Annotated in this window: 357 protein-coding genes, 5 tRNA genes and 1 rRNA gene (1 of these 363 only partly in view); 201 read left to right on the forward strand and 162 right to left on the reverse strand. The window is 60.2% G+C overall.

All coding sequences use genetic code 11. The features are described from left to right. A 16S ribosomal RNA gene (locus ACILSR_RS00005) occupies window positions 1-119 on the reverse strand; the annotation flags it as partial. Window positions 120-554: 435 nt separating this feature from the next. Then, on the reverse strand, window positions 555-2,090 hold the full coding sequence (locus ACILSR_RS00010) for a YifB family Mg chelatase-like AAA ATPase (protein ID WP_395747663.1): 1,536 nt from the start codon (window positions 2,088-2,090) through the stop codon (window positions 555-557). A gap of 1,059 nt (window positions 2,091-3,149) precedes the next feature. On the opposite strand from ACILSR_RS00010, the gene ACILSR_RS00015 reads away from it, so the two are divergent. Genes ACILSR_RS00015 through ACILSR_RS00050 form a run of 8 tightly spaced genes read left to right on the forward strand, consistent with a single transcriptional unit; the run spans window position 3,150 to window position 13,151 of the window. Beyond that, window positions 3,150-6,137, forward strand: a complete 2,988-nt coding sequence (locus ACILSR_RS00015; protein ID WP_395747664.1) for an ATP-binding protein — start codon at window positions 3,150-3,152, stop codon at window positions 6,135-6,137. Then, on the forward strand, window positions 6,134-7,390 hold the full coding sequence (locus ACILSR_RS00020) for a glycosyltransferase family 4 protein (protein WP_395747665.1): 1,257 nt from the start codon (window positions 6,134-6,136) through the stop codon (window positions 7,388-7,390). The genes ACILSR_RS00015 and ACILSR_RS00020 overlap by 4 nt, the downstream gene beginning before the upstream one ends. Next, window positions 7,390-8,145 (forward strand): sugar transferase, encoded by a 756-nt coding sequence (locus ACILSR_RS00025; protein ID WP_395747666.1) that lies wholly within the window; start codon window positions 7,390-7,392, stop codon window positions 8,143-8,145. The genes ACILSR_RS00020 and ACILSR_RS00025 overlap by 1 nt, the downstream gene beginning before the upstream one ends. 6 nt (window positions 8,146-8,151) lie before the next feature. Beyond that, complete coding sequence (locus ACILSR_RS00030) at window positions 8,152-9,462, forward strand: sugar transferase (RefSeq protein WP_395747667.1); 1,311 nt, start codon at window positions 8,152-8,154, stop codon at window positions 9,460-9,462. Beyond that, the gene (locus tag ACILSR_RS00035; protein WP_395747668.1) at window positions 9,459-9,752 is read left to right on the forward strand and encodes an STAS domain-containing protein; all 294 of its coding nucleotides are present in this window, start codon (window positions 9,459-9,461) and stop codon (window positions 9,750-9,752) included. Before ACILSR_RS00030 ends, ACILSR_RS00035 begins: the two co-directional genes overlap by 4 nt. A gap of 6 nt (window positions 9,753-9,758) precedes the next feature. Beyond that, window positions 9,759-11,531, forward strand: a complete 1,773-nt coding sequence (locus ACILSR_RS00040; RefSeq protein ID WP_395747669.1) for a SpoIIE family protein phosphatase — start codon at window positions 9,759-9,761, stop codon at window positions 11,529-11,531. Continuing rightward, on the forward strand, window positions 11,518-11,961 hold the full coding sequence (locus ACILSR_RS00045) for a response regulator (protein WP_395747670.1): 444 nt from the start codon (window positions 11,518-11,520) through the stop codon (window positions 11,959-11,961). Before ACILSR_RS00040 ends, ACILSR_RS00045 begins: the two co-directional genes overlap by 14 nt. Continuing rightward, window positions 11,958-13,151 (forward strand): alkaline phosphatase family protein, encoded by a 1,194-nt coding sequence (locus tag ACILSR_RS00050; protein ID WP_395747671.1) that lies wholly within the window; start codon window positions 11,958-11,960, stop codon window positions 13,149-13,151. Before ACILSR_RS00045 ends, ACILSR_RS00050 begins: the two co-directional genes overlap by 4 nt. A 511-nt stretch (window positions 13,152-13,662) precedes the next feature. Here the strand turns inward: ACILSR_RS00050 and ACILSR_RS00055 are convergent. Then, complete coding sequence (locus ACILSR_RS00055) at window positions 13,663-14,685, reverse strand: WG repeat-containing protein (RefSeq protein WP_395747672.1); 1,023 nt, start codon at window positions 14,683-14,685, stop codon at window positions 13,663-13,665. A 1,075-nt stretch (window positions 14,686-15,760) separates the two neighbouring features. Between ACILSR_RS00055 and ACILSR_RS00060 the strand changes: the two genes are divergently transcribed. From ACILSR_RS00060 to ACILSR_RS00130, 15 genes are all read left to right on the forward strand, one after another. Next, complete coding sequence (locus ACILSR_RS00060) at window positions 15,761-17,332, forward strand: lipopolysaccharide biosynthesis protein (protein WP_395747673.1); 1,572 nt, start codon at window positions 15,761-15,763, stop codon at window positions 17,330-17,332. Between the two features lie 7 nt (window positions 17,333-17,339). Further along, window positions 17,340-18,638, forward strand: coding sequence for a glycosyltransferase family 4 protein (locus ACILSR_RS00065; RefSeq protein ID WP_395747674.1), 1,299 nt, complete (start codon window positions 17,340-17,342; stop codon window positions 18,636-18,638). Beyond that, window positions 18,635-19,510 (forward strand): glycosyltransferase family 2 protein, encoded by an 876-nt coding sequence (locus ACILSR_RS00070; RefSeq protein ID WP_395747675.1) that lies wholly within the window; start codon window positions 18,635-18,637, stop codon window positions 19,508-19,510. The genes ACILSR_RS00065 and ACILSR_RS00070 overlap by 4 nt, the downstream gene beginning before the upstream one ends. Continuing rightward, on the forward strand, window positions 19,507-20,736 hold the full coding sequence (locus ACILSR_RS00075; RefSeq protein ID WP_395747676.1) for a glycosyltransferase family 4 protein: 1,230 nt from the start codon (window positions 19,507-19,509) through the stop codon (window positions 20,734-20,736). Before ACILSR_RS00070 ends, ACILSR_RS00075 begins: the two co-directional genes overlap by 4 nt. Beyond that, a complete protein-coding gene (locus ACILSR_RS00080; protein ID WP_395747677.1) occupies window positions 20,733-21,797 on the forward strand; it encodes a hypothetical protein in 1,065 nt (354 codons plus the stop codon). Before ACILSR_RS00075 ends, ACILSR_RS00080 begins: the two co-directional genes overlap by 4 nt. A 75-nt stretch (window positions 21,798-21,872) precedes the next feature. Then, window positions 21,873-23,102: a glycosyltransferase gene (locus ACILSR_RS00085; RefSeq protein WP_395747678.1), complete on the forward strand. Its 1,230-nt coding sequence runs from the start codon at window positions 21,873-21,875 to the stop codon at window positions 23,100-23,102. Next, window positions 23,089-24,600: a WecB/TagA/CpsF family glycosyltransferase gene (locus tag ACILSR_RS00090; RefSeq protein ID WP_395747679.1), complete on the forward strand. Its 1,512-nt coding sequence runs from the start codon at window positions 23,089-23,091 to the stop codon at window positions 24,598-24,600. Before ACILSR_RS00085 ends, ACILSR_RS00090 begins: the two co-directional genes overlap by 14 nt. After that, the gene (locus ACILSR_RS00095; RefSeq protein ID WP_395747680.1) at window positions 24,597-25,754 is read left to right on the forward strand and encodes a glycosyltransferase family 4 protein; all 1,158 of its coding nucleotides are present in this window, start codon (window positions 24,597-24,599) and stop codon (window positions 25,752-25,754) included. Before ACILSR_RS00090 ends, ACILSR_RS00095 begins: the two co-directional genes overlap by 4 nt. Before the next feature lie 38 nt (window positions 25,755-25,792). Beyond that, on the forward strand, window positions 25,793-26,653 hold the full coding sequence (locus tag ACILSR_RS00100; RefSeq protein WP_395747681.1) for an ExeA family protein: 861 nt from the start codon (window positions 25,793-25,795) through the stop codon (window positions 26,651-26,653). After that, complete coding sequence (locus ACILSR_RS00105) at window positions 26,650-29,679, forward strand: SLBB domain-containing protein (protein WP_395747682.1); 3,030 nt, start codon at window positions 26,650-26,652, stop codon at window positions 29,677-29,679. Before ACILSR_RS00100 ends, ACILSR_RS00105 begins: the two co-directional genes overlap by 4 nt. 51 nt (window positions 29,680-29,730) lie before the next feature. Beyond that, on the forward strand, window positions 29,731-30,411 hold the full coding sequence (locus tag ACILSR_RS00110) for a response regulator (RefSeq protein WP_395747683.1): 681 nt from the start codon (window positions 29,731-29,733) through the stop codon (window positions 30,409-30,411). Between the two features lie 60 nt (window positions 30,412-30,471). Continuing rightward, a complete protein-coding gene (locus tag ACILSR_RS00115) occupies window positions 30,472-31,557 on the forward strand; it encodes a polysaccharide biosynthesis/export family protein (protein ID WP_395747684.1) in 1,086 nt (361 codons plus the stop codon). Continuing rightward, entirely contained in the window at window positions 31,554-32,945 is a 1,392-nt protein-coding gene (locus ACILSR_RS00120; protein WP_395747685.1) for a glycosyltransferase family 4 protein, read from the forward strand. The genes ACILSR_RS00115 and ACILSR_RS00120 overlap by 4 nt, the downstream gene beginning before the upstream one ends. Then, window positions 32,935-34,101 (forward strand): acyltransferase family protein, encoded by a 1,167-nt coding sequence (locus tag ACILSR_RS00125; RefSeq protein ID WP_395747686.1) that lies wholly within the window; start codon window positions 32,935-32,937, stop codon window positions 34,099-34,101. Before ACILSR_RS00120 ends, ACILSR_RS00125 begins: the two co-directional genes overlap by 11 nt. A 133-nt stretch (window positions 34,102-34,234) precedes the next feature. Beyond that, the gene (locus ACILSR_RS00130; RefSeq protein ID WP_395747687.1) at window positions 34,235-34,903 is read left to right on the forward strand and encodes a response regulator; all 669 of its coding nucleotides are present in this window, start codon (window positions 34,235-34,237) and stop codon (window positions 34,901-34,903) included. On the opposite strand, the gene ACILSR_RS00135 is transcribed toward ACILSR_RS00130, so the two are convergent. Further along, window positions 34,904-36,295 (reverse strand): O-antigen ligase family protein, encoded by a 1,392-nt coding sequence (locus ACILSR_RS00135; RefSeq protein ID WP_395747688.1) that lies wholly within the window; start codon window positions 36,293-36,295, stop codon window positions 34,904-34,906. A gap of 107 nt (window positions 36,296-36,402) precedes the next feature. On the opposite strand from ACILSR_RS00135, the gene ACILSR_RS00140 reads away from it, so the two are divergent. From ACILSR_RS00140 to ACILSR_RS00165, 6 genes are read left to right on the forward strand one after another with little or no spacing between them, the layout of a single operon-like run. Next, window positions 36,403-37,374, forward strand: a complete 972-nt coding sequence (locus ACILSR_RS00140) for a DUF4114 domain-containing protein (RefSeq protein WP_395747689.1) — start codon at window positions 36,403-36,405, stop codon at window positions 37,372-37,374. Then, a complete protein-coding gene (locus tag ACILSR_RS00145) occupies window positions 37,371-39,014 on the forward strand; it encodes a tetratricopeptide repeat protein (protein WP_395747690.1) in 1,644 nt (547 codons plus the stop codon). Before ACILSR_RS00140 ends, ACILSR_RS00145 begins: the two co-directional genes overlap by 4 nt. Window positions 39,015-39,016: 2 nt before the next feature. Further along, window positions 39,017-39,823, forward strand: coding sequence for an exosortase/archaeosortase family protein (locus tag ACILSR_RS00150; protein WP_395747691.1), 807 nt, complete (start codon window positions 39,017-39,019; stop codon window positions 39,821-39,823). Continuing rightward, complete coding sequence (locus ACILSR_RS00155) at window positions 39,820-40,266, forward strand: hypothetical protein (protein ID WP_395747692.1); 447 nt, start codon at window positions 39,820-39,822, stop codon at window positions 40,264-40,266. Before ACILSR_RS00150 ends, ACILSR_RS00155 begins: the two co-directional genes overlap by 4 nt. A 26-nt stretch (window positions 40,267-40,292) precedes the next feature. After that, window positions 40,293-40,856: a hypothetical protein gene (locus ACILSR_RS00160; RefSeq protein WP_395747693.1), complete on the forward strand. Its 564-nt coding sequence runs from the start codon at window positions 40,293-40,295 to the stop codon at window positions 40,854-40,856. Beyond that, the gene (locus tag ACILSR_RS00165) at window positions 40,853-41,659 is read left to right on the forward strand and encodes a glycosyltransferase family 2 protein (RefSeq protein ID WP_395747694.1); all 807 of its coding nucleotides are present in this window, start codon (window positions 40,853-40,855) and stop codon (window positions 41,657-41,659) included. The genes ACILSR_RS00160 and ACILSR_RS00165 overlap by 4 nt, the downstream gene beginning before the upstream one ends. Here the strand turns inward: ACILSR_RS00165 and ACILSR_RS00170 are convergent. Together ACILSR_RS00170 and ACILSR_RS00175 are read right to left on the reverse strand one after the other, a co-directional pair. Beyond that, the gene (locus ACILSR_RS00170; RefSeq protein WP_395747695.1) at window positions 41,628-43,256 is read right to left on the reverse strand and encodes a DEAD/DEAH box helicase; all 1,629 of its coding nucleotides are present in this window, start codon (window positions 43,254-43,256) and stop codon (window positions 41,628-41,630) included. The genes ACILSR_RS00165 and ACILSR_RS00170 overlap by 32 nt on opposite strands. 79 nt (window positions 43,257-43,335) lie before the next feature. After that, the gene (locus ACILSR_RS00175; protein ID WP_395747696.1) at window positions 43,336-43,818 is read right to left on the reverse strand and encodes a GNAT family N-acetyltransferase; all 483 of its coding nucleotides are present in this window, start codon (window positions 43,816-43,818) and stop codon (window positions 43,336-43,338) included. A gap of 216 nt (window positions 43,819-44,034) precedes the next feature. Between ACILSR_RS00175 and ACILSR_RS00180 the strand changes: the two genes are divergently transcribed. Continuing rightward, the gene (locus tag ACILSR_RS00180) at window positions 44,035-44,838 is read left to right on the forward strand and encodes a L,D-transpeptidase family protein (protein ID WP_395747697.1); all 804 of its coding nucleotides are present in this window, start codon (window positions 44,035-44,037) and stop codon (window positions 44,836-44,838) included. Here the strand turns inward: ACILSR_RS00180 and ACILSR_RS00185 are convergent. From ACILSR_RS00185 to ACILSR_RS00200, 4 genes are read right to left on the reverse strand one after another with little or no spacing between them, the layout of a single operon-like run. Then, complete coding sequence (locus ACILSR_RS00185; RefSeq protein ID WP_395747698.1) at window positions 44,812-45,702, reverse strand: nitrilase-related carbon-nitrogen hydrolase; 891 nt, start codon at window positions 45,700-45,702, stop codon at window positions 44,812-44,814. The two genes, ACILSR_RS00180 and ACILSR_RS00185, sit on opposite strands and share 27 nt — an antisense overlap. A gap of 21 nt (window positions 45,703-45,723) precedes the next feature. Next, the gene (locus tag ACILSR_RS00190) at window positions 45,724-45,852 is read right to left on the reverse strand and encodes a FeoB-associated Cys-rich membrane protein (RefSeq protein ID WP_395747699.1); all 129 of its coding nucleotides are present in this window, start codon (window positions 45,850-45,852) and stop codon (window positions 45,724-45,726) included. An 11-nt stretch (window positions 45,853-45,863) separates the two neighbouring features. Then, window positions 45,864-48,050 carry a ferrous iron transport protein B gene (gene feoB, locus ACILSR_RS00195; RefSeq protein ID WP_395747700.1) on the reverse strand — a complete coding sequence of 729 codons (2,187 nt, stop codon included), beginning with the start codon at window positions 48,048-48,050 and terminating at the stop codon, window positions 45,864-45,866. Continuing rightward, window positions 48,047-48,286 (reverse strand): ferrous iron transport protein A, encoded by a 240-nt coding sequence (locus ACILSR_RS00200; protein WP_395747701.1) that lies wholly within the window; start codon window positions 48,284-48,286, stop codon window positions 48,047-48,049. The genes feoB and ACILSR_RS00200 overlap by 4 nt, the downstream gene beginning before the upstream one ends. 192 nt (window positions 48,287-48,478) lie before the next feature. Between ACILSR_RS00200 and argH the strand changes: the two genes are divergently transcribed. The 3 genes from argH to tatC are packed head-to-tail and all read left to right on the forward strand — an operon-like array spanning window position 48,479 to window position 51,637. Then, window positions 48,479-49,849: an argininosuccinate lyase gene (gene argH / locus ACILSR_RS00205; RefSeq protein ID WP_395747702.1), complete on the forward strand. Its 1,371-nt coding sequence runs from the start codon at window positions 48,479-48,481 to the stop codon at window positions 49,847-49,849. A 5-nt stretch (window positions 49,850-49,854) separates the two neighbouring features. Continuing rightward, on the forward strand, window positions 49,855-50,457 hold the full coding sequence (locus tag ACILSR_RS00210) for an NUDIX hydrolase (protein ID WP_395747703.1): 603 nt from the start codon (window positions 49,855-49,857) through the stop codon (window positions 50,455-50,457). A gap of 37 nt (window positions 50,458-50,494) precedes the next feature. After that, window positions 50,495-51,637, forward strand: coding sequence for a twin-arginine translocase subunit TatC (gene tatC / locus ACILSR_RS00215; protein ID WP_395747704.1), 1,143 nt, complete (start codon window positions 50,495-50,497; stop codon window positions 51,635-51,637). Window positions 51,638-51,696: 59 nt separating this feature from the next. Here tatC and ACILSR_RS00220 read toward each other — a convergent pair whose 3' ends face one another. After that, window positions 51,697-52,947 carry a hypothetical protein gene (locus tag ACILSR_RS00220; RefSeq protein WP_395747705.1) on the reverse strand — a complete coding sequence of 417 codons (1,251 nt, stop codon included), beginning with the start codon at window positions 52,945-52,947 and terminating at the stop codon, window positions 51,697-51,699. 128 nt (window positions 52,948-53,075) lie between these two features. Here ACILSR_RS00220 and ACILSR_RS00225 point away from each other — a divergent pair, with 128 nt between their 5' ends. From ACILSR_RS00225 to ACILSR_RS00265, 9 genes are all read left to right on the forward strand, one after another. Next, entirely contained in the window at window positions 53,076-53,798 is a 723-nt protein-coding gene (locus ACILSR_RS00225; RefSeq protein ID WP_395747706.1) for an isoprenyl transferase, read from the forward strand. 64 nt (window positions 53,799-53,862) lie between these two features. Next, the gene (locus tag ACILSR_RS00230; protein ID WP_395747707.1) at window positions 53,863-55,338 is read left to right on the forward strand and encodes a sigma-54-dependent transcriptional regulator; all 1,476 of its coding nucleotides are present in this window, start codon (window positions 53,863-53,865) and stop codon (window positions 55,336-55,338) included. A 69-nt stretch (window positions 55,339-55,407) separates the two neighbouring features. Then, complete coding sequence (locus ACILSR_RS00235) at window positions 55,408-56,100, forward strand: DUF1080 domain-containing protein (RefSeq protein WP_395747708.1); 693 nt, start codon at window positions 55,408-55,410, stop codon at window positions 56,098-56,100. Window positions 56,101-56,229: 129 nt separating this feature from the next. After that, window positions 56,230-56,757, forward strand: a complete 528-nt coding sequence (locus tag ACILSR_RS00240; protein WP_395747709.1) for a sigma-70 family RNA polymerase sigma factor — start codon at window positions 56,230-56,232, stop codon at window positions 56,755-56,757. After that, window positions 56,754-57,173, forward strand: a complete 420-nt coding sequence (locus ACILSR_RS00245) for a hypothetical protein (RefSeq protein ID WP_395747710.1) — start codon at window positions 56,754-56,756, stop codon at window positions 57,171-57,173. Before ACILSR_RS00240 ends, ACILSR_RS00245 begins: the two co-directional genes overlap by 4 nt. Before the next feature lie 12 nt (window positions 57,174-57,185). Continuing rightward, window positions 57,186-57,821 carry a Spy/CpxP family protein refolding chaperone gene (locus tag ACILSR_RS00250; RefSeq protein WP_395747711.1) on the forward strand — a complete coding sequence of 212 codons (636 nt, stop codon included), beginning with the start codon at window positions 57,186-57,188 and terminating at the stop codon, window positions 57,819-57,821. A gap of 37 nt (window positions 57,822-57,858) precedes the next feature. Beyond that, on the forward strand, window positions 57,859-59,298 hold the full coding sequence (locus ACILSR_RS00255; RefSeq protein WP_395747712.1) for a hypothetical protein: 1,440 nt from the start codon (window positions 57,859-57,861) through the stop codon (window positions 59,296-59,298). A 71-nt stretch (window positions 59,299-59,369) separates the two neighbouring features. Continuing rightward, window positions 59,370-60,554: a metabolite traffic protein EboE gene (gene eboE / locus ACILSR_RS00260; RefSeq protein ID WP_395747713.1), complete on the forward strand. Its 1,185-nt coding sequence runs from the start codon at window positions 59,370-59,372 to the stop codon at window positions 60,552-60,554. A 173-nt stretch (window positions 60,555-60,727) separates the two neighbouring features. After that, window positions 60,728-62,695, forward strand: a complete 1,968-nt coding sequence (locus tag ACILSR_RS00265; RefSeq protein WP_395747714.1) for a bifunctional aldolase/short-chain dehydrogenase — start codon at window positions 60,728-60,730, stop codon at window positions 62,693-62,695. Between the two features lie 290 nt (window positions 62,696-62,985). Here ACILSR_RS00265 and ACILSR_RS00270 read toward each other — a convergent pair whose 3' ends face one another. Together ACILSR_RS00270 and ACILSR_RS00275 are read right to left on the reverse strand one after the other, a co-directional pair. After that, window positions 62,986-63,306, reverse strand: a complete 321-nt coding sequence (locus tag ACILSR_RS00270; protein ID WP_395747715.1) for a nucleotidyltransferase family protein — start codon at window positions 63,304-63,306, stop codon at window positions 62,986-62,988. Further along, window positions 63,303-63,689 (reverse strand): HI0074 family nucleotidyltransferase substrate-binding subunit, encoded by a 387-nt coding sequence (locus ACILSR_RS00275; RefSeq protein ID WP_395747716.1) that lies wholly within the window; start codon window positions 63,687-63,689, stop codon window positions 63,303-63,305. The genes ACILSR_RS00270 and ACILSR_RS00275 overlap by 4 nt, the downstream gene beginning before the upstream one ends. A gap of 87 nt (window positions 63,690-63,776) precedes the next feature. On the opposite strand from ACILSR_RS00275, the gene ACILSR_RS00280 reads away from it, so the two are divergent. Then, entirely contained in the window at window positions 63,777-64,184 is a 408-nt protein-coding gene (locus ACILSR_RS00280; protein ID WP_395747717.1) for a DUF2721 domain-containing protein, read from the forward strand. Window positions 64,185-64,192: 8 nt separating this feature from the next. Here the strand turns inward: ACILSR_RS00280 and ACILSR_RS00285 are convergent, their stop codons facing one another. From ACILSR_RS00285 to ACILSR_RS00325, 9 genes are all read right to left on the reverse strand, one after another. Then, complete coding sequence (locus ACILSR_RS00285) at window positions 64,193-66,346, reverse strand: hypothetical protein (protein ID WP_395747718.1); 2,154 nt, start codon at window positions 66,344-66,346, stop codon at window positions 64,193-64,195. 202 nt (window positions 66,347-66,548) lie between these two features. After that, entirely contained in the window at window positions 66,549-67,160 is a 612-nt protein-coding gene (locus tag ACILSR_RS00290) for a lysophospholipid acyltransferase family protein (RefSeq protein ID WP_395747719.1), read from the reverse strand. Window positions 67,161-67,172: 12 nt separating this feature from the next. After that, window positions 67,173-67,814: a (d)CMP kinase gene (cmk, locus tag ACILSR_RS00295; protein ID WP_395747720.1), complete on the reverse strand. Its 642-nt coding sequence runs from the start codon at window positions 67,812-67,814 to the stop codon at window positions 67,173-67,175. Then, window positions 67,811-69,193 (reverse strand): 3-phosphoshikimate 1-carboxyvinyltransferase, encoded by a 1,383-nt coding sequence (gene aroA / locus ACILSR_RS00300; RefSeq protein WP_395747721.1) that lies wholly within the window; start codon window positions 69,191-69,193, stop codon window positions 67,811-67,813. Before aroA ends, cmk begins: the two co-directional genes overlap by 4 nt. A gap of 5 nt (window positions 69,194-69,198) precedes the next feature. After that, a complete protein-coding gene (locus ACILSR_RS00305) occupies window positions 69,199-70,062 on the reverse strand; it encodes a prephenate dehydrogenase (RefSeq protein ID WP_395747722.1) in 864 nt (287 codons plus the stop codon). A gap of 117 nt (window positions 70,063-70,179) precedes the next feature. Further along, window positions 70,180-70,689 (reverse strand): hypothetical protein, encoded by a 510-nt coding sequence (locus tag ACILSR_RS00310; protein WP_395747723.1) that lies wholly within the window; start codon window positions 70,687-70,689, stop codon window positions 70,180-70,182. 33 nt (window positions 70,690-70,722) lie between these two features. Next, window positions 70,723-71,820 carry a DNA polymerase III subunit beta gene (gene dnaN / locus ACILSR_RS00315; protein WP_395747724.1) on the reverse strand — a complete coding sequence of 366 codons (1,098 nt, stop codon included), beginning with the start codon at window positions 71,818-71,820 and terminating at the stop codon, window positions 70,723-70,725. A 239-nt stretch (window positions 71,821-72,059) separates the two neighbouring features. Next, window positions 72,060-72,135, reverse strand: a tRNA-Ala gene (locus tag ACILSR_RS00320). Between the two features lie 73 nt (window positions 72,136-72,208). Next, window positions 72,209-73,927 (reverse strand): tetratricopeptide repeat protein, encoded by a 1,719-nt coding sequence (locus ACILSR_RS00325; RefSeq protein ID WP_395747725.1) that lies wholly within the window; start codon window positions 73,925-73,927, stop codon window positions 72,209-72,211. Between the two features lie 237 nt (window positions 73,928-74,164). On the opposite strand from ACILSR_RS00325, the gene dnaB reads away from it, so the two are divergent. Further along, a complete protein-coding gene (gene dnaB, locus ACILSR_RS00330; protein WP_395747726.1) occupies window positions 74,165-75,691 on the forward strand; it encodes a replicative DNA helicase in 1,527 nt (508 codons plus the stop codon). A 4-nt stretch (window positions 75,692-75,695) separates the two neighbouring features. Here the strand turns inward: dnaB and mscL are convergent, their stop codons facing one another. The 6 genes from mscL to ACILSR_RS00360 all read right to left on the reverse strand — a co-directional run bounded on the left by mscL (window position 75,696) and on the right by ACILSR_RS00360 (window position 83,925). Next, window positions 75,696-76,115: a large conductance mechanosensitive channel protein MscL gene (gene mscL / locus ACILSR_RS00335; RefSeq protein WP_395747727.1), complete on the reverse strand. Its 420-nt coding sequence runs from the start codon at window positions 76,113-76,115 to the stop codon at window positions 75,696-75,698. 92 nt (window positions 76,116-76,207) lie between these two features. Next, window positions 76,208-78,064 (reverse strand): acyl-CoA dehydrogenase family protein, encoded by a 1,857-nt coding sequence (locus ACILSR_RS00340; RefSeq protein ID WP_395747728.1) that lies wholly within the window; start codon window positions 78,062-78,064, stop codon window positions 76,208-76,210. Window positions 78,065-78,095: 31 nt separating this feature from the next. Continuing rightward, window positions 78,096-80,135, reverse strand: coding sequence for a 3-hydroxyacyl-CoA dehydrogenase NAD-binding domain-containing protein (locus ACILSR_RS00345; RefSeq protein ID WP_395747729.1), 2,040 nt, complete (start codon window positions 80,133-80,135; stop codon window positions 78,096-78,098). A 35-nt stretch (window positions 80,136-80,170) separates the two neighbouring features. Continuing rightward, window positions 80,171-81,442, reverse strand: coding sequence for a thiolase family protein (locus tag ACILSR_RS00350; protein WP_395747730.1), 1,272 nt, complete (start codon window positions 81,440-81,442; stop codon window positions 80,171-80,173). 4 nt (window positions 81,443-81,446) lie between these two features. Next, complete coding sequence (locus tag ACILSR_RS00355) at window positions 81,447-82,934, reverse strand: phenylacetate--CoA ligase family protein (protein WP_395747731.1); 1,488 nt, start codon at window positions 82,932-82,934, stop codon at window positions 81,447-81,449. Next, window positions 82,888-83,925, reverse strand: coding sequence for a patatin-like phospholipase family protein (locus tag ACILSR_RS00360; RefSeq protein WP_395747732.1), 1,038 nt, complete (start codon window positions 83,923-83,925; stop codon window positions 82,888-82,890). The genes ACILSR_RS00355 and ACILSR_RS00360 overlap by 47 nt, the downstream gene beginning before the upstream one ends. 85 nt (window positions 83,926-84,010) lie before the next feature. On the opposite strand from ACILSR_RS00360, the gene ACILSR_RS00365 reads away from it, so the two are divergent. The 3 genes from ACILSR_RS00365 to ACILSR_RS00375 are packed head-to-tail and all read left to right on the forward strand — an operon-like array spanning window position 84,011 to window position 85,333. Then, on the forward strand, window positions 84,011-84,286 hold the full coding sequence (locus ACILSR_RS00365) for a hypothetical protein (RefSeq protein ID WP_395747733.1): 276 nt from the start codon (window positions 84,011-84,013) through the stop codon (window positions 84,284-84,286). After that, on the forward strand, window positions 84,283-84,741 hold the full coding sequence (locus ACILSR_RS00370; RefSeq protein ID WP_395747734.1) for a Spy/CpxP family protein refolding chaperone: 459 nt from the start codon (window positions 84,283-84,285) through the stop codon (window positions 84,739-84,741). Before ACILSR_RS00365 ends, ACILSR_RS00370 begins: the two co-directional genes overlap by 4 nt. Further along, on the forward strand, window positions 84,719-85,333 hold the full coding sequence (locus ACILSR_RS00375; protein ID WP_395747735.1) for an RNA polymerase sigma factor: 615 nt from the start codon (window positions 84,719-84,721) through the stop codon (window positions 85,331-85,333). The genes ACILSR_RS00370 and ACILSR_RS00375 overlap by 23 nt, the downstream gene beginning before the upstream one ends. On the opposite strand, the gene ACILSR_RS00380 is transcribed toward ACILSR_RS00375, so the two are convergent. The 4 genes from ACILSR_RS00380 to ACILSR_RS00395 form a co-directional block, all read right to left on the reverse strand. Beyond that, complete coding sequence (locus tag ACILSR_RS00380; protein ID WP_395747736.1) at window positions 85,327-86,703, reverse strand: proton-conducting transporter membrane subunit; 1,377 nt, start codon at window positions 86,701-86,703, stop codon at window positions 85,327-85,329. The genes ACILSR_RS00375 and ACILSR_RS00380 overlap by 7 nt on opposite strands. A gap of 15 nt (window positions 86,704-86,718) precedes the next feature. Beyond that, on the reverse strand, window positions 86,719-88,017 hold the full coding sequence (locus ACILSR_RS00385) for a proton-conducting transporter membrane subunit (RefSeq protein ID WP_395747737.1): 1,299 nt from the start codon (window positions 88,015-88,017) through the stop codon (window positions 86,719-86,721). Window positions 88,018-88,047: 30 nt separating this feature from the next. Continuing rightward, window positions 88,048-90,975 carry a DUF2309 domain-containing protein gene (locus ACILSR_RS00390; RefSeq protein ID WP_395747738.1) on the reverse strand — a complete coding sequence of 976 codons (2,928 nt, stop codon included), beginning with the start codon at window positions 90,973-90,975 and terminating at the stop codon, window positions 88,048-88,050. 411 nt (window positions 90,976-91,386) lie between these two features. Continuing rightward, window positions 91,387-91,596 (reverse strand): hypothetical protein, encoded by a 210-nt coding sequence (locus ACILSR_RS00395; protein WP_395747739.1) that lies wholly within the window; start codon window positions 91,594-91,596, stop codon window positions 91,387-91,389. A 161-nt stretch (window positions 91,597-91,757) separates the two neighbouring features. Here ACILSR_RS00395 and ACILSR_RS00400 point away from each other — a divergent pair, with 161 nt between their 5' ends. Beyond that, window positions 91,758-93,377 carry a SulP family inorganic anion transporter gene (locus tag ACILSR_RS00400; RefSeq protein ID WP_395747740.1) on the forward strand — a complete coding sequence of 540 codons (1,620 nt, stop codon included), beginning with the start codon at window positions 91,758-91,760 and terminating at the stop codon, window positions 93,375-93,377. A 52-nt stretch (window positions 93,378-93,429) separates the two neighbouring features. On the opposite strand, the gene ACILSR_RS00405 is transcribed toward ACILSR_RS00400, so the two are convergent. The 3 genes from ACILSR_RS00405 to ACILSR_RS00415 form a co-directional block, all read right to left on the reverse strand. Continuing rightward, the gene (locus ACILSR_RS00405; RefSeq protein ID WP_395747741.1) at window positions 93,430-94,743 is read right to left on the reverse strand and encodes a sensor histidine kinase; all 1,314 of its coding nucleotides are present in this window, start codon (window positions 94,741-94,743) and stop codon (window positions 93,430-93,432) included. Window positions 94,744-94,757: 14 nt separating this feature from the next. After that, entirely contained in the window at window positions 94,758-95,294 is a 537-nt protein-coding gene (locus tag ACILSR_RS00410; protein WP_395747742.1) for a carbonic anhydrase, read from the reverse strand. Between the two features lie 112 nt (window positions 95,295-95,406). Then, a complete protein-coding gene (locus ACILSR_RS00415) occupies window positions 95,407-96,048 on the reverse strand; it encodes a response regulator (RefSeq protein ID WP_395747743.1) in 642 nt (213 codons plus the stop codon). 108 nt (window positions 96,049-96,156) lie between these two features. On the opposite strand from ACILSR_RS00415, the gene ACILSR_RS00420 reads away from it, so the two are divergent. Beyond that, entirely contained in the window at window positions 96,157-98,247 is a 2,091-nt protein-coding gene (locus ACILSR_RS00420) for a TonB-dependent receptor (RefSeq protein WP_395747744.1), read from the forward strand. Between the two features lie 146 nt (window positions 98,248-98,393). Here the strand turns inward: ACILSR_RS00420 and ACILSR_RS00425 are convergent, their stop codons facing one another. After that, entirely contained in the window at window positions 98,394-99,680 is a 1,287-nt protein-coding gene (locus ACILSR_RS00425; protein WP_395747745.1) for a Y-family DNA polymerase, read from the reverse strand. A 233-nt stretch (window positions 99,681-99,913) separates the two neighbouring features. Between ACILSR_RS00425 and ACILSR_RS00430 the strand changes: the two genes are divergently transcribed. Next, window positions 99,914-100,732, forward strand: coding sequence for a PEP-CTERM sorting domain-containing protein (locus ACILSR_RS00430; protein WP_395747746.1), 819 nt, complete (start codon window positions 99,914-99,916; stop codon window positions 100,730-100,732). Window positions 100,733-100,993: 261 nt separating this feature from the next. Beyond that, the gene (locus ACILSR_RS00435) at window positions 100,994-101,608 is read left to right on the forward strand and encodes a DUF2726 domain-containing protein (RefSeq protein ID WP_395747747.1); all 615 of its coding nucleotides are present in this window, start codon (window positions 100,994-100,996) and stop codon (window positions 101,606-101,608) included. 57 nt (window positions 101,609-101,665) lie between these two features. On the opposite strand, the gene ACILSR_RS00440 is transcribed toward ACILSR_RS00435, so the two are convergent. Together ACILSR_RS00440 and ACILSR_RS00445 are read right to left on the reverse strand one after the other, a co-directional pair. Beyond that, a complete protein-coding gene (locus tag ACILSR_RS00440; RefSeq protein ID WP_395747748.1) occupies window positions 101,666-102,655 on the reverse strand; it encodes an Ig-like domain-containing protein in 990 nt (329 codons plus the stop codon). Window positions 102,656-102,666: 11 nt separating this feature from the next. Further along, entirely contained in the window at window positions 102,667-103,776 is a 1,110-nt protein-coding gene (locus ACILSR_RS00445; RefSeq protein ID WP_395747749.1) for a hypothetical protein, read from the reverse strand. Window positions 103,777-104,027: 251 nt separating this feature from the next. On the opposite strand from ACILSR_RS00445, the gene ACILSR_RS00450 reads away from it, so the two are divergent. After that, window positions 104,028-106,205, forward strand: a complete 2,178-nt coding sequence (locus tag ACILSR_RS00450; protein ID WP_395747750.1) for a transglycosylase domain-containing protein — start codon at window positions 104,028-104,030, stop codon at window positions 106,203-106,205. Between the two features lie 339 nt (window positions 106,206-106,544). On the opposite strand, the gene ACILSR_RS32265 is transcribed toward ACILSR_RS00450, so the two are convergent. Further along, a complete protein-coding gene (locus ACILSR_RS32265) occupies window positions 106,545-110,690 on the reverse strand; it encodes a vitamin B12 dependent-methionine synthase activation domain-containing protein (RefSeq protein ID WP_407073029.1) in 4,146 nt (1,381 codons plus the stop codon). A gap of 114 nt (window positions 110,691-110,804) precedes the next feature. On the opposite strand from ACILSR_RS32265, the gene ACILSR_RS00465 reads away from it, so the two are divergent. Both ACILSR_RS00465 and ACILSR_RS00470 read left to right on the forward strand, forming a co-directional pair. Beyond that, on the forward strand, window positions 110,805-111,407 hold the full coding sequence (locus ACILSR_RS00465; RefSeq protein ID WP_395747751.1) for a helix-turn-helix domain-containing protein: 603 nt from the start codon (window positions 110,805-110,807) through the stop codon (window positions 111,405-111,407). Window positions 111,408-111,429: 22 nt separating this feature from the next. Continuing rightward, window positions 111,430-113,619 (forward strand): M60 family metallopeptidase, encoded by a 2,190-nt coding sequence (locus tag ACILSR_RS00470; protein WP_395747752.1) that lies wholly within the window; start codon window positions 111,430-111,432, stop codon window positions 113,617-113,619. Between the two features lie 24 nt (window positions 113,620-113,643). Here ACILSR_RS00470 and ACILSR_RS00475 read toward each other — a convergent pair whose 3' ends face one another. Further along, window positions 113,644-114,963 carry a PQQ-binding-like beta-propeller repeat protein gene (locus tag ACILSR_RS00475; RefSeq protein WP_395747753.1) on the reverse strand — a complete coding sequence of 440 codons (1,320 nt, stop codon included), beginning with the start codon at window positions 114,961-114,963 and terminating at the stop codon, window positions 113,644-113,646. 66 nt (window positions 114,964-115,029) lie between these two features. On the opposite strand from ACILSR_RS00475, the gene ACILSR_RS00480 reads away from it, so the two are divergent. Continuing rightward, the gene (locus tag ACILSR_RS00480; RefSeq protein WP_395747754.1) at window positions 115,030-115,956 is read left to right on the forward strand and encodes a dihydrodipicolinate synthase family protein; all 927 of its coding nucleotides are present in this window, start codon (window positions 115,030-115,032) and stop codon (window positions 115,954-115,956) included. Between the two features lie 7 nt (window positions 115,957-115,963). On the opposite strand, the gene ACILSR_RS00485 is transcribed toward ACILSR_RS00480, so the two are convergent. Continuing rightward, window positions 115,964-116,890: a hypothetical protein gene (locus ACILSR_RS00485; protein ID WP_395747755.1), complete on the reverse strand. Its 927-nt coding sequence runs from the start codon at window positions 116,888-116,890 to the stop codon at window positions 115,964-115,966. A gap of 3 nt (window positions 116,891-116,893) precedes the next feature. Beyond that, a complete protein-coding gene (locus ACILSR_RS00490; RefSeq protein WP_395747756.1) occupies window positions 116,894-117,625 on the reverse strand; it encodes an N-acetylmuramoyl-L-alanine amidase family protein in 732 nt (243 codons plus the stop codon). Window positions 117,626-117,678: 53 nt separating this feature from the next. On the opposite strand from ACILSR_RS00490, the gene ACILSR_RS00495 reads away from it, so the two are divergent. Genes ACILSR_RS00495 through argA form a run of 4 tightly spaced genes read left to right on the forward strand, consistent with a single transcriptional unit; the run spans window position 117,679 to window position 120,827 of the window. Next, on the forward strand, window positions 117,679-117,834 hold the full coding sequence (locus ACILSR_RS00495; RefSeq protein WP_395747757.1) for a hypothetical protein: 156 nt from the start codon (window positions 117,679-117,681) through the stop codon (window positions 117,832-117,834). Then, the gene (locus ACILSR_RS00500; RefSeq protein ID WP_395747758.1) at window positions 117,831-119,216 is read left to right on the forward strand and encodes an MFS transporter; all 1,386 of its coding nucleotides are present in this window, start codon (window positions 117,831-117,833) and stop codon (window positions 119,214-119,216) included. Before ACILSR_RS00495 ends, ACILSR_RS00500 begins: the two co-directional genes overlap by 4 nt. Window position 119,217: 1 nt before the next feature. After that, window positions 119,218-119,502 carry a hypothetical protein gene (locus ACILSR_RS00505; protein WP_395747759.1) on the forward strand — a complete coding sequence of 95 codons (285 nt, stop codon included), beginning with the start codon at window positions 119,218-119,220 and terminating at the stop codon, window positions 119,500-119,502. Further along, entirely contained in the window at window positions 119,502-120,827 is a 1,326-nt protein-coding gene (gene argA, locus ACILSR_RS00510; RefSeq protein WP_395748111.1) for an amino-acid N-acetyltransferase, read from the forward strand. The genes ACILSR_RS00505 and argA overlap by 1 nt, the downstream gene beginning before the upstream one ends. Here argA and ACILSR_RS00515 read toward each other — a convergent pair. From ACILSR_RS00515 to ACILSR_RS00525, 3 genes are all read right to left on the reverse strand, one after another. Beyond that, window positions 120,811-121,419 carry a hypothetical protein gene (locus ACILSR_RS00515; protein ID WP_395747760.1) on the reverse strand — a complete coding sequence of 203 codons (609 nt, stop codon included), beginning with the start codon at window positions 121,417-121,419 and terminating at the stop codon, window positions 120,811-120,813. The two genes, argA and ACILSR_RS00515, sit on opposite strands and share 17 nt — an antisense overlap. A gap of 42 nt (window positions 121,420-121,461) precedes the next feature. Continuing rightward, window positions 121,462-122,832 (reverse strand): threonine synthase, encoded by a 1,371-nt coding sequence (gene thrC, locus ACILSR_RS00520; protein ID WP_395747761.1) that lies wholly within the window; start codon window positions 122,830-122,832, stop codon window positions 121,462-121,464. A 61-nt stretch (window positions 122,833-122,893) separates the two neighbouring features. After that, window positions 122,894-123,844, reverse strand: a complete 951-nt coding sequence (locus ACILSR_RS00525) for an efflux RND transporter periplasmic adaptor subunit (RefSeq protein ID WP_395747762.1) — start codon at window positions 123,842-123,844, stop codon at window positions 122,894-122,896. 95 nt (window positions 123,845-123,939) lie between these two features. Between ACILSR_RS00525 and ACILSR_RS00530 the strand changes: the two genes are divergently transcribed. The 5 genes from ACILSR_RS00530 to ACILSR_RS00550 all read left to right on the forward strand — a co-directional run bounded on the left by ACILSR_RS00530 (window position 123,940) and on the right by ACILSR_RS00550 (window position 128,222). Beyond that, on the forward strand, window positions 123,940-124,494 hold the full coding sequence (locus ACILSR_RS00530) for an ion channel (protein ID WP_395747763.1): 555 nt from the start codon (window positions 123,940-123,942) through the stop codon (window positions 124,492-124,494). Window positions 124,495-124,536: 42 nt separating this feature from the next. Continuing rightward, on the forward strand, window positions 124,537-124,749 hold the full coding sequence (locus tag ACILSR_RS00535; protein ID WP_395747764.1) for a hypothetical protein: 213 nt from the start codon (window positions 124,537-124,539) through the stop codon (window positions 124,747-124,749). A 46-nt stretch (window positions 124,750-124,795) separates the two neighbouring features. Next, on the forward strand, window positions 124,796-126,424 hold the full coding sequence (locus ACILSR_RS00540; RefSeq protein ID WP_395747765.1) for a sialate O-acetylesterase: 1,629 nt from the start codon (window positions 124,796-124,798) through the stop codon (window positions 126,422-126,424). A 15-nt stretch (window positions 126,425-126,439) separates the two neighbouring features. Beyond that, complete coding sequence (locus tag ACILSR_RS00545) at window positions 126,440-127,459, forward strand: SAM-dependent methyltransferase (RefSeq protein WP_395747766.1); 1,020 nt, start codon at window positions 126,440-126,442, stop codon at window positions 127,457-127,459. 100 nt (window positions 127,460-127,559) lie between these two features. Beyond that, on the forward strand, window positions 127,560-128,222 hold the full coding sequence (locus tag ACILSR_RS00550) for a hypothetical protein (RefSeq protein ID WP_395747767.1): 663 nt from the start codon (window positions 127,560-127,562) through the stop codon (window positions 128,220-128,222). A gap of 32 nt (window positions 128,223-128,254) precedes the next feature. On the opposite strand, the gene ACILSR_RS00555 is transcribed toward ACILSR_RS00550, so the two are convergent. Next, window positions 128,255-130,228: an amidophosphoribosyltransferase gene (locus ACILSR_RS00555; protein WP_395747768.1), complete on the reverse strand. Its 1,974-nt coding sequence runs from the start codon at window positions 130,226-130,228 to the stop codon at window positions 128,255-128,257. A 359-nt stretch (window positions 130,229-130,587) separates the two neighbouring features. On the opposite strand from ACILSR_RS00555, the gene ACILSR_RS00560 reads away from it, so the two are divergent. Together ACILSR_RS00560 and ACILSR_RS00565 are read left to right on the forward strand one after the other, a co-directional pair. After that, on the forward strand, window positions 130,588-131,868 hold the full coding sequence (locus ACILSR_RS00560; protein ID WP_395747769.1) for a PQQ-dependent sugar dehydrogenase: 1,281 nt from the start codon (window positions 130,588-130,590) through the stop codon (window positions 131,866-131,868). 38 nt (window positions 131,869-131,906) lie between these two features. Continuing rightward, window positions 131,907-133,307, forward strand: a complete 1,401-nt coding sequence (locus ACILSR_RS00565; protein ID WP_395747770.1) for a sulfatase — start codon at window positions 131,907-131,909, stop codon at window positions 133,305-133,307. A gap of 9 nt (window positions 133,308-133,316) precedes the next feature. On the opposite strand, the gene ACILSR_RS00570 is transcribed toward ACILSR_RS00565, so the two are convergent. Continuing rightward, entirely contained in the window at window positions 133,317-134,720 is a 1,404-nt protein-coding gene (locus tag ACILSR_RS00570) for a DUF1501 domain-containing protein (protein ID WP_395747771.1), read from the reverse strand. A gap of 86 nt (window positions 134,721-134,806) precedes the next feature. Between ACILSR_RS00570 and ACILSR_RS00575 the strand changes: the two genes are divergently transcribed. Further along, window positions 134,807-137,422, forward strand: coding sequence for a M1 family aminopeptidase (locus tag ACILSR_RS00575; RefSeq protein WP_395747772.1), 2,616 nt, complete (start codon window positions 134,807-134,809; stop codon window positions 137,420-137,422). 10 nt (window positions 137,423-137,432) lie between these two features. Then, the gene (locus ACILSR_RS00580) at window positions 137,433-137,804 is read left to right on the forward strand and encodes a metallopeptidase family protein (protein ID WP_395747773.1); all 372 of its coding nucleotides are present in this window, start codon (window positions 137,433-137,435) and stop codon (window positions 137,802-137,804) included. Window positions 137,805-137,810: 6 nt separating this feature from the next. Here ACILSR_RS00580 and ACILSR_RS00585 read toward each other — a convergent pair whose 3' ends face one another. The 5 genes from ACILSR_RS00585 to ACILSR_RS00605 all read right to left on the reverse strand — a co-directional run bounded on the left by ACILSR_RS00585 (window position 137,811) and on the right by ACILSR_RS00605 (window position 142,906). Then, complete coding sequence (locus ACILSR_RS00585; protein WP_395747774.1) at window positions 137,811-138,530, reverse strand: RDD family protein; 720 nt, start codon at window positions 138,528-138,530, stop codon at window positions 137,811-137,813. Between the two features lie 17 nt (window positions 138,531-138,547). Continuing rightward, window positions 138,548-139,246 carry an RDD family protein gene (locus ACILSR_RS00590; protein ID WP_395747775.1) on the reverse strand — a complete coding sequence of 233 codons (699 nt, stop codon included), beginning with the start codon at window positions 139,244-139,246 and terminating at the stop codon, window positions 138,548-138,550. A 72-nt stretch (window positions 139,247-139,318) separates the two neighbouring features. Beyond that, entirely contained in the window at window positions 139,319-139,930 is a 612-nt protein-coding gene (gene recR, locus ACILSR_RS00595; RefSeq protein ID WP_395747776.1) for a recombination mediator RecR, read from the reverse strand. A 17-nt stretch (window positions 139,931-139,947) separates the two neighbouring features. Beyond that, the gene (locus ACILSR_RS00600) at window positions 139,948-141,234 is read right to left on the reverse strand and encodes an adenylate/guanylate cyclase domain-containing protein (protein ID WP_395747777.1); all 1,287 of its coding nucleotides are present in this window, start codon (window positions 141,232-141,234) and stop codon (window positions 139,948-139,950) included. Then, window positions 141,224-142,906, reverse strand: coding sequence for an AAA family ATPase (locus ACILSR_RS00605; protein ID WP_395747778.1), 1,683 nt, complete (start codon window positions 142,904-142,906; stop codon window positions 141,224-141,226). The genes ACILSR_RS00600 and ACILSR_RS00605 overlap by 11 nt, the downstream gene beginning before the upstream one ends. 132 nt (window positions 142,907-143,038) lie before the next feature. On the opposite strand from ACILSR_RS00605, the gene argC reads away from it, so the two are divergent. The 7 genes from argC to ACILSR_RS00640 all read left to right on the forward strand — a co-directional run bounded on the left by argC (window position 143,039) and on the right by ACILSR_RS00640 (window position 150,415). After that, window positions 143,039-144,088, forward strand: a complete 1,050-nt coding sequence (gene argC, locus ACILSR_RS00610) for an N-acetyl-gamma-glutamyl-phosphate reductase (RefSeq protein ID WP_395747779.1) — start codon at window positions 143,039-143,041, stop codon at window positions 144,086-144,088. Between the two features lie 4 nt (window positions 144,089-144,092). Beyond that, a complete protein-coding gene (argJ, locus tag ACILSR_RS00615; protein ID WP_395747780.1) occupies window positions 144,093-145,379 on the forward strand; it encodes a bifunctional glutamate N-acetyltransferase/amino-acid acetyltransferase ArgJ in 1,287 nt (428 codons plus the stop codon). Between the two features lie 27 nt (window positions 145,380-145,406). Further along, entirely contained in the window at window positions 145,407-146,264 is an 858-nt protein-coding gene (gene argB, locus ACILSR_RS00620; RefSeq protein ID WP_395747781.1) for an acetylglutamate kinase, read from the forward strand. A gap of 28 nt (window positions 146,265-146,292) precedes the next feature. Continuing rightward, window positions 146,293-147,504 carry an aspartate aminotransferase family protein gene (locus tag ACILSR_RS00625; RefSeq protein ID WP_395747782.1) on the forward strand — a complete coding sequence of 404 codons (1,212 nt, stop codon included), beginning with the start codon at window positions 146,293-146,295 and terminating at the stop codon, window positions 147,502-147,504. 12 nt (window positions 147,505-147,516) lie between these two features. Continuing rightward, on the forward strand, window positions 147,517-148,419 hold the full coding sequence (argF, locus tag ACILSR_RS00630; RefSeq protein ID WP_395747783.1) for an ornithine carbamoyltransferase: 903 nt from the start codon (window positions 147,517-147,519) through the stop codon (window positions 148,417-148,419). Window positions 148,420-148,425: 6 nt separating this feature from the next. After that, entirely contained in the window at window positions 148,426-149,238 is an 813-nt protein-coding gene (murI, locus tag ACILSR_RS00635; RefSeq protein WP_395747784.1) for a glutamate racemase, read from the forward strand. Between the two features lie 61 nt (window positions 149,239-149,299). Beyond that, window positions 149,300-150,415, forward strand: a complete 1,116-nt coding sequence (locus tag ACILSR_RS00640) for an LptF/LptG family permease (RefSeq protein WP_395747785.1) — start codon at window positions 149,300-149,302, stop codon at window positions 150,413-150,415. Window positions 150,416-150,422: 7 nt separating this feature from the next. On the opposite strand, the gene ACILSR_RS00645 is transcribed toward ACILSR_RS00640, so the two are convergent. Together ACILSR_RS00645 and ACILSR_RS00650 are read right to left on the reverse strand one after the other, a co-directional pair. Next, complete coding sequence (locus tag ACILSR_RS00645; protein WP_395747786.1) at window positions 150,423-151,721, reverse strand: amidohydrolase; 1,299 nt, start codon at window positions 151,719-151,721, stop codon at window positions 150,423-150,425. Window positions 151,722-151,761: 40 nt separating this feature from the next. Further along, a complete protein-coding gene (locus tag ACILSR_RS00650) occupies window positions 151,762-152,931 on the reverse strand; it encodes an alpha/beta hydrolase fold domain-containing protein (protein WP_395747787.1) in 1,170 nt (389 codons plus the stop codon). Window positions 152,932-152,990: 59 nt separating this feature from the next. Here ACILSR_RS00650 and ACILSR_RS00655 point away from each other — a divergent pair, with 59 nt between their 5' ends. Beyond that, complete coding sequence (locus ACILSR_RS00655; protein WP_395747788.1) at window positions 152,991-154,445, forward strand: DUF1501 domain-containing protein; 1,455 nt, start codon at window positions 152,991-152,993, stop codon at window positions 154,443-154,445. Window positions 154,446-154,534: 89 nt separating this feature from the next. Beyond that, entirely contained in the window at window positions 154,535-155,479 is a 945-nt protein-coding gene (locus ACILSR_RS00660; RefSeq protein WP_395747789.1) for a TraB/GumN family protein, read from the forward strand. A 7-nt stretch (window positions 155,480-155,486) separates the two neighbouring features. Here the strand turns inward: ACILSR_RS00660 and ACILSR_RS00665 are convergent, their stop codons facing one another. Beyond that, the gene (locus ACILSR_RS00665; RefSeq protein ID WP_395747790.1) at window positions 155,487-156,458 is read right to left on the reverse strand and encodes an SIS domain-containing protein; all 972 of its coding nucleotides are present in this window, start codon (window positions 156,456-156,458) and stop codon (window positions 155,487-155,489) included. A 70-nt stretch (window positions 156,459-156,528) separates the two neighbouring features. On the opposite strand from ACILSR_RS00665, the gene ACILSR_RS00670 reads away from it, so the two are divergent. After that, window positions 156,529-157,587 (forward strand): hypothetical protein, encoded by a 1,059-nt coding sequence (locus ACILSR_RS00670; RefSeq protein WP_395747791.1) that lies wholly within the window; start codon window positions 156,529-156,531, stop codon window positions 157,585-157,587. A 53-nt stretch (window positions 157,588-157,640) separates the two neighbouring features. On the opposite strand, the gene ACILSR_RS00675 is transcribed toward ACILSR_RS00670, so the two are convergent. Beyond that, window positions 157,641-157,874, reverse strand: a complete 234-nt coding sequence (locus ACILSR_RS00675) for a ferredoxin (protein ID WP_377162274.1) — start codon at window positions 157,872-157,874, stop codon at window positions 157,641-157,643. A gap of 172 nt (window positions 157,875-158,046) precedes the next feature. On the opposite strand from ACILSR_RS00675, the gene ACILSR_RS00680 reads away from it, so the two are divergent. Beyond that, window positions 158,047-164,607, forward strand: a complete 6,561-nt coding sequence (locus tag ACILSR_RS00680) for an autotransporter-associated beta strand repeat-containing protein (protein ID WP_395747792.1) — start codon at window positions 158,047-158,049, stop codon at window positions 164,605-164,607. 51 nt (window positions 164,608-164,658) lie between these two features. Continuing rightward, on the forward strand, window positions 164,659-165,708 hold the full coding sequence (locus ACILSR_RS00685; RefSeq protein WP_395747793.1) for a ComEC/Rec2 family competence protein: 1,050 nt from the start codon (window positions 164,659-164,661) through the stop codon (window positions 165,706-165,708). Window positions 165,709-165,715: 7 nt separating this feature from the next. Here ACILSR_RS00685 and ACILSR_RS00690 read toward each other — a convergent pair whose 3' ends face one another. Then, window positions 165,716-167,341 (reverse strand): SGNH/GDSL hydrolase family protein, encoded by a 1,626-nt coding sequence (locus ACILSR_RS00690; protein ID WP_395747794.1) that lies wholly within the window; start codon window positions 167,339-167,341, stop codon window positions 165,716-165,718. Window positions 167,342-167,474: 133 nt separating this feature from the next. On the opposite strand from ACILSR_RS00690, the gene ACILSR_RS00695 reads away from it, so the two are divergent. Both ACILSR_RS00695 and ACILSR_RS00700 read left to right on the forward strand, forming a co-directional pair. Next, complete coding sequence (locus tag ACILSR_RS00695) at window positions 167,475-167,783, forward strand: DUF2089 family protein (RefSeq protein ID WP_395747795.1); 309 nt, start codon at window positions 167,475-167,477, stop codon at window positions 167,781-167,783. 14 nt (window positions 167,784-167,797) lie between these two features. Next, window positions 167,798-168,439: a hypothetical protein gene (locus tag ACILSR_RS00700; protein WP_395747796.1), complete on the forward strand. Its 642-nt coding sequence runs from the start codon at window positions 167,798-167,800 to the stop codon at window positions 168,437-168,439. A gap of 16 nt (window positions 168,440-168,455) precedes the next feature. Here the strand turns inward: ACILSR_RS00700 and ACILSR_RS00705 are convergent, their stop codons facing one another. Beyond that, the gene (locus ACILSR_RS00705; RefSeq protein ID WP_395747797.1) at window positions 168,456-169,832 is read right to left on the reverse strand and encodes a neutral/alkaline non-lysosomal ceramidase N-terminal domain-containing protein; all 1,377 of its coding nucleotides are present in this window, start codon (window positions 169,830-169,832) and stop codon (window positions 168,456-168,458) included. Between ACILSR_RS00705 and ACILSR_RS00710 the strand changes: the two genes are divergently transcribed. The 3 genes from ACILSR_RS00710 to ACILSR_RS00720 are packed head-to-tail and all read left to right on the forward strand — an operon-like array spanning window position 169,831 to window position 173,469. Continuing rightward, on the forward strand, window positions 169,831-170,796 hold the full coding sequence (locus ACILSR_RS00710) for a mannonate dehydratase (RefSeq protein WP_395747798.1): 966 nt from the start codon (window positions 169,831-169,833) through the stop codon (window positions 170,794-170,796). The genes ACILSR_RS00705 and ACILSR_RS00710 overlap by 2 nt on opposite strands. 1 nt (window position 170,797) lies before the next feature. Beyond that, window positions 170,798-172,234 (forward strand): Nramp family divalent metal transporter, encoded by a 1,437-nt coding sequence (locus ACILSR_RS00715; RefSeq protein WP_395747799.1) that lies wholly within the window; start codon window positions 170,798-170,800, stop codon window positions 172,232-172,234. 8 nt (window positions 172,235-172,242) lie between these two features. Continuing rightward, on the forward strand, window positions 172,243-173,469 hold the full coding sequence (locus ACILSR_RS00720) for a mandelate racemase/muconate lactonizing enzyme family protein (protein ID WP_395747800.1): 1,227 nt from the start codon (window positions 172,243-172,245) through the stop codon (window positions 173,467-173,469). Between the two features lie 18 nt (window positions 173,470-173,487). Here ACILSR_RS00720 and ACILSR_RS00725 read toward each other — a convergent pair whose 3' ends face one another. The 3 genes from ACILSR_RS00725 to leuC all read right to left on the reverse strand — a co-directional run bounded on the left by ACILSR_RS00725 (window position 173,488) and on the right by leuC (window position 177,140). Continuing rightward, the gene (locus ACILSR_RS00725; RefSeq protein WP_395747801.1) at window positions 173,488-173,835 is read right to left on the reverse strand and encodes a hypothetical protein; all 348 of its coding nucleotides are present in this window, start codon (window positions 173,833-173,835) and stop codon (window positions 173,488-173,490) included. A 692-nt stretch (window positions 173,836-174,527) separates the two neighbouring features. Then, window positions 174,528-175,625, reverse strand: a complete 1,098-nt coding sequence (locus tag ACILSR_RS00730) for an alpha/beta hydrolase (RefSeq protein WP_395747802.1) — start codon at window positions 175,623-175,625, stop codon at window positions 174,528-174,530. A 99-nt stretch (window positions 175,626-175,724) separates the two neighbouring features. Next, window positions 175,725-177,140 (reverse strand): 3-isopropylmalate dehydratase large subunit, encoded by a 1,416-nt coding sequence (gene leuC, locus ACILSR_RS00735; RefSeq protein WP_395747803.1) that lies wholly within the window; start codon window positions 177,138-177,140, stop codon window positions 175,725-175,727. Between the two features lie 172 nt (window positions 177,141-177,312). Here leuC and dctA point away from each other — a divergent pair, with 172 nt between their 5' ends. Continuing rightward, the gene (dctA, locus tag ACILSR_RS00740; protein WP_395747804.1) at window positions 177,313-178,569 is read left to right on the forward strand and encodes a C4-dicarboxylate transporter DctA; all 1,257 of its coding nucleotides are present in this window, start codon (window positions 177,313-177,315) and stop codon (window positions 178,567-178,569) included. A gap of 65 nt (window positions 178,570-178,634) precedes the next feature. Continuing rightward, window positions 178,635-179,063: a DUF2059 domain-containing protein gene (locus ACILSR_RS00745; protein WP_395747805.1), complete on the forward strand. Its 429-nt coding sequence runs from the start codon at window positions 178,635-178,637 to the stop codon at window positions 179,061-179,063. Window positions 179,064-179,097: 34 nt separating this feature from the next. Here ACILSR_RS00745 and ACILSR_RS00750 read toward each other — a convergent pair whose 3' ends face one another. Continuing rightward, on the reverse strand, window positions 179,098-181,614 hold the full coding sequence (locus ACILSR_RS00750) for a transglycosylase domain-containing protein (RefSeq protein ID WP_395747806.1): 2,517 nt from the start codon (window positions 181,612-181,614) through the stop codon (window positions 179,098-179,100). A gap of 74 nt (window positions 181,615-181,688) precedes the next feature. On the opposite strand from ACILSR_RS00750, the gene ACILSR_RS00755 reads away from it, so the two are divergent. From ACILSR_RS00755 to ACILSR_RS00765, 3 genes are all read left to right on the forward strand, one after another. Next, window positions 181,689-182,756, forward strand: a complete 1,068-nt coding sequence (locus ACILSR_RS00755) for a class I SAM-dependent methyltransferase (RefSeq protein WP_395747807.1) — start codon at window positions 181,689-181,691, stop codon at window positions 182,754-182,756. Next, window positions 182,753-183,670 (forward strand): TIGR01777 family oxidoreductase, encoded by a 918-nt coding sequence (locus tag ACILSR_RS00760; RefSeq protein WP_395747808.1) that lies wholly within the window; start codon window positions 182,753-182,755, stop codon window positions 183,668-183,670. Before ACILSR_RS00755 ends, ACILSR_RS00760 begins: the two co-directional genes overlap by 4 nt. Window positions 183,671-183,752: 82 nt before the next feature. Beyond that, window positions 183,753-184,631 (forward strand): HAD family hydrolase, encoded by an 879-nt coding sequence (locus ACILSR_RS00765; RefSeq protein ID WP_395747809.1) that lies wholly within the window; start codon window positions 183,753-183,755, stop codon window positions 184,629-184,631. 65 nt (window positions 184,632-184,696) lie between these two features. Here the strand turns inward: ACILSR_RS00765 and ACILSR_RS00770 are convergent, their stop codons facing one another. Both ACILSR_RS00770 and ACILSR_RS00775 read right to left on the reverse strand, forming a co-directional pair. Then, window positions 184,697-185,668, reverse strand: a complete 972-nt coding sequence (locus tag ACILSR_RS00770) for an NAD-dependent epimerase/dehydratase family protein (RefSeq protein WP_395747810.1) — start codon at window positions 185,666-185,668, stop codon at window positions 184,697-184,699. Between the two features lie 401 nt (window positions 185,669-186,069). After that, window positions 186,070-186,501: a hypothetical protein gene (locus ACILSR_RS00775; protein ID WP_395747811.1), complete on the reverse strand. Its 432-nt coding sequence runs from the start codon at window positions 186,499-186,501 to the stop codon at window positions 186,070-186,072. A 61-nt stretch (window positions 186,502-186,562) separates the two neighbouring features. Here ACILSR_RS00775 and ACILSR_RS00780 point away from each other — a divergent pair, with 61 nt between their 5' ends. Then, on the forward strand, window positions 186,563-186,877 hold the full coding sequence (locus ACILSR_RS00780; protein ID WP_395747812.1) for a hypothetical protein: 315 nt from the start codon (window positions 186,563-186,565) through the stop codon (window positions 186,875-186,877). A 476-nt stretch (window positions 186,878-187,353) separates the two neighbouring features. Here ACILSR_RS00780 and lptD read toward each other — a convergent pair whose 3' ends face one another. Together lptD and lpxA are read right to left on the reverse strand one after the other, a co-directional pair. After that, the gene (gene lptD, locus ACILSR_RS00785; RefSeq protein ID WP_395747813.1) at window positions 187,354-189,744 is read right to left on the reverse strand and encodes an LPS assembly protein LptD; all 2,391 of its coding nucleotides are present in this window, start codon (window positions 189,742-189,744) and stop codon (window positions 187,354-187,356) included. 225 nt (window positions 189,745-189,969) lie between these two features. Beyond that, window positions 189,970-190,761, reverse strand: coding sequence for an acyl-ACP--UDP-N-acetylglucosamine O-acyltransferase (gene lpxA / locus ACILSR_RS00790; RefSeq protein ID WP_395747814.1), 792 nt, complete (start codon window positions 190,759-190,761; stop codon window positions 189,970-189,972). Between the two features lie 118 nt (window positions 190,762-190,879). On the opposite strand from lpxA, the gene ACILSR_RS00795 reads away from it, so the two are divergent. Together ACILSR_RS00795 and ACILSR_RS00800 are read left to right on the forward strand one after the other, a co-directional pair. Further along, a tRNA-Ser gene (locus ACILSR_RS00795) sits at window positions 190,880-190,966 on the forward strand. A gap of 34 nt (window positions 190,967-191,000) precedes the next feature. Next, window positions 191,001-191,939: a glycosyl hydrolase gene (locus ACILSR_RS00800; RefSeq protein ID WP_395747815.1), complete on the forward strand. Its 939-nt coding sequence runs from the start codon at window positions 191,001-191,003 to the stop codon at window positions 191,937-191,939. Here the strand turns inward: ACILSR_RS00800 and ACILSR_RS00805 are convergent, their stop codons facing one another. Next, entirely contained in the window at window positions 191,940-193,394 is a 1,455-nt protein-coding gene (locus ACILSR_RS00805) for an AlkA N-terminal domain-containing protein (RefSeq protein WP_395747816.1), read from the reverse strand. A 60-nt stretch (window positions 193,395-193,454) separates the two neighbouring features. On the opposite strand from ACILSR_RS00805, the gene ACILSR_RS00810 reads away from it, so the two are divergent. Further along, complete coding sequence (locus ACILSR_RS00810; RefSeq protein ID WP_395747817.1) at window positions 193,455-193,943, forward strand: methylated-DNA--[protein]-cysteine S-methyltransferase; 489 nt, start codon at window positions 193,455-193,457, stop codon at window positions 193,941-193,943. A gap of 7 nt (window positions 193,944-193,950) precedes the next feature. On the opposite strand, the gene pbpC is transcribed toward ACILSR_RS00810, so the two are convergent. Both pbpC and ACILSR_RS00820 read right to left on the reverse strand, forming a co-directional pair. After that, window positions 193,951-196,272: a penicillin-binding protein 1C gene (gene pbpC / locus ACILSR_RS00815; RefSeq protein WP_395747818.1), complete on the reverse strand. Its 2,322-nt coding sequence runs from the start codon at window positions 196,270-196,272 to the stop codon at window positions 193,951-193,953. 5 nt (window positions 196,273-196,277) lie between these two features. Next, window positions 196,278-202,064: an alpha-2-macroglobulin gene (locus ACILSR_RS00820; RefSeq protein ID WP_395747819.1), complete on the reverse strand. Its 5,787-nt coding sequence runs from the start codon at window positions 202,062-202,064 to the stop codon at window positions 196,278-196,280. Window positions 202,065-202,240: 176 nt separating this feature from the next. Between ACILSR_RS00820 and ACILSR_RS00825 the strand changes: the two genes are divergently transcribed. The 11 genes from ACILSR_RS00825 to ACILSR_RS00875 all read left to right on the forward strand — a co-directional run bounded on the left by ACILSR_RS00825 (window position 202,241) and on the right by ACILSR_RS00875 (window position 222,443). After that, complete coding sequence (locus ACILSR_RS00825) at window positions 202,241-204,682, forward strand: DUF1592 domain-containing protein (protein WP_395747820.1); 2,442 nt, start codon at window positions 202,241-202,243, stop codon at window positions 204,680-204,682. A 17-nt stretch (window positions 204,683-204,699) separates the two neighbouring features. Beyond that, window positions 204,700-206,058, forward strand: a complete 1,359-nt coding sequence (locus ACILSR_RS00830) for a DUF1552 domain-containing protein (protein WP_395747821.1) — start codon at window positions 204,700-204,702, stop codon at window positions 206,056-206,058. A gap of 86 nt (window positions 206,059-206,144) precedes the next feature. After that, window positions 206,145-209,972: a hypothetical protein gene (locus ACILSR_RS00835; RefSeq protein WP_395747822.1), complete on the forward strand. Its 3,828-nt coding sequence runs from the start codon at window positions 206,145-206,147 to the stop codon at window positions 209,970-209,972. A 19-nt stretch (window positions 209,973-209,991) separates the two neighbouring features. Continuing rightward, window positions 209,992-211,260: a hypothetical protein gene (locus ACILSR_RS00840; RefSeq protein ID WP_395747823.1), complete on the forward strand. Its 1,269-nt coding sequence runs from the start codon at window positions 209,992-209,994 to the stop codon at window positions 211,258-211,260. Between the two features lie 12 nt (window positions 211,261-211,272). Next, window positions 211,273-212,235 carry a hypothetical protein gene (locus tag ACILSR_RS00845; RefSeq protein ID WP_395747824.1) on the forward strand — a complete coding sequence of 321 codons (963 nt, stop codon included), beginning with the start codon at window positions 211,273-211,275 and terminating at the stop codon, window positions 212,233-212,235. A gap of 110 nt (window positions 212,236-212,345) precedes the next feature. After that, complete coding sequence (locus ACILSR_RS00850) at window positions 212,346-213,056, forward strand: RNA polymerase sigma factor (protein ID WP_395747825.1); 711 nt, start codon at window positions 212,346-212,348, stop codon at window positions 213,054-213,056. A gap of 40 nt (window positions 213,057-213,096) precedes the next feature. Then, on the forward strand, window positions 213,097-216,249 hold the full coding sequence (locus ACILSR_RS00855) for a serine/threonine-protein kinase (protein ID WP_395747826.1): 3,153 nt from the start codon (window positions 213,097-213,099) through the stop codon (window positions 216,247-216,249). A gap of 118 nt (window positions 216,250-216,367) precedes the next feature. Further along, window positions 216,368-219,058 (forward strand): DUF1592 domain-containing protein, encoded by a 2,691-nt coding sequence (locus tag ACILSR_RS00860; RefSeq protein WP_395747827.1) that lies wholly within the window; start codon window positions 216,368-216,370, stop codon window positions 219,056-219,058. Between the two features lie 25 nt (window positions 219,059-219,083). Then, window positions 219,084-220,370: a DUF1552 domain-containing protein gene (locus ACILSR_RS00865; RefSeq protein WP_395747828.1), complete on the forward strand. Its 1,287-nt coding sequence runs from the start codon at window positions 219,084-219,086 to the stop codon at window positions 220,368-220,370. Window positions 220,371-220,374: 4 nt separating this feature from the next. Then, window positions 220,375-221,478 (forward strand): hypothetical protein, encoded by a 1,104-nt coding sequence (locus ACILSR_RS00870; RefSeq protein ID WP_395747829.1) that lies wholly within the window; start codon window positions 220,375-220,377, stop codon window positions 221,476-221,478. Between the two features lie 59 nt (window positions 221,479-221,537). Further along, the gene (locus tag ACILSR_RS00875) at window positions 221,538-222,443 is read left to right on the forward strand and encodes a ThuA domain-containing protein (RefSeq protein ID WP_395747830.1); all 906 of its coding nucleotides are present in this window, start codon (window positions 221,538-221,540) and stop codon (window positions 222,441-222,443) included. Window positions 222,444-222,701: 258 nt separating this feature from the next. Here the strand turns inward: ACILSR_RS00875 and ACILSR_RS00880 are convergent, their stop codons facing one another. From ACILSR_RS00880 to ACILSR_RS00890, 3 genes are all read right to left on the reverse strand, one after another. Continuing rightward, entirely contained in the window at window positions 222,702-225,191 is a 2,490-nt protein-coding gene (locus ACILSR_RS00880) for a DUF1592 domain-containing protein (protein WP_395747831.1), read from the reverse strand. Beyond that, window positions 225,191-226,462: a DUF1552 domain-containing protein gene (locus ACILSR_RS00885; protein ID WP_395747832.1), complete on the reverse strand. Its 1,272-nt coding sequence runs from the start codon at window positions 226,460-226,462 to the stop codon at window positions 225,191-225,193. The genes ACILSR_RS00880 and ACILSR_RS00885 overlap by 1 nt, the downstream gene beginning before the upstream one ends. A 64-nt stretch (window positions 226,463-226,526) precedes the next feature. Then, complete coding sequence (locus ACILSR_RS00890) at window positions 226,527-227,846, reverse strand: alpha/beta hydrolase family protein (protein WP_395747833.1); 1,320 nt, start codon at window positions 227,844-227,846, stop codon at window positions 226,527-226,529. A 146-nt stretch (window positions 227,847-227,992) separates the two neighbouring features. Between ACILSR_RS00890 and ACILSR_RS00895 the strand changes: the two genes are divergently transcribed. Both ACILSR_RS00895 and ACILSR_RS00900 read left to right on the forward strand, forming a co-directional pair. Then, window positions 227,993-228,784 (forward strand): DUF1080 domain-containing protein, encoded by a 792-nt coding sequence (locus ACILSR_RS00895; RefSeq protein ID WP_395747834.1) that lies wholly within the window; start codon window positions 227,993-227,995, stop codon window positions 228,782-228,784. A gap of 30 nt (window positions 228,785-228,814) precedes the next feature. Further along, the gene (locus tag ACILSR_RS00900; RefSeq protein ID WP_395747835.1) at window positions 228,815-230,308 is read left to right on the forward strand and encodes a sulfatase; all 1,494 of its coding nucleotides are present in this window, start codon (window positions 228,815-228,817) and stop codon (window positions 230,306-230,308) included. Here ACILSR_RS00900 and ACILSR_RS00905 read toward each other — a convergent pair. Continuing rightward, complete coding sequence (locus ACILSR_RS00905; RefSeq protein WP_395747836.1) at window positions 230,283-230,663, reverse strand: nuclear transport factor 2 family protein; 381 nt, start codon at window positions 230,661-230,663, stop codon at window positions 230,283-230,285. The two genes, ACILSR_RS00900 and ACILSR_RS00905, sit on opposite strands and share 26 nt — an antisense overlap. A gap of 130 nt (window positions 230,664-230,793) precedes the next feature. Here ACILSR_RS00905 and ACILSR_RS00910 point away from each other — a divergent pair, with 130 nt between their 5' ends. Next, window positions 230,794-235,266 (forward strand): PVC-type heme-binding CxxCH protein, encoded by a 4,473-nt coding sequence (locus ACILSR_RS00910; protein WP_395747837.1) that lies wholly within the window; start codon window positions 230,794-230,796, stop codon window positions 235,264-235,266. 124 nt (window positions 235,267-235,390) lie between these two features. Further along, on the forward strand, window positions 235,391-238,588 hold the full coding sequence (locus ACILSR_RS00915; protein WP_395747838.1) for a PVC-type heme-binding CxxCH protein: 3,198 nt from the start codon (window positions 235,391-235,393) through the stop codon (window positions 238,586-238,588). 55 nt (window positions 238,589-238,643) lie between these two features. On the opposite strand, the gene ACILSR_RS00920 is transcribed toward ACILSR_RS00915, so the two are convergent. Together ACILSR_RS00920 and ACILSR_RS00925 are read right to left on the reverse strand one after the other, a co-directional pair. Continuing rightward, window positions 238,644-239,447, reverse strand: a complete 804-nt coding sequence (locus ACILSR_RS00920; RefSeq protein ID WP_395747839.1) for a hypothetical protein — start codon at window positions 239,445-239,447, stop codon at window positions 238,644-238,646. A gap of 9 nt (window positions 239,448-239,456) precedes the next feature. Next, a complete protein-coding gene (locus tag ACILSR_RS00925; protein WP_395747840.1) occupies window positions 239,457-242,105 on the reverse strand; it encodes a DEAD/DEAH box helicase in 2,649 nt (882 codons plus the stop codon). A 141-nt stretch (window positions 242,106-242,246) separates the two neighbouring features. Between ACILSR_RS00925 and ACILSR_RS00930 the strand changes: the two genes are divergently transcribed. From ACILSR_RS00930 to ACILSR_RS00955, 6 genes are all read left to right on the forward strand, one after another. Beyond that, window positions 242,247-245,771 carry a DEAD/DEAH box helicase gene (locus ACILSR_RS00930; RefSeq protein WP_395747841.1) on the forward strand — a complete coding sequence of 1,175 codons (3,525 nt, stop codon included), beginning with the start codon at window positions 242,247-242,249 and terminating at the stop codon, window positions 245,769-245,771. 65 nt (window positions 245,772-245,836) lie between these two features. After that, a tRNA-Ile gene (locus ACILSR_RS00935) sits at window positions 245,837-245,912 on the forward strand. A gap of 56 nt (window positions 245,913-245,968) precedes the next feature. Continuing rightward, window positions 245,969-251,029, forward strand: a complete 5,061-nt coding sequence (locus ACILSR_RS00940; RefSeq protein WP_395747842.1) for a DUF1800 family protein — start codon at window positions 245,969-245,971, stop codon at window positions 251,027-251,029. Between the two features lie 74 nt (window positions 251,030-251,103). Then, window positions 251,104-252,492 carry a DUF1501 domain-containing protein gene (locus tag ACILSR_RS00945; RefSeq protein WP_395747843.1) on the forward strand — a complete coding sequence of 463 codons (1,389 nt, stop codon included), beginning with the start codon at window positions 251,104-251,106 and terminating at the stop codon, window positions 252,490-252,492. A 5-nt stretch (window positions 252,493-252,497) separates the two neighbouring features. Further along, window positions 252,498-253,106 carry a hypothetical protein gene (locus ACILSR_RS00950; RefSeq protein ID WP_395747844.1) on the forward strand — a complete coding sequence of 203 codons (609 nt, stop codon included), beginning with the start codon at window positions 252,498-252,500 and terminating at the stop codon, window positions 253,104-253,106. A gap of 115 nt (window positions 253,107-253,221) precedes the next feature. Continuing rightward, window positions 253,222-255,753: a protein kinase domain-containing protein gene (locus ACILSR_RS00955; RefSeq protein WP_395747845.1), complete on the forward strand. Its 2,532-nt coding sequence runs from the start codon at window positions 253,222-253,224 to the stop codon at window positions 255,751-255,753. 23 nt (window positions 255,754-255,776) lie between these two features. Here ACILSR_RS00955 and ACILSR_RS00960 read toward each other — a convergent pair whose 3' ends face one another. Together ACILSR_RS00960 and ACILSR_RS00965 are read right to left on the reverse strand one after the other, a co-directional pair. Then, window positions 255,777-257,732 carry a serine/threonine-protein kinase gene (locus ACILSR_RS00960; RefSeq protein ID WP_395747846.1) on the reverse strand — a complete coding sequence of 652 codons (1,956 nt, stop codon included), beginning with the start codon at window positions 257,730-257,732 and terminating at the stop codon, window positions 255,777-255,779. A gap of 204 nt (window positions 257,733-257,936) precedes the next feature. After that, complete coding sequence (locus ACILSR_RS00965; RefSeq protein ID WP_395747847.1) at window positions 257,937-258,473, reverse strand: hypothetical protein; 537 nt, start codon at window positions 258,471-258,473, stop codon at window positions 257,937-257,939. Between the two features lie 163 nt (window positions 258,474-258,636). On the opposite strand from ACILSR_RS00965, the gene ACILSR_RS00970 reads away from it, so the two are divergent. The 4 genes from ACILSR_RS00970 to ACILSR_RS00985 all read left to right on the forward strand — a co-directional run bounded on the left by ACILSR_RS00970 (window position 258,637) and on the right by ACILSR_RS00985 (window position 264,387). Continuing rightward, window positions 258,637-260,130, forward strand: coding sequence for a type IV secretory system conjugative DNA transfer family protein (locus tag ACILSR_RS00970; RefSeq protein ID WP_395747848.1), 1,494 nt, complete (start codon window positions 258,637-258,639; stop codon window positions 260,128-260,130). 342 nt (window positions 260,131-260,472) lie between these two features. After that, the gene (locus ACILSR_RS00975; RefSeq protein WP_395747849.1) at window positions 260,473-263,682 is read left to right on the forward strand and encodes a hypothetical protein; all 3,210 of its coding nucleotides are present in this window, start codon (window positions 260,473-260,475) and stop codon (window positions 263,680-263,682) included. A gap of 49 nt (window positions 263,683-263,731) precedes the next feature. After that, complete coding sequence (locus tag ACILSR_RS00980) at window positions 263,732-263,872, forward strand: hypothetical protein (RefSeq protein WP_395747850.1); 141 nt, start codon at window positions 263,732-263,734, stop codon at window positions 263,870-263,872. An 80-nt stretch (window positions 263,873-263,952) separates the two neighbouring features. Continuing rightward, window positions 263,953-264,387, forward strand: a complete 435-nt coding sequence (locus ACILSR_RS00985; RefSeq protein ID WP_395747851.1) for a Crp/Fnr family transcriptional regulator — start codon at window positions 263,953-263,955, stop codon at window positions 264,385-264,387. 44 nt (window positions 264,388-264,431) lie between these two features. Here the strand turns inward: ACILSR_RS00985 and ACILSR_RS00990 are convergent, their stop codons facing one another. The 19 genes from ACILSR_RS00990 to ACILSR_RS01080 all read right to left on the reverse strand — a co-directional run bounded on the left by ACILSR_RS00990 (window position 264,432) and on the right by ACILSR_RS01080 (window position 279,754). After that, on the reverse strand, window positions 264,432-264,722 hold the full coding sequence (locus ACILSR_RS00990) for a hypothetical protein (RefSeq protein ID WP_395747852.1): 291 nt from the start codon (window positions 264,720-264,722) through the stop codon (window positions 264,432-264,434). A 1-nt stretch (window position 264,723) separates the two neighbouring features. Beyond that, entirely contained in the window at window positions 264,724-265,701 is a 978-nt protein-coding gene (locus ACILSR_RS00995) for a hypothetical protein (protein ID WP_395747853.1), read from the reverse strand. Window positions 265,702-265,724: 23 nt separating this feature from the next. Then, the gene (locus tag ACILSR_RS01000) at window positions 265,725-266,141 is read right to left on the reverse strand and encodes a hypothetical protein (RefSeq protein WP_395747854.1); all 417 of its coding nucleotides are present in this window, start codon (window positions 266,139-266,141) and stop codon (window positions 265,725-265,727) included. 71 nt (window positions 266,142-266,212) lie between these two features. Beyond that, window positions 266,213-267,232: a hypothetical protein gene (locus ACILSR_RS01005; RefSeq protein ID WP_395747855.1), complete on the reverse strand. Its 1,020-nt coding sequence runs from the start codon at window positions 267,230-267,232 to the stop codon at window positions 266,213-266,215. 21 nt (window positions 267,233-267,253) lie between these two features. After that, window positions 267,254-267,610: a hypothetical protein gene (locus ACILSR_RS01010; RefSeq protein WP_395747856.1), complete on the reverse strand. Its 357-nt coding sequence runs from the start codon at window positions 267,608-267,610 to the stop codon at window positions 267,254-267,256. After that, entirely contained in the window at window positions 267,607-267,831 is a 225-nt protein-coding gene (locus tag ACILSR_RS01015; RefSeq protein ID WP_395747857.1) for a hypothetical protein, read from the reverse strand. Before ACILSR_RS01015 ends, ACILSR_RS01010 begins: the two co-directional genes overlap by 4 nt. Further along, a complete protein-coding gene (locus ACILSR_RS01020) occupies window positions 267,806-268,711 on the reverse strand; it encodes an AAA family ATPase (RefSeq protein WP_395747858.1) in 906 nt (301 codons plus the stop codon). The genes ACILSR_RS01015 and ACILSR_RS01020 overlap by 26 nt, the downstream gene beginning before the upstream one ends. A 6-nt stretch (window positions 268,712-268,717) precedes the next feature. Continuing rightward, window positions 268,718-269,425, reverse strand: a complete 708-nt coding sequence (locus ACILSR_RS01025) for a hypothetical protein (RefSeq protein WP_395747859.1) — start codon at window positions 269,423-269,425, stop codon at window positions 268,718-268,720. After that, the gene (locus tag ACILSR_RS01030; protein WP_395747860.1) at window positions 269,422-270,678 is read right to left on the reverse strand and encodes a TrbI/VirB10 family protein; all 1,257 of its coding nucleotides are present in this window, start codon (window positions 270,676-270,678) and stop codon (window positions 269,422-269,424) included. The genes ACILSR_RS01025 and ACILSR_RS01030 overlap by 4 nt, the downstream gene beginning before the upstream one ends. 21 nt (window positions 270,679-270,699) lie before the next feature. After that, window positions 270,700-271,665, reverse strand: a complete 966-nt coding sequence (locus ACILSR_RS01035; protein WP_395747861.1) for a hypothetical protein — start codon at window positions 271,663-271,665, stop codon at window positions 270,700-270,702. Next, the gene (locus ACILSR_RS01040; RefSeq protein WP_395747862.1) at window positions 271,662-272,312 is read right to left on the reverse strand and encodes a hypothetical protein; all 651 of its coding nucleotides are present in this window, start codon (window positions 272,310-272,312) and stop codon (window positions 271,662-271,664) included. The genes ACILSR_RS01035 and ACILSR_RS01040 overlap by 4 nt, the downstream gene beginning before the upstream one ends. 14 nt (window positions 272,313-272,326) lie before the next feature. Further along, complete coding sequence (locus tag ACILSR_RS01045) at window positions 272,327-272,941, reverse strand: hypothetical protein (protein ID WP_395747863.1); 615 nt, start codon at window positions 272,939-272,941, stop codon at window positions 272,327-272,329. A 1-nt stretch (window position 272,942) separates the two neighbouring features. Continuing rightward, window positions 272,943-274,007 carry a hypothetical protein gene (locus ACILSR_RS01050; protein WP_395747864.1) on the reverse strand — a complete coding sequence of 355 codons (1,065 nt, stop codon included), beginning with the start codon at window positions 274,005-274,007 and terminating at the stop codon, window positions 272,943-272,945. 42 nt (window positions 274,008-274,049) lie between these two features. Beyond that, a complete protein-coding gene (locus tag ACILSR_RS01055) occupies window positions 274,050-274,901 on the reverse strand; it encodes a hypothetical protein (protein ID WP_395747865.1) in 852 nt (283 codons plus the stop codon). A 28-nt stretch (window positions 274,902-274,929) separates the two neighbouring features. Continuing rightward, window positions 274,930-275,442: a hypothetical protein gene (locus ACILSR_RS01060; protein ID WP_395747866.1), complete on the reverse strand. Its 513-nt coding sequence runs from the start codon at window positions 275,440-275,442 to the stop codon at window positions 274,930-274,932. Next, window positions 275,439-278,138 (reverse strand): hypothetical protein, encoded by a 2,700-nt coding sequence (locus tag ACILSR_RS01065; protein WP_395747867.1) that lies wholly within the window; start codon window positions 278,136-278,138, stop codon window positions 275,439-275,441. Before ACILSR_RS01065 ends, ACILSR_RS01060 begins: the two co-directional genes overlap by 4 nt. A gap of 8 nt (window positions 278,139-278,146) precedes the next feature. Further along, window positions 278,147-278,518, reverse strand: a complete 372-nt coding sequence (locus ACILSR_RS01070) for a hypothetical protein (protein WP_395747868.1) — start codon at window positions 278,516-278,518, stop codon at window positions 278,147-278,149. 90 nt (window positions 278,519-278,608) lie between these two features. Beyond that, window positions 278,609-278,923: a hypothetical protein gene (locus ACILSR_RS01075; protein ID WP_395735972.1), complete on the reverse strand. Its 315-nt coding sequence runs from the start codon at window positions 278,921-278,923 to the stop codon at window positions 278,609-278,611. A 132-nt stretch (window positions 278,924-279,055) separates the two neighbouring features. Beyond that, complete coding sequence (locus ACILSR_RS01080; protein WP_395747869.1) at window positions 279,056-279,754, reverse strand: RNA polymerase sigma factor; 699 nt, start codon at window positions 279,752-279,754, stop codon at window positions 279,056-279,058. 225 nt (window positions 279,755-279,979) lie between these two features. Between ACILSR_RS01080 and ACILSR_RS01085 the strand changes: the two genes are divergently transcribed. Beyond that, window positions 279,980-281,935 (forward strand): protein kinase domain-containing protein, encoded by a 1,956-nt coding sequence (locus ACILSR_RS01085; protein ID WP_395747870.1) that lies wholly within the window; start codon window positions 279,980-279,982, stop codon window positions 281,933-281,935. A 33-nt stretch (window positions 281,936-281,968) separates the two neighbouring features. Here the strand turns inward: ACILSR_RS01085 and ACILSR_RS01090 are convergent. Together ACILSR_RS01090 and ACILSR_RS01095 are read right to left on the reverse strand one after the other, a co-directional pair. Continuing rightward, window positions 281,969-282,041: transfer RNA gene (locus ACILSR_RS01090), tRNA-Arg, on the reverse strand. Window positions 282,042-282,096: 55 nt separating this feature from the next. Then, a complete protein-coding gene (locus ACILSR_RS01095; RefSeq protein ID WP_395747871.1) occupies window positions 282,097-282,840 on the reverse strand; it encodes an HAD family hydrolase in 744 nt (247 codons plus the stop codon). Window positions 282,841-282,958: 118 nt separating this feature from the next. Between ACILSR_RS01095 and ndk the strand changes: the two genes are divergently transcribed. The 3 genes from ndk (at window position 282,959) to ACILSR_RS01110 (ending at window position 284,856) form a co-directional block, all read left to right on the forward strand. Then, window positions 282,959-283,384, forward strand: a complete 426-nt coding sequence (ndk, locus tag ACILSR_RS01100; RefSeq protein WP_395747872.1) for a nucleoside-diphosphate kinase — start codon at window positions 282,959-282,961, stop codon at window positions 283,382-283,384. Between the two features lie 43 nt (window positions 283,385-283,427). Next, window positions 283,428-283,512, forward strand: a tRNA-Leu gene (locus tag ACILSR_RS01105). A gap of 246 nt (window positions 283,513-283,758) precedes the next feature. Next, window positions 283,759-284,856 carry a response regulator gene (locus ACILSR_RS01110; protein ID WP_395747873.1) on the forward strand — a complete coding sequence of 366 codons (1,098 nt, stop codon included), beginning with the start codon at window positions 283,759-283,761 and terminating at the stop codon, window positions 284,854-284,856. A gap of 9 nt (window positions 284,857-284,865) precedes the next feature. On the opposite strand, the gene ACILSR_RS01115 is transcribed toward ACILSR_RS01110, so the two are convergent. The 3 genes from ACILSR_RS01115 to ACILSR_RS01125 are packed head-to-tail and all read right to left on the reverse strand — an operon-like array spanning window position 284,866 to window position 285,772. Continuing rightward, on the reverse strand, window positions 284,866-285,123 hold the full coding sequence (locus ACILSR_RS01115; protein WP_395747874.1) for a DUF5985 family protein: 258 nt from the start codon (window positions 285,121-285,123) through the stop codon (window positions 284,866-284,868). Window positions 285,124-285,128: 5 nt separating this feature from the next. Then, window positions 285,129-285,368, reverse strand: coding sequence for a DUF5985 family protein (locus tag ACILSR_RS01120; RefSeq protein ID WP_395747875.1), 240 nt, complete (start codon window positions 285,366-285,368; stop codon window positions 285,129-285,131). Window positions 285,369-285,385: 17 nt separating this feature from the next. After that, window positions 285,386-285,772, reverse strand: coding sequence for a hypothetical protein (locus ACILSR_RS01125; RefSeq protein ID WP_395747876.1), 387 nt, complete (start codon window positions 285,770-285,772; stop codon window positions 285,386-285,388). Between the two features lie 311 nt (window positions 285,773-286,083). Between ACILSR_RS01125 and ACILSR_RS01130 the strand changes: the two genes are divergently transcribed. The 7 genes from ACILSR_RS01130 to ACILSR_RS01160 all read left to right on the forward strand — a co-directional run bounded on the left by ACILSR_RS01130 (window position 286,084) and on the right by ACILSR_RS01160 (window position 300,527). Beyond that, complete coding sequence (locus ACILSR_RS01130) at window positions 286,084-293,061, forward strand: HAMP domain-containing protein (RefSeq protein WP_407073031.1); 6,978 nt, start codon at window positions 286,084-286,086, stop codon at window positions 293,059-293,061. A gap of 11 nt (window positions 293,062-293,072) precedes the next feature. Further along, window positions 293,073-294,749 carry a response regulator gene (locus tag ACILSR_RS01135; protein WP_395747877.1) on the forward strand — a complete coding sequence of 559 codons (1,677 nt, stop codon included), beginning with the start codon at window positions 293,073-293,075 and terminating at the stop codon, window positions 294,747-294,749. Between the two features lie 41 nt (window positions 294,750-294,790). Continuing rightward, on the forward strand, window positions 294,791-296,527 hold the full coding sequence (gene kaiC / locus ACILSR_RS01140; protein WP_395747878.1) for a circadian clock protein KaiC: 1,737 nt from the start codon (window positions 294,791-294,793) through the stop codon (window positions 296,525-296,527). Further along, complete coding sequence (locus ACILSR_RS01145; protein ID WP_395747879.1) at window positions 296,524-296,856, forward strand: circadian clock KaiB family protein; 333 nt, start codon at window positions 296,524-296,526, stop codon at window positions 296,854-296,856. Before kaiC ends, ACILSR_RS01145 begins: the two co-directional genes overlap by 4 nt. Further along, on the forward strand, window positions 296,853-297,218 hold the full coding sequence (locus ACILSR_RS01150; protein WP_395747880.1) for a circadian clock KaiB family protein: 366 nt from the start codon (window positions 296,853-296,855) through the stop codon (window positions 297,216-297,218). Before ACILSR_RS01145 ends, ACILSR_RS01150 begins: the two co-directional genes overlap by 4 nt. After that, window positions 297,215-299,668 carry a PAS domain S-box protein gene (locus ACILSR_RS01155; RefSeq protein ID WP_395747881.1) on the forward strand — a complete coding sequence of 818 codons (2,454 nt, stop codon included), beginning with the start codon at window positions 297,215-297,217 and terminating at the stop codon, window positions 299,666-299,668. The genes ACILSR_RS01150 and ACILSR_RS01155 overlap by 4 nt, the downstream gene beginning before the upstream one ends. Window positions 299,669-299,885: 217 nt before the next feature. Then, on the forward strand, window positions 299,886-300,527 hold the full coding sequence (locus ACILSR_RS01160) for an RNA polymerase sigma factor (RefSeq protein WP_395747882.1): 642 nt from the start codon (window positions 299,886-299,888) through the stop codon (window positions 300,525-300,527). Window positions 300,528-300,736: 209 nt separating this feature from the next. Here the strand turns inward: ACILSR_RS01160 and ACILSR_RS01165 are convergent, their stop codons facing one another. Genes ACILSR_RS01165 through ACILSR_RS01175 form a run of 3 tightly spaced genes read right to left on the reverse strand, consistent with a single transcriptional unit; the run spans window position 300,737 to window position 302,713 of the window. Then, complete coding sequence (locus ACILSR_RS01165) at window positions 300,737-301,456, reverse strand: DUF892 family protein (protein ID WP_395747883.1); 720 nt, start codon at window positions 301,454-301,456, stop codon at window positions 300,737-300,739. A gap of 41 nt (window positions 301,457-301,497) precedes the next feature. Next, window positions 301,498-301,959 (reverse strand): SRPBCC domain-containing protein, encoded by a 462-nt coding sequence (locus ACILSR_RS01170; RefSeq protein ID WP_395747884.1) that lies wholly within the window; start codon window positions 301,957-301,959, stop codon window positions 301,498-301,500. A gap of 55 nt (window positions 301,960-302,014) precedes the next feature. Then, window positions 302,015-302,713: a response regulator gene (locus ACILSR_RS01175; protein WP_395747885.1), complete on the reverse strand. Its 699-nt coding sequence runs from the start codon at window positions 302,711-302,713 to the stop codon at window positions 302,015-302,017. 406 nt (window positions 302,714-303,119) lie between these two features. Between ACILSR_RS01175 and ACILSR_RS01180 the strand changes: the two genes are divergently transcribed. The 7 genes from ACILSR_RS01180 (at window position 303,120) to ACILSR_RS01210 (ending at window position 311,180) form a co-directional block, all read left to right on the forward strand. Then, complete coding sequence (locus tag ACILSR_RS01180; protein ID WP_395747886.1) at window positions 303,120-303,371, forward strand: hypothetical protein; 252 nt, start codon at window positions 303,120-303,122, stop codon at window positions 303,369-303,371. A gap of 127 nt (window positions 303,372-303,498) precedes the next feature. Beyond that, window positions 303,499-304,155 carry a hypothetical protein gene (locus ACILSR_RS01185; protein WP_395747887.1) on the forward strand — a complete coding sequence of 219 codons (657 nt, stop codon included), beginning with the start codon at window positions 303,499-303,501 and terminating at the stop codon, window positions 304,153-304,155. A 272-nt stretch (window positions 304,156-304,427) separates the two neighbouring features. Then, on the forward strand, window positions 304,428-307,328 hold the full coding sequence (locus ACILSR_RS01190) for an ATP-binding protein (RefSeq protein WP_395747888.1): 2,901 nt from the start codon (window positions 304,428-304,430) through the stop codon (window positions 307,326-307,328). A gap of 142 nt (window positions 307,329-307,470) precedes the next feature. Next, a complete protein-coding gene (locus tag ACILSR_RS01195) occupies window positions 307,471-307,749 on the forward strand; it encodes a DUF2934 domain-containing protein (protein WP_395747889.1) in 279 nt (92 codons plus the stop codon). Between the two features lie 327 nt (window positions 307,750-308,076). After that, window positions 308,077-309,558, forward strand: coding sequence for a PAS domain S-box protein (locus ACILSR_RS01200; RefSeq protein ID WP_395747890.1), 1,482 nt, complete (start codon window positions 308,077-308,079; stop codon window positions 309,556-309,558). A 55-nt stretch (window positions 309,559-309,613) separates the two neighbouring features. Beyond that, the gene (locus ACILSR_RS01205) at window positions 309,614-310,339 is read left to right on the forward strand and encodes a response regulator (protein ID WP_395747891.1); all 726 of its coding nucleotides are present in this window, start codon (window positions 309,614-309,616) and stop codon (window positions 310,337-310,339) included. Between the two features lie 502 nt (window positions 310,340-310,841). Then, window positions 310,842-311,180 (forward strand): aspartyl/asparaginyl beta-hydroxylase domain-containing protein, encoded by a 339-nt coding sequence (locus tag ACILSR_RS01210; protein ID WP_395747892.1) that lies wholly within the window; start codon window positions 310,842-310,844, stop codon window positions 311,178-311,180. A gap of 126 nt (window positions 311,181-311,306) precedes the next feature. Here ACILSR_RS01210 and ACILSR_RS01215 read toward each other — a convergent pair whose 3' ends face one another. From ACILSR_RS01215 to ACILSR_RS01240, 6 genes are all read right to left on the reverse strand, one after another. Then, window positions 311,307-311,744, reverse strand: coding sequence for a response regulator transcription factor (locus tag ACILSR_RS01215; RefSeq protein WP_395747893.1), 438 nt, complete (start codon window positions 311,742-311,744; stop codon window positions 311,307-311,309). A gap of 8 nt (window positions 311,745-311,752) precedes the next feature. Further along, window positions 311,753-312,094: a polymer-forming cytoskeletal protein gene (locus ACILSR_RS01220; RefSeq protein ID WP_395747894.1), complete on the reverse strand. Its 342-nt coding sequence runs from the start codon at window positions 312,092-312,094 to the stop codon at window positions 311,753-311,755. A gap of 196 nt (window positions 312,095-312,290) precedes the next feature. Continuing rightward, complete coding sequence (locus ACILSR_RS01225) at window positions 312,291-312,458, reverse strand: DUF1328 domain-containing protein (RefSeq protein ID WP_395747895.1); 168 nt, start codon at window positions 312,456-312,458, stop codon at window positions 312,291-312,293. A 422-nt stretch (window positions 312,459-312,880) separates the two neighbouring features. Then, window positions 312,881-313,531 (reverse strand): L,D-transpeptidase, encoded by a 651-nt coding sequence (locus ACILSR_RS01230; RefSeq protein WP_395747896.1) that lies wholly within the window; start codon window positions 313,529-313,531, stop codon window positions 312,881-312,883. Between the two features lie 292 nt (window positions 313,532-313,823). Next, complete coding sequence (locus ACILSR_RS01235) at window positions 313,824-314,303, reverse strand: hypothetical protein (protein WP_395747897.1); 480 nt, start codon at window positions 314,301-314,303, stop codon at window positions 313,824-313,826. 492 nt (window positions 314,304-314,795) lie between these two features. After that, window positions 314,796-315,521, reverse strand: coding sequence for a hypothetical protein (locus tag ACILSR_RS01240; protein ID WP_395747898.1), 726 nt, complete (start codon window positions 315,519-315,521; stop codon window positions 314,796-314,798). Window positions 315,522-315,900: 379 nt separating this feature from the next. On the opposite strand from ACILSR_RS01240, the gene ACILSR_RS01245 reads away from it, so the two are divergent. After that, entirely contained in the window at window positions 315,901-316,230 is a 330-nt protein-coding gene (locus ACILSR_RS01245; RefSeq protein WP_395747899.1) for a transposase, read from the forward strand. 327 nt (window positions 316,231-316,557) lie between these two features. Here the strand turns inward: ACILSR_RS01245 and ACILSR_RS01250 are convergent, their stop codons facing one another. Together ACILSR_RS01250 and ACILSR_RS01255 are read right to left on the reverse strand one after the other, a co-directional pair. Continuing rightward, entirely contained in the window at window positions 316,558-317,025 is a 468-nt protein-coding gene (locus ACILSR_RS01250; protein ID WP_395747900.1) for a hypothetical protein, read from the reverse strand. A 71-nt stretch (window positions 317,026-317,096) separates the two neighbouring features. Next, the gene (locus ACILSR_RS01255) at window positions 317,097-317,621 is read right to left on the reverse strand and encodes a cytochrome C (protein ID WP_395747901.1); all 525 of its coding nucleotides are present in this window, start codon (window positions 317,619-317,621) and stop codon (window positions 317,097-317,099) included. Window positions 317,622-317,844: 223 nt separating this feature from the next. Here ACILSR_RS01255 and trmB point away from each other — a divergent pair, with 223 nt between their 5' ends. The 6 genes from trmB (at window position 317,845) to ACILSR_RS01285 (ending at window position 330,048) form a co-directional block, all read left to right on the forward strand. Next, on the forward strand, window positions 317,845-318,480 hold the full coding sequence (trmB, locus tag ACILSR_RS01260; protein WP_395747902.1) for a tRNA (guanosine(46)-N7)-methyltransferase TrmB: 636 nt from the start codon (window positions 317,845-317,847) through the stop codon (window positions 318,478-318,480). 8 nt (window positions 318,481-318,488) lie between these two features. Next, window positions 318,489-319,181, forward strand: coding sequence for a rhamnogalacturonan acetylesterase (locus ACILSR_RS01265; RefSeq protein ID WP_395747903.1), 693 nt, complete (start codon window positions 318,489-318,491; stop codon window positions 319,179-319,181). Between the two features lie 53 nt (window positions 319,182-319,234). Next, window positions 319,235-325,408, forward strand: a complete 6,174-nt coding sequence (locus tag ACILSR_RS01270; RefSeq protein ID WP_395747904.1) for a hypothetical protein — start codon at window positions 319,235-319,237, stop codon at window positions 325,406-325,408. After that, window positions 325,405-325,995: a hypothetical protein gene (locus ACILSR_RS01275; protein WP_395747905.1), complete on the forward strand. Its 591-nt coding sequence runs from the start codon at window positions 325,405-325,407 to the stop codon at window positions 325,993-325,995. The genes ACILSR_RS01270 and ACILSR_RS01275 overlap by 4 nt, the downstream gene beginning before the upstream one ends. A gap of 77 nt (window positions 325,996-326,072) precedes the next feature. Beyond that, entirely contained in the window at window positions 326,073-327,221 is a 1,149-nt protein-coding gene (locus ACILSR_RS01280; RefSeq protein WP_395747906.1) for an exonuclease SbcCD subunit D C-terminal domain-containing protein, read from the forward strand. A gap of 4 nt (window positions 327,222-327,225) precedes the next feature. Further along, the gene (locus ACILSR_RS01285) at window positions 327,226-330,048 is read left to right on the forward strand and encodes an AAA family ATPase (RefSeq protein WP_395747907.1); all 2,823 of its coding nucleotides are present in this window, start codon (window positions 327,226-327,228) and stop codon (window positions 330,046-330,048) included. A 107-nt stretch (window positions 330,049-330,155) separates the two neighbouring features. Here the strand turns inward: ACILSR_RS01285 and ACILSR_RS01290 are convergent, their stop codons facing one another. Continuing rightward, entirely contained in the window at window positions 330,156-331,868 is a 1,713-nt protein-coding gene (locus ACILSR_RS01290; RefSeq protein ID WP_395747908.1) for an amidohydrolase, read from the reverse strand. 74 nt (window positions 331,869-331,942) lie between these two features. On the opposite strand from ACILSR_RS01290, the gene ACILSR_RS01295 reads away from it, so the two are divergent. Next, entirely contained in the window at window positions 331,943-332,242 is a 300-nt protein-coding gene (locus tag ACILSR_RS01295) for a hypothetical protein (RefSeq protein ID WP_395747909.1), read from the forward strand. A 135-nt stretch (window positions 332,243-332,377) separates the two neighbouring features. Here the strand turns inward: ACILSR_RS01295 and hrpA are convergent, their stop codons facing one another. From hrpA to ACILSR_RS01325, 6 genes are read right to left on the reverse strand one after another with little or no spacing between them, the layout of a single operon-like run. Beyond that, window positions 332,378-336,088, reverse strand: a complete 3,711-nt coding sequence (hrpA, locus tag ACILSR_RS01300; RefSeq protein ID WP_395747910.1) for an ATP-dependent RNA helicase HrpA — start codon at window positions 336,086-336,088, stop codon at window positions 332,378-332,380. Window positions 336,089-336,132: 44 nt separating this feature from the next. Beyond that, the gene (locus ACILSR_RS01305; RefSeq protein WP_395747911.1) at window positions 336,133-339,741 is read right to left on the reverse strand and encodes an AMP-binding protein; all 3,609 of its coding nucleotides are present in this window, start codon (window positions 339,739-339,741) and stop codon (window positions 336,133-336,135) included. Further along, entirely contained in the window at window positions 339,728-340,570 is an 843-nt protein-coding gene (locus ACILSR_RS01310; protein ID WP_395747912.1) for a hypothetical protein, read from the reverse strand. Before ACILSR_RS01310 ends, ACILSR_RS01305 begins: the two co-directional genes overlap by 14 nt. Next, complete coding sequence (locus ACILSR_RS01315) at window positions 340,567-341,328, reverse strand: class I SAM-dependent methyltransferase (protein WP_395747913.1); 762 nt, start codon at window positions 341,326-341,328, stop codon at window positions 340,567-340,569. The genes ACILSR_RS01310 and ACILSR_RS01315 overlap by 4 nt, the downstream gene beginning before the upstream one ends. Then, entirely contained in the window at window positions 341,325-343,142 is a 1,818-nt protein-coding gene (gene asnB / locus ACILSR_RS01320; RefSeq protein ID WP_395747914.1) for an asparagine synthase (glutamine-hydrolyzing), read from the reverse strand. The genes ACILSR_RS01315 and asnB overlap by 4 nt, the downstream gene beginning before the upstream one ends. A gap of 5 nt (window positions 343,143-343,147) precedes the next feature. Beyond that, entirely contained in the window at window positions 343,148-344,062 is a 915-nt protein-coding gene (locus ACILSR_RS01325) for a zinc-binding dehydrogenase (RefSeq protein ID WP_395747915.1), read from the reverse strand. A gap of 136 nt (window positions 344,063-344,198) precedes the next feature. Here ACILSR_RS01325 and ACILSR_RS01330 point away from each other — a divergent pair, with 136 nt between their 5' ends. Continuing rightward, the gene (locus ACILSR_RS01330) at window positions 344,199-344,933 is read left to right on the forward strand and encodes a DUF1003 domain-containing protein (protein WP_395747916.1); all 735 of its coding nucleotides are present in this window, start codon (window positions 344,199-344,201) and stop codon (window positions 344,931-344,933) included. A gap of 1 nt (window position 344,934) precedes the next feature. Here ACILSR_RS01330 and ACILSR_RS01335 read toward each other — a convergent pair whose 3' ends face one another. Both ACILSR_RS01335 and ACILSR_RS01340 read right to left on the reverse strand, forming a co-directional pair. Further along, window positions 344,935-345,363: a hypothetical protein gene (locus ACILSR_RS01335; protein ID WP_395747917.1), complete on the reverse strand. Its 429-nt coding sequence runs from the start codon at window positions 345,361-345,363 to the stop codon at window positions 344,935-344,937. Between the two features lie 59 nt (window positions 345,364-345,422). Further along, on the reverse strand, window positions 345,423-345,899 hold the full coding sequence (locus ACILSR_RS01340) for a cupin domain-containing protein (protein ID WP_395747918.1): 477 nt from the start codon (window positions 345,897-345,899) through the stop codon (window positions 345,423-345,425). Between the two features lie 132 nt (window positions 345,900-346,031). On the opposite strand from ACILSR_RS01340, the gene ACILSR_RS01345 reads away from it, so the two are divergent. The 4 genes from ACILSR_RS01345 to sufD are packed head-to-tail and all read left to right on the forward strand — an operon-like array spanning window position 346,032 to window position 350,077. Next, complete coding sequence (locus tag ACILSR_RS01345; RefSeq protein WP_395747919.1) at window positions 346,032-346,487, forward strand: Fur family transcriptional regulator; 456 nt, start codon at window positions 346,032-346,034, stop codon at window positions 346,485-346,487. A 20-nt stretch (window positions 346,488-346,507) separates the two neighbouring features. After that, entirely contained in the window at window positions 346,508-347,263 is a 756-nt protein-coding gene (sufC, locus tag ACILSR_RS01350) for a Fe-S cluster assembly ATPase SufC (RefSeq protein ID WP_395747920.1), read from the forward strand. 23 nt (window positions 347,264-347,286) lie between these two features. Beyond that, window positions 347,287-348,681, forward strand: coding sequence for a Fe-S cluster assembly protein SufB (gene sufB, locus ACILSR_RS01355; RefSeq protein ID WP_395748113.1), 1,395 nt, complete (start codon window positions 347,287-347,289; stop codon window positions 348,679-348,681). Window positions 348,682-348,718: 37 nt separating this feature from the next. After that, a complete protein-coding gene (gene sufD, locus ACILSR_RS01360; RefSeq protein ID WP_395747921.1) occupies window positions 348,719-350,077 on the forward strand; it encodes a Fe-S cluster assembly protein SufD in 1,359 nt (452 codons plus the stop codon). 73 nt (window positions 350,078-350,150) lie between these two features. Here sufD and ACILSR_RS01365 read toward each other — a convergent pair whose 3' ends face one another. The 3 genes from ACILSR_RS01365 to ACILSR_RS01375 all read right to left on the reverse strand — a co-directional run bounded on the left by ACILSR_RS01365 (window position 350,151) and on the right by ACILSR_RS01375 (window position 352,517). After that, complete coding sequence (locus tag ACILSR_RS01365; protein ID WP_395747922.1) at window positions 350,151-350,735, reverse strand: PolC-type DNA polymerase III; 585 nt, start codon at window positions 350,733-350,735, stop codon at window positions 350,151-350,153. Between the two features lie 69 nt (window positions 350,736-350,804). Next, window positions 350,805-351,926 (reverse strand): alanine racemase, encoded by a 1,122-nt coding sequence (gene alr, locus ACILSR_RS01370; RefSeq protein ID WP_395747923.1) that lies wholly within the window; start codon window positions 351,924-351,926, stop codon window positions 350,805-350,807. A 15-nt stretch (window positions 351,927-351,941) separates the two neighbouring features. Next, complete coding sequence (locus tag ACILSR_RS01375; protein ID WP_395747924.1) at window positions 351,942-352,517, reverse strand: DUF1802 family protein; 576 nt, start codon at window positions 352,515-352,517, stop codon at window positions 351,942-351,944. Between the two features lie 87 nt (window positions 352,518-352,604). On the opposite strand from ACILSR_RS01375, the gene ACILSR_RS01380 reads away from it, so the two are divergent. From ACILSR_RS01380 to ACILSR_RS01390, 3 genes are read left to right on the forward strand one after another with little or no spacing between them, the layout of a single operon-like run. Continuing rightward, window positions 352,605-354,002, forward strand: a complete 1,398-nt coding sequence (locus ACILSR_RS01380; protein ID WP_395747925.1) for a DUF1501 domain-containing protein — start codon at window positions 352,605-352,607, stop codon at window positions 354,000-354,002. Continuing rightward, window positions 353,999-354,514 (forward strand): DUF1579 family protein, encoded by a 516-nt coding sequence (locus tag ACILSR_RS01385; protein WP_395747926.1) that lies wholly within the window; start codon window positions 353,999-354,001, stop codon window positions 354,512-354,514. The genes ACILSR_RS01380 and ACILSR_RS01385 overlap by 4 nt, the downstream gene beginning before the upstream one ends. Then, window positions 354,514-355,101, forward strand: a complete 588-nt coding sequence (locus ACILSR_RS01390; RefSeq protein WP_395747927.1) for a methyltransferase domain-containing protein — start codon at window positions 354,514-354,516, stop codon at window positions 355,099-355,101. The genes ACILSR_RS01385 and ACILSR_RS01390 overlap by 1 nt, the downstream gene beginning before the upstream one ends. Here ACILSR_RS01390 and ACILSR_RS01395 read toward each other — a convergent pair. The 4 genes from ACILSR_RS01395 to ACILSR_RS01410 all read right to left on the reverse strand — a co-directional run bounded on the left by ACILSR_RS01395 (window position 355,082) and on the right by ACILSR_RS01410 (window position 359,763). After that, a complete protein-coding gene (locus ACILSR_RS01395; protein WP_395747928.1) occupies window positions 355,082-356,503 on the reverse strand; it encodes a neutral/alkaline non-lysosomal ceramidase N-terminal domain-containing protein in 1,422 nt (473 codons plus the stop codon). The genes ACILSR_RS01390 and ACILSR_RS01395 overlap by 20 nt on opposite strands. A 64-nt stretch (window positions 356,504-356,567) precedes the next feature. Then, window positions 356,568-357,368, reverse strand: a complete 801-nt coding sequence (tpiA, locus tag ACILSR_RS01400; RefSeq protein ID WP_395747929.1) for a triose-phosphate isomerase — start codon at window positions 357,366-357,368, stop codon at window positions 356,568-356,570. Between the two features lie 129 nt (window positions 357,369-357,497). Continuing rightward, window positions 357,498-358,712 carry a phosphoglycerate kinase gene (locus ACILSR_RS01405; RefSeq protein WP_395747930.1) on the reverse strand — a complete coding sequence of 405 codons (1,215 nt, stop codon included), beginning with the start codon at window positions 358,710-358,712 and terminating at the stop codon, window positions 357,498-357,500. Window positions 358,713-358,833: 121 nt separating this feature from the next. Next, the gene (locus ACILSR_RS01410; protein WP_395747931.1) at window positions 358,834-359,763 is read right to left on the reverse strand and encodes a LysR family transcriptional regulator; all 930 of its coding nucleotides are present in this window, start codon (window positions 359,761-359,763) and stop codon (window positions 358,834-358,836) included. 102 nt (window positions 359,764-359,865) lie between these two features. On the opposite strand from ACILSR_RS01410, the gene ACILSR_RS01415 reads away from it, so the two are divergent. Genes ACILSR_RS01415 through ACILSR_RS01425 form a run of 3 tightly spaced genes read left to right on the forward strand, consistent with a single transcriptional unit; the run spans window position 359,866 to window position 365,595 of the window. Further along, window positions 359,866-361,029 carry an efflux RND transporter periplasmic adaptor subunit gene (locus tag ACILSR_RS01415; protein WP_395747932.1) on the forward strand — a complete coding sequence of 388 codons (1,164 nt, stop codon included), beginning with the start codon at window positions 359,866-359,868 and terminating at the stop codon, window positions 361,027-361,029. A gap of 5 nt (window positions 361,030-361,034) precedes the next feature. After that, window positions 361,035-364,214, forward strand: a complete 3,180-nt coding sequence (locus ACILSR_RS01420; protein WP_395747933.1) for an efflux RND transporter permease subunit — start codon at window positions 361,035-361,037, stop codon at window positions 364,212-364,214. Then, window positions 364,201-365,595, forward strand: a complete 1,395-nt coding sequence (locus ACILSR_RS01425; RefSeq protein WP_395747934.1) for an efflux transporter outer membrane subunit — start codon at window positions 364,201-364,203, stop codon at window positions 365,593-365,595. The genes ACILSR_RS01420 and ACILSR_RS01425 overlap by 14 nt, the downstream gene beginning before the upstream one ends. 61 nt (window positions 365,596-365,656) lie before the next feature. Here ACILSR_RS01425 and ACILSR_RS01430 read toward each other — a convergent pair whose 3' ends face one another. From ACILSR_RS01430 to ACILSR_RS01445, 4 genes are all read right to left on the reverse strand, one after another. Further along, on the reverse strand, window positions 365,657-366,583 hold the full coding sequence (locus tag ACILSR_RS01430) for an anti-sigma factor domain-containing protein (RefSeq protein ID WP_395747935.1): 927 nt from the start codon (window positions 366,581-366,583) through the stop codon (window positions 365,657-365,659). Then, window positions 366,580-367,146, reverse strand: a complete 567-nt coding sequence (locus tag ACILSR_RS01435) for an RNA polymerase sigma factor (protein WP_395747936.1) — start codon at window positions 367,144-367,146, stop codon at window positions 366,580-366,582. The genes ACILSR_RS01430 and ACILSR_RS01435 overlap by 4 nt, the downstream gene beginning before the upstream one ends. 115 nt (window positions 367,147-367,261) lie before the next feature. Beyond that, entirely contained in the window at window positions 367,262-370,432 is a 3,171-nt protein-coding gene (locus tag ACILSR_RS01440; RefSeq protein ID WP_395747937.1) for a UvrD-helicase domain-containing protein, read from the reverse strand. Between the two features lie 47 nt (window positions 370,433-370,479). Then, entirely contained in the window at window positions 370,480-371,361 is an 882-nt protein-coding gene (locus ACILSR_RS01445; RefSeq protein WP_395747938.1) for a DMT family transporter, read from the reverse strand. 359 nt (window positions 371,362-371,720) lie between these two features. On the opposite strand from ACILSR_RS01445, the gene bamA reads away from it, so the two are divergent. From bamA to ACILSR_RS01485, 8 genes are all read left to right on the forward strand, one after another. Then, window positions 371,721-373,961 carry an outer membrane protein assembly factor BamA gene (bamA, locus tag ACILSR_RS01450; protein WP_395747939.1) on the forward strand — a complete coding sequence of 747 codons (2,241 nt, stop codon included), beginning with the start codon at window positions 371,721-371,723 and terminating at the stop codon, window positions 373,959-373,961. A gap of 59 nt (window positions 373,962-374,020) precedes the next feature. Continuing rightward, complete coding sequence (locus ACILSR_RS01455) at window positions 374,021-374,653, forward strand: OmpH family outer membrane protein (RefSeq protein ID WP_395747940.1); 633 nt, start codon at window positions 374,021-374,023, stop codon at window positions 374,651-374,653. Window positions 374,654-374,733: 80 nt separating this feature from the next. Further along, a complete protein-coding gene (gene lpxD / locus ACILSR_RS01460; RefSeq protein WP_395747941.1) occupies window positions 374,734-375,795 on the forward strand; it encodes a UDP-3-O-(3-hydroxymyristoyl)glucosamine N-acyltransferase in 1,062 nt (353 codons plus the stop codon). Between the two features lie 75 nt (window positions 375,796-375,870). Beyond that, window positions 375,871-377,097, forward strand: a complete 1,227-nt coding sequence (gene trpB / locus ACILSR_RS01465; protein WP_395747942.1) for a tryptophan synthase subunit beta — start codon at window positions 375,871-375,873, stop codon at window positions 377,095-377,097. A gap of 9 nt (window positions 377,098-377,106) precedes the next feature. Then, a complete protein-coding gene (locus ACILSR_RS01470) occupies window positions 377,107-377,424 on the forward strand; it encodes a hypothetical protein (RefSeq protein WP_395747943.1) in 318 nt (105 codons plus the stop codon). A 1-nt stretch (window position 377,425) separates the two neighbouring features. Then, entirely contained in the window at window positions 377,426-378,034 is a 609-nt protein-coding gene (locus ACILSR_RS01475) for a methyltransferase domain-containing protein (protein WP_395747944.1), read from the forward strand. 78 nt (window positions 378,035-378,112) lie between these two features. Beyond that, window positions 378,113-380,254: a tetratricopeptide repeat protein gene (locus tag ACILSR_RS01480; protein ID WP_395747945.1), complete on the forward strand. Its 2,142-nt coding sequence runs from the start codon at window positions 378,113-378,115 to the stop codon at window positions 380,252-380,254. A 40-nt stretch (window positions 380,255-380,294) separates the two neighbouring features. Beyond that, window positions 380,295-382,793 (forward strand): M15 family metallopeptidase, encoded by a 2,499-nt coding sequence (locus tag ACILSR_RS01485; protein WP_395747946.1) that lies wholly within the window; start codon window positions 380,295-380,297, stop codon window positions 382,791-382,793. A gap of 2 nt (window positions 382,794-382,795) precedes the next feature. On the opposite strand, the gene ACILSR_RS01490 is transcribed toward ACILSR_RS01485, so the two are convergent. The 6 genes from ACILSR_RS01490 to recF form a co-directional block, all read right to left on the reverse strand. Then, on the reverse strand, window positions 382,796-384,382 hold the full coding sequence (locus ACILSR_RS01490) for a ribonuclease E/G (RefSeq protein ID WP_395747947.1): 1,587 nt from the start codon (window positions 384,380-384,382) through the stop codon (window positions 382,796-382,798). A 34-nt stretch (window positions 384,383-384,416) separates the two neighbouring features. Continuing rightward, window positions 384,417-386,672 (reverse strand): penicillin-binding protein 2, encoded by a 2,256-nt coding sequence (gene mrdA, locus ACILSR_RS01495; protein ID WP_395747948.1) that lies wholly within the window; start codon window positions 386,670-386,672, stop codon window positions 384,417-384,419. 20 nt (window positions 386,673-386,692) lie between these two features. Then, complete coding sequence (locus tag ACILSR_RS01500; RefSeq protein WP_395747949.1) at window positions 386,693-387,262, reverse strand: hypothetical protein; 570 nt, start codon at window positions 387,260-387,262, stop codon at window positions 386,693-386,695. A gap of 6 nt (window positions 387,263-387,268) precedes the next feature. After that, complete coding sequence (gene mreC, locus ACILSR_RS01505) at window positions 387,269-388,144, reverse strand: rod shape-determining protein MreC (protein ID WP_395747950.1); 876 nt, start codon at window positions 388,142-388,144, stop codon at window positions 387,269-387,271. A gap of 80 nt (window positions 388,145-388,224) precedes the next feature. Beyond that, a complete protein-coding gene (locus tag ACILSR_RS01510) occupies window positions 388,225-389,256 on the reverse strand; it encodes a rod shape-determining protein (protein WP_377169129.1) in 1,032 nt (343 codons plus the stop codon). Window positions 389,257-389,470: 214 nt separating this feature from the next. Beyond that, window positions 389,471-390,541 carry a DNA replication/repair protein RecF gene (recF, locus tag ACILSR_RS01515; RefSeq protein ID WP_395747951.1) on the reverse strand — a complete coding sequence of 357 codons (1,071 nt, stop codon included), beginning with the start codon at window positions 390,539-390,541 and terminating at the stop codon, window positions 389,471-389,473. Window positions 390,542-390,620: 79 nt separating this feature from the next. On the opposite strand from recF, the gene hisS reads away from it, so the two are divergent. The 13 genes from hisS (at window position 390,621) to ACILSR_RS01580 (ending at window position 412,560) form a co-directional block, all read left to right on the forward strand. Further along, window positions 390,621-391,910 carry a histidine--tRNA ligase gene (hisS, locus tag ACILSR_RS01520; RefSeq protein WP_395747952.1) on the forward strand — a complete coding sequence of 430 codons (1,290 nt, stop codon included), beginning with the start codon at window positions 390,621-390,623 and terminating at the stop codon, window positions 391,908-391,910. Between the two features lie 49 nt (window positions 391,911-391,959). Continuing rightward, the gene (locus ACILSR_RS01525; RefSeq protein WP_395747953.1) at window positions 391,960-397,374 is read left to right on the forward strand and encodes a neutral/alkaline non-lysosomal ceramidase N-terminal domain-containing protein; all 5,415 of its coding nucleotides are present in this window, start codon (window positions 391,960-391,962) and stop codon (window positions 397,372-397,374) included. 103 nt (window positions 397,375-397,477) lie between these two features. Continuing rightward, window positions 397,478-398,608 (forward strand): Re/Si-specific NAD(P)(+) transhydrogenase subunit alpha, encoded by a 1,131-nt coding sequence (locus ACILSR_RS01530; RefSeq protein ID WP_395747954.1) that lies wholly within the window; start codon window positions 397,478-397,480, stop codon window positions 398,606-398,608. 6 nt (window positions 398,609-398,614) lie between these two features. After that, on the forward strand, window positions 398,615-398,896 hold the full coding sequence (locus tag ACILSR_RS01535; protein ID WP_395735852.1) for an NAD(P) transhydrogenase subunit alpha: 282 nt from the start codon (window positions 398,615-398,617) through the stop codon (window positions 398,894-398,896). Window positions 398,897-398,909: 13 nt separating this feature from the next. Further along, window positions 398,910-400,298, forward strand: a complete 1,389-nt coding sequence (locus ACILSR_RS01540) for an NAD(P)(+) transhydrogenase (Re/Si-specific) subunit beta (RefSeq protein WP_395747955.1) — start codon at window positions 398,910-398,912, stop codon at window positions 400,296-400,298. 88 nt (window positions 400,299-400,386) lie between these two features. Continuing rightward, a complete protein-coding gene (locus ACILSR_RS01545) occupies window positions 400,387-401,190 on the forward strand; it encodes a metallophosphoesterase (RefSeq protein ID WP_395747956.1) in 804 nt (267 codons plus the stop codon). A gap of 86 nt (window positions 401,191-401,276) precedes the next feature. Beyond that, the gene (locus ACILSR_RS01550) at window positions 401,277-402,620 is read left to right on the forward strand and encodes a DUF1501 domain-containing protein (RefSeq protein WP_395747957.1); all 1,344 of its coding nucleotides are present in this window, start codon (window positions 401,277-401,279) and stop codon (window positions 402,618-402,620) included. A gap of 64 nt (window positions 402,621-402,684) precedes the next feature. Continuing rightward, the gene (locus ACILSR_RS01555; RefSeq protein ID WP_395747958.1) at window positions 402,685-403,671 is read left to right on the forward strand and encodes a DUF1080 domain-containing protein; all 987 of its coding nucleotides are present in this window, start codon (window positions 402,685-402,687) and stop codon (window positions 403,669-403,671) included. A 194-nt stretch (window positions 403,672-403,865) separates the two neighbouring features. After that, window positions 403,866-404,822, forward strand: coding sequence for a cell division protein FtsQ/DivIB (locus ACILSR_RS01560; RefSeq protein ID WP_395747959.1), 957 nt, complete (start codon window positions 403,866-403,868; stop codon window positions 404,820-404,822). Window positions 404,823-404,830: 8 nt separating this feature from the next. After that, on the forward strand, window positions 404,831-406,048 hold the full coding sequence (gene ftsA, locus ACILSR_RS01565; RefSeq protein WP_395747960.1) for a cell division protein FtsA: 1,218 nt from the start codon (window positions 404,831-404,833) through the stop codon (window positions 406,046-406,048). Window positions 406,049-406,091: 43 nt separating this feature from the next. Then, window positions 406,092-407,825, forward strand: coding sequence for a cell division protein FtsZ (locus ACILSR_RS01570; RefSeq protein ID WP_395747961.1), 1,734 nt, complete (start codon window positions 406,092-406,094; stop codon window positions 407,823-407,825). Window positions 407,826-407,877: 52 nt separating this feature from the next. Continuing rightward, window positions 407,878-409,197: a dipeptidase gene (locus ACILSR_RS01575; protein ID WP_395747962.1), complete on the forward strand. Its 1,320-nt coding sequence runs from the start codon at window positions 407,878-407,880 to the stop codon at window positions 409,195-409,197. Window positions 409,198-409,299: 102 nt separating this feature from the next. After that, entirely contained in the window at window positions 409,300-412,560 is a 3,261-nt protein-coding gene (locus ACILSR_RS01580; RefSeq protein WP_395747963.1) for a PSD1 and planctomycete cytochrome C domain-containing protein, read from the forward strand. 3 nt (window positions 412,561-412,563) lie between these two features. On the opposite strand, the gene ACILSR_RS01585 is transcribed toward ACILSR_RS01580, so the two are convergent. The 4 genes from ACILSR_RS01585 to ACILSR_RS01600 form a co-directional block, all read right to left on the reverse strand. Continuing rightward, window positions 412,564-414,210, reverse strand: a complete 1,647-nt coding sequence (locus ACILSR_RS01585; protein WP_395747964.1) for a tetratricopeptide repeat protein — start codon at window positions 414,208-414,210, stop codon at window positions 412,564-412,566. 187 nt (window positions 414,211-414,397) lie between these two features. Next, a complete protein-coding gene (locus tag ACILSR_RS01590) occupies window positions 414,398-415,030 on the reverse strand; it encodes a PEP-CTERM sorting domain-containing protein (RefSeq protein WP_395747965.1) in 633 nt (210 codons plus the stop codon). Window positions 415,031-415,051: 21 nt separating this feature from the next. After that, window positions 415,052-416,983 carry an alkaline phosphatase gene (locus ACILSR_RS01595; RefSeq protein ID WP_395747966.1) on the reverse strand — a complete coding sequence of 644 codons (1,932 nt, stop codon included), beginning with the start codon at window positions 416,981-416,983 and terminating at the stop codon, window positions 415,052-415,054. Continuing rightward, a complete protein-coding gene (locus ACILSR_RS01600; protein ID WP_395747967.1) occupies window positions 416,980-417,693 on the reverse strand; it encodes a hypothetical protein in 714 nt (237 codons plus the stop codon). Before ACILSR_RS01600 ends, ACILSR_RS01595 begins: the two co-directional genes overlap by 4 nt. Window positions 417,694-417,850: 157 nt before the next feature. Between ACILSR_RS01600 and ACILSR_RS01605 the strand changes: the two genes are divergently transcribed. The 7 genes from ACILSR_RS01605 (at window position 417,851) to ACILSR_RS01635 (ending at window position 422,605) form a co-directional block, all read left to right on the forward strand. Further along, window positions 417,851-418,672, forward strand: coding sequence for a hypothetical protein (locus tag ACILSR_RS01605; protein ID WP_395747968.1), 822 nt, complete (start codon window positions 417,851-417,853; stop codon window positions 418,670-418,672). A gap of 70 nt (window positions 418,673-418,742) precedes the next feature. After that, on the forward strand, window positions 418,743-418,976 hold the full coding sequence (locus tag ACILSR_RS01610; protein WP_395747969.1) for a hypothetical protein: 234 nt from the start codon (window positions 418,743-418,745) through the stop codon (window positions 418,974-418,976). A 28-nt stretch (window positions 418,977-419,004) separates the two neighbouring features. Beyond that, a complete protein-coding gene (locus ACILSR_RS01615; protein WP_395747970.1) occupies window positions 419,005-419,250 on the forward strand; it encodes a hypothetical protein in 246 nt (81 codons plus the stop codon). 14 nt (window positions 419,251-419,264) lie between these two features. Continuing rightward, window positions 419,265-419,825 carry a hypothetical protein gene (locus ACILSR_RS01620; protein ID WP_395747971.1) on the forward strand — a complete coding sequence of 187 codons (561 nt, stop codon included), beginning with the start codon at window positions 419,265-419,267 and terminating at the stop codon, window positions 419,823-419,825. Next, window positions 419,822-420,214: a hypothetical protein gene (locus ACILSR_RS01625; RefSeq protein WP_395747972.1), complete on the forward strand. Its 393-nt coding sequence runs from the start codon at window positions 419,822-419,824 to the stop codon at window positions 420,212-420,214. The genes ACILSR_RS01620 and ACILSR_RS01625 overlap by 4 nt, the downstream gene beginning before the upstream one ends. Next, window positions 420,211-421,011, forward strand: a complete 801-nt coding sequence (locus ACILSR_RS01630; protein WP_395747973.1) for a sterol desaturase family protein — start codon at window positions 420,211-420,213, stop codon at window positions 421,009-421,011. Before ACILSR_RS01625 ends, ACILSR_RS01630 begins: the two co-directional genes overlap by 4 nt. Before the next feature lie 124 nt (window positions 421,012-421,135). Further along, window positions 421,136-422,605, forward strand: coding sequence for a DUF1501 domain-containing protein (locus tag ACILSR_RS01635; RefSeq protein ID WP_395747974.1), 1,470 nt, complete (start codon window positions 421,136-421,138; stop codon window positions 422,603-422,605). 53 nt (window positions 422,606-422,658) lie between these two features. Here ACILSR_RS01635 and ACILSR_RS01640 read toward each other — a convergent pair whose 3' ends face one another. Next, window positions 422,659-423,210: a lipocalin family protein gene (locus ACILSR_RS01640; RefSeq protein WP_395747975.1), complete on the reverse strand. Its 552-nt coding sequence runs from the start codon at window positions 423,208-423,210 to the stop codon at window positions 422,659-422,661. Between the two features lie 58 nt (window positions 423,211-423,268). Between ACILSR_RS01640 and ACILSR_RS01645 the strand changes: the two genes are divergently transcribed. Together ACILSR_RS01645 and ACILSR_RS01650 are read left to right on the forward strand one after the other, a co-directional pair. Beyond that, complete coding sequence (locus tag ACILSR_RS01645) at window positions 423,269-423,682, forward strand: DUF2071 domain-containing protein (protein WP_395747976.1); 414 nt, start codon at window positions 423,269-423,271, stop codon at window positions 423,680-423,682. Then, window positions 423,576-424,007, forward strand: a complete 432-nt coding sequence (locus ACILSR_RS01650) for a DUF2071 domain-containing protein (protein ID WP_395747977.1) — start codon at window positions 423,576-423,578, stop codon at window positions 424,005-424,007. Before ACILSR_RS01645 ends, ACILSR_RS01650 begins: the two co-directional genes overlap by 107 nt. On the opposite strand, the gene ACILSR_RS01655 is transcribed toward ACILSR_RS01650, so the two are convergent. The 6 genes from ACILSR_RS01655 to ACILSR_RS01680 all read right to left on the reverse strand — a co-directional run bounded on the left by ACILSR_RS01655 (window position 423,997) and on the right by ACILSR_RS01680 (window position 430,440). Continuing rightward, entirely contained in the window at window positions 423,997-424,584 is a 588-nt protein-coding gene (locus ACILSR_RS01655) for a hypothetical protein (RefSeq protein WP_395747978.1), read from the reverse strand. The two genes, ACILSR_RS01650 and ACILSR_RS01655, sit on opposite strands and share 11 nt — an antisense overlap. A gap of 31 nt (window positions 424,585-424,615) precedes the next feature. After that, window positions 424,616-425,992, reverse strand: coding sequence for an APC family permease (locus tag ACILSR_RS01660; protein WP_395747979.1), 1,377 nt, complete (start codon window positions 425,990-425,992; stop codon window positions 424,616-424,618). A 4-nt stretch (window positions 425,993-425,996) separates the two neighbouring features. Further along, window positions 425,997-427,235, reverse strand: coding sequence for a glycosyltransferase (locus ACILSR_RS01665; RefSeq protein ID WP_395747980.1), 1,239 nt, complete (start codon window positions 427,233-427,235; stop codon window positions 425,997-425,999). Further along, window positions 427,228-428,517: an MFS transporter gene (locus tag ACILSR_RS01670; protein ID WP_395747981.1), complete on the reverse strand. Its 1,290-nt coding sequence runs from the start codon at window positions 428,515-428,517 to the stop codon at window positions 427,228-427,230. The genes ACILSR_RS01665 and ACILSR_RS01670 overlap by 8 nt, the downstream gene beginning before the upstream one ends. Continuing rightward, window positions 428,514-429,182, reverse strand: a complete 669-nt coding sequence (locus tag ACILSR_RS01675) for a hypothetical protein (protein WP_395747982.1) — start codon at window positions 429,180-429,182, stop codon at window positions 428,514-428,516. The genes ACILSR_RS01670 and ACILSR_RS01675 overlap by 4 nt, the downstream gene beginning before the upstream one ends. Window positions 429,183-429,264: 82 nt before the next feature. Beyond that, window positions 429,265-430,440 carry a PQQ-binding-like beta-propeller repeat protein gene (locus ACILSR_RS01680; protein WP_395747983.1) on the reverse strand — a complete coding sequence of 392 codons (1,176 nt, stop codon included), beginning with the start codon at window positions 430,438-430,440 and terminating at the stop codon, window positions 429,265-429,267. A gap of 131 nt (window positions 430,441-430,571) precedes the next feature. Here ACILSR_RS01680 and ACILSR_RS01685 point away from each other — a divergent pair, with 131 nt between their 5' ends. From ACILSR_RS01685 to ACILSR_RS01700, 4 genes are read left to right on the forward strand one after another with little or no spacing between them, the layout of a single operon-like run. Next, window positions 430,572-432,368 carry a sulfurtransferase gene (locus ACILSR_RS01685; RefSeq protein WP_395747984.1) on the forward strand — a complete coding sequence of 599 codons (1,797 nt, stop codon included), beginning with the start codon at window positions 430,572-430,574 and terminating at the stop codon, window positions 432,366-432,368. Next, window positions 432,365-433,585: an AGE family epimerase/isomerase gene (locus ACILSR_RS01690; RefSeq protein WP_395747985.1), complete on the forward strand. Its 1,221-nt coding sequence runs from the start codon at window positions 432,365-432,367 to the stop codon at window positions 433,583-433,585. Before ACILSR_RS01685 ends, ACILSR_RS01690 begins: the two co-directional genes overlap by 4 nt. A gap of 58 nt (window positions 433,586-433,643) precedes the next feature. Next, window positions 433,644-434,696, forward strand: coding sequence for a type IV pilus twitching motility protein PilT (locus tag ACILSR_RS01695; RefSeq protein WP_395747986.1), 1,053 nt, complete (start codon window positions 433,644-433,646; stop codon window positions 434,694-434,696). Between the two features lie 17 nt (window positions 434,697-434,713). Further along, window positions 434,714-435,808: a type IV pilus twitching motility protein PilT gene (locus ACILSR_RS01700; protein WP_395747987.1), complete on the forward strand. Its 1,095-nt coding sequence runs from the start codon at window positions 434,714-434,716 to the stop codon at window positions 435,806-435,808. Between the two features lie 69 nt (window positions 435,809-435,877). Here the strand turns inward: ACILSR_RS01700 and ACILSR_RS01705 are convergent, their stop codons facing one another. Beyond that, window positions 435,878-436,057: a hypothetical protein gene (locus tag ACILSR_RS01705; RefSeq protein ID WP_395747988.1), complete on the reverse strand. Its 180-nt coding sequence runs from the start codon at window positions 436,055-436,057 to the stop codon at window positions 435,878-435,880. Window positions 436,058-436,211: 154 nt separating this feature from the next. Between ACILSR_RS01705 and ACILSR_RS01710 the strand changes: the two genes are divergently transcribed. The 3 genes from ACILSR_RS01710 (at window position 436,212) to ACILSR_RS01720 (ending at window position 440,416) form a co-directional block, all read left to right on the forward strand. Further along, window positions 436,212-437,555 carry an OFA family MFS transporter gene (locus tag ACILSR_RS01710; protein ID WP_395747989.1) on the forward strand — a complete coding sequence of 448 codons (1,344 nt, stop codon included), beginning with the start codon at window positions 436,212-436,214 and terminating at the stop codon, window positions 437,553-437,555. 154 nt (window positions 437,556-437,709) lie between these two features. Further along, window positions 437,710-439,005 (forward strand): FtsX-like permease family protein, encoded by a 1,296-nt coding sequence (locus ACILSR_RS01715; RefSeq protein ID WP_395747990.1) that lies wholly within the window; start codon window positions 437,710-437,712, stop codon window positions 439,003-439,005. A gap of 16 nt (window positions 439,006-439,021) precedes the next feature. Further along, on the forward strand, window positions 439,022-440,416 hold the full coding sequence (locus tag ACILSR_RS01720; RefSeq protein ID WP_395747991.1) for an ABC transporter permease: 1,395 nt from the start codon (window positions 439,022-439,024) through the stop codon (window positions 440,414-440,416). A 10-nt stretch (window positions 440,417-440,426) separates the two neighbouring features. Here the strand turns inward: ACILSR_RS01720 and ACILSR_RS01725 are convergent, their stop codons facing one another. Beyond that, entirely contained in the window at window positions 440,427-442,214 is a 1,788-nt protein-coding gene (locus ACILSR_RS01725; protein ID WP_395747992.1) for a DUF3592 domain-containing protein, read from the reverse strand. Window positions 442,215-442,270: 56 nt separating this feature from the next. Here ACILSR_RS01725 and ACILSR_RS01730 point away from each other — a divergent pair, with 56 nt between their 5' ends. Then, window positions 442,271-442,984, forward strand: coding sequence for a TIGR02206 family membrane protein (locus ACILSR_RS01730; protein WP_395747993.1), 714 nt, complete (start codon window positions 442,271-442,273; stop codon window positions 442,982-442,984). 74 nt (window positions 442,985-443,058) lie between these two features. After that, window positions 443,059-444,996: a biosynthetic arginine decarboxylase gene (speA, locus tag ACILSR_RS01735; protein WP_395747994.1), complete on the forward strand. Its 1,938-nt coding sequence runs from the start codon at window positions 443,059-443,061 to the stop codon at window positions 444,994-444,996. 7 nt (window positions 444,997-445,003) lie between these two features. Here the strand turns inward: speA and aat are convergent, their stop codons facing one another. After that, entirely contained in the window at window positions 445,004-445,579 is a 576-nt protein-coding gene (gene aat, locus ACILSR_RS01740) for a leucyl/phenylalanyl-tRNA--protein transferase (RefSeq protein ID WP_395747995.1), read from the reverse strand. Between the two features lie 87 nt (window positions 445,580-445,666). On the opposite strand from aat, the gene pgsA reads away from it, so the two are divergent. The 4 genes from pgsA (at window position 445,667) to ACILSR_RS01760 (ending at window position 449,149) form a co-directional block, all read left to right on the forward strand. Beyond that, entirely contained in the window at window positions 445,667-446,239 is a 573-nt protein-coding gene (gene pgsA, locus ACILSR_RS01745; RefSeq protein WP_395747996.1) for a CDP-diacylglycerol--glycerol-3-phosphate 3-phosphatidyltransferase, read from the forward strand. A gap of 29 nt (window positions 446,240-446,268) precedes the next feature. Further along, window positions 446,269-447,645 (forward strand): ribosome biogenesis GTPase Der, encoded by a 1,377-nt coding sequence (der, locus tag ACILSR_RS01750; protein ID WP_395747997.1) that lies wholly within the window; start codon window positions 446,269-446,271, stop codon window positions 447,643-447,645. An 84-nt stretch (window positions 447,646-447,729) separates the two neighbouring features. Further along, entirely contained in the window at window positions 447,730-448,728 is a 999-nt protein-coding gene (locus ACILSR_RS01755) for a cobalamin-independent methionine synthase II family protein (RefSeq protein ID WP_395747998.1), read from the forward strand. Window positions 448,729-448,744: 16 nt separating this feature from the next. Then, window positions 448,745-449,149, forward strand: coding sequence for a hypothetical protein (locus ACILSR_RS01760; protein WP_395747999.1), 405 nt, complete (start codon window positions 448,745-448,747; stop codon window positions 449,147-449,149). Window positions 449,150-449,154: 5 nt separating this feature from the next. Here ACILSR_RS01760 and ACILSR_RS01765 read toward each other — a convergent pair whose 3' ends face one another. The 6 genes from ACILSR_RS01765 to ACILSR_RS01790 all read right to left on the reverse strand — a co-directional run bounded on the left by ACILSR_RS01765 (window position 449,155) and on the right by ACILSR_RS01790 (window position 453,042). Beyond that, entirely contained in the window at window positions 449,155-449,883 is a 729-nt protein-coding gene (locus ACILSR_RS01765) for a hypothetical protein (RefSeq protein WP_395748000.1), read from the reverse strand. Next, the gene (locus ACILSR_RS01770; RefSeq protein ID WP_395748001.1) at window positions 449,880-450,479 is read right to left on the reverse strand and encodes an RNA polymerase sigma factor; all 600 of its coding nucleotides are present in this window, start codon (window positions 450,477-450,479) and stop codon (window positions 449,880-449,882) included. Before ACILSR_RS01770 ends, ACILSR_RS01765 begins: the two co-directional genes overlap by 4 nt. Window positions 450,480-450,537: 58 nt before the next feature. Continuing rightward, window positions 450,538-450,996, reverse strand: coding sequence for a DoxX family protein (locus ACILSR_RS01775; RefSeq protein ID WP_395748002.1), 459 nt, complete (start codon window positions 450,994-450,996; stop codon window positions 450,538-450,540). Continuing rightward, complete coding sequence (locus ACILSR_RS01780) at window positions 450,993-451,865, reverse strand: putative DNA-binding domain-containing protein (RefSeq protein ID WP_395748003.1); 873 nt, start codon at window positions 451,863-451,865, stop codon at window positions 450,993-450,995. The genes ACILSR_RS01775 and ACILSR_RS01780 overlap by 4 nt, the downstream gene beginning before the upstream one ends. Further along, window positions 451,846-452,688, reverse strand: a complete 843-nt coding sequence (locus ACILSR_RS01785; protein WP_395748004.1) for a DUF692 domain-containing protein — start codon at window positions 452,686-452,688, stop codon at window positions 451,846-451,848. Before ACILSR_RS01785 ends, ACILSR_RS01780 begins: the two co-directional genes overlap by 20 nt. A 96-nt stretch (window positions 452,689-452,784) precedes the next feature. After that, window positions 452,785-453,042 carry a hypothetical protein gene (locus ACILSR_RS01790; protein WP_395748005.1) on the reverse strand — a complete coding sequence of 86 codons (258 nt, stop codon included), beginning with the start codon at window positions 453,040-453,042 and terminating at the stop codon, window positions 452,785-452,787. A gap of 186 nt (window positions 453,043-453,228) precedes the next feature. Here ACILSR_RS01790 and mpl point away from each other — a divergent pair, with 186 nt between their 5' ends. Next, the gene (gene mpl, locus ACILSR_RS01795) at window positions 453,229-454,611 is read left to right on the forward strand and encodes a UDP-N-acetylmuramate:L-alanyl-gamma-D-glutamyl-meso-diaminopimelate ligase (RefSeq protein ID WP_395748006.1); all 1,383 of its coding nucleotides are present in this window, start codon (window positions 453,229-453,231) and stop codon (window positions 454,609-454,611) included. 121 nt (window positions 454,612-454,732) lie between these two features. On the opposite strand, the gene ACILSR_RS01800 is transcribed toward mpl, so the two are convergent. Beyond that, complete coding sequence (locus tag ACILSR_RS01800; RefSeq protein ID WP_395748007.1) at window positions 454,733-456,082, reverse strand: L,D-transpeptidase family protein; 1,350 nt, start codon at window positions 456,080-456,082, stop codon at window positions 454,733-454,735. 299 nt (window positions 456,083-456,381) lie between these two features. On the opposite strand from ACILSR_RS01800, the gene ACILSR_RS01805 reads away from it, so the two are divergent. Continuing rightward, window positions 456,382-457,263, forward strand: a complete 882-nt coding sequence (locus tag ACILSR_RS01805; RefSeq protein WP_395748008.1) for a PEP-CTERM sorting domain-containing protein — start codon at window positions 456,382-456,384, stop codon at window positions 457,261-457,263. Here the strand turns inward: ACILSR_RS01805 and ACILSR_RS01810 are convergent. From ACILSR_RS01810 to recG, 3 genes are all read right to left on the reverse strand, one after another. Then, window positions 457,247-458,269: a PIN/TRAM domain-containing protein gene (locus tag ACILSR_RS01810; RefSeq protein ID WP_395748009.1), complete on the reverse strand. Its 1,023-nt coding sequence runs from the start codon at window positions 458,267-458,269 to the stop codon at window positions 457,247-457,249. The genes ACILSR_RS01805 and ACILSR_RS01810 overlap by 17 nt on opposite strands. A gap of 63 nt (window positions 458,270-458,332) precedes the next feature. Beyond that, complete coding sequence (locus tag ACILSR_RS01815) at window positions 458,333-459,208, reverse strand: hypothetical protein (protein ID WP_395748010.1); 876 nt, start codon at window positions 459,206-459,208, stop codon at window positions 458,333-458,335. Between the two features lie 87 nt (window positions 459,209-459,295). Then, window positions 459,296-461,373 carry the 3' portion of an ATP-dependent DNA helicase RecG gene (recG, locus tag ACILSR_RS01820; RefSeq protein WP_395748011.1) on the reverse strand. Its footprint extends 10 nt past the window's final position, so the window shows 2,078 of its 2,088 coding nt (coding positions 11-2,088); its start codon lies beyond the right edge, outside the window — the gene reads right to left on this strand; the stop codon is at window positions 459,296-459,298.

A 461,373-nucleotide genomic window follows, 5' to 3' on the forward strand; every position in this document is an offset into this window, starting at 1 on the left:
TACGCACCCGTTCGCCACTAGACCATCGAAATATTGCTACCTCAATGATCCCGTTCGACTTGCATGTCTTATCCACGCCGCCAGCGTTCGTTCTGAGCCAGAATCAAACTCTCCAAAAATTATTGGTGCTGACTTTTTAAGTCAGCCAAATTGACTGCATCTGTTTAAACCACAGATGCCTGCGCTTCTGTTCGCGCAGCGCACAATTTAGCCTTTTGTTTTCAAACTTCGAAACTCGGTTTTACCCTCGTTCCGTCGCTTCTGTTTTTTGTTCTAAAAGATCGTTTCTGATTCCAGTCAATTCGAGCCGCTTTTTGCTTCTCAAACCTTCTTTTCTCAGCCCGCGTTTTTCGCTGCGGGTTGGGATCATAGAACAGCTCCAGAACCGTGCAACTACATTGTGCTGTTTTTTGCACTTTTTTCACGCCGCCATCCGATTCCATCATTTCACCACCCCGCCCGGCCCCTTTTCCACCTCTCGCCAAATCATTCCTTCATAGAGGTCCTCGCCACTCCACGAGAAGGCTCACACCATCCGTCCCGCAGCCTCCACATCACGCCCAAAGCTTGCGGTCCAGCGTGCGATAGCCAATCGCCTCCAGCACATGATCCGCCGCTATCTTCTCATGCCCAGCCAAGTCCGCCAGAGTACGCGCCACCTTCAGAATCCGGTCATGCGCACGTGCGCTGAAGTTCATCTCACTCATCGCATGCTCCAGGCAGCCTGCACCCTCCGCATCCAGTTCACAGTGCTTCTTCAGCAGCCGCGGCGTCATGCTGCTGTTCGCATGCACCCCAGCATGCTTCGCAAATCTCTCCTGCTGCATCTGCCTCGCTGACTCCACTCTCTTGCGGATCGGCTCTGAAGCCTCCCCTCCCGCACCCGCTGCCAGCGCACGGTAGTCCACCAGCGGCACCTCCACATGCAGGTCGATGCGGTCCAGCAGCGGCCCGCTGATCTTCTGCCGGTACCGCTGGATCACCACCACCCCGCAGCGGCACTCCCGCTTCAGGTCCCCATAATAGCCGCACGGGCAGGGATTCATCGCCGCCACCAGCATGATTTTCGAAGGAAAAGTCACCGTTCCCGCCGCACGCGAGATCGTCACCTTCCCATCCTCCAGCGGCTGCCGCAGCACCTCCAGCGTGCTCCTTCGGAACTCCGGCAGCTCATCCAGAAACAGCACCCCGTTGTGTGCCAGCGACACCTCCCCCGGCCCCGGATTCGTCCCACCGCCCAGCAGTCCCGCGTCACTAATCGTATGGTGCGGCGAGCGAAACGGCCGCGTCGCCACAAACGCCTTCCCCTCCCCCAGCAGCCCCGCCGCGCTGTGGATCTTCGTGCTCTCGATCGCCTCCTCCTCGCTCATCCCCGGCATGATCGTCGGGATCCGTTTCGCGATCATCGACTTCCCCGTCCCCGGCGGCCCGATCATGAGCAGCCCATGACCACCACTCACCGCGATCTCGATCGCCCGCGTCGCATCCGCCTGACCCTTCACATCGTTAAAATCAATGTCGTAGTGAGACACCGCGCCAAACAGTTCCGCCGCACGGCACGGCTCCGGCGCTATCTCCAGATCCCCCTTCAGAAACTCCACCGCCTCCCGCAGATTCTGCACTCCCACGATCTCGATCCCCGCCACCACGCTCGCCTCCAGCGCCGCGCGCTTCGGCACCAGCAGCCGCTTGCGCCCCTTCCGCCTCGCCTCCAGCGCCACCGCCAGCAGCCCCCGCACCGGCCGCAGTTCCCCATTCAGCGCCAGCTCCCCGATCATTGCCGTCTCCCCCAGCATCCCCATCGGAATCCGGCACCGGTGCGCGATCAGCGAGATCGCGATCGGCAGGTCAAACCCCGGTCCCTCCTTCTTCAAATCCGCCGGCGCCAGGTTCACCGTCGTCACCCCGTCGTTCATGAGAAATCCGCAGGAAGAGATCGCCGCCGTCACCCGCTCCCGGCTCTCTTTCACCGAAGCATCCGGCAGCCCCACGATGAACATCTTCGGCGTCCCGCCCCCGTCATACGATTCAATCTCCACCTCCATGGCATCAACGCCGACAAGAGTGGCTGAGTAGGTGCGCGCAATCATTCGCTCCCGACTATTGAGGGACTCTGCCCAAGCGCAAGCATCGGAAACCCTCTTTCTGCCCCCTTCAGTCAGCCGCCTCTCTCGGCCTGTGCTTCGTCCATGATGCAGCTATTGAATAAGCGCAGCCGCACGTAGATTTTCAATCGATGCCTGCCTTGAATGGCACTCGGTTGAGGCCGCATCACGCGTATTCCACGGTGCCAGAAGCCCCGCATGTTTTGACTGGAATACCGCTCACTTTGATCACTTCACTCCGCTACACATCAGCCCTGAATTGGCTGCGTAATATAGGCCAGGGGTGCCGAGCTTTAGCGAGTGCTCCCTGGGTTCCGGCAGGCCATCCGGAAAGCGAACCCATCACATTCTTCATGCGGCCCGTCTTCCAGAAGCGTTTCCCAGCCATTTCGCAGCATAGCGCCTGCGCTTCCGCCCCAATCACGCCAAACATGAACTCCATTCGCGTCCGACTCATGCACAAGCGTCAGTCAATCAGGCTCGGTAACTTTTAGGGACATTCAACGCATCGGAAATTTGAACGCTCAGCCTCAGCCTCAGCCTCAGCCATCCGTGTCATCCGTGGTCAACCACTCTGGAAAAAGCGGACTCTTGGGAAGCGCTGAATAAATCAACGTTACAAAAAATGAAAATCGTAGCGCGTTGATTCAGAAGTATTCTCTGCGGTCTTCTAATCTCATGCGGTGTTAAATCAGTGTCTCCCAGCAGCCACCGCTCCAAACCTTACCAAAGTAGAATGAAGCCTCCTCCCCACATCTGCGGGGAATGACGCCCCCGCACCACACACGGTACATTGCGCATCTCTTTTTTCTGAGCGCAGCCCATGTACCGCATTCTCCACCCCGCAAACGAAGCCCGTCCCACTCTCAGGCCGTGGGACGACTTGCGCACATGCGAGAGCCCCAGCTGCCCTGCCACCTTGGAGCTTTCTGCTGCCTCGACACGCCCCAGCACCGCTCCCTCCGCAATCATCCTGCCCGTCGCCTCAACAACCGCGCTTTCGTATTCAGGCGCCTTCCACATCCGCTGGACCTTTCTCCCCGCATGAAGGTAGCCACCTCCAGCACCCTAGACCACGGCCACGTCAGCATGCGCGACTTCGTCCGCGTGTTCCCCTTCTACTTCGCCTGGGATGCCAATGACATCATCACCGAGTCCGGAACCTCCCTGCTGAAAGTCTGCCCGCGTGCCGTTCCAGGCGCACGCTTGCAGGACGTCTTCCAGTCTCAAAGCCCCGAAGGCGAATTTTGCGATGCCCTCGCGCGTTCCAATCCCGACCGCCTCTTCCTTCTCGAAGACCTGCGGCACAAGGTCATCCTCCGCGGCCAGGTCATGCTGCTGGACCGCCCCCGCCGCGGCATCATGCTCGGCTCCCCATGGCTCACGGAGCCGGATCAGGCCCACCAGCTCGGCCTCACGCCCCAGGATTTCGCCGTGCACGATCAGACCCTGGATCTCCTCCAAGTCCTGCAGATGCAGCGCAAGGTCACCACCGATCTCCAGCGCCTCGCCGGCCAGCTCACCGAGCAGCGCATCCGCCTGCGTGAGCAGGAGGAGCAGTCCCGCAAGCTCGCCCTCGTCGCCGCCCGCACGGACAATGCCGTCATCGTCACCGATGCCGCCGGCCGCATCGAGTGGGTCAATGAAGGCTTCACCCGCATGACCGGCTGGCTCCTGGAGGAGGTCATCGGCAGGCAGCCCGGCGATTTCCTCCGCTGCCCCGAAGCCGACCCCGGCGCGGACAATTTCATGAACCAGTGCCTGCAGCACCAGCGCGGCTTCCGCGTGGAAATGCTCAACTACCACCGCTCCGGCCGCAAATACTGGTCCTCCATCGAAATCCAGCCCATCCGCAATGAAGCCGGCGAAGTCGTGAACTTCATGTCCATCGAGAGCGATGTCACCCAGCGCCGCCAGGACGATCAGCGCCGCGCCCTGCAGTTCTCCACCAGCCGCACCCTCGCCGAGGCGGACACCATGCGCCAGGCCGCCGCCCGAGTCATCCAGCTCATCTGCAACCAGCTCGGCTGGATCGCCGGCTCCCTCTGGATGCTCGACGCCGAGCAAAACTCCCTCCATCTCGTCGAGATCTGGCACACCCCGCTCAAGGACATCAGCGACTTCGTGGAGCTCTCCCGCAGCCTCACCTTCAGGCCCGGCCAGGGCCTCCCCGGCATCGTCCTCCACAGCGGCCAGCCGCAATGGATTCGCGATGTCGCGGAGCACACCGAATGCCCCCGCTCGGCCATGGCCAAAAAGTGCCACCTGCACGGTGCCATCGCATTCCCCATCGTCGCCCAGGGAGACATCCTCGGCGTCCTCGAGCTTTTCAGCTGCGATGCCTCCACCCCGGAGGACTCCCTGCTCGAAGCCTTCTCCGGCATCGGCAATCAGCTCGGCCAGTTCATCGTCCGCAAATGCGTCGAGCAAAACCTCGTCAGCGCCAAAGAGGCCGCCGAAAGCGCCAACCGCGCCAAGAGCGAATTCCTCGCCACCATGAGCCACGAAATCCGCACGCCCATGAACGGCATCATCGGCATGTCCTCCCTCCTGCTCGACACTCAGCTGGACACAAAACAGCACGAAATGGTAGATGCTGTCCGTCAGAGCGGCGAGGCCCTCATGACCATCATCGAGGACATCCTCGACTTCTCCAAAATCGAGGCTCGCAGGCTCGATCTCGTGGATGAAACCTGCCGCCTCGACTCCATTATCGACGGCGTTGTCGGCCTCCTCCAGCACAAGGCCGCCTCCCGCGGTGTCGAGTTGAAGGTCGAAATTCATCCAGACGTTCCCCTTTCTCTCAAAGGCGATCCCGGCCGCCTCCGCCAGATCCTCATGAACCTCGTCGGCAACGGCGTCAAATTCACCGATCACGGCAGCATCCGCATTCAGGTCCAGCGCGTCCCCACTCCTTTCAACGCCCCCGAGCTTTTCGAAATCAGCGTCATCGACAGCGGCATCGGCATGAATGAAGAGCAGCAGCTCAAGCTCTTCCAGGCCTTCTCCCAGGTGGACAGCTCCACCACCCGCCGCTTCGGCGGCACCGGCCTCGGCCTCGTCATCAGCAAGCGGCTTGTGGAGCTCATGGGCGGCACCATCGGCGTGGAGAGCACCCCCGGCCTCGGATCACGCTTCTGGTTCCAGCTGCCGCTCCGTGAAGTTTCTGCCGCTGAACAGCAGGAGGAAAAAGATCGTGACGCCGCCTCCCACGAAAAATCCCTCCAGCCTCCCTGCGCCTACAAACCAAAGCTCCTCGTCGTCGAAGACAATGAAGTCAATCTGCGCATGGCCATCATGATGCTCGAAAAGCACGGCTTCACCGCAGACGTCGCCCGCGATGGCGAACAGGCCGTCGATCTCTTCGCCGCAAACGCTTACGACGCCATCCTCATGGACTGCCACATGCCCGTCATGGATGGCCACGAGGCCACCCGCGCCATCCGCGAAATCGAGGCCAGCACCCACTGGCAGCGCCCCCGCTGCCGCATTATCGCCATGACCGCCAATGTCATGGACGGCGAGCGCGAGCGCTGCTTTGACGCCGGCATGGACGACTACGTCTCCAAGCCCCTGCGCGCCAAAGCCCTCACCGAAGCCCTGTCCCGCATCCAGGTTTTGGAGCCTCTCAAAGAGCCCGGCAACATCTCCGGCTGGACCGAAGCAGAAGCCTTCACAGCACGCGACGCAGTCAAAATGCTGGCCGATGAACTCAGCACCGAAGACACCGCTGAACTCATCGAAAACTGGCTCAAAGACACCCCCGAACGCATCACCGATCTCGAAAAACTCGCCGCCAGCCCGGACCAGCCCGCTCTCCGCCGCACCGCGCACTCCTTGAAAGGCAGCAGTTCCCTCTTCGGCCTCACGCACATTTACTCACTCTGCCGCGATCTCGAGCACCTCGCCGAATCCAACGACCGCACGGCACAGCCCTCGCTCGTCGCACAGATCCGCCACGGCTTCGCCACCGCCGAACCCTCTTTGCGTCAGGAGCTGACCCATCTTCGCACCACCACCGTCACATCATGAATATTCTCTATGTCCACGAACGCTTTGGCGCCCTCGCCGGTGCCGAGGCAAACGCCTTCATCACCGCGCAGGAGCTCTCCGCGCGCGGCCATCACACCGCCATCCTTCACGGTCCCGGCACTGGCAAAAATGAAGAAGGCTGGAGCAGTGTCTTCCAGCAGCGCTTTCCCCTTCAGGGAGACACCGCCGCACAAACCCGAGCCGCCCTCGCCGCCTTCCGTCCCGACGCCGTTTACGTTCACAAAATGGCCGATCTCGATGTCATCCAGACCCTCGTGGAAAGCGGCACGCCTCTCGTGCGCATGGTGCATGACCACGACATCTACTGCATGCGCAGTTACAAGTATCACTACCTCTCCCGCAAGATCTGCACCCGCGCCGCCTCCCTCTACTGCGCCATCGGCTGCGGCGCATGTGTCGTTAAAAACAACAGCGGCAGCGGCTTCCCGCTCAAATGGGTCAGCTACAGCGCCAAGAAACGCGAGATCGCCCTCAATCGCCGCTTCCACCGCATGGTCGTCGTCACCGAATACATGCGCGAAGAACTCCTCCGCAATGGCTTCGACGACCGCCGCATCGAGATCCACGCCCCCGTCCCGCGCATGGGAGATCCCTCCCTCCGCAGCTCCTTCAGCGATCGCAATCTCATCCTCTACGCCGGTCAGATCATCCGTGGCAAAGGCGTGGACGTCCTCCTGCAATCCCTCGCCCGCATGAAGACAAAGTTCGAGTGCATCATCCTCGGCGATGGCAATCACCGCGCCTACTGCGAAAAACTCAGCCGCAAGCTCGGCCTCGCCGACCGCGTCCATTTCAAAGGCTTCATCCCTCAGGAGGAATTGAAGGCCTACTACCGCGAATGCAGCGTCGTCGCTCTCAGCAGCGTCTGGCCTGAGCCCATCGCCACCATCGGTCTCGAAGTCATGCGCTACGCCCTCCCCGTCGTCGCCTTCGACGCCGGCGGCATCAAGGACTGGCTCAAGGACGGCTTCAATGGCCACCTCGTTCCCTGGATGAATCGCGATGCCTTCGCCGCCAGCCTGGACGACCTCCTTCAAAACAAAGCCAAGGCAAAGCAGCTTGGCGCCAACGGCCTCCGCCTCGTCAGCGCCCGCTACGACTTCCCCGCTTACATCGCCGGTCTCGAATCCATGTTTGAGCGCGCCATCGTCGAGTCCGCCCTCCCATCTCCCCACAGTCCCCCAGTTGAGGGGGATTACAGTTCACACCGGGTTGTTACAGTTCCTGCGTAATGAAAATAAAGCCCGCCCCCGACGCACCCCAGGTCCGCCGCATCCTCAAGGCCCAGAGCCGTTTGGGCCGCATGAGAATGCGCTTCGCCATGCGCTTCAAGCGCTGCCTCTGGCTCGCCGTCGTCAATGGCACTCACGCCGTCAAACGCGCCTTTGACATCATCATCAGCATCATCGCCCTCATCCTCGCCGCGCCGCTCATGATCGTCATCGCCCTCCTCATTCGGCGCGATGGCGGCCCCGTCTTTTTCAAACAACGCCGCATCGGCTTCAACGGCCGCGACTTCGAGATGCTCAAGTTCCGCTCCATGTGCGTCGATGCCGAGGCAAAGCTCGCCGCCCTTCTCGCTCAGAATGACAAGTCCCAGGGCGTCACCTTCAAGATGAAAAACGACCCCCGCGTCACCGCCATCGGCCGTTTCATCCGCAAGGCCTCCATCGACGAGCTCCCCCAGTTCTTCAATGTCCTGCGCGGAGACATGTCCATCGTCGGCCCCCGCCCCTGCCTCCCGCGCGAGGCCGCCCTCTACTCCAGCTCCGATCGCAAGCGCCTCCACGCCAAGCCCGGCATCACCTGCCTCTGGCAGGTCGGCGAGCGCGAGGGCCGCTTCTGGGAAATCGGCGACCGCAACAGCATCGACTTCAGCGAGCAGGTCTCCCTCGATGTCCGCTACATCGAGAGCCACTCCTTCACCCGCGATCTCTGGATCCTCCTCAAAACCATTCCAGCCATCGTGCTGGGAAAAGGCATGTAACCAACCATGGACGTTTTCATCATCTGCCCGGACTACCGCAAATCCGCCGGCTTTGCCCGCCGCATCCGGCCCCTTGCCCTCCTTCCCGTTCTCGGCCGCACCCTGCTGGATCTCTGGCTCGAGCACCTCGCCGCCGCTGGCGTCACCCACGCCACCATCCTCGCCGCGGACCGCCCCCATGAAGTCCGCGCCGCTGTCGATCAAGGCGGCCGCTGGGGCCTTTCCATCACCGTCCTCTCCGTCAAACGTGAGCCCACCATTGAGGAAACACGTCTCCGCTTCACCGGCCGAGACACCTCCGGCCGCGTGCCAAACATCATCACCCTGGACACCCTTCCGGACCTGCCTCACCGGCCCCTTTGGGAAAGCTCCGCCGCCCTGTTTGACATCATGCTCGGCACCCTCCGCGGCACGCCTCCGGAGTCCCACCTCACCATGCGCGAGATCGCCCCGGAGGTCCACGTCAGCACCCGCGCTCAAATTGCCTCCACCGCCATGATCGAAGGCCCCGTCTGGATCGGCCCTCAGGTCATCATCGGCGAGCACGCGCAAATCCGCGCCGGCACCATCATCGAAGACGCCGCCTACATCGACCGCCACGCCATCGTCAGCGAGAGCTGGGTCGGCCCCAGCACCTACGTCGGGGCCCTCACCAATGTGCAAACCTCCTTCGCCTGGGGCGGTGGCATTGAGAACTGGAAAAAAGCCGTCTTCCTCGAAGTCACGGACGACTTCCTTCTCACCAATCTCAATCACAAGCCCTTCGGCGGCGTGCGCAGCGGCTGGCTCACCCGCATCACCGCGCTGCTCCTCATGCTGCTCACCTCTCCGCTCGCCATGCTCTACGCTCTGTGGACCCGCCTCACCCGCTGGCAGTCCGCTCTGGAAAGCAGGCAGGTCGTCCTTCCTCCGCCAAACAAGCAGGATCGCTTCAGCCCCAGCACACGCCTCTACACACTCACCTCCGCACCCGGCCTCTTCTCACGCTGGCCGGAGCTCTGGTCCGTCTGGCGCGGAGACATGCACCTCGTGGGAAATCGCCCCCTCTCCCAGGCCCGCGCCGCGCTCCTCACCACCGAGTTTGAGCGCATGTGGTTTGACGCCCCCGCCGGCGTCTTCTCCTACGCTGACATCATGAATGACGGCATGCCCGGAGACAACGACACCGCCCACAGCGCCTGCTACGCCATTCACCGCTGCATGCGCCTGAACTTCCGCATCCTCATGTACTGCCTCCCACGCTTTCTCCTGCCTGTCTTCCGCAAGGAGCACGACTTTCCCCCAACAGCCAAACTCAAACCTGCATCCAATCCATGACACTCACTGAATCCGCCCGCCTCACCGCACCTGCCGAGCTCTGCGCCTCCTCCGCACGCCTCTGGCGCGATCGCCTCGAAAAGGAGATCAAGCCCGAGCATGAAGAAGTCTGCATCGATCTCTCAAACACCCGCTTCATCGACAGCTCCGGCCTCGGCGTGCTCCTCACGCTCAACAAAGGCCTCCGCGCCCGCGGCGCCAGCCTCAAGCTCATCAATCCCTCCTCCCCAGTCTGCCAGCTCATCGAGCTCACAAGACTTCATCGCGTTTTTGAAATCATCCACGACTGATCCCGCATGTCCCGCGCCCAGCACCAGTTCGATGGCTTCCGTCTCGATTTTCCAGCCACGCTGGATCATGCCCGCGAAGCCGTGCGTTCTGTCGTGCAATGGCTCGCAGATCAGAAAATTCAGCCGGATGAATGCCAGCAGTGGGAGCTCGTGCTCGCGGAGGCGTCAAACAACGCCGTCCTCTACGCCACTTCCCAGCAGACTCTGCTCCCCGTCCGCATCGAGGCCGCCCTCTCCGCATCTGACATCGAAGTCCGCATAACAGATCATACCAGCGGCTTCGACTGGCCCTCCGAAATCTCCCTCCCGGAAGACGACGAATCCGAGCACGGCCGCGGCCTCTTCATCATCAGTTCTCTCACAGACCACGTCTCCTACCTCCGCGGCCAGGATCACAATGTCCTCTGCCTGCGCTCCGCGCGCAAATCTCTGCCGCACGCCGTGGAGGACACCGAAGCCACGCTCGAGCTCATGACCGCCGAGGTCGCCTCCTGCTACGAGACCCTCGCCAATATCTTCCGCCTCATCGCCGATGCCGGCAATGATGTCGAGCCCGTCGCTCTCGCCTCCCGCTGGCTCGAAGAATTGCGCGAGCTCGCCGGTGCCGATTTCCTCGTCCTCCGCATGGCCTCCGCCGAGACTTCCCGTCTCCCCATCCTCGGCGGCGTCCCCACCACCATCCCTTGGGAATCGTCCCTCGATCTCCGCTCCTCAGACGCCGTCGAATCCCGCGCCGCGCTCACCCGTCAGGATTGTTGGTTCGATGCCGACACCGTCTTCTCAGACTCCGATCCCCTCTGCAAAGCCGGCCCTCACATCAGCGGCCTCGCTCACCCTCTCGAAAGCGCCGGCGATCTCGCGGGCGTGCTCACCGTCGGCGTCTTCCAGCCTCATTGGGAACCCTCCGCGCGTGACTTGAATGTCGTTCGCAGCCTCGGCGATTTCCTCGGCGCTCTCCTTCACGGCCTGCATCGCCGCGACGAGGCAAACCAGGCACGCATCATGAAGCGCGAGCTGCAGATCGCTGCAGACATTCAGCGCTCCTTGCTTCCCGCCGAGCTTCCACAGACACCCTTCGTCCGCTGCGCCGCCCATCTCGCCACCGTCGGCGAAGTCGGTGGCGACTATCTGGACGCCATCCTCCTTCCGGACAGCAGCCTCCTTTTTGTCGTCGCAGACGTCATGGGAAAGGGCGTCCCCGCCGCGCTCTTCGCCACCGCCTTTCACAGCCTCCTCCATTCCCATCTCGATCTGGCCGCACGTCCTTCCCGGCTCATGCAGCGCCTCAACAAGGCGCTGTTCCCTGAGCTGGATCGCGCTGACATGTTCATCACCGCACAGATGGTACATGTCAGCGCAGACGGCCAGCAGCTCCACGTCTCCGGCGCCGGTCACGCCCCGCTCCTCCTCAGCGATGGCGCACAGATCCGCGAAGTCTGCGCTGACGGCCCGCCCCTCGGCGTTGCCGAAGACGCCACTTACCACGACTGCACCATCAGCCTCAGCACCTACACCCACGCCCTCCTTCACACAGACGGCTTGAGCGATGTCGTTTCCGGCGGCGGCATTCTCAGTCGCGAGGCCCTCCACACCTGGCTTCGCGCCACCGCCGCCGCTGCTGAAGACGCCGGCACCTCGCGCGACAGCCTCCACCGCCTCCATCGCAGCGCCGTTGACTCCGCCTGCCAGCAGGACGACGCCACATTCATGATCATCACCCGCGGCGCTCACACCCTCTCCGCCAACACTCAAAACTCCCTCTCTCATGCCAAAGGATAGCCCCATACTTGTCGTCGATGACGAGCCTCACATGCGCCGTGTGGCGGAGCTCAGCATGCGGCCCCTTGGCCATCCCGTCCTGCTCGCCGCGGACGGAGCGGAGGCCGTGAAGCTCGCTCAGACTCACCGTCCCTGCGTCATCCTTCTCGATCACATCATGCCCGTCATGGATGGCAAGGCCGCCCTCCAACAGCTCAAAGCGGACCCCGTCACCGCCGATATCCCCGTCATCATCCTCAGCTCACGCGGCCAGCTCGCCGTCGGTCAGTATCAGGGCTTCGAGACCGCCACCATGTTCGTCTCCAAGCCCTTCAGCCCCGCCCTCCTCCGCCGCGAAGTCGAGCGCCTCATCTCCTCCCCCGCCTCGCAGGAAACCCACTTCGCCACGGCAACGACAACCGCCACTGCAACCGCCACCGCCACGGTATGAAACCACGCCTCGACCTCTTCATCATGATCGATGCCTGCGGCTGGGAGATCATCCAGTCCCGCCCGCAGTTCCTCAGCACCCTGGCCCCTCACCGCCGCAAATTGGAAAGCGTCTTCGGTTACAGCAGCACCTGCGTCCCCAGCATCCTCAGCGGCCGCTGGCCGGATGAGCATCACAACTGGTGCTACTTCATCCACGATCCCGAAAACTCCCCCTTCCGCAGTTTGAGCTGGCTCCGCTTCCTTCCCAAGGCCCTCACCTGCCGCCGCATCGTCCGCCGTTACCTCACCAAGATCGTCAAATCCGCCCTCGGCTTCAAAGGCTACTTCGATCTCTACAATATCCCCTTCCATCTCATCCACCTCTTCGACTTCACCGAAAAGAAGAGCCCCCTCCAGCCACGCGGCATGAATCGTGGCCCCAATATCTTCGATCTCCTCGTCGAGAAAGGCGTCCCCTACTTCGTCACCGACCCCAACCTCAGCGAACCCGTCAACCGCGACCGCCTCATCACCGACATCGAAGACGAGCGCATCCAGTTCGCCTTCCAGTACTGGGCCGGACTCGACGGCCTCCTCCACCGCGTCGGCAATCAGTCCCCCGAGATCGACACCAAGCTCGCCGAATACGAAGCCTGGATCACCCAGACCATGGCCTCCGCCAAAAAACACTACCGCGAGGTCAATCTCCACGTCTTCAGCGACCACGGCATGGCCAACTGCGACCGCCACCTAGACCTCCGCTCCAAGATCGACACCCTCGGCCTCCGTATTGGAAAAGACTACAACGTGGTATATGACAGCACCATGGCCCGCTTCTGGTTCTTCAATGAAGCAGCCCGCCAGAAAGTCACCGCCGTGCTCCAAACCGTCCCCGAAGGCCGCATCATGCCCGAAGACGAGCTCCACCACTTCCGTGCCCATTTCAAAGACGGCCGCTACGGCCAGCTCATCTTTCTCGTCCAGGAAGGTGTCCTCATCGTCCCCAGCCACATGGGCGAGCGCCCCATCCGCGCCATGCACGGCTACCACCCCCACGATCCCCAGAGCTACGCCACCCTCTTCAGCAGCAGATCCGACATCCCATCAGACCTCACCCACATCCCCCACATCCACCGCCTGATGGAATCCTCCCTCGCCCGCCCCTCCCTCAAACCAACCACCTCCTCCCTCCACGCCCTCGCAGCTTAGTTCTACTTTGGTAACTTTTCAGGGCGTTCATGAAAAGCATCGGGAAATTTTAACTCTCAGCCTCAGGCATCCGTGTCAATCCGTGTAATCCGTGGTCATACACTCTGGAAAAAGCTGGCTTTGGCACCCAGCAATTGGAACTTACCAAAGTGGAATTAGCCACGAGGACATTTTTGATTTGAGAGCGGCAGGCAAGAAGCGTCACACTGTTCGCCTCACTGCGTTCAGATGTTCACCTCATCGCTCCCGGAGGGAGCAGAGAAATTAGCCGGTGGTGAAGCGAAACCGCGAAGCGGTGAAGCGTGAACCACCGGACTCCGAATCACCCACGCCCCGCTTCACGTCGCATGCCGAAGGTATGCGAGAGGCCACCGGCAACCCAGTGTGCAAACGAAACTCGCGCTAAGCCCTCCTCTGCGGCAACTCTTCGCCCCCTGAGTAATACCCCTGTATCTTCTCTTCAGCGAGCCCCCCAAAGCTACTTCAGCGCACACCGACCAAATCGCCCACCCTACGCCCGCGAAGACCAGACCACATTTTCCTTGAGGTCAATATATCCGGACTCTCGACCGCGCACAAATTCATACAAAACACCATCGATATGCTGAAGCTCATCAAAATCGATGGATGAAAGAGCCGCCCCGTGAAAATCCACCAAGCCTTCCTTGGAATCCTTCTCCACAATTGCGCACCCTGCGCGAAACGGATTTACATTGTCATAATCGACACGTCCTTTCACTTCGAACTCTGAGTCAATGATATGCCAAGCTTGCTCAGTTTTAACAAAGGCATGTGAATCACAGAAGTCTGTTGCATCGTCAAAAAGATCACTGTGATCTAAACTGGGAACGCGCACATAGGCCGTGCCGCCAAAATGACTTACTTTCACAATCCCTTTGTAAACACTCCCAACGCCGCTGAAGTCAAGTGGCAAGACAGCATTGCCACTTTTGTTTATCAGCCCGCATTTTAAAACCGTTTTTGACAGCTCGCAGACGAACGCATGGCCTTCGGAGAAGTTGCCGGTTGCCAGCGAGTCATAACGAGGCTCAATGACCAGATCTCCGTTCAAGTCCACAAAACCCATCTTGCCATTCAGAACCACACCCGCACGACCGTCCGAATAAAATCGAACCTGCTCAAACTTGCGGTCGCCATTAATTCTTCCCGACTTGTCCAGAAACGAATACTGACGATCTCCGGTTTTAACTGAGGCTCTGTCTTCACTGAAGTGAGATGCCGACAAATACAGAAAGTCGATGACGGTCACGCCATTCACATCGATATATCCATGCTTGCTTGCTCTTGCTGCTGAGAGCAGCCCGCAAGAAAAGAAGTTTCCAAGGCTTTTATAGATGGCCGGTATGCGAAAAGTGCCGGTGTGGTCGATGACCCCAAATGAATCTCCGCTAACTGTTGCCACGGTGCCCTCCTTCGTTGGCGTCCCGAGTCCAAAAAAACGAGGAGACACGACCTCTTCTCCAAGGCGGTTGATGAGCCCAAATTTATTGTTCCGCTCAATAGGGTACAGCATAACAGGTGTTCAAGACAATGCCTGGAATCCGAAGGATTAACATTGTTTTCTATCTGGCCACACTAAAGCCTTCCCAGTTTAGTTTAAAGGGCGAAAACCAATACCCTGGCAATCTTGAAGCACCCAGGCGTTTCAATGCAGTCCAGCAGGCTCACCATGTTAAAAAAGCACGGGCAGTTTTCCTGAAACACTTAGGCAGCACATACTTGACTCCTTCGACAACAAGCCGCCCCACTCAAAAGATCGGAAAAATTTTTCTGCCCAAAATCTTTCTACCCTCTCTCCTTCCCCCCCCCCAAGCGCCCACCATAGCCCAAACCGACACCTCGAAGTGTCCTGCGCGCACCCCCTCCCGGAAAATTGGCTGCGCCCGCTCCCTCCGCCCTCCAAAGCTGCCGTGTCCCCAACTCAACGGTGCAACTCCCCGGCCATTCCCTTGCTCCTACATTCCCTCGCCAAAAAACAACGCGCCCTCTCCACACCCACATCCCACCTGCTCCTGCTTCTGTAGATTCCGTGCCTTGCGTAGGCCATCCCTCCGGCTCTGGCCTCTGCGTTTCATCGTGCCTCTGTGGTTAAAAATTCCGGCCTCTGCATCTTTCCAATCTGCGTTGCAAATCTCCGGCCACTCCCTCGCCAAAAAGCAGCGCCCTATTTCCACACCCGCATCCCATCTGATCCTGCTTCCGTGTATTCCGTGTGTTCCGTAGGCACTCCATCTGGAGACCCTGCGTTCTCCAAATCTTTGCGGTGCAACTCCCCGGCCACTCCTTTGCCCTTCATTCCTCCGCCAAAATACAACGCCCCCTCTGCTCCTCCGCCCCTCTGCAGCAAACCCAAACGTCCCCATCACCCTCTTCCTCCATCTCACCCACTCACCCTTCCCAACTCCGGAAATTTTTCTACCCCCAATCTTTCTACCTCCTCCGCCTCGCCCCATCCCTCACACCTCCGCCCTCCATTCGTCACTCGTTCGCTCCGCTCGGCCTTCATAATTCATAATTCATCCTTCCAAATCCCCCTCTCCTGCGGGGATTGCCCCTTCCCTCTCTCCCCGCGAGCTTTCCCCCTCGCGATGACCTACGACTCCGTCAAACAAAACATCTGGAGCAACGCCCTCTCCAACTACCTCCGTACCTTCGTCGGCATCATCGTCGGTCTGGTCACCTTCCGGCTCTTATACCAGTCCATGCCACAGGAGTCCTTCGGCTTCTGGTCCCTCCTCTGGAGCGTCTTCGGCTACGGCATCCTCCTCGACTTCGGCTTCGGCTTCGCCGCCCAGAAACGCGTCGCCGAACTCTCCGTCACCCGCGAGTGGGACAAGCTCAGCCAGGTGCTCAGCACCATCCTCTTCTTCTACCTCGGCGTCGCCGTCCTCATGGCCACCACCGTCGCTCTGGGCTCCGATGAAATCGTCCGCGCCTTCGGCGTCTCAGAAGCAAACCACGAAGAATTCCGCATCGTCCTCATCGCCTTCTTCGCCGCCATCGGCCTCGCCTTCCCACTCGGCATCTTCCCGGAAATCCTCCGCGGCCAGCAGCGCATCAGCACCGCCAACAACATCATCACCCTCGCCATGCTCATGCGCCTCGGCGTCATCGCCTGGGCCGTTTATGCAGGCTGGGGCCTGCTGAGCATCATGCTCACCGCCCTGTTCTTCGCGCTCGCACCGGATCTCGTCTCCGCCTTCTTCGCCCTGCGCCACATGCCCGAAGTGCGCCTGCGCCCATCCCTCTTTTCGAAGTCCATCATGCGCCAGACCATGGGCTTCTCCATCTTCGCCTACATCAGCACCGCCACCAACATCGTGCTCGGAAAAACAGACCAGCTCGTGCTCGGCGCCACCCTCTCCATCGGCGCCGTCGCCATCTACCAGGCCGGGGCCAAAGTCGCCGAAGTCTTCTCCCAGTTCACCCGCCAGTTGCAGGACACCCTCTCCCCCGCCGCCGCACATCTCCACGCCACCGGCGACCACGCCGCCCTGCGCGATCTCCTCCAGCGCAGCACACGCTGGAGCACCATCATCGCCACCCCGCTCTACCTCCTCTGTGCCTTCGAGCTTGAGCCGCTGCTCCAGGTGCTCACCGGAGATCCCCACATCGCCGTCGAGACCTGGCAGGTCGCCCAGGTCCTCCTCTTCTGGTTCTACAGCACCGCGCTCACCCACAGCGTCAGCAAGCGCATCTACATGATGACCGGCCACGAGCGTCGCCTCATGTGGCTCGGCCTTGGAGAGGCCGTGCTGAATCTCGCCCTCAGCATCGCCCTCGCCCTCATTTTCAAAAACGTCGTCAGCGTGGCCGTCGGCTCCCTCATCCCCTCGCTCTTCTTCGGCTGGTTCCTCCTCTGGCCCTGGGTCGCCAAAGACGTCAGCCTTCATCCCTGGCACCTCTTCCGCGAAACGGTTCTCCCTTCCTGGCTCTCCTGCGTGCCCGCAGCTCTTGTGCTCGCCGCACCCCTTCTCTTCCCAGGCCTACAAATCGAAAACACCTGGCTGCGCATCCTCGTCATGGGCAGCGCCGGCGGCCTCACCGCACTCCTCTGCCTGTGGTTCGGTTCTCTCACCTTGGAGGAACGCCGCTCCCTCCGCTCCCGCCTTCCATCTCGCTTCACCAAAAAAACTCCAACTGCCCTTCAGGCCGCCTAACACTCCCATGCAAGTCTCCCACATCCTTCGCAAATACGATCCCGCCCAGTGGGGCGGCACGGAAACCGCCGTGCAGCGCCTCGTCCAGGGCTTGCAATACCACGACATAGCATCCGCCGTCCACGCTCCCGGCACCGCAGGCCTCGGCAGCGTCGATCCCCTGCGCGATGCCGGTGCCAAAATCCAGCGCTACCGCGCCTTTGTGCCAGTCGCTGGTATCTCCGCCGCCCAGCGCCAGGAACTCGTCTCCTGGGGCGGCAATCTCTTTTCCTTCGAGCTCTTCTGGCAGCTCCTCCGCAGCGGCGCGGACGTCATGCACTCCCACGCTCTCAATCGCATCGCCGGCATCAGCCTCATGGCCGCACGTGCACGCGGCGTCCCCCACGTCATCACCCTCCACGGCGGCGCTCTCGATATCCCGGACGAAGTGAATGCCCGCCTCACCGCCCCGCTGCAAGGCGGCTACGAATGGGGCAAAGCCCTCGGCGCGCTCGTCCGCAGCCGCCGCGTTCTCGAGCTCACGGACGCCATCTTCACCTGCAATCCCAAGGAAGCCTCTCTCCTCCTCGAAAAATATCCCAAACAGCGCATCATCGTCCAGCCGCACTCCGTCCCCGCCGCGCAGTACGCCATCGACCACCGAGCTGCTGCTCTCAAAGCCTTCCCGAGGATCGCCGGTCGCGATGTCATCGTCAAAGTCGCCCGTCTCGATCCCGCCAAGAACCTCCCCTGGCTTGTCCGTCAGCTCCCTGAAATCAAGAGCCGTCACCCGGATGCCATGCTCGTCCTCATCGGCTCCGGCACCACGCAATCCGTCGTCGATGAACTGAACCGCGAAATCTCACGCCTGGGGCTGGGCAATGACGTCCTCCTCACCGGCGGCCTCGCCTCCGGCAGCGCCGAACTCATCGGCCTCATTCAGTCTGCCCGCCTCTTCGTCCTCAGCTCCACCGCAGAGCCCTTCGGCATCGTCATTCTCGAAGCCTGGGCCGCTGGCACTCCTGTCCTCTCCTCCCGCACCTCCGGCGCCCTCTCCCTCATCGACCACGGCCGCACCGGCATGCTCTACGACCTCGACAACAAGTCGGATTTCCACTTCGGCATCGATGCCCTCATGATGAGCGACCGCATCCGCACCCATCTCATCGCCGAGGCCCGCGAGCGCGTCCTCACCGACTTCGATGTCCCCACCATCGCAGGCCGCGTCGCCCGCGTTTACGAAGAGCTTTCCGAAGCAAAGAAGAGCAAAGAGTCCAAGACCTCCCTGCACCCCTCACAGGTCCAGCTCACGGCCAAACTCTCATGAGCGCTCCCCTCGTCAGCATCGTCATGCGCTCCTTCAATGAAGCCTGGGCGCTGCAGGACACCCTGCCCGCCCTCGCCTCACAAAACTGGCGCAGCTGGGAGCTCATCGTCATCGACAGCGGCTCCACCGATGGCTCCCAGGACCTCATTCGCGCCGCCAAACCTGCGCACTTCATTCAGATCACCCCGCAGGAGTACAATCCCAGCCGCGTCATGAATCACGGCATGCGCCTCGCCACCGCGGAGCGCGTCATCTTTCTCAATGCCGACGCCACACCGCAGAACGACCACTGGTTGCGCCCGCTCGCTGAAACCTTGGACGACTCCCGCGTCGCCGCATGCTTTGGCCGCCAGATCCCCCGCCCCGACTGCCAGGCCGTCTTCGCCTGTGATTACGACCGCTGCTTCGGCCCCCATCGCGAATCCGCCCGCTGGGATCACTTCTTCAGCATGGTCAGCAGCGGCCTCCGAAAGGATGTGTGGCAGCAGCGCGGCTTCCGCGAAGACCTCCAATACGCCGAGGACGACGAATACACCCGCTGGTGCCGCGCCCAGGGCTATCAGGTTTCCTATGTCGAGGAGTCCGTGGTCATGCACAGTCACAACTACACTCCGCAGCAGAGCTGGAAGCGCTCCTATGGAGACGCTCGCGCCATCGGCAAAGCCTGGAGCCAGCGCCCCGGCGCCTTCAACTGGCCCCAGACCGTCCTTCTCGGCTGGCTCAACGACGTGCGCCACGATCTCCGCTGGTGCCTCGCCCATCGCCGCATTCACGAACTCGCCCACGCCATGCGCATCCGCTGGCAGCAGCGCCGCGCCAAGCTCGCCGGCTTCCACCAAGGCTGGCGCGAGCAGCAGGAGGTGTCCTCATGAGAATCCTCGTCCTTACCAATCTCTACCCGCCCCACTACGTCGGCGGTTACGAGCTTCGCTGCGCCGCCATCACCGAGGCCCTGCGCAGCCGCGGCCACACCGTGCGCGTGCTCACTTCCAATCACGGCCTGCAGGATGAGACCTATCCCGCGCCCTCGGAGCCGCATGTGGAGCGCAGCCTGCGCATTCACGGTTACTACGGCCACCCCTGGCTTCGTTTGAGCGCCCTCAAGGAACTGGAGATTCATAACAATCTCGCCCTGCGCGAAGCCCTCAATATTTTCTACCCGGACGTCGTCCATGTCTGGTGCATGGGCGGCCTCTCCAAGTCCCTCTGCCTCACCCTCCAGCAGATCGGCGTCCCCACCGTCTATGACGTCAGCGACCACTGGATCCTCCGCAGCCTCGTCGGAGACGTCTGGCTCGACTGGTGGAACCGCTCCAACGGCTCCCTCGCCTCCCGCCTCCAGCGCGCCTGGTGGACCCTGCGCGGTGTGCGCAAATACTGCGACACCGTCGCCCCCACCAACCCCGTGCGGGACATCCGCTTCAAGCGCCTCTACTTCACCAGCGCGCGCCTCCGTGAACTCACCGCCGAGAAAGGTTACGACGTCATGCACGGCGGTGTCATCCACTGCCCCGTGGACACTGCTCACTTCAGCGGCCCTCCCGTCAAACGCCCCCCAAAAAACTGGCTCTGGGTCGGCCGCCTCGCCGAAGACAAAGGCATTCTTACCGCACTCCGTGCGCTTCAACTTCTCAGAACCGAGTTCACCGGCGAACTCCACGTCTATGGCAAAGGAGATGACACCTATGTGAACATGCTGAAAAAGTTTGCTGCGGACAGCGCGCTTCCCGTCACCTGGCACAGCGCCACACCCGATGAAATGCCCGACGTGTATCGCGCTCACGATGCCCTTCTCTTCACCTCCGAGTGGGAGGAACCCTTCGCCCTCACACCTCTTGAAGCCATGGCCTGCGGACTCCCCGTCATCGGCACCATGACCGGCGGCAGCCGCGAGCTCTTCCGCCACGGTCAAAACGCCCTCACCTACGATGCCGGCGCCGCCACCCAGCTCGCCGAGCGCATCCTACTCCTTCAGAGCAACACCCACCTCCGCGAATCCATCGCCGCCGAAGGTCACCACGAAGTCCACGAACGCTTCGCCATGAAACCCATCGTCGATCAGGTCGAGCAATACCTCCGCGACTCCGTTTCCGCATGAGCGCACGCTTCACCATCGACGGCAGCGCCAGCCTGGAGCAGCACCTTGCTGTCACCTGCACCCATGTCCGCGCCGGCGTTGAGCGCCTCATACCCCGTCATAAACTCGAAGGCCTCGTCCTAGCCGGCGGCTACGGCCGCGGCGAAGGCGGCGTCCTCCGCGAAGGCATGCGCGATCTCCCCTACAACGATCTCGAATTCTTCGTCTTCGTCAGCGGCAGCACCTTCCTCAACGACCGCCACTACAAAGCCGCCCTCCATCGCCTCGGCGAATCCCTCTCCCCCGCCGTCGGCATCGATGTCGAGTTCAAGATCCTCTCCCTCTCCCGCCTCCGCCGTAGCCCCGTCAGCATGTTCTACTATGACCTCGTCATGGGCCACCGCTGGATCATCGGAGACGACTCCCTCTTCTCCGGCTGCGACCATCATCGCGATGCCTCCCGCATCCCCTTGCACGAAGCCACCCGCCTCCTCTTCAACCGCTGCTCCGGCCTCCTCTTCGCCGCCGAACGCCTCTCTCAGGAAACCTTCACCTCCGCCGATGCCGATTTCGTCGGCCGCAATCTCGCCAAAGCCCAGCTCGCGCTTGGCGATGTCGTTCTCGCCATAGCCAAAAGCTATCACTGGAGCTGCCTCGAACGCCACCGCCGGCTCCAGGTTATTGCCGAATCCGACACACAACTCATCACTCATCACGCCGCCGGAGTCGCCTTCAAACTCCATCCCACCCGCTCCACCAAGACCCGCGTAGAGCTCGCCGCCGAGCACGCCTCCCTCTCCCATCTCGCCCAGACCATCTTCCTCCGCCTCGAAAACCAGCGCCTCGGCATCCACTGCTCCACCCCTGCCGACTATGTGGCAAACAGCAGCAACAAGTGCCCTGAAGTGCCGCTGTGGAGAAACCTGCTCATCCGCCTCCGCAATCGCGGCCTCCCTCTCAGCCCTGCACGCTATCCCCGCGAGCATCTCCTGCATGAGCTCGTGACCCTCCTTTGGACGAACCGGGACGCAGATCAGCGCACCATGAGGCAATACACGGAACTCTGGAACTGCTTCAACTAGCACCCATTACCCCCCACTTGCGGGCGATGCACTCCCACCATCCCGCAGGTTAGGTACCCGCAGTTCACCCAGCTCATGAACATCCTCGTCGTTTACCCCTACATTCCCTATCCGATCGATCGCGGAACCTACCAGCGGGTCTTCCACCTTCTGCGCGCTCTTGCCAAAGATCACACCATCGATCTGATCGCCCTGTCGGAAAAAGGCGAACGTTTGGAGCATCGTGGGGTGTTTGAGAGCTTTTGCCGGAAAGTCGTCTTCGTTCCCTTCGAGCATCCGCCCTGGCCGCGCCTTTTCCCCAACCGCCTGCTCAATCCCCTCCCCACCACCATCCGCCACTGGTGGCTCCCTCAGCTCGCCGACACCATCGGCAACATGCTGGACCAGAATGAATACGACCTCGTCCATGTCTGCGACATCGTGATGGCCCAGTACTTCCTCAAGGACCATCTCGAAATCCCCCTCAGTGTGGACAGGAGTCGCGTAGACTTGCAGTTTCAGGAAGAACAACACGCCCGCATGCCCAAAGGGCTCAAATCTTCCCTCCTCTACCGCGAGCAGACCTGGAAGCTCCGCCGCTTCGAATACCAGGTCGCCAGCCGCAGTTCCGTTCAGGTCGTGTGCGGCCCCGATGACAAGAGTTTCATCCGTTCCGAAGTAAGCACCAAGCTCCCCGTCCAGGTCGTCACCAATGGCGTCGATCTCGACTACTTCAGCCCCAAATCGACCGACGTGCCACGCGATGCCGCTCCCACTATTCTGTACTGCGGCGCCATGGACTACATGCCGAATGTGGATGCCCTGCGCTGGTACTTTGCCGAGATCCATCCGCGCCTGAAAAAGCAGGTGCCGGATCTGCAGGTGCTCATCGTCGGAAAAGCTCCCACGGACGAAGTCAAAGCCCACGGAAACCTGCCGGATGTCACCGTTACCGGCGGAGTGGATGACGTCCGGCCCTATTACCGCCGTGCCTGGGCGCACATCGTTCCACTCCGTGTGGGCGGCGGCACGCGGCTCAAAATTCCGGAGAGCATGGCCATGGGTACCCCGGTCATCAGCACCACCATCGGCGCCCAGGGACTGAATTTGGTGCATGGCATGGACATCCTTCTCGCGGACACGGCCGACATGTTCGCGCACTACACGGAACGCATGCTCCATGACGACGTCCTGCGTCAAAAGGTGGAAGAACGTGGCATGCAGACCTGTCGTGCGCGCTTCGGCTGGTCGGGACTCGGCAAGCAGCTCAGCAGCTACTACGCACAGCATTTTCAGCCCGCAAAGAACTCCCATGAACACAACTGAAGCCGCATTCTCGCCCCGGAGCGGGCCCTCGTTGTCCATCCTTGGCGTCCCATTTGACAATGTGACGACCAGCCAGGCCCTGGAGACCATCTCCGGCATGATCGGCTCGCGCAAACCGCACTACATTGCCACGGCGAACGTCGATTTTACCGCGCTTGCCTTGTATGACGAAGAACTGCGCCGCATTCTGCTGGACGCCCATCTCGTCGTCTGTGACGGCATGCCCCTCGTCTGGGCCTCACGCTGGCTGGGCAATGCGCTGCCAGAGCGTGTCGCCGGTTCCGACCTCGTGCCAAAGCTGCTGGCCATCGCGGAGCAGAAAGGCTGGAGCGTCTATTTCCTCGGCGGGCAGAAAGAAGTCGCTTTAAGGGCCATCGAGAAGGTTCAGGAGCAACACCCGAAGCTCAAGATCGCAGGGATGATGTCCCCGCCCTTCAAGCCGCTGCATGAGATGGATCATGCCGCCATTTGCGCGGATATTCGCAGTGCAGACCCGGATCTGCTTTTTGTTTCCTTTGGCTGCCCAAAACAGGAAAAATGGATCGCCATGAACTACCTGCGCGCAGGTGCGCCGGTCAGCATTGGCGTCGGCGCCACCATCGACTTCCTGGCCGGCCACATGAAGCGCGCGCCGCGGTGGATGCAGAAGACCGGCCTCGAATGGCTTTATCGTCTGCTGCAGGAACCACGCCGATTGTTTAAACGCTACGCTTCGGATTTCGTCGTGTTTGGTTGCACCATCGCCAAGCAGTGGTGGCTCACCAGCGGTGGCAGGCGCAGCACCCAATCCGTGCCTTCCGTGCCAACTCCCATTCAGATTGCTGTTGCCGCGACAGAGCAGGTTCCGGACGAGCCGCCCTCGAACGTTGCGGAGCTTTTCTGTCCGGAACGTCTGGATGCCGCGGAAGTGCGGGCGATTGAATTGGTGTGGATGAACACGCTCGAAGGACCGGAACAGGGCGTCATTATCGACTGTTCGGGCACACAGTTCATTGACAGCACCGGGCTGGGCCTGCTCATGCGCGCGCAAAAGCGCTGCCGTCAGTCAGGCAAACGTCTGGCACTTTCGTCTTGCTCTCCGGCCGTTCTCAAGCTGCTGCAGATGACACGCCTGAACTCCCTCTTCACCCAGACTGCCAGCCGTGAGGAGGCAATGGACAGCATTTTGAAACCGGAGGAGCCCATGCCTCCCGTCACCCCTTCCCGCCCCAGGACCACACCTCTTCATCTCAGCTGGAGCGGTGCAGTCACGAGCAAAGGTGTGGACGGTTTGTGGCGCGGCGCCCTTGGCATCATTCAGAATGCCGCGGACGCACGCCATCCGGTCGTCATCGATCTGAAAGACGTCCAGATGATGGACAGCGGCGGCCTGGGCCTGATGGCGCGCCTGAAAGATCATGCCTCCAGCCAGCACATCCACCTGCGCTTCACCAATGCCAGCCCGGTGGTTCACGAATCTCTCCGTCACGAACACATGGAACATCTTCTCGCATCATGAACATCGCACTCTCCACCAGCGTCATTCAGCGTGGTAAAACCGGCGTGGCGCAATACGTGCTGGCCCTGACCCGGGCGCTGATGCCGTATACGGACGTGGTCAAATTCCACATCCTCGCCCTGGCACAGGACATTCCTCTTTTTGAATTTGCGCGCGGCCGGATGAACATCGTGCCGGTGGATGAATGCTGGCGTCCCGCGGTGCGAAACATCTGGTGGCACCAGCAGGTGCTGCCACGCTGGCTGGACGAGAAGATGATCGACGTCCTGCATGTGCCAAGCTACCGCCGCATGGTCCGTGCCGCGCACTGCAACCGTGTCTCCACCATCCATGACCTGGCGCCGTTTCATGTGAAAAAGAAGTATGACCTGGCCCGCATGATTTACGGACGGGTGATCGTGAAGCACCTCGCACGCAGGCAGGACGGCCTCATTTCGGTAAGCACCAGCACCGCACGCGACGTGGAGCGCTATTTTGGCGTACCGGTGCAGAAGCAGAACGTCATCCTGAACGGAATCGACCATGCGCGCTTCAACCTTGGCGACCGGGCAGCGGCCTGCGCGATGGCCGCGCAGCGCTGGCAGCTGAACGAGCCTTTCTTTCTGTACGTGTCACGGCTCGAGCACCCGGCAAAGAACCACACGCGGCTGATCGAGGCCTTCGACAAATTCAAGGAAAGCACCGGCTCTCCCTGGCAGCTGGCCCTGGCCGGAAGCGACTGGCATGGAGCGGAGCACATTCACGCCGCGGCCCGTAACGCACGCCACGCCAACGATGTGCGATTCCTCGGGTTCGTTGAAGATGGCGTTCTGCCAGACCTGTATCGCGCGGCTTCCACCATGATCTATCCGTCCTTGTTTGAAGGCTTCGGCCTGCCACCGATCGAGGCCATGGCCTGCGGCTGCCCTGTCATCAGTTCCACGCGTGGATCGCTGAGTGAAGTCGTCGGCACCGCCGCCCGTGTCATTGATCCGGAAAGCGTCGAGGACATGGTCCAGGCGATGCAGGAATTTGCCACGCACCGGGAGAAACGGGACGCTCTGATCAAGGCCGGTCTGGAGAACGCACGCCGCTTCAACTGGGACGAAAACGCGAAGCGGGTGATGGATGTGTATGAAAAGCCCTTCACAGGGACCCGCAGTTGGGGGGGTTGAGGGAGGGGTGCAAAAGAAGGAAGTTTTCTGCACGAAACATGGCAGATCTTTTACAACATTGGCAGCTCGCCACAAAGCCGTTCGAGGCGACGTGGGACACGCGCTTCTACCATCGCAGCCCGCAGCATCAGGAAGCGCTGGACCGCCTGCTTTACCTGGCCAATGAACGCACCATGAGCGTGGGTCTGCTGACCGGCGACATTGGCTGTGGGAAGACGATCACCAGTGCGATGCTGGCCGAAAGCCTGGACCCCTGCTCATTCGTGGTTGTGAGCTGTGAAAACTCCGGATTCAGCTTTGATGAACTGCTGCAGTACATCCTCCGGCAGCTGGAGCCGGACGCGGATCATCTGCCCGAAAGCAAGTTTGGCCGCTGTGAACATCTGAAGGCTTTGTGCGAGAGTGCGGCCGAACGCGGCAGGCATGTGATCATTCTGCTCGACGAAGCCCAGGACATACCGGAGGACACTCTGCGGCAGCTCGGCTGGCTGACCAACTTCAATGGCAACGGCCGACCGCTTCTGACCCTGCTGCTGATCGGACAGCCGCCACTGCGCCGACTGGTGAACAGCAACCAGGCCATTCAGCAGCGCATTGGGCTGAGGTTTCATCTCATGCCCCTGAGTGAAGCGGACACCGCAGCGTATGTGGCACACCGCCTGAAGGCGGCCGGACATGCTGACGGCTCCCTTTTCGACGCGGATACGCTGGCGCACCTCCATCATCTTTCCCGCGGCATTCCGCGTGAGATCAACCGCACCGCGAAGCTCTGCCTGGAACATGCCTGGGCCTCTGGCGCTGAAAAAGTCAGCGCGCAAACCCTGCATGACGTTGCCTGCGATCTCTACCGTCAGGACCAGCTGCTCGGAATGTCCACGGTCATCTCCTGCGCCACATGAACGCGGCCCCGCCCACTTCATTCAGCCTGACAGCGATCAACCGCAAACGCGGCACCGCCAGCCCCTGGACCAGCAAGCCGCGGGAGCCGCTGCCATCGGCCGAGCTACATGATGTGTCACATCCGGCGGCGCTATCCGCAGCGGCTGCAGCTGAGCCGGCAGCACCTGCCATCAACCTTCCCTTTGATCCCCTGCGCGTGGTCGATGCCCTTGTCCGACGCTGGTGGATGATGCTGCTGGCGGGCCTGATCTGCGCCGCGATCATGCTGGCTGCGGGCTGGCTGAAATTTGAGACGCTCTACACCGCCAAGTCCCAGATCATCAAGCAGCAGCTCGCCTCTGCGTTCAGGCAGTCGGAGACCGGAGAATCCTTCAAGCCCAGCGATCTCACCATTCCTACACTCATGTCCCTGATGTACTCGGGGTCCACCATCGCCGGCACCACCAGCCTGATGGAGCATCACTACGAGGAAAGCGCGGTGCGCTCGGGCCTTGTGGTGGCGGCGGAACGCAACACGGACATCGTGAACATCAGCATGACCTCCAACGTCAGCGCAGATGCCGTGCTGGAAATGCTGAGAGCCTACACCGAGACGGTGCTGCAGCTCTCACGCGACCTGCAGCGCAGCGATGCCGCCGCCATGAAGTCCTTTTTGCAAAAGCAGATCGAACGGACAGACGCGGACCTCCTGAAGGTGAATGAGGAGCTGCTGGCCTACGGCCGCCAGTCAAACCTGCTGGACGCGGACAAGCAGATGGACGCATGGCTGGCCGAACTGGGCAACTTCACGCTGAAATATGAAACGCTGAAACTGGACCATGACACACTCGATGTGCGCATCCAAGGGGTGGAGCGCGAGCTGGGCAAAGTGGACACCAACGCAGCGCGGGTGGACAGTGCACGAAAGGCGCTGGCCGATCTGCGCGTGAAGTACACGGACGAACATCCCGCAGTCATCGAGTCGATGGAAAAGCTGAGCGCCCTGGAGCAGCAGATGAAGTCTTCGGGAACGCGCATCGACGCTCCGCCAAAACCCGGTGAGAGCAATGTGGCGGAAAGCCTGTACCTGGACCTGGTGCGGCTGCGTGCGGAAAAGCAGGTCATGGGAGAGCAGCTGGAAAAGCTGCTGCAGGTGCGCGAGGGGATCAACCAGCGGCTGGCGCAGCTGCCCCGGCAGGCCATGGAGTATGCCCACATCAAATCCCGCAAGCAGACGCTGGAGACCTCCCGCGGACTGCTGGCAGGGCGGCAACGCGAAGCAGCGCTCTACGAAGAGAATTCGCAGGGTTACTTCCGCCTGTTTTCCATGGCCCGTCCGCAAGACGTCAGCTTCGTCAAACCTACGCAGAAACTTGCGATGGTGGGCGCGGGCGGATTTGCCGCCGGTGCACTGGTGGTGGCGGCCATCGCCGTGCTGCTGACACTGCTGGACGGCCGCGTGCGAAGCAGCGGAGACCTGAAGCGCGCCACCGGCCTTCCCGTGCTGGGAGCTCTGCCGCTGGCCCAGACCTCAGCGGAAGCCTGGGCCTTCCGCACCTGGACGAGGCTGCAGCCCATGCTGCAAACTTCCGCCGGTGGCGGTGCCATGATCTGCGGTGTGATGGGCACCGCCGACGACACTGCAGCCCCACGTTTGATGAAGCTGCTGGCGGAAGCCGCCATCCAGCGAGGTCTGACCTGCATGCTGGTGACCCGGGAACGGAACGAGGACGCACTGAAACTCACGGAAGCGGTGGAGCAGGCGGAGCGCACCGGGCGTACAGTACGTGAAGTCTCCGACCGGCCCTGCCAGATAGGAATGGAAGAAGAATGGCAATGGAATGCCGAACAACGACAGCAATGGCAGGCGGCGATGGCGCACTGGCGGACGCTGAAAGGGACGGTCATCCTCGTCGAACTTCCTGCGGTGGAACAGCCGGAGGCCCTGCTCATCGCGGAACAGCTGCCCAATCTAATCTGGACGGGTTCCAGCGGAACGAGTCTGGTGCAAAAGGTGCAGGAGACACTGCGCATGTATCGTGACGCAGGCTGCAAGCTCGTGGCGGCCCTGCTGGACAAGGCGCCAGAACTGCGACCCGCAGCGCTGGCACGTTTTGGAGCGTTGGTGCTCGCCTGCTCTGTGTCGCTTCAAGCGCAAGACATCCTTCCGCTTGGCCCTGGCGATGCGGTGAACATCAACATGCCCGGCTTTGAAGGGCTTCAGCGCAAGGATGTGGTGGTGGGACCGGATGGCAGGCTTACCTACCTGCAGGCACGCGAGATGCAGGCGGCTGGACTGAGCCTGGACCAGCTGCGTGACAGCCTGACGACGGAACTGCGGCGATACTATCGAAACGCCCGCGTGGTGGTGACTCCCTCGACCTTTCAGAGCCGCAAGGTGTATGTGCTTGGCAAGGTGGTGAAAAAGGGAGCGATCAACCTGGACCGGCCGCTGACGGTTCTGGAAGTCGTGGCAGAAGCCGGCGGCCTGGAGACCGGACTTTTTCAGCAGAACACAGTGGAGCTGGCGGATCTGGGAAGAAGCTTCGTCATGCGCGGGCAGGCCCGCCTGCCAGTCAATCTTGAGGCTCTCTTTCTGCATGGAGACATGAGTCAAAACGCCAAAGTCGAGCCGGGTGACTACCTGTACTTTCCTTCCGCCAACTCCAACGAGATCTATGTTCTAGGCGATGTGAAAATGCAGGGAACACAGGGCCTGCTGGCCCACACGTCCGTGCACAGCGCCATCGCCCAGGCGGGCGGCTTCACCGCAAAAGCCTACACGCGGCGCGTGCTGGTGGTACGGGGATCGTTTGACAAACCGGAGCGCTTCGTGGTGGACATGGAGGACATTCTCTCGGCGCGCGCGAAAGGATTCCGTCTGGAGCCGAAGGACATTGTGTATGTGGCGGACAAGCCCTGGGCCCGTGCGGAGGAGCTGCTCCACATGGCCGTGAACGCCTTCCTGCAGGGAGCGGTGTCCGGATGGACGCGCGCCAACATCGGACCCTACATCCAGCAGCCCATACTTCCGCAACTGCGCTGATAAAGGTACACGCAATTGCCCTTCAGAACAGCCATGCCGTTTATTTGAACCATGATCGCAACCTTGGAAACACAAGCACCGGCTGCCGCGATCCGCACACTGCAGGTGGCGGTGATCGAGGATGATGCAACGCTGCGGATGTTCTTGAAGAAGCTCGTCAGCAAACCCGGCGGCCAGCTGGCCTTTGCAGGGGCCTGGGAAAGCGCGGAGGAGGCCGCCAAGCCGCTGCTGGAGACGCGACCGGATGTGGTGGTGGTGGATCTCGAGCTTCCCAACATGTGCGGGATGGACCTGATCCGTCATCTCTCTCCGCGGATGCCCGCCACAGCCTTTGTGGTGCTGACGATCCACGACGAGCCGCAGAAGGTTTTCGCGGCATTGCGTGCCGGCGCGAGCGGCTATCTGCTGAAAAGCTCCAAGCCCGCGGAAATCATCGCAGGCATACGCCAGGCGAGTGCTGGCGGAGCGCCGCTGAGCCAGGAGATCGCGCGGCTGCTCATTCAATCGTTTCAAGCCCCTGCCAAAACAGCGCCCAAACGCATGCCCGGCCTCACCCCGCGCGAAAGCCAGATTTTGGAAATGCTGGCACAGGGCAAGGTGCCTAAAGAAGTGGCCGAGGATCTGGGGCTCAGCTACGCCACGGTGCGTGACTATCTCAAGGCGGTGTATGCGAAGCTGCATGTGCGTTCCCGCACCGAGGCGGTGATCAAGTTTCTCGATCAGGCGAAGTAGCGACTGCTTACCCGCAGCTGCGGGGATTGTTTGGAAAGCGGGGCCGGAAGAAGCTTTCGCATGAAAGTTCCCACCTTGATCGTCTGCTGCCTCACGCTGCTCAATGCATGCGCGCTCCTGAAGGAGCAGAAGAAGTTTGACGCGCGTGCAACGGACACTGGCAGCACGAGCACCAGCGCTGAATTCAGCCAGACGAAAAAGCAGGAGGCGATCCATCCGGAATGGCTGAAGCCGCCCACGAAACCTTATGCGCTGGGACCTGGAGACAAGGTGGAGATCGAAATCATCGGCGAGACCGGGACGCGGGCGGACACCTTCGTGACACCGGACAGCAAGCTTTATTTCGACCTGCTGCCGGGCATTGATGTGAAGGGCAAGTCAGCCAAGGAGCTGCGGGAGGAAATGGAGAAGATGCTGACGCGCTACTACAAGCAGCCGCAGGTTTCGCTGACGCTGCGCGAGGTGAGCAGCCAGCGGGTGTGGGTGCTGGGCCGTCTCAACGCGCCGGGCATCTACCCGCTGAACCGGCCCATGCGTGTACTGGATGCGGTGACGCAGGCGGGAGGACTTTTCACCTCACGCTTTACCGGCACCACGGAAGAGCTGGCGGACCTCAGCCACAGCTTTCTCATGCGCGGAGGCAAGATGCTGCCGGTGGATTTTCAGAAACTGATCCGCCAAGGAGACCTGGCGCAAAACATCTATCTGGAACCGGATGACTTCATCTACCTGCCCTCCGCTTTGACGAACGAGGTCTATGTGCTGGGCGCAGTGACAGAGCCCCGGCCAGTGGGGTTCATGAACGAGATGAACCTGATCACCGCGCTGGGCCGCGGCCTGGGCATCCGGCCCGAGGCAGACCTGGCGCACGTGACGATTGTGCGCGGCTCGCTGACGGAGCCGAAGATCGCCACGGTGAATGCCAAGGACATCATTCAAGGCAAGGCGACCAATGTGAGGCTGGAGCCTGGAGACATCGTTTACATCCCCGGAAGCGGCTCCATGTCCCCGGGTGGCTTTCTGCATGACGCGGTCAACACCTTCACCCGCCTGGTGGCGGCCAATGAAGGGAACGCCGCCGGTGCGTCCCATGGTACACCCATTGGCGTCAACCTCAACATCGGATCCTCAAGCTCTTCACGATGATGCACACAGCACGCCGCATACGTCCCCTGATCATTGCCGAAGCCGCCAATCCCACGCTCACAAGCGCGGCGCTCGTCGGCTGGTCCTGTGCCAGGGCCATCGCCGCAAAAACGGACGCCCACATTGTCACCGAGTGGCGCAATCGAGATGACTTTCTCCGCGCCGGCCTGGTGGAGGGCCGCGACTTCACCGCGATCAACAACCGCCGGCTGCAGCATCTCTCCTGGAGCCTGGCCACGAAGCTCAGCCGCAAAGGGAGCTTCAGCTGGAGCCTCTATGCGGCGCTTTCGAACCTTGTTTATCCGTTCTTTGAGCGCAAGCTGTGGCAGACCTTTGAAGCGCAATTGCGGGGCGGAGAGTTTGATCTCGTGCACCGGCTGCTGCCGCTCTCTCCGACGACGACGAGCTGGATCGCTCCGCGGCTGAAGAAGATCGGCGTGCCCTTTGTGCTGGGGCCGCTGAACGGAGGAGTGCCGTGGCCGAATGGTTTTGAAGACCTGCGCAAGCAGGAGCGTGATGGCGCAGGGAGACTGCGTGCGCTCTGCCGCTTTTCCTCGGGATTGAAACGCACCCGGGAGGCGTCTGATGCGATCATCGCGGCATCTCGCACGACTTTGAAAGAGATCCCGTCCCACCTTCGCGAACGCTGTGTCTTCATTCCCGAGAATGCGGTGGATTTGGAGAAGTTCCCGCTGACTCCGAAGCCAGATGTCTCGACCAAAACACTGCGGCTTTCCTTTGTGGGACGCCTTGTGGCATTGAAGGGAGTGGACATGCTGATCGCCGCCGCAGCTCCTATGATCCGCAGCGGTGAGATGGAGCTGGACATCATCGGTGAAGGACCGGAACGCGGAACACTCGAGGCGCTCCTGCAAAGTGAGAACATCACCGCGGGTGTGCGCATGGAAGGCTGGGTGCCGCATGCCCAACTCGGGGCACGCCTGCGCGAGAGCGATCTGTTTGTGTTTCCGAGCATTCGCGAGTTTGGCGGAGGCGTGGTGCTGGAGGCGATGGCGCTGGGGATTCCCTCCGTAGTGCTGGATCATGGAGGGCCTCCAGAACTGGTGCCGCCGGGCACCGGCTATGTGCTGCCCATGACCACGCGTGAGGACATCGTGAACCGGCTGCGCCAGCTGCTCACCGAACTGAAGGACGACCCGGCACAGGTGCGCAGCGCAGGTGAAATGGCGCAGGCGCATGTGCGCAAGTATTACTCGTGGGAGGCCAAGGCGGTGCAGATTCATGAAGTCTATCGCTGGGTGCTGGGACAGCGCGCCAGCAAGCCCGACTGGGGTATTCCGATGGGCTTTGACAGCTCCTCTGAGGCACACGAACCGGCGATGAGCCCGCATCACGAATCCCTGCTTGTTCCAGGCCATGGATTCTAAAACAAAAGGCAACGGGGCGTTTCACATCGCCTCGCTCGATGGCTTTAGGACGGTGGCCATCCTGATCGTGTTTCTCAGCCATGCCGGTCTCTCGCATGTGATTCCAGGTTTGTTCGGGGTCACGGTCTTCTTTTTTCTCAGCGGATATCTGATCACCACGCTGCTGCGGATGGAGTGCGAGAAAAACGGCGGAGCCAATCTGCGGCAGTTTTTTCTGCGGCGCACACTGCGCATCCTGCCGCCGTTCTACCTGATCATGGGAGTGATCGCGCTGCTCACAGCGACCGGAGTATTAACAGGGGGGCTGCAGGGCAAGGCGCTGACGGCGCAGGCCTTCTTTGGAGCGAACTACTGGGAGATCGCCGGGGGGGTGCAGCCACCGGGGACGGAGGTGCTGTGGTCGCTGGCGGTGGAGGAGCATTTCTATCTCGTGTTCCCGTTTTTCTACCTCGCGATGCGGCGTGTGCTGCCGGATCGAAGGCACCAGTTTGCGCTGCTGATGACGCTGTGTGCCGGGGTGCTGGCGTGGCGCATGCTGCTGGTGCATCAGCTTTCAGGAATCGATTTACATTCCGGCTCGGCGCATCATCCGCGCACCTGCCACGCCACGGACACGAGGCTGGACGGGATGCTGTTTGGCTGTGCGCTGGCGGTGTGGGGAAATCCCGCGCTGGACGCCACGCGGATACGCCGCAGCCACTGGCTGTGGGTGCTGCTGCCATGCTGTGTGGCCGTGCTGCTGGCCACGTTTGTGATCCGCAGCGTGCCATTTCGTGAAACATGGCGCTACACGCTGCAGGGGCTTGCTTTGATGCCCGTTTTTGTAGCATGCATCCGCCATGCAGACGCATGGCCGCTGCGGTTTCTGAACTGGCGCTGGGTCAGCAGGCTGGGAGTTCTCTCGTATGCATTTTATCTGACGCATTCCGTGCTGCTGGACCTGGTGGAGCAATGGCTGCCGGAACAGGCGGGTGTGAGCCATGGACAGATGATGATGCTGCGCGGGATGGCTGCGTTTGTGCTGACACTGGGAGCCTCGTGGATGATGCATGAATGGGTCGAAAAGCCCTTCTTGCGCATGAGACGCCGTCTCGGCAGCGGCGGCCAGCAGGCTGCGACTAAGCAATCCGGCGCATTGGTGTTGAATCGCGTTTAGTGAGTCCTAAAACTCGATTCATTCTTGCGCGAAAAGGCCCGTTCGAAACGAGGCGGCTTGCGGTGCGCGGGTTTCGTCCGGAGCGTACCGAAGTCACACTTCTTTTTGCGTCAGCATCAGCCCCAGCCAAGCCATGAACTTATCACGCCCATCCATTCGAGTCGCCTGCGTCGAAGATGATCCGTTGTTCCAGATTCTCCTGAAAAAGATTCTGCTGGTGGACCGTGGATTTGAGCTGCTGGATGTCTTCCCCAATGTGGAGCAGGCCGTGCCTGCGCTGCTGGAATCCCGGCCTGATGTGGTGCTGCTGGACATGAAGCTGCCGGGAAGAACGGGGGTGGAATGCCTGGCCATCCTCGAATCTCACATGCCGGCGACGGCATTCGTGATGCTGACAGGCGACGACACTCCGCAGCAGGTTTTTGCCGCGCTGAAAGCAGGTGCGTGCGGTTATGTGCTGAAGACAGCGCCGCCCGAGCATCTGCTCGAAGCCGTGCGCGCCGCGGCGATGGGAGGCGGCCCGCTGAGCCCGGCGATTTCACGGGTGGTGATCTCTGCGTTTCAAACCAAGGCGTCGGCATCGAAGCCCAGGATGCCGGGCATCACCCAGCGTGAAAACGAGCTGCTGAGCTTGTTTGTGAAAGGGCTGAGCGCGAAGGAAGCCGCCTATGAGATGGGCATCAGCTATGAGACGGTGCGCGACTACCTGAAGACAATCTATCAGAAGCTCAAGGTGCGGTCCCGCACCGAAGCGGTGCTGAAATACGTGCGAAACCAGCAGGGGCCTGCGCTGGCCTTTTGATCAGCGGAGCTTTTTCTTTGCGGCTCTGCGGTTCATTTCCATGCCGGAGACCATGCCGGCGAGCATGAGCCAGTGAGAGAGGTTCTTGGTCTGCGTGAGAATGCGCTCCACGGTCCCGTGCAGGTAGCAGATGCACAACGCGGTAAGTATGCCGAAGGCCACGTAGCCCATCAGGCTTTTGCCATAAAAGAGCCAGGCGCGCAGGGCGCACCCAAGGGTGATGGCTTCAAAGAGGAGAAACAACAGCCAGCCAAGCCAGCCATTTTCCGCGAGGAGCAGCCAGTAGAGGCTTTCAGTGAGCGGATTGCCCCAGTAGAGTTCATCGATGATGGCAAAGCCGCGCTCAGCGTCCCACTCCTCCAGAATGGCGCTGTATTTCGCGCCGCGAGGACGGCTGTTAGCGACGCCATAATTGTTCCAGCCGATGCCCAGCAGCGGATAGTCATTCAGCATGGCCTTGCACTGGCGGTTGAGCACCGGGCGCAGATCCTCGGCGTTCTTTTCCTTGCTCTCCTTGACCTCCTTGAGGCGTGAGTTGAGGGAGTCCATGGCGAACATCATGACGAGCACGGCACCGATCATTCCCATGACAGAAAAGGCCGCAGTGCGCATGCCGGGCCCGCGCAGCCAGCCCATGACCAGAACTACGGCCGCACCGACGGCATAGGCGGCCAAGGCCGCGCGTGAGACGGAAAGCAGCACGCACAGGCCCGCGGCGCCAAATGCTGCCAGACAAAGCCAGAGCAGACGGCCTTTCACCTCTTTGTGCAGCGCGGCGGCGAACAGCACGCAGGCGGTCATGTAGGCCCACATGGACATGGGGTTCTGATGCTCAAACCAGCCTTTGATTTGAAAGTAACCTTCGAGATAGCGCATTTTCATGCAGATCCATCCCTGAACCACGAGGCTGAGGGCGAGACCGCTCAGAGCGGCACGCAGGTCCTTTTCGTCGCGCAGGTACATGGCCGCAGCGACGAAGATAAGGAGACCTTTGCCGAAGCGCGAGAATGCCATCCAGGCCAGCGAGCCATCCCATGCATTGGCCACGGAGAGCAGGCCCACCAAGGTCCACAAACCATAGATCCATGCACCGGGCGGAAGTCCTTTGCGTGGAGGCGCTGAAGGATCGCGCGGGCTTTGAGCCACAGCGATGATGAGAGCGATGGCAAAGACTTCGATGAGGGAAACCTCGTAGCCTTTGGTGTGGCCGCGATACTTTTCGATGCTGCCGATCATGAGCGTGAACCTTCCGGGCTGCAGCGTGGGCATGAAGATCATGAGGCCAAACAAGGCGCGCTGCCAGGTGCGGCGTGAGGCCATCATCACTCCCAGCAACGGCGCGAAGCCGCCGTAGAGAAGCAGGGCAAAGATGATTTTGATGAGGTCCTTCAAGCAGAAGAAACATGGTTTCTGCACCGCAGGTTTCACCCCCCTCAACTGTGGGCCTTTTGAGACTAAAGGACTGGCTTACTTTTTACCCGCCAGTCAATAACAGCCCAATGAAACACACATCCCACACACTCAAACTCATGCTCATCCTCTGCGGACTTACCTCCGCGGCATTCGCCGATTCCGACGAGAAAGAAAAATCTGACGACAAGGAAAATTCCGCCGCAGCGCTGGCCGCAGCCAAGGAAACCTCCGGCAACGATTTGAAAGCAGCATTTGCAGCGCTGGAAATGATCAAAGCCAGCGAGGACAAGGCGAGCAATCCGTTCAAGCTTTCCGCAGCCGCATTGATCCAGCCCCTGGGCATCGACAGCTCGGCCAAGGAGTTCCGCACCAGCGTCCTGCCAAACATCCAGAGCCTTCTCAACGAAAGGCTGGGTGAGTGGACAAAGATCGATGACGGATCCATGCGCCTTGATCCTTCGAAGCTGAAACTCGCCACGGATTCTGACGTGCGCGTTTACTTCCTGGGGGAAGGCGCCGGATATGCCAACTCGCTTGGCTTGAACACCGAAGGCGTGGGTGTGAAAGAAGGACGCCCCGAGCTGATCTTCGCAAACGCGTCAAGCAATGTGACCTATCTGGATCCGAAGAGCACGGAGAATGAGAACAGCGCGAAGCGGTCTTCGAACGCTCCGCTGCTGCCCGGCGATTTTGTGGAGCTGAACACGCTCAAAGCAGGAACCGCGCTCGACTTCTTCCTGATCGCGGACGGCGCGAACGGGGGAAAGAACGTTTACTCCACCACGGGCACGGCGAATCCGGACAAGATCAATCACGTGGTGGCTTTTGCGATGAGCAACAGCCCCTACCTGATCATCGGTTTTGAGGACCTGTTCGGCGGCGGCGACCGCGACTTCAATGATCTGCTGTTTGCCGTGGAAATCGGTGCAGCGAACGTGGCATCTCTGATCGCCACTCCCGAGCCTGCCGCATGGCTGAGCCTTGCGGGTCTGCTCGGAATGGTGTTCTGGAGCAACAGCCGCCGCCGCAGCGGAATGCATGCACCTCTTGCAGCATGAACCGGAAACTCTGGATCAGTCTCGCTGCTGCGACGGTGCTTTTGCTGGCCGTCGCAGCAGCATTCGTACTGCCGCACTGGCGTGCCCATGTGCGTGAGGCGGTGGCGCAGCGCCACCTGCATGAGGCGCAGGCGGCCGTGGCGGAAAAGCATTTCGCGGCAGCGCTGCCCCTGGCGCAGAACTACCTCGCGCACCCGAACGATGTGCAACGCCCTGCGTGGATGAGCATCGAGATCGAAGCGCTGGCGGGCCTGCGGCATGTGCCGCAGCTGATGAAGCGCTACGAAGCCGGTGCATGGCGGGTGAAGGAGCACTCCCAGGCCAGCCTGCTGGTGGCGCGCGGCTATCTTGCCATGGGAAAAAAGGAGGTGTTCCACCAGGTGCTGGAGGAAGGCATGCGCGACCTGCCGGAGGCCGCCGAATGGCAGCTGCTCAAGGCGGATGCACACCTCGCCGCACAAGAATGGAATGAAGCGCAGCAGTGGCTGGAAGCGCGGCATTTTTCCGGCAGCGACGAAGCGGCAAGGCTGTGCCGTCTGGCCATGATCAAGGCGCATGATGGTGATCTGCCGGGCAGCTGGGCGCTGCTGAACTCCGCGAAGGAGGCCGCCCCTGAAGACGCCGATGTCCACAGTTTCCGCGCGCAGATGCTGGAGGCCGCCGGACGTCCGGCGGAAGCGGCGGCGGAATATGTGGCCGCAATTGATGCGCAGCCTTTCAATCCGCTGCTGCAGGATCAGCTGGCAGATTTCCACCTGCGGCATGGCAGGCATGATGCCGCCCTTAAAATTTTACGCGCGGCAGCGGCGATGCCACACCCGGACTACATGCGGTTGAAGACGTTGTTCTGGGGCCGTGTCATCGACGGGCAAAAGATGCAGCCGGAGAGCCAGGCCATCCGCAGCCAGCTAAGTGCGGTGATCGAGCTGATCGAAACCAAACCCGTGCTCGATGGCACGGATGTATTCACCCTGCCGCAGACGGTGCGAGACCGGCCTGAAGTCTTCTGGCTTTCGCTGATCCAGCTGCTGCGTCAGCATCGTGAACAGGAGGCGCTGGACGCACTGCGCGTCTGCCAGCCGGCCGCACGCATGATGGATCCGGATCTGCACGAGGCGCTGACGATCTGCTGTGAATGGCGGCTGACGCGAAAGCTGCCGGCAGAGTTTTCGCAGCGGACACGGCTCAACCGTACGCGCCATCAGTTTCTGGATCAACTGCACGCCGCATTGACGAAGGAAGATTCCGAATGCCAGGCCGTGCTGGAAAGCCCGTATGCATGGTCCGCCTGCCTCATGGCCTGCGGCTGGCGGGAAGCCGCGCTGCAGGTGCTGCCTGAGGCGCATCTGGCACGCACGCCGCCTGCATGGGTCACCTATGGAATGACGCAATGCCTGCGCTTCAATCGCGGCCCCGGGGCGGCGCTGAAGTTTATCGAAGGGGTGGCGCCGGCCGCACCGGAAAACCAGCTGCTCTGTGCGGAGCTGCAGCTCCTTGCAGGTGATGCAGCGCGGGGGCTCGAAGCCGTGCAACGCCTTCAAAAAGCCGAAGGGGCGGTGGGACAGCGGGCGCGCACGATCCTTCTCGCCGGAAAAACCACCGGCAAAACTGACACGAATCCAAAACCAGCTGTGCAATAACCATGTTTCCCCTGCTGCTCAAACTGCTGCTCCTTGCCTCAGGCTGGTTTTTGATCTGGCTCGACAATGCCGGAGCACTGGCCGACGCAAGCGCTGCACTTGTTGCGATGGCGGCACCTCCGCTAGCCCTCTGGCTGGGGATGCCGTGGCGGCTGCAGAGGCAGAGCAGGCACCTTTCGCGCCGATGGATCGCGCTGGCGGCGGTGGTGCTGGTGCCAGGACTGTTTTATCGCCAGCCGCTGGCGCTTTCCTGCGGCTGGACAATCTGCACGGGCATCGTGCTGGCGCAGCATCTGACGCCCGCGGCGTGGCGGCAGCGTGCCGGACTGCTGCCACTGGGTTTGCTGTCTCTGCCGTGGCTGGGCGAAGACCTGTCCTGGCTGAGCATGCCATTCCGCAGCAGCGGCGCGTGGGTGGCGGAGCGCTGCTTTGACGTGCTTGGATTTGACGTGGTGAGGGCGGGCACACGCCTCATCGTCGAGGGCCAGGAAATCAGCGTCGAACCGGCCTGCGCCGGAATGAACGGCCTGCACGCCATGCTGGTGGCCGGAGCCGTGCTGGGCTGGCTGCGGCTGCGCGAGAACATGCGCCGCCTGGTGTTCTGGCTCGCGGTACTGCCAGCCATTGCCTGGCTGACCAACACGCTGCGCATCATCACCATCAGCATGCTTGGCCTGCATACGTCTCCGGAAATGGTGGCGGGCACGGCTCATGAAATGATTGGCTGGACGATCGTGCTGATTGTCTTCGGGCTGAGCAGCACCGCACTCGACTGGCTGCCGGAAAAACCCCGCAACTCCTGCCTATGAAACACGCGAGCCGAATTCTCACCTTCGCTGTCCTAGCCTTCACGTTCTGGAAAGCACGCGCGCTGGGGACAGCCTGGTTCAATTCTCCCTACGACCAGCTGAGCTGGGCAGCCTTTGCGTGCTGGGTGCTGACACCGCTGGCGGGAGGAGCGATCCGAGCCGGCGGAGAAATTTCATGGCTGGCGATTTCCCTGTGCATGAGCATCGCAGGCACGGTGGGCGACCTTTCCGTGCTGCATGCCGCCGCGTTTGCAACGGCGGTGGGCGCCTGCACCCGAGCAGGATGGGAAAGGCTCTGGTGGTTCGCCGGATTTGTGAGCTGGACCTCGGCGCTGGGCTGGATGCTCAACGGCTGCTCCAGCATGCAGGTGATCTGCATCCGGCTGCTGATCGCGATAATCGCGAGCTGGCCTTGGTTCATGGGCAGGAGGGCCGCCGCATGAAGGCGGGGAAGTCAGGTAAACTGGTGATGCTCCTGCTCATCGGCGCACTGCTGCTGAGTGTGTGTGGCGGATCAGATGCATTGAACGACGCGAAAGCGCGAATGGCGGCGCTGCAGCTCAATGCGGCAGGATTTCGCAGCACCGACCTGCCGCTGTCCGCTGCGGAGAAGCAGGTGTACCACAACATCCATGTGCTGAAGAAGCTATGCGTGCTTCAGGGCGAGCAGGCGCAGCTCGTCTGCCTGGACGGCACGCGTGACCGCCACGCGGTGCATGATCCACGCCTGTGCTTCCGCAGCGCCAGGTGGGAGGTGCTCGAGGAAAGCGTGGTGCCCCACCCTGCCGGTGGTGAGATGCGGCGCATGCGCCTGCGCCGCGACGACCGCGAACTGGAGACGGTATACTGGTGGTCCACTCCCACGGAACGGCATGCCTCCGCGATGAAGTACTTTTTGCAATCATCCCTGCGCAGGATGACACGCGGTCATTCGGGTGAGGAGCCCGTGCTGGTCGTGCTGCAGCCCGTGCAATCAAGCCAGCTGGACTGGAAAACCTGGCTGGGTCCTCAATCTCCCCTTCACTCTTTATGAACCGTCCCACCATCGGTGTCCTGATCCGCTTCAAGAACTCCGCCGCCACTCTGCCAACGGTACTGCAACGGCTGCGCGAGCAGACGATCCAGCCACTTTTTATCCTAGGGGTGGACACAGGCAGCACGGATGATTCGCCCGCCTTGATCAAACAGGCGGGAGGCAGGGTCATCGCCTGGACGCAACCCTACCATCATGCCCGGGTGCTGAATCATGGGCTCAGGCATCTGCACACGGACCTGGTGCTGGTGCTGAGCTCCCACACCACGCTGGAGGAACCCGATGCCGTTGAGCGCATGCTGGGGGCCTTTGCAGACCCGCGCGTGGCCTGTGTCAGCGCAAAGTGGGACGATGATCCGTTTTACAGCGACTCCATCACCTGGGACGAGCTGTGGGCCAAGGGACTCAAGTTTGGCTCCATCTACAGCAACAGCATGGGCATGCTGCGACGCAAGGCGTGGGTGAGCATCCCGTTCGATGAAAGCCTGGTGACGGCGGAAGACTATGCCTGGGCCATCGAACAGCTGCAGCGGGGGCAGATCTGCAAACGCATGAAACTGCGATTTGGCTACGAGCGCAGCGGACATGACCGCACGTTTGAGTTTGCGCGGCTCGTGTTTCAGTTTTCCCGCCGCTACCGGCTGCGCGTGACCTGGCTGGGGGTGCGGGGCAGTGTGCAGCAGATGCTGACCGCGCCTTTCATGCGCAGGGCCGATTCCGCGCCGCCATCACTCCATTACGAGCGGCTCAAAGCATGGGCCATGATGCGCTTTACCGCCGCTTCTTCTTTTTCCGGCCGGTGAGGATGGCGCGGGCGCGGTCTTCGTCGTCGAGGGCGGTGGTGTATTTGTAGTTAAAGCCCTCGAGCTTCCGACGCTCGATTTTCTGGCTGATGAGGCGCTCGATGGAAGCCACGTTCATGAGTTCGTCTGCGGCGAAGAGGGTGAAGGCATCCCCCTCCTTCTGCGCGCGACCGGTGCGGCCGATGCGGTGCACGTAGTCTTCCGAATGTTCAGGAACCATGTAGTTGATGACGTGCGTGACACCGCTGACATCCAGACCGCGGGCGGCGAGGTCCGTGGCGACGATGATCTCGAACTCCCCATTGCGGAAGCCCTGGAGGGCGCGTTCACGATCACGCTGGCCGATGTCTGAGTGCATGACGGCGACCTTGTATTCGTTGAGCTGATTGAGAGCGGAGTAGATCTGGTCCGCCTGCACCTTGGTGCGGGTGAAGATCATGACGCTCTCGAAATGGGTCTGCTTCAGGATGGCGAGCAGAAGCTCCATGCGCTGATCGCTGGCCACGGGATACATGTAGTGGCTGACCGTTTCGGCGGCGGAGAAGCGGATGCCGACTTCGACGCTTTCAGGATCCTTGAGGGCGAAATCGGCGAGGCTCTTGATCTGCGGCGGCATGGTGGCCGAGAAGAAGAGGGTCTGGCGGGCAGGCGGAGTTTTTTCGACGATGCGGCGCACGTCAGGGAGGAAGCCCATGTCGAGCATGCGATCGACTTCATCGAGGATGAGGACTTCAACGCCACGCAGATCAGCAATGCCTTCCTGCATGAAATCGAGGAGACGGCCGGGGGTGGCGACGACGATATCGACGCCTTCCTGCAAGCCTTTGCGCTGCTTGTCGTAGCCGACACCGCCGTGGACGAGAAGAACGCGGAGACCGGTGTGCTTGCCGTATTTTTCAAACTGCTCGACCACCTGCGCGGCGAGTTCGCGGACGGGTTCAAGCACGAGGACGCGGAACTTTCCGGGAGCGCCCATGCGGGTGAGGGTGGGGAGGGCGAAAGCGGCGGTTTTGCCAGTGCCGGTCTGGGAGGCACCGACGACGTCCCTTCCGGTCAGGATGATGGGGATGGACTTCTCCTGAATGGTGGTGGGCTTGGTGTAGCCGGTCTCACGAATGGCGGCCAGCACAGCCGGAGAGAGACCCAGGACTTCGAAGGCTTCCGGGTAGGGACCTTCGGGAACTGGCGGGGGGGCAGGCGGCGCTACCGGAGCGTGATTGACGCGCTCGGGCTTGTCCTCGCGGGGGCCACGTGGCGGACGGCCATCGCGATCGCGCTCACGACCCCGGGGCGGGCCGCGGCGGCCATCACGCTCGGAGCGTTCACCGCGTTCGCGGGGCGGGCGTCCGCCTTCACGTGGAGCGCGCGGGGCGTGCTCGCGGGGCTTTTCCTCATGCGGGCGCTTGTGGGCGTGAATGGTGGCCGGGTGGTGGTCTTTTGAATGCTCCTTCGCGTGTTCCTTGGCATGTTCTTTGGCAGGCGCATGGGCTGCCGGCTTCTTCTTGCCTCTGCCGATGACGCGTTTCAGCCCGTCTTTCAAGCGGCTGAAAAGGGAGGGTTTCTTGGGGGCGTGTTCGGGTCTGCGTGGGGTGGTCACAAGCGTTTTCTAGTAAGAGACGGGGTCTATCGGCCAGATTGGAGGACAATGCAAACCCGCAGACATCCGACTGACGGGGTCACAGCCTCATGGCATAGTGCACCTGACGGGCGACTTCCTCAAAACCACAGCTGGGGTAGAGGTGCTGGCCGATGGCGTTGGAGGCCATGGTTTCGATCTGCGCGAGCTTCATCCCCTCGTCCCTCATGTAGTCGAGAACGTGCTGGATCATGCGGCGGCCGAGGCCCAGACCGCGGGCACTTTCGACCACGGCCAGATTGGGAATGCGGCCGCGCTGGTTCACCCGATCCAGGCGGGTGGTGATGTAGCCCAGAATCTCGCCGCCACGTTCGGCGACAAAGCAGCCCTCCGGGCACTGGGCCACGTCGTCGTCGATGTGGCTGGCCTTGCGGACCTTCCAGTCTCGCTCGTTCCAGAGGCCGTATTTCTGCTCAAGCATCTGCTCCAGGGCGACGCTGCCGAAGGATTCCACCGTGATCTTGCGCAATTGCGGCAAATCTTCGTCTCGGTAGGGGCGGATATGAAGGGGCGGTTCGTCCATGATTGCGGGGGTTGAATGCTGAATAAAAGGGTGATAAGTAACGTCTCAAGAAAAGGATCAATCGCTCAAATGGCACGGGTCTTGCGAAACACCGGTGACGCTGGCAACGTTGATAACAGTAATAATTTAGGGTTGCGAACATCTTAGCTTATATCATTCTTCTGGCCCATGCCGCTTTTTAGCCGGACTTCTCAAAATTCCCGATTCACTGAAGTCTTGTTCAAGACTTTCGGGGGCGTACTGCTGGCAGGAGTGCTCAGCCAGTGCACCGGCACAGCGCCTAAAGGAGACGTGGTCGTGAGCGTGAAGGATCAGAAGCTTGGCATCTACAGCGACGGCAAGCTGACCAAGCAGTACGTCATTTCGACCTCCAAGTTTGGACTTGGCGACCAGCAGGGCAGCAATCGCACGCCGCTGGGTCAGCATGAAGTCATCGCCAAGATCGGCCAGGGCCTGCCCGCAGGTGCTGTCCTGAAAAGCCGCCGCTGGAATGGCGAGGTGCTGAAGCCCAACGCTCCAGGCCGCGATCCCATCGTTTCACGCATTCTCTGGCTGCGTGGCATGGAGACGACCAATAAAAACGCGTTCAACCGTTTCATTTACATCCACGGCACCCCGGAAGAAAACCGGCTGGGCAAACCTGCCAGCTATGGCTGCGTGCGCATGGGAATGACGGATGTGGTGGATTTGTTCAACAATGTGAACATCGGTGCGAAAGTGGTGATCACCAAAGGCGGACTGCCGGCTGGTGAAAAGGAGAAGGCCATGGCCGCCACGGATGATGCTGACGGCTCTCCTGCTCTGAATGCGCCGGCCACGCTGGCCGCCCAGCCGATCGAATTGGCACGCATCCCCGGTTCGGATGCTGAGAAGAAGCGTGCGGAAGAGAATGAGGCCAAGGCCAAAGGAAAGTCCGTCCCGGAGCGTGAAAAGCCCGCCTCCAGATCCAAGAGCTCCAAGTCCAAGGCTTTCACCAAGGTGGCAGGTCAGGCCTCACATAAGACGAAAGCCAAGGCCTGATTCCTGACCGGGATCATCCCGCACCAGCTCGAAGGAGGGCATGTTTTTCAGCAGGGACGGATTGGTCTCCAGCGGCATCCGGCGCATGACCTGCAGATGTTTGCGATCGATCATGAGCCGCTGCTTGTGAATGCCTTCCTCAATGATGCTGCTCTCCTGCCAGCGCGGAGCATCGCGGAAGGACATCTGAGAAGGCCAGTAAACACCGGTGCGGCCTACATTGACATCGATGAGTTCGACCTCGGTTCTGCCGGTGAGGTGGCAGACGCCGACGGCACAGCCCAGCTCTACAGCGCGCGCGGAGGCACAGCGTCCCACGCGCTCGACGCCAAGCACTGTTTCCGTAGCGCTGGGGACCAGCAGCATGTCCACCCCGGAACCGCGAAGACGTACGCTGATTTCTGGAATTTCGATGTCCAGGCAGATCACCACGGCAAAACGCAGGCCGGCAAATTCCCAAAGGTGCAGCTCGGTGCCAGGGGAGAAATCGGACTCCCAAGGGGTGAGGTGCAGCTTGTCCTGATGCAGGACGCGATCTTCCAGCAGAATGGGCGCGCGGTTGCGGAGTTCCTGACGTTCGGCGTCCCAAAACGGCACGGTGCCGAGCACGACGGCTTTGCCAGGACGCGTGAGGAGGGATTTCAACGCCGGGAGCACTTCGTTCCAGAAAACTTCAGCGGCGCGCTGGAGGGTGCGGGGCTCGACCAGCGGCACGAGGCCCACCCAGGCGAATTCAGGGAGCAACACGAGGTCCGCGCCGTTGTTCCAGGAGGCTTCCACGCAGTCCACCACGACCGCTGCATAGGCCGCGGGTGATTTGACATCCGCCTTGGTATCAAAGGTGCAAAGATCGATCGCTATCATGGGAGGGGCGCATACTGCGCCTCATTTCCCACAGCCGCAACCGCCACCGCAGCCGGGTTTCTTGCGGCGCCTGGCGGAGCGGACGATGAAAAGCACCAGAGTGACGATCACGACTGCGATCGCTGCAATGGACTGCCAGTCTTGGTTCATAAAAGGAGGGGTTAGTAGCCGAAGGCGCTGCCGATCTGGAAGACCAGCAGACTCAGTACATACGCCGTGCCCGTCATGTATCCGAGCTGAAAAAGCGCCCATTTCCAGCTTCCCGTCTCACGCTTGACGATGGCGATGGTGCTGACGCACTGCATGGCGAAGACGTAAAAGACCAGCAGGCTGATGCAGACGAGGGGGGTGTAAACCGGACGGCCATCGGGGCGGCGCTCGGCGGCGAGCTTGTCGCGCAGCAGATTGACGTCATCCTCCGCACCTTCGACGGCGTAAACGACGCCCATTGTGGAATTGAACACTTCACGGGCGGCGAAGCTGCCAATGAGGCCGATGCCGATTTTCCAGTCGTAGCCCAGAGGGGTGATGGCCGGCTCGATGAACCTGCCCGCGCGCCCGGCGAAGCTGTTTTCGAGGTTCTGGGATTTGATGGCGTTGAGCTTTTCCTTTTGTGCGTCGAGCTCGGTTTTGGAGGCGTCGTCTTCGGCTTCAGAAAGCTTCTCGATGCGCTGCTCCAAGGTGCGCTGCTCGGTGGCCTGCTCGGCGCTTCGGGGGAAGGTGGATGCGGCCCAAATGAGGATGGAGATGCCGAGGATGATGGTGCCGGCGCGGACGAGGAACATGCGTGCACGCTGCCAGACGTGCATGAGGATGGATTTGAGCGCCGGCATCTTGTAGGACGGCATTTCCAGGATCATGGGGCTGGCCGAGCCTTTCATGACGAATTTGTTGAACACCCAGGCGAAGAGGAAGGCACCGAAAGTCCCTAGTGCGTAGAGGCCAAGCATGATGCCCGCCTGGGTGAGCGCGCCCACCTCCCGTACGGGAAACAGCACACCAATGAGCAGCGAATACACCGGCAGGCGGGCCGAACAGGAAGCCAGCGGAGCGATAAGGATGGTGATGAGCCGGTCCTTGGGATTGTCGATGGTACGTGCGGCCATGACACCGGGAATGGCGCAAGCGTAGGAGCTGAGGAAGGGCAGGAAGGATTTGCCATTGAGCCCCACTTTGCTCATGGCCCAGTCCATGATGAAGGCGAGGCGTGACATGTAGCCGGTGTCCTCCATGATGCCGATGAAGAAGAACAGGATGAGGATCTGCGGCAGGAAGATGACCACGCCGCTCACGCCCGGGATGACGCCATTGACGACGAGATCGCGCAGGTCTCCGGCGGACATGAGCCCCTCCACCCAGGATCCCAGTTGACCGAATCCGGCCTCGATCCAGCCCATGGGACCTTCGGCCACTTTGAAAATGAGGAAGAACAACAGCCCGAGCACGAGCAGCAGATTCACGAAGCCCAGCACCGGATGGAGCAGGACGCGGTCGATTTTGGTGGTGATGGTCTCGATTTCCTGATCGGGCCGTTTCAGGACCTGCTCACACAGTTTCTCGATGCTCCGGTAGCGCTCGGCCACGAGTTCGTCTTCCCAGCCGGGGAAGCTCTTTTCCATCTGGCCGCGAAGTTCCTGAATGCGGCTGATCTGGGTGTCGGCGATGCCGTAATGAGTCGGATCGTGATCGGACAAAAGGTAGAGAGGCTCCAGCAGTGAAGCGCGGCTGTGGATGGCGCCGGTCTGGCAAAGGGGCCCACGGCTTTGCTCCAAGGCGGCGCGCACGCCTTCAGGCAGATGAGCGCTCTGCCACTTCGGGGCGGTGATATCTTCGCGGCTGAGGGCGAGCTTGAGCTCGATCAGACCCTGACCCGAGACAGCCTGGGTCTGAACGACGACGACGCCGAGGAGTTCGGACAATTTGGCCGCATCGATGCGCCACTCGCGCTGCACGGCCACATCGATCATGTTCAGCACCAAGATCGTGGGCAGGCCGAGCTCGAGCACCTGGCTGACCATGTAGAGATTGCGCTCCAGATTGGCGGAATCCACCACACAGACCACGCGGTCCGGGCGCGGGGTGTCCGCCCTGCGGCCGAGGAGCACATCGCGCAGGACAGCTTCATCCGGGGAGCGGGCGTTCAGACTGTAAGCGCCAGGCAGATCGATGAGGCGCAGCTTTTTGCCATGCTGGCTATAGCACTCGCCGATCTTTTTTTCGACTGTGACGCCTGGGTAGTTGGCCACCTTTTGCTTCAGGCCCGTGAGCAGATTGAAGAGCGTGGTCTTCCCGGAGTTCGGGTTTCCCACGATGGCGATGAGTGGCGGTTCAGACGCGGCCTGGCTCATGCGACTGCAGGGGAGATGGCGATGAAAGCCGCCTCATGATTGCGCATGGAAAGATGGGAGCCGCGCACGCAGATTTCGATGGGTTCTCCCAGGGGGGCACGGCGCGTGACACGCACGCGGGTGCCCGGGACAATGCCCATTTCCCGCAGCCGGGTAAGACCTGACCGCCCGGTAGGCATGGCCTGGACGATGGCATCGGTGCCAATAGGAAGATCAGCAAGAGTGGCGGCGGGCATGGTAGGGATACGGTCCTGCAACTGAGACTCTGTCGCAGAACATGAGACGAAAATAACAAGAACTGCGATTCTGGCAAATGGGGACTTTGAGCGGATTTTGCGCGGGACCCGGCTGCCAATTGCTTTTGGATCTGCCGCCGTGGTGGTTGCGCCGGTGGTGAAAGCCGCTAGTCTGCGCGCCCTCGAAAATTTATGTGGAAAGGCCGCTTTGCTCAGGAAACCAGCGCTCTCGTGCAGCGCTACGGAGAATCCGTGTCGTTTGACTGGCGTTTGTTCGCCCATGACATCGCCGGATCGATTGCGCATTCCAAGGGGCTGCTGAAGGCGGGCATTTTGACCGCTGAGGAGCAGCAGCAGATCGAAACGGGGTTGCTGGCCATTCGTGCGGAGATCGAAGCGGGGAACTTTGAGTTCAAAGAGTCGCTGGAAGATGTGCACATGAACATCGAGTCGGAGCTGACCAAGCGCATCGGCCCCGCGGGAGCGAAGCTGCACACGGCGCGGAGCCGGAATGACCAGGTGGCGACGGATGTGCGGCTGTACTGCGGTGCTGAAATCGGTCGGATCACTGACCTCGTCAAAGCCATGCAGGCGGCGCTGATCGAATGCGCGGAGCGCGGGGGCGAAACGGTGATGCCGGGCTACACGCACCTGCAGCGCGGGCAGCCGGTGCTGTTTGCCCACCATCTGCTGGCGTATGTGGAAATGCTGGACCGGGATGCCGCCCGTTTGGCGGACTGCCGCAAGCGCCTCAATGTGATGCCACTGGGATCGGGCGCGCTGGCTGGCAGCACGATCATCCTGGACCGTGAATTTGTGGCGCAGCAGCTGCAGTTTGACGGCGTAACCCAGAACTCGATGGATGCGGTGAGCGACCGTGATTTTGTGGCTGAGCTGCTGTTTGCGATTTCGCTGCTCGGTGTGCATCTCTCCCGCCTGAGCGAGGACGTGATCTTGTGGGCGAGCGCGGAGTTTGGCTTTGTGACTTTGAGCGATGCGCACACAACGGGCTCGTCACTGATGCCGCAGAAAAAGAATCCAGATGTGGCGGAACTGACGCGTGGCAAGTCGGCGCGACTGATTGGCAACCTGATGAGCATTTTGACCCTTTTGAAGGGGCTGCCGATGACGTACAACCGAGACCTGCAAGAGGACAAGGAGCCGCTGTTTGACTCGATCGACACGATCGACGTGGCGCTGCAGGTCTTCACTGAGATGATCACCGGCATGGATGTGAACCGTGCCAAGACGACCGCGGCCGCGAGCGACCCGATGCTGCTGGCGACGGATCTGGCGGACTATCTGGTGAACCATGGCGTGCCGTTCCGGCAGGCGCATGAAGTGATCGGCAAACTGGTGGCCTACTCGATCGAACAGCAGCGTGCGTTTGGAGACATGAAGCTGGAGGAATTTCAGCGCTTTTCGACGGCCTTTGAGGCAGATGTGACGGCCTGCCTGAATCTGGAGACCGCGATGGTGGCACGCAAGGGCATCGGGGCACCGTCGCCGCAGAATGTAAAAGCGCAGCTGGCCCGCTGGCGCAAAGCTTTGACCCCAGCGTGACAGGCATGCAGATCCCGGATTTTGAACTCTACAAACCTGGAGCCGAAGACGGCTGGGAGAAAACCCGCAGCGAGGTGCTGTTTGCCAACCCGCATGTGGGGGTGGAAAAGGCCTATTTCACGACTCCTAGCCGCAAAAGGGAAGTGCCGTGGATGGTGGTGAAGCGCAAGGCCGCGGTGGCGATCGCCCCGGTGCTGGAGGACGGACGGTTTGTGATGGTGCACCAGGAGCGCCTGCCGGTGATGCAGACCTTGTGGGAATTTCCTGCCGGGCAGATCGACACCGAAGTGACGCGGGAGTCGCTCATCTATACGATTCAAAATGAACTGCGTGAGGAGTGCGGCTGCGCGCTGCATCCGGATCTCGGGACACTGCAATCGCTGGGCTGGTTTTTTCCTTCGCAAGGTTTTACCGACGAGATCGTTTATTTGTTTACGGCGAAGCCCGTGTGTGTCGTCAGCCGTCCGGAACCGGATGGAAGCGAACACATCAGCGACGTGCGGTATGTGAGCGCGGGAGAACTGCGGGGGATGATTGCTGCCAATGCGATCACCAACGCCCTGACGCTGGCACTATTCGCACGGATCGCGGCCCAAGGACTGCCGTAGTCCTACGCACCCGCAATCCCCTACCCTTCTCATTCCCATGTGGTCCGGCCTTCTTCAAAAAGTCTTTAAAGTTCGAGAAAAAGTCGCCATGAATCTTGGCGGCAAAGGCGACGAGGAAAAACCCTTCCTCGATCACCTCGAAGACCTGCGCAAAATGATCGTGCGCATGGTCACGACACTGCTGGTGTCCTCGATCATCACCTTCACCTTTTACGACAAGCTGTTTGCGATCATCAAACTGCCGCTGTGGTGGACCGGGGTGGTCAAATCGGAGCAGGATCTCAAGAACATGCTGCAGATCCTGACGCCGCAGGAGGGCTTCATGATGGTAATGAACCTGGCGCTGATCGCGGGGGTGATGCTGTCGTTTCCGCTGCTGCTGTTTTTCCTGCTGCAGTTCGTCCTGCCAGGCCTGAAACCGGCGGAGAAGAAGGCCATCTTTCCGGCCATCGGACTCGGGGCGGGCTTGTTCCTGATCGGCTCGTGCTTTGCTTTTTATGTCGTGCTGCCAAAGGCGCTGGAGTTTTTCTACACCTTCAACAACGACCTGGGGCTGCTGAATGGATGGAGGCTGGCGGACTACGTGAAGTTCGCCACGCGTTTCATCCTGCTGTTTGGCGTGGCATTTGAACTGCCGGTGATTGTGATGGTGCTGGTGAAGCTGGATTTCCTGAACTTCAAGCTGATGAACTCGACGCGCTCGTATGCGATCGTGGCCATCGCGATTTTCTCCGCCATCGTGACGCCGACGCCGGATCCGTTCACCATGCTGGTGCTGGCCGCGCCGCTGTACCTGCTTTATGAGACCTGCATCTGGCTGGCCTACTTCATGGAGAAGAAGGACCGCGCGGCCTACCCTGAGTACTACGCGGAAATCGACAAGGATGCGAAGGAAATCGAGGAGCAGGGTCCGGACGATTGGGACAACGAGAACTACAATCCGTGGTCTTCCGGCGACGATGATGACGATGACAGTGACGACGACTACAAGGCGCCTGCCGCCAAGCCGTCCGCGCCGCCACCTGAAGTCGAGCACGCCGAGGAGGAGGACCTGGGAGAGGACCAAAGCTCCAAGATGCCCGAGGAAGATGCGGCGGACGCACCGCCACGGGAGATGACGCTGGAGGAACTCGCCCGCGAGGATGAGAAGCGCTCGAATGAGCCGCCGCGGGATAAGTAACAGTGAGGACGCCGTGCCAAAAGCGGGACAAGGGACACAGGTGAAACGCCTGTGTCTCTTCAGCGCTCCTGCGCACCTTCACAGTCGATCACCAGCAGGCAGGGCGCGTCAGCTTTGACTTCGAGTCTGCGCACCAGCAAGCGGGCGAGATACGCCTTTCCCCATTCGGTTTCACGGTCCATGAAACGGCCCAGCGGCGAGTCGCGCTCGACGCAGGCGACGTAATGCGGTACGCCGCCGGCGGAGACCTGCACGTCAAAGGTGAGGTATTTGGAGCGCAGCTCGGAGGCGATGTCCAGGCCATGAGTGGGGCGCAAACCCATGTGAAACCAGGCGGGATCCGCAGAGGAGCGATTGAGAAAACCCGCCAGAGCGGCAGAGTGGGTCTCGAACAGCAGCGGCCAGCTGATGCGGCGTCTGCCATCGGCGCCTGTTTCGAGACGGAGCAAAGCTCCCGTGGGACAGGCGGACGTGACCAGTTTGAACAGCGGGACGGGCTGGGCGCCGGGCAGCGTGAGCGGCATTCCGGGGATGGGAGAGAGCAGCCGGGACTCGACTTTGGGCGTGGCAGCCGGACCCAGCAGCGCTTCGATTTCGTCACGGTGTTTTCCCGCTTCGTGAATGCAGGCCGCCCGGCGTTCGGGTGTGTCCGCTGCAAACAACTCCGTGACAAGAGCTTTGGCGTCCGCGGAAAAGACGGACATGTCAGGCTCGGGAATCACCGCACGGGCGATCTGGGGCTGCGGAGGCAGCTGCGCCTGTGGTGCGGGCACCGCAAGGGAGGCCTGGGCGGTGCCGTGCGCCGGAGTGCCAGTGGCAGCGCTGGCGCTGTCCCACCAAAGCCAGAGTGCACCACCGCACACGACCGCAAAGGCCAGAATGATGAAGGCACTGCGCCAGGGAGAACCGCGCAGGTGGGGCGGTGTGACGAATGCCTCCGGCGACGGAGGAGGCGCGCCCGTGGGCACGAGCGCCTGGGAGAAATGCAGGGGAGGCCGCACGAAAGCAGGGGCGGGCGGCTGAGCCCCGGGAGACTGCATGCCGGGCCAGGCTGCCGCAGGTGGTGAAAAGGTGGAAGGTGCCTGCGGCTGAATCACCGGAGGCTGCATGCCCTGCAAAGGCTGGGTCTGCGAGACACGGCGCCGCACCTGCGCCACTCCGGCCACCTGGGCCTGCGTGCCGAAGGAGCCGCGCGGCGCGCTGTACGCACAGTGAGGACACTGCGCCACGCCCTCCATGCTGTGCTGCATGGAGAGAAAGGCCTGGCCGCAGGCCGGGCAGATCAGACTGGCGGTGGTCGCGGAATTCATCGTGCACAAAAAACTTAACGCACATGCAGCATCTTTGCGCGACATGATTGCAGCAATCCGCCACATCCGTCGTACGAGCGCAGAACTTTCTGGCGCAGAGTGCAGCATGCGGTAGATTTTCCCTTCGCATGAGTCGCCCCAACGATGATCTGAAACCCATCCCCCGCCATATCGCCATGATCATGGACGGCAACGGACGTTGGGCGAAGGAGCGCGGGCTGCCGCGCACGGAGGGACACCGGGCCGGCGCGGAAACTGTGCGCCGGGTGGTGGAGTGCGGCAGTGAGATCGGCGTGGAATTCCTGACGCTTTACGCATTTTCGTCTGAAAACTGGAAGCGCCCGAAGCGCGAAGTCGAGGCGCTGATGAAGCTGCTGGAGATTTTCCTGCGCGGCGAACTGCCGCTGATGATGAAGCAAAATGTGCGGCTGCAGGCCATCGGCCGACTGCATGACCTGCCGCAGTCCTGCCAGAACGAGCTGCACCGCTGCATCGAGGCGACCTCCCAAAACACCGGGCTGACGCTGATCCTGGCGCTGAGCTACGGGGGCCGGGAGGAGATCATCGACGGCGTGAAGAGCCTGCTGCAGAGTGTGGAGAGCGGCCACCTGGACAAGGCCATGATTGATGTGGAGATGTTCGGAAAACACCTCTACACGCGGTACTATCCCGATCCTGACTTGCTGATCCGCACCTCCGGTGAAATGCGGCTGTCGAATTTTCTGCTCTGGCAGGTTAGCTACACGGAGTTTTACATCACCGAAAAGCTCTGGCCGGACTTCTCCAAAGAGGATCTGAAAACCGCCATCCGCGCCTTCCACCAGCGCCACCGCCGCTTCGGCGGCGTATGACAGATGTTGACCTCCCCTCCCATTGCTGCGATAACGCAGTCCCAACCCACGACAAACGATCCTAATGCCAGATAACCCGGATACCCACCTGATCATCGTGGATCCAGATGCCGACTTCCTCGCATGGGCCGCCGCCCATCTGAAAGCGCCCGGCGTTTCCATCAGCACCTTTGAGCGGGGCGAAGACGCCCTGGCCTCTTACGTCAAAAGACGTGCGGACCTGCTGCTCTCCGAAGTGCGCCTGAACGGCACCACGGGGATCGAACTGCTGAAGCGGCTGCGCCAGACGGATCCGCAGTCCATGGTCATCCTTTTCAGCGGCACGGCCACCACCAGCCACGTGATCGAGGCCATGCGCCTGGGAGCCTACGATGTGCTGGGAAAAGAACGCCTGCCCTATGAGCTGCGCACCGTGGTGGAAAGCGCGCTGACCTCCATCGAAGCACGGAAGGTCACCCGTGCGCAAGCGGCGGAAGTGCCCACCGAGTCGATTCAAGAGACGATCATCGGCCGCTCGGCGCCGATGCAGGAGGTTTTCAAGCTGATCGGCCGCGTGTCACGCTCTGACGCGCCGGTGATGATCACGGGAGAAAGCGGCTGCGGCAAGGAGCTGGTGGCCGGGGCGATCCATAAATTCAGCCCGCGTACGCAGAAGGAGTTTGTGGCCATCAACGTGACGGCCATTCCGGACAACCTGCTGGAAAGTGAAATTTTCGGCCACGAAAAAGGCTCCTTCACCGGTGCGGTGAACCAGCGTGTGGGCCGCTTCGAACAGTGCGACGGCGGCACGCTTTTCCTGGACGAAATCGGCGACATGCCGCTGGCGGTGCAGAGCAAGCTGCTGCGCGTGCTGCAGGAAGGCCAGTACTCCCGGGTGGGCAGCAACCAGACGCTGAAGACGGACGTGCGCGTGCTCGCCGCCACCAACAAGAACCTCGAAGAGGAAGTGGCGAAGGGCAATTTCCGCGAGGATTTGTTCTACCGCCTGAACGTGGTGCGCATCCACATCCCGCCGCTGCGTGAGCGCCGCGAGGACGTGCGGCTGCTGGCCGAGTTTTTCCTGCACCGCCTGTCCGCCCGCCGCCGCGGGCCGCAGATGCGCTTCACGGATGACGCGCTGGACATGCTGGACGCCTATGACTGGCCCGGCAACGTGCGCGAGCTGGAAAACACGATCCAGCGCGCCTGCGCCCTCTGCAATTCAGACGTCCTTCTGCCTTCGGACATCCCACTGGGCAGCAAAGGCGCGCGCCACATGGACCCCTCCAGCACGGTCACCCGCATGCGCGATGCGCTGAGCATGCTCGTAAGCGTGGCCGAGAGAAGTCCGGACATCGAACTGCTGCCCTGGGTGGAGCGCGAGCTTTCCCGCCTGGCCTACCGCCACTTCGGAGAAGACGCCGAACGCACCGCCAAGTTCCTCGGAGTGAGTCCGGAGTCGCTGCAGAGCAGTCTCAGCGCTCCCGCAGTGAAAAAGGCTGCGGTAGACAGCCAGCTCAACACCGCTCCCGCCTCGAAAAAGGCCCGGAAGGCCAGCTGACCCTGCTGTCCTCACGATGCTGATTTTTTAGCGAAACTTGCTTCTGTAATTCCGTAACCTGCTCCCTCTATGCTCAAACAACTCACACTCACCGCCCTCGCGGCGCTCGCACTCACCTCCGCCCAGGCTGAAGAAGGCTGGACCACCCTGTTCAACGGCAAGGATCTCTCCGGCTGGAAATCCAACGAGGAAGTTCCCGGAGTGTTCACGGTGGAAAACGGGGAGCTCAAGGTCAGCGGCGGACGCGCCCACCTCTTTTACATGGGAGCTGATGGCAATGCCAGCTTCAAGAACTTCGAGCTGAAGCTCAAGGTCAAGACCACTCCCGGCTCCAACAGCGGTGTGTACATTCATACGAAGTACCAGGACAAGGGCTGGCCGGACGCTGGTTACGAGTGCCAGGTAAACAGCACGCACACCGACCCGAAAAAGACAGGCAGCCTCTACGGGGTGATCAACATTCTGGCCCTGCTGGAAGGACAGAAGGAACCCGAAGGCGGCAAGCACATCAAAGTGCCGCTGGCTCCGAGCACGGACGGCGAATGGTTTGACTACGACATCAAGGTCGAAGGCAAGAAGATCACCATCGCCGTCAACGGCAAGGTGACAGTGGAGTTCATGGAGCCAGAAGGATGGGATCCTGCCAAAGAACTCAAAAATATGCCCGGCCGCAAGCTGAGCGCCGGCACCTTTGCCATTCAGGGCCACGACCCGAAGAGCACTACGTTTTACAAGGACATCGCCGTGAAGGTTCTGCCTTGATTTGAATGTGGCGGTTTTGAATTCCGAAGCGGGCGTCCTGAACGGGCGCCCGCTTTTTTGTGGGGTTGATAAAAAAGAAGGGCAAATGCTGCAACGGCTGACGACGATCTGGCAGACACCCGCCTGTTTATGCCGACACCCGTTGATGACGTCCAGCACAGCCAGTTTCTCCGCCTTTTTGCGGCGAATGAGGCGGCGCTGCGCACGTTTGTCCGCTCGCTGCTGCCCTCACCGCAGGAAGCCGCGGATGTGATGCAGGAGGTTGCGGTGGTCCTGTGGCAGAAGTTTGCGGGGGCCGATGAGTTCCGCCCCTGGGCCTTCGGCGTGGCCCGGAACATGGTGCTGCGCCACCTGCGCAGCAAGGCACGTGACCGCCATGTCTTTGATGACGAACTGGTGAGCCAGCTGGCGGACGAGTCCGCGGCGATGGAGCAGCGGCACCTTGCCCAACGAGAAGCTTTGACAGCCTGCCTGCAAAAACTGCCCACGGTGCGGCGGGATCTCGCGCTGGCGGCCTACACCAAGGGCACGCGCATGGATGAGCTGGCGGCTCAGCGCGGCCAAACGCCCATGTCTCTTTATAAACTGCTGCAACGAATCCGGCAGGTGCTGCTGGAGTGCGTAAGGCGCACCCTGAACCAGGAGGAACTCACATGAGAACGGACATGCATGAACTCATCCAGCGACACCTCGCCGGACACACCACGGCGGAAGAATCCGAAGCGCTGCAAGCTGCACTGAAGGCAGATGCCACATTGCGCGCCCTGCTGCTAGATTACGCCAATCTCGATGTGGCGCTGGGCGGGCTGGCAGAGAGCGAACGGGCGGAACCTCCGCGGATTGTGCGCTGGCAAGTCTGGCGTCCGCTTGCCGCGGCGGCAGCGTGTGTGTTCGGTCTGCTAATTTTTTCACGCAGGCCCGCGCGTCCGCAGCCGGAGCTGACGGAAGTGTTTGCCACCACGGAAAGCGCCATCGCCCATATGCCGGAGCCATCGCTGGATCCGCTGCCGGAGTGGATGTCTCCCACGGCCTCCATGCTGCCCTCCTCTGATTTCCTTTCTTCCACATTCTAACCATCCCACACCATGAAACGCACCCTCCTCACCTCCCTTCTGCTCTGCGTCTGTCCGCTGCTCGCAGCCGATTCACCCGCACCAAAAAACGACCCGTTTGCAGGAGCCTTTGTCCCGCCGGAAGTGATCATGCAGCTGCAATCACAGATCGGGCTGACGCAGGAGCAGCAGGAAGCGATCAAAGCACGGCTGCTGAAAACGCAGTCAAGCTATGGCGAACTGAAGAAGAAACTCGAAACCGAGAACACCGCCCTGGCAGCGCTCGTCAAGCAGGAGCGTCCGGAGGAGTCAGCCGTCCTCGCCCAGCTCGACAAAGTGCTCGATGCCGAGCGCGAAGTGAAGCACCTCCACGTCGGTCTGATGGTGGCGGTCAAAAATCTGCTCAATGCGGAGCAGCAGACCAAGCTGCGCGAGATGACCAAGAATGGTGGCGCGCAGATCGCCGATGCCACGCGTGCCCGGCTCATGCAAAAAGTGGAAAGCGTGAAGACCGGTGTGCAGACCTATGCCGCCAGCGGCCGCGATCCGGCTGAAATCCTCCAGGCGATGGAACAAAAATTCCGCCCGCTCATTGAAGCCGGAAAAACTGCCGAGGCAGAGGCCGAGCTGGACCGCCTGCTCGAACTCCTCAAACCGGAGTCCAAGTAAACTGCTGACAGGCGCCATCCCAAACCATTCCATCACCATGAAATTCACCGCCCGCCTGGCGGCGGCCGCCACCGCCTGCACTCTTTTCACTGCCAGCAGTCCCGCCTCGGAGACTCAATACTTGAGCTTCCAGCTCCAGACCGGCCTGCCCGGCTATGCCAGTCAGTTTCACCCGGAGGCCGGCCGTTTCTCCCTGAGCAAAGCGCAGTTGGAAGAGTTCGTTCAGTCCGTGGTGAAAGCCATCGGGCTCACGGGGGATGCCCGTCATAAGCTCGCCTTTGCCGTGGGCCCGCTGTGCTTTGACATGCCTGACGAGGAGACGCGCCAGTTCATCCGCGATGCCTTTGCGGTGGCGCGTGAAAAGGATGTGGCCGTGGCATTCCACATCGATGACTCGATGGGCTGGGGACGGCGCACAGATCTCATCTCCAATCCTGACAACATCGAAGCCATGGACTGGAAGCAAACTCCGAACACGGGCAGGCGCATGGACTGGGGCCGCACGCCCACAAAGTTTGCGCCGCAGATGTGTTTCAACAGCCCTGCCATCGTGGCTGCGGTCAAAGAGCGCGCGACGCTCATCGGCACGGAGGTGAGGAAGGAGATGGCAGCGCTCAAGGCCGCGGGGAAGGAGCATCTCTTCGCCGGACTCATGGCCGGATGGGAGACGATGATCGGCCGAGATTTTGACACGGGCCGGCCGCTTGGTTTTCGTGCGCTAAGTCATCGTGGATTCAGCGCAGGCAACCCGCCCAAGGATGCGGATCGAGAGCGTGTCCAGGTGGTGCATGAGTTCATCGAACTCTGGGCGGCGTCTTTGCGGGCGCAGGACATCCCGCGCGAGAAAATCTTCTGCCATATCGCCTTCACGCCGCAGGGGCTGGACCCCAAGGAGAGTGCTCACACGACCTCCCATTTCTCGCCGCCCGAGGTGGCGTTTGGAAACTCCTATCGTCCTGGTTTTTCAACCTATCCGGAGGGAAGCACGTTCAAGGAAATCCAAAACGCGCTGGCCGCCCATGGCTCTCCCGGATGGATTTCCGCCGAGGGCACCAATGTCTCCCCCACTGGCATGCCGAGCGGGATCACCATGGAAACCTACCTCGGGCGCATGTTCAATCATGGCGCGGTGATGGTGAACGTGTTTGCGTGGGGAGTCGGAGGCGAGGCGATGCGCGGGCACTTTTTCCGTCGCGCAGCGGAAGATCCCGAGCCGCTGGCAGCCTATGCCAAATTTCTACAGGGCGAGGCCCTTGTGGAAACAGCAGCCGCCGGGTTTTCCCCGGAAGCCCTGCAGGCCAAGATGCAGCGCATCCAAAAGGAACTGCCCGCCTGGGTGCAGGCCACAAAGCAGCAGGGGCTGGTCATGTCCAAGATGGGCAGGATCAAGGAACTGGTGAAGGACAAGCAATGGCAGGAGGTGGACAGGATGGCAGATGAAATTCTGGCGCTGATCTCCCCTGCAAAGGCAGAATGAGCCGAAGGCGTGCCCGCCAACTTGCCTGACGATTCATTTGACGGCGGGCGTGGTTCTGAGCACTGAGCAGCATGCTCCTCAACCACGGCATCCATCTCGGCTACTGCACCAACATCCACCGCGGCGAAACGTGGGAGGAAACTTGGAACGGGCTCAAAAACTACACGCTGCGCGTGAAGGACCGCGTGAGCGGAGGCAAGCCCTATGGCATCGGCTTGCGTCTGAGCCATCAGGCGGCGGTTGAGCTGAGCGCACCCGGCAAGATCGGCGAATTCAAAGCCTGGCTGGAGGCAAATGGCTGCTACGTCTTCACCATCAACGGGTTCCCCTACGGCTCCTTCCACGGAACACGGGTAAAGGAACATGTCTTCAAACCGGACTGGAGCACGCAGGAGCGGCTCGACTATACCCATCTGCTGTTCGACATCCTGGCGCAACTGCTGCCGCCGGGAGTGAGCGGAAGCGTGAGCACGCTGCCGGGCTCTCATAAGACCTTCGGCGTCGGAGCGGATGAAATGAATGCAATTTTCAACAATCTGCGCCTATGCCGCGAGCACATTGAAAAAGTCGCCACGAAGAGCGGGCACGATTTGCACCTCGGCCTGGAACCGGAACCTCTCGGCTTGTTTGAGACAAGCGGCGAGACGCTGAAGTTTTTCGGACTGTATCTGGATCGCAATCCCAAGGACCGGGACTTTTTCAAACTGGTGGGCCTGAACTACGACACCTGCCACCTGGCCATCGAATTTGAAGATGCCAAGAAGGCGCTGGACCGCATCACCGGGGCGGGCATCCGGCTGAGCAAGCTGCACTTCAGCTCGGCGCTCAAGCTCAAGCCCACGCCTGAGAATGTGGAGAAGCTGCGTGCCTTTGACGAGCCGGTTTATTTTCACCAGGTCATCGCCAGCTACGGCAAGGATGAGCCGCTGCGCCGTTTCAAGGACCTGCCCGATGCGCTGCAGTTCGCCCAGACCAGCCCTGCCGGTCTCGGCGAAGAGTGGCGGGTGCATTTCCACATCCCCATCCACGCGCAGCCGGGAGACGGCTTTGACAGCACAAGGGATCACCTGATTGGCGCGATGGACTGGCTGGCGGCAAATCCTGCGAAATGCCAGCACATCGAGATGGAAACCTACACCTGGGAGGTCCTGCCACCGGAAATGCGCAGCGGGGACGTGGTGGACCAGCTCGTGCGTGAGTATGAGTGGACGCTCGGGGAGATGGGAGGCCGGAGCCTGGCGCCCAAGGGGACCTGAAGACTGTCAAAAGAGGGGAAGCCGTCAAAATTCGGAAAGTGCCGTCAGGCAGGCCCATTTGACGAGGTTTTAACCTCTTCAACCGTGACGTCTTTCTGACGGTTTCTTGACCCCTTGACCTCTTGACACAGCCCCCACATTCCCCCAAGTCTGGCGTTCCCTCTTTCCCACTCATGCAATCCCTCTGGAACGACCAAGAAGCCGCCACTTTCGGCACCGATCTGCTCGGACAACGCGTCTATACCTCACGCCTGCTCGGCCGGAATCCCGCCCTCGTGCTGCACGGCGGTGGCAACACCTCGGTGAAGGTGACGGAGAAGGATTTTTTCGGTGACTCCGTCGAGCTTTGCTACGTCAAGGGCAGCGGCTGGGATCTGGCGACGATCGAGCGCGCCGGCTTCTCGCCCGTGCGCATGGAGGCGCTGATCAAGATGTCCAAGCTGCCCACGATGAGCGATGAGGACATGGTGCTGCAACAGCGGGCGGCGATGACGAACCCAAATGCCCCCGCAGCGAGCATTGAGGCGATCCTGCATGCGATCCTGCCGTTTAAGTTTGTCGATCACAGCCATGCGAACGCCATTTCCGCGCTCACCTGCAATGCCGATGGCGAGGCGCGCGTGAAGGAGATCTATGGTGGTCGTGTGATCATCGTCCCTTACGTGATGCCGGGCTTTATTCTGGCCAAGACCATCGCGGATTTGATCAAGGACCGCGACCTGCGCAAAGAGGGAATCCAGGGCATGGTGCTGCTGAAGCACGGCCTGTTCACCTTTGATGACGATGCGCGCAAAAGCTACGAGCTGCACATCGAGATGGTGACGATGGCGGAGGAATACCTCGCGAAGAAAGGTGCCAAAGCAGCATCGGCTGAGGCCAGCCCTGACCTCATGGCACTGGCAAAGCTGCGCCAGGCTGTGTCCAAGCGCCGCGGCTTCCCGCAGATCGCGCGCCTCAATGCCTCGCCTGAAGCGGTGGGTTATGCGAACCTGGGCAACGTGGCTGAGTTCGGCACCCGTGGGCCGCTGACGCCTGACCACAGCATCCGCACCAAGCGCGCACCGGCTTTCATTGGAGAAGACCTAGACACCAGCGTGCAGAAGTATGCGGATGATTATGCCGCTTACTTCACACGTTATGCCAATGGCCAGACGATGCTGGATCCTGCACCGCGTTTTGCGATCTGGCCGAACCACGGTGTGGTGAGTTTTGGCGATACTTTGAAGGATGCGAAAATCGTGGCCGACATCGCTGAATCGACGGCTGCCACAGTTCAGCTTGGTGAAGCAGTCGGTGGCTGGGAGCCGCTGCCGGAGAAGGACATTTTTGAGATCGAGTATTGGGATCTGGAGCAGGCAAAGCTGCGCAAAGGTCCGGCGCGCAAGGTGCATCAGGGCAAAGTCGCGCTGGTGACCGGCTGTGCAGCAGGCATCGGCTTTGCCATTGCGGAGTCACTCGCTGAACAGGGCGCGCAGGTGGTCGGTCTGGATATCGACAAGGAAATCCCCGAGATCATGAAGAAGATCGGAGCGGTCGGCATCGTGGTGAACCTCACGGAAGACCAGCCGGTGCAGGACGCGATCGATTTCACCGTGCGCGAATACGGCGGCATCGACATCGTCGTCAGCAACGCGGGCATCTTCCCGAAGAACGATCATCTCGACGCCATGGCGCAGAGCGATTGGGACCGCACGATCATGATCAACCTCACCAGCCATCAGAAGCTGATGAACAAGGTGATTCCGTATGTGAAGCAGGGCATTGATGCGAGCATCATCTTCGTCGGCAGCCGCAACTTCAAGGCTCCCGGCCCCGGTGCCAGCGCCTACTCCTGCTCCAAGGCCGCACTCACGCAGCTCTGCCGTGTGGCCGCGCTGGAGCTCGCGCCGAACAAGATTCGCGTGAACATCGTCCACCCGGATGCCGTGTTTGATACCAAGCTCTGGACCCCCGAGGCGCTGCAGAAGAGCGCCACACGCTACGGCATGACGGTCGAGGAGTACAAGACCAAGAACCTGATGAAGGTGGAGATCAAATCCAAGGACATCGGCAACATGGTCAGCGCCATGGCGAGCCCGCTGTTTGCGAAGGTCACTGGCGCGCAGATTCCGGTGGATGGTGGGAATGACCGGGTGATCTGAGGAAAGGTGAAAATTTCCTGTTGCAATACGACAAAGTGGTTCCCATTACATCAGGCATGAATGCTTCGCATCGTGCCAAACCAACACATAATGCCTCCAAATTGGCCTGCAGAAAATCACGTGAGTGGGTCAAGCTCTGCCTTGGAACCGCATCTGGCATTGTGTTCCTTTTGTTATGTTTACTCCCCAATTCTAATGTGTGGGCGGCTGGACTGTGTTTGTCCTTTTGCTTAATCTTACTGGGGGAGAAGGCCATTTCGGAACGCCTGATCAATGTCCTGCGAAAGCGATCAGCACGCTAACGCTATTCTCTGCGCTCCGGCCAGCTCCCTGAACTGGTCGGAGCACCGATGCCAGTCCACCAGGTCAATGCCATGACCTACAGGCAGCAGCTCCAAGTTTTCACGCAGCGGATTGATGATGCGACCCGGAAGAGCTTCGCCGGCATCGATCACGAAATCAAAATCTGAAAGCGGCCACGCTTCGCCAGTGGCACGTGAGCCAACGAGGTAGAGGGAGAAACCCCGTTCCCCGGCCATGCTGCGGGTGGCCTCATCCAGCACAAGGCGACAGATGCGCTGATCTTCAGGCTGGAGGTCGGCAAGGGTCATATCTCTTCTTTTTGCAGGGCTTCGAGAATGCTTTGAATGAATGCGAGATAGTCAGTCAGACGGGCATGCACACGGCGGGCGGCTTCGAGATCATAAGTGTGAGTGAGGAGGTTGCGGTCGCTGATCATATCCTCCGCAGTGCTCCAGTCCTGAATGAACCCGCTTCGGTGGCCGTGTTTGAAAGACTCGCGAGGTGACTGCACGAGCTTACCCTGCCATGTGGCATGAGCCTGCAAAGTCTTCCAAAGCACCTCGTAAGCGAGTTCAAAGCGCAGCACTCCGCTGTCCATGACGACCTGTGACAACTCCATGCCCAGTACTTCACGCAGTTGAGCGGTGATTTGAGCGAGCTGACCGAGGAGGATCTGGAGCTTTTTCGCCATGTTGACACCATGACTACCACCCGGCCCGGTGTTATTCAAGCCACCTGTCGGGCTTGCCGAAGTGTGCTCACTCGACGATCGACCCCCATGACACTGCCAGACCTCCCCCTTTCCACACCTTCCCTGCTGTTTCCGGCGATCTCGCTGCTGATGCTGGCGTTTACGAACCGTTTTCTCGGGCTGGCGGCGGTGGTGCGGGGGCTGCATGCGAACTGGCAGGCAACCCAGGAGCCGATGCTGCTGGCGCAGATTCAGAGTCTGCGGAGGCGCATCCGGATCATCAAGCACATGCAGACGCTGGGAGTGCTGAGCCTGATGTTATGCGTGGTCAGCATGACGCTGCTGTTCTTTGGCCGGCAGGCGGGAGGCCAGGTCACGTTTGGAGTGAGCCTGATCCTGATGCTGGCGTCATTGACGCTGACCTTGGTGGAGATCCAGATGTCCGGGACGGCGCTGGACCTTCAGCTGCGCGATGTGAAGTGCCGGGAGGATTGAGCGCGTGTTCAGCCCGCGGAGCTGGGATCCTTGATGATGCGGCGCAGCAGAGGGAAGAGGGCCTCCTCACATTCCTTGCGCTTGAAGCGCAGCTGGCGCTTCACCAGAGGATTGCCAAACATGCGGTGACTGTCCGCCACACGGCCGTCGAGAATGTCCTGCCAGGTAGCGTTGGAGGCATCCAGCGCGGCTGCGAGGCTTTGATCCAGGACCGGCATGCGCAGCACCAGATCCTGCGGCCGCACGATTTCATCCAGCAGATCCGCGGAGACGGGGCCGTCCTTCAGACTGACGATGACAATGGAGGGAGCCTCGCCGAAGATGGCGGAGCGCCACTGTTTGATGGCAGGCCAGGTGGCGGCTTTGGCGGTGACGGGGTGAATCGGCAGCCAGTGCAGCCCGTCGTCTTCGCGCAGGCTTTGAATGATGTCGGGATTCAGATCACGGCCCAGAATGTCCTGGCAGCTGGCCGGAAGGTCTGCGAGGACCAGTTTTCCCTCCATTGCTGTCTCCACAATGCGGCGCATGGAGTCGATGTTGTCGATGGGCATGGCTTCAATGGTCTGGGGCGAGATCTTTTGGAAGTCGCGGTTTCCCAAAGCATCGCAGTCAAACATGGCCACATCATCGCGGGATTCAAAATTGGCGAGTTCATAGATGAGACGGGCAATCGTGCTCTTGCCAGTGCCTCCGCTGCCAGCGGTGATAAGGATCATCTTCATAGGGTGTTGCGGTAGCCCATCGGGAGAGTGGTTGAAAGGGAAAATCGATGACGAATTTGCAGGCGCCTTCTCCACTGCGGCACGGACTGCCTGGGGCGGAGCGGACGGAGATGGAGTCTGGGACGGAGAACGAGGCGCGGGTGCCACCTTGGGAGCCAGGTCAGCAACTGCGGGTGGCGGTGCCTTGGTCCTTCCGGATTTTTGAAATGTCGTGCCCAGGTAACAAAAGAACTGCCCCGGCAGCTCACGGTTTTCCACCGACTCGATGTTGTAGCCGGAGAGGCTGTAGGTGCCATCCTGCAGAGTCTGCCAGAGACGGCTGAGCTGTTCATCCACGTCTCCCCGCAGATCTGAAAACGGTTTTCCGGGTTCCACGGCCTCCCGGATGACCACCGGGGAACGGCCCAGCGAGAGGCTTTCGCTGGCAGAGATCAAGGCGACGGTGAATTCAGGAAGGCTGTCGAGACGGATGTCCAGCATCTTCGAGTCGTTGGCGCTTTCCCGCAGACCCGGAAGGCGCAGGAGCACGTGCTCCGGATCCAGGGCCAGGCCGAGCACGGGCACGATGGCGGCCTGCTCGCGCAGGCGGTTGTGCAGCATGAGCACTTCGACTTCGGTAAGACGATGGCGGTGTGCCAGAAGACGCGAAAGACGGACGGAAATGACAGGCATGCGCGAGCCTTCGGCGCGTCCATAAATGCGCGGGGCCGAACGCGGAGCCGGCAGCAAGGGATGCCAGCGCTCATTGGCGTAAAGCTGGGCCATCATGTTTGAACCGCGCAGTCCACGCGTCACAGCCGCAGTGGCGATGAGCATCATTCCTTTGATCTGCCCCAGGGTAAGCTTGGTGCTTCCGGCCGACTGCAATTCACGCAGGTGCGTCAGCAAAGTGGAGGGCACCTTGGCCGCCACTGCAGGGCTGATGGGCTCGGCCGGATGCCCTTTGATGAGCATGGCGCAGATCTGCAGGACGCGTGACGCGATCTCTGAGCGTGAAAGAGGCCTCGTCTCAAAACGATCAATGAAAAGCTGCAAAAAATCCTGCTGCCACAACCCCACCTTGCAGCTTAACGGGTCAACAAACCCGACCGCTTCCGGCAGAAAAGATTCCAGCGCCTCCAGCTCCACGGCAAGCCGCCAGACGAGCACACAGGCGATGCCGATAGGAAGGGGCCCCACCCGGCTGCAGTACTGCCTGACCGGCTCTCCAGGAGCGGTGCCAAACATGACGTTTGTCTGAGTTCCCTCATTGAGAATGTCCAGCACCCGAGGAAGGGAAGGGAAAAAAGCGCCCAGCATGGACGAGAGCCAGACGGTTTCAGCGCGGAGAAATGACTGCCTGACCAGCCATGGACCTCCCTGAGGGCTGAACTCTTCATGCCCCTGCCCATTATGCTGGGAAGATGATGTGGAGGGTTTGATCGGAAGAGCTGTTTTCACGATCAAAGACCGGAGCTTGGACATTGAGTGATTTGCAGAAGAAGTTTGGGAAAGAAATCAGAGCAGGGGTTGTTCCATGGCACGACGAAGATTAAACGAAAATGCTAGTTCTATAACGAATTCTCCGGAAAAATCCAAGCGACAGCAATCATCTTTTCAACATTCCGACACTTCGGATGTTCCTCAAACAGAGCAGTTCAGGTCAGGGCCTGAGTTCGGTGATGCGCCGCATGACTTCGTCCGCCAGCGCCTGGTACAGCTCCCTGCCAGATTCTTCATAGCTTTTGAGATCAGGCTGCCAAAGATCTCCCACCACGAGTGTGATCTTGGCAGGATGAAGAAACCTGGCCCCACGTGGATAGGCCTCATAAGCACCGTACAGACGTACCGGCAGCACGGGGGCATTTCCTTTGGCGATGAAGAGTCCGACGCCTGCCTCGGCAGACTGCAGCGCGCCATCATGACTGCGGGTGCCTTCGGGGAACATGAGCACCTTTTTTCCGCCGCGGAGCAGGCGAATGGTGGACTTCAATGCGGTGGTGTCGTTTTTCTCACGATCAACGGCCAGCACGTTCCACCGGCGCAGGATGAAACCGGCCACTGGATGATCGAAGAGCGTCTTGCGCGCGAATGAGAAGATTTCTTCATCAAAGGTGGAAGCGACGAAGGGCGGGTCCAGAAAGCTGACGTGGTTGCTGGCGATGATGGCAGGCCCTTCAAAGCGGAGCTTCTCCGCACCCACCACGCGGAAGTCAAACATCCCTCGGGCGAATTCGCGGAAGAATTGCTGACTGAGCCAGTAGAAGAATGACATTGCCGTTCGCTGTTAAGTCAGTTGCAGCGCCGCGATCACCTGGTCAACCGCCTGGTCGAGGGTGATGTGAGAGTTGTCGATGACGATGGCGCCTTTGGGAACAACCAGTGGACTGTTTTTGCGCTGCTTGTCAATGCGGTCACGTTCGGCGATCTGATCGCTCAGGCCCTGGGCTCCGCGCCGGCTGGCCCGCACCTCCTCGCTGGCATCGATGTAGATTTTATGCGGACTGTCTGGAAACACCACGGAACCGATGTCACGCCCTTCCATGACCAGCGGGCCAATGGCGGTGAGCGCACGCTGATCGGCCACGAGGCGGTCGCGAACTTCAGCGATGCTCGCGACCAATGACACCGCACGGTTGACGGGATCGCTGTTGAGCTCGGCGTCGGCAGGCGTCCGGCCAGCAATGCGAACCTGTGTTTTTCCGTCAATAACGGGTGACTCAATGACAATATCCGCAGCAGCGGCACGCACAGCCGCGGCATCCCGCGGATCAGCGCCCGACTGCAGCACGGCCCAGGTCATGGCGCGGTACATGTTGCCGGTGTTGACGTAGGTGCGTCCCAGGCGCTGCGCAACGAGGCGGGCGATGCTGCTCTTACCTGACGCAGCGGGACCGTCGATGGTGATGACGGAATGTGCCGCGCTCATGACTTGCCACGATTCATTTTATCCACCAACGGCTGCGGAACGGCGGAGAGGACGGGAATCGGACGCGCGCCGTCGTCTCCGTTCAAGAACAGATCGAGATGACGCTCAAAGCCAGGATAGGAGGTGGAGATGCACTCAGAACCTTCCAGAGTGGTGACACCTTCGGCGAAAAGGCCGGCGACCAGGAAGGCCATGGCGATGCGGTGGTCCCCGTAGCAAGGCAGCGTGGCTCCCTGCAGCTTCGCCCCGCCTTCGATCTCCATGCCGTCCGGATGCTCGGTGACAGTGACGCCCATGAGGCGCAGATTGGAGGCGACGGCGGCGATGCGGTCCGTCTCCTTCACCCGCAGCTCGGTGGCGTCCCGAATAAGCGTTTTGCCGCGTGCCAGCGCGGCTGCGACGGCGAGGATCGGCAGTTCATCGATGACATTGGGAATCTCCGCCCCGCCGATCACGGTGGCGTTCAGATCGCCACCGCGGACGGTGATGTTGCCACGGGGCTCGCCTTCGGAATGGGTTTCAGAATTGGTGACCAGTGCGCCCATGCGCAGCAGCACATTGATGATCCCGGTGCGGGTGGGATTGAGACCGACATTGTTAATGGTGATCTGCGAACCCGGGGAGGCGGCGGCGGCCACCATCCAGAATGCGGCGCTGGAGATGTCTCCGGGGACCATAATGTCCTTCGCCTGCGGCTCCTGGCCGCCATAGACGCTGACGCAGTCGTCTTCACGCAGCCATTTGATGCCAAAGTGGGTGAAGAGGCGCTCGGTGTGGTTGCGGGTGGCCACAGGCTCCACCACCGTGGTCTTGCCCGTGGCGTAAAGCCCGGCCAGCAGGATGGCGCTTTTCACCTGGGCGCTGGCGACCGGGAGCTTGTAGTAGATGGATTTCAGAGCAGCGCCGCGGATGGTCAGCGGAGCGCAGATTTTTTCCCCCTGCCCCGTGATCATGGCGCCCATCTGGCCCAGCGGATCGGCAACCCGCTTCATGGGGCGTTTTGAAAGAGAGGCATCTCCAAACAGCTCGGTTTTAAAATTTTGACCGGCGAGAATGCCGGAGAGCAGGCGGATGGTGGTGCCGGAGTTGCCGCAATCGACGGGTTTCTCCGGTGCTTTGAGCTGCATGCCGTTGCCGGTAATGGCGAGTTTGGTGAGGCCCACGCCCTCCACCTCTTCCAACGGCTCCATGGTGGCGCCGAGGGCCTGCATGGCATGCACGGTGCAGAGGCAGTCTTCGCTGGGCAGGAAGCCATCAATGATGGTGGTTCCCTTCGCGAGTCCGGCAAACATCGCGGAACGGTGGGAGATGCTTTTGTCACCGGGGACGGTGATTTCGGCGGGGATGCTTTTGAGTTTCTTCGACTTGAGGCTGGCCATGATCTTCAGACCGCCGGGAGGAGGTCGCGCAGGGCTTTGGCCTGGGCGAGAAAACGGCGGAGGGCTTCTTCGTCCATGGTCTGGAGCATTTCAAGAAGCTCTGTCAGGACAGTGGAGGCATCCTGCAGGGCCGCCATGACCTCCGTACGGTTTTGCATGAGGATGCCCGCCCACATGCCGGGGTCTCCGCTGGCGACTCGGGTGGTGTCCCTGAAACCGCCTGCAGAGCTGTCCAGCACCCGGGTATCCTGGCTTAGAGCGGCCAGAGTGGTCAGCACCGCCATGGAGTGCGGCAGATGGGAAATACGCGCCACGCAGTGGTCATGCTGCCGGGGCGTCATCTCCTGAATACGGCAGCCGAGCTTGGCCCAGAAGGAACGCAGCCGGGCAAGATGTTCCGGCTTTGTGTGGGAGGTGGGTGTCAAAATGCAGGCAGCCTGGTGAAACAGGTCTCCACGAGAATGGATAAGACCGGTGTGCTGGGAGCCCGCCATGGGATGGCTGCCGAGGAAGGCCGCCCTTGTGGGCAGGAAAAGCCCCTCCAATTCATCCACCACGGAACTCTTCACACTGCCCACATCCGTGATGATCAGGTCCTCTGCCAGTTCACAAGCGGCGATCTGCCGGGAAATCTCTCCCATGAACTGAATGGGCATGCACAGCACCGCGAGAGACGCCCCCTGAATGACGGTGGAGACATCCGTACTGGCGAGCACGCCGGGGAGCACCCGCAGGACCTCCTCCACGGCCTCACTGCGTCTGGCCCAGACACGCACCCCCACGCCAGGCATGCGCTGCTGGATCGTTTTCACCAGGGAACCGCCGAGCAGGCCGGGACTGAAGATGGCAATGGAGCGTTCGACGGACACGAAATGGGATGGGACAGTGCGGCTGCGCAGAGACGCAAGATGCTGCCACAAAGAATGCAGACCTACCGCCACTCCACCCTCTGCCAAGGCAGGAGGCGGAGCAGGCAGATCAGTGGCTCACGGCACACGGAAAATCTTGCCGGTATAGGGGCAGCGCGCCTTCTGTCCCGACTGGAAATCACGCACGTCAATGGCCTGGCCATTGGGATCAAAGGGGCTTTTCACAAAGCCTGGCTTGCCGGTGATGCGGGTGGCATAAGGGATGTCAGCCGCAGGTGCAGGCGCAGGCGGTGTGGAAGGATTCGCAGGCGCAGGCGTGCTGCCGGGAGGAGTGACGCTGACTGGCGGCGGGGCAGCCGGATTGTCTGCCGTCGTCGGCGGCGGTGTGACGGTCTCGCCAGTCACCTGAGCATTGGGATCAGGCGTCTGAACGACGGCCGGATTGGAGTTTTCCAAATTAACGCCGTTCAAATACTGCGTCTGCTCCTGAGACACGCCATAACGGGGAGGGACATCCAATGAGCGGCCACGGCCTCCACGGGGAGGCGGGGGCGGATTGGGGCCGTAGCAAGCGGTGAAACTGGTGGCGGTCGCGATCAGCAAGGATGCCTGCAGGAGTCGTTTCATGGCGTGTGTAAGGGGAAAGGTAGAGAAACAGGATCAGGCGTTCACACGCATGGGCATCAGCACGTAAAGGAAGTTGGTGCCGCTGCGCAGCACACCCGGGCTGATTTCATCGATGAGATGCAGATGGACCTCATCCGCGCTCAGATTGCGCAGAGGAGCCATCGCAAACTCAGGATTGAACGCGATGGTGATGGACGCGCCCTTGTAGTTGATGGCCACGGTTTCACGAGCTTCGCCGACATCTGGAGAGGTGGCCACAATCTCGACGCTGCCCGGAGTGAAGATAAACTTGATGGAGTTCGACTTCTCGGTGACGAGGAGGGAAACGCGGGAGATGGCACGCAGAAAGGCCTCGCGCTCCAGCGGGATGCGCTCCTTGGACTCGCCAGGAATGACCTGACGGTAGTTGGGGTAGTTGCCGTCGATGAGCTTGCTGACCAGCAGGCTCTCCCCAAGATCAAATCCGACCTGGGAGCCTGTGACGCGGAGGGACACCTCTCCCGAATCTCCGAGCAGGCGGGAAAGTTCGTTCACAGCCTTGGTAGGCACAATGATGTCGATCTCCTGGCTCTGGGGGAACTCAAGCTCCTGCTCCACCATGGCGAGGCGGCGACCATCGGTGGCCACCATGGTCATGGCGTTGTCCTTGAAGGAAAAGAGGATGCCATTGAGCACATAGCGGGTCTCGTCCGTGGAGATGGCGTAGCTGGTCTTGCGCAGGCAGTCACGCAGGACCTGCTGCTCGATGCGGAACTCGCGCGCATCGTCAAAACGTGGCAGCGCAGGAAACTCCTCGCTGGTGAGGCCGAGCACTTTGAAAAAGCTGGGGCCGCTGCGGATTGAGGCGACGTTTTTCTCATCGACCTTGACCTCGATCTCCTGCGCGGGGAGCTCACGCACGATGGTGGCGAGGCGGCGGGCGGGGAGCGTGGTGGCCCCAGGCTCATCGACCTCGGCAGGAACTGAACAAGTCACGCCGACGTCGAGGTCGGTGGTGGTGAGTTCAAGCCTGCCGTCCTTCGCCTTGAGCAGCACATTGGAGAGAATGGCGAGCGTGGTGCGCGAACTGACCACGTGCTGGACCTGATTGATGGCGTCCAGGAAGGATTCTTTGCTAATGGTGAACTTCATATAAAATGCCTGCTACGGGTCGGTTTGTTAACAAACCCAGATGAAACGGCAAGGATATTGAGCGGAAAAATACGGGTGTCTAACTGCATTCTGAGTTCCTTCACTTTCGCCGCAAGCAATGGATTCGTGGGAAAGTCACCCACCAGGGCGGGCCAAGGATCATCAAACTGGCACCCAAAAGGGCGGTAAGAAGCTCGGGGACTGCTTTGGCGCGACATTCAGCCAAGCGGCACGGTGTTTGGTGGAGCATAGCGGGTTCGAACCGCTGACCTCCTGCATGCCATGCAGGCGCTCTACCAACTGAGCTAATGCCCCGGAAATTAAAAAAAACCGGCTCCCCTGATTTGGGGAGCCGGAGACTAGCAAAGAGCGCTACTTTGACAAGTGCTTATTTAGCCTTCTTTTTCGTGTCGCCAGCCTTGGGGGCTTCGTTCACCGGAGCGGCGGCGGCAGGCGCAGCGCCAGCGTTGGGCTTCGGAAGCTTTTCGAAAACCTTCTTGGCTTCGGACTTCTCGGCGTCGCTCATCTTGGCTTCGAGCTGGCTGAGCACGCTGGTGGTGACATCGATGTCAGCCTTGTTGCCGCTCTTCTGGGCGACTTCATCAGCCTGCTTGGCGAAGGCCCATGCACGGGTGTACTCGGGCTTGCCGGGTTCGACACCCACTGCATAGAGGTTGGCGGCGCGAAGCATGGCGAGGGCCACACCCTGCTGGGCGGCATCGGAATAGAGGTTGGATGCGACGAGGCGGCTCTGACGCACGCCTGCACCCTGCTCATAAAGGATGCCAAGAGCGATCTGCGCAGGGGCAAAGCCCATGTCAGCAGCGCGCTGATACCAGCCGGCGGCGGCCACGACGTCCTGGGTGACTCCGGTGCCGTTGGCATAGAGACCGGCGAGGCGGTTCATGGCCTGGGCAATGTTGGCGGTGGCGGCTTTCATCAGGAAGGCAAATGCCTTGGTAGGATCTTTGTCCACGACGGTGCCGGTTTCATAGTACACACCCACGTTGTAGAAGGCTTCGGCCAGATTGTTCTGGGCGGCGAGGCGGTAGAGGTCAAGGGCGCTCTTCGGATTGGGCTGGATGAGGATGTTATCCTTGTCGTCACGTGCCTTCTTGGGGTCCTTGATGATGCCGGTTTCGAAGGCATTGCCGAGGCGGAAGAGGGCCTGGGGGTCGTTGCCATTGGCGGCCTTGGTGTAGTAGTCGAAGGCCTTGGTCACGTCCTGCTTCACATCTGCGCCATCGACGCCGACGCCGTTTTCATAGATCTGGCCGAGGATGCGATTGGCAGCAGCGAGGCCTTTGGTGGCGGCGCTTTCAAACATCTTGAGAGCAGCAGCGACGTCCTTCTTCACCAGCTTGGGGCCGTTGCCGGAATCAGGATCGCCGTTCAGAAGACGGGCACCATAGGTGCTGAGAGCGACTGCGCTGCCCTGCTCACCCGCCTGGATGAGATACTTGAGGGCCGTGGCGTGATCCTGGGGGGTTCCTTCCACTCCGGCGGAGTAGAGCTGATAGAGGCCGAGAGTGGCTTCGCCGTCTCCTGCCTTGCTGCCTTTTTCGAGGAGTTCCTTGGCCTTCGCGGCGCTCTTCTCGACCACCACAGTGCCTTTCTCACCTTCCGTGACACCCTGCAGGTGCAGCTGGGCCAGCATGCGGCGGGAGACCTTGTTGTCCTTGGCTTCAGCCTTCTTGATCAGATCGATCGCTTCCTTCACGGCTTCTGGATTCTGCGCGCCGGCCTGCATGAGAACCTGAGCGAGCTCGGACATGGCGAGCACCTGGCCTTCACCGGCTGCCTTGCGGAACAGCTGGGCGACTTCATTGATGTTGGCACCGCTGAGCACTCCCCAATGGGCGAGGGCGTAGATGGCGTCCTTGTCACCCTTCTGGGCCAGCTCGCGAACTTTGGCGACGGCGTCATTGAAGGACTTGTTCACGTCCACGTTGGAAGTGCCAGGGCTGGCCTGAACCTTGTCCGTGTCGGCCTTGAGACCTTCGAGAATCGTGGTGAACTCCTTGGAAGCTCCTGGCATTTCGGCGGTGTCGATGCCGGCGACTGCAACGAGAGCGGCGAGTTTAAGTTTGAGTGCTGTAAGTAACATATGTGGTTGTTATTTGGAGGGGCGTTTGACCCGGTTGTTCCGGACGTGTTCACTTTTTCAGGTGAATTCCCTCTCATCAAGCTTTTGATAAAAGTATAATTTCGGTCCGAACAAAATCTCACACACAAAAATCTGGAGGGGTGCCGTTGACGCGAAATTCGCCAGCTGGCCCAAAAAGCGCCAATTCGGGCCCAAATCATCACGGAGTGCGGGATTGACGTCATCCACCATCCGGCCATGCTGAAATTCCCCATGGCCGAAATTTCCACTCCAGAAGCACCCGCAGAAACACCCAAAAATGGTGGAGCCGCGCCTGCAAAAGGGCGGGACAATTTCAAGAAACGCAACGAGGTCCCCTCCGCCGAAGAACTGCTGGCCTCCTTCAACCGCGCCCTGCCCTTCAGCGATGAAGCGGAAAAGGGCGTGCTGTCCTGTCTGCTGCAGGATCCCAACGAACGGCTCAGCGACTGCCGCGTGAACCTGCCTGCGCTGGCTTTTTACCACGAGGCCAACCGCACCATTTACGAAAAGCTGCTGGAGTTTTACGACAAAAACTTCCCTGTGGATCCCGTCACGCTCACACATGCGCTGCGAGATCAGAACCTGCTCGACAAAGTCGGCGGCGCGGCTGCGATTTCGGAGCTGTTCGCCTTCGTCCCGATCCCCTCCCACTTTCCGTATTACAAGAAGATCGTCCTCGACAAGCACATCCTGCGCGAGCTCATCCACGCCAGTTCGCTGAACATCCATCACTCCTACGAGCATGGCAAAGAGCAGATGGACGAGAACATCGACACGCTGATGGACCGCGCGGAGCAGCGCATCCTCGCTGTGCGTGAGTCCGTGGGTGCGAAGGAGGGCATCAAGTCCCTCTCCACGCACGTCATGGACGCGATCGACAGCATCCAATACATGCTGGAGCATCCGGGGCAGCTGCGCGGACTTTCCACCGGCTACAGCAAGCTCGATCAGATGAGCTCCGGCCTGCAAGGCGGGGAAATGTTCGTCATCGCCGCGCGTCCTTCGATGGGAAAGACTTCCTTTGCGATGAACGTCGTCGAGCATATCGCGGTGGACTGCAACACACCCTGCGCGGTGTTCAGCCTGGAAATGAGCGCGACGATGCTGGTGCGACGCCTTCTTGTCTCACGAGCGCGTCTGAGCATGCAGGATCTCTCACGCGGCCTGCTCTCCCGCGCGCAGCAGGATGCGCTGGCCAAGGCCACGCGTGATCTGCAGAAAGCACAGATCTTCATCGATGAGACACCAGGTCTGGACATTATGGAGATGCGCGCCAAATCACGCCGCCTCAAAAAGCAGCATGGAATTCAGATGATCATGATCGACTACCTTCAGCTGGTCACCTCGCAAAGCCGGCGTGCGAAGGACAACCGTCAGATCGAAATCGCGGAAATCTCCGCCGGCATCAAGGGTCTGGCCAAGGAGCTGAACGTGCCGGTCATTGTGCTGGCCCAGCTCAACCGTGCGGTGGAGTCCCGCAAAGGCCAGCGCCCGGTGCTTTCAGATTTGCGTGAGTCGGGTTCCATCGAACAGGACGCGGACATGGTGGGACTGCTCACGCGCTCCGACTACGCGGGCGCAAAGATGGAAGTGGAAGACGAAGAGGCGGAAGAAAAGAAGAAAGGCGAGGCCATGCTGATCCTCGCCAAGAACCGTAACGGCCCCACGGATGACGTGCTGCTGCGATTCATCGACCATGCGATGCGCTTCGTCGAACGCTTCGAGGAGCCGGAGTCGCCGTAAACGCTTACTGCTTCTGCTTCAGCAGATCGCGGATTTCCGTGAGCAGAGCAACGTCCGCGGGGATGGGAGCCTCCGTCGGAACACCTGCGGCCTCATCTCGCTTGATCCTGGCGAGCAGGGCGTTTGTCGGCTTGACGATGATAAAGAAGATCACCGCCGCGGTGATGAGGAAGCCGATGACCGCATTGATGATCATGCCGATGTCCAGCATGTTCGGAACCTTCTCCCCCTTGTCATTGACAAACTCGCCAATCTTAATGCCGAGAGAGACATTGGGATTGCCGCCGATGGCCTTGAGGACGGGCTCGATAATGCCTTTCGTAAACGCGGTGACAATGGTGCCAAATGCGGCGCCGATGATCACACCGGTGGAGAGATCGACGACGTTGCCTTTAAGGATGAACGCTTTGAATTCTTTGAGCATGACGAAGGAATGATGGAGATGAATGTGACCGGCTTTAAAAGCCGGCCACCTTCTAACTCCATCAGCATCCTTCAGGCCAGCATAAAATGCGTTCACACCTCCTGAGCGACCCGCCAGCTCTCGGCGTCGTGATTCTCCCTGAGATGGCGGAAGCTGGTGGCGATGCGCTCCCGTGTCATGCTGCCAAAGAAGCGTACCAGCCGCACCAGGCGGTCGATTTCCGTCTGCGGCATGGACGAGTCATTCACCTTGCTCTGGGCATGAGCCAGCGCGCAGCCCCACACGAACAGCTCGGCGCCCACGTCCACAAAATGGCCCAGCAGCACCTGGCGTTTTTCGAGTTTGGGACCGTTCATGGCCATGGCCAGAAACAGGCGGCGCGCCAGCATGCGGCTCAGCCGGGCAACGGCATCGAGCTCAAACTGCAGGGACGGATGCATCAGCTCCGCAGCTTTTCCCGCACCGATGGGCAGCCATTTCTTCGGATACCAGGTGGCATAAAAGCGGGCGGCGCGCATGGCGGCCTTTGCGCGGACTTTCCACGGCAGAGTGGTGTTCACCGCATCCGCACCGAGATTGAGATGAGGCTCCAGGGCCTCGCGCGCGATGAAGAGACGCATGATCTCGCTGCTGCCTTCGAAGATGGTGTTGATGCGGGCGTCACGGAAGAGGCGCTCTACAGGCTCGGCCACGTCTCCGCGCGCTTTGAGGGAGGCGGCGGTTTCAAAGCCACGACCGCCGCGCATCTGCATGGTGTCGTCCATGATGCGCCAGGATTTTTCGCTGCCCCAGAGCTTGCCGATGGCGGCCTCAAGGCGCACATCGGCATGCTTGTCGCGGTCCACCAGAGCGGACACGTAGCGCACGATGCTCTCCATGGCAAAGGTGTCCGCGGCCATGCGGCTGAGCTTGTCCGCGATGGCAGCGTGGCGTCCGATCGGCTGGCCCCACTGCTCGCGGGAGCGCGCCCAGCGCCTGCTGATGTCCAGGCAGCGCTGCGACAGGCCCGTGCAGGCGGCAGGCAGCGTGATGCGGCCGGTGTTCAGCGTGGTCAGCGCGACCTTCAGGCCGCGGCCCACGCCGCCGAGCACGTTCTCCACGGGCACGCGCACATGGTCGAAATGGATGACGCCGTTGTAGAGCGCCTTGAGCCCCATGAAGCGGCAGCGGTGCATGATTTCAACACCGGGCCAGCTCGTCTCCACAATGAATGCGGTGGTGGCATGCGGCTTCTCCGGCGTGGGAGTCTTCGCCATCACCACGATCATCCCAGCCTTGGTGCCGTTCGTGCACCACAGCTTTTCACCCGTGAGGATGTAGTGCTCGCCATCAGCATCCAGCCTGGCTTCTGTCTTCATCCGAGCAGGGTCAGACCCCACCTCGTTTTCGGTCAGGGCAAAGGCACTGATCTCGCCTTTGGCGCATCGTGGCAGGTATTTGGCCTTCTGCTCTTCGGTGCCGAAGAGAATGAGCGGCTGTGGCGCGCCGATGGACTGATGTGCGGAAAGGAGTGCGGCGAGATTGCCGCAACGGCTGCCGAGAAGCATGGCCGCGCGTGAGTAGTTGGTCTGCGACAGACCAAGCCCGCCATAGCGGACGGGGATCTTGATGCCGAAGGCGCCGATGCGCGCCAGCTCGCCAAGGAGTTGGTCTGAAATCTCACCGGTGGCGTCGATCTCATCCGGGTCGGCGTATTGATCGAGCACGTGTTCGAGCCGGTGCAGGAAGGCGTCTCCCTGGTCGTGGTCTTCCACGCTCTGCTTTGGGAACGGCAGCATCTGGTTAAAGTTGGGTTCGCCAAAGAAGATGCCGGCGGCGATCCCGGTGTTGCGGCGTTCGTCACGTGCTGCTTCCGCCATTTCGAGGGCGGCACGCTGGCCCGCATTCATGCGGGAAGTGTCGATGAGGGTTTTTCCTTCGTGGTTGTTTTCTTCAAGAGTCGTTTTCATGGCCTGAATGCTCCTGCTGAGTGTGTGTGTTTTAATAATCAATGATGCCCGTATCCCGGGCGAAAGTGATGGGGCCGCCGCGGAAGGGCGGGTAGCCGGTGCCGAGGACCATCGCGAGATCGATGTCATAGGCGTTGCGGGCGATGCCTTCCTTGAGGCAGCGCATGGCTTCCTGACTGATCAGCAGCGCCAGGTTGGTCTGGATGCTTTCGTGCCTTGGCAGATCCGAGTGCGTGGTGTCCGCTATCTCATGGCCTTTCTCGTAGCGATAGAAACCCTGGCCCGATTTTTTCCCGAGATGTCCGGCGCTGACGAGCTTGTCCAGCGCATCGGTATGGGGGAATCGATCCGGGAAGGCATCGGCCAGCGTTTTGGCCACATGCGCGGCCACGTCGAGACCGATTTCATCGAGCAAACGCATGGGCCCCATGGGCATGCCGAACTCGAGCATGGCTTCGTCAATGTCTTTCACAGGAATGCCTCCTTCATGCAGGCGCACGGCTTCCATCAGGTAGGGCACCAGGATTCGGTTCACCAGGAATCCGGGGCTGTCTTTGACGACCACGGGAGTCTTCCCGAGCTTCTGCACAAAACTGACCGCCGTGGCCAGCACGTCCGCAGATGTCTCGGGCAGGGTGATGATCTCCACCAGCGGCATGCGGTGCACGGGATTGAAGAAATGCAGGCCGATGACGCGCTCCGGATGCGGCACTGTGCGCGCCAGCTCAGCCACGGAAAGCGCGCTGGTATTGGTGGCCAGGATGGTGTCTGCCGAAACACGGGCGGCGAGGTCGGCGAAGATTTTCTTTTTCAGCTCCATGCTCTCGGTGGCCGCCTCAATGATGAGATGATGGCGGTTCAAGGGCACCGGGACGTGCGTGGTGCTGATGCGGTCCAGCGTGTCGCGGGCCTGCACTTTCGTCACCAGCCTGCGGCGCGTGGCGTCTGAAACGAGGCCATGAATCCGTTCCAGTCCACGCGCGAGGCTGTCGTTGGAGACGTCCGTCATGAGAACACGGACGCCACGCGAAGCGAGTGTATGCGCGATGCCAGCGCCCATCACACCGGCACCAATGACGGTGGCGTCATGGATGGGCAGGGCGGTCCCGCCGGAGGCAGGACGTTTGTTAGCTTCTTCGCGCTTGAAAAAAAGATCGATCAACCGGGCCGAGTCGTGGCTCTTGATCAGTTCGGCCACGGCATTTCGTTCCAGCTGCAGGCCGTTTTCCACGTCTCCATGCACCGCCTCGGTGACGACTTCGACCGCCTTCGTCACCGAAGGGTAAAGACCGCGCGTCTTTTCCTGCACCTTGCGCTCGGCCAGCATGCCCACGATCGGGGAGAGCAGATTCTCGAAACGAAAGCGTGGCGTCGGCTTCTTCTTCCGCACCAGGCTGCGGGCCAGCAGTTCCAGACGTTCCGGCGCCACCACGTGGCTGACGAGCCCCGCATGCTTCGCAGCGCTGGCATTGAGCAGCTTGCCGCTGGTGATGAGATCGAGCGCCTTGCGCACACCGATGAGGCGCGGCAACCGCGTGGAGCCACCCCATGCCGGAAGTATGCCGAGCTGGGTTTCGGGCAGGCCGATCTTGGTGCTATCACTGTCGCTGGCGATGCGCCAGTCACAGGCGAGGGTCACTTCAAAGCCGCCGCCCATGCAGGCTCCGTGGATCGCGGCCACCTTCGGCACCCGCAGGCGTGCGAGGCGGTCAAACACCGCCTGTCCGAGCCAGATGAGTTCATTCACCCGAACATTTTGCATGTTGCGGATGGCCTTGATGTCGGCCCCTGCGATGAAGATACGGTCCTTGGCGCTGCGCAGCACCAGCGCCTTCACACGCGTGTCATGCTCGATGGTTTCCAGAAGGTGATTAAACTCGCGCAGTGTCTCCTCATTCCAAACGTTTGCGGAAGACTTGGGGGAGTCGAAAGTAATCCAGGCGATGCCATCGTGATCGATTTCATGCCGAAAATGTTTCGGCGATACAGGATGACCTTGATGAATGATGTCCGCCAGGACATGAGGGGGATCATGAATGATGGCGGGGCAGCTGGTGAAGAACGTTTTCATGGCTTTTAGTTGGATGAAAGTTTTGTGCTTTATATTCATAAGGCTTCCAGGCACGCCGCCATGCCCTGACCACCACCAACGCAGAGGCTCACCACGGCGCGTTTGCCGTCATTGGCCTGCAGTTGATTGAGGGCGGTCTGAACCAGGCGTGCTCCGGTGGCACCCACCGGGTGACCGAGCGCGATGGCACCGCCGCAGGCGTTGACCTTGGCGGGATCGAGTTCGCCGAGCGGGGCCTCCAAGCCGGCGCGGCGGGCGCTGGCGGGATCGGAGAGGCACTTCATGACGGCGAGCACCTGGGCGGCAAAGGCTTCGTTGATTTCGAAGACGTCCGCATCGTCCAGCTTCCATCCGCTGCGGTGCAGCGCGGCATCCAGCGCGCGCACCGGGCCGAGGCCCATGCGTGCGGGGTCGCAGCCGGTGGCTGCATAGCTGACCAGACGGCCCAGCGGCTTCCAGTTGTGTGCTGCCGCGGCTTCTTCCGTGGCAACGAGGAGCGCCACCGCGCCATCGGTGATCTGGCTGGAGTTGCCAGCGGTGACGCTGCCGGTGACGGTGTCAAAAAGAGGCTTGAGCTTGCCGAGTTTTTCGAGGCTGGAGTCGGGGCGAATGCCGTTGTCCGCGTCCACCACATGCTTGCCCAGCACCGGTGCGATTTCCTGGTTGAGCAGGTGGTTTGCCTGCGTGGCGCGCAGATGGCTGCGCATGGCAAAGACGTCCTGCATTTCCCGAGTGATGCCGAACTCACGTGCGAGCACCTCGGCGGTCTGCCCCATGTTCAAACTGGAGACGGGGTCGGTGAGACCGAGCTTAAGTCCAATGACAGGAGCAAAGTCCGAGGGGCGGAAGTGCAGAGCTGCCTTGGCGCGGCCGCCGAAGTCGCGGGCGCGGTTCATGGCGGTGAATTTTTCCACCGCGGGACGGGAAAAATAGAAGGGCATGTTGCTCATGCTTTCCGTGCCCCCGACCACAAAAACCTCCCCCTGCCCCGCGCACATCTTGGCATGCGCGAGAGTGAGGGCCTCCAGACCGGAGGCGCAGTTGCGGTGCACGGTCATGGCGGGCTTCGACTCCGGCAGGCCTGCGCGCAGGGCGATGACACGGGCGATGTTCATGGCTTCCGGCGGCTGGCCCACGCAGCCGAGAATGGTTTCATCCACCAGCATGGGATCGATGCCCGTGCGTGTGAGCAGAGCCGAGACGGCATGCCGGCCCAGATCCACGGCGTCCAGGGAAGCAAGATCCGAGCCTGCACGAGAGAACGGCGTGCGGGCTGCGGCAACGATGACGAGAGAAGGCGTTTTCATGGCTTTAAGAGCTGAGTGCCACATGGGATGCGGCGGGTTGATGTTTGGGGCGGTGATCGACGAGCTTTTCCTCTTTCAGCAGGCGGCCGATGCCGAGCTGCTCACGGAGTTCGGCCAGCGGATGGAAGTGCAGTCCGTTCGGAGTGATCTCCGTGGCCTCATGAAAGCGGCGGGAAACAGCCAGCTGGAGCTCGGACTCGCGCACTCCGGGTTCCGCAGTGAGGTGCAGATGCACTTCGTCCGTGTCGAGCGGGTCGTCATGGCGCTTGCGGAGTTCGATCTGCCAGGCGGCGATGCCCTTCTGATCGTCCAGCAGATGCTCGAGCAGGTTAAAGTTCACCAGCGTGCCCTTCAGCTTGTCCACATGCAGCTCGCGGACTTCGCTGACACGCGAGATGGGTCCAAGCAGACGCGGGCAGGTGCGGCCGCAGTTGGGGCATTTTTCCCAGGTCATGCCGCCTTCGGCAATGTCTCCGGTGCGGTACCGCAGCACGACGGTGCCGCGGGCGTTCAGGGGCGTGAAAACGATCTCACCGGCCTGGCCGTCAGGTACGACGACACCAGTTTTGGGGTCCACCAGCTCCACCATGCCAAGGTCCGGACTGAGGTGATAACCGCTGGCATCGTTCGAATGCCCGACGCATTCAGGGAACGCCATCTTGGCCTCGGTGAAACCGTAGGTGGCCATCACATGGGCATCAGGACTGCCCAGCAGGGAGGTGAGCTCGAGGAGGCGCGCACGCAGACCATCCGCGACTTTTTCACCGCCGAGAACAATGCGTTTCAGATTGGGCCACTGCCTGCCGGTTTCATAGGCTTCCCGCAGCACATGGTACATAAAGGTGGGCATGCCGATGAGGATGTCCGGCTGGATCTTGTCGATCAGCTTGATGTTGCCTTCGGTGCCGAGGGTCTTGCCACCACCCGTGCTGAGCATGAAGGTGCCAAAGCCGAGGCCCGCATGATGAGCGAGCCAGAAGGCAAGGTGCGGCGCATAAGGAAAGAGGTTGATGTGCTTGAAATCCTTCTGTGAGCGACCGGCCAGCATGAGACGGCTGCCGCTGATGTCGAGATTGTGCAGGTCGTGCTTGGTGTAGAGAAACGGCACCGGGTCAGACGAACGGCCCGTGGTGCTGGTCAGGAGAATGGGACGGAACTCTGCCTCCGCCTTTTCCTTGGCCGCAGCGCGACCGTGCAGCAGCGCAGTGCCGAGCATGCCAGGCTCGCGGCGCAGCACGGCCTCCTCGGGCACGAGCACAAAGTCACGCGGATTGACGAGATCCTTTTTTGAAGTGAAGGGCACGCGGCTCCAGTCTTCATACGACCGGATGTCCCGCGGATCGATGGCGTGCTCGCCAAAGAAGCGGCGGTAGTGGGGGCTGAAGGGAATGACGCGGTGCTGCAGATAATGGCGCAGCTCCTTGAGCTGCCACTCACGCCACGCCTCATGCGGCGTGTCGTTCCAGTCGGGCATGTGATGGAGAAATTTCATGGCTGATTGTCTCCTGGTTGAGGTTGCTGTCGGTCTGAAGCAGTGCGCGGATGGCAGGGAGCGCGGCGAGCGCCGCCTCACGACCTGCCTGCAGGTACTGCTCAAAATGTTCGTAGTCATGCCACGTCGAGCTGGCAAAACGTGGATGAATGACCACATCCGCCGCGGCTTCTTCCTTCGCGATGAGGTGCAGCTGAGCCGCCATCAGGGCCCGGCGGAAAGTGTCCAGCACATTGCCGTCGGCGAGCAGGTTCACCTTCTGCCAGAAGGACCGGAAGATGCGCGAATAGGCGCGGGCCGCGGGTTTGTCATCGTGGATGAAAGCTTGGTCGCCTCCGGACGCCACATCTGCCGGAGTCGGCATGACATTGACGGCGATGATGGCATCGAGATTGAAGCGTTTTTTGAGCAGCGTGACGGGCAGCGGCTCGGAAACTCCGCCATCGGTGTAGCGGCGGTTGTTGAGCCTGACCGGGGCGCACACCGCCGGGATGGCTGAACTGGCATGCACCGCATGCGAGACAATGCCGGAGTCAAAAACATACGGAGTGAGCCGGTCCAGGTCCGTGGCGACCACCAGCAGAGGCTTCTCGAGATCGGCGAAAGTCTTGTCCCCGAGATCCCGCTCCAGATGCTTGCGCAGTTTTTCACCGCGGATCAGCCCCTCCGAGGGAGGGATGTTAAAGTCCATGAGGGCTTTGAGGGTGGGCCGGTCCTTGATCTCCCGGGCGCGCTCCTCCAAATCCGCGCCACTGAGACCTGACGCCCACAGGCTGCCTACATAAGCCCCCATGCTGCAACCTGCGATAGCGGTGATGGGTACACCTGCCTCTTCCAGCACACGGATCACGCCCACATGGGCCAGACCGCGTGCGCCGCCACTGGAGAGAACCAAACCGATCCGGGGTGCTTTGCCACCCCCTGAGCCGTGCCTGGCTCCCTCTTCGGCACGACTCCATCCCCGGAAGGGAAGCTGGAGCTGCGTGTTCATGGCCTGCTGGGTTGTTGGTGTTTTAGACCGTCAATGTGAGAAAAAGATTCAAATATTGCGATTCTTTGTGCATAGATCGCACGCCATGAACCATTCGGATCTAAGCCGCATGCTCAAACATGCCGCCACCGCCCCTCCGGCGGGGGCACCCGTGACATTGCAGGAGGCGATCATGGCCCGGGTCCGGAAGGACGACGGCCGCGAGCGCCGCTGGCGCTCGTTTGTACAATGGCTGCTGATTCTGGCCGCTGCGTCCGGCATCATCACCGCTGGCATGATCGGCTGGGTTCTGGCATCCCGGGACACCACGCACACCACGCCGCCTGCCATGGAGCTTTTCCGCACGGGAGGGCCCCAATGAGCTCGCGTCTGAAATGGATGCTCATCTCGGTGTTTTTCTCCGCCACACTGGCAGGAGGCACCGCATGGCTGGTCACGGACTGGTTCCTGCACCGACATGGTGAAAGCCATGCGCACGATCACGCACCAACGGATCTGCATGCGTGGATGCATGAGCACCTCGACATTACTCCGGAACAACATGAAAAGCTCGCGCCGCTTGAAGATGAGTTTGAGAAGCTGCGACTGAAATTGAAGGAGGAGATCCGGCAGGCGGATGTGGCGCTGGCACAGACCATCCGTGAACCAAAGGTGGATGAAGCCGCGATGAATGCAGCTCTGGACCGGCTGAACAAAGCCCAGGGCGCGCTGCAGCGTGCCACGCTGGAGCATTTCTTTGTGATGAAACGCTACCTGCGGCCCGCGCAGGCCGGCAAACTTCTCGAGTGGACCCATGACAGCCTCACCCGCGATTGACGCCATGCTGGCGCCGCAGGCAGCAGCAGCCGCTGATGATTCAGCGGAGGCGCTGCACGTCCGCGCCGCTCAGGCGGGGGACATGGCGGCCTTTGAGTGGATCGTGCGGCAGCATGAGGAAAAGCTCTTCGGCTTCTGCTGCCGCTGGCTGCGCTGTGTGGAGGATGCGCGTGAAGTCTGCCAGGATGTGTTTGTGCGCGCGTGGCAGGCGCTGCCGGAGTTTGAGGGGCGGGCCCGGCTTTCCACATGGCTGTATCAGATCGCCCTGAATCTGTGCCGTGACCGCGCCAAATCACGCAGCGCAAGACAGCGCGAGAGCACCACGACGATCGACCACCTCGAAGAACAGCCTGCCTGTCCCCAGAATGCTCCAGATGCGAATGCGGAATGGCGCAGCGAGATGCAAAAGCTCGAACGCGGCCTGGCCCTGCTTCCGGAAAAGCTGCGCGCCGCACTGATGCTCTCCGCCATGGAAGGACTCAGCCATGAAGAGTGCGCACAGGTGCTGAACTGCTCCGTGCGCGGCACGGAAGGCAGAATCTATCGTGCGCGGCAGATGCTGCTGCAGTGGTGGAATGAGGAGTCTCAGTGAGCAGAAGCAGCAGGAAGCGCCTTTTCAATGCTGTTTGCGGCATCTGAGCGCCAGCCGATGACCACCCGTGGCATGAGGCCACCCAAGACCAGAAAGAGGATGCAGGCTGTCAGAGGCCAGCGCTCGCGAGGCAGGGCATCGGGGATGTTGATGACGTGTTTTGGCAGCACGCCGAGAAAGAGGGTGTTGTACAAGCGCAGCAGGTTGATGGCATTGAAGACAGTGGCAATGAGCAGCACGATGCCGGCGCTGAGGTGGTTTTGCAGCATGCCGTGGAAGATGAGCTCCTCGGCGCAGTAGCCCAGCGTGCCGGGAAGACCGACGAGAGCGAGGCCGCAAATGAGGAAGAAGGTGGCAAGACGTGGCGCTTTGGCGGCAAGTCCGAGATGCATCAAAGGGTCTTCTGTGCTGCTGACGCGTACCTCCAGCGCACGAACGATGCAAATGAGTCCTGTGGAGGCAGAGGCCACCACCAGCCAGTGCGTGAGCGCACCGGTGACACCTTCGATGTTGGTGCTGGTGATGCCCGCCAGCATGAAGCTAGCCTGGCTGATGCAAAGAAACGCAAGAAGACGACGGGGCTTGCTTTCAGCGAAGGCGCGCAGACTGGCGATGCCCACGGTGGCAACGGCTGCCATGCTGAGGAATTCGAAGGCATGGTGTGCGGACTCAGAGAGAGAAGCCACCTCAGCGCGCGCCACGAGCACGACGCCGAGGTGGCCGTTGAAAAGCAGGGCCTTGGGCAGGAGAGGGCCGTGCTCAAAGGCATGTACAACGCCAGCGTGGAGGGGGAAAAGGCCCTTGCGACAGACCACTGCGATGATGAAAAAGAGGCACCCAAGTGTACCATATTTGGCAAAACCGGCGGATGAGGGAGCGCTCCAAAAAATCACGGCGACAGTCAGGGCGAAGCAACTGGCAAGGCGAATGCCGACGGTGAGACGGGTCTCGCGCTGACTGCCGAACATGCCTAATGCAAACGGCAGGCAGGAAAGCCACCAGCCAGCGACCATGGGAACCCAGGAGGCGGCGGCGTAGGCAGTCTGCACGGAAAGGGAGATGAGCAGCATGCCGGCAGGAGCCCGGGCCGAGGTATCTCGCCGAGGAGCCAGGACGATCACGAGGAGGGTCAGCGCGGCGTAGAAGGCCATGGGCACGGCATTAAGCCCGTCGGCCTTTAAGAAGGGCAGCAGAGGATCGTGCAGGATGCCCGCACCAGCTTCATGCGCGGCAGCGAGAAAGGAAACAAAGGCCAGCACTGCTGCGGCAACTGCGGTGCGGCGAGGCCGGGTGGCTTTCCACGATGCCAGAACTCCGCCCAGCAATGAAGCCAGGGCGAGAGTGAGATATGGCAGTGAAAGGTGACTCATGAAGCGGGTCCGGGATCAGCGGTCGTCCGCCTTTTCCAGAGGCGTGCGGGGTTCGAATATGGCGAGCCAGCGAGCCAGCGCCTGAACAGGAGCGACGATCCAGCGGTCCACGATCGCATCATAAAATCCGCGTCCCAATGCCAGGCGGTAGAGCCAGACCTGCACGGACTGAGGCAGCAGGGATTCGTAGTGGCTGCCGGTGGGGGTGAACCTGCCGCCGGCTGCGGCATGAACGCGGTGGTAGTCTCGCAGCATGGATGGCGTGCGCAGGAACTGGAGGGTGCGCAGCGTGGCATGACTGAGGAGGTGAATGAGAGCGAAGGTGGTCCAGCCGAGGCCGATCTCGACAAAGATGAGGCCGATCTGAGTCTGGGCGGCATAGGCGAGCGAGGTCTTGGCATCGGCACAGGTGCGATGGACGAGGGTGCCGAGGAAGGCGGTGGCGAGACCGGTGATGATGATGAGCCCGATGGCGATCCATGAATGACGGATGAGAGGCTCGATGCGCAGCAGCAGGTAGGCGCCGGTGTGGATGGAGATGGCCCCATAGAACACGGCGCTGGAAGGGGTGGGCCCCTCCATGGCCCGAGGCAGCCAGCCCCAGAACGGACCTTGCGAAGATTTTCCGCCGGCGGCGATCACAAGCAGCACGGCGACGACCGTGCCATGGATGCTGTGGGCACCCTCAGCGCCGAGCAAGCCCGCCCATGAGGTGGTGCCGAACCAGTGGTGGGCCAGGAAGATGGCCATGAGCATGAACAAATCCGCGACACGGTAGGAGGCAAAGACCCAGAGGGCATTGCGCACGGGTTCAGGCCGATACTGGAAGAATCCCACGAGGAGCACCGAGGTGATGGCCACGGTTTCCCAGCCGACAATGAGGAGGTCCAGCGAGTCTGCGGTGAAGACGAGCAGCGCGCCAAAGGTGAAGAGATGCAGCAGCAGGAAGAAGCGGAGGAAGCCCGGATCCCGATGCAGGTAGCGCACGGAAAAGAAGGCAACGATGCTGACCAGCGCCACGGTCAGGCCCACAAGCGGCAGGGAGAGATCGTCCACCAGAAGCGAAAGCGGATAGCCATAATGACCCACCGTGAACCAATCTCCCACGTTCACCTGCATGGAATGAATCCCATGAGAATTCATGGAGAAACCGATTCCCACCGCCAGGATGGCGAGAAGCGAGTAAGCCGACTTGGTGATCCACGCCATGACGCGTTCCGTGACAGCACCACCCAGCAGCCAGACAAGGCTCAGCCCGAGGAAGAGCGCACCGGGCGTGGCGATGAGAAGCGGGATCAGGGTTTGGAGAGGCATGAACAAAGGCGAGATGTGGCAAAGGAAGGGTTACGCAGCGCGGGGGTCGATTCGAGCCAGAGGGAGGTGCTCCCTTTTACCGCGATACCAGGCCTGTGAGCTGGAAGCCACGGGAAGCGGCTCTTCATTTCCCTCCAGCTTTTTGAAGACACCCTCGCGGTAAACCTCCACGTGGCCATCATCCGGGTCCATGGTGGCGATGCGGATCCACTGGTTGCTCACGATTTCGCTGAGCTCATGAGAGGCGCGGATGACTTTCATGAGACGGGCAGGTGTGGTTTCGACAATGAAGAGCACGCGCACCGGCTCATGGATTTCAACTGCCTGCGAGGGCAGACCTGTGCGCAAGTCGCTCTGGTAACCGTTCATCACGCCGAGGAGGCCGTTGATGTTGTGAGGGAGCTTGGTTCCGCTGCCGTAAATCTCATTGTCCACAGTGGAGAAGTAGTAATCGAGATTGATGCTGCAGCAGACGGGAAGCGCCGCACCAACCGCATGCGCGAGCCCTTCATCGCCGGGGTCTTTGGTGGCGTCGTAGGAGACAAGGAAGGCGCGGCGGTCCATGAACAGTCCTTTGGTGATCTCCCGCCGTCCGACGAAGGTAACGGCATTGGTGCAGTGGCCGTACTCCGGCCGGGGCTCGCCGATGTGCTCGGCGCGCTCCTGAACATGCCGCAGGCTTGAGTCTGGAGTGATGTCATGCCCTGCCGCCGCGAAACGGCGTGAGCGTTCATGGGCATTGAGGGCGCGCGCCTTGTCCAGCGACTGATGGACGCGCAGGAGATCGCCGTGATGAGTCTCCGGCAGAAGATCCAGGTCGAAGAAGTGGATGTCTTCGCTGCAGGTGTCGTGATAACCGCCCAGAAACCAGGTGTCTTCAGGAATGATGACGCCTCTGGCGCGCAGAGCCTCGCGAACGGCGGGGCGGTTGGCCATGATGGCAAAGAGGCGTGCGTTGGGCGCGCCACTGTGGCCACCGCAGGCCTGGCAGCAGTAGGCGGACTCGTAGGGGTTGTTGAGGCTGGTGGAGCCATGGCCCAGGATGACGACCAACCTGGCATGCCCCTTGTGAAGACCTGCGGGCCCAAGCACCGCATAAACACAGTCAGCCTGCTGCTGGATGGTGATGCCGGTCATGAGCCCGGTGGTGGCACCGCGCGAGGCAGTGTCGTCGCTCATGAAGGCAAACTCGGTCCTGGGCGCCGGCAGGAAGGAGCGGTTGAGCCATTTGATCAAGCGGCCATAAGACAGCGGAGTGAGCACACGCAGCGCCAGCGGGAAGAGGCTGAGGAAGCCGAGGCAGGCCGTGCTGACCCAGCCGCGCACGAGGGTGCGCGAGGAGATGAAGCCATGGCGCACCACGCCAGCCCATGCCCGGCGCAGCCCCTGGCGCTGCTTGTGCACATGAGCCTGATCCTGCACCGGGACCTCGCGCACGGAATGCGTGGGATCAATCACCACGGGGCAGTAGGAGACGCCGCATGGGTCATCGATGCCGGCATAATGGATGGCCACGCCGAAGAAGCCCGCGACGCCGACCGTCTCGATGGCGGGATCCACCTCTTCCAGCGCACGGCGCATGGATTCCTCACGGTCGTCCATGCAGAAGATCACTTGAGCAACGAGGCGGCTGCTATGCGGAAAGACGCTGGGCATGTTGCGATGCCTGGCGAGCGGAATGAGCACGCGACGCTCATGGCGACGCTCATAGGCTAGATGCAGCAGAAGCCGGCGCTCGATCTCATGACACGCGAGGATTTCCTGCGCGAGACGGGCTATTTCCTCCTCTGAAAAAGCCATCAAGTCATGGCTGCTGATGCCGAGGAGCTGAGCCACATCAAACACACGGGCCGTATGGGTCAGAGGATCAAAGCGTGGGACTGGAACAAGGGTGGAACGCCATGCGGCGGTGTCTCCCGCGACGTGGGTGAGAGCCGCGATGGTGTAGGTGAGACGGAGCGCGAGAAACTCCATGACGGAGCAGCGCACACGATCATGCGGAGCCAGCGAGGGATCCTGCTCAAGCATGCGAATCATGGCCGCCCACCCCCGCAAAGCGAGTAGCTCCTCGGTGAGAAACTCCTGCCACTGTGCGAAGGGCACATCGAGCCGGGCGAGGGCCTCCAGAACGACGGCATCCGCGTCCATATTGGCCGCCTCCTGGCGCAAGAACTCAGCATGCACGCCACTGAGATGGGCCGGGAAGATGGCAAATGCCTGAGGCATGATCAAGCGCGCGGCGCGGAGGAGGCCTTTGTCGCGATGCGGCATGGGCCAGTAGGCGATGCCTTGATCAAGATAGGCGGCGGTGAGGCGGATGAGCGGCGGGTGGATGAGCGCATCCAAGTCGATGCCCCGCTGTGCGAGCACGACATCGCGCGGACGTTTTGGCGGCGCTGCAGGTGGAGCGGGCTGAGGCTTGACCCGGGCGAGGCATGCCGACCAGAGCGCCTGGGGGGAGTCCCCACGCAATGCGGAGGCGGAAGCCGGGGGAAGATCATCACGGAAGGCATCCAGCCAGCCGCCCTCCTCCAACTGCCAGGAGATATTGATGCCATTTACGCGGCGCACACCGGGTGTGAGCATGGCACGGCGGAGCTGATGCCGAGTGAGCCTGCCGGGGAGGATTTCGGTATCGGGCTCGCGGGCGAGGACAGCGTCGATGTCTTCATCGAGAATGCGGCCTCTGGCGCGGTCTGTCTGATAGGTTTCCTCGGAGAGGAAGGGCTCGGCTTTGAAGAGGTTTCCGCCCTCGATGACCGCCTCTTCAAATTTGCGGTGCTGGAGAGAGAGAAGGGTGTTGTAATGAATGAACACCCCCAAAGGGCCCTGAATGGGCAGGAAATGAGCCGCATGATCCACCACCCGGCGGAGATGCTCAAGCCGCCCCTCAGCCGGCTGAGTCTCCTGCCTGGAGTCTTGACAGCCACAGGTGCTGGCATGGGTGCGGGTGCTCATCGAAGATCAAAAGCCTATATAAAGCGGACAGGGTTGAAGCGCCATCCCTTGATCAAGGGGTATTCAGAGCCGGAGCGTGGGGGCGCGGGGGGGCACCTGTGCGCGTGACTTGCTTTTCGCTCTCGGAACAGCCTCTGGGTGAAGCGGAGGGCCCTGGCGTGAAGGGGAAGTTTTAGCGCAAGATTGCGGGACATTGCGCGGAGTTTTGGAGGAAAGAAGTTTTTGGGCAGCTCGAGCCGCACAGAAGATTGCCTTCGGCGCGCTTCGCGAGGTGCGGACCACTATGCTGACGCCTTTAAGATGTCCCAGTTGTTTTTCCAGCGGCCTGGGCTCTTGGCGGAGGACAGCCGGAGAAAACGACGCAGATGGTAAGCCCCCGGAGCACGTGCGGCGGAGCATCCGAAATGTCGGTCACATGCTTGGGCAGCAATTCGAAAAGAGAATGCTGAAAAGACGCATCCGATTGATGGCATTGAAAGCCGTGGCCACACCGACCCAAGGATGATTTTCCATGGCCTCCTGGAACAGCAGGGAGAGACATTCGTCGAGTTTTGAGGAGCCTTGAGTAGTAAGAAGTTGCAAAACGGTGTCGCGAAGGTCAGGCTCGTTGTGGTGGGTCATGTATGAGTTTGAGTTGGATGTGCTTGGCTACACCCCGACACACACCACACTGGCCTATCTCTCGCCACAGCAGGTGCGTTGCAAGGCAAGAGCCCTTTTTAGAACAGACTTCCCCCTCATGACGCACTGCATCCATTTCCTTCAGTAATTCAAACGACCGCATGTCCACACCCGCTACCGCTTCAAAACCCGAAGGCCCCGTGCCAGCAGGCAACTTCGCCGGCTTCAAAGCTTATTTCGGCAAAGACATCCTCTCTGGTTTTCTGGTCTTCTTGATTGCTCTTCCACTGTGCCTTGGCATTGCCAAAGCCAGCGGCTGCCCGGCCATCGCGGGAATTTTTACAGCAGTGATCGGCGGCATGCTCACCCCCTTCCTGAGCAACTCTGAGCTGACCATCAAAGGGCCGGCGGCTGGCATGATAGCCATTGTGCTGGGCTCGGTCAGCGAACTGGGCTATGAAAAGATGCTGGCGGTCGGCGTGGTCTCGGGGTGCCTTCAAATCATCTTTGGCTCTTTCAAGCTCGGAACTCTGGGTGAATTTTTCCCTGTGGCGGCGGTGCATGGCATGCTCGCGGCCATCGGAATCATCATCATTTCCAAGCAGATTCACATTGCCCTGGGAGTGGCCGTCCACGCGAAAGAGCCGCTGGAATTGCTCGCAGAAATCCCAGACAGCTTCATTCACATGAACCCTGTGATTGCCCTGATTGGCGGGATCGCCCTGGTGATTTTGTTCGGGCGAATGTTGATCAAAAACAAATTTGTTCAAACCGTCCCGGGCCCCCTGATTGTCCTCCTGGTCGCAGTTCCGCTTTCGTTCTATTTCGACATTGGCCACAAACACATCTACCAGTTCCAAAGCCACTCCTTTGAAGTAGGTCCGGACAAGCTGGTCAACCTGCCGCTCAACATTCTTGATGGCATCAAATTCCCGGATTTTTCCGCCATCACATCCGGTGCCAGCATCAAATGGATCGTCATGTTCTGCCTCATCGGAAGCCTTGAGTCACTGCTCAGCGCCAAGGCCGTCGATCTGCTTGATCCCTGGAAGCGCCGCACGAATTTGAACCGCGATCTGCTCGCCATTGGCCTCGCGAATACTTTGGCCTCCTTCATCGGCGGCCTGCCGATGATATCAGAAATCGTCCGCTCCTCCGCCAACCGCAACAATGGCGCCCGTACCCGCTGGGCCAACTTCTGGCATGGCACGTTCCTGCTCTTTCTCGTGGCCAGTGTGCCCTGGCTGCTGAACAACATTCCGCTCGCTGCGCTGGCAGGCATGCTTGTCTTCACCGGCTATAATCTGGCATCCCCAAAAGAATTTCATCACATGTGGGAGGTGGGCAGAGGTCAGCTGATCGTATTCGTCGTTACTTTGAGTGTAACCCTCGCCACCGATCTGCTGATTGGCATAGCAACGGGCATCGTCGTGAAACTTTTGCAGCATGTCATCAGCGGCACGTCCTTTGGCAACCTCTTCATCCCACATGCCGAGATCATGGAAGATGGGGACCACCCCGTCATGCACGTCAAAAAAACAGCCATTTTCAGCAACTGGCTTGGCCTCCGCAACCATCTTTACTCACTCAATGACCATGCCAGGGTGAAAGTCGATCTCTCAGACACCGATCTGGTCGATCATACGGTCATCAAGAAACTCGAGGAAATGGTGCAGGAGTGGAAGATTGAAAATCGCGAACTCATCATCGCTGGACTCGAAGACCACGTCCCTGTTTCCACCCATCCGCAGGCAGCACGGTACCGCCGTCAGTCCGTTTGAACAAGCTTCCTGGGTGGCGGAGCCAAAAAGCGATCCGGTCCCGCCCTCCTGATCAGACAGCGGGCGTTTGGAGCGGAATCACCACCTCAATGCGAAGTCCCTGAGGCAACACACTGGTGGCGGTCAGCTCGCCGCCAGACTGGCGGGCGCGGGCGCGCATGCCGACCATGCCGAGGCTGGGGCTGTAAATGATGTCTCCGCTGTGATTGGGGAGGCCTTTGCCATTGTCTTCGATGGTAAGGCAGATGCCCTGCTCCCGCCGAGTGAGGGAAATCTGAACTTCGGTGGCCTCCGAGTGGCGTGCAATGTTGGTGAAGGCCTCCTGCGCGATGCGGAAAAGATGCGTCTCCGCTTCATCCTCCAGGCGGCCGGTGAAGTCTGATGAGTAATGAACCTTCAGCCGAGTACGCTGACCAAATTTTTCCGCCAGCCAGCGCAAGCCGGCATCGAGGCCGAAGTCATCCAGGATCACCGGACGGAGCAGCTGTGAAAGCTCGCGCACATTGGCGATGGATTCATCCACCAGATGCAGGCAGTCGGCGCGCAGGGATGGCAGGTCTTGCGTGGAGCCTTTGGTGAGATTGGACCGCACCGCAGCGAGGGACTGCCCCAGCTCATCATGCAGTTCGTGGGAGAAGCGTCGCGCGGCCTGCTCCTGCGTCTGCAGCATGTGCCAGGAAACGCGGCTCAACTCCTCGGACTGCCACCGGATGCGCTGAATGCTTTTGCGGGCAAAGGAAATGGTCAGGATGGCGGAGATGGCGGCCAGGATGAAGCTGGAACCCAGCAGCAGTGTGGACTCGTCGCTGAACTCCTGGGACTGCAGTTCCAGCTCGTGCTCGGTGTTGGTGAGATGCTCCGAACTGCTGATGATCAGCTTGTTCACCAGCTCCACCACCCGGCCATGATGCTTGAAAAGCGTGTCCAGCTTGTCCGGCTGCACGGGCTCCTGGCTTTCCAGCAGGCGGTGAGACTCCCGGGTGAAGGCCTTGACACCGCGGTCCAGCTCCTTCCACAGGTCCGCACCTGCCAGCGAGCGCACTTCCACCCCCAGCCGGGAGATCTGGCGGTCGCTCTCATCGAGCTCCTGCAGCAGCCTTACCAGGTCCGCACGTTTCAGTTCAAAGTGCGCAAACTGATGCAGCACCGCCGTCATGGTATTTTCCTCCGACTGCACGTCCTGCCGCAGCCGGGCGATGAGGAACTGGTCCCGCGCCATCTGCTCCACGCCGCGCCGGATGCCCTGGCTTTGCCGCACCGCGATGAGCCCCGCCGTGCCGAGCAGCACCATCACCAGCAGGAAGCCCAGCGCGAGCACACGCAGCACGTAGCGCTCCGTGATCCGCAGAAAGGTGAAGGACATCATGGCAGGAAGAGGGCTCAAACGGCCTCAACCGTGGGAATGGAAAGCGGCGGGCAGCTTGAATTTGGAGTTTGAAAGAACGACACCATGCCGGTTTGAATATCATACAATGCTCCCACAATCATCAGTTTTCCTGACTGCACCAGATTCGCCTGGGTGCTGCTGCGCTCCGTGATCATGCGCATGGTGCGCAGCACGTTGCGGCGGGAGACTTCATTCGAATAGGCGGCCTTCTCCTCGGGCTTCCAGGTGCCGCCGCGTTTGCAGGTGCCGAGTTCAACCAACTGCTGGATCTCGGTGACGAGGGAGTCGAGGTTCACACACCCTGTCGCTTCCGCGGCGGTCCGGCTGCTGCAGATGAGATCCACGGCGGCATTCACCGCGCCGCAGGACGTGTGGCCCATGACCAGGATCAACTTTGCACCTGCCACGGCGCAGCTGTACTCCATGCTGCCCAGCACCTTGTGGCTCGCAACATTGCCCGCGATGCGGACGCTGAAGATGTCCCCGAGGCTGAGGTCAAACACCAGCTCCGGAGTGAGACTGCTCGGCACCGCGCGGCTGCTGGCAATCGCCTAACATGAATGCGCGGCAGCGTCGTTGGTGACGATGCAGTGCCATCCCATCTCCCCTGCCTCGGCTCTTTCCAGGAGCCATTCCCTCCAATCAATCAATCAATCCATTGCGAATGGAGAACCGCACCAGCTCACCGATGGAATGCAGGTTCAGCTTTTCCATGATGCGGCCGCGATGCGCCTCAACCGTATAAACGCTGAGGTTCAGAACGGAGGCGATCTCCTTGTTGGTCTTGCTTTCGGAAATCATCTGCAGCACCTCGCGCTCTCGCGGGGAGAGAAGGTCGATCGGGTTGGTGACGTGCTTGCGGTAGTCGTCCAGCACCGCATCGCTGACTTCCGGACTGAGGAAGCCTTTGCCATTGGCAACGGCGCGGACGGCGGCGAGGAGATCGCTCTCGTTGCTGTCTTTCAGCAGGTAGCCATTCGCACCTGCGCGCAGCATTTCGCGTACATAGACCGAATCTTTCTGCATGGAGAGCGCGAGAATGCGGGCCTTGGGCACCGCCTTGGTGATCTGCCGTGCGGCCTCGATGCCGTTGAGTTCCGGCATGGTGACATCGAGTACCACCACATCTGGCTGCAGGTCGATGGCTTTGTCCACGGCTTCGCGTCCGTTCGCAGCCTCGCCCACCACCTCCATGTCCCACTGGGCGGCGAGGATCATGCGGAAGCCATTGCGGACCACGGCGTGGTCATCGGCAAGGAGGATGCGGGTGGTTTTGGCGGCCATGGGAAAGAGACCATAGCCTGACTGCGGCAAAGCGCAAAAACTGCGGTCATTTTATGGGAAGCGCGCCTGCAGGTCGTCCCAAAGTTGCTCACCCTTATCCCAAACTGCATGCCCGCCTTCCGACCTTCCACAGCCATTTTTTGCCTGATGCTGACCCCGTGGCTGGGCCATGCCCAGACCGCCGTCGAGACACCGAAGGCCACCGGCTCGCTGGCGGAAGCGGAGGAGTTTGAAATGCCGGAAATCGTCATTGAAGGCAAGGCGGAGAGCCTCATCGGCATCGCTACCTCCGCCTCGAAAGGCCAGACCAGCGCCAAGGAACTGCTGGCACGCCCCTTTTCCCGCCGTGGCGAGCTGCTGGAGAGCATCCCGGGCTTCATCGCCACACAGCACAGCGGAGACGGCAAGGCCAACCAGTATTACCTGCGCGGCACCAATCTGGACCACGGCAACGACTTCGCCATCTACGTGGACGGCATGCAGGTGAACCTGCGCAACCACGCCCACGGCCAGGGCTATGCGGACATGAACTTCCTCATCCCCGAACTGGTGGGACAGCTGGACTACTGGAAGGGCACCTACTTCGCCCAGCATGGAGACCTCAGCTCCACCGGCGCGGCGCGCTTCAAGCTGGTCGATTCCCTGCCGCAGGGCATCCTGAGCACCACGCTCGGCCAGTTTATGTACGAGCGCACACTGATCGCCGACACCATCAAGACGGGTTCCGGCCTGCTGACCGTGGCGTTTGAGCACCAGTACTACGACGGTCCCTGGCAGCTCCCGGCCAGTGCGATGCGCCTCAATGGCTTTGCCCGCTATCATTGGCAGGATGCCACGGACAACGTCAACATCACGCTCATGGGCTACCGCGGCAAATGGGACTCCACCGACCAGGTGCCATCCCGCCTGATCGGCAGTGTCATCGACCGCTACGGCAACGTTGACCCCACTGACGGCGGCAACTCGCAGCGCTACAGCCTTTCGCTCGACTGGGTGCATGAAGGCGACCACACCACCACGCGCACCAACCTCTATGGGGGCTTCTACGACCTGGACCTGTTTTCCAATTTCACCTACTTTCTGGACAACCCCGTGCAGGGAGACCAGTTTGAGCAGAAGGATCACCGCTGGTTCGTGGGCGGGCAGGTGGCGAACGACTGGCGCTGGGATGCCCTGGGGCAGGAGCAGCGCCTCACGCTGGGGGTGCAGATGCGCACGGACTTCATCAGCGGCCTGGGCCTTTATAACACCACCCAGCGCCAGCGCTGGAACGCCATCAGCGTCAACGACATCATTCAGGACACCTGGGGCGTCTTTGCCGAGGCGGAGCTGAAGCCCACGAAATGGCTGCGCATCATCCCCGGCCTGCGTGGCGACGTGATGCAGTTTGAAGTCACCAAGAGCAACATCACCGGTAACACCGGCTCCGTCGTCAGCGGCATCCTCAGCCCGAAACTGAACGTCGTTTTTGGTCCGTGGAAGAAGACGGAGTTCTATCTCAATGCAGGCAGTGGCTTTCACAGCAATGACACGCGAGGCGTGGTGGGGGGCATCGATCCCGCGACGGGGCTGGCGTCTCCGCGCGCCACCCCTCTGGTGCGCACCTACGGGGCCGAAGTGGGCATTCGCAATGAATCCATCCCCAAGCTGGTGAACACGCTCTCTTTCTGGACCCTCCACAGCGGCTCCGAACTGATCTATGAGGGGGACACAGGCTCCTCCACCCCAGGGCCATCCTCGCAGCGTTTCGGCATCGAGCTCTCGAGCTACTGGCGGCCCAATGACTGGACCATGCTGGATGTGGAGGCCACCTGCACCCGCGCCTACCTGCTCACACAAGATCCGTCCCACCAGAACGTTCCCAATTCCATCCCTTACACCCTGAACGCCGGCATCACGCTCGGCAAGGCGCAGGGACTGTTTGGCTCCCTGCGCGTGCGCTACATGGCCCCGCGCCCACTGGATCAGGTGCTCGATGTGTACTCCCGCGAATCCATCCAGGTGAACGGCCGCATCGGCTACCGGCACAAGAACTTGGAGTTTGCGCTGGATTGCCTCAATTTGCTCAACCGCAGCGACTACGACGTGGCCTACTACTACCCCTCCCAGCTTAAAACGGACGCCGCCCCTGTGAACGACGTCCACGTCCACCCCATCGAGCCCCGCATGTTCCGTCTCTCGGTGACCTACCGGTTTTGAGCGGATCACAGGAGCAAAACGGGGGTAAATGAGCCCTGTGAGCCTGAGCCCAGCGGGAGGTCCAGTGGGTGTGAGCCTGGGAAACACCCCATCGCACGCTCCGCAGCCTCTGGCTCAGCGGCGCCAAAAATGTAACGTCAACAATGTTACTCCCTGAACTCCTCGCGGTCGGGGATGCGGGTGAAGGCGATCTTGGTGCCCGAAAAGGTGCGCACCGTGTCAGGTGTAAAGCCGATCACCACGGAGTCGCGGCCGAACTTTTGGTTAATGCTGTCCAGCACGTGGCTCAGTTTTTCACGCTGCTCCTTTGAGGCCGATTGCCCCGCTGACGGGAAGAGTTCCAACTGGTGCGGCGTGGCTTCGGCCACCAGTCCATACAGGGTTACGGAAACCTTCTTCACGCGCTGCCAGCGCCCCTGCCGCATCACCCGCTGCCACAGCTCGGCCAGCAGGCGCGCCATGACGATGCTGTCCGCCCCTTCCTCAAACTTCCCCTGCGCCTCGCAGCGCGGCCCGTCCTCCAAACGCACGCTCAGGTGCAGGTGGCTGGCGCGGTACTTCATGCGGCGCAGGCGGCTGGCAGCCTTGAGCAGCAGCCTGCGCGCCACGATGCCCGCAGCCGGTGGCGGGCGCAGCTCCGGCGCCAGCACGTGACTGTGGCCGATGGTGCGAGTCGCTGTGGGCACGTCGTCCTCTGTGGCGCCGCCGTGGAGTTCGTGCCAGAAGCGGTCCCCGCACACGCCGCCCCAGGCGCGGTGCAGGGTCTCCCTTTCGGCGTCCCACAGTTCCTCCATGGTGCGGATGCCGCAGGCCCGCAGGCGTGGCTCCATGCGGCGGCCGATGCCGCAAAGGTCGCTCAATTTCAGCTCCAACAGGCGCCCCGGCAGCTCTTCTGGAAGCAGCACCACGAGGCCGTCCGGCTTCTGCATATCGCTGGCCACCTTGGCCAGAAAGCGGTTCGGGGCCAGGCCGATGGAGCAGGTGATGCACTCGCCCACCCGCTCCCGCAGGCCGCGCTTGATGCGCCGGGCCAGGTCCTGCGCCACCTCCAGACGGCGGCGCGGAGGGTCGAGCTTGCAGGCCATCTCATCAATGGAACAGATCTTGTGCACAGGATAGTGTCGTTCCACCTCCTTGATGACCTCGTGATGGTATTCCACGTACTTGTCGTGGCTGCCCTTGACGGTGATGAGGTCTGGGCAGCGCCGGCGCGCTTCGCCGATGTTGGTGCCCGTTTTGATGCCGAATTTCTTGGCCTCATGGCTTGCAGCAATGGCGCAAGTGGCGTCGGAGTCCACCGGCACGACGGCGACTGGCCTGCCACGCAGCTCAGGGTGCAGCTGCTGCTCCACACTGGCGAAATAGCTGTTCAGATCGAGATACAGCCAGTCCACAGCGGACGCGGAATCTGAAGGGGTGTCGGGCGATGCCATGGGTGGAAGGCACAATCGTCGCAATCCAATAACTGTTCAATAGAACATTTTATTTCCATGGGCTTCAGCGAGTTCCGATTACTTCGCCTTTCCTTCTATTTCAGCATAATTAATTCAAAAATTCATAACTGATTCTCTTTGCAGAGAACATTTTTAATTATAATATGTCGTGTATTAATGGCTTAGGGTCGCTAAATCTAGATTTAATGTTAAATATGCTAAAATTATCAACCATGAAATCCTTATCTGCAACTCGTTCGCCGCAACGCCAGCCGTTAGCCGGTCTCGTGGCTGCTCTCATGCTCGCATCACCTGCTTTGAGTTCTGCATCCACCATCGAGCTGAGCCAGCCCTACACCCCGGCTGGTCAGAACTACTCCATCACGGCCTTGCAAAGCATGAACCCTCTGACTTTGCAGGGTGCTATGGCGATGGGGGCCAACCCGAATGTGAACCTGGATTTCCAAGGTGGCTTTGGCGTCCGCTACACCAACTCCTCCGGCAGTCTCGTCGATTTCGGCATTGGCCTCTATTATGATGCGGGCTGCAACTCTGGTCTGCAACTTTCCAGCACCGGCCTGAACGTCCAGTTTAACCAGACCATCTCCAGCCAGGGACTTTTCCTGACCATTGGGCATCTGGGCTTCTCCGATCTCTCCACCGATTTCAGCACCGGTACGGTGGCACCCACTATCAGCGTCAATGGACCTTCCGGGCCATCGTTTTTCAGTGCACACGACATTCTGGCCAATCATGCGCTTACCCTACTGACCAGCTATGACCCCATCGCCCAGACCGATCTTTGGAAGATCGACGTGCATGCCTTGGTAGGAGACGCCTTGGTCAACAACGTCACTCTGGGGGCGGACATCCACAACGGAGGAGGAGCTACCATGACCGTTCCGAGCGATCCTTACTTCCTTGTGTCCGCCAATGGTGGAAACTGTGCCATGATCCCCGAACCGGGCTCGGCATTCCTGATTTTGAGTGCCGGTCTTGGCTGCATGATCATCACCCGCCGTCGCAATCGCAGCCTGATTTCCGCCCGCTGACCCAGCGCCAGCCATTCCTCTCACGAAAAGCCGGACGAGATGCGAGTCTCCTCCGGCTTTTTCGTGCTCCTTTAAATCCGCTCCTCCCAGTCCGTGCCCATGGTTTCTGGTGAAAACGCCCAAGCTACCGTGGACGCCACCCCTTTTTGAAGGTCCAGGGGGGAATTTCACAACTCAAATGGGGGTGCGGTCCCCCCGCTCTTACATCGTTCTTACCAAACCCAAATTGCTGATCGCTATAATTTCCATAACATTCTTTTCATGCAGTCCCCATCTGCAACTACCCCACTTTCCCCGCCCGAAAAATCCCCCCATCCAAGCCCCCTGCTCACGTCCGCCGAAGCCCTTTTTTACGCCTGCCTCGACAACCTCACCGCCCAGCGCTGCCACATCCAGTGCAAGCCACGCCTCTCTGAAATCCTTCAGGATGAGAACGTGGCGGGGTTTCTGAAGATCTGCCAGCGTCACATCGACTTCGTCATCTCCCGCAAAGAAGACTGGCTGCCGATGGTGGCCATTGAATTTGAGGACGACAGTCCTGCCAAAGCCAGCCGCAAACCGCGTGACCGGCAGCTGGTGAACGACATTTTTTTGACCGTAGGCATCCCCCTGCTGCGGGTGCACATGAAGGAGATCAACCAGATCGAGACCCTCCTTCACAAGCTAAGCGCCGCCTGGACACAACGCGTGGCCACACTGGGCACGCAGCCGCCGCCAGCACCGGAGCTACCGGCCCCGTCCGCCACCACTTCTCTCAACGGTGGAAACCCGCCATCGACACGTCTGACTGGCAGCACCCCGGCTGCTGCACGCCAGGATACCTCGTCTTCCCCCACCAGCCGCCTGAACACTGCTGCCTGCACGTCCATTTCCTGAAGTAGCGCTGCAGGAAACGCGGCCAGCGAGCAACTGAAGTGGAATGCCGGAGCGGACCTATTTACCAATCTCAAAACTCAGAGGTCGTACTTCCACAGGATTTACCGGCACATCACGATCCACCTCAAAGGGGCCGAGAAGGTTGTTTCCGGCGAGGTCTTCAAGCAGCGGATCGACGATGATGGCCCCCTTCCCGGCCACCCAAGGCTCTGCGGGTATGAAATACCAGGTCCGCGCATCCAAAGCGAGCGCCACGGTGCCTGCGACGTCCGCTTCGGCGCATCGCACTTTCAAAGCCGAGGCGAGCATCGCGGGGTCAAGCGGTTCATCAAAGGTCACTTTCAGCGGATCGCGCGTGCCCGCCTGCGGCACGCGGATCTGCCAGCGTCCGGGATTGGGAGTGGCGTGATCCACGGCTCCGGCGGTGAGGGCAAACACGGCTTCCTTTCCCAGTTCCACGCCTTGGGCGGAGCGCCAGCTGGGCGCGATCCTGAGTGAGTACTTCTGCTTTTCCTGCAGCACCGGCCCTTCGTCTGAGTTCAGATTCACGCCGGTCTTCTGCCGTCCAGGGTGCAACCACAGCGTCAGGCGCCGGCCATCTGGCGACCACAGCTCCGTCTCACGAAAAGCGCCCTGAACGACGCTGCCGTCCTGCTGGTGGAGGGAGATGCGCTCCAGAAACACGCCCTGCTCCATCGGCTGGCTGAACTGCAGATAAAGCTTCAGCGCATTGGCCGGCAGTTGGGTGGGAACCGGCGAAATCCCCACGGTCGGCGCAGCGGCAGCCGGGAGCGAAAACTTCAGCCGCCGCTCGCTCCAGCTCCCGTCAGCCGACTTGATCTCCACCCGGTAGCTCTCCCCAGCCACCAGCGGCAGCGCGGCGGTGAATACCACTCCGTCCCCCGTCTTAGCCACACTGCCAAACAGCGGCTCCGAGGCATCGGCACGGAAGACGCGCACATCCACACCACGGGCTTCCACGTGGGAGACATCTTTCAGCCGCACCTCCGCCGCAAAGGCGGCGGAGCAGACGAGGCCCAAAGCCATGAGGCAGCGCTTCACGGCAACGCGGCCACTTCGAGGCTGAGAGTGCCGTCAGTATCGCGCAGCACCACGGCTTCGGCGTCGCTCAGCTTGTCCACCTGCACCGCGCCGAACAGGGCATCCACGATTTCGATGCCTTGGGGGCCGTCGTGTTCCTTCTCGTCACGGCGTGCGGCGTTTTCATTGGTCTTGTCGGGAGCCTTGGCATCCAGATAGTCCATGCTGATGCGTGCGCCCCACATCTTGCTGGGGCCGAAGGCGTTCTGCTTGAAGCGCTGGGTGTGCACGACGAGCCACTCCTTGCCGCTCTTGTCGGTGTAGCTGAAGAGATCGAGCGGGCGGTTGCCGCTTCCGAGTTCCACCATGCTCACGCCTTTGACCTGCGCGCCGCTCTGGATGTCGTCCACATTGAACTTCGCCACGGGGGTGCAGGCGAATGCGCCCACGACATAAGTGCCGTCCTTGGTGTCATACGGCACAAAGCTCTGGATCGGGGCCTTGGTCTCCCACTTGCGGTGCGCCACATGGTAGGTCTCAGCGCTGAACACGCTGGCCGTGGCGCCGTTTTTGATCGGCACAGGAATGGTGAAGATGCGGGAGGCGAACTCTTCATTGCAGGTGCCGGTGGCGAATACGCGGTCTTTGTCGAACGCCACATCCGTGATGTTGGTCACTTTGCTGGCGGTGCCGCCGGGCAGCGCGACGCGCACCCAGGACAGCGGCTCAAGATTCAGCGGCACCACCTTGCCGTCTGAACCCACGCTGACAATCAGCACAGCATTGTCCGGACGACGCTGCACCCCGAGGTAGATCCGCCCGCTGGCTGGATTCACCGCGAGGTCTTTGACGGTGATGTCTTCCTTCTTTGCCCCGAGCCCTGCGGCGATCTGCGCGCCAATGTCCGCCACCGGTTTTTCGAGGCGCTCTTTCTTACCGGTGTCTCCGGTCTGAATGGCCAGCACGCTGGCTGAGGCAGGCTCCGCCACCAGCAGCAGTCCTTCCGGCCCAAAGCTGAGCGAACTGAGAGACTGGAGCTGCAGGCCGCCTTTCTGCGGCGAGTCAAGCAGCGCGGCGGACGCGCCGAGCGTGGAGGCGAAGAGGAGGGAGAGGCAAAGTGCTTTCATGGTCGGGGTAGGCTGAAGTTGTGCGAGATGGTACGGGACCCGGCGGCGGAATGTCACGAACAAAGTGCGATTGCCTTCCACCCGGGCTGCGATAGGATTAGCTGGTTCGGTACCCCCACCTAAAGGGTGCCGCCCGATTTCATCTCGACTGGATCAGCGGTAAAATGAAATGTGAAATCGAAGTTCACACGGAGTTCATCGTCTGAGGCTTGATCTTTCCCTGAAAACGGCGACCCAGGTTCCCTGAACGCATGAAAAAAAAGCCCACTGAAGAGCGCAAGCCGACAAAACCCACCTTGTCGCGCTGGCAATCGTTCAAGCGCTTCAGTCTGATTTTGTTCATGGGCGGCTCGCTGATCTGCACGCTGGGAGCGGCGGTGGTCATCGGCGTTTACAGCCATCTTGCCAAGGCTTATGACCTGACCCAGCTCGGGAACATGCCGGAGCGCACCATCGTGATGGACTACAAGGGCGAGGTGCTCGGCAAGATGCACGGGGAGAACCGCATCATCGTGCCGCTGAATGAGGTGTCCCCCTGGTTTGTCAAAGCGCTGCTGGCACGCGAGGACTCGCGTTTCTACGACCACAGCGGTGTGGACTACAAAGGCATCCTCCGCGCCACGGTGCGCAACCTGAAGGAAATGCGGGTGGTGCAGGGCGCGAGCACGCTGACGATGCAGCTGGCACGCAACAGCTACCCGGACCTGGACGACCGCAGCCTGCACCGCAAGCTGGTGGAGATGATGCTGGCGCGCCGCATCGAGAAGGCCTGCAAGAAGGATCAAATCATCGAGCACTATGTGAACCGGATCTTCTACGGTCCCGGCATCTATGGCGTGCAGCGGGCCAGCCAGGTGTACTTTGGCAAGCACGCCAGCCAGCTAAGCCTGAGCGAGGCGGCGATGATCGTGGGCATCATCCGCAGTCCGGCGCGCTTCTCGCCCTTCCGAAACTACGAAGGAGCGCTGAAGGAGCGGGATACGGTGCTCAAGCGCATGCTGGAGCTGAAAATGATCACGCCGGAGGAGGAGATCGCGGCCAAATACGCGGACATAGCGCTGCACGCGCAGCCGGTGTTTCAGAGCCAGGGCGGCTACGCGCTGGACACGGTACGGCGGGATCTGGATTTGATCCTTGAGCAGCAGGAAATCGAAGACGGAGGCCTGCAGGTCTTCACCACGCTGAACAAGGATCTGCAGGATGCCGCGGACGCAGCTGTAGAGAAGCGCCTCGCCGCGATCGAAAAGCAGCGTGGCTATTCCCACCCGAAGAAGGCGGATTTTGACAAGACCTGGGACGGAGCGCAGGAGATCTCCTCCACGCCGTACCTGCAGGCGGCGCTTATGGTGCAGGACAATCAGACCGGCGGGATCCTCGCGCTGGTGGGCGGGCGCGATTACCGCCATAGCAAGTACAACCGCGCCACGCAGGGGGAGCGGCAGATCGGCTCCACGGTGAAGCCGTTTGTTTACGCCGCCGGCATCGCCTCCGGTTTCATGCCCGGCACGCTGATCAATGACGCTCCGATCCAGCCCGGTGAAATCGAGGGAGCGGATCCCAACTGGAGTCCGCAGAACTCGGACGGCAAATTCCTCGGCCCCACCACACTCACGGATGGCATTGTGAAAAGCCGCAACACCATGACCCTGCGCCTGGGAAATTATGCCGGGATGGATCGCGTGATCGAGCTGCTGACCAACGCGGGATTTAACAAACCTGCCGAACGCACGCCGCAAATCTTCATCGGTAATCTGGGTGGGAATCCGCGCCAGCTCACCAGCGCGATCAGCATCTTTCCGAACCAGGGACTGCGCCGCCGCCCTTACCTCATCGACCGCATCGTGGACAAGGCGGGGAACGTCATTTACCAAACGCCCGTGCTGGAGTCCGAGGTGCTCACACCGAGCGTGGCGCACCTGATGCGGCACATTCTTTCCCAGGTGCTGGACCGAGGGACGGCGGCCTCCCTGCGCAGTGAGTATGGCTTCAAAGAGCCCGGCGGTGGCAAGACCGGCACCACGAATGATTACAAGGATGCGTGGTTTGCAGGATACACGGACCGGTTAAGCTGCGGCGTGTGGGTGGGGCTGGACAAACCGGCGACGATTGTGGAAGGCGGCTATGGTGGCACACTCGCGCTGCCGATTTGGGCGGATGTAATGAAGAAGGCTGTGGCTCTCGGCTACAAGACGGAAGTGCCCAAGGTCACACTGCCGCTTTCACGTGTTTCGCTCTGCCGCGTGAGCAGCCAGCTGGCCACCGATGGCTGCGGCCAGGCAGGCATGGCTTATGAAGATGCCCTGCCCTACGACCTGGTGCCGAAAGAGTTCTGCAAGGAGCACATGGGCTACACCGCCCCCTCCCGGCAGGTGCAGCACCATCCGCAAAGACCCGGCTTGTTTGACCGCATCCGCAGCTGGTTCCGGTAAGGCCGAAAGGAGCAGGACGTAGGATGGGTGTGGCGACAGTCCGCCCGTCCATCAGCGTGCTGAAAACACCACGGCGTAGGAACGTCCTGGCAGTCGGACGGCTTGGCGAAGAAGGCAGTGGAGCTTGGGAGGGATTTGGACGCCAAACACATCCAACCTACGGCCGGAGTGCCGCGCCTTACGTGCACGGCCTGTCCAGTCTCGTTTTCGAGGGCACGTGGTACATGGCAGCGATCGGGGAATGTGATCGATGCGCTGGAGTCAGCCCGGTCGTCCGATTCCGCGACAGTGCCGACTCGGAACCGGAATACCGAGTTACATTCAGCCGCAGAAGCTCTCTCAATACCCCAGCCAGGGGCCGAGCCATTTCTCAGCTGCCTCAATCGTCATGCCCTTGCGCTCCGCGTAATCTTCCACCTGGTCTTTGCCCAGCACGCTGATGCCAAAGTAGTGGGACTCAGGATGCGCAAAGTAGAGACCACTGACCGCGCTGCCGGGATGCATGGCCATGCTTTCGGTGAGCTCCACGCCGGTCCAGGAAGTGGCATCGAGGAGATCAAAAAGGATAGGTTTCTCCGTGTGGTCCGGCTGCGCGGGATAACCCGGCGCGGGACGGATGCCGCGATACTTTTCCTTGATGAGTTCTTCGCGGGAAAGCTCGCCGGGCTTTTCATAGCCCCAGGCATAGCGGGCCTGCTGGTGCAGGTATTCAGCGAAGGCTTCGGCGAGGCGGTCGGCCACGGCCTTGGCAATGATGGCGCTGAAGGGATCGTGCGCTGCTTCGAATTCCTTGGCGAATTCATCCGCCCCGTGAATGCCGACAGCAAAGCCACCGAGGTAGTCGGCGCGGCCGCTGCCCTTCGGCGCAATGTAATCGCTCAGCGCATAGTTTGGCGTGTCCTTCTTGATGACCTGCTGGCGCAGGGTGTGGAAGACGGTCTTCACCGTGCTGCGTGACTCATCAGTATAGACTTCGATGTCATCGCCAATGGCGTTGGCCGGGAAGAAGCCCATGATTCCGCGCGGATTGAAGCGGCCTTCAGCGATGACGCGGTCGAGCAGATCGTTGGCGTCCTTGTAAAGCTTGAGCGCCTCCACCTCAGCCTTGCCCTTCAGTTCAGCATCTTCCTGCGCGGAAGAGAAGCGCTGATCTGCCGCGATCCAGCGACCGCGCAGCTCCCACGAATGGAAGAACGGCGACCAGTCGATGAACTCGCGCAACGTGGCGACAAGCTGCGGGCCTTCGTAAACCTTGGTGCCAAGGAATGTCGGGGTGGCGATCTCCTGCGTAGACCAGTCGAACTTCACGCCTTTTTCGCGGGATTCCGCGATGCTGAGCAGAGCCCGATCTTTCTTCTTGCCGTACTCCTCACGCAGGCGGGCATGGCGCGCTTCGTTGCTGGCCACAAAGGCTTCCCGCTGATCCTCGCTGAGCAGCGATGTCGTGACCGGCACACTTCGTGAAGCGTCCAAAACATGCACAATGCTGCCGCTGTATTTCGGCGCGATCTTGATGGCGGTATGCGCAGGGCTGGTGGTGGCACCACCGATGAGCAGCGGCTGCTTGAAGCCACGACGTTCCATCTCGCTGGCGACATGCGCCATTTCATCGAGCGAAGGCGTGATGAGGCCGCTGAGGCCGATCACATCGGCACCGATTTCGAGAGCCTTGTCCAAGATTTTGTCGCACGGCACCATGACGCCCATGTCGGTGACTTCGAAGCCGTTACACGCAAGCACGATGCCCACGATGTTTTTGCCGATGTCATGCACGTCCCCTTTAACCGTGGCGAGCACGATCTTGCCACCGCCTTGTTTGGCGGCTTCGGCGGGGATCAGATCTTCGGCAGTCAGGCCGTTGGCAGAGCCAGTGGCACCACCGGCGGTGGATTGCGCATGATTGAGGAAAGGAGCGACGACACGGTCCGAGTTGGAGGCGTCCTTGCGCAAGCTTTCGAGCTTCTGCTGCAGAGCGGCCTCGCCTTCCACTTCGAACACAGCGCCGAGTTCAGCAGCGAGCTTCACTTCAGCACGGCGCTCTTCGAGGCTGAGACCGCTGCTGGGCGTGTAGCTGAAGGAGTCGACCACAGCGACAGTGCCACCGCTGTCCAGGGCAGTGATGGTCTTGGCGGCGACTTCGAGCAGCAGGGCACGCTCACGCGCTCTGCGGGCCTTCTCGATCTCCATGAAGGGCTGCAAGTATGCCACGCTCTGCTTCATCACGCGGGCGCTTTTCACCACCTGCGGGAGGAACATTTTGCCAGCACCAAAAAGATCGCCCACCACGCTCATGCCATCCATGAGCGGGCCTTCGATGACGGAGAGGGGCTTGCCCAACTGGGCCAATGCCTCGGCGGTGTCTTCGTTGATGAAGTCGGTGATGCCTCGCAGCAGGGCGTGCTCCAGGCGCTTGTTCACCGGGCCTTCGCGCCAGCTCATGTCGATCTCGACTTTCTTCGCGCTGCCAGCCTGGCCTTTGAACTGCTCGGCGTAATCGACAAGAATCTCCGTGGCATCCGGGCGGCGGTTGAGGATGACGTCCTCGACCTTCTCGAGCATCTCCTTCGGGATCTCTTCATACACTTCGAGCATGCCGGCGTTCACGATGCCCATGTCCATGCCCGCCTTGATGGCGTGGTAAAGGAAGACACTGTGCATGGCCTCGCGCACCTTGTTGTTGCCGCGGAAGCTGAAGCTGACGTTGCTGACGCCGCCGCTGACCTTGGCAAACGGGAGGTTCTCCTTGATCCAGCGCGTGGCGTTGATGAAGTCGAGCGCGTAGTTGTTGTGCTCCTCGATGCCCGTGGCGACGGTGAGGATGTTCGGGTCAAAGATGATGTCCTCGGGCGGGAAGCCCACTTCATCGACGAGGATGCGGTAGGCGCGTTCGCAGATGCGAATCTTGTCGTCATACGTGGCGGCCTGGCCCTGCTCATCGAAGGCCATGACCACGGTGGCTGCGCCGTATTGCTTGATCTTGCGGGCGTATTCCTTGAACTTTTCTTCGCCCTCCTTGAGCGAGATGGAGTTCACGATGCCCTTGCCTTGCAGGCACTTGAGGCCGGCCTCGATGATCTCCCATTTGGAAGAGTCCACCATGATGGGCACCTTGTTCACTTCCGGCTCGGTTTGCAGCAGGATGAGGAATTTCGTCATCGTGGGCACGCCGTCGATGAGACCTTCGTCCATGCAGACGTCGATCACATTGGCTCCGCTTTCCACCTGCTGGCGGGCGATGGCCACGCCTTCCTCCAGCTTGCCCTCCTTGATGAGCTTGGCGAACTTCGGCGATCCGGCCACGTTCGTACGTTCGCCAATCATGAGATACGGCGGGCGCTCCTCCGGTGTGGTGCCCTTCAGCACAAAAGGCTGCGAGCCGCTGAGGCGCATGGTGTGAGTATCCTGCGGCACCTGGCGCGGCGGGATGTTTTCCACCGCTTTTGCAATGGCGGCGATGTGCTCCGGGGTGTTGCCGCAGCAGCCGCCCATGATGTTCACAAACCCGCTGCCGCCGAAGTCTTTGGCAAACTCAGCCATGTCCGGCGGGAGCAAATCAAAGCCCGTGGGAGCGAGCGGATTCGGCATGCCGGCGTTTGGATACGCGGAGACGAAGCAATCGGCCTTGGTGGCCAGTTCCTGCAGGAAGGGGCGCATCTTGTCCGGGCCGAGCGAGCAGTTCAGACCGATGGACAGCGGCTTCACATGCCGCATGGCATTGAGATAGGCTTCGGTGACCTGGCCGGAGATCATGGTTTCTCCGCCGGGGCCTACCGCCGCGCTGATCTGCACCGGCAGCTCCACCTGATCCTCGGCAAAAACTTCACGGATGGCCACCAGCGCGGTCTTGGCATTGAGGGAGTCGAAAATCGTCTCGACCAGCAGCGTGTCCACACCACCCGCGATGAGGGCGCGCACCTGGTGCTTGTACGCCTCCTTCACCTGATCAAAGGTGACGTAGCGGAAGCTCAGGTCTGAAAGATCAGGGAACTGCGAAAGCGAAACCGTAAGCGGCCCGATGGCCCCTGCCACGTAGCGTTTGCGACCTGTCTTTTCGCCCACGATGTCGGCCCATTTGCGGCACTGCTGGGCGGACTCAAAGTTGATCTCCCAGGCGAGGTCATTGAGGAATTTGTCCTCCAGCACGGTCTGGAAGAAGGCCGGATCTTTGCGGCGGCCTTCCGGCACCTCTTTGAAAAACTCCGCCTGCGCGATGCTGGTGCCGCTGAAGGTGTTCGTCTCGATGATGTCCGCACCGGCTTCCAGGAAGCGGCGATGAATGTCCTCGATGACGTCCGGGCGGGTCAGAGACAGGATATCGCCGTTGTTGAGCAGGTCCTTCTCATTGGCAAGGAAGCGATCTCCACGTGCGTCGGCTTCTTTCAGCCCGTAACCGCGAATGGTCGTGCCCATGGCTCCGTCGATGACCAGGATTCTCTGGCGCATGGCGGCTTCAAGTTCGGAGCGGACGTTAGGGCGGGCAGGCATGGGGTGAAATTAGCGTTTTAGCTAGGGAGGTCAACAATCATATCAACGCATCATGATTTGAATATGTGACAAATATTCTAATTTACAAGACGGTTATCCGTTATACCGACACCGATGCCCCCAAAAACAAAAGAATCCCCCATCCTTGAATCCAGCCCAGAGGCCATCAATGAGAATCTGGGCAAGCGGGTTAAAAAACTGCGTGGAGACCGGGGGTGGTCGCTCGAAGAGCTCGCCAACGCCAGCGGGGTGAGCCGCTCGATGTTAAGCGAAATCGAGCGGGAAAAGGCCAACCCCACCCTGACCGTGACCTTCCGCATCGCCCGCGCCTTTGGTCTGACCTTGCAGGAATTGATCGAGAGCGCCGAAGCCAGTGCGTCCAAAATCCAGGTCATCCGGGCCAGCGACCGCGCGCAGGTCTATCGTAGCGACAAGCAGTGCGAGATCCGCACCCTCTCCCCCATCAATCTGGAAAAGGACGTGGAGTTCTATGAACTGACCCTGCGCCCCGGCGGCACCCTGCGCAGCCAGCCGCACTTTGAAGGCACCCGCGAATTCCTGACCGTGGAGGAGGGCACCGTGCGCATCGAGTCCGACACCAACAGCGAAGAGCTGGGCAAAGGCGACTCCGGCACCTACCGCGCGGATGTGCCGCATGCCATCGTCAACACCGGCAAGGGGGACGCGCTCGTGTTCCTCGTGGTGATCTATCGCTAGTCCTTCCCTTTTCCAACCAACCATGAAATCTGCCACCACACTCGTCCTCCTCGCCTTTGCCGGGATCTTGCACGCACAGATGCCGCCTGCGCTCGTGACCGCCGAACGCGCCAAAATTCTCGAAGGCGTGAAAACCGTACCGAAAGCGGGTGCGCCGGGGCCGATTGGCATCTGGGGAAATATCGCGTTTCCGATTCTTTCCGCGCCCGACAAAGACGGCGTGGAGATCGCCGTGGCGGCGGCGGCGGGTTATGGCAAAGGGCGCATCATTCTCTTCGGCCACAACAGCTACCTCGCGGGCAATGAGGGCGGGGATCATGCGAAACTGATCGAGAACTGCGTGAAATGGGCGGGCAACAAAGAGAAGCCGCGTGTGGGCGTCAAAGGAGTGAACAAGCTGAACGGCATCAAGGCGGAGACGTTTGACACCGTCGATAAAAAAAGCCTCAAGGACTACGATGTCGTCATCGTGAACATGCAGGGCATCATCAGCGGTGAAGAAGGCGCAGCGGTGGCGGAATATGTCAAAGGCGGTGGCGGTTTCATCGGTGGCATGACGGGCTGGGCCTTCAGCCAGACGAGCGGCGGCAAGGACCTCGCGGTCTCGCACGGTCTGAATCAGGCGCTGATGCCTGCAGGAGTCGCGATCACCGACATGAGTGCGTTCGACCAGTTGCGCAGCTTTGAGGCGCGCAACGAACTGCCGCAGATGATGAATGCCTCCGAAGCTGTGGCCGCGATCAAAAAGCAGCGCGAAGGCGGCCCGGCTCTGACGGCCGAGCAAATGAAGCAGGGCACAAACGCCATCCAGATCGCCATGGCTGCGCAACCGCCTGACCGCAGCAATTTGAAAGCTGCTGTGCTCGCCGCGCTGGGCACCGCCGGAGCCGATGCCGCAGTCCCGACCCCGCAAGCTCCGCTGACTGCTGACAAAAACGCCGCTCAAAGACTGCGCCTCGGCATGGAGACGCGCGTGCTGCGGCTCGCCGCCGGCGAGGGCGTGGCCGCACATCCGGCGCATGAAGCCTTCCCCGGCAAAGTTCCGGCGGGCGCTCCGCGAGTCACCGGCGAGGTCAAAGTGATACCGAGCATCCCCGGCTGGACCAGCACCGGCCTTTACGCCGCTGCAGGCGACACCATTACCGTTACGCTGCCAGAGAAACTCGCCGACAAAGGCTACGCCGTGCGCATCGGCTGCCACAGCGACACCCTGTACCATCTCGACAAATGGGAGCGCGCGCCGGACATCACCCGCAGCGTGGGACTGGCCACCGCCACTACGAAAACAGCCAGCGCCTTCGGCGGACTTATCTACATCGAGGTTCCAGGCCGGGCGAAGGATGACGAGGCCTTCACTGCGACCATTCAAAATGCCGTGCCAGCACCGTTGTTTGTCCTCGGTCAGGATGATGACGCCAAATGGAGCGAGATCAAAAAGCGGCCCGCCCCATGGGCCGAGCTGGCCTGCGACAAGATGATTGTGAGCTGTCCCACCGAGGTCGCACGCGCGATCAACAATCCCACCCAGCTCATGGAGTTCTGGAAGAAGGTCGTCGAAGCGCAGGACGACATCACGAACCAGGCCACGGAACGCAAACGCCCAGAGCGCATCGTGGCGGACGTGCAAATCAGCGCCGGCTACATGCACAGCGGCTACCCCATCATGATCCCCACCAGTGCCGCGCCGGAGATGACCATCTTCGGCAAACTCAAATTTCCGGGCTGGGGCTTCTACCATGAGATCGGCCACAACCACCAACGTGGAGACTTCACTTTTGATGGCACCGGCGAAGTGACCAACAACGTCATCGGCATGTACTGCTATGAGGCCGTGTTGAAAAAGGACTGGCTCATCGGCCACGGCGGCATCAGCGAAGAAGCGCGCAAGGAGCACATTCAAAAGATCAAGAAGGCCTCGAACAAATGGCAGGTGTGGAAGAGCGAGCCCTTCACCGCGCTGACCACCTACATCCAACTCATGCAAGAGTTCGGCTGGGAGAGCTGGCGCACGTATCTCTACAGCTTTGACGATCCCAAATTCGGCCCCGCCCCGAAGGGCGATGATGAACGCCGAGACCAGTTCCTCGTCCGCTACTCCAAGATTACCAACAAAAACCTCGGGCCCTTCTTTGAGGCCTGGGGCATTCCCGTGAGTTCAGCCGCGAAGGCGGAAGTGAGCAAGCTGGAGACGTGGATGCCGAAGGGGATGTGAATTGGAGATGACAAATGATCTCCATCACTTCGCCAATGACGCGCACACGATTTCCTCATCATTGCGCATGAAGACACATTTGTCGGCGAAGGCCGGGTGGGACCACACCACCGCCCGGCGTGGGTCGGTGGTGGTGGGTTTCAGCAGCTTGGCGCGGCATATCTCTTCGTAACCTTTCGGCGTGAGGTTGGCGATGATGAGGTCGCCGAGTTCGTTGGCGAGGAAGAAGCGGTTTTCGTGTTTGATGATGAAGGCGTTCGCCCAGCGCACGAGCGGCCCGCCCGTGGTTGCGGCATTGGTTTCCCATACGCGTTCACCTGTATCGAGCTTCAGGCAGCGGAGCTGGCCGTAGCTGCATACGCCGTAGATGTGGCCATCTTCAATGAACGGCGTGCTGATGAGACTGTGCAGCGTGTCGGTGTTCTTTTCACTGAAGCTTTTGCCTTCCCATTGCAGGGTGGCGGCGGGCTTGGAGGCATCCAACTGGAAGCATTTGGAACTGGTGTAAAAGGAGCTGAACAAGAGCTTGTCCCCTGCCAGCCTCGGCGTCGCCACAGTAAGACCAGCACGCACTTCCCAGGGGTAGGACCAGAACACTTTGCCTGTGGCGGGATCGAGTGAGTTCACGGACTGGGGGTGCCAGAGGATAAGCTGTTTCGTGCCTCCGGCTTCGAACATCGTCGGCGGGCAGTAGCCGGGCTCGCGGGCATCCAAGGCGCGCCATATTTCTTTGCCGCTGTCCTTGTCGAAGGCGACCGCCACGCTGCCCGGACCGCCGCAGAGGCAGATGAGGCGTTGGCCATCCAGAAGTGGATGCCCGGCAAAGCCCCACATGGGCGTCTGCACCCCGTACTCCTTTTTGAAATCATGGGACCACAGAACCGAGCCCTTTGAGGCATCGAGGCAGAACAGATTTCCCTCCGCGCCAAGCGTCCACACCTTGCCGTCGCTGACCACTGGCGTGCAGCGCGGGCCAGTGGAGTAGCTCATGGTGTAGGTGCAGTAGTAGCGGTGCTCCCAGATGAGAGCGCCCGTTTTGGCATCGAGACACAGGACTCGCTCGCTGCCCGGAATGATGCCACGCGCAAAGGCATTGCCCGGCACGCTGCTCTTCTCCGCCACCTGCCGGTCCATGAGATAGACGCGACCCTTTGCCACCGCAGGCCCAGTGTATCCTCCTCCGATCTTCACGCGCCAGAGCACCTTCGGCCCGTCGGGTGGAAAGGTATCGACGATGCCGGTTTCACGCCAGACGGCATCGTGCTGCGGCCCCAGCCATTGCGGCCAGTCGTCAGCTTGCAGGAGGGATGGCAGCAGGCCCAAGAATAGAAACAGAGTGCGCATGGACAAACAAACTCACCATCATGAATCATGTTGCACAGGATTTCGCGTATCGCAGGTTCGGCCATTATGCTGAACCTGCCCGACTCTCAACGCCTGCACAGCCTGGTGACTGCCACGCACACGCCCTTTCATGCCGACGGCTCGCTCAATCTCAACGTTGTCGAAAAGCAGGCGGCGTTCCTGCTCGGCAAAGGCGTGAACACCGTCTTCGTCGGTGGAAGCACCGGTGAAAGCCACTCGCTGACGTACGACGAACGCCACCTGCTGGCCAAATGCTGGATGGCGGTAACCAAGGGCACCGCCATGCGCGTGGTGGTACATGTGGGCTCAAACTGCGTTGCTGATTCCAAAGCGCTGGCGGAGCAGGCGGAAGACCTTGGCGCCTCAGCCATCGCAGCCCTGGCTCCGATGTACTTCAAACCGAAGAATGTGGAGGTGCTGGTGGAGACCATGGCCCAGATCGCCGCCGCTGCACCGGACACGCCATTCTATTATTATGATATTCCGTCGATGACCGGTGTGAACCTCTCCGTGCCGGATTTCCTGCAGCAGGCGGGGAAGCGCATTCCGAATCTGGCAGGGGTGAAATTCACCAATCCCGACCTCATGGCGTACCAGTACTGCCTGCGCGCCGATGGAGGCGCCTGGGACCTGCCCTTCGGCTGTGACGAGCACATGCTCGGTGCTCTGGCCATGGGCGCCAAAGGTGCTGTGGGGAGCGGCTTCAATTTCGCCGCCCCGATTTACACGCGCCTGCTGGCGGCTTTTGCCCACAATGATTTTGCCGCGGCACGCGAGGAGCAGTTTCGCGGAGTGCAGATCATCAGCGCTTTTGTCCGCTACGGTTACATGGGAGCGGCGAAGGCGGCGATGGCCATGCTCGGCGTCGATGTAGGCCCCGCGCGCCTGCCCAACACAACACTCTCCCCGGAACAGAAGGACAGCCTGCGTGGAGAGCTCGAAGCCATGGGCTTCTTTGAGTGGGTGAAGTGAACCGCGGTTATCGGGTCACTTTCAGCAAGGGCGCCGGCAGGTGCTCGCTGGTCATCCAGAGGGTGCGGCTGTCGCTGTCATAACAGACGCCTTCCATCTGCCGCAGCAAATCGGGTTCGATGCGCACCGGCGGCTGTTTCAGCGCATCCGCCAGTGGTTTACCTTTTGGCAGCTCCCATTCATACAGGCTGCTGTAGGTGGCCACGACCATGCGGGATCCATCCGGAGCAAAGCAGGCGCCGGTGGTCATGCAGTTGTCATGGGGCCGCTTGCCAGCGCGGATCAGCTGGGGAAAGACCAGATCCGCCACTTTTTCCAGCACCATGCTCACCTTTGGCTGCAGGAGCTGAGGGAATGCGTAGAGCGCGCTTTTGCCATCATCGCTTTTGGTCAGGATGTACAGGCGATGGGTCTGCGGATGCAGCAGCAGGCTTTCGGCATTGTGTTTGCCATCCGGATAGTTTGCGCGCCAGATCTGCGGTGCGGCGGTCTCGACTTCTTCGGCGGGCTTTCCGGGAGAATTGATTTCAGGTTCGGGGATCTGGTAAACCTGAATGGTGTTGCGGATAAAAAGGTTGTCCCCGATGTCTCCAACAAACAGCGACTGCACCCCCTGCTCATCTTTGCCCGCAGCGATGTCCTCCCAGTCGAAATTTGCCGCGTCGCGTATGCGCACCTTGGCCCGTGTCTTGCCGCTGCGGTCGATGGCGAAAACGCAGGGCTCGCCGCCGGAGTCGTTGTGGGTCCAGAAGATGGAGGGATCGCGCGCGCCCAGCGCGAGTCCTGAGCTTTCAGCGATTCGTTTGTCCTCAAGAACCGCGACCTGCCTGCTGGTGCTGGGCACCGGCTTTTCCGGCCAGGCAACGCCTTGCTGACCGAAGCAGGCGGAGACTGCGGAGAAAGCCAAAGCAAGCTGGAGAAAAGAGGCCTTCATGGATCACCCCAGTGGTGTGGCGGGACCTTGCAGCATGCGGTTGTAATGAAACTGCACGCGGGCCTGAAACCAGCGCCAGGTCTGCCCCGGACGGCCATGCTCCAGCAGGAAATGCGGGCAGTCCTTGTGCAGCGGACTGACGCCGACCCGCGGCCAGTGGTAGTGAGGCACGACGTGGTCGATCGGAATATTGTAGGCGCGCATGAGATACGCGGCGAGGCGGGCGGTGCGGTCAATGGTCTGGCCAAGGTCGTTGCCATTGTGCTCGCACATCTCGATGCCGATGCTGTAGTTGTTGCCGGGGCCGTCGAAATCGGCGTGCTCCCCCTGCTCACGGCAGGGCAGGTGCTGGATGGCCACGTCATCCTGCACGGTGAAGTGCCAGGTGAGAAAGCCGATGCGGTTACCACCGCGGCGCTTCGTGGCCCTCAGGGCGCCACGCTTCAGCGCCAGAGCGTGCTGGTAGGCATTGCCAGTGTAGTTCTGAGTGCTGTGAATGGTGATGTAGCGCGGCGTCATGGGCCGGTAGTAGCGGCGCCCCACGGTACCCGCGGGAATGATGTCCAGTTTCACATGGGTCTCTGCCAGAAGCTGGTCCGGCGTCATGGCCCCTGGAGGCACCGGCGCAAACCGCGACTCCCAGCGCGCCACACGAGAGCCATCGTAAGTAGCGGTGCAGGCCACGATGATGCAGGCGATCGTCAGAGGCAGAAGAATAGCGACGTTTCTAAGCATACAATTGTTTAAGGGCCAATGGTCAGAATTCAACGGCTTGTTCAAGCATCTTCATGCACAACGTACCAGCCACGTGGTCCGGCCTCATCAAACTTCTCACGCCAAAGCCGACATGGGTGAAAGAACCGGCCTTCAGGCTGCGGCATGATTCCTTTGAATTCGGGATTGTCATCCCCCTCCAAGTCATTCAACATCCGCGCTTCTCATGAGTTCCCCGTCCCTCCCCGATTCCAACGCGCCTTGGTATAAACAACTGACCGGCTACCACTGGTTTGTGCTGATTGTCGCTTCTGCCGCATGGTTTTTTGACTGCCTGGACCAGCGCCTGTTTTCACTCGCTCGTGTGCCCGCCTTGGTGGAACTGATGAAGCTGCCTCCTACAAATCCTGATTTGCAGGCTTTTGGCAAGGTTGTTACTGCCTGCTTCCTCATAGGCTGGGGTGTCGGAGGTCTGACTTTTGGCGCTTTGGGAGACAAGTTTGGCCGCGCCCGGATGCTGACACTGACCATTCTCATCTACTCCGCCTTCACCGGACTCAGCTATTTCAGCCGCACCCAGCTCGACTTCACGATCTTCCGTTTCCTCACCGGTGTTGGCGTTGGCGGTGTCTTTGGACTTGCAGTGGCCTTGATCGCTGAAACCGTCCCCAACGGCGCACGCACCCAGTGTCTGGGTCTGCTGCAGATTCTGTCCACCATCGGCAACATCTCCGCAGGCTTTGCAAAGATCGGCATTGATGCCTTGGAAGCAAATCACACCATCACTGCCGGTTCTGGCTGGCGCTGGATGTTTCTCATTGGCGCGGCCCCGGCACTGATGATCATTTTCACCCGCGGATACCTCAAAGAACCCGCCGCATGGCAGCATCTCAAGGACACCAACCAGCTGCCCAAAGGAAGCATCTTCGCCCCGTATGCCAGCCTGCTGGCCAGCGCCCGCTGGCGCAAAAATCTGTTCGTAGGCGCGGTCATCGCCAGCACGGGCGTGATTGGCCTCTGGGCCATCGGCGAATATGCCGTTGATTTGCAGAAGGTGGTGTTCAAACAGTACTTTGAAAAGGCGGGCGTCGCTCCTGACAAGGTGGCCGCCGAGGTGAACAATGCCATTTCCGTGGCCTATCTCTGGAACATGATGGGTGCCGCCGTGGGCATGACTCTGTTCACCAATGTGGCAAAGCTGGGCCGCCGCCTAGCCTTCTTCCTGGGCTTCAGCGCCGCCCTCATTTCCACCTTTCTCGTTTACTGGAAGATGAGCGACCCGATCTCCGCGCGCTGGATGATGTTCCTAATGGGAACCGCGCAGTTGAGTGTGTTTGCAGGCTTCGCCATTTATCTGCCTGAACTTTTCCCGAACAAACTGCGCAGCACAGGCACTAGTTTCTGCTACAACCTGGGGCGATTTGCCGCAGCCGGCGGCAGCTTTTTCTCTGCCACCCTCACTTCCGGAATCTACGGCAAATTCGCCGCTCAGGATCCCGCGCTGCCACTGCGCTATGCAGCGATGACCATGTGCGCCATCTTCCTCATGGGCATCTTCATTCTGCCGTTCGCTCCTGAAACCAAAGGCAAGCCGCTGCCACAAGACGACTGAGATGACCGCAGCCGAACTCAAAACCGCCACGCAAGCCGCGGCGGAGGCCATTTCTCCTGAAGCGCTAGCCTTGTGGCATGCCAAACAAGGGCACTGGGATGCAGCGCATAACATCGCGCAGGACATTCACACCAAGATGGGTTCGTGGATTCACGCGCTGCTGCATGTGATCGAAGGCGACCAGTGGAATGCGGACTACTGGTTTTCCAAAGCCGGCAGGCCCTCGCACGGCCCGAAGGAGATCGACAAACTTTGGGACGAAATCGCCGGGGTTGTGCTATCTTGATGGCCCCAACAGTGAACAACGACTCCTCCAAACCCCAGCAGCGCTTTGAAGACTTGCGCGGCATCCTGCGCTACGTGCCGCAGTTTCGGCAGCGCGTCTTTGTCATCGCCTTTGACGGCGCCTTGATGACGCAGCCGGGCTTTGCCAGCCTGCTGCAGGACGTCGCGGTGCTGCAGTCCCTGAACATCGAGGTCGTGCTCGTCTTTGGCGCTCGTGCGCAGGTGCGGGCGCTGGCGGGAAAACGCGGAGTCACTCTCTTCAACGACGACGGAATGGGACACACAGATGCCGCGGGCATCGAGATCGCCGTGGATGCCATCATGCGGCAGTGCAGTGATCTGATGGCCGACCTCACCGCACTTGAGATGCCTGTCGCCATTTCCAATGCCCTCGCCGTACACCCTGCGGGTGTGATCGACGGTGTGGACCTTGAATTTACCGGCCGCATCGAGCGTGTGGATGAAGAATCCCTGCGGGCGCTGCTCAAGGCTGACATCATCCCCATCCTGCCCCCGCTGGGTTACGACGGCAAAGGGACGACGCTGCGGCTGAACTCGGACGCGGTGGCCGTGGAGGTGGCGATCGCCCTGCAGGCGGCCAAGGTCATCTTTGTGGCGGAATCCGGCATCACTGCCGCGGACGGCTCCCGCCTGGAGCAGATGTCCGTGGCGGAGGCCCGGGACATGCACAAGCGCAAAGACCCCAAGCACGATGTGAGCATGCTCTCGAAGCTGCGCTACGCGGCGCTGGCCTGCCAGGAGGGCGTGCCGCGTGTCCACATCGTGGACGGCACGCAGGATGAAGCGCTGCTCGCGGAGCTGTTTTCCAACGAAGGCGTGGGGACCATGATCCACGCCGATGACTACCAGCAGATACGCAAGGCACGCTCTTCGGACGTCCCAGCCCTGCTCTCCATGATGCAGCAGAGCGTGGACGATGCCGCTCTCGTGCCGCGTTCACGCGATCAGATTCAGTCCAGGATTAAAGACTTTTTCGTGCTCGAACTCGACGGCAACCCCATCGGCTCCGTGGCCGTGCACTCCTATGAGGAGGACGGCAGAAAGATCGCCGAGCTGGCCTGCCTCTTCGTGCGGCGCTCGCACAAAAACAAAAATCACGGCCGCAAGCTCGTGGCCTTTGCGGAGGAGCAGGCGCGCCAGCGCGGCTGCGAGGTCCTCTTTGCCCTGAGCACCCAGGCGTTTCGCTTCTTTGAAGAGAAGATGGGCTACACCGTCTCCGGACCTGATGCCCTGCCGCTGAGCCGCCGTGAAAAATACGACAAAAGCGGGCGGAACTCCAAGGTTCTAGTCAAGGCTTTAAAGTAGAGGTCCCGCCGTCGGGCTTGATGCGCTCCGCCTTGGAAAAAGCCAGCGCCTCGTCAGCGATGGCGATCGCCTTGTCCTGCAGTTTTTCGCCGATGTAGCGCTGCTGGAATTCCACCCGGCATTTGCGGCCGTCTTTGTCAAACACCACCCAGAACTCCGTGGACTTGATGCGTTCAGCAGCGCTCGTCGCGTCTGACCATGCGTAATGGAAAGAGCCGCCGCGTGCGACCTCATGCAAACCCTCGCGGGTAAGCGTCACTGAGTAGCCCATGCCCTGCCATCCCAGCCACGTGGCCGCCAGCCCGAGCAACAGAAGCAGCCCACCTGCGAAGATGGACGGTGCGATGGCACCGACACGGCCGAAGAAGCTGCCGTTGCCATATTCCAGGGCGAAAAACCTCACCCTCGCATACATGATCCTGATCAGCATGAAAGCCCCGATGATCATCAGCGGCCCGCTGCCAAGCAGGATGTAAATATACTGGCTGCCGGGCTGGAGCGTCACTCCATTGCCTGCATCCACACCTTTGACCAGGTACGGAGAAACATCCAATAGTGCCGTCAGGCTGAAGGAGGGAAGCGGTGAGTTCATGAAATGTCTGGTGGAGATTAAACCCGCCCGCCGGCGCAGCCGTCAAGCCTTCGTTCCGTGACTTGTTTGTTGCCGGATGAAGTCCTGCACCGCCAAAAGGTCTGCAGCCATAGGCCAGGTTTGCAGAGGCTTTGCCTTCAAAGCTTCCAGCGTGGGATGCGTGGGCTCGCTGCCGGTCGCGTGTTTTACCACGTCCGGAAACTTCGCCGGACTGGCCGTGGCCAGCACAACGCTGACCCGGTCCGGCGCCATGCCGGTGAAAGCACAGGCGGTGTGCGGATCGAGCACATACTGCCAGTCCTGCCACATCTGGGCGATCACCTTCACAATGGTTTCGTCGTCCATCCGTGTGGAGCGCATGGAAGTCTCTGGCAGTTCAATGTGAAAAGCAGCACCGGATTTGATCTGCGCCATCACCTCGCGCACACGCTCGGAGTTTTGACCCAGGATGTAGTAGAGGAAGCGTTCAAAGTTCGACGCCGCCTGGATGTCCATGCTGGGCGCGTGGCTTGGGTGCACCGCGCTCTGGCTGTATTCACCGCTGGTGAAGAAGCGGTGCAGGATGTCGTTCTGGTTGGTCGCCACGCGAAAACCACCGGCAGGCATGCCCATCTGCTGCGCCATCCAGCCGGCCATCACATTGCCGAAATTGCCAGTGGGCACGACGTACTCCGCCGTGGCACGTGCGCTTTCCGGCAGCCGCAGGCAGGCCCAGATGTAGTACACACACTGCGCCAGCACACGGGCGATGTTGATGGAGTTAACAGCGGAGAGATTCACCGAATTCGCAAACGCCGTGTCGCCAAACGCATCCTTCACGACACGCTGGGCGTCGTCAAAGGTCCCCGGCACGGGAATGGCGAAGACGTTGTCCGCTCCGGTGCAGGCCATCTGCCGCTCCTGCAGCGGCGCCACGCGGCCATTGGGGTAGAGGATGAAGATGGTGATGCCGTCGCGGCCCAGGCAGCCGTGGATGGCTGCGGAACCGGTGTCTCCAGAGGTCGCGCCGAGCACGGAGAGACGCTTGCCGGTTTTCTCCACCTGGCGCTTGTAGAGCAGGCCCAGGAGCTGCAGCGCAAAGTCCTTGAAGGCCAGTGTGGGGCCGTGAAACAGCTCCAGGATGTAGGTCTTCTCGGTGATCTTTTTCAGCGGGGCCACGTCCGGTGAATCGAAGCGCCGGTAGGCCTCGGCCGTGAGTTCATGCCACTCCGCATTGGAAATCTCTGGAGCGAACAGCGTGAAGAACTCCGCCGCGAGCTGAGGATAGGTGAGCTTTGACCATGCAGGCAGCTTGCCGGCAATATTCGGCAGCCTTTCAGGCAGAAACAGACCGCCATCGGGAGCCAGACCGGCTTCGACGGCTTCAGAAAAGGTAAACGGCTTCGTCTGGCCGCGGGTGGAGATGTATTGCATGCGAATCGAGGAGGGTTCGCATTGTTGCGTGGAATTTGGGGAGACTCAACGGGTCTCTTCCTCACTTTTTCCGCGCAATAAACACATCCACCTGCTGTCCCACGTACAGAGGCTGGTCTTTGGGTTTCTCCAGCTTGTAGATCACTTGCAGCACCCGCGTGTCCACTCGTTCGGTGCTGGCACCGGTGAGCGAGACTTTGGGGATGACGTAGGGCTCGATGCGGACGAACTGCGCCTTGAACTTTTTCGAGGAGTCGCTCTTGAGCGAGAAAGTCGCGTCGAGGTCTGAGGCCACTTCCATGGCGTTTTGCTCGTCCACGTCCGCGCGCACGTGAAGGGTGGAAATGTCTCCCAGCACAAGGGCGGGCTGCTTGTTCGAGGGGGAGGCGTATTCGCCGGCGCGGATGTTGACCTGGAGGATGGTGCCGGGCTTCGGGGCTTTGACGGTGAGGCGTTCAATGAGCAGCTCGGTCTGCTGCACATCCGCCTTGGCGGAAATGAGCTGGGCGTCGGCGGCCTGCATCTGCGCCTTCGCCACCAGAACGTCGTTAGTGCGATTGCGCAGGTCGTCCTGGCTGATGGCCCGCTGGTCGGTAATCGCGGTCATGCGGTCCAGCATGTCCTGCACTTTCGCAAGCTGGGCCCGGGTGACGGTCAGATTGGCCTCCGCGACGCCGATGGCCGCCTGCTGCTTGAGGCGCGAGGCGCGCAGTTCACGGTCATCCAGTATCAGCAGCGGGTCTCCCTCCTTGACCACCTGATTGACCACGACCTTCACGCTTTCGACGAGGCCCGGCACGGGCACGCCAATGGCGACGTTCTCATCCTTTGCTTCGAGAATGCCGGTGGCGGCAATGTCATCTGGCGCATTTTTCTGCGGCGGCGCGACTGGCGGCGGGGGCATGGCCTTCTCCTGGCTGCGGATGGTCTGCAGCACGAAGCCCATGGCGATCACGCCTGCGATGGCAAACAGGTAGGTGGAGTAGCGGATGGCGTTGGAGACGAGGTTCATGAACTGCGCGGACTAAATGTGGGATGCAGGATTTGGAAAGGTCGAAAGTCATTCTACGCTCGACAGAACGCGCCGGGCAGTTTCAAATCCACCGCATGAGCAAGGAGCCCGGCATCGCAGCGCAGATCATCCGTCAAGGAGGAGAGGTGGTGGTCATTGCCCTGGTGGGGCTCGGCCTGCAGTCGCTGTGGACAACGCACTGGCTGAGCGCGCAAGCATTCTGCCTTGTAGTGGTGGCGGTGGCGTTCGCCAAGACGGTGTTCTTTTTCGTGGAGAACCTGCAGCACATCCTCATGGCCACGCAGGACGACATGCCCTACCACCGTGTACTGGGCCTCATGGGAGTGAACATGGCGCAGATCACCCTGGCCTTCGCCCTCGACTTCTGGTGCTTGGAGGTGGCGGAGCCGGCAAGTTTCAGCGAGATCGACGCGGCGTGGACCAAAGGAGAGCAGCTGTTTGAATTCTTCTTTTTCAGCGTGCTGAATTTCTCCTTCTTTGGGTTTGGAGACGTGACACCGCAGACGATCCCGGCCAAGCTGATCACCATGATGGAGGTGCTGCTGGCCTTTTTCACCGTGATTTTCCTGCTCTCCGACTTCGTCAGCCTCAAGGATTCCCTTCGTGTGCGGAAACGGGAGGAGAAGTGATCCGCGTCTTGCACGCGCGTGCGGGCGCTCTAGGCTGACCGCATGGACCGTCCTGCCGCCATCGCCCAAATCCGCGAAGCCTGCAAAAACATCGCGCTGCAATTCATGAAGATCCACCCGGCCGTGCCTGGACTGGCGGACGAGGAAACGCAGAAGGAATGCTTTCGCAGCGTGCATGAGATGACCGTTCTGCTGGAGACGATCAAAAAGAAGATCGGCCGCCTGGAACGTGCGGACGACAGCACCCTGCTCTGACATTAGGCTTACTTGCCGTCCCCCTGCCCCTGTACGAAATTCCACCATGAAATACCCTGTTTCCCTCCTTCTTCTGCTCGCAGCCAGCCTGCATGCAGAGGTCAAACTGCCCGCCATCTTTTCCGATGGCATGGTGCTGCAGCAGACCCAGCTCGTGCGTGTATGGGGCACTGCTGAGGCAGGAGAGCCGGTGAAGGTCACCTTTGGCGAGCAAACGCACAGCACCGTCACCGACCCAGACGGCAAGTGGTCGCTCACCCTGAACCCGATGAATGCGAGCGCCGAGCCTGCGGACTTCGTGGTGGCGGGGAAAAACACTCTCACGCTGAAAAACGTTCTCGTTGGCGAAGTGTGGATCTGCTCCGGCCAGTCGAACATGCAGTGGACGGTCAAACAGGCCGGCAAGGCGCAGGAGGAAATCGCCGCTGCAAATCATCCGCAAATCCGCATGTTCAATGTGGAACGCATTCCGAGCATGACGCCGCAGACCGACTGCAAGGGCGCCTGGAAAGAGGCCACCAGCGCCAATGTGGGTGACTTTTCCGCCGTGGGTTACTTCTTTGGCCGCCACCTGCACCGCGTGCTGAAAGTGCCGGTAGGATTGATCAACACCTCCTGGGGAGGCACACGGGTCGAAGCCTGGACAAGCAATGAATCCCTGGAAGAACGCCCCTGTGCCAAGGACATGCTTGCAGACTGGATGGACTATGTCTCCAAATGGGACGGCCCCAAAGCCCAGGCTGAATATGAAAAGCTGAAAGCAGACTGGCAGGCTCAGTTGAAGCAGATTGACGAGGAAAACGCGAAGCTGCCGGCAGAACAAAAGAAGACCAAGCCCCCAGCTCCACGCCCGGCAGAAGACCCTGCGAAGACTCCTCACCACCCCAGCGTGCTCTACAACGGCATGGTGGCCCCGCTGATCCCCTATGCCATCAAGGGGGCCATCTGGTACCAGGGTGAATCCAACCAGCGGCGGGCTTTCCAATACCAGGAACTGCTGCCCACCATGATCAATGACTGGCGCAAACAGTGGGCGGACCCTTTTTCCTTTTACATCGTCCAGCTGGCAAATTTTGGCAACAACCACCCCGTGGCCACCGAGCCCGGTGTCCCCGACACATGGGCCGAACTGCAGGAGGCGCAGACGCTGACCGCGCAGACACTCGACAAATGCGGCATCGCCATCATCAACGACATCGGCGAGGAAAAAGACATCCATCCCAAGAACAAGCAGGAGGTCGGCCGCCGTCTCGCCCTTTGGGCGCTGGCGAATGATTACGGCAAATCGGGCACCGAATACTGCGGCCCCCTGTATCTCTCTTCCGTGGTGCAAAAGGACAAGATCCGCGTGCAGTTCACCCACACCGGCTCCGGATTGAAAACGCGCGACGGTGGCGAGCCGAAATGCTTCCAGATCACCGGTGCCGATCAGAAGTGGGTGTGGGCCAAAGCGAAGATCGAGGGCAGCGAAGTCGTCGTCTGGAACGAGTCCGTACCTGAGCCGGTGGGTGTGCGCTATGCCTGGGCCAGCTGGCCGGTCGATGCAAATCTCATCAATGCCGAAGGCCTTCCCGCCTCCTGTTTCCGTACCGATGACTTCGTGCCTTCCACGCTGGGCGTGGTGTCTCCCTTCAAGGAGAACGAACCTGCCAAGCCCGCACCAGCCAAACCGTGACCGCCCAAGCCCAGCGTGCATCTTTTTCTCGCCGATTCCGACACGACGCCTTTTCTCGCTGATGAGCTGAGGCGCGCCGCGCCGGAGGCAGAGCTGCGCGAGATAGAAGGCCTCGGGATCGCAGCAGATGTGCCCATCGAGGGGCTGCTGCTCGCCTTCGCGCGGCAGACCCTGCCCTCTGCCGTCGAAGTCCACGCCACGTCCATCAATGCCTGGGCGGACCGCATCATTGACGCCATCGCCGGAGTCTTTCCGGATGAGCAACCCTGGCGTCTGCATCTCTGGCCGCAGTATGGTGAAGGCAGGGCCGGGCTGCACCGCTGCGAACTCATCCGGGCGAGCCTGGCGGAGCGCCTGAAAAAGCGCCGTCGAAAACTGCTGCGGTCCCTCCTCGACACCGATGCTGTGTTTGATGCGCAGACCTCCCTGATGCAGTGCATTCTCACCTCGCCGGAGACCGGGTGGCTTTCGGCCACCCTAGCCCCACAGGCGTTCGCGCAGCGCGCTTTGATCTCCAGTTTCCCACGCGGCGAGGTGCCGCTGGCGGATGACAAAAGCGCACCCTCCCGCGCCTTCACAAAACTAGTCGAATCAGAACAACGGCTGGGACGCCAGATAGAGCGCGGACAGACCTGCGTGGACCTCGGCGCCTCCCCGGGAAGTTGGAGCTACGTGCCCATCCAGCGCGGTGCCAGCGTCATCGCCATTGACCGTTCCGAACTGCGTGAGGATCTCATGCGCAGTCCGCGTCTGCACTTTGAAGCTGCGGATGCCTTCAAGTACAGGCCACCGCATACGGTGGACTGGCTCGTATGCGATGTCATCGCCGCGCCGCAGCGGAGCATCGATCTGCTGCTCGAATGGCTGCGCGAGAAGCGCATGCGGCAGTTCGTCGTGACGATCAAGTTCAAAGGCCACGATGATTACCCGCTGCTCGACATTCTCAAACGCGAGGCTCCGCCGCTCTGCGCGGAGTTTCACCTGACGCGACTCTGCGCCAACAAAAACGAAGTGTGCGCATTTGGGGTGGTGTGAAAAATTCTGAATAGTTGGATTCAGGTCTTCGTCTGAGCCCCACGTAGTGATTTTGCCTTGCCGCAGAATCCGCCCGGATGCTATCTCATCACCCGCAACCATGAAGCTCTTCATCACCTTTGTCCTCGGCGTGCTCACCGGCGCATCTCTCTTGTGGTTTGGATTCAGGAAGGACGTCGTGACACTGAACAACAGACTGGTGGTGGTGGACCGCTTCTCCGGCAAGGCAGACCGGATATTTGTCTCCTGTCTGGAGGCAGAGCAGCTGGAGCGAGCCGAGACCAGGCGGATTGAAGATTTGGATAAAAACGGAACAACGAATGCCGAGGCAGAAACGAGCCCGACCGCCAAGGCTCCGGAATGGCGTGAACTCACTGAGTCGGAAATCAAGCAGTTGGAATTCGACTGGCACATCAACCCCCATGTCAATGCCACCGGCGTCATCGAATTCGCCTGTCACAATCCGTTCGAACGGCAGGTGAGAATCGAGAAGGTGCGCGTTTACATTCCTTCCAAAGAAGGACATGCGGCGGTCACCCGTGACTATGCGATGCAAAACATGTGCCCGGCTTTGACCGATGTGGACGGAAGAATCTCATCAATCAACATGCCGTCAGATCAGTTTTATCAACTGGTGGACGATCCTACGCCGCAACGCACTTCGTCAGAGGATCCGTTCGGCGCCGGAGGCAGCCCGGCGCAGAAAAAATCGCGGAAGTTGGTGGGCACGATCACACTGGTTCGCGCCTTGATTCAGAACTGATGTCCGTGCCCTCGCTGGCCAGGGGTCCGGCCTCACAGCAGGGCCTCGTGCGCACGGCCGTCCTTGGCCTCGCAGTAGAGGATGAAGGACTGGTTCACCACCGAGAAACCGCCAGGGGTGGGGTAGTCCCCGCTGAAATACCAATCTCCGTATTCCGCGCCGAGGGCGGTGTGCAAGTCGGGAATGGTCTGATAAATGACCTCCACGGTACCATGCCATGGCGTGTCTTCCGGGCTGATCATCTGGGCGATGCGCGCGGAGATCTCCTCGTCGGTGAAGGGCGCGTAGATGGCTTTCACCGCATTCCTCATCTCCTCCTTGGGCTTTCTCATCTCCGCTTTGCAGGCGAGGTAGGTCTCATGCACGATGTGGGACATGCCGCGGGTGCGCAGGAGAGAAATGGCCGCCTGGAAGGCAATGAACTTGCCCAGTTCCGCCATATCGATGCCGTAGCAGTCGGGGTAGCGGATCTGCGGCGCGGTTGAGCAGACGATGATGCGCTTCGGATTGGTGCGCGCGAGAATTTTTAACAGGCTTTTCTTCAGCGTGGTGCCACGGACGATGGAGTCGTCAATCACCACGAGATTGTCTCGCGGGGTGACTACACCGTAGGTGATGTCATAGCTTCCGGAGACCAGCGCATCGCGCCCGTTTTCCTGGGCGATGAAGGTGCGCATTTTGATGTCCTTGAGCGCGATCTTTTCCGCCCGCGGCCAGTTCCGCAGCACCAGGTCGTCCAGTTTGGCCTCATCCATCTCTCCCCGGCTGAACATCTCCATCAGCGCGTCTTTGACGACGACACGGCGGCTCTTGCGCAAACCGTCGAGGAAGCCGAAGTAGGCGGTCTCGGCCGTGTTTGGGATGAAGCTGAGCACCGTGTGCTCAAAGTCGTTGTTGATGGCTTTTACGACCTGCGGCACCAGCTGCTCGCCGAGGGCCTTGCGCTGGTGGTAGATGGCGGAGTCATTTCCGCGAGAGAAATAAATGCACTCGAAGGAGCAGGGCTTGAACTCGCGCGGCTCGGTAAAGGGCTTGATGGTCATGGCGCCGTCCGCCTTGATCACGGCCACATGGGCTGGAGGGAGCTCGTGAATGTCCTCTTCAGTCACGCCAAAGACAGACATCAGGGCCACACGTTCGGAGGCGATGGTGAAGATTTCATCGTTCTCGTAGTAGTGGCAGGGGCGGATGCCGCTGGGATCGCGCATGGCAAAGAGATCGCCGTTGCCGATGACGCCGACGATGCTGTAGCCGCCGTCCCAGCGCTTGGCGGATTCTTTGACCACGGCGGTCACATCCAGCTGCTCGCTGATGCGCTCAGGAATGGCCTCTCCGGACATGCCGGAGTCACGCAGCACGTGATAGAGCTTGGTGTGCGCCTCATCCAGCTGGAAGCCGATCTCCTCAAGGACGCTCTGCGTGTCCGTGCCAAAGACGGGATGCTGACCGCGCTTCATCATGACCTCGTTCAGCTCGCGGGTGTTGGTGAGGTTGAAGTTCCCCATCACCATCAGCGTGCGCGTGGGCCAGGTGGTGCGGCGCATGTAGGGGTGCAGGCAGCCTTTGCCAAAGTCACCACTCGTGCCATAGCGCAGATGGCCGATGTAGATCTCCCCGGCCATCTCAAACTCTCTTTTGATGGCGTCCGGATCGTCCTCAAAGGATACGAATTCCTTGCCTTCCTGGTCGCGTTCGTCCTTGCGCTGCTTGTCAATGCGACGGGCGATGCGCTTGTACTCCTTGCGCTCGTCCTCGAAAACCTGGGCGATGCGCTCGACGCTTTCCGTGCTCCGCATGCGGAACATGTAGGGCAGGCCGGGTGGCATGCCGAGCTTGCTGCAGCCGATGCCCATGCCGTCCTGACCGCGATTGCGCTGCTTGGTCATGATCGCCTGCAACGCGTCAAATCCGTAGAGGGCGTTGCCGTATTTTTGATAGAAATATCCCAGCGGCTTTTTCAGCCGCACCACTGCTATGCCGCACTCGTGACTGATTGGGTCGCTCATCGTAGAAGAGCACCCATCTTTGCCATGTCATGGGAGGAGTGCAAGACGTGGAAAAAGTTTCTCATAGGGGTGCCCGATGCCATCCGCCGAGCGTAACCCCTACCCCCGCCCCAAAACCCCGCTGTGGAAGAATCCCCAGCGCTTGCTGGCAGCCTGATCACAGCTTTGAACGCGCCCTCACTCAAGGCATTGAACGCCAAACCTGTATCTCTTTCAGAGCGGGCGAGATCTGCGTCATGGTTCAAGTCCCTTAGGAAGGCGTGGGGGCACACGCATTCAACGAATGTGTTTCGAATGATTCAAAAATCCTTGCTGCCGCTCTGGCATGCTCCGTGCAATCTCCTTTCCACATCCCCCCGATGAAGCCCTTTTCCTTCTTCCGCCCCTGCGTGCAATGCCTGTCCTTCGCCGTCTTGCTTGCAAGCAGCCCATCCCGCTCCGCCATTCCGGACATCGGCGTCCCGCTGCCGGTCCCTGCGCCGCCTGAAGTCCCGCCATCCGCAATCCCTGAGGAACCGATGCCCGGCATCGTGCTGCGCAAACTCGCCTTTGACCGCGAGTTTGATTCCCCGGTCATGCTGGCCTCCCTGCCGGATGCCAGCGGCGAGCAGGTGATCGCCATGCAGCGCGGAGAATTCTGCGCGTTGCGGCTGGATGGCAGCGGCCAGTGGCGGCCCTTTTTAGACTTCCGAGCCAAGATGAAGGGGCTAGTGCTGTTTGAAGAGGGGGTGCACGGCATTGCCTTTCATCCGCGCTTTGCGGAGAACCGGCTGTTCTACCTCAGCTACTCGCAGAATGATCCACGCCGCACGGTGATCAGTGAGATGCGCGCCACCGGAGCCAAAGACTCCACGCCTGATGCACTGCCGGAAACCGAGCGTGTGCTCATGGAGATCCCGCAGCCACTGGCGGACCACTGGGGCGGCCACATCGCCTTTGGTCCCGACGGATGCCTCTACATTGCTCTCGGAGACGGCGGCCTCCGTGACGACCCCTATCGCCTGGCGCAAAATCCCTGGGTGCTACACGGCAAGGTGCTGCGCATCGATGTCAATGGGCGCAGTGGGTCCCTGCCGTATGCGATCCCGGAGGACAATCCCTTCACCAAGCAGCAGACGGTGCGCCCTGAAATCTTTGCCCTCGGTTTTCGCAATCCCTGGGGACTTTCCTTTGACGCACGCTCCGGCCAGCTCTGGCTGGCAGATGTGGGGCAGGATCAATGGGAGGAAATCAACCGCGTCGAGAGCGGCGCCAACTACGGCTGGAGTGATCGTGATGGCCCCATGAAGAGCGCCTTTCACGCGCAGAGCTTTTTGCCGAACCTCACCACCACGGACCCCGTGCATGCCTACACCCGCATGCGTGGCGAGGGCATCTGCATTGTCGGCGGGCTGCTCTATCGCGGCCGGAAGCTGCCGCAGCTGGATGGCTCGTTTGTGTTCGCTGACTGGGGCTACGGCACTGTCTGGGCTCTGGGCATCGATCCCGCCAGCGGCCAGCCGGTACGCCGAAGCGTGCTGCACCGCAAGGAGCCGGAGCACAAGTTCAACCCCACGCTCGTCACTGCGGATCCTGATGGCGAACCTGTGCTGCTCTCGCAGGATGGCGCGCTGTATCGTCTGGAGAAGGACGATGATTAGACGCAAGACGCCGGGCACGGCCGCGTTCATGGCGCACCATGACTCGTCTCCTTGCCCTGTTCCTTCTGCTTGGCTCTGCTGCGCTCGCTCAATCGAAGCCCGATGTCCTCTTCATCGCTGTCGATGATTTGAACGACTGGACCAGTTATCTCGGCGGCCATCCGCAGACGAAGACACCGAACATCGACCGCCTCGTGGCGCGAGGCACCGCATTTACCAACTCGCATTGTGCTGCGCCGGCCTGCAATCCTTCACGTGCGGCGCTGATGAGCGGCCTCCGCCCGTGGCAGACGGGCATCTACACCAACGGCGATCCCGCCCAGGGCGTGATGAAGGACACCCTCACACTGAACCGCCACTTTCTTGCAAACGGCTACAACACCCTCGGCGGCGGCAAGATCTACCACGGCTACGGCAGCGAAGGGCGCACCGACTCATGGACGAAATGGGAGGGCCTGTTTCCCAGCATTCCCGAACACGAAGAAAACATGACCGGCCTCGACCGCGGCCACTTTGACTGGGGTCCGGTGAAGGCCAAGCCCTCCGAAATGGGCGACTACAAAGCCACCGACTGGGCCATCAACCAGCTCAAAACCGCTCCGGCTGACAAGCCGCTCTTTCTTGCGCTTGGTTACATCAAGCCCCATCTGCCCTGGTACGTGCCGCAGGAATACTACGACCGTTTTCCTCTGGCCGAAATCAAGCTGCCTGTGACGAAGGAGCATGACCTCGACGACATTCCCAAAGCAGGGGTGCGCATGGCCGGACCGGAAGGCGACCACGCCGCCGTGGTGAAAGGGGACCAGTGGAAAAAGGCTGTTCAAGCCTATCTCGCCACCATCTCCTTCCTCGACGATCAAGTTGGCCGCCTGCTCGATGGACTGGACCATAGCCCGCGTAAGGACAAGACCATCATCGTCTGGTGGACGGACCACGGCTGGAACCTGGGTGAGAAGGAGCACTGGCGAAAGTTTGCCCTGTGGGAGGAAACCACGCGCACCTCCATGGCGATCGTCGCCCCAGGCGTGACGAAGCCCGGGACGGCTTGCACGGCGCCAGTTGATTACCTGAACATGTATCCCACCATCTGTGAACTCACCGGCCTGCCGGTGCCGGAGCATGTCAAAGGCGCAAGCCTCATGCCCCTGCTCAAAAACCCCGAAGCGAAATGGGACGGCGTGGCCGTATGCACCCATGGCAAGGGCAATCACGCCGTGCGCGATGCCAGCTGGCGCTACATCCGCTACGCAGACGGCGGCGAGGAACTCTACGACCACAGCAAAGATCCGTATGAGTGGACCAACCTCGCCAAAGAGGTGGGGATGAGTGAGATCAAAGCCAGACTCAGCGCGGCCCTGCCCAAGGAAGAAGTCAAAGCCACCAGCGCCGAAAAAAAGAAAGGCGAAGGCAAAGGGAAGAAGAAAAAAGCGGAGGAGTAGCAGCTGCCGTCAGACCAGTCCGCGGATTGGCTCTCCCCGGGTCAGCACATTGAGCAGCCCCGGCGGCAGGCCATCGGTCACGCGCGCCTCTCCCAGATCCACCAGCGTGTGCATGATGGTGGCGACCAAATCGGGTATGGTGATGGGTTCGGAGGCCGGCTCTCCGCCATTGCGCGCCGACTGGCCGATCACCTGGCCCATTTTCAAACCGCCGCCGTAAATCATGAGCGGCGCGAGGCCACCCCAGTGATCGCGTCCGCCTTTGACATTGAGCTTGGGAGAGCGCCCCATCTCGCCGCAGCAGACGAGCATGATCTTCTCCTGCAGCCCGCGTGCTTCGATGTCTTCGATCAAGGCGGAAACCGCATGGTCAAACGGGCGCCCGACATATTCCATGCCGGTGCGGCAGGGCGCGTTGTTGTTGTCGGCATGCATGTCCCACACAAAGCCGGTGGTGACGGTCACGAAGCCGCAGCCGCGCTCGCATAAACGGCGGGCCATGAGGAGCAGCTTTCCGAGCGTGGCGGCATTGTCGGCATAGTGATCGATATTGTTCCACTGTTTGCTGATGCGGCTCCTGGGCAGCAGCGGAGCGGTGTCATAGCGCGCGATGAGACGCGGGTCTTCCTTGGAGAGATCAAACGCATCTGACACACCGCGCCGCAGCACATCGAAGGCCAGGGATTGCAACTCCCCCATGCCGCCGAGAGACTGGCTGGCATCCAACTCTCGCTGCCATTGGTCCAGTGAAGCGAGGAGCGCACGCCGGTCATCCAAGCGTGCCTGCGGCATGCTCAGCGTCATGTCTGCCTGCGCACCGCCGCCCGCTCCGGGAACGAAGGGCTGGTAGGTGGAGCCAAACTCACCGCTGGAGGTGAAGTCACCGAATTTTTTAAATGCCGGCATGGCGCCGGATGAAACCGCCTGCGGAAAGAGCGCCACGTTGGTCGGCATGGCGCTGCTCTTGCGCAGCGGCCCGGCGATGCGAGAGTAGAGCGAGCCGAGATTCGCCTTCATCGTGTCTTTGCCCACGATGGTCTTGATGTCGTGAATGGCATCTCCCGTGACGAAGGAGCGCACGATGCTGAACTTGTCCGCCAGTGCGGCGAGCCGCTCCATGGTGCTGCCAAACGTCACGCCGGGCAGCTTGGTTTTGATCTCTCCCGTCACGCTTCGGATCTCCGATGGCGCCTCCATCTTCGGATCAAAGGTCTCAAACTGTGACGGGCCGCCGTGCATGAAAAGGAAGATGACCGACTTGTCCTTGAGCAATGACTTCTTCGAAGCGCCGAGCGCCTTGAGCGCCATCAGATCGCTCAGGCCCAGCCCGCCCAATCCCAGCCCGCCGACGCGCAGAAAATCACGCCGCTGAAGGCGCGAGGAACCCTGGCTGTGGTCGGAGAAAGTGAGCATGACGCTGCTAAATACGTCGCCCGGTCGAATCTCCTTCCTGATTGTGCTTGCCACCACGCGCCCGGTTCGGGATGCTCGCTGTCATCATGCGCATCACCCCCTTCCTTCTTGCCGCCGCATTGCTGACCCTCGAGGCCGCAGCCGACTCCACGGAATGCCTGCACTGCAACAAGCATTTCCTGCCGCAGCCGCTGAAGCTCATCCCCGGTCGGAAATATGCACGTGACCGGCGGGCGGACATTCTGCACGTGAAGCTGGATGTGACGCCGGACTTTGCCAAACGCACGGTCTCCGGCACAACGACTCTGCGCTTCAAACCCATCGCGCTGCCGTTGGAGAAACTGGAGCTGGACGCGGTGGATTTAAAGATCGCGTCCATCACTGCGGAGGGTGCCACCGTGGCGGAACATCAGGTCGCTGAGGACAAGCTCATCATCACCTTCGCCAAAGCCATTGCACCCGATGTGGAGGCGGCCGTGACGATCACGCATTCCGCGCAGCCCGAGCACGGCCTGTATTTCCGCACGCCGGAGATGGGCTACAAAAAAGGCGACACGCAGGTGTGGAGTCAGGGGGAGGCGGAGGAGCACCGCTGCTGGTTCCCCAGCTACGACTATCCCAATGAGCGCTTCACCAGCGAAGTCATCTGCCATGTACCGAAGGGCATGCAGGTCATTTCCAATGGCACACTGCAAAGCGAAAAGCCCGAGGGTGAAAATCTCGTGGCGTTTCACTGGCTGCAAGACAAGCCGCATGTGAACTACCTCATCGCCATGGCGGCCGGCTATTTCCACAAGCTGGAGGACAAGGCGGGCAGCCTGCCTCTCGCGATGCTGGTCCCCCCCTCGCACGCCGAACAGGCCGCGAATGCCTTTGCCGACACCCGCAAGATCATCGAGTTCTACCAGAAGGAAATCGGCGTGCCCTTTGCGTGGGACAAGTACTACCAGGTCTATTGCCTCGACTTCATCGCCGGCGGCATGGAAAACACCAGCTGCACCTTTGAAGCAGCGGACATGCTGTTCAACTCCGACACCGAGCAGCTGCGCTCCCTGCACGAACTCGATGCGCATGAGACGGCTCACCAATGGTTTGGCGATCTCGTCACCTGCCGTGACTGGTCTCATCTCTGGCTGAACGAGGGCTTCGCCAGTTACTACACCGTCCTCTATGAGGGGGAGAAGCTCGGTGCCGATGCGATGAAGCATGCACTCTGGAAAGAAGCGCAGCAGGTCTTCCAGGCGAATGACACCCGGCCCATCGTCTGGAAAGATTACGGCGATCCGATGCAGCAGTTTGACTCCCGCGCCTACCCGAAAGGCGCCTGGGTGCTGCACATGCTGCGCAGCCAGCTGGGCGCTGACCTCTACCGCAAGTGCATCAAGACCTACCTGGAGCGGAACCGCAGCAGCATCGTACGCACGGAGGATCTGCAGGACGTCATTGAAGAAGTCAGCGGCCTTTCGTTTGACCAGTTCTTTGACCAGTGGCTCTTCCACGGAGGCGTGCCGGAATTGAAGATTGAATACGCATGGGACGCCGCATCGAAGCAGGCCCGAATCAGCGTGCGGCAGACGCAAAAGCTGAGCGAGCAGGTGCGCCTGTTCCGCCTGCCACTGCCGGTGGGTTTTGCCATAGCCGGGCAAAAGGAGCTGCTGAAGTTCACTGCGGATGTTAAAAAGGAGGCCGAGGATTTTTACTTTCACCTGCCCGCGCAGCCAGAGCTGGTGCGCATTGATCCTGACTACACTGTTTTGGCCAAGGTCTCCTTCACCCCGCCGGGGCCGATGCTGGACAAGCAGCTGCAATCCGACCTCATCGGCCGCCTGCTCGCCATCAGCACGCTTGATGGCAAGCACATCGACCAGCTTGGGAAGGCCCTTCGTGAAGACGGCTTTTATGCCGTTCGTGCCGAGGCGGCAAAGGCACTCGCGAAGATCGCCGAACCCGAGGCACGCGCGGCCCTGATCGCTGGGAGCAATAACCAGCCTGACGCACGTGTGCGCCGGACCATCGTGCAGTCTCTTGCCTCCATGAACACAACCGAATCGCAGGACACGCTGTGGAAAATGGCGCAGAAGGAGAAAAATCCTGACATTTTGGCCAGCATCATTGAATCCTGGGGCGCGCGTCCTGGAGATGCCGCGGTCTCCGCCGAACTTCGCAAACAGCTGGGCGGCACGAGCTACAACAGTTTACTTCAGGTCGCCGCCATTAAAGCGCTGCGCGCCCAGGATGACGAAGGCGCCGTGCTCGATGTGCTGGCACGACTGTCCTCCCTTAACGACCTGCGTGGTCGCGATGCAGGTGCCGCATTTGATGCGCTGGCCTTCCTGGCCCGCCGGCCCACCAATGCGCAACGCAATGCAGTTCGCGAATTCCTCACCGCCAAACTGACCGATCCACGCAACGACTGGCGCCTCGCCAGCACCAAGGCGCTGGGCACGCTGCGAGATCCCCGGGCTCTTGCCGTGCTGGAGCCGATGCTTCGCAGCAGCAATGACCGCATTGATCCCGTCCGGGAAGCCGCCGCGAAATCCGCGCAGGACATTCGCGCGGATCTCGAAAGCCCCGCCGATCTGAAAAAACTGTGGGATCGCGTGCAGCAGCTGCAAAAGCAGTCCGAAGACCAGCAGAGGGAGTTGGAGACGCTCAAGAAAAAGTCACAGGCAGCCGCCCCTGAAAAGAAAGCGGGCAAGTAACCCACCGGACATGCGCTTTCAACGCCTCCAAACCATCGCCACCAGCGTCGTCAAAGACGCCATGCTGGCGCTTCCGGCGGACATTCGCAATGAAGCTGCCGACTGCCGCATCGAGTTCGTCGAGATGGACGCCTTGATCGACATCGATGAAGACCTCGATCCCGACTTGCTGGGCCTGTTTGAGGGCAATGCGCGCTGCGATCCCCTGCCGGAAACTCCTGACGAGATGCCGCGCATCCGCCTGTTTCTGGACAACTTGTGGGACGACTGCAGCGGCGATCTTGCAACCTACCGCAATGAGGTCCGCATCACATTTCTCCACGAACTGGGCCACTACCTCGGCCTGGATGAGGACGAGGTCGCAGCCCTGGGTCTGGCGTGAGTCCGATCAGGCGTCGGGGGGATTGCCCTCGATGACGTGCGTGCCGGCGATCAAATCATGAATGCAGCGGCGGTCTGTCTGGAAGATGAAGCAGATGTCCACGAGGCTGTAGATAGGCCCAAGGCAAGGAACGGCGCCAATCAGGCCGTTGACCAGAGCGCGGAGCAGGAAAGCCTTCACGAACCCCGGCTTTTCAGCGCCTGGATAGGTGGCGATGCGGATGCCCAGGACTCTCTTACCGGGAGTCTGGCCGCGCGTGGCCAGCATCACAATGTTGATCACCAGCAGTGCAAGAAAGCCGAGGAGCATGCAGCCTCCGGCGATCATGGCCGTCGGGTTTAGTTCGGGCTGCCGTCCGTTGTCAGACATGGCAAAAATAAAGAAACCATAAGGAACGCCGACGAGGATGGCCCCGAGAAGGCCGTCCAGCAATGCAGCGCCAAGGCGTTTGCCCAGATCCGCCAGCTGCACATTTCCAGCCAGAACAGGAGTCTGCACATTAGCGCTGGGGGCCGCATAAGGATTGAACACCCCGGCGTTATAGGGCGAAGTTGAAACGGCCGTTGAAACGGCAAAACGCGAGCTCAACGGCTGCCATTCTCCCATGCCCTCCGTCCAAAAAAGATCGTCCGGCATGAACTGTCCGGAGCTGAGACCTGATTGAATGGCATCTTCGGCGAAAACACCGAGTTGCTGGCCGTTGCGTGCGATGTGGATGGTGGACATAAAATGGAATTAATGGTCTAGACTTTGATGACATGCGTTCCGCCAATCTTGTCATGGAGACAACGCCGATCTTCATTGAAGATAAACAAAGCATCAACAAGGCCATACAGGGGAACTAAACCGAGCAGACCGCGGCCGACCAGGGATCTCAGAAAAACAATCCGCATGAAGCCAGCCTTGGTGGAGGCATCCATTTCAGCAATTCGAATGCCCACGATTTTTTTCCCAATGGTCTGCCCCTCGGTGGCGATGAGGATCAAATTGGCGATGCAGAGGATGATGAACAAGCCTGCAGCAACCATGTCCTGGATGTCATTGGTTCCCTGCATCTTCATTTCGTCCATCACAACGGCAGGCATGAAGCAGAGAATAATTGAAACGTAATCCAAAATCAGTGCTACAAACCGCGACCCTGCGGAAGCTCGTTCCACAAAAGGCCGGGAAACAGCCTGGCGCGGACTGCCCGAGAGGCTGCTAGGCGGTGTCGCATAGGGATTGAACACAGGCGCCTGCACCGGCGCGGGCGCAGGCAACGACTGCACGGGCTGCTTCATCGATTGTTGAAACAGGGACTTCAGCCCCTGCCACTCGGCCATTCCTTCGCACCAGCACCAGTCAGCCGGTTGGAAGTAGCCCGTCTGCAGTCCTTCCCGAATCTGAGATTCGTTGAATTCCCCCATTGTCTGGCCATCGCGCGCAACTTGATAAAGATTCATAGAGATACCCACCTCCTTCTCCCGATTTTCCCTCAAATTGTCTAGCAAAGAATAGGGTCAGTCCATTATTTTTTACTGGCCCATCTTCCGCCGGCCGTGGAGGGCCTGATACAAGGTCAGCTCATCCACATGATCGAGTCCCCCGCCCGCAGGCATCCCTTGGGCCAGCCTGCTCACGGCCACACCCGCTGGGCGCAGCAGATCGGCGATGTAGCTGGCGGTGGCCTCCCCTTCGACATCGGAACCGAGGGCAAGGATGACTTCCTCGGTGTGGAGGTCGCGGACGCGATTGACCAGAGACTCCATCCTGAGGTCTTCAGGGGTGACGTTGTCGAGGGGAGAGAGCCTGCCGCCGAGCACATGATACAGTCCTTGAAATGCACCCGAGCGCTCCATGCGGAGCACATCCGCAGCCTGCTCCACCACACACAGGAGCTGCTGCTGGCGGCGTGGGTCATGGCAGAGCAGGCAGTCGCTGCCAGTCTCGATGAAGAATCCGCAGTCCGCGCAGGGAATGATGCGGTCCCTGGCCTCTAGCAGGGTGTTGGACAGTGCGGAGATGCGCTCGTCACGCATCTGCAGCAGCCAGATCATGAGGCGCTCCGCACTGCGTGGCCCCAGCCCCGGCAGCGATTTGAGCTGCGCGATGAGACGCTGGATGGCCGGTGGATAGTCGATGCGCACGGCGAAGAGGACTCAGGTCAGGAGGCAGCGAGTTTGCGCGAATGTTTTGGCGTGTCTTTGCCGGAGGAGGCCGGTCCTTTGAGCGCCTGCTCGACGCGCCCGATGAAGTATTTCAAAGGAGCGTCTTCACGCTCCACGATGACGGCGTTCCTGAAGCTTTCCAGGGACTGCTTCAGCTCGCCTTTGCGATACTGCACCACCCCCTGCCAGAAGGCGTCGCGCGCACGTATCTCGGCCTCGGGAAGGCTGCCCTTCTCTGCCAGCAGTTCGTAAACCTCGCTCATCTGGCTGGAGCCGGCTGTGCTGACCATCTCCATCGGCCGCACTTCGGCATGATCCTTCGCCAGCGCATAAGTCCTGGCGCTCATCAGCACCTTGCTGCCGTATTCGGCATTCAGAACACACAGCTGCGAGGCAAAATCGATCACGTCTCCCACTGCGCTGAAACTTTCAAAGTGGTGAATGCCGAACAATCCGCACACTGCGGGACCCGTGCTGAACGCCACCCCGATCTGAGCCTTTTTGCCAAATCGCTGCTCGATCTCACGCGTCAGCGTGCCCAGATGCATGCGTAGAAGCGCCGCCACCTGCACTGCCTGCCGGGCATGCTGCTCGTCCGCAAGCGGGAAGCCGAAAAAGACGCGCACCTGCCGGGCATTGCAGTCGTCCAGATAGGCGCCACGGCTGATGAGGAACTCCGTGATGCTGCGCTGGAAATGGGTGGCCAGCTCTTCAAACTGCCGCGCCTCGATGCCATTGGAAAGCTCTCCATGGTTCAGCATGCGGCAGGTCAGCACTGTGATCTCCCGGCGCTCGGTCATTTTTGCCGGATCGTTCTGATCCGCGAGTTTTTCAAACAACCGGGAAGAAAGCCGGCCGACGAAGTAGTCGCGCATGACATGGCAGCGGTAGGAATTGACCGAGCCGCCCACCGCGATCCCGGCGATGCCGGCAAACCACATCGCCAGAGCACCGGAGATGGGCTCAAACAAGACGCCGTTCATCGCCATGATGCAGGCAAAGGAGGTGGTGAGAAACGTGCCTCCGAGCAGGAAGGCAAAACGCCTCCACTGGGAGGTCATCTCGATGCATACCCAGGCGCTGACAAAAGCCATGACGGTGTAATAGGCATACTGCAGAAAGAGGATCTGCTTCAGGCCGCCCGCCGGCAAAACAAAGCCTCGCGCAAAGAGCACGGCAAACCAATCGGCGGTGCCTTTGAACCAGCCAAAGTGGTACATGGCCAGCATGGGGATGCAGACGAGCACGCCAATGAACATGGCGGTGGCGTGATTACGATTCATGGGCAGGAGCGTCGGGGGTGATGTCGATGATGTTTGCAGCCGGGCGCGCGGGGTGGCTGCGGCAGGCGTTCACCACGAGGTCGCTGACGTACTTGTCGGGATGGGCGACTGCGTCGGCGGTGATGGCGAAGCGCGTCTCCCCGGTGCTGCGGGTCACGAGCTTGAGACCGAAAGGATAGTCTTTGAAGAGCTTCACGCACAGGGCCTCCACATGCATCCCCTCACGCTGCGCCCGTGTGGCGACTGCGGCGATGGCGTCGCTGTCGAAGTCCAGCATGAAACCGTTCTCACGCTGAAAGCGCTCGGCAAAGGCGCGTACCTCGCCGGCATGGGCGGCACCGCGCTCTCTGAACTGGCTGGCCGCCTCGGCACGATAGCGGATGAGCGTCTGCTCCGGATCGGTGACGAGCGCGGCGTCGATCTGCAGTTCTGGCAGGTCGAGGCTGGGCATTTCGAATTTGAAGTCGCGCAGCACGCGCTCCCACGCAGTGACCAATCCGCGAGCGCCGGTCTTTTCCTCTTCCGCACGGTGGGCAATCTCGCGCAGGGCGTCATCTTTGAAAATGGCCTTCACCCCGTAGGCGGCGAACTCCCGCTCATACTGGCGGATGAGGCTGCCTTCGGAGTTTTTCATGATCTGAAACATGTCATCCGCGCTGAGCGGATCACAGACCACACGCACGGGCAGGCGGCCGATGAATTCCGCCTCGAAACCGTAGTCGATGAAGTCCTTGGTCCGCGCCTCACGGAAGAGGTACTCGGCGGAGGTGGCTTTCGTGTCTGAGGAAACAAAACCGATGGATTTCCGATTGGTGCGCTTTTCGATGAGCTTTTCCAGACCGCCAAAGGCGCCGCTGACAATGAAGAGGATGTTGCGTGTGTTCACGACCTCGCGGCCGGTGCGGCCCTTGCGGGTGTCAAACATCATCTGCATCTGGCTGCGGATGTCATTCGGCGCATAGAGGGCCACTTCGGTTTCCTCCATGAGCTTCAGCAGGGTGGTCTGCACGCCGCGCCCGCTCACATCCCGACCAATGCGCTCGGGCCCGCTGCTGAGCTTGTCGATTTCATCCAGATAGATGATGCCGTGCTCGGCCAGTTCGATGTCACCATTGGCCTTTGCCACGAGATCACGCACCAGATCGTCCACATCTGCGCCGACATAGCCGGTTTCGCTGAACTTGGTGGCATCTGCCTTCACAAACGGCACGCCAATCAGATCGGCGATGTGTTTGACGAGGTAGGTCTTGCCCACACCGGTCGGACCGATGATGATGACATTCTGCTTGGAGAATTCGAGCCTGGGACCGCCGGAGTCAGAGGCGCGGTCGTCACGCAGCATCCGGGCGTGGTGGTAGTGATCGCACACAGCAGTGGCGAGAACTTTTTTGGCCTCGTCCTGGCGGATGACGAAACGGTCGAGGTGCGCCTTGATGTCTGCCGGACGGTAGTTGAACTCGAAGACTCGGCCATTGTCCGGCTTGGTTTCCTGGACTGGCTTTTCCTCCCCGTCAGGAACGGGGCGTCCGCCAGGGCCTTCGACGCGGGTGAAGAGAACCTGGCCACCCAGGGTGTTTTTGATGAAGTCCTCCAGTTTGCGCGTGATTTCCTCCGGGCTTCCGGGCGCTTTGGTTTTTTCGTGCTCTGGGGATTCAGGCGTGGGTTCGCTCATGGGGAGCTCAGACAGTGCGCTAGGCGAAGCCCGCTGACAAGCGGCACGATGCGTGCTGTGCCCCCGGCAAGAAATGATCTTTTTCCGGGTTGCACGGCCCCCATGACATCCCATACTCCGCCCCCCGCAATTATGTCAGCACCCGTCAAAGTCGCCGTCGTTGGAGCCAGTGGTTATTCTGGAGCTGAACTGCTGCGCCTGCTGCTCAGGCACCCGAATGTGGAGCTGGTGGCGGTGACCTCGCGGTCGCTGGCCGGCAAGGCATTGTCTAAAGAATTCCCGCGCTTCCGCGGAGTGGGTGTCGCGGACAGGCTGACCTTCACCGTGCCTGACGCCACCGCTTTAAAAGCCGCCGGCGCCGAGATCGCCTTTCTGGCGGTGCCGCACGGCGTTGCTGCTGAATACGCCAAGCCGCTGCTGGAGCTCGGCCTCAAGGTGATCGATCTCAGCGCGGACTTCCGCCTGCGCAGCGCGGCCTTGTACGAAGAATTTTACGGGCACGCGCATCCTGCGCCTGAGCTGTTGGATGAAGCTGTCTATGCCCTGCCGGAAATTCGTGCAGAGCAGATCAAAGGTGCACGGCTCATCGCCTGCCCGGGCTGCTACCCCACGAGCATTCTGCTCCCGCTCATTCCTTTGCTGAAGGCAGGACTGCTTACGGAAGCTCCTCTGGCGGTGGCCAGCATGAGCGGAGCCAGCGGTGCCGGGCGCAAAGAAAGCATTCCCCTGCTCTTCTGCGAGGTGCAAAACAGCGTGCGCAGCTACAGCGTACCGCTGCACCGCCACCTCAGCGAAATCGGGCAGGAACTTGCCCTCGCCGCAGGACGCGAAGTGAAACTTTCGTTCGTCCCGCACCTCATGCCGACCCATTCAGGCATCTGCACCACGACCTTCGCGCAGCTTCAGGCGGGGGTGACGATTGAACAAATCACCGCAGCCTTGCATTCGGCCTACGATTCCGCCCCCTTCATTCGTTTGCTGGGGGTGAACCAGTCTCCAGACACCAAAAACGTCACCGGCACCAATTTCGTGGACATCGGCTGGTCCTATGACGCCCGTGCCGGCCAGCTCATTCTCATGAGCACGGAGGACAACATCGGCAAAGGCGCCTCAGGCCAGGCCGTGCAAAACATGAACCTGATCTGCGGCTTTGAGGCCACCGCAGGCCTGCTGTACGTCTGATTTTATGGCGACCAAAGCACACGACGAACGCGAATGCCGCGTCTCCTTCAAAGTTATCGACGGCGGCGTGACCGCTGCGAAGGGTTTCCGCGCCAGCGCCGTGACCTGCGGCATCAAAAACCCCGAGGCCACCCGTCTGGATCTGGCGCTCATTGTTTCCGACACACCGACGACGACGGACGCGGTCTTCACGACCAACAAGGTCCGTGCCGCATGTGTGCGAGTGTGCCAGCAGCACATCAAGGAAAGCGACACCCGCGCCATCATCGCCAACAGTGGCAACGCCAACGCCTGCACCGGTGTGCAGGGCATTCAGGATGCCAAGGCCATGACCAAGGCCGTCGCCGAACAGCTCGGTGTGAAGATGCGTCAGGTGCTCGTCTGCTCCACCGGCATCATCGGCATGCCAATGCCCATTGAGCGCGTGATCGTCAAAGTGCCCGAAGCCGTTTCAAAGCTGAAGACTGACGGCTCCGAAGACGCCATGCGCGCCATCATGACGAGCGACACACGGCCGAAGACCTTCGCGATTGATGTCCCATGTGGCAAAGGCAGCTTCCGCATCGGCGGCATCGCCAAGGGGGCCGGGATGATCTGCCCGAACATGGCCACCATGCTGTGCTTCATCACCACGGACGCGAAGATCGGCAAGGACGAGCTGCACCGCTCCATGCGCTACGCCGTGGAGAAGAGCTTCAACTGCATCACCATCGACGGTGACACGAGCACGAACGACACCGTCATCGTGATGAGCAACGGCCAGTCCGATGCTCCGACCATCAAGAAAGGCTCCCCTGAGGCAGAGCTCTTCCGCTGCGCGCTGCACAAGGTGATGCTGGAACTGGCCAAGATGATCGTCTGCGATGGCGAGCGCGTGACCAAGTTTGTCGAAATCCGCGTGCGCAATGCCCGCACGCTGGCCGATGCCCGCAAGGTGGCCGAAACCGTGGCGAAATCTCTGCTGGTAAAATGTTCCTTCCATGGCTGCGACCCGAACTGGGGCCGAATTATCCACGCCGTGGGCTATTCCGGCGCGCGAATTCGTGAGGAGCTGATCGACATCTATTTTGGCGGCCTGCAGGCCTGCAAAGGCGGGCTGGCCAACCACACGCCTGTGACGGAACTGGAGAAGGTGGTGAAAGAGCCGAAGTTCACCGTCACCATTGATCTCAATCTCGGCACCAGCGGCTACACGGTTTACACCAGCGACCTGTCCGAAGAATACGTTGACTTCAACAGCGCGGAATACTCTGCCGCCGTCCACGCGAAACGCCAGAAGGGCTTTGCCTGATCGGCCCACGCTTCTCCATTCATTTCGATGAATCCCCTCGACGCTCAAATCACCAAATCCGCCGTACTTCTTGAAGCCCTGCCCTACATGCAAAGCTTCCGTGGCTGCACGTTTCTGATCAAGGTCGGTGGCAGTGCCATGGAAGATCCCGTGCAGGTGGATTCGTTTTTGCGTGACGTGGTGTTTCTCGAGGCAGTGGGGATCAATCCCGTCATCGTACATGGTGGCGGCAAGGCCATCTCAAAGGCCATGACCGAGTCCGGCCTGCAGGCCAAGTTCATCAACGGCATGCGCGTGACGGATGATGAGACGATCAAAATCGTGGAGGAGACGCTGGCCCGCGTGATCAACCCTGAAATCGTGAACAAGATCAACGCCTTCGGCGGCAAGGCCGTGGGCATTCCGGGCACGGAAGTTTTTCTGGGCGAGAAAATGAAGGGCGACCTCGGCTGGGTGGGCGAAGTGAACGACTGCAAGCTGGGCCTGATCCAGGCGGCGGTGGCCGGGGAGTTTGTTCCCGTGGTTTCCCCCGTGGCGCGTGAGCTGGCCTCCGGCAAGACTCTCAATGTGAATGCAGATCTGGCCGCCTGCGGTCTGGCGAAAAGACTCAAGGCAACAAAGCTCATCTTCCTCAGCGATGTACGCGGCGTGATGCGTGATCCCAAGGATGATGACACCCTGATCCCAAGCCTGGACGAAGCCTCGATCACGAAGCTGAAGTCGGAAGGCATCATCAGCGGCGGAATGATTCCGAAGGTGGACTCATCGCTGGATTCGCTGCGTGGCGGCGTGGGCAAGGTCCATCTCATCGACGGCCGCCTGCCGCATGCGCTGATTCTCGAAATCTTCACCGACGGCGGGATCGGTACTGAAATCCATTTGTAATCCTGAGATGAGAACGAGTGATCAATTGATGCAGGAGTTTCTTCTGCCGAACTACGGCCGTTACAACGTCTGGCCCGTGCGTGGCGAAGGCCCCTATGTGTGGGATCGTGACGGGAAGAAGTACCTGGACTTCGCTGGTGGAGTGGCTGTGTGCCCGCTGGGTCATTGCCCTCCGCCCGTGGTGAAGGCGCTCACCGAGCAGGCGAACACACTTATTCACGTATCGAACTGGTACTGCATCGACAAGCAGGCCGAACTGGCGCGCATTCTCGTCGAAGAATGCGTCGGCATTGCCGGCAAGTGCTTCTTCTGCAACAGCGGTGCGGAGGCCAATGAAGGTCTCATCAAGCTGGCGCGGAAATACGGCCAGCAGACCGGCGGACGCTACGAGATCATTACTTTCACCGGTTCTTTCCACGGCCGCACCTTTGGCGCCATGACGGCTACGGCGCAGGAGAAAATCCATGGCGGCTTTGGTCCGCTGCCGCCCGGCTTTGTATACGCTCCTTTCAATGACATTGCCGCCTTGGAAGCTGCGATCACCGACAAGACGGTGGCGATTTTAATGGAGCCGATCCAAGGGGAGAGCGGTGTGAACGCCGTGACGCCTGAGTTCCTGCGCGCCGCGCAGCGCCTCTGCCGCGAGAACAATCTTCTTCTGCTGCTCGATGAAGTGCAGTGCGGCTTTGGCCGTGCCGGCGAGATGGCCGGATGGCGCAGCATCATTCCCGGCGATGAAATTCAGCCGGACGGCATCAGCTGGGCCAAGGCCATTGGCAGCGGCTTCCCGCTCGGCTCCTTCTGGGTTAATGACCGCCGCGATCTGAGCAAGACACTGGGTCCCGGCACCCACGGCACCACGTATGGCGGCTCTCCCCTGGCCTGTGCCGTGGGCATTGCCACCCTGCGCACCATTTTGGACGAGAAGCTCTGCGACAATGCCAAGACGCGCGGAGCGGCCATTGCCGCGGCTGCCTGCGGCTGGAACCATGTGCTGATCAAAGAGGTACGCCAGCTTGGTCTGTTCATCGGTTTTGAACTCAACGCTGAAGCCATCTCGGCGAAGTCCGGCGGCAAGCTGCCCTCCATCTTCCTCGCGCAGCAGCTGCTGGACGCGGGGATGATGGTCACTCCGGCCGGCCCCAACGTGGTGCGCTGGCTCTCGCCACTGAACATCACCGCAGCCCATGCCGAGGAAGGGCTGACCATCTTCAAGAGCGTGCTGGATCAGCTCGCGTAACCCTGCAATGCCATGAACCATCTGCTTTCCATCGAAGAACTGACCCAAGGACAGATCGAAAAGATCGTCGATCTGGCCTGTGTGCTGAAAAAAGACCGCAAGGCCTCGCCGCAGGTGCTCAACGGCCAGCAGTGGGCGCTGATTTTCAGCAAGTCCTCCACCCGCACCCGCGTGAGCTTTGAAGTGGGCATCCGCGAACTCGGCGGTTCAGTGATGTTTCTCTCCAGCGCGGACATTCAACTCGGTCGTGGCGAGCCGATCAAGGACACTGCCCGTGTGATGGGCCGAATGATTCATGGCGCGGTCATCCGCACCTTTGCGCAGCAGGATGTGGTGGATTTCGCCCAATACAGCGGCATCCCCACCATCAATGCGCTGACCGACGACGAACACCCCTGCCAGGTGCTGGCCGATCTGCAGACCATCCAGGAGCGCCTCGGCGGCTGGAAGGGCAGGCGGATCTGCTTCCTGGGAGACGGCGACTGCAACATGGCCCGCTCCTGGATCTGGGCCTCCGTGCATCTGGGCTTTGAGCTCGTCATCGGCGCCCCCAAAGCCTTTCAGCCGCAGGAGAGTTTCATGCAGCGTGTGCCGGCCAAAACGATCCGCGTGGTGGACGATCCCGTCGAAGCGGTAAAGGGATGTGACGTGGTTTACACGGATGTGTGGGTCAGCATGGGCAAGGAGGCCGAAAGCGCCGACCGCATCGAAACTCTCAAGCCCTGGCAGATCAACAGCGACCTTTTAAAGCACGCGAATCCAGGCGCCATCGTGATGCACTGCCTGCCCGCCTACCGCGGCAAAGAGATCACCGACGAAGTCATGGAAGCCCATGCGGAGCTAATCTTTGACCAGGCCGAAAACCGTCTGCATGCGCAGAAGGCGATCATTGTGGAAATCACGCGGAAGAGTTGATTCTACATGAGCACTCCCGTCACAGCCAGCAGCCCTCTCGGCGTTTTTGACTCCGGAGTTGGCGGACTGACGGTAGTGCGGGCTCTGCGTGATCTCCTGCCCAATGAGTCGATCGTTTATCTCGGTGATACGGCACGCGTGCCTTATGGGTCAAAATCTCCCGACACCATCCGGCGGTTCTCCGTGGAGGACACGCAGTTCCTCGTTTCCCATGGGGTGAAGGCGGTGGTGGTGGCGTGCAATACCGCTACCGCGCATGCACTGCCTGTGTTGCAAGCCACCTTTCGCGTCCCCGTCATCGGCGTTCTAGGCCCAGGCGTGGAAGCCACGCTGGCCGATCCCAGTTGCGAACGCGTGGGTATCATCGGCACCGCCGGAACGATCCGCAGCCATGCCTACCAGCATGAGATCGCCATGCGGCGGCCGGACATCATGATCGAGGCCAGGGCAACCCCGCTGCTGGTGCCGTTTGTGGAGGAGGGCTGGACCGACCACCCCGCGCTCAAATCCGTGCTGCGGGAGTATTTGAAGCCGATGCTGGACAAAGGCATCGACACCCTAGTGCTGGGCTGCACCCACTACCCGCTGCTGGTTCCCGTGCTGAAGCGCATGCTGGGCCAGAAGGTGCGGCTGGTGGACTCGGCGCTCACCTGTGCCGCGCACGTCAAGGCCAGCCTGGAGCAAGGCAGCCTTCTGCGGACGACCAAAACCAAGCCTACGCTCGACATTTACCTCACCGACCATTCAGAGCAGGCGGAAAATCTGGCGAGGCGCTTCCTGGGCACGGATTTCGGCAAGGTGAAGAAGGCCGTTGTTTGAGGCAGCCTATGGCAATCTCAAATTGCCCGCCGTGGAAGGCTTGCTAGCCTGAAGCTCCCGCATGTTTCCACGCATCTTTGACCGCTATCTTGGCCGCCAGGTCGCATCCGCCACGCTGATCGGCGTGGCTCTGCTCAGCGGGGTGATGGTGCTGGGCAATGTGTACAAGAAGCTGGACCAGCTGCTGGGCAACACCGAGCTGCCCATCTCGGTGATCGCTGAGTTTGTGATGCTGGTCATCCCCTTCTCCCTCATTTTCACGATTCCCTGGGCCTTCCTGACAGGCATCCTGCTGGTTTTTGGCCGTCTGTCTGCCGACAATGAACTGGTGTCCCTGCGCATGACGGGCATGTCCATGCCGCGCATCTGCGCCCCCGTCTTTGTTCTCGCGGTGATTCTCAGCGGCGTCTGCCTTTGGGTGAACGTGAGCCTGGCGCCTGCGGCGAAGGACCGTATGAAGCGGCTGTTTTACCAGGTGGCGGTGAAGAACCCTGAAACTCTGTTTCAAGAAGGCCAGGTGCTGGAGCGTGTGCCGGGCTACCGCATTTACACCAGCAAGCGCAATGAAAAGACTTTGTCTGACATGCACATCATCATGCTGAAGGACAGCCAGGCTAGCAGCTACATCCACGCCAAAAAAGCCACGCTGCACCCGACCCCAGGCTCGATCGATCTGCAGATGGAACTGGAAGACATGACGTTAGAAAGCACGCCGTCCCAGGGTCAGGACAAGCCCCTGTTTTTCCGGCATTCATGGCTGACGCTCCCGCTCTCCGAAATGCAGAAGGATGCTGTGCGGGTGAACGCGAGCATGAAGACCACCAGCGCCCTGGCAGAGGAGGTGCGGACCTGGAAGGACACCGTCACCGGAGAAGCCCTGACAGCGGTGACGCGCTCCCTCTCTCTGACTGAGCTGAACAAGCGCTACAGTTTTTCGCTGGCCTGCCTCACTTTCGCCCTCGTGGGCATTCCGCTGGGAGTCACGGCACAAAGGCGCGAGACGTCCTCCGGCTTTGCCCTCAGCCTGATCACCGCCACGGTGTACATTGTGTTCATCATTCTGGCGGACACGCTCAATGACAAGCCAGCGGCCATGCCCCACCTCATCATGTGGCTGCCTAACGTGATCTTTCTCGGCATGGGCGGCTGGCTGTTTTACAAGCTCAGCCGGAAATAGCGCCGCCTCATTTTTTGAGCAGCCCAATCACCGCCGAAGTCATTGCCGTCACACCGGTTTCGATGGTTGGCTCCGGCACGGGTTTGAACAACGGTGAATGCAGGGACGGCAGCGTGGAGCCCTTGGCCTTGGCTGCAGCCACCACCGCAGGGGGCTGCGTGCCGAGCCAGAACATGCACAGCGGCACCTTGTCCTTGGTCATGCCGTATTCGGAAAAATCCTCGGCGCCCATCACGGGTTCGCGGGTGAGGACGTTGTCCGCTCCAATGACGGCGCCTATGTATTTGCGCACCTCCTGGCAGAGCTCGGGCTGGTTGTAGAGCGCGGTGGCGCTGTCATCTGAAATAAGCACCTCGGGCATCTTGTCCGCGGGCATGCTGGCGGACTCCGCCTGCGCTTTGACGATGCGCTTGATGGATTCGATGAGGTGCTGCCGGGTTTCCTTCTTGTAGCTGCGCAGAGTGAGCTGCAGGCGCACTTCCTCGGAAATGATGTTGCTCTTCGTGCCGCCATGGATGCTGCCCACGGTGACCACCGCCGGATCCCCCGGCCGCACCTCGCGGCTGACGATGGTTTGCAACGCCAGCACGATCTGCGAGGCGAGCACGATGGGGTCTTTGCACAAGTGCGGCATGGAGCCATGTCCGCCCACGCCTTTCACCACGATTTCCACAGAATCCACATTGGCCAGTGCAAACCCTTCGACGAGGCCGATGGTGCCATGCGCCATATCGGACGAGCAATGCAATGCGACGGCCTTGTCCGGCTTGGGAAATTTCGAGAACAAGCCGTCGCGCAGCATGAAGCGCGCCCCGAGCACCCGCTCCTCCGCCGGCTGTCCGATCATGACCACTGTGCCTTTCCACTGGTCCTTGAGTTTCGCCAGGGCACGCGCCGTGCCGATGAAGCTGGTCATGTGCATGTCGTGGCCGCAGGCATGCATCACGCCCACTTCGCGCCCGAGTTCATCCTTCACCACCTTGGTGCTCGCATAGGGAAGCCCGGTGACTTCCTTCACCGGCAGTGCGTCAAGATCCGTCCGGACGAGAATGACAGGGCCGTCTCCATTTTTCAACACACCGACCACGCCGTTCCCACCCACCTTCTCAGTAACTTCCAGCCCGACCTCCCGCAGCTCCCTGGCAATGCGCGCCGCCGTTTCAGTCTCATGCAAGGACAGCTCCGGATTCGCGTGCAGTTCCTTGTAAAGCGTGACGAGCGACGGCAACTCCTGTTTGACCACCGAAGGAAGATCAGCGCCATTGAGCGAGGAGACGAGCAGCAGGGAGAGAAGAAGCGGCTTCATGGGAAGGAATTAAGCGGACGATTGCGAAGTCTTGCAAGGCTCAGGGCTGTTTGGCGGCGGATTGCGCGTCGAGAAACATCTGGCGCCGGGCTTCGAGCTCGAGCTTTTCTTTTTTCAAGCGCACGAGCTCTTCGGTCATGTGGGCGCGCATGGGACTGTCGTCTTTTTCCGGGCGTGCCTTGGAGGATTCGAGTTCGGCCTGTTGTTTCTGGAGGCGTGCGACGGCATCCATCTGGCCGAGGCGGTGTGCGTCTTGGATCTGCGAGGTGATCTTGCTAAGTTCTTTCTCCTTCATCTCGCTCATGGACAGGATCTGGCGGTGGAATGCGGCTTTGAGCTTTTTTTCCGCCTGCTCGATCTCGCGATCAAACTGCTGCTCGCTGAAGGAAAAGTTCATGGACTCCATCCATTCCGCGCAGCGTTGCGGCCAAGCATTGATCGGCTGCTTATTGTCGCGCATGCCAAAACCGTGGCCTCCCTTCGTGAAGAGGTGAACTTCACAGGGAATGCCAAGCTTTTTGTACTCCAGGTAAAGCACCGTCGCAGCCGTTGGGTTCTGGCCGTCGTCGTGAGCGCAGGCAAGAAACATGGGCGGAGCATCCTTCGGGACGGTGAAACCTTCTTTGAGCTTGGTGGGATCTTTGAGGTCCACGAAGCCACCGCCGTAGATCATGATGCCGAAGTTTGGAAGAGCTGTCTTGGTAGCACGATCACAGGCGATGTGGGCGAGCAGATTGCCGCCCGCGCTGAAGCCGAGGAGACCGACGCGGTTGGAATCGAGATGCCATTCTGTGGCATGCTCACGAACTAGCGCGACAGCCCGGGCGGCATCAGCCGCAGGCTTCTCATGTGGCGCCGTTTCATCGCGGGTCGGAGTGCGGTACTTGAGCAGCACACCGGTGATCCCGATGCTGTTGAGCCACTCGCAGACCTGCGTGCCCTCGTGAACCGCCGAGAGAAAAACGTAGCCGCCGCCGGGGGCGACGATCACACTGGTGCCGTTGGGTTTTTCAGGCCGGAAGACGGTGATCGTGGGCTCGTGGATGTCTGTGATTGTGCTTTTCCCCGCCTTGGTGCGGATGAATTCTTCCGTGCCCTTGGAATGCGGCAGCATCTGCCCCGGAGCGCCGTCGGGCCAGAGTTTGATCTCGATGGGATCAGCGGAATAAATGGGCAGGACACCGAGGAAAAGAAAAAGCAGAGCTTTCATGGTTGTGCCTGCATGATGAAGGAAAGGCACGGCTTTGTCACCCGTAGAAATGAAGGCCCATGCATCCGCTCAACGCAAACCGCTTGCACCTGACCCGCCGCTCCCTGTTTGGGAGGACGGCGCTCGGCATCGGCGGCGCTGCGCTGGGTGGTCTGCTGACGCGCGATGGCTTTGCCGCACAGGCACCAGACGTGGCGGCTCCGGCGCTGCCGCATTTCGCGCCAAAGGCAAAACGGGTGATCTACCTGCTGCAAAACGGCGCGCCCTCCCACGTCGATCTGTTCGATCACAAGCCGATGCTCAAGAAAATGCACGGTACGCAAATCCCTGACAGCGTGGTGGCGGGCAAGCGCTTCAGCACCATGACAGGCGGGCAGACGGCACGACCGGTGCTGAGCGAGATCACGAAGTTCTCACGCCATGGCCGCAGCGGCGCGACGGTGAGCGACTTCCTGCCGCATACGGGGGCGATGGCGGATGAACTGTGCTTCATCAAGTCCATGCACACCACTCAGGTGAATCACGCGCCGGCGATCACCTTTTTCATGACTGGCAGCGAGCAGGCGGGCAGACCAGCCATCGGCTCCTGGTTAAGCTATGGTCTGGGCAGTGAGGCGGACGACATGCCGGCCTTTGTGGTGATGACTTCTCGGGACAAGGAGGCAAGCTGCGGACAGATCTTCTATGACTTCTACTGGGGCAGCGGCTTTCTCCCGTCCAAATATCAGGGAGTCAAATTCCGCGGCAGCGGAGATCCAGTGCTCTACCTGAGCAATCCCGATGGCATGAGCCGCGCAGTGAAGCGCACCATCCTCGATGGCATCGCGGGCCTGAACGAAATGAAGCTGCGCGAGTTCGGCGATCCGGAAATCGCCACGCGCATGGCACAATACGAGATGGCCTACAAGATGCAGACCAGCGTGCCGGAGCTCACGGACTTTTCCGACGAGCCGCAGCACATCCTGGACATGTACGGTCCGGACGTGAAACGCCAGGGCAGCTATGCCTACAACTGCCTCATGGCGCGCCGACTTGCCGAGCGTGGCGTGCGCTTTGTGCAGCTCATGCACGCGGGATGGGATCAGCACCGGAATCTCAACACACAGCTCAAGATTCAATGCACAGACACCGACGCCCCCAGCGCCGCACTGGTGAAAGACCTGAAGCAACGCGGCCTGCTGGAGGACACCCTGGTTATCTGGGGCGGTGAATTTGGCCGCACGCCCTTCCTCCAGGGGAAGATCGAGGACACCAAGCAGTGGGGCCGCGACCACCACCCCTATGTATTCACCGTGTGGATGGCAGGCGGCGGCGTGAAGCCCGGCATGACCTATGGCGAGAGTGATGAGTTCGGCTTCGGCGTCGCCAAAGACGGCGTTCATGTGCATGACTTCCAGGCCACCCTGATGCACCTGCTGGGCATCGACCACGAGCGCTTCACCTTCCGCTTCCAGGGCCGCCAGTTCCGCCTTACGGACGTGCATGGCAGCGTGGTCAGGGCGGTAGTGTCATAAGGAAGCCCCTCTGGATGATCCGTAAGGCCGCAGGGATGAGTCCACATCCCGGTTGCATCCCGCTCCCACTGCGTGTTTGAGTTCTGCTAATGCCTATTTCCCGATTTTTTTTGGCCCTGGCGCTATGCGTCTGCGTGGTGGCGTGCAAACGCGAAGCGGCAAAGGCCGCCGAGAAGCCCGATGCAGCTGCCTTTGTGACCGATGGTGCCGGTGACGGCAGCGTCTGGGTGGTGGACGGCCCGAGCGGTGGCCGCCTCTTCCTGTGCGGGACGATCCACATCCTGCGAGAAAAGGACTACCCCCTGGCTCCAGCATACGAGGCGGCCTACATGTACTCCAACAAGCTGGTGCTGGAACTCCCGCCCGGCGCGACCTCAAGCGCGGAACTCACAACCCGGATGTCACAGCTCGGCCTCTATCCGCCAGAAACTTCGCTGGAGGCAAATGTCAGCAAGGAGACCTGGGACGCCGTGAAAACTTGGGCCGCGAAGCACAACCTGCCTGCCTCCTCCCTGAACAGGTTTCGGCCTTGGTTCGTTGCTCTCATGATCCCCACCGTCGAGTATGCCGCGCTGGGCGCCAAGCCGGACAAAGGCGTGGACACCTACTTTGAGGAGCGGGCGAAGAAGGACGGAAAACCCGCCGAAGGTCTGGAAACCGTGGAGTTCCAAATTCAGCTCTTCGCCGCCCTCACCGAAAAGCAGCAGCGCGACCTGCTGGAACAAACGCTGGGGGAAATCAGCTCCGTGAAAGAAGAGTATGAAAAAATGATCAAGGCCTGGAAATACGGCAAACTGGACGATTTGAAGGAAATGCTGTTTCGCGAAGCGGAGAAATACCCGGACCTGATGAACCTTTTCCTCACCTCCCGCAATCTGTCCTGGATCGACCGTCTGGAGCAGATGCTCAAACGCGGGGAGAAGGCCATGGTTCTGGTGGGCACTGGTCACATGACCTCGGATTCAGGCCTGATCGAGCTGTTCCGCAAGCGCGGCTACCGCGTACGTCATTACCGTGAAGTAACGGACTTCTAATCCTCCCTCACACAAGCCTCAGCCGAGTAAGGTCCTGCGTGTCCACCATGCCGACAGGCCTGCCCGCCTCGTCCACGACCACAAGGTCATCGACACGGTTTTTCTCGAATGTGGCCAGGACTTCAGCGGCGAGCTTGCCAGCCTGGATGCTTACCGGACGCGGAGTCATAAAGGCGCTCACGGGCTGGTCGGCGATGGCATTGTTCTTCTGAAAAGCACGTACGAAGTCGCCGTGAGTGAAGACACCGGCGAGGGTGCCATCCGGATTGGCCACAATGGCGGCCCCGCTGCGGGCGCGGGTCATGGCCTGGAGAGCTTCCCGCACCACGGTATCCGGCTGGATGACAGCGAGCTGATCGCCGCTGCGCATGACGTCGCTCACCCGGGTGAGCAGGGCTCGTCCCAGCGAGCCGCCGGGGTGCAGCCTGGCAAAGTCTTCCGACTGAAACCCCCGGGCCTCCAGCAGGGCCATGGCCAGCGCATCGCACAAAACAAGCATCGTCGTCGTGCTGGAGGTGGGGGCCAGATTGAGCGGGCAGGCTTCCTGAGTGACGTGGACGTCAAGCACGACATCCGCATTCTTGGCCAGAGTGGACGCCATGCCGCCGGTGATGGCGATGATCGGAATATCGAAACGTTTCAAATGAGGCAGGAGATCCAGCAGTTCAGAAGTCTCCCCGCTGTAGCTGAGCATGATCGCCATGTCGCCAGGATCCACAACCCCAAGGTCTCCGTGCAGAGCATCGCCCACATTGAGCAGGACAGTGGTGGCTCCCGTGCTGTTGAGAGTGGCGGCCAGCTTGCGCCCGATGTTTCCGCTTTTGCCCACGCCGCAGACGATCAGCTTGCCGCGGTTGCGCACGCCTTTGAGAAGTAGTTCGATGGCGCGGGCGAACGATTCGTCAATGCGGGCATGCAGCCGCTGCAGTTCATCAATTTCCAGCTGAATGACGCGGCGGGCTTTTTCGGGGTAATTCATGGGACCAGGAACTTTAGGCGGGGACTGAGATGCAGCAACCAAGTGCTTGTGAACGAAGAATTTCCCCGCCATGATTGGCGACGACCCGTCTGATCTGTTTTTTTCATCAATGACTTCTGGCTCCATTGGTTCTCACCGCGCCTTCATGGGTGTTAGCATCACTCTGTGCGTCATCCTGTCGTTGACGCTCTACGTGGGATGGCGGGTGTATTTCTTCAGTCTTTCCAATCGCAACACCCTGATCGAAATGGCTCAAAAGGCTGAGCAGCGGAATCACGAACTGGAAAGCATGGGCATTTCCTTTGATGCCGCTACCACCGAGGGAGCGGCCTCCTCCACACTGCCCAAGATCGCCTCTGGCAGCGATGAGACGCTCAAAATCTCCGCCCCCATCACGGCCTCCACCGCATTTACCTCCAGCCAGGCCAGCGCCACCTTTCCCGCGGAATCCACCATCAGGGAGATGCCCTTGCTGGAAACCACGGATGAAGTCGTTCAAGCAGTCGCTCTTCTGGATCAGTATTGGAAAACCACCGAATGGAAGGAACGTGTTTCGCTGGTGGCTAATTCGGAAAGGGTGGCGCCGCTGATGAAGGACTTTTACGAAACTCAGGGAGGGAAGGACCCCGTTCCGGGCAGCATGCTCAGCAAGGCGCGTTATAAGATCAATGACACTGAAATTCTTTATTTCAGCTACGCCAGCAGCCGGCCTACAGGATCGTTGGAAGTGGCCATGCTGCGCGGCCCTCAGGGCACCTTCCTCATCGACTGGGAAAGCCTCTCTGGGTACGGTGAATTGTCATTCAATGATTTCCGCACGCAGAAGCCCTCCAGACCTGTTTTCATGAGGGCCTACGTCCGCCTCTTTGAGTACTACAATTACGAATTCTCGGATTCCAAAAAATACCTCTGCATCAAGCTGATTTCCGAAAACGGAGAAAACTCGGTTTACGCCTACTGCGAACGCGGCAGCGCGCTGGCCCGGTCGATCGATGCCGATCTCATCTCCACCGGCCCGTCTGGATTCAAGGGCTACACCATGCTGGTGTCATTCCCGGCAAATGCGCAGTCCAACCAGTGTGTAAACCTGGAAAAAGTCGTCGCTCAACGCTGGCTCAGTCTACCCTGAAACAGCTGCTGGCGGTTCATTCCGAACTGCGGCCGCAGCCACGTCTCACGGCATTATTCGCCGTCGCGGCCGATCGCTTCCACGGGGCAACCCGTCAGCGCTTCTTCACAAAGGGCGCGCTCCTCATCAGACTCCGGCTGCTTGTACAGGAACGAATGGCCGCCGTCGTCGTCACGCTTGAAGTTTGCCGGTGCTGTTTCGCGGCAGAGGTCGCAGTCAATGCACTGGTCATCGACATAATAGGCTCCGGGAGCGTTTTGGGCGTATTTGTTAGCAGCGTCAGCCATGGGAATCTGGAAAGGTAAGGGGGTGGGGATAGTAGTTCCCGCCCCCCGGGTTTCAAACGGTTTTTTGTCCCCCCTTCCCTCCGCCCCTCCCGATTGACAGAGTCTTTACAATAAAAGCTCGCCTCAGCCGTGATGCTCACCGCATCATCCACCTCCAACCACGTTTCAGGCCATGAAATCGATCGCTTTTGCCCTTCTGCTTCCCCTCGCAGCTTATGCCGACAACGAAGTCGGTTTCATTGAAAGGTTTGCCCTCGCGTCTGACAGGGAGAAGGCGCTGGCTGAGCTGGTGCCCGGCTCAGAGGACTACTATTTCTTCCATGCCCTGCATTACCAAAACGTGCGGGACAACGCAAAGCTCAATGAGATCCTCAGGCAGTGGCGCGAGAGGATGCCTGACGAGAACGAAATGCGCCGGATCATTTTAAACCGGGAGGCGCTGCTGAACTATGAGAACGCTCCGGCAGAGACACTGAAATACCTCATCGAGCGTCTGGGCATACGCCATGACCATCAGCAGGAGGTCAGGGATCGAAAACCTGATCTGCCCACCACCCTGGACCCTGCCAAAATCAGCCGTGAGGTGTATTTGAACGATGCGCTGAACAACGATCGCGGCCTGGAATCCCTCTCCCAGGACGCCCTGGCAGCCCTCATCCGTGACCAAGTGCCGCTCTCTCCGGATCAGCGCCGCAGCGTGCTCAGCAAGCTGCAACGTCCCGATGTGCCCAATCTCGTGCAGGCCATCATTGCCGATCTGCAGGCAGACCGCTCACGCAACTTCGGTTCGCTGCCGATCCACCGGAACCTGCTGCCAGAGCAGCTGGATGCGCTGCTGCAAAGTTTTCCGCAATGGCTCGGACAGCAGGCCTATGTTTACACCCGCCTGCGCAAACTGGCCCCCAGCGCAGATGTAAACCTGGAATATGACGATGCTGAGCGTGAGGCATGGCTGGACCGCGTCTGGGCGTTTGCACAAAAACTGCCCCCTTCCCAGAACACGCTGAAGGCCCGGATTCTTTACCTGCGCCTGGATCACGACCGCAAAAAGGGCGTGTATGACCGCGGCCGTTTCATCGAGTACCTCAAGCTTCCGCGCCAGACGGCCTACATCAACCTCACCTACCTCAGGAATGTGAGACCCGGTGAGATATCCGATCTGAATGCGGACCTCAGCGAGGCGCTGCTGAGCTCGCCGCCCATCGGCACGGATGAGCCACTCGTGCGCGAGTACTTCCTCCATTTGTTTGCCGCGGAAGTGAAGGCGGACTCAGACCCCAACGACGTCCTCGCGAAGTGGACGGAATACATCGCAGAAGAATGGCTGACCCCCATCCTGGCGGAGGCAGTGATCACGAACGGCATCGGCAGCGCGGAGCGCTGGGCGTCACTGATCCCGCCCGCGGAATTTCAAAGGCTGAAGGAGCGCGTGGACATTGAATTTCCGGCCACGAACGCACCGGAGTTCAAGCCTGGGGACGACATCCAGTTTGACGTCACGGTGAAAAACACGCCGAAACTCATCGTGAAGATCTTTGAGCTGAACACGCTGAATTTCTTCCAGATACAGCAGCGCCAGCTCAACACGGACTTGAATTTGGACGGTTTGGTGGCGAACAGCGAGCAGACCCATGCGATTGACGGCGGCCCGTTCACGCGCAGACGCCAGACCTTCAAATTTCCCGAGCTTAAAGGCAGGCGCGGGGCGTGGATCATTGAATTCATCGGCGGCGGGCGCAGCAGCCGCGCACTGGTCCGCACCGGCCAGTATCATGTATTGCAGCAGACCGGGCCCAGCGGAGATCTCATCCTGGTGCTGGATGAAAAGAACCAGCCCGTGAAGGATGCCGTGGCATGGTTTGAAGGGCGCAAGCTCGTGGGAAATGAAAAGCTCGGCCGGATCGTGGTGCCCTTCACAAATCAGCCGGGAACGAAAAACCTCATCATCGGCGATGCAGCCGGAGGTTTCGCGTCTCTGACAACCTTCAACCACCACGCTGAGGACTACCGCCTGGATGCACAGTTTCACATCGAGCGCGAGCAACTGCTGGCCCGGCGTGAAGCGACTCTGGCAGTCAGAGTGGCCCTCATGCTCGGGGAGGTGCACCTAGCCCCGGAACTTTTGAGCGAGCCTGTACTCATCATCACGAGCACCTCCCACGACGGGATCTCCACCACCCGCGAGGTGAAAGGTCTGAAATTGAGCGCGGGCAGCGTGCTCACGCACACGCTCACAGTGCCCGAGCGGCTGGCATCCCTCACCGTTGGATTCAAAGCCAGGGTTGAGGTGCTGAGCAACGGCGGCACGAAGAAGGATCTCAATGCCAGCCACACCTGGACACTCAATGGCATCGACAAGACCGAGGCCGTGAATGACGGCCATCTCAGCAGCTTTGATGGGCAGCGGGTGTTTGAGCTTCTGGGGAAGAACGGGGAGCCGATCGCCGACCAGCAGATCGTCTTCACTTTCAAGCACCAGGAGTTCAACCGCACGAAGGTCGTGGCGCTGCGGACCGACGAGCGCGGCCGCGTTAGTCTTGGAAAGCTCGGTGGCATTGCCTGGATGCAGGCCAGAATTCCAAACGGACGCCAGACCCTCTGGCCTCTGGAAGATGTGGCCACCACCGGGGTCACGACGGTCCATGCGAAACAAGGAGAGCAGATCCGCATTCCGGTGCCGAAGCCTTCTTCAAACAACATCTCCTTGCTCGCGCAGTCAGCCGGCACTTACCATCATGCGGTTGAATCGAAGATCCTGCAGGTGCTTCCAGATTCCATTCTCGTCAGCACCCTCGCCGCTGGCGACTACTCTCTGCGGATTCCCGGCCATGATGAAATCATCACCATCAAAGTCACACAAGGTGACGTCATTGGCGGATGGGTTCTGGGCAAACACCGGCAGCTTGAGCTCAAAGGCGGCACACCGCTGCACATCGTGAGCGTCGAAAATGACCCCGAATTCATCACCGTAAAACTGGCCAACAGCAGTGCGTTTGCGCGGGTGCATTTCGCCGCATCACGCTTTGATCCAGGACGCGGGATCTTCGACGGTCTGGGCGGCTTTGCGCGCTTTGGTCCTGCCTTCGGCACACCGGCGAAAAATCCAAACCTCTATTCTGCGGGACGGGAGATCGGCGATGAGTACCGCTACATACTGGAGCGGCGCTACGCGAAGCTCTTTCCGGGCAACATGCTCACGCGCCCCGGCCTGCTGCTCAATCCATGGGAGATTCGCAAGACGGACCTGGACGCGCTTGATCAAGCGAGTGGACAAAATGCAGGGATGACCGCAGGCGGAGCGGTGGCCACGATTCAAAACCCAGTCCCTCTTCCCGCCAGCAAGCAGAAAAGCCAGGCCGGGCCGTCCGGCGGGACGAACCTTGACTTCCTCGCTGCATCCGCGCCGGTGATCTACAACCTGATCCCCGACAAAGACGGCGTCGTCCGCATTGAACGCAAAGCGCTGGGAGACCGCCAGCACGTGCAGATCTACGCCGAGGATCTGCAAAACGCCTCGTGGCGCACGCTAACCCTGCCGGAGGTGCCCACGAAGTTTGCGGACCAGCGCCTCGCAAGGAATCTGGACCCCGCGACTCCCTTCACGCAGAAGAAGGAGATCACCGTCCTGGACAGCGGCAAAGCGCTCACGCTGGCTGACATTCTGACCAGCGAAATGGAAACCTACGACACGCTCGGCAGCATCCACTCGCTCTTCACCACCCTCACCGGAAATGAGGTCCTCGCGGAGTTCGCCTGGGTGCTGAACTGGCCGAAATTGAGTACTGAAGAAAAGCGCTCGAAGTACGGCGAATTCGCCTGTCATGAACTGAACTTCTTCCTCTCCCGCAAGGACAAGGAGTTCTTCACCTCAGTGGTGAAACCCTACCTGGCAAGCAAGAAGGACAAGACCTTCATGGATGAGTACCTGCTGGGCATGGATCTGAGCAGGCATTTGGACACCTGGGCGTACGCGAAGCTGAACATCGTGGAGCGGATCCTCCTGGCCCAGCGCATCGAAAACGAGGCCCCCAATGCGGCACGGCTTGTTCGCGAGTTGTGGGAGATGATTCCGCCGGCCCCAGAACAGCAGGATCACTTTTTTGAAACGGCGCTGCGTGGCCGCGCAATGGACGAAGGAAATTCGAATGGCTTCGCAGACGCCTCGAAAAACGCGGAGAAAAAAGCCCCGGCACGACCGATGATTCTCGGTGCGGCGTTCACTGGCGATCGCATGGCTCCTGGAGCGCCACCACCGCCTCCCGCCCCCGCATCCATGGCCGGTGCCGGAGGGGCGGCGATGGTGCCACAGCTTCGGAAGCGTTCCTTCACCTCAAAGGAAATGGAAGAGCTTGCCAAGGACAAAGATGCCAAGCCCGAAGCGCTGGTCGAACTTTCCGTGGCGCGCGAACTGGCTCTCACCAAAACAGGCACTGGAACCCTTACCTTAAACGGTGCCAACACATACACCGGCGGCGTCACCATCAATGGCGGAACCCTGGTGTACTTCGGCGGTGCGGAGGCCGCGGAAGCGCGCAAGGAGGTCCGCAGCTTCTTCCGTGCCCTGGGCCCCACCAAGGAATGGGCGGAGAACAACTACTACAAGCTGCGCATTTCGACTCAAAACGCAGACCTCATAACCGTGAATGAGTTCTGGCGGGACTACGCCGCCTGGGTCGCGGCAGGCTCGAAGGGTGGGTTCGTGTCCGGCAGAGTGGCCGAGGCGAGCACCAGTTTCGCTGAGATGATGCTGGCGCTCAGCGTGCTCGACCTTCCGTTTGAGGCCGCAAAACATCAGACGAAAAGTGACAACGGACAGTTCACCTTTACGGCAGGCGGCCCATGCATCGTCTTCCACAAGGAGATCAAGCCAGCCGCTGGAGCCAACAATGCCCAAGGGCAGTTGCTGGTCTCGCAGAGCTTTTACCGGCAGAGCGACCGATACCGCATGGAGGGGAACGAGAAATTTGAGAAGTATGTGGCCACCGAGTTCCTCAATGGAGTCACCTATGGCGCCAGCGTTGTGGTGACCAATCCCACCAGCAGCCCCGTGAAGGCTGTGGTGCTGCTGCAGATCCCTCAGGGTGCTCTGCCAGTGCTCGGCAGCAAGGCCACGGGCTCCCGCCAGATCCGGCTGGAACCCTACACCACGCAGACTTTTGAATATCATTTCTATTTTCCGCTGGTGCCGGCAAAGCCAGGTCTCAAATTTGCCCACTTCCCCGTCAATGTAGCCACAAGCACGAGTGCCGTTGGTGCAAAGCCCTTTGAATTCAATGTGGTGTTAAAGCTTACGGAAGTGGACAAGGCTTCGTGGGATTACGTCTCCCAGAACGGCAGCGAGGCGGAGGTGTTTGCCTTTCTGGAACAGAACAACCTCGCCGCCCTGAACCTGGGCCGCGTGGCCTGGCGCTGCCGTCAGAGTGTGGATTTCTACCGCAAGCTGATCGCATTCATGCACACCCACCATGTGGATGATGCCACCATCGACACCTACGCGCTGCTGCACAATGACGCGGCAACGCTGCGCGAATGGCTGAAGTCCCGCTTTGGCGATGCATGCGGCCCGTACTTCACGAGCAAGCTGCTGACGCTGGACCCCGTCGAGCGCCGCAGCTATGAGCAGCTTGAATACTCTCCGCTGGTCAATCAGCGCGCCCATCGCGTCGGCAGCGAGTGGAAGATCGCCAACCCTGCGGTGTTAAATCAGTACACCCGCCTGCTGAACATCCTGGCGCACAAGCCCCAGCTGGATGCCATGGACAGCCTGAGCGTGGCCTACCACCTCTTTTTGCAGGATCGCGTGGAGGAGGCGCTGGCCCGCTTCAAAGGCATCGATGCAGGCAGGCTCCCCACCAAAATCCAACATGACTACTTCCAGTGCTATGCAGCCTTTTATGAAGGCGACCTGGCTGCGGCACGCGGGCTGGCCGCGAGGTATGCGGACTATCCGGTGCCGCGCTGGAAGCTGCTCTTTGCAGATGTGGCCGCGCAGTTGGAAGAGATCGATGGCAAGGCTGCAAAGAACGAGAAGGGTGACAAGCCCGACCGCGAGAAGCAGCAGGCAGAACTCGCCGCCACCGAGCCAGGATTTGATTTCAAAGTAGAGAACAGGAACATCGCTCTGAGCTGGAAAAACTTGGCGGAGGTGACGGTGAACTATTATCTGATGGATCCAGAGTTCAGCTTCAGCAGCAGTCCTTTTGTAAGCCAGGACGCCGGCCGCTTCAGCATCATCAAGCCAAACAAGAGTGCAGTGCAACCCCTGCCGAAGGATCGCAGCGCGCTGGACGTCGCGCTGCCGGCTGAGTTTGCAAAAGCAAACGTGCTGGTGGAAGTCCTCGGAGCCGGTCAGCGCAAGACGCAGGCCTATCTTGCCAATACGCTGAAGGTGGCGATCACGGAAAATTACGGCCGTGTTGAGGCCCGTGACGCCACGACGGACAAGCCGATCGCAAAGGCTTATGTGAAGGTTTACGCGCGCCTGCAAAACGGCACCATCCGATTTTTCAAAGACGGCTACACCGATCTCCGCGGACGCTTCGACTACGCGAGTCTGAACGGGCCGGAGAATGGCGCGTCCCAGCCCACGCCGTATGAAGGTGCTCCCGCCAATGGACTCGACTACCAGGCGTTGAAGCCTGCGGAGCTCAACCATGTGGAAAAACTCGCCTTGCTCATCCTGAGCGACACCCACGGGGCAACGGTGAAGGAAGTGCGCCCACCCGGACGGTGAATGCGGAGTTTGTGAGAGAACCTGACATCCAGCAGCGTGAACTCGCATTCCATGAAACTGATCCTCGCCGCCTTCCTCGCCCTCACCCTCAGTGCCACCGCACGTGACAAGACGCTCGACTTCTACTGGATCGACTCCGAAGGCGGCGGCTCCACGCTGATCGTGACTCCCGAGGGTGAGTCAGTGCTCATTGACACGGGCAATCCCGGCGGGCGCGATCCGCAGCGCATTCAGAAAGTCGCCACCGAGCAGGCAAAGCTCACCCGCATCGACCACGTCATCATCACCCATTTCCATGCCGACCACTTCGGTGGCCTGGCGGAACTGGCGGAACTCATGCCGGTGGGAACGCTCTATGACAAAGGCATTACCGAAGCCAGCCCGGACGGCAAGGCGCAGGACATGCGCTGGACGCTGACGAGCCGCCCCTACCGCAACGCCAAGGTGGAAAAGCGCGTCACTCTGACAGCCGGCTTTGAGCTTCCACTGAAGCAGACCGAGGGAGCACCCAAGCTGGTGCTCCGCTGCCTGGGCGCCAATCAGCAGTTCATCCCGCCGTATCCAGACCAGCCCGAAAATCCGCTCAAAGGTTCCGTTCCCTCTAAGCCGATCGACACCACCGACAACGCCAACAGCGTGGTGATGCTGCTGAAGTTTGGTGAGTTCCGCTTCTTCGATGGCGGAGACCTGTCCTGGAACGTGGAGGAAAAACTGGTCACCCCTTTTAATCTGGTGGGCACGGTGGACCTGTATCAGGTGAACCATCATGGACTGGACGTAAGCAACAATCCCATCCTCATCCACAGCTTGCAGCCCACCGTTTCCGTGATGAACAACGGCCCGCGCAAGGGCACCAGCAAGTCCGCCATGGATGCCCTCAAATCGACCCCGACCATCCAGGCAATGTATCAAGTGCATGAAAACGTGCGCGACGACCATGAGAACACGTCAGACAAGAGCATGATCGCCAATCACGGAGATCTCGCCGAAGGCTGCGCCGCAAATCACATCCACTGCACGGTGAGTACAGATGCGAAGAGCTACACCGTGGAGGTGCCCTCGCAGAAGCACAGCCGCACCTACCAGACTCGCTCAAAGTAGCGACGCGCTACTTCTTGCCAGCCAGTGTGGAGCGAATCACCGGAGCGAGCCACTTGGCAGTTTCGTCGGCGATGACATTGTAGCCAGCGAGATTGGGATGGCGGTCGCCCGCCCAGCCAGGAATGTGGCCGTAGATGCCATCGAGGCGATTGTCGAGAACGACGACGGAAGGATCTGTGCCGGGCTGGATGTAGGGAGTGGCGAAGGAACGGAGATTTTCGGGGATTTTCGACAATGGAAATCGGCGATAATTGAGACCGTCAGGATTCTTCTTCAATTCAGCAAGGTAGCGCGGCGCGATATCGAAGAGCGTAAGTTTTTCATCCTTGGCGATCTGCTTGATGAGAGCGTTGATGTCCTCGTGCAGATTGTTAAGAGCATAAGGGATGGCTGTCATCGGGATCAGCATCGCCTTGGGATGGTCTTTGCGCAGACGCTCAAGCAGCTCATGAAAATCCTTCGCGAACTGGGTGTTGAAGTCTTTGACCTTCGCCTGGTCGTTGAGTCCGTAGCGGATGAAGATGTAATCGGCCTGCGGCTTGGTTTTCACCGCCTTGTCATAGCGGGTGTCGAGCAGACGGCGGATGAACTCGCCGCTGACACCTTCATTGTACACATCGCAGGGCGGGAGATCCGGCTCGGCGGCAAGCTTGATGCGCAGCGTGTCCTCGATCTGCGGCTCGTCAGGTGCGAGCTTTTTTGGAATGCTGGCTTCGGTGGTGCTGTCACCCAGAAGGATGATCTGCAGGCGCTTTTTGCCCGCAGTGGCATCGCTGTAGGTGAAAGGATTGCCGCCGATGAACTGATCCGAAGTAATGGTGGGGCATATACGCTTTTCCACATGGGAGACGAATAGCTCGGTGCCACGTGCATGGCTGACGAAAGGCCAGCGCGCAGGGTTGTACATCGTATCCGTCAGGTCGCGCATGAGCACCACGTGCTTGCCGTTTTTGGCCATCTGGCGCAGGCCGAAGGGACGGCCGGAGACGCACATGTTCAGGTGCACCCCCATGAGGATGACGTTGTCGATGTTCTTGGATTCGAGGAGGTTCCAGATTTCGACGCCGCTGTCGCTGATGGCATCCTTGTCCTGATCGATGCGCAGCACATCGATCTGTTTCTTCCAAGGGGCCTTCGGGTTGAGTCCTTTGGCGGCAAGGCTCTGAGCCCAGGCGGCGTGCTCGGCGAGATCATCATCTTCGCCGCCATCCGTTTGATCGAGGGGATAAACGGCCATCTCTTCCGAGGGGATCTGCTTGCACCATTCCGCGATTTTGTCGGGAAGACGGGCTGCAGTGGGTGCGGACTTGGCGCGCTCGCGGGCGGGAGTGCCTTCATAGGGCTGCATGCAGCTGCTGGGGGCATGGATGATGAACACCCCGTCCTTGCGGGCCTTTTCGAGCACCTCGTTCATGCGCGGAGCCATCTCGACCTCTCGCGTGACGGCGTTTTTACAGTGGTGAGCATCCCACATGTCGCAGACGATGATCGCGGTGCGGGATGGGAGCCAGGGTTCTTTGACCTGCGTGGTTTTGCCAGCAGGAGAGCGGGACTGAAGCGTGAGGGTGAGAGGCTTCTCCTGGGCGAAAGCGGAAAGCGAGAGGAGCAGCAAAAGCGGGATGAACGAGCGCATTGAGGCGATACGCGGATTGGGCGCGCGCTTTGCGGAAAATCTTCTGAGCAGCTGGAGGCAGATGGCCAAACCTAAATAAAGTGAAAATATATTTGCATATAATTGAACATATTGTTCAATTTAATTCAACTTTATGGATGATACGTCGCCCAATCGCCGCTGGCTTGAATCGCTGGAAGATGAAGACGTCAGTTTTCTCAAACGCTTCCTGCAGTCCTCGGGCTCACTGAAGGAGCTGGCGGAGATTTACAAGGTCAGCTACCCCACCGTGCGTCTGCGGCTCGACCGGCTGATCCAGAAAGTCCACGTCTATGACGATGCGAATGCTGGGGATGCGCATGAGCGGCATCTGCGCGCACTGGCGGCCGATGGAAAGATCGACACCGCGACGCTGAAGACTTTGCTGACGAGTTATCGCAAAAGCAAAACTCCGAAATCCTGAACCAACCACAGACGATGAAACCGTATCTTTTGATTATCGCTTCTTTGATGATCGTGCATGCAATCGCTGCAGAGCCGGCGTTTCCCACTCGGGACTGGAAAGGTGGGACGCCAGGCCTCACGGTGCAGAAAGGCGCGAGCTATGACGAGACCGCCGGAACGTTTGAGGTGAGGGCCCCGGAGCAGGCGGTGGTGCCGGTGATGGTGGATGCGCAGCCGGGCGTTGGCATGCACTCCTATGCACTGCTGGGGGAGGTGAAATATGAGGGCGTCGGCGGCACCGGCTTCCTGGAGACGTGGACGAGCCTCGGTGGCAACAAGGCTTTCTCACGGACGCTGGGGGAGTACGGCCCGATGTCAAAACTGACGGGTAACAGCGCGTGGCGTGAATTCATGCTTCCGATGAATTTAACAGGAGCATCTGCGCCCGTGACGCAGATCGAGATGAATGTGGTGCTTCCGGACGGTGGCAAAGTGTGGCTCAGAAAGCTGCGTCTTGAGCCGATGACAAACGGAACACCTTCCTCCAACCTAACCGCGGTCATGGTCGGCACGGGAGGGCTGGTGCTCGCGCTCGTCGTGGCACTGCTGATCCTTCGCAAGCGGCGTCAGTCGAGCGAGCAGGAAATCAAACGCATGATGGCGGCCGACGTGTGAGCCGCTCACCAATCGGCTACTTGGAGAGTTTTTCGTGCAACTCATGCACTTTTCCCGCGATGCGTTCTTCCACGCTGTCAGCCCATCCGGCCGCGGCTTCGTAGCCGCCTTCCTTGAGGACGCGGAGGCTGGGGACATAGCCGGTGTAATCATTGGAATAACCAGCGACCCAGACACCGGCGGCACCAGCGAACTCGCGCTTGAAGCGCAGGGAGTAGTCCACCACGACTTCGCTGCCGAGGGTGATGAAAGTGAGGTCGTTGCCGATCTTGATGACCTGCACCGGATAGTCGTGGTCTGCGCGGCCCGGCTTGGCGTAGCTGAGTTTGATCTCCTCATACGCAGCGCGTATCGGCCCACTGACAGGACGCGGATTGACGACGAGTGCCATTTCAACGGCATTGGAAAGCGAACGGCCATGCTGCATGGAAAGCTCCAGATCGGTGACGCCTGGAACGACATCGCTGCGACGTGGATAGGGGTTTTGATCAGCGCCGCAGCCCATCAGGAACAGGGCAGTGAAGCCGGGGCGGTGCTCCTGCAGGTATTCCTGCGCAAAACCCGCGTAGTCTCCACACCAGTTGTAAAAGCCGAGGCTGGTGTTGTGGCAGGCGTAGCCGAACATGGTGGCACGCAGCGTGCCGTCGGGTGCTTCGATGCGCAGCGCCGGCGCTTCGTGATCGACGGGACCATCCGGATTGGGCGCTTTGTTGGCGTTCGGATGATCCGGGGGCAGCGTGTAATCACGACGACGATTCATGGCGAAACCGCAGCGCGCCTTGTTCCAGGTGAGGCGTGCGGGCTGCATTTCCTTGAGCGCTTTGCCGATCAGGTCAACGAGGTCATTTTGCAGCTTCTGCGTGTATTCCCACAAATCTTTCGCCTTGGGGTTGTCCTTGTCTGCTTCCGTCAGCGGAGTCGTTCGAAGAGAAGGACCACTGTGGGTATGCGAAGCGTTCATCACGAGATGGGCAGGCGGCAGCCCAAACTCCTTCTCCGCACGCTGCGCTACATCATGCCGGAGAAGCTGCGGCACGCCGATGAGATCGAGCGTCACAAACACCAGCTTGTTTCCCTGCTCGTCCTCCAGGGCCAGCGCCTTGGCGAACAGATCCTGAACCTTGCCTTCCGCCGGTTTTTTGCGCGCCGCGTACCCAGCCATCCAGAGCAGCTTCTGCGGCGTCACTTTGACCGTGGCGGTTCCAGCTTTCCAATTCGCCGGCACGTGGGGAGCCACGGATTTCGGCGGAGTTGGAGGCGAAAGCGGCGTGGCTCCTGGCGGCGCGGCAAGGACGGAACTGGTCAACAGAATGGCGAGCGAAAAAGCGCGGAGCGACATGCACAAACTACGGACGCGCTCACGTTGTTTGTTCACTCCGGAATCATCTTTCATGCGCCTCGCTTCCGTTCTCACACCTCTCAGCGACCATCATCTGGCCCTCGCAGCCCAATGTGGCGTCGAAGAGATAACGGTGCGCTATCCAGGACCGGAATTGGAGCCTTTGCTGCAGACCAAAGCACAGATCGAGCGCCACGGCATGAAGCTGGGCATCATGGAAGGCTACCTGCCCATTGAGAAGCTCAAGCTCGGAAAGGACGACGGAAGCGACATGAGAGCGATGAAACGGCTGCTTGAACACATGAGCGAGGCGGAGATTCCGCTGCTCTGCTACAACTTCATGGCAGGCACCGACTGGGTGCGCACCAAACTGGATGCCAGGGAGCGTGGCGGAGCGCTGGTGACGGCCTTTGATCTCAAAGATGCAAAACAAGCCATGTCTTTGAACGCGACGGCGATTCAGGCTTGCAGCGAAACAATCACGGCCGACGCCCTTTGGACGAACCTGGAGCGCATGCTCGCCGAACTACTTCCTGCGGCAGAAAAACACGGCGTGACGATGGTCATGCATCCCGATGACCCGCCGCTGGCCGAATTCGCCGGCAAGGCGCGCATCATGAACAGCGTCGAAAACTTCGAGCGGCTCATGCGCCTTGCACCGAGCCGGCACAATGCGATCTGTTTCTGCCAGGGCACCTTTGCGGAGATGGGTGCGGACATTCCCGCCGCCATCCGCCGACTCGGCACGCACATCCGCTACGTTCATTTTCGCGACACGCGCGGCAATGCAGAGTGTTTTGCCGAGACGTTTCATGACAACGGCCCCACGGACATGGTTGCCGCCATGCGCGCCTATCACGACATCGGCTTCACCGGTCCCATGCGTCCCGATCATGTGCCTCAGCTCGACGGCGAAGAAGATGGCGAGCCCGGCTACACCATGATGGGCCGTTTGTTCGCCTACGGCTACATGCGCGGGCTGATTCAAAGCGTTCAAGCCGGCCAGCCCACATCCTGACATGAATCCTTCCAACCCGAATCACGGCTGCCTTCCTCCTTGGAAGACCGACGATCTCCCCGCGCCGCTGCCATTCAGTTTGCGCAATGCGCTGCGCACCATCGGGCCGGGGGCCATCCTGCTCGTGGGAGCCATTGGGATGGGCGAGTGGATCGCTGGACCGTTGTTTGTGGTGCAGCACGGACGCAGTGTGCTGTGGATCGCGACGCTGGCCTTTGTGCTGCAATCACTGCTGAATCTCGAAGCGGTGCGCTACACGCTCTACACGGGCGAGCCGGCTCTCACGGGCTTCATGCGGATGCGGCCGGGATCGCGGGTGTGGGGCGTGTTTTATGCGCTGGCGGGCTTTGCGCAGCTCGGCATGCCTGCGGCGGCGGCTGGATGCGCAGGTGTGGCATTTGCGATCCTGCAAGGACGTGCTCCGACGAATGCTGATGCGTCGATGGTGACGTGGATCACGGTGGCAATCGTATTAATCTCGGCCGTGGTGCTCGCCTCAGGCAAGAAGGTCGAGCGGCTGCTGGAGCGGCTTTCGTGGATGATGATCATCTTCATCTTCGGATTTCTGCTGTGGGTGAACTTCACCTTTGTGCCGCTCAAGGACTGGAGCAGCACGCTCACAGGCTTCTTCTCGTTCGGAGTGGTTCCTGAGAAGGTTGATTTCGTGATGCTGGCAGTGTTTGCTGCGCTCGCAGGCAGCGGCGGCATTGGCAATCTCGCCATCGCCAACTGGTTTCGTGACAAGGGCTTCGGCATGGCTTCCAAAGCAGGCAACATGGGCGGCGTGTGGAGCACGGAGCAGACATTGGCCCCCGTAGGCAGCGTGTTTCCGATCAACGTGGAAAATTTGAAGCGCTGGCGCGACTGGTGGCGTTACGCGATCATTGATCAATCTGGCCTGTGGATGCTGGGATGCATCGTGGGCATGTTTTTGATGGTGAATCTGGCCTCGTCATTGTTTCAGCCCGGCATGCAGGTCACCGGCGTTGCGGCGGGTGTGTTTCAAGCGGCGGAGATGCGCAAGCTATGGGAAGGCTTCTGGATTCTCGGCCTCATGAACGGCTTCTGGATTCTGTTTTCGACGACGCTGACGAATGTGGATGTGCTGGCCCGCGTGGTGGCAGACATGGCATGGGCAGGCGGTGCGGTGCCGAAGAAAATGCCGGTGGGGCGGCTCTATGGCCTGCTGCTGCTCGGCTTTACGGTGATCGCGTGCTTCGGCGCATTCCTTGGCGACGCGAAACTGCTGCTCATGATTCTCGGCGCCACCGCCGCACCTATCACGGCCTTGTCCGCGCTGCAAATCCTGCGCCTCAACACCACACTGCTGCCACGTGAACTGCGCCCGCCGCTGTGGCGCAAGATCGCGCTCATCTTGTGCGCCTTGTTTTACGGCTTCATTTCATTCGCCATGTTCCACCAGATTTTCTCAAACTGATCCCCCTCATGTCACGCATCACCGCCATCGAAACCGCCATTCCGTCCGGCATCATGCCGAATCTGCTGCTCGTCCGCATTCACACGGAGGACGGGTTCATCGGCTGCGGCGAGACGTATTACACTCCGCATGCCATCGCGGCGTTGATTCACGATTGGATGGCAGAGCGCCTGCTCGGAGCCGATGCGCTGGCGATCGAGGCGCACTGGCGCTTTATCTATGAGCGCTGCACGCCGTTTGGGCATCCGGGCGCGGAGATGCGCGCGCTGTCGGCCATTGATCTCGCGCTGTGGGACATTCTTGGGCAAGCCTGCAACCAGCCGGTGTATCGCCTGCTCGGCGGGCCGGTACGTGATGCGATTCCCGTGTACAATACGAGCGGCGGTCCGAGTTACGGCGCGCTGGCAGGTGCCACAGAAGCTCCACGTCATCCGGGCTGGCCGGGCTATGGCGACATCGGCAGCAAGGGACCGCTGCAGGACAACTGGGCCTCTCATTTTGCCGCCGGTGACCTCGCTGAGGAATTGCTCGCGGAAGGCATCACCGCGATGAAGCTGTGGCCCTTTGATCGCGCGGCACATCGTAACGGCGGTCTGCACATCTCATGGGCCGATGTCGAGGAAGCCATAAAACCCCTGCGGGAGATTCGTAATCGTGTGGGCATGAAAATGGACATCGCCATCGAAGGGCACGCGTTTTTCCAGCTCCCGGCGGCCGAACGCATTGCCGAAGCCTTGCGCGAGATCAAGCCGCTCTGGCTGGAAGACGTGCTGCGCGTGGACAACGCAGCCACGCTGGCCGATTTCCGTCGCCGGAGCGGTCTGCCCATCGCGGCGAGCGAAATGCTGCTCGGCCGCAAAGAATATTTGAGCGTGCTGCAAGCTCAGGCCTGCGACTACTGCATGGTCGATCCCACCTGGAACGGCGGCATCAGCGAAACCCGCCGCGTCATCGACATGGCGCAGACCTTCAACGTCCCCGCGACGATTCACGACTGCACCGGCCCGCTCACGCTGTTCAGCGGCCTGCATCTCGCGGCGTCATCGGCCAATGTCGTGTTTCAGGAGACGGTTCGTGCGCACATCCGCTCGTTCTACGACAAGCTGGTCGATACGCTGCCCGTCATCGTAAACGGGAAGGCGCAGCTGCCCACGGGAACAGGCATGGGGACAAAGCTGAAGGACGAGTTGTTCCGTGAAGGAGTGAACGGATGGCGGAAGAGTGTGGCGAAGTAGCGGGGTTTAAAAACCGCTTCACAGCTTGGCTTTCATCCACGAGTAGAAGCTCGCACCGATTTGGGCGTAGCCCGCAGGATTCGGATGCACGCCGTTGTTGTTCGGGTAGCCATCCACAGGATCGAGATTGAGCTCGGTGGGAACAATGAAGATGCCTTCTTTTTCGCGCCCCGAGAGGCGCTTGAGCATGAGCTGCACGATGCGGTGCTGGATGCGTTTCCAGCCCCAGCGTGGATACTTGTCCTTGTAGTTCGCAGTGAATCCTTCCTGACGCGCATTCGGCGGCGTGGTGAGACCGACGGCGAGTTTGGCGTTGGGCGCAGCCTTGTGGAATGCCGCGAGGAGCTTGTCCGCATTGTCGAGCACCTCATTGATCTTGGCATCCGGGTTGTTCGGATCGGCTTGAAGTAAAAAGCAAGGTCGAATTGGGGGTCTTTAATGCCTTCCTTTGTGAAGATGAAGGGGCTGGTGGCTTTGCGGGCGAGCGGACCTGCGGCAACACCGGGAGCTTCTGGCGTGTATTTGGTGAGGAAGTCGATCCACTTCCAGCCACCGTAACCTTCATGCGCGACACCTGGCTTTACGCCTGCAGGTTTGTGAGTGCCGAGCAGCGTGGCCTTGGGATTGCCTGGCAGGGCCAGCAGGCGGGCAATTTCATTCGGGTAAACACTCGCATGCGTAAGGCTGTCGCCGACAATAAGAAGACGAAGCGGCTTGGTGGAAGCCGACTTGCGCGGGGAGATGTGCAGCATGGTCCTCCCCTGCTCCAGCACTTTGCCGCCAGCATCTTTGACGGTGATGGCAATCGGGTGATCACCCACATCGGCATCACTCGGTGTGACCGTCCAACGGCGCTCTTCGTTTTTGCCCAGCTTGCAGGTGAACTCGTAGCGATAGGCTTCGGGAGTCTCCGTCAGCACGATGTTGTCGTGGTAGATGCTCATCGGCACATCGGGCGTGGCGTACACGACAGGCGGCAGAGTGAGCTGAAGATCGCCGGCAAAGGCGGAGGCGGTGACGGCAAAAAGGAGACTGAAAATCCGGTGCATGATCTCCCACTACGGAGCACCATGCCCCAATCGTTCCAGGAAGCGCAGGATGGCGGCCATGGAAAGCTGGCCTCCTGGAGTGGACGGAAAGTAGTCCATGCCGTGCGTGGCCCACGGAAGTTCGAGGAAAAAGTGATCGGCTCCGATCTGGGCCAGGCTGGTGCTAAATCGGCGGCTGTGGCCGATGCCGACGAGGGAATCCTGGGTGCCGTGAAGGATGAGGGTGGGCAGGCGATGCGTTTCGAGAAATTCGGTGGCGGAGGCGGTGCGGTAACCATCGGCAGCCTCATGTGGATCTCCGCCCATGTACTGCCGGACGAGGGTGAGAGATTTCAACAAATCGTCCGGCACCGACCACTCGCGGGCCAGATGCATGTTCGGCGTGCCATAGACATCGATGCAGGCACGTGCCCCGAGATCTGGCATGCCATAGGCGCAGGCCGCGGCGATCTGCGCGCCCGCAGAGCGGCCCATCAGAACGATGTGATTTGCATCGATGCCGAGCTCAGCGGCGTGTTCGCGCACCCACGCGAACGCATGGCGCGTGTCTTCCCCCTGCGCTGGCCAGCGGTGCTTGGGCGCAAGCCGGTAGGCATAGGAGCAGAGCACATAGCCATGGGAGGCGAGCTCGGTATTGGCCGCGATGAACTCCCCCGGATCGCCGCTGTCCCAGCCGCCTGTGTGCGCAATGAGCACACAAGGCTGCGGCTTCGCTCTGCCAATGGGGCGATACGTCACGACGTCCAGCGATTCACCACCGCCATTCCAGTAGGTGCGCCGTTCCACCTGAACCTTAAGTTTGCCGGAGTGCAGCGGCATCCAGAGTCGCAGCCAGGAGAAGGCCAGGCCCTGGGCTTTGGCGATGCGGGATGCCTGCACCGCTGGGATCAGGAAAACGATGGCAAGCAGGAGGCAGAGCAGCGCAAGCCAGCGCGATGAACGCAAGGCGGGATAGACTGACGCGAGCAGCAAAAGTGTGAGCCAGTGGCCAAACTCAGTGGTCACGAGCTGGAGCTGCCACTGCAGGCGCGTGGGCGCCATGATCCAGGCGTTGACCGCCAGAAAGCAAAGAAGGAGAAGAACCAGGATGAGCGCCACGGATTTCACGGATCGGGTGATGTCCGTCTATACCATGATTCTGGATTCACCCATGCCACAAAAAAGGCGCAGATCGTGCGATCCGCGCCTTTTTGAAAGCAGTCTTTATTAACCTGCGATGCTGAAAACCTCGCGGGCATCAGCGATGCTGCCGGTGAGGGCGGCAGCGGCGACCATGACGGGGCTCATGAGAACGGTGCGGCCAGTGGTGCTGCCCTGACGTCCCTTGAAGTTACGGTTCGAAGAAGAAGCACAGAGCTGATCGCCCACGAGCTTGTCCGGGTTCATGGCCAGGCACATGGAGCAACCAGCGCCACGCCATTCAAAGCCGGCCTCGCTGAAGACCTCATGCAGACCCTCTTTGCGGGCGAGGACATCCACCACCTGCGATCCGGGAACGGCAATGGCTTTGACGCCCGCGGCCACCTTGCGGCCTTTGATGAACTTCGCCACTTCGCGGAAGTCGCTAAGACGGCCGTTGGTGCAGGAGCCGATGAAGGCGACGTCGATTTTCGTGCCCTTGATCGGCTGGCCCTCAGGCAGCTTCATGTAGTCCAGCGCATCCTGAATGGAGACACGGGCGGGTTCGGTGGTGGCGCTGGCGGCGGTCGGCACGTTTTCCGTGACGGCGATGGCCTGGTCCGGGCTGGTGCCCCAGGTGACTGTGGGCGGCACATCTTCAGCCTTGATGTTCACCACGTCGTCATAGACGCAGTCCTTGTCAGAAGCGACGGCACGCCATTGCGCAACGGTGGTGTCCCAGGCGTCTCCCGTCGGGGAATAGGGGCGGCCCTTGAGGTATTCGAAGGTCTTTTCATCCGGATTCACATAACCGCAGCGTGCACCACCTTCGATGCTCATGTTGCAGACGGTCATACGCTCTTCCATGGACATGGCGTCAAACAGGCTGCCGCCGTATTCATAAGCGTAGCCGATGCCGCCGTTGGCGCCCAGCAGGCGGATGATGTGGAGGATCACGTCCTTGGAATACACGCCCGGGCGGAGCTGGCCGTCCACATTGATGCGGCGCACCTTCATCTTGCCCAGCGCCATGGTCTGCGTGGCCAGAATGTCGCGCACCTGAGTGGTGCCGATGCCGAAGGCAATCGCTCCGAAGGCTCCATGGGTCGCAGTGTGGCTGTCACCACAGGCGATGGTGGTGCCGGGCTGGGTGATGCCCTGCTCAGGTCCGACCACGTGCACAATGCCCTGCTTGCCACTGGAAAGGCTGAAATAAGTGATGCCAAACTCCTGAGCGTTCTTGTTGAGCTCCTGGATCATCGCTTCTGCCAGAGGGTCGGCAAAGGGGGAGACCTGGCTGTCCGTCGGCACGATGTGGTCCACCGTGGCGAAGGTGCGGTGCGGGTAGGCGACTTTCAGATTGAGATCGCGCAGCATGCCAAAGGCCTGGGGGCTGGTCACTTCATGGACGAGATGAGTGTCGATGAGGAGCTGTGTCTGGCCATTGGCGAGGGTGCCGACGACGTGCGAGTTCCAGACTTTTTCGAAGAGTGTTGTGCCCATGATGCGTGCGATTTGGTGGTGTGAGGGGTGCGCAGGTTAGCACGGTCAGCGGAGGGTGCAAGGGTGGGGAGAGAAGAGGCAGCCACCCCTGACAGGGGGCGGGGGTCTTTCACTAATATGCGCGAAAGAATGCCTCTTGGCTTTTGCCACGGACCTGCCAGCATCGGCCCCCATGAAATGGCTCAAAAATCTCTACGTGCAGGTGCTGGTCGGAATCGTGCTGGGCATCCTGATGGGCTATTTGTGGCCGGCGGAGTCGATTCCGATGAAGACGCTGGGGGTCGCCTTTGTGAATGCGGTGAAGATGCTGATCGCGCCGATTATTTTCTGCACGATTGTGCATGGCATCGCGGGAATGGGCGACCTGAAGAAGCTGGGAAGCGTGGGGTGGAAGGCGCTGCTCTATTTTGAGGTGGTGACCACGGTGGCGCTGATCATCGGGCTGATGGTGGCGAAGGGGATCCAGCCGGGGTCCGGCATGCATGTGAATCCGGCGGACATCGTGCTGAGCGCGGAGGACCAGAAGGATTTTGACAAGTACACGAAGGCTGGAGAGGAGATGACGGTAACCGGGCATCTGCTGCAGATTATCCCGAAAACTTTTGTGAGCGCCTTTTCAGAAGGGGAAATTCTACAGGTGCTGTTCGTGGCCATCCTGGCCGGGGTGGCGCTGGCGCGGCTGGGTGAACGGGCACGGCCGATCACGCATCTGCTCGATTCGGTGGCTCAGATGTTTTTTGGCATTGTGGGCATCGTGACGAAGGCGGCGCCCATCGCTGCGTTTGGAGCCATGGCTTTTGTCATTGGCAAATTTGGCTTCGGCGCCCTCGGCAACCTCATCATGCTGATGGCCTGCGTGTATCTGACCTGCGTGCTGTTTGTCTTCGTCGTTTTGGGCGCCATCGCGTGGTGGCATGGTTTCAGCCTATGGAAGATTTTGAAGCATATCAAAGAGGAGCTGCTGCTCACGCTGGGAACTTCATCGTCTGAAGCGGCGCTCCCGGGGCTGATGCGCAAGATGGAAAAGAGCGGCTGCTCCGACGGCGTGGTGGGCATCGTGCTGCCGGCAGGTTACTCGTTCAATCTGGATGGAACCAGCATCTACCTCACGATGGCAGCCTTGTTTGTGGCGCAGGCGACCGACATTCCTCTGACGCTGATGCAGGAGCTGAGCATTCTTGGCATACTGCTGCTCACCTCAAAAGGTGCGGCGGCGGTGACGGGCGGCGGTTTCATCACGCTCGCGGCGACGCTGGGTGCCACGCACACAATCCCGGTGGCAGGTCTGGCTCTCATCATGGGCATTGACCGCTTTTTGTCTGAAGCACGCGCCATCACCAATCTGATCGGCAACACCGTGGCCATGCTGGTGGTGGCAAAGTGGGAAAATGAGTTTGATGCGGAGGCTGGAAAGATGCTGCTGAGATAAGACACTGCATTCTGACCACGCCCGTTGCTTCCTCCGCCCATTCCATTTCAATCGCTCCCTCCCCCATGCGCACCGCTCTCCTCACCCTCGTCCTTTCATGCATTCTCTCTGTACAGGCCGCAGAAAAAGATCCAGCTCTGATCCAGGACATCCGCAAATTTCTCGAACTGACCAATGTCGCAGAGCTGAGTTTTGCAGACATCAAAACCAACATCGAACTCCAGAGCCGTGCCAACCCGGACGTGCCGGCTGAATTCTGGAAGGAACTGACCGACAAGCTCAAGCCCCAGGAGTTCGTCGAGCGGATGGTGCCGATCTATGCCAGCCACTTTTCCCATGCCGAGATCAAGTCCTGGATCGCCTTCTTTGAGTCTCCCCACGGGCAGTCATTTCTCAAGAGCCAGGTCGCCGTCCTGAAGGAATGCAGTGCGGCGGGCCAGGCCTATGTGGAGGAAGTGGCTGCTCCGCTGCTCAAAAAGCTGCAGAAAAAGTAGCCCTCTTCCTTCACAAAAAAAAGACGCGCCCCCGTCAGAAATCAATCTTCATCGGCGGCGGCGGCGCGAGCTTGAGCTTCGGACCATCATCCTCCCCGCCTTCAACCGCATCCACGGGAATGGCTTTGCGGATCGGCGTGCCATCATCATTGACCGGGCTGGCACGCGGGACCGCCATCTCCGAATTGTAGGGGTCTTCGCCGATGACCGTCAGCGCCTTCATGCGCACGGGTTCGATGTTCACCCACTTCGTGGTCTCCGGGATGAGAGGGGCGGAGCCAAAGCTGAGCGCTGGAGACTGGTAGCCGAACTGCTTGATCTCGACCGGCAGACCCTCGCCCGTGTGCAGGTTGCAAAAGCCCTCCAGCGGCGTACCGGGACGCAGGTATTCAAAGTAGGTGGCGCGCACGGATTTTTCCCGACCGTCTGGGCCTTTGATTTTCTCGTAGCAGTAGTCGGTGGCGCGCATGCCGCTGCGTCTGCACATTTCCACACGTTCCGCCGTCTGCGGCGGTTCGATCTCCTGCGGCACGTACCGCGTGACGCTGGCATTGACCATGTCCGTCCATACCGGCAGCACAATGTGGTTGGAGAAGGCGCCGGGATAGATCGTCTTCTGCTTGTCAAACCCCGCCCATACCCCGCAGGTGACACCGGAGGTGTAGCCCAGGAACCACAGGTCCTTGAATTCGTAATGAGTCCCCGTCTTGCCCCCCGCCGGGAACTCCCCGAGCTTGTAATCACTCACGGCGGGACTGCCCGTGCCACGATGCAGGGCATCCACGAGACAAGTATGCGTCTGATACGCGGCTATGGGGTCCATGCTCTGCACACTGCGCAGGGCCGCCTCGGAAATCTGGAACACCGCCTTGTCATTGTTGTCAGTGATGCGCTGGATCAAATTCAACTTTTGCGGGCGGCTGCCGAGGGTGGGGAAATTCGAATACGCCAGGCACATCTCGCTCAGCCGCACCTCGCTGGCGCCCAGAAACATGGAGGGATAATCGCGCATTTCAGAGGTGATTCCCGCCTTCTGCGCCACTTGCTTGACCATCGGCACTCCCACGCGCTCTCCCAGCCGCACCGTGGCGGAGTTGCGCCCTTGGATCAGCGCCTCGCGCGAACTCATCGGCGCCTGCGTCCATTTCGGATTGTCCACCTCCGCACCCCATTCTCCGAGAATACCGGTCAGCCCCCCGATCATCACGCGGCGGTTATCCAGGGGAGCATCGTCCACCTTGGTGCCGGGATACAGCCCCGGATTGCTGAATGCCGCGGCGTACACCAGCGGTGTGAAGGCGGTCCCTGCCGGACGCACGCCGTCTGTGGCACGGTTGAACTGGCTGTCTCCGAAATCCCGCCCGCCCACCATGGCCAGAACACTGCCGTCCTTGTTGTCGATCATCAAAGCGGCCGCCTGCAGGTACTCCGGCAGCGGCTTCGGCGTGGCCGGATCAATCTCACCACGCCTCATGCGCGCGCGGTAGTCGGTCATGATCGCGCGGAATTGCGAATAGGTCTGGTGCTCGTAGCCCTGCCGCTTTTCCACTTCCGCCATGCGCTTGCTGACTGCTTCCTCCGTGGCCTTTTGCAGGTCCTGATCGATGCTGGTGTAGATTTTAAAGCCGCCGATGGAGGCGCGCTCCTCACCCACCAGATCCACCACCTCACGACGCACCGAGTCGAAGACGTAGCTCAGCCTCGGGTCCGCGCTCTGCGGAGCAGTGACAAGGGGCTTTTTCTTGAGCCTCGCCGCCTCTTCCTTTGTCAGCGTGCCCTCGATCGACATGCGTTCGAGCACATAGTTGCGCTCCTTCAGGGCACGCTGCGGATGCTTGATGGGCTGAATGTTGTTCGGGCTTTTGATCAGTCCCACGATCGTTGCAGACTCCTCGATGGTGAGATCCTTGGCGTCCTTGCCAAAATAGCCACGAGCAGCGGCCTGAATGCCGTAAAAGTTGATGCCAAAAAAGATGCGGTTCAGGTAGAACTCCAGGATCTCCGGCTTAGAAAACTGCTTCTCGATGCGCTGGGCGATGAACGCCTCCAGAATCTTGCGCTTGTAGCTGCGCTCCAGGAGTTTGAAGGTCTGGCGGGCGAGCTGCTGAGTGATCGTACTCGCGCCCTGGGTCACTTCCCGGGCCACAATGTTTTCCTTCACCGCTCGGGCCAGGCCGATGTAGTCCACACCGTCATGTTTGAAAAACCGTGAATCTTCCTGCGCAACGAGCGCGTCGATGAAATGCTGCGGCACTTCAGTCACAGGCACAGGAGTGCGGTTGAGCACATAAAGTCGCGCCATCTCATCTCCATCGCGGTCATAAATAATGCTCGCAGACTCAAGCTTCTTGAGCTCCTCCAGGTCAAACTTCTCAGCATCACGCCGCAGCGGTGCCACGATCACACTGTAAACGCCAAACGCCGCCACCAGGCAGAGCAGGCCAAAGGCCATCAGGGCGCTGAACCAGCCGCGGCGGTAAAACGGCAGTTTCAGGCCGGCTTCGCCACGCCAGTTGCGCACAGGCTTAGGATCGGGATCATCACGGAACATGGATTGGTAAGAAAGAGGAGCGTAGAACCTACCCCCCCTTCACATTCTCCGCCAGTCCTTTCCCTTGGCCCTGCATGTCTTCCCTGCCCCAGATCCTCCGCGCAAAACTCGCCGCCACACCTTCCGGACGGCTGCCCTTCGCACAGGTCATGGAACTGGCGCTCTATCATCCTGAACATGGCTATTATGGACCAGGGCCGCTCAAGATTGGCCGCCAAGGCGATTTTTTCACCAGCGTGAGCGTGGGGCCGCTGTATGGAAAACTCCTGGCCATGCGCGCCCTGCAGGATTGGCAGGCGCTGGGAAAACCTGCGGGATTCACGATCATCGAGCAAGGCGCCCACGACGGCCAGCTGGCGGAGGATATTCTGAGCGCTCTTGAAGGACACAACTTTCGCTACCTCATTGTGGAGCCCAACCCTGCCTACCGGGAAGCCCAGGCGCGGCGGCTGGACGGGCACCCGGTCCATTGGGTGGAAAATCTGGCCGCCCTCAAAAGCATCCCCTTGCATGCCTTCTTCGTCTGCAACGAACTGCCAGACGCCTTCCCGGTCCACCTCGTGCGGTGGAATGGGGAGCGCTGGGAGGAGATGTTCGTCGAGCCAGACGGTGCAGAAGCTTTTCGCTTCATCCCTGGCTCCTGCTCCTGCGAAGATCTGGAAGCTGAGGTGAAACACCTGCCGCATGATCTCACCACCGGTCATGTCCTCGAAATCAATCTCGCCATGCTCGCCTGGATTCGTGACCTCGCACAGTCAGCGTTTCGCGGTTCGATCTTCATTGCCGACTATGGTCTCGATGCTGAGGAGTTCTACGCCGACGCACGGGCGGAAGGCACCATCCGCCGCTACCGCCAGCACCAGATGGACGGCCACGTGCTCGAAGATCTGGGCGGTTGCGATCTCACCACCCATGTTAATTTCACGCGCCTGATCGAAGAGGCTCTGCGCCACGGGCTCCTCCAGCGCGAATACGACCTGCAGGGCCGTGTGCTTGGCCGCATGGCAACCGCCTGGATTCAAAGCCTCGAAGGCAGTCCGCTCGACCCAGCCACCATGCGTCAGTTTCAGTCCCTCACCCACCCGGCGCTGATGGGACGCTCATTTCGTTGTTTAATTCTGGAGAAACCACCATCCCCTTGAAGACGTTAGAAGGGGGTATGCGCATCGGCCTCACAGGAGCTACTGGCTTCATCGGCAGTCATTTTGCCTTGCTCGCGCATGGCCGGGGGCATCAAATCGTAGCCTACTCGCGTGGTCAAAAGGAGGCACCGGTGGCGGACGAAACACTGCGGCAGCCGCCTCAGGCTGCGCATGCTCTCCCAGAGACAAAGCTGGACGCGCTTGTGCATCTGGCCGGAGAATCTCTGATGGGGCTGTGGACGGCGGAAAAGCGGGACCGCATCTGGAAAAGCAGGGTGGATTTCACTGAAGCACTGGTCACCCACTTGGGCACATGGAAGGAAGAGAACCGCCCCAAGGTGCTGGTCTGCGCCTCCGGAGCCGGGTTTTATGGCGACAGCGGGCCGGAGATCGTAGATGAAGCCTCCCCACGCGGTGCTGGCTTCCTGGCGGATGTGTGCGCAGGCTGGGAAAAGGCGGCACACCGGGCGGAGGCGCTGGGCATGCGCGTTGTCAATCTGCGAACGGGCATGGTGCTTGGCCGCAATGGCGGAGCCTTCCCCCTGCTGCGCCGGGTATTTGGTCTCGGTCTCGGTGGCAGGCTGGGAAACGGCCGGCAATGGATGTCCTGGATTCACCTCAATGACGCGGTGCAGATCCTATTGAAGGCGCTCGAAACCGAAAGGGTGAGCGGCCCTGTAAACCTTTGCGCACCCGAGGCGGTGACCAACGCGGAGTTTACCCGGCAGCTTGCCGCAGCCCTCCATCGCCCGGCCTTTTTCCATGCCCCAGCCTTCGCACTCCGGCTCATTCTCCGAGGAATGGCAGACGAAATGCTGCTGAGCGGGCAGCGGGCGATGCCCCGCGTTGCCACAGAGATGGGCTATGCATTCGAGCATCCGGACCTCCCTGGCGCATTCGCGGCCCTCGTTTGAACGAGGAGTTTACGCCGGTTGACAGGGGTCTCAAACCACTGTCAACCATCGTCAACAACCGTAAACCACCGTCAACTCTCCCATGGCATCTCAGCAGACCACCATCGGCATCATCTACGACTACGACCAGACGCTCAGTCCCACGTACATGCAGGACGAGACGCTATTCCCCCACTTCGGCATCAATCCCGAGCAGTTCTGGAAGCGCAGCCGTGAGCTGGTCAATCAGGAGGGCTACGACGGCGAACTGGCCTACCTGAAATGCATGCTGGACTACCTTGACATGGACAGGCCCACCAATGACGACCTTCGGAAGCTCGGCGCGAAGCTCAATTTTTTTCGGGGCGTGCCCGAACTGTTCGACGAACTGAACAAGGTGCTCAACGACCAGCACCGCCTGCTGGGCGTGAAGATCGAGCATTACATCATCTCCAGCGGACTCAAGGCGCTGCTGGACGGCTCCGCTCTGGCGCCGTTTGTGAAGCGCATCTTCGGCTGCGAATTCGGCGAGGACAAAAACGGCCGCATTACCTTCCCGAAGCGCGTGATCAGCCACACCACGAAAACCCAGTACATATTCCGCATCAACAAAGGCATGCTGGAACCGAACGAGGACGTGAACGACCACATGGCCCATGAACTGCGCCCGATCCCCTTCCAGCACATGATCTATGTGGGGGACGGCCCGACCGATGTGCCGTGCTTCACGCTCATGAAGCGCTACGGCGGGCACGCCGTGGCGGTTTACAATCCCGATGAGGCCAGCCGCAGCAGCTTCCGCAAATGCTACCAGCTCACCGGCGTGGCGGACCGGGTCAAACACATCGCCCCGGCCGATTACCGTGCAGGCAGCCACCTGCGCCTCCTGCTGGAGGAGATGGTGACGGACATTGCCGACGGCATCGTCCGCAAAAAACGCCAGGAGATTGAAGAAGGCACGGTTTCAGCGCCGCATTTTTAGGGCAGCCCTGAGCGTGGCTGTCCTCTGGGACCCGGCAGCGAAGCGCCGCCGGCGGCAGAGACAGCCTAGCACACTGCAATCCCACGCTCACGCATGTCCCTGAACCAATCCACATAGGCGGGCACACCCTGCGCGATCGTGGTGGTGGGCTTGAAGCCGAGCAGAGATCTGGCCTTGCTAACGTCTGCCGAGGTAAGCGGCACATCCCCGGGCTGCTCCGGCATCTGATTGATGACCGCCTTTTTGCCAAGGGCCTGCTCGATTGTAGCAATCAGGTCATTCAGAGTGACGGTCTGGGAGCCGCCCAGATTGAAGATGTCGCAAACCGGACCGCTGCGGTAGTTCAGCGCGCCCACAATGCCATCCACAATGTCATGGATGAAGGTGTAGTCACGTGCGGTGCTGCCGTCTCCAAATTTGTCGATAGGCTTCCCGTCGTCAATAAGACGGCTGAATTTGGAAATGGCCAGGTCAGGGCGCTGACGTGGACCATAGACCGTAAAGAAACGCAGGGCCACAGTCTTGATTCCGTAGAGGTGGCTGTAATTGGAGCACATCTGTTCGCCCGCCATTTTGGTCATGGCATAAGGACTGATGGTCTGGAGAATCGGGTCGGCCTCGGCAAACGGAACCTTCTTGTTGACCCCATATACTGAAGAGCTGCTGGCAAAAACAAAATGCTTCACGCCGGTGCGCCGTGCCGCCTCCAGAAGGTGGAATGTGCCTTTGATGTTGGTGTCGATGTACAGCTCCGGCTGTTCAATGGAAGGCCGAACCCCCGCACGGGCGGCAAGGTGGATAACCGCGTCAAAATGACCCTTCTCAAAGGTTTCCGCCACAAATTGCGGACTGCTGATGTCGCCTTCACAGACCGTCACCTTCTGTCCAAGTGCTCGCACATTCTCCCGCTTGATCGATGGATTGTAATAATCGTTGAAGCTGTCGATAATGGTAATCTGCCCAACCTCATCTCGAATGAGGCGCTCAACGGTGTGGGAGCCGATGAATCCAGCTCCGCCAGTGACAAGAATTTTCATGCTAAAGAGGGTCTGGCGACCACGGTTGCGGGCCGCCGGATGAGCAACTAACGGGCAGCGAGCCGACATTTGCAAGGCATCAGGAGAAAGGGATTGACGCAAGGGGGCGAATTTCGCTAAATGTAGGGGAATTCTCTGAATTTTTTCTTTTCCAGTCTTTGAACCATGAGCGAACCCGAAAACACGCCACCCCAACCACCTTCTGGCTCAACGCCGAAGACCGCCGCCGTCCCGCTCAAAAAGGAGACCGTGCGCATCACCCTGCGTGGCCGTCCCAATGCAGGCGTGACCCAGCCACGTGAGTCCACGGCTCCCATTTCCCCGGCTACGGGTGGTATTCCGGCCTCCTTCAACACGACCTCCGTGGTTCCCATGGTGTCGAAAAAGTCCACAGCCCCGATTCAGCTTCCCTCGGCTCCCCTGCCTCCGCCTGCGCCAAAGTCCAGCACCGCACCGGTCAAGCTGCCTGCGCCGCCGATGTCTCCCCCTGCCCGGAAGACCACTGCTGCCGTTCCCGTGGTTTCCTCTCCTCCTCCGAGCGCACCCGCCCCTTCGGGCTCGATGCCGCCTCCGGCCCGCCCCCTGGCTCCTCCCACTGCACCGAGGCCCCCAGGAGCTCCGGTGGCCCCTGCGGCTCCAGGAGCGCCAAGTGCTCCCATGCCGCCGCGTCCTGCGGCTCCGCCGATGGCTGGTCTGCCGGCAGCCACCCGCCCGCTCAGCCAGAATCCAGCGGCTCCCCCTCCCCGTACCGAAACTGGCGCACCGACCGTTCCGCTGCAAAAGGCACCAGGACCTCGTCCTCCTTCAGCCCCTGGCGCAGGCACCGGCCCCATGGCTGGCGGTTCTGCCGCCCCGCTCCCGAAAGCAACTGTCAAGCTGCAGCCCACTCAGGCCATGCAGCGCCCATCCATCTCGGCTCCGCCTAGTGCGCCAGTGAAGCGTAGCGCTGCCGCTGATGCAGAGCAGTTCTATGAAGAAAAGGATCCGGAAGCTGGCTTGGTCCCCTTGTCGGTGATCTGCTTCGTGCTCTCCGCTGTCCTGATGACGGTGCAGCTCCTCGGCTCCGACAGTGCCGGTTTTGTTGACAAGGACGGCAGCTCTCCGGTCAAGGTTCCTGAGGTGCTCAGACAGGAATGGGAAACCTTCTCGAAAGTGTCCGCCACTTGGTCCAATGATAAGTTTGCCGGCACCTTGAAGCCGATTCCTTGAAATCCTTCTCTGACAGACTCACTTTCACTTCTCTCATTTCATGCCTCTTGCCTGGTTAGTATTCATCCTCGCCGTAGCCGCTTTGGCCCTCAATTTCCTCGCCAAGAGCGGCGGGGGCATGTGAGCCACGCGACGGCGAGTTTCTACAAGCAGCCTCCCATTGTTTCATTTGCCACCCGCTAGGAGGCATTGGGAGTTCGATTGAGTCTGATTGCGCCGCACACGGATGACACATCAGCGTATGCCGACGGGGAAAAAATGGCATTCCCGGGGCTGGCCACTTTCTCTTGAATGAAAACTCGGGGCATGCGCAGATTTGCGCCAGATCGTGCCAGCTCATTTCACTGAGCCATCTCTTCAGACCCAAGGAAAAACAAGGCACGGGTCCCATCTCCCAGCCAGAGCCTCAGAGCATGCCGCGCCCAACAAGTGAAGGGATCCCTTTAATTTGTTCAAAACCGACCCACGAGCGGTGGCTACTGCTTGCCGCCACGACCTCCGGGATTCGGATCCATGTCGAGGTCGAAATTGAATTTCGGGAAGTCCTTGAGAGTGAAGGACAGGAGAAGGCCGAAATCTGACATGCCATTGCCGTTGTTGCGTGACATAACTCCGAAGGAAGCGACCCAGCTGCTGAGGTCTTTCGAGACGCTGTAGCTCTGGAATTGCAGGATGCCCGCGGACGCTTCGTAAATGTGGTAGGTGCTGAAGCCAAAATCCTCGTTCAAACGGGCATACAGGCGCGTGTAAAGCAGGCTGCTGTTGCGGAAGAACGGGTGGTCGTGAATGTATTGATGCCCCATTTCAAACGAGGTGCTTTTGTTGATCAGCCAGGTCATGCTGTTGTTGGCTTCCGTGAAGCTGCCCACACCACCTTGAATGGGGAGCTGCAGGTCAGAACGCAGGCTGGCCCATGGCACGGGCACCCAAAACAACTCGTTATAGACGTTGGAGAGGCTTCTGCCGTACTCAGGGTCCTTGCCAAAGACGTTCACATAAGTGTTCATGCCCGCCCACGTGTAGGTCTGTTCATCCCCGCCGGCGGGCGTTTCCCAAAAGCCGCCGTAGCCGTTGCTTCCCATGTAGTCACGTTTCGTCTGGAGCAGGTTGCGGAAGCCAACACGCGCCACATTCCATGACCGCAGACTGTCCACAGCAGTGAACAAGGGCACGTCAATGGAACGCGGCCTTGTGGTCGCGGAAAGCCTGTCAATGGCGGGAAGGCCGGCGTTTTGATTCGCGTCCAGGTAGGAATAGTTCAGGTAGGGCTGGAACACATGGCGGATGCCATTGAGTCCGAGCATCGGCACCTGCACCTCGCTCCAGTTTTTGGAAAGCTTGAAGGAGACGTCCAGACCCATGCTGAAAATGCCCCGGGTGTAGTGACTGAGCCCGGTCGGACTGCCGACAATGCCCGTGTAACTCGTGAGGCCCGCACCGATCCTTGGCGTCACATTCAGCCAGCCCATGAAAGTCTTCGGGTACAGAAACTCATGATATGTGTGGAAACGGCCGTAACCTGGCTGCCTCAGCCTGCTGGAGATGGCTCCAAGTCCCTGCGTCACATCCACAGGGGTCAGCGTGGCCGCTCTGGGCTGTCCCGCGAGACTGAGGAAGGAAGAAGCCGCAGTGCCCAAAGGATCGGACAGCACCCCAGCCAGACCACCCGCCCCCAGCGCCTGCAGGCGGAGCAGTTCAGCCTTTTCCTGGTTGCCCACCAGTTCGCCGATGATTCCAGCACTGATCGTTCCCTGGTGGTAAATCCCCGTGTTCCAAAGCGGCCGCCGGGTAAAATCAATGGAGAGTTCGGGCAGACGTGTGGTCGTGCGGTAGAAGTTGTTCAGCTTGAACTTCGCCATCAGAGTGGCGACATACGAGTCATTCGTGTGAATGAGGGAGACCAGATTGTCCGGTTCGCGATTGGTGCGGTAGTCGTTGAAGAAGAAGTCTTCGTAAAAGTGAATGTCGCTGATCTTGTTGATGTCGAAATCCAGATACCAGGTGTTAACATCAGGACCCGGAAGGTAGATGCGATGTTGAAAGTTGACGCGATATCGGTCCGTCGGCACCGGGTAACGGGTCGCGCTGGTCGCGTTCGTATTTGGGGCGATATCATTGACCCCGTAAATCTTCAAAGTGCCAAAGTTCTGCCGGTTGGCGCTGTGGCGCAGCGAAATGAAGTCCACCCCTGCACCCACCCCACGCTTGCTGCGGAGGTCAAATTTGTATTTCGCATAGGTATGATCGCCGTGCACCACGGCCAGCTGCGTGAGCAGGAACGCCCCCCAGCGGCTTTGAAAGCCGGGCCCAAGCCGCAGATTTGTCTCTTCATCCAGCGATTTGGTCACTTTCGGCACCCAGAAAATGGGCGTTTTACCGGCGTACATTTTCACATCCTTGAGGATGGCCTTGTCATCTGGATAGACCGTCAGTTCTTTGACGCTCAGCCGGTAGTTCGGATCCTGCACATCATGGGACGTGAAAGACACCCCCGTGGCATCAATCCTGTTCTCGAGCTTGCTGCTTGAGTGGAAATCTTCCGCCCTGAAGAAAAACATGCCTGCAGTTCTTCTGAATCCGCCACCCGATGAGCCGCCGGTGCCGGTCATTCCAGTGCCTGGAATACCAGGGGACCCCGCAGCTATTCCTGTGATCACATTCCTGCCCGACATCTCACCCGTGATGGAATTGTAGGTGATCGAATCTCCACGGTAGATCGTGCCATCCCGCCAGATCGTCACTCCATCCTTGGCGATGACTTCGCCGGTTGACTGGTTATACTGCGCACTACCACAGCGCATCTCGACATTTCCGTATTGAATGTGCACGTCGCCCGTCACCGTCGCGAGGCCAGTTTCCGGATCCATTGTCGTGGTTAAACCACGGATATTGAGATCACTCGTGAGGCTGTCGAGAAGGGATTGCCCGTTCGCCGCCCCGACGAATGCCAGGACGCAAACAAGAACCGTCACGCAAAATCTTGAAAAAATCATAACACGAGAAAGCACCGTCCTAAATAGGCAGGAAGATGAGAATCCCCTAAATAGGCTACTGGAAACGTGGTGACAAGAAAAAGCCGGAGTTTTTTCGCCTCACTCGTCCCCTGTTCCGCGACGCACGGAAGCCACCCCTTTTTTGCTCGGTGCCCGCACAAATTCCAGCAGCCGCCGCGCTTTTTCGGGCCATTCCCGGGCCAAAGCCTGCTCCAAGGCCTGGGACATGTTCAGCCCGCTGCAAAAGAGCATGTGAAACAGCTCTTTGACCGCCGCCCGATCCTCTGAAGAGAAGCCCTGCCGGCGCAGGCCGATCACGTTCAGTCCGGTCATGCGGTTGATGCGGTTCCCCGCACAGTAATGCGGCAGGTCCTTGCTGAAACTGCTGTTCCCCTGCATCAGGCAATAGTCTCCGATGCGCAGAAACTGGTGCACCACCGATCCCCCCCCCAGGAAGGCACCGTTGCCCATGTGGACATGGCCGGCCAGCAGCACAGAATTCGCCAGGATGTTTTTGTCCCCCAGCACCACGTCATGCGCCAGGTGGCAGCCCACCATGAGAAAATTCCCATCCCCAATGCGCGTCGCCGCCCCCGGCTTGCTGCCGCGATGAATCGTCACATGCTCGCGAATGACATTGTTTTTGCCCAAAATGACGCTGCTCTGCGTGCTGGGATCAAATCCCAGGTCCTGAGGTTCCGCCCCGATCACCGCCCCGCGTCCGATCTTGGTCCCCTCCCCCACCACCACGTGCCCTACGAGCTGCGCGTGCGCCTCGATCTTGCATCCCGGACCCACCTCGGAGGGGCCGTCGATGACCACATAAGGGCCGATCTCGGCAGTCGGGTCAATTTGGGCGCTCGGATCAATCAGGGCAGTCTTGTGAATCATGCGCAGTGATCATGAACGCCCACTCGCCGAGATCAATCCTGACTTGCAGCTCCTGCAAACTTCCTCTTGGCAGGCTGCATCCCGTTGCTTATTGTCACTGTTCCGCAACGCAGCACCAGGAGAGGTGGTCGAGTGGTTTATGGCTCCAGTCTTGAAAACTGGCGTGGGTTTATCCCCACCGTGGGTTCGAATCCCACCCTCTCCGCGCTGACGAGTCCGCACCAGATCAGCGCACGCTCATGCTCCTCCGCACCGCTTTTTTCGCCCTCCTTTCTGTTTCAGTTTCCGCCGAGCCTCTCCTCGGCGTCCACGGAGAAAACTCCATGCAGCGCGTGCTGGATTTTGAAGCATGGCTGGGCCGCAAAGTGGACGTCATTCTCTGCACGGTGGATTTCCAAAAGTGGGAAAACTACCGCTATGCCAGCTGGCTGAGCCAGACCGTGTATGGGCAGCGTGGCGACCGCCGCCTGGTCTATGACGTGCCCATCATCATCACTGGGGCCAGCTATGCAGAAGCGAAGACTGGAGCCTACGATGATCACTGGAAGTGCCTGGCAGGCTCCATCTTGGAAAACAATCCTGGCGACTACGAAATCGTGATTCGCCCCAGCCATGAAATGAATGGCGAGTGGTTTGCCTGGGGCGTGGGCGGCTCCAAGGCCTCGCAAATCCCAGACTTCATCGAATCCTGGAAACGCTTCCATGGTGCCTTCCGCAGCGCGCCGGGCGGAGCACGGTTCAGATTCTGCTTTTCCACCACGGAAGGCGCCAGCGATCCCCGCCCCATGTGGCCCGGCGACGAGTATGTGGATCTCGTGGGCCAGGATGTGTATTGGAAGCCGAAGGTCATGGGTGGTGAAGGCTGGGAAACCAATGATCCCAAGGAAGCCTGGGAAAAGCGCGTCAGCCCCTACGGCTACAATGAATGGAACCTCGCCGGCATGCTCGCTTTTGCAAAAGCCCACAAAAAACCCTTTCAGATCGACGAATGGGGCGTGTGGGGTCCGGACGCAGCCTCCTTTGTCGAATCGATGGCAGCCTTCCTGAAGGCGAACGACGTGAGGTCCCACACCTACTGGGAATCGAACGCCGGCTATCCCGGCGAGCTGCACCAACGCGAGAAGGAATGGCCGGCAACGACGCAGGCATTCAAGACCGCTTTTGGGAAAGCAAAGTAATCACAGGCTGTTCCACACATGCAGCACAGCATAGCTGCGCCAAGGTCGCCATGCCTGCGACATCTCCTCGGCCTGCTTCGCGGTGACTCCGCCCAACTTGTTCCGAACCGCGATATCTTCCTTGGGAAAAGCATCCGGCCAGCGCAGAGCACGCATGGCAATGTAGTGAGCCGTCCAGGGGCCGATGCCCGGAAAGGTAACTAGCTGGGCAATGGTGGCCTCGGGATCGGCACCCGGCTCGAGCTGAAGTGTGCCCGAACGAATGGCCTCTGCCATCGCGAGAATACATGCGGCACGAGTACGAATGATGCCAAGACTGGCAATGCCCTCCACCGTCGCTCGCGTGACCCTAGTGGCCAAAGGCGAGAGTCGGCTCAACTCAGGAAAAGGCGTCTCAATTTTTTCGCCGAAGGCTTCAGCGTAACGACAGGCGATCTTAGTGGCCGCCTGCACCGTGATTTGCTGGCCGAGGATGGCCCGCACGGCCATCTCGAAGCCATCGAATGCTCCCGGCACGCGGAGGCCGGGCTTTTGCAAAACGGCAGGTCTCAATCGCGGATCCTGCATAAGGTGCGCGGCGATGACGTCAGGACGTGCGGAGAGATCGAACACGTTGCGCAGGCGACCAAGCAGCGCAGGCAGAACAGGAGCGAGCGAATGGGTGAACTCCACCTGCAGCGCGTTCTTGGCCGGCGCGTTGGACACTTTGATCCACCCCGTGTGGTCCCCAAGCCGAACGGTGCGTGAATACGTGCCATCTGAAACGAACTCGACCTCACGAATCGCACGTCCCGCAAGGAACTGCAGCATGGCCTCCCAATCGTAAGGCGGACGATAGCCCAGTTGCAGAATTGAGGTGTCGGTGGCTTGTAGCTTGGCGGGATGTGTCGCAGCTTCTTTGCGCAGGCGCGTGGGCGGCATGCGGTAGTGAGTGCTGAAGGCGTCATTGAATCGGCGCAAACTGGAAAAGCCGCTGGCAAAGGCCACATCGATGACGGGCAGCTTGGTGTCGGTGAGAAGTTGCTTCGCCAAAAGCAGACGTCTCGTCTGAATCAGCTCCATGGGCGAAACACCAAGCTCCTGCTGTACGATGCGCCTCAACTGACGCGAGCTGAGGTGAAACTGTGCCGCAATCTCCTCCAGTCCCGCGCCTTCATCCGCGAGTCCTTCATCCATGCGGTGCACAATGAGATCCGCGAGCCGGTGGGCCTGATCCACCGGCGCATGACCCGGTGCGAGTTCGGGGCGGCAGCGCAGGCAGGGGCGGAAAGATGCCTTCTCCGCTGCTCCGGCATTGGGATAAAACTGGCAATTCTCGCGCTTCGGAATTTTAACCGGGCAGATGGGACGGCAGTAAACGCCGGTTGATGTGACGCCGACGTAAAACACGCCGTCAAAGCGCGGATCGCGGGATTTCAGGGCGCTGTAGGCGGCATCGTCATCAATGAGGTTCATGGTGTTTGGAGATGCGGCAGTCTGGTTCCTTTCCACTGATACGGCTGGCCGTTTTCGGACATGAGGTTTATTTTAACTTCATGTCCGAAAACGACGCTCACGCTGGTGGCCAATGACCACGGACTGGCGGCAGTGCTGTGGGAAGACGATGATCCGAAGCGCGTGCGCCTTGGGCCGCTGCACGAAAACAAGCATCATCCCGTCCTGCTGGAGGCGGAGCGGCAGCTGCGAGACTACTTTGCGGGCCGGCTGGAAAAGTTTGCGCTGAAGCTGGACTTTGCCGGCACCGAATTTCAGAAGCAGGTGTGGGACGCCTTGCTCACAATTCCCTTTGGCGAGACTCGCAGCTACGCGCAGATCGCCGAGCAGATCGGCAACCCCACTGCTGTGCGCGCCGTCGGTGCCGCCAATGGCAAAAACCCCATCTCCATCATCGCCCCATGCCATCGCGTCATCGGTTCCAATGGCAAGCTCACCGGCTTTGCGGGGGGCATGGAGGCAAAGGCGTTTTTGCTAAAGCTGGAAGGCAGGGAACTGGCGCTGGAATAGTGGGCCATCAGGGCACCATCTCCACCCGCACTTCCACCGCCGCGCTGCGCCCCTGATCATCCAGCACATGCACCCGCCATTTTCCTGCGGCGGCCGTCCACATCACCGGCGTGGCAGGATCGCTGGCACCGAGGAAACGTGCTCCCGCAAACCAGAAAACGCGGTTCACTCCTGGCGCAGTATCCGCGCGCAGCGGAATCGTCTGCCGTGCCGCATCCGAAGCCTGCAGCGTGTAAACTAGAGCCGCACGCGGAGACACGATCTTCGGCACCGCTCCCGCATCCGCCGCCGTGAGCGATTCCGCACCCGCCTCCAGCGGCGGCGGTGTTTTGCGCGGCACTCCCGCCAGCTTAAACATCTCCAGCAAATCCGGCGGCCAGAATTCAAAAACCTCGCGCTTCACGGCACGCCTGCCATCATCACGTACCACCCGCAATCCCGTGGCGGCATCGATCAAAACTTCGCGATGAATCTCACACGGCGTGATCGGCGAGACACCGGGAATAAATCCGCCCTGCACGCGATGCTGGCAATGCGGCGTCGGCAGCTGGCCCGACACCGCGCAAAGCTCCACCTGCGCAACTCCCGCAGGCGGCGCCTCCCGCTTCATCGGCAGACGCAGATGGCGGAACGTTTCAAACAGCAACGGCGCCGCGCACTCACGCGCGATGAAGGCAGGATTGGCCTTGCCATTGAAATTTCCGATCCACACCACCAGCACATATTCGCCGCGCATACCGGCCGCCCAGGCATCGCGAAATCCATGCGAGGTCCCCGTCTTCCACGTCACCGCCGGATCATCCATCACAGCCTCGCCTTCTCGCGTGCGCAGCATCTCCCGCGTCAGGTATCGCGCCTCAGCAGTGAGCAGGGGCTTGGCTGCGCCGGCACTCGGCTCCGTTTTGAAATAGCTCAGCCGCCTCGCTCCGCCATCGCTTGCCAGCAGCGCGTAGAGTTCCGCCAGTTCCTCCATCGAGACTTCACCACCGCCCAGCGGCAATGACAGCCCGTAAAATTCCGCAGGCTGCGGCAGGGCCACGCCAGCCTCTTTGAGAAATCCGTACAAGCCCGGCGCGTTCAACTGCTGCGCCAGCGACACCGCTGGAATGTTGCGGCTGTGATACAGCGCATCCTGCGCGGAAATCGGCCCCGCAAAGTTGCGGTCAAAATTCTCCGGATTGTAGCTGCCGAAAGCCATGCGCCCGTCGCGCAGCATCGTGTGCGGATGGATCAGCCCCTGCTCCATCGCCAGCGCATAGATGAACGGCTTCAGCGCCGATCCCGGCGAGCGCCGCGCCAGCACGCCGTCCACCTGTCCCTGGATCGAGCTGTCGAGAAATCGGCTGGATCCCACATAAGCCAGCACCTCGCGAGACGGCGCATGCACCAGCAGCGCGCACGCATTGGTAATGCCCACCTCCCGCTTGCGCTCCACATAATCATTCAGCGCCTCCTCCACACCACGCTGCCGGTTGCCATCCAAAGTGCAGCGCAGCGGTGCCCCCGAGCCCGTGCAATCTTCCACCGGCTTCTCGGCAAACAGTCGCCGCGCCAGATGCGGCGCCTCACGCGGCACCGGTTGCAGTTGCCGCAGCGTGAACGCAGCATCCAGCGGATCAGCAGGCAGTCCCCTCTCCACGCGCAGACGTTCCCACAGCCGATGTTGCGCCGCAGCCAGACGCTTGTTGTCTCCCGTCGCGCTCGGCCGACGCGTCGTCGGGCTTTGCGGCAGCACAGAGAGCGTCACCGCCTCCCGCATCGTCAGTTCGCGAGCTGGCTTCCCACACCACAGCAGACTCGCCGCTCCCACTCCCTCCACATTTCCGCCATAAGGGGCCTGATTGAGATAGGCCTCAAAAATAGCATCCTTCGAATAATGCTTTTCAAACTGCACCGCACGGAGCATCTGCCACGCCTTGCCCCACGGCGTGCGGGTATGAAGGTCATAACGCAACCGCGCGAGCTGCATCGTGATCGTGGACCCGCCGCCTCGCGTCGAGCCTGAAACAACGCCCCACGCCGCGCGCAGCATCGAGAGCGGATTCACCCCAGGATGATCATAAAAGTGACGGTCCTCCAGCGTCAGCGTCGCCTCGATCAAAGCCGGGCTGATTTCCGCCAGTGGAACATAGCGCCGATACTTCCCGTCCGGCGTCAGCGCCAGATGCAGCAGCCTGCCGTTGCGATCCTCTAGCGTGCGTGAAAATCGAAACTCCGTCGGATACAGCTCCGGCTGCGGCAGCAGCAGCCAGATCAGCGCGAGCAGCAGCAATGCCCCTCCCGACCAGCGCAGAAGGCGCATTCGCAGCAGACGATGAAGCATGCGCATGACCGTCACTCCACGTTCACTTTGCCGCCGCCGTCGCGTCCCTTGGTGCCGCGGTCGTACATGCTTTCGGCAAACACCGGCGGGATCGCGTAACTGCCTGCCGCAATCGGTTTGATGCGGTAAGAGAAGGTCTTTACCTCTCCTTTGCCCAGCCCACAGAAGAACACATTCCGATCTTCGCGCACATCCACGTAATCCGCGCCCGGGATCGTGCCGCGCCCGGGCTTGAGCCCGTTCGGTTCCAGTTCAAAGCTGCCCGGCATCAAATCGAGCACGGCAATGTTGCTAAGCGCATCCGGAGACACATTGCGCACACTCAGCCGCACCAGCGCTCCCTCGCCGACCTTGAGTTTTTCCACAGCCTTGCCATCCGTCCCAATGATCTCGCGAAACACTTCCAAGCCATCTGCAATGCGTTGTGTCGGCAACCCCGTGTCAAAGCCTGCCTCAGTCACCTGGTAGAAGGCGCCGAGATCTCGCCCACCTTCCTGCGCAAGACCGAAGCGCAAGCTTCCCGCCTGGGCATTGAAGTCGCTCTGGATCAAACCAGTCGTCTCCGCCACCAGCACGCTTGGCGGACCGCCTACCCGCGCCAGTTCGCTCAATGACACCTTCACGCCCGACTGCTTCGCGAGGTCGGAGTAGGCCTTCAGCGCTAGGATCGTCGTGGCAGCGCTGATGGTGTTGAATCGGTTGCGCGCCAGCGGCTCGGTGATCACTGACAGATCATCATAACCAAAATTCCCCGCCAGTTCCGGGAAGTGTTTGCAGGCCACCGCAAAGCCCTCCGCCTGGCTCACCTGCGGATCCCCATAGTACCAGCCATGCCACCTCAGGGGTGCCTGCCCACCTTTGCGCACAGCAGCCCAGTAATCCTGCATCAGCACCAGCGCTTCCGGACGCTTTTGCAGCAGCGCATACGTCCCCGCCAAATACGCCGCCGTTAGATGCCCGCGCCACGCCTCCTGATGTTTCTGCCGCAGATTGTCACGCAGGTTAAGCACATACGTGGAGGTGTTTTCACCGTGGCGCGTGAGCAAATAAATCGCCGCCGCCTGGATCGCTGCATCGTCCAAACTGCCCACCGGCTGCCGCGCCATCTGCTTCATGCGATTGCGCGCACCCTCCAGCAGCGCGGACGGCACCGCATGGCCCGCATCCCGCGCCTCCGTCAGGAATCGTGTCACATAGACCGAGAGATAATCCATCCCTGTGAGTGCATCCGAATCCCAGTAGCCAAATCCACCGTTCGAATGCTGACGGCTGCGCAACAGGGCAAAGGCCCCGTCGAGCTGCTGCGCGGACTCCGCAGGATCAAAGCCAAAATCCACCTCCTTCGCCAGCAGCAGCCGTGCAACCGCGCGGCTGGTGATCTGTTCAGAGCATCCATACGGATACTTGTGCAGATAAGACTCCAGACCTCGCGCGAGTCCCAGCGGCAGCGCGGACACATTCGCATTCAGCTTCCGATACTGCGGATACATCTCCCGCGTGACCTTCACGTCATGCGCATTCTCCCGGAAGTACCCGCTCTGCACGTTCGTGATGTACGGTGCCGCGGGCCGCACACTCAGCGTCGCCCGTCTCAGCACCACCTGCCCGGCGGCTTCCGCTTTGAAGGCGATCTCCGCTCCCCCGAGATCATCCTTCACCTTCACACGGAAGCGCACCGTGTCCTCCTTGCCGGTGGCCACATTGATCGCACCCTTCGGTGACTCGATCACCTCAAGGTGCGGCGTCACCTGCGCGACGATGCTGATCGGCGCATTCGCTTCCACCCCTTCGAGATTGTTCGCTACCGTGAGCGACGCGATGAATTCATCTCCGGGCGCGGCAAAGAACGGCACATTTGGCGTCAGCACCAGCGGCCCGCGCACGATGCTACTGGTCTCCGCGCGGCCCACCGCATCCTCAGCCACGGCCACCGCCATGACGTTGAGCTTCCCGGCAAAATAATCCGGCACGGTGTAGCTGACCTCCTGCCGTTCAGGCCCCGCGGCGATCAGCCCCGACCAGAACACCACCGGCGGTTCCTTGCGGCGTTTAAAAGGATTCAAATTCAGGCGGAGCGGCTTGTCCGCATCGCCTCCATAGGCCTTATTCTGCGCGATGAGCGAAAACTCTGGCAGGATCAAATCCATCAGCTGCTCCGTCTCCACTTCCAGCGCGCGTTTGCGGCTCAGATGCGCCAGCGGATCCGGCAGCTTGTAGTCGCTGATCTGGTGAATGCCCGCATCCACCGCATAGACCACGATGCGGCACGGCTTCGCTGCCGAGAATCCAATCTTCATCACATCTCCCGGCTTCACTTTTTCCGGCGTGTCGATCTTCACTTCAATGCGCCGCTTGTCCGGATTCGCAATGAAGTGCTCCACCGCATAGCTCAGCGGCGAGGTGAAAATCTCCTTCGAGTCCAGCGCACGCACAAAGGACGCGTTTACATACGCCGAGCCTTCAATGTCATTCGGCACCGTGATATGCTGCACACTGGCAGTCGTGCCCGCCTTGAACCACTGCCACCCCAACACACGCTCACGCTCGATGGTGATGAGGCCCGCGCCGGTGTAGGTCGCGCTCAGGCTCGCTTCCAGCGACTCACCGCTGTTCCACGCACCCTTTGCCAGTTTGATGCCCAGTTCCGCATCCCGCTCCATGCTGCGATCCAGGTCTCCCTTGCCCACCACGGTAAATGGCGTGGCGCAGACCACATTGTTTTCTGCGTCACGCAGTTCCAGGCGGAACTCTCCGGACGCTGTCTCTGTCACAATGGATTCCCGCTGCGTGGAGACGTACGCATAGCTGCCGCTCTCCTGCTTGGTCAGCACGGACACATGCTTGATCTGGATGAGGCGCGCCATGAGATCCTTCGGCGCGAAGGGTTTCAGATCCGGCCCCACGGCCATGAACCGTACATTGGCCACCGTGTCCTTGCCCAGGTAGTCCAGCTTCGCATCCGGCTTGTAGCCGATCACATACGGCAGCGCGGCCACCAGGAAATTTTTCCCGCTGCGCACACTGCGCCCGCCATCCGCCTCAAAGCCCTCGATAAGCAGGCTCACCTGAAAGCAGCTTTTGTCAAAACGCTCGAGTGCCAGGTCAAACTGCGCCGCACCTGTGTCGTCCGTCGTCTTCTCCCCGAGATTGATCTTCTGCCCCGCCTCCGTCTCCTCGGTGTCTTCCGCCTCCGGCAGACGATTGTGGAAGATGAAATCCGGGAACTGCGAGAACGCGAACGAACCCGGGCTCAGTTCCATCCGTGCTTTCAGCACCCGCTTGGCCGCTGGAAAACCAAACAAGGTTTGCAGCGAGACATCCGCCTTGATGTCGCGCGGCTGCAGCCACCCGGCGAGTTCATTACCGGTGAGCGTCACATCGATCTTCATGCGGTCCGGCTGGAAATCCTCCACCTTGAAGGTCGTCTGCCCAAGCCGGAGACGGTCATTGACGCCACGGATCAAATACAGCCGTGCGATATAGCGTCCCGTCGGATCGGTCTCGTCCGTCTTCATCTTGACCTCCATGAAGCCGTCTCCGGACAGCACGAACTTCTGCGTGTCGATGACCTCGTCCTTCGCGCTCACCAGGTCCATCTCCAGCGGAAGCCCCGCCAGGCCCGCGCTCCAGTCACGGCGCTTCAACACCGCGCCAAGGTGAATGTCATCCCCCGGACGATACACGCCGCGCTCGGTAAACACAAAGGCCTCCAGCGCCTCCTTCTCCGAGGCCATCACGCCGCCAATGTCAAAACGTGAGAAGTCGAGCAGGCGGTCAGGACGCTCGAACGGCAGAAAGGACAGGTCATTGCCCAGCGTGGCCACGATGGCCACGGGTCGCTTTTCCCGCTGAAACTTGGCCACATCCGGCAGGAGCACATGGCCGTCGGCCGTGGTCTGCTGCAGCAGATACTCGCCATTCTTGGCCAGCACGGTGATCACGGCTCCATTCACCGGGTCACCGCTCTGGATGCTTTGCACAAACACATCGCGTGAACCGTCCGCATTCTTTTTCACCATCAGGCCCAGATCGGTGACGAGGACGAATCGCTTCGTCGTCGCCTGATCCATCACCCGCCAGTCATCCTCCACGTCATCTCCCTCCATGGTCTTGTTGCCTTCGGGAACCGGTTCCACCCCGTCCGCTGTGAGAAGAAACAAACCGCGCGATGCATCCGGATCCGCGGCGTCCGGAGCCTGCAGTGCACTGGCGAAGTTGATCACCGAATAGCACGCCTGAAACTCGTTCTTCATCGCCACCGGCTGCACACGGCGCATGAAGTGAGCGATGTTCGATTCGTCAAAACGATCGTACATGGTGAAGTAGGGATTGGCAAAGTCGCCCTCCGTCATCACCACCAAGTGGTTCACCTGCCGCGCCGGCACACGCGCCATGTTCACGCGGAGAAAAGGCACGCCACGTGATTGCAGCGAAAGCTTGCGCTCGCCATTCAGAGCCAGGATGCCACCCTTCCCCAGCAGCTGCACTTCCTTCGGAAAACGTGGTGCGGATTCAAAAGTTCGGAACTCTCTGCTCAGCCGAAATCCACCCAAAGCCTCGACTCCTTGCGTGATGCGCACAAACAGGCGCCCCTGCTTTTCGGTGAGAAACTTGAATGCATGCCGCGTTGTCGCCGGCTGATCATCGCTCAGTTCCAGTTCGACGGGTTTCAGCGCCACCGGCGCATACTGCCGCAGCACCCCCTCTGTCACATCGTTCACTCCGCGGATGCCAAAATTCACCGGTTCCTGCCACACGCCAAGATGCTTGCTCAGATTCTCCGTCGTTACATATCCCTCCGTGTTGATGAACAGAAACTGCTCCGGCTCCCCATCCTCCGTTTTGAGGATTTCCGTGTTCGCATCAGCAATCTGAAAACCGCTGTCCACATCCGGCACGCGCACCTTTGAGACGAGATCCGCAGTCAGCGGCCTGCCACCAACCGTGCTGGTAATTTCCTTGTGCAGCGTCACCTTCACATAGTCCTCCTTCTCCGGCACCTGGATGCGCGCCGTGCGGATCCAGAACTCGCGCTGGTATTTCCCTTCCGTGACCGTGAACAGCGTGTCGGGCTGTTTTCCTTTCCAGTCGAAAATTTTGGCGCCACCCACCACCTCCAATGACACCAATTGCTCGACCTGTGCCTTGGCCAGCGGATGGGTCGAGGTGAAGCCCACCACGACATTTTGCAGCGATGGATCACGCGGATCGATCTCGAATTCTGAACTGGAAACGGTGAGCACCAGCGGCGCTGTCTGCCCCTTCCAGCTGGCCTCTTTCAAAGCCACCTCCTTGGGAAGCTGTGCGGGATAAAGCTTCACCGTAAATTCCTGCCCGGCAGGCCAGTCCTTCGCCGGCGTGAACTCCAGCAGTTTGTCGGAAGTCCATTTCCACGCCCCCGGATGTTCAGGAGAAAGCGTGACGCCACTCGCCGGCTTGCCCACGGCATCCAGCCGTGCCACGGAAGCATTGAAAGTCACCTTCATCGGCTGTGGTTGCGGCTTCTCTTTGATGATCGGTGTGAGCTCCGGCATCATCAGCACGCCGGTGACCTGCCGCACTTCCACCCGCACCTGGGGTCGTGGCCGGTGCGCATCCAGATAATGACGTATCTGTGGCACGATCAGGCACATCGCGCCAGCGAACACGATGGCGAAGGCATAGCAGCCCGGATGCCGCCCCACATGATCATCCGCCGCACGGGCAAAGCGCGGCAGCCAGGGCGGCGGCTGGTAATGAAACTGCCCAAACAACGCGCGCATCAGGCGCTGCACCCACGAACCGGAAAAATCGGACATAAAAAGGGAGAGATTTGTAGGTGGAGATTAGCCGACCGGTTTTTCCCCGCTCGGGGAATCTTGTGGCAAAAAATGATTTTTATTCCCTTGATTCTGTCCACGACGGCCTCGGTTTCCGCCCCCCGATAGTTCGGGGGGACTGCATGAATTGACATGCCGCACCGTATGAAAATCCGATGCCAGCCCGCCACCTGCTCCCATGCCTTGCCACCGCCATGCTGCCCGCTTTTTGCGGCTTTGGACTGGCCGCGCCTGCCGCAAGTCTCGAACCCAGGGTGCAGTCCTATTTTGAAGAGCACTGCCTGAAGTGCCACGACGCCGATGTGCAGAAAGGTGACTTCCGTATGGACACCCTGTCTCCCAAAGTCGGCTTTGAAAACACGCCGCAGTGGCTGGAGATCATGGAGCGCATCAATTCGGGCGAGATGCCGCCGAAGAAGGAGAAGAAGCGCCCCGAAGCAGCTGCCTCCGCGCAGGTCGTCGAATGGATCGCCGCAAGAATGAAAGAGGGCGAACACGCACGCATGGCCTCACGCGCCAAGGTGAGCTACAACCGCCTCACGCGGGACGAATACGTCAACACCGTCCGCGACCTTCTCGGGGTGGAGTATGATGCCAAAGACCCGGGCGCGTTTCTGGAAGATCCTGAGTGGCATGGCTTTGAGCGCATCGGCTCCGTGCTCACGCTCTCGCCATCCAACATTGAGAAATACCTCGCTGCGGCGGAAACCGTTTTGAACGAGGCCTACCCCGACATCACGCCTCCCGCGAAGAACGCCAAACCGGTGGTGCCCTTCGGCGGCTCGAAGCCCGTCCTCTATGAGGAGCAGATCAGCGAGCGTCATCGCGAGCGCCTGCGTGAGTTGGGCCTGCTGGACAAAGTGCGCTACGACATGTGGCCCGGAGACATCTTCCGCTACTCCCTGCTCAAGGACCCGCTGCCTGAGGCAGGTGTGTATGAGATCAGCTATACGCTCAGCGGATTGAAGCCCGAGAAGGGCCGCGCGCCACGCATCAAAGTCTATGAGGCAAAACTGGATCGCGTCCTGTTTGAGCAGGACATCGTCGCTCCCGAGGACAAACCGATCACGGTCACCTTCCGCGCCCACTTGCCCAAAGGCCGTCCAAGTATCGAAGTCTATAATGATGTGCCAGGCCCTTCCAACCTGCCACGCTCAGGCCGCCATGGCGATACCCCGTTCATCAGCACGAAGATCGGCCGCATTCCCTGGCAGATGAAGCTCACCGATGAGCAGGGAAAGCCTCGCTATCCCTTCCTCATCATGGATTCCATCTCCTGGCGAGGCCCGCTCGTCAGTGAGGCAGAGAAGAAACTGCGGAATGACTACATGCCGCAGGAAGAGGGCAATATGGAGCAAGTACGCGAGTGCCTCGCCACATTGGCGCGGCGCGCTTTCCGCCGCCCGATCACGGATGAAGAACTCGATGGCTACATGAGCATCGTGAAGGCCGAACTCGCTGCCAAAGAAAAGTTCCGCGACGCGGTCAAAGCGGGTATGCTTTCCATTCTGTGCTCCAAGAGCTTTGTCTTCCTTGCTGAAGGCGATGAAAACGCGGCACGCAACACGCTCAATGATTGGGAGATCGCATCCCGTCTCTCCTACCTGCTCTGGAACACCATGCCGGATGGCGAACTGCTCGCGCTGGCTGAGCAAGGAAAGCTGCATGACAAGGCCACGCTCTCAAAGCAGGTGGTCCGCCTGCTGGCAGACGCACGCTCCGTCCGCTTCACCGACTCCTTCGCCACCCAGTGGCTTCGCCTGCGCAAGGTGGGCATGTTCCAGCCCGACAAGAAGCTCTACCCTGACTACGACAAGGCGCTGGAGTCCAGCATGATCGGAGAGACCAAAGCCTTCTTCCATGAAGTGCTGCAGGGCGGTCACACTCTGCGCGAACTGATCCATTCAGACTGGAGCATGATGAACCCGCTGCTCGCGCAATTTTACGGCCTGCCGGAGACTGCGGCATCGGGTGCTGAATTCCAGCGTGTGTCGCTGCCAGCGGAGAGTCATCGCGGCGGACTGCTCACGCAGGCTTCCATCCTCTCGCTCACCTCCGATGGTGTGCGCCACCGGCCTGTGCACCGCGGTGTCTGGATCATGGAGTCCATCTTTGGCAAATCCCCTCCCCCGCCGCCCGCAAACGTCGATCCTATCGCCACCAACCCGGCTGCACCCAAAGCCACACTGCGGGAAAAGCTCGAAGCGCACATCCACGACGCGAACTGCGCCTCCTGCCACGCCAAGATTGATCCGCTGGGCCTCGCCTTTGAAAACTACGACGCCATCGGCCGCTGGCGCACCGAAGAAGTCACGGATGGCACTGGCACCAACCCAAAGGTCAAAGCTTCAGGCAAGCTGCCGGATGGTCGCGAATACCAGACCGCTGATGACTTCAAAAAACTGCTCCTCTCAGATCTCGACGCCTTCAACGCGACCTTCATCGAGAAGCTGGCCACCTATGGCCTGCGCCGCAGCATGTCGTTTGATGATCGTGAAGACCTGAAAGCCATCGCCGCCGTCAGCAAGGCAAAGGACTACCGCCTGAGAGACATCGTCGAGGCCTTCGTTTGTTCTAACCTGTTCCAGAAGCGCTAACAGCAATACACACACCTATGAGCAATCTTAATCTCAACCGCTGGCGCATGAGCCGCCGCCAGGTGCTGCGCGGCCTTGGGGCCACCATCTCTCTGCCTTTGCTCGAATCCATGGGTGCTCTGCCGGCTCCCTCGCAGCCCAAGCGCAGCGTGTTCCTCTACATCCCAAATGGTGTGAACACCCTGACCTGGCAGATCGACAAAGCTGGTGCGGATTATGAATTCACCAAGCCGCTGATGCCGCTGGAAAAACACCGCGCAGACATCACGCCCATCAGCGGCCTGCATCACCCCATGGTGATCGGCAAGCACCACAACTGCGAAAAAGTCTGGCTCACAGGAGCCAATGTCCCCGGCGATGGCGGCGCTTTCCGCAACACCGTTTCCGCCGACCAGCTCATCGCCGAAGTTCAGGGCAATGCGACGCGCTTCTCTTCGCTCGAAATGGCCATCGAAGGCACCTCTCTCGCCTGGTCCAAGGATGGCATCCAGCTTCCGGCAGAACGCAACACCCAGCAGATTTTCAACCAGCTCTTCGGCGTCGAAAAGGACAGCAAGGAAACCATCCGCCGCCGACTCAGCCGCCGGGGTAGCATCCTCGATCTCGTGGCAGACGACGCCAAGCGCGTGAATGGCAAACTCGGCAGCGCCGACCGCAGCAAGCTTGATGAATACCTCACCGCTGTGCGTCAGGTGGAGGAGCGCACCCGCCGCGCTGACGAGTGGCTCAACGTGCCCAAGCCCGCCGTGCCAGCGGCCGAGGCCGCCCGCCTCCAGCGCAAGCTCAGCATGGCCGAGGCCGGCGAATACTACCGCCTCTTCTATGACCTCATGGTCATGGCCCTGCGCACGGACTCCACCCGTGTGATCACCTGCGGCATCGGTGGTGAGGGCAATGCCAGCGGCATCCCTGAGATCGGCATTCTGCAGACGCGCCACGGTCTCTCCCATCACAACGGCGATCCCGAGCAGCTGCGCCGTCTGACGGAGACGGATACTTTCCTCATCGGTCAGCTCAGCTACTTCCTGGACCAGCTCAAGGAGCACAAGGAGGAGAACAACAGTCTTCTGGATACCACTCAGGTGCTTTGGGGTAGCGGCATGGCGTATGGCCACAGCCATGGAAATGCCAACCTGCCCACCATCCTCGCAGGCGGTAAAGCATTGGGCTACAAGCATGGAAAGCATGTGGACTTCAATCTGCCGAAGATTGGCAAGTATGATGTTTCCAATGCAACTGAGCATTATAAGATCTGCTCGCGACCCGTGGATGGGGATGCGCGGGTTAGCAATCTGCTGCTGACCATGTTGCAGCGGGTGGATGTGAAGGTGGACACGTTCCAGGACAGCGTGGGCGCTATCTCGCAAATCATCTGAAAAGGGGGCGAATGAGACGATTTTTTCTGCTCCTGAGTACCCTAGTTGTGTGTCTGATTCCGCAACTTTTGCTCGCGGGAGTGGAGGTGAGCTATCAGCTTCCGACCACGGGTCCGCTGCCGAAGACCTACCGGGTCACGCTGGCGGTGGTGGATGAGAAGAAGCCGGACTGGATCATCAGCCAGTTTGCGGCGGGGGTGGTGCGAACGGTGACGGTGGAGAATGGGGGCAAGTTTTTGGAAAGCTGGGATGGACTGGACGACAACTTCATGCCGGTGCCGCCCGGCACCTATGGGCTGAAGGGGATCTACATGCCGGCGACGCAGTGGCCGGTGGATGGGGCTTACCATTCCATCACTCCGCGATACATCACGAGTGCCGAGGCGTGGCGGGCGCTGCCAGGGGAGGTGAAAACGCCGATCGTGGTGGGCGATCCGGTGAACAGCCCGATTGGGGATGTGGATGTGGGAGCCAATGGGGTGGCAGTGTTCTGCTACCAGTATCTGGAGAATGCGCGGAATTTTTACACGGCGGATTTCAACAAGCCCATCAACTATGATCAGGCGACGCCGGGCTACAATTCGGGTGGCGCGGCAGGGGGCAAGGCGGTGGCCACAGATGGGGTCACTTCCTGGTGCAGTGAGAATGAGGGCTTTGTTTTTCGGACGGACGGCAAAAAGTTTGGCAAGGCGGACGGCCGCTTTCGGAAAGGGGTGCATGTGCAGGAGGGGCTTGTCACGGCGATGGCAGCGTGGAGGGGTGCGGACCAATCGTTTGTGTATCTGGCGGAGCGCGGACGGCTGGTGCGGGATGAGAAGCGATGGTATCACCCCGAAGAGAGCACCAAGGACATGGTGAACCGGATTCTTGTGCTGGATGGTGATACGGCGGCGCAGCTTGCGGCGGTTCCGGTGAACGGTCCCTTGGGAGTGGTGGCACGATGGGGGGACCGGCTGTGGGTGCTGCACAAGGATGGTGACGGCTTTGCGGTCAGTGCGGTGAAGCTGAAGGCGGGACTGCCGGAAGGTGCTTTGGAGCGTGTGTTGCAAGTGCCAGCCGGCATTACGCCGGATGATCTGGAGGTGGACAGCCATGGGCGGATCTATCTTGCTGATGCCAGGGCGAACAAGGTGCTGCAGTTTTCATCTGGCGGGAAGCCGCTGCTGGTTTTTGGGAAGCTGGCGAAGCAGCGCTCAGGGAGCTACGATGCGCAGTCGTTCATGTCTCCGGAGAAGCTTTCCTGCTGGCGTGATGCGGAGGGGCATGACCGCCTAGTGGTGATTGAGCGTCAGGGATTGAATCGTGTGAGCGAATGGAATGCGGAGGATGGGAGTCTGATGCGGGAGTGGCTGAGTGCGCAGACCTATGCGAACGCGGGATATGCGGTGGACCCACGGCATCCGGACCAGTTTTATATTCAGGGGCATGGCGGCTGGCTGATGCGCCTGCATGTGGACTACCAGACGGGTGAGTGGCGACCGGAGGCGGTGTATCCGGATGTGTGCACGGGACGATTTGAGCACCGCCACTTCGGCTTTCCGCGTCTATTCTATCGCGGAGACACGCGCTATTTGGCATGGTCGCGGGGGAATTTTATTTATCGCGAGGCAGGTGACCGCTGGCTGGCTTCCGCAGCCATCCTGACCGAGGGCGAAGGGAAGGAGCGGAAACGCTATGTGTGGCATGATGAGAATGGGGATGGGCAGGTGGAGGACAGTGAATACCAGCCGCACCTGACCAAGCCGCCGATGAATCCGCGCTACTGGGGGGACTCATGGCTGGAAGACTTGTCATTGATCGCGATTCAGGAAGGCAGCGCTGATGTGTGGCGGCTGGCGCCCGAGTCTTTCGACAAGCATGGCAATCCGGTCTATGCGGCGGATGGGTGGAAGAAGCTGCTCACTGATCCGGTGCTTGATGCACGGAAGCAGGGGACGACGACCGCGACGTTTGGCGGCAATGAGATTGGCGATCGTTTCTCCTCCGCCTGGGCGATGGTCGCGGGATCGATGGAGGACGGCTTTTATGTGAATGCGCGGGGCCCGGATTTGGGAGCCAACTTTGGGGCGCAGCAAAAGCTCTCCCGCTACGTACCAGATGGCAAGGGAGGCTATGAGCTGAAGTGGCGCGTCGGCAGGGTGGCGCTGCATGGCACGGCGGAGGAAGGCGAAGTGTATGGCTCCATCCACGTGATGGCTCCCATCGGCGGACTCATCACGCAGGTGGATCAGTCACGCATGGGCATGGTGCTTTACACCGAGGACGGGCTGTATGTGGAAACGCTGTTTCCTGATGAGCGGAAGACGGGCGGCAAGACCAAGGGGCCGTACAATCTGCCGGGCGAGTTTTTCACCGGCTATGCCTTTGCGAATGCGGACAACGGCAAGGTGTGTCTCGCGCTGGGCAAAACGACCCCGGTGCTGTTTGAAGCGGAAGGGTGGACCGCGAAAGGGAATCCTGTGCGACGGCTGGAGAATATGCAGAAGAGCGTGACCATCGCCGCAGCGCAGATTGGCAGTGCACCTGAGTTTGCGCTGGCGGTGCGGAAGCAGCGCAACGGAGGGACGACGGCGCGCGTGGCCCAGTTTGCGCCGATGCCAGGAGGAGGACCAGCAGTGGACGGCTCGATGTCGGGCTGGGAAGTGTGCGAGCCTGCGGCCTTTGCCGCGGATGCCAAGCAGACCGTCGAGGTGCGCTGCGGTTTTGATCCGGGGCATCTTTATCTGCGCTGGCACGTCCGGCTTGGGCGGAAGTTTGATGCCAAGCCACTCGAACCCGCCGAGCGCATTTTCACGCATGATCGGGAAGCTGACACCCTGAGCTTTTACATCCAGGGTGACCCTCAGGCGAAGCCCGCGAAGGGCGGCAACGGTCGTGCGGGAGATGCGCGGGTTGTCTTCGGACTGTTCAAGGACAACGGCCAGGTGCGGCCGGTGGCACTGGCGATGCTGCCGAAGTGGAGCGGCGCGGGCAAGCCCAGCCCGCTGACCTATCAGACGCCCGCAGGTGGTGCGGCTGCGTTTGAGCATGTGGGTCTGCTTTCCGGCACCAGTCTTGGCCATGCAATGGATGCCGATGGCGAGGGCTTTGTGATCGCTGCGGCGATCCCACGGGCCAGCGTGCCGATGCTGCCCGAGTTTGACCAAGAACTTCGCACCCAGGTGAATTTCGACGCCACTTTTGGCGGGCATAACCGTGTCTGGTGGGCGAATGCAGACGGGTCCGCCACCCGCGAGACCTATGACGAGCCGACCGAAGCGCGGCTTTATCCCGGCTCATGGTCGCAGGCTAAATTTGAGCCCATGCACCGCCTTCCCGTCCGCGCCTGGAGCGCGATCGGCCCGTTCGGTTTCGCGCAACTGCCACAGCTCCGGCATCGTGAGGATCGCAATGAAATCACCCGCACGCTGGCAGCCACCGCCTTCCCTCCCGAGCAAGGCATTGACCTCGAGGCCAGCATCACCGGAGAACAAACGCAAACCCGAAAGTCCACGCACGCCCTGAAATGGAAACCGGCCAGCATCAACGGAGACATTGTCTCGTTCGAAACCGCCTTAGGCTGGAAAGGTTATGAAGATGAGGGCAGCGCTTATCTCGTCACCTGGGTGCAGTCGCCGCAGGCATTGAACATCCGCCTGAAGGCGCTCGACGAGCACCATGGGCATCATGCCGTCCGTGTCTGGATCAATGACCAGCCTCTGCCGGCCATCCATCCCAAAGGCCAGAGCGCCAAGGATCTGCACCACTCTGTGGATGCCGACCAGCCCGTCGCACTGAGGGCCGGATGGAACAAGCTGCTGCTGCGCTACGATCAGGTGTGGGGCGCCAACCAGATCGGCCTGGCGGTGGATGCCGCACCTGAAGTGCTGTGGTCGCTGAAATTTTCCAGCACGCCTCCCGAGGTGACGAAGTGATGCGCCGAACCTTTTACTCATGATGAAATCATTTCCCCAACCTGCCTGCCCAAGGCTGCCGCTGCGCGTAGCCGCATGGCTGATTCTCACCAGCGCGATCCTGAGCGCCGAGGAAAAACCCAAATTCCGCACGGATGCGGACGGGCCGGTGAAAGCGAGTGACAAGCGGAAGACGCCCAAAGAGCGAAAGCCGGGGGACCTGCCAGAGTGGTTTCAGCTCGTGGAAGGTCAGTTTCCGCCTGAAGGCTCCGCTCATGCAGCCACGGGAGAGCTGATCCACACCGAGCACCTGGACCGAAGGTTTCAAATCCGGATCGACCGCAACGACAGCCAGGAGCGCGGCATCTGGGATCTGCCGCTGGATGCGACCATGCTGCCGTATGGTTCCATCTGGTATCAAGGAGCACCGGCCGCCCTTCAAGACATCCCGCTGGGCACACACCTGCACGGCTTGTTTTACCTGAGCGATCCTGAGGACAAGACGCCGCTGCCGGACACGTGGTACAAGCGCAAGACGCCGGAGTGGGAGTTCCGCCGGTGTCTGCGGATTGAAGATGAGTTTTCCTTTCATGCGCGGCAGCAGCAAGTGTGGAAAATCGACAGTGTGGATCTGACGACGAAGAAGCTGACTGCCACGCTGCAGGACAAGGGCAAGCCCAGCGGGCAGCCAAAGCTGTTTGACCTGCTGAGCAGCACACGGGTGTTTCAGGGCAATGGCGTTGCGGATCTGAAGGCGCTGCAGCCGGGGCAGAGTGTGCTGTTTAACCTGACCTGGGTGACGCTGTATGGACCGGGACGCATCACGGACATCTGGCTGGATGAAAAGGCGAGGGCGCTCGTCACTGCGAACCAGATGGAGCGGCATCGCAACTACATCCGTGAGCGGGGACTGCCAGCGTGGGTGACGGCGGTGGATGATGAGCAGCAGCTTGTGACGGTGACGTTTTTTGGCAATGTGGATGCGAAGCTGTTTGAGGAACTCAAAATTAAAGATCCCAACCTGCCGCCACCGAAAGACGGCAGCCCGCCGCCGGTGGAGCCGCGAGGCGGACTGGCTGTGGCGCGTGAGACGCTCATGACTTATGACCCGGTGAATGATCGCAAGACAGGGAGCGTGCTGGAGGTGAACAAGATCGCCGCCGAGCCCGGCAGCAGCGGGGTGCAGATGAAGGTCAAGATGGACATGATGCTGGAAGGCTACCGACCGAAACGCATCGTTCGCTTTTACCCTGAAACCTGGAAAGTCATCGCCCTGCCGAAGGAAGAAGAATATTTCGGGAAAGAATAACCTCACCGCCTCATGAAAACGATTTTTGCCGCGCTCGCCTTTTTGTCAGCAACCGCCTTTGCGGCGGACACAGCTCCTGCCAAACCCATACCGGTGATCATACCGGGCAAAGTGATCATCCCCTTTGAAAAGATGCGACGCCCGTGGGGTGAATTGATCAGCCTAGACCTCGCCACGCGCACCGGGAAGTTCCGCAGCGAGAGCAACGATGAGGTGATCAGCTTCACGGTGATGCCGTATGCGGAACTGCTGCACCACGCAACGCTGGGAGACCTGCAGGATTTCAGGGTGGGCGAGCGGGCGATCTTCCGCCTACATGTGAACGAGAAGGAGGAGTGGGTGTGGCTGACCTACATCCAGGATGAGATGAACATGATGAACGGCCACAAGGAGTACTTCTATGTGGACCAGATCAACCCAGCGGGAGGAAAGCTGACGTGCACGTGGGCGAACTTCGACAAGAGCTTTGTGCGCGACAAGAACGTGGTGATCGAGACTGACAAGGACACGCGCCTTTGGAAAGCGGGGCAGCCGGCGAAGTTCGGCGACATCCAGCCAGGCGACAAGCTGCGCACAAAGACCCATGGCGTGGGCAAGGGCAAGACCCGCATGGCGTGGGAGGTCTTTCTGGATGATGAAAGCCTGATCAAGTTTCAGACGGAGCAGAAGGCGGTGCATGCGAAGCGCATTCTCGAAGAAGGGGCACCGGGCTATGTGGATGCCTCCGCAGGCAAGCAGGTGACGCTGACGCTTTTCAATGAGGGGGAAGAGCAGATCAAGAGGCTCAAGCAAGGCACCCACGTGCAAGTGGCACCGGCGGGGTTGGATCGCAAACCGACTGCGGCGCCGATCATGGGGAAGGTGGTCACTTTGGGCAAGAACGGAAGGCAGGCGCAGGTAACGGTGGAGCTGGATGCGAGTGCGGAGAAATTTCAGCCGCCCGGCATTGCGAGGCTGTGGGTGGCGGAGAAGTGAGAGGCTCGGATGCGATGAGGAACCTCATGCGGCCCGCTGATTCTCCCGGCCCTTTGAAATTCCCTGTGTAACCTTGGCGGCCACAGCACCAAGGTAATCACAAGGCCCGCATGCATTCCACCCAAGCCACCGGCAGTTTCATCTCCACACGCTGGACGCTGGTGCTGCGTGCGAATGCGGCGTCTCCTGAAGGGCGCGCGGCGCTGAGCGATCTGTGCGCGGCGTACTACAAACCTGTGTTTGTCTTCCTGAGGCGCGCCGGGTTTGACGAAGATACCGCGCGTGATCATGCGCATTCGTTTTTTGCGCATCTGCTGGAGAGGGGTTTTCCGGGTCCGGATCCAGAGAGAGGGAGGTTCCGCAGCTACCTGCTGGGGGCGGTGAAGTACTTTGTGGGCGGGCTGCAGGAGCATGCGCGTCGGGCGAAACGCGGCGGTGGCGCGGAGCATGAGCCGCTGGGGACAGATGATGTGGGAGAGTGCAAGCTCGAAGATCCCAAGGCGGCGCCGATGACGACGGTGTTTGACCGGGAATGGGCCGTGGCGGTGATGAATCGTGCGGTGGCAGCACTGGCAGCGGAGCACCGGGGCGGACGGGAGGCGCAGTTTGAGGCGCTGCGGCCGTGCCTGATGGGAGACGAGATGGCCGCTCGTGCGGAGACAGCGCGCGCACTCGGCCTGAGCGAAGGAGCGGTCAAGGTGGCGGTGCACCGCCTGCGCAAACGATTCCGCGAACTGCTCCGGCAGGAGATCTCGCAGACGCTGGACGAACATGAAAATGTGGAAGATGAGCTGCGCTACCTGTGCGCCGTGCACGGATGAATTTGTGTAACTCTCCCACCCGCACGCCCAAGGAACAGGCATGACACCAGATGCATTGAACTCCTGCCCCCGCTGCGGCCGCGCGATTCCTGAAGGCGCGGCCAACGGCCTGTGCCCGCGCTGTGTCTTTGCCAAAGCGCTGGCGCCGACAGCGGGCGGCCAGGAGACGGGACCGTATGAACCGCCAGGCCTGGAGACGGTGCGCGCTGCATTCCCACACCTGGAGGTGACAGGGCTGATCGGCAGCGGTGGGATGGGGGCGGTCTTCAAAGCGCGGCAGCCGCAGCTGGACCGCTATGTGGCGCTGAAGATCCTGCCTGAGGAGCTGGCAGGGCGGGCGGGATTTTCCGCGCGGTTTCAGCGTGAGGCGCAGGCGCTGGCGAAGCTGAGCCACCCGCACATCGTGACAGTGCATGACTTTGGACAGGCAGGCGGCTTCTTCTACCTGCTGATGGAATATGTGGACGGGCTGAATCTGCGACAACTGCTGCAGTCGAAACGGCTCACACCCGAAGAGGCGCTGAGCATTGTGCCACCGGTGTGCGAGGCGCTTCAATGCGCGCATGACCACGGCATTGTGCACCGGGACATCAAGCCGGAGAACTTGCTGATCGACAAAGCAGGCGTGGTGAAGATCGCGGATTTTGGGATCGCGCAGATGGTCTGCAGTGAGGATGCTGCATCAGCCTTCGATTCCGAGGTTCGGGCAGGAGCCGAGCAGGAGCGAGACAGACTGCCGCAGGCAGCCCGAAGGGTGAGCGAGAGCGAATCAATGGCCGCATCACTGCCCTTTGGCACGCCGGACTATGCAGCGCCCGAGCAGACGAATGGGAGGGTGGATCATCGCGCGGACATTTACTCTCTCGGCGTGGTGCTGTACGAGATGCTGACGGGCGAACGGCCCAAGGCGAAGCTCGAGGCACCTTCCAAAAGGGTGCAGGTGGACATCCGGATCGATGAGATCGTGCTGCGAGCACTGGAGAAAACTCCTGAACTGCGGTTTGCGACGGCGGCGGAATTTCGGACGCAGGTGGAGACCGTCCGATCTGCCAGTGTGGACGAAACCATGCTGAAGGCGCGGCCAGCACACTCGCCTGGAAAGAAGGTCGGACTGGTGCGCGCGCTGGCGGTCCTGACCAGCGTGGTGATCCTTCTCCTGGCAGGCAACCATTTCATGAAGCTCCGAACGATGCAGCGCACTGCCCTGGCCGGATCCGCAGCTTTTGCAGGACTACCGCCAAACAGCGTGCCCGGCACAGTCACGGTCCATCCCATTCCACCCATCGGCAGTGAGATCACTCAGGAAGCCAGTGGCGAAATCCGGGTGAGCATGGACAAGGCGGGCATGGCAGTGCTGGGAGAGGCTAAAGTGGAGGCTCTGGGGGCTGAAGACTCGAAGGAACGATACATGATCATTTTCAGCGCGGAGGGGAAAGTGCTGCGGATGGAAGGGAATGCGGATGTGTCACTGGTGATTTTTGCGGATGACGGCCCTTTTAAAACTCACGCTGCCCACGGTGGCGGTGTGCTGCTCTCCACAAGCCGTGACTGGAGCTCCATCAGGACGCACTACCTTGCGAAGGCAGGGCAGAAATTTGAGAGCGTCAAAGTCGGCATTTTATTTGGGAAAGCGGGAACGGTGCTGCTCCGCAATCTTACGGCTTTTTCAATGCCCGGGAAGGCATTCGAGAAATGGGTCACCACTCCTTCGGGAGCCGTGCGAACGAAGAGCGCCGATGCAGGAAATAAGAACAGCCCGAGCGAGCCAGGTGTGAAGGAGCACCTCGTGGGACTGCGATACATCACCCCTTCCTTTGCGATGGAGAACCTGGGAAGCAAGCATCCTGAATTTGTGGAGGCGGTCAAACATATGACCAAGGGCAACGGCATCATGCTCGATGCCACGAGCCGGAACTTTGACCCGCTGCTGAAATATCTGACGGAGATCGACCAGCGACCAGAGGTGATCACATTGAACGGAACGGTGACAAGGATCCCGCCAAACGGTGCAGCGGGTTCCGAGAAGGTGCTTTCCAAACCCGTCGTTCAAATGCTTTTGGGAAACCCGGTGAGCATCAAGGTCGGGAAGATCGGAGGCCAAAACGGTGATCCGCAGATTGCTTTTAATCTCAGGGCGAGCAGACAAACAAAAGCTGCAGGCACTTCCCTCAACAAAACCGCTGGTGAAGAATTATACCTTTTGGAGGGCTCGGTCACAGAAACCGATCGCAAGGCGGCAACGCGTGGCGAGAAAACCTTTCCCCTGGCAAAGCAGAACATCCCACGAGGAGGCTCGACGACCTTTACCCATCGGCTGGAGAGTGGAGAAGACATCGTGCTAGTCCTCCGGCTCTCCCATGAACAGCCGCCGACTCTGGACGAGCCCAGCGGCTCGGCGGCCACAGCAGTGCAACAGCAACCTGAGCGTCTGGCAAACGAGGTTCGATTTGAAGGCAAACCCAGACTGCATGCACTCGCCTGGGTGCCAAAGGAGAAGAGCGGATGGGAGCTGCATGCTACGGGTGGCGAGAAGATGCCAGCACCGGGCGAGATCCCGGCGAATGCGTGGAACTGGTGGAAGGAGAGCCTCCTAAACCGTGAAGGATCTCCCAAGATCGGCAGCACGGAAGGCTGGCTGGTGTTTTTTGTGTCTCATCCGGCCATCGGTGAGAGGAGCGAGGCCATGCTGCATCTCTTCAATTCGGAGGGGAGGGAGATCGACATTAGCTCGCGCGTTTTCGCACAGCGCGAACCCGACGGGCAGAAGGAGGGCGGCTGGATTGTCTCTGGCTGTCTGGTGCCGTATGCCCTCGCCAAAGGGACACTGAAAGTGCGAATGACCCTCACCGCGGGACCGTGGGAAAGCAGCAAGCCTATTTTGTCAGAGAATTATACCAGCATCGACGGTGTGCATTTAAACAAACCCGGCGAGGACGCGGATCACCATGCTTTTGTGACGGTGCTCACGAGCAATGATGACAAGCTTCCGCTACCGCAGTGGGAGGTCTGGGGGAAGCTGCACAATGGCTCGGAGGCACCTTCCGGCGGCGGCACGATCATCGACATGGACACGCAGGATTTGCATACGCTTTCCTTTGAACTGCCGCTTGCCTCCTTTGAGAGTTTTTACATCCGCGCCAGGTTCAGGAGGACCTTCAATTTCGACGGGATCGTGGTGCCACCGCGGCCCTGAGATGCGTGCCGCGGCAGCCGCTGGGAAAGCCTGGTAACGCGTCGATTTTTTTCGTCCGGTTTTGCGATCTTCCGAGAGAACAATGAGCGCTGCAATGCGTTTGTTTTCCTCCCCCCTGATGAACCGCCCGTTTTTGCTCTGTGCCACCGTGATGTCTGCCAGCATGCTTTGCCATGCCGCAGAACCCGAAACTCGTGCGGTGATGAATGCACGGCACAAGGCTTTGTTTCAGGAGACGTGTGTCTCATGCCATGGGTCGGAGAAGCAGAAGGGGAAGTTTCGCGTGGATGAGCTGCCGTTTGAGATCAAGGATCTGGAGACAGCGGAGAAGTGGCAGAAGGTTCTCAATCAAATGAACTCGGGCGACATGCCGCCGGAGGATGAGAAGCAGCCGGCGAAGGAGGCGAAGGCGGATTTCCTGGATGATCTGGCGAATGTGATGGTGGCGGCGCGACGCAGCCTGGGGGACCAGAAGGGTGTGATCACGATGCGGCGGCTGAACCGGCGCGAATACAAGAACACGCTGCGTGAGCTTCTGGGCGTGGATGTGAATGTCTCGGACCTGCCTGCGGATGGCGGGGGTGGCTTTGACACGGTGGGGGCGAACCTCTTCATGTCGGCGAACCAGTTTGAGCAGTATCAGGTGATCGGGCGCGAGGCGATGGAGGAGGCCTTTGCGTGGCAGGCTGCAGCAGGTGTGGAGAAGAAGCTGCACTACGAGGGCGAGACGACGACGCCGGTGGTGCGAAAGTTTGTGGACTACCAGATCGATGCGCAGAAGCGTGCGCAAAACTGGGTGAAGGCGGTGGAAGAAGCAGCGGCGAAGCCGGAGAACAAGGAGATCGTGGCGAAGATCCGCAAGGAGTCGAAGAACGACGGCATCTTTCGCCGCGAGTGGGCACGCATTCCGGGCGCGCCGAATCCGCGCAGCTTTGGTTTTGACAAGAAGGGCGAGAATGATGCGGACCTAGCGAATGATTCGCTGGGGGCGGGCTGGCTGAAGTATCACCAGTATTACATCGCGCAGCCGGCGGTGGACAGAGGGGCGTACTTGGGAACGCAGACGCGGCATCCGGCTGAGCTGAACGTGAACTACATCGAGCTGCTGGTGCCGTTTGACTGGCCGGTGGGAAACTACGTGGTGCGCGTGTGCGCCGGGGCGACGAAGGATGCTCCGCCGGAGCGGCGCTTTCTGGACTTTGGCATCTATGCGCGCACCGGCCGAGTGATGGCGACGCATGAGATCACGGCGAGCATCGAAAAGCCGCAGGTGATTGAGATTCCGCTGACGCTGACGCGCAGCAATATGACGCGGGAAAACCGGCTGCTGTTTGTGCGGGAAAAAGGAAGCTGGGACACGAACGAAGAGGGCGGGCGCAAGAGGGCGGAGGCGGTGAGACGCAATGGCATCGGGCCCGAGCTGACGCTTTGGGTGGACTGGATCGAGGTGGAGCGTGTGCCGGATGGCGCGAAGGCAAAGCCGCCGGGGATTGCTGCGCTGGGCATGGCGCTGGATGACAAAGCGCCTGCGCCTGCTGTGACGGAAGTGCGCGCAGGGCTGGAGCGATTTGCGACGGAGGCGTTTCGGGGGACGGCACCGACGGCGGATTATGTGGATCGGTTGGTGAAGCTTTATGAGGTGCGGCGGAAGGCGGGAGACAAGCACAGTGCGGCACTGAAGGAGACGCTGGCGGTGGTGCTGTCATCGCCGATGTTTTTGTATCTGGCGGAGCCGATTGCTGATGAGAAGCACCGGCCACTGACGGGAGCGGAGCTGGCGACGCGGCTGGCGTATTTTCTTTGGAGTGCGCCACCGGATGCGAAACTTCGCGAACTGGGCATGAAGGGTGATTTGAAGAAGCCCGAGGTGCTGGCAGAGCAGACGGAGCGTTTGCTGAATGATGCGCGGTCGGCGGAGTTTCTTGAGGCTTTTACGCATCAGTGGCTGGGGCTGGACCGGATCGACTTTTTTGAGGTGAATCGCACGCTGTATCCGCGCTTTGATTCAGGGACGAAGGTGGCGGCGAAGGGGGAAATTCATGAGACGATGGCGCATGTGATGCGGGAGAATGCGAGCCTGCGCGATCTACTGAAGGCGGACTATGTGATGATCAACCGAGTGCTGGCGCACTATTATGGGATTCCAGGTGTGAAGGGGGACGGGTATGAGAAGGTGATGCTGCCGAAGGATTCGCCACGTGGCGGGTTGCTGGGCATGGCGGCGGTGCATTTCATGGGAGGGAACGGCGAGCGCACGAGTCCGGTGGAGCGCGGGGCATGGGTGCTACGCAAGCTGCTGCATGACCCGCCACCACCGGCACCGGCGAATGTACCGGCAATCACACGACTGGCAGGCAAGGTGCTGACCACGCATGAGAGGCTGCTGGCGCATCAGGAAGATCCGCAGTGTGCGAGCTGCCACCGCAAGATTGATCCCATTGGCTTTGGGTTGGAGAACTTTGATGCCGCAGGGCAGTGGCGGACGGAGGACAGCTACATGGCGGTGGATGCGAATGGCAAGGCGGATGCCAAGACGAAAAAGACGTGGACGATCGAGGCTGCGGCGGCGCTGCACAAGGGGCCGGCGTTCAAGGATTTCTTTGGCCTGCGGGACATCATTGCGTCGAAGTCAGATGCGTTTGCTCGTGGCTTCAGCGAGGCGCTGCTGGAGTTTGCGCTGGGACGGCCTCCGGGATTTCGCGATGAGCCGCTCATTGCGGGCATGGTGGAGCGGGCCGGGAAAAAAGATCTCGCGATTCGTGAGTTCATTCACGCGCTGGTTTCGAGCCAGGAATTTCATACGAAGTAGTTGTTACCATTCACGTTTTATCCTCATGAGAACCCGTCGTCATTTTCTTCAATCCAGCACTGCTCTCATTGCACTCCCGACATTGGAGTCGCTGGGGTTTCGACGGTTTGCTTCGGCGGCAGCGCCGGTTGCACCGCCGAAAAGGCTGGTGTTTTTGGGATTTGGGTGGGGGATTACGACGGAGTCGTGGTTTCCGGACATCAAGCAGCCGGGGGCGGACTATGCGCTGCCTGAGGGACTGAAGCCGCTGGCGCGGCATAAGGCGGACTTTACGGTGGTACAGGGGCTGTGGAACAAGTACAGCAATGACGGGCACTGGGGCAGCACAATGTGGCTGACGGGGGCGAATCGTTTCGGGGAGCCGGGGCAGAATTTTCACAACAGCATCTCGGCGGATCAGGTGGCGGCAGCGAAGCTGGGGCTGGACACGCGCTTTGGCTCTTTGCAGCTCAATGGGAGTGAGAATGCGGAGGCATCTGGGCATGGGCCGGGGCTTTCGATGGCGTGGGATGTGAGCGGCAAACCGATCGGGGGGCACAAGGGTCCGGTGGAGGCGTTTCATCGGCTGTTCTCCAAAGACACGACGCCGATCGAGCAGCAGAAGGCGATGCTGGCGCAGAAGCGCAGCGTGCTGGACACGGTGATGGAAAACGCGCGCACCATGCAGCGTGGACTGGGCAAGACGGACAAGGGGAAGCTGGAGGAGTATTTCCAGGGGATTCGAGATATTGAGACAAGGCTGAGCAAGGACGAGCAGTGGATCGGGGTGCCGCAGCCGAAGGCGCCGATTCCTGAGCCGGCGGCGGGGTTGGCAGGCAAGGAGGAAATCAAGATCATGTATGACATCATGCTCGCGGCGATGCAGACGGACAGCACGCGCGTGCTGACGTATCGGCAGCCGGTGAGCACGCTGCTGACGAGCATTGGCATCAAGGTGGCGCCGCATGACATGAGCCATTATCATTCCACGCTGGGAGAAAAGCTGGAGGCTTCGAAGCAGCGCGACCTGACGCAGAGCGAGCTGCTGGCGGGATTTCTCGACAAACTCAAGGCGACGAAGGAGGCAGATGGCAGCCGTTTGTTTGACCATGTGGCGCTGGCCTATGGCAGCAACATCCGCACAGAGCACAGCCTGGACAACTGCCCGACGCTGCTGACCGGCGGTGGAGCTGGGATCAAGCTGGGGCAGAACATCGTGGCCCCCAAGGACACGCCGCTTTGCAATGCGTGGCTGACGCTGCTGCATGGCATTGGCGTGAATGTGGAGAGGCATGGTGACAGCTCGGGTGTGTTGAAGGAGCTGATCGCCTAAACTTATGAAGACCTTTTTTCTCATCGCGGCGCTGCTGGTGGTTAATCTGCCCGCGGCCGACATTGAACTCACCGAAACGCTGCAACTGCCGGAATGCCACAGCATCGGGTGGGTGCGGGCGAACACGCAGGTGAAGGGGCAGAAGAACTGGGATGGAGTGCTGGATGAAGCCAAGTGGGGCACACCTTCGCCGCAACAGGCGGTGGAAAGAAGCTGGGACTGGAAGCTGAGCGATGATCAATGGCTGCAGACGGTGAAGGACAAGGGCGAGGGCAAAAAGGAAGACGTGAAGTTCGACCTGTGGATCCCGGAGGGTGTTGCGGTGGCGAAAGGCGTCGTGGTCATGTCCGGCCATGGCAGCGGGGAGGCGCTGTACAAGCATGCCGAACTGCGGAAAATCGCGAGGGAGCTGTATCTGGCGTTTTTCAAATTTAACGGCAACCCGATGCAACGCGGATTCTGGCCGCGGAGCCTGCTGTATGAGCGGCTCAAGGCTTTTGGCAAAAGAGCGCAGCATGCGGAGCTGGAGAATGCGCCGCTGTTTCTTTACGGGCATTCGAACGGGACGGGATTCTCCGCCATCTTTCCTGCGGACAGCACGCGGGTGTGGGGCTGGGTGTCGATGAGGCCGGGGACGACGTATCAGGTGTATCAGCCTGGGGCGGCGCAGATTCCGGGACTGGTGATTTTTGGCGAAGTGGATGATTTTTTTGGCCGTCCGTCCAAGGCAGAGAACATGGGCGTGGTGGAGGCGATGCGGAAGAAGCACCACGCGGTGTGGAACTATGCGGTGGAGCCGAAGACGGGGCATGGGCCGGGAGACAAGACGTGGCCGCTGGTGTTTTCCTTTTTGAAGCACACATTTGCCGCGCGGGTTCCAGCGGATGCGGAGCCTCTGAGAGGACCGGTGAAACTGAATGCGCTGGTGCTTGAGAATGGAGCGCTCGGGAAGAACTGGGACCCTGTGGCTGGCGGGTATCAGACGCTGATGACCGCGCCGTTTGCGTCATTTGCCGGAGACAAGGAAACTGCCTCCTGGCTGATCAACGTGGACTATGCGGCGGACTGGCAGTCGTTTCAGCGGGACGGGCAGGTAGCCAGGCCGTGAAGATTGGAAGACATTTCGCTGCGGATGTGCTCGTTTAGAGTGACAGCCATCCTAATACCATGATTTCCCGTCCCCGCTTTCTTCTCTCGCTCGCTCTCACCACTGTTTTTGCCGCTTCGTCCTGGGCGGCGGACAGCATCAAAATTGTCCTTGTGGCGGGGAAGGTGAAGGAGGTGGACAAGATGGGGCACCATGACTATCTGGGCGGCTGCCGCCTGATGCAGGTGCTGCTGAAGCAGAATCCTGGAGTGGATGTGGTGCTGGTGAATGAGGAGTGGCCCGCAGATGAGAAGGTGTTTGAGGGCGCGGCTACGGTGGTGTTTTACACGGATGGCGGTGGCAAGCAAGCCTACCTGGCGACGCCGGAGCATGTGGCGACGGTTCAAAAGATGGCGGACGGCAAGACGGGACTGGTAAACCTGCATCAGGCGGTGGAATTTACGCCGGCCTTTGCGCAGCAGTCGATAAACTGGACTGGCGCGGTGTACAACGGGCTTTCCAGCCGAGGCCATTGGGACAGCACGCATGATGTGTTTCCGAAGCACGAAATCACCAGCGGTGTGACGCCGTGGAAGATCAATGATGGTTGGCTGAACCATCTGCAGTTTACCGAAGGGATGAAGGGGATTACGCCCTTGGTGTGGTCTGGGAAGGAGAAGCTGGGATCGCCAGAAGGCGGCGACAAGGACATCGTGGGCTGGACTTATGACCGTCCGAGCGGTGGACGCTCGTTCAGCTTCAGCGGTCTGGATGCGCATGGTGCCTGGGAGCAGGCTGGAATGCGGCAACTGGTGATCAACGGCGTGCTGTGGTCTGCCGGCGTGGCGATTCCGGCAGGTGGCGCGAAGTGCGAGGCGGACAAGGCGTCGATTGATTCGTTCATGACGCCGAGGATCGCGCCGCCGAAGAAGGTGAAGCCGGAGGCGGCGCCTGGAGCAGCGGCGGAGAAGCCGGAGGTGAAGTGAAGAGAGACCGGAGAGGATAGTGATTTAACAACGCCAGAGATTGGAAGACCGCAGAGAAATCCTTCCGGATTGACGCTCTGCGGTTTTTCGTTTTCCGGGGTGCTGATTTGGGGCAGAACCTGAGTGAGGGCGTAGTTCGGGGAGTGGCGGGATGCTGCGGAATGAATTCCGCACTCCATGGCGCCGGGTATTCGCAGGCCCGAAGGGAATACGGATGCGTTGAGGGAGCCGAACGTGGACGCTTGCTTTATGGTCGGATCACCGAGAGCGGAAGATTTCGCTCATGAGGCACTCGGTGAGGAGGGTGTTGAGGCCGAGGCCCTGCTTTTTCACTTTGTCGTGGAGCTTGTCGATGATGAGATCGTCGTTGAGCTCCATGGTGCGGCCGGTGGTATAGGTGAGGATCTGACGGATGAGGTGGCGGCTGAAGAGATCGGCACGGGTGTCGTGGATGAGTTTTTTGAAGGTGGCAAAGTCGGAGTAGGTCTCGCCGGAGGGGAATTCGCCAGTGGTGTCGATCTTCGGCGCGGGAGTCTTTTTGTTTACCTGCGGGTATTTGGTGCGCCAGCGGCCCACGGGGTCGAAGGATTCCAGGCTGAAGCCGAGAGGATCGATCTTGCGGTGGCATTCGGCGCAGGCGGCATCGGTACGATGCTTGGCAAGGCGGTCGCGAATGGTGGTGGCTCCGCTGACGTCTGGATCGATGGCAGGCACGACATCTGGCGGTGGAGGAGGCGGAACACCGAGAATGTTTTCCGTGACCCACACGCCGCGGGTGACAGGAGAAGTTTCGACGCCGTTTGCACTGACGGTCAGCACTGCGGCCATGCCGAGCAGTCCGCCGCGATGGGTGTTGCCTTTGAGGCTGACTTTTTGGAAGCCATCTGCAAGGCGAAGGGTTTTCTGCTCTGGCAGGTCGTAGAGTTTGGCGAGTTTTTTGTCCACAAAGCTGTGGTCGGAGTCGATGAACTGGATGACTGAGCCGTTGGTCTTGAGGAGATCGCGGAAGAAGAGGCTGGCCTCCGTCTTCATGGACGTAGGAAGGTCCTCGGCATAGTAGGAGCGGACCACCTCACGAGGGGGAGGCATGCCGCCGAGTTCACGGAGGTTCAGCCAGCTGTCCAGGAAGCCGCTCACAAAGCCGTTCACGCGTTCATCGGCGAGCATGCGCTGGATCTGCTTTTTAAGCTCGGCATCCTGACTGAGCTTGCCGGATTTGGCGGAGGCGAGCAGTGCAGCATCTGGCGGAGCGGCCCAGAGGGCGTAGGAGAGGCGCGAGGCGAGATCGTAAGTGGGAAGGGCTTTGGCGAACTCCTCGGTGATCTCGCTCAAGTAGAGGAAGGACGGTGAGCAGAGGATGAGCTTGAGCGTGTCCAGCGCAGCCTGGCGCGGCGTGGCTTTTTCGGCCACGCGCTTTTCATACATGGCGCGGATGGGCTGGCGGTCTGCATCGGTAATCGGACGGCGGTAGGCTTTCTCAGCGAAAGCCTGGAGCTGGTCGAGAGCGTGCGCTTCCTGAAAGCCGTCCCTGCCAAACACAGCGATTTCTTCGGGGCCGCCTTTTTCCTCGGGAATGGGGCCGTTGATCTTGATGTCGCTGATGCGGATGTGCGGCAATTTGCCTTCGAGAAGAATGTGGGCGCGACCGACGCCGGAGGACCCCACGTCTGCCTTGAACTCGTCCTTGTAGCGTTTGTTGATCGTGACCACGGAGGCGCGGGACTCATAGGGGCCGTTTGGAAAGATGAAGCGCGGGGTCTGCCCGGCCTCCAACCAGACGCGGAATTTTAATGTGGTGGGCGTGTTGTCCGGAACGACGGCGCTGGCGAGCAGCGGCTCGATGGCCTGGGGATAATGAATGTGGCCTTTGGTGACGTCTCCCGGCACAACGCCGAGGATGAAGGGTTCTGAGAAGTCGATGCCGAAGATGGCGGGATCGTAGTGTGTGTCCCGGTGAAGGGCAGCGGCCTCCACCTCGATGTCGTAAAGACCGGAGACGGGCACGCCCTGCTTGAAGTCTTCGATGTGGCCATAGCCGCCCTGGCGGGTGTCTGTATTTGGCTGCTCGTAGAGACAGAGGTAGCGGTAATTGAAAGCGGACTTGTGGGAACCGCTCAGCTCTTCGTACTGCAGGAAGTGGCTGTTGAAGTGCCAGCTCCTGGGCTCGGTGGCCGGTTTGCCAAGGCGTGTCTCGACGAGGCGGTTGGCAGACTGGAAGTACTGGTCCACGAGGAAGCCGGAGGTCACCAGGGACTTGCCAATGGTGTCCATGTGCTGGCTGGTCTTTTCCTTCGGGAAATCAGCGGTGAGGCCGAGCGTGTCCACCCGGCGGCCAAAGAGCACGGCGAGGGTGTTTTCATACTCGCGGCTGGAGAGGCGACGCATGACGGTGCGGCTGCCGGTGCTCTGGAATTTGCCAGCGGCAGCCACTGTGCCCTCGCGCAAGGCACGGATCATGGCGAGGCGCTCGTCGTCGGTGGGCTGGTCCGCCTTTTTCGGCGGCATCTCCTTCAGCGTGAGCTGGTCGATGATATCGCGTGCTTCGATAATATCCGTAACGGACTTCAGGGGCAGCGCGAACTTCTCAAAGGCACGGTCGCCTTTTTGCACATCGGCGTCGTGGCACTCCAGGCAGTATTTTCCGAGGAACTGCTGGGCGAGCTTGGGAGCATCGTCGGCAGCGTGAGCCGTGGTGAGGAACGCGAAGCCAAGCAGGATGCCGAGGCGCGGGGTCGGGGCATTGCTCATCACGCGAAACGACCCGTGCTGTTGCCAAAGGATTCTGTCTCCACGCCCATCTTCTGGGCGATGTCCACGAAGAGATTGCAAAGGGGCACCTTGTTGATGCCTTCACGAGGCACTTCGCGGAATTCACCATGCTTGTAACCGCCGCCGGCGAGGAGGATGGGGAGGTCGGAGTTTTTGTGCGAATTGCCATCGCCCATGCCGCTGCCAAAGAGGACGGTGGTGGAGTCCAGCAGGGTGCGGTCTCCATCGTTCATCTTCGAGAGACGGGCCACGAATTTGCCGAAGTGCTCGATCTGGTATTTTTCCAAGGTGATGAGGCTGTCGATGGACTCGGGGTCATTGCCGTGGTGGGAGAGGCCGTGCCAGTCCTTCTTGATGCCGAGGTGCTGGGGCATGAAGTCACCGCCGATTTCCAGGGTGGCAATGCGGGTGCTGTCTGTCTGCAGAGCAAGCGCGATCAGCTCATAGAGGATGGGCAGGTCTTCCACGGAATTGTGATTCGCAGGCTTGTCAAAGGGGGCCTTGGGCTTGGGCTGGCTGACCCAGCGCTGACGGAGCTCCAGGCGCTTCTCCACATCGCGCACGGAGGTGAGATATTCATCCAGCTTGTCCTTGTCCTCCTTGTTCACGCGTTTGGAGAGGCGGTTCGCCTCGTCCATGACGGAGTCGAGAATGGAAGCCTGCACCTGATTCTCCTGCACGCGGCGCGCCTGGCGTTCCTTGGAGTCGCTGACAAAAAGCTTCTCGAACAGCTGGGAGGGATTGGTGACGGGTGGCACGCGCACGCCGGACTTGGTCCAGGCGATCTGGCAGCCGCCATGAATGCCGCCTTCCGAGCCGACGGTGAGCGAAGGGAAGCGGGTCTCGAAACCGATCTCGTCGGCGAGAAACTGGTCAATGGTGACATTGCCGTCCGGGCGGTTTTGCGCCTCAGAATTCAGCACGCCGGAGAGGAAGGAATGCACGGCAAAGTGTCCGCCTTTCACGCCATGGTCGAGGCCGCGAAAGACGGTCATGTGATCGCGAATGTCCGAAAGCGGCTCCAGAAGAGTGGTCTTCTCGTAGTCGCGGCCTTTGGTGGTGGGGAAAAGCTGCTTGGTCTGGTAGCCGAGGAGATTGCCAATGGCCACGAAACGACGCGCGCCGGCACCTGCGCCCTTCGCGGCTTTCACGGCGGAATTTCCGCCCACAGTGCTGGCCATGAGGGAAGGCAAGCCGGGCAAGGCCAAGGAGGTGCCGAGGGACTGGAGGATGAAGCGGCGTCTGTTCATGATTTGGGGGGCAGATTACTACGTAACCCGGCCCCCCGGTTTTGCAGCAAGAAACAGGCCCTGTTTACTCGGATTTCAGGCCGACGGTGTTAACGGAGATCACCCGGTACTGGTGCTTTTTGCCGGTTTCGGCGGTGGCGTCGGTAAAGCGCATTTCGACCAGAGGATTGGCGGGAGTGTCGCTGTATTGGAGGCCTTGGAAGACCGGGCGGCCGAAGGGGTTCTTGGGCTGTTCGGGCAGGGTCGCGATCTGCTTGCCATCGCGTTCGATGATGAAGTGGGCGAGTCCGCTTTCGAGATCGGCCTCGGCTTTCCAAGTGAGGGTGTTGTCTTTGACCTGGAGGTCGGTGGGCGCAGGAGGCGGGGTGGTGTCGGGGATGGCGGTGTCTTTAACGTAAGTCGTCCAGGCTTTGGCGATGGCTTCGTTTGGCAGCCAGAGGGACTGGGACTTGTCTCCGCTGAACTTGGCGGCGGGGGTGGCTTCGGTGCCCTGGAGAGCGGCGAGCCAGGCGTTTTTCGTGGGCATGGGCTTCAGAGGATCTCCGGATTTCTCAGGAAGGCGCGCGGAGAGGCAGGCGTCCAGCCAGAGGATGGTGAAGTAGCGTTGGTTGCCGCATTCGTGGCTGGTGAAGGGGTCCACGGAGATGCCAATGAGGCCGCCTTTGGCACGCACGGCGGTGAAGAATTTGACGTTCGCGTCCCAAGCTCCGGCGAAGCGGCCTTCTTTGACGGTGACGCCTTCCTTGGTGCCGAGATTGCACATGATGGGCACGGTGGAGATGGCGTCCGGCAGGGTGTAGGACTTGATGGTGGGGCGCGCGGGATTGACCTCCAGCAGAGGCACGCCGGAGCGGGGGCAGGCCGCGGCCACGCGCTCGGGGTGGAGGATGGTCATGCCGCCGGTCCAATGCCCGCCGCCGCTGTGGCCCCAAAGCGCCCAGGGGACTTTGGCGAGTTCTGGGTGGCCGGACTTCGCCCCGAGATCGGCGAGGGCTTTCTGAAAGACGGCGTCGGAGCCGTTCCGCGGATCGCACCACATCTGACATTCGGCTTTATCGGGCTGCTCATAAGAGGGGGCGAGAAGGGCGCAGTCGTGCTTCTTGGCCAGGGCCTGCCAGTGAAGGTCGTAGGCACCCGTGAGGCCGGATTTGCAGGAGCCCTCACCACAGCCGTGCTGGTGGACAATGACGCCACGCAGGGACTTGACGCCCGGGGGAACCCAGACGGTGTAGTTCACCGGAAAGATGAGCTCTCCGGGAGTGGTGGAGGCCTCATAACGCACGCGGTAATACGGCGGGTCGGCGGCAGGAAAGACATCGTAAGGCGGCTGCTGGGCAGACAGCGTGGTGGCGAGGGCGAGAAGGCAGAGTGCAAGGGAGCGCATGGAAACAAACCAACAGGGGATGGAGTGAGAAAGTTGCAAGCGAGAGGAGAAACTGCGGCGCTTTGGCCGTTCTTCCTGTCCGAACTGACGAAACCGATTCACTCCCTGCCCTACCGCCTTTTTATTTCGTACCACTTTTGATTTCCATGAGACTTCCAGCCCTGATTTCTGCCCTGTGTTTTTTCTCAGCCGCTGCTTTTGCTGAAGATGGCTTTACCGAGCTCTTTAACGGCAAGGACCTCACGGGATGGGATGGCGACCCGAAGCTGTGGAGGGTGGAGAAGGGCGGGATCGTGGGAACCTGCACAGGGCCGGATGCGATGCCGAACAACTCGTTTCTCATCTGGCGCGGCGGTGAGGTGAAGGATTTCGAACTGCATGCGATGGTGCGTGTGGAGGGCGACAACAACTCGGGTGTGCAATACCGCAGCCGCGAGCTGCCGGAGGTGGCGCCGTGGGTGATCACGGGATATCAGATCGACATTCATCCGGCGCTTGAGCACACGGGGATGACGTATGAAGAAAAGGGGCGCGGGATTTTTGGCCTGAATGGAACGGATGTGATGCTGGACCCCGAGGGTGCGCTGTGGAAGCTGGCCACGCATGAGCCGGTGAAGGTGGATGTGTCTCAGTGGAATGAATACACGGTGATCGCACGCGGGAACCACCTGGTGCACAAGATCAATGGGAAGATCACTTCAGAGCTGACGGATTATGATGAAAAGAAGCGTGCGCTGGCGGGACTGGTGGCGATTCAGCTGCATCGCGGCAATGCGAACAGCGTGCATGTGAGGGACATCCGCCTGAAGGTGCTGCCGGTGGAGGCACCGAAGCCGTTTGATGCGGCGAAGATACCCGCAGGGGCGGAGAAGATCGAGAAGCCGCGCACGAAGAGCCCGCAGGGCACGGGGCCGGTGGTACCGCCGACGAAGAAGTAACTGCCGCCGTATCTGCATTCACCTCTGCTTATGAAACAACTGATCGCTTTCGCATTACTCCTGTCCTTGGGGGTGTCTTTGGCAGCGGATGCTCCGCCGAACATCATTCTGATGATGGGCGATGATCATGGCTGGGAAGAGACGGGCTACAATGGACACCCGCATGTGAAGACGCCGGTGCTGGATGAGATGGCGAAGACGTGTTTCCGCTTTGAGAATTTTTATGCGGGGCATCCAAGCTGCTCGCCCACACGGGCCAGCTTTATGACGGGAAGGCACCCGAACCGGATGGGGACGTTCAATCCAGGGTTCTCGATCCGGCCGGAGGAAATCACGATTGCGCATGTGCTCGCGAAGGCGGGGTATCATTGCGGGCATTTTGGGAAATGGCATCTGGGGCCGGTGAAGGCGGAGTCGCCGACGAGTCCGGGTGCGATGGGGTTTCATGAGTGGGTGTCGCACGATAATTTCTTTGAGCTGAATCCCTCGCTTTCTCGCAATGGCGGAGCGCCGGAGGTGATCCAGGGAGAGGGCTCCGCGGTGGTGATCGGCGAGGCGATCAAGTTCATTGATCGGGCGAGCAAGGCGAAGCAGCCGTTTTTCACGGTGGTGTGGTTTGGCTCTCCGCATGAGCCGTACAGCGGGCTGCCGGAGGATCTGGCGCTGTATGATGATCTGCCGGAGAAGTACAAGGACAAGAAAGTGCGGCTGACCTCGAATGAAACGGGAGGCCCGACGACGCGAACACAAGGCGAGGTGCTGCGCGAACGCTATGCGGAGATCACGGCGATGGACCGCGCGATTGGCACGCTGAGGAAGCACCTGGCGGCGACGGGGCTGCGCGAGAACACGCTGCTGTTTTACTGCGGCGACAACGGGACCTCACCGGATGCCTCGCTGGTGCTGCCGCATCGAGGTGTGAAGGGGCAGGTCTATGATGGGGGCGTGCTGGTGCCGGGACTGATTGAATGGCCGGCGCGCATTCCGCAGCCGCGCAGCACCAAAGCGCGCGCCACGACCAGCGATCTGCTGCCGACGCTGTGCGCTCTCACGGGTCAGGCGCTGCCGGAGCGGCCGATCGATGGCATGGATTTGCTGCCGGTGATTGATGGGAAGGTGACGGAGCGTGCGAAACCGCTGTGGGTGTGGCAGTTTGACACGAGTCATTTAAAGAAGGGCGAGCCGTATATTGATCCGAAGCTGCAGGAGGGAACGACGCCGCTGGCGAAGAAGGCGGGTGGAAAAGCGACACGCGATTTCAGCAACTTCAAACACACAGAAGTCAGTGAGAGCGACTACCAGGGGCCGCGTGCGATAATTGACGGGCGCTTCAAGCTGGTGGTGCATGAAGCGAAGAAGGGCGGCACGGTGAAGCAGGAGCTGTTTGATCTGGTGGCGGATCCCGCTGAGAAGACGGACCTGCGGGAGCAGCAACCTGAGGTGGTGAAAAAGCTGGAGAAAGGCCTGCGCGAATGGCAGGAGTCTGTGCTGAAGAGCCTCACAGGGGCGGACTATCGGAAGTAACGGCGACTTCCATCTTTTGGATTTTGCCGTGGGTCAGCGTGAAGCGGTGGGCGACTTGTGCGTCTGCGAGTACCGCGCCGGAGAGAGCGCGCACGATTTGATGGACGGTGACGAGGATGCAGCCGGTGGATTCGGCAGCGAAGGAAATGGGCTCCACGTGGGGATCGATCTCGCTCCACTGTTCGGTCCAGTAGGCGCGAATGGCTTCGGGACCTTCGACGAAGCCGCCTTTGAAGGCTCGCGGCCAGGCCACGTCCGGGGTCATGAGGGCAAGGGCGGCGGCGATATCGCGGGCATTGAAGGCGGCATAGGCGGCGCGGAGGAGGTCGGTTTCGGAGGTGGGTAGGGGTGTCATCGATGATGGGGAAATAACGACGGGCAGGGGCGGCGCGGGACTGCGAAGAGGATTCTTTATTTAAATTTGTCCGGTTTCGCGCGGTGCCGCGAGATACCCCACCGTTTTCACACGTTTGCTCCCACCTCTTATGATCCGACCAACCGCCATCCTGCTCAGTCTATTCTCGCTGGTGACTTTTGCGAGCGCCGCACCTCTTGTCTATGAAGGCACGGAAGGGCCGGGCAAGGGCAAGCACATTGTCTTCCTCGCGGGGGATCATGAGTATCGCTCTGAGGAGTCGCTGCCGGCGATTGCGCGACTGCTGGCGAAGCACCAGGGCTTCAAGTGCACGGTGCTGTTCGACATCGACAAAGAGGGGGACATCGTGGCAGGTGAAGTGGCTAACATGCCAGGGATGGAGGCGCTGGACACGGCGGATCTTGCGGTGGTGTTTCTGCGCTTTCAGCAGTTCCCGGCGGAGCAGATGAAGCACCTTGACGCCTATCTGGCACGAGGCGGTCCGGTGGTGGGGCTGCGCACGGCGACGCACGGTTTCAAGACAACGAAGGATGATCCATACGCGAAGTATTCGTACGACAGCAAGGTGGCGGGTTATGAGCTGGGCTTTGGCCATCAGGTGCTGGGACAGACCTGGGTGGGCCATTACGGCACGAATCACAAGCAGAGCACGCGCATTGCCATCATGCCGGACAAGGCAGGTCACCCGATTTTGCGAGGAGTGAAGGACATCTGGGTGCAGGCGGGCGGCTATGTGGGCAAGCCGACGGATGGCGAGATTCTGACGATGGCGCAGCCACTCAATGGCATGACGAAGGATTCGCCGGCAGACAGCACGAAGCCGCCGATGCCGAGCGAGTGGACGCGGACTTATAAATCCACCTCGGGCAAGACGGGGCGTGTTTTCACCACGCTTTATGGGACGTCTGAAGACATCACCAATGAAGGCTACCGCCGCATGGTCGTGAACGGGATCTTCTGGGCGCTGGGCATGGAGGACGCGATCAAGCCGGATTTGAATGTGGCTTTTGTGGGACCGTTTGAGCCGAACACGTTTGGCGGCGGCGCGTATGCCCATGGGGTGAAGCCGGAGATGTATGCAGGGTTTGCCTCGGTGATTCCGGCGAATCACGACACCAAGAGCCGCAAGAGGGCTGAGACGAAGCCCGCGGCGAAAGCTACGAGCGATGCTGCTGCCAAGCCGGCTGTGAATACGGGCAAGCCGGCGCGCTATGTGCGCATCGAGATTCCCGGAGACAAACGCTGCCTGCAGATCGCGGAGATCGAAGTGATGAGCGGCGGCAAGAATGTGGCGAAGGGTGGCAAGGCTTCTCAATCGACAACGACCAACGGCGGAGTGGCGGAGAAGGCCATTGATGGCAACAAGAGCTCGGACTGGGGCAAGGGCGGCCAGACGCATACCAAGGAGAACCAGCCGAATCCGTGGTGGGAAATTGATCTGGGCTCCAGTCAGGTGATCGACACGATCGGACTGTGGAGCCGCCGAGGCTTTTCAGACCGTTTGGGGGACTTCACTCTCTCGCTGCTCGATGAAGCTCGCAAACCCGTGTTTGAGATCAAAAACGTCGCCGGACCGGAGACAATGACCATTGATGTGAAGAGCGGTGGCAAGCTGACCTATCTGAATTACGAAGGGAAGCCGGGCAGAGCAGCAGAGAAATCCAGCCGTGGCGGTGGTGCTCCTGCCGCGAAGGAACCTGAACTGGCTGAAGTGCCTGCGGACTATAAAGATCCGGTGCCGTTTGCGTTTGGCAAAGGTGATGTCGTGGCGATTCTGGGCAACGGACTTCCGGACCGCATGCAGCATGATGGCTGGATGGAGACGCTGCTGCAGAGCCAGATGCCGGAGATGCAGGTTCACTTCCGCAACATGAGCACCAGCGGCGACCGCCCGAACAGCTACCCGCGCAGCAGCGGCGCCACACACATGACGGACTACCTGCGGCATGTGAAGGCGGATGTGGTGTTCGGTTTCTTTGGGTACAACGAATCCTATGACAACAAGCCGGAGGAGTTTCAGAAGCAGCTGGTGGAGTTCGTGAAGAAGACGCGCGGCAGCAAGGCAAACGGCAAGAGTTTCCCGCGCATCGTGCTGTTCAGCCCCATCGCGCATGAAGACACGCGCAATGTGAACGTGCCGGACGGCAAGGCGCACAATGCGCAGCTGGAGGCGTACACGAAGGCGACTGAAGCGGCGGCGAAGGAAACAGGTGTGGCGTTTGTGGATTTGTATCATCCCTCGCTGGAGCTGTTCAAGGCAGCGAAGGAACCGCTGACGATCAATGGCGTGCATCTTTCCATCGAAGGTGACCGGCAGCTTGCGGAAGTGATTGCGAAGGCTCTGCTGGGCAAGACGGTGAGCGCATCGCCCTCCATGGAGGCGCTGCGTGAGGCGGTGATGGACAAGGACCTGCACTGGTACAACCGCTACCATGCCTCCGACGGCAACGATGTGTGGGGCAGCCGCTCCACGCTGAGCTTTGTGGACGGCCAGAACAACGCCGTGGTGCTGCAGCACGAGCTTTCCATGCTGGATGTGATGACCGCGAACCGCGACGAGCGCGTGTGGGCACGCATCAATGGCGGCGACAAGAAGATCGACGACAGCAACGTGCCAAAGCCTGTGCCGGTGATCTCCAATGTGGGCGGTGGCAGCAAGAGCAGCAGCGCGCAGAAGGAGGGCACGCTGAAGTATCTGAACGGCGAGGAATCCATCAAGCAGATCGCGATCAAGAAAGGATTTGAGATTCATCTCTTCGCTGATGAGTCACGCTTTCCGCAGATCGCCAATCCGGTGCAGATGCAGTTTGACACGAAGGGCCGGCTGTGGGTGGCCGCGTGGCCGACCTATCCGAAGTGGGAGCCGCTTAAAGAGATGAAAGACGCACTGGTCATCCTGCATGATGACAACAATGATGGCAGCGCTGATCGCGCCACGGAGTTTGCGCGCGTGCAGAACCCCCTGGGCTTTGAGTTCTGGAACGGCGGCGTGCTGGTGACGAGGCAGTCGGAAATCCTTTTCCTGAAGGACACCGACGGCGACGACAAGGCGGACGTGCAAACGATCATGCTCATGGGTCTGGACAGCTCCGACACGCACCATGGAGCAAACAACCTCATCTATGGGCCGGATGGCGGCATCTACTGGCAGAGCGGGGTCTTCATGCAGCACAATTATGAACACCCATGGGGGCCCTCCCTGAACACCGGAGCCTCCGCCATGTATCGGTTTGATCCGCGCCGATTCACCATTGCCCTGCATGCGACGAATTCGCCCAACCCACACGGGACCTCGTTTGACTCCTGGGGCTACCAGTATGCGACGGACGGCACCGGTGGACGCGCCTATCAGGTGCGGCCGGAGGGCAGCGGCTTCAAGATGTACGAACTGCTGAAAAAGGAAGTGCGCCCCGTGACCGCCAGCGAAGTCGTCAGCAGCACGCATTTCCCAGACGAAATGCAGGGGGACTTTCTGATCTGCAACGTGATCGGCTTCCTCGGGGTGAAGCATTACCATCTCGAACGCGATGGCGAGAAAGGCACCGTGTGGGGTGAGCCTGCGGGCGATGAACTGACGGTGAAAGTGACGCAGGCAGATGGCAGCGTGACCACGGAGACCTCGCGCGGTTTCCTCATGAGCGGCGACAAGAACTTCCGCCCGAGCGATGCGGTGTTTGCGCCAGACGGTTCTCTTTATCTGAGCGACTGGCAGAACGTGATCATCGGCCACATGCAGCACAATGTGCGTGACCCGAATCGTGACCACAAGCATGGACGCATCTACCGCATCACGGCCACGGGCCGTCCGCTGCAGAAGATCGTGCCGATTGATGGGCAGCCGATCCCGGCGCTGCTGGAGAATCTGAAGCATCCGACGGACGGAGTGCGGCACCGCACGCACATCGAGCTCAGTGAACGCGACAGCAAGGAAGTCATTGCCGCCACCAAGACCTGGATGAAGCAGTTTGATCCGAACAAGAAGGAAGACGCGCATCATCTGCTGGAGGCGCTGTGGATCCATCAGCAGCACAACGTGCGGAATGTGGCGCTGCTGGGCCAGCTTCAGAAGTCTCCTGAGCTGCATGCCCGCAACGCGGCGAATGTGGTGCAGCATTTGTGGTTCAACGTGGAGGCATCCATGCACGGCGGCGTGATCGCCGGTGAGAAGGAGGAGAAGGCGCAGAAGTCAGGGGTGCTGAGCGACACGCCGGAGCTTACCACGATCCGAGTGGCCACACTGCCGGAGCGCATGATGTATGATGTGAAGGAGCTGAATGTGAAGGCTGGCAAAAAGGTGAAACTCACATTCGCCAACCCGGACTTCATGCCTCACAACATCCTGCTGGTAAACCCAGGCAAGGCAGATGAGGTGGCGATGCAGGCAATGGCGCTGGGTGCCAAGGGCTTCGAGACGGGGTTCATCCCTGAGAACAAGGAAATCCTATGGCACAGCAAGCTGCTAGACAACGGCAAGGAGGAGGTCATTGAGTTCACGGCCCCTGCGAAGCCGGGAGACTACCCGTATATCTGCTCCTTCCCGGGGCATTATCTCATCATGCGCGGGGTGATGCATGTGAAGTAAACGGAAATTCCTTTTCTCGTATCAACCTCAGGCGGGCCAGAAATGGCCCGCCTTTTTTTGTCCGGACGTGGCTCCTGATGGGAGATAAAAGAACTGCCTGTCCACGTTCCTTTGCATCTGCCTTATGACCAAGCCAGCCGCCTTCCTGCTTCCCCTCGCTCTCGCGCTTTTCGCACCCCATGCTGAAGCTCAAAACAAAAAGCCGTCCCGCAGTCCGGCCATGGCAATCAATCCGCTGGATGCGAAGAACACGGACACGGGGAAGCCGCCGCCCCCTGAAGACCCGGCACTGCTGAAGTACTACATGGAGGAAAAAACCGCGCCGCTGCCTCCCGTAACCAAGGCGGTGGAGACGACGCTGCCGCTTGCTCTTCAGAAGGGCGAACACGTGGTGTTCATTGGCAACACGCTGTTTGATCGCGGAGCACAGTTTCCGCATTTCGAGGCGATGCTGCTGAAGGGGCATGCGGACAAGCAGCTGGTGGTGCGCACGCTGGCGTGGGCGGCGGATGAAGTGGACCTGATGCCGAGGCCGACGAACTTTGGCACGTTGAACCAACACCTGCATGCGCAGAAGGCGGATGTGATCTTTGCGGCGTTTGGGTTCAATGAGTCGTTTGGCGGAGTGGAGAAACTGGCGGATTTCAAGCTGCGACTCACAGCGCTGGTGCAGGAGCTGAAGACGCATGCCTACAATGGGAAAACGGGACCTCGTGTGGTGCTGGTGTCTCCGATTGCGAATGAGAATGTGCCAGGGGTGCCGGCAGCAGACATGAACAATGCAAGTCTCGCCGCCTACACCAAAGCGATGGGCGAAGTGGCCGCCGCGGAGAAGGTGGGATTTGCGAATGTGTTTGAGGCGATGCTGCCGGGAATAAAGGGGCTGACCTTTAATGGCGTGCATCTGGAGGATGCGGGGTATGCTGTGTTTGGCGAGGCGCTGTATCGGGCGACGTTTGAAGTCAGCGCACCGGAAACCTCGCCGGAACTGCGTGCGGCCATTGCCGACAGAAACCGGCAGTTTTTCCAGCGCTACCGGCCGCTCAACGGCTTCTACTACACAGGCGACCGCAACAAGGACTACGGCTATCTCGATTTCCTGCCGGCGATGCGGAGCTTTGATGTGATGGTGGCGAACCGTGACGAGCGTGTGTGGGCCATCGCGCGGGGGCAGAGCTTTGCGGGCAAGAAGGTGGACGACTCGAATGTGCCTGAAATGCCCGAGACGAAGGAGAGCAAGGGCGCGAACGAGTGGATGACTCCAGCGAATGAACTTGCGGCCTTCAAGGTGGACCCGCGCTTTGAAGTGAACCTGTTCGCGAGCGAGGAGCAGTTTCCGGAGATCGCGAACCCCATTCAGATCCGCTGGGACACGCGGGGGCGCATGTGGGTAAGCACGTCTCAGGCGTATCCCCATCTCTATCCTGGGCAGGAGCCGCATGACCGGCTGATCATTCTGGAAGACACGAATAACGACGGGCGTGCCGACAAATCGACCGTGTGGGCGGACAGGCTGCACATTCCGCTGGCCTTTGAGTTTGGTGATGGCGGTGTGTATGTCTCGGATGAGCCGCACCTGACCTTTCTCAAAGACACAGATGGCGATGGCAAAGCGGACTTCTCACGCCAGGTGTTCACCGGATTCGGGACGGAGGATTCCCACCATGCTCTGCATGATTTTGTCTGGAGCCCGGATGGCGATCTCATCATCCGTGACTCGATCTTCCTGCACTCGCAGATTGAGACGGCCTACGGCCCGGTGCGGCTGGACAATTCCGGATGGTTCCGGCTGCGCACGAGTACGCAAAAGCTGGGCACCTTTGGCAGCTACCCAAGCACGAATCCGTGGGGAGTGACCTTTGATGACTGGGGGCATCATGTGGCCAGTCATCCCATTTTTGCCAGCGCCTTTCATGCGACGAATCCACCGTATCCGGAGCAGCATCCCAGCGCGGGGAAAATGCCAGCTTATTCCGGCACCTGCGGGCAGGAGTTTGTCGATTTCGATTTCTGGCCGCAGGAGCTGCAGGGCGGATTTATCAAGGCACGGTACAAGCCGACGAACAACATCGAGATGCATCAGTGGATCGAGATGGATGATCACTATGAAGAGAAGAAGCTGGGCGATCTCATCTTCTCCACCAATCTGAGCTTCATCCCCACGGATGTGAAGGTGGGCCCGCGCGGTGACTTCTACGTCTGCGACTGGTACAACCCGATCAAGGGCCATGCGCAGTACTCGCTGCGCGATCCACGCCGCCTGCGTACCAGCGGGCGCATCTGGCGCATTGTGCCGAAGGGAGCAAAGCTGGCGGAGGCGCCGGTGGTGGCGGGTGCGCCAGTCCCTGCGCTGCTGGAGCTTTTGAAGAGCCCGCACTACCGCTGGCGCTACCAGGCCAAGCGTGAGCTGCACGAACGTGACGGCGCCGAGGTCAAGGCTGCACTCGATGGCTGGGTGGCGAAGCTCGACACGAAGGATGCGCGGTTCCGGCATCATCAGCTCGAAGCGCTTTGGACTTATCGAACGATTGGCACTGAGAATGTGGCGCTGCTGACGGAATTGCTGAACTGTGAGGAGCATCATGCGCGCGCTGCTGCTACGACGCAGCTTCGCTACATCGACCTGCCAGAACGCATCGCTCTGCTGCGTGCCCGGGCGAATGATGACAACGGAATCGTCCGCATGGAGGCGGTCATTGCTGCGAGTTATATCGGAACGGCGGAGGCTTTGGATGCGGTGCTGGGCGTGCTCGACAAGCCGATGAGCGAGCATCTGACGTATGCGGTGCGCACATCCCTGGGCAGCGAGGCGCTTTCACGGCACTGGAAGGCGAATGAGAATGCCCAGATCACGGCGTTTATGAACGCCTTCGCGGCGAGCTACAAGCGCAGCTCGTTTGAGAAGAAAAAGACGGTGGAGGAAACGGCCTTCGACAAGCAGCCGGGCGTGGCCAAAGTCACCATCAACTGCGTGCGCGAGCGCATGCTGTTTGACAAAACGGAGTTCAGCGTGAAGGCAGGGCAGCCGGTGAGCCTTGTCTTTAACAATCCTGATGCGACGGCTCACAACCTGGCCATCTGCAAGCCGGGCAGCGCGGAGGAGATCGGGCTGGCGGGGAACGAAATGGCGAAGGACCCGGAAGGCATTAAAAAGGATTTCATTCCGGCAACGGACAAGATTCTGCATCACACGAAACTGCTGAATCCGAATGCCTCGGAGGTGCTGCGTTTCACTGCTCCGAAGGAGGCGGGGGATTATCCCTATGTCTGCACATTCCCGGGGCATTGGGTGATCATGCGCGGGGTGATGCACGTGAAGTGAGGTGGGGCAGTTGCAGCCCTCACTCAGGAAATCAGACGGGCCCGGAACGGTCCGATTATTGGCTGCGCTTTTTCGGAGTCTTCTTCACCGCCTTTTTTGCAGGAGCTTTTTTCCTGGCGGGTTTGGTTGCGACCGGAGGTGGTTCTTCGGCGGCGATGGCTGAGCCAAGGTCGATGCCGAAGATGGCGGAGAGGTCGGCTCCGGCGAGATCGCCTGACTCTGCAGAGAGATTCGTGAGCACGGAGCTGCTGGCATTGGAGAGGAGCTCGGCCTGATCCACTCCACGGAGGGTGAAGAGGAGTTCGGGCTTCGTGTCCAAAAGCACGCCTACACCATATAGCACCGCAGAGACGTGCTTGCACATGTCTGCATGGTCGGGACAGGAACAGTTAAAGCGGATTTCCTTTGGCTTTGGAAACAGACCGTCGTTTGGATCGGTAAGCACCTGCATGAGGCCATCGCCCAGCTTGCCGGCGAGGAGGTCGAGCATGGAACCCACCTGCCCCGCACTCGATTCCACGATGTGCTGCCACTGCTTTTTCGGCAACGGCAGGATGGTGATGCTGGTATCATAGAGTTCCGAACCCGCCACCACTGCCACAAGCTTTCCAGGCTCGATTTGCAAATCGTAAACCTTGCCCTGACGGAGGTAGCTGCGACCACGGGGCAGGCGCGTTTCATAGTCCTGATATGACTCCAGGTTTCGGCACCAGGCCTGGCCCCAGAAAGTGGTGCTCAGTTTTTTCTGACCTGCTGGAGCGGGCAGAGCCTCGAATTTTTCGCCACGCTTCTTCCGCTTCGCGATCTCGCGCTGCACGCGGGCTTTCTGCTCTTCCACATCTTGGTAGGACCACCACATGAGTGCCTTTTACACGACCGCTGCATTCACATCAAGCCTCACCAAGTCGAGAAGCTCCTCGGCGCCCATGTCGGTGATGAGTTTCTCGGCACCGCCCTCTCCGGTGATGAGGTCGTGGGCCAGGGTCATCTTCTCTTCGATCAACGCATCAATGCGTTCTTCGATGGTGCCCTGGCAGACGAATTTGTGGACCATGACGTTTTTCTTCTGTCCGATGCGGAAGGCGCGATCGGTGGCCTGATTTTCCACGGCGGGATTCCACCAGCGGTCAAAGTGGATGACGTGGCTGGCGGCGGTGAGAGTGAGCCCGGTGCCGCCGGCTTTGACGCTGATGACCATGAAGAGCGGACCGCCGGGCTGCTGGAAGGATTCCACGAGCTGCGGACGCTTCTTCACCGCTGTGCCGCCATGGAGGATGAGACCTTCGCGACCAAAGACGGTGGCGAGGAAACGGGCGAGGGGATCGCAGGTTTCCTGGAACTGGGTGAAGATGAGGGCGCGCTCACGGCGTTCGGCGAGCTCGCTGCAAATTTCCGCGAGGCGCGCGAATTTACCGCTGTCTTCCGGATTCCATGCGCCGTCGCCGTTCCAGTGGCTGGGGTGGTTGCAGATTTGTTTGAACTTGAGCAGGAAGCCGAGCACAAGGCCCTGGCGCTTGATGGGCTCCATCTCTTTGTCAGCGAGCATTTTGGCGAGCTGATCGACGAGCTTCGCATAGATGGTGGCCTGACGCTTGGTGAGGCCGCAGTATGCCTTGGTTTCAATCTTGTCGGGCAGATCCGTGATGATGCTGCGATCCGTCTTCATGCGGCGCAGGATGTAGGGCTGCACGAGTTTGCGCAGAGGTGCAAAACCGGTGCTGCTTTTGGCGCAGCTTTTTACCGCAGATGCGAAGGCGGCAGAGGCGCCGAGAAGGCCTGGATTGAGGAAATCAAAGAGGCTCCACAGATCGCCGGGGCGATTCTCCACCGGTGTACCGGTGAGGGCGATGCGAGCCGGAGCCTGCAGACGCTTCACGGCTCTGGTGCTGGCGCTGCCGGGGTTTTTGATGGCCTGGGCTTCATCGAGGATGACGAGGCTCCACGGATGGGCCTGCCATGATTCGGTGCGCTGGAGGAACTGATAAGTGGTGAGCATGGCGTCATACCCACGCAGGGCTGCGGCGGGCTGCTTCACTGCAAAGTCCAGCTCCTCGCGGGCGGTTTGTGAAGGATGCGCGATGAAGCATCTCAGTTCCGGAGCGAACTTCGCCATCTCGGCCTTCCAGTTGCCCACGAGCGAGGCGGGCACGACGAGAAGGCCTGGGGCTTTCCTGTCCTTTTGCCGCGCAAGCAGCAGCGCGATAACCTGCAGTGTTTTGCCAAGGCCCATGTCGTCCGCCAAACAAGCGCCGAGGCCGAGGCGGCTCATGAACTGGAGCCAGGAAAATCCTTTGAGCTGATAGGGGCGCAGGGTGGCCAGGAGATTGGGCGGCGGCGGCGATGCAACGGGATCGCGCATTTGCTGAAGAATTGCTGCCAGATTCTTGCCCGCGATGATGTCGCTCCAGTCATGCACCGTCTCTGCGTTTTCTTCCTCTACTGCCTGGAGGCGTGGATCAAAACCCGCGAGCAGACGCATGCCATCGAGAAAGCCGATGCCGCCTTCTCCCGCAGCATGCTGCACCCGTTCCCAGTGGGACATGACTTGCTGCAACTGGGCGCCATCGACTTCCACCCAGCGGCCGCGCAGGGAGACGAGGCCCGTGTCCGCGCTGAGCAGCTTTTCCCATTCGGCATCCGTGAGGGGTTCGCCGTCCATGCTGGCGGCGATTTTGAATTGCAACAGGGCACCGGCATGGAGGGAGGATTGCTTGGGGGCATCGATGGTCACCGAGACGGCGGGGCGCGGTCCTTTGCCGCTGCGCCACCAGTCTGGAAGCTTCATGACAATGCCGCTATCTTGAAAAACGGCGGTGTCGCGCAGGACGCGGAAGGCTTCCTGCGGCGACATGGCCATGGGCTGGAAGAGGCGCTTGGTCTCCAGCCACTCGCGCAGAAGCTTGGATTTCTCTGCCGCGGTGCGGACGGGGGCCAGGAGTGCGTTGAGGGCGGCCTGATCTTTCTGCCCGGCATAGAGCTGCAGGGCTCGCGCAAGGGGAAGGTGCTGGGGCTGGCCGGTGGCGCTGAGTTTTTCGGTGAAGGTGGCGAGAAAGGCGAAAGGGCGCTGAGTGTCCGTTTTATTCTCCGCGAGGTGAAAAGTCACACGACCGACGACATGCCATGCGGGGCACTCTTCGCGGAGCCACGCCTCAATGCCGTGCGCGGCGGACAGACTGGCGATGTGCTGTGCGAGATCGAGCCACCAGCGCTCCAGGACATCTGGGGTGAGGTATTCGGCGCCGGCGAAGGGCGGTGCCGTGGCAATGAAAGCTTCGCGTTCATTGAATACTGAGGTGGTCAGAGCATTCTTGGTCTGGCAAAGGCGGGTGAAGAACAAGCGGGCAAATTCGCGCAGCCATCTCCAGGGAGGATCGAGTTCGGCAGTGAGCAGATCTGTGCCCAGCACCCGCAAAGTGGCGGCGGGTGCGCCAGCGGCGGCGATCTTCCTGTCAGCAGAGGAGTCGGCCACGCCTTCGTGTGAAAGGAAACCTTCGGGAGTCAGGACGGGGGCAAACATGCAGTTGTGATTGGCGAGGATGCGCTGTCAAACAAGACTTTGCAGCGCGGAAATTCAGCATTCGTCGTTTCCCAAAAGCCACTCCCCGTGCTATCGCTCCGGTTCCCCCGCCGCAGCCCGGCGCGGGTCTTAACTCCGCGCATGACCAGCCTTATTTCCAATCTTCCCGTTCTGCTCCGCCCGTTCGACGCTCGCACCCGTCAGGAGGCCGAACGCCTCGTCGATGATGATGCAGTGAGGGGACTGGAACTATTGGAAGATGAAATGATGGCGGAGGTGCGGCTGGATGACCGCCCGGCCCAGGTGCGCTGGTTGCGTGGGGAGCACGGCTGGCATGGCGAAACAGATGTGGATGACGATCAGGAGCTGGAAGACCTGGCGCTGTGCACGACGCTGGTGGCAGTGCAACGCCGTGAGGCGCGGGGCACGCTGCCACTGCCGCCAGTGGAGGAGGAAGACTTTGAGCATCAGCTCACGGCCAAGCTGGAGCGGCCGCTGACTCCGGATGAAGAGAATTACCTGAGCAAGATGGAGAAGCGCTACGAGCGCGTGCGCCTGACGGGCAAGATTTTCGACCAGGACATGGTGCGTCTGCATCCGAAGTGGGCGATTCAGAGCCTGGAGCCGGTGGTGCTGTGGCCGGAAGCGCCAAAGTCCCTGCGTGAGTTTTGGAACTACATCGCGCTGGCGCTGGCAGACAAAGGACTGGCTGTGCCAGCTTTCCTGCGCGGGATGTCAGACATTGATGGTACGCGCGAAACGCTGCGTGAGTGGCGTCATGCCAGCACGGTGCCGACATGGCAGAAGCGCATCCGTGAATTCATTGACTCACGCCAGGACGACCGGAAAACGCACCGGCAACCGCCGCGCGTGTGCGATTTCCGCCTGCTGATCACGGTGAATGATGCGCGCCTGCAAATGCGCCTGGAAGGCGAGACGCCGTCTCCGTATGCCACAGTGGATGCGGCGCTGCTGGACAATCTGCGCCGCGATCATCGCGACGGGCGCATTGTGACCTCGGGCAGCTCCGAGCTGCTGTTTGTGTCGTGCCTGGCGCAGAGCGAGGAAGACTGGAATGATTCGTTCCGGCTGGAGTCCAAACATCATGCGCAATGGCTGGCCACTCTGTTTCAGCAGCCGGCGCTGCATGAGCGCATGATCACGCGTGACGAAGTGCCGTTTCAGCAGGTGATGGAATCCTTGCGCTGGGTGGCGCGACTGAGCGCCAACGGGCTGAATCTGACACTGCAACTCGAACTGGCCGATGGCACCCCCGCCCCGCTGCCACTGCGGATTCTGCGTGGCGTGCAGACTTTTTACCTGAGTTCGGAAACGCTGTTCCCCGGACCCGTATGGCTGCATGATGACTCGAGGCTGGACGCCGCCATCACGATGCCGCTGGAGGCGCTGGCCACGGCGGAGGGCATCTCCTTCATGCGTGAGATCGACATTCCGGTGCCGGACGCGATCAAGAGCCGCGTGCGGCATGAAGACCTGCATGTGAACATTTCCGCCGCCTGCCTGGCGAAGACCTCGCATTCCAGCGGGGCGGAGTTTGTGACGTTCAAAGCCGAAGCCGTCGATGGCGAAGGGCGCGTGCGTGAGACGCTGCGCTTTTCCGGCTGGCAGCCGGTGGATGAAAAAAAAACGGCTGAAAGCGACAGCGACGCCATCGTGTGCCGTGACCGCCGCGCCCTGAGGGATGCGGAGGAGCTGATGAACCAGCTGCGGCGGACGTGGGACATGGAGAACGACGCGTGGCGTGTGCGCATGGCGAAGGATTTCCCGGATGTGTTTCATGCCTGGGCCACAAAGCTGCCGGAGAACGTGAACCTCAAGACGGATGACAGCCTGAAGACCATCCTGGCCGATCCGCTGATCGCACGTGTGAGACTGGAGGCCACGCAGGCGGGGAGCATCGACTGGCTGGACCTGCGCGTGGTGTTTGACATTGACGGCATGGATTTGAAGCCTGCGGACATCCGCCGCCTGATCGCAGCGAAGGGAGACTTCGTGCGTCTGGCCGATGGCTCGTGGCGCCGAGTGAAGCTGGAGCTCAGCGAGGAACAGCAGGAGATGCTGGACCGGCTGGGCATCGACCTCAATGAGCACAGCGACGAGACGCATCGCCTGCACTGGCGCCAGCTGGCGCAGGAGAATGCGGCGGAGATCGTGAATCCGAAGGCTTGGGGGAAAATCGTGGAGCGCATGGAGGAGGCGAAGCTGGATGCACGGCCGCCAGTACCGGAGGGCCTGAATGTGACGCTGCGGCCGTACCAGGTGGATGGCTTCCATTTCCTGACCTACCTGACCTCAAACCGCTTCGGCGGCATCCTGGCGGATGACATGGGCCTGGGTAAAACGCTGCAGGCCATCACGTGGGTGCTGTGGCTGCGGTCGCGCAAGAAAGCAGACGGACCGCACCTGCCGGTGCTGGTAGTGTGTCCGAAATCGGTGCTGGATGTGTGGGCGCTGGAGTTTAAAAAAGGCTCACCTGATCTGCGCGTGCTGGTGCTGCATGAGAAGGATCTGTTTGATCTGAACCTGGTGATGACGCAGATCGATGTGGTGGTGATGAACTATGCGCAGATGCGCGGCTTTGATGGCGAACTTGCTGCGGTGCGCTGGCTGGCCGCGATTCTGGATGAAGGGCAGCAGATCAAGAATCCGGACTCGAAGGCCGCGAAGGCCGCGCGACAGATTCGTGCGGACAACCGCCTGGTGCTGACAGGTACGCCGCTGGAAAACCGGCTGCTCGACTTGTGGAGCCTCATGACTTTTGCCACTCCTGGAGCGCTGGGTGAGCGGGCGTACTTTCACCGTCATTTTGACCGCCGCAAAGATCCGCGTGCCTCGGAGCGACTGGCGGCAAGGCTGCGTCCCTTCCTGCTGCGACGCACAAAGTCGCAGGTGGCGCGTGACCTTCCCTCGCGCAGCGAAGAAAACTTGCTGAGCGAGATGAGCGGACGGCAGGCGGAGCTGTACAAGGAAGAGCTGGCACGTGCGCAGCTGATGGTGCTGAACAGCTCCGGCTTTGACATGGTGAACCGTCGCCGCTTCGCGATTCTTCAAGCGCTGACACGACTGCGGCAGATCTGCTGCCATCCGGGCCTGATCGACAAAACCGCGGAGAATGAGGAGAGCGCGAAGCTGACCTCCACGCTGGAGCTTATCCAGGAACTGCATGACGAAGGCCACAAGGTGCTGCTCTTCAGCCAGTTTGTCTCAATGCTGAAGATCATACGTACGAAGCTGGAGGAAATGAAGCTGCCGTATCACTGGCTCACGGGAGCGAGCACGGATCGTGCGGGCATCGTGAAAGCCTTCCAGGAAGATGAGAGCGCCAGCGTGTTTTTGCTTTCGCTCAAGGCGGGCGGCAGCGGTTTGAACCTGACTGCGGCGTCTTATGTCATTTTGTATGATCCGTGGTGGAATCCCGCGGTGGAGAACCAGGCGATTGACCGTGCGCACCGCATCGGCCAGACGCAGCCGGTGATGGCGTACCGCATGCTGACGAAGAACACGATCGAGGAAAAGATCATGACCTTGCAGCACAAAAAGAACCTGATGGTCAGCAATGTGCTGGGCGAAGGCGGGTTTACGAACCTGCTGCAGAAGGAGGATTTTGACTTCCTGTTTGATATTGAGGCGGAGAGGACGGTGTAGAAGGCGCGAGATCATCAGTTGCCGCGCCTCCGCTGCGGTGCATAATCGCACTCCTCCGTGCGCACGCTCCTGTAGCTCAACGGTTAGAGCAGGGGACTCATAATCCCTTGGTTGCGGGTTCGAATCCCACCGGGAGCACCACATTGAAACCAGCAAAGGGGGTGGAGATTTGTGAGGTTTTGTGGTAAATTTCCATAATGTCCGCCCTAGCCTACGGTCGTCTTTATCCAGTCCAGATTGCTGCGTTTTTATTGCTGCTTGGCTTTACCAGTTCATTGCAGGCGGGGTTTAGCACGCTGTGGATGCTAGGGGTGCAGGATGGGACGGCGAATGAGTTTGCGGCGGAAAGCTACAACAGCAATGCGCTGCCGGGGAGCGCGACGGTGAAGGATGATGACTATTATTTTGCGGGAACTTACCCGGCGCCGATCGGCGTGGTGGGAGTGAGTGAGAATGTGGGGACGAATTTTGAGCGGGCGATCACGGCGGGGGATCCGAATGAGCGGATGCATTTCAATCTAAGCGCGGCGCAGGCGGCGGGGACGGCGCGGTATCGGCTGACGTTTCACCTGATCTGGGGCGGGTGGTGGATTCCAGCGCAGGGAGTGGGTGGCAAGGGCTATGGCACGCATGAGGTCACGGTGAAAATGAACGGGGTGGTGGTGGGCACGAAAACCTTCACGCATGATGATGGCCTGGTGCTGTCCTTCGATGCGAGCCAGGTGAGCGCGGTGGCGGGAGAGAATGTGCTGGAGATTTCACGCACGGGCGGCACTCCGGATGCGTGGATCTCGTTTGATGATGTGGCGTTTGAAGTGAATCCGACGGCGCTGGTGGATGCGGACCATGACGGGATGCCGCAGTACTGGGAGGAAGAGCAGGGGCTGAATGACAGCGATGGCACGGATGCGGCCAAGGACGGTGACCACGATGGACTGACGAGCCTGCAGGAGTATCCGCTGGGGACCGATACGAACCAAGCGGACACGGACGGCGATGGGCTGAGTGACGGGGAGGAGACAAACACCTATCATACGAATGCGCTGGTGGCGGACACGGATGTGGATGGGGTGAGCGATGGTGATGAGGGCAAGGTGTACCATACGAATCCACTGATGACGGACACGGACGGGGACGGGGCGCCGGATGCGTGGGAACTGCGCACGGGGTATGATGCGAGCAGCAGCGCGAGCAAGCCGCCGGCTTTTCCGAATGCGATCGGCTTTCATTTCGCGACGGATCAAACGGCGAACAATGTGATCAAGCCGCTGGAGGTGACAGGGTATGCGCCGCAGATGAACTGGAATGAAACGAGGCTGATGACGCCATGGGGCGGGGTGAACGGGGATGTGACGGATGTGGCCTCCCCTGCCCTGGGCAAGCTGGTGGACAGTGCCGGGGCCAACACGAACGTGAACATCGCATGGACGGCGACGGGGATGTGGTACACGGGCAATGATGGCAGCAGCAACCAGCGGCTGCTGAACGCCTTTCTCAATGTGGGTGATGACACGCCGGTGAGCGTGACGCTGAGCAACATCGGCTTTGCGCATTATGATGTGATCGCCTACGTGGGTGCCTACACGGACGGCAATCATGGGTATGTGCGCCTGAATGATGATGCGGGAACGGACCGGCATTTCGTGGCGAATTCCACGCGGCCGCAGGCGGAGTTCAGCGAGCCGGGATTGTCCTCAGAGAGCCTGCCGTGGAAGGGCAATGTGGTGAGGTTTCGCAATCTGACGGCGGCGACGTGCAACGTAAAACTATACCGCTATGGCACTGATGGGGTGGCGCTGCATGCGATCCAGATCGTGAACGCGACGGCGGACACGGACGGGGATGCGATGGCGGACTGGTGGGAATTTCGATCCAAGCTGCGCGCTGATTTAGCAGATGCCGGACTGGATCCTGATGTGGACGGTGCGACGAATTTGCAGGAATGCCTGGCGAGCACGGACCCGCACAATGCGGACACAGATGGCGACGGGCTGAAGGATGGCGAGGAGATCAACACGTACCATACGAATCCGCTGCTGACTGACACGGATGGGGATGGACTGACGGACGGGGATGAGGTGAAGGTGGATCTCACGAACCCTCTGCTGGCGGATTCGGACGGGGATGGACGCACGGATGCGATGGAGCTGAAGATGGGGAGCGACCCGATGATGGCAGAGGCCGCGACGTATCTGATGCCGGTGATCACGACGGCACCGAGGGTGTTTGACTGGTCGCTGAACAATGTGCAGATCGTGTGGGATCACTCGCAGGGACAGACGGCGGTGGGGGGCTGGGAGGACAGCCTGTTTACGGCGGCGGTGACGAACTCGGTGGCTCCAGGCGGGGATTCGCTGCGGATGGGACTGCGCTTTACGGGAAACCGGGTGGCGCGCTATTTGTATTCGGGCTATGCGGGGGCATTCAGCTATTCGAACAATCCGACATCGGACATCTGGGACACGGACTGGAACTGGTATGTGCAGGATCTGCGCGCCGCGCTGGGCTTCAGCGGGCAGGGACGCATGGACATCTCCCAACGGCTGCGGTTCCGGGTGTATGGCACGAATGCGGGAAATGATCCGAATGCGTGGACGATGGCGTTTGAGATTCGGAACATGGACACGAACCAGGTGGTGGACAGTGTGACCTTCACGAACTGCTCGCTGGCAGCGAGTGCGCACAGTGGGGCGGCGACGTGGCAGGACAACACGGACCCGGGAGTGGCGAACAAGCTTTCGATCGACACGCGGCCCGGCATTCAGCTTTTCTTCCGCCCGGCGGCGCTGACGGATTCGGCGGCGTATGCGGCATACAAGGACACGGACAAGGATGGCATGACGGATGTGTGGGAGGACGGGCACGGGTTTAACAAGAACTCGGCTGCGGATGCGGCGCTGGATGCGGACAGTGATGCGCTGACGAATCTGCGGGAGTCGCTGCTGGGGACTGATCCGCATGTGGCCGACACGGATGGTGATACGGCGCCGGATGGCGTGGAGGTGGCGGCGGGATCCGACCCGCTGAATGCACTGAGCAAGCCACCGTATTACACAGGGCTGCCCGCGGGGATCAACGGGGTGGATTTGAACGGCAACGGGATCGCGGATGCGTTTGAGCAATGGTCGGGCAGCTTCGGGCTGCAAGGCGGACGGGACAGTGACGGGGATGGATTTACAGATGCGCAGGAGGCCACGGCGGGGACGAATCCGCTGGATGGGAAGTCGCGGCCGTGGGTGAACTTTTTGAACAGCAGCAGCGACTTCACCGTGAGGTGGGGACTGGCGGCGAACAAGCAGCACCAGGTGTGGCAAAGCACGGATCTGCTGAACTGGACGCCGGCCACGGGCACGCCTGCGATGGTGGGCAGTGAGATGCGGCAGACGTTTGCGAATGCGCTGAGCGGGCAGAAGAAGTTTTACCGGGTGGCGCTGAACGATGTGGACACGGATGGTGATGGAGTGAGCGACTGGCTGGAGATCAACGTGATGCATTCGGACCCGAACAGCGCGAACAGCCTGCATACCGCGGTGACGGTGACGACGATGGTGAGCGGGAGTCCGGTGACGACGACGATCAGCGGGGACTACTATGCGTACGTCGAGCGCTTCCAAGGGGGAAGTGTGAGCGGGGGCTTTGCAAGCAGTGACAGCGGCGCGAGCACGGGCAGCGGGATTTCGCGGGCGAATGCGGCGCAGTTTCTGACGCAGGCGACGTTTGGCCCCATACCGGCGGACATCGAGCGGGTGCAGGGCATCGGGTATGCAGCGTGGATCAGCGAGCAGATGGGCAAGACACCGACGCTGCACTCGACGTACATCCAGAAGATCAATGATGACGTGCAAGGGGCGCACACAGACACGACCTACAACACGAACGAGACCAGGCTGCTGTTTGGCAATAACATGATGACCGCCTTTGCGAGAGCCGCAGTGCAGGGAGATGACCAGCTAAGGCAGCGGGTGGCCTTTGCGCTGAGCCAGATCCTGGTGGCGTCCCGGCATGATGCGAACCTGACGGACAAGCCGATGGGGATGGCAAATTTTTATGACATCTTTGTGAAGAACGCCTTTGGCAACTATTACGATGTGCTGTGGAACGTGACGCTGCACCCGTGCATGGGGCGCTACCTGAGCCATGTGGGGAACCAGAAGGCGAAGCCGGAGATCAACCAATATCCGGACGAGAACTTTGCGCGTGAGGTGATGCAGCTTTTCAGCATCGGGCTGTGGGAGCTGAACAATGACGGCAGCCGAAAGGTGGATGGGAACGGGCAGAACATTCCGACCTACAGCAACACGGACATCACACAGACGGCGCGGGTGATGACGGGGCTGTGGTTTGGCGGGCGCGAGTGGGGCAATGGTGGTTGGACGGACCCTGACTACAGCACGCCGATGACGATGCACGCGGACTACCATGACTTTGCGCCAAAGACTCTGGTGCGCGGTTTTGTGGTGCCGCAACGACCGGCGACGAATGAGGATGCGTTGCGCGATGTGGCGGAGGCGATCCGCAATCTTTTCAATCATCCGAACTGCGCGCCATTCATCAGCAAGCAGCTGATTCAGTTTCTTGTGACGGACAATCCTTCGCCGGCGTACGTGCAGCGGGTGGCGGGCAAGTTTATCGACAACGGCAGCGGCGTGCGCGGCGACCTGGCGGCGGTGGTAAGCGCGATCCTGCTGGATGCAGAGGCGCGTGATCCGAGGTATGCGGAGAATGTGGCGTCCCATGGCAAGCTGAAGGAGCCGGTGATGCGCACGATGGCGCTGGCGAGGGCGTTTGGCATTCGTGACGTGCCGAACTTTGTGTGGTGGGACTGGGGTGACTTTTATGAGAGCACTCGGCAGGAGCCGACGAATTCGCCGAGTGTGTTCAACTTCTACCGGCCGGAATATCGGGCGGCAGGACTGCTGACGCAGAACAATCTGGCGGGGCCGGTGTTTCAGATCACGGACAGCTATTCGTCGATCTCCACGCCGAACAAGCTGTGGAGCATCATTGACGACGGCTTCCACATGTGGGGAGTGTATCATTTCCCGCTGGACTACACATGGGCGGCGGCGCTGGCGGGGACGCCGGAGGTGCTGGTGGATGAGCTGAACCTGATTTTCTGCGGCGGGCGCATGAGCGTGACAACTCGCGCGATCATTGTGAACGCGATCAATCAAATTCCTGCGGAGCAGGCCACCGCGCGGGCAAAGGTGGCCGTATATCTGACCACGGTATCGCCGGAGGGAGCCGTGATTAAGTGATGAAACCACCGTTTGCTGATGCTGACATGAAACAGAGCCGACGCCGATTTTTGGGGAGTGCGGGGTGTGCCGCGATGAGTTCCGTCTCAATGGCGAACATGATGCTGAACCTGCGGCTGGCGACGAGCGCGGCGGCGCAGAGTGCGCCAACCGACCGCAAGACGCTGGTGTGCATTTTCCTGAACGGGGGGATGGATTCCTTCAATGTGCTGGTGCCACGAGATGATGCGCGCTATGCCAACTATGGCACGTCGCGCGGCAATCTGGCGCTGGACCGGACGGCACTGAAGACGCTGAATCAGATCGCAGGAAGTGATGGGAATCTGTATGGACTGCACCCGAGCTGCGGAGGCTTTCAGGAGCTGTTCAACGGCATCGGTGGTGATACGAGCAAGAGGCGGCTGGCGATGATCTCGAACATCGGCACGCTGATTCAGCCGACGACGAAGGCGCAGTATCTGGCGGGGAACACGCCGCTGCCGCGTGCGCTTTTCTCCCATGCGGACCAGATTGACCAATGGCAGACCTCGGTTCCGCAGGGGATGGCGCAGGCGAGTGGATGGTTTGGACGTGCGGCGGACATACTGCACAGCACGGCCAACAGCGGTGCGACGGCGATGAACATATCGCTGAGCGGGAACAATCTGATTCAGGTGGGAAACAGCACGCAGCAGTTTGTGATCACGGATTCGGGGGCGCTGTCGCTTTCGAGTCCGACAGACAGTAATCCGGCGAATCCGGGGGCGTGGAAAAACAGCGGGCACCGTAGCCTGATCGCGCAGCATTACAGCAACCTGATGCAGGAGTCGTACTCACAGCTGACGAAGACGAGCATGGATTTGCAGGAGAATTTTCAGACAATCTTCCAGGCGTATGATGGCTCGGCGATCGCGCCGCTGTTTCCGGACAATTATTTTGCGGGGCAGATGCTGGCGGTGGCGAAGACCATCGCGATCCGGCAGTCACTGGGACTGCACCGGCAGACGATTTTTCTGAGCTTTGGCGGGTGGGATCATCATGGTGAGCTGCTGAGGGCGGAGGCTGGAATGCTGGCCACGCTGGATGGTGGACTGACGGCTTTTCAGAAAGCGATGGAAGCGCTGGGCATGCAGGATGAAGTGATCACCTTCACGGCTTCGGATTTTGGGCGCACTCTGAGAAGCAACGGTCGGGGCACGGACCACGCGTGGGGCGGCAACAATTTTGTGATGGGCGGACCAGTGCAGGGCGGCCGCATCTACGGGACGTTTCCGGACGTGACGCTGGAAAGCAATGACGACGTGGGCTACGGCGGGCGCATGATGCCCACGACGAGTGTGGACCAGTTTTTCGGCGAGCTGCTGCGGTGGTTTGGCGTTGGCGCTGGCGATTTGAGCTATGTGCTGCCGAACATTGCAAACTTCTATAATGTGAACTCGAGCACGCTGCCGATCGGATTTTTACGGCCTGGGACATGGAGCTAGAGACGATGAGCAAGCGGAGCTGGCAGCTATTCTTTGGAATCGTGGCGGCGATAGTCTGCATTGTCGATGCGGTGTGGTGGCTGTCGAAGCCGGGAACGAGTGCGGAAGAGAAGCGAGCCAGCAGGAGCACGGCGCCGGCGGCTCAAGTGGCAAGCAAGATGCCGGAGGTGGAAAAGGCGCCGGTGGGAGAAACTATTTTGCAGGGGTACGGCGCGGCGAACAGCTCGGTGCAGCAGGATCTGGCGTTGGTGTCTCATGTTCTGGAGAATTTTGCGCTGCTGGTGAAGGGGGATGATCCGCTGCCGCTGGGCGCGAACGAGGAAATCGCGGCGGCGCTTCGAGGCCGGAACCGCATGCGGCTCAAGTTTGTCCCGGAAACGAGCGCGATTTTTAATGCAAAGGGGCAGATTGTAGATCGGTGGGGTGTGCCGCTGTATTTTCATGCGGTGTCACATGACCGGGTGGAGATCCGGAGCGCGGGACCGGACAAGGTGATGTGGACTCTGGATGATGTGCAGAGGGAGAGTGACGGCACGTTTTTGAGCACGGAGGGAATGCAGGCGCCGAGCCTGCTGGAGGAGTCGCTGCAGCATAGGAAAGGCGGCAGGAAGTAACAAATCGCCCGGGAGAGGGTATGAAATAGAAATTTGACCCCGCTTCACAACGCTCTCTGATTTGTCCTCTGCAGAAACATCGTATGCAGACGCCCTCTCCCCCTCCTGCCCGCGCATGAGCGAACATCAGCCCAATCACATCACCTCCGCAGGATTGTTTGACCTGGCGATCGCCGACGTGACCGCGATCGATGAAATGCAGCAGGGATATGCGCAGAGTCCGGAGCAGGCGGGGCAGATGATCGGCGGGCGGTACATCCTGCGATCCGTGATTGGCGAAGGTGGCGCAGGGCAGGTGTGGTGGGCGGAGCAGACGGCGCCGGTCAAGCGAGAGGTGGCGATCAAAATAGTGCGGCCGGGCTTGCTGACGAAGCCGGTGTCAGCGCGGTTTGAGCGGGAGCACCAGGTGCTGGCGCGAATGGAGCATCCGCACATCGCGGCGGTGTTTGATGCGGGCGAGCTGCCGGATGGAAGAACCTATTTCGTGATGGAGAGGGTGCCAGGCGCGGCTGTCACTCAATGGTGCAAGGATAGGAACACGCCAGTGCGAGAGAGGCTGGAGATTTTTGTTCAGGCCTGCATGGCGGTGCAGCATGCGCATCAGCGTGGGATTTTGCACCGGGACCTGAAGCCTTCGAACGTGATGGTGGTGGAGGTGGATGGAAAACCGCTGGTGAAAGTGATCGACTTTGGGATCGCCAAAACCCTGGAGGGAGATCTGGCTTCAGGCAGGGACGCAACGCTATGCGGCATGCTGCTGGGTACGCCGCGCTACATGAGCCCGGAGCAGGCGGACCTGAGCGGGCAGGACGTGGACATCCGCACCGACGTGTATGCACTGGGAGTGCTGCTTTATGAAATGCTGACGGGCACAACGCCCATCCAGGGTGGCACGGGGGATGACCCGCCTCTGGTAGAAATACTGCAAAAAGTGCGGCAGGGTGACATCGAAAAGCCAAGCCAGCGCGTTCAGCATGGCAGCTCAGGACAGGGACGATCCGCTGCAGAAGTGAGGACACTCGCGCGCATGCTGCGGGGAGAGCTGGACTGGATCACATTGCGCGCCTTGCAAAAGGACCGTGAAGCACGCTACCCCACGGTGCTGAATCTTGCTGAAGACGTTCAGCGCTACCTGCGCAACGAGCCAGTCTCCGCGGGTCCGCCGGGACTCGCGTATCAGATGAAAAAGTGGCTGGTGCGGAATCGCACTGCCGTGGGTGCGGCAGCGGCGCTGGCGATCACTTTGACGGGTGGCATCGCGGCAACGTCATGGGCACTGGGCCGGGAAGAAAAACAACGCCAGGAGGTGCAGCGACAGATGCAGGATGCCCGCTCCAATGCCGAACTGGCGCAGCAGGTGAGCGCCCAGCTGCAGGACCTTCTGGACAATGCACGGAAGCATGTGGATGCGGGAATGAACACGCAGCTGCTGCGAAAGCTGGCAGATGAGTGCGCCGCGGGCATGCCGAGATTTGCCAAGCAGCCAAAGGCCGAGGCAGCCCTGGCGGCGCAGCTGGCGCGGCTGTATCTGGCGCTGGAGGAGCCCGCGCGCGCACAACCCTGGCTGCAGAGGTACTGGGAGCTTCTCACTCAGACGGAGGGCGAACATTCGCACGCAGCGCTGGATGCGCTTTACACCCTGGGGTGGAGGCAGATCGGCATGGGCGAGGCCAAAAAGGCGGTGGAAACACTGCGAAGGGCGCTGGCGGGCTACGAGCAACTGGCACGCACTGACTCCAGATTGGGCAAACAAATGCTGCGCGTGCGCAAGGAGCTGGCGCATGCCCTCTCGAGAAGCAGCCAGCATGAGGAGGCCGTGGCGCTGATGGCTGAAGTGATGAAGTCGCAGGAAGTCCTGGAACCAGCGGAGAGAGCGGTGTGGCTGCGAGATCAGGCCGAAATTTTAAGACACAGCGGGAAGCGGCACGAGGCGGCGGCAGTGCTGCAGCATGCCATCAAGACGCTGCCTGCGGGGAATGAGTTTGCAAATCAGCGGGTGTACCTGCTGACAATGATGGCGGACCTCACCCGAACACGAGAGGACCACGAGACGGCGCTGGCAGCGTCCGCCGACCGCCTGCATGCACTGGAAGAGCAGCCTGGGGCCGAGCATTCCAAGGTGCTAAATGCCTTAATTTCTCATGCCTTGTATTCGTGCAGGGTGCCTGACTGCCCGGGCGGAGAGGAGGCGGCCCGTCGCGCCCTGACGATGGCGCGATCTGCCGGACATGAATCTCGGCTGGCGGATGCATGGACGGCGCTGAGTGAAACGCTGCGCATGAAGCACCAGTACCGTGACTCTGAACAAGCGCTGCGAGAGGCCATCCAGGAAGTGGGCGAGACCAAGGCCGAGTCCTGGCGCCTGATGGAACTGCACCGCCGGCTGGGAGACCTGCTGACGTCCCGCAGCGATTTTGCAGAGGCTCTCACTGAGTATGAAACTGCAGCCGCAGGGTGGTTTGCCGCTCCCTCCTCAGGCAGAGCACCGGAAATGGAGCGGCTGATTTTCAGCAGTTTCATCAAGTTTTGGGAACTGGCTGCCGCAGCGAATTCGCCGGTGGCGGACGAGGCAAAGATGAGACACTGGCAGAGCAGGCTGCAGGAATGGGAGGCCGGACGAAAGGGAGCGGCAGCCGCAGCAGACTAAGAGCCACGGCTTGAGTCATCAGCTCAATCCCGATTGAAGAATCGGCCGATGGATTTGCCCGCACGCTGAAACAAGTTGGGCTCTTCCTGAGACTGCGGCCTCCTGCGGAAACCAGGCGAGCCACTGCCGCCACCACCGGAGGAAGGCGGCTTCCACTGGGGATCATCTGGTTTGTCGATCAAAGACATGGAGGCGAGAGTGGGGCCATCGAGCAGGCCATTGGGGACGAGGCCGTTTTTGGCCTGATAAAGGATGATGGCGTTGTGGGTGCCTTTACCTTCTTTCCCATCTTGAGTGGAGTTGTAGATGGATTTCTCCTTGAGCAAACCCTGGACATCATAAAGCAGATGGCGCCGGCCGCTTTCAGAGTAGGAGGCCTGGGGAGGAGTGGGGAAAATGACGGCCAGGGGCCAGAAGCCCTGGGGAGGTTCCGAGACAGGCGGCTGGACCATGGCACCAGGCGGCAGTGAAGCCGCCAAAGCTGGAGAAAGACCGTGCGTGGATGCTGGAGGTGCTCCTAGCACTGAAGCACCTGGAACAGTTGCAGGCGCAGCGGGCATGGCCACTGGAGCCGCAGGAGCAGGAGGAGTTCCCGGAAGAACCGGAACTGCTGCACCTGAACCTGCAGGCGTGGATGTGGGACCAGGTGCCACGGAAGCAACCATCGCCGGAGCGGCAGGTGCGGGAGCGGCGGGCACTGCCTCCGGAGCTGCGGGTGTCGAATTTGCCGGCGGAGGCTGAGACACAGGCGGCGGAGGCTTCGCTGCGGTAGCCACGGCCGCTGCGGGAGTCGCAGGCGGAGTTACAGCCGGGCCACGCATCGGCGGTGGCGGTGCTTCGGCCGGAGCAGGCGAGTTTCCGGCTACGGGTCTGCCCGGAGGAGGAGAAGGTGCAGCTCCCGGCGTGGTGAATTTGAAATAAAATGCGGCTCCGGCAGCCAGCACCGCCACCGCAGCAGCGGCATACACCGGGGTGTGACTCCGGCTTTGGACCGAAGGCTTGGACTTGGACTTGATGAATGTCTGCGTCGTGGCGTTGGTGTCCGAAAGGGATCCCGATCTCAGCCCAAGGAGTTCCAGAAGCTTGCCGGCGCTGGGCGGACGAAGGCCCGGATCTTTGTGGAGGCAGGCGGCGATGACGGCCTCCCATTCTTTTGGGATGGCGTCACTGGCCTTGATCTCCAGCTCCTCGCGGCGCTCGATCATGCTGGACGGAATTTTTGAGGTGAGCTGGGAAGGAATGTCTCCCCGGTAGAAAGGGGGCTTGCCGGAAAGCAGCTCGTAGATGGTGGCGCCCAGAGAGTAAACGTCATCGGTGGGGGCGGGACGCTCCCCCATGGCCTGCTGGGGACTCATGTAAGGCAGCGTGCCGCTGACGCTGAGCTGAGAAAACGACAGCCGCTGCATGGTGTCTGAAATGCTGCGGGCGATGCCGAAATCAGCGATCTTGGCGGAGGCATCATTGCTCATGGCCATGATGTTGGAAGGCTTGAGGTCGCGATGCACCACCTTCCGCTGGAAGTGCGCGTAATCGAGAGCATCGCACACCCCGGGCAGCCACTTGGCCACCTGCTCGGCGGTGAAGACTCCGTGGTCCGTCTCGGCACGCAGCTCGGAGAGCGTTTTTCCATCGACAAACTCCATGGAGATTGCGGCCTCGTCTTCATCGTCCACGAAATCATAAATACGGACGATGTTGGGATGGGAAAGTTCGAGACCGCGGCGGGTTTCGATTTTGAGCTCTTTGACCGCCGTCGGATCAAGACCGATCAGGCTGGGGAGAAATTTCAAAGCGACAGGACGCTCGAGCTTCAAGTCATCCGCCAGCCACACCACTCCCATGCCGCCACGTCCGAGGATGCGGGTCAGGCGGTAGCGGTTGAAGTAGGTGGCACCGGCGACCGGAGTGCGGACTTTGATCGTTTGATCAATATCATCAGCCGCAGTTGGCGCCTTGCTGCTGGAAGGGGGAGTGTCCATGGGTGAAGATAGAGCGAGACGCTATTTTATCTGTGAGAGCCGGGGTGTCATTTAACTTTTTTACTGTGTGCTCGCTGCTCAGACCGCAAAGTGCGCGGTTTTGTTGGAGGATTCACGGGATCCCCCCATTTTACCAGCATTCAAAAGTGCGCGTTTTCAGCCAGCCCCAGACCTGATTTCGGTCCGCCGACGGGCTGCAGCCACCTACTCGGCCGTCCAGGCAAAGACATTGTCCCCCCAGGTGGTTGGATCGCCGTCCTTTCCAGCATGCCAGACGAGCACGTCCTGCTGGACGTTTTTGTCCGGAGCGACGGGGCTGGGGATGCGGCCATCACCGTTGAAATCAAAGCTGACGAAGAAGCGCCCGGCCTTGAGTTCGAGCAGAGTTTTTGGAGAGAGTTCCCATGTTTTGAAATAGTTGACCTGGGCAGAATTCAGCCCTGCATCCGCGCCGCTGACGGCGGCCACCATGGCGTTGTCGATGGGAAAGGCCGTTTTTTCATCTGGTGCGGTGCCCGCGGGCAATGGAAAGCCGTGCTGGTGTGTGTGGAAATCGCGCAATGCGCTGATGATCTTGCGGCACTGGTCGCGCATGACCGAAGCTTCGGAATAATCTCCACGCGAGTGCTCAGGCGCAGGCGGCTGGCTGACAGGGGGGTCGCTGACCCGGGTGGTCTTGAGCGGGGGCGTCCACAGCAGGTAGAGCAGGAACAGGCAGCCTGCGGCAAAGATAAAAATCATGAACACAAGGAGAGGGCGCCTGCGGGGCGCGACGGCAGCGGTAGTTGGGACGGTGGTTTCCATGGACCGAAATAGCCAGCGCCTGCCAGACTGTGACGATCAGGAAAAGGACGTCACAGTGCTCAAGGATTCGGCTAGTTGACGGGACAGAGTTTATCTCCGCATGTTTTCCTTCCTCAAATTCCTCGTCGCCGTCGGCATTGCCACCTTTGGCATCTGGTATGTTTTTCAGTATGACAGCATCAACGAGACCACGGGAGGAGTGGCGTTTGTGTGCGTGCTGGGAGCGATGGTGCTGCTGAAATGGCAGCCAGATTTTTCGAAGAAGGACTACATCGTGCAGTACAAGAACCTGAAGTGGCTGCCCGGGGAGTTTACGCGCCACTGGTTGATCACGGGTGACACGGGGGTGGGCAAGACGACCTCCGGCTTCAATCCGCTGCTGCACCAGATCTCCGTCTCGCGGCCCAACTGGGGAGGGCTCATTCTCGGCGCCAAGGGTGACGAGCACTTCTTTGCGCTGGAGCATTTCACGGGACATGGGCGGCCGGAGGCGGTGTGCGTGCTGGCGGTGCGTCCGGACCGGCTGGACCGCAAGTGGCAGCCAAAAGAACGCTACAATCTGGTGTCTGACGGCAGGCTGCCCTACACTACTCATGCCAAGAATCTCGTCGATACAGGAGCGTCTCTGACCGAAGGGGAGCAGTCCTCTTTCTTCAAACCCGCGGCGCAGCAGGCGCTGACCTGCGCGTTTGAACTGCTGGAAAGCCTTGGAAAGCCGGTGAACGTGCTGCGCGCTTACGAGTTCCTCACGGACAAGTCAAACATGGAGGCGCTGTTCAATGAACTGCTGGATGCAGAGAGCACACCGGAACGCATCAAGCTGGCGAAGTACTTCGATCAGACCTTTCTCAATGCCCAGGCGGCCGAGCAGAAGGAAGGTCTGGTGGGCACTCTGAAAGTCATGCTGGGCTTTTTCACCCATCCGGACATCGCCGAAGTGTTCTGCTCCGACCTGCCAAACACGATCGACATTCAGGATGTGGACAAAGGCCGTGTCTTCTGCACGGCCATGCCGCAAACTTTCCAGACCGAGCGCCGCTACATCAACACCTACATCAAGCTGCTGTTCTACACCCATGCAATGATGCGCTTCGACAAGCCCAAGAAGGAGCGCAAAACGGAGAACCTGCTCATCGCGCTGATGGATGAGTTTCAGGCGCTGGCCACCGCGAGCGAGGATGGTATTTCCGACCACAATGTGATCGACCGTCTGCGTGCGGCGAACTGCTGCCTGATCTTGGGAATGCAGAGCGATGCCTCCCTCTTCCCGGTGCTGGGCAAGGAAACAGCGCAGGTGCTCACACTGAACTGCCGCTCTCGCATTGCCTTCCGCCAGCCGGATCCCGAGGGAGCGCAGGCGGTGGCGGAGTTCATCGCGAAGGTGGAGAAGAAGAAGGTTTCCAAGTCGTCCGGCTTCCTGGGCAAGGACAGCAGCAAGACCGTGAACAAAGAATGGGACTATGAAGTGCAGCCGGGAGAGCTGATGAAGATGCCGGACGCGACTGCGTGGATCGTCCACCCGAGCAAGAAGAAGATCCGGCTGCGCATTCCGGCGATGGATGGCGCCGGGAAGATTCCGGACTGGTGGAAGTAGGCTTCGCGCGGCCTTTTATGGCTCGTCTTTTCTGACTTCGCTGAACTGCAAAAGTGGGGTGGGTGCCGACCGTGAGGAGCCGATGCGGCACCGTGCGTCCAGCCCAGGGAAATCCGGTCGAATACTGCAGGCACGCCGCTCATTTTGTCACGGATCGTCATGAGGCGGCTATTCAACCGTGGTCCGTTGAGGAGCCCATTCGTCATGTCATTTTCTGCCAAGCCCTTTTCCCCAGTCCTCCGCAGGCTGCCGTCCGCGCTGGTGCCGGGGAAACCACTGGCAGATGGAAATGCCCAAGCCCGGATTTTCTTAGCTGTTTCACTTTAGCCCCCCTCCAACACCATGCCATTGTCCGAAGAGCAGCAAAATACGCTCAAAACCCTGCAAGATCTCGCTCAAACACTTTCGCAGGAGCCCGCGAAACATGTGGACCGCATCCGCAAGGCCGACGCGATCCAACTTTTTGACACTCGCGGCCAGAAGCCGGACCTCAGTCTGATGAGTGACCAGCAACTGAAGGACATGTTCGATTACGGACGCGCGAACCCTGCAATCAACCAGACGGATCCCACGGGTAAGCTGGGGATCGATCGCCTCATGAACATCACCTCGGACCGCGGTCCAGGGTCGAAGAGAGCCAACAAGGCCACAGGTGCACCGGAAGTCATCGTGCCTGCCAGCCGCGAATATCTTGAGAACGCCGTCGGAGAATGGATGAAGTCCATCAACTATGCGCCCGATTCCAGTGAACTTCTTGTGGCGGAGATGAACATCCGAGACATTCCAGGGAAGGATTTGGGACCAAAGGTTGGTCTCTTGCGAGACAATTATGAGGCGCTGCAGAAAGCGGTTCAGGCAGAGTCAGGCGAAGTACTCAAAGATGCAGGCATTGAGCAGACCATTGATCAGCTCCGGCAGCAGGTTAAGGCCTTTGAACAGCAGGCTTTCGAGTTCAAAGTGCAGAGGATCCAGCAGGTTGCCAGGGTGGGGGCTGAGTTTGCCGCTGCACAAGGCTTTGACGCAAATGCTGTGGAAGAGCAGCTAGCCTTGCTCTCCGGTCTTGATCAGGAAGCCCGCATGGACCTCAGTGGAACGAACATCCGTGGACTGGACCTGAGCAAAAGTGATCTTTCCCGGGTGGACATAGATGCCGAAACCCTCAGCCAGGCGAAGGGGCTGAAGACGGTGAAAGGTGTGGATCCCAAGATCCTGGCTACTGCGCGGGCCGTCCAGGAGCTCCCGCTGCGTCTGGCCGACCTCAACCAGCGTCTTGAGAAGCTGGAGAACAAGAGCGGCGTGGTCGCCAATCTGCGCAACATCCGCCACGGCGGTGTGGAGGGGGAACGCAATCACCTGCTGAAGGAGATCGAAAAGGCGAACGAGGCTCTGCACCAGACAAGGGCGCAGATCACGTCTGACAAGCATGCCCAGATGCGGGCGAACGGCCCCGGAAATGAGTTCGAGCCGCGCACCACCTATCAGCTTGGTGAGGGCGTGAACCGCCGTCAGGGCGAGGTCAAAGATCCGCGGATGGAGCGTACCCAGGCAAGCCAAACCTTCAAGGTGGACGCGCAAGTGGCGTTGAATGAGCAGGGAGCTTCGCTCGCCTTTGCCAAAACCCAGATCGGCAGCAAGTCGGCAAGAATGAAGGAAGACGGCGCGAACCGCAATGATGTCGAATTCACTCAAGGCCTTGAGGGTGGCTCCCTGGACAACGTCGCCGCGCTCTATGGCACCACGAAGGCCGTGGATGCAGCGCCGACCTTTAGAGCAAAACAAGCCGCCCTCGGCGGGGAGATCTCATCGTTGCTTACCCGTTCCGTGGCCACCTCGGTGGTGGATGAGGCGCTGGGCATGAATGCCATGGCCAAGGAGAAGTTCGGCATCGACGAGAACGGGCGGAACGTGGGCATCAGTGTCGGGGTGCCAGGATCTTCCATCCTGGTGCGTGGTGCCACCGCTGAGGACAAGGAGAGCTTTCTCGACATCAATTATGAAAATCCAACGGTGCAGAAGGGGCTGTACGATCTCCAGGCCCAGGATTACATCACCGGCCAGATCGACCGCCACTCAGGGAATATATTCGTCGATCCCCACACCGGGCAGGTGTCGGGCATCGACAACGACATGGCATTCCCCACCATCGATCGTGAGCAGATGGTGGGTTCCCACGGCCTGAATGGAAAGGCTGTCCAAGGGGCGCCGCAGTTTCTGCACTCTGACACGGCGGACAAGATCGAGGCGCTTACTCCCGAGGCCTTGCGCACCGCGCTCCAGTCCATCCAGCCCCCTAATGGTGTGGCACCGTTGGAGCCAGAGGCCATCGAGGGCGCTGTTCAACGTCTCCAAGAGCTCCAGGCGGAGATCAAGACCATGCGCAAGGAAGGCCGCGTGGTGGAAGAATTCAGCAAGGACACCTTCAACCAGGCGATGGCGCGGCAGCAGGAAAAGGGCATGGACCACACGAAGCCACGCACCTCCTACCTGGCCACGGCGGTTCTGGAGCAGAAGAAATCCATCGCGCTGGGAGATACGCGCATTGCCATCAAGAAAGACGATGTGCCCATGCAGAGGCCGCCAGACGCCAGACTGGCCGCCTATCAGGCCATGGTGGGAGACGCGCGCAAGGACTTCGCCGCCAACCCGAACCAGATCCAGGACAAAGATCTTGTCGCGATGATCTTTGACAGTCAGGACCGCCTCCTGAATCTGGAGAATCAATTGGAGGGACTGAATGCCGAAATGACTGCCGCGGCCAGGCAGTTGAATGAGGCCAGGACGACGGGGCAGGCCGCACCAGTTGAGAAGGCCTTCGACAAGATCCAGCAGGCCCGCCAGGAGACCTTGCAGAAGATCAAGACAGAGCAGCAGAACCTCAGCAAGGCGTTGGATGTGGCCGCCGCGCCCTTGAAGCCCGCGCTGGCCGAACAGGCACGTCTGGCCGTGCCTCGGGTGCAGGTGCCAGTGCAGGCAGCGCAGCCGCAGAACCAAGCCGGCATCCAGGCTGCCGAAGGTTTCAAGGCGAAAGCACCGAAGGCCAAGATCGAAAAGAAGGAAGCCGAGGTGCTTGAGATCAACGAGCCGCAGGCTGAGATCCAGCTCGATGACAATCTCAATGAACAGCCGGAAGTTGAGGTTGCGGGAATTGCCCCTGAGCAGAACCCGCCAGGACCTGAGGTGGCCGCCCAAGGCCCGGGAGTCGATGGTGCCAACGCACGAGGGCGGGACGTGAAAAAATCCACGTTTGCCAGCGTGCGCGACGCCCTGAAGGGCGCGGCCACCACTGCGAAGAATTCAGTGGCTGACAGGCTGGAGCGCAAAGGCGGGGAGCAGAAGCTCAGCGAAGTGGACAATGCCACCCAGGCGCAATACAAAGCATTCCAGCAAGACCTCGGAAACCCCGACAAAAAGGCAGCGGCGCTCGAAGGGATGGACGCATTGAAAAAGGAATTCCCCGGCCTGAAGCAAATGGACCGCAGCAAGGTCGGTCAAGTCGTTAACAGTGGCCTGCGGGATGCCGCGAAATCTGTCGGCAGCAAACTGAAAACTTGAAGCATGGAACCTCTCCTGCTTTGTGATTCACCCCCGGATCTCTCCAACCATGTCATGCATTCCCAGCACTGATGCCGATGTTTTGAACGCGGCGGACATCATCGCCACGGTCTCAAAGCCGGTGGTGATGATGATGCCGGGCAGGCTGGCTAAATGGGCGGAAAGCATACCCGCTCTGAAGCTCGGCTAGATGCTCTTGGAACCCGCATCGGGGCGTCGCAACACCGGCGTAAAACGTATCCCGCACCAAACCAACTTCCCCCCCCAACCATGCCATCCCTGACCCCACTTCTTGCCAACTTCAAAGCCAACGAACTGAGCCTGCTCTCCAGCTTTGGCGACTCGCGCTCCTACCAAAAAGATGACGTCGTCATCAGTCAGGGAAATGACAACGACCACCTGTACCTGGTGCTGAAGGGCAAACTCGAAGTGCTGCAGGAAGTCGATGGCAACGACCAAGTGGTGGCCACGCTGGAGGCTGGAGATTCGATGGGAGAGGTGAGCATCTTTGATCCCGGTCCAGCCAGCGCCACGGTGCGTGCGGGATCGGAAGCCGAGGTCTGGCTCATCAAGCGTGACAGCCTCGACAGCCTGCACAGCGCCAATCCGAAAGTGGCTTACCGCCTGCTCAGCCGAATCACCACCTGTCTCTCAAAGCGTCTGCGAGACATGAATGACAAGCTGGTGGATCTTGCGAACCGCTGAGGCTGAGGTGACAGGCCTACAGGCCCAGTTGCGGCGCAACTGGGCTACTTGATTTTGGGAGCTGTGCTTTGCTGCTGTGCCTGAGACTGAGACTGGGACTGACTCCCCTTCCCTGCCTTGGTCATGCCGAGAGCTTCACCGACGGATTTCTTCGCGGCCAGAGAGCGATCCGTGGCGTCGATATCGTGGTCGCGGTCAAGATCGGCCTCCTCTTCGTCGGCGCTGTCGATGACGCCATCGTGGTCGAGATCGCGGGAGCGATCGTCTGCGAGATCGACATCACCATCGTGATCGAGGTCACGGCTGAGGTCGATCCTTTTGGGAGGGGTAGGCATGTTATTTCACGCCATGGCTCTGCTTGGCGGGAGCCTGCTTTGGGCCGAGCTCCACGCCAGCGCTGGCAAGGGCATCGCGAACGCTTTTGACGCCGGAGCCGATGCCTTTGCCGATATCCTTGCCCACGGCGGCACCTTTTTCTCCGCCGATGGCACTGCCGATGGCGCTGCCGATGCCGCCACCAATACCGCGTGCGTGATCGGCCGCGAGATTGGCGGCCTGTCCGGCGAGATTGCCAGCGACTTTGCCAAGCATCTGACCGACGGTTTTTCCCTGATCACCACCGATGGCGGAGCCGATCATACCGCCGACTTTTTTGCCGATGCTGCCACCGACATCGAGGCCACCGGCGGCTTCAGGAGTCTCCGGCTTCGCAGCCCCCTGCTGGCGATGACCGCCGATGACGGGGCCGCCTTCTTCTTTGCCCACCTTGGCCGCAGCCTGAGCGGGCTGGCCTGGCTGGCCCTGCTTGGGGCCTTGAGTTCCTTTATCGCCCTGACCGAAGAGTTTCTGAATGCCTGCACCGACGGCTTCACCGATCAACTTGCCTTCCTTGGAGCCGCCAGCGCCGGAAAGGATGCCCTGCATGCCGGCTTCGAGTTTTTCCTTGGCAGTGAGTTCTTTTTTGACCTCCGTGGTGGTGGTGCCGTTGACAACATTGCCACCGGGGACGGCTGGTGCGGCGACCTCGGCTACCTTGGCGGCGACTCCACCGGCCTCCTCGGCCACACCACCGACCTCAGCGGCGGCGTCTCCTCCTGCGGCGGCAGCCATCTGGCTGGGCTTGGCGGGTGTCCATGCGGCCTGTGCAGGAGCGGCGGGCTGTTGCTGCGCTGCGGCAGGAGCTTCCTGATTGGGCTTTGCGGGGACCCAGGCCTGCGGAGCGGGCTGCTGGGGTTCCTGCTGCGGTGCCGCGGCCTGGGGCTGACGGTGGGCGCCCATGGCCGGGCCCTCTTTTTTCTCGGTGTCTTCAGGCATGATAAATAGAAGGGGGGATGAATTTAAACTTTGAGTTTGCTGCTGGAGGAGGCGGTTTTGGCACCGAGGACAGAGCCGAGCGCGTCACGGACGGAGGGCGCGACCTTCCCCACAGCGGAGGCTCCCATATCGAGGGCTTTTTCGCCAGCCTTGACCGCGACTTTGCCGACGATCTCCCCGCCGACCGAACCGATCTTGCTGCCAACCATGCCGCCGACCGCAGCGCCCACCGTGGTACCCACGGCAGTTCCGGCAGTGCCACCGATCACATTGCCCACGCCAGGCGCGATCGTGCCGACAACGGTGCCGATGGCTCCTGCGGCTGCTCCACCTGCCGAACCGCCGATGGAACTGCCGATGACGCCGCCAGCCACACCGCCAATGGCGGAGGCTGCGCCGCCGGCAAGGTCGGAAACACTCGGCTGAGATGACTGGCTCATGCGTGGAGTTAGCCGGTCAGAAACCAGGTGTGCCAAGAATAGGTGATATTTTCTTTGTCTGGAACCGCGGCCTACATCTTCATGCCTTTGCCCATCCCCATGCCCATTCCCATGCCGCCGCCGAGTTTGTAGCCTTCTTCAGCAAGGGACATACGCACGGTTTTGATGCCTTGGTCGACACCTTTGCCCATGCTGCCGCCGATCTGACCTCCGACTTGGGAACCGATCTGATTGCCTACCTGGCCGCCGACTTGACCACCGACCTGCTGGCCAATGCTGGCGCCGACGGCATTTCCCACCACTGGGATGACACTGCCGACCGCACCGCCAATGGCTCCCCCGGCGGCGCGGCCAACAGCCTGCCCGCCCGCCTGACCCACGGCGCCGCCAATGCCGGAACCGATGCCTTCTCCAATTCCTTCGGCCATGCCGGGCTCCTCCCCTTCGCCACCGATGCCACCGCCAAGGCCGCCCATGACGCTGGCCACACCACCGCCGCCTCCACCGCCGGCCAGGCTCGTGACGCTGCTGAGCATACCGCCCGCGCCACCACCACCGCCAAGACCACCAGCAAGACTGGCGATGCCGCCGCCTGCACCGCCGCCACCACCAAGGCCGCCAGCGAGACTGGTGACACTGCCAAGCATATCGCCACCACCTCCGCCACCACCAAGACCACCCGCAAGGCTGGCGATGCCGCCGCCTGCACCGCCGCCGCCCATGCCGCTGACACTGCTGAGGATGTTGCCAGGGCCGCCGGAGTCTCCGCCAGCGCCGCCAATGCCACCGACGATGCCATCCATCGCCTGGTCCCCTGCACCGCCAACGGCACCGCCCACCTGGCCGCCTATTTGGGAACCCACTTGATTACCGATCTGCCCGCCCACCTGACCACCGACCTGCTGGCCAACGGCGGAACCCACGGCATTGCCGACGACGGGAATGACAGACCCAACGGCACCACCGACAGCGCCGCCGACGGCCTTGCCGCCAGCAGTGCCCACGGCTCTTCCGGCGGTCCCGCCCACCATGGAGCCGACGCCCTGTCCGAGGGACTCGCCCATTCCTGGTTCTTCTTGTTCTTCAGGCATAAATTGTTCGTGGTTGAGAGTTTAAGGAGAGATGTCAACGGGCTGCTTGCCCACAGTGTAAACGCGCGAGACGAGGACCGGGCCGATGGGCTGGCCCGGAGGCACATGGGCGATGACGTAGTAATGGGTCCAGCGCATGCCTGCATCTCGCTTGCCCACGCCTTCGGCCCACATGCGCACTTCCCTCCCGGTCATTTCACGAGGGAGCATCTTGATGTAGATGTTGGACTGGACCCAGCCGTGTTTGTCGTGATCAATCCAGAAATGAACGCTGGTGCCCACGGGCAGGACATCGTCATCGTTGAGATAGGCGGGCTTTGGCGTGGAGCAGCCAGCCAGAACCATGGCGCAGAGAAGGAGGAGGAGCAGCTGCTTCATGACTTGCGTTTGGAATTCATCATTTGTTCTCCGCGCAGGCGCCAGGGCTCGCCCCAGCGATGGTAGGCATACAGGACCGGGATGGCGAGAAAGCCGAGTGCGGCGGCTCCGGAGCGCCCGGTGTAAAGCGCGCCAGACATGAACAGCAGGGCGAAGGCGTAGCGCCGCACCTCGCTGCGATGCAGGCGGTAGTGTTCACGAATGGATGACCAGGTGACCATGCTGGGCGACAAGGGTGCCGTTGGTTTGCTGTCCGCTCAGCAGCGCATTGCGCAATGCTTCACGACAAAAGGTTTCCACAGTGCTGCGCATGCGCCGCACGCCGAGCCGCGGCTCGACTCCGTTGGCCACCATGATCTCGAGCACGCCTTTGCCGGCGGTCAGATTGTAGCCCTTGGACTTGAGGAGCTTGAGCTCCTTGTTGAGCATGATGGTGGCGATGCGCTTTTGCGAGTCGTAGCCGAGTTTTTGAAACACACAGCGCACGTTGAAGCGGGCCAGCACTTCGGGCCGCAGCTCCGCCGCAGCGAGATCTTCAATGAAGCGCTCCACGGTGGCCATGGGGCTGTTCTTCAGCTCCATCAGCGCATCCGCTCCAATGTTGGAGGTGGCTACGATGTAAAAGTTGCAGAGATTGAGGGTCTCTCCATTGGCCACGGTGATGCGGCCTGCATCCAGCACCTGCAGAAAGATGTCGAGCACGCGTGGATGGGCCTTTTCGATTTCGTCGAAGAGAATGAAGCCCCGCCCTTCGGCGCGATCGTAAAAGCGGCCGATGTTGCCGCGGCTGTTTTCATTCTGGCCGAGCAGGAGCTGCAATGACTCCTGATTCTGATACTCGGACATGTCGAGGCGGACGCAGTGCTTCTGCACGTCGCCATAGATGTGCTCGCATAGCAGGAGTGTGGTTTCGGTTTTGCCAACGCCGGTCGGGCCGAGGAAGAGAAAGGTGCCTTTGGGACGGCCGGGATCGCTCAAGCCGAGCTCGCCATTCTGAACGATGGGCACGACCTTGGGGATGACATGCCCCTGCCCGATGATGCGCTCTTCGAGGAAACTGGAAAGTGCCTGGATGTGGGCAAGATCGACGGAAGGAGACATGATGTGCTATTTCTTCTTCTGGAAGAGGCCCTGGTTTGAACTGCCGATGCGCAGACGCTCGGCTTCCTGGAGCTCTTCAATGCGAGATTCGGCCTGCTTGAGTTTGGCGTCGAGAACGTTGCGATCCTGCGTGGCTTTTTCGAGGCGGTCCTTGATGTCCTCCGCATCCTTGGTGGCCTCTTCAAAATCGGATTTCTTTTTCATCAGCTGAGCGCTGAGGGCCTCGAGATCCGCCATGGATTTGCGCAGTGCCACGGCCTTGGCGGCGAGAGCTTCCCGCTCCTGCTTGATGATGGTGTCGTCGGGGACATCCTTGCGGGCGGGATCGACGACGCCGAGCACGACACCCCTTGAGTCCATGGGTGTGGCGGGCAGGCGGGTGTCCCAGCGTCCGCTCTGCTCCAGACGGTAAACGGTGTGGGCCTCGTGCATCTCCCGGCGGTCCTTGCTGGGCAGACGGCCGAGATGATACGAATGCACCTGCTCATCAAGACGGACACGGGAGGCGTCGTAGCGATCAAGTGACCGCCCTTTGGGCCATCCGGCCAGGACGTTTTTGGAATAGGTGGGAAGGTAGGCCGGCTCCTGCTCCGGCGTGGGAAACGCCAGGGGATCGCTCGGAAGGGCGACGCTCTTTGATTTGCACGACGAAAGGAAGGCGCAAAAAATCAAAATGGCGAAGGGCAGGCTGGCTTCGAGGATCTTGCGGTTCATGGATTGCTGCTGGGAGTGGTAGTTGCGGAATCGTCAGTGGCGCTGTCAGCCGCGGATGCGGCGGGGGCAATGATCGCGCGCACCTGCTGGACCTGGGCGGCGGCCTCCGCCTGCTTGCGGTTTTTCTCGGCTTCAGCGGCGGCCGTGGCATTCTGCTGCGAGGCGCTGGCGTTCTCCGCCTGAGCACGTGCATAGGTTTCCTCGGCAAGCTGCCAGCTCGACACGGGCTGGCTTTTCTGCCGCAGTCCGGCGATGCTGGCCATCTCCGGCTCAAATACATCCGTAGTGTAGATGTAGAACTGGGTGCCCGCGCCCACGCGGACAAAATCGAGGTCCTGGGAGAGCTGCTTGGTCAGCATGCCGGAGTAGGCGGAGGCGGCCTGCGCACCACCACCGAGAGCGGCATTGCGCGTGTTGTTCTGCGGCACGAGGCCATAGATGCTTTGGAACTGCTGGCGGTTGTTGTTCATGATGCCCTGCAAAGCCTCCGCAATGAGGATCTTCACCTGGGCGTATTGGTCGTTCTGAATGATGTTGCCGCGGACACCGGCGGATCCGTCAGTGATGGCATACGAATCGTCAGCGAGGCGCTGGTGGTCCAACGCGACTCCATTGATGGTGTACTCGCGGCCATCGTCCCAGATGAAGGTGAAGGCGCCTTTCACCTCAATGCGGTCGCGGATGCGGCCTTTGCTGGCCTGGGCATGCACCTGTGTGCCGGCGGGAAGCACGAGCTGCTTGTTCCAGTAAACGTCTTCCGTGACCAGTCCGACCACGGGTGTCTGGATGGAGGAGGAGTCCACGGTGATGACCAGGGCCGCCTTGATCAGGATGCCCCGCGGGGCAAAGAGCTTGGGAGCGGTGGGCACAAAGGGCTCCGACACGGAATTGCTGACGTGCACAAGCTTGGGAAAAGGCGGCGGCTTGTCCGTTTTCTTCTTCGCGGAAGAGGAGCTGGTGGACAGCATGCTGGGAGGCGGCGGTTTTTTGGTGGGGACCACGAAGGGATCGACCTGCTGGACACTGCCCATCATGGCGGTGCGCTTCTCGCCGAGATTCACCGTCTTCGATTCCGCGACGAGCGACGCCTCAGGGGCAGGCTTGACCTCTCCTGTCTTGGCATTCTTGACGTCCGGCTGCTTGTTGACGGAGGCCGCTGGCTGCTTGCTCAAATAGAAGGCTGCACCGGCAATGGCCACCACCACGACGAGCAGCAGCATCTGCACGGCGGGTTTTTGAAGTTGCTGCATCATGGCGGGTGTGAAGGTGAGGAGTTACTTGCCGTCAATGGTGGCGTCGAGCTCAGCGGCGTCGTTGCTGGTGAGCGGAGGCAGCAGGAGGAGATTGCGCCCGGCACCGGGCATCTCGATGCGGAAGTCCTGATTGATTGAAAGCCCTTCCCGGCTGCCACCCGGGCCGCCCTGCAGCACCACGTCCATGGCCACGCGCATGCCCGGCCCGACGGTATTGGCGCAGTCCACCAGCTGGGTGTCATAGCTTCTGGCGCCCACGCGGACCTTCACGCCAGAGGGTTCAAATTCATAGGGCTTGAGGCCGTTGTTGGTCAGCCAGCAGCGGAAGACGGTGAGATCCTTGGCGGGATTGCGCTGGATTTCATAGATCGTGGCGATCAGCTCCTTCTGCGTGGAGGTCATCATCAGGCCATTGCGCTCCTGCCAGCCGGTGAAGAGGCCGGGATTGAGCGGCTGCAGCGCCTTGCGGTTGCGCACCTTGCTGAGCATGCCCACAAGCTCTTCCGCATTGTACTCGATGCGTGACTCCACCACCTTTTCCGGAGTCACTTCCGTGGCGGCATTGGTCGAGACAGGCGGGGAGACGATGACCGCGAGATTGGCCTCGTCCGCCGGAGTGAAGCGGAGGAGGTAGATGCTGCGGGGCGTGCGCACGGTGGCATGGCAGGGTTCTCCAGGTTTGACAAGGCGGACCACGAGCGTGTCCCCGACCACATTTTCATAATGCACGATGGCCACCTTGGAGTTGGTGATTTGTGTGACCTGAGCGGGATCGGTCACAAGACCGAAACCGGTGAGCAGGCTGATCTTTTCCGGGAAGGTGATGGTGGTGGCGACATTGCCATTGATGGCAATGTCATGAACGAGATTTTTGGGATCAAGACGCACCAGCTCACGACCAGCCCGTACCTGGGCGGACAGTGAGAAGGCTGCTGAGAGGAAGCAGCCGAAAAACAGCCAAAAGAAGCTGGAGGAGCGTGAGTTCATGATTCGCTGATGGGCTCCAGGGTCAGTTTTACCAGAGTTTTCACCTGAGAGGGGAAGCCCTTGTTGGAGATGATTCGAAGATTCTGATGCCAGACGACGACGAGCTTGAAGCTGTAAATTTCGTTCTTCTCCTTGCCACTGAAAAAGCTGCGCCGGTGAACGAGACCGGTGGTGATGGTGGCGACCTCGGTGTTGCTGGCCTTGGCGATCTCCGTCTTCTCGACCTCCGCCGTCTGTTTCACCTTCTGGCTCATGAAGTACTTCTCCTCCGTCCTCACCTGCCGCCGAATCTCATCCAAGCCCGGGGTCTCGTGCTTTTCGTTTTCCCAGCACAGTTTGTTGAGGCGGCTGTCAAAGACGAGGCCCTCGGGGTTGCGCTCCAGCATGGTTTCGGCCAGCACTCCGGCAAGGTGGATGTGCATGGGCTTGTTCTCCTTGTACACATTGCCGGGCGGCACATAATAGGCGCCGGCGGTGTCCATGACGACAAACGGCGGGCGCTGGCGCAAGGCCTCGGACATGAGGATGATGTAGCCGGCACAGGCAGAACCCACCACACAGGCCACGAGAAACCAAAAGACGGCGGTGCGATCCCTGATGACCAGGGTGTCGATGGCGCTGCGCTTTTTCTCTTTCTTTTCAGACATGGTTTGCTGTGGGATTACTCGGAGCTGGAGAGGGGACGAATGGAGTACTCGATGTTGGTGCAGACAAACGGGAAGCGCCGGCTGTCGCGCAGGTTCTGATTGCGCCCCCAGCTCTGCCGGGCGGTAACGACAAACGACTGGGTGATGGCTTCGTTGGAAGCCGGATCAATGCTCACCCTCACAAGCTGCCCCTGGGCGAGCGTTTCGGCCTCGCCCGTGGGGAAGTGCTGGACGCGGATCTGGCCGAGCACGAGGACCTGATGGATTTTGCGAATATGGAAATCATACCGAGACTCCTGCACATCTTTCACGGCCTGATCCATCCCGGCGCCGGCAAACAGCCGGCTGAGGCGCTCAGGAGTGGTAGGACCATTGCTGCCCCGGTTGAGAAGTGTTTCCAGCGAGAGCCGGGCATGATAGTCCACCACTTCATCGAGCTCCTCCTGCTGCATGGAGCGGTCCAGATAGACGAAGGATTTTTCGATGGGAACGTAGAGCATGCTGCCACGGCTGGTGACCGCCACGTCGTACGTATACCAGCCGGTGACACCGAGGCAGGCGCAGGCCGCAACGAACCAGAAAAAGGCCAGCTTTTCCTTCGAGATGAAAATGTCCACAACGCCTTTCATATCATTCTTCGCCTCCTCCTCCGCCACCACCGCCGGCAGCGAGGCCGCCTATTTGATTGCCCACACCCGTGACAGCACCCGTGGCACCACTGATGGCAGAGGAGGCAGTGCTGCCCCCCGGAACCATTCCAACCACCGAACTGGCCACGGCACCACCCGCGCTGATGCCGCCCATGGCCGCGCTGACTGCCTGCCCCGCAAAAGCGGTGCCAATCTGTGCGCCGGTGGTGATGGCCGCCTGGATGAGACCCGGGGCTTTAAACAGCACAAACATGATCCAGATGGCGACAGCGACCACGAGCACGAAGATGGCGATGGCCTCCACCCCGATGCCGAAGCCCGCGAGATTCAGCGTGGCGCATATCAGGGTGATGACATCAATGCCGATCGTCAGCAGCGCATCCGCCAACATCAGACCTATGCCCCAGCCCAAAGGCCAGAAACAGACGGCGATGAGCCCGGTGAAGTAACTGACGGCAGTCTTCTGAGTCTGGTCATAAAGAAACATGCCGAAAAAGATCGGAGATGCCGCCGCCCCCACATACAGGGCCATGATCTGCACCTGATACGCAAAAAAGAAGATCACATAACAGATCAGTCCGATCACGATCATGCAGAAGGCTGCGATGATGTTGGCGATGTAGTCAATGATCGCGAGAGGATCGACGATGAGTGCGGTGAGAGCGCTGGTATCCGTGTCGATGTCCAGATCGCTGAAGCTGTCCCCAAAGTTTTCAAACAAGCCGATGGGGTCCATGTTGAGAGAGCTGAGCATATCATCGCTGAGGGCAACCCGCACATCCTCCACGAGCCATTCCGGGAAAAATGGCATGATGACGCAGACGATCCCCATGGTGACGATCTGCCCAAAAGCCCCCTCCAGACTGCCACCCATGATGCCTTTGTAGGCGATGGTCAGCAAGCCGAGGAAGGCGAGGGTGAAAGTGAAAAGCTGCAGGACATCAAAGATGTCTGAACAGGTGCTCTGCAGGTCGTTGTAGAACGTGTCCATGAGGCCAAACGCGCCAGCAAATCCCTGGTCTGCTAGTATGGGCGTGAAGTTCATGACAGCTTATGGTGGATGGATGATTGACGACACAGCTCCGGTCTAAGGCGACTTTTTGCCCCAGGTCAGATTGCTGAACGGCTTGGTCGTCGATGAGTCGGAACCACCGGAAGAAGCTCCGGAGCCGGAAGCGGCGGCGGCCTTGGAAGTTTCAGCGTTGTGCTTGCGCTCCAAGTCGTGGGCTTCACCCTTTCCTTTGGCCTCGATCTGAGCCTGCAGCTTGAGCTTTTCCATCAGCACATCGTAGTCGAGCTTGCCCTTGATCACGTCAGCCTTGATGCTGGCAATCTCGGCATCAGTGGTGCTCAGGGTAGCCTGCACTTTCAAGATGGTGGCCAGGTCGGTGGCGTCGCTGAGCTGGTCCAGCAAGCCGGGGCGCTGCTCCTGAAGCTGGGTGATGCGCTCTTCCGCCTCCTTCGATTTCTCTGCCAGCGCATTGATGTCTCCCATGAGGGCGGCCTGCAGTTTGTATTTACTGGGATCGCGCTCAGCCGTGGTGCCATCCTTGAAGGTGACAGTGGAATCAACGCCTGGCACGAGCCCGTAAGCATTGTCGCCAAAGGCTTCCGTGCCGGTGGTGGCGCGGATGCGATCTTCACGGGCGACGCCATCGGCGGAGGCCTGCGCGGCTTTGGCAATGTCATCCTTGAGGACCTGCAGCGCGGGCAGGTTGACCTTGGATGGGTCTCCCATGCGGTTGAGCACATCCGTGAGCGACTGCGACTGCTTCTGCGCTTCATCAAGCTGCTGCTGGAGCATGCTCATGATGCTCTGCGTGTTGGTGTTGGTCTGCTGGATGAGAGCGTTGTCGATGACTTCCTGAACCGGCGATTGCGCGACGGCGATGGTGCTGAACAAAAACAGCCCGAGAGCGAAGCATGCGGATGTTTTCATGGGGTGATGTGTGTGTGTTTGATGAAAATTATTCGACAACCTCGATGATGACCTTGCGCGGCTCCACGAGCACGCCGTCGGTGGTCACATGCTCCGGCACTGGGACCTCGTAGTAGCGGCGCTGCACGCCCCCTTCAGTGCCGGGGCGCTCGGCATCGCGCTTGAGCCAGTACAGATCCTTGATGGCATCGCTGCGGCCCTTGTTGTACCCGTCGAGATACTTCTGCTGCACCTCCTTGGTGGCCATGGCATCGCTGATGGCGCCTGCGGCGAAACCCGCAGCCGCACCGGTGATGAGGCCTGTGTGCTTGTTGGTGCCGCCGCTGCTGCTGCTATTGGTCGTGGTGCCAGCCGCCGAGGTGGTGGAAGAGGAGTTGCTGCTGCCGTTGTTGCTGTTGAGCAGATGATCGCCAATGATGGAACCCAGAACGCCACCTGAAGCGGCGCCGATGAGACCTTTGTTCATGGTGCCGTTGCTGTTGGCGCAGGAGGCAAGCATGATGGTGAGGCCCGCGAGAAGGATGAGTGTGATCGTTTTCATTTCTTCGATTTGGCTTGGCTGAGAATCATCTTGTAGGCATCGCCGCCGTAGTTTTTGAGCTCGGCATTCTGGCGCTCGAACATTTCCCCGGAGGTGGCGGAGGCGAGGATCATTTCCTTGGACGCCTGATGACGGCCGATGGCGATACGCGGACGACCGGTGGCCTCATGATAATAAACAAACGAGCCATAGGGTTCCGACTTCATCTCCGAGGGATCCGGGAAGCTGGTCACCTGCTTCTTGGTGATGGAAGGCACACGGAAGCCTTCGCTCATGCTTTCCACATCCCGCTGGTCGGGCTGCTTGAGCATGTACATGACGCGGGAGTTGCCAACCACAGAGGAGCGCACGGGGTGGTCTTTGATGCGTCCGAACTGCTGAATGATGGAGAAGACCCAGCAGGAGTATTTGCGCATGCGCTCATAGTACTCACGCGTGATGCGGTCCCCGTCCGGCATGGCAAGGAAGGCGGAGAGCTCCTCAAGGATGACACGCTTGCGGGTTGAACGCGGGCGGCTCATGATCTCTTTGCGCAGGTCATTGGTGATGAGGAAGGCGGCGACGGTGCGCAGTTCCTTGGCAGACTCGGGGATGTAGGAGAGCTCAAAGTGGACCACTTTGCCGCTGAGGCTCACATTGTTCACACCGTCCAGAATGGCGCCGTAGCGGCCGGTGCGGCTCCAAGGCTCCAGCAGCATGCGCAGAAGGCCGATGTCCGGATGGGCGCGGCGCTGGCGGCTTTCGAGATTGAGAAGCTCTACGAACTGGCTGTGGGTGGGCATGTCCTCCGCCTTCATGAGCGTGTAGGCCATGCTCATCATGTCCCACTGGTTGCCGGGATTGTTGATGAAGTCTTCCAGCAGGCTCTGATCCACGGTCATGCGGTCAAATTCGCCGGCCATCGCATCGCCCTCCATGAGGTAGCTGCGGAAATCCATCCAGGCGTCTGCCAGCACGGTGCCCTGGGGCATGCGCTTTTTGCGCCATTCGTCAGCCACAGCCACGCGGCGGGCGGCCTCGGCGCGCCCCTCGGCATTGCGGCTGGCCCATGTTTCAAACTGGTCGATGTAAAGGCGCTCAATCTGCTTGGCGAGGAGAGCCTGGCGGATGCGGTCCTTGTCGATGTCCGGCGGAGGACCGGCCATGAGATGCGCGACGGCGGTGGCTCCACCAAGCTGGTCGGAACTGAGCGGGAGGCCGCGGGTGTCGAAGTAGTTGAAGGTCAGATTCCCATTGGGCTGAACGATGATGGGCTCGCAGCCATAGAGACGTGTGAAGAGATTGTAGGAGAGGCCTTCTTCAACGATGGCGGTGAAGTCGTAGTATGGCGCGGTCTGAGTGAGCAGATCGATGGTGAAGACGGATTTCCCAGCGCCAGAGGCACCAAACATGATGCCGTGCTCCGGACGCATCGCTCCCTCCTTGCCCACAAAGGTGGTGGTGCCCACGAGGGCGCCGCGCGGGCCGTCGTAAATGGCCTCGGCCTCTTCGAGATCTCCCGTGGGTGTGCTGGAGATGGGTAGCATGTCGGCGAGATTGACGTCTTCGACGTAGAGCTTGAAGTCGTTGTAGTTAGCCCAGCTCCAGCCGGGCATGCAGAGCTGCCAGTAGTTGCGCACGCTGGTGGGCAGCGTGGGCTCGTAGGACTGAGCGCCGCCAAGCTTGAGGATGGAATTCCGAATGGCGGAAAGCTTGCTGGAGCAGACATCCGAGTCCTTGTCCCAGACCCGCACGATGAGGTGCATGCGATAAGGCACGACCTCATTGGTGCTGAGACGCCGGATGCGGGTGCGCAGCTTGATCAGCGTGGCTTCGAGGGATGGCGTGATCTTGCCGCGCTCCAGGCGCGCCACTTTTCCCTCCGTGGCAATGCGGTCCTTTTCCACATCCCCTGCCTCGATGTTGGTGATGATCTGGTAATCGAGAATATCGAGCTGCGTGAGGGTGCGCATCATCCCGATGTACGTGAACTTGGGCATGCTTTTGACCACGCAGATGCCCTGGTAAAAGCCGTCCATCTTGAAGGTGGAGGACCCCATGCGCACGGGGGCGGCTTCGCTGTTGAAACACATTTCGCAAACAGTCTTGCCGGGATCGTAGAGATCTTCGAGCTTGAGGGATTCGTTTTCGAAAGCGCTGGGATTGAAGTAGCGATAGAAGGCCTCGAAGTGCTCCATGTCACTCATGGGCATGACACGGCCGCCGAGGCTGCCGAACTGCTGGCGCAGGGCCTCTTCCAGCTCCCCCTGCTCGCGTTTCGCCGCCTGGAGCAGCTCCTCATAATACTGCCGCCCGCCGCCCATGGCCTTGCCCTGGATCTTGGAGGTGAAGAAGAACTGCAGGTGTTCGCGGCGCAGCTTGTGCTCGCGGATTTTTTTGTCGTAGCGTTCGTAGCGCTCCTCGCGCTGCCGTGTGGACCACCGATCCTGTGGAAGCTCTTCTGTCTTCTGACGGTAGCGTTCCAATTCCTTGCGGTAGTCACTGTCCACGCTCCAGGAAACCTGAAGGCGCAGTTCCGGGCGGATCATGCGCAGCAGCACCCGCAGATTGTCCTCGAGGGACATCAGCCAGGATGCGTCCGTGTTTTCCGTGTCAGGCATTTCAATGTTATAGCCCCTGCCAATGGCTCCGCCGCGCTGCAGGCCGCGGTAGATGATGAGATCCTCGTCGAGGTAGGAATTGATAAACTTCGCCATCCGGAGGATTAAATGTGGGGATCTTTGGCGGGATCATCCACCCAGGGAAGGGCGATGGGCTCCACCTTGTTCGGGGAGAAGTAGGGCGCCTTTGCGGCCTTGATTATCAGCCACTCGAAGAGCTCCACATCGTAGGAGGGTGGCTTCCCCTGCTTCAAACCAAAGCAGTAGAGGGAAACCAGCACCAGCGGGATGGAGGCAAACAAAAGGGCCATGGGAATGCTCGAGTCGGGCGAGCTGGCCAGATTGCGAAAAATGAGCATGGCCATCCCAAAGGCGAGCATGAACCACAGGGCATTGGCACCCTCGAAGCCCGCGATTCCCTGCTGGGAGTCGCGACCTTCGTTGGTCTCGTGCAATTTGACGCCTTGCTGCTCCATAAAAATGAGAGGCCGGAATGCAACCGCAGAACTCCGTCCCTGATGGATCACTGTGATCCATCAGGGAGAAGAAGCTCTGAAGTGACGGGGCTAGTTGCCGCTGCCCATGTCGATGGAGTCCACATCGCTGGAACCGCCGGCTGTGGAGAACATGACCTTGGTGATGATGAAGGCGAGACCGCCGATGCCGGCGCCCACCAGTCCATAGAGCACGCGCTCAGTGTTGCCCATCATGAACATGACGGCAGAGAAAAGAAGGCCGCCGAAGGCAAGCACCAGGCCCACAAGGTTGAGGATGTTGATGATACCGCTGAACTTGCTGGTTAAGTCGCTGGAGGAAGCGGCCAAAGGCATCGTAAAGCGCAGGATGTTGGTGCCAAGGGTGGTGATGGCAAGTGCGTTCATTTGAAGTGGATGATGAGTAGTTTGATGTTTTTGGAGTTAAGCTGGCGGACAAGATCGCCGTCTGCTGCCAGTTAGTAACCAAGTGGCGAAAACCTGTGACAGGATTATTTCCAAAGCACCACCCCACAGGGGCTACTCGCGGCTGACCAAGGCATTCCGGAGGGCGGTCAGCTCCTCCTGTACGGACTCCTCGGTAGGGGACGCCAGCGTACCAGCCACCAGCTCCCGCATGATTTCCCGAAAGCGTTTTCTCAGACGTGAGATGGCCTGGCGCACTGCGTCATGGGTCATGCCCAGTCGCACCGCCAGTTCCGCGTCATTGCCTGAACCCGCAAGCGTCGGGTCCAGCCGGGGACGCAGCAGCTGGAACTGCTCTTTCTTACCCGCGTCCTCCTGCTCCCTGGCCAGTTGCTCCACCGTCGCTTCAATGATGCGTAACGCACACATGCGCTGATAGATGGACTCCGGTGTGCGATGGTCTGGCGCCTGAATGGCCAGTTCGTCCTCGGCCTGGGAGGCCTCGATGGAAAGGATCTCCTTCCCGCCGCCGCGCTTCAACGCAGACGACTGCCGCTGCCAGTGCTTGATATGCCTGCCGAAGGCGGTGAGAAGGTAGTTCCGCATCTTGCCCAGGGAGGCGTCTGCGGTGGTGAATAATGCTTTCTCAAGAACGAAGGTAAAAAAGCTCTGCGTGAGATCTTCCGCATCTGCGGGAGAGAGTCCTTGGAAGCGCGCATACGAATAGATCGGCCCCCAATAGATCTTGCACAGCTCATCCAGCGCAAGCCTGCCTGCGCTAAGATTTCCGCCCTCGCGCAATGCGAGAACCATGCTCCACCGTGTGACCGGGAATGAACCATGATGGGTGGGAGGATTTTTTGCCATGTGTCACTTGATCAAAGCATGCTTATACGCAGGCCAAAGTGAATTGAACGAAAAAAAGTCACACCCTGAAGTGAAATTGCATAATCAAAGGCACACTTCAGAGAACGTGTGCATCCCGTCATGGCCACAACCTCAGCGTTGAAAAAATCCTCCTACGAATCCCTCTAAAAGATGAGTTCGACTCCACTTGGGCGCGAAGCCAGTGACCACACTATCAACGATCCGAAGTCTTCTGCGATGCTGGGTTTGAATCCGATCGGCCTGATGGATGGCGTGCTGGGTGGACAGGCCACCGACTGGGAGCCTCCTCTGGCCGAGGATCTGGAGCCCTTCTTTCCCGGCTACACCGGTTTCCGTTTTCTTGATCGCGGTGGAATGGGCGCAGTTTATTCAGCGATGCAAAATTCGCTCGAACGCCGTGTGGCGGTCAAGATCCTGCCTCCTGACCTGAGCCAGGACGAAGTCTTTGTGGACGGTTTCCACCGCGAGGCACGCCTGCTGGCGCGGCTGCAGCATCCGCACATCGTCGCAGTGTATGACTTTGGCCGCAATGAGCAGGGACATCTCTATATTGTGATGGAGTACGTGGAGGGCACGTCTCTGTTTGAAATCATGAAGCAGCAGCCGCTGCCGCTGCCGCGCGCGCTGGAGGTGGTGACACAAGTTTGTGAAGCACTGCAGTTCGCCCATGACAACGGTGTGATCCACCGCGACATCAAGCCCACAAACATCCTGATCGATGCGCGCAACAATGTGCGCGTAGCTGATTTTGGACTGGCCAAACTGGTGCAGACAGAGAGTGTTACGACTACGCAGAGCCGCAGCACGCTGATCATGGGCACACCCGTGTACGCTGCACCGGAACAGCGGAGCAGAAGCGGTGAACTGGATCATCGGGCGGACATCTTCAGCGTCGGTGTGACGTTGTACGAAATGATCACGGGGAGATTTCCAGTGGGCGTGTTTGACCCGCCGTCCAAGGCAGCAGGCAGCCCGCAGATGCTCGACAAAATCATCACCAAATCGCTGCGTGAAAAGCCGGAGGATCGCTACCAGTCTGCGGCTGATCTCAGCCATGCGGTCAAAAAAGCCTCCGACCGCATTACCAAGCCGGCGATTCAGCGGGCCATCGCGCAGAGACCGGTGGTTTCGATGATGACCACGGTGATCATCACTGCGGCGCTCATTTATTTGATCGATGAAGTGAACAGGCAGGTCCTGCAAAAAATCCCGGCCACCAGAGTACAACCGCTGCACAACCTCTCGGTCGTGAAGCTGAATGACACCTTCTCTTTGCTGAACAGCCGCCTGACCTGGCTGCAGGCGCAGAACATGCCCGGTGTGGAGCTGGCCAGCGTGCATTCCGCCGCAGAGATGCAGCAGCTGAAAGACCTCCTCGAAGAGCATGGCATCCGCTCAAGTGTGTGGACGGGTGGCGTGCAGTCAAAGGCCGGCGCGGCGTTTGAGTGGACTGACCACACGCCGTGGGATTTTGAAGACTGGATGCCCGCCAGCCCTGAGCCGCCAGTCGTTGTGACCGAGATCCAGCCCAAAAACACGGGAACGATTCGCAATGGCCGTGGCGATACGCCCGACTGGATCGAGGTGCACAATCCGGGAACCCAGCCCGTGGATCTCACCGGTTGGAAACTCATCCATTATCAAGGTCAAGGCCGGGAATTTTTTGAAGACCGCCTGGGAGCGCAGATGAAGCCTGGTTCCCCTGCCCTGATACTGGCCCCTGGAGAATACCGCGTCATCTTCTGCAGTGAGATCTCTGAAGAGGAGGCGGACCGTCCGCAGATTCATTTTCGGCTGGAAGCACAAAAGGGGCGCATCGGCTGGGCCGACCCGCGCGGACGAGTGATCCAGATGTTCAACAGCACATGGAATGACTTCCCTCCGGACGTATCCATCAGTTCGGATCCCGCCGGCAACAACTGGGGCCAAAGCTCAAAACCCAGTCCCGGTCAGCCCAATCTGCCCACGTTCCGGCCCTTCAAACTCTCCGTGACGCCCAGACCCGAACGCCAGGCCGTCATGATCCTGCCTCAGTTCGAGGGCCGCTGGACCTCCAGCCCGCTGGACCGGATGGCACTCCCCCTGATCCGGACTAAAAAAAGGTAATCCGCCCGGGAGTGGCACATCCAAGAAAAGGTGTGCACCCGGCAGGGATCGAACCTGCGACCAGCCGATTAGAAATCGGCTGCTCTATCCACTGAGCTACGGGTGCATTTTGCCAGACCGGCGCGATCATAAGTCCTTCTGCGGGTTGAGCAAGAGCCGCTTCACTCCGGATGCAGTCCGAACATCTGCAGCAGCACGCGGAACATATCCCCCAGTTTGGTGCTGTAGGGCCGCTTGGGATGGAGAATGGACCAGCCACGCTGGCGACCGATGGCGGCCAGGCTTCGGGAGGGATGCACCAGCACGCCAAAGCCGGCGTACTCCAGCAGGGGCAGGTCCGCCGCGCTGTCGGAGTAGCTCCAGCAGTTGGCGCGTTCTTTTTCAGTCAGTTCAGTCAGGCCGGGCACGGCGGCCTCCATGGCGGCGATCTTGGCTTCGTGCTTGTTGTTGCCAGTCACGAGTCCCGGCATGCCGGGAACCTTTTTCCCGATCTCAAACCGGGTGGCGACGCAATAGTCAAATCCCAGCGCATGGGCGATCTCGTGCGCATAGAAATCAGGGCTGGCGGTATTGAGGACGAGCACGCGGTGCTGGTGCTTGTGGCGCAGCACTTCGGCGCGAAGAGAGGGGTAGGCCCATTTCGGCACGCAGACCTCGGCAAATTCCCGGGCATAATCCGCCAGCCGCTCACGTGGCATGCCGCGCAGATAGCCCAAAAAGGCACGCTTGGCCGTGGCCGTGCTGGCAAGACGGCAGGCTCGGGCCAGGGCCACGGGCACGAACCAGGCGTGCAGAAAGACACGCCAGGGTTCCCGTTTAAGCACGAAATTGCAGAACAGTGCCTGCGTGTCGAATGGCAGCAGTGTGTGATCGAGATCGAAGAAAGCAAAGGAGCGCGCGGGCATGACGCAGGGGTGGGAGCACCGGACCCTAGCGCCGGGCTTTTGATCTGGCAAAACATTCCCAGCCTTGACGGATGCGGCGGAGGGCCGCAGTGTGCGCGCCCTTTCCCCCCAAGAACTCATGGCTCAAGAAACCACCCTCATCCTGCTCAAGCCCGACTGCGTCGCACGCGGCATCAACGGCGAAGTACTCAAGCGTCTCGAAGACGAAGGCTTCCGCATCCGCGGCTGCAAGATGATCCAGCTCACGGACGAGCTGCTGAAGGAGCACTATGCTCACATCGCCGACAAGCCCTTCTTCCCCGACGTGGCAAGCTTCATGAAGAGCAAGCCGGTCATCGCCGTGGCCATCAGCGGAGAGAACATCATCTCCCATGTGCGCGACCTCCTGGGCCCGACAGATTCCAAAGCAGCTCCGAAGGGCACCATCCGCGGTGATTTCGGCTCGGACAAGATGACCAATGTCGTCCACGCATCCGACTCCCCGGAAGCCGCGGCTGTGGAACTGAAGCGCTTTTTCAAGGACGGCGAGATTTTCAGCTATTGAGCCCCGCCTCTTTGAGGCTAGACTCGCGGCGCAGCATTCCCACGCCGCTGTGGTGAAATGGTAAACACAGCAGACTTAAAATCTGCTGGGAGGTAACTCCCTTGCCGGTTCGAGTCCGGCCAGCGGCACCTTGGTGCTCAAATGACGGAGCAATGCAGCACCACAAGATGGCGATTAAGTGCGGTTCACGAATCTCTGCACGGCAAAGCCCGGGAATGGGGATCTTTAGGGATGCCCTAATCAGGGAAACCCTGTCTCATTCCTACTTGTAAATAAAGAATCGCCGGGTTCTTCTTTTTTCGGTTACCAATAACTGAATTTAATACCCGCTTGGAAATCGCAGCACACATTTTCATCTCTCAGGGACCACGTGCATGAACACCCCGCCTCTTGAAACCATCCTCATCGTGGACGACCAGGAAGTGAACCTCCGGGCGGTGGGCAACGTGCTCTCGATGATGCGTTACAACATCCTCCTCGCCAGCAATGCAGGAGAGGCCTTCGACCATCTCGCCAAAGGCACGCCAGACCTGATCCTCCTCGATGTCATGATGCCGGATGTGGACGGGCTGGCCGCGTGTCGGCAGATCAAAAACAACCCTCTATGGGCCGACATTCCAGTGATCTTTCTCTCAGCAGACGATGACAAAAACATCGTGGTGCAGGCGCTGGAGACCGGCGGTGTGGACTACGTGACCAAGCCGTTCAACCGCGCGGAACTCGTCTCCCGCGTACGCACCCAGCTTGCGCTCAAGCAGGCCAGAGACCGTCTTCGTGCCCTGGCGGAGGACAAGGACGAGATCCTGGGAATCCTGGCCCACGACTTGAAAAACAGCCTCGCAGGCATGCGCCTCAGCGCCGGCCTGCTGCAGACGAAAAACAGCGAGCTGCCCCCGAGGTACGTGCCCCTGGTGGACAACATCGTTCATGCCACCGAGCGCATGCTGGCCTTCATGCAGGAGTTCCTGGCAAATCAACGCGCCGAGCAGCTCCACCTCAAGCACGTGCAGATGAATCTCTGCGATGTTGCCTCCCAAGTGGCCGCCAATCAGCAGCCTGCGGCTCAGGCAAAGAAGATCACCCTGACCCTGCAGGTGCCCAAAACGCCGGTGATGGTGGAGGCAGACCCGGAGGGTGTGGCGCAGGCACTTGAAAACCTGGTGTCCAATGCCATCAAGTTTTCCTCTGAAGGAGGAGAGGTGGCGGTCAAGGTGCACCGCCCGATGGCAGGCATGGCAAAATGCCACGTGAGCGACACAGGCCCCGGCTTCACGGAGGAGGACCGCACCAAGCTCTTCAGGCGCTATGGCCGGCTCAGCGCCCAGCCAACCGGAGACGAGCCGTCCACCGGACTGGGCCTTTCCATCGTGAAGCGCCTTGTCGATGTCATGAATGGCAGCATCACGCTGGCGGAGAGCACCGGCAAGGGCGCTGAATTCATCATCGCCCTTCCTGTGGCCACTTCGAAATGATGCGCGGCATCAGGTGCGGCGATTTTTGTCCACCACGGCGATGATGATCAGAACGAAGGAGGCGAGCCGGATCAGGTAAACATACGGCGCCCACTCATTTTCCACGCCCATGACCGCCCGGACGATGCGCTCAATCATCATGAACACAAAAGCGCCGGCAAAAAACAGGAACAAACGATCACGCGTGCGGCTCCAGAAGCGGAGAAAAAACAGGGTGATAACAAAAAGACTGACGATGGCTGCGCCAGCTAAAATGGAGTTGAGCATCATGGCTAGTCGGATTCAAAGATGAGACCGTAGATGAGGACCAGAAGGGCCACCTGGTTGACCCCGCTGCGCCATGGAAGAAGATAGACGTCTGGAAGAACAACAAGATCGAGGATGAGCAGGCCATTGGACACGGCCATGATGGCGAAGCACAGCGCGCTCCAATAAAGGAGACGCTGGCGGCTGCGGCGGTAACCGCGCCACAGAAGCACCGCAGCACCGAGGCTGGTGAGCGTGCACAGCATGTATATGACCGGACCTATCATGGGCTTGGATCGGTGTTTTTGAGTTTAAAGGCGTCGGCAAAACTCTGCGCCGCACTGTTCTGCGGTCTGTAGATGGCCTCAATGATGCGGACGGGTGAGGTTCGGTAGGCCGCATCAAGCCGGTCAATCTGAGAGCTCAATTCGGCATCGCTGCACCCTCGAAAACCGGTTGGAGATTTTTCCACCAGTCCATGCCCCGCCAGCTCGTTAAGCCAGCGCTCGACCGATGCCGGGGTGCTCAGAATCGCATCATAGACCCGCTTGGCCGTCCATGTGCCGCCAGGTTCCCGAGCAATCAGCAGCAATATCTCCAGTTCCTCGATCGACCGAATATATCGGGAAAGAAAAATCCGAATGACTGGTTCAAGATCCTGGTGAGCCACAGATCCCTTCTAGGCCACTTTGGGCGAGCGGTCAAACATACGATAAATCAGGGATACCCTGATTGAATTAAGGCTGACATCACAATCAGGATACGGCCTGATAGCCACTGTGAAGCAAGAGGCTCTAACCTTTACGCTCTACCACCATGGCAAAAACGAAAACGCTCTCACCTGCCGCTCCAGTCAAGCGCGCTTCTGTTTCTCCTTCCAAACGGAATCCTGAATTGTCCAATGGAACTCACAGCACCGGGGAAGACTGGGAGCTGGAACTTCTGGCAGCCATGCTGGCCTTTCGCAAAGGCGACTTCACCATGCGTCTGCCTGAAGGCTGGACAGGTGTGCGTGGAAAGATCGCCGATGCGTTCAATGACGTGCTCGGGATGAGCGAACGCCGCGCGCACGAGGCGGCGTGGGTGGCACGCGTGGTGGGCAAGGAAGGAAGACTGCGCCAGCGCATGTCAGTGACGGGGATGATCGGTGGATGGGCGGACGAAGTGCAGGCGCTGAACACGCTGATGGACGACCTGGTGCGCCCGACCACGGAGGTGACGCGCGCGATCGGTGCCGTGGCCAAGGGCGATCTCGGGCAGTCCATGGCCATCGAAGTGGATGGCCGGCCGCTGGAGGGCGAGTTCCTGCACTCCGCGAAACTGGTGAACCGCATGATCGACCAGCTCTCCGTGTTCACCTCTGAAGTGACACGTGTGGCGCGCGAAGTGGGCACGGAAGGCAAGCTCGGCGGCCAGGCCCAGGTGAAGGGTGTGTCGGGCGTGTGGAAGGACCTCACCGAATCTGTGAATCAGATGGCGGGCAACCTGACAGCACAGGTGCGAAACATCGTGGACGTGACCATTGCGGTGGCTGCCGGTGACTTGTCCAAGAAGATCACGGTGGACGTGCGCGGTGAAATTTTGCAGCTCAAGGAAGCCATCAACACGATGGTGGACCAGCTGCGTTCCTTCGCCTCTGAAGTGACGCGCGTGGCGCGTGAAGTGGGCACGGAAGGACGTCTCGGCGGTCAGGCCGTGGTGCCTGGTGTGGCGGGCACCTGGAAGGACCTTACGGACTCCGTGAACTCCATGGCTTCCAACCTTACGGCGCAGGTGCGTAACATCGCGGCCGTGACGACGGCGGTGGCACGTGGTGACTTGTCCCGTAAAATCACGGTGGACGTGAAGGGTGAAATTCTTGAGCTCAAGGAAACCATCAACACGATGGTGGACCAGCTCAACGCCTTCTCCTCTGAAGTGACGCGCGTCGCGCGCGAAGTGGGTACGGAAGGCAAGCTCGGCGGTCAGGCGGAAGTGTCCGGTGTGGCGGGAACGTGGAAAGACCTGACCGACTCCGTCAACGCCATGGCCTCCAACCTCACCGGCCAGGTGCGAAACATCGCTGACGTGACGACGGCGGTGGCACGCGGTGACTTGTCACGCAAGATCACGGTGGACGTGAAGGGGGAAATTCTCGAACTGAAAAACACCATCAACACGATGGTGGACCGCCTTAACTCCTTCGCCTCGGAAGTGAGCCGCGTGGCCCGCGAAGTGGGCACGGAAGGCAAGCTGGGTGGTCAGGCCGAAGTGGGCGGTGTCGCGGGAACGTGGAAGGATTTGACCGACAACGTGAACTCGATGGCGTCCAACTTGACAGGACAGGTGCGTAACATCGCTGACGTGGCTACGGCCATCGCGAAGGGAGACCTTTCCCGCAAGATCACCGTGGACGTGAAGGGGGAAATTTTGCAGCTCAAGGAAACCATGAACACCATGGTGGACCAGCTCAACGCCTTCGCCTCTGAAGTGAGCCGCGTGGCGCGCGAAGTGGGCACGGAAGGCAAGCTCGGCGGTCAGGCACAGGTGCAGGGTGTGGCCGGAACGTGGAAAGACCTCACCGACAACGTGAACTTCATGGCGAACAACCTGACGGACCAGGTGCGAAACATCGCCGACGTGGCCACGGCCATCGCCTCCGGTGACTTGTCCCGTAAGATCACCGTGGACGTGAAGGGAGAAATTCTCGAACTGAAGAACACCCTCAACACCATGGTGGACCGCCTCAACGCCTTCGCCTCGGAAGTGAGCCGCGTAGCGCGTGAAGTGGGCACGGAAGGCAAGCTCGGTGGCCAGGCAGAAGTGGGAGGCGTCGCTGGAACGTGGAAGGACCTGACCAACAACGTGAACTCCATGGCATCCAACCTCACGGGGCAGGTTCGCAACATCGCGGAAGTGGCGACCGCTGTGGCGAATGGAGACCTTTCCAAAAAGATTACGGTGGACGTGAAAGGAGAAATTCTCGAACTGAAGAACACCCTCAACACCATGGTGGACCAGCTGAACGGTTTCGCCTCGGAAGTGAGCCGTGTGGCGCGCGAAGTGGGTACGGAAGGCAAGCTCGGTGGTCAGGCCCAGGTGCGCGGTGTGGCCGGCACATGGAAGGATTTGACGGACAACGTGAACTCCATGGCGTCCAACCTCACCGGACAGGTGCGTAACATCGCCGACGTGGCAACGGCGATCGCGAAGGGAGACCTTTCCCGCAAGATCACGGTGGACGTGAAGGGGGAAATTTTGCAGCTGAAGGAAACCATGAACACGATGGTGGACCAGCTCAACGCCTTCGCTTCCGAAGTGAGCCGCGTGGCGCGCGAAGTGGGCACGGAAGGCAAGCTCGGCGGCCAGGCCCAGGTGCCTGACGTGGGTGGCACGTGGAAAGACCTCACCGACAACGTGAACTCCATGGCCAACAGCCTCACGGCGCAGGTGCGTAACATCGCCGAAGTGACCACCGCTGTGGCTCGCGGTGACTTGTCCCGCAAGATCACGGTGGACGTGCAGGGGGAAATCTTGGAGCTGAAGGACACGATCAACACGCTGGTTGACCAGCTGAACGCTTTCGCTTCCGAAGTGAGCCGCGTCGCCCGCGAAGTGGGCACTGAAGGCAAGCTCGGCGGTCAGGCACAGGTGTCCGGTGTGGCCGGCACGTGGAAGGATTTGACCGACAACGTGAACTCCATGGCCTCCAACCTCACCTCGCAGGTGCGCAACATTGCGGAAGTGACCATTGCCGTGGCGAACGGTGACTTGTCCAAGCAGATCACGGTGGACGTGCGCGGTGAAATTCTTGAGCTCAAGGAAACCATCAACACCATGGTGGAGCAGCTCCGCTCATTCGCTTCCGAAGTGACGCGCGTGGCGCGTGAAGTGGGCACCGAAGGCAAGCTCGGCGGCCAGGCGCAGGTGCCGGGCGTGGCGGGAACTTGGAAGGGCCTCACGGACAACGTGAACTCGATGGCGTCCAACCTTACAGGTCAGGTGCGCAACATTGCGGACGTGGCGACGGCGATCGCGAAGGGAGACCTTTCCCGAAAGATCACGGTGGACGTGAAGGGGGAAATTCTGGAACTGAAAAACACCGTCAACACGATGGTCGATCAGCTCAATGGCTTTGCCTCGGAAGTGAGCCGGGTGGCACGTGAAGTCGGCACGGAAGGCAAGCTCGGCGGCCAGGCCCAGGTGTCCGGTGTGGCCGGCACGTGGAAGGATTTGACCGACAACGTGAACTCCATGGCCTCCAACCTCACCGGCCAGGTGCGCAACATCGCGGAAGTGACCATCGCCGTGGCGAACGGCGACCTTTCCCGCAAGATCACTGTGGACGTGCGCGGTGAAATTCTTCAGCTCAAGGAAACCATCAACACAATGGTGGAGCAGCTCCGATCATTCGCTTCCGAAGTGACGCGCGTGGCGCGCGAAGTGGGCACCGAAGGCCGTCTCGGGGTGCAGGCTGTGGTGCCCGGTGTGGCGGGCACATGGAAGGATTTGACCGACTCCGTAAATGCCATGGGCACCAACCTGACGGACCAGGTGCGAAACATCGCTGAAGTGACGACCGCCGTGGCTCGTGGTGACTTGTCCCGCAAGATCACGGTGGACGTGAAGGGCGAAATTCTGGAGCTGAAAAACACTATCAACACGATGGTGGACCAGCTGAATGCCTTCTCCTCCGAAGTGACGCGCGTGGCGCGCGAAGTGGGCACGGAAGGCAAGCTCGGCGGCCAGGCCCAGGTGCCGGGCGTGGCGGGAACATGGAAGGATTTGACCGACTCGGTGAACGTGATGGCGGCCAACCTCACCGACCAGGTGCGCGGCATCGTGAAGGTGGTGACAGCCGTGGCGAACGGCAACCTCCGCCAGCGACTTTCCGTGCAAGCCAAGGGCGAGGTGGCCGCGCTTGCCGAGACGATCAATAACATGACCGACACCCTGGCGACCTTTGCCGACCAGGTGACAAACGTCGCACGTGAAGTGGGCGTGGAAGGACGACTGGGCGGCCAGGCAAACGTGCCTGGTGCAGCCGGAACGTGGAAAGACCTGACCGGCAACGTGAACCTCCTTGCCGCCAACCTGACCACGCAGGTCCGTGCCATTGCTGAAGTGGCAACGGCGGTGACGAAAGGTGACCTGACCCGGTCCATTCAGGTGGAAACGCGCGGTGAGGTGGCCGAGCTGAAAGACAACATCAATACGATGATCGACAACCTGCGCGTGACCACGGAGCGCAACAAGGAGCAGGACTGGCTCAAAACGAACCTCGCGAAGTTTACGCGCATGCTGCAGGGCCAGCGCGATCTTTACACCGTGGGTCAGATGCTCCTGTCCGAGCTGGCGCCGCTGGTCGATTCGCAGCAGGGCACAGTTTACCAGCTCACTTCGGGCGACGAAGAAAACCCGCGCCTGCAACGCCTTGCCGCCTACGCGAACGAAAAAGACCTTCCCGAGCAGATCGACATCGGCGACGGTCTCGTCGGCCAGTGCGCCCGTGAAAAACAGCGCGTGCTGCTGACGAACGTCCCCAAAGACTACACCCCGATCCATTCCTCCCTGGGCAGCACCCAGCCCGCAAACGTGGTGGTGCTCCCGGTGTTGTATGAAGGCCAGACCAAGGCGGTGATCGAACTCGCCGCCATGCATCCGTTCACTGACGGGCATCTGAACTTTCTCGAACAGCTTACCCAGTCCATCGGCGTGGTGCTCAACACCATTGAGGCCACGATGCGCACTGAGGGCCTGCTGCAGCAAAGTCAGCAGCTGACGGCGGAACTGCAGTCCGGCCAGAAGGAGCTCCAGCAGACAAACGAAGAGCTGGAGCAGAAGGCGCAGGAACTCGCGGATCAAAACGCCGAAGTGGAGCGCAAGAACAAGGAAATCGAGCAGGCCCGCCGCGCGCTGGAAGAGAAGGCTGCGGAGCTCGCCCTGACCTCGAAGTACAAATCGGAGTTCCTGGCCAACATGTCGCACGAATTGCGCACGCCACTCAATTCCATCCTCATTCTCGGTCAGCAGCTTGGGGAAAACGCGGCGGGAAATCTCAATCCGAAACAGGTGGAGTTTGCCCGCAACATCCACTCCGCCGGTTCCGACCTGCTGAATCTCATCAACGACATTCTCGACCTCTCCAAAATCGAGTCCGGCACCGTGTCGGTGGATGCGGAGGAAATCAGCTTCAACTCCCTGCGGGATTCCGTTGAGCGCAGCTTCCGGCACATCGCGGAAAGCAAGAACCTTCCCTTCATCCTCGAGTTCGATCCCGGCCTGCCGTTTGCCTTCACCAGCGACTCGAAGCGCCTGCAGCAGATCATCAAAAACCTTCTTTCCAATGCCTTCAAGTTTACCGCCTCCGGCCAGGTGAAAATGACGGTCAAGATCGCAGCGGACGGCTGGAGCCCGGATCACCCCAGCCTGAACCGCGGCCCGGTCATTGCCCTGGGCATCACGGACACGGGCATCGGCATCGCCCCTGAAAAGCAGCGCCTCATTTTTGAAGCCTTCCAGCAGGCGGATGCGGGCACCTCGCGAAAATACGGCGGCACTGGGCTGGGCCTCGCCATCTCACGTGAGCTTGCCTCCCTGCTTGGCGGCGAAATCCGCCTGTCCAGCACACCGAACGAAGGCAGCACCTTCACCCTCTATCTGCCGCTCATCTACTTCGGACCGGCTTCGGCCACGCCAGCGTCAGCCAGCCCGCAACGCACGCCCCTGCCGTCATCCATCGCACTCCCGGTCGCTGCCACGCGGGATGAACGAATCGATGACGACCGTTCCAGCGTGGTCCCAGGTGACCTGGCGGCTCTGATTGTTGAGGACGATCCGCATTATGCCCGGGTGCTGCTGGGCCTGGCGCGGGACAAGGGCTTCAAGGGGCTGGTGGCCACCCGCGGCCATGAGGCATTGACCCTCGCACGGCAGTATCAGCCAACTGCGATCACGCTCGATATTTTCCTGCCGGACATGCTCGGCTGGACGGTTTTGAACAACCTCAAGCTCGCCCCGGAAACGCGGCACATCCCGGTGCAGATCATCACCCTCGAGGAGGAGCGCAGCCATGGCCTCTCGCGCGGAGCCTTCTCCTATCTGGTGAAACCTGCGACGACGGAAGACCTGGAAAACGCTTTTGACCGCATCAAGACCTTCGTGGCTCCGCGCACGAAGCGCCTGCTGGTGGTCGAGGACAATGACACGGAGCGCATGAGCATCGTTGAACTTCTCGGTCACGATGACATTGAGATCACCACAGTTGGCAGCGGAGAGGAGGCCTACCAGTCCCTGCTCGACCGCCACTTTGACTGCTGCGTGCTTGATTTGCGCCTGCCGGACATGACGGGCTTCGATCTGCTGGACCGTATTCAGGAGGAACCCAGCCTGCGGGATGTCCCTGTGGTCGTCTTCACGGGCAAGGACCTCTCCTCCGAGGAGGAGACAAGGCTGCGCACCATGGCAAAAAGCATCGTGCTGAAGGACGTCCAGTCCCCCGAGCGACTGCTGGATGAAACGGCGCTGTTCCTGCACCGTGTGATGTCCGACCTGCCGGACACGAAGCAGCAGATGCTCCAGCGCCTGCACAGCACCAATGAGGTGCTGCGCGGCCGCAAGGTCCTCATCGTGGATGATGACGCCCGCAACATCTTCGCCCTCTCCACCGTGCTTGAGAACCAGGAGATGGAGGTCATCAGCGCCACCAACGGCAGGCAGGCCATTGAACTCATCAAATCCAGCGAAGACCTCGCAATGGTGCTGATGGACATCATGATGCCCGAGATGGACGGTTATGAAACCATGCGTGAAATCCGCAAGCAGCCAGAGTTCCGCCACCTGCCCATCCTCGCCCTCACGGCAAAGGCGATGAAGGGCGACCGTGAAAAATGTCTGGAAGCCGGCGCGAGCGACTACATCGCCAAACCGGTGAACACTGATCAGCTTCTCTCCTTGCTGCGCGTCTGGCTGCATCGCTGAGCATCGTCCTCATGAGCCTTCAAATCCCAAGTCACACAACGCCGGCTCAGCCGCTGCCTGTCGTTTTGGTCGTGGACGATGATTCAAAAAATCTCATCGCGCTCGAAAGCGTGCTGGACGGGGCGAGCTATACCTTGATCCAGGCGCAGACCGGGGCCGAGGCCCTCATGGCACTGATGAACGGTGACTTTGCGGCGATCGTGCTCGACATCCAGATGCCCGACATGAGCGGCATCGAGCTCGCGCGCATGATCAAGGAGCGCAAACGCACCCAGCACATCCCCATCATCTTTCTCACCGCCCATTATCGTGAGGATGAGCACGCGGTGCTCGGGTATGATGTGGGTGCGGTCGATTACCTCACCAAGCCCATCAGCCCCGCCGTGCTGCGCTCAAAGGTGAATGTCTTCGTGGAGCTGTTCGCCAAAACGCGCGCACTCGCCGAAATGAACCGCACCGCGCAGGCGGCCGAGGAGGCGCTGCGCCTGGCCAATGTGGAGCTCGCCGCGCGCAATGAAGCCCTTGTGCGTGAGGCGGAAGAACGCGACCGCCGCATTCGCGCGGAGTCCGCCCAGGCTGAAGCCGAGGAGGCCAATGCCGCAAAGGATCGCTTCCTGGCCATGCTCTCGCATGAGCTGCGCACCCCGCTCTCCCCCATCGTGCATGCGGTCACCTTGATTGAGGAGATCGACTGTCCTCCCGCCATCCAGGAGCACATCGCCACCATTCGCCGGAATGTTCGTCTTGAAGCCAGGCTGATTGATGACCTGCTGGATCTGGCGCGCATTCGCAATGGCAAGCTGAGGCTCGAATTTCAGCCGGTGGATGTGCACGAGGTGCTGCGCCATGCCCTGGACATCTGCATGGCGGACCTCAATGCGCGCCGCATCAAAGTCATCGAAAAGCTGGAGGCGCCGGATCCTTATGTCCGCGGCGACTTCGCGCGTCTGCAGCAGGTGTTTTGGAACCTGCTCACCAACGCCGCCAAGTTCAGCCCCGAAGGCGGGACCATCGAGGTGCGCAGCTATTCCATCAATCCGGGCAGCCAGATCGGAGTGGAGATTTCGGACAACGGCATGGGCATCGCCAGCGAAAAGCTCGACCGGATTTTTGACGCCTTTGAGCAGGGTGCCCGGCACTCGCACACAGGTCTGGGCCTCGGCCTGGCGATCTGCAAAGCACTGGTGCAGATGCACAGCGGTGCCATCGTGGCCCACAGTGACGGCCCGGACCGAGGGGCCAGGTTTACCATTCAGCTGCCTGGCTCCGTGGTGGGCCAGCACATTCACGGCAGCCACAGCAATGAAGTGACGCCATCCTCCGGACTGCGCCTCCTGGTGGTGGAAGATCACCACGACACCCTCTCCACACTCGAGCGCCTGCTGCTCCGCCGCGGCTATGTGGTGCGGACTGCCTCCAGCATTGCGGAATGCATGGAGGTGGCCCGCGAATACGAATTTGACATTCTGGTCTCGGACATCGGTCTGCCAGACGGGCGCGGCACGGAGTTGCTGGAGGGGCTTGGGAAAAAACTTGGCCGCCTGCCGCCCGCGATCGCCATGAGCGGATTTGGCATGGATGAGGATATCGAGCGCAGCAGGCTGGTGGGTTTTGCGGAACATCTGACCAAACCGATCGAATTTCCCGCCCTCCAGCAGGCGATCGCACGAATTACCATAGCAGATTAAGCCGGTTTACCTTGAGAACAAATCCGGCATTCACACCACGCATGAAACGGAAAAAAGAAGAACTAAAAAAGAACACGCTTATCCCCAAGTCCCTCACGGGCATCGAAGGCCTGGACGAAATCACCGGCGGCGGCCTGCCGGCCGGAAGGCCGACATTGCTCTGTGGCGGTGCTGGCTGCGGCAAGACGCTGCTGGCCACGGAGTTTCTGGTGCGCGGGGCCATGGCGGGCGAGGGCGGGGTATATATGATGTTTGAGGAAAACGTCGCGGAGCTGACCGCCAACGTGCGTTCGCTCGGTTTTGACCTGGATCACCTGGTGCAGAGGAAAAAGATCGTTCTCGATCATGTTTACATTGAGCGGACTGAGATCGAGGAAACGGGCGAGTACAATCTCGAAGGGCTGTTCATCCGGCTGGGACATGCGATCGACTCCATCGGCGCAAAGCGCGTCGTGCTGGACACCCTCGAAGCCCTCTTCTCCGGCCTGCCGAATCACGCGGTGTTGCGCGCGGAACTGCGCCGCCTCTTCCGCTGGCTGAAGGACCGGGGCATCACCGCGGTCATCACCGGTGAGCGCGGAGAGGGGATGCTGACGCGCTACGGCCTGGAGGAATATGTCGCGGATTGCGTGATCGTGCTGGACCACCGTGTGGAAGCGCAGATCTCCACCCGCAGGCTTCGCGTGCTCAAGTACCGCGGCACAACGCATGGGATGAATGAATACCCCTTCATAATCACAGCCCACGGGATCTCCGTGCTGCCCATCACATCCTTGCGTCTGGACCACAAGGCGGCTTCCCAGCGTGTTTCCACCGGCATCGCACGCTTGGACGAAATGCTCGGAGGCAAAGGGGTTTTTCGCGGCAGCAGCCTGCTCGTCTCCGGCTCGCCCGGCACAGGAAAAAGCAGCATCGCCGCCAAGTTTGTGGAGGCTGCCTGCCGCCGCGGAGAGCGGGCTCTTCTCTTTGCGTATGAGGAGTCCGCCGGCCAGATCATCCGCAACATGAAATCCATAGGCATTGATTTGGAGCATTGGGTGAAAAAGGGTCTTCTGGACATCCATGCATCTCGGCCCACGCTGCAGGGGCTTGAACAGCATCTGGTGATGATGCATGACATGGTGCGTAAGTTCCGACCCGCAGTGGTCGCCGTGGATCCGATCAGCAACCTCACGTTCGACGATTCCAAGGAGGCGGTGAAGCCCACCCTCATGCGTCTCATTGATTATTTGAAGCAGCGTCAAATCACCGCGGTTTTCTGCTGCCTCACCACCGGCAGCTCGGCTTCGCCTGCTCCCGAAGATTCGCAGGTGGGCGTCTCCTCTCTCATGGACGTGTGGCTGATGCTGCGGAACATTGAGTTGAACGGGGAGCGCAACCGCACCCTGTATGTTCTCAAAGCACGCGGCATGCACCATTCCAACCAGGTGCGCGAGTTTGTGCTCACGGAGGACGGCATTGATCTCCTCGACGTTTTCCTTCTCGATGACCGCGTGCTCACTGGCAGCGCACGGGCGGCGCAGGAGGCGCGGTTGATCACAGACAATGAGCTTCGCGAACAGAACCGCCAGCGCTTGATCCGGCAGATCGCGAGCAAGCGCAAGGCGGTGGAGGCTCAGATCGCCATGCTGCGGGCAGAGCTGGAGGCCCAGGAGGAGGAGATGAACTTCTCCATTCAGGAGGAGGTTTCGCAGGTGAAAAAAGCACTGCACAACGTCCAGACCCTGGCCGCGCTGCGCGGCAAACCCAATTCCAACAAGCCACAAGCAAGACAATGACCCGCACCTCTTCCTCCACGAAGCAGCCCGTGGCCGCATTTGAACTTCGGCTGTATGTGGCCGGCCAGACCAGCAAGTCGCTGACCGCTCTGAGCAACCTGCGGCGCATGTGCGAGACTCACCTCGCCGGGCAGTACCGCATCGAGGTCGTCGATCTGCTGAAGACTCCTCAGCTCGCCGCCGGTGACCAGATCCTGGCGGTTCCCACCCTGGTGCGCCGCCTCCCCGAACCGATCAAAAAAATCATTGGCGACCTTTCCAATGAAGAGCGCGTCCTGGTGGGCCTCGACGTGCAGCCGGCGAAATCTCTGAAACCCTCCGAAGAATGAAGAAAAAGCCCTCCACATCAGACAGCGTCCAGACCTTCTCGAATGACGCCATCGAAGCTGCTGACAAGGAGCGCTACGTACTCCGTTTGTACATTACGGGATACTCCCCCCTTTCCGCCAGGGCCGTCGTGCGCATCCGCAAGATCTGCGAAGAGCATTTGGAGGGGCGTTACGATCTTGAGGTGGTGGACATCTCGAAAAATCCCACGCTGGCCGCCGGGGAGCAGATCATCGCCGCTCCCACGCTGATCAAAAAACTGCCGCTCCCTCTGCGCCGTTTCATTGGAGACATGTCCCAAACCGAGCGCATCCTGCTGGGCCTGGACCTGCGTAAAGCAGGGGAAGCACCACCGAAGTCATGAGCACGGCCGAAGATTCAGCAGCAGAGATAGACCGGCTGCGGGCGGCGAATGCAGATCTGCAGGCGCGCCTCGAGGAGGCTGAAGAAACCTTGCGCGCGATTCATAACGGAGAAGTGGATGCCCTGGTGGTGCAGGGCCAGGCCGGGACCCAGATCTTCACCCTCCTTGGCACCGAAACAGAGGCCAATCAGTTTCGCGGGGACATTCTCTCCCAGATCAGCGATGCCGTCGTGGCGATGGATCCCGAGCGGAATGTCACCTACCTCAATGCCGCGGCGGAAAAGCAGTATGGCGTGAACTCCAATGAAATCCTGGGCCGCAGCTACCGGGAAATGTGGACGCCGGGCTGGAGCAGCCCGGAGACCGAGAAGGCCGCGCTGCAGGAGCTGAATGACACCGGCAAATGGCGCGGGGAGATCACCCACATCAAACGCGACGGCGTCATGATCCACGTCGAGTCCGTGGTCATCCGCCTGATCGATTCAGAAGGAAAGGACATCGGCATTCTGGCCACCATCCGTGACATTACCGAGCGCAAGCGGGCCGAAGAAAGAGTGGCGGAGCAGTCTCGCCTGCTGGACCTTAGTTTTGACGCGATCTTTGTCCGCGATCTGGAGAACCGCATCACATACTGGAGCCAGGGGGCCGAGCATGCCTACGGCTTCACCCGTGAGGAGGCGGTGGGAAGACTGAAACACGAACTGCTGCGCACCGAATTCCCCAAGCCCCTGGAGCAGATCAAAGAGCAGCTTTATCGCAACGGCCGCTGGATCGGTGAGCAAAAGCACGTGCGGAAAGATGGCTCTGTCATCATCGACAACACCCGCTGGGTGCTGGATCGGGATGCCGAGGGCCGGCCGGCTTCCATCCTCGAGACCAATACGGACGTGACCGAGCGCCGCCGCGCCGAGGTGGCTCTGCAGCTCAGCGAGCGTCGATATCGGAGTCTTATCCAGGGGCTTCCCGCAGCTGTTTACACCTGTGACCGGGAGGGTTTCATTCAGCTTTACAATGCTGCCGCAGTCGAGCTTTGGGGGCGCGAGCCGGAGATCGGCAAAGATTTGTGGTGCGGTTCACTGCGCATGTACAAGCCCGATGGCACGCCGCTCGCCCTGGACCGCTGCCCAATGGCGCGCACGCTTTATGAAGGCGTCGGCGTCAGGGGAGACGAGATCATCATTGAGCGCCCCGATGGCAGCCGGCGGTATGTACTCCCCTACCCTGACCCGATCTTCGATGCCGATGGAGAAGTGACTGGCGCCGTCAACATGCTCCTGGACATCACCGATCGCAAAAACACAGAGACACTGCTGCGCGAGGCCAAGGACACCGCCGAGCTGGCAAATCAAAGCAAGGACCGCTTCCTCGCCGTCCTCAGCCATGAATTGCGGACACCTCTGACTCCGGTGCTACTCACGGTGGCCTCCCTGGAACATGCTTCCAACCTGAGCGCCGAAGTGCGTGAGGACCTCACGATGATCAAGCGCAACATCGAACTGGAAACCAAGCTCATCGACGATCTGCTCGATCTCAGCCGGATCACCAGCGGCAAGCTGGATCTCGTGATCGATGCGGTGGATCTCAATGAGGTGGTGCGCCAGGTTTGCACCATCTGCGCGCCCCAGCTGCGCGAGCACGCAGTCTTTCTGGAGGCGGATCTCGAAGAGGGCGTCGGCATGGTCGCCGCGGACTCCGCCCGCCTGCAGCAGGTCCTGTGGAACGTGGTGAAAAATGCCATCAAATTCACTCCCCAAAATGGCACGATCCACGTCAGCACCTCCCGGCGCATGGATGGGTATTGCGAGGTGCGCATCAAAGACCACGGCATCGGCATTCCCCCCGAAAGCCTTCCCCATGTGTTCAATGCCTTCGAGCAGGGCGGCCCCAACATCACCCGTCAGTTCGGCGGCTTGGGACTTGGCCTCGCGATCAGCAAAGCCCTCATGGATCTGCACCACGGCGCCATCCGTGCCGAAAGCGCCGGCGCCGGCCAGGGTGCGACGTTCATCATTGAGCTGCCGTCCAAAACAATGACAACCACGGCCAAAATTCGGCTGATGACCCCGCCGGAAAGCGCGACGCTCCCCCCGCTGCGGCTGCTTCTCGTGGAAGACCACGCGGACACCGCGCGCATCCTCAGCCGTCAGCTGACCAGATCCGGAGTCACCGTCCTTCAGGCTACGAACGTGGACACCGCCATCAAACTGGCCGCAAAGGAGCCGTTTGATGTTCTGGTGAGCGACCTGGGGCTGCCGGATGGCACAGGCTACGAAATTATGCGCCATCTACGTGAAGTTCGTCAGGTCCCGGGAATAGCCATGAGCGGCTATGGCATGGAGGAGGACATGCGCCGCAGCCGTGAGGCTGGCTTTGCCGAGCACTTGGTCAAACCTATTGACCTGCGGGAGCTCATTGCCGCCATTCGTCGCGTGACGGCAAAACGTGTTTAGCCGGACTCGGCAGCATCACCAGAGGCAGGCTGCCCCTCGTCACCGGCGCAAGGAGATCAATGCAGCAGTGCGTCAGCCCCGCCGGATCTGCGCATCATGACCTGGCTTCATGTCGGGTTGTCCGCGAATGAACAGCCCTGGCATCAGGCGTACCCCTACGTGGTGTACAGGGCGGAGTCGGGTTGTGGGGTGTCCGGCCTGCGGATAACGGTCCCACATGAAATCTTTCACCACGTCCTCCTCGTTCTTGTCCTCGCCCAGCAGCGATTTTGATGCTCAGCAGCCACCGGATGAGGATCTGATGGCCGCCATCCAGCAGCGCGATGCCTCCGCTCTGGAAACCCTCATGCAGCGCTACCGCCGGCTGCTGAAGAGCGCGATCATGCGCACCGTCAATGACGACAGCGCCGCCGAGGACGTCTTGCAGGAATGCTTCTTCGAACTCTGGCGCCAGGCTGACCATTATTCACCGGCCAAGGGTCGTCCGCTGGCTTGGATCATGACGCTTGGCAAACGCCGTGCCATCGACCATCTGCGTCGTTCCATGGCCTACTGCCGCGCCAAAGACCGTATGGAGAATGCCATTCATCAATCCGCCTCCTCCACCTATGATTCAGCCGCCGCCGACTGCGAGCAGGCAGACATGGGTCGCGTGCTGGGTGAGCATCTTACCCTCCTGCCCCAGGCTCAGAAGCAGGTCATCGTCCTGGCCTTTCTTCAGGGCATGAGCCAGCGCGAGGTCGCGGAAGCCACCCACACCCCCTTGGGCACGGTGAAAACCCGCATGGAGCTTGGCCTCAAGAAACTCCGTCAGGTGTTTCGTACCCGCAGCGCCATTCACACGCTGCAGGCTGCTTAGACCAGTTCTCGACAACATGGTCGTTTAGATCGCCGAGCGCATCGGCCCCAGTGGCAAGGCCGTAGCGCAGGCTGCTATCTGAAAAAAGGCGAGCGCCGGACACAGCCCATGGGGCCGCTCCGCCGTCAGGCCTATATGACAAGGTTTCTGAGAGTTGGTCCAAGCCCTGCCTCATCCATTGATTCCGCTTGAGCTGAGGATCTACCCTTTCAAGCAGCGCGGGGCAGCCTGGCGCCAAACAAAGTCATGTTCTGCCCCAGTTGCGCAAACTCCCACTGTGCAGCGGGGTTGACCGGTGCGATCTTGTCGGCCTGGAGTTCCTCTTCGTCTTCTTCTGCACACAGGCAGTCAGCAGCGATCTGTGGCAGGTAGCATTCCAGCCATTTGCTGATCCGTTTCTCCGCCAGCAGGATTTCGTCACAGATTCGCACGACCTCAAGCAGTCCGAAATGCTGCGCACCATCCCGAAGGCGGGAGTGGCAGGCGATCTCGAAATGCTCCGTGGCAAACACGGTCAGCACATTCTTGATTCGTTCATCTCGGACAAAGGCCGCCCCCATGCTTTGCATAAGCTCAATGCCCCGGGCTATTTCCGACCGCAGCGAGGCCGCCTCCGAGCCGAGCCTCCTGAGGCACGCTGCGAGTGCGTCGGCATGCCTTCGGGTTGCTGCACAGTGTTCCGAGGCCTGCACCTGAAGGGCTTGATGAGTGTGCGGATGCACCATCAGTTTTTGCAGCGCGATCTCCATGGCCTTTTCCATGGCGTAGGCGTCGCGCAGGCCTTCAATGAGTTCAGTCTTGCTATTCATGTGCGGTGATTGGTTTGGAGTGCACGCCTGGAGGTCGCGGTGCAGTGCAGTTTGCACTTGCCAGCGCATTTGAGCCACCTTCATCGATTCAGGAGCCTCTATGATCGTTTGTTCAGGCAAAACCTGACTTTAGATGTCATGCCCACACTTGGGGGGGCAGATCAGGACGGCTCCGCGAAGAGGCGCTCAAGCCTGTCGAGCGCACTGTTCCAGCCGCCGATGTGGCCATCACGCGATTCCTCGTTGGGAAGTTTGTCATGCACGAGCCTGAGTTCCGTCAGAGTTCCATTCTCCTTCTCCAAGAACTCGATGCTGACCAGGCTCCAGGCATCTTTCCACGCCGGTGCATCCACCCACTGCCATGTGTGTACGATCTTTTTCGGAGGCTGCACCGTGTGGTATTTTCCGCGGACGAGGCTCTTTTTGCCATCAGGCCGGGTCAGCAGCCAGCGGAAGGTCCCGCCGCGCCACGCATCCAGATCCAGTTCCTCCGTCTCGCACCCCTCTGCCCCCCACCACCGCAGTGCAAGGCTGGTGTCCGTCCACGCCGCATAGACGCGCTCACGCGGCGCCTGGATCATGCGAACGATCTGAAGGGCGGTTGGGTTGGTGAAGAGTGTCATGCCAGACTCAGATCGCAGCTGAATCATCAAATGGACGGGTCCCGCGGAGGCGGGGTCAGCCTTCCTGCGTGGCGATCCATTCCGTGGCAAAATCCATAAGTTCCTCCGCATCCTTAAAGCCGAGCTTCTCCTTGATGTGGGTGCGATGGGTTTCGATGGTCTTCACGCTGATGTGCAGAGCCTCGCTGATCTCACGCGTCGATTTATGACGTCCGAACAGCTGCAGCACTTCGAGCTGGCGGTCCGACAGCTTTTCCACTGGTGAGCCAAACTCTCCGGTGCTTCCCGCTATCGACTTGAAGATCAGCTTCTCGCTGAACTGCGGACTGACATAGATGCCGCCTCCGCAAACTTTGCGCAGCGCATCCAGAATATGCTCCATCGTCTGCTGCTTCATCAGATACCCCTTCGCACCCGCCCGCAGGGCGCGCAGTGCATAGAGCGACTCATCATGCATCGAGATCATGAGAATGATCAGGTTCGGCTGCTCGGCGAGCATGTATTTGATCAGCTCGATGCCGTTGGTTCCAGGCAGGGACACATCCATCAACACCACATCGGGTCCATGCTTTCGCATGGCCTCCAGTGCGAGCTGGGCGTTGCTGGCTTCGGCGCAAATGGTGATCTCGCTGACTTGGCCGAGATACTGGCAGATGCCGTGCCGAAATACCGGATGGTCATCCACGACAAGCAGACGCTTGCCAGCTTCGACGGCTGCCGGGGCGTTCGGGACGGCGGAGGCTTGCATGTTCATAGGGAGTTCCAGCCATGCGCCTCCATCCAGAAGGACGGACAGTGCCGCTGGGTGCAGTTCACGGTGCAGGGTTTGGTGCGGAAAATTCGCATCTCCCTCGGCATCTGGATGTGCCTCCTTTTCCATCCTCTTCGGAATCTTCGCGCAGGGTTTCCCCAAAATGCCGCAAAATGAGGCATCCAGCTGCAGGCCGGGGTGCGATCCACCTGGAACTCCGGGCTCCCATGAAAGTGAAACCAAGACACACCACCATGTCCTTGGGCAGGCTGATCACGAAAGTTTACGACCAGTTCGGTGCGCGGCATGCCGAGGCCTTGATCTGGTTTGCCCTTCACGGTCATCCTGTTTTCCCTTCCCATCGTGATAGCCCGGGATTCGCAGGATCATCACGCAAACCACACAAGTCATGAGCTACCACGCCATCATTCACGAACTCAGCACCGGACGCTTTCTGCTTCAATGCGATGTAGAGGCCCACGATCTGCACGAAGCAGAAAACGCCGCCATTTCCAAGGCCGCCCTGGCCACCAAGGCACACCCGAGTGACATGGACGTCAGGCACCTCCATGAGCGGGCCGAGCGCGCCTTTTCTTGGGCTGCAGATGCACAGCCTTACCATTTTTCTTCCAGCATGAGCCTGCGGCACGCCGCAGGCTAAAGACAATCTTCAACTCCCACGAGCGAGAAGGTCCCGTCGCTGCGCTCAATTTTTCGTGCCCTCGTTTAATTCGAGGGCTTCGTATTTTCGTTAAAGCTATATCGTTAATCGTAGTTTAAAGTATTGCATGGATGAATCCGTCATTGCCTGGTCACGCGTAGCCGCTTTTGTGCGGCAGCACACACATGATGTTCGCAACGGACTCAACAGCCTGGATTTGGAGGCTTCATTTCTACAGGAGCTCGTGCCCGATGGCGAAGCCGGCACCAGTGTCGCTCGCGTACGCAAGCAGGTCCGCGGCCTGGCGCAGCATCTGCGCACCCTGTCCATGATCGTTCAGGAACCCTCACCCGCGATCGGCAAAACACCCGCCAGGTCCCTGATGAAGATCTGGCGCGAAAAGCACGCCTCAATCACCGGCGCTCCTGAAGTGACCTGGGATGATCATCTGGGAGATGAGCAGGTGGATGTGGATGTGGAGTTCATCGCCACCGTGTTCAATGAGTTGCTTCTCAATGCGATGGCGTTTTCCCGTGGCGCAGTGCTGAAGATCAGCGCCCGCTCCGAAGGCGGCAGGGTGATCTTTGAATTGAAGGAACCCAAAAAGGAGCCGGTGGAGACTGGCGCTTGGGGCCAGCCCTTTTCCGCGATGCGCCATGATCACTATGGCCTGGGCCTATGGTCGGCAAAGAGGCTGCTAAAAGCCTGCAACGCTTCGTTCACACAGGAATATTTGCCTGCTGAATCCTGCTTGCTGTCACAGATCATTCTTCCTGTCGTGTGAACAACCGGGCGGCATGCCCACTGATGGGCGCTGGCGCTCAGATGCCGCTCGTGAAACTCCGCAGGGAATGCCGAAAAACCTTAGAGTCGCATCAGGCGCCCTCCTGATGTGGGAATAACTTGCGAGCAACTCCGCCCGGTCGCCCCGGCTCTCTTCAATCGCAAGGATCCTCTCCTGGGAAAAGCACTCCATTGTTTTAAAGCACCATCTGTCGTAATACTTTGGCCAGTGCATGCCGCCGCTGGTGGCTTCCAGCTTGGTCTCCGCCCTCTATGAACCATCGATCGCTGCTTCAATACGTCATCTTCGTCACGAGCGTTCTCCTCCTGGCAGCCGGGATCTCCCTTTCCCTCGGCACCAAGGCGGGGGATTTTTTCATGCCCCATTCGCATTGCTACTTGTTCAACAAGGACCTGATGCTGCTGCATGGCGGCTCGGACATGCTCATCGGCCTGGCTTACGTGGCCATCTCTGCCACCCTCGTGTGGCTGGTCTATCGCGCCCGCCACAATCTGCCCTTCCACTGGATGATGCTGGCCTTCGCCACCTTCATCGTTGCCTGCGGTGCCACGCACTTCATGGAGGTTTGGACGCTTAACGCCGCCAATCCGCGCTACTGGCTCTCGGGCTGGGTCAAGCTCATCACCGCTGTCGCCTCCGTCACCACGGCACTGGTGCTGCCCCCGCTCGTCCCTCGCATCCTGTCCCTCATGGATGTCGCGCGCCAGTCGGCCGAGAACCGCGGGAAGCTGGAGCAGGCCTACAAGGAGCTGAACGAACTGTACTCCAAGGTGAAGCAGATGGATCAGATCAAGACGAATTTTTTTGCAAACGTCAGCCACGAACTCCGCACTCCGCTCGCCCTCATCTTCTCCCCGGTTGACAGGCTTTTGCAGCTGAAACCCGACCAGTCCACCAGACGCGAGCTCACGGTGATCCGCCGCAATGCGCTGCTTCTCTACAAACACGTCAACGATCTTCTCGACGTTTCGAAACTCGAGGCGGGCAAGCTCGAGCTGCAGTACTCGCGGCTGGACCTCTCCGCCATGGCGCGGGCCATGGCCAGCATCTTTGAGTCCGTCGTCAGTGAACGCGGCATCCGTGTCGAGTTGCAGACGCCCGCTGAAACCCAGGTGGAGGTGGACGCGGACAAAGTTCAGCGCGTGTTCATGAACCTCCTGTCGAATGCCTTCAAATATTCCCCCAATGACAGCGTCGTGCGCCTTGCCCTGATGGAGGATGGCGATCACCTCACGCTGACGGTGGAAGATGCCGGCCCGGGCATCCCCCCTGAATTGCGGGATGGGATCTTCGAGCGCTTCCAGCAGGGTGACAAAGACACCCAGAGGCGCTATGGCGGCACGGGTCTCGGCCTGTCCATCACCAAGGAGTTTGTGGAAATGCACGGTGGCTCGATCACCGTCGGACAGAGTGCTGCAGGCGGCGCTCAGTTTCGCGTACGCCTTCCCCGGAAAGCCCCCGGCGGGGTCGAGGTCGAGACCTCGCCTTGGTTGGGCACGGATGAAGTGCTGCGCCGCCTGGCAAACTCTCCCTCTCAAGAACATGTGGCGGGCGCTTCCACGCCTGAAACCTCTGACAAAGATCTCCCGGATGTGCTCGTGGTGGAGGACAATCAGGACATGCGGGACTTCATCTGCCGCGTGCTCCAGCCGGATGCGCGGACGCGGTCCGCCGAGGATGGCGTGGCCGCGCTGGCAGCGGTGAAGGAAAAAATCCCGGACCTCATCATCACGGACATGATGATGCCGCGTATGACGGGAGAGGAGCTTGTGACCACCCTGCGCGGGGATGAGCACCTCGCGGATGTGCCCGTGATTCTGCTCACCGCCAAGGCGGATGAAGAAATGAAGATGAACCTGCTCATCGAAGGCGTGCAGGATTACGTGATGAAACCGTTTTTGACAGACGAGCTCCGCAGCCGCGTGCGCAATCAGCTTCAGACCAAGCTCACGCGTGACGCTCTTCGCAATGCCCTCGACTCCCGCTCGCTCGACATGGCGGTGATGGTCCGCGAACTGGCTGCTGCTAAATCTGCCGCGGAAACCGCAAACGCTGCCAAGGACAATTTTCTGGCGGTGCTCAGCCATGAGTTGCGCACGCCTTTGACGCCGGCGCTGGCGGCGGTGTCCTCCCTCATTTCCACACCTGCAGAAAATGAAGAAGAACTTCGCAGCTCGCTCGAACTGGTCTGCCGCAACATTGAGCTGGAGGCCCGTCTGGTGGACGATTTGCTGGACGTCACCCGCATCACCCGCGGCAAGCTGCGCATCAATTCCACCCCGGTGGACATCCACACAGTGCTGCGGGATGCGCTGGCGATTACTCAGGCGGACCTGCGCAAAAAGGACCTTGCCGTGACCCTGGAGCTTGCGGAAGGCCGCCCCCTGGTGCGTGGAGATGCCGCCCGCCTTTCCCAGGTGTTTTGCAATTTGCTGGCCAACGCAGCCAAGTTCACGCCCGAAGGCGGGCAGGTGACCATACGCAGCGTAAAAACAGAGTCGACGGTACGCGTCGAAGTGGCGGACAACGGCATCGGCATCGCCTCGGACATTCTGCCGCAAATTTTCGACCCCTTCCGTCAGGGCCATGCAGGCACCACACGACGCTTCGGCGGTCTGGGTCTTGGATTGAGCGTCGCAAAGGGGCTCGTCGAAGCCCACGGCGGCAAGATCAGCGTACGTAGCGGCGGGCACGATCAGGGGGCGACGTTCAGCGTTGAGCTGCCTGTTCTTACTGACGACACCATGCCTGCAGTGACCCGCCCCGTGCTCAGTGACGCCGCACAGACCCGCCCTCTCCGGGTGCTTCTGGTCGAAGACCATGAAGACACGCGTGCAGTTCTCCTCCGGCTGATGACGCGCTGGGGCCATCATGTCACCACGGCCGCCACCGTGGCCCAGGCGTGCCAGATTCTTGCACACGATTCCTTTGACATCCTGCTGAGCGATCTCGGTCTGCCGGATGGAACCGGCCTGGAGGTGATCTCTTCCCTGCGCCAGTCCTCAAACATCCCCGCCGTCGCCATGAGCGGCTACGGCATGGAGGCAGACATCGCCCGCGCACGCGCCGCGGGTTTCACCGAACACGTGGTCAAACCCATCACGGCCGAAGCTTTGCTCGACCTGCTGGCCCGTCACTCGGCACCGGTCTGATGCCCGCTCGCTGAGAGTTTTCCGCCCAAAGTCCGTGGCCGTGGCCCACCGCGGCCACTAGGGGTTCGCCTGATAAGCCAAGCAGGCAGCCACCCGATTGTGACGCCCTCAAAACAGGCCATCTTAGTTTTCTTGAACCACCATGAAAACGCAAACCATCACCAGGACTGCGGGAGTCAGACAGGAGGGCCCCGGTAAAAAAAATGCGCCCGGTCGCGATGCTGTTTCGCACACTCTTTCCAGCAGCACAATGGCTGGCGGAAATGTCACCTCAAGCTCCCGTCATCAGCGGGAGGAGATCGCAGCGCTGGCCTACAAAATCTGGCAGCAGCAAGGCTGCCCGGTTGGCTGTGAAGAACAGCACTGGAGGCAGGCAGAGCAGGAGTACTCCCACGCTGACACCCACACCTTGACCCCCTGACTGTGTTGATCATGAACGGGCAGGCTAAATTCCGACGCCCCCTGCCTCCCGAGCACGCAGCCACAGTTCCGCCCACCATCACCTTTCCATGATCCCCCTTTCTTCCCGCCTCCCTCACATGCCTTTCACTCTCCCGGCCAGGAAGAAATGCGCCACCGCTGTGGCGCAAAAACCATGAAAGCTCGACCAGAGGCCAGGTCCACGTCCACCACGCGACGTCCCTCCGCCACGAGGGCGAAACAGGCCGTTTTCGCGAAGAGTTCCCCCTCCAAACTGCCGCGGAATCAGGACGGCGTTTCTCCCCTGGTTCCTTCGGCGGAAAGAGGCATGCAGAAACGGTTGCTCGCAGAAAATCAGAGCCTCCTGGAACCCCGCAAGCAGGACCTGTGCGCAGTTCCTGGAGAAAGCGAGTCGCATGGCAGGCAGAACCGGCTACTCTTTGACCATTCTCCCGTCGGCTACGTCACGCTTGATTCCAAAGGTCGCATCGAGCAGATCAATGCCGCCGCTGCCAGCCTTCTCGGACGCGAGCTTCAGCACCTGGAGCACATCGGCTTTTCCGGCCTTCTCAATCGCCGAAAAGACCGTGAGCTGTTTCACACGCATCTTCAGCGCTGTGGTGCCGCGCCTCCCCGGGAGGAGAAGATCATCACAGAACTGCAGCTCCGCACCGCCTCCGGCCAGGTGAAGCTGGTGCAGTTGGCCACCAACCCTGCGGCGGTGATTGAGAAAAGCTGCCACCTCGTGGCCATCACAGACCTCACCTCCCGCAATGACGCGGAGGAGGCTCTGCGCTGGAGTGAAGGGCGCATGGCTTCCATTCTGGATGCACTCACTGAGGCGGTCATCTCGGTCGATGAGAACCAGCACATCGTTCTCTTCAATGCTGCAGCAGTGCGCATGTTCCGGCTCTCTGCGGCGGCAGTGCGCGGCCAGCCTCTCAGCCGGTTGTTTCATCCCGGTCAGGATTGCCACATCCGCGCTCTGGCCGCGGCTGGCGCCCTAGGCGAGCTCCGCGGTCTCCGGGCAGATGGCAGCGAGTTTCCCATCGAGGCATCCATCTCCCCTCCCATCGCCGGCGGCGCCCCCCTCGTCACACTCATCCTTCGGGACATCTCCGAACTCCGCAACACCAACAGGGAGCTGCATCACGAATACAAGGAGCGCCAGCGCCTGGAGCACGAAATCACCGAGATCAGCGAACGAGAACGCCGCAGCCTCGGTCAGGCCCTGCACGATGGCGTCTGCCAGCATCTCTCCGGCGTCGGCATGATGGCCGCCACATTGAGCGACGTATGCGGGCAGAGGGCGGACGCCGAAACCGCGGACAAGCTCAGGGAAATTGCCGGCCTCATCCGCAGCGCCACCAACGATGCTCGGGACGTGGCGCGCGGACTCAATCCCGTGGATGTGGACGCCAACGGCCTCGTCACCGCGCTTCGGGATCTGGCCGCCAGGTACAATGTGCCGGGACAGACCCGCTATGTGCTTCACTGTCACGAGCCCGTTCCGGTTCAGGACAACTCCGTGGCCATGCATCTTTACCGCATTGTTCAGGAGGCCGTCGTCAACGCCTCCCGGCATGCGCGCGCACGCAATATCAGCATCCATCTTGGCATCCGGCAGAGGGACATCATGCTTTCCATCACGGACGACGGTATCGGCATGCCGCCGGACATTGACCAGACATCAGGGCTGGGCCTCAAGCTCATGCGCTATCGTGCCAGCTCCATCGGTGCCACGCTCACCTTGGAGGCCCGTCCCGCCGGTGGCACCGTCATACGCTGCCGCCTGCCGTCTGCAGATTGACCATTTGAATGCTTTTCCAACACCTGACAGCACCGCACTTTCACCCCTGACTACCATGCCAAAAACAGCCGTCAAATCTCCTCCCCAGCCTCCACCGGCTGCACCGGAACCCGTCGCTGCGCCGGCCAAACGGCGGGTTCTGATCGTGGATGACCACCCTATCTTTCGCAATGGCATCAGCCAGCTCATCAACCACGAGGCGGATCTTCATGTCTGCGGTGAGATCTGTTCCGCCGCGCATGCGCTCACCGCTGTGGAGGATCTGAAACCCGACATTGTCGTTCTGGACATTTCCATCCAGGGCACGAACGGCATTGAGCTGATGAAGTCCATCCGCGCCCTGCACCCCGTCCTCCCGGCCCTCATGGTCTCCATGCATGAAGAGAGCATCTACGCGGAGCGCGCACTCCGTGCCGGCGCACGCGGTTATGTGATGAAGGCCGCCCCCTCCGAAAAAGTCATCGAAGCCATCCGCCGCGTGCTCAGCGGCAGCCTCTACCTGAGCGATGCCATCGGCGGGCGTCTTCTGGACACTTTCCTCAACGGCCGCGGCAGCAATGTCGGCAGCTCTCCCGTCGAACAGCTCAGTGATCGCGAGCTCGAAATCTTCCGCGCCGTGGGCGAAGGCCGTGGCACCCGCGAGATCGCACGCTCCCTCTTTCTCAGTGTCAAGACCGTCGAGACCCATCGTGCCCACATCAAGGACAAGCTTCAGCTCAAAACCGCTCCTGAACTCGTGCGTGCCGCCGTTGAATGGGTGAACCGTGAGGCCAATCTGTAATCGGCATGCCGTGGCCGGACGTGATTCGGAAATGACACATCCGGCGGGCACTTGGGCACCGATTTCCACCGCGAACAAACAAGGTGGGACGAAGACTGCCATTCGTTCTCCCATCCCCCCAAAAAACCTCCGTCATGTTTGTTCCCCGCCCTGGTCGGCAACTCGCCGACCAGGGCATTTTTTTGGGGCCGTCGATTTCCATGAGTGCACCCATCCACTTTCGCTCTCATCACGATGTCTTCAGTGTGGCACGAAAAGCAGCTCGACCAGCGATGGACTGAGCAACCGAAGTGCCATCAGTCCTGACTGACGCACCTCGTCAGTCAGGACTCACTTTTTTCAGGCATCAGGCACGGACGCCATTCGCTTTTACTGATCGCTGCCAACACCTTTGGAGCACCCCGGTGGGCATATGGAAAACATGCAAAACGCGTGCATCCGCTCCTCCAGCAGGCGGCGATTGGAAGAGGTCACCTCATTCATCCTTCCCATGCCAAGCCTCATGAAATCCCTCTCCGCCCCAAGCGCTCGCTTCTCCCTCAAGGACTGGTTTTTTCCGTCTAAACCCCAGTCCTGCCTTCAGGTGGAATGGGCCGGCGTCCTTCGCTCAGGTGATGACATGCTCGTGCCGGAGCCAGATGACGAGCTGCGCTTTCAGGTGGCCAATAGGATGTACCTTCTGGAGGAAGGCAAGAACCTCGTCTTCGACGAAAACTGGAACGCGGACGCATGGCACGACACCACAGGTTATCGCGTCGTTTTCCATGCCGGCACAAAACAGGCCCAACCCTGGCCTTGGCAAAAGCTGAACACCTTCTTCACAAAGCTCTCGCTTTGGTAGCATCAGGCATTCACAGAAAGGCCCCGCCATGAACAATGGCATCTTGTGCTATCGAATGGCATGGAGAGACGCGCTTGCATGGAAGGAGCCAAAACGGCTCCTCATCTTCTGCGCGGTGCCCCCCCCTCAGTTCCTTCCATCCTCAAAAAACCACTCCCCACCCTGCTGAATGGTATTCACCGCCTCGATGAGCTGCTCCAGAGAAGCCTCCTTGGGAATAAAGCCCCTGGCGCCAGCAGCAGCCGCGCGCCCCGGAAAGCTCCGGTCCTCCTGCGCGGAAACCATCAGAATGGGAAGATCAGGAAGTCGCGTCAAAACTTCCGTCGTGAAGTCAAAGCCGTTGCCGTCAGGCAGCCCCACGTCCATCACCAGCACATCAGGAGCGTCCCAGCGAATCTTCTCCGACGCTTCCGCGATCGAAGACGCCGTCCATGCCATGATGAGGTCCGGCGCGTCCTCGACCAGCGTCACAAACACCCCCCGGATGATCGCATGATCATCCACAACAGCAAGCCGCAGCCGCGTCGAGGGAGAAGTCTTGGGGGTGGGTGCTGGAGTGTTCAAGCAGTGTGTTAGCGTTTGAGTGTTCTTTCGGCAGGCGCAGCCGGCATCCGCACACGCGAGTGCCCGCAGAATGTCGCACCTTCCTCAATCGAAAAAGTAGCAGCCGTGATGTTTCCCAGCACCGTCGCCGTGGACTTCACATCACACCTCTCTTCCACCGTGATGTTGCCCTCCACGCTTCCGCGCACCACCACGCTTCGGGTGTTCACCGTCCCCTTGATCACGGCCTGCTCGCCGATCACGAGCGGACCGGTGGAGTGCACGTCTCCGACGATTCTGCCATCCATCTGCAGTTCCTTCGAAAACGTGAGCGAGCCCTGAATCTCAATATTCGCAAAGAGGTGGTTCATCGAAGTGCTTCTGGGTCATGCGTATTAAAACTCGAGTGCGGGAGGGCGTCAGGTTGAGTTCGTTCAGGTCACTCTCTCCGGCTGTATGAAAAAGTTCAGCCGATTGCAGCGAAGATCAACAGCGGTCGTTCTCACTCGATCGTCTGCGGCACAGCCTGGTTGGCGCTTCATCATTCCACCAGGCATCTCTTCCCGGCTACACCGGAGGCGCACGCCGTCCCAGCAGCAGGGAAACAAGGAAAAGAACGATGAACAGCACGAAGAGAATGTGTGCGATCCCCGTCGCCGTTCCGGCCAGTCCGCCGAAACCCAGAACCCCGGCGATGAGGGCGATGATAAGAAAAGTAGCAGCCCATGACAACATATTGACTCCTTTGGTTTTCCATACCTTCGCACCAAAGAGGCACGCCGTTTGTATGCTTCACAGATAAAAATTTTCTCTCCGCGCCCTTCCGCATCAGTTAACCTAAAAACGGGAATGGATGGCCTGTCGAACACCCGAAGTACTCGGAAAAAAATTTTAACCACACACTCCAAAGGTGATGCGTCCAATTTTGGATCTTTGTCTGATTTCCGTTTGTTCCGTGTATTCCGTAGGCTGCCATCTCCGTTTCTAGACCAGTTCTCGAAAAGATTGTCATATTGAACCGGCGAGCGCAGCGGCCCCAGTGGCAAGGCGGGAGCGCCGTCTGCTATTGAAGAATAACAGGCAAGCGACCAACGCAGCCAGTGGGGCCGCTCCGCCGTCCGGGCAATGTGACAAGATTTTTGAGAGTTGGTCTAGGGTTACTCCGGCAGCGCCTCCGGGGCGGGCATCCTTCCTTGGAGAATGTCCACCCGCGTACCAGGCCTCGCCCAATGCGCCAGATGAATCACATCCCGCGAGCTCATCCGCACGCACCCCCATGACACCGGGCTTTTCAGGCATTTCTCCGCCGTGGTCCCATGAATGTAAATGCACCTCTGCAGCGCCCGCGCATTGCCAGGCTCCTTCCCGCGCAGCCGCAAAATGCGCGTCACGATCGCGTCATATCCCGGCGTGTTCGGCCTCACAACATCACCCGTCGGCACCCGTCCCCGCAGCAGCGCCCCCTTCGGCAGGCCTTCCCCAATGATCTCCGCCACCTCCAGCCGCCCCAGCGGCGTCAGATTGGAGCGCATCTTGTCACCCACACCAAATCTTGACGTGCTCACCGGGTAGCGCTTCTTCGGCACCTGGTTTTCAAACGTCAGCAGCGTCTGCTCCTCCACACTCACCACGATCCGCTGCTCCGGCGCCGGTTTGGGGCATGGGCAGCGCCTCGAAAAAGGCGGCAGCCACGAAGGCCACCTGCTCTGCCTCATCGGGCACGGCTGCGCGCAGCTCGTCAGCCCGCAGGACATCATGAGCAGCACGGGCAGTGCGTGTTTTGGCAGGCACCTCAGGAGCCGTTTCATACACACGTATCGCACCAGTCCTCCATCACGGATGGCAGCAAGAAGATCAGCTCCCGACCGATTCTCGAAAGGACGTTCACCTAGAGAAGGGCTGAATATATCCACTGCGGAAATGGAAAATCCGAGAGCCTTGATTCAGGAGGATTTCTCTGCGGTCTTCTCACCTCTAGCGTTGTCAAAATCAGAGTCCCCTGCACCCCGAACGCCGCATCTCCCCCAGCGGCAAAGCAGCAGCGCCACCCATCCCATGGACAGGTGCGCTCCAGCTTAACAACATTCCCCGCCACTCCTCTCAAGGAGTTCTCACCGTAGGCGCCTTCGTCGAGCCCCGGGCCGATCTCGAACCATTGCTCCCGGCAAGCCTCGCAAAAGTGCTGCCCGCAGGGATGCCGCTGGAACTCCGCGTTGCTCCGTTGGTGAGGTGCGCCGCCGTGTTGCCCGGATACGTGCGGATCCCCGACTCAGGAGACACGGCCCCTACCGGCAGATAGTAATGCACCGTCAGATCAGGCTTCGGAGCGCTGTTCTCCGAAAACACCGTCGCATGCGGAGCATTGACCGCAGGCCTCACGGGAGTTGGATTGACCACCACCCCCGTGGGAGCGGTCACCTTCTTGGATTGCGCAATCGGAGCAGCTTCCGCCTTCACGACGGCAGACTGACCCGCAGGAACGATCGCCGGCAGAATAGTTTCCGCAGGCTGTTGTGCCACGGCAGGCCAGGCAGATGCCAGCACGACCCCGGTAAGCAAAGAGATGGATGCAGTTTTCATAGTACCCATTGAACGATCATCCACCCCTTTCGATTCGATAAATCATACTGCCTGAATGAACAGGACCTTCGACCACAGGCGCACACCTACTCAAATGAAGCCACGCCAATCTCCTCTCCCGCCGCACCACCGTCTCCCAGCAATGGCTCGCCCAAAACCTCGCCATGAAATCCGCCGCCAACGTCAGCCAGCAGCTCCGCCGCCTCGATCTCAAAAAGACCCGCACACAAGTTTCCGAGGCACCGCGCGAATTTCTGGATCAGCACCAATTTACCTCATGAGCCTTCCGCTGAATTTTGTCAATTATTTGCACCCTGACCCGCTTTTCCCCGACAAACACCGAAGGATTCAGGTGTTTGAAACAGTCCGAGGAACTGCCCCGTAGAGGTGAGTCTGCGGGGAGCAGACGAATCAATAACTGGTCTGATTTCAATTTTTCAAATTGGCTGACACATCCCGCACTATAAATTGGCGCGTTGGTTCATTTTTATTTCAGTGAGAATAAATCGGCACTAACCAGCCGTCGAAGCCCGCCGCCCCAACTGACACAAACTTAACTTTCTGTTCTCTCAGAAATTCAACGCAACGATCTATTTCGGATTTGTCCGGATGGTCAAATGACCTTGTCATTTTGTTATCCCCCGCAGGGAAAAGAACCATGATCAATAGATCATCTAAGGGAAGCTTTTTCAAAGCAACCGCTGCACTAGGACCGTCGAAGTACTTTTTGCCATCCAACACATACGTCCCAGTATCTGTGTTCAAAGCTCCTGTCAATGCTTTATCTTTGTCCATAGGACCAAACCTAAGGCTTTGACACATCAACGTGTGGTAATTTAGCTTCTTACCTCCCTGATAAAACACAAGGCTGGCACCATCATCGATAGCGTCATGCAAAAAATATGTTCTGCGGAGAAGATTATCTTCAGGCATTTTCCCAGGAGGCAGAAGAACCTTCACTATACTCCCGGCTTCGAACTTCATTCTGTCAAGAAAGTATGAAGTTCGCAAGGTGGTTTCTTGTATAACCTTGCCGTCATATTCTGCCAGAAATGGCGGGTCCCCTTCCTTTGGCTCGTCAAAAGTCCACCGGTTAAGCGCAATGGTGTGTTGACGCTGAATAATCAGGTTCGTAAGCGCTTGAGAGAAGAGTAATGACGGAATCCATTGCAGCAATAGAGATATAACGAGCGATCGGTGAAAAAATTGGGACTTCATAATTAATGGTGACTTAATTTTTAAGGCTGTTTGAAATACTTTCTAAACGTTAAAACTTTCACATCTAATGTTGCTATAGCTTCAGCAGGTCTCCCTTCCTTGATCATCAAATCATTATAGAGATTTCCATATTTTCGGACAGCGTCGAGCCAGTTAGCTTTTGTCTGGATGTGCAGATTAGGGGCGTTTGTGTGAACATAAAAATACCCTTGTTAGTCCATCTGGCTGTCATCAAAAGAACCACCAAGATAAATAACATCTTGACCTATTATTTCAACAATTTCCTCGTCGAGTTTCGTGTAAGCCTTATCACGACGGGAGAACGGGGTCAGGGTGCAAATAATTGACAGAATTCCCCACATGGACACATTTGTCAATCATGCCCCGCAGTATACGCATCCAGTCCGCCGGCGCTTACTATCACGTCATGGCCCGTGGCAACCGACGGGAATCCATCTTCCATGACGACGATGACCGCCGCTTCTTCCTCCACACACTCGCCCAGGCTTGCGAGATGACCGGCTGGCATGTCCATGCCTGGGTGCTCATGGGCAACCACTATCATCTCTTCATCCACACCCCCGAGCCCAACCTCGTCCCAGGCATGGCCTGGCTCCAAAACACCCTCACCCGCCGCTACAACGTCCGCCATCGCAAGTGGGGCCGCCTCTTTGGCGACCGCAACCAAATGCCTGGCATCTTTTTTTGACTGTGAAATTGGCTTTTCCTGCCTTGATACAGCCGGTATATCATCGCAAGTACAGTTCCCGGGTTTGAGCTCTTTTGTGCAGCGCTTGGTTTAATTGAGATATCCGGTAAGCTCATCAGGGATGCCCCTTACAATCGAAAAGCTATTTTAATGAGAAAGGCACCCAACGACGAATTCCATACGAGGAGCATTGCTCCAATCTTTGCTCTAGCGGTAGTGAGCAAAGAACACGCAAAAGGCATTTATGAGATGAAGCCACACTTGGCATGAATGGCATCTTTTTTAGAATAGGCTGACACATCCCGCTTTACTGGTTGTCGTGAGGCTTCATTTCTGCCAACTCTGCCAGATCTTAAAAAGCTGTTCGGCGGTATAACGATTTGTGCTTGCATCAACCAGTTGATCCAAAGCACTGATAATCGGGTGAGCACATTTCTCGCAGACCATTTCTTCACCCCAGTATGCTAGTGTCAGTTCGTTTCCGCAGGTAAGACAATGTATTGGATCTGAAGTCGAACTTCGCCTTTCAAACGTAGCCATTCGTCTTTGAAGAAGATCCTTGAATGTAGCCAAAACTTTTTCTTTTTCCATTTCCAAATTTTTTGATTCACCCAGCATTTTCATCTCGTCGTCAGCCCAACGGTCCAGCAAGGCCGCTAAAAGTTCCAAAATGCTCTTGCATTTATCTTCGGCAGAGCTTGTCATCCGGTAGGCATCGCGGCGCAGTATCTCGTACATGCGTATGAGTTGATATCTGAATTGAAATTCAGGAGCATTGTTTTTATAAACAGACATGATATACTAATACTCAGGGGAAAACGGGGTCAGGGTGCAAATAATTGACAGAATATCACCGATCTGGTACCTCACTCCCTCACAAAGTCCCGCATCTCATACAGCTTCGGGTCCCGCACCGGGCTTTTGCGTCCGGCCTTGGCGCGCTTGAGCATCTGTGAAAACAGCGCATCACCCGCCTCTCCTTCATCCATTCCCCCAAACTGCTCCTCCAACTTCTCTGGATCCTCGCCCGATTCCAGACGCCGCACCATCTCCCGCAGTTCGGGGGGCGTTTTGTCGCCCATCATGTCGGTCATCTTGCGCATGAAATGGCCGAGCTGCCGCGGGTCCGGGTTCTCCTCGTCCATGCCGCCCATGTCGCGTTCCATGTCTTCCATGAAGCTTTCCATCTTCGCCTCATCCACCCCCGCAAACGGATCATCCGCCGCTTCCTCCTTCGCCTGCCCGATCACCGCAAAGGCCGACACCCGCTTTTCCATCTTCAGCCCCTCCCCATCCGGGCACACCGGCACCTTGTCCCGCAGCGCCAGCGAGCGCGCAAAGAAGGAATACAGCTTGTTGTTGTCCGGACAATAGAACTCGTAGATCGGCATGGCACCCATTATAAACAGCCAGCCCTGCGTCTCAAGAAAAGCCAGTCGCTTTCACCCCTCAGTAAAGCTTTAAGCTTCAGCTCCCCTTTCCGTCCATTCCTCCCCCATTCATTCGCTGCGTCACTGGCTCGCTTGGAAACAATGGCAAGCCACAGCAAACAACCGCCAGCCATCGCAAACTCTCCTCCCCCCAAAGTTTGCTTCACCCACCGTAAATCTTTACTTGGCAGAGCCCCCATTCATCGGCACTCCATGCCCGGTGCCAGCCCTCTTCACGCCCCCAGACCATTTCCGCGAACTCACCCACGCTGAAATCTTCCCCGACACCACCCGCCCCCTCGAAGTCGATCTCGGCTGTGGCGACGGCACCTTCCTCACCGGCATGGCCGCCCACCACCCGGAGCGCGACTTCCTCGGCGTCGAGCGCATGCTCGGCCGCGTCATCAAAACCGGGCGCAAGATCGAGCGCCAGCACCTTCCCAACGCCCGCATCATGCGCCTGGAAAGCGCCTACACCGTCGGCTGGCTCCTCCCCACCGCCAGCGTCTCCCGCCTCCACCTCCTCTGCCCTGACCCATGGCCCAAGAAAGGCCACGTCACCCGCCGCCTCGTCAACCAGGACGAATTCCTCGACGGCCTCCACCGCATCCTCACCACCGGCGGCGAATTCCTCCTCAAGACCGACGACCAGCCCTACTTCGAAGACGCCCTCGCCAGCTTCGCCACCCGCGCCCACCAGTTTACCCGCCTCGACTGGCCCGCTGACGTCTTCTTCTACCCCACCACCGACTTCGAGCACGACTGGCTCAACATGGGCCGCACCATTCATCGTGCGAGATGGCAGAAAAAGGAGCGTTAAGCTCCCCCATGCTCCGCCATTCCTTCCTTTTCCTGCTCCTCTCCCTCAGCGTCAGCATCATCCCCGCCGAGGAAAGCCGCACCAAAGTCGCCCTCGCCGGAGACTCCACCGTCACCGACACCGCCGGCTGGGGCGCCGCCTTCGCCAAACTGCTCGGCCCCAAGGCCGAATGCCTCAACTTCGCCCGCGGCGGCCAGAGCACCAAAAGCTTCCGCGACAGCAAGAACTGGCAGAAGGTCCTCGACTCCAAGCCCGCCTACATCCTCATCCAGTTCGGCCACAACGACATGCCCGGAAAAGGCCCCGCCCGCGAAACCGACCCCGAAACCACCTACCGCGAAAACCTCATCCGCTTCATCGATGAAGCCCGCGCCATTGGCGCCACCCCCATCATCGTCACCTCCCTGACCCGCCGCATCTTCGATAAAGATAATATTCGCGGTGAGCTTAAGCCCTATGCCGACGCTGCAACTAAGGTAGCCACCGAAAAACAGGCCCCCTTGGTCGATCTTTTCACCCGCAGCGTCGAACTCCACAACAAGCTCGGCATTGCCGAATCCGACACATATAATCCCCCCGGGAAAGACGCCAAAACCACCGACCGCACCCACCTCAACGCCCACGGCGCCGAGGTGATTGCAGGCATCATCGCCGAAGAACTCCGCAAAACCGCCCCGGATCTGGCCAAGCTTTTGAAGTAGGCGCTCGCTTCAAAGACGTATATGATGCGAACGTGAAGTTTGCACGCCATCCATTGAGACTCAGGCACCTCGCAGGGGTGCTGGCTCTGGCATTGGCCGCGCCAGTCCACGCCCAGACCCCAGACAAACCCTGGGCCGAGCGCGAGACCAAGCTGGCGAATGAATATCTCTCCCTCCTGGTTCAGCAGCCGGAATACGGTCGTGTCCTGGATCTCCTGTGGGCCCTTTACGAGAAGCACGACGCCACCAAGCTCCTCGTCGACAATGTCTCCCAGCAGGCGCAAAAATCCAAGTTCGCCTCTGTCAAGATTGTGGAGGCGCATCTGATTCGGCGCAGCGGAAACTTAAAGCTGGCGGCGCAACTGTATGATGAGCTGCTTAAAGCCGATGACAAAAATCTGATCCTGCTGAGGTCACGTGCAGAAGTAGCGCGGGAACTGTCTGATCCCACCACAGCTTTCACACTGATCAAGAAAGCCGCCCAGCTCGTACCGGCCGGTGATCCGCAAGGCCCACCGATGTGGATCGAACTCGGAGGCATGGCCATGGCAGGCGGAAAGAATGCCGAAGCGGCGGATGCGTACGAACATGCGGCATCGCTGAAACCGCAGGACATCGACCTGGCGCGCCAGGTGGCTCAGCTCCTTTTGCAGGCGGGCTTCCCCGAACGCGCGGCGAACTTCTTTTCCCGTCTGGCGGATCAAAAAGATCCGCAGCGCAAACTGGATGCGCTGTATGATCTGGCACGCATTTACGAACACGCCGACCAGTTTGCCAAGGCGGACAAGGCGCTGCTGGACGGCCTGGCTCTGCTGCATTTTCGCGACGGGCGTTACCTCGACTTTTTCCGCCGTCGCGTGCGGCTGCACGAGCGCTTTGGTACGCTGGAGGATCTGCACAAGACACTGGTGGACGCAGCCCGGGGCACACCGCCCTCGGAGCAGGCGCTGCTGAATGCCGTACGCTTCTTTGAGCTGACCGTGGAGCCGGATGAGCAGCTGCACTGGCTGCGTGCGCTGGTGCAGGCGGTCCCGCAAGTGGAGGATTACCGCTGGGAACTGGTGCGTACGCTGCTCAATCACGAAGGGGCCGATGAAGCGGCGAAGCTGCTCGATGAACGGCTCAAAAATGACGGCAGCGATCTTCCGGCCATCGTGCTGCTGCGCTGCGAGGCAGATCTCCGCAGCGGAGATGCCACCAGCGCGGCACAGCGCCTGCTGAAGCTTCTCGAGGTGCAAAATTCAACAGATGTGGAAAAGCAGACGCTGGTCTTTGCGCAGGCGCGGGCGCTCGATGCCGTGATTGAAAAAATCCTCCGGGCACGCGTGGAGCGCGATCCCCAAAAGGCGGAAGCAGTGTTTGATCTGGCGGCGTTTTTTCGGGCGCGACGCGATGTGGTGGCAGAGGACAAGCTCCTGAGAAAATTTGCCGACGGCGCGACAACACAGGAAGAACGTCAGAAACGGCTCAGCGATGCCTCCAGCTTTTTAGCAGCGAGCAGCAACCTCGACAGCGCGATCATTCTGTCACGCGAAGCTGTGACCAAGCCGGGCGCGGGCCGTGATGCGTGGCTGCATCTGGCGGAGCTCCTGGCAGAGCAGGGAGAAAATGATGAGGCGACGGAATGGATTGAAAAAGCCTGGCATGCGAGCACCACCGACGATGAACGGGTGGACGCGGATGAACGCATGCTCTCCATACTTTTGGGAGACACCAAGACGCCGATCAAACCTGCGACGAACGGCGAATTCAAGCTGCCAGATGCATTCACCGGCACCAGCTTTGCCAGTGATGAAACCGAAACCACCAAGCGTGAAAAGCTGCCGGAGCGGGTGATGGAGTTTGCCCAAAAAGCCATCGCCACCGCCAAGAACGCGGATCCCAAAGCCAGTGAAGCGCAGGCCGTCAGGTTCAGAGGCTGCTGGTGGGCGGCCCGCACTCACCAGTTTGAGGATGCATACCAGCTCTTGAATGATCTGGAGTTTGATCCGGTCACGCACAAGAAAGTTCCCGTGTCCCTGGTGGTGGAGCAGCTGAAACTGGACCTGGCGCAGGAAGATGAAAACTTTGTGCTGATGCAGCGGCAGCTGCAACGGCTGTCCGAACTGGATGCTGCAGGCCGCATTCGCTACACCCTGCGGCTGGCTGAACTGCTGATGGAGTCAGAACGGCGTGCTGACTCCGAGACAAGCAGCCCTGGATGGAAGAGCAACTCGCCGCTTTCACCGCCCGGCATGGCTGCGGCGAAGCTGCTCGAGCGCGTTTATCGCGAGTTTCCAGATTCGGGCCAGCTGCTTTCGGCGCTGTCGCAGATCTATTTCCTGCAGCGCCGTGCCGATGATGCGCTTGCGCTTTGGAAGCAGGCGGTGAAGCGGATTGAAGGACCGGCGGCGATTCCGCTGCTCGAGAATTATGCGGACATTCTGCTGCGGCAGCACCGGATCACCGATCATGTGGAAGTGCAGGCGCAGATTCTGGAACGGGAAACTGATGTGAAACGCAGACGCGAAGTGCTGCGCCGCTGCATCGACCGCCTGACGTTTTCAGACGCCAGCGGAGGTGAACTGGCGCCGAGCGTGGCGCGCGACCGCCTGAAGATGCTGGAACGTGCGCTGCTGGAGCGCGTGCAGCGGCACCCGTTTGACGGCTTCTACCATGAGGCGCTGGCGCAGGTGTATGAGCGCGGGGGAGATCATGTGAAGGCGTTTGCGAGCATGAAGCAGGCGTACTACACGGCGCCTGACACGCCCTTCTCCCTGGACCAGCTGCGCGATGCAGCGCTGAAAGTGGCGGATCTGAAATCGGCCATCTATTTCCAGAAGCAGATCGCGGCGGCGGCTCCGCCGAAAGAGATTGCCGCTGAATCGCGGCGTCTGGTGGAACTGCTGGAGCAGACGTTTCAAATTTCCGAGGCAGACCGTGTACGGCGGCGGCTGGAGAGCCGCTTTGCTCAGGATGCGGCGGCGCTGGAAGAGCTGGCGAAGTATTATCAAAGCTCGGGACAGGATGAGGCGGAGCGGCGTGTCTATGAACAGATGACCCAGGTGCGCTCATGGGATGGCCGCGCGCGGCTGCGCCTGGCGCTGAAGTGCCTGAGATTCGCGGATGAAGCGGAGGCGGAGAAGCAGCTGCAGGCAGTGCTGAACACCCCGGTCAAGACTCACAACTATGCTCTTACCGGCGTACGAGCGCCCCTGCCGCTGACAGACACGCGGCGCGCGGGCGGAGGCGTGACCACCGGGGATCTCGTCGCACTGCTGGATTTTGCACCGGGGCTGGAACGCAAGGAGATGGACACTCTGCGGGCATTCCTTGGACAGCCGCGGGCTGAATTTGCCGAACTGCCGGAGGATGCCGCCCTGGTCCGTCTACGAGCAATCGAGGAGATGGCCAAGCTGCGCCATGCCCAAGGTGGCGCGGCACTGGACCAGTGGATCAAGCAATGGAGCACTGACGCAAATGCGAACAACGTGGAGACGCTCTGGGCCTTTTATTATGCCGGCGCCTGCGAGGAGTTCAGTGCGGTGCTGCCCAAGGTGCTGACAGACATGAGCCAGATGGAGGCCCAGTTTGCCATGCTGTGGCTGACCATTCACATCGGAGGAATGGACGCAGCGGTGAGCTGGGCGGGAGAAAAAGGCTGGTCCTCAGACGTCATGCGCGCACGCGCCAGCCTGCTGCAGGCCTGTGTTTCAATGCTGGTGGACGTGAGCAGCTTCCGGTTTCTCCCGGGCAATCTCGCGCATCTGGGCACCTCACGGGTGCTGCGCAATTCCGCCATCATGGAGCTGACCAGCAAACTGCGGGACAAACAGCGCTATGACGAGGCGCTGGCGCTCGGCGCCAGTCTGCCGGTCAATTCTCCCGAGATGGAGGTGGATTACTCGCTGTTCCTGGCACGCATCGCCGAAAGCGCGGAGCGCTGGGATCTGGCGCGGCAGTATCTTGATGTGGCGGCACGGGGCCCGGTGGTGGCGGAGAACTACCGCAGCAGCTATGATCCTTTTCTGCTGAGCGTGACCTTGCAGAGCCGGATGACGAGTTCGGAGCAGAGGCGCGAGGATGGTCTGCGGGATGCCTGGCGAAGACTGCAGCGCACGAAGCCCTCCGCGATGACTTCGATCCGCAAAGCAACGATCGCAGGGCTTGCGGGAGCGGAACAAAAAGGCGCGGAGACGCTGGGAGGATTTTTGTCCGGCCCTTTCCTTGCGCAGCGTGACATGGCGGACAGCAAAGGAAGCCTGCTGCCGCAGGGCTCGTCCCGGTATGAAGAGCCGCCGCACCTGCGCAGCCTGTGGGAGGAGACACGGGAGATTGAGGCGCTGATGGTTCAGCAGGGACTCGGAAAGGTGGTAAATGGCGCCAACACGACTCTTTCTCAGAAATACGGCGCCACCATGCTGGGGCCGCGTTCCGACTCGGAGTTTGGTGAATGGCGCATCAATGACCTGCTGGGAAAACTGCGTGCCTTGGATTATCCAACCCGGCGCCGTATGATCCGCGAACATCTGGCAGCGGTGGATCTGCGCACCGAACACTCGGTGGACACGCTCGGAAATCTCGGAAGCCGGCTGGAGAGCGCGGGCTTTGTGCGTGAGGCCATCGACATTTACAGCATGCTGCCGGACCGTGCACCATCGAATCCTGACTATGCGCTGTGGATGCTGCGTGTGTGCGAGACATCCATGGAGATAGAGCCGGGGCTGAGCTTCGCGCTGAAGCTGCTGCAGGCTGAACCACCACTGAAGCCCCCGCAACCCGGCGATGACACGCTGCGCGAAAAGCATGCGCTCTTCCTGGCGCGCAGCTTCAATGTGGACGAGCTGCGCCGTCAGGGATTTCGTGAGCAGTTTTCACAGGTGCTGGAACGCCGCCGGCCACATGAGGTGTCCTACCTGCGCGAACTCGGCCTGCTGCAGGAACGCATGCAGAACGATCAGGCCGCGCTCTCCGCCTGGGACCGGCTGCACGCGTGCTACGTGGCCAATGATCAGGCGGGCACGGACATTGACATCGAGGCGAGCCTGCATCGTGGTCAGGTCTTGCAACGGCTGGCCCAGCCGCAGGCGGCGCTGAAAGTGCTGCGGGAGGTGCCGCTGGCTGAGCCGCTGGATCCCACCGCGCAGGAGCTGCTGAAACTGCGCTGCCAGATTTCAACCGCCATCGGCAGCTGGGACGATGTGCGTGAACTGATGACGCTGTGCGTGGAACGCAAATCGCTGCCCTGTGTGGTGGCGCTGGCGACCGGGTTGCGCACGCATAACCGCGCCGCCGAGGCGCTGAACCTGCTGACGCAGGCAGACCGCACGATCAAGGCAGATCACGAGCGCTTCACGCTGAGGCTGGAGCAGCTGAAAGTGCTGGCCGCGGAGCCTGACTGGGCACCTGAACGCGGACGTGCGCAGATAGCCGCCTTGTTCCGCACGACGACGCGAGACCGAGACACACTCAAAGACATGCATGCCTGGCTCAAAGGACTGGCGACGGGCAGGCAGGCCGCAGGGTGGGCGGCGATGCTGCGCACCGAAGCGCGGGCGGGCACTGACCGGCCGCTGGCCGCACTGGCGCTGAGCGCCTTCAGCGCCGGACTGCCGCAGGAAGCGCACGCGGACTTCATCACCGCCTGGCAGAAGGTGGAGGAGAAAGACCGCCTGTGCATCGAACTGGCCGCTGAAGAAATGCTGGAGGCCGGGCGCGCCGCGTGGGCCTGGGACGCCTGCGAAACCGTGGCAGGCATTCCGACATTCCGCGAGCAAGGACGCAAGCTTCCGCTGTCCGTACGGGTGGCTCATGCGCTGCATGACGAAGCGGCGGTGAACGAACTCTTCAGTGAAACACTCCGGCTGACCTTCCCGGGCGGCGCCCAGACCATCGAGTGGGCACGGGCGTTTGAAGACACGGGACATGCAGGGCTGGCGCAGGAGCTGCTGGACGCTGCGCTGCAGCAATTGGAAGACACCGCAGCGCTGCAGCCGGAGCTGTTTGCAGCACAGGCGCGCTTCCTTATACGACAGCAGGATTTTGAAGCGGCGGAAGCTTACCTCATGCGCATGAACTGGGCGATGCCCACGGAGTCCGCAAAACTCATCTTTGAACTCTATCAAAGCTGGGGCAAACTAGGAAGCGTCGAGCTGGAGCTGCCCAAGTTTCACCTGCCGGGTGGCGTGAAGCAGGAGATCCTGTTCCGCACCCGCCAGCCGACCGACGCAACCACATCCCAGCCATGAATTTATCCACACGGTTACTGCTCAGCCTCAGTGCAGGCCTGCTGATGTGCCAGTGCTCCAGCACGGATGGTGAGAAGAAAGAGGTGGACCGGTCCAGCATGAAACTGGAGCAGCGTGCCATGCTGAAGCCGAATGAAAATCAGCGGAGCTCATTTGAAAAGTACCTCACGGATCCCAAACTGGCCAAAGGCAGTGCGGGCATGTTCTTTCAGAAGCAGACCCACCACTCCCAGGGATTCAACGGAGCTGGCATGTACGCCGGGCAAAAGCAGTTCAAGACAAACCAGAGCCTGTTCAGCAAAAAGGCCACCGGCTTTGACATGACCTATGCGCTGGGAGACAAGCTCGCCGGAGGGACAAAAGGCAGCTTCAAGACAGATGCGTCTCAATTTGGAAGCCAGCAGGCGCGTGAAGGCAAATCCTTCTTCAGCGGTTCGGACCAGAATTTCAAAGCCGGCATGGCGCTGCCCCGCTCGAAGGCCATCGGCAGGGCGCCGAAGATCATCGAAAACTACAATGACCGGGGTGACGGGAAAAAAAGCGCCTATACCGAGGACGAGGTGCGCAAACTGCTAAACCGGAACTGAAGACGGGAGGGCAAAGGAGGTGCCGAACCTTTTGATACCGTGCTTGCATGAGCGCAGGCCCCTGCCTATGCAACGGCATGCGCATCCTCCACACTGCGGACTGGCATCTCGGCGCGCGGCTCGTCGAGCGCGAGCGTCTGCATGAGCACGCAGCGTTTTGTGACTGGCTGATCGAGACGCTTCGCACCGAGAAAATGGATGCGCTGCTGCTGAGCGGGGATGTGTTTGATGCGGCGAATCCACCTCAGGATGCAGTGAGCCTGTATTTTGATTTTTTAAAAAGACTGGCCGATCTGCGGTCTGTGAAAGCGGTGATCACCGGCGGGAACCATGACTCGGCCTCGCACCTGAACGCACCGCGGGAGCTGCTGAGGCGCTTTGAAGTGCATGTGTTTGGCCATGGCGGTGAGAACGTGGTGGATCTGGGAGGAGCGGTGGTGGCGGCAGTGCCGTTTCTACGCGAGCGTGATTTGCGTCATGCGGCACCAGGCGAGGCGATGACCGATGTGCAGGCGCAGGTGCGTGCCGCGATCCGCGGACACTACGCGGCGCAGCTTCAAGCGTGCCGTGCTACTGCGGGAAAACGTCCGGTGATTGCGATGGGACACCTGACGGTGCTGGGGGCCACGACGTCTGACAGCGAGCGAGACATCCATATCGGCAATCTGGGGGCGGTGGGTGCGGATGTGTTTGCGGGGTTTGATTACACCGCACTGGGACATCTGCACCGGCCGCAGAAGGTGGCTGGAATGGAGACGGTGAGATACAGCGGATCTCCGGTGGCGCTGAGTTTTTCTGAAGCGGGAGACATGAAGTCGGTGGTGATGATCGATACAGAGGGAGGAGTGAAAATCGAAATGCTGGCAGTGCCGGTGAAGCGAGCGCTCACTCGTGTGAATGTGAACCGGGCGACGCTGGCGGCCGATCTAGGAAATGTGTTGGCGGATAGCTGGGCGGAAGTGACTGTCAAACTGGAGGCGCCGGAGTCGGATTTGGACCGACAGGTGCGCGAGGCCGCGGGCGGGCGCTTTGAGGTGCTGAAGGTGCTGGCGGCTCTGCCTGAGAGCCAAACAAGCGCGTGGCAGCACAAGGGACCAAGCCTGAACGAACTGCAGCCGCGGGAGGTGTTTGGAGAGCTTCTGAAGGAGCGGCAGATCGAGGGGGATGAGCTCAGAGGGGTGTTTGACGAACTGCTGGCGCTGCGGGAACAAAAAATCACTGCCTGACCCCATGCGCCTTCTTGCTGTCCGACTCTTAAATCTCAACTCACTCAGCGGAAAGCATGAGGTGCGGTTTGATGCGGTGCCGTTGAGTGCGGCAGGAGTGTTTCTCATTACTGGGCCGACGGGTGCGGGGAAGTCGACGCTGCTGGATGCGATGACGCTGGCGCTGTATGGGCGCGCAGCGCGCTATGGCAGTGACCGGGCGGATGAAATGATGAGCCGGCACACGGCGGACTGCCTGGCAGAAGTGGAGTTTGAAACGGGCGGGGAGAAACTGCAGGCTACATGGAGGCTGCGCCGTGCACGAGGCAAGGCGGACGGGAAGCTGCAGCCTGTGGAGCGGCGGCTGGCGAATGCCGTGACGGGCGCGATCCTGGCGGAGAAGTCGGGAGAGATGGACCGGATCATCGAAGAGAGAACGGGGCTGGATGCGCAGCGGTTCCTCCGGTCCGTGCTGCTGGCGCAGGGGCAGTTTGCGGCGTTTTTGAAGGCGAAGCCAAATGAGCGGGCTGAGTTGCTGGAGAAGATCACGGGCACGGAGATTTACAGTGATCTTTCGGTGCTGGCGTATGAGACGCACAAGGCGAAGGACGAAGCGGCGCGACTGATGAAGGAACGGCTGGGCGCGGTGGTGGTGCTGAGTGATGAGCAGCGCCGGAAGCTGGAAGGCGACCTTGCCGAGGCACGGGCGAGTGCTGCACGACTGCACGACGAGAGCCAGAATGCGACGCAGCAGCTGCATGCGCAGCGGGAGCACGCAGGCATCGCGGCTGAGATGGTGAAGCACACTGCGGCGCTTGAAGTGCTGACGAGATCGCAGGCAGAACTCAAAGCGGAGGCGGCCAAAGCGAAGGCAGCTGCTGAAGCGGCGAGGGAGCAACGGACGAAACGGGAGCCGGTGTGGGAGCAAGCAGCGGGCATGGCGGCGCGAAGCGAGCAGTTTGAAAAGCAGCTAGGCGAGAGCCGGGCGATGTATCAGACATGGGCGAAGGAGCAGAAGGAGGCCGCCGCACGAAGGGAGGCTGCCGAAATGGCTCTAAGCACACACGCGGAAGCTGCGCAGACTCTGGAAGCTTGGCTCAAACAGAACGCGGGTGACGCGGAGCTGGGCGAGACTTTGACCAAGCTGCGAGTGGCGGTGCGTGAGTGGCGTGAGATATTCGAAACACTAGCCGAAGGACGGAAACGGCATGCGGAGGCGCTGAGCCTCCAGCAGAATCTCGCCAAGGCTGAGGCGGCAGCGGTGGGCCTGGAGCAACGGATTGCCGAAGGTGCTGCCAAAGCGAAGCAGGATGGCGCGGAACTGGAGCGCCTTAAGCAAGCGTTCGAAGCGCAGAAAGAAGTGACGCGACACGCCGAGCGCGTGGCGGGTTTTGACGACCACCGCCATGACCTGAAGGCCGGTGAGGCCTGCCCGCTCTGCGGTGCGCTGGAACATCCGTTTGCCAAGGCGGGCAGCCAGTTTGAGTCGCAGCTGCAGGCGGCGCGCAAACTGCTTAACGACCTTGAGCGGCAATGCGAAAAACTGAACCGGGATCTTGCGGCGCAGGAGCGCGGGCTCGCGAAGACGGACGCGGAGGTGGTGGCGGAGCAGAATCGAATCGCGGAGATGAAGAAGCGCCTCGGAGAACTGGAGGCCCCCTCCGACGAAGCACTGAAGCGGCGGGAAGACGAGGAGCAGAAGAAGCGCGAGGTGGTGCAGAAGGCTTTTGCGGCGGTGTCCTTGCGCGGGCCAGCCACGCCTGCCGACGCGGAGCGCGAAACCGGTGTGCTGGAGCAGCGTGCGGCGACGTTTGCAAGGAAGCGTGATGAAGCGCTGCAAAAGCGCGGAGAGCGTCAGAAGATCGAAAGTGATATCCAGCTGGCGCAGCAGGAGCAGGCTGCAAAGACTCAACGGCTGGACGAACTGAAGACTGAAGGCGTGACGCTGCGCGCGAAAGCGGATGCGCTGAAGGCGCAGCTGAACGAGTTGCTGGGAGGCAAGACGCTGAGTGACGACCGCCGCCTGAATGAGGAGCATGTGACGGCAGCAGAGAAGCTGTGGCGTGAGGCGGAGGCCAAACTGAATGCGCTGCAAACACAGATGGCGGCGACGCTGGCGAAGCTGGAACAACTGGAGATCCGCAGGCAGCCTTTTGCAGAACAGAGCGTGTGCGATGCGGCGGCGCTGAGTGCCATGGAGGCGAGCGCAAAGCAGGTGAACGATGCCTTCGCGGCTAAACGCACGGAGCTTGGCTCGCTGGAGCAGCAGGTGCGCAATGATGATGAGGCGCGCAAGCGGCGTGAAGCAGGTGGGGCGGAACTGCAGGCGGCAGAGGCGGAGGCAGTGCGCTGGGGGCGGCTGAAGGAGCTGATCGGCTCGGCGGATGGCGCGAAGTTTTCAAGGTTCGCGCAGTCGCTGACGCTGCGGCAGCTCATCGGGCTGGCGAACGAACATTTGAAGGTGCTGGCGGAACGCTATCGTCTGATGGCGGCAGAAGGGGATGAACTGGACCTGCGCATTGTGGATCTGTATCAGGCGAATGTGGACCGGCCTATGGAGAGTTTGTCAGGTGGTGAAAGCTTTTTGGCGAGCCTGGCTCTGGCGCTGGGATTGAGTGAGCTGGCGAGCCGGCATCACCCGATTGATTCGCTATTTATTGATGAAGGTTTTGGGACGCTGGATACGGAGACGCTGGAGGTGGCACTGAGTGCCCTGGAGAATCTGAGGTCGCGCGGGAAGACGATTGGGCTGATCTCGCACGTGGAGCTGCTGAAGGAGCGGCTGACGACGCAGGTGCGGGTGGTGAGAGGTGCGGGCGGGACGAGCCGGATTGAGGTGGTAGAGTGAACAGCGGCGAGAAGCACGCGCTGCATTCCATGGGCTGAGACATTGTTGCGCTGATGTCTTCAAGGACGCTGCAGCGCTCCGGCGCATTGCGGGCAAGAGTGCCCACATCACTTTTTCTCGAAGACGAGCTTGCCGCCGAGCCAGGTTTTGAGGACTTGGGTTTGGACGAGGTCGTCGATGGGACAAGTGAGAGGATCGCGGTCGAGCAGGATGATGTCGGCGAGTTTGCCGGGCGCGAGGCTGCCGGTGTTTTTTTCGGCCTTGAGGAGGAAGGCGTTGTTGGAGGTGTAGAGGCGGATGGCTTCTTCTCGGGTAAGAGCGTTTTCGATGTGGACGGGCTGGTCGAGCTTGCGGGCTTTGCGTGTGATGGAGGTCCACATGCCGAGCCAGGGGTTGTAGGGATTGATGCTGCGGAAGGAGCCGATTTTCTGCATGTGGTCGCTGCCGCCGCCGACGATAACGTGTTGATCGAAGCAGGCGCGGAGGGGCTGGAAGCGCTCCATGCGCTGCTCGCCGAAGTGGCCCATGAGGGTGCGGCCATCCATGTGGAGCCAGATCGGCTGGAGATCGATACAGACGCCAAGCTTTGCGGCTTTGGCGATGGAATCGGGATGCATGAAGTTGCAATGCGTGACGCTGCTGCGTGCGGCGCGAACGCTCCCGGGGTTTTGCACATCGACGGCTTCGTAGGTGTCGATGAGGAGCTGAACGGCGGCATCGCCAACGCTATGAGCGGTGAACTGCAGGCCGGAGGCGGTGACTTTTTCAACGAGTTGCATGAGGCGCTCGGGAGTGATTTTTTGCACGCCACGGTATTGGGGATCGCTGATGCCGTAGGCTTCGCTAATGCCCCAGGGTTCTATCATGAGTGCGCTGCCGGTGAGCATGCCGCCATCGAGATAGACCTTGGTGCCGATGATCTGGAGCATCGGGTCTTCTTTGGTGAGGGGATGCTGGATGACTTCATCGATGGCTTTTTCGCAAGCAGGCCAGAGGCTCATGGTGGGGATGCCGGGCGAGGGGCGCATGCGGACGGTGAGCTCATTTTTTTCGAGCATCTTTTGGTAGAGCTCGATCTGCTTGAAGCTGGAGTCGCGGTCGGCCACGGTGGTGAGGCCGACAGAGTTGTAGTCATGGAAGAGTTCGAGGGTGCGGCGGTAGGTGTCCTCGGCGGTGGGAGATTTTGTGGAGGTGGGCGCTTTGACATTGTGACTGAGGCTGCGAAGGAGGCCGGTGGGTTCGCCCTGGGCATCGACCTCCATCACACCGGCGCTGCCTTTGGGGACTTTGTAGTCGCGGGAGTAGCCGCCGAGCTTGAGCGCGAGGCTGTTGAGCATGGAATCGGGGCCGGTGGAGAAGACGACGGGATTGGCAGGCGCGATGCGGTCCAGCTCCGGGCGGGTGGGGTAACGTTTTTCTTCGAGGCGCGTAATGAAGATCTGGCGGACGCTGATGAGTTCGCCGGGCTGGGAGGCTTTGACGCGGCCAGAGAGATAGGCGAGCACGTCGGCGATGGTTTCCATCGTGGGGATCTCGTGATCAAACTCGATCATGGCGGCGCCAGGGTGGACGTGGGAGTCCATGAGGCCGGGAAGGATGGTTTTGCCGGCGAGGTCGAGAAGCTGGGTGGACTCGTCTTTCAGAGCGAGGATTTCAGCGTTGGCTCCGACGGCGGAGATGCGGCCGTCTGCATTGATGGCGACAGCTTCCGCGATGCGAAAATCTTTGTCTGCGGTGACGACTTTGCCGTGATGGAGGATGAGAGAAGGGGCGGCGTGAAGAGCGGTAGCGAGGAGAAGGGAAAGGAGAGAGAGCTTCATTGGCAATCTAACGCTGTGAAAAGGCAGTTTGTGCTTCTCAGTTCTGAAGGACCGTGCTTGGTTCGAGTCATTGCATGGCGATTTCGAATATTGAAAACAAAGACGGCCAGGTCCGGGTCTATGATGAAAACAGCGAGTGCGTGGGCCGCATGCCAAACACGCGTGTGGAGGTGGCGGGCTTTACCTCGGACTTCTTTGTGACGGTGGAAGGCGGATGGATCCGCACTTATGACCAGGAGTGTGAGCGTCTGGGAAGCATGAGCGCGATCGGGGTGACGGTACGGAGTGTGTCCGGCGGGAATTTCACGATCTTGGACAGGGGTGATGTGAAGACGCTGGACCGGAGGTGCAAGGAGGCGAGGAAGAGAGGGTGAGGAGGAGGGCGGAAGACCGTGTGTTTGCGGAACGCTGCGGCATCGGAGTGCCGCGCTCCCAGGGAGGTCGTGGACATTTTCGAGCCATATACCAGTTGATGGCATTTCTTGTTCCTCAGGAACAAGGCTACTTTTTTAGACCCACATGGCCTGCAGGCGTTTGGCGCTGACGGGCTGGGCGGTGCCGAGTTCCTGGGCGAATACCTGGACGCGGTATTCTTCGAGCATCCAGCGGAAGGTTTCGTGCTGGGATTTGGGGATGTGGGACTGCCAGCCATCGAAGTCGGCGATAAGGTTGTATTTATCGATGTCTTTGGCGGGATTGGCGAGGCAGCGTTCGTTGCGGATCTGGATGGCTTTTAGATAGCGCGGGAGATGCTGAAGCTGCTCGTGCGAGGTGGTGGCGAGGAGATCGGCGGGGATGAGGCGGGCGACGTCTTGTTCGAGGCCGGGGTAGCGTTTGGGAAGGGCGAGGAGCTTGGTGCGGAGGTCGTGGATCTGAGTGAAGAGGGCCTTCACTTTATGGGTGACGGCGGGAAGCTCGCGGCGGACGGTTTCGCAGAGTTTAAAGAAGCGCGCTTCGGTAAGCGGAAAGGTGGGCTGCAAGCGCAGCATGTGGGCGAGGATGTGCTCGTGGGCCTGCTGGGCGAGATTGGATGCGGGAGTGGCTGCGGGTGCATTGAGCTGAGTGAGGGCGGCCTGGAAGCTGGCGGGCTGCTGAGGCTTGATAGCGGGGCCGCTGATGCTGCGGAGCTCTTTGGGGAGCCAGGCGAGGTCTTTGCTGAGAGTGTTTTCGGCGAGTTTGCGCACGGCGGCGGGAGTGCCGCGGGCGGCTTCGGCGGAGGTGCGGAAGACGCGGACGTCGATCTCGTTGTCACGCAGGACGAGGCCGAGGTAGCCGAGGATGGGTGTGCCGTTGAGTTCTTCGACGACGATGGTTTCGGGAAGGTCGCCAAAGGACCAGGACTTGAGCGCGAAGCGTTCGACGCGAGGCAGGAGTTTGTCCCAGGCGTCTGAGCGCGGGTCCTGCTTCTGCATGGTGGTGCGGATGGAGTCGAGGTCGCGGCTGGCGGCGATGACGGTGTTCTTCTTGGGATCGAGCACCTCCACGCGCGGCTGCAAATGGGCGGGCAGGCTTTGCGGCGGCCAGTCTTCGGCACGGACGTGGATGCGATAGTGGCGGGTGATGAAATCGGCGAGAGCGGTGAGGAAATCGTCGCGGCCGGGATCGAAAGACCCGGCGATCTCGCGGGCTTTGGGATCGATGGGCATCAACTGGCGGCGGATGACTTTTGGAAGCGCGCGCAGCATGACGTTGGCGAGTTCTTCGCGGATGCCGGGGACCATCCACTGGATCTGGCCGCTGGTGAGGTGACCAGCGAGCTGAGCAGGCACGCGAACGGTGACGCCATCGTGTTCTTCGCCGGGCTGATAGTTGTAGGAGAGAGGGAGTGCAGTGTTGCCGAGGGCGACCTGATCGGGGAACATCTGCAGGTCGGCTTCAAAGTCTTCACCGGCGGTGAGGTCGTGCTCGGTGGCGCAGAGGAAGTCGGGCTTTTCTTCGATGTGCTCTTTGACGAGGCGGTTGAGGTCGTGAATGGACGAGACGTTTTTGATGCGGGCGTCATAGAAGCGGAAGAGGCGCTCCTCGATGGCATAAACGCGATTGCTGCGCACGCGCGTGAGCATGGTCTCGATCTTCTGGCGCAGCTTGTTGTTGTGAGCGTAGAAGCGCAGTGTGATGGGTACTTCCTGGCTGTCGATGAGAGCGGCGCGGATGAACATCTGCGTGGCGGCGACGGCATCCACCTTGAGGAAGTCAATGTGGTGGCTCTTTACCACCAAGCCGTGGATGAGCACGCGCTGAGTGACGAGGACACGACCGGCTTTGAGGTTCCAATGCGGCTCGCTGTATTTGAACTGGCAGAGATGCGCGCCGAGTTCGGCGATCCAGTTGGGATCGATTTTGGCAAGCGTACGCGCGAAGAGCTGCGAGGTGTGGACGATTTCTCCAGCGACGATCCAGAGCGGCTGGCGGCCTTTGTCTTGTCCCTGGCCGGGCTTGCCCTTGCCGTTTTTGTCGCGACGTTCGTAGAGATTGGAGCCGGGGAAGACGGAGACTTCGCGATTGCCCGCGGCCTTGTAGAGATTGCGCTCCTCCTTCATGGCGATGTGGCCAAGCTGCGCGGCGAGGATGCTGCGGTGGATGGCGTCGTCCGTGGCAGGCGGCGCGGGCTGGCGCAGATCGTCGCTGAAGGAGTCGCAGAGCTGCTTCCACACGTCGCGCCACTCCTGCATGCGGGTGAAGGAGAGGAAGCTGCCTTTGCAGAATTTGCGGAGGGCGTTGCGGGAGTTGCCAGTTGGCTCGGGGGCGGCGCTCCAGATTTTGAGGAGAGTGAGGAAGTCGGACTCAGGTGCGGCGAAGGCTTTGTGTGCGGCAGCGGCCATCTCGCGCTTTTCTTCGGGGCGCTCGCGGGGATCGGGGATGCTGAGGCCGGCGGCGATGATGAGGAGTTCGGGCAGAGCTTTCTCGATGCGGGCCTGCAGGAGCATGCGACCGAGGGTGGGATCGAGTGGAAGACGGGCGAGTTCGCGGCCGAGTGAGGTTAGCTCGTGGGTTTCGCTGAGGGAGCCGAGTTCGTGAAGGAGATCGTAACCGGCGCGGATGGCGGCGCTGACGGGGGGATTGATGAAGGGGAAGTCTTCGATCTCGCCAAGCTTGAAGGCCTTCATGCGGAGAATGACTTCAGCGAGATTGGCGCGCTGAATCTCCGGCATGGTGAAGCGGTCGCGCTCTTCAAAATCCTCCTGCGAATAGAGGCGGATGCAGATGCCGTCCTGTACACGACCTGCACGGCCCGCGCGCTGATTGGCGCTGCTCTGAGAGACGGCCTCAACGGGCAGGCGCTTGGTGCGGGTGCGGGGATTGTAGCGGCTGATACGGGCGAGGCCGGTGTCCACCACGTAGCGAATGCGCGGGATGGTGATGGAGGTTTCGGCGACGTTGGTGGCGATGACGACGCGCCGTTTGCGACCGGGCTGGAAGATGCGCTGCTGCTCGGCGGAAGCCATGCGGCCGAAGAGGGCAAGGACTTCGAAGCCCGCGCCGAGACGGCCATCGAGAAGATCGCGTGTATCGCGGATGTCGCGCTCGGTGGGCATGAAGACGAGGACGTCGCCGTCGTCGGTTTCGATGAGGGCGTTTTCCACAGCGGCGACGGCGCCGTCGATGAAGCCGTAATCGTCTTCGCCGCCGAGGAGTGGAGCGTAACGAATATCGACGGGATAGAGGCGGCCTGAGACTTCGATGATGGGAGCACCGCCAAAGGCGGCGGAGAAGGCCTCGGTATCGATGGTGGCGGAGGTGACTAGGAGCTTGAGGTCGGGCCGTTTTTTGAGCAGGCCGACGAGGTAGCCGAGGAGGAAGTCGATGTTCAGAGAGCGCTCGTGCGCTTCATCAAGAATAAGGACGGAGTAGGCCCGGAGCATGGGATCGCTCTGGATCTCGGCGAGGAGGATGCCGTCCGTCATGAATTTGATGCGGGTGTCACGGCTGGTGTCGTCGCTGAAGCGCATCTTGCAGCCGACTTCACGGCCCCATGGTACGTTCAGCTCTTCCGCCACACGTTTGGACACGCTCATGGCGGCGACACGTCGCGGCTGGGTGCAGCCGATTTGGCCGCGCACATCCTGCAGAGCTTCGAGGCACATCTTGGGAAGCTGCGTGGTTTTGCCGGAGCCAGTTTCGCCAGCAAGAATGACGACCTGATTTTGGCGGATGGCCGCGACGATCTCTTCACGGCGGGCCGTGATGGGAAGATCTGCGGGGTAGCTGATATGCGGCATGGGGGCGGCGACTTTAGGCAGAAACCGAAAATCGCGAACTGCGATTATTGTTTTGCCATCATCGTTTCCACCGCCGCCACGGCCGTCTGCATGCGCTGCTCCCAAGAGCCGCTGATTTTCACATAGGGGCGGTTCGTGGCGATTAGCGCCTGCTCGCAGCGCTCCAGGAATTTTGCGCCGTCATTGGGAAGATAACGCACCACATCGGGCACCCAGGGAACATCGACATCTGTGAGGAGATAGAGGTCGGCGCGGCGTGACTCCGCGAGAGCGGTGACGGCGGGATCGGTGTGGCCAAACATGAACTCAGACCACACACAGGTGGCGAGGGGGTCGGTATCGGTGAAAAGCAGGCGGTTAGCGTGGGGTGCTAGAGCATCCTCGCTCGCAGCCTGACCGCGTGCGATGTCAGGGAGGTCCGCGAGATCGAGCCTGCCGTCACGCCATTCGAGTAAAGTGCGGGCGTATTCAGGCACGGCCAGCGTTTGAAAATGCGCGGCCAGATTTTGCGTGAGCGTGGATTTGCCCGTGGACTCGGGACCGAAGATACAGACGCGCTTCGCATACCAGGCGCGCACCGGTGGAGGAATGAGGTCCCAGTGTTTGAAGGGATCTGCACGCACGGCGGTGCCACTGACGGGGCGAATGCTGCGGTCTGGGTTTACGGGAATGAAACGACCGCCGAGGACTTCGGCGAGTTTTTGGCCGTAGGGTTCGGAGGCAAAGATCACTTCGGGGCGGCAGGGCAGAATGCGCTGCAATGCGGTCTGCCACAGGTGCCAGAAGTCGGGGTGCTCGGAAGGATCCTGTGGCAGTTCTTCATCGAGATGCACCACATTCACGCCGGGGAAAAGCTGGCGCATCCACTCAAAGCGCAGGTGGCCGGGAATCGGCTCACGCTGGAGTGTGCCGACCACGATGGTAAGCTCTTTGACAAAGTGCCGGGCGAAGTCGCCGAGATAGACGTGACCGAAGTGAGGCGGGAGGAACTTGCCCAGCAGCATGCCGGTCTGTGCAGGGTGTGTCATGGCGGTGGCGGAGAGTTCTGCATGGCGCAAACATCTGCGCAAGTAATCCGTGGTGATGTCTGGAAACTCGATGCCGCTGCCAGCGATGGCGCGTGTGGTGTTGCGCATGTCAAAGCGGACACCGGTGCTTTTGAAAAGATTGAGCGAGCGATGAGAGCTGTGGCCTGCCAGCGCGGAGACTGCGTTTGAAGGCTGCTCGGAATGAAGCTGGGCGAGATCCGCCTGCGTTGCTGGCTTGGGATTGGCGATGTGAAAGATGCCTTCGGCATTACGCAGAATCAAACAGGCCATGACCCGTGCTGCGAAATCCACCGGTGTGAGGTCAAACTCCAGCGCAGCGTCCGCAGGCATGTGAACCAGTCCTGGCAGGGCCAGGGTGAGCCAGTCGAGGGCAGGCCCCTGCCCTGTTTCTGTGTTCAGAGAGAGAAGGCCCAGGCGGTAAACGGCTGTGCGGAGTCCACACTCGCGGGCCTGCAACACAAGCTGCTCGGCGGCCCATTTGGTCTGCGCGTATCCGCCGTGCACCTGTACGATGTCCCGGCGCAGGTCGTCTTCACGGCAGCATGATTCCGGCGGGTCGGCGTCTACAAAGACCGAGAGTGTGGATGCATAGTGCAGAGTCTTTGCGCGGCCTGTGGCGCAAAAGCGAAGAACGTTCAGAGTGCCGTTGACCTGAGTGGGTTCCAGGTCCGCATAGGGGGCAAACAACCGCACATCTGCCGCGAGATGGATGACCGTGTCCACCTCGGAGGCGAGCTGCTGCCACTGTGCTTCATCCCAGCCGAAGCGCTCCAGCCGCACATCCCCGCGCAGAGTGCCGCCGCGAGACATGGCGAGCACGCGACCGGACAGTCTGGGCAGCAGAGCGGTGCCGAGAAAGCCTGTGGCACCGATGACTAAAATGCACTGCGGCGATGATACAGCAGCGGATTGAAAGGTGAGATCCAGGTGCAACCTGCTCTGCAAGGCCTCGCGTGACATCGCTTCGGTGGCGTTTTCATGGATCAGGCGAGCAACACCGGCCACGGTGCGGCCACGATGGATCGCATCTGCTGGCAGAGGGACGCCACGCTCAGCCGCGAGCGCCATGAGTGAGACGACGGCGAGTGAATCGCCGCCCAGAGCGGTGAAAAAATCTTCGTTCAGGCCGATGTCCGCAAGCTGCAGACTCTGGGCAAAAAGCTGGCGCACGAGCTCTTCATCTGAGGAGAAAGAAGTGGCGGTCTTGATGCCTGTCGTCTCTGACAAGGCAGACTGTATGGCAGCGGAATCAGGCTTGCCGTTGGGAAGACATGGGATGGTGTCAGTGACCAGCCAGGCGGAAGGAATCATCCAGCTAGGGAGTCGGGGCTCGAGCAGCGCGCGAAGTGTGGCGGTGTCTGCGGTTGATTCGACACAGGCGGCGAGCAGCATGCGTGGACCACGACTCCAGGGCAAAACGTGAGCACGCTTGACGCGGCCGGTTTCCAGCAGCACGCGCTCCACTTCCTCCGGGCAGATGAGGCGGCCGTTGAGCTTGAACTGGCGATCCACGCGCCCGAGAAATTCGTAGCCACCGTTGTCATGCCTGACGACGAGATCGCCGGTGCGATAGGTTTTGCCGCCATCGACAAAACGATGGGCGGAGAGTTCCGGCAGCCACGGATAGCCGAGCGCCACTGGGGCACCGGAGATGCGCAGTTCTCCGGGTGTGCCTGCGGGGAGTTCGCGCCCGGAGTCATCACAGACGGTGTAGGTGACTCCGGGAATGGGATGGCCAATCCATGGGCGTTCCCAGTGCGCATCGCAGACGATCATGCTGGTGCATATGGTGGCCTCGGTGGGGCCATAAACATTGATAAGGCGTGTGCGGGAGGCCCATTTTCGAATCACTGAAGCTGCGCAGACCTCGCCGCCGATGATGATGGTTTGCAGGACGGCATTGTTATCGAGGTAGGGCAGCAGGGCAGGCGGCAGATCGACGTGGGTGATGCGCATGCGCTGGAACAAGGTCAGATCATGGGGCTGCTGCGTGTCAAAACACAGAGCGGCACCGGCGAGCAGTGCGGTACCGATGTCTGAAAGCGAGGCATCAAAACTGGTGCCATGCATCCAGAGGCAGCGGCTTTGCGGAGTGATCTGAAACAGCGCGATCTGCGCCGCCAGCACGGCGGTGAGTCCGGCGTGAGAGACGAGCACGCCTTTGGGCTGGCCGGTTGAACCGGAGGTGTAGATCAAGTAGGCCGGGGCATTGAGGTTGGTGGTAGGAATGGCTTCGCGGATGGGTGCCGAAAGAACGGCGGCTTTTTCATGCAGCACAAAGACTGGGGCCGCTTGCTCCTTCATTTGCTGAAGGCGCATTGCGGGTGTGCGCACATCGAGCGGCAGAGCCACTGCTTCACAGAGCCAGACGGCAATGATGCTGGCCACAAAATCGGGCGATCGTGGCAGAAGAATGCCCACCGTGGAGCCTGGCGTCACGCCGTGCTGCTCCATGTGCGCCCGCAGTTCCAGCGCACGCCGCCAAAGCTGGGCGTAGGTGAGAGCTTCGCCCTGTGCGGTTTCGATGGCGATGTTTCCCGCATGCGCCTCGACCACACGGGCCAGATTCCAGACGAAGGAACGGGTGGCGTCAGGGCTGCACATAGTCAGGGAGAGTGCTGCCGCGCGAGCGGTTGTCCGCATTCGGCGCGCCGCGGCCTGCGGCCACGTCATCTAGATGCACCACGCGGAAATCGAGACTGTAACGCGTGCGCTCGAGATCATGCGGGAGGGTCTTGTGATAATGAGCGCCGGAGAAGATGAGGTGCTCTCCAGCACGGCAGGAGAAGCCTTCGGCATGAGCGGGCATCGTTTTTTCCAGCGACCCAGGGTACTTTGCGGTGACGCCGGAGTCGCGTTTTTGCCAGCCGATTTTCAGCGCCGGGCCGTCCTTGATCCAGTCGGAATAATCAAAGATCTCGGAATCATTGGCCACAGGCTGCGCGAGCTGATCGGGATAAAAGACAAAGGTCTCCTCCGGCTGCAGATCATGGAGGGGCACCCACCACACGATCATACTCTGTGAATGCGCATACCAGGTATCGCGATGAGGATAATACACGGGCGCGGCGAGGGGATTGCGATGGCCGCCTGGCTGCACCACGCGCAGGCGGATGGGATCAAAGGCCACGCGAGCGGGATCCAAACCGCACTCCGCCACCACATCGCGCACACGCTGATGGAACTCCGCATCGAGATAAACGATGCGGCGCAGCGCGCCGATGCGAGAGAACATTTCCTCCGCACTGAGATGGAGGTGAGCCGAGCGGATGTCTTCCAGTCCGAGATGCTCCTGCATGAGGCCGATCACACGAGCCACGAGGGACTTCGAGGAGGCATCCGCGGGCTTGAGAAATACCGCGCCATCAAAGACCTGCTGACGCATGGTGAGATTGTCCGCTGGAAGAACTGTTTGGAAGAAGGGACTGTTCATAGAGGTTTGCGGGCGATGACGATGCAACGGGGGCTGCTGAGCGTGAGGGGCGAGGCGTCCACATCGCCGAAAAACGTCACGTCGGTAAATCCAGCACCTTCGAAGAGCCGGCGGAGTGCTGCCGGATCATACAACCGCACCGAACTGTGGTGAACAACGCGGCGGCCATCTGGAAGAAAGTAGGTCCACTGCTTGCGGATGACGTTGGCGGAGAGATCCAGGGTGCTTTCGCGAATGAGGGTGACTTCGCCGTTGCGGGTGATGACGTGCGGCAGGAAATGGCGGTAGAGGCCGGGCACGTTCATGAAATCGAGCGCGTAAAAGCCGCCTGCGCGCAGCGACTCCCAGGCGCGACGCAGCATGAGCTGATTGGTGTCGTCTGATTCGGCATAGCCAAAGCTCGTCCACCAATTGAACACGGCATCGCATGGCGGGTCCGCTTTGAAAACGAAAGCGTCCGCGACTTCGAATGACGGCGCATTCTCAGTGGTGCCTTCGCGCTTTTTTGCCCGCTCAATGTAAATGGGAATGAGGTCCATGCCGCGCATGGCATAGCCGCGACGAGCGAACTCCCAGGTGAGGCGGCCGGAGCCGCAGCATTGGTCCAGCACCGAAGCGCCGGGCTGCAGGTGGAGATGCTGGATGAGAAAGTGGGCGGATTTTTCGATCTCTGCCGCACTGGTTTGCTCCAGCAGCATGTCGGCAAGGTTTTCATCGTAGAATGTCTCCCACCAGGGCGGGGTTGTGAGCGTGTTCATGTCATGTGGTAGGTTTGATGAAGGAGGGTCGCGGTGAGGAGTTGCATGAGCACGGGATCAAGCCGGGTGCGCTCAGCCTCCTGGAGAGTTTCGAGCCGCGCGCTCCAGGCGAGAACGGCGCGATGATCCAGCAACGGCAGGTTGCGACAGGCGGTGCTGTGCAGGGTGTCCTGAATGAAGTCCCTCGTCTGCGGATCATGCGAAAGCGGAGGGGCGAGAAATGGATGTTTGGGTCGGAGACGCACGGCCTCTGGCACCAAGCCGCGCAGGGCCTCGCGCAGCATGATCTTGGAGCTGTCCGGGCTGAGCAGCGCCTGCGCGGGAATGCGTGCGGCGAGTTCAAACAAAACATGATCCAGGAAGGGAAGGCGTGCTTCGATGGAGTGGCCCATCTCCGCGCCATCGCCGAGCGTGCGCAGGATGTATTGCGCGAGAGACATGCGCGTCCAGAGCCAGGCGCTTTGCCGTGCGGGCGGGGCCAGCGTGCGGTCCATCTCAGCGAGCGTGCCGTCGAGAATGCGCTGGGAGTCGAATGGCTCGCGCGAGAGCGCGGCGAAGTGCCTGCCGGTGGCGAGCTTGGCGCGAAGGAAGGTGGGCAGCGCAGGGAGCCAGGAAGGACTGCTCCATTGCTCTTCGGCTTCGCCCTCGGCGGGGAGCATGACGCCGCGCTGCAATGCGAATGCGGCGGCGGTGCCGGTGTGGTCCTGTTGCAAATGAGAGTAGCCGAGGAAGGCTTCGTCAGCGCCTTCGCCTGCGAGCACGACTTTGAAGTCAGATGCGTGAATGGCACGCGCGAGCAGGTGCTTGCCGACGAGTTGGCCATTGATCGCCAAGCCTTCGGATTGATGCACAGCGGCAGGCAGATGGGTAACCAGATCTTCGCGCGACACGGGAACCTCGTGGATGCGGAATTGCGGCAGGGCATCAGCGCGCACCTGCGGGCCTTCATCGTAGCCGGGAGCATCGAAGCGAACGCAGAAGCAATCCACCGGGCCGCGCTGCGCAGTCAGCGCCGCGACTGCTGTGGAGTCCAGGCCACCGCTGAGGGCGCAGGCCACGGGGACATCGCTGCGGAGGCGCAGATGCACGGCTTCTTCAAAGGCGGCACGCACGTCGGCGGGTGTGATGCTGGCGTCCGGCTCAAAGGAAGGCTGCCAGTAGCAGCTTTCGCGTGCGCCGTTTTCATCGAGCACGAGCATGTGGGCGGGCGGGATTTGATGCACGCCGGCAAAGAGAGTTTCACGTGGGCGCAGGTACTGGTGAGCGAGAGATTGCAGCAGGGCGGACTCATCCCAACGGGGCGCGACTCCGGCCGCGAGCAGCGCCTTGATTTCCGAGGCGAACACCCACTCGCCACCACTATGCGCAAAGTGCAGGGGCTTGATGCCAAAGCGATCGCGTGCGGCGATGAGGCGGCGGTTTGGCTCGTCCCAGAGCAGGAAGGCAAACTCACCGCGCAGATGGCGCAGGCAGTCCAGCCCGTGCTCCTCGTAGAGATGCACGAGCAGCTCGCTGTCGCTGTGAGTGGCGAAAATGTGGCCGCGCGATTCGAGGACGGAGCGCAGGCGCTCGAAGTCGTAGAATTCACCATTCACCACGGCGTGGATGGTGGCGGACTCGTTGCTGAGCGGCTGACGGCCATCCGCGAGTCCCATGACCGCCAGGCGCACGGAGCCGAGGCCGACCGAAGCATGATCTGAGAGCCAGATCCCCGAGCCATCAGGCCCGCGATGGCGCATGGCGCTCAAAGCAGCCTGCAGGCGCGGCCGAAGCGCGTCAGCCTGCGAATGGTAGATGGCCGCGATTCCGCACATGAATTTCAGCCGTTGGGTTTGAAGTAGATTTTCAATGCTTCATCGGCGCAAGCCGCGGCAAAGGCCGGCACGTGATCGTCCAACGACCATTCGCTGCCGACAAAGCCTGCCAGCCTGGGCGCACATCTGCCGAGATAGCTCATGGCGCGGTCAAAGGCGGCGTAGTGGACGCACTGAATGCGCAGGCGCCGGGTGATGCAGAGCAGCGGGGGCAGGACCAGAGCGGCAGGCGTGCGGCTTTTCAAAACGAGCAGGCCGCCGGGCCGCAGCATGCGCATAGTTGCCTCCGCATTGGCACTGGAGAGATCTGTCTCCACCACGGCATCAAATTCACCTTCGCGTCCAGCACCTGACCGCACGAGTTGGGCGGCGTAGCCATGATCTTCCAGAATGAAGTGCGTCAGCTCTGCGATACGCCCCACACCCGTGACGGCGATCTTTCCTGCGGGTGGCAGTCTTGCATCCAGCATTGCCATGGTGGCGGCGAGAGGTTCTGCATAAGCGCCGACGGCGTCGTTGATTTCATCTGCCAGCGCAGAAACTTGGGATTCTCGAACCACGATCCATTGGGCAAAGGCGCCGTCCTGGTGAATGCCGAGAAAGGCGGCATTCGCGCAATCATGGGGACGCAGTGCGCTGCATTCTGAGCAGGCTCCGCAGGAGAGAAGCGGATTGACCACCACGCGGTCGCCTGTTTTGAAACGCGAGACAGCGTCCCCTACGGCCTCGATCACGCCGGTGAACTCGTGGCCGAGTACACGCCCCTCCGCGACGGGGATGAGGCCCTGAGCGGCGTAAACATCCGTGCGGCAGATCGCGGCGCGAGATACTTTGATGAGCACATCATGGGGTGCCGCCAGTGCAGGCAGAGGTTTCTCAAGGCAGCTCACGCCCGCTGCATTCCTGACCAGCGCCTTCATCCACCTGCGGGAATGAGAGGCTGGAGGCGGGGAGGCATGCGGAGGATTTAGCATATATAGTGTATAAAACACACGAACTAAGAATTAGCAAGGATGAATTCCGAATGACGAATTCACGGGTGATGTATTATCGGGTATGGAATCCATTCGCACGAAAGCCTCCGCTCAAGGGATCTGCGCCGTCACCGGCAAATCGCAGCCGGTTTCCAAGCTGCTGGTTCTTCGGGAATTGCGGCCGAACATAGCCAGCACACTACGCAACCGGCACCCTGAACTGGCGGATGATTCGCGGGTGAGCCCTGATGCCGTGAACGCTGCGCGGCTGGAGTACATGCGCACTCTGCTGGAGACGCAGGTGGGGGACCTGACGCGGCTGGACGAGGAAGTGGTGGAGAGCCTGCACAAGCACGAGGTGCTGAGCGAACGCCCGCTCTCCGAGACGGAGGAGGATCAGAAGCTCACCTTTGGCGAACGGCTGGCGGACAAGATAGCAGCGTTTGGCGGGAGCTGGAGTTTCATCATTTCCTTCTGTCTTTTCCTGGTTCTGTGGATTGTGGTCAATGCCGGGGTGCTGCTGAAGCAGCCGTTTGACCCCTACCCTTTTATTCTGCTGAACCTGATGCTGTCCTTTCTGGCGTCACTGCAGGCACCGGTGATCATGATGAGCCAGAACCGGCAGGAGGCACGCGACCGCCAGCACGCGGAAGGTGACTATAAGATCAATCTGAAGGCCGAGCTGGAGATCCGGCACCTGCACGAAAAGATGGACTACCTGCTGCACCAGCACGCCACGAAGCTGATGGAGGTTCAGCAGATCCAGCTGGATCTGCTCAGGGAGCTGGCGCACGGACGTGGCAAGCTGCACACTTAAATCACGTTGAGCGTGGCAGAGGTCCCTGCGGCTTGAGTTTGATCCTTTGAGCCGGCAGACGGGCACCGGCTTTGATCCAATCACTCAGAATTTGGACATCCTTCGCAGAGATGGCATGGCCGCTCGGTGGCATGGCTCCGGGAATTTCATCCGGGAAGGTCACGACCTGGAAGAATCGGCTGACCTGAGGCTTCCCGGGCACGATCCAGTGGGAGCCGATGAGCTTCGAAAGAGCCTGCGTGTCGTTGATCGGCGGCATGCTGGAGAGGCGGTTGTCGCCGTGGCAGTGGACGCACTGGTGCTCCAGAACGGTGAGCGCAGGTCCCCAAGTGCCGGATCCCGGACTACCAGACGCCGACTGGTCGCTCCAAGTTTGCTGGGTGCATGAGGCCCCCAGGGCGAGAAAGGCGCAAAGCAGAAGTCGCTTCATGCTTCAGCATGCCAGCACCTGGAGAACTTCACATTGCAATACTTGCGCAAAGATTGCGCCTACTCCTCGCCTTTGAAGTATTCGACTTCCTGCATCTCGAAGGATTTTTTGTGCGGCTTGGCCATCCATTTGCCGGAGTCAGGGTAGTGAATGACGTCCGCCTGCGGCTGATCGGCGATGACGATGAAAGTCAGGTCTTCCGAGCTGGTGTTGATCAGCTGATGGGCCTCGTCGGGTGGGAAAACGAGGTAGTCGCCTGCTTTGACGGCTTCTTTGCCTTTTGGGGTGCGCATTTGGCCGCTGCCACTGAGGATGTAATAGGCCTCCCACTGCGCTGAATGCGCGTGGAAGGGGAAATTGATCTTCCCGGGCGCAAGGCGCTGAATCTCAACGTCAAAGGGATGCCCGCCACCCCAGGTGCCGGTGTCTTTCTGGCCGCCTGCGGCGATGGAGAGCGCCCGGCGGGCGAGGCTGTATTTGCCTTTCGGAGAGGTTTGCTGCGTCCAGGGGAGGTCTTCGGCGTGGGAGCGTGTCATGAGGACAGGTTGTAGCATGCGGAGGGCGGTTTGGCGTGATTTGGAGCAAAGAATTTTTGCCGAAAACGGCATCCCCGCTTGCCAAAAGGGCGTACCCAATCCAGTTAGAATCATTCTAATTCTAAAGATGCCATGCCCCCTACCCCAAACCGCACTCCGTCCAAACCTTCCGGTCTGGACTGCCGTCTTGCCGTGCTGGGTTCGGACGTACGCCTGACGCCACACCGGCGTGAGGTTTTCGAAGTGCTCGCCTCCTCGACGGATCACCCTACGGCCTACGACATTTTGGACCGGGTGAAAAGCCGCAGCCCCGGAATGTCTCTGGCCACGGTTTACAATTGCCTGGAGCACCTGACCACCGCGGGCCTGATCAAGCTGGTGCATCTGGAGCGCGGCCAGTCCCGCTACTGCGCGAACCTGCATGAGCATGTCCATTTCCACTGCGAGAAGTGCGGCAAGGTGATCGACGCTCATCCGGCGGCGGACTTTGACCCCGCCAAATTTTGGAACCTGCCCGCAGGAACCAAGGTCGCCCGCACTGACCTGGCCATCCACGGCACCTGCTCGGCCTGCGCGGCCAAATCATAAAACTCCCCATTTCCCCCCACATGTCCCTCGAAATTAAAGCCCTCCACGCTCAGATCCCCGGTCGCGAAATCCTCAAAGGCCTGAACCTCACGATCAACCCCGGTGAAGTCCATGCCATCATGGGACCGAACGGTTCTGGCAAAAGCACGCTGAGCAAAGTTCTTTGCGGTCATGAAGACTATGAAGTCACGAGCGGCGAAGTCCTGCTGGATGGCGAAAATATTCTCGACATGGCGGTGGATGCGCGCAGCCGCGCGGGGCTCTTTCTGGCCTTCCAATATCCGCATGAGATCCCGGGCGTAAGCAATGCGAACTTTCTGCGCGCCGCGCTGAAGGCCCGGCTGCCGAAGGGCGAGGACATTGATGCGATCAAGTTTTACAAGCAGCTCTACGCGCGCATGGACCAGCTGGAGATGGACCGCAGCTTTACCAGTCGCAGCGTGAATGAAGGCTTCTCCGGCGGTGAGAAGAAACGCAATGAGATCCTGCAACTCATGATGCTGGAGCCGAAGTATGCGATCCTGGATGAGACGGACTCAGGCCTGGACATCGACGCGCTCAAGATCGTGTCCCGCGGCGTGAACGCCATGCGCAGCGAGAACCGTGGATTTTTGGTGATCACCCACTACCAGCGTCTGCTGAACTACATCCAGCCCGACATCGTGCATGTGCTGATGGACGGCCAGATCGTTCACACCGGCGGCAAGGAACTGGCGCTCGAGCTTGAAGAGAAAGGTTATGACTGGGTGAAGGAGGAGATGCTGGCCGCCGCCTAAGTGCACTGAAACCCGCCTCGGACATCTCCGACATCAAGGTCGACAACACGGGGAATTTCACCTTCCCCGAGCGCAACAAGTATGACTCCGGCTTTGGCATCACGGAGAAGACCGTCGATTTCATCGCGGACGTGAAGAACGATCCGGACTGGATCCGGGAGTTTCGGCATAAAGCGCTGAAGGTCTTCAATGAAAAGCCGATGCCAACGCACTGGGCGACGAAGGATCTGGAGAACATCAAGTTTGACGAATTCCGCTACTACCTGAGCGACGGACAGAAGCCGAAGCGCTCGTGGGATGATGTGCCGGAAGATGTGAAGAAGACCTTTGACCGCCTGGGCATTCCTGAGCAGGAGCGCAAGTTCCTGGCTGGTGTGGAGGCGCAGTATGACTCCGAAGCCGCCTACTCGAACATCAAGGCGGCCGTGGAAGAGCAGGGTGTGATCTTTGTGAACAGCACGGAAGGGCTGCACAAGTACCCGGAGATCTTCAAAAAGTGGTTCGGCAAGGTCATTCCGACGGGAGACAACAAGTTCTCGGCGCTGAACAGCGCGGTGTTTTCTGGTGGCAGCTTCATCTATGTGCCGCCGGGTGTGAAGGTGAGCCATCCGCTGCAGGCGTACTTCCGCATCAACAGCGAGCAGTTCGGCCAGTTTGAGCGCACGCTCATCATTGCTGACGAAGGCTCTGAAGTGATGTACATGGAAGGCTGCACAGCGCCGAAGTTTGAAACCGCCACCCTGCACAGCGCGGTGGTGGAGTTGGTGGCCATGAAGGGCGCCAAGATCCAGTATGTGACGGTGCAGAACTGGAGCAGCAATGTTTTCAACCTCGTCACCAAGCGCGGCATCGCGCATGAGGACGCGGTGGTGAAGTGGATCGACTGCAACATCGGCAGCCGCCTGACGATGAAGTACCCGGGTGTGATCATGAAGGGCAAGCGCGCCCGCGGCGAGGTGATCAGCATTGCTCTGGCCAACAGCGGCCAGCATCAGGATACGGGTGCCAAGATGGTGCACGCAGCTGATGATACGACGAGCAACGTCATCTCCAAATCCATCTCCATCGGCCAGGGCCGCAGCACGTATCGCGGGCTGGTTCACATCCCCAAGCACCTCAAGGGCTGCAAGAACAACACCGAGTGCGATGCGCTGCTGATCAACGCCAACAGCCACACGGACACCTACCCAGCGATCAGCGTGCGTGGCAATCAGCACTCCACACAGCACGAGGCCAGCGTGAGCCAGGTGAGCGCGGACCAGATTTTCTACCTCATGCAGCGCGGCCTGACCGAGGCCGAGGCCATGAGTCTTTCGGTCAACGGCTTCATCAACGACCTCGCCAAAGAATTCCCGATGGAATACAGCGTGGAACTGAAGCGCCTCATTGATCTCGAAATGGAAGGCAGCGTCGGCTGATCAAACCCGCTGTATTTAAGTACTCCCCGCTTCTCCCATGTCCGCCACTCTTGCACCAGTCTCCAAAAACACTTCTGTCCCAGTGCCTCAAGATCCCGAAACTCCCTCCCCTTCCGGCCTCGAAATCACCGTGCCTGTGCGCGATGAAAACTCCGCACCTGGCTGGTTTCTCGCCCGTTCGGAAGCCGCGTGGACTGAATTTCAAAAGCTGCCGATGCCTGGCCTGAAGGATGAGAACTGGCGCTACTCCAACTCGAAGAAGATAGAGTTGGCGGATCACAAGCCTGCCGCCGCGCCAACGGCTCAGAACACAGCGGCAGCACTCGCAGCGACGCAGGGGCTTAAAGAGCGTGCGGCGCGTTTTGTTTTTGTGAACGACGTGCTGGTGGAGTCTGAAACGAGCGGACTGCCTGCGGGCGTGGTGTGCGTGACTTTCGCGGAAGCGTTGCGAGACCATGGCGAGGTGCTGAAGCAGCACTTCATGCAGCGTGAGATGACGCTGGGATCCGCAAAATTTGCGGCGCTGCATCTGGCGCATGTGAAGGCGGGCACGGTGGTCATCGTACCAAAGAACGTGGCGGTCGAAAAGCCGGTGGAGATTTTCCACTGGGTGGTGGGCGATCATGCCGCCATCTTCCCGCACACGCTGATTGTCACTGGCGACAACGCCGAGGTGAGCGTGGTGGACCATTACCGGAGCCTCGATGGCGAAGGCGGATTGAGCATCGCGATTGCCGATCTTGTGGGCGGGCGCGGCAGCAAAATCACGTATGCGGCTTGCCAGGAACTGGCGGACGACGCGCAGGCACTGCACCTTTCCAGCATCGTCGCCGGGCGTGATGCCGCCGTGAAGAGCTTTCAGGTGCAGCTAGGTGCGAGCTTCAGCCGCAGCGAGAGCGTGAGCGATCTCATTGGCGAAGGCTCACGCAGCGACATGCTGAGCGTGTCTCTGCCCATTGGCGAGCAGGTCGTGGACCAGCGCACGCTGCAGAACCACAAGGCCCCGCATGCCAGCAGCGATCTCCTGTACAAGAACGCGCTGTATGGCAAGTCCCGCAGCATCTTCAGCGGACTCATCACGGTGGATGAAGGCGCGCACTACACGGACGCGTACCAGACATGCCGCAATCTGCTCAACAGCAACGAAGCCGAGGCGACAAGCCTGCCGGGGCTGGAGATCAGCGCGGACCAGGTGAAGTGCAGCCATGGTGCCACGAGCGGACCGATCAGTGATGAGGAACTCTTCTATCTCAAAGCCCGCGGCATCAGCGACAGTGAAAGCCGCAAGCTGATCATCGAAGGTTTCCTGGCCGGTGTCATCGAACGCTTTGGCAATGGTGAACTGCTCGACACGCTGGTGGCACGTATTGATGAGAAGCTGGAGCGGGCGGTCTGAGTCCTGAGGGATTGGCCGAAAAAAGTGAAGAAGGAAAAGAGCCGGAGTTCAATCCGGCTCTTTTTTATGTCCTTCAAACGTTATCGAGGGCGGGAATCAGCCCTGCTGAAAGGGCCACTGGGCAGCTGGTCACGCTCGGCGTGAGACGCTCCCACATGTATTGAACAGCGCGTGCCAAAAGCTGTACATCGACGCGCGCGTCGTGGCGTTTCATGCCTTTGCTGGAAACCCCCACCCGGCCAAGAACCGCGTCCAAGCCATGTCCGCCTTTGCCACCCCAGATCTTGCGGGAAAAATCACGCGAGTCGAGGGCGCTGGTTTCGCGCACGGGAACGGCGTGGCGTTTGCAGTGCTCGGCGATGAAGCGCATGTCGAAACGAATGCCATTGTGGGCGATCAAGGTCGCATCCTCACCGACGAAACGGGAGAACTGCATCAGCACATCGACGGGAGAGGGAGCATCAGCCACATGCGCCTGCGTGATGCCAGTCAGCTTGGTGATGAAGGAGGGAATGCGATTCTCCGGCTTCACGTAGCTGTCAAAACACTCGCCTTCGGTCCAGCGGCCGCCGGTCACCTTCATTGCCGCTATCTGAATGATCTCGTGCTGGGCGGGCAACAGGCCGGTAGTTTCGAGATCAAAGATAATAAGGTTCATTCATGCGGGCGGAACACGCCATCGCATCCCGCCCCTTCGTTGCGGCCTTCAGGGGCCGATTGCAAGGCATTAATCGTAAACACGCGGAACCCGCGAGTTGATGTTGGTCAGGACCTCATAAGGAATAGTGCCTGCCCAGTCCGCCACATCCTGGGCAGTGATGGTTTCAGTGCCATCGCTGCCAATGAGGGTGACGGCATCGCCATTGTAAGCGGTTCCCCATTCGAGATTGACCATGAACTGGTCCATGCAGACGCGTCCGACGATGGGATGGCGCTGGCCACGAATGAGGACTGAGCCGCGATTGGAGAGCGCACGAAAATAGCCGTCTCCATAACCGACGGGCACGGTGACGACGCGCACCTGATGGTCTGTGGTCCAGGTACCGCCGTAGCTTACAGGGCTGCCGGGTTGCACGACTTTGAAAAAAACCACCTGAGATTTCCAACTGAGGGCGGGCTGGAGGGCGATGGTCTGACGCACTTCCTTGGAGGGATACACTCCATAGAGCATGATGCCTGGACGGACGAGATCGAGGTGACTTTCGGGGAGCTGAAGGATGCCGCCGGAATTGGCGATGTGGCGCACGGGGGGCTGAAGGCTGCGTTTTGAATAGAACTCCAGCACTTCGAGGAAGCGGGAGAGCTGCTCGCGAGCGCCGGCGAGGTCCGCGGAGTCGGAATTGGCAAAGTGCGAGTAGATGCCCGCGACCTCCACGTGAGTGAAGGTCAGGCTGGCTTCCAGCAGCTTTTGCGCGCTGTACCAGTGCACCCCGATGCGCTCCATGCCGGTGTCGATCTTCAGGTGCACGCGCGCCTTCTTTTTCGCCGCGGCCGCCGCTTCATCAATCTGCCGCAGTTTGTCGATGGATGACGCGGCCATCATCAAGTCATGGGCAATGAACTGCGGAATCTGCCGCGTGGCCACGCCACCGAAGACCAGAATTGGCACTGAGATGCCCGCCTGGCGTAATGTCACCGCCTCCTCCAGCAGAGCCACCCCAAAACATGGAGCGCCATGATGCAACAGGCGTCGCGCCACCTCCACGAGACCGTGCCCGTAGGCATTCGCCTTCACCACAGGCATCACCTGCGCCATGCCGACATGGGCGCGGATGGCGTCATAGTTGTGAACGATGGCGCCGAGGTTGATTTCGGCGTGGGCTGGTCGGATGGCGTCGGTCGGGTTCAAGTGGCGGACACTCGACTAGCCCAGGATCGCTTTCAACTTTGCTGATACTTCTGCGAAGGCCTCGTCACTCAGCGCGGGAGCAGCCGCGGCTGCAAGGGGAAGCCCCTCCTCAGGGAGGGTGATCCAGGAACGGCAGCCGCCGTAGCTTTTGGCGTATGGGAAATGCCAGTTTTGCGGCAGCTTGTAGGCGCGGACGAGGGCGACGTGGAGGCAGGTTTCATCGTCGTAGATGAAGCGCTCCTTCACAATGTCCTCGTTCCAGATGTGGAGCGGAAACAGGGCGGCGACCTTCTCCCACTCGGTGATCTTCCAGACATGCTCCAGGGTGGCACAGCCGTCGATGTCCACGGTGGTGCGCTCTTCTTCGGGCGGGAAATCACGCTGGGTGTTTTCGGGCACCCAGGAGAGTTTTTCGGCCTGATTGTGAAACCAGGTGGGAAAGAGAAAGAACTGGCGGTGCTTCCACTCAAAGCCACCACGGCCTTCGTGGATGCCACCTTTGCGCAAAATAATGCTGAGACGGCCCTGCACAAGGGCGTCGCAGACGAAGGACCATTCTTTGAATCCGGTGGGGGCGGTGAGGTTGGGCATGGCTGCGGATACAACGCCGACCGGCGGCCCGCAAGTGCTGGCAGAGTGCGGAAAGTGCGGCATGCTGTGTCACGTTTGATTTGACGCATGGGCTCTCCTTTCAATCCCACGGGTGCGTGCACCCGCATCAGCCGCCGCCAGCTTCTCTCCGCCGGCGGGCTGGGGATGTTTGGACTGACGATGCCGCGCTTTCTGCGCGGGGCGGAGAATGCGGGGATGGAGAAGCTGGTGGCACGGGCGAAGTCGGTGATCTTCTGCTTCCAATGGGGTGGGCCCAGCCACCTGGAGACCTTTGACATGAAGCCGGATGCTCCGGAGGGAATCCGAGGCTTTCACAAGCCGATCAAATCGAATGCGGATGGCATCTGGGTTTCCGAAAAGCTGCCGAAAACGGCAAAGGTGATGGACAAGGTGACGCTGGTGAGGTCCGTGCACCACACGATGAAAAACCACAACAGCGCCGGCTACTACGCGCTGAGCGGGCATGCGCCGCCGAGCGATGACCAGCGGCTGAAAGATTCGCCAGATTTGTTTCCTGCATACTCGTCCGTGGTGGACAGGATCGCGCCGCTGAAGGGCGAGATTCCGACCTCCGCCACGTTTCCGTACATTGTGAGCGATGGCTCGGTGACCCCGGGGCAGCGGGCGAGCTTTCTGGGCAAGGAGCATGACCCGTTTATCGTGCTGCGGGACCCGAGCGCGCCGGGATTTGCGCTGCCGGAACTAAGCCTGCCAAGCGGAGTGAGCTTTGAGCGGCTGAGCGCACGGCGCGAGCTGCAGAAGCTGGTGGATTCCCAAACGCGGCTGCTGGACTACTCGGCCGAGGCGCGTGGCATTGAGAGCTACTATGACAAGGCTCTCTCCATGCTGCACAGCGAGAAGCTGCGCGCGGCCTTTGATCTGACGAAGGAGCCGGACAAGGTGCGTGATGGCTACGGGCGCTCACCCTACGGTCAGAGCCTGCTGCTGGCGCGACGGCTCGTGGAGGCGGGCGTGAAGTTTGTGACGGTGAATTTCTCCCAAGGCATCGGAGGGCAAAGCACGACCGAAGGCGGGTGGGATACGCATGGATTCAACGACACGCGGATGTTTCCCATCATCGAGAAGTACCACATGCCCATCACCGAGCAGACGCTGCCGACGTTCCTGACGGACCTCGACGAACGCGGCCTGCTGGATGAGACGCTGGTGGTGTGGGTGGGAGAGTTTGGCCGCACGCCGAAGATTAACAAAAACATCTCCCGCGACCACTGGCCGCAGTGCTACACCGCGCTGCTGGCTGGCGGCGGAGTGAAACGTGGCTACGTGCATGGCGCGTCTGACAAAAATGGCGAGCACCCCGCTGACAAACCGGTGAAGCCGGACGATCTGGCCGCTACGATGTATCATCTGCTCGGAATCCAGCCCGACACCGAGGTGCGGGACGTCGTCAACCGCCCCGTCCCCATCAGCTACGGCAAAGTCATTCAGGAGATCATCGCATGAAAACTCTGCTGCTCACCCTCTGCCTGCTGGCCTGCGCCAGCACGAATGCCAGAGACCTCGGTGCCAGTCCCCTCTTCAAGCATTACGTCGGCACCTGGACGGCTTCCGGCGAACTGAAGGGTGAGAACAGCACGCTTGAGATCAAAGAGGAGTGGACCGGCTCCGCGGATGGAGAAAACTCCTTTGTGGTCAAGGGCACGCGTTCGATCAATGGCGACACGCAGCCGTTTCAGTGGACGATTAGTTACAACGAAGGCACGGACAGTTACGAAGCCACCCTGACCGGCGCAGAGGGGTCGCAGATGGTTCACTTTGAAGGCCACGTATCTGAAGAGAAACTCACGCTGGAACTCAAGACGATCACCGGGAACGGCGAGGGCAGCATCACCGTCCACGAAACTCTCGCGGGTGATGCCAAAGACGTCATCGAAAGCAAAGTTACAATGACAGGGGACACCGGACAGACCACTCTGCAGGGAGTCATCAAACACGAGAAACAAAAAAAACCATAGTGAACGTCACGAACTGGGACCAGGCCTATCAGGAGAATTTCACGCCGTGGGACAAAGGGCTTCCTGCACCACCGCTCGTAGAATGGCTGGCGGGCAACAAGCTGGCAGGCCGTGTGCTTGTGCCAGGTTGCGGTGTGGGACATGATGTGGCGCATCTGGTCTCCCGTGGCATCGATGCGCACGGACTCGACATTGCTCCGACTGCCGTGGAGAGGGCAAAGGAGCACTATCCGCAGATGGCGGAGCGCTTTGTGTGCGCGGATTTGTTCACGTTTCGCGGCCAGTATGACGCCATCGTGGAACATACCTGCCTTTGCGCCCTTCCACCGGAATGGCGTGTAAAGTATCGGGATGCAGTGGCCTCCCTGCTCAAACCCGGCGGGTTGCTGGTGGGGGTGTTTTTCATCAACCCGGAAATGGACCCTGGAGAAACCGGACCTCCGTTCGGCATTTCGATGGATGAACTCACGACTCTCTTTGCGGACGGTTTTCAGGTGATCGAGAGCCATGTGCCCACGGCGGCTTATCCAGGTCGTGAGGGCCGGGAGTGCTTCAGAGTACTGCGGCTCACTTCGTCTGAGGCTTGAGCTCCTCGGCAAGAGGCGCCGAGAGCTTCTGCGGATTCTGGGCGCTGAACTCCTGCGGCACGAGCTGCCTCACCGTGCCGGCAATGATGTTCTCAATGCCCGGTGCAAAACGGGTGGGACGACCGTAGAAAATCATGGCTCCGCCGCCTTCATAACCACCCTCCTCCCAAATTCGATGCGAGGGGATGTAGCATGGCACGTCGTTGGTATAGCCGTTCACCCACGTGCGGGCGGGATCGAACTCCTTTTTAAAACGCAGACTGTAGTCCACCACGACCTCCCCGGGCAGATTGATCGTGAGAAGGCCGCTGCCGTAATTCCATACCTGAATCTCATAGGGGAGGGCGGGCGGGATTTTTTCTCCCTGCGCCAGCATGGCGAGGTGCTTGCCGGCGTGGTAGGCCGTCCATTTGTTTGGGTCAGAGGCCCTGGACTGCCATTCTGCCTTGGTGGGCAGTTTGTCGAAAGGGAGCATCACCTCCTGATGCACGCAGCCAAGAGGTCCGCTCAAGGCTTGCATGGGTCCATTGATCACACGCACGATTTCTTTGGCGATGCTGACACCGTGGTCGATGGCAAAACGATTTTCGGTACGCGGATAGGGATTCTGATCCCCGCCGCAGCCAATGGCGATCAGGCAGACCGACTCTGGAAAACGCAGTTCCAACTCTTCATGCGCCAGACCCGCCCAGTCGCCGTGGATCTCATTGATTCCAAGTGTTGTGCAGTGACAGGCGTAGCTGGCGTGGGTGGCGATGAGTTTTTTCCCATCGGCCGATTTGATGCAAAGGACCGGGAGAGAACGATCCGTGGGCCCGCTGAAATTCTGGGCGTTTTGAAATCCCTTGTCTGTTTTCAGCCGTCGATTGAAGGCGAAATAGACCTTCCCTACGCCCCATTCCACCCTCGCCGGCGCCAACTTGTCCAGGGCCTTGATGACGATGGAGACGATGTGAGCCGTGAGATCCTCGGTGTATTGTTCTATGTGCTTCACATGGTCTTCCGGCAGGTCTTCTCCGAAGAGAAAAGGAAGCACGCCCTTAAGCATGGGAGCACAGTGCGTGTGGGTGGAGTGAAGCGCAAAACGCTCGGTCTCAAGTGCCCTCCCCCGGGCGGCCAGGCGCCTGAGCACCTCAGTCCGAACTGCGGCAGGCACGCCGCAGTTGTCCACGCTGACCATGACGGCTGGCGCATCATCCTGCCATTGCAGGGCAAGGGCATTGGCATGGAGACGCTGCGCCACCTTCTGGGTTTCAGCGGTGCGGCTGCCATAGCCGCTCAAACGGACCGGGTAGTCCGGCGTGATATCCACATCCGCCGCTCCTGCTTTCCAAAGAACAGCGGTTTGCGCCTGCAAGGACGCCTGGATCAGCAAGAATATCGGGAGGATGATTCGTCGCATTTGCCCGAGTATGGACAAACGCGACGAACCCTTACAAGACTATTCGCAGCAAAAGCTAAAGAGACTACGCATTGGCATTCGCCCAGTCGATGGCAGCACGGCAGATTTCCCAGAAGCTTCCGGGTTCCATGCTGGCTCCGCCGACGAGTGCGCCGTCCACATCCTTCTGGCTGATCAGCTCGGCCATGTTGCCGGGCTTCACGCTGCCACCGTACTGGATGCGGATTTTGGCCGCTACGTCATCGCCGAAGAGCTCGCCCAACACCTGGCGGGTGAAGGCGTGGGCCTCCTGAGCCTGCTCAGGGCTGGCGGTGCGTCCGGTGCCAATGGCCCAGACGGGCTCGTAAGCGATGACACAATCGGTGATGCGGCGGGGGCCGACTTCGGCAAGGGACTCGCGAAGCTGGCTGCCGAGGACGTCTTCGATCTGGCCGTTGTCACGCTCGGCGAGGGTTTCGCCGATGCAAAGGATGGGGTGGAGGCGGGCTTCCAGCGCAGCGAGAACCTTGGCATTCACGATGGCGTTGGTTTCGCCGTAGATGCTGCGGCGTTCGCTGTGACCCAGGATGACATGCTTGCAACCGCACTCCTTGATCATTCGTGCGCTGATCTCGCCGGTGAAGGCACCAGCAGTGTGCTGGCTCATGTTCTGCGCGGCCAGCTCCACGCTCTGCTCACGCGCAGCGACGAGGGTGTTGTTTGCACGTTCCAGGCTTACAGCCGGCGGTGCGACGACGATCTGCACGGGAATCTTGTCCGGCACCAGACGGGCGAAGGAACGAAGGAAATCATCCGACTCCTGGGGAGTCATGTGCATTTTCCAATTGGCGGCGATGATAGGTTTGCGGAAGTGAACGAAGGCCATAAAGGGGGAAGAGGGAAAAGTTTGCGATTGTTGGCGGTGGATTGCAATGGTTTCTCAGAGGCTGGGGAGGTTTGGATCAACAATCGCAAACCATCGACAACATCGGCAAACCACTGCAAACGGCTTGGGTTACTTGTCTTTCAGGCAGGCAACGCCGGGGAGAACTTTGCCTTCGAGGAGCTCGAGGGAGGCGCCGCCGCCGGTGGAGATGAAGGTCATTTTGTCGCCGAGCTTGGCCTTCTTGACGGCCTTCACGCTGTCGCCACCGCCGATGATGGTCTTGGCGCTGGAGTTGGCGGCGACGGCTTCAGCCACATCGAAGGTGCCTTTGGAGCTTTCTTTGATCTCAAACACGCCCATGGGGCCATTCCAGATCACGGTCTTGGCTTTCGCGATCTCTGCGGAGAAGAGTTTCACGGACTCAGGACCGATGTCCACGCCTTCCCAGCCGTCCGGGATGCTCTCGCCAGCGGCGGTGAACTTGGTGTTGCCGAGCTTTTTGGCGTCGAAGTCGAAGGCGTCAGTGATCATGGCATCCACGGGGATGAGAATCTTCACGCCGCGCTCCTTGGCCTTGTCCAGAGCGGCCTGGGCGATCGGCTCCCACTCGGGCTTGTAGAGGCTTTTGCCGATGGAGATGCCTTCGACGATCTTGCGGAAGGTGTAGGCCATGCCGCCACCGATGATGATGGTGTCTGCCTTTTCGAGCAGGCGGTTGATGACGCCGATCTTGTCGTTCACCTTGGCACCACCGAGGATAACCACGAAGGGGCGCTCAGGGTTCTCGAGTTCGTCGTGCAGCCAGGTCAGCTCCTTTTCCATGAGGAGACCGGAGACGGCAGGGAGGTAGTCGGCAACGCCAGCGGTGGAGCTATGCGCGCGATGGGCAGAGCCGAATGCGTCGTTCACAAACACTTCGGCGAGGTCCGCCATGCCTTTGGCCAGTTCGGCGTCGTTCTTTTCTTCACCAGCGTGGAAACGGGTGTTTTCGAGCAGGAGCACGTCGCCATTGCCGAGGGCGAGGGCTTTGGATTTGGCCTCTTCTCCGACGCAGTCACTGGCGAAGGCGACCGGCCTGCCGATGAGTTCGCTCAACGCCGGGGCCACGGGGGCGAGGCTCTGCTTGGGATCGGGCTTGCCCTTTGGGCGGCCCAGGTGGCTGGCAAGGATGATTTTAGCACCCTTTTCGATCAAAAACTTGATGGTGGGCAGCGTCTCCTGGATGCGGGTGGCGTCTGTGATGACCATCTTCCCGTCTTTCTCATCGAGTGGGACGTTGAAATCGACGCGCACAAAAACGCGTTTTCCGGCGAGGTCGAGGTCACGAATGGTCTGCTTGGGCATGGTATTTTTTGATGGAGGTAAAACAAGCCGCAAGGCGGCGGGGGGCGGGATTCCTAGCACAGAGCGTGCTTGTTGCGCATGCAATTTTTTGCGACAGGGCCGCAAAGAATAGGCGTAGCACCTAGCGTTCGTTCAAATCCAGCCGGTGAATCTCGACAGGAAGCTCCTGTTCGAGGTATTCGATCAAGCTCTTGACCCGCTGGGGCAGGTGCTCATGCGCGGCATGGGCAATCTGAAGGTCAATGGGAGCCAGGTGCCAGTCCGGCAGCAACTGCACAAGCCGCCCGCCGGTGATATCCCGCGCTGCCATCCACTCGGGCAGGATGGTAAAACCAGCCCCCTCGATGGCGGCTTCACGCAAGGCGGTAACCGTGTCCAGCAGCATGGCCGGGGAGAGTTTGAGGTTTTTGATCTGCTTCGCACGCTCCAGATCAACCCGGTCGCGCGAGTAGAAATGCGGCTGCAAGATCCCCAGCCATGGCAGAAGCTTCAACTCCTCCGGCCGGGCAGGCAGAGGGTGGTTCCTCAATAGAGACGGAGCTGCAACCAGCCGCCGTTGAAGCTGGGCGATCTTGCGGATCGTTACACGGCGGTCCGTCGGCGCACCGACCATGATGCCGCAGTCAAAACCCTCTTTGATGAACTTCGTCGGGCGGTTGATGAGGTGCAGTTCCGTGGTGACATCCGGGTGCAGCTTTTTGAAGCGCGAGAGCACTCGCGAGACGATCCACTGCCCCACATCGACAACCGAAACCATCCGCAGGTGTCCGCGCAGCGAGCGGCGCTCCGCCCGAAGCCGGCTGCCCATGCGGTCCGCCAGGGTCAGAAGTTCGCGAGCGTCGGTCAGGACAATGATCCCGGCGTCCGTCAGGCTCATCGCGTGCGTGTCACGCCGGATGAGCGGCGCCCCGATCTGCCCCTCCAGAGCCGCCAGGTGACGGCTGAGCGTCGGCTGGGACATGCCCAGAACCTTGGCTGCACGCGAGATGCTTCTGGAGTCTGCAATCTGCACAAATTCGCGGATATGCTGGAGGTCATTAACGCTGGTCATACACTTATGGTATAACCGATATGTTGCATATGCACTATTTAAGACGCCCCGGTGTTCGTTACTCTGACGATGCAACGCGCACCGTTTTTCCCAATTTTCTTCATGCCAACTTGGCGGCATGCCGTGGCGGCCCTCCTGATCGCGATTCCTCTGGCCTCCTGCAAACGCGACGCTGCAGGCCCTGGCGGCGCACCACAGGCGGCGACTCCCGAGGTGACGGTGGCCAAACCGATCGCCAAACGGCTCATGGACTGGGACGAATTCACCGGGCGTCTGACCTCGCGTGAGCGTGTCGATATCCACGCGCGAGTCTCCGGCTATGTGACCCAGGTCAGCTTTAAGGAAGGCGCGGAGGTGAAGGCTGGGGATCTGCTCTTCACCATCGATCCTCGTCCTTATGAGGCCATCGTCGAGCGCGCCGAGGCGATGCTCGCGCAGGCAAAAACAGCGGCGGAACTCGCCGGCGTGGAGGCCAAGAACGCCACCGCCCTGCGCCAGGGCCAGGCCATCTCGGTCGAAGAATCCGAACGCCGTCTGAAAAGTGCCACGGGTGAAATGGCCGGTGTGCGGGGAGCGGAGGCCGCCCTGCGTGCCGCCAAGCTTGATCTGGAATTCACCCAGATTCGCGCGCCCATCAGCGGTCGCATCAGCGATGCCCGCGTGACGGAGGGCAACCTCGTCAGCGGTGGCATTCAGGGCGCCACGCTGCTGACCACCATTGTCGCGCTCGATCCCATCTATTGCGAAATCGAGGCCGATGAACGCTCGGTGCTGAAGTACCGTGAGATGCATAAAAGCGGCGAGCGGGTGAGCGCCATGTTCGAACGCATTCCTGCCGAGATGTCGCTCATCAATGAGGCGGGCTGGCAGCACCGGGGAGAAGTCGATTTCGTGGACAACCAGATCAATCCCGCCACCGGCACCATCCGTGCCCGTGCGGTGTTTCCCAATGCCGACCGCCTCATGGCCCCCGGTTTTTTTGCCAAAGTCCGCGTGCCCGGAAGCGGTGAATATGACGGCCTCCTCATCCGCGACTCCGCCGTCGGGGACGATCAGGGCAGCAGCTTCGTCTGGGTGCTGGACGCCGAGGACAAGGCCGTCTATCGGCCGATCACCCTCGGGCCTCTGCTCGATGGTCTGCGCGTGGTGCGCAGCGGCCTGAAGGCAGATGAGCGCGTGGTCGTGCTCGGTCTCATGAGCGTGCGCAACGGCGTCAAGGTGAAGCCCAGCCTGACGGAAATGAAGCCAGCGGAGCCCGCCAAGTAACACTCATGAATTTCGCCCGCTTTTTTGTGAACCGGCCCATCTTCGCGGCCGTGCTCAGCATCGTCATCACCATGCTGGGCTGTCTTGCCTACATGGTGCTGCCCATCGCGCAGTATCCCGAAGTCATTCCCCCCACCGTGGTGGTCAGCGCCATGTATCCCGGCGCGGATGCACGCACCCTGGCCGAGACTGTCTCCACCCCGCTGGAGCAGGAAATCAATGGTGTTGAGGACATGCTGTATCTGTCCTCGTCGTCCACCAGTGACGGGCGCGTGCAGATCACCGTCACCTTCCGTCTCAACACGGATTTGGACGAGGCGCAGGTGCTGGTGCAAAACCGCGTGAATGCCGCCGTCTCCCGCCTGCCGGAGGAGGTGCGCCGTCTCGGCGTCAACGTGAACAAGCGTTCGCCAGACCTCACGCTCTCGGCCCAGTTCTACAGCCCCGATGGCTCGCGCGACGTTTCCTATCTCAGCAACTACTGCACCCTGCAGATCCAGAACGAGCTCGCCCGTATTCCGGGTGTGGCGGAGGCCTCGTCCCTTGGAGGCATGGACTACTCCATGCGCATCTGGCTTGATCCTGAAAAGGTCGCCGGCCTGGGCCTGACCGCAGGTGATATCGTGCGAGCCATCCGCGAACAAAATGTGCAGGTCGCCGCCGGTTCCCTCGGCCAGCCTCCCGCCGCGGAAGGTTCTGAGTTTCAGTACACTCTCACCGCACCGGGCCGCCTGAAAAAGGCAGAGGAGTTTGGCGACATTGTTCTCAAAACCGGCAAGCAGGGCGATGTCGTGCGCCTGGCCAATGTGGCCCGCATTGAACTCGGTTCCCGCGACTACTCCAGCCGCACGTACATGGACGGTTACAACGCAGTGTCCCTTCGCGTCTTCCAGCTCCCCGGCAGCAATGCCATCGCCACTGCCGATGCCGTTTACAAACGTCTCTCTCAACTCAAGGAACGCTTCCCGCCGGGCATCGATTATAAGATCAACTACGACACCACCAAGTTCGTCCGTTCCTCCATTGAGTCAGTGCGCCACACGCTCATGGAGGCCATCCTCCTTGTTGTCTTTGTTGTCATCGTCTTCCTGCAGAGCTGGCGCGCTTCCATCATCCCGCTGCTGGCCGTGCCGGTGTCTCTCATTGGCACCCTGGCAGTCATGCAGGCGCTCGGATTCTCGCTCAACAATCTCTCACTCTTCGGCCTGGTGCTTGCCATTGGCATTGTCGTGGATGATGCCATCGTCGTAGTTGAAAACGTGGAGCGCAACATCGCCAAGGGGCTCTCCCCGCACGATGCTTCGGTGCAGGCCATGAACGAGGTGAGCGGTGCGGTCATCGCGGTGGCCCTGGTGCTCTGCGCGGTGTTTGTTCCCACGGCCTTCATCAGCGGCATTACGGGCCAGTTCTACCGCCAGTTTGCGCTCACCATCGCGGTTTCCACCGTGATCTCCGCCTTCAATTCGCTCACCCTCAGCCCCGCGCTCTGCGCCATTCTGCTGCAGCCGCACGGCGCGAAGCCGGACTGGTTCAGCCGCCTGCTAAACCTCCTGTTCGGCTGGTTCTTCCGCGGCTTCAACCGTATCTTCCAGTTCGGTTCCGATCTCTACGCCGGCCTGGTCGGCAAGCTCATCCGTCTCGCGGTGCTCGTGCTTCTCGGCTACGCGGGATTGATCGGCCTCGCAGGAAAGCTGTTCCAGGAGGTCCCCTCCGGATTCATTCCTTCCCAGGACATGGGCTACGCCATCGTGCTGGTACAACTTCCGGATGCCGCCGCCTTTGAGCGTACCGACGCGGTGGTCCGCAAGATGGATGCTATGGCGCGAGAGATCCCCGGCATCGCCCACACCTTCGCCATCTCCGGCTACTCCTCCGTGCTTCAGGCCAACCAGCCCAACGTCGGGGCCGCCTTCCTGGTCTTCGACAACTTCGACAAGCGCCAGAGTCCCGAACTCAAAGGCGAAGGCATGCTGGCCGTCATCCGCAAAAAATTCTCGACCATTCAAGAGGGCCGCGTGCTGGTGCTGCCGCCTCCCCCTCTGCGCGGCCTGGGCAATGCCGGTGGTTTCAAAATCCAGGTGCAGGATCTCAACAACGCCGGCCTCCCTGCGCTTGAGGCTGCCACGCAGAAGCTGCTCGCCGCCGCACAGCAGGAGCCCGGCCTCATTTCCCTCATCACCGGCTTCCGCGCCAAGACCCCGCAGTTCAAGCTGGAGATCAACCGCGCCCAGGCCAAGACCATGGGTGTCTCCCTCGCGGATCTTAATGAGGCCCTGCAGATCTATCTCGGCTCCGTCTATGTGAACGACTTCAATCTTTATGGCCGCACCTACCAGGTCACCGCGCAGGCAGATGCCACTTTCCGCAGAGACCCTGCCGACGTCGCCCGCATTAAAATCCGCAATCACAACGGCGAGATGGTGCCTCTGGGCGCGCTCGTAAAGGTGGTGAAAACCGGCGGGGCTGACCGAGTGCAGCGCTACAACCTCTACTACTCCGCCGACATCAACGGCAACACCCTGCCCGGCGTCAGTTCCGGCCAGATGATCGAAAAGATCGAGCGTCTGGCCAAAGCAAACCTGCCCACCGGCTTTGCCATCGAGTGGACGGACCTCACCTATCAGCAGATTCTCGCAGGAGACACTCTCATCTACGTCTTCCCCCTCTGCGTCGTCTTCGTCTTCCTGGTCCTCTCCGCCCAGTACGAGAGCTGGAGCCTCCCCATGGCCATCATCCTCATCGTGCCCATGTGCCTGCTCTCAGCGATCGGCGGTGTCTGGCTGCGCGCGCAGGACAACAACATCTTCACCCAGATCGGTCTGGTCGTGCTCGTCGGTCTCGCCGCGAAGAACGCGATTCTCATCGTCGAGTTTGCCAAACAGCTGCAGGACCAGGGAATGGACCGTGTGCATGCCGCCGTGGAAGCCTGCCGCCTTCGCCTGCGTCCCATCCTGATGACCAGCTTTGCCTTCATCCTCGGCGTGCTTCCCCTGGTCCTCGCCAAAGGCGCCGGCGCTGAAATGCGTCAGGCGCTGGGCACGGCGGTTTTCTTTGGCATGATTGGCGTCACGATCTTTGGTTTGCTTTTCACGCCCGTGTTCTATGTCATCCTCCGCGCACTCGTTGAGCGCCGTGAAAAGCGCCGGGCAGCCGCCCCTTCCTCCACGCTTCATGAAGCCCATTAATTCTTTTCTGCTTCTCTTCTGCGCAGTCTCAAGCTGCAACGTGGGACCGAAGTTCGTCAAACCGCAGCCGAGGATGCCCGATGACTTTGCCTCGCGGGCCGGCGCGGCACGTGCCGCCGAGGTGGATGCCGCATGGTGGCGCAAGCTCAACGACAGCACGCTCAATGAACTGGTGGCAACCGCAGACGCGCAGAACAAGGATCTGGCCGCAGCCCGCTCACGCCTGCTGGAGGCCCGTGCCCTCTGGCGCGAATCACGCTTCAATCTCGCCCCCACCGTCACGCTGGGCGCGGGTTATGACAGTGTCCGCAACGGCGCGACCTCCTTCTCAGGCCTGCGCACCCGCGATTACGAACTCTACCGTGTCGGCTTCGACGCCGACTGGGAGCTCGATTTCTTCGGCCGCGTCCGCAATTCCATCAAAGCCGCCAAAGCGACCTCCAGCGCGGTGGATGCCAATCTGCACGACCTGCTGATCTCGCTTCAGTCCGAGATCGCCACAAACTATCTCGAACTGCGTGGTTCCCAGGCACAGCTCACCGTGGCAAATGAGAACGCCCACAATCAGCTTGATGCCCTGCACATCGCCGAAGCCTCGCTCAAAGGCGGTCGCGGAACGCAGCTGGACGTGGCCCGGGCCAATGCGCTCTGGAATGCCACCCAGGCGCAGATCCCCACCTACCAGGAAAACATCGCCAGGTCCATCCACCGCATCGCAGTCCTGTGCGGGCAGAATCCTTCGGATCTCCGCCCCCGGCTGCAGCCCACCAAAAAGCAGCCTGCGGTTCCTTCACAGATCAGCATTGTGAAACCGGAGGAGTTGCTGCGCAGACGACCTGACATTCGTGTCGCCGAAAACACTCTGGCCGCCGAAACCGCACGGATCGGCGTCGCGGTTGCCGATCTTTTTCCGCGCATCACTTTCAGCGGCCGCGTCAATCTTGAAGCAGCCACCTTCGCCTATTTCACCGACCGGCCGGGTGCTGATGCCTATACCCTCGGCCCGCGCATCACCTGGGCAGCCTTCAATCTCGGCCGCGTGCGCCAGCAGATCAATGCAGCCGGCAAACGCGCGGACACCGCCCTGGCCCGCTACGAGCAGACCGTCCTGATGGCCCTGGAGGAAATGGAAAACTCCCTCACCTCCTACGACCGTGAGCGCGTGCGCCTGCACCATCTGGAAGCGTCCGCCGCGTCCGCCCGCGAGGCCGCCACCCTGGCCCGAAAACGCTACCAGGACGGCATCGCTGATTTCCTCACGGTGCTGGATGCGGAACGTGTGGCTCTCAACGCGCAGAACGACATCGTGCTCAGCAGAACGCGCGTCGCGACTGCGTGGGTAAGGATTTACAAGGCGATGGGTGGCGGATGGAATAGCTGAACAGCTGAACCCATCCGCCTGGAAAAAGCCGCTTAAGTCGCACGAATCTGCCTGAGATAAATCAGGGACCGACCAGAACAATCGGCCCTTCGCTTTTCGGGACGCCGCCTTTTTTCTCGACGCTGATGGCGAATTTAGCCTCCCCGGTCACGTTTTCGACCGGCTTGAAAGTGGTTTTGGCGGAGCCTTTGGAATCAACCGTGACAACGCCAGCACTGACCGGATCGGGCTTGCTGGGATCGACGACCCAAAGCTGGTAATCTTTATCAGACTCAACCTTCGGCATTTTGTCGAGCATCACCACACCCTGGCTGCGTTTCTGATCCCACACGACCAGCATCTCGGTGCGGCGGTATTCCCAAACTTTGCTTTGAAGGGTGGCGATCTGAAGCTGCGACTCGGACTCCTGCTTCTTCAGCTCCACCACCTCGGCGGCAAGCCTGGCAGATTCCACCTTGGCCTCGTTTTCACGCTTGCGCAGCGCATCAATCTCATTGGAAAGCGCCAGCTTTTGCGCCTCAAACTCGTCCCGACGCTTTTTGAGTTCTTCTTCCAAAGTGCGGGCCTTGGCCTTGCCGTCATCCACCGCCGGCGCGATCGGGGCGTTCACCGGGGCCATGGCGCGCGATGCGGCCTCAAGCTGCTGGATCATTCCCGCCCGTTGCTGCCACAGCCAGGCAGAAGATACGGCAAAGGCCGCTGCCAATGCCCAGCCTGCACTGCTGATGACAAATCCGATGGAGACTCCGGCGCCTTTTACGCCGGTGGCACGCATTCTGGCACGGATGCGCTTCTTCATGTTCGCCGGTGGTTCCACGGGCGTGACCAAATAACCGAGCGATGCGGTCGCATGATCCAGATCTGCGCAAAGTGCACGCACATCCTTGTCGCGCGCGACAGCACCGTCCAGAGCACGCTTCTCATCGTTCTCCAGCATGCCCAGAGAATTCAGGGACGCCAGTTCTTCAAAACGTTCCACGTCCATCATGCGCCTCCTTTCAAAAGATCGCGCAGGCGCAGGAGCCCGCGGCGAATGTTGGTCTTAACAGTGCCGAGGGGTATGCCCAGCGATTCGGAGATCACATGGTGCGTCAGCCCTTTCAGAAAGGCAAATTCAATCAGCTGGCGCTGCTCCTTGGGCAGTTCGTTCAAAGCTTCGCGCACCACCATGCCGCGCTCAGCAGCCTGCACTTCGTCCACCGTGCTGGCATGCACGGAGGCGGCCAGGGTGGTCTGCTCCAGCAGGGCGCTGTCTACCAGGCGGTTGCGCCGGCCCAGCATCCGCATGCGGTCGATCGCCTTGTGGCGGAACAGCATCACCGCCCAGGTGAAGGCCTTGCTGCGGTCAGGATCAAAGGCGGAGGCACGCTCCCAGAGCTGCACAAATCCGTCCTGCAAAACGTCTTCCGCCTCTCGCTCGTCATACAGCATCTGGCGAAGGAGGCCGAAAAGCCGCGGGGCCATGCGGTCATAGAGCTGCTCGAACGCACGCGCGTCTCCGCGTCCAGCACGCTGGAGCAGGTCTTCGTCGGTGAGTTCGGGTTGGCTCATGAGGGGTTCGGGCGCAGGGTGCGCCGGGAAAGCGACAATGCGCGGATTCCATGCCAGAGCTATTGCGGTCACACAAGTTTTTGCGTCACCAAAGAGCGCCTGGATTCAAAAAAAGTCACTTTACGTCCACCAGACAGCAGGTTCGGGTAAAGAGCAGGGAAGATTCGATTTGTTCCATTTTGAGGCCGGACAGCCGCGACAGTGCCTGCCGGTAAAGCAAGAGCTGTGGGCGATAGCCCGCCACTTTTTCGGCCAATGCTTCCTCATCGGGCACTTCATCTGTCTTAAAATCAATCAGTCGCACAGAGTCCTGCCGGACCACCACACGGTCAAAAATGCCGCTGATCCAACTTCCTTCATGGATCAGGTCAAAGGGCCGCTCGCGCCATGCCTGGGCATCTGCCGACGGTTTGGAAAAGGCAAACCTGGCCGCAGGAGAACTCAAAACACCGCGCACCATGGCCAGCGCCTGTTCTTCGATCCCTTCCCCGCGCAGCAGACCCGAGGACTGCCAGCGGGACTCAAGCGCGGCCATGTTTGATGTGGGATCCCACCATTCCACCTGCGCCAGCAATTCATGAACCAGATTTCCCAGCCTGCGCCCCGGCTCACGGCCCGCACTGAACAGCATGCTGCCTTTCACCTTGAAATCTTCCTCTCCTGAAGGCGTCACACGTTTGGCCAGCGGCTGAAATTCCCGCAGCAGTGCTCCGAGCGGAGGAGACACGCCAGGCACGACAGGAGGCTGGGGCGGCAGTCCCTGGGCCGTACCAAACCAACGCGCGTCACCTGTCTGCCACTCCGTCAAATAGCCCTCGCTTTCCTCCACCGCGCCCGCTGCACCGAGCATCCGGCGCAAGAAGAGCGCCTCTTTCACAGCTGACTCCTGCGATTTCGGCGGTGGCTGCGCAATCATGTAAAGACCTCGTTTGGCCCGGGTCATCGCCACATAAAGCCTGCACAGGGATTCAAAGGCGGAATGCTGCCGGGAGGTATCCAGCTCCTCCTTTAAAGAATCGTGCAAGGGCGCAAAGATGCGCGGCGGCTCCTGCAGCACCCATGAGATGCCCTTCGGACTGCGGTTCACGATCAGCGAGCGCCGCCGCACGTGATCCATCGCATCTCCATTCAGATCCGGCAGGATAACCAAATCGAATTCCAGCCCCTTGGCCTTGTGCACTGTCATTACCTGCACTGCATTGGCAGCGCCCCGCACCTGCGTCGGCATCTCGCGTGCGTATTTTAGAAAGGCATCGATGTCACGAGAGCCAGTCGCGTCAAACTCGGCGGCCATCTCACCGAACTGACGCAGCCGCTGTGCATGGAATGCGTCCATCTCCGGCAGCACCTCGCGCACATGCCGGGTCCAGACCTCCATGAAACCGACCAAGCCATGCTCAAACACTGATTCACGAACTCGATCACAGGTCAGGGGCCACCCCTGGCCAGCGGTTTCGATCTGCAGCCACAGCGGAGTCATTTTCAGATGTTCCAGCGCCAGCGTGTCACCGGGATGCGCGGCAAGCTGCAGCAGCGAGAGCAGGGCCAGCGTCACGGCATTGTCAGTGGCGGGAAAAAGCTGGGATTCGCACACGATCTCCATGCCCGTCGTCGTCCGCAGTTCCTCAGCGATGGCGTTGGCGCTCTTGTTGCCGCGCACCAGCACCGCGCAGGTAAGCCCGCGCTCCAGAGGACGGATCTCATTTAACAGGGCTGTCACCACAGGCGTGGTGGAGGGATTGCGAACGCCGTCCTCCACGGGCACGCTTAGGAGCGCCGCATATCCGCTGAGGTTCAGATGGCGCGCCTCCGCCTCGTGATTCTGAAAGGCAAAACCCTGCGTGCAACCGGGGAGCAGAGCCTCGATGCCAGCCTTGTTTGCAAACACGGCGTTCACCGCGTCCAGCACCGCCGGCGCACTGCGGAAGGACTTGCTCAGCGTCTGGGGCGCCAGACCGTCATCTCCACGGTGCGGCCATTCATGCAGCACATCCTCAAAAAGCCCCGGCTCCGCCTGACGCCAGAGATAAATGGACTGCTTCGGATCTCCCACCGCATAGAAGCTGCGCCGCCCGGAGTCATCCTGGAGCACCTCGTCCACCAGTCCGCGCACCACATTCCACTGCACACGACTGGTGTCCTGAAACTCATCGAACAGCCAGTGGTCGTAACGCCCATCAAGCCGGAACCAGAGGTCGGCACGTTCATCATCCGCCCATTCTTCTCCGTCAGCAGTCGCCGCGGCAAGCAGGCGCTGCACGTCGGTAAAGGACAGCCTGCCGCGAGAGCGCACGCGGCGCGAATACTCAGTCTCATACAGCTGCATGAGGGCCGCCATGCCCTGCGTACGCTGCGCCCGGCATTTCAGTTCATTGTGCACGATCGCCTCTACCACCCGAACCCAGGCGCGCGCAGCAGGGCCTGAAACCGGATTTTTTCCACCTCCCCAGGTGACCATGGCGTTTCCCGCGCGCAACTCCCGCCAGGAAGCCGCCGATTTTTTCAGGAAGTCCTCCACCCTGCCCTCCGGTTTTTTGCCGGGTTCCTGCCTGGGTGCCTCCTGGTACAGCTCCTCCATGAAGCTGGCACTCTTCGGCCGCGTGGGAACAAAATGATCTTTGAGGCTCTCCAGAGCCGCCGCGAGATCATCGGCCTGATCCAAGGCAAGATCTGGCACACTGCCCCAAAGTGAGGCATCTCCGCTGTCCAGCCAGGTCGCGTGATGATCGTTGATCCAGGACTCAAGACTTTCCACAGCACTGCGCTCCTCAATGCCGAAAGTGGCCTGTTTAAATCCTTCAAGAAGGGCGCGCCCGGCCGCGTCATCGCGGGCGGAATGAATGCGTTCGAGCAGGGCGTCCAGCGCCTCCTGCCGCGCATGAGCCGCTTCGTTTTCGGCCATGACACTGGCCCCAAGCGGCAGCCCCAGCTCCAGGGGAAAGCATGCGGTGATATTGGCAAAAAAGCTGTCCATCGTCCCCAGCCGCAGACGATGAAGACGCTGGGTGACTCTGCGCAGCAGCACAGCAAATTCAGGCCATTCCGCCGGCAGCGGCTCCATCCCTTCAAAAAAAACCGCCGGGGGTTCACTTTGGAGGGAGAGTGCCGACAGGCGCTGCAGAATGCGCTGAAAAAACTCTCCCGCCGCCTTGCGGGTGAAAGTCATCGCCGCAATACCTTCCGGAGACTGCCCAAGTGCGAGCAGATGCAGGTGCCGGCGCACCAGCTGGTACGTTTTGCCGGAACCGGCGGAGGCGGAGACGAGGATGTGGCGGAGGCGGTTCAAGCGTGAGGGCGATGCAAGCTCACTCGGGGGGCCATGTCCAGCAACTCTCACCTTTCCGCCCAGCGCCGCACCCACGGGACCGCCAGCACCACGGCAATGATAATCCCAGCGCCAAAGTAGAAACCCGCGCTCATGACTTCGGCGCGCCCAAACACGAAAGCTGCCAGCAGGATGCCGTAAACCGGCTCCATGTTATAGACGACATTGACCGTGAAGACGCTGACCCTGCGCAGTGCATCCATGAATCCGGCGTAGGCTGCAACCGTGCAGACCAGTGCGAGCACCCCGAGCCAAACTGCGGAGACGCCATCCGGCACCACCGGCAGGACACCGACTTCAAGCACCGGACGAGCAAGCAAGGCAGCCAGGCAAGCACCCGCCATCTGGTAGCAGCCCATGACACTCCAGTGGATGTCCCTGGCGACAAGCTGCTTGCTAAGAGTGGCAAAAAACGCGGCGAGCACAGCGGCGCCGATGGCAACCGAGAAGCCCAGCCAGTAGCGAAACTCCACCTGGTAGATGAGCCAGACAGCGCCCACCATGACCACGCCCACCAGAAGTTCGGCGGGCCGCCAGCGCCTTGAACCATCGATCAAAGGCTCGATCAGGGAGGCCCAGAGCATGCCCGTCGGCATCGCCGCCAGGCACACAGAAGCGGTGGCGAGCCGGGCGGACCAAAAGAACAACACCCAGTGGAGCCCCAGGAGCGCCCCCACAGCCAGCATCGCCAGGGTCCTGCGCCAAGACAGGCAAAGCGGATGCCCCATGGCGCAGGCCAGCAGACAAAAACAAAGGGCCGCCACTGCGGTGCGCCAGAGCACTAAATCGACCGGCGGCAGCTGGATAAGCTTGCCCAATATCGCCGTAAGCCCCCACGCCAGCACCACAAGATGCAGCTGCAGATAGTTGCGCAGATTGGAGCGAGGCATGATTGGCGGCAAATTTGTTTCAATAGCTTTCTGGCCCTGAAAATCCGGTCAATTCGTGTCCTAAGCTGCGCAAAATCTGGCCGGGCGGGCTTTTATCTATCATGCAGACCGCAAAAAACGGCAAGAATACCCTCAGAACTTACGCCTTGACGTGGAGAGTTGAGGCAGCAGTACTGCTGGCTTGTTGTGCGCCAGTCTGGGCGCGCCGTGCCGCTTTGCCTGTTCTCAGTGTGTTTAATCTGCTTTTGCCTATGAATTACGGATCTTCCCTCATGTCTCGCCTGTTGCTAATTTCTGCGGTGGCTCTCGCCGTTTTGGGCGCTGCACCGCAACTGGCTCGAGCTCAAGTTGGGTTGCCCTTGTCTCCTGCCAATAAGAAAACAGTGAAGGAAGTCGAGATCGTCATCAAGGGGGGAGTGAAACTTGATGAAAACCGGGTGCGCAGCCAGATGTCCACCCGCGTTGGCCAGCCCTTCACCGACGAGTCGATGGAACGCGACATGCGCACCCTCTACGGCACGGGAGCCATCGAGAGCGTCAACAGCCACACCGTGGACGTCGCTGGCGGGGTCAAGGTGGTGGTCGAGATCGTCGGCCGTGGCGGCATCGCCGAAATTCAGTTCGTTGGCAACACGGCCTTCGACAAAGACAAGTTGAAGAAGGAGATCGCTGTCAAAGTGGGAGATCCTCTGGATGAAAGCAAGCTGGCCGCGGCTCAGCAAAAGATCATCGACCTGTATGAGAAGAAGGGCTACGCCGATGCCAGCGGGAACTATGAGATCATCCCGTCCGCACGGGAAGGGTACTCCACGGTGATTTTTAAAATCGATGAAGGAGCCCGCGGCATCATCCGTGACATCCTCTTCGAAGGCAACACCGCCATCAAGTCCCGCGTGCTGCGCGGCAAGCTCAAATCACAGGAGCACCACCTGTGGAATCTTTGGGGCAAAAAAGGCAAGCTGAACCACGACGACGTGCAGGAAGACATCAAAATCATTGAGATGGCTTTCAAGGACAAGGGCTTCGTCTATGCCAAAGTGACCGAGCGCCGGATCGTGCCGGTGTCCGCCAACAAGATTGACCTGGTGTACGTGATCAGCGAAGGTGCAAAATATGATGTGTCGGCCGTCAAAATCACCGGCAACACCATCTTCACCAAGGAAGCCCTTGAGGCAGGGGTGAAGGCGGAACCCGGTTTCGCCTACATGGGCAGCCATATCGAGGCTGACAAGAAAATGATCCACGACTATTATGGCTCCCGCGGCTACGCTGATGCGCAGGTCGAGGCCCACATTACCGAAACGGGCGCGGGACAGGTCGCCGTAGCCTACACCATCGTCGAAGGCACCAAGTCCTACATCAACAAGGTCAACATTTCCGGAAACTCCTTCACGAAGGACGAGGTCATCCGCCGTGAACTTCCATTCTCGCCCGGTGAAGAACTGAACACGGTGAAGATTGAAGCAGGCAAGAACCGCCTGCAGAACCTGAATTATTTCAGCGCAGTGGACACCCGCAACACTGCGACCACGGCACCCGGCTACAAGGATGTGGACGTCACGGTCACCGAGCAGAGCACGGGCACCGTGAATTTTGGCGCCGGCTTCAGCTCCATCGACAGCATCACGGCTTTCATCCAAGTAACCCAGACGAACTTTGACATCAGCGACTGGAAGGATTTCCGCGGTGGCGGCCAGCGTTTCAACACCAACATCCGCGCTGGTGCTCTGCGCCGTGACGTCACCATCAGCTGGACCGAACCCTGGTTCATGGGGCGTGAGCTTGCATTCACGGTCGAGGGTTTCTTCCACAACCTCTACTATCTCTCCAATTACTTCAACCAAACCAATGTTGGCGCCTCCGCAGGCATTCGTAAAAAGCTGGGAGAGCACTCCTATTTTGAAACCACCTACACCCTGCAGCAAATCAAGATCAACGGCATCGCCAACGGAGCCTCCCCTCTCATCGCCCAGGAAGCCGGCTCATACATCCAGAGCAAGATTGACATGAACTTTGTGAACGACACGCGTGACAGCGTGTTCATCACCCGCAGCGGTCACAAACTGGAGGCAGGAGCGCTGCTGTCCGGTCTGGGAGGCAATGTCCCGGTGGTCGGGGCAAATATCGGCGGCCAGCAGTATTTCAACCTTCCTGGGGACACCATTTTGAGCTTCGAAGGCATGTTCCGCATCGTGAACAGCTGGGACAGCAAGCGGGTGCCCATCTTTGAACGCCAGTTCCTCGGCGGTGCCAACAATCTGCGCGGTTTTGCCTATCGTCATGCAGGTCCGAAGGATGCAACCGGGGAACCGATCGGCGGCCTGACTTCATTCTACGCCTCCAGCGAATTCTCCGTTCCTGTGCACATCACCTCCAACGTGGACAAATCTCCACGTGTGGTGTTTTTCGGGGACATCGGCTCGATCGCCGGCGCCACCGGTGCCACCTCTGGAAACGGCATGATCTTCTCTGACGTCGGCATCGGCGTGCGCCTTTTCCTTCCAGTGGGCCCCATCCGTGTTGACTACGCGGTTCCGGTCGACAAGGACAACAGATCAGGCAGCGGCCGCGTTCAGTTCAACATGGGCTATAAGTTCTAAAAGCCTGCGACGGACATTTTGTTTGTCTGCCCCACCAATCCCTATAAACTCCCCCACTTATGATTCGCCGAGCGTTCTTCGCACTCCTCCTTGCCACCTGCTCCCTCCATGCTGCCGATCTGAAAATTGGCGTGATCGACATGTCCAAAGTCTTTCAGGAGTTCCACAAAACGAAATCCGCCGCAGAAAAGTACAAGGCCAATTATGACAAGGCCGCTCAGGAAATGCAGGAACGTTCGACAGTGTACAAGAACCTGAACGCGGAAGCCCAGAAGCTTCAAAAAATCGCTTCAGATCCCATCATTACTCAGGAACAGCGTGCCAAATATGGCGCGGAGCTGAACGAAAAGATCAAGGAGATCCGCTCCATGGAAATGGAAATGCAGGAGTTTGCCGAGCGCCGCCAGGCACAGCTCAAGCAGGAAGACATGCAGATCCGCAAAGGGCTTTACGAGGAAATCCTTCTGGTCGTCAAGGACCGTTCCAAGGTGGAAAAATATGACATGGTTTTTGACAAAACCGGCGTCAGCCTTTCCACCGTGCCGATCATCCTGCACGTGCGCGAAGGCTTTGCTACGGACCTGACCGACCAGCTCATCGTTGAATTGAACAAGAATGCTCCGCCTCCCGGAACAGAGCCAAAGAAGGAGGAGGCCGCGGCTCCAGCGAAGACTGAAGAGCCTAAAAAATAGCCTTCAACTGACGAAATTTCGAGGCACGCCGCAGACGCTTGCGGCGTGCCTTTTTTGTTTTACGGTCCCACGTCTGTGCCATGAGCAATTCCATCACATTGCAGAAACTTGCTGAACTCGTCGGAGGAACACTCGCCGTGGGCAGTCCGGATGCTGTGATCACCGGATTGAATTCGCTGATGGAAGCGACGGCTGGTGAGGTCACCTTTCTGGGCAATGCGCGTTACCTGCCAATGCTCAAGACCACCCGTGCGACAGCCGCCCTGGTGCCGGAGGATCTCGCCTCTGAAGATGCACGGGAAGGTATCGCCCTCATCCGTGTCAAAAACCCCACGCTCGCCTTTTCCCATGCCATCCGGCACTTTGGGCCTCCCGCCGTCGAATTTGTGCCTGGAGTGCATGCGACGGCCACGGTGGCGGCTGACGTGATCTACGATGTGAAGAAGGTCAGCATCGGCCCCCGTGCGGTCATCGAGAGCGGTGTGGAGCTGGGTGACGGCTGCACGATTCATGCCGGGGCTTACATCGGGCGTGGAGTCAAGCTCGGCGCCGGCTGCGTCATTCACGCCAATGCCGTGATCAAGGAATTCTGTGTGCTGGGCAAGCGGGTGATCCTGCACAGCGGCTCGGTGATCGGCAGTGATGGTTTCGGCTATGAGATGGTTCAGGGCCGCCACCAGAAGATTGACCAGGTGGGCATCGTGCAGATTGATGATGATGTCGAAATCGGCTCCTGCACCACCATCGACCGCGCCCGCTTTGGCCGCACCTGGATTGGTGAAGGCTGCAAAATCGACAACTTGGTGCAGATCGGCCACAACTGCTCCCTCGGAAAGCACTGCATCATCGTGTCGCAGACTGGCATTTCGGGAAGCACGCGGCTGGGAAATTACGTAACCATGGGTGGTCAGGTCGGCGTGGCCGGACATCTTGAAATCGGCGACAAAACCATGTTCCTGGCGAAATCGGGCATCACGAAGAATATTCCCGAACCAGGGGCATACACCGGCTACCCCGCCCGCCCGCTGATGGAGGGACGCAAGATGCTGAGCCTTCCAGCCAAAATACCCGATTTGCTGGAACGCGTGCGGGTGTTGGAGAAAAAGCTCGCCGCCCTCGAAGCTGGTACGGTCCAGGCTTGAGCCAGGCTCGTAACTTTGCCTGAAAATGGAGCGGTCGTTGCCAACGCCCGGCCTTCAAGCTATCTTCGCCACCCCATGACCGCCGCCTCCATCCTTCCCCTCCCTGTGATGCCCGACAGCCACGGCCACTTTGGCCAGTATGGCGGCATGTTTGTACCAGAAACTCTCATGGCGGCGCTGAGTGAGCTGACGGACCAGTATGAGAAAGCAAAGGCGGATCCTGCCTTTCAGAAGGAGCTCGACCGGCTTCTGCACGAATATGTCGGCCGCCCTACACCGCTCTATTTTGCCGAACGGTGGACTGAAAAGCTCGGCGGGGCCAAGATCTACCTCAAGCGCGAAGACCTGCTGCACACCGGCGCGCACAAGATCAACAATGCCCTCGGCCAGATTCTGCTGGCGCAGCGGCTGGGGAAAAAGCGCATCATCGCTGAAACCGGTGCCGGACAGCATGGGGTCGCCACCGCGACGGTTTGTGCACGTTTTGGCTGCGAATGCGTCATTTACATGGGCAAGGTGGACATGGAGCGGCAGGCGCTGAATGTCGCACGCATGCGTTTCCTCGGCGCCAAGGTGGTCGCTGTCACCGCAGGGCAGGCCACGCTCAAGGAGGCCGTAAACGAAGCCATGCGTGACTGGGTCACCAATGTGCAGACCACGCACTACATCCTCGGTTCTGCGCTGGGATCTCACCCCTTCCCAATGATGGTGCGCGATTTCCACCGCATCATCGGAGTCGAGGCACGCCGTCAGATTTTGGAGCGTGAAGAACGCCTGCCAGATCTTCTTGTCGCCTGTGTGGGTGGAGGCAGCAACAGCATCGGGCTGTTCCATCCCTTCCTGAATGACAAGGATGTGCGCATGACCGGCGTGGAAGCCGGCGGTGACGGCATCATTCCAGAGCGCCATGCCGCACGCTTTCAGGGAGGCCGTCTCGGTGTTCTCCAAGGCACCAAGACCTGGCTCCTCGCCAATGCAGACGGCCAGATCGAACTCACCCACAGCGTCAGCGCCGGCCTCGACTACGCCGCTATCGGTCCCGAGCACGCCTGGCTGCACGAGCAAGGCCGCGTCACCTACAATTATGCCACTGACGAGGAGGCGCTGGCCGCCTTCCAGGAGCTCAGCCAGGTGGAAGGCATCATCCCTGCTCTCGAAAGCAGCCACGCCATTGCTGAAGTTCACAAGGTTGCCCCCACGATGCGAAAAGACCAGATCATCCTGGCCAATCTTTCGGGCCGTGGCGACAAGGACGTGGCCCAGGCAGCGCGCATGATTTTTGGCGAGGAGCTGAAGTTTTGACCTTGAGTCATGAAACGATGGAGCATCGCCCTTGTTCTGCTGGTCAATGCCTGCGGTGACGGCGCTTCCGCAGCGCCCAGACGCATCCACGTATTTGTAGCCTTTGTGGACATTGCGAGGCAGGGCATTGCTCCGGAGCCGGCAAAGACTGGCCACACCACCGAGCAGATCATGTGCCCCGGCTTCTTTCGGCTGCGAGATGCGCTCGAAGTCTGGCCGCGCAAGGGCTCGCGCCCCGAAATCCGCATGGCCGCTGCCCGCGCGTATGCGGCCAATCAAAGCATTTCCGTGAAAGCCGCCGCGGGTGTATTCTCCAAACTTGAGTGACATGAACTCGGACCCCAAATCGCCATCAGCAAATGCCATTCAGCAGGACATGCGGAAACTGAAATCGCTGCTGCAGGATTCACTGGCACCGCATCTGCCGGCGGCGCAGAAGGACATGCGCATTCTCAATCTGGCCTGCGGGCGCTGTGATGAAGCAGAGACGCTTATCCAGGTCGGCTCCGAACTCACCCAGGGCGGCGATGTGGAGATGATCGGCGCGGACATCCGCATCCGTGAAATTCGGCAGGCCCGCGAAACGCACGGGCATCTGCCGGCTCAGTTTTTGATCGAGGACGCCACCAAGATCGACCAGCACAAGGAGCTGAGCGACGATTTCAACATGGTCTTCTTGCGGCACCAGAACTTCTGGCACGGCCAGGAGCTGTGGAAGAAGATTTTTGACCAGGGAATCGCCAAACTACGGCCCGACGGGATGCTCGTCATCACCAGCTATTTCGATGTCGAGCACCGGCTGGCGCTGCGGGCGCTGGAGTCCCTGGGCATGGAGGTTGTCAGCAACCGGCGAAACAAAGAAAGCCGGGCGCTGAAGGACGCGCCGGGGAAATCCGTGGACCGCTGGGTGGCCGTTTTGCGCCAGCGGAAGGCCTGAGACAGGGCAGACAGGCCGCCAAGGCCATTTACAAGGGGCACGTAAAGCGGTAAACTCCCTGCCCTTCCCCCAATATTCATGAATCGTCTTCTTTCCATCTTCACCCTCGTCGCGGCGTTTGCCCTGACCGCCCTGGTGTCGCATGCCCAGTCCATTGATGCCAGCAGCGAGGTGGCGGACCTGTACTTCCGCGGCTTTGTCCTCAACAATGAGGCGGCCAAGCTCGAGGCAGCTGGCGACTTCGCCCTCGCGCAGGCCAAGTTCAAACAGGCCGGCGAGATCATGGACAGCATCGCCCGCAACTACCCGACCTGGCAGGCGGAAGTACGTGCCCAGCGTCAGCAGAAAATTCAGGATGCGCTCGTCCGCCTGCAGACCCGCTCCGCGCAGACGCAGGCAAACACCGCCGCGCCTGCCCCGGCAGTAGCAACGGTGCCTGCTCCGGTGATGCCCGGCGCAGGCATTCCCTCGCCAGGCAGTCTTGCACAGGCCGCTGCAGCGCCCTCTGCCACGACAGGTGCCCTGCCAGGCATCAACGACCTTCTCAAACAATGGGAGGACATGTACAAGCAGCGCATCGCGGAACTGGAGACGAAGTCCAACCAGCAGCAGGTGGATCTGGGCAAATGGCAGAACTGGTTTCAGTGGGCCTCCGGTGAAATCACCAATGTGCGAACGCAAAACGAAGCCCTCGGCAAAAAATCGGCCGCCATGGAGCAGACCATCCTAGCCATGGGCAAGGATGTGGAAGCAGGCCGAGCCTCGCAGTCCCAGCTAGCCAAACTGATGGACGAAAAAATGGCGGTGGAACTGGAGATGCGCAAAAACGCGCAGCGCCTGACCGCTGCAGATGCCGCCGCGAAGGAAGCGTCTGAAAAGCTGGCCGAATCCTCCGCCCGCATCGCTACCATTGAGCAGGAGCGGGACAAGATCCTCAAGGAGCGCGAACAAATCGTCAAGGATCGTGAAGTGGCCGTCAAGGAACGTGAAACAGCCGTCAAGGAACGCGATGCCGCCAGTGCACGCAGCCTGGGCCTGCAGGCTGAGGTGGATGATTTGAAGAAGAAAAGCACGAGCAGCGAGATGAAGCGCCTCATGGCCGAAAATGAGCGTTTGAAAGCCGAAGTTGCCGAAGCCAGGAAGCAGGTGGAGACACTCCAAGCGGATGTGGGCCGCAAGGACAAGGAGATCGCAGAACTGCGCGGACAGCTCACCGGTCTGCAAGGTCAGCTGGCCGATCTGCGGAAGGAAAGCGCCGCCTACCAGACTCAGGTGGCTGATCTGACGAAGCAGCTCAAAGAAGTGCAGCAGGGCGGTATGGAGGGCAAGATGGCCGCCACCCCGGAACTTACCCAGGAAAATGAAATGCTGCGCGGCATCATCATGCGCCAGTTGCGCGCCCAGCACCGCCAGCAGGCGGCCAAGGACCTCATGATCGCCGAACTGCAGAAGATGGAAAACGCATCGAACGATCTCGTCAAACAGGTCGAAGAAATGAAGAACGCACGGATGATTCTGACTCCGGAGGAAGAGAAGCTCTTCTCAGATCCAGTCGCGCGGGAGCTTCTGGGAAACAAGGGCGTGCAGGCCACCCTCATCGCGAATGCCACGCCTGAGAGCGATAAGAAAGCAGCTCCGCCTGCGCCGACCGCTGTCGAGAGCCTCATCGGCCAGGCTAATGAAGCGTACATGAACAAGGACTTCGAAAAGGCAGGCCAAATATACCAGGATGCGCTGCGTGCCGAACCCAAGAACGTCACCGCCCTCATCGGGCTCGGCATCACCCGCCAGCGTGAAAACAAACATGCTGATGCCGAAGTATCCCTCCAAAAGGCCCTGGCCTATGACCCGTCCAATGAACCCGCCGCCTTTGCGCTTGGCGTGACCTACTTCAAACAGGAACGCTGGAAGGATGCGATGACCTATTTTGAGAAAAGCCTGGCCAAACGGCCTGACAACGCGAGCGGCCGTCATTACCTCGGCATCATCGCCACGAAGCTCAACCTGATTGAACGTGCTGAGCGCGAATTCAAGACCGCGCTGGCAATTGATCCCGCCTATGGCGAGGCCCATTTCAATCTTTCGGTTCTCTACATCACCTGGGATCCCCCTCAGTGGGACAAAGCGCGCACGGAATACGACGAAGCCATCAAGAAAGGCGTCAGGCCCGACAAGAATCTCGAAAAACTGCTCGAAGGCGGCAAGGTTTCGCAGCGTTGAGGAGAAGCGACGCACCTGACGGTGTCGTCGATTCCTCCCCATGAAAATTTTGTTTGCCCTCCTGTTAGGGGCCTCCAGCCTCTCAGCGCAAAACCTCGTCGATATTGGAGGGAAGGCTGACGGTCCGGTCATCGAATTACGCTACGCCACGGCGGACAACTTTTTCAAACAAGCGTTTTATCCAAGGAATGCCCACGCCCTGCTGCGTCCGGGTACTGCGGCCAAACTGGCCCGAGCACAGGCCGAACTGAAGGCCCTTGGGCTCAGCTTGAAGATCTGGGACGCCTATCGTCCGCTGTCGGTGCAGCGTGCAATGTGGAAGACGCTTCCTGATGAGCGCTTCGTGGCCGATCCAGCCAAAGGCGGCCGCCATAATCGTGGCGCGGCGGTGGACGTGACGCTCGTCGATGCCCGCGGTGCAGAACTGAAGATGCCGACCGCTCACGATGATTTTTCAGAAAGAGCCGGCGCTCATTTCAAACTCGTGCCGCCCGAAGTTTTCAAGAACAGGGAGAAACTGCAGCAGGTGATGGTGAAGCACGGATTCGCCATCTTTGACAGCGAGTGGTGGCATTTTGATGACGCAGACTGGAAGCGCTATGACGCACTGGATCTTCCTCTGGAAACTGCCCATGGACAAAAGCTCCTGCTGCTCGACTCCCGCGTGGTGGAAAAGGTCTCTAACGCAAAGCTTGCCCCCGGCACACCGCAGAAGCATCCGGCCAACCCTCTGTTTCAGGCGGACAAACCGTGGGAGAATTCTCTCAACAATCTGTACCCCAACGTGATCTGGGATGATGAGGCACAGCTCTTCAAGCTCTGGTACAAGTGCGTTCTGGCAGACAAAGAGGTCATCGCACAGATGGACCAGCCCAGCACCGTGCATGACGTTGGCTGGTATCTGCTCTACGCCACGTCCAAAGACGGCACCCATTGGGACAAGCCGGAACTGGGGATTCACACCTTTGCCGGCAGCAGCGCCAACAACATCGTGGCACGCGATTGTCCCAATGTGGGAGTTTTCAAAGACCTGCATGATGCCGACCCGGCGCGACGCTACAAAATGGTGAGCGATGTCGGACTCGGAAAACCGCAGGTGCGGTTTTCTCCGGATGGCATTCACTGGGGCGAAGCCTCAGCAGCCCTGGGTTTTGGAGCGCAGAACGGTGACACCCACAACAATGCACTCTGGGACGACCGAAGCGGCAAATACCTGTGGTTTACCAAGCTCTACCTCGGCGAGCGACTTGTGGCGCGTTTTGAAAGCGACGACTTCATCCACTGGAAAAACAACGGCCTCGTGCTGCGCTCCAGCCTGTCCGAAGGCCGCGCCAGCCAGACATACTGCATGCCCGCCTTTCGGTATGGCAGCATCTATCTCAGCTATGTGATGATGTATAACGTTGGTAACGGACGCACGGTCGATTGTGAGCTGGCGTGGAGTCACGATGGACTGAAATGGCAGCGTGTGGCGCCCGGAACGCCGTTCATTCCACGCGGGGCGAAAGGCAGCTATGACAGCGAATGCATTTACGCGATGGCTGGGCCGCCCGTGTTGAAAGAGGGCAGACTCATGATCTTTTACGGCGGAGACGACTTTCCGCACACGGGGTGGAAGCGCCACTGCCTGCCCTGCCTGGCCACTCTGAGGCCTGATGGTTTTGCAGGCTACACGCCTGTGGACGGTGGGCAGCCCGCTCATTTGCTGACAAGTCTGCTGCAGCTGACGGCCCAGCCAGCCGGCATCACCGCGGATGTAGCCCCTGGTGGAAGCCTCCGTGTTTCGGCCATGGATGAACAAGGAAACATGCTGGACGTGGCCGATGTTGTTTCGACGCCGGTCACGGACATGATTCTGAAATGGAAGAAGGGCGCTTTGCAGGCGCCAGCGGTGCGTTTCAAGATCGAACTGGAGCATGCGACGCTCTACGCCATCAACGGTTGCGATCTGGTGCAGAAGGAGCTCAGACAGTCTGAAAGTCCCCTGAAGAACCCGGCGCGCGAAGTCCATCCGGCAGCCGTGCGAACGCTTTCATTCGATGCAGACACGCAGGGCTGGAAGGGCGTGGACAAGATCGATCATTACGCCGCGGGAGGGGCGAAAGGCGGCTACGTCCACCTCTCGCGAGCGGGCAGGGCGCTGCCAATTGCTCTGTCCCCAAGCACGGCCAAAGAATCGCCGCTGGCCGGCGACTGGACACAAATCATCGGTGGCAGGGGGGCCGAGATCACCTGCCAGGTGCGTTCTGCAAAGCCGGGAGGACGGGTGATGATCGAGCTGTTTGCGAACGAAGTGGCGCAGTGGCAGTTTGAAACGGAAGCCTCGTTTGCAGAATCGTGGGGCGAGGCTGCAGCCACGCTTCGTTATGACTGGAACGACGAAGAAGCATTGGCCGCAGGTTGGAAACGTACCCCCAGCAGTTTTTCCTGGGCTGAGACCATCCAAAACATTGGCAAAGTAGTGGTGGTCCCGAGCGCCAGCGGCGCCCAGGAGAGTTTCGATCTGGATGAGTTGAGCGTCCGGGGCACCACCCGCTGAAATCAGAGACGAATTTCTTCGCCTGTGGTCGCATTGGCCAGGGTGATCTGTTCCCGGTGGAAGGCGGGATCACTGCGGAAGGTGAGGCGCGCATGGTATTTGCGCTCCAGATCGACCAGCAGTTCGCCGTCCTCCGTCTTGAGGCGGTTCAGCACTTCAGGATGCACGATGACGATAAGGCTCTTCTGATCCTCCTTGGCACGGCCCAGGACGGAGATCAGGCGGCGCTGAAGCTCGACGCTCATGGTCAGCGGAGTCTTCACCTGCCCGTGGCCTTTGCAGTACGGGCATGGCTCATAGAGCGTGGTGCCAAGGCTCTCATTCAAGCGCTGACGGGTCATCTCCATAAGTCCAAACTGAGAGATCTGCAGCACCTGGGTTTTGGCTTTGTCCCGCTTCAGATGGTCCAGCATGAGCTTGTACACGGCCTGCTGATCGCGACGGTGCTTCATGTCGATGAAGTCCACCACAATGAGGCCGCCCATGTTGCGCAGACGGAGCTGGCGTGCAACTTCTGCGGCCGCTTCCAGGTTGGTTTCCAGCAGGAGTTTATCGACGTCCTTGTGGCCCTTGTTGCGACCGGTGTTGACGTCGATGGAAACGAGAGCCTCGGTCTGGTCGATGACGATGTAGCCGCCGCAGGGCATCCAAACCTGGCGATAGAAGGCATTGTCGATCTGCTTCTGGATGCCGTAGTGTTCAAAGATGGCGGTCTGGCCCTGGTAGTAATTGATCCGGCGCTTGGCACGCCCCGAGATGTGAGCGGCCATACGCTGCATGCGCTCAACGGTGGGTGCGTCATCGCAGGCGACTTCGTCGATGTCTTCGGTGAGGAAATCTCGCACGGTGCGTTCCACCAGATCGGGCTCCTGGAAGCAGCAGACAGGGGCGTTCTGGCCATCACGCTTGGCGACGATCTGGTCCCACTCGTCGAGAAGGATGTTCAAATCCCGCACGATGTGGCGGGCGCGCTTGCCCGAGGCTTCAGTGCGCAGGATGATGCCCATGCCTTCAGGCAGGCTGATTTTTTCGATGATCTTGCGCAGGCGGGAGCGCTCCTTCGGGTCTTCAATCTTGCGCGAGATGCCGCAGGTGTCGTTCAGCGGCATCAACACAAGCAGACGGCCGGCCAGGGAAATGTTGGTGGTGACGCGCGGACCTTTGTTTCCGACGGGGCCTTTGGTGACCTGCACCATGATTTCAGAACCAATGGGGTACAGGCTGGGAATGTCCTTGGCCTCGATGCGTTTTTTCTTTTTGCTGCCTCCGCGGTTGATCTCTTCCAGGCCGGCATCCAAAGCGGCGGGAATGGCATCCCAGAAATGGAGGAACGCGTTTTTGTCGAAGCCAATGTCAATGAACATGGCCTTGAGCCCCTGCTCAATGTTGCGAATGCGCCCTTTAAAGACACTGCCTATGAGGCTCTGGGTGCCGACACGCTCGATGTTGTATTCTTCGACGACACCTTTGTCGAGCAGGGCGACGCGGTTCTCCAGTTTCTCGCAGTTGATGACGAGACGCACGCCGCTTTTGATGTCGCGTTTGCCGGTGAGCAGTTCTTTGATTCTTTGAACGAAGGTCAATGCCATGATGGTTGGTTACTCTCTAAAATGATGCAGCCCCTCAGCGGAAGAGCTTGCGGAAAAATCCGCCGCCGCTCGGAGCGCCGTCGGATGGTTTGTTTTCCTGGGAACGCCGGTCGAAGATACCGACCTTGCGCACTGGCACGGCCTTGGGCACATTCTGAACTGAGCTGTTCCCGGCCGATCCCGCTGAATCGGCCTTCGGTTTGATATTCGGTGCCGTACGCACAGCCGGCATGTCATTGGTGGCAGGTTCAGGCGTAGATGCGCCCGCACCCGTGTCGCCATCTTCATCCCCGCCGAGCGCATCAGGGGGCACTGCTGCGCCAACGTACTGGACGGACGGGATGTGATTGAAATGACCTTCCGCAGGTTCCATTGGCTCCGGGGTCAGAGTAAACTTCGGGCTGTCCAGAGCAAGGCACTGCTCGAGGACACGCCGTGCCACGGGCGCTGCGCATCCGCCGCCTGACTTGCCATTTTGCACAAGCACGGCAACGGCGAATTTAGGGTCTTTGTAGGGTGCGAAACAGATGAACCAGGTGTGATTGTCGTCATGCTTGACGCGCTTCTCATCGAGACGCCAGTTTTGGGCGGTGCCGGTTTTTCCTGCAACCTCCACTCCGGTGATGCGCGCACCCTTGCCTGTGCCAGAAGGGTCGTTGACGACTTTCCACATGCCTTTGCGAATCACTTCGATTTCCTCCGGCTTCACACTGGCGGACAAATCTCCACGCAAGCTAGGCGGATTTTCCAGCACTGCCTGATCGTGATCCACCACGCGCTTCAGGAGGTGCGGACTCCAAGCCTTGCCACCATTGGCGACCGTGGCGCTGACCGAAGCCATCTGCAAAGGCGAAGCGAGGACATAGCCCTGGCCGATGGAAGTGTTTGCCGTGGCACCATCGCTCCAGCGCTCATTGGGGTGATTGGCGCGCAGCCAGTCCGGGTTGGGCAGAATGCCGGGAGCTTCATCTTCGAGCTCGATTCCGGTCCGGGTGCCGAGGCCGAGGATCTTGCCCACTTTGGTGATGTTGCTGATGCCAGCCGCATTGCCATAGCGGTAGAAGAAGCAGTTGCAGGAATACTTGATGGCATCGCTAAGGCCGAGCGTGCCGTGAGAGCCGCCACTCTGGCGCTGGATCCAGCACTGCATGGCCTTGTTGCCATAAGTAACGCTGCCGCTGCAGTTGAAGTGGCTCATCTGGATGCCCGCAAGGCATCCGGCAAACGAGATCGGTATTTTGAAGGTTGATCCCGGCACGAAGCCTCGCACCGCACGATTGAGCAGGGGCAGGGTCGGCCCGTCATTGAGGGCATCCCAGTCCGACTGCTGGATGCTTGGAATGAACTGGTTCGGATCGTAGGAAGGCACGGACACCATCGCCAGCACTTCACCGGAACTCGGCTCGATGACGACGACCGCACCGCGGCCGATCTTGCCTTCGCGCAATGCCTTGTCCGCAATGATCTGCATGCGTGCGTCCAGCGTCAGATATACATCGTTGCCCTTGCGCGGCTCCTCGTATTCCTCATCCACCTCGCCAACCGGTCTGCCACGCTGATCCCGCTGCATGACGCGTACGCCAGGCTTCCCGCGCAGGTAGTTGTCAAAACTCTTCTCCACCCCTGCCCCGCCGAAATCATCTGGCACATAATAATCCCAGCCTTTGCGGTCTTCGGCTGAGGCACGCTGATCGTCAGGGAGACGCACGTAGCCGAGAATGTGGCAGGCCACCGATTTGAGAGGATAAATCCGTGAAGCACGCTCGGCGACTGTGACACCTGGCAGGCCCAGATTGTGCTCGGCAATGCGGCTGAACTCCGCGAAGGTCAGGTCATCGCGATATACCCAGGGCACCGCACCGCCGAAGCTCCGGTAATGCACCCGAAGCGAATCCTTCTTGTAGTCCTTGTGCACTCCCAGCTCGCGCATGCGGTCTGCAATGGTCTCTTCAAAAATTTTGAAAATGTCGAGCTCCGAATCCTGGCGTTTGATACCCTGCTTGATAATGTCGAGAGTGACTTCGGGAAGAGGGATCTTTTTGATCTTGGCCTGGCGCTTGTACTCCGTGACGACTTCAGCAAGATTGATGCGCACTTCAAAGCTGGCCTTATTGGTGGCCAGCACAACGCCATTGCGGTCTTTGATTTCTCCGCGCGGGCCGGGAATGCGGGCACGTTCCTTCTTCGCACCGGGGATCATTTTGGCAAACTCCTCCCGGCGGTCGATCTGCAACGACCACAGCCTGAAGACAAGCAGTCCAAACCCGCACATCATGGCGAGGGCGAACATGTAGAGACGGAAGCGGTATTTTAGCTCGACAGGCGGGCCAGCGAGTAGAGCAGCAGGAAGATGAGCGGCGCGGCGAGCATGGCAAGCAGGCTGTCAGTGATCATCTTTGTCCAGACACCGGCTGGAAACTGCAGAGAACCGCGCAGAAAAGTAATGATCAAGTATTGGGAGAGCAGCCAGGCAAATGTGGCAAGGCCAACCATCAGCACCGGAAGTTCAAGGCGGCCGCGTTTGAACAACGGGCGGATGCCCTGCAGCAGAGTGCCCAGCATGCCGAAAAGCACGATGGACAGGCCGAATGGCAGCGGATGACTGCCCGCGCCCAGCTCCGAATCCGCACCCGTGCCGAACACATCCTGTGCATTGGACGCGCTCTCCATGACACCGGGAAGATGCCGGGCATCCCAAATGAATCCGGTCATGAAAGCGAGCAGGAGCATCATCGAGAAGGGTGATGCAACGGAGGCGCTGAAGAAAAAGACGGCTGGCAGAAACAACGTGGCAAACTGAGCGATCTCCAACCCAGGGATGAACTCCTGCACCATGAAGGTGATCAGGAGCAGAATGATGGAGATCGGGTGAAACAGCATGACGGCTCAGGGCTTGGTGCGGGCTGGCTGAACCGCAGGCTCCGGCGCTGGTGCGGGCGCGGGAGCAGGCTCCGGTGCGGCCACCTGCATTTCGATCACGAACACGTAATCCAAGGTCGAGAAATCAACGGCGGGTTCGATGACGGCCTCTCCAGATATCTCACGGTTTTCAAAACGTTTCACCCGTCCCAGCAGGAGATCAGCCGGGAAGACACCGCCTTCTCCGGAGGAATAGACTCCGGCTCCGGCATTGATGTTGGAGTTGCGATTGAGGAAGCGCAGATGCAGCTCCGGGCGCACCTCCAGCGCGGCGCGCTCGCCACCGAGGATGCCCTGCTCCAGAGTTCCTTCAATTTTGGCTGACACACGGCACATCTCATCGGTCAGCAGGATCACCTTGGCCATGTGCGGAGCCAGGGTGGATGTCTTGCCCACCAAGCCCACGGAGGTGATCACCGGACTGTCGGTGCCGATGCCATCCAGAGACCCCTTGTCGATGATCAGGCTGTTCCACCACGTGGTGGTGCTCCGGCGGATCACTTTGGCAGCCGTCATTTTAAAAGGAGCCGATTGTTTGAACTCGATGATCTGGCGCAGCTTGGCGTTCTCTTCGATGATCTGGTTGTACTTCTGCTGGATGATGCGGAGGCGTTCCAGCTGAACGCGCTGCGTTTCGTTTTCGCGTTTCAGATCCGCGGGGTTTACCTGCGGGGCCACGGCGGCCTCAGCCGCCTGATCCATGGCAGCACTGCTATGGATGAAAGGAGACAGCAGACTCATGACACGAGCCTGGATCTTGCGGGTGGTCGCGGTGTCGAAAGTGAACACGGCAACCAGCCCTGCAATGAAGATCAGAAGCGCGAGGATGTTGAGCTTTTTCATGATTGGCCTTTCCTCCGGGCTGGATGCGGCGCTTTTCGGCAGACACTTTCAAGCGGACGCGACACAGCGCGAAATGGTCATCAGACTTCGGTCGTGCTCACTTTGCGGAGGAATTCGAGCTCGCTGAGAACTCGTCCGGTGCCTTCGCCGACAGCACTGAGGGGATCCTCAGCCACATGCACTGGGAGCGCGGTTTCTTCCTGCAAAAGCTTGTCCAGGCCGCGGAGGAGGGCACCGCCGCCCGCGAGCATGATGCCGCGGTCCACCAGGTCGGCTGAAAGTTCCGGCGGGCAGCGCTCGAGAGTGGTGCGCACCGCATCGATGATCGCATTGAGAGGCTCCAGCATCGCTTCGCGCACTTCCTGGCTTGTAATCGTGATGGTCTTCGGCAGGCCGGCCACCATGTCGCGGCCCTTCACCTCCATGGTCGTTTCCTTGCCCAGGGGGAAGGCGGAGCCGATGCGCAGTTTGATTTCTTCCGCCGTGCGCTCGCCAATCATGAGATTGTAGGCGCGCTTCATGTAATTGATGATGGCTTCGTCAAGCTCGTCACCAGCCACACGGACACTGCGGCTGTAAACAATGCCGGAGAGCGAGATGATGGCGACCTCGGTGGTGCCACCACCAATGTCCACGATCATGTTGCCCGCCGCTTCCTGCACCGGCAGGCCCACGCCGATGGCCGCGGCCATCGGTTCCTCGATCAGATAAACTTCACGTGCGCCAGCCTGCTCCGCGCTCTCTTTGACGGCACGCTTTTCCACTTCCGTGATGCCGGAAGGCACGGCGATAACCACACGTGGGCCGCGCATCTTGCGCCCGCCGCCCTGCACCTTTTTGATGAAGTGGCGCAGCATGGCTTCCGTGACGCGGAAGTCAGCGATAACGCCATCCTTGAGGGGACGGATTGCGGTAATGCCACCCGGGGTTCGTCCGAGCATGCGCTTGGCGTCGTCTCCCACAGCGACGACTTCGTTGGTGCCGGTCTTAACCGCCACCACCGAAGGCTCTCTGAGGACAATGCCGTGATCTTTTACATAAACGAGGGTGTTAGCCGTGCCGAGATCGATGCCGATGTCTTGGGCAACAAAGCCGAAAAGTTTGCCAAACATTTGAGAATAAAGGGGAAAGGTGTTGATGCGAGCTGGTGTCAGAATCCAGATACGCGACGGAGAATTCCAACTATTTTGAAAATCACGAAAAGCAACGCGCGCACGGCAATCTAACCCATTATAAAGCTAAAACCGCCTGAAAATGCGTCAAGGGATGTTTCTAAGAAGAGCGGAATTGGCAATTTGAGGCCAATTTGGGCAAAAATCCACTCTTTCAGCCTCGGAGAAGGCTAAATTTTGCCTCTTGGACGCCAAAAACCCTCCCTGCCAGCTGATCAGAGTCGGCCCAGTCCAGGTTCGTGGTGGTGATGATTTTTTGCGTCCCCGCAGGTAGGCAGGCCAGCAGGGCACGGCGGCGATGGGCGTCCAACTCGCCAAAAACGTCATCCATCAGCATCAGCGGCGGGAAACCGCTGGCATGCTCCAGCACCCGCGCCTGGGCCAGTTTCAGCGCCAGCGCAAAGGACCGTTGCTGCCCTTCGGAGGCAAACGTGGTCGCATCGAGATCGTTCAATCGCATGCCGATGTCATCGCGATGCGGACCAAACACCGTGGAACGTGTCCGAGCTTCTTCATCACGCATGGAAAGCAGTGCATCAAACAAGCTCATGCCCGCATCGATGGTACGCTGAAACGTGATGCTCACATTCTCCGCTCCCTCGCTGAGCTTAGCGTGTGCCACTATCACCTCGGGCTGCAGCGCGGCGCAGAGTTCTGAGCGTCGCTGCCAAAGCGTCTGCGCAAAGCCGTCCATCACTCTCGCAAAAGCGTCCGCCTGCTTCCACGCAATGCTGGCATCACGTTTCAAAACATAATTGCGACCTCGCAAGGCACGCTCATAACCACGCAGCGCATGCAGGTAGTCAGGAAACATCTGGCTCGCCGCGAAATCGAGAAACCTGCGCCGATGCTCCGCTCCACCACGCAGCAGATTCATATCTCGGTGATCCATCCACACCACCACGCCCGACGCCGCAAGATAGTCTCCAGATTTGCCACATGTGGCACCATCAACCGCCAGCCGCCGCGTTGTGGCCGACTGTGCATAGCGCAGCCGTTTGCCATGCCAGTGCGCCTCGACCAGACACGTCGCCGCACCAAAGCGCACCAGTTCAGCACGGTTCGACGTACGGGGGGATTGCAGGCGCAGAAGCACGCACACGGCCTCGATCAGGGATGTTTTCCCCTGGGCATTGCGCCCCACCAGGAGCGTTACATCGGGATGCAGCTCCAGCTTCGCCTCGGCGAAGCAGCGGAAATCGCGCACTAAAAGGTCGGAGAGCATGCAGTTAAAACACTTCCGCACCATGCCGCATTTCCGGTTGCGTTCACGATGTGCATGAAGATGAATCCTGCCCCCCTCTATGGCCTCATTCAAAACAGTCAAAGGCTTTCGCGACTTCTTCCCCGAGGAGTGCGCACTGCGAAATTACATCACCGAAACCTGGCGTTCCGTGGCACGCCGCTATGGCTTCGTGGAGTATGAAGCGCCACTGGTGGAAAGCACCGATCTCTACCGCAAGAAAAGTGGCGATGAGATCACCAATCAGCTCTACTGCTTTCTCGACAAAGCCAAGCGCGAAATCTCCCTGCGCCCCGAAGTCACGCCATCGCTCGCCCGCATGGCCACCGCACGTCAGCGTGATTTCAAAAAACCCATCAAGTGGTTTCAAATCGGCCCCTGCTTCCGCTACGAAGAGCCTCAGGAAGGCCGTGGCCGTGAGTTCATTCAGTTCAATGCCGACATCCTCGGCGACTCTTCCGCCGCCACTTCTGCAGAGCTGATCGCGCTCGCCATTGATGTCGTGCGCGAGTTCGGCGTGGGCGCCGATGCCTTCATCATCCGCCTCAGCAATCGCGAAATCTGGAGCACCTTCCTGACAGAAAAGAACATCGCCGAAGAGCACACCACGACCTTTCTCAGCATCATCGACAAAATCGAGCGTGCCAAACCCGACGAGACCGAAAAGAAGCTTGCACTCATCGGCCTCACCACAGCCGAAGTTCGTGCTTTCATGGCCTCCGCAGACGAGAACCATCCGGCCTTCGCTGCGTTGCGTGAAAACCTCACCGCGCGCGGCCTGTGGCAGTTCATCAAGATCGATGCCACCATCGTCCGCGGCCTCGCCTATTATACCGGCGTCGTTTTTGAAGTCTTCGACCTCAAGCACGGCCTCCGCGCTCTTGCTGGCGGCGGCACCTATGACAAGTTGTGCGCCCTCATGAGTGATGGTGCTGTGGACATGCCTGCAGCAGGTTTCGCCATGGGCGACGTCGTGCTGGGCATTTTGCTCGAACGCACTCCCGGTGCACAGATGAAGCTGACCAGCGCTTATCTTGCGGCAAGCAGCATCGATGCCTTTGTGGTGATCGCGGATGAAGCGCAGCGCCCGCACGCGCTCGCCGCAGTCCAGGCCCTGCGCGCGGCAGGCATCCGCACTGACTACAGCTTTGGACAGCAGAAAGTCGGCAAGCAGTTCCAGGCGGCAGAAGACCGCAAGGCGCGTTTTGCCATCGTCTTCGGCGCTGAATACCCAGACGTCGTGATCAAAAACCTGCTGGCCCGTTCGCAGAGCATGGTGCCTGTGGACGGCCTCGTCGCAGAAGTGCAAAAGCTTCTCGCCGAACCAGCCGTCGGCCCGCTGATCGCGTAAACGTCGGGCAAGCAAGCGGTCTTCATGAGCGTTGGTTTAAACCAGCCTCATGAAGACTCTTCTAGCTATTTCCAGTCTTTTCCTTCTCTCCTCTCAGGTGCGGGCCGAGTTCCACGCCGGCGTCGCCGCCGTGGACATCACACCAAAAACCTTTCCGCGCATCATCGCGGGTGGTTTCCTCGAAGGGCGTGGAGAGAAAACCGCGGACAAACTGCATGTGCGGAGTTTTGTGCTGGATGACGGGAAGATGAAGATCGCCTTTGCCATCGTGGACACCTGCATGATGGAGCAGTCGCTCATTGATGAGGCCAAGGCGCTCGCATCGAAGCAGTGCGGGATCCCAATGGATCGCATGATGGTCAGCGCCACACACACGCACTCCGCTCCAGCGGCCATGGGGTGCCTTGGCACTCGCAAGGACACGGAGTATGGCAAATTTCTCACACCAAAAATTGCCGAGGCCATCGTGGCGGCAGACAAAGCGCTGCAGCCTGCGCGCATCGGCTGGGGCAGCTTTGATGACTGGGAGCACACGCACAACCGCCGCTGGATACGCCTGCCCGGCAAGGAAGTCGTTGATCCCTTTGGTGAACCCACCGGCCGTGCCAACATGCACCCCGGCCACCTCAGCAAAGACGTCGTTGGCCCCAGCGGCCCTGTCGATCCGCAGCTCTCCGTCATCTCCCTGCAAACCATCGACGGCAAACCTCTCGGCGTACTGGCAAACTATTCTCAGCACTACTTCGGCAGCGGCCCCATTTCGTCAGATTATTATGGCCTCTTTTGCAAACACCTCGCGGAGAAGATGGGCCAGAAGGGGGAAGGCAACGACTCCTTCGTCTGCGCCATGAGCCAGGGCACCAGCGGCGACCTGATGTGGATGGACTATGGTGCTGAAAAGAAGAACATCACGCTGGATGCCTATGCAAACGCGGTCGCGGACAGCGCGATGCAGGCTCTGAAGACCGTGACCTATCGCGACCATGTGCCGCTCGACATGGTGGAGAAGACGCTGGAACTCAGCTACCGCGTGCCCGATGAAAAACGCCTTGCCTGGGCCCGTCCGATTGCGGCGAAAATCGTGAACGATGTGCCAAAGGACAAGCAGGAGGTGTATGCGCGCGAAGCGCTCATCCTGCACGAGAGGCAGAAGACGACCGTGAAGCTGCAGGCGATCCGAATCGGCGACCTGAGCATCGCGACACTGCCGAACGAGGTCTATGCTGTCACAGGTCTCAAATTGAGGAGATCATCGCCGTTCAAAACTCACTTTAACATCGAACTGGCCAATGGTGCGGAGGGGTATATCCCTCCTCGGGAGCAACATGAACTTGGGGGCTATACCACATGGCCCGCACGAACCGCGGGACTGGACGCATGGGCTGAGTCGTGGATGGTGGAAGAACTTCGCAAAGCCCTCGCTGCCTTTTTAGGACAACCTGTACAGTACCTGAGTCCCAAAGATGGCGACTATGCCCAGCGCGTTTATGAGACAAATCCCGTGGCCTACTATCGAATGGACGGCGTCGGCATGTGCCAGTGGGATCCAAAGCACAACGGCTGCTTTTTGGCAATGCCGGAAGGACATGCTGTTTATCTTCCCGGTGCTGGCAGCGGCAGCGGATACGGCGATGAATCAGCCTTGAAATCCTCTGCCTTTTCCGGCCCGCATGATATCAACCGCTCAGTTCATCTGGCCGGCGGTTACTTGTCCACAAACTGGACGCGTGGTTTGCAGGAAAAAAATAAAGACGGCGGATTTACTCCGGGAAAGGTCCCGAGCGTAGCCACAGTCGCCCTCTGGTTCTGGCTCGGACATGAAAGCGGCGCGAGCGACCGCACGGGGGAGCTGATCAATGCGCTCGGCGTCAGTTTGAAGGCGCGCCAGGATGCTCAGCATCGAGTGCGGCTCACCTTGGGAGGTGAGGAATCGAAAGAAGAGCTGTTCGCCGATGACTGGCATTTTGCGGTTTTGATTCGCGATGGCGAGTCCGTGCGAGTGCATATCGATGGCGCCGAAAAGCCGTCTTTGGAGGGGACAGCAGGCGAGGCGGCCAATGAGGTTGTCTTTGGCAAAGGACTCGAAGGACGACTCGATGAGATCACCGTCTGGAAGCAAGTCCTAGAGCCCTCTTTGATTTCAAAGTTGTGGGCCATCTCGAGAGTCTCGGAAGACAATTCGCGGCATGCGATAACGCGAAAGGAACGGGCGCAACAGGCCCAGGTACAGACCTCAGCCTTGCTAAAAGGACATCAGAACTGGTCGGCGTCGATGCGCTTTCGCAACACCAAAGCGAACGACGTCAGCGCAGTGACCGCCTACCTCATCTCACGCGGGCCAAAGGGTGGTCATCAGGCGCCGGGGGATCATCTCGGCATTGGTGGGAACTACAAAGACTCGGAGCCGGGACGATTGTTTGTTTTTAATGGCAACGACGCGAACCAAATCGTGCGTGGAAAGACGATTATCGCGCCTGGATCTTGGAATGAGGTGAAGCTGGAACGCCTGGGCACTCACGTGAAGGTGATGCTCAACGGCAAAGTCGAGATCGATGCCGACCTTCCCGTCACCGCGCCCGGCGCGACAGAACTCTTCATTGGCCGGCGCTGCGATGACCTCGCTCCACTCGAAGGGGGATTCTCAGATGTGGTGGTCGCCGGCCTGGAAAAGCCGGCTGCATCCGCGCCCGCAAAGTCGAAGGTGGAGCTCGCTTCGCAGCCGCTCTCCCCCGAGGAATCGGCAAAGAAATGGCATGTTCGCGAAGGCTACCGCGTCGAACTCGTCGCAGCGGAGCCGGACGTGCTGGACCCGGTGGCCTTTGACTGGGATGAAAAAGGACGACTGTGGGTGATTGAGATGGCGGACTACCCGCTCGGCATGGATGGCAATGGCAAACCTGGTGGGCGCGTGGTGATGCTGGAGGATAAAAATAGCGATGGTCGCTACGACAAGCGCACCGTGATCGTGAAAGACCTCAGCTATCCAACCGGCATCCTGACGTGGCGTGAGGGAGTGCTGGTGACGGCGGCACCTGATCTGTTTTTCATCAAGCCGAATGGCGAAAAACAGGTGCTGTACACCGGATTCAGCACCGGCAACCAACAGCTGCGCGTCAACGGTCTGCGCTGGGGCATGGACGGCTGGGTGTACTGCGCAGCGGGTGCACATCACGGAGGGTATAACAAAGGCACGCAGATTGAATGCAAGCTGACTGGGCAGAAGATTGATCTGGGCAGCCGGGACTTCCGCTTCAAGCCGGACACGGGCGAGTTTGATCCGCAGAGCGGCCCTTCGCAGTTTGGCCGCGCGCGAGATGACTGGGGCCACTGGTTCGGTGTGCAGAACAGCTTTCCGCTGTGGCACTATGTTCTGCAGGACCACTACCTGCGCAGAAATCCCCATGTGATTCCGCCGGATCCGGTCCATCAGCTTTTTCCGCGCAATCCGCCAGTGTATCCCGCCAGCAGCATGGAAAAGCGCTTCCATAGCTTTGACCAGTCGGGGCGCTTTACCAGCGCCTGCGGGATCGAGGTGTATCGCGACCGTGTGCTGTTTGATGACGGCAAAACCCACGCCTTCACCTGCGAGCCATTTCACAACGTGGTGCAGCATCACGTGCTTGAGGATGACGGCGTCACGTTCAAAACCACTCGCGATCCCGCCGAGTCAAAGCTGGACTTCCTCGCCAGCGAAGACCGCTGGTGCCGCCCCGTCATGGTTCGCACGGGACCCGATGGCGCGCTGTGGGTGGCGGACATGTACCGCTACATGATCGAGCACCCGCAGTGGCTGCCGCAGAATGGCAAAGACGAGCTGCTTCCGCATTACCGTGAGGGAGATGACAAAGGACGGATTTGGCGAGTGGTCAAAGCAACCAAAAAGGGTGGTGAGGCGAAATGGCCTGAGAAATGGGAATCGTGGTTAAGCAGCTCAAATGGGTGGCAACGCGACAAGGCACAGATGCAGCATCTCTGGAGTCACAGTGAAGTGGCTTTGAACGAAGCACTTAATGCTCTACCCAAACCACTGGAAGCTCAAACAACCGCTCAAGCCGGCTGGACCGCCTTGCAACAGGGATTGCTGCAAAGGAGCGATTGCATTGAGCTTCTGAACCATGAATCCCCTCACGTCCGCGAGCAGGCCTTGCAGATGGCCGAGCACTTGAAATGGACAAACGACTCACCCGCATTGCAGCAAGCGCTCGCCAAACTCCTGCACGACAAAGATGAAAAGGTTCAGCTCCAGCTTGCCTGCACCCTGGGCGAACTGCGCGACGACTGGGCGGCTGATTTGCTCGCAGAATTGCTCCGCACAGCACCCTCTGCTTCACCGCTTCAAGGCGCGGCATTGAGCTCGGTGCTACCGCATTTGGAACGTGTCTGCGCTCTTTCCCCCGAGGGGGACACGGGGGTCGTTGGCATGCTTTTTCGCTGCGCTCTGGCGGTGAAAAACGAGAATGCCCTGGCAGCTCTGCTTTCGCGACCGGAATCCTCAAAACACACTGCGGAATATCTAACCGTTCTGGATGAAAACGAGCTTTCCCTGGCCCAGTTCACAAAGCAAACCACTTCACCAGCCGCGCAGAAAGGATTGAAGCAAATGTCTGATTTGCTCGGCCGGGCTGCGGCTGCGGTAAAGACATCGCAGTCCCCGCCATCCATGGCAGACCTGGAATTGCTCGCCTCTGATCGCGAGCATCGGGAAATGGTCAAAGCTCTGCTTCCGGAGCTTTGGCAGAAGTCGGCAACCCCCGAGGTGCTTCGTCTGGCAGGCAGGCTGCAGCCACAGAACGGGCCTAAATTCCTTCTCGCGGGTTGGAACGAGCGCACGCCTGCGGTGCGCATGCAAATCCTTGAAACCCTCCTCTCCAACGAGGGCTGGACACTCGCTCTACTCAAGCGCCCTGAGGCCAAAGGCTGCGATGCAGCGATGCGGGCACGACTGATCAAGCACCCCAAAAAGCAGATCGCCCAACAGGCGGCGGCGGTGTTTGCAGACGCATCCAGTTCTACACGCGCAGCCGTGGTAGAGAAATTCAAACCCGCTCTGCAGCTCAAAGGGGATGCCGCCAAAGGCAAAGCCATCTTTGCCCAGGCATGCATCACCTGCCACAAGCTGGAGGGTGTGGGCCTCGAGCTCGGGCCGGATCTGCGCAGCGTGGTGCAGCATGATGCGGAGAAGCTCATGAACTCAATCCTCGATCCGAGTGCGATCATTGAGCCGGGATTCATGGCCTACAACTGCACACTCAAAAGCGGCGAGCAGCTCTACGGCGTCATCGCAACGGAAACGAGCGCGAGCCTGACGTTCAAGATGGCGGGGAATCTCACGAAGGCCGTGCTGCGCAGCGAGATCGCCACTTTGCAGAGCACGGGCATGTCCCTGATGCCGGAGGGGCTTGAGGCCGCCCTCACTCCGCAGTCGCTGGCGGATTTGATCGCGTATTTGAAAGTGCCGAAATGACAGCTTCCACTAGGACCGGAGCCTAGCGCTTCCAGCCCTTTCATTCTTTACACGAAGACGGCTCGATGGCAGTCTTCGCCATCGTTCGTGTTCCACCAAGCCCATGACCGTCGTCGTTTCCAAAGAAACTCATGCAGGAGAGACGCGCACTGCCCTCGTGCCGGACCATGTGGCGAAGCTGGTGGCGGTGGGAGCCCACATCGAAGTAGAAGCAGGCCTCGGGATTTCGTGCGGCCACAGTGACGTGGACTACACGCGGGCAGGCGCCACGGTTCGAACAGAGCGCGCAGCAATGCTGGCTGCGGCAGACGTTATTCTGCAAGTGCGCAAGCCCGCCCTTGCTGAAGTGAAAAGCCTTCGCGCTGGCGTGGTGCTCGTTGCTTTGCTGGATCCTTTTCAATCCCCGGAACTCATCTCGGCCCTCGCTCAACAAGGAGTCAGCGCCATCAGCCTGGAAATGGTGCCGCGCAGCACGCGCGCTCAAAAGATGGACGTGCTCTCATCCCAGGCGAGCCTGGCCGGCTACGCGGCGGTGATCGCGGCAGCGGCGGAGACAGGAAAAATTTTCCCGATGATGATGACGCCCGCTGGCACGATCAAGCCGGTGAAGGTTTTCATCATCGGCGCTGGCGTGGCCGGACTGCAGGCCATCGCCACCGCCAAACGCCTTGGCGCGAAGGTGGAGGCTTTCGACACACGTCCGGTCGTGGAAGAACAGGTGAAATCCCTCGGCGCCAAATTTGTGAAGATCGACGTGGGTGAGACGGGGCAGACGGAGGGCGGCTATGCCAGGGCGCTTACCGATGAACAGCTCAGGCTCCAGCGCGAAGGCATGGCGCGCGTTTGCGCGGAATCAGACGTCGTCATCACAGCGGCGCAGGTGTTTGGCCGCCGCGCGCCAGTGCTCCTAACGAGCGAGATGCTGGACGCCATGAGGCCCGGCAGTGTGGTGGTGGATCTCGCCGTGGAGAGCGGCGGCAATGTCGAAGGTGTGGTGCCTGATCAAACCATCGAGCGCAAGGGTGTCAGGATTGTCGGCACCTCCAGCCTGCCATGCCGCGTGCCCGTGCATGCCAGCCAGATGTTTTCTTCCAACGTCACCGCCCTGCTGACAGAATTCTGGGACAAAGAGTCGCAGACGCTGATGCTGAACCTGGACGATGACATCCTCAAAAGCTGCGTCGTCACCCATGGCGGCCGCATCGTGAATGAAAAACTCGCCAGCACCCCGTGACATGCCATGACTTCGGAAATGCTCGTCTTCACCATCTTCGTGCTGTCGATTTTTCTCGGCTTCGAGCTGATCTCCAAAGTTCCGTCCATGCTCCACACGCCCCTGATGTCCGGCACGAATGCGATCCACGGCATCATCCTGCTGGGGGGCATGCTGGCACTGGCAGAAGCGGAGGGCTTCATACAAACCACCGCAGGCTTCCTCGCCGTAGTGCTGGGTTCCGCCAATGTTTTTGGCGGCTTCATGGTCACGGACCGCATGCTGCAGATGTTCAAACGCAAGAAGTGAGACCGACGACACCATGACCACCGCTTTCGCCCTTCTTCTTGCTTCTGTTCTATTCATCATCGGCATCAAGCTGCTGGCTTCTCCCAAGACCGCACGTCAAGGCAATCGGGTGGCCGGCCTGGGCATGATGATCGCCCTTCTGGCGGCGCTGCCGCAGTTGCACGACTCCCACGGCGGAGGCGTCTCCACGTGGAAATGGGTACTGATCCTCGCCGGGCTGGTGCTGGGGCTGGTCGTCGGTGCCGCCGGCGCCTACAAAGTGAAGATGACCGCGATGCCGCAGATGGTGGCCCTCTTCAATGGGGCCGGCGGTGGTGCTGCGGCACTGGTGGCGGCAATCGAGTTTGCCCACGTCACATCTGGCTCGAGCCTGACCTTCGTGGTGTCCATGCTATGCGCGGCGATGATCGGAGCCGTGTCGCTTTCCGGCAGCATCATCGCCTTTTTTAAGCTTGAGGGACACTTCGACAAACCGGTGACCTACCCCTCGCAGCAGTTGCTCAATGGCGCGCTCTTCGTCATCAGCCTGCTGCTGGCGCTGGCCATGGCAGCGGGTTCTCACAGCATGGTGCTGATGATTCTGTTCCTCCTCATCGCCCTGGCGCTCGGTGTCCTGATGGTGATGCCCATCGGTGGTGCGGACATGCCGGTGGTGATTTCGCTGCTGAACTCCTTCACGGGTTTGGCCGTCGCGGCGGATGGATTTGCCATCGATAATGTCGCCATGATCATTGCCGGAACGCTCGTGGGTTCTTCGGGCACCATCCTCACCCTGGCCATGTGCAAGGCGATGAACCGGCCGGTGACAAACGTGCTCTTCAGCGCCTTTGGCCAGACGGATGCCGCCGGGACCGCCGCCACTGCGACGGGCAGCGTGAAGTCCGTTCCTGCGGATGAAGCAGCCCTGCTGCTCGGCATGGCGGGCCGTGTGGTGATCGTTCCTGGCTACGGCCTTGCAGTCGCTCAGGCGCAGCATCAGGTGCGGCAGCTTGCGGATGAGCTCGCCAAAAAAGGCGTCGAAGTCAGCTTCGCCATTCATCCCGTGGCCGGCCGCATGCCCGGCCATATGAACGTGCTGCTGGCAGAGGCCGACGTGCCCTATGATCAGCTCATCGAGATGGAAACGATCAATCCCGAAATGGATCGCGTGGACGTGTGCCTCGTCATCGGCGCCAACGATGTGGTCAATCCCGCCGCCCACGAGGACAAATCCAGCCCCATCTACGGCATGCCGATCATCGAGGCCGAGAAAGCCGGCACGGTGATCGTGATGAAGCGCAGCATGGGCAAAGGTTTCGCCGGCATCGAGAACGCCCTCTTCCTCCGTGACAACTGCCGCATGCTTTTCGGTGATGCCAAGGCGTCCCTGCAGGAACTGGTGACGCTGGTGAAGGCGGGGTAACGAGGAACCTCGTACCTCAGGATGAAATGACGGTCGCGAGAATAGCTGCGGCGCTTGGAAAGCAGTGCTCCGCATGCTACATGACTCCATGCGCATCCATGTGGTCAGCGATCTTCATCAGGAATTTGGCGAGGTGCCTCTGCCGAAGGTGAACTGTGACTGCGTGGTCCTGGCAGGTGACATCGCGACCAAGACCAACGGTTTGAAGTGGATCTTGCGCGAGATCACCGATGTGCCGGTGATTTACATCTGCGGAAACCACGAATTCTACGGCGAGAACTATCCGAGCCTGTTTGACAAGCTGCGCGAACAGGCACGTGGCACCAACGTGCACTTTTTGGAGAACGAATCCGTGACCGTCGGTGGGGTGCGTTTTTTCGGCAGCACCCTGTGGACTGACCTGGCGCTCATGGGCGAATGGATGGACGGAGCGGCCGAGGCGGGTGCCGTGATGAACGATTACAAAAGAGTGCGGAACTCCACCTTCCATTACAAGCGTCTCTCGCCTCGCGACACACGCTCGGCCCACCTGGCGTCTGTTAAGGCTCTGCGAGATTTCCTCAGCAGTGGCAATCCTGGAACCTCTGTCGTCGTTACTCACCATGCCCCTTCCCTTCTGTCATTGCCCGAACATCGGCGCTCTGAGCCAATCAGTTGCGCTTATGCTTCCCACCTCGATGATTTGATCAACGAGTTTCAGCCACATCTCTGGGTGCATGGTCACATCCATCACAGCAACGACTACCGCATTGGCGCAACCCGCATCCTTGCAAACCCACGCGCTTATCCGGAGAAGCCAAACAAAGGATTCATTCCAGATTTCGTGGTCGAGGTGTCCGGTGAGGCACCCCCGCACTTACTCGACGCGGATGGATTGCATTCAAATGGTTAGAGTTTCCGCCCGCCTCCGTATTACCACGGATGTCCTCCCATGCTCATCCCTGCCCGGGTCATAGTGATCCGCACGCATTCGCGTTCATGAATCCGCGTGTGAGGGATGGCGTGGTTGTTCACGGTCGGCGCTCCGTGCTCAAAACCAGTCTCGCAGGGCTGGGTGCGCTAAGCCTGCCAGCGCTGATGAAACTGCGGGCGGAAGGCAAGGTCACCAAGGGAAACAAAGCGGTGATCCTGCTATGGATGACCGGCGGCCCATCGCAGATCGACACCTGGGACCCGAAGCCAGACCGGCCCCGTGAGATTCGCGGCCCGTTCAAGACCATTCCCACCAAGCTGCCCGGCACCCACATCTGTGAATACCTGCCGAAGCAGGCCGCGATGCTCGACAAGTTCACGCTCATCCGATCGGTGGACTGCCGCTTCAGCAATCATGAGCCAAACATGGTCATGCAGACCGCAAATCTGGCCAATGAGCCGCGCACGAACCCAAAGGCGAAGTATTACCCATCCTTCGGCAGCATCGTTTCCAAGCATCGCGGGGCCAATCATCCGGGAATGCCGCCGTATGTGGTGCTGAACATGAAGTCGCGCTCGCACGTCGGCTGGGGTGGTTATCTCGGCACGCAGTATGATCCTTTTGATGGGAGCAATGCCACGAAGCTCTTTCAACTGCCAGCCGGTCTCAGCATGGACCGCCTGCAGGCGCGCCAGACACTGAGCAAACAGATGGACGGGCTGCGTGCAGAACTGGACGCCAGCGGCATGATGAGCGCCATGGACAGTTTCTCACAGACCGCCTACGACATCGTCGCCGGAGGAAGGGCGCAGGAGGCTTTCGATCTGAATCAGGAACCGCAGAAGGTGCGGGATCGATACGGTGACCACGACTGGGCCAAACAGGCGCTGCTGGCGCGGCGTCTCGTCGAGCGCGGCTCATCGTTCGTCACCATTGATCTGAGCAACCACGGAGCCTCCGGCACCTGGGACAATCATGGCGACAACATCCCGCCTTACGGTGGCATCTGGAACGGCCTGCGCCCGCTCCTGCCAGTTTTTGATCACGTCATCACCACGCTGGTCAGCGACCTCTCCGAACGCGGCTTGCTCAATGACACCCTCGTCATCACCATGGGCGAGTTTGGCCGCACGCCCACGCTCGGGACGCAGGGCAGCACGGATGGACGAAATCACTGGCCTCACGTCATGTCCATGTCCCTGGCCGGTGGAGGTTTCCGTCACGGCCAGGTCATCGGCGCCTCCGACAAAGACGGCGGCCAGATCGACGAACGCCCCGTCACCCCAGGCGACCTCGCCGCGACGATCTACCATCATATGGGGGTCCCGCTTGATGCGACTTATACGGATCATCAGGGCCGGCCAAACTTCATTGTCGATCAGGGCGCGCCTTTGCGGGAATTGATCTGAAGCTTATGCGGTGCCACGCCCTTCCCATACTGGCGCAAAAGCATTCCCTCTCCACCTTTCAACCATGCGTCTCCTCCTCACCGCTCTCCTGATTGCCTCAGCCCTGCATGCCCAGCAACCCGCCGCGCCAAAACCCAAGGCCTATACCGATCCTGCCCACACGGACGAGGATTTCCCGATTCAGGGAGAGTATGTGGGGGAGATCGATGGAAAGACCTACGGCGTGCAGATCTGGGCTCAGGGCGGCGGAAAGTTTGAGGCAGTCAGCCGCATCGGTGGACTGCCCGGCGCGGGCTGGGATGGCGACAAGGCGACGATAACCCGGGTCATTGGCAAACGGGCCGAGGGGGCCAAAAGCGCAGCGTTCGAGTCGCCGGACGGTTCCATTAAGGCCGAGGTGAACGGCGCGAGCATTCTGGTGAACAACGCTGAGGGCGTGAAGATCATGGAACTCAACCGGATGAACCGGACTTCTCCCACACTCGGAGCCATGCCTCCGGAGAATGCAGTAGTGCTGTTCGATGGCAAAGGCGTAAACCGCTTCCCAAAATCCCGGGTGGATGAATCCATGGGGGCGCTGATGGAAGGCGTCACCAGCGAGGATACCTTTGGCGACTGCAGTCTGCATGTGGAGTTTTTTCTTCCCTACATGCCTGACGCGCGCGGCCAGGGCCGGGGCAACAGCGGCCTGTATCTCCAAGGGCGCTATGAGGTGCAGATGCTCGACAGCTTTGCCCTGGAAGGGAAGGACAACGAATGCGGCGGCCTTTACAGGATCGCTGCGCCGAAGGTGAACATGTGCCTGCCACCCCTGACCTGGCAGACCTATGATGTCGATTTCATCGCCGCCAAATACGACGCCGCAGGCAAGAAAACAGCCAATGCCAGGATCACCGTAAAGCACAACGGGGTGATCATTCACGAGAATCAGGAACTGCCCGGAGACACAACCTCGGCCCCAAACAAGGAAGCGAACACCCCCGGTCCCATCTACCTCCAAAACCACGGCAATCCGGTACGTTATCGCAATATTTGGGTTTTGAAAAAGTAACGCCAGCAACGATTCCGTCGGACCTTCCTAAGGTTTGCCTTAGCCCGAAATTGTGAACAACTTACGCCTCTGTGAATACAGGGGGCGCATTTTTTCGCGAATAATTATGGCAAACAGACTGAGAATCCTTTATTTAAGGCACGTTAACTACCAATTCCGCCGGTGTTTCTCGCCGGTTTTGTGTCTGCCTGACCATGTCCGCTGCCAAGAATGGCTCCAAAAAATCGGCCAAGCGCTCTTCTCGCAAGCGCAAGGGACTGGGCACCCACGTCATCGACTATGAGCCGGAATCTCCCGTGATCCGTGAGCATGAGGCGGTGGAGCGCCGCCGCCGCGGCTTTCGCACGGCCATGTGGTTGATCGCGGCGATGATCGTCATGGGCATCGGCTGGGTGACGTGGCACGAGGCGCTGGAAAAAAACTCTCAGTTCATGCTGAAATCAGTGGAGGTAAACACCAGCGGCACGCTCACCAGGCAGCAGATTGTGGCCGCCACGGGCCTGACCGAGGCAACGAACCTGCTCACGATGAACCTGCGCGAACTGCGCGCCAAAATCGAACGCCTGCCCCAGGTGAAGTCAGCGGCTATTCAGCGTGACTACCATGGCAAGCTCGTTCTCGACGTCGTGCAGCGCATTCCGGTGGCTTGGATCGAATGTCCGAAACAAAAGCTTCTCGGCCCCCTGAGCGGCAAAGGCTGCCTGATGGATGCCGAAGGCGCGCTGGTGCCGTGCAATGTAATCACCAAGGAATACCTCGCCATGCCGCGAATTCTGTTCCCGGCTTTGAGTTCAACCGACCCCGGAAAACCCTCCTCTGAATTGCAGGTACACGCTGCGCTTCGCCTGATGAAGCAGTTGCAAAGCCGCATGCAGGAAGAGCAGCCCGCGCTCGAGGTGATCGAGATCCCGAATTCGTGGTCCTTGGTTGCGCACTTCACCGGAGACACCAAGGTTACTTTCGGTGTGGATGACCTTGATCCTCAGCTGGCACGCTTCGACCGCGTCATGCACGAGGCGCTGGCGCGAAAGTGGCGCATCGCCACGCTGAATCTTATCGCAAGCACCAATACCCCCGCCACTTTTCATGAAACGCCGGATGTCACCGGGCTGAATCTGGCGGACACCGCCTCAACTCCACCCGTACGCTGAAATCACTCATGGCCAAGAGCACCATCTACGCAGGTCTTGAAATCGGAACACACAAGATCTGTGTCGTCGTAGGCGAGGCCAAACGTGACGGCGCCATCAAAATTCTCGGTGTCGGCCAGGCTCCATCCCGCGGCGTACGCAAAGGCGAAATCGTTGATTTTGAGAAGGTTCAGACCTGTGTGAACGACGCCCTGGTGCGTGCGGAAGACCGCAGTGATGTGATGATCCGGAATGTTTTCCTCGGCGTCACGGGTGCACACATCGAGAGCTTGAACAACCGCGGCCGCCACCGTCTGCCGGATGATCAGACTGAAATCACCGAAGATGATGTGGAGGAGGCCAAGGAGATCGCACGCAGCGTCTCCATTCCGCAGTCCAATGTTTTCCTGCACAGCGTCACACGGCAGTACATCGTCGATGGCCAGGAAGCCGTGCGCCAGCCCATCGGACGGGAGGGCCGCATGCTGGAGGCGGACTACCACATCATCCATGGAGTGCGCGGCCGGGTGCAGAACGCGATCCGCTGCGTGCGCGAAATTCCGCTCGAAGTGGAGGACGTGGTCTTCAATCCTGTCGCTGCGGCACAGGTCGTGCTGACACGTGAAGCCAAAATGCAGGGCGCGCTCATGATCGACTTTGGTGCCGGCACTTGTGACTACGTCCTGTATGAAGACGGCATGATCACGGCCTCCGGCTGCGTGCCGCTAGGCGGAGATCACATCACCAATGACGTCTCCATGGCGCTGCAGATTCCAAACGGCCGCGCCGAGCGGCTGAAAGTGGAGGAAGGCAGTGTCTTGTATGACGAAGTGCCGGAAGGTGAGATGCTCAGCATTGAAGACGACACGGGCCTGATTCTCGGCGAGATCGAACGGGCGTTTTTAAACGAGGTCATGAACCTGCGGACTAAAGAAATACTTACCCAGGTGCGTGTTCGTGTGGAGGCCCACCTGGGACGCCTGGGCGCGGGCATTTTCCTCACCGGTGGTGTCAGCATGATGAAAGGCATTGACGTCGTGGCCCGCGAAGTGTTTGGGATCAAGGTCACGCGCGCAGGTTCGGCCCCCGTCAGCGGCATCACCGCCACTTTCGAGAATCCGCAATACTCCGCCCCCATCGGACTCATTCGCTACGCGCAGATTCTGGACAGCGAGAAACCCTTTCTCTCCCCATTGAAGCGCCTCGGCAGACGCATGCAGGAACTCCTCTCATCCGTCACACTTTAACATTTTTTAAAAACACGCACTCCATCCTCAACCACCCACGATTATGGTAGAATACGACCGCTCCCAAACTCCTGAAGGTGTCAGCAAAGCTGCACCCCGTATCTGCATCGTCGGTGTCGGCGGCGCGGGTTCCAATGTTGTCGATCGTATCACGCTTGATCGTATCGTCGATGCCACCCTGGTCTGCGCGCACACGGATGTGCGGGTGCTCGGCCATTCCATGGCACCGTTGAAGATCCAGCTGGGGGCCGACCTCATGAAGGGCATCGGCGCAGGTGGCGATCCGGACCTCGGACGTGAGGCAGCCCTTTTCTCCCGCGAGCAAATCCGCCAGGCGGTCGAAAATCACGACATCATTTTCATCAGTTCCGGCCTCGGTGGTGGCACTGGCAGCGGCGCGGCTCCGGTCATCGCTGAAATCGCCAAAAACACGGGAGCACTGGTGCTCGTCGTGGCCACCATGCCGTTCAGCTTTGAAGGTCGTCGTCGCCTGGCCCAAGCCGAGGAGGCGCTGGAACTGCTGCAAAAACGCGCGGATGCGCTTGTGCTGTTTGAAAACAACCGCATGGGAGAGCTCATCCTGCCCAAGGACGGCATTCAGAAAGCCTTCAACCAGGCGGATCAGCTCATCGCTCAGAGCCTGCGCGCCATTTCGACCATCACCACGACGCCTGGACTGGTAAAGCTCGGCCTAGATGATCTCACTTCCGCACTGGCCAACGCCAACGGCCGCTGCCTCTTCGGGTTCGGCGAAGCCCGCGGCCAGAACCGTGGCACCGAAGCCCTCAAAAAGGCGCTCAAGAGTCCTCTCATCGACTCCGGACGTCTCCTTCACCAGACGAAGAACCTGCTGGTGCATGTGGCCGGCGGTGACTCGTTGACTCTGGTGGAAGTCGAAGGCGTCATGAAGCAGCTCGGCCGTCATGTGCCGGATCAGACACACATTCTCTTTGGCATTGGAGTCGATTCCAAGCTGGGAGATGCAGTCGCAGTCACCCTGATCAGCTCGCTGGGGCTGAACCAGCTCAATGCCCACGCCGCAGCGGCTCCTCCTTCGGAAATGCTGCAGCCACGCGCTGAACTGCCCATCGCCCCGATTTCAGCCCCCACCCCGGCCCCGGCACCTGCCCCAGCGCCAAAACGCGAGGTCGCGACGAGGAAATCCCCTTCCCCCTATGCTCCGCCTGTGGAGTCCCCCCCGGACCTGCTCTTCAAGTCTGAGGAATTCACGTCCGTCCCCGCCGCAGGCGAGGCCTTTCCCTTTCCGCTGACCAGCAACCACAAGGCTCCGGCCGTTGAAATCCCTGCCCCAGCTCCCGCACCTGTTCCAACACCGGCCCCCGCGCCAGTGCTCGAGCAGCCGGTGGTGCACATTGAAGAGCCAGCACCTGCCTTTGAAGAGTTCACAGCTCCGATGATCGCATCCACTCCGGAGACAGCACGCGTCCCTGTGCGCACTCCGGCCGCCAAGGAGCTGGCCGATGCCGCCCGCAGCAACAAAGAATCGACGCTTGCCTCTGTCGTTGCCCGCAGTGTCACCCTGCAGACCGAAGTCGCTCCCGCCCAGGACGATCTCATCTCCTTCGACAGCGAACCCGAGTCCACGATCAGCGCCACTACCGCGGTGCTCACTCGCAAGTCCACAGACAGCCAGCAGACCTTCAGCCTCGGCGAAGAAGATCGCGGCCGCTTCAAGGACACCGAGCCTTCCATCGTGCAGGGCGAGGATCTCGACGTTCCAACCTGGATGCGCCTGAAGAAGAAGCTGCGCCGCTAGGCTCCATAAATCCTGCTCTAAAACAGCAGCCGGGGTGCGTTTGTTCCCTCTCATGAACGCTTCCTTCACACGCCGCCGGCTGCTCCAGGCGCTGCCCATCGCAGCATGCGCGGGCGGTTTCCACATCCATGTTCGCTCCCAGGAGTCGAAAAAATCCTGGATCACCGGGAATCCAGCCATCGACAAGCCGCGTGAAATAGCTCTCGGGTTGCTGAAACCGACACAAGCTCAGATCGAGCACGCATGGGAGCTGCATTTCGGTTCGGTGGTGTTTGAAAGCTACGGCTTCGCCCCCCGCTGCGCCATCGATGCCGAGGCCATGAACGAGGCCATCAAAGCCGGTGCCGGTGCTGCGGAAATCACCGACCTGCGCGAGTCCATGTCCATGAACCGCAACGCGACGAATGAACGCGAGCGCAAGGAATTTCTGGATGCCTTCCACGCTGCCGGCGTGACCTGCATTTTCCAAAACACAGGAGAAGAAGGCAGCGATCCCATGCGGCTGATCAAACGCTTCGCCCATTTCACCAAAGCCACCGACCTGCTGAAACCAGCGCTTTCAAAAGTGGTCACGGCGGATGAAATCGTCGCGTTAAAGAAGGCCGGAAACGTCGGCATCTGCTTCACGACCAACGGTGTACCCCTCATGCAGGACTGGGAGAGCGTGCGCGATGAACTGCGCTTTGTGCGCATCTTCCATGAACTCGGCGCCCGCATGATGCACCTGACCTACAACCGTAGAAACCCCTTGGGAGATGGCGCGGGCGAACCCCACGACGGCGGCCTGAGTGATTTTGGCCACGCCGCCGTTGCGGAGATGAACAAGGTTGGCGTCATCGTGGACGTGGCACACAGTGGCTGGAAGACGGCCTACGACGCAGCGAAGGCCAGCGCACGCCCCATGGTGGCCAGCCACACGACCTGCTGCGGCGTTTACGAACACTTCCGCGGCAAACCAGATGACACCGTCAAGGCCATCTGCGACACGGACGGCCTGGTGGGCATCTGCTGCATTCCGCGCTTCCTTGGGGGCAAGGGAGACATCACGGCGATGATGGACCACCTTGACCACCTCATCAAAAAGTTCGGAGCCAGGCATGCCGCAATCGGTTGTGACGTGGCCTACACCTCCCGCTTTGACAAAGAGGAGCGCGCCAAGCTCCTCAAAGCCCCGGGCGGCAGCGCCGACAGGTGGGAGCATCTCTGGCCGAAGGATAACTATGTGACGACCATCGAGGCGGAGCAGAGCGTGGCCTGGTCCAACTGGCCGCTCTTTACCCTTGGAATGATCATGCGCGGCCACAGCGACGAGACCGTCCGGCAGGTCATCGGCGGCAACATGCTGCGGATGCTCAAGGCAAACGAGGCCTGAAACCTGGCAAAATCCGCCTTTTACGCCCTGCAAGGTGGCACGCGTGCTGCGCGTATGGATTTTGGCGGGAAGTGATGTAGGATCACCCTGTCGAACCCCCACATGACCCTGCGCTTCCAGTTTCCCTCTCTCGTTTTGGGCGGCTTTGCCGTCGCCAGTTCTCTCGCGTCAGCCGCTGAGACCTTCCCCCCCGATCAGATCGAGTTTTTCGAGAAAAACGTCCGGCCAGTGCTCGCAGAGCGCTGCTACGAATGCCATGGTGCGCACAAGCATCAGAACGGATTGAGGCTCGACTCCCGGGAGGCCATCGTGCGCGGCAGTGAGTATGGGAAAGTCGTCGAGCCCGGCAATCCCAGCGCCAGCAAGCTGATCAAGGCCATCAATCATGCCGCCGGCGTCGAGGCCATGCCGAAAAAGGGAGGCAAGCTGGCTGCACCGCAGATCGCGGCGCTCGAGAAATGGATCAGCATGGGACTTCCCTGGCCAGCAGAGGCAGCCGTGGCGGAGCATCCGAAGGCCGATCCCATGCAGCATTGGGCCTTCAAGCCGGTGCAAAAACCCGCGCTGCCCGCCGGCTTCACCGGCAATCCCATCGATGCTTTTGTCGGCGCCAAGCTCAAGGCCGCCGGGCTCGATTTCGCCGCGCCTGCGGATGCCGCCACGGTGACGCGCCGTATTTACCTCACCCTCACCGGTCTTCCGCCGAGGTTTGAGGCGCTGCAGAAAAAGACTGAACCGCAGGCACTCGTGGCACAGTTGCTGGGCCAGCCTGCGTATGGCGAGCGCTGGGCACGCATGTGGCTGGATGTGGTGCGCTATGCAGACACGAATGGCTACCAGGTGGCCGGACGCAGCAATTTCTATCCCTTTGCCTACACCTATCGTGACTGGATCGTCAAGGCTCTGAACAATGACATGCCCTACGATCAATTCGTGAGCCTCCAGCTTGCAGCGGACCGGATCACCGCCGCCACGCCCAATTCGCCCGACCTCGCGGCGCTGGGCTTTTACAATGTGGGAGAGCGTTTCATCAATGACCGCCTGCTCATCGCGGATGATCGCATTGATGTCATCGGTCGTGGCCTGCTCGGGCTGACGGTCGCCTGCGCGCGCTGCCACGATCACAAGTTCGACCCCATCCCCAGCCGCGACTACTATGCGATGTACAGCATCCTGAACAGCAGCGACGAGCCGGATGACACCGTGATGCCCGTCATCGGCAAGGCGGCGAATGAAACCGACGCAAAGGACTATGACGCGAAGGTGGCGGAGATCGCAAAGAAAGAGCTCGATTTCAAACAGACCGTCTACGACGAATTCCGCAAGCCGGAGCGTCTGGCCGAGTACCTCGCGTTTGCCCAGGAGTCTGCTGACATCAAGGACAGCACCGAATTCAAGGGCAAAGCCGGACAGATGAAGCTGCGTGACCGCGTGGCCAATCAATGGCGCGACTTCCTGAAGCGCTACGCCCTCACCGCCAAGCCGCATGCGACGATGGTCGCGTGGAGCCGCTTTGCCAAGCTACCCCAGGCGGAGTTTGCAGCCAAGGCGCCCGCAATCGTGCAGGAACTCGCAAAACCGGAGAGCGGATGCACGCCAGAAATCGCCGCCGCGTTTTCCCAGACGCCGCCCAAGTCGATGAAGGATGTGTCCATGACCTACGCGCGCATCATTCTCGACAGCAAGGTGGAGCCGGTGCGCCAGCTCATGCAGGACAAGCTCTCCCCCATGTCCGTGCCGGTGGAGGGCGCGAATGTGTTCTTCACCCGCAAAGACAGCGAAACGGTGGTCCGCTTCAACAACGAGCGTACCAAGCTGGACAGCACCCACCCCGGCGCTCCGCCGCGTGCCATGGTAATGGTGGACAAACCCAAGCCACAGGACGTGCGCGTCTTCATTCGCGGCAATCCCGCACGCCAGGGCGATCCCGCCCCGCGCGCCTGGCTCACCATGTTTGGCGGCGAAAAGTTCAACGATGGAAGCGGCCGCCTGGAACTGGCGAGACACATCGCCAGCAAGGACAACCCCCTCACGGCGCGCGTGATCGTAAACCGCGTGTGGCTCCAGCATTTTGGCAAGCCGCTCGTCTCCCAGACCAGCGACTTCGGAGTGCAGACTCCGAAGCCCGCGCAGGCGGACCTGCTGGACTACCTGGCCGCCACGTTCATGGAAAACGGCTGGAGCCTTAAAAAGCTGCACACGCTCATTCTCACCTCCCGCACTTTTCAGCAAAGCAGCCACGCCACGCCGGAGAAGCTCACGAAGGATGCTGAGAACGACCTGCTGAGCCGATTCAACCGCCAGCGCCTGGATTATGAGACCATGCGTGACTCGATCCTAGCGGTCACCGGTGAACTCGACACCCACCGCCACGGAGGACGCGCCACGGAGCTCAATGCCAAGGACGCCGACACCCTGCGCACCGTTTACCTCAAGGTGGACCGTTACGATCAGGCCAGCGTGCCTGCCATGTTTGACTTTGCCAATCCGGACAGCCACAGCCCGCAGCGCTTCAACACCACCGTGCCACAGCAGGCGCTCTTCCTGATGAACAGCCCCTTCATGCGCGCCCGTGCGGATGCCATCGCGAAAGAAACTCCGCTGGCTGGCACCACGCTTGATTCCGAAGCCATCCGCGCAATGTATCACCGCATTCTGGCTCGCGAGCCCAAGCCAGATGAAGTGGAGCTGGCCCAGCGCTTCGCTGCCGATGCCACCGAACTCAATGCTGAAAAGACCTTCCGCTGGAGCTACGGCACCATGAAGTTCACCCGCACACCTGAGGGCAAGCCGAGCTTCACCGATTTCCTGGCCTTCACGCAGCTGACGGATCGCGGCGGTGGCGGCCAAAAAATCTGGAGCCCAGCAGCCAAGATTCCAGATCCAAAATGGGGCCACGTCTTCTGGGCCAACTACGGCGGCCATGCCGCGCCAAGTGAATACGTCGTCACCGCCCGCTGGCATGTGCCGATGGACATGAAAATCGACATCGACAGCGTTTTGAGCCGCAGCAGCGATCGTGGCGACGGCGTCCGCGCCTGGGTGTACAATGAGCGCAGCGGCATTCTGGCCGAGCAGCTCTGCAACCCACAGAACAAGAAAGTCCCCGTCAAGCTCACTGCTGAGGTGAAACGCGGAGACACCCTCTGCTTCATCATTCACAACGAAGGCGGCACCGACAGCGACAGCTTCGACTGGCAGCCAACCATCAGCCGCGCCGACACCGGCGAAGTCCTCACCAATTCCAAAACCGACTTCTGCGACGCCAGCCGCTGGCCCATCGGCCGCGCGAAGCCCCAGAGCGCCCTCAGCCAGCTCGCGCAAGTGCTGCTGATGAGCAATGAGTTTATGTTTGAGGATTGACCTCTACCTGGCCATAGCGAGGAATTTTTTTTCTTCGGGGAGGAGCAATGCCATGGGGATTTTTTCGGCGAGCTGAAATCCCGCGGATTCGTCGCCGCTGGTGGTGAGCATGGCGGCAAGGACGGCACGATGTCCTGGCGGCCACGGCAGAATTTGCAGTTTTTTGAGCATGCCAGTTTCCTGAATGGGAGCATGCAGACGGTGGGCGGCCATGGCTTTGAGCAGGAGAAGCCGGGCGGCGTATTCGGTGTCGGACGATTCCTGTGTCTCGTTCATTCTGGAGGCCACCAGTTCGATCGATTCACCTACGAGCAGCGCCAGATAGTCGGCGCGGAACGAGTTGGCCTGATTGCCGGGAGTGAGTTTGGCTATCTCCACCGCCACCTGGAGCAACGCATAGGTGTCGCGAGCAGCAAGGTGCAACGCATAGGCCCTCTCAAGGAGCGTGATGCGGCCCTGAGGCGAAGATGCTAGGGCGGCCGTGGCCTGATAGAAGGCGGTGGCCAGATTCAGGACACCGAGCTTTTCCGCCGTTTCGGCCACTTGAACCGCAGCCGCCGTGTCCTGCCCGCGAGCCGTGGCATCGAAGGCAAGATTCAGATGCTGCTGCACGAGGGCAGCGCCCTCTGCCATTGCGGAGGCAACGCGTGCCTGCCAGAGATTGAATGAAACTGCGCCCAGCACTTTTTCCAGGTCGCGGTCGCGGTCGAAGGCCGTGCGCAGAGCGCTCCACTGCTCCGCCTGGGCCAGCGCCTCGAGTTTGAGCCGGGCCATGTCTGCGGGCATGTCTTTCCATTTCAAATCGGGGGGCAGAAAGGCAAGCAGACGCCTGTGCTCATTGAGCGCGGAGAGCCAGTGTGCGAAGGCGATTCTTTGAGCCTGATCCGCGCTGGCGACGGCTTGTGTTTCACGATCCAAGAGGGCGTCACGTTGATCCGACCGCAGGCGTAGAAGCGCTGTGAGCACTGGATAGCGAAGCTCTCTGCAGGCGGCCTGGCGCGAGGCGTGCACAATCTCCAGGAGGCGGTCTGATTCCTGTGCGCTCAGGGAAGGATCTGCGGCGAGGATGCTGATGGCATCCGCGGTATTTGCGCCGTCTTCCCGAGCCATTTTCCAAAGGCTGTTGCGGCCACGCTGATTGATTTCGGGCTGAGGTTGCTTGAGGTCGAGGACGGCCAGTTTGAGGGTGTTTTTTTCTTCACCAGTTCCGGCGGTCAGCGCCGTTCTGAGTCGGGCGTCCGCCTCGCTGTCACGTTTCTCCATTTTTAAAATGTAGGCTTCTGTCTCGGCGGTCAGGGATTCGGGCAGAAGGGCGAGTGTTTTGCGGGCAGCATCGTGGGAGCCAAGATCAATTTGCGCACGTGCGAGCTTGGCGATGTCCGCGGGGGCCGCATCTTGAGTGCTGGAGAGGCGCTGGAGGGTTTGAACAACATCCGAAGGATGAGCATTCGTGCGGATCTGGAAGTCTGCGATGGCACGCAGCACGGCGGGATCTTTAGGGGCGATTTGAAAGGCTTCTCGTATCCATCGTGCGGCCCCGACCCACTCTTTTTTGTCCATTTCGGCACGGGCCGAAGTCAGGAACCTTCCGGCCTGCCGAGAGCGCCACCATTGCAGCGCGGGCCTGCCGGTGAACCACAGGGTGAACATGAGCATAAGACAACCTATCGAGGCCCAGTTCAACCATGAGAAGCCGGGACGTCGTTGTGGTGCGAAAGAAGTGGAGCGTCGTTTTTTCATCGGCCGGAGGGAGAAAAATTGGTCTGAGCAAAAAAGAAAAGATGACCCGGCAGGAAGAAATCTCCCCACCGGGTCATCCGGGCCAACAACACACTGTTTACATACGACGGCGGCGGAACACCGCGACGCATGTGCCGAGACCCAGCAGCAGAATGCGGGAGGGCTCGGGCACCGCCGCTACCGTCGTCATGCTGAGATTGTCATAAAACGCACCGGCGGGCAGTACGACCTTGCTGACTCCGGAGAGCGCCAGGGCGGACTGGTTGACTGAGAATCCGGATGTCGTCTGGTTCACATTTATGCTGTAGAGCAGTGCATCCAGGGCATTGTAGAACTCGATGGCCGTGCCGAAGGGGGTGCCAAGGGTGCTGTTGTCCAGCGTCACACCGAAGGCTGAGATGTCCTGCGGTGTGCTGAAGCTGAACAAGACGGACTGGTCCACGACGTCAAGCGCATTGCCCGCAATTGGCGCACCGTAACCACGTGCCGAGGGAAGGCCCACGGTGATGGCTGGCGCGGTGGTGTCGGGGCGATAGCTTGGAGCTGGCAGCGGATCGCCGTTGGAATCGACGGTTTCGATGTAGGCGTAAGCGGCCGACACAGTGCCCGTGAGTGGACTGCCTGAGACAGCAGGCGTGGCATCGGAGGTGAACGAGTAGTTCAGCACCGTGGCCGCCTGCGTGCTGGCGCACATGGCGGCCAGCGCGAAGAGAGGAAGAAATCGCTTCATAAGAAACAGACGAAGGGAGTTTTACTTCGCACCGCCGATGGCGGCCTGCATGGCCTTGAAGAAGGCGTCGGTGTTGTCGAAGACGCCGGTGAAGGCTGCGGAGCCACGGCCACCCGCGGAGAGAGGGATGTCGGAGGCGGTGTGCACGGCGCTTTGCACGCCGGTGCCAGGCTGCTGACCGGTGACGAGGAAATTGCCGGCGGTGTCGCGGGCGATGGGATCCTGATTGTAGGTCGGATTGGTCAGCCAGTCTTCATAGCGGTCGGAGTTGCCGGCATACCCAATCAGCATGCGGTAGTCCACATCCATCGTGGTGGGGTAACCATCAGCGGCATTGGTGTAGGCAGGGAACTTCGCGTTGTCGTAGGTGCCGACGACCGGAGCGCGGAGCTGCGCTGCGCCACCACCGGAGGCTGCACGAGTGACGAGGGAGCTGTTGGTGACGAGGCTGCCGCCGATGATGTTGATGCCGGCGCATTCGTGGTCGGCGGTGACGATAATGAGCGTGTCTGGATTGGAAGCCTGGAAGGCGATGCAACGGGCCACGGCGCGGTCAAGCTCGATGGCATCGTGCACCCAGCGCTCGGTGTCCATGTTGTGAGCCTGCTTGTCCACTGAGGCAGCTTCGATCATCATGACGAAACCATTGGCGTTCTTGCTGAGCACGCTGAGGGCCTTGTCGGTCATCTCTTCAAGCATGGGTTGATCCGGGAAGGTGCTGATCAGGCTGCCGGCAGCGGCAGTGCTGGTGCGGCGGTAGGCGATCTTGTCGAGAGAGACGTCCATATGGCCGGAGTTGAAAAGGCCGAGCAGCTTGGTTTCGCTGCCGGTCATGGCGTTGAGACCTGCGAGATTCGGCGCATAGTAAAAGCCAGCGGTTTGGAAATCAGCGATCAGGTCGCGGTTGGGATCCACAGCACCGGCAGGCACACTCCAGCCAGTCTGGATGTCTGTCGGGACGACGTAGTCAGCGCCGGAAGCGGTGGTGCTGTTGACACGTGCGGAGCCGCCCGTAGTGGAAGGAAGGAACCATTTGCGACCACCGCCCATGAGGACGTGAAGGTTGTGATTGGCAGCAGCCTCATCAAGGTACATGTCGCAGATGCCGGTACCAGCACCGCGGTCCTGAGTGGAGACGGCGAAGGCGGCAGGTGTGGCGTCTTCCACGTCTGCGGTGGTGACGATGCCGAGCCACTTGTCCTGCGTGCGGGCGAGGTAGTTGCCCATGTGCTCGACGCGGGGATTGTCCCACTTGTCGGTGGTGTCATCCGGGAAGACGCCTTCCTGGCCGTTGTTGGCCTTGTTGCCCGTGGAGTAGCAATGAGCACCAGGGGCGGAGTCCGTGACGATGGAGTTCAGCGAGTGCGTGGTGACGATGCCGGTGACAGGAAGCGTGTCGATGGCCAGAGGATCGACCGCCTTGCCAAGTGCAGCGCCTTTGGAGACGATACGTGCAGCGGTGCGGTGGGCGATGCCTGTGCCGTCGCCAATGATCCAAATGATGTTCTTGGCTTTGCGGCCAGCGTTCAGGACGATGTTGGCGATCTCGAAGTTGCCCGTGGCTGTGGCCTGAAGGGAGTCGCTCTGTGTGGCTTCCACGGTCAGTGTTTTCACACCGGGGGTGGTGTTCGAATAAGCACGGACCACGGCGCTGAACTGATTGGAGCCGATGCTGGTGAGGGCGGAGGCACCTGCGGCGGGAACGACGGTGACGCCGTTGACCTTGAACACGACGCCTGTGATCGTTTTGCCTGCATCTGCCGTAATGGTGGCCTGCAGATCAAACCGCTGAGCCGGGAGGAATCGGGAGATGTAGGGAGGCGTGGAGTCATTGTAGCTGAACAGCGCGCTGGGCGGAGTCAGGCGTGTGACGGTGGGCGCCGCGAAGGCGCTGCCGAGGGCGCAAAGGCCGCTCAGCGCAGCGATGAACTGCGTGGTTTGTTTGAGTTTCATGGAATGTCAGAGGTGATGTTATTGTCTCGGTTTCTTCTGGGGTTGAAGAAAGGGGCGGGGACGTCTGAGCGCGGCAGCGCACCCACATCGCCTGGGAGCGGCACGGCCCGGCCCAACTGAAAGGCGACGGGCTTTCTGACCTCCAGCAAGGCACTGGTGTGAGCATCCGTGATGGCTTCACAACGAAGACGAAGATGGGAGATGCGACCGCTCAGCTCCTGGTGGGACCCCAGCTCGAGCGTGCCATAAAGAGTCATCTTTTCCCGCCGCCAGGCGGGCGCCTCCTGCCCACGCACGGGCTGGATGACATAGACCATGTGCGGAGGAATGCTGTCCGCCAAACCTTCTTCACGCTCATTATAGACACGTGGTATGGCGCAGAAAAGAAAGGCGCTGGTATCGATGTCAGCATGCCTCACCATGAAGCCGGTGATGCAAATCTTTTTGCCATCCATGGCTTTGATCTTGGTGGTGTATTCCAAGCCCTTCGGGCCAGCGGGAGTCACGAACATTTCATCGAACGAGAGAGGCGCGTAGCTCCTGCGATCCTCTTCTGAAAAGGCGGCTGCCGCTTGTGCCACAGGAGCTGCGGGCGCGTCTTCACGCTGATCTTCTGACTTGGCGGAAGTGTTGGTGTTGATCAGCAGCAAGATCGCCACCGCTGCAAATGCAGTGAGTGGAATCAGCCATGTGAGCGGGCGGAGGTTCATCGCCGCCGATTGGAGCACTCAGCGTTTTTGCATCAACGCATCAAGCGGAACGAAATTGTTCCCGGAACAATTTCGTTGCTCAAGCACGCGGGTCGAAAATGTTGCGATGAAGATTGTCTTTGCATACGGATGCGCGTGAAAAGATGCCTCTCGAAACATGCGCGAGCCAATCAGCACACTTCAATTGCGAACCTGTCACGTGATCCTTGCACTGACATGGATTGCGCGCGGCGTGATGGCCGGAGAGCCTGCTGTATTTGCGCCACCGAAGCCGCATCCGGTGTCGCGTTATGAAAGAGGGTGGCGTAGCAATCCCTTCACGGTCAAGACCACTCCGGCCGAGGTGCCCAATGCCTCGTTTGCCGAGAACCTGGTCATCGCTTCGGTGTATGGAAATCTGGCGGACCCGACCGTGGTGCTGGCCAATGTGAAAACGAATGAGAGGATTCGTTTGAGGAGGAGTCAGACCGCGGTGAATGGACTCAAGCTGGAGCAAGTGCACGTGGGGTCTGGAAGACGCAATGACATGCGGGCCAAGGTGTCGCTGGGAGTGGAGACTGCGGAAGTTTATTTCGGCACGGACTACTTGAGGCAGGTGGCGGCTGTGGAAAGCACCAAGGCAACACAGGCCGTACTGCAAAAGCGGCAGCAGTCGCTCAGCCAGCATTCAGGCAGCACGATGCGAGCAATTGGAACTCAGCAACAACAGCACCAGCAAGCGATGAGTGGTGGCAGCGTGGCGCCCAATGGTGTTGCGGCGTCGTCCACTCGCCAGGATGCGTGGCTTGTCGCAGGTGCTTCCCATTCATCTGCGGCTGCCATTCCTGGGAGCAGCCAGACGGGGGCCACCCACAATGACAGTCATGTCTCGACGCCATCTTTGGCAGAGGACCTTTCAGGAGTCGCTCACATCTCCCTGAGACGTTATAACTTCCGATCGGGGGACGAAATCCCCGTGCCGAATCCTGATCCGCAGTAAGGTGGGTGGCGCAAAGCCCTGTGAGAAATGTTCTCGACATTGTCCCCGCGCTCACAGTACCATTTGTGGCATGAAATTGCCGCGTGCTCGTCTTGTCCTGCGTTGTGCTGTTGTTTGTTCTTCGTTGGGACTGCTGCTTGGCTGTGCGTGGTTCGCGCACAAGCAGGCCAATCCGTCCATGATGCCTGGCTCCAAGAGCGGCGCATTGATCATGTCCGGCAGCAAGTCGTTTACGGGTGGGACAACGGTGGTTGGAAATGCTTTGAAGACCGGCAAGCAGCAACAGCCTCCTGCCAAGCCGTGAATGAAATTGCTCGATGTTTCCTTCGCGCATGAAAACACGATCTAAACTCATCCAAATTGGAGGTCTGGTGACTTCTCTGGCGCTGCTGGCCGGCTATGTGATCTATGCTCAATCCAAAGGCCGGACGGAGGCGCGAGAAACGAAGGAGGAATTTGTGTTTCCCAGTTCCAAGTCGCTTACCAGCCCTGTTTTCTCCACTTCAAAAGCGAATGAGATGCTGAAGACGAAGTACAGCTCGGCCAATCCTGCGGCTGCTCCAGCGGAAAAGCCATGAGACGTCCCGACGGCATGAAGGTGCTCTTTCTCGCGCTGGTAGTGGCGGGGAGTGTGGTGCGTTTAGCCGACTGGGGGACCGATCATCGTGCGGACAGCAGCAGTTTCAGACAGTGGCTGGACGAGGGGGGGAACGAGATCGAACGCCAGGCCGCCCCCTTACCGCAGTTACTCTTCACGATGCACTCTTCGATCTATGAGAAGCACACGTATAATATCGAATGGCTGACTGATGAGGAACTTCGACCGTTCCAAGAACGTGTGAATCCCTATTCCTACCTGATGGATCTCACCAACCAAATGGCGGTTCTCGATCCGGCTTTCTGTGTACTGGTGACAACGGATGGCTTAATTACTGACATCGACTGTCGCCCTAAAGATCCCATCCCGGCCTGCCATTGTATTAGACACCGCCGCTTTGACGCAAAGCCCCGCTGGGAGTTCTTCTGGCTGAAGAACCTGCCCGCACCGGCGGCTCTGCATTCCATGTCATTTACCTCAGAAAGCATGTCCGAAAAAGACACGCTGCGTTGGAAAGCCTCCTGGAACCGTTCTGGGGATTTGATGCGATCATGAAAACTTCCTCCCCATTTATTCGCTTCGCGGTGCTGATGTCATCACTAACGCTGCTGATCGTCTATGTGCTCAATTCACAATCCAGACATCGCACGGTGGTGGATTCACATTCCAAATATCAAGCGGTGACCCACTCACAATACAAATATAGCATTGTGCCCTTTGAGCGTGTGATGTTTTCAGGTTCGAAAGCACCTCCCAACCTTTTCTCCACTCACGAAGTTCAAAACGCCATCAACGATGCGAAGAGAAATCCTGCAACCATTGAAGTACTTTCCGCACTCGGGATTCCAGGCATCCCCACTCTCACCTTGTCGCCGTCCAACCCATCTGATGCTGCCACAAATGTTATATCGGATGAGAATGCCACTCCACCGCCAAAGCCATGAACGTCTCTCTGCCTGAGCAAGTTCCTGCCATCATCCTTTCCTCCAGCCTGAGTCTGCTGTTTTTGGTGGTGCTGTTTCGTCCGCTGGAAAAGCTGTTTCCGGCACGGGAGGGGCAGAAGTTTTTGCGACCGGCGTTTTGGACGGATTTGTGTTTTTTGCTGGGGCAGTATCTGCTTTGGAGCGGGCTGGTGTTTTGGGCGCTGGGGCATTTTAGCGACTGGCTGGATAGCATCGTGCCAGCGAATTTTCGGGCGGCGGTGGCGGCGCAGTCGTGGTGGGTGCAGGCCGTGGAGATGGTGGTGCTGAGCGATTTCCTCATCTATTGGGCGCACCGGCTGCAGCATGCGGTGCCGATTCTGTGGCGGTTTCATTCGATCCATCACAGCGCGGAGCATCTGGACTGGCTGGCGGCGCACAGGGAGCATCCGCTGGATACGATCTACACGGTGGGCATCATCAATCTGCCGGGCTTTGTGCTTGGCTTTCCGCTGGAAACGCTGGCGGGCTTTCTGGCGTTTCGGGGGCTGTGGGCGGTCTTCATCCACTCCAATGTGCGGCTGCCGATCGGTCCGCTGGGTATGATTCTCGGGGCGCCAGCGTTGCACCACTGGCACCATGACAAGGCGCGGGATGCGGGGAACTACGCCAACATCTCACCGCTCATGGACATCCTCTTTGGCACTTACCGCTGTCCTGATCACGAGCCGGAGGCCTTTGGCATTCATGAGCCGATCTCCAAAAACTACCTGGGGCAGCTCTGGCACCCCTTCCGCCGTAAAAAGAGGGATACAGCATGATCCTCGCCCTGAGCATGGACTTTCCTGCCCAGACTCGACGATCTACCCCTAAAATGGCAAGATCAGCTCTTCCTTGTCGTACATGCCCCCGATATTGACCTTCCATCTCCACCCCTAGCACACCATGTTCCGCATCCCTGGCGTTCCCGGCAAAGACCTTTGCGACAAAAACCTCGGCTTCTCGCGCCGTGACATTTTGCGCGTGGGCGGAGGTTCCATGATGGGCCTCACCCTCAACAACGTGCTTCGTGGCCAAGCCATGGCGGCGAATTCTCCGAACGCAGGCCGCGCCGGCTGGGGCAAGGCCAAGCACGTGCTTATGATCTATCTCCAGGGCGGCCCTTCGCACCTAGACCTTTGGGACCCTAAGGAAAACGTGCCTGACAAGGTGCGCAGTGCCTTCAAGACCATCCCCACCAAAGTTCCTGGCAAGCACTTCACCGAGATCCTGCCCGGACTCGCGAAGGTGAACGACAAGTTCACCATGATCAATTCAATGAGCTATACGCCGAATGGTCTCTTCAACCACACGGCGGCCATCTACCAGATCATGACCGGCTACACCACGGACAAGGTCAGCCCCTCCGGCCAGCTCGAGCCGCCGAACGCCAAGGACTTCCCGAACTTCGGCAGCAACATCGTGCGCCTGAAGCCGCTGCAGGAGCCCATGCTCCCCTTCGTGCAGCTTCCGCGCCCGCTGCAGGAGTCCAACGTCGTCGGCAAAGGCGGCGGTGCAGGATTCCTCGGCAAGGCCTACGATCCCTACACCCTCTTCCCCGATGGCGATGACCTCGACATGGGCAAGATGGACCGCATCAAGATTGACGACCTCCAGCTCCGCCCGGACCTCTTCAGCGTGCGTCTGGAGCGCCGCGCCAAGCTGCGCGATGCCATCAATGACCAGATGCCGCAGATCGAAGCTGCAGTGAAGGACATGAGCCTGGACAGCTACTACAGCCAGGCACTGAACCTGATTTCCAGCGGCCGTGCGCGCGATGCCTTTGCCCTGGACCGCGAGCCTGCCAAGCTTCGTGACCGATACGGCCGCAACACCTTTGGCCAGAGCTGCCTGCTGGCACGCCGCCTTCTGGAAGCTGGAACGCGCGTGGTCGAAGTCATCTGGCCCAAGGTGGCCAATTCCGACAACCACTCCTGGGACCACCACGTGGGCCTCACGGACCGCATGAAGACAAAGTCCGGCCCCATGCTGGACCAGGGTCTCAGCGCACTGTTTGAAGACCTCGATTCCAGCGGCCTTCTCGATGAAACCATTGTCGTCGCCCTCGGCGAATTCGGACGCAGCCCTGAGAAGGGCGTGTCCACCAGCGGCAACGGCAACAGCGCCGACGGCCGTGACCACTGGCCTTACTGCTACACTGCTGTCGTGGGTGGTGCCGGCATCAAACGCGGTTACGTCCATGGCAAATCCGATGCAACCGGCTCCGCTCCCGCCGAAGACGCCGTGCATCCCACCGAGCTCCTCGCCACCATCTACCACGCCGTCGGCATTGATCCCGAGACGATTGTTTACAATCACCTCAATCAGCCGCGTGAACTCGTGAAGGCCAAGCCAGTGACGAAGCTGTTTGCGTAATCCGGATCGATCCTGTTTCTCACGGCCCTCGGCGAGTCATCGCCGGGGGCTTTTTATTTCTTCTGTGCCACTTTCTCAAATTTGCTGACGTCATACCCTTGCTTGAATAGGCGATCCAGGATGCCCTGGTAGGTGTGCTCATCCATCGTGGGACTCTTGCTCAGCACCCAGCCGAGCTTCCTCTTGGGGTGGCCCACAACGCTCCAATGGTAGTTCTTGTCGAGATCGATCACAAGATAGGGTGAGCGAAGGGGCCAGATGAACTGCACGCGCCACTCTGCATTTGTCTGCATATTGTACACCCAGGCCAGCGCCTTCCATTGCTGGAGGGGGGCGTCCAGGCTGCCTTTGTGGAAGAGGAAAGCGTTGTCGATCCTGCCATCAGGGCGCAGCTGGTAGCGGTCAATGGTTCCAACCTTGCCCTTCTCCAATGAGTTGGGGAGGTGGGAGATGACGTACCAGTCTCCCATATAGCGTTTGAGATCCACGAAGGGCACGGTTCGAAGAGGTGGTTTTTTCATGGCGCAGGATGAAAGCCCCGTAAGAGCCAGCAGCAGCAGCGTCGGTGTGACAAATTTCAGGCGGGTGGGAATTCGGGCAGTCATTTTGTCGAAATCGTTTCTCCCTGACGCCACGCGCGTATGCAGTATGTCTGCCCACCTCATGCAAGCGCCCACACTAGAATCCCGCCTCGCCTTCCGCGAGCGTCCGAAGCGTGCGCATGTGATGTACCAGTCCTGGGCCAGCCTGCTCTTCCTGCACTGGCGCTGGAATGCGGATGTAATTCAGCGCACGCTGCCTCCAGGCTTGTATGTGGACACGTTTGAAGGCGATGCCTGGCTGGCCATCGTGCCCTTTTACATGCGGGGAATTCGTCCGCGGTTTCTGCCTGCTGTGCGGGGCATCAGTGACTTCCTGGAACTCAACGTACGCACGTATGTGCATGATGAGGAAGGGCGGCCTGGTGTGTGTGTGGTTCTACTCGCTCGACTGCAATCAACCGCTCGCGGTGTGGACGGCACGCACGTTCTTCCATCTGCCCTATCAGAATGCACGCATGAGTGCAGCAGAGGATGATGGATTCATCGACTACCGCTGCCAGCGACGGGGTGAGTCCAGTGCATCGCACTTTCGTTATTGCATCGACGCTGAAGTGCAGGCCGCCGAGGCTGGCACGCTCGCCTTTTTTCTGGCCGAGCGTTACCTGCTTTTTTCACGGACTGCACGCGGCATCCGCTGCGGGCAGGTAAATCACGCGCCGTATCCGCTCGCGAAGGCAAGCCTGGAGGCATGGGATGCAAATCCCCTTCTGCAGGCCGGGTTTGCCGATCCGCAGCGCCCACCAGATCACATCATTGGCTCGCCAGGAGTCGATGTGGCGGTGTATCCTCTTAGCGCATGAATACCGAGATGCCTTCCTCGACGAGGGGCTTGGCGGCGCGCAGTTGTTTGTCGTTGGAGGAGAGCTGCTTGTCGCCGCTGAGGTAGGGAGGGATGTTTTCGACGGAGGGATTGAAACGGATGCTCACTTTGCCCGCCAGTTTGCCCCCGTCAAAATTGGCGTAACCGCCGTAGTCCCACTCAAAGCCAGCGATCTTGAAGGGCCTGCCGTTGATTTTCTCCACTTCCTCGACCGTCATGCCGGCCTTGAGACCGTTCTCAAACTTCCAGGCCTTGCCGATCACGCGAATGTCGAACACGACCTTCTTCTTCTCGTTGTCCGGGTCCCAGACGATCTCTAGTTCACGGTCGGTCTCAGCGAACAACTTGGCTCCTTCGATTTCCTCGCCTTCCGCACCGGAGATCTTCTGCTGCTTGAGGCTGTCCTTCCCGTAAGCGTGCTCGATGTCGGCGGCGGTCATGCCGGGCTTGATCAGTCCAACGCGTTTGCCGAGGATGATGGTGTTGTCCTTGGGATCCAGTTCATCGGCATGAAGGAAGACGGCGAGAAGCAGCAGGCAGGAGAGGATTCGTGTCATGCGGGAAATACATCGGCACAGCGCCTCCAAATCAAGTGTCTTTTGTCCCCGCAAATGGCCAGCGCCGGATCTTCCAGCTCCAGACGAGAAAAGCCACGCCACCCAGAAGCAGCGCCGCCATTCCATAGATCACGAGTACTCGGTCCGTGGTGAAAAGCAGATACGCCCAGCCCATCAGGGCCATCAGCGCCGGCAGTGGATAGAGCCACATGCGAAATGGACGCTCCAGTTCCGGCCGCACACGCCGCAGCAAAATCAGCGCTCCAATCTGCCCGCCAAACTGCACCACGATGCGCGTGGTCAGCAGGGCATCGATCAGTGTCCCCAGCTTCACAAAAGTGGCCGCCGCGGCAATGACGCCGATGACCATCAGGGACACATGGGGGAAACCCAGGCGAGGATGAAGGCGGCCAAAGAGTTTGAAGAAGCTGCCGTCCCGCGCCGCAGCATACGGAATGCGTGAATAGCCCAGCAGCATGGCAAAGCAGCAGGCCACCATCGTCCACAGCACGAGCACGGTGAAGACCTGCGCAAAGTCGGTGCCGTAAATCTTCGCCATCATCATGGTAACCACGGGTTTGCTCAGCCCTTCCGTGCTCACCAATTCGCGCCAGGGCACCACGCCGATGATCGACAAGTTCACGGCAAAATAGATCAGCGCCACCAGCACAAGGCTGAGCATTACTGCGCGTGGGATTACCTTGCCGGGCTGCCTCACCTCATCGCCGATGAAACAGATGTCGTAGTAGCCCAGGTAATCATACATGCCAATGCGAGCTGCAGCCCCAAGTGCGCCCCATTTGAAGGCGTCTAGATGCCAGGCATCGGGCGGAAAATCGAAGGCCAGTTTCGAGTCAAAATGCAGAACTCCTGTGACGATCACCACGACCATGGCCAGCAGCGCACCGCCCCACAGGGTGATCAATATTTTGCCGATCGATTCAATGCGCCGGTACAACAAAAAAATCACAAGCAGGCCTGCGCCAGCACCAGCGCACAACCGGGTGAACTCGCTGCTCTGCGGCCACAGCGGCTGCAAGTACTGCGCCACTCCCACATAGGCTGTGGCGAGTTCCAAAGGCCCGCTGAGAATGAACTGCCAGATGAACAAAAAGCCCATGAATCGACCCCATTTTTCCCGTCCATAGCCTTCCCGCAGATAAACATACGAACCGCCGGATTTCTGAAGCATGGCTCCCAGCTCGCTCCAGACCAGCCCATCGGCCAGGGCAAGCACCAACGCCACCCCCCAGCCAAGCATCGACTGTGGTCCGCCCATCGTCAGCATCAGCGCCGGGATCGTGATGAATGGCCCGGCACCGAGCATGTTGGACATGTTCAGTGCAGTCGCCTGCAGCAGGCCAAATCTGCGTTCGGGCACTTGGGAGCTGGGCGAGGTGGAATCCATTCCGTTACTTCAGGCGCGATTCGATCCACTTCATCACGTCTTCTGAAGATGGCCCTTGTCGCAGCTTCGTTGCGCACTCCAATGCAGCCTGGCGAATCTGGCTTGAGTTCATCAGGCGCTTGAGCTCACGCGTCACCCGTTCGGGTTTGAATTCCCGCACGCTGAGGCCGACTCCGGCTCCCAGTCGCTCCAGACGAGCCGCATTGTCAGGCTGGTCATGCGCCATGGCCATGATGAGCTGCGGCACACCGGCTGCCAAGCCTTGGGACAAAGTGCCGACCCCGCCATGATGCACGAAAACCGCCGCATGTTTCAGCAGCGTGCTGAACGGCGCGTAGTCAACGGTCAGAACGCTTGCCGGCAAATTCGGCGGCACCTGGCCCGGCTCTCGGGTGACAAAAACCGCTCGGCAGCCAGTGCGCTGCACGGCTTCCGCCGCCACCGCAAAGAAACGTGCGGCCTGCACGTTGGCGCTGCCAGGGGTGAACACCACAGGTGCCTTTCCCTCTGCCAGAAACGTTTGCAATTCAGGTTTGAGCGCCTGTTCCTTGGCCAGATCCTCAAGCGGAAAAGTCCACTGCAGCAGATTCTCCGGCCAGTCCGGCTGCGGCCTGGCAAACCACTCCGGAAACAAGGCCAGCACGCCATCCGGCGAGTCCCACCACTCCCGCCAAAGGCCGCGCGGAGGTTTGACGCCATTCGCCAGGCAGATGCGGCGCACTTTCGGCAGGGCGAAAAGATCAGCGGGGTTTGGCAGGGAGAAAAACAGCTTCTTGAGCCACACAGGCAGGCGGTTAAAAAAACGCATGGACGGCAGCAGCAGAGGCGTCTCGTGCACGCTGAGGAAAACGGCGGGCTGCAAATGCACGGTGATCAGCGGAATGCCGTGCTTTTCACGGGCGAGCCTCCCGGCAAAGGCCGTCATCGGCGCGAGCATGAGATCGACTTTGCCGCAGCTCTCGATGGCGGCGAGGTAGGGCTCCACCGATTTGGCGGCGAACTCAAAGACGATCTTGGTGCCGATGCCAGACTGCCAGATGCGTGGGTCGCGGATCATGGACTCAAACTCGTCCCTCTCTCCCAGCGCGATGAATTCCAGCCCCGCCTTACGTGCATTGTCTTCAAACAAACATGCCGTGATCATTCTCACACGATGCCCGCGCGCCATGAGCAGCCGTCCCAGCCAGATGAAGGGAAACACGTCTCCGGCGCTGCCGAATGGAAGCAGAAGTATCTCAGCCATGATTGCTGTTGAGCATGCCACGCGACCATCGTTTAAGCAACGCAGGCAGAGCCAGCGGGCGTGACATGGTCACATAGATGCCGCCGATCACCGCACTCCCACCACAGAACCAGAAGATGTCTCCCGGCGTCCAGCCCAGTCGTGTGTTCAGCTCCTTTTGCAATACGGCGGCTGCGCAGATGCCCACCCAGGACAGCCACGAAGCCGCCCCCTGCACCGATCCTTTGCGATCTGCCGGCGGACGATGCTGCAGCACCGCGGCCAGCGGCACGATGAACATTCCGCCACCAATTCCCAGGAGTGTGAGGCACAAGGTGAAGGCTGCCTTGGGAATGTCCGTCCAGCCCAGAGCAAAACCCATGGCGGCCATGAGAAAGGCGCCGAGCGGAATGAGGCCATACTCGACGTGATCGCCGCTCAGCTTTCCGGCGAGCAGACTGCCTGCGGCCATACCGACCGCCAGCGCCACCTGCAGTGCGCTGTTTTCCATGGGCTTGATGTGCAGCACCTGTTCCGCATAGAGCACCAGGTTCATCTGGATGAGAACTGCGATGAAGAAGAAGCCAGTATTGCCGAGATTGGCGCGCCAGAGGTCGCTGTCCTTGCGCATCCATTTAAACTCTCGCCATAGGTCTCCGAGAAAATTCAGCCGCAGGGGCTTGTCAGGACTCGCCGCAGGCACGCGTGTGATGCCGAGGCTCATCAGCCAGCCAACCATCGCAAGTCCGAGAAGGATGCCGCCTGACCTCGCAGGCTTGCCCGCAAAGCTCTCCGCCAGCCATGCGGCGGCGAGTGTGCCAAAGATCGCGGCGAGAAATGTAAGCATCTCGATGACACCATTGGCCCACGAGAGTTTCGCCGGAGGCACCAGCTCTGGCAGCGAGCCATATTTGGATGCGGCAAAGAACGCGCTATGCACCCCCATGAGGCAGATGCTCGCGAGTTGCAACCCCATCCGGCCTGAAGCCAGCGCATAGGTGGCGAAGATCATGATGCCGACCTCCATCGTCTTCACGCCTATCATCACCTGGCGCTTGCTGAAGCGGTCTGCCATCCACCCACCCAGCATGGACAGCAGCAGGAAAGGAATGGCAAAGTACATGCCAGAATCTGACACCAATGCCTGCAGCTGATCCTCCGGCATCTTTTGCGCGATCACAAGATAGATGACCAGCCATTTGAGCACGTTGTCGGAAAAAGCGCCCTGAAACTGGGTGCCCATCAGGCTCCAGAAGCCGCGCTGCCACTGAGTTTCGAGGGCGGGAGGAGAGGAGGCATTCATGCGCGTTTGGTGGCAGCTTGTTCAGGCGAAGGGCAGACTTTGTTCAAGACGAAATGCGTCGGCACAAAGACAACGATGATGAGCACCGCGATCCATGTCAGGAGATACAGCTCCGGGCTCATCCATGTCTGCGGTTTTGCATCGTTCATGCCAAAGACATAGTTCACATTGCGTGGCAGATTGGGGTCCGCGAGGGCTGCACCGGCCTTAGGCAGGAAGAAGAACGCCACAAGGCACAGCCCCATGGAGGCGGCCGTCCAGCCTTTCAGCGCACGTTTATCGTAGCCCACTTTGAAGACGAGATACACGAGCAGAAAAGGCAGCCAGCCGTGGAAGAGGGAAAGGCCGCGAAGGAAGAGCGGCTTGGCACTGTCAAACATGTACGCCGTCATCCCCGTCAGGGTGTAACCGGCCAGCTGCACTAAGTAATCCAAGCACCACAGGGCCTGCGGCAGCAAAATACCAACCGCCGGCATGGAAATGAGCAGCGGGCTCTCCAGCCACATCCCCGCCAGCGTGAGCAGCAGGGCGATGTCGCAGAAATACAGGAAGTTTGTCGGTCCGTAGTGGTACCAGTAAACGGGAATCAAAACCGCCATGAACGCGGTGTAGGCTATTTTGAGCCAGAGAGGGATGAGGCCGGAGAAGTGTGTGCTGGTTTTCATGCGCGTTTGAACTTCCAGCCATTACTTCATGGTGACCAATCGACCATTTGTGAGCTTATATTGAGGAAATAAATAGACCGTCTCACTGGACAGCCAGGCACACCATGGCTCCCGCAGCGTTGCGTACATAGATGTGACCATTCGCGAGCACGGGTGCCGTCCAGCAGCGGCCCGTGAGCACTGGAGTGCGGGAGATGGGCTCAAACTTGGCCGGAATGGCCTTGGCGATGATGAGTTCGCCCTTGGCCGTCATGATGATGAGCTTGCCATCAGCGGCCGTAAGAGAGCAAAAACCCACGCCGGCATCACTCCACTTTTCGGTCCCCGTATCAAAGTCGATGCACTTCAGCACAGCCGCTTTGTCGTAATCCCCGTCACTGCCGTAGAGGTGCCCTTCGAGCAGCACGCAGGAGTTGAACTGGTTTTTCATCAAGCGGTTGCGCCAGATTTCCTTCGGTGGTTTTGACGAAATGTCGAGCACCGCGCAGCCTTTGTTGTAGCCGGTGGAAATGAAGAGCCGGTTGCCGCTGAGGATGGGGTCGGCGGCATTCACGCCGTAGCTGGTGGTCCAAGCATGCTCCCACAGCACAGTTCCGTCCTTGGGTTTCACTCCTTTGTAGGCGCGACCCGAGCTGAGCACGACCTGGGATACTCCATTCACCGTGATGGGGTAGGGCGTGCAGTAGCCGGAGCTGGCCTTGTCGCTGGTCCAAATGGTCTTTCCCGTGGCCTTTTCGACGGCGGTGCCGGCCTTGCCTACGTTGACGATTAAAAGATTGCCCGCGACCAGCGGCGAACCCGCAAAGCCCCAGTCCGGAATGTCCGCCTCAGTTTCCTGCTTGATGTTTTTCTGCCAGACGATTTTTCCCGTGGCCGCGTCAAAGCAGAGCAGATCGCCCCAGCGGCTGAGGTGGTAAGCCCTGCCGTCATCAATCGTTGGCGTGGCTGAGGTTCCGCCTTCGTAGTACTTGTCTCCGAGATCGGCGGCATACGTGTGCTTCCACACCTCCTTGCCCGTTTCCGCATCGAAGCAGAAGACCGTGTCCTTCCCATCCGCATGCCCGGTGGTGTAAACGCGACCGGCGGCCACGGTGAAAGAAGAAAAGCCGATGCCAATCTGGTTTTCCCAGACTTTTTTCACTGCCGTCCCCGCCAGTTTCTCGGTGGAAATGCCGTCGTGATTCGGGCCGCGCCACACCGCCCAGTCAGCGGCCTGAACGCTGGCTGCGGCAACAAGGAAAAGGAACAAAGGTCTCATGCGCGGGAATGGAGCGGGAACGGCAGGAAATGGCAAGCTTGATCTCAATTGCTTTCCACTGTTCCATTCCTGCGACCGACCCACTGTTTTGCACTCGCGATCCGCCTGTTCATGTGCTCTCTCCACTGTCCATGTCAGCCCCCACCGCCACGATCACCAACATTTCCTGCTATCAGTTCGCCGACCTTTCCGGATTGAAGGAGCTGCGTGCACGGCTGCTGGAGCACTGCAAGAGCCTAGGCCTTAAAGGGACGATTTTGCTGAGCACGGAAGGCATCAACATGTTCGTGGCGGGAGCACGGGAAAACGTGGACGCACTGGTCGATGAATTGAGGCTCATACCAGGCTTGGAGGGGCTGAAGCCGAAATACAGCGAAAGCGCGGAGCAACCTTTCCGCCGCATGCTGGTGCGCATCAAAAAAGAGATCATCGCCTTCGGAGTGGATGGCATCGAACCTGCAAAATACACTTCACCAAGATTGGAACCCAAGGTCCTCAAGCAGTGGCTGGATGAAGGCCGCCCGGTCATTCTCTATGACACACGCAATGACTACGAGGTGAAGCTGGGCACTTTCAAAGGCGCGGTTGTGGCCGGGGTCGATTCCTTCCGCGAATTTCCTGAAGCAGTTCGCAAGCTGCCCCCTGAAATGAAGAAAGCCGAAGTCGTGTCCTTCTGCACCGGCGGCATCCGCTGCGAGAAAGCCGCCCCCTTCATGGAGCGCGAGGGCTTTGAGCATGTGTGGCAGCTCGAAGGAGGCATTTTGAAATACTTTGAGGAATGCGGCAGCGCACATTACGAAGGCGAGTGCTTTGTTTTTGACCAACGTGTGGGGGTCGATCCGGGTCTGCATGAGACGGCTTCCTCCCAGTGCTTCGCCTGCCAGACGCCGCTTACAGCCGAAGAGCAGGCTGACCCGCGCTACGTGGCGCATGTGTCCTGCCCCTACTGTTTCAAGACGACCGAGGAGCAGCAGCGCGAAAATCTCGAACTGCGCCACGCCGCGCTACGGAAGGCCGTGACGCCGCTGCCAGGCAGCGTGCCCTATGACCAAACGCGGCCGCTCAATGTACCCGAGGCCTGTGATAACACCACCATTCTCGAGTGCCTCTGCCATGTGATGCCCCACATCCCGCGCGAGCAGTGGCTCGCCGTGTGTGAAGAAGGACGAATCGTGACGGACGACCGGGAGATCGTCCCGGCCCACCAGATTGTGCGTGCCGGAGAGCGCTACCTGCACCTGAAGCCCGCGCAGCATGAGCCGGATGTGAATGCGGACATCCGCGTGCTGTTTGAAGACGAGGCAATCATTGTCCTGAACAAACCCGCGCCTCTCCCGGTGCATGTGGGTGGCAGGTTCAACCGCAACACGCTGCAGTTCATCCTCAACACCGTCTGGCATCCACTGAAGCCGCGCAGCGTGCACCGCCTGGATGCCAACACGACGGGCGTGACCGTGCTGTGCAAGACGCGGCATTTTGCCAGCCTGGTACAGCCGCAGTTTGAGCATGGCGAGGTTGATAAAATCTATCTCGCCCGCGTCAAAGGGCATCCGCCCCAGGATGCATTTGCCTGCGATGCCCCCGTGAGCGGCGAGGCCGGAAAACTCGGCGGCCGCAGCGTGGATGCAGACGGGCAGGAAGCCCGCACGGAGTTCCGCGTGCTGCGTCGCGATGCCGATGGCACTGCGCTGCTGGAGGCTCGTCCGCTGACTGGCCGCACCAATCAAATCCGCATCCACCTATGGCATCTAGGCTTCCCGATCGCGGGAGATGCCGCCTACCTGCCCGGCGGCGAGGTCGGTGACACGCAGACTCTTGCCGTGGGAGATCCCCCGCTCTGCCTTCATGCGCTCCGCATCACCTTCACGCATCCTTTGTCGAAGGAACGCGTGACCTTTGCGGCCGAGCGGCCAGAGTGGGCCAAATGAACCGCACTCTTGCTGATCCCTCTTACCGCCAGACCCTTCAGGCACTCTACCGCGACACGTTGTTGCATGACGTGATGCCGTTCTGGATCCGGCATGGCATGGATCGTGAGTTTGATGGCATCATGACGTCGCTGGATCGTGATGGGTCGATTCTCGACACAGACAAGAGCATTTGGTTTCAAGGCCGCGCCGCATGGACCTTCGCCACGCTTTACAACATGGTGGAAAAACGCAGCGATTGGATTGAGGCGGCCGGCTCCTGCCTGGCTTTTCTGGAGAAGCACGGCTACTCCACGGAGGGAAAGCTTTTCTTTACCGTCACCCGTGAGGGCAGGCCGCTGCGCATGCGGCGCTATGTTTTCAGCGAGGCCTTTGCCGCAATTGCCCATGCCGCCTATGCGAAGGCAACGGGCGACGAAAGCTACGCTGAGCGTGCCAAGCGTGACTTCGCCACCTATTTGAAGTATTCGTTCGAGAAAGGGCTGCTCCATCCGAAGATCGAGCCGAACACGCGGCCGATGATGGGCATCGGCGCGCTGATGATTGGCATCGCCACGGCGCAAGAGCTGCGGGGGAACCTGGGCGACGTAAAGATCTCCGGCCACTCATGCTCGGAATGGGCAGACCGGTTCATCTTGGAGATCCAGCGGTTTTTCTTCAAACCGGACCTTGGTGCGCTGATGGAGGTTGTATCACCCGATGGCTCTCTTATTGACCACTTCGACGGGCGCACGCTGAATCCGGGCCATGCGCTGGAGTGTGCCTGGTTCATCCTGCATGAAGGCCGCTGGCGTGGTGAGAAGAGCTACATCAAGCTCGGGCTGGAAATCCTCGACTGCATGTGGCTGCGGGGATGGGACACGGAGCACGGCGGCATCTTCTATTTCCGCGATGTGAAGGGCAAGCCGGTGCAGGAATACTGGCAGGACATGAAATTCTGGTGGCCGCACAATGAGGCCGTCATCTCCACATTGCTCGCTTGGAGCATCACCGGAGATGCCAAATACGCGCGCTGGCACCAGCAGGTGCATGACTGGAGTTTTGAGCATTTCCCTGACACAGAGCACGGAGAGTGGTATGGCTATCTCCACCGTGATGGTACGCCATCGGTCCGGCTGAAGGGCAACACGTGGAAAGGTCCCTTCCATCTGCCACGCATGCTGTGGTACTGCGGAAAGCTGCTGGAAGACCATGGCGGCGATCCAGATACTTTGTAACAAAAGCCGGAGAGCAGGCTTGAGCACCTGAGCGGCGCCCGCTAGCTTTTGCAAACCCATGGCCATCACTCTCGACGACATCCTCCAAGCCGCTGAAGAACACCAGGCAAGTGACATCTTTCTGCAGGAAGGCGAGGTGCCGCGCATGAAGATCAATGAGCAGCTCATGATCTTTGGCGATGATCCGCTGCTGCTGCCTCACATGGCGGGTCTTTGGCAGGCATGCGGTGGAGACACGCTCAATGACACGGACCGTGACTCCGGCCTGATCTCCCGCACGCACACACGTTTCCGCGTGAATCTGCACAAGGTGCTGGGCCGTATGGCTGCCGTGCTGCGCCGCATCCGCACGGACATCCCCAGCTTGAACACGCTTGGCGCTCCCGACTGGCTGCTGCAGCGCTGGGCGCAGAAGCAGCATGGCATGATCCTCGTCACCGGAGCCACCGGCCAGGGAAAATCAACCACGCTGGCCGCGCTGCTGCAGTGGATGAATGAGAACATCGCACGTCATGTTGTGACGATCGAAGATCCTGTGGAGTACATATTCTCCAACAACCGCTGCCTCTTCACCCAGCGTGAGGTAGGCCGAGACACTCCCACCTTTGCCCGCGGACTGCGCAGCGCCATGCGCCAGGCTCCGGATGTGATTTTCGTGGGGGAAATCCGCGATCAGGAAACGGCTCTCACCGCCCTCCAAGCCTGCGAGACGGGTCATCTCGTGCTCGCGTCCATGCACTCCGCCACCGTTTCAGACACAATGGAACGCTTTGTGAACCTCTTCCCTCCGGATCAGGTCGGCATGGGTCTGCACCTGCTCTCGCATCAGCTGGTCGGCGTTTTGTGCCAGAAACTTGTCCAGAACGTTCAGGGCAAGCTCGTCCTCCTGACGGAATACATCCAAAACGGCGGCGCCGTGAGAGACTGGATCGCCAAACGTAACATCGGGGACATCACGGATTACCTCAGCCGTGGTAGCGACCCCAACACACGCACCTTCCTGCACTCCACCGTGGCTGCCTATCAGGCGGGCGTGATCTCGGAAGCCGAGGCCGTCGCTGCCATCGGCAACGAGGCTGAATTCCGCCGCGCCGCCCGGGGCATTTCCTGACACTCACTTCACCCATCATGCGTTCCCACGATCTCATCGAATACCTGGCCATGGTCACCAACCAGGGGGGCTCGGACCTGCACCTCAGCGTGGGCGCCGCGCCTACGGGACGCATCTTCGGCCAGCTTCAGCCCCTGACGGACGAGATCCTCGACATCGGCGACATCCGCGAACTTGTTTTCGGTGTGCTGAAGGAAACACAGCGAACCAAGCTGGAGCAGGACTGGGAGCTGGACTTTGCCATTCAGGTGGAAAATCTGGGCCGCTTCCGTGGCAATGCCTGCTACGTGCTCGGCCGCATTGAGGCCTCCTTCCGCTTCATTCCTGACGTGATTCCCGAGCTGCGTGATCTGGGCCACGGCCCTACGGTGGAAAATCTCTGCGGCCTGCGCGACGGACTGATCCTCGTCACCGGCACCAGCAATTCCGGCAAGACCACCACGCTCAGCTCGATGACGCAGCACATCTCCCGCGAGCGTCAGGTCAACATTGTCAGCATCGAAGACCCCATCGAATACGTGTTCAAGCATTCGCGCAGCCTCGTACGCCAGCGTCAGGTGGGCAGCGACACCCACAGCTTTGCTCAGGCCCTGCGCAGCGCCTTGCGCCAGGATGCCAATATCATCATCGTCAGCGAGCTGCGCGATCTGGAGACCATCCGCATCGCTCTGACTGCCGCGGAGACGGGCCACCTTGTCATCAGCACGCTGCACACACAGGATGCTCCTTCCACCGTCATGCGCGTGCTGGACGCCTTTCCGGAGGACCAGCAGGACTTCGTGGCCTCCCAGCTGGCCAACTGCCTGCAAGGCGTCATCTGCCAGAATTTGATGCCGCGTCTGGACCAGGACGGCCGCGTGATGGCCTCGGAAATCATGGTCAACAATCAAGGTATCGCCTCATGCATCCGCTCCCGCCGACTGCAGCAGCTTCCCAGCCTGATCCAGATCGGTGCGAACGATGGCATGCATACCATTGACGACAGCGTGACGCACCTGGCCATCCACGGCTTCATCTCCCTCGACGACGCGCTGCTGCGTGCCCGCGACAAAGATTTCGTCACCCTAGGCTATGAGCGCAAGATGCGGGAGCGCGAAGGCCGGCAGCGCTGAAAATATAAAAGCGGAGCCAGTTTCCCGGCTCCGCTTTTCAGATGCTGAGGACCTCAGCACGGGGAATTACTACTTGTTCTTGGCGTCAAACTTGGCTTTGCACTTTTCACAGCAGAAGGCGACGGTTTTGCCGTCTTTGTCTTTGCTGGTAATGCTGGAGTCAGCAGGCTTGCCGCTGACGGGGCATTTGTCGGCAGCCATGGCGACGGAGGCGAAGGAGAGGGCGCAGATGGTAAGCAGTGTTTTCATCGAGGTGGAGTGGGTGGATTGAACCCGGCAAATGTCACCGGGCAGTGCTCAGAACGTGCAAAACCGCTCGTTTCTTGTCATTCTTCATTCTTTCCTTGTCTGAACAACCGGCTCCCCGTTAGGTTTTTTGTTCGATCTCCAACCACGATCAACCATGAGTTTTCTCTCCCGCGAAGCCACCGTTGCCCCGCCCGGATTCAGCCGCTGGCTCGTCCCGCCCGCAGCCATTGCCGTGCACATGTGCATCGGCCAGGTGTATGGCTTTAGCGTGTTTAAGAAGCCGCTCGCCAGGGTGCTGGGCGTCACAGCCCCGGTCACTGGAGACTGGAGCGAGGCAGATGTGGGCGTGGCCTACTCCATCGCCCTCGCCCTTCTGGGGCTGTCTGCTGCTGTCTTTGGAAAGTGGGTGGAACGCAGCGGCCCGCGCAAAACGATGATGGCCAGCATGATCTGCTTTTGCAGCGGCCTGGTCATTACCGCCATCGCAGTGCGCTTGCACCAGCTCTGGCTGCTGTATGCCGGCTATGGTTTGATCGGCGGCATCGGCCTGGGGCTGGGCTACATCGCGCCAGTCTCCACTTTGATGAAGTGGTTTCCCGACCGCCCCGGCATGGCCACGGGTATGGCAATCATGGGCTTTGGAGGCGGTGCGCTGATCGGCGGTCCGCTGGCCGAAGAATTGATGAAACGCTTTGCCTCAGCCAATTCAGTGGGAGCCAGCGAGGCCCTGCTGGTGATGGCAGGCCTGTACGTCCTTTCCATGCTCTTCGGTGCGCTGATCGTGCGAGTGCCACCCGAAGACTGGACACCGAAAGGCTGGGTGCCAAAAGAGCACACGGCAAAACTTGTCACGACGGCCAGCGTGGCGGTGGACACCGCTTGGAAGACGCCGCAATTTTGGCTGCTCTGGGTTGTGCTCTGCATGAACGTAAGCGCCGGCATCGGCATTTTGGGGCAGGCCGCGCCGATGATTCAGGACATGTTCAAGGTCACACCGGCGGCGAGCGCGGGGTACGTGGGCCTGCTTTCCTTGTGCAATCTGGGGGGCCGCTTCTTCTGGTCTTCCATGTCCGACCTCATCGGGCGCAAGGGCGTCTACTGCATCTACTTCATTCTCGGTGCAGCACTGTATGCCAGCGTTCCATGGATTCAGGGCCAGGGCAGCGTCACGCTCTTCGTCATCGCCACCGGGCTCATCCTCACCATGTACGGCGGCGGTTTTGCCACCATACCCGCCTATCTGCGGGATCTGTTTGGCAGCTACCAAGTCGGTGCCATTCATGGCCGTCTCATCACCGCCTGGTCCATGGCGGCCATCATCGGTCCGCAACTCATGGACCGGCTGTCCGCGGCAAACAAAAAAATCATGCCGCCAGAACAGGCCTACAATTCGATCTTTTACCTCCTCGTCGGCCTGCTTATCGTCGGTTTGCTCGCCAATCTGCTCGTCCGTCCGGTGGACTCCAAATACCACCGTGCTGAAAACACCCAGTCCTGATTCGCCATGAAAACCGTCCTCCTTCTCGTCGCCTGGGCCTGGGTGGCCCTGCCCCTCAGCTGGGGTGTGTATCAGTCCGTGCAGAAATCATTGCCGTTGTTTGGCATCACGGCAGTTGCGAAATAGCCCGGGCATCGCTTTGGTGCGCCACCCCATGCTTTCGAACGCCACCCTCTTCCTCGCCCGCCGCTACTTGCGCGCGAAGCGTTCGTTTGTCTCCGTCATCACCATCATTTCCATCCTCGGCGTCGCCCTGGGAGTGCTGACCATGATCGTAATCAGTTCGGTGATGAAAGGTTTTGAGGGCGAGTTCCGCAAAACGCTCATCGGTTCAGAGCCGCACATCCTGCTGCATCCCGAAGGCAAAAAGCCCACCGACGCTAAAACCGCGGCCGATGTGCTGGCCAAAGTGCAGCAGCAGCCGGAGGTGCTGACCTCCAGCACCTACATCAACAGCGTCATGTATGCGGAGCGCGACGGCCGGCAGTCTGGCATGGACGTGCTGGGCCTGCCTGAGGATGGCGCTAAGTTTTACATGACCAAGGTCGCCAAAAACAAGGCGGAGGGTTCTCTGGACCTCGTGCCTGGCGGCGTTGTGTGCCCCGACTACGTGGAAAGGGAGCTCAATGCGCGGCCCGGAGACAGCATCAGCGTGTATGCCTCCAGCAACGTCACCAGCGCCGTGAAGCGCTACCACGCCGCCATGGACATGCAGGATGAAACAAAGCGTCAGGCGGCGTATGACGAGATCAAGCTCCACCCAAAGGAGATTCGCATGGTGGGCAGCATCCGTGCAGACACGGGCGGAGCTTATGGCTATGTCACCCTGACCACCGCGCAGCAGATCTTCGGCTTTGGCGACAAGGTCAGCGGGGTTCTGATTGAACTCAAGCAGCCCAGCGAGGTGAAGGAAGTGAGCAAGCGCTTTGCAGCAGCGGGCATCGTCCCTCCTGGCTGGAGCGCCTCCCTGTGGACGGATGCCGGAGATGCCAGACTCGCCGCGATGAGCAATGAGCGCGTGATGATGTGGATCGTGCTTTTGATCATCGCCGTTGTCGCCGCGTTTTCTGTCATGAACACCACCATCACCGTCACCATGCAGAAGCGGCGGGAGATCGGCGTTCTCACCGCGCTGGGCTCATCGCAGAGCCAGATCGTGGGCATCTTTGTCTCCCAGGCGGCCTTCGTCGGCATGCTGGGCACTGTGCTCGGTCTCGTGTTCAGCGGCGTGGTACTGCGCTACCGTGATGAGATACGTCTGGGAATCGCTGTTCTAAACGGTGGCGGCGAAGCCGACCCTGGCATGTTTCTGGCCACCATTCCGGCACAGATCGAGCCCTGGTTTATCGCCGTCACCTGCCTGGGTTCCATCACCCTCTGCCTTCTCGCTGCGCTGCCCCCTGCATGGCTGGCCGCGCGCGTCGATCCCGCCGTCGCGCTCCGCGATTGACCCACTCAAACACGCCATGACCAGCGCCCCCTTTTTTCTTGCCCTGCGTTACCTGCGCCCTACGCGCTCGTTCATCTCGGTGATCACCGTGATCTCGATGCTGGGCGTCATGCTGGGCGTTGGCGTGCTGGTGTTTGTGATGTCCGTCTTCAGCGGCTGGCAGCGTGAATTCCGCAAGATGCTGATCGGCTTCGAGCCGCATGTCATGGTGCAGTCCATGTTCGGGCCCAATGGCGAACCCGCTGGTGAAAAGCCCGTGGACTGGCGCGAACTGCGCAAGACTCTGGCGCAACACCCGGACGTCGTCTCCGCCGTGCCCGTGGTCAGCCACACGCGGGAGGGTCGCGAGGGAGTGCTCGTGGTCGAAAGCGAGGACAGCCTGCAGGGCGTCAGCGTCATCGGCCTGGTGGATGAACCCGACAATGCACTGCTGCAAAAACTCAAGAAGCACATCCGCGCTGACAAGGATGGCGATACGGAAACCAAAAACGAGAAGGGGGAAGCCGTCACCCGCCCGGGAGACTTCGATCTAAAGGACGACTGCATCGTTCTCAGCGACAAATTTGCCAAGGAGCTCAAGGTTAAGGTGGGAGACACGCTCGTCGTTTACGCTTCGGACAGCGTGAATCAGTTCATCCAGCAGGTTCGCGAAATACCTGAAGATGCGGATTCTAAAAAACGGGCCGAAGCCTTTGATAAGGTCACCGTGCTGTCGAAGGATCTGAAGCTTGTCGCCACGTTGCGCGGAGACACAGCCGGACAGCGTGGCTACGTGCCGCTGCACGTCGCGCAGGAGTTTTTCAGTCTGGACAGCAACATCAGCGGCATTGAACTGGAGCTTAAGGATCCGGAAAACGCAGAGAGCGTCATGAAGGGGATGTATGGGTCCGGCGCCTTGCCAGAAAGCTGGAGCTACAGCACCTGGGAGCAGCAGCACGGCATGATGCTGGAGTCTGTCAAGAACCAGAGCACGATGATGTGGTTCATCCTGCTCTTCATCATGCTCGTCGCCTCCATCTGCGTGATGAACACGACCATCACCGTCACCGTGAAAAAGCGTCGCGAGATCGGCATTCTCACGGCACTGGGCACACGCGCCTGGCAGATCATCGCCATCTTTGTCTCGCAGGCCGGCATAGTCGCCTTCGTGGGTGTGCTGGCAGGACTCGCTGGCGGATTCTTTGTGCTCGGGATCCGCAACTGGCTGCGCGGAGAAATCATCCACCTCACCGGCCGGGACATCTTTCCCCAGTCCATCTACTACCTCTCCAGCATCCCCGCCCACACCGACCCGGCCGACCTCATCGCCATCTGCACCACCGCCGTGGCCCTCTGCCTCCTGGCAGCGCTGATTCCCTCCTGGTTTGCCGCACGCGTGGATCCCGCCGTGGCGTTGAGAGATGGAGGTTAGTGTTTAAGATTCACCCACGCTCCCTCCATGCCTCCAGCCTTCGCGCCAAGACCTGCGCGGTCACGGATTCCGTGATGCCATCGACCACCGTTTTCGGTTTGCCAAAAATCGTCTCCGCACGCACCCGGTAAAAGAACTGGCTTCCGGACTGAATGTTGCTGTCGTATACGAAACCGGTGATCTGGTGCTTCTCAAATGTGTCGCTCCACGAATAGAACAAACCCACACGGTTGAGGATGCGCAACCGGCCACCCGCTATTTCGACGCGGCGGCTGTGCAGCAAGGTCCAGAAACCGGTGGCGATGATCAGCGGCGAGGTGATGCCCCAGACCACCCTGAAAATCCATGGCGCGTCCTGCATCACCATGAATAAAAATGCTGCGGACCAGAACGCGCCAAAGAACAGCAGAAAGATCCCCAGGCCGCGGAACCTGCCTGCCGGACAGACAATGGAGATGGGAGCGCCATCCGGATCAAACTCCGCCTGCAGACCCCGCACCTTCAGGCGCGCGACGAGATCGGCCGTGCTCAGGGTGATGCCATCCTCATCCGCTTCTTTTACCACGGCTTCCACCTCATCTGCCTGAGCTTGCGACGCAAACACCGGCAGCGGAAGCACCACGGGTTTGACGCCCCGCGAGGACCTGATCGTCAGCGTCCACACATGCTGCTCACCGTTGCTCGTGACGATGGATGCCTCGTCCACGGCAGAGCAGGGCAGCCCGCGCGGAATGGCAATACGCAGCGGCAGTCCCACCCCGTCGATGTCACGCCGCGCCAAGGCAGTGGGCAAGGTCTCTGTGTGCTCCCAGATCATCTCCTTGGTCGTCGTGCGTGAGTCGCCACTGCTGCGGGTGATCTCGCGCTGGCAAAGCACCTGCACTGAAACGGAGCCAAGGGTGGAAGGTTCGCGATCAAACCGAAGTTCGCCTGCCAGTACCTGCCCCGGCGAAAGCGGCAGCTGCCCGAGCTTCAAAGTCGGCCGTCCCAGGATGCGGCGTGATTTCACCCGCTGCCAGGCAAAGCCAAGCGGGATCAGCGCCAGCACAGATGGCAGCAATGCAAATAAAGCCATGGATGAATGGGCGATCTCGCCTCCTACAATCACCGCGAGCACCAGCGGCAGCTGCACCAGGAGAATCCAGCCAGCAATGCCCAGGATATAGGGCAGGCCGTCCGCCCTCGCCTGCACCGCATCTCCAGCCCACTCACTGCGCCAGCGCCAGGGTGAGTCTGGATGCTGCGCGGCCAGCCGTGCAGCCTGCGCCGCCCTGCGCCTCTGCAGCCAGCCGCTGATCGAAACCGTGAACCCGGCCAGCGGAAAGAGGGTCGGAAAAATCGAAATCATGAGCAGCTGCCCCCAGCGCAAATTGCGAAAAAGCACCGCCTCCTCCGGCATCACCGGATTCACGTAGCAGCGGAAGGGCCGCGCCTTGCCTTCGAATGCCTTGAGCTGCTCATACCCCTTCTCTTCAAAGCCCCCTTTGCGGTCGGAGCCGTCATAAAAGTTCACCTTCTCCGAATGATATTCACGGCGGTCAAACTCATAGCGATAGCTCGCATGGGCGTGATAGTTGGTGCCGCCTTTGGCTCTGCTGGTGATTTTGAGCTCGGTCTTTTCGATCCAGCAAGGCACCTCCTCCCAGCCTCGCGCGGACCACCATGACACAATCGGCCAAAGGTAGGCAAACACACCCACGGCCAGTCCGGCCAGAATAAACGGCAGCCCAAACAGAACGGCGCAACCGCCGCTGATCTGCTTACTGGAGCTTGAGTAGGGACGATAGGCGCGTGACATCTTCGCAGCATGCCACAAACCGACTGACTTCCGCAACAGCCGCGTATGGTAGGTGCGTGCCCCCCGCTTTTCATCCCTTCGGCCCTTCCCACAAGGCGGTTCTCCTCATCACTCTGGGGGTCTTCGTCGTCATGCTGCTGCTCGCCCGCACGCGCTGGGCTGTCGCCTCGCAGCGCGTACTGGGCGCGCTGCTGCTGGTCGTGTATCCCGTCGGCCTGGCGGTCAATGCATACCAAGGCACACTTACCACGCAGATCATGCTGCCGTTGCAGTACTGCGATGTAGCCACCTACGCGGCAGTCATTGCGCTGTGGACTCGCCGCCAGTTCCCCTGCGAGGTGGTGTACTTTTTTGGTGTCGCCGGCACCCTGCAGGGGCTGCTGACGCCCGCTCTTTTTTATGATTTCCCAGATCCGCGCTTCGTTTTGTTCTTCATCATGCATGGAGGCGTGCCGGTCACAGCGTTTTATGTCGTCTCTGCCATGGGCGCCCGTCCGCGACCTGGCTCAGTGCCGCGCGTCATGGGCTTCTCCCTCGTTTGGTATGCGGTGGTCGCCGTGGTGAACTGGGCGCTCGGCACAAACTACGCCTTTCAGTGCGCGAAACCCGTGCAGGCAAGCCTGTTTGACCAGCTCGGCCCGTGGCCCTGGTACAATTTCAGCACCATCGGCGTCGGCCTCGTGTTTTACTACCTGCTTTACCTCCCCTTCGCCTTCCGCAAGTCCGCAACGGCCGTCCGGAACGATCTGGCTGCGCCCGAACCTCCCTGAGATGTCGCTTTGCATTTCCAAATTTGCCCCCATAATCGCGCCCCTTGAAAGTCCCTCCAACCCCGCCCACGAAAATGAAATCCCCCGCATGGACCACCGACGACAGCGCCGAGCTTTATGGCATCCGCGAATGGGGGCATGATTACTTTGACATCTCAAAGACCGGCGAGGTCGTGGTGAAGCTGAAGGACGGCAAAAAAACCAAGGACGTCTCGCTCGCCTCCATCGTCAAAGGACTGCGCGAGCGCGGCACTCAGCTCCCGCTGCTCATCCGTTTCGGCGATCTGTTGCGCTGGCGCATCGACGAGCTCAATGAGGGCTTCGCCTCCGCGATCAAGGAAGGCAAGTACCAGGGCGTCTATCGCGGCGTGTATCCCATCAAGGTGAACCAGCAGCAGGAAGTCATCGAGGAAATCACCCGCTACGGCCGCAAGTATCACTACGGCCTGGAAGCCGGCAGCAAGCCGGAGCTCATAGCCGCGCTGAGCTACATGCACGACCCTGAAGCTTACATCGTGTGCAACGGCTACAAGGACGAAGAATTCATCGACCTCGCGCTCTATGCCCAGAAGATGGGCCTGCAGGTCATCCTCGTGCTCGAAATGCCCACAGAGCTGGACCTCATTCTTGAGCGTTGCGAGAAGATGGGCGTGCGCCCCACGCTCGGCGTGCGCTTCCGCCTCAGCGCGGAAAGCGCAGGTCACTGGAGCGGCTCCGGCGGTGACGCCAGCGTCTTCGGCCTGAACATTTCGCAGCTCATGCATGTGGTCGATCACTTGCGTGAAAGAGGAATGCTCGACTGCCTGCGCATGCTGCACTACCACCAGGGTTCGCAGATCCCGAATATCCGTGCCATCCGCCAGGCGGTGACTGAAGCGACCCGCGTTTACGTTGGGCTCGTGCAGGAAGGCGCACGCATGGGCATTCTCGACCTCGGCGGCGGTCTGGCCATCAGCTACGACGGCCTCAAGGGCGCCAGCGAAGCCAGCAGCAATTACGGCACCAAGGAATACTGCGCCGACATCATCGAGGCGATCACCGAAGTCACCGCCGAGGCCGGCGTGCCGCACCCGGATCTGATCACCGAATCCGGCCGCGCCATCGTGGCCTACTACTCTGTGTTGATCATCAACATCCTCGACATCAACCGCTTTGAGCCGCGCAAGAGCATCGCTGATCTTGAGATCGACAAGGACGCGCCACCCCTGCTCCGCAATCTGTACGAGCTGCGCCTGGATGCCGAAAAGCATGCCACCAAGACCTCCCGCGACCGCCTGCAGGAGATCTACAACGACGCCATCTACTACCGCGACAAACTCCGCAGCGAATTCAATTACGGCAAAGTCAATCTGCGCGAGCGCGCCCACGGCGAAGAGCTCTACTGGGACATCCTCACCTGGGTGGACCGCATGCGCGAAAGCTGCGAGCATGACGGCAACCAGATGGACCGCCTGGAGACCATCACGACCGACTTTTACTACGGCAACTTCAGCGTCTTCCAGAGCCTGCCCGACCTTTGGGCCATCGACCAGATCTTCCCGGTCATGCCAATCCATCGCCTCAAGGAAAAGCCCACTCGCAATGCGGTGCTCTCCGACATCACCTGTGACAGCGACGGCAAGATCGACAAATTTGCCCACTCCCACGGGATCAACCCCACCCTGCCGCTGCACGATCCGCAGATCGAAAAGGGCCACGAGTACATGCTCGGCATCTTCCTCGTCGGTGCCTATCAGGAGACCCTCGGCGACCTGCACAATCTCCTTGGCGACACAAACGTCGTCAGCGTCCGTGTGGAAAACGGCAAGGTGAAGTACAGCCGCGAGCTCGAAGGCGACAGCGTCTCCGAAGTGCTCACCTACGTGGAGTATGATCCGAAGGACATGCTCACCCGCTTCCGCAATCTGGCCGAAAGCGCCGTCATCTCCAAGCGGATCACCGCCATCGAGCGCCGCGAGATCATGGAAAGCTTTGAGGCAGGGCTGCGCGGTTACACGTATTTCGAGAGCTGAGCGCGCCTCACATAAACGTCGCCTTGCGCAGGATCGCCCGCTGCAGCAGTTCCAGATACTGCGCGCAGGGAATCTCGTGCCCGCCAAACATGGCCAGATGGGGCGTGGTCCACTGGGTGTCATGCAGGAGGTAGCCCCGTGCGTGCAGACGGCGCTGCAGGTAGGTCAGGGCTACTTTGGAGGCCTGTGGCTCGCGGCTGAACATCGACTCTCCAAAAAACGCCCCGCCGATGCTCACCCCATAGACGCCGCCGCGCAGTTTCCCATCCCGCCATACCTCCACACAGTGCGCAAAACCCAGGCGATGCAGCTCCTCGTAGGTGTCCATGATGGCGTCCGTGATCCAGGTGCTCTCACGGTCGGCGCAGCCACGGATGACATCGCCAAAGGCCGTGTTCCACCGCACCTCAAACGGGTGATCCTTGAGGTAGCGCTCAAACCGGCGCGGCACATGGAAGTCCGCCACAGGCAGGATGCCGCGCATCTTGGGCCGATACCACGAAATAGAGCCGTCCTCCTCCCCCATCGGGAAGGCCCCTTCACAGTAGGCGTTCAAGAGATCGACCGGCTCGATTTGCTGCATGAATCAGTCTCAAGTTCCCAGTTTAAATTTTCAAGCTGCGTCATTCAAACTTTGAACTTTAAACCTTAAACTTTAAACTCAGGGACAGTGAACCTCGCCAATCAGATCACCATTTTCCGCATCCTGCTGATTCCCGTCTTCATCGGGCTGGTGATCTACTATGGCGACAGCGCCCGTGGCGAGCATCCGAATGAAGCCCTGCGCCTGTGGGCCGCGGCGGTCTTTGGCATCGCCGCCATCAGCGATGCGATCGACGGGTGGATCGCCCGCCGGTTCAACATGCGCACCCGCCTCGGGGCCATCATCGATCCCCTCGCGGACAAGCTGCTCATGCTCGCCGCCATTATTCTGCTCAGTTTCACCTCCTGGCGGCAGCATTTTCCGCTGTGGTTCCCAATCCTGGTCATAGGGCGCGACCTGCTCTCCATAGGCGGCGCTTTCCTGATCGACCACTACGCAGGCAAGGTGCAGATCCACACCCACTGGACGGGTAAAACGGCCACTTTTGCCCAGATGGCGGCCATTTTGTGGATCCTGCTGGACCTCAAGCCCGAATGGCTCATCTGGCCCACCCTCTTCGCCGCCACCTTCACCGCCCTGTCCGGTATTCTCAATCTGGTGGACGGCGTCCGGCAGTTGCAGGCTGCGGGACAAGATTGACGCGGGGGGCGCACCGTGCTCTCTGAGCAATGCTCAAAACCGTCGCCATCGTCGGACGCCCGAATGTGGGCAAGTCCGCGCTCTTCAACCGCCTTGCCGGCAAAACCATCTCCATCGTCCACGACCAGGCCGGTGTGACGCGGGACCGCATCGTGGCGCAGTGTCGCCGCGGCCCGGCATGGTTTGAGATCATGGACACCGGCGGCATCGGTGCCAGCACCGATGACGTCCTGACCGACCAGGTGCAGACCGAGGCTTCCATCGCCCTGGATGTGGCCGATCTCCTGCTCTTCGTCGTCGATGTCGTCGATGGAATCACCACCATTGATCAGAGCCTCGCCCGTGAGCTGCGCCGCACCAACAAGCCCGTCGTCCTCGTCTGCAACAAGGCCGACTCCCCGAAGCGCAAGCTCAACGCCAGCGAGTTCACCAAGTTCGGCTTCCCCGACACCCTCGAAGTCAGCGCCGCCCACGGCCTCGGCATCGACGAACTCGTGGCTCTCATCTCCGAGCGTCTGGAACTGAAGGAATCCACGGAAACAGAAGACGCGATCGCGCACCAAAACACCCGCCCGCTGAAGCTCGCCATCGTCGGCCGTCCAAACGCAGGCAAGTCCTCGCTGGTAAACGCCATTCTCGGCCAGGACCGCGCCATCGTCAGCGATGTCCCCGGCACCACGCGGGATGCGTTGGACATCAAGGCCACCTACAACGGCAAGCACTACCAGCTCATCGACACCGCCGGCATCCGCCGCCGCTCCAATCTCGACACCGTCGTCGAGATCTCCAGCGTGGACCGCAGTCTGCAGAGCATCAAACGCGCTGACCTCTGCCTGCTCGTCATCGACTGCGCCGCCGGGGCCAAGATGCAGGATCGCAAGATCGCCCAGCTCATCTTGGAGGAGCGCAAGCCCTGCATCCTCGTCATGAACAAGTGGGACCTGTTTCATCCTGACGCGAAGCAGAAGGACCGCATCGAACATCTCGACGAATTGATGCGCCGCGAGTTTTTCTTCCTGAACTACGCCCCGCTGGTGGCCATCTCCGCCAAGAACAAGGACCACATCGGCAAGCTTTTCGTGCAGATTGAAAAAGTACGCACTGGCGCGCAGAACCGCATCGGCACTGGTGCCCTCAACCGCCTCCTCGCCCAGGCCATCGAGAACACCCCCGGCGCTCTCGGCCGCAGCACGCACAGCTTCAAGCTCCTCTACGCCACCCAGGTCAATGAGGCTGAAGGCTTCGCCATCCCGGTGCCTCACTTCGTTCTTTTCGCCAACCGCGCCTCCAAGCTCACCGACAGTTACATGCGCTATCTGGAAAAAGTCATCCGCGACGAATGGAACGCCCCCGGCGTCCCCTTCAAGATGAGCGTGCGTGGCAAGGGGCCGAAGAACGCGAAGTAGGCGCCCTGCTTGTCGAATCCTGCCCGCCTTTGGACTTTGGCACTCACGGCTTCCAAGGCAGCGGGATGCTGACTAGTCTGCCGCATGGCCACCATCCAGACCACCACCGTCGGCTCCTACCCCGTCCCCGAATGGCTCAGCGCGCTGCCCAGCGAAGCCGCCGTCATTGACGCCACGCGTGTGGTCTTCGACACCCAGCGGCAGGCGGGCATCGACCTGCCCACGGATGGCGAGCTCTACCGCTTCGACGTCAATCATCCCGACACCAACGGCATGATCGAATATTTCGTCCACAAGCTTGGCGGCATCGACAGCCGCGTCGGTCGGGCTGATACGGCAGCGTTTCGGGCCAAGCATGAAATGGCCTTTCGCAGCAAACCCGCCGCCGTCGTGCGCGGCCCCATCACCGAAGGTGTTCTCAATCTGGCCGAAGACTGTGCCCGTGCGGGCAAGGTGGCAGGTGGTCCGTTCAAGTTCACACTGACCAGTCCCTACATGCTGGCCCGCACACTGCTGGACACCCACTACAACGACTTCGCTGCTCTCAACATGGCCATCGCCGATGCCTTGGCCGCCCAAGCCGCCGATCTGCAATGCGACTGCGTTCAGGTCGATGAGGCGAACATCCCCGGCAACCCCGCCGACGCCCCCATCGCCGCCGCCGGCATCAATCGCGTGCTCGATGCCGTCAAGGGCACCAAGGCCGTGCACTTCTGCTTTGGCAACTATGGCGGCCAGACCATCCAGAAAGGCGAGTGGGCCGCGCTCATCACCTTCCTCAATTCCCTGCGTGCGGACCACCTCGTGCTCGAACTCGCGCACCGCCCTGCTGCAGACCTTGACGCTCTGAAGGAGCTCGATCCCAAAATCGGCGTCGGCCTTGGTGTAGTGGACATCAAGGTGAACCACATCGAAACCGCCGACGAAATCGCGCGCCGCATTGAAGCCGCAGAGAAAAAGCTCGGCGCAGGCCGCGTGAAGTTCATCCACCCCGACTGCGGTTTTTGGATGCTGAAACGCAGCGTCGCCGACCGCAAAATCGAGGCTCTGGCAAAAGGTCGTGACAGATTTGAAGGACGGTGATTCACTTGCCGCTCCCATGAAACCACTTTTCGTCTTTGTCACGATGTGCGCCCTGGCCTCCTGTGTCAGCACGATGAACAGTCACCGAATGAAAGCAGCCCAGCGCAAAATGCTGGAAACGCGCAGACTGCAGCAGGCAGGTGAATGGGATGCTGCGCTGGCCATGTCAGAGCGCATGCATAAAAGCGTCGCCAAAACGATCCAAAGCGCCCCCACTCAAAAGGCATCCAACGGCACGCCAGTTGATCTGCTGCCGCTGCTCGCAGGGTGGGAAAGCGGGCCTTTCGCCACGCTCAAAGCCACCCTCCAGAAGCAAGACGCGAGCCACGCACCGGCCGCCTTTGCTTCACTGCGACAGCAGTGCGTGAACTGCCACACGCTGCTTGGAAATACCAAGGTGCAGGTGAGTGAGATTCCGTAGCAGGTTCACGCCAGCCCAAACAGCTTTTTCAGCACTGCTTCATTGGCCGTCGTAGCCAGCAGGAAGGTCTGGCTGCCATCGCTCCAGCTGGCCATGTTCCAGTTCTTGCTGTGTTTGAATTGAGGCTTGAGTTGCGGTGGTGCTCCCGAAAGGCCGCTGTTGTCCACCACGACGAGGTGCGCCTCTTTGCCAGGCTGGATCTCAAAGCAGATGATGGAGGCTGGACGCCCATCGACTTGGATGCGTTTGCAGGCAAGCACAGGCATCGAGCCCACCGTGCCTGGAAGACGTGCCGGAGTTGGCGAATGATGGGCAATCAACTGCTTCTTGAGCGCTTCAAGATCATGCGAGGCGTGATCGACCTTCATCATGCCGTACTCGACTTTCGTCACGGCGGCTAGCGATTCAGCCTGCCAGACGGGCATCTCGCTGCTCACGGGCCACAGCAGGGTCCAGCCGAGCACCACCGCAGCAGCGGCTGCAGCCAGCGTGGGCAGAATCCAGCGCATGGGGCGTTTCTCAGGTTTCCGGACGTTTTGCAGGATGCTCTCACGCAATCCGGCAGGAATCGACGCGGCAAAGGCATCGGCCACCTGCTCATCAAAGGCGGTGCGCTGTTTCAGCCAAGCGCCCAGTTCAGGATCGCTCTCCGCCATCGCACGCGCCTCGGGAGACGCGTCCTGGGGGCGGAGCGTCGTGGCGTCGAGTTCGAGTCTGGCTTCTTCGCGGTTCACGAGGCGGAAAGGGGGATGATGTTGGAGGCGGCGGAATCTTCCAGGCGGCGCAAAATAGTGCGCAGGCTGTCTTTGGCACGGGAAAGGCGCGACATCACGGTGCCGATGGGCACCCCCAGCGTCTCGGCAATGTCGCGGTAAGATAGCTCCTTGAGATAAAAAAGCACCAACGGAGCGCGGTAGTTGGGTTCGAGCTCCTCCAGCGCGGTCTGGAGGGTGGCGCTGTCCACGCGGGGATTCTCGCCGTCATCGTGATTTTGCGCCGCCCCGTGCTGCTCGGGTTCAAATTCCACCTCCTCGTACTTTTTCTCCCGTCGTGCGATGCTAAGCCACTCGCGGTAGATTGTGGTGAACAGCCAGGTCTTCACCTTGGAGGCGTCCCGGAGCGTGTGCCCCTTCTTGGCCCATTGCAAAAAGGTCTGCTGCACCAGATCCTGCGCCGTGGCTTCACGCCGGCACATGCTCATGGCGAACCGGTAGAGTCCCTGATAGTGGGCGTCCACGATCTGCTCAAAGCTGGGCACGGCGTCAGTCACGCGTCGAGGTATCGTGCGGGTTGCAGGCAGTTCAATGCCGAATTGAAGGGTGAGTTCCATGATTTCATGGGTCGGAGATGCAGGTGAGAGGCGTGGCCGGAACAGTTATTCCCAGCATTCACGATTTTTTTCGCCGACGCAGAAGTTCATCCGCCGAGAACTTGCCGGGGCCAAAGATAAACACGATCAAACTAGCGAGCAGAAAGAGAAAGGGTGGCGCTGTGACGAACGAGTCGGCATCCGACCAGATTGTCTTCACCACATCCAGATGTGCCGTGCCGTAGGCCACGAGCATGGTGATGATGAGCGGCACACAGGTGACCCGGGAAAAGAGACCCACAAGCAGCAGCAGCCCGCCGAAGCATTCCGTGCAGCCGGCCATGTACGCATTTAGTTGCGGAAAGGGAATGCCCAGCTCCGTGAAAAAGGCGGTGGGCGCGCTGATGTCGCTGAGCTTGCCTTTGCCCGTCTGGAAAAACTGCCAGCCCCAGTACAGGCGGATGCCAAGCAAAAAGGGATCGGGCAGATAGCTTGCAATGCGGTCGAGGAGAGTGTTGGCGAAGGTCCAGGGTTTCATGATTTGCGGGGAGATTTGACGAACCAGCCGAGCTGGGAAAATTCGGCGAACCAGTCGCGAATCTGCGCGGCCCAGTCTGTTTCCGGATTGGCTCCGGTCAGGGCGAGTTCAATGGCATCGGCAAGCGTGAGCCCATCCCGCAAGGCGGCGAGCATGGCGAAAGACTCCGGAGCGAGGCGTTTGAAGTAGAGCATGTTGTCGTGACGATGAACGACCAGATGCACCCGCTCACGTTTCAATTTCGGTGCCTTGGCGATACGTGCTCGGGTGGGTGCCTCCGACATGGCCTGGCTGGCGGAACCGCGCACATCAGCGTCAGATTTTTTCATCGCGGTGATGAAGTGATCCACCGCGTGATCAATCTGCAAAAGCACCACGCTGGGCTGAAGGCCAAGATGAAGAGTGGAAGGATCGGCACCAAGAAGATCATCCATGTGCAGCGGCTTTTTCAGCGCCTCGTCAAAAGCGAGGGTCTGCGCCCATTCCACGCGGGCAACATCACGCGCTTTTAGATCCGTGATGAAGGCGGGAAGCGCGGAGCCGAGATTGCGCAATGTCCAGGAAGTGCTGGGATGCTGCGCCAGGTATTCACGGCAGAGTTTGTGAAAGCGGCGCTCGCCAAGCAAAACGCGCAATGCAGGATAGTCGTCGTAAAGGCAGTCGAGCAGGCGGAACCAGTACTGGCGGGCATAGATCTCTAGACGCTCAAATCCGCTCAGGCGATCGTTTGGCGTGATGAAATCGACCCGCGTGCTGGCATGCATGCCATCTTTGCGCGTGAGCGGCTGCATGAGCGCCGCGGCCATGGTGCGCTGGAGTTGGCGCAGGTCGGCATTGGTGCGAAGCCGGCTAGGCGTGGGCGTGTTCATGCAGGTAGCGGTTGGCTTTAAGGGCTTCGGCATGGACGTCATCAAAGCTGGGAATTTTGTCGTCCCATTCGAGCAGCGTGGCTGTACTGCCTGAATGTTTGACAGCTTCCGCGTAGAGATCCCACACAGGATCGGGAACGGGGTGATCGTGCGTGTCGAGGATCACATGCTCATGCCGTGTATGTCCGGCAATGTGGATCTGGCCCACACGATGATGCGGCACCGCTCGGAGATATTCGAAGGGATCGAAGCCATGGTTCTGCGAGGACACGTAGATGTTGTTTACATCCAGCAGGATGCCGCAATCGGCGTGCTCCACGACTTCGTTGAGGAACTCCCATTCGGTCATTTCATTCTGCGTGAATTCGGCATAGCTGCTCACGTTTTCCACGCAAATGGGCACTTCGAGGAAGTCGCGGGCCTGTTTAATCTTTTCGGCCGTGTGTCTCGCCACGCTCTTGGTGTATGGCATGGGCAGAAGGTCATGCGAGCAGCGCCCATCGATGCTGCCCCAGCAGAGATGATCGGAAAGCCACGGCGTGTTGGTGCGTTTCACCAGGCGCTTGAGTTTTTTGAGGTGATCCCGGTTCAGCGGGTCTGCATTCCCGAAGTACATCGAGACGCCGTGCTGCACGACGCGGTACTGCTCCAAAATGCTGTCCAGCACTTCCAGAGGGCGTCCTCCATCGACCATGAAGTTTTCGGAGATGATCTCAAACCAGCCGCAGACCGGCTTCTTTTCCAAGATGTGCCGATAATGAGGCACACGAAGACCTAGACCAATGCCGAGGTCTGTGTGGCCGTTGTGAGGGTTTGCTGGCATGGTTCGTAGTTCAAAAGATGACGGTTGATCCTGTGAAATCAGACTGGCCGCAGCCACCCGCGGGGGTGTGCCGGTGGCTGCGGCAGTCTGCAGGCCTTACTTCTTCGGCATGGTGTTGCAGCCGCCTTTGCCCTTGCAGGAGTTCTTGCCTTTGCATCCGTTGTCGCCGGATTTGCAGCCGCCCTGTCCTTTGCAGTCGTTGTGCCCTTTGCAGGTATGCTGGCCCTTGTCGGCCATCTTTTCGATGGAGACGCCGAGGCTGGCGGCCTTCTGCGTGGTGGTGGTCTGGGCGGCGTAGGCTCCGGAAAGAAGTCCGGTGAAGGCGGCGGCGGCGATGATGTGCTTGGTGCTCATAGGGGATGTGGTGTGCGTTGGTTTGTAGGGTAGTTCCGGCTGGCTTCGTTCATTCGAGCCATCGCAACGTGTGAGCACCCGTCGGCGCGATTATTCCGGCCGAACTGAACTTTCTTTTAGCAGGGGGCAAAAAGGCCTGCTTTAGTACGCGCTCTGCGTGGGGACATGAACCACACGCCCTCCTCCATGGCATCTCCCAAGCACATTCACTTCATCGGCATCTGCGGCACCGCAATGGGTTCCACCGCAGTCGCGCTGCGCGCCCTCGGCCACACCATCAGCGGCTCCGACAACCAGGTCTATCCACCGATGAGCGATGTGCTGCGCAATGCAGGCATCACCGTGACCGAAGGCTATAAGCCGGAGAATCTGCCTCTCCAAGCGGATGTGTATGTGGTGGGCAATGCGATCTCACGCGGCAATCCCGAACTCGAAGCCCTGCTGGAGAAAAAACTCCCCTACGTCTCCATGGCCGAGATGCTGAAGCGCGAAGTCATCCAGGGCAAACGCAGCTTTGTGATCAGCGGCACGCACGGCAAGACGACCACGACAACGATGCTCGCCTGGATCTACGAACACGCGGGCAAAAACCCCGGCTTCATGATCGGCGGCGTGCCGGAGAATTTTGAATCCGGCGCGCGCTTCACCCACTCCGATCTCTTTGTCATCGAGGGGGACGAATACGACACCGCCTACTTCGACAAGCGCAGCAAGTTCCTGCACTACCTGCCGGAGTGCGCCATCGTGAACAACATCGAGTTTGATCACGCCGACATCTTCCGCGACCTCGACGAGATCCTGCTCTCCTTCCAGCGCTTCCTGAACACGGTCCCTCGGAACGGACTGGTTCTCGCGAATGGTGACGATCCCAACTGCCTTTCCCTCCGCGCCAAATGCCCCGCCCCTTTCAAGACCGTGGGTCTGGGTACGGACTGCGACTTCCGCATCGCCATCACCGGCACCACACCTGAGAGCACGCAGTTTGAAATCAACGGCACCGCCTTTGAAGTGCCGATGGTTGGCGAATTCAACGCACGCAATGCCGCCATGTGTGTGTGTGCCGCCCGCTTTGCAGGCTTGAGCGACGACGAAATCCGCGCAGGCCTTGGGAGCTTCCGCGGCATCCGCCGCCGCCAGCAGGAGCGCGGAGCAGCCCACGGCATCACCATCATTGACGACTTCGGCCACCACCCCACCGCCATCCGCGAAACCCTGCGCGGTTTGCGCCAGCGTTACGAAGGCCGCCGACTGTGGGCGCTGTTTGAGCCACGCTCAAACACCAGCCGCCGCAATGTGCTGCAAAACGAACTGATCGACGCCCTGACCGAAGCCGACGGCTCCGTCATCGCCGCCGTGGCCAATCCCGAAAAAGTCGCCGCCGACCAGCGTCTCGACACCGCCAAAGTGGCTGAATCAGTCACCGCCCGTGGCAAGCCCTGCTATTTCGAAGCCAGCACCGACGCCATCGTCTCCCGCCTCAAACAGGAAACCCACACAGGCGACGTCATTGTCGTCTTCAGCAATGGCGGCTTTGACGGCATCCACGACAAACTGCTGAAGGCGCTGTAGGGGGAGCCGTTTACAATTGTTGACGGTTGTTTACAGTAGTTGACAGTGGTTTTTCGGATTGGAAACAACGGTCAACAATCGTCAACAACTGTAAACCAACGTAAACTCCCCCCTTCGGCCCTCAGTACACAATCTCCACCTCGTCCCCCACACGTACCTGGCTGAAGAACTGCTTCGCCTTTTCGTAGGGCAGACGGATGCAACCGTGTGAGGCAGGCTGGCCCGTGACATATCCGCTGTGCAGTCCGATCGCCCCGCAATTCAGACGCATGAACCAGGGCATCGCCACATGATACAGCGTGGAAACGTGGGACGTGTGCTTGTCGGTGATGACATAACGCCCGGCCGGTGTGCCATAGCCTTGGCGGCCGGTTGAAACCATCGTGTGATTGATGATGCGCCCCTGCTTGGTCACCCAGGCACGCTGGCTGGAGAGATCCACAGTGACGAGTGTGTCCGGCTCAGAATCGGGGTCTCTGCCCAGCAGCACGCGCATGAGGAAGAGGTAGCCCTGCGTGGCTGCAAAGTTGATCGGATAACGATGGTAACGGGTGGTGCCCATCCCAGGCTTGGCACCGGCTCGCATCAGTGTCACCGCCCCCTCCACGTCCCCACGCGCGGCACAGCAGATGAGCGGCGTGATGCCGCGGTCGCTCTCCATGGCATTGCGCAGATCTTTGATGGCACAGCGGTCAATGACTTGCTTCAGGACCGGGGTGCTGAACCGGGTGTTGGGATCGACTCCAAAATCCAGCAGCGCTTTGAGCACAGGCACATTGCGGCGCAGGGAGGCCAGAGCAATCGGCGGCTGCTTTTCGTGTGCAGGCTGGTTCAGGTTCACTCCGGAGAGAGCCAGTACATACACACAGTCAGCACGGCCCATGCGCACCGCCGCACACAGCGGCGTGTCGCCACCCAGGGTCATTTCATTCGGTGAAATACCCATCGCAATCAGCCTGGCCAGATGCGCGGAATCATCATTCAGCACCGCCTGATAAGCCTGCGGCAGCGCCTCTGTGCGCGGCATCAGGCGCGTCCAATGTTCAGCTATTGGATCAATGAGAGGCCGCCAGGCAGGCACCTCGACAGCGGTCAGAGGTGCAGGCTTTGCAGCTTTAGGAGCGGCGACCACCACGGGTTCGGCATTTGCAGGCTTCGCCGGAGAAACAGTTTTTGCCTTGGATGCCTCGGACGCACGCCGGATGGCCTCTTTGTCCGGGTTTTGCGGCATTGGCAGCGTGCGTTCTGGACTGAACGTTGCGTCCACCGGCAATGCCGCCCGAATTTCAGCTCCGATTTCGCTCAGCTTCCCCTGACGTACTTTACTGTTGGCGGCTGTGGGCAGCGCGATTCGGTCCACTCGAAACATTTCATGGTCCTTCAAAAAATGGATGATCCCTGCGCAAACCCCCACACCGACGAGCGGCGGAAGCACACAGGCACCCAGCATGTTGAACCATTTGTTTTTCATCTTTGCGTCACAAGCTCGCCATCCATAACAAAAATGACCGATGTGTCGAGCATCGATTTCGCTGAGCAGACATCATTCCATTTCCGAAAGGAGTTTCCGCCCCTCTGCGCGGGGTGATTTTAGGGTGATTCATCAATATTTTATGGAAATTAAAGAGAGGAGTGGGACGGTACTTGATGTTCCAGCCCTCCAAATCATCGGCCCTCATGGTCGCACAGTTCGTGTGCGGCGCCGTTGCCTGGTTATCCCTCGGGTCCATGACTTGCCGGGCGATAATCTTTGAAGCCACCGGAGATTCTTTGCACAACACGACCGCGCCGACCGGCGCATTTTTGAATTCAGGCTGGCAGTACGAAGGCTCATACGGTGCCTATCTCGGCACCATGATCGCACCGCAATACTTCATCACTGCACAGCATTTCGGGATACAAGGCAGCACTTTCACCCAGAGCAGCACCTTCAATGGCGTGGCAGATATGACCTACAGCATTGATACAGCTGCAAACGGCGGCATCGGCTACTGGGACATCGCGGGCACGGATCTGCGCATCTTTAAAATCCAGGAATACTTCTCCTCTTATGCGCCTCTTTACACAGGATCTTCCGAGACGGGCCTGACCATGGAGATCAATGGCAGGGGCGGCCCGCGCGGTGCGGAGGTGCTCGTGAGCAGCAGTCTGCACGGCTGGCAGGATTCGACTCCGGATGGTGTGGCTCGCTGGGGCAGCAATATCGTCAGTGGCATCTATGCCAGCGCCATCGGAGATCTGCTCACAGCCACCTTCAGCGCCAGCGGCACTGCCGAGGAGGCCACGCTCTCCAATGGCGACTCAGGCGGCGGTGTTTTCGTGGATGATGGAGGCATCTGGAAGCTGGCAGGCGTCAACTACAGCATCGACGGGATGTTCGATACAAACAACGTCGTCGGAGACGGCTCGGACTTCAATGCGGCCTTGTTTGACCGCGGCGGCCTCTACCAGGGATCGGACGCATTTGGCTGGTCCCTCGTTCCTGATCTTCCGCTGGACAACCCCTCAAGCATGTACGCCTCGCGTATTTCCACCAGCGCGGACGCCATCATGGCCATCGCCGTGGTTCCTGAGCCACGGTCCGCCCTGCTGGTGCTGCTCGCCCTCTTCTGCGGGGTGTCGTCTCGCAGACGCTTCACGCAGCCGGCTTGATCTCCGCAAAGATCAGCCGCCCCGCGCTGGTCGGCAGTGTGCCGGAGACCACCACATCCACCGTCTGGCCGATTTGCGGCGCCGCATTGTTCACGACAATCATGGCGCCGTCCGGCAGGTAACCCACCGCCTGGTTTTTATCCTTTCCCTGTTTCGTCAGCAGCAGCCTCAGTTCATCGCCCACGCTCAGCTCGGGATTCAGAGCTGCGGCCAGTTCACGGAAGCTTAGCACCGTGATGCCGCGCAAACGGGCCACCTTGGTGAGATTATCATCGTTCGTCAGCAGTCGCGCATTCAGCTCACGCGCCAGCGTTACCAGCCGTACTTCCAGCGGCACCTCGGACAATCCATCTTCATGGATGGACACTTTCATCTCCGGCCTCGCGCGTAGCTTTTCCATCATCTCCAGCCCGCGCCTGCCACGCAGGGACTGCGCCGGCTCGGCAGAATCAGAAAGCTGCTGGAGTTCATCCAAAACGCAGCGTGGCACCACCACGGCACCGCTGAGAAACCCCGTGGCAAACACTCCCGGCAGCCGGGCATCGATGACCGCATTGGTGTCCAGCAGCAGCGGCTCGCCTTCTGAGCCGTCGCGGCGAAAGCGGATGTAAGGGATCAAAAAGGCAAACTGATCGCGGTCGCTGCGCAGCGCAAACGTGACCCCAAAAAACGCCAGAGTGCCGTAGATGCAGATCTCCACCACGTTTTGCAGCGCGGCCGCCTCCTCATGATTTTGAAAATACGCGAGCTGGAATACCCCGATGCGCGTGATCAGCCACGCACAAAACAAGCCCACCGCCAGCCCGAGCGTGGCATGGGAAAAATCACGCAGGGTGAAGTGCGCCAGAATGCTGTCCAAAATCATCAGCATCCCCATGAACACCGCGCCGCCGACCGCCCCCACCCAGGCATCCTGCTGCAGGCCCAGGGCGATCGCGATACCGATGAAAACGGAGAACGCAAAGAACAGCGCGCGCACTAGGCGTATGGACCAGGATGTCTTCATGGAGATGCGCAGGGATTAACGGCAAAACAGAGACCGGGCAAAAGGATTCTCCCCCGGACTCCATCATGGCCGGAAGGCCAGACCCCCGCGCCGGGTGAACTGCAGCTCCACCCCGGCCTCCGCAAACACCCTTCCCATCTCCCTTTCCAGCTCCTCCACGCTGCGTCCGGCCAGGATGCACTCCCGCACGGCGCGCTCCTCCGGCATGCCCTCCTCCATCGCTTTCAGCAGCGCCTTCACGCCGGCCCCCTCCCCTCCCCGGTCCAGATATTGAAGGTAGAACGTCAGCAGCATAGCCGAGGCACGGTTCTCGTTCGCTGCCTGGGTTTCCAGGCTCGCGGCCCATCTTTTGGCATCCATGGCCAGGAGTTCGGAAAGATTCAGCACGGCAAAGCGCACCGCCAGTCCCATTTGTCGCGCACCCGCCTCGCGCAGGCTCTGCCGCAGGCGGTCAATCGTCTGCGCAGGCGAAAGCCTGGCATTCTTGTCCACCGCGAACTCGGGAAGCTCCGTCAGCAGCCACACCGGCGGCGGCTGTTTCACCGTTTTTTTCTGCGCGGGCAGCGGTGGGTCCAGCGCGATCTGAGTCGGGGCCGCCACTGCAGCCGGAGGTGCTGATGCCTCAGCAAGCGGTGGAGACTGATCTTTTTTTAATCCGTAGGCCGCCAGGGCGGAAGACTGCGCGGTCTGCAGCGGAGACTTCAGGCTCCGAGCTTCCACCCATGCGGACTCACGCATGGCAATCGCCGCATGTGGATGGGGGGTTTCTTGCTTCAGCCACAGGGCGAAGGCCGTCACACCCGAGGCAGCGGTGGCGGCAATGGTCACTCGCATCACCGTCCAAAAGCTCCGCTTGCCACGCCGGTGCCGCACGTTTTGAGCGACTTCGGCCTGGTCCATCAGCGCTACAGGAGCGCAACTGGGAGCAAGAGGATGCATGACACCGGGTACAAACCGGGTAAATCCTTCAATAGTCAAGCCCGCTTAACTAAGCCAATCTTCAGATTGCGCGCGTAAAGCGTTCATTCACTGCATCATAGCCTGCGCCTTCTCGGCCACCACCGGTTCATCGCGGAACGCCGCCAAAGCTGGTCGCTGCAGGCTGGGGTCTTCATCCAGCGTGCGCTCGGCCAGCTGCCGCGCCAGACGCACCAGCCGGGTGTCCGCCAGCAGTTCGCCAAACAGCAGCGGGGCCTGTCCGCTCTGCGCATGGCCGAGCACATCCCCCGGCCCGCGACGGCGCAGATCTTCTTCGGCGATTTGAAAGCCATCGCTCGTCTCCTCCATGATCGCCAGCCGCTGGCGGTTCTCCTCGTCCTTGTCATCCACAAACAGCACACAGTAGCTGGTGTGCGCTCCGCGGCCGATACGCCCGCGCAGCTGATGCAGCTGCGCCAGACCAAACCGGCCCGCGTCATGTATGAACATCACTGTTGCATTAGGCACATCAATCCCCACCTCGATCACCGTCGTGGAAACGAGTGCATCCAGCTTGCCCGCGCGGAAGCGTTTCATGACGTCCTCCTTCTCCTCCGCGCTCATCCTCCCATGCAGAAGACCCACCTCGCACGGAGCCAGCAGTTTGGACCATTCCTCATGCCCTTTGGTCGCCGCGCCGGCCTCCACCTTCTCCGACTCATCGATCAGCGCATAGACGATGTATCCCTGCCTCCCTTCCTCAATCTGCTCGCGCAAAAACTTCGCCGCCTCCTTCAGTTTCGTCTTCGGCCGCACTTTGGTGATGATCTTCACCCCGTCCCGTGGTTTTTGATCGATGGTGGAAACATCCAGATCACCGTAAACCGTCAGCGTCAGCGTTCTCGGGATCGGCGTGGCAGTCAGCACCAGCACATCCGGCGTGTCTCCTTTGTGAATCAGACTAGCCCGCTGCGCCACGCCAAATTTGTGCTGCTCGTCGATGACCACGATGCCCGTGTTGTGCATCAGCTCCGCATCATGCAGCAGTGCATGAGTGCCGATCACGATCTGCGCTTTTCCTGTGCTGCTCTTCCCTCTCAGCCATTCGGATTCTACTCCATCCTCCCGCTTTGACCCCGTCCTTAATGCCACCCGCAGCCCCAGCGGCTCCAGCCATTTCCGCGCATTGCGCGCATGCTGTTCCGCCAGAATCTGCGTCGGCGCCATCAGCACGGCCTGCCGTCCGGACTCGACGGCGCGCAGCATCGCCGCGAAGGCCACCACCGTCTTGCCGCTGCCCACGTCCCCATGCAGCAGGCGGTTCATCGGATTCCCCGAGGCCATGTCGTGATGAATCTCATCCAGGCAGCGCTGCTGGGCCGCCGTCAGCTGAAATGGCAGCTCTTTGATAAAGTCTCGCAGCAACTCGCCCGTTCCCTTCTGCCTGCGCCCGCCGGATTCCATCACCCGCCGCTTCCGCATCGCCACGCGCAGCTGGTAGCCGTAAAACTCCTGCAGAGCCAGGTAGCGCCGCGCCTGCTCCAGCGTCTCCAGGCTGGCTGGAAAATGCACTTCCCGCAGCGCCTTGGAGCGCGACATCCCCGCGAATTCCCCCTCTGCGCTCGGTTTCGGCAGCAGATCTTCCACAAACGACTCCGGCAAAGCCCGCACCACATGCCACGCAGCCACACGCAGCGCCTTCTGCGTCATCGCGCCCTTCAACCGGTAGATAGGTGTAATGCGCCCGGTGTGAATCTGCTCCGCATCATCATCCGCGCCGCCTTTGACGATCTCATACTCTGGATGCGCCATGCTTAGCCGCCCCTTCGTATCCTTGATCACGCCATAGACGATCAGTTCCTGCCCCTCCGCCAGCACCCGGCTCATGAAAGGCATGTTCCACCATTTCAGCGTCAGTTGCTGGCCCAGCAGTCCCGTCGCGTGCCGCACCACGGCCTCAAACACCCCCGCCCGGCCAAAAAACTTGTTCCCCGTCTTTGTAATCAGCACATGATGACAGGTCGGCAGCAGTCCCGCCTGAAACGCCAGCGCCTGCATCTGCCTCCGGTCCTCGTGCCGGAAAGGCAGCAGCGCCATCACATCCCCCGCAGTCTTGACTCCCTCCTTGCCAAGCAACCGCGCCGCATGCGCAGGCAGGCCAGGAACTTCAGCGAGAGAAAGGTTGG

The organism is Prosthecobacter sp. (genome assembly GCF_044222565.1).
In the GTDB taxonomy this organism is placed as follows: Bacteria; Verrucomicrobiota; Verrucomicrobiia; order Verrucomicrobiales; family Verrucomicrobiaceae; genus Prosthecobacter.

What these genes read in the sequence shown, in the direction of transcription:
- ACILSR_RS00040 (WP_395747669.1), top strand. Translation starts at nt 9,759, where the DNA reads ATGTCCCGCGCCCAGCACCAGTTCGATGGCTTCCGTCTCGATTTTCCA.
- ACILSR_RS01080 (WP_395747869.1), bottom strand. Translation starts at nt 279,754, where the DNA reads ATGGTTCTCGCATTGCGCGAGGGCGGAAATCTTAGCGCAGGCAGGCTT.
- ACILSR_RS00055 (WP_395747672.1), bottom strand. Translation starts at nt 14,685, where the DNA reads ATGCTGTACCCTATTGAGCGGAACAATAAATTTGGGCTCATCAACCGC.
- ACILSR_RS00240 (WP_395747709.1), top strand. Translation starts at nt 56,230, where the DNA reads ATGCCGACACCCGTTGATGACGTCCAGCACAGCCAGTTTCTCCGCCTT.
- ACILSR_RS01145 (WP_395747879.1), top strand. Translation starts at nt 296,524, where the DNA reads ATGACCCGCACCTCTTCCTCCACGAAGCAGCCCGTGGCCGCATTTGAA.
- ACILSR_RS01510 (WP_377169129.1), bottom strand. Translation starts at nt 389,256, where the DNA reads ATGTTTGGCAAACTTTTCGGCTTTGTTGCCCAAGACATCGGCATCGAT.
- ACILSR_RS00210 (WP_395747703.1), top strand. Translation starts at nt 49,855, where the DNA reads ATGCAGATCCCGGATTTTGAACTCTACAAACCTGGAGCCGAAGACGGC.
- eboE (WP_395747713.1), top strand. Translation starts at nt 59,370, where the DNA reads ATGCTCCTCAACCACGGCATCCATCTCGGCTACTGCACCAACATCCAC.
- ACILSR_RS01660 (WP_395747979.1), bottom strand. Translation starts at nt 425,992, where the DNA reads ATGGATTCCACCTCGCCCAGCTCCCAAGTGCCCGAACGCAGATTTGGC.
- ACILSR_RS00560 (WP_395747769.1), top strand. Translation starts at nt 130,588, where the DNA reads ATGAAGCCCTTTTCCTTCTTCCGCCCCTGCGTGCAATGCCTGTCCTTC.
- ACILSR_RS00495 (WP_395747757.1), top strand. Translation starts at nt 117,679, where the DNA reads ATGCACAACGTACCAGCCACGTGGTCCGGCCTCATCAAACTTCTCACG.
- ACILSR_RS00125 (WP_395747686.1), top strand. Translation starts at nt 32,935, where the DNA reads ATGGATTCTAAAACAAAAGGCAACGGGGCGTTTCACATCGCCTCGCTC.
- ACILSR_RS00955 (WP_395747845.1), top strand. Translation starts at nt 253,222, where the DNA reads ATGAGCGAACATCAGCCCAATCACATCACCTCCGCAGGATTGTTTGAC.
- ACILSR_RS01065 (WP_395747867.1), bottom strand. Translation starts at nt 278,138, where the DNA reads ATGGCGAAGTTTATCAATTCCTACCTCGACGAGGATCTCATCATCTAC.
- ACILSR_RS01790 (WP_395748005.1), bottom strand. Translation starts at nt 453,042, where the DNA reads ATGAGCACCAAGCACATCATCGCCGCCGCCGCCTTCACCGGACTTCTT.
- ACILSR_RS00565 (WP_395747770.1), top strand. Translation starts at nt 131,907, where the DNA reads ATGACTCGTCTCCTTGCCCTGTTCCTTCTGCTTGGCTCTGCTGCGCTC.
- ACILSR_RS01000 (WP_395747854.1), bottom strand. Translation starts at nt 266,141, where the DNA reads ATGAGCCAGTCATCTCAGCCGAGTGTTTCCGACCTTGCCGGCGGCGCA.
- ACILSR_RS01060 (WP_395747866.1), bottom strand. Translation starts at nt 275,442, where the DNA reads ATGAAAACGATCACACTCATCCTTCTCGCGGGCCTCACCATCATGCTT.
- ACILSR_RS01710 (WP_395747989.1), top strand. Translation starts at nt 436,212, where the DNA reads ATGAGTTTTCTCTCCCGCGAAGCCACCGTTGCCCCGCCCGGATTCAGC.
- ACILSR_RS00360 (WP_395747732.1), bottom strand. Translation starts at nt 83,925, where the DNA reads ATGAACACGCAGCTCCAGCTTCCCTTCCGGGGATGGAGTCGTGCCGAA.
- ACILSR_RS01625 (WP_395747972.1), top strand. Translation starts at nt 419,822, where the DNA reads ATGAAAACTTCCTCCCCATTTATTCGCTTCGCGGTGCTGATGTCATCA.
- ACILSR_RS00915 (WP_395747838.1), top strand. Translation starts at nt 235,391, where the DNA reads ATGACCAAGCCAGCCGCCTTCCTGCTTCCCCTCGCTCTCGCGCTTTTC.
- ACILSR_RS00145 (WP_395747690.1), top strand. Translation starts at nt 37,371, where the DNA reads ATGAACCGGAAACTCTGGATCAGTCTCGCTGCTGCGACGGTGCTTTTG.
- ACILSR_RS01635 (WP_395747974.1), top strand. Translation starts at nt 421,136, where the DNA reads ATGTTCCGCATCCCTGGCGTTCCCGGCAAAGACCTTTGCGACAAAAAC.
- ACILSR_RS00765 (WP_395747809.1), top strand. Translation starts at nt 183,753, where the DNA reads ATGGCATCTCAGCAGACCACCATCGGCATCATCTACGACTACGACCAG.
- ACILSR_RS00625 (WP_395747782.1), top strand. Translation starts at nt 146,293, where the DNA reads ATGCAGGAGTTTCTTCTGCCGAACTACGGCCGTTACAACGTCTGGCCC.
- ACILSR_RS01420 (WP_395747933.1), top strand. Translation starts at nt 361,035, where the DNA reads ATGAATTTCGCCCGCTTTTTTGTGAACCGGCCCATCTTCGCGGCCGTG.
- trpB (WP_395747942.1), top strand. Translation starts at nt 375,871, where the DNA reads ATGACCGCCGCCTCCATCCTTCCCCTCCCTGTGATGCCCGACAGCCAC.
- murI (WP_395747784.1), top strand. Translation starts at nt 148,426, where the DNA reads ATGAGCACTCCCGTCACAGCCAGCAGCCCTCTCGGCGTTTTTGACTCC.
- ACILSR_RS00110 (WP_395747683.1), top strand. Translation starts at nt 29,731, where the DNA reads ATGATCGCAACCTTGGAAACACAAGCACCGGCTGCCGCGATCCGCACA.
- ACILSR_RS01780 (WP_395748003.1), bottom strand. Translation starts at nt 451,865, where the DNA reads ATGAACACGCCCACGCCTAGCCGGCTTCGCACCAATGCCGACCTGCGC.
- ACILSR_RS00045 (WP_395747670.1), top strand. Translation starts at nt 11,518, where the DNA reads ATGCCAAAGGATAGCCCCATACTTGTCGTCGATGACGAGCCTCACATG.
- ACILSR_RS01045 (WP_395747863.1), bottom strand. Translation starts at nt 272,941, where the DNA reads ATGAAAGGCGTTGTGGACATTTTCATCTCGAAGGAAAAGCTGGCCTTT.
- ACILSR_RS00150 (WP_395747691.1), top strand. Translation starts at nt 39,017, where the DNA reads ATGTTTCCCCTGCTGCTCAAACTGCTGCTCCTTGCCTCAGGCTGGTTT.
- ACILSR_RS01190 (WP_395747888.1), top strand. Translation starts at nt 304,428, where the DNA reads ATGAACCATCGATCGCTGCTTCAATACGTCATCTTCGTCACGAGCGTT.
- hisS (WP_395747952.1), top strand. Translation starts at nt 390,621, where the DNA reads ATGGCCTCATTCAAAACAGTCAAAGGCTTTCGCGACTTCTTCCCCGAG.
- ACILSR_RS00140 (WP_395747689.1), top strand. Translation starts at nt 36,403, where the DNA reads ATGAAACACACATCCCACACACTCAAACTCATGCTCATCCTCTGCGGA.
- ACILSR_RS00775 (WP_395747811.1), bottom strand. Translation starts at nt 186,501, where the DNA reads ATGGGGCCGGTGCCTGCGCCAGGGGCTGAAGGAGGACGAGGTCCTGGT.
- ACILSR_RS00090 (WP_395747679.1), top strand. Translation starts at nt 23,089, where the DNA reads ATGAACACAACTGAAGCCGCATTCTCGCCCCGGAGCGGGCCCTCGTTG.
- ACILSR_RS01445 (WP_395747938.1), bottom strand. Translation starts at nt 371,361, where the DNA reads ATGCCTCGCTCCAATCTGCGCAACTATCTGCAGCTGCATCTTGTGGTG.
- ACILSR_RS00245 (WP_395747710.1), top strand. Translation starts at nt 56,754, where the DNA reads ATGAGAACGGACATGCATGAACTCATCCAGCGACACCTCGCCGGACAC.
- sufC (WP_395747920.1), top strand. Translation starts at nt 346,508, where the DNA reads ATGTCCCTCGAAATTAAAGCCCTCCACGCTCAGATCCCCGGTCGCGAA.
- ACILSR_RS00375 (WP_395747735.1), top strand. Translation starts at nt 84,719, where the DNA reads ATGACAGCCTCACCCGCGATTGACGCCATGCTGGCGCCGCAGGCAGCA.
- ACILSR_RS01040 (WP_395747862.1), bottom strand. Translation starts at nt 272,312, where the DNA reads ATGTCTGAAAAGAAAGAGAAAAAGCGCAGCGCCATCGACACCCTGGTC.
- ACILSR_RS01155 (WP_395747881.1), top strand. Translation starts at nt 297,215, where the DNA reads ATGAGCACGGCCGAAGATTCAGCAGCAGAGATAGACCGGCTGCGGGCG.
- ACILSR_RS01690 (WP_395747985.1), top strand. Translation starts at nt 432,365, where the DNA reads ATGAACCGCACTCTTGCTGATCCCTCTTACCGCCAGACCCTTCAGGCA.
- ACILSR_RS01205 (WP_395747891.1), top strand. Translation starts at nt 309,614, where the DNA reads ATGCCAAAAACAGCCGTCAAATCTCCTCCCCAGCCTCCACCGGCTGCA.
- ACILSR_RS00275 (WP_395747716.1), bottom strand. Translation starts at nt 63,689, where the DNA reads ATGGCGAAAAAGCTCCAGATCCTCCTCGGTCAGCTCGCTCAAATCACC.
- ACILSR_RS01800 (WP_395748007.1), bottom strand. Translation starts at nt 456,082, where the DNA reads ATGAAAAACAAATGGTTCAACATGCTGGGTGCCTGTGTGCTTCCGCCG.
- der (WP_395747997.1), top strand. Translation starts at nt 446,269, where the DNA reads ATGCTCAAAACCGTCGCCATCGTCGGACGCCCGAATGTGGGCAAGTCC.
- ACILSR_RS00070 (WP_395747675.1), top strand. Translation starts at nt 18,635, where the DNA reads ATGAGCGCTCCCCTCGTCAGCATCGTCATGCGCTCCTTCAATGAAGCC.
- ACILSR_RS01605 (WP_395747968.1), top strand. Translation starts at nt 417,851, where the DNA reads ATGCGCGAGCCAATCAGCACACTTCAATTGCGAACCTGTCACGTGATC.
- mrdA (WP_395747948.1), bottom strand. Translation starts at nt 386,672, where the DNA reads ATGTTCGCCCTCGCCATGATGTGCGGGTTTGGACTGCTTGTCTTCAGG.
- ACILSR_RS32265 (WP_407073029.1), bottom strand. Translation starts at nt 110,690, where the DNA reads ATGCCTGCCCGCCCTAACGTCCGCTCCGAACTTGAAGCCGCCATGCGC.
- ACILSR_RS01250 (WP_395747900.1), bottom strand. Translation starts at nt 317,025, where the DNA reads ATGTCTGTTTATAAAAACAATGCTCCTGAATTTCAATTCAGATATCAA.
- ACILSR_RS01170 (WP_395747884.1), bottom strand. Translation starts at nt 301,959, where the DNA reads ATGACACTCTTCACCAACCCAACCGCCCTTCAGATCGTTCGCATGATC.
- ACILSR_RS00175 (WP_395747696.1), bottom strand. Translation starts at nt 43,818, where the DNA reads ATGGACGAACCGCCCCTTCATATCCGCCCCTACCGAGACGAAGATTTG.
- ACILSR_RS00500 (WP_395747758.1), top strand. Translation starts at nt 117,831, where the DNA reads ATGAGTTCCCCGTCCCTCCCCGATTCCAACGCGCCTTGGTATAAACAA.
- ACILSR_RS01075 (WP_395735972.1), bottom strand. Translation starts at nt 278,923, where the DNA reads ATGAACGCACTTGCCATCACCACCCTTGGCACCAACATCCTGCGCTTT.
- ACILSR_RS01310 (WP_395747912.1), bottom strand. Translation starts at nt 340,570, where the DNA reads ATGAACAGTCCCTTCTTCCAAACAGTTCTTCCAGCGGACAATCTCACC.
- ACILSR_RS00590 (WP_395747775.1), bottom strand. Translation starts at nt 139,246, where the DNA reads ATGAATCTTTATCAAGTTGCGCGCGATGGCCAGACAATGGGGGAATTC.
- ACILSR_RS00805 (WP_395747816.1), bottom strand. Translation starts at nt 193,394, where the DNA reads ATGAACCTCATTGATGACGATGCCGCCTACAGCGCCCTGAAATCCCGC.
- ACILSR_RS01295 (WP_395747909.1), top strand. Translation starts at nt 331,943, where the DNA reads ATGGCGATTTCGAATATTGAAAACAAAGACGGCCAGGTCCGGGTCTAT.
- ACILSR_RS00400 (WP_395747740.1), top strand. Translation starts at nt 91,758, where the DNA reads ATGTCCACACCCGCTACCGCTTCAAAACCCGAAGGCCCCGTGCCAGCA.
- ACILSR_RS00910 (WP_395747837.1), top strand. Translation starts at nt 230,794, where the DNA reads ATGATCCGACCAACCGCCATCCTGCTCAGTCTATTCTCGCTGGTGACT.
- ACILSR_RS01405 (WP_395747930.1), bottom strand. Translation starts at nt 358,712, where the DNA reads ATGCCCAAGCAGACCATTCGTGACCTCGACCTCGCCGGAAAACGCGTT.
- ACILSR_RS00445 (WP_395747749.1), bottom strand. Translation starts at nt 103,776, where the DNA reads ATGAAAGCACTTTGCCTCTCCCTCCTCTTCGCCTCCACGCTCGGCGCG.
- ACILSR_RS01620 (WP_395747971.1), top strand. Translation starts at nt 419,265, where the DNA reads ATGAAGGTGCTCTTTCTCGCGCTGGTAGTGGCGGGGAGTGTGGTGCGT.
- ACILSR_RS00745 (WP_395747805.1), top strand. Translation starts at nt 178,635, where the DNA reads ATGCGCACCGCTCTCCTCACCCTCGTCCTTTCATGCATTCTCTCTGTA.
- ACILSR_RS00390 (WP_395747738.1), bottom strand. Translation starts at nt 90,975, where the DNA reads ATGAGCACCCGCACCCATGCCAGCACCTGTGGCTGTCAAGACTCCAGG.
- ACILSR_RS01385 (WP_395747926.1), top strand. Translation starts at nt 353,999, where the DNA reads ATGAAAACTCTGCTGCTCACCCTCTGCCTGCTGGCCTGCGCCAGCACG.
- ACILSR_RS01015 (WP_395747857.1), bottom strand. Translation starts at nt 267,831, where the DNA reads ATGGTCACCTGGTCATCCATTCGTGAACACTACCGCCTGCATCGCAGC.
- ACILSR_RS01200 (WP_395747890.1), top strand. Translation starts at nt 308,077, where the DNA reads ATGCAGAAACGGTTGCTCGCAGAAAATCAGAGCCTCCTGGAACCCCGC.
- ACILSR_RS01365 (WP_395747922.1), bottom strand. Translation starts at nt 350,735, where the DNA reads ATGAACCTTATTATCTTTGATCTCGAAACTACCGGCCTGTTGCCCGCC.
- ACILSR_RS00670 (WP_395747791.1), top strand. Translation starts at nt 156,529, where the DNA reads ATGATTGGCGACGACCCGTCTGATCTGTTTTTTTCATCAATGACTTCT.
- ACILSR_RS01135 (WP_395747877.1), top strand. Translation starts at nt 293,073, where the DNA reads ATGAGCCTTCAAATCCCAAGTCACACAACGCCGGCTCAGCCGCTGCCT.
- ACILSR_RS01130 (WP_407073031.1), top strand. Translation starts at nt 286,084, where the DNA reads ATGCGTCTGCCTGAAGGCTGGACAGGTGTGCGTGGAAAGATCGCCGAT.
- ACILSR_RS01595 (WP_395747966.1), bottom strand. Translation starts at nt 416,983, where the DNA reads ATGAAACTCAAACAAACCACGCAGTTCATCGCTGCGCTGAGCGGCCTT.
- ACILSR_RS00990 (WP_395747852.1), bottom strand. Translation starts at nt 264,722, where the DNA reads ATGCCTACCCCTCCCAAAAGGATCGACCTCAGCCGTGACCTCGATCAC.
- ACILSR_RS00415 (WP_395747743.1), bottom strand. Translation starts at nt 96,048, where the DNA reads ATGGCCGCCAAAACCACCCGCATCCTCCTTGCCGATGACCACGCCGTG.
- ACILSR_RS00475 (WP_395747753.1), bottom strand. Translation starts at nt 114,963, where the DNA reads ATGCGCACTCTGTTTCTATTCTTGGGCCTGCTGCCATCCCTCCTGCAA.
- ACILSR_RS00450 (WP_395747750.1), top strand. Translation starts at nt 104,028, where the DNA reads ATGAAAAAAAAGCCCACTGAAGAGCGCAAGCCGACAAAACCCACCTTG.
- argA (WP_395748111.1), top strand. Translation starts at nt 119,502, where the DNA reads ATGGCCCCAACAGTGAACAACGACTCCTCCAAACCCCAGCAGCGCTTT.
- ACILSR_RS00020 (WP_395747665.1), top strand. Translation starts at nt 6,134, where the DNA reads ATGAATATTCTCTATGTCCACGAACGCTTTGGCGCCCTCGCCGGTGCC.
- ACILSR_RS01245 (WP_395747899.1), top strand. Translation starts at nt 315,901, where the DNA reads ATGCCCCGCAGTATACGCATCCAGTCCGCCGGCGCTTACTATCACGTC.
- ACILSR_RS00115 (WP_395747684.1), top strand. Translation starts at nt 30,472, where the DNA reads ATGAAAGTTCCCACCTTGATCGTCTGCTGCCTCACGCTGCTCAATGCA.
- ACILSR_RS01640 (WP_395747975.1), bottom strand. Translation starts at nt 423,210, where the DNA reads ATGACTGCCCGAATTCCCACCCGCCTGAAATTTGTCACACCGACGCTG.
- ACILSR_RS01645 (WP_395747976.1), top strand. Translation starts at nt 423,269, where the DNA reads ATGCAAGCGCCCACACTAGAATCCCGCCTCGCCTTCCGCGAGCGTCCG.
- ACILSR_RS00480 (WP_395747754.1), top strand. Translation starts at nt 115,030, where the DNA reads ATGCTGAACCTGCCCGACTCTCAACGCCTGCACAGCCTGGTGACTGCC.
- ACILSR_RS01455 (WP_395747940.1), top strand. Translation starts at nt 374,021, where the DNA reads ATGATTCGCCGAGCGTTCTTCGCACTCCTCCTTGCCACCTGCTCCCTC.
- asnB (WP_395747914.1), bottom strand. Translation starts at nt 343,142, where the DNA reads ATGTGCGGAATCGCGGCCATCTACCATTCGCAGGCTGACGCGCTTCGG.
- ACILSR_RS00750 (WP_395747806.1), bottom strand. Translation starts at nt 181,614, where the DNA reads ATGTTCCGTGATGATCCCGATCCTAAGCCTGTGCGCAACTGGCGTGGC.
- ACILSR_RS01070 (WP_395747868.1), bottom strand. Translation starts at nt 278,518, where the DNA reads ATGGAGCAGCAAGGCGTCAAATTGCACGAGACCAACGAAGGTCGCGAC.
- ACILSR_RS00900 (WP_395747835.1), top strand. Translation starts at nt 228,815, where the DNA reads ATGAAACAACTGATCGCTTTCGCATTACTCCTGTCCTTGGGGGTGTCT.
- ACILSR_RS00340 (WP_395747728.1), bottom strand. Translation starts at nt 78,064, where the DNA reads ATGAAAACGACTCTTGAAGAAAACAACCACGAAGGAAAAACCCTCATC.
- ACILSR_RS01175 (WP_395747885.1), bottom strand. Translation starts at nt 302,713, where the DNA reads ATGAACATGCAAGCCTCCGCCGTCCCGAACGCCCCGGCAGCCGTCGAA.
- ACILSR_RS01265 (WP_395747903.1), top strand. Translation starts at nt 318,489, where the DNA reads ATGCTCCGCCATTCCTTCCTTTTCCTGCTCCTCTCCCTCAGCGTCAGC.
- ACILSR_RS00095 (WP_395747680.1), top strand. Translation starts at nt 24,597, where the DNA reads ATGAACATCGCACTCTCCACCAGCGTCATTCAGCGTGGTAAAACCGGC.
- ACILSR_RS00010 (WP_395747663.1), bottom strand. Translation starts at nt 2,090, where the DNA reads ATGATTGCGCGCACCTACTCAGCCACTCTTGTCGGCGTTGATGCCATG.
- ACILSR_RS00705 (WP_395747797.1), bottom strand. Translation starts at nt 169,832, where the DNA reads ATGAAAGATGATTCCGGAGTGAACAAACAACGTGAGCGCGTCCGTAGT.
- ACILSR_RS01005 (WP_395747855.1), bottom strand. Translation starts at nt 267,232, where the DNA reads ATGCCTGAAGAACAAGAAGAACCAGGAATGGGCGAGTCCCTCGGACAG.
- ACILSR_RS01655 (WP_395747978.1), bottom strand. Translation starts at nt 424,584, where the DNA reads ATGACACGAATCCTCTCCTGCCTGCTGCTTCTCGCCGTCTTCCTTCAT.
- ACILSR_RS00105 (WP_395747682.1), top strand. Translation starts at nt 26,650, where the DNA reads ATGAACGCGGCCCCGCCCACTTCATTCAGCCTGACAGCGATCAACCGC.
- ACILSR_RS01585 (WP_395747964.1), bottom strand. Translation starts at nt 414,210, where the DNA reads ATGTTCACCCTGTGGTTCACCGGCAGGCCCGCGCTGCAATGGTGGCGC.
- cmk (WP_395747720.1), bottom strand. Translation starts at nt 67,814, where the DNA reads ATGAGCGCGGCACATTCCGTCATCACCATCGACGGTCCCGCTGCGTCA.
- dctA (WP_395747804.1), top strand. Translation starts at nt 177,313, where the DNA reads ATGAAATGGCTCAAAAATCTCTACGTGCAGGTGCTGGTCGGAATCGTG.
- ACILSR_RS01340 (WP_395747918.1), bottom strand. Translation starts at nt 345,899, where the DNA reads ATGACACGCTCCCACGCCGAAGACCTCCCCTGGACGCAGCAAACCTCT.
- ACILSR_RS01700 (WP_395747987.1), top strand. Translation starts at nt 434,714, where the DNA reads ATGCGTTCCCACGATCTCATCGAATACCTGGCCATGGTCACCAACCAG.
- ACILSR_RS00380 (WP_395747736.1), bottom strand. Translation starts at nt 86,703, where the DNA reads ATGAGTCACCTTTCACTGCCATATCTCACTCTCGCCCTGGCTTCATTG.
- ACILSR_RS01395 (WP_395747928.1), bottom strand. Translation starts at nt 356,503, where the DNA reads ATGCGACGAATCATCCTCCCGATATTCTTGCTGATCCAGGCGTCCTTG.
- ACILSR_RS01490 (WP_395747947.1), bottom strand. Translation starts at nt 384,382, where the DNA reads ATGGCATTGACCTTCGTTCAAAGAATCAAAGAACTGCTCACCGGCAAA.
- ACILSR_RS00600 (WP_395747777.1), bottom strand. Translation starts at nt 141,234, where the DNA reads ATGAATCGTAATCACGCCACCGCCATGTTCATTGGCGTGCTCGTCTGC.
- ACILSR_RS00580 (WP_395747773.1), top strand. Translation starts at nt 137,433, where the DNA reads ATGCGCTTTCAACGCCTCCAAACCATCGCCACCAGCGTCGTCAAAGAC.
- ACILSR_RS00235 (WP_395747708.1), top strand. Translation starts at nt 55,408, where the DNA reads ATGCTCAAACAACTCACACTCACCGCCCTCGCGGCGCTCGCACTCACC.
- ACILSR_RS00425 (WP_395747745.1), bottom strand. Translation starts at nt 99,680, where the DNA reads ATGGCATCGCCCGACACCCCTTCAGATTCCGCGTCCGCTGTGGACTGG.
- ACILSR_RS01020 (WP_395747858.1), bottom strand. Translation starts at nt 268,711, where the DNA reads ATGTCTCCTTCCGTCGATCTTGCCCACATCCAGGCACTTTCCAGTTTC.
- hrpA (WP_395747910.1), bottom strand. Translation starts at nt 336,088, where the DNA reads ATGCCGCATATCAGCTACCCCGCAGATCTTCCCATCACGGCCCGCCGT.
- ACILSR_RS01255 (WP_395747901.1), bottom strand. Translation starts at nt 317,621, where the DNA reads ATGCCGATCTACGAGTTCTATTGTCCGGACAACAACAAGCTGTATTCC.
- ACILSR_RS01220 (WP_395747894.1), bottom strand. Translation starts at nt 312,094, where the DNA reads ATGAACCACCTCTTTGCGAATATTGAGATTCAGGGCTCGCTCACGTTT.
- ACILSR_RS00710 (WP_395747798.1), top strand. Translation starts at nt 169,831, where the DNA reads ATGCGCCTCGCTTCCGTTCTCACACCTCTCAGCGACCATCATCTGGCC.
- ACILSR_RS01615 (WP_395747970.1), top strand. Translation starts at nt 419,005, where the DNA reads ATGAAAACACGATCTAAACTCATCCAAATTGGAGGTCTGGTGACTTCT.
- ACILSR_RS00975 (WP_395747849.1), top strand. Translation starts at nt 260,473, where the DNA reads ATGCCATTGTCCGAAGAGCAGCAAAATACGCTCAAAACCCTGCAAGAT.
- ACILSR_RS00865 (WP_395747828.1), top strand. Translation starts at nt 219,084, where the DNA reads ATGAGAACCCGTCGTCATTTTCTTCAATCCAGCACTGCTCTCATTGCA.
- ACILSR_RS00325 (WP_395747725.1), bottom strand. Translation starts at nt 73,927, where the DNA reads ATGTTACTTACAGCACTCAAACTTAAACTCGCCGCTCTCGTTGCAGTC.
- tatC (WP_395747704.1), top strand. Translation starts at nt 50,495, where the DNA reads ATGTGGTCCGGCCTTCTTCAAAAAGTCTTTAAAGTTCGAGAAAAAGTC.
- ACILSR_RS00385 (WP_395747737.1), bottom strand. Translation starts at nt 88,017, where the DNA reads ATGCCTCTCCAAACCCTGATCCCGCTTCTCATCGCCACGCCCGGTGCG.
- ACILSR_RS01720 (WP_395747991.1), top strand. Translation starts at nt 439,022, where the DNA reads ATGACCAGCGCCCCCTTTTTTCTTGCCCTGCGTTACCTGCGCCCTACG.
- ACILSR_RS00550 (WP_395747767.1), top strand. Translation starts at nt 127,560, where the DNA reads ATGAAGCTCTTCATCACCTTTGTCCTCGGCGTGCTCACCGGCGCATCT.
- ACILSR_RS01470 (WP_395747943.1), top strand. Translation starts at nt 377,107, where the DNA reads ATGAAACGATGGAGCATCGCCCTTGTTCTGCTGGTCAATGCCTGCGGT.
- ACILSR_RS01335 (WP_395747917.1), bottom strand. Translation starts at nt 345,363, where the DNA reads ATGAAGCGACTTCTGCTTTGCGCCTTTCTCGCCCTGGGGGCCTCATGC.
- ACILSR_RS00230 (WP_395747707.1), top strand. Translation starts at nt 53,863, where the DNA reads ATGCCAGATAACCCGGATACCCACCTGATCATCGTGGATCCAGATGCC.
- ACILSR_RS00420 (WP_395747744.1), top strand. Translation starts at nt 96,157, where the DNA reads ATGCCCGCCTTCCGACCTTCCACAGCCATTTTTTGCCTGATGCTGACC.
- ACILSR_RS01575 (WP_395747962.1), top strand. Translation starts at nt 407,878, where the DNA reads ATGAACGCTTCCTTCACACGCCGCCGGCTGCTCCAGGCGCTGCCCATC.
- ACILSR_RS01285 (WP_395747907.1), top strand. Translation starts at nt 327,226, where the DNA reads ATGCGCCTTCTTGCTGTCCGACTCTTAAATCTCAACTCACTCAGCGGA.
- ACILSR_RS01775 (WP_395748002.1), bottom strand. Translation starts at nt 450,996, where the DNA reads ATGAAACCCTGGACCTTCGCCAACACTCTCCTCGACCGCATTGCAAGC.
- ACILSR_RS00825 (WP_395747820.1), top strand. Translation starts at nt 202,241, where the DNA reads ATGCCAGCCCGCCACCTGCTCCCATGCCTTGCCACCGCCATGCTGCCC.
- ACILSR_RS01150 (WP_395747880.1), top strand. Translation starts at nt 296,853, where the DNA reads ATGAAGAAAAAGCCCTCCACATCAGACAGCGTCCAGACCTTCTCGAAT.
- ACILSR_RS01475 (WP_395747944.1), top strand. Translation starts at nt 377,426, where the DNA reads ATGAACTCGGACCCCAAATCGCCATCAGCAAATGCCATTCAGCAGGAC.
- lpxD (WP_395747941.1), top strand. Translation starts at nt 374,734, where the DNA reads ATGAGCAATTCCATCACATTGCAGAAACTTGCTGAACTCGTCGGAGGA.
- ACILSR_RS00605 (WP_395747778.1), bottom strand. Translation starts at nt 142,906, where the DNA reads ATGAGCGAACCCACGCCTGAATCCCCAGAGCACGAAAAAACCAAAGCG.
- argF (WP_395747783.1), top strand. Translation starts at nt 147,517, where the DNA reads ATGAACCATCTGCTTTCCATCGAAGAACTGACCCAAGGACAGATCGAA.
- ACILSR_RS01160 (WP_395747882.1), top strand. Translation starts at nt 299,886, where the DNA reads ATGAAATCTTTCACCACGTCCTCCTCGTTCTTGTCCTCGCCCAGCAGC.
- ACILSR_RS00755 (WP_395747807.1), top strand. Translation starts at nt 181,689, where the DNA reads ATGTCTTCCCTGCCCCAGATCCTCCGCGCAAAACTCGCCGCCACACCT.
- ACILSR_RS00980 (WP_395747850.1), top strand. Translation starts at nt 263,732, where the DNA reads ATGTCATGCATTCCCAGCACTGATGCCGATGTTTTGAACGCGGCGGAC.
- ACILSR_RS00715 (WP_395747799.1), top strand. Translation starts at nt 170,798, where the DNA reads ATGAATCCTTCCAACCCGAATCACGGCTGCCTTCCTCCTTGGAAGACC.
- ACILSR_RS00665 (WP_395747790.1), bottom strand. Translation starts at nt 156,458, where the DNA reads ATGAATTACCCCGAAAAAGCCCGCCGCGTCATTCAGCTGGAAATTGAT.
- ACILSR_RS00535 (WP_395747764.1), top strand. Translation starts at nt 124,537, where the DNA reads ATGGACCGTCCTGCCGCCATCGCCCAAATCCGCGAAGCCTGCAAAAAC.
- ACILSR_RS01280 (WP_395747906.1), top strand. Translation starts at nt 326,073, where the DNA reads ATGCGCATCCTCCACACTGCGGACTGGCATCTCGGCGCGCGGCTCGTC.
- ACILSR_RS01540 (WP_395747955.1), top strand. Translation starts at nt 398,910, where the DNA reads ATGACCACCGCTTTCGCCCTTCTTCTTGCTTCTGTTCTATTCATCATC.
- ACILSR_RS01530 (WP_395747954.1), top strand. Translation starts at nt 397,478, where the DNA reads ATGACCGTCGTCGTTTCCAAAGAAACTCATGCAGGAGAGACGCGCACT.
- ACILSR_RS00185 (WP_395747698.1), bottom strand. Translation starts at nt 45,702, where the DNA reads ATGATAGCGATCGATCTTTGCACCTTTGATACCAAGGCGGATGTCAAA.
- ACILSR_RS00030 (WP_395747667.1), top strand. Translation starts at nt 8,152, where the DNA reads ATGGACGTTTTCATCATCTGCCCGGACTACCGCAAATCCGCCGGCTTT.
- ACILSR_RS00465 (WP_395747751.1), top strand. Translation starts at nt 110,805, where the DNA reads ATGCCCCCAAAAACAAAAGAATCCCCCATCCTTGAATCCAGCCCAGAG.
- ACILSR_RS00685 (WP_395747793.1), top strand. Translation starts at nt 164,659, where the DNA reads ATGAAACTGATCCTCGCCGCCTTCCTCGCCCTCACCCTCAGTGCCACC.
- mpl (WP_395748006.1), top strand. Translation starts at nt 453,229, where the DNA reads ATGGCATCTCCCAAGCACATTCACTTCATCGGCATCTGCGGCACCGCA.
- ACILSR_RS00350 (WP_395747730.1), bottom strand. Translation starts at nt 81,442, where the DNA reads ATGAAAACGCCTTCTCTCGTCATCGTTGCCGCAGCCCGCACGCCGTTC.
- ACILSR_RS00075 (WP_395747676.1), top strand. Translation starts at nt 19,507, where the DNA reads ATGAGAATCCTCGTCCTTACCAATCTCTACCCGCCCCACTACGTCGGC.
- ACILSR_RS00200 (WP_395747701.1), bottom strand. Translation starts at nt 48,286, where the DNA reads ATGCCCGCCGCCACTCTTGCTGATCTTCCTATTGGCACCGATGCCATC.
- ACILSR_RS00120 (WP_395747685.1), top strand. Translation starts at nt 31,554, where the DNA reads ATGATGCACACAGCACGCCGCATACGTCCCCTGATCATTGCCGAAGCC.
- aroA (WP_395747721.1), bottom strand. Translation starts at nt 69,193, where the DNA reads ATGGCCAGCCTCAAGTCGAAGAAACTCAAAAGCATCCCCGCCGAAATC.
- ACILSR_RS00855 (WP_395747826.1), top strand. Translation starts at nt 213,097, where the DNA reads ATGACACCAGATGCATTGAACTCCTGCCCCCGCTGCGGCCGCGCGATT.
- ACILSR_RS00680 (WP_395747792.1), top strand. Translation starts at nt 158,047, where the DNA reads ATGAAATCGATCGCTTTTGCCCTTCTGCTTCCCCTCGCAGCTTATGCC.
- ACILSR_RS00470 (WP_395747752.1), top strand. Translation starts at nt 111,430, where the DNA reads ATGAAATCTGCCACCACACTCGTCCTCCTCGCCTTTGCCGGGATCTTG.
- ACILSR_RS00800 (WP_395747815.1), top strand. Translation starts at nt 191,001, where the DNA reads ATGCTCCTCCGCACCGCTTTTTTCGCCCTCCTTTCTGTTTCAGTTTCC.
- ACILSR_RS01225 (WP_395747895.1), bottom strand. Translation starts at nt 312,458, where the DNA reads ATGTTGTCATGGGCTGCTACTTTTCTTATCATCGCCCTCATCGCCGGG.
- lpxA (WP_395747814.1), bottom strand. Translation starts at nt 190,761, where the DNA reads ATGATTCACAAGACTGCCCTGATTGATCCGAGCGCCCAAATTGACCCG.
- ACILSR_RS01815 (WP_395748010.1), bottom strand. Translation starts at nt 459,208, where the DNA reads ATGCATCCTCTTGCTCCCAGTTGCGCTCCTGTAGCGCTGATGGACCAG.
- ACILSR_RS01435 (WP_395747936.1), bottom strand. Translation starts at nt 367,146, where the DNA reads ATGAGCCAACCCGAACTCACCGACGAAGACCTGCTCCAGCGTGCTGGA.
- ACILSR_RS01195 (WP_395747889.1), top strand. Translation starts at nt 307,471, where the DNA reads ATGAAAACGCAAACCATCACCAGGACTGCGGGAGTCAGACAGGAGGGC.
- ACILSR_RS01050 (WP_395747864.1), bottom strand. Translation starts at nt 274,007, where the DNA reads ATGAACTTCACGCCCATACTAGCAGACCAGGGATTTGCTGGCGCGTTT.
- ACILSR_RS00770 (WP_395747810.1), bottom strand. Translation starts at nt 185,668, where the DNA reads ATGAAAATTCTTGTCACTGGCGGAGCTGGATTCATCGGCTCCCACACC.
- ACILSR_RS01415 (WP_395747932.1), top strand. Translation starts at nt 359,866, where the DNA reads ATGCCAACTTGGCGGCATGCCGTGGCGGCCCTCCTGATCGCGATTCCT.
- recF (WP_395747951.1), bottom strand. Translation starts at nt 390,541, where the DNA reads ATGCTCTCCGACCTTTTAGTGCGCGATTTCCGCTGCTTCGCCGAGGCG.
- ACILSR_RS01325 (WP_395747915.1), bottom strand. Translation starts at nt 344,062, where the DNA reads ATGAAGGCGCTGGTCAGGAATGCAGCGGGCGTGAGCTGCCTTGAGAAA.
- ACILSR_RS01755 (WP_395747998.1), top strand. Translation starts at nt 447,730, where the DNA reads ATGGCCACCATCCAGACCACCACCGTCGGCTCCTACCCCGTCCCCGAA.
- ACILSR_RS01725 (WP_395747992.1), bottom strand. Translation starts at nt 442,214, where the DNA reads ATGTCACGCGCCTATCGTCCCTACTCAAGCTCCAGTAAGCAGATCAGC.
- ACILSR_RS01675 (WP_395747982.1), bottom strand. Translation starts at nt 429,182, where the DNA reads ATGAAAACCAGCACACACTTCTCCGGCCTCATCCCTCTCTGGCTCAAA.
- ACILSR_RS00490 (WP_395747756.1), bottom strand. Translation starts at nt 117,625, where the DNA reads ATGCTTAGAAACGTCGCTATTCTTCTGCCTCTGACGATCGCCTGCATC.
- ACILSR_RS00540 (WP_395747765.1), top strand. Translation starts at nt 124,796, where the DNA reads ATGAAATACCCTGTTTCCCTCCTTCTTCTGCTCGCAGCCAGCCTGCAT.
- ACILSR_RS00965 (WP_395747847.1), bottom strand. Translation starts at nt 258,473, where the DNA reads ATGATTTTTATCTTTGCCGCAGGCTGCCTGTTCCTGCTCTACCTGCTG.
- ACILSR_RS01330 (WP_395747916.1), top strand. Translation starts at nt 344,199, where the DNA reads ATGGAATCCATTCGCACGAAAGCCTCCGCTCAAGGGATCTGCGCCGTC.
- ACILSR_RS00065 (WP_395747674.1), top strand. Translation starts at nt 17,340, where the DNA reads ATGCAAGTCTCCCACATCCTTCGCAAATACGATCCCGCCCAGTGGGGC.
- ACILSR_RS00255 (WP_395747712.1), top strand. Translation starts at nt 57,859, where the DNA reads ATGAAATTCACCGCCCGCCTGGCGGCGGCCGCCACCGCCTGCACTCTT.
- ACILSR_RS00555 (WP_395747768.1), bottom strand. Translation starts at nt 130,228, where the DNA reads ATGAGCGACCCAATCAGTCACGAGTGCGGCATAGCAGTGGTGCGGCTG.
- ACILSR_RS01305 (WP_395747911.1), bottom strand. Translation starts at nt 339,741, where the DNA reads ATGTGCAGCCCTGACGCCACCCGTTCCTTCGTCTGGAATCTGGCCCGT.
- ACILSR_RS01425 (WP_395747934.1), top strand. Translation starts at nt 364,201, where the DNA reads ATGAAGCCCATTAATTCTTTTCTGCTTCTCTTCTGCGCAGTCTCAAGC.
- ACILSR_RS00485 (WP_395747755.1), bottom strand. Translation starts at nt 116,890, where the DNA reads ATGAAGGCCTCTTTTCTCCAGCTTGCTTTGGCTTTCTCCGCAGTCTCC.
- ACILSR_RS00885 (WP_395747832.1), bottom strand. Translation starts at nt 226,462, where the DNA reads ATGAACAGACGCCGCTTCATCCTCCAGTCCCTCGGCACCTCCTTGGCC.
- argJ (WP_395747780.1), top strand. Translation starts at nt 144,093, where the DNA reads ATGGCGACCAAAGCACACGACGAACGCGAATGCCGCGTCTCCTTCAAA.
- ACILSR_RS00085 (WP_395747678.1), top strand. Translation starts at nt 21,873, where the DNA reads ATGAACATCCTCGTCGTTTACCCCTACATTCCCTATCCGATCGATCGC.
- ACILSR_RS00575 (WP_395747772.1), top strand. Translation starts at nt 134,807, where the DNA reads ATGCGCATCACCCCCTTCCTTCTTGCCGCCGCATTGCTGACCCTCGAG.
- ACILSR_RS01555 (WP_395747958.1), top strand. Translation starts at nt 402,685, where the DNA reads ATGCGTCTCCTCCTCACCGCTCTCCTGATTGCCTCAGCCCTGCATGCC.
- ACILSR_RS01235 (WP_395747897.1), bottom strand. Translation starts at nt 314,303, where the DNA reads ATGAAAACTGCATCCATCTCTTTGCTTACCGGGGTCGTGCTGGCATCT.
- ACILSR_RS01570 (WP_395747961.1), top strand. Translation starts at nt 406,092, where the DNA reads ATGGTAGAATACGACCGCTCCCAAACTCCTGAAGGTGTCAGCAAAGCT.
- ACILSR_RS01315 (WP_395747913.1), bottom strand. Translation starts at nt 341,328, where the DNA reads ATGAACACGCTCACAACCCCGCCCTGGTGGGAGACATTCTACGATGAA.
- ACILSR_RS00365 (WP_395747733.1), top strand. Translation starts at nt 84,011, where the DNA reads ATGAACCATTCGGATCTAAGCCGCATGCTCAAACATGCCGCCACCGCC.
- ACILSR_RS01500 (WP_395747949.1), bottom strand. Translation starts at nt 387,262, where the DNA reads ATGCTGTTTCACCCGATCTCCATCATTCTGCTCCTGATCACCTTCATG.
- ACILSR_RS00840 (WP_395747823.1), top strand. Translation starts at nt 209,992, where the DNA reads ATGATGAAATCATTTCCCCAACCTGCCTGCCCAAGGCTGCCGCTGCGC.
- ACILSR_RS00820 (WP_395747819.1), bottom strand. Translation starts at nt 202,064, where the DNA reads ATGTCCGATTTTTCCGGTTCGTGGGTGCAGCGCCTGATGCGCGCGTTG.
- pbpC (WP_395747818.1), bottom strand. Translation starts at nt 196,272, where the DNA reads ATGCGCATGCTTCATCGTCTGCTGCGAATGCGCCTTCTGCGCTGGTCG.
- ACILSR_RS00905 (WP_395747836.1), bottom strand. Translation starts at nt 230,663, where the DNA reads ATGACACCCCTACCCACCTCCGAAACCGACCTCCTCCGCGCCGCCTAT.
- ACILSR_RS00250 (WP_395747711.1), top strand. Translation starts at nt 57,186, where the DNA reads ATGAAACGCACCCTCCTCACCTCCCTTCTGCTCTGCGTCTGTCCGCTG.
- ACILSR_RS01685 (WP_395747984.1), top strand. Translation starts at nt 430,572, where the DNA reads ATGTCAGCCCCCACCGCCACGATCACCAACATTTCCTGCTATCAGTTC.
- ACILSR_RS00985 (WP_395747851.1), top strand. Translation starts at nt 263,953, where the DNA reads ATGCCATCCCTGACCCCACTTCTTGCCAACTTCAAAGCCAACGAACTG.
- argC (WP_395747779.1), top strand. Translation starts at nt 143,039, where the DNA reads ATGTCAGCACCCGTCAAAGTCGCCGTCGTTGGAGCCAGTGGTTATTCT.
- ACILSR_RS00850 (WP_395747825.1), top strand. Translation starts at nt 212,346, where the DNA reads ATGCATTCCACCCAAGCCACCGGCAGTTTCATCTCCACACGCTGGACG.
- lptD (WP_395747813.1), bottom strand. Translation starts at nt 189,744, where the DNA reads ATGGATCCGGAAACTGGCCTCGCGACGGTGACGGGCGACGTGCACATT.
- ACILSR_RS01380 (WP_395747925.1), top strand. Translation starts at nt 352,605, where the DNA reads ATGGGCTCTCCTTTCAATCCCACGGGTGCGTGCACCCGCATCAGCCGC.
- argB (WP_395747781.1), top strand. Translation starts at nt 145,407, where the DNA reads ATGAATCCCCTCGACGCTCAAATCACCAAATCCGCCGTACTTCTTGAA.
- ACILSR_RS00225 (WP_395747706.1), top strand. Translation starts at nt 53,076, where the DNA reads ATGAGTCGCCCCAACGATGATCTGAAACCCATCCCCCGCCATATCGCC.
- ACILSR_RS01345 (WP_395747919.1), top strand. Translation starts at nt 346,032, where the DNA reads ATGCCCCCTACCCCAAACCGCACTCCGTCCAAACCTTCCGGTCTGGAC.
- ACILSR_RS01035 (WP_395747861.1), bottom strand. Translation starts at nt 271,665, where the DNA reads ATGAACTCACGCTCCTCCAGCTTCTTTTGGCTGTTTTTCGGCTGCTTC.
- ACILSR_RS00700 (WP_395747796.1), top strand. Translation starts at nt 167,798, where the DNA reads ATGAAACCGTATCTTTTGATTATCGCTTCTTTGATGATCGTGCATGCA.
- ACILSR_RS01610 (WP_395747969.1), top strand. Translation starts at nt 418,743, where the DNA reads ATGAAATTGCCGCGTGCTCGTCTTGTCCTGCGTTGTGCTGTTGTTTGT.
- ACILSR_RS01665 (WP_395747980.1), bottom strand. Translation starts at nt 427,235, where the DNA reads ATGGCTGAGATACTTCTGCTTCCATTCGGCAGCGCCGGAGACGTGTTT.
- thrC (WP_395747761.1), bottom strand. Translation starts at nt 122,832, where the DNA reads ATGCAATACATCTCCACCCGCGGCCAGACGAAGCCGTTTACCTTTTCT.
- ACILSR_RS00035 (WP_395747668.1), top strand. Translation starts at nt 9,459, where the DNA reads ATGACACTCACTGAATCCGCCCGCCTCACCGCACCTGCCGAGCTCTGC.
- ACILSR_RS00570 (WP_395747771.1), bottom strand. Translation starts at nt 134,720, where the DNA reads ATGCTCACTTTCTCCGACCACAGCCAGGGTTCCTCGCGCCTTCAGCGG.
- ACILSR_RS01535 (WP_395735852.1), top strand. Translation starts at nt 398,615, where the DNA reads ATGACTTCGGAAATGCTCGTCTTCACCATCTTCGTGCTGTCGATTTTT.
- ACILSR_RS00860 (WP_395747827.1), top strand. Translation starts at nt 216,368, where the DNA reads ATGAACCGCCCGTTTTTGCTCTGTGCCACCGTGATGTCTGCCAGCATG.
- ACILSR_RS01715 (WP_395747990.1), top strand. Translation starts at nt 437,710, where the DNA reads ATGCTTTCGAACGCCACCCTCTTCCTCGCCCGCCGCTACTTGCGCGCG.
- ACILSR_RS01705 (WP_395747988.1), bottom strand. Translation starts at nt 436,057, where the DNA reads ATGAAAACACTGCTTACCATCTGCGCCCTCTCCTTCGCCTCCGTCGCC.
- ACILSR_RS00050 (WP_395747671.1), top strand. Translation starts at nt 11,958, where the DNA reads ATGAAACCACGCCTCGACCTCTTCATCATGATCGATGCCTGCGGCTGG.
- ACILSR_RS00695 (WP_395747795.1), top strand. Translation starts at nt 167,475, where the DNA reads ATGGATGATACGTCGCCCAATCGCCGCTGGCTTGAATCGCTGGAAGAT.
- ACILSR_RS00780 (WP_395747812.1), top strand. Translation starts at nt 186,563, where the DNA reads ATGCAGCGCCCATCCATCTCGGCTCCGCCTAGTGCGCCAGTGAAGCGT.
- ACILSR_RS00505 (WP_395747759.1), top strand. Translation starts at nt 119,218, where the DNA reads ATGACCGCAGCCGAACTCAAAACCGCCACGCAAGCCGCGGCGGAGGCC.
- ACILSR_RS01180 (WP_395747886.1), top strand. Translation starts at nt 303,120, where the DNA reads ATGAGCTACCACGCCATCATTCACGAACTCAGCACCGGACGCTTTCTG.
- ACILSR_RS01375 (WP_395747924.1), bottom strand. Translation starts at nt 352,517, where the DNA reads ATGCCCAACCTCACCGCCCCCACCGGATTCAAAGAATGGTCCTTCGTC.
- ACILSR_RS01630 (WP_395747973.1), top strand. Translation starts at nt 420,211, where the DNA reads ATGAACGTCTCTCTGCCTGAGCAAGTTCCTGCCATCATCCTTTCCTCC.
- ACILSR_RS00525 (WP_395747762.1), bottom strand. Translation starts at nt 123,844, where the DNA reads ATGAACCTCGTCTCCAACGCCATCCGCTACTCCACCTACCTGTTTGCC.
- ACILSR_RS01120 (WP_395747875.1), bottom strand. Translation starts at nt 285,368, where the DNA reads ATGCTGTGCACGCTCACCAGCCTCGGTGCTGCGGTGCTTCTGTGGCGC.
- ACILSR_RS01010 (WP_395747856.1), bottom strand. Translation starts at nt 267,610, where the DNA reads ATGAAGCAGCTGCTCCTCCTCCTTCTCTGCGCCATGGTTCTGGCTGGC.
- ACILSR_RS00015 (WP_395747664.1), top strand. Translation starts at nt 3,150, where the DNA reads ATGAAGGTAGCCACCTCCAGCACCCTAGACCACGGCCACGTCAGCATG.
- ACILSR_RS00830 (WP_395747821.1), top strand. Translation starts at nt 204,700, where the DNA reads ATGAGCAATCTTAATCTCAACCGCTGGCGCATGAGCCGCCGCCAGGTG.
- ACILSR_RS00995 (WP_395747853.1), bottom strand. Translation starts at nt 265,701, where the DNA reads ATGCCTGAAGACACCGAGAAAAAAGAGGGCCCGGCCATGGGCGCCCAC.
- ACILSR_RS01760 (WP_395747999.1), top strand. Translation starts at nt 448,745, where the DNA reads ATGAAACCACTTTTCGTCTTTGTCACGATGTGCGCCCTGGCCTCCTGT.
- ACILSR_RS01095 (WP_395747871.1), bottom strand. Translation starts at nt 282,840, where the DNA reads ATGCCCGCGCGCTCCTTTGCTTTCTTCGATCTCGATCACACACTGCTG.
- ACILSR_RS01785 (WP_395748004.1), bottom strand. Translation starts at nt 452,688, where the DNA reads ATGCCAGCAAACCCTCACAACGGCCACACAGACCTCGGCATTGGTCTA.
- ACILSR_RS01590 (WP_395747965.1), bottom strand. Translation starts at nt 415,030, where the DNA reads ATGAAGCGATTTCTTCCTCTCTTCGCGCTGGCCGCCATGTGCGCCAGC.
- ACILSR_RS00435 (WP_395747747.1), top strand. Translation starts at nt 100,994, where the DNA reads ATGCAGTCCCCATCTGCAACTACCCCACTTTCCCCGCCCGAAAAATCC.
- ACILSR_RS00530 (WP_395747763.1), top strand. Translation starts at nt 123,940, where the DNA reads ATGAGCAAGGAGCCCGGCATCGCAGCGCAGATCATCCGTCAAGGAGGA.
- ACILSR_RS00515 (WP_395747760.1), bottom strand. Translation starts at nt 121,419, where the DNA reads ATGAACTCACCGCTTCCCTCCTTCAGCCTGACGGCACTATTGGATGTT.
- ACILSR_RS00890 (WP_395747833.1), bottom strand. Translation starts at nt 227,846, where the DNA reads ATGCGCTCCCTTGCACTCTGCCTTCTCGCCCTCGCCACCACGCTGTCT.
- ACILSR_RS00925 (WP_395747840.1), bottom strand. Translation starts at nt 242,105, where the DNA reads ATGTTTGCCCCCGTCCTGACTCCCGAAGGTTTCCTTTCACACGAAGGC.
- ACILSR_RS00895 (WP_395747834.1), top strand. Translation starts at nt 227,993, where the DNA reads ATGAGACTTCCAGCCCTGATTTCTGCCCTGTGTTTTTTCTCAGCCGCT.
- ACILSR_RS00960 (WP_395747846.1), bottom strand. Translation starts at nt 257,732, where the DNA reads ATGGACACTCCCCCTTCCAGCAGCAAGGCGCCAACTGCGGCTGATGAT.
- ACILSR_RS00080 (WP_395747677.1), top strand. Translation starts at nt 20,733, where the DNA reads ATGAGCGCACGCTTCACCATCGACGGCAGCGCCAGCCTGGAGCAGCAC.
- ACILSR_RS00130 (WP_395747687.1), top strand. Translation starts at nt 34,235, where the DNA reads ATGAACTTATCACGCCCATCCATTCGAGTCGCCTGCGTCGAAGATGAT.
- ACILSR_RS00265 (WP_395747714.1), top strand. Translation starts at nt 60,728, where the DNA reads ATGCAATCCCTCTGGAACGACCAAGAAGCCGCCACTTTCGGCACCGAT.
- ACILSR_RS00950 (WP_395747844.1), top strand. Translation starts at nt 252,498, where the DNA reads ATGAGCAAGCGGAGCTGGCAGCTATTCTTTGGAATCGTGGCGGCGATA.
- ACILSR_RS00875 (WP_395747830.1), top strand. Translation starts at nt 221,538, where the DNA reads ATGATTTCCCGTCCCCGCTTTCTTCTCTCGCTCGCTCTCACCACTGTT.
- ACILSR_RS00290 (WP_395747719.1), bottom strand. Translation starts at nt 67,160, where the DNA reads ATGTCATTCTTCTACTGGCTCAGTCAGCAATTCTTCCGCGAATTCGCC.
- leuC (WP_395747803.1), bottom strand. Translation starts at nt 177,140, where the DNA reads ATGGGCACAACACTCTTCGAAAAAGTCTGGAACTCGCACGTCGTCGGC.
- ACILSR_RS00100 (WP_395747681.1), top strand. Translation starts at nt 25,793, where the DNA reads ATGGCAGATCTTTTACAACATTGGCAGCTCGCCACAAAGCCGTTCGAG.
- ACILSR_RS01550 (WP_395747957.1), top strand. Translation starts at nt 401,277, where the DNA reads ATGAATCCGCGTGTGAGGGATGGCGTGGTTGTTCACGGTCGGCGCTCC.
- ACILSR_RS01670 (WP_395747981.1), bottom strand. Translation starts at nt 428,517, where the DNA reads ATGAATGCCTCCTCTCCTCCCGCCCTCGAAACTCAGTGGCAGCGCGGC.
- ACILSR_RS00945 (WP_395747843.1), top strand. Translation starts at nt 251,104, where the DNA reads ATGAGTTCCGTCTCAATGGCGAACATGATGCTGAACCTGCGGCTGGCG.
- ACILSR_RS01485 (WP_395747946.1), top strand. Translation starts at nt 380,295, where the DNA reads ATGAAAATTTTGTTTGCCCTCCTGTTAGGGGCCTCCAGCCTCTCAGCG.
- ACILSR_RS00720 (WP_395747800.1), top strand. Translation starts at nt 172,243, where the DNA reads ATGTCACGCATCACCGCCATCGAAACCGCCATTCCGTCCGGCATCATG.
- ACILSR_RS01600 (WP_395747967.1), bottom strand. Translation starts at nt 417,693, where the DNA reads ATGAACCTCCGCCCGCTCACATGGCTGATTCCACTCACTGCATTTGCA.
- mreC (WP_395747950.1), bottom strand. Translation starts at nt 388,144, where the DNA reads ATGAAAAAGCTCAACATCCTCGCGCTTCTGATCTTCATTGCAGGGCTG.
- ACILSR_RS00930 (WP_395747841.1), top strand. Translation starts at nt 242,247, where the DNA reads ATGACCAGCCTTATTTCCAATCTTCCCGTTCTGCTCCGCCCGTTCGAC.
- ACILSR_RS01110 (WP_395747873.1), top strand. Translation starts at nt 283,759, where the DNA reads ATGAACACCCCGCCTCTTGAAACCATCCTCATCGTGGACGACCAGGAA.
- ACILSR_RS00845 (WP_395747824.1), top strand. Translation starts at nt 211,273, where the DNA reads ATGAAAACGATTTTTGCCGCGCTCGCCTTTTTGTCAGCAACCGCCTTT.
- ACILSR_RS00025 (WP_395747666.1), top strand. Translation starts at nt 7,390, where the DNA reads ATGAAAATAAAGCCCGCCCCCGACGCACCCCAGGTCCGCCGCATCCTC.
- ACILSR_RS00430 (WP_395747746.1), top strand. Translation starts at nt 99,914, where the DNA reads ATGAAATCCTTATCTGCAACTCGTTCGCCGCAACGCCAGCCGTTAGCC.
- ACILSR_RS00440 (WP_395747748.1), bottom strand. Translation starts at nt 102,655, where the DNA reads ATGGCTTTGGGCCTCGTCTGCTCCGCCGCCTTTGCGGCGGAGGTGCGG.
- ACILSR_RS01695 (WP_395747986.1), top strand. Translation starts at nt 433,644, where the DNA reads ATGGCCATCACTCTCGACGACATCCTCCAAGCCGCTGAAGAACACCAG.
- aat (WP_395747995.1), bottom strand. Translation starts at nt 445,579, where the DNA reads ATGCAGCAAATCGAGCCGGTCGATCTCTTGAACGCCTACTGTGAAGGG.
- ACILSR_RS01680 (WP_395747983.1), bottom strand. Translation starts at nt 430,440, where the DNA reads ATGAGACCTTTGTTCCTTTTCCTTGTTGCCGCAGCCAGCGTTCAGGCC.
- ACILSR_RS01430 (WP_395747935.1), bottom strand. Translation starts at nt 366,583, where the DNA reads ATGATGGACGTGGAACGTTTTGAAGAACTGGCGTCCCTGAATTCTCTG.
- ACILSR_RS01770 (WP_395748001.1), bottom strand. Translation starts at nt 450,479, where the DNA reads ATGGAACTCACCCTTCAATTCGGCATTGAACTGCCTGCAACCCGCACG.
- ACILSR_RS01055 (WP_395747865.1), bottom strand. Translation starts at nt 274,901, where the DNA reads ATGAAAACATCCGCATGCTTCGCTCTCGGGCTGTTTTTGTTCAGCACC.
- ACILSR_RS00160 (WP_395747693.1), top strand. Translation starts at nt 40,293, where the DNA reads ATGCTCCTGCTCATCGGCGCACTGCTGCTGAGTGTGTGTGGCGGATCA.
- ACILSR_RS00585 (WP_395747774.1), bottom strand. Translation starts at nt 138,530, where the DNA reads ATGTCCACCATCCACATCGCACGCAACGGCCAGCAACTCGGTGTTTTC.
- ACILSR_RS00370 (WP_395747734.1), top strand. Translation starts at nt 84,283, where the DNA reads ATGAGCTCGCGTCTGAAATGGATGCTCATCTCGGTGTTTTTCTCCGCC.
- ACILSR_RS01580 (WP_395747963.1), top strand. Translation starts at nt 409,300, where the DNA reads ATGACCCTGCGCTTCCAGTTTCCCTCTCTCGTTTTGGGCGGCTTTGCC.
- ACILSR_RS00355 (WP_395747731.1), bottom strand. Translation starts at nt 82,934, where the DNA reads ATGAAATTTCTCCATCACATGCCCGACTGGAACGACACGCCGCATGAG.
- ACILSR_RS01185 (WP_395747887.1), top strand. Translation starts at nt 303,499, where the DNA reads ATGGATGAATCCGTCATTGCCTGGTCACGCGTAGCCGCTTTTGTGCGG.
- ACILSR_RS00640 (WP_395747785.1), top strand. Translation starts at nt 149,300, where the DNA reads ATGTTTCCACGCATCTTTGACCGCTATCTTGGCCGCCAGGTCGCATCC.
- ACILSR_RS00660 (WP_395747789.1), top strand. Translation starts at nt 154,535, where the DNA reads ATGCCTATTTCCCGATTTTTTTTGGCCCTGGCGCTATGCGTCTGCGTG.
- ACILSR_RS01410 (WP_395747931.1), bottom strand. Translation starts at nt 359,763, where the DNA reads ATGACCAGCGTTAATGACCTCCAGCATATCCGCGAATTTGTGCAGATT.
- mscL (WP_395747727.1), bottom strand. Translation starts at nt 76,115, where the DNA reads ATGCTCAAAGAATTCAAAGCGTTCATCCTTAAAGGCAACGTCGTCGAT.
- ACILSR_RS00970 (WP_395747848.1), top strand. Translation starts at nt 258,637, where the DNA reads ATGTTTTCCTTCCTCAAATTCCTCGTCGCCGTCGGCATTGCCACCTTT.
- argH (WP_395747702.1), top strand. Translation starts at nt 48,479, where the DNA reads ATGTGGAAAGGCCGCTTTGCTCAGGAAACCAGCGCTCTCGTGCAGCGC.
- ACILSR_RS00920 (WP_395747839.1), bottom strand. Translation starts at nt 239,447, where the DNA reads ATGTGGTGGTCCTACCAAGATGTGGAAGAGCAGAAAGCCCGCGTGCAG.
- ACILSR_RS01290 (WP_395747908.1), bottom strand. Translation starts at nt 331,868, where the DNA reads ATGAAGCTCTCTCTCCTTTCCCTTCTCCTCGCTACCGCTCTTCACGCC.
- ACILSR_RS01085 (WP_395747870.1), top strand. Translation starts at nt 279,980, where the DNA reads ATGAGTTCGACTCCACTTGGGCGCGAAGCCAGTGACCACACTATCAAC.
- ACILSR_RS01560 (WP_395747959.1), top strand. Translation starts at nt 403,866, where the DNA reads ATGTCCGCTGCCAAGAATGGCTCCAAAAAATCGGCCAAGCGCTCTTCT.
- speA (WP_395747994.1), top strand. Translation starts at nt 443,059, where the DNA reads ATGAAATCCCCCGCATGGACCACCGACGACAGCGCCGAGCTTTATGGC.
- ACILSR_RS01240 (WP_395747898.1), bottom strand. Translation starts at nt 315,521, where the DNA reads ATGAAGTCCCAATTTTTTCACCGATCGCTCGTTATATCTCTATTGCTG.
- ACILSR_RS00280 (WP_395747717.1), top strand. Translation starts at nt 63,777, where the DNA reads ATGACACTGCCAGACCTCCCCCTTTCCACACCTTCCCTGCTGTTTCCG.
- tpiA (WP_395747929.1), bottom strand. Translation starts at nt 357,368, where the DNA reads ATGGCCTTCGTTCACTTCCGCAAACCTATCATCGCCGCCAATTGGAAA.
- ACILSR_RS00405 (WP_395747741.1), bottom strand. Translation starts at nt 94,743, where the DNA reads ATGATGTCCTTCACCTTTCTGCGGATCACGGAGCGCTACGTGCTGCGT.
- kaiC (WP_395747878.1), top strand. Translation starts at nt 294,791, where the DNA reads ATGAAACGGAAAAAAGAAGAACTAAAAAAGAACACGCTTATCCCCAAG.
- feoB (WP_395747700.1), bottom strand. Translation starts at nt 48,050, where the DNA reads ATGAGCCAGGCCGCGTCTGAACCGCCACTCATCGCCATCGTGGGAAAC.
- sufD (WP_395747921.1), top strand. Translation starts at nt 348,719, where the DNA reads ATGTCCGCCACTCTTGCACCAGTCTCCAAAAACACTTCTGTCCCAGTG.
- ndk (WP_395747872.1), top strand. Translation starts at nt 282,959, where the DNA reads ATGGCTCAAGAAACCACCCTCATCCTGCTCAAGCCCGACTGCGTCGCA.
- ACILSR_RS01525 (WP_395747953.1), top strand. Translation starts at nt 391,960, where the DNA reads ATGAAGACTCTTCTAGCTATTTCCAGTCTTTTCCTTCTCTCCTCTCAG.
- ACILSR_RS01275 (WP_395747905.1), top strand. Translation starts at nt 325,405, where the DNA reads ATGAATTTATCCACACGGTTACTGCTCAGCCTCAGTGCAGGCCTGCTG.
- ACILSR_RS00395 (WP_395747739.1), bottom strand. Translation starts at nt 91,596, where the DNA reads ATGACCCACCACAACGAGCCTGACCTTCGCGACACCGTTTTGCAACTT.
- ACILSR_RS01810 (WP_395748009.1), bottom strand. Translation starts at nt 458,269, where the DNA reads ATGAAGACATCCTGGTCCATACGCCTAGTGCGCGCGCTGTTCTTTGCG.
- ACILSR_RS01210 (WP_395747892.1), top strand. Translation starts at nt 310,842, where the DNA reads ATGAAATCCCTCTCCGCCCCAAGCGCTCGCTTCTCCCTCAAGGACTGG.
- ACILSR_RS00190 (WP_395747699.1), bottom strand. Translation starts at nt 45,852, where the DNA reads ATGAACCAAGACTGGCAGTCCATTGCAGCGATCGCAGTCGTGATCGTC.
- dnaB (WP_395747726.1), top strand. Translation starts at nt 74,165, where the DNA reads ATGCTGAAATTCCCCATGGCCGAAATTTCCACTCCAGAAGCACCCGCA.
- ACILSR_RS00655 (WP_395747788.1), top strand. Translation starts at nt 152,991, where the DNA reads ATGCATCCGCTCAACGCAAACCGCTTGCACCTGACCCGCCGCTCCCTG.
- ACILSR_RS00810 (WP_395747817.1), top strand. Translation starts at nt 193,455, where the DNA reads ATGAGGTTTATTTTAACTTCATGTCCGAAAACGACGCTCACGCTGGTG.
- dnaN (WP_395747724.1), bottom strand. Translation starts at nt 71,820, where the DNA reads ATGAAGTTCACCATTAGCAAAGAATCCTTCCTGGACGCCATCAATCAG.
- ACILSR_RS01480 (WP_395747945.1), top strand. Translation starts at nt 378,113, where the DNA reads ATGAATCGTCTTCTTTCCATCTTCACCCTCGTCGCGGCGTTTGCCCTG.
- ACILSR_RS01545 (WP_395747956.1), top strand. Translation starts at nt 400,387, where the DNA reads ATGCGCATCCATGTGGTCAGCGATCTTCATCAGGAATTTGGCGAGGTG.
- ACILSR_RS00650 (WP_395747787.1), bottom strand. Translation starts at nt 152,931, where the DNA reads ATGAAAGCTCTGCTTTTTCTTTTCCTCGGTGTCCTGCCCATTTATTCC.
- ACILSR_RS00870 (WP_395747829.1), top strand. Translation starts at nt 220,375, where the DNA reads ATGAAGACCTTTTTTCTCATCGCGGCGCTGCTGGTGGTTAATCTGCCC.
- ACILSR_RS01230 (WP_395747896.1), bottom strand. Translation starts at nt 313,531, where the DNA reads ATGAAACGGCTCCTGAGGTGCCTGCCAAAACACGCACTGCCCGTGCTG.
- ACILSR_RS01030 (WP_395747860.1), bottom strand. Translation starts at nt 270,678, where the DNA reads ATGATGCAGCAACTTCAAAAACCCGCCGTGCAGATGCTGCTGCTCGTC.
- ACILSR_RS00690 (WP_395747794.1), bottom strand. Translation starts at nt 167,341, where the DNA reads ATGCGCTCGTTCATCCCGCTTTTGCTGCTCCTCTCGCTTTCCGCTTTC.
- ACILSR_RS00675 (WP_377162274.1), bottom strand. Translation starts at nt 157,874, where the DNA reads ATGGCTGACGCTGCTAACAAATACGCCCAAAACGCTCCCGGAGCCTAT.
- ACILSR_RS01025 (WP_395747859.1), bottom strand. Translation starts at nt 269,425, where the DNA reads ATGAACCGCAAGATCCTCGAAGCCAGCCTGCCCTTCGCCATTTTGATT.
- ACILSR_RS00220 (WP_395747705.1), bottom strand. Translation starts at nt 52,947, where the DNA reads ATGAATTCCGCGACCACCGCCAGTCTGATCTGCCCGGCCTGCGGCCAG.
- ftsA (WP_395747960.1), top strand. Translation starts at nt 404,831, where the DNA reads ATGGCCAAGAGCACCATCTACGCAGGTCTTGAAATCGGAACACACAAG.
- ACILSR_RS01115 (WP_395747874.1), bottom strand. Translation starts at nt 285,123, where the DNA reads ATGCTCAACTCCATTTTAGCTGGCGCAGCCATCGTCAGTCTTTTTGTT.
- ACILSR_RS00880 (WP_395747831.1), bottom strand. Translation starts at nt 225,191, where the DNA reads ATGAGCAATGCCCCGACCCCGCGCCTCGGCATCCTGCTTGGCTTCGCG.
- ACILSR_RS00310 (WP_395747723.1), bottom strand. Translation starts at nt 70,689, where the DNA reads ATGAAACGACTCCTGCAGGCATCCTTGCTGATCGCGACCGCCACCAGT.
- ACILSR_RS00645 (WP_395747786.1), bottom strand. Translation starts at nt 151,721, where the DNA reads ATGAAGCCGCTTCTTCTCTCCCTGCTGCTCGTCTCCTCGCTCAATGGC.
- ACILSR_RS00345 (WP_395747729.1), bottom strand. Translation starts at nt 80,135, where the DNA reads ATGAAAACGTTCTTCACCAGCTGCCCCGCCATCATTCATGATCCCCCT.
- ACILSR_RS00940 (WP_395747842.1), top strand. Translation starts at nt 245,969, where the DNA reads ATGTCCGCCCTAGCCTACGGTCGTCTTTATCCAGTCCAGATTGCTGCG.
- ACILSR_RS00270 (WP_395747715.1), bottom strand. Translation starts at nt 63,306, where the DNA reads ATGACCCTTGCCGACCTCCAGCCTGAAGATCAGCGCATCTGTCGCCTT.
- ACILSR_RS00060 (WP_395747673.1), top strand. Translation starts at nt 15,761, where the DNA reads ATGACCTACGACTCCGTCAAACAAAACATCTGGAGCAACGCCCTCTCC.
- ACILSR_RS00165 (WP_395747694.1), top strand. Translation starts at nt 40,853, where the DNA reads ATGAACCGTCCCACCATCGGTGTCCTGATCCGCTTCAAGAACTCCGCC.
- ACILSR_RS00155 (WP_395747692.1), top strand. Translation starts at nt 39,820, where the DNA reads ATGAAACACGCGAGCCGAATTCTCACCTTCGCTGTCCTAGCCTTCACG.